Origin of the sequence: Corynebacterium tuberculostearicum (genome assembly GCF_030229345.1) — a bacterium.
Classification (GTDB): domain Bacteria; phylum Actinomycetota; class Actinomycetes; order Mycobacteriales; family Mycobacteriaceae; genus Corynebacterium; species Corynebacterium tuberculostearicum_G.
In genome coordinates, this window is the sequence record NZ_JASPGP010000001.1 from 1 (window position 1) to 346,606 (window position 346,606).

Consider the following 346,606-nt stretch of genomic DNA (forward strand, 5'->3'; position numbering starts at 1 on the left):
CAGGTACTCGAGTACGTTGATGGTCGCCAAGCAGTTCCAGTCCAGGTTATTTCCCAACAGCGTATCGATAGGCGTATTTCTTCGCGCTATCTATCGATAGAAGAGCGCGAGCTCATCTTTGATCTTGACCGGCAAGGCAAAGGTGTACGTGAGATAGCTCGGCGTCTTCAGCGCTCTGCTGGAACTATCAGCAAGGAACTTAAACGCAACCGGGATGAGTTTGGGGTATATCTTCCCACGTATGCGCACCGTAAATCGGTGTTGCGTAGGTTTAGACCGAAAAAGCGCAAGATTGATGCCAATCCACGCTTGCGTGAGGTGGTTTGGGAAATGGTGAAAGACAGGTACTCGCCAGAGCAGATTTCTGGGCGGTTGCGCAGTTGCTACCCCGGTGATGAGACTATGTACGTGTGTCCTGAAACGATTTATCAATCTCTGTATTTCCAGGCTAAAGGCGAGTTGAAAAAAGAAATCGCTGCTGCACTGCGTCGCGGTCACGCCCAACGTCGACCTCGTGGCACGCGCAGCGCCCGTAAGCGGTTTGTTGACCCTATAGTGATGATTTCCGACCGGCCAGCAGAAGTAGACGACCGAGCCGTACCAGGTCATTGGGAAGGCGACCTCATTTTAGGCGCGGGCAATAAGTCTGCAATTGGAACTCTCGTAGAACGAACCACGCGCTATGTCATCTTGCTGCATCTACCTAATGGGCATAATGCTACCGAAGTAAATGCAGCACTTACTAAAGCGATCACTGGCTTGCCAGATCATCTCAAAGGCTCACTTACCTGGGATCAGGGAAGTGAAATGGCCTGTCATAAGGCCTTTTCTGTAGCGACAAACTGTCCCGTGTTCTTTTGCGATCCTGGCGCGCCGTGGCAGCGGGGCACCAATGAAAACACCAACGGACTACTTAGGCAGTACTTCCCTAAAGGAACAGACCTAAGCGTCCATAGTGCAGCGGACCTAGAATTCGTCGCCATGCAACTCAACCGCCGCCCCCGCAAAACCCTGGGCTTTCAAACACCAGCCGAGAAAATGGCAGCACTGATAAACTCAACCGAAACATAGGAAGTGTTTCCACGACCACTAGAATCCGCCGCATAGGCAAAAACGAAGAAACCCCCTCCCACCAGCGTATTTGCTGATAGAAGGGGGTAAATTATTTGCTCCTCCAACTGGGCTCGAACCAGTGACCCTTCGATTAACAGTCGAATGCTCTGCCAACTGAGCTATGGAGGAATACATGCTGTACGTCGAACTCTGTGTTCTCTGTGCAACGAGGAATAACTATATAGGGTTCATGCGATTTCAACAAATTGCCAGCACACGGCGGTAAAATGACTGAATTCGTTGTCCTTATGTAGCGGGAACGCGTCAGGAATGGGTCAGGACTCCACTCACGGGGGTTCCTGTGCAAAAATGGTGGGTAAGAAGACTAGTTCTATGGGAACCAGTAAGCTGGAAATAGTGGCTCAGTACGCTATTGAGGCTTGAGAGCGACGGATTTAGTACTAACGAAAGAGAGAAAATTGCGGATCCTCATCATTTCGCAGTATTGGTCGCCAGAAAGTAACGTGCCGCAGCGTCGCTGGGAATGGATCGCTAGCATTCTAAAGTCTCAAGGCCACGAGATTAGAGTCATTGCTCCTCCGCCGGCTTCTGTTCGACGGGCCTCTATTAAGCACTGGTGGAGCGCATCTCTTTTCCGTCCTCGAACAGAAGAAGAAAAGAATGACGCCGTAGATTTAGTCATCCGGAGTGGGTTTATCCCGTGCGGTGGCTCATTGATACAGCGTGCAATCGGTCAAGCAGGCATCGCTCTGGGGTCTCTCTATGCAGTACTAGTAGAGTTTGGCTTTCGGAAATCTTGGAAGCCTGAATTGGTTATAGGTACAGTGCCGGCTTTGCCAACCGCCGTGGTCGCCTTTGTAGCAGCGAAAATCTCAAGGGCGAAATTGGCTATCGACTTAAGAGACGCCTGGCCCGACCTCTTAGCCTATTCGAGTGAGTGGAATAAGGGGATCAAGAGTGCTTCGCTAAAGCATAAAATCTTGAGCAGAGGGCCGATTCAGTTCGTTAGTTTTGTGGTTGCTAGGACTCTCTACTACGTCTTGGGGAAAGCCCAAGGTGTCATTTTTACGGCAGAAGATTTGAAATTAGATTTTCAGAACCGACCTCAGCTGCGGAAGAACTCAAAACTTCTGAACAATATGGTTACTATCCGGAATGTTTTTCCCCGAGAGGGATTGGGGCAGAAGAAGGCTCCAGGCTCAGGGGAAGGACCTCTAAAGGTGCTGTATGCCGGCACTATAGGTCGCGCCCAACGACTTCAAAACGTGATTGATGCAGCGGTGATCGCGGCGGAGCGTGGAGTGCCGATTGAGCTAAAGTTCGTGGGCGCAGGAGATGCTCGCTTGTCAGTAAAAGATTATGCAAAGCAAAGAAAAGTTCCCGCAACTTTCATTAAGCGGAAGTCAGCTGACTCCATCTCAGACTATTACGACTGGGCAGATACCGCGCTTGTCCATTTAACTGATTGGAAGCCATTAGAAAGAACTGTTCCCTCTAAACTGTTCGAGCTTATGGAGTACGGGGTGCCAATAACAGGTGTTGTAGCCGGGGAATCGGTCAGGTTGATCGAGTCCTTGGAAGCCGGTTATGCGGTTCCTCCCGAGTCGCCGGAAGCTCTAGCGAACCTGTGGTGTGCCTTAGCTCAGGGCGAATTGTCTCTCAAGGCTAGCGAAAGAGCTAAACATTGGGTTGAGAACGAACAGAACAACGTTGTGCCCAGCTTGATTGCTAAGTTCTTGAAGCAGATGGAGTCATAAGCATGCCGGCTGGAATTGGTCGCTCGGTCATCAAATTTTGGTCCATCAATGTTGTGGGACTTGTACAGGATCCTGTGCGATTTTCGAATCAAATGGTTGAATTCGTGCGCTTAAACTCAGAGTCCAAGGTAGCCCGAGCATGTGTGAAGGGGGCGCACTTTGTACTTTCGGCAATGAGGAGCCCCGGGTACGAGACCGCCGAGGCCGGGGAATTGAGTAGGGCGATAAAACAGCTGAAAAAGGCGCCATTCCTTAGGCCATTGACGTTTTCGTTTGAGAGATATCTCCGCGGGAAACTTTTGCAACTCCAGTCAGTTGAATGCTTTGAGGGAGCAGTTGAACGCAGCGGTAGCGCAGCCGCCCCGCGGGTACTGTTTCATTTCACGAATGCATTGCCCTATACCCAATCTGGATACACGCTTCGGTCTAAAGCACTATTCAAGAGTCTAAGGGCAAGGGGAGTAGAAGCGTTTGCTTGTACGCGCTACGGATATCCGGAGAATATCGGTAGATTCCATCATGGTCCATATTTTGTCAACGATGGTCTCGAATATTTCGTGTTGGGCTCCTTATTTGCTCCGTTTTCAATTACTCGCCAGGAGGATCTGGCCGTCCGCCAACTAGTAAGACTCGCGAAGGAAAAGCAAGTAAACATACTTCACACCACCACCCCATACACAAACGCGCGCGTGGTGGCTCGCGCAGCCGCTCTACTTGACGTCCCATGGATCTATGAGGTCCGAGGCGAGCCCGAGAGCACGTGGGCTTCGCAGTCTCCAGACCCAGAAAAACGCCGCAGCTCGGAGTTTTTTGAATTAGCGCGTCAGGCCGAAACAGCGGCGATGATGGCTGCAAATCAAGTAATAGCGTTAAGTGAGGTGTCGAAAGAGGACCTAACGCGTCGAGGCGTTCCAGAATCGAAAATCAAGGTCGTTCCGAACGCTCTGGAAGCTGATCAGCTTAAAACTCATACTGACAAAGCGCACGCCCGAAAACGATTGGGCCTAGGCGACGAGTTCTTAATCGGTGCAATTACCTCAGTCGTGGATTACGAAGGGCTAGACATTGCTATAGCTGCGATGAAGGAGATTCCAGACGCAACTCTCATTATCGTAGGAGATGGAGTGGCTCGACCAGGTCTTGAAGACCTAGCCGATGAGCTTGATTTGAATGATCGGGTTGTCTTTACTGGTAAGCAGCCGGCTACTGATATTCACCTTTGGTACGCTGCCTTGGATGTGTTCGTGGTACCGCGGCGAGACGTTGAAGTTTGTAGGAAAGTCACTCCGCTTAAGCCGCTACAGGCGATGGCCTGCGGAGTACCGGTAATCGGAACTGACCTACCAGCGTTAAAGGAAATCACCGGTGGATTAATGGTTGAAGTTGAACCGGATAACCCCTCCGCGCTGGCCAAATCAGTTGATTTAGTCCGGCAGGGGGAACTCATCGTGAATCCTCGGGAGCTTGAAGAATGGGCCAAGAAGCGATCATGGGAGCGGAATGCGCACATCTTGGAGGGTCTGTACTTAGAGCTACTGAGGGGAAGATGAATGGGTCAAAAACTTTGCGGCCTCAGAATCCAGTAGGATTTTGTGCGGCTTAAACGCCTTCCGTTGCCGCTTGATGATGCGGTCAGCTTCTTCAAGTTTTCCTGTACTAACTCTGTTTCCCCAGACACGGTAAGTTGTAGTTACGGTTTCCGCATCTCCGTCAGCAATCATGTCGCCTTCGTGCAGCCATATAGCACGAGTGCAGTGCGTTTGAATTGTCGCGGCACCATGAGACACGAGAAAGACTGTTCCGGATCCAGCGAGAAACTCGTCCATACGATCCTTAGCCTTAGCTTTGAACGTGGAATCTCCGGTGGAAAGGGCTTCGTCAATTAGCAGTAGCTCGCGTCGAACTGCTGTAGAGATCGCAAAAGTCAGGCGAGATTTCATGCCCGACGAATAAGTCTTTAAGGGACGATCGATTGCAGACCGGAGATCCGCCCAATCGATAATCGGATCCACTAGCTTCGAAGATTCCGCTGGGGTTAGCCCCATTGCCAAGAGGCCTAAATTAATATTTTGGCGACCGCTTAAATTCGATTGGAGAGCCGCCCCGACACCGAGCAAGGTGGGCTGGGAGGAAACAAACACGTCGCCGGAATCGGGCTTTGATGACCCAGCAATCATTCGTAGAAGGGTTGACTTTCCTGAGCCGTTTTTACCCAGGATGCCGATCGATTCTCCAGAATAAGCTACAAAGCTAACGTCTTTTACTGCTTCCACAGTATGCTTCGAAAGTTTTTTGGATAAAACATGCTCAGAACCGGAGCCATTAAGGTAGTAAGACTTCTTGAGGTTACGAGCGACAACCGTTGGGTTATTTGACAACTGCGTACCTTTCCTCGGCTTGCCAAAAGTAGAAGTATCCAATAATCAATAGCCCGAATGACCAAGCTGCAATATACAGCCAAGTGCCTAAGGGCGGTACCTCACCGTCCAAAACCAGTTGCCGTACGGCGGTAAGAAACTGGTAAATGGGATTAGCTTGCATGATCTCTTGAATATGGGGATTTTTATCAAATTTGCTCAGATCGAAGAATACACCCGAGATGAAAAAGAGACCTCGATTGATGATTCCCACTACTGACTTTAGATCCGGGATGAATGCTGTAGCTCGTCCCACAATGAACATGCAACCGAGCGAGAAGCAGTGGATTAAGAAATACAAGGGAACCACTAGAATGATGGTCCAAGGAATTCCTTTATCGAGCTGAAAGAGAAGTGCGCCTATTATCGCAACCATGGCGGGGATTGCATGGTCGATCATTTGCTTAATAGTCGTTGAAATAGGGACGGCTGCTGTGGGGAAGTTAAAACTGCTAATCAACCCTTTTGATCCACGGATGATGGAAGTGCCAGCTGACAAACCGCCGGTTGCGAATTTGAGGTAAATTACACCGATTGTTAGGAAGCCAATGAAATTGTCCATTCCCCTAGATACGTGAAGAACGTAGCCGAAAATGAAAGCGTAGACTGCCACGTCTAGGATCGGTTGAAGGATAAGCCAAGCGCGTCCGAGGAACATATTTCTACCTCGGCTAAGCGATTTACTGCGTGCATAAGCCAAGATGAAATGTCGGCGGTCAAAAAGACGACGAGTATAAGACGCTAGGTTATCTCGGCTCCGTAGGTTATATAACTGGGAATCGTCAACGAGCTCCAATTTGCGGATACTAGCGTTTTTAACGCGCTTGGGCTTTTCTTGGTTTGCGTTGGTCCCCTCGGGAGCACTGTCGCTGTCGTTGTTCAATTGTGATTCCACAATTTCTCCACTGTGATGATTGCTCTATAGTTACGGTCTAAGCTGTCACTGAGGATAGTCTAGAATCATCGTATGCAGTTAGGAAACTTTGAGCCGGCATCTTCCAAAGAAGAAGCCACGCCTGTCCGTACCTTTATCTTTGGTGGGTGTGTGAGTCGGGACACTGTTGAGTTTGCGAAGCACACCGACTTCAAGGTGCTCCGCTATGTGGCGCGTCAGTCTCTTCTTTCCGTGGGCTCAGACGCGAAATCCAATATTCCTGATTTCAAACTGAAAAGCTCTTTCCAGCAGCGCATGTTAGAGAGTGATTTGTCGGGAAACCTCATGCGCGAGATATCGAAGAAAAACGGTATTGATGTTTTTGTCTGGGACTTGGTCGTTGAACGGACCGGGGTTTGGGAGTTCCCAGATGGGAGCATTGCTACCAATAGCGCGGAACTCAGGCGGCTGGAGGGCATGCCCCAAATTCTGAAAAAGGCCAGAAAGATTCCTTTCGGGTCCGCCGAGCACTTCCAGCGTTGGCAGGGGGCTGCAGCTTTGTTTACTGAGTTTTTGGATTTTCTTGGGTTGAAGCAAAAATGCCTAGTCTTGGCACCGGAATGGGCCGAGTATCGCTCAGATAATAAGAAGACTGGCCGGATACGTGGTTTATCTGCCTCGCAGTATAATGAGATGTTCCGTAGATATTACGTGGTTCTAGAAAGGCTGGGGATTACTGTGTCAAGGATCGACGGCACAGTAGCTGACGAGAACCATAAGTGGGGAAATGCACCATTCCACTTCACTCGTTCGGCGTATGCTTCGATGGAGTACGAGATTAAGAAATCAGTGCACCAGACCAGGAATTAGCGGCATAGATATGAAACTAGAAGGTTTGCTGGCTTCCTTGCTGAAGGGAGCTCGTCAAATCCCGCACGGTATTAGAGCGCGAGTATACCGGGGGCGTTCCAGAGTCGAAGCGACTGTGGGTACTCGCTTTCTCGGACCGGAATTAGACGAAAACGCGAAATCCACCCTGCAAGGAGCTTGGCGCGGGTTGTCAGACGCTGCGGTGGGAGAGAAACGGCGAACGTCTAGCAATAGCGGGGAAGTGCGGGCTTTTTCGCGTGGATATGAGTTCAGCACCCAAGGGTTTCTTCAACCACCGCCTTCACCGCGTTGGAAGGAGCTGGCTCTAGGTGAGGGGTGCCTTCGGGTTGAAGAAAACCTTCCTGTTGCATTGGCCCAGAAACGTGGGGTCTCAGTTGCCGTGCTGGGGGTTGCTATCGACTCGGAGGAAGGAATAGCTGATAGTGACCTCATCGCTGACCGTATTGCTGATTTAATATTGTCTGGAAATAGCCTCGAGGCGATCGATGAGTACGTCCTGTGGCTAGGGGGCCGGTTCGTCCTTATCGCCGGGTGTGAAGACCAGTGGCGTATTCACGTAGATGCAATGGCAAGCAGAAGTTGTTACTGGACCGTCAGAAATAAACAACTCTTCGCTGCATCGCATTCTGCGTTGGTCGCTAGAGAGATAGAAGAATTCTCGAGGAAGCGGGCATATTGGGTTCTTTCAAATCCTGACTATGTGAGTGCTGCGGGAAAATGGTTGCCAGGCCGCATTACGCCGCATGATTGCACCGAGCTAGTAAGTGCTAATTGTGTGCTGTCTTTTGACGGGGAAAGGGCCCTGCACTCCCGCATTTTCCCATTGGAAAAACACCGAGTATCCGCGGAATATTCGCCAAAAGAGGTCGCTCGCATTCTGATTGGTGAGCTTAGGGTGCAGACTTCGGCGTGGCTCAATACCTCTGATAAAACCTATCTCGCTTTGACCTCAGGCCAAGATTCTTTGGTAGTGCTGTTGTCGTGTATTGATCTTTTCCAAAAGCACTTCACCAAAGCTATGACCTACATTTTCGCGGAGAGAAAGGATCCTTTAGGGATCAATGACCTCCAAGGGGCCAATTTCCTAGCTATGCTGTCTGGTCTGCAACACAAGGTAGTGAAAGTGGAACCGTTCATTTTTGAAGGAAAGTTTGCTTCCGCGTACAAACGATCGTTTCCTACTTGGGCTCGTTTTCCGGCTTTAGCCAAATCTTTGTGGCAGAACTTCCCCAAAGAATCCGTAGTCCTTTTTGGGATCGGTGGTGAAATCGGCACAGTCTTTTATAAAGATAGGACCGAGAGTCCGGTTAACGGCGAAATCCTAGCCGGAAAGTTTACGACGAGTAAATTCTCCTCCAATTCTCGCCTTGTCGCAGAGATGGAGGAGTACATAGCTTATACCCAGCTAGATTCAGTCTCCCCGTCGCTTGCAAGCTTCTACGACCTCTTTTATTGGGAAAATCGAATGACCAGTTGGGCGGCTGCGGGATACTCCGAATATGAGTTAGGGCCCTCAATAGGTCTTCCGTTCAATACTAGGAGAATAATCTGGCCAATGCTCAACTTGTCGTACGAGAATCGGTTAAACAAAGTAGTGTACAAAACAATAATTCGTTGGAGTGGGTGGCCTCTGTGACTCAAAATGGAAGATTAAACAAGATGGTGAATAAAACTGAATATTATTTTAAACGGGCGCGTCAGGTGGCCCGAGATGAAGGCTCTTCTGAATTAATACGCCAGACTAAAAGGCGATTTAACGTAGGAACGGTAAGCAAAAGGACCGCTACGTTTGACCCACTGGCAGTAACCGCCCAAGGGAAAACTAACAGGACAAGCCCATTCAAGGACCTACGCGTTGGCGTAATCATGGATGAATTTTCTCTCCTGGCATGGGGAGAGGAATTTTCAATCGTGCCAATCTTGCCTGGGGAAGAATCGAAACTTAAATCCTATGAGCTTGATTTATTCTTGGTCGAGAGTGCTTGGGACGGAAATGGAGGAGCCTGGAAGTACCAATTGACTGGCGGTTCCGCTCCCAGCACCGCGCTTTCCGTGATCGTCGAGCAATGCAAACAACTTGGGATTCCTACGGCCTTCTGGAATAAAGAGGACCCTCCCCATTTTGAGGAATTCTTAGATACTGCGCGATTGTTTGATTTCGTGTTTACGAGCGATGTCAATTTGGTAGATGCCTATAAGCACGCGTTGGGGCATGATCGAGTGTGGCCTTTGAGCTTTGCTGCTCAGCCTGCGATTCATAACCCTATCCGGACTGATATGCCTAACTATCAGAAAGGAGACGTGGCTTTTGCAGGCATGTATTTTGCTCACAAATATCCAGAACGCCGTGAGCAAATGGAGATGCTGCTGGGCGGAGCTATGGACGCATCAGGGCATCTTGAAGACGGTCTCCGTATCTTCTCTAGATTCGAGGGAAAAGACGAGCGTTATCTCTTCCCGCAGCCGTTTTCCCAAAGAGTCGTGGGGTCTCTGCCGTACGAAAAAATGATTGCGGCTTACAAGAATTTCAAAGTCTTCCTAAATGTGAACTCTGTAGTTGACAGTCCCAGTATGTGCTCCCGTAGAGTGTTTGAACTTCTTGCTTCTGGCACGCCTGTAGTCTCTACATGGAGCAAGGCACTTGAGGAGACTTTTCCTTCTACTGAATTAGTGCTTGTAGATAGTAGGGAAGAAGCCACGTTGTCTATTCGTGCCTTGGTTAATTCTCCTGAGTTGAGAGACAGGCTGGTACATCGGGCGCAAAGAAGGATCTGGGAGAGCCATACCTATGCAACTCGGGCAATGGAGATTTTGGAACGAGTTAGTCCCTCTGAATTTGAAGGTCTGAAGACTAAACCAAAAGTTAGTGTTATTTGCTCTACGGTGCGGGAAGGGCAATTGAAGCATGTATTTGAGCAGGTAGGGCGGCAATCCGGAGTGGATGTCGAGCTGATTTTGGTTCTGCACGGGATTCAAGTTGGTGACAAGGAGATTGCAAACTTCGCTGAGGAGGCGAAAGTTCATCGATACCGTGTACTTAGGGAGGAGCAAAGTTCCTCGCTAGGGGAGTGCCTAAATGCAGGTATCGCTGCTTCGTCAGGCGATTTCATTGCTAAGTTTGATGATGATGATTTTTACTTTGCTTCATATCTTTTGGATATGTATAACTCGTGGTCCTTTTCTGGTGCTGACCTGGTAGGAAAACAGGCAAACTATGCGTTTTTGGGCAATGAAGACTTGCTAATAGTGAGGCGGCCGGAGAGGGAGCATCGCTGGACGAACTTCGTAGCTGGCCCTACTTTCTTCGGTCCCCGCAGTACGTTTGCGGAAAATAAATTTGAGGCGCGTTCCCGAGGGGAAGACACTGCTTTTATTCGTTCTCTTTTGAGGAAAGGGGGGAAAATATATTCCACAGACCGCTTCAACTTTGTTCAGATGAGAAATGCTGGACAGCATACTTGGGAAGTCTCAAATGCATCGTTCTTGGCTAATGGGCAGGTCGTGGGTATTGGTCGGAATTTCGAGGCTGTTGAATGCTAGATGGTCCGCGTGCTCCCCAAGGGTTTTCGATGTAGGAGCGTCCCCTTTGTGGAATAATATACCGCGGTTCTATAACGCCGAATTAACATTTGAAAATACTTTTTCTCCCGAGGAGGGGTTTTAGTGAGCATTGAAGAGAAGCAATTGGGACCCATAAACAAGGTTTGTGTTGTTGGGCTGGGATACATTGGTCTCCCGACTGCAGCTTTTATTGCTGATTCTGGTATCTCCGTATTGGGGGTGGACATCAATGAGCGCCATGTGGAGAAAATCAACAATGGTGAGATGCCCTTTTTTGAACCTGGCTTCGAAGCTTTATTAAAAAGCGTAGTCGCCGATGGACATCTCAAAGCTGATACAGAAGTAGCAGAAGCAGACGCGTTTATTGTGGCTGTCCCGACGCCGTTCAATGATGACTATTCAGTCAATATGGCCTACATCGAAGCGGCAGCGAAGAATATTGCTCCTGTGCTTCGACCGGGGGCGCTCGTGGTCCTAGAATCAACCTCTCCTCCAGGGACCACTGAAAAGATGGCTGAAATTCTTGTAGCCGAAAGGCCGGACCTATCGACGGATCCTGAAAGTGCGAACCGTCTCTTAGTCGCACACTGCCCTGAGCGGGTACTACCGGGCAAGATTATGGAGGAAATGGCAGCTAATGACCGAGTTATCGGTGGTCTAAATCCCCTGTCGACGGATAGAGCGAAACAGCTATACTCCTCTTTCTGTAATGGCGAGATGCTATTGACGAATGCAACAACCGCTGAGATGGCAAAGCTGACCGAGAACTCGTTCAGGGACGTGAATATTGCCTTTGCAAACGAGCTGTCAATCATCTCAGACAAGCTTGGAATTGATGTTTGGGAATTGATTGAACTTGCCAACCATCACCCACGAGTCAATATTCTGAATCCGGGCCCTGGTGTGGGTGGCCACTGCATTGCAGTTGATCCTTGGTTCATTGTTTCTTCAGCTCAGGAGGAAGCCAAGCTGATCCGTACGGCGAGGGAGGTCAATGACGGCAAGCCTGCTTACGTTATTGCCAAAATTACTGAAGCAGTCGAGGCCGAAGGCGCAGATTCAATCGCCGCACTGGGAATAGCATTTAAGCCGGATATCGATGATTTGAGAGAATCCCCTGCTCTGTCAATCGTCCAACAAATGGCCGAGAAGTGGCCGGAGAAGAACATCCTAGTAGCTGAGCCTAATGTGGATGAGCTGCCCGAGAGCCTAGCCGCGTATCAAAACGTGCAGCTAGTTGACGCTTCTCACGCGATATCTTCAAGCCCCGTGGTTGCTGTCTTAGTGGACCATACACCTTTCAAGAGCCTCGAAAAGAGCGTCTTGGAAGGAAAGAATGTCGTTGACACGCGTGGCATGTGGAGCTGATCCTAGGGATGAAGAGGTTGGAATCTGGCAAGTCGCTTGCAAGTCTTGCCGCGTTAGCCGCTGTGTTGTTAATTGCCGCGGTGCTGTCAAGCAACTTGGTTCGCACCGGGCTGTTGATTTTGGCAGTCGTTGTAGCGGCTTTGATCTTGATTTTAAGCGTTTCTTGGGCACGACGAGTAGAGGCACAACGCCGACAGGATTACCGCAACGTAATGTCCGTTGCTAAAGAGCTGTCGCTGCTCCGAAACATGTCGGGTAGTATAGCCAAATCGCGAGAGAGTCAACGCTTTCAAGAAGAACAACTAACCCAAATCAATTCCGCGGTCGAGGAATGGCGCCACGGGGAGACGGGCTCAGGGGGCGCAATCTCAGAACCTCTATCGTATTTTTCCCCTAGGCGTATCTCTGCATCGAAGCCCGTGGAAAAACCCAACTCTCATGTGGCTGGGCGACAGGCGGCGCTGCAAGACACTGGTGAGGGGTCCAAGGAAAAGCTACGGGAACTCCTTTATCCTTCCAACGAAATGACTCGGGTAGTGGCCGTTTTGGGCTCTTCCGACCTCCGTGAAAGTCTCTCGGGCTTCTGCTCCGTCCGGAAAATAGATTCTGCCGTTGATCTAGCGAAGGTAGGGAACGACATTTCCTGTCTTGTTATCGAAGAGGCGTCTTTAACCTGTGGTCGCTGGTTTGGGAGTCTGTCAGCTCAAGGGACGCATCTTTTTCAGGAGCTCCATAGCCAGATTGTGAAAGCGCAACGAAAGAATAATGTCCTTACTGCGGTTGTGGCTAATGCACCGGCCTCACATATGACGAGCGTTTTGCGTGACACCGCTGATGTTGTGCTTCCTAAGAAACCAAGACAAGATTCTCGGGGCGCTGAAATGGCGAACCCAGTGATAAAGGCTATCGACGCATACGCGTGTAAGTGAGGTTAAGAAGTGAGCACCGCTGTAGTTTATGGGGACATCAGCCCGAATGTTGTAGATGGCTCGTCGATCTGGCTCATGTCAATAACCGAAACGCTTTCAAAGACATGCGATGAGGTCCATCTCCAGCTCAAAATGAAGCCGGATAACTATCGTCTCTTACAGTCCGTAGACAAAATTGAAAACGTCGTCCTACATCTTCCTCCGGACACCAGTTCTCCACTCAACGAGGAAGCCGCGGTTCCTGTCCTCGAATCGTTGGTCGAGAAAGTCGGTGCTGACATCCTCGTTTCTCGAGGACTGAATTTGGCACACACATTAAGTCGCTCTTTGACCTTGGCGCCGATACTTTGGGCTTATATAACGGATCTTCCTTTCCCGATTACCAAGCTTTCTAAAACCAATGTAGGCCGTTTGCAAAGAATCTCGGCGAACTCTCGGAGAGTATTTGTACAAACTGAAGCGGCCCGAAGCTATCTAGAATCGATCGCTCCATTCGCGGCAGGGAAGACCTGCTTGATGCTCCCGATGGTACCGAGTGAGGCGTTTTCCAAGGAGAAACGCGGGGAGAACTACGAACAGTCGGACAAGCTCCGCATTGTCTATGCGGGAAAGATGGCTAAGGACTGGAAGACACTCGAAATGCTGGAGATTCCCAAGCATCTGAGAAAGTTGGGAATCGACTCAGAGCTATTAGTTGTCGGAGACAAGATAAATAGGGATAAGAGAGATCCTTCTTGGCACATTCAGATGAAAGATGCGCTAGAGAAGGCAGCGGCAGATGCTGATAGCGGAGTTGAATGGTTAGGTGGTGTATCTCGGGATGAATCCATGGCAGCCATTTCGTCCGCCCATATTGGATTAGGTTGGCGGACAGCGGTACTAGATTCAAGCCTTGAGGTTTCCACAAAGGCGCTAGAATATTCTGCCCTTGGAACTCCTGCCTTAGTTAATTTTAACGATGACAGCCGTGCTCTGTTCGGTAGCGATTATCCATTCTTTATTGATGCGCAAGCTACTGCCGTGGATGCCGCAAAGGTCATAGCTAAAGCCGCAAACTCTATTGACCTAATGAGCCCACAGGTTCGGGGTAAGGTAGTAAACTTTTCAATGGATTCAGCGGTAGAGCGTCTAACTGGCTACTTCGAGGCGGCCGGCATAGTCCGTTCTAGTAAGCGTGCGGTGCCTATGGATGCGATTAAGGTCGTAATCGCATCCCACGATTTCAAGTTCATGGGCGAATTAGTGGATGCGCTTGAGAAGGATCCACGGTTCATACTCGAGAAGGACGTGTGGTCGTCTCTGCATCAGCATGACGAAGAACGCAGCCGAAAACTAGTCGATTGGGCGGACGTTGTATTTTGCGAATGGTGTGGTCCGTCAGTTCGCTGGTATGCAGAGCATAAGCGAGCAGGGCAGAGGCTAATTAGTCGTCTACATGGATTCGAACTTCGTGGTCCCGGTCCATGGATGAAGGAAATCGACTGGCAGGCCGTGGACGAATTGATTTTCGTTTCGCAGCATTACGAGGAATTGGCGCTGGAACGACTTCCGCTCCAATCCACGGCTACTCGGGTAATTCCAAATGCAATTGATTTAGTGGACTTTGACCGGGAAAAGCTTTTTGGTGCTCAGTTCCATATTGGTCTGGTCGGCTACGTTCCCTTCTTGAAGCGACCAGATAGAGCTGTTTCATTTTTTGAAGAGCTATTGGAACAAGACGACCGGTACATCCTTCACATAAGAGGCAGGGCCCCATGGGAATACCCTCACGAATGGAGTAAGCCGCTGCAGAAGCAGTTGTATCTAGATTTTTTCTCATCTATTGCCTCGAACGAGCGACTACGGGATCACGTAGTGTTTGAAGATTTTGGGCCAGATATGGCGTCTTGGTTTAGGAAGATCGGCATCGTGTTGTCGCCAAGTGATGAGGAAAGTTTCCATCTTGCGCCTGCAGAAGGAATGGCCTCGCGTGCAGTCCCCATCGTGTGGGAGAGAGACGGGGCGAAGAACATTTTTGGCCCGTATGTAGATGGAGGTAGTGACCTCGCAATCGATCGCGTACTCGCTCTACGCGAACCGGAGACGTTTAACGAAGAGGGCCAAAAAGCACGCGAATACGCCTCCCGTTGGGGAGTTAAGAAAAATATTTCCGAATGGATCGACGCCTTGACAGGGCAAAATGCCGCCGTCATGGGGTCGGAGCCTACGGAAAATATCTAGGAGCTAGGATGTCCATATACCTTTTGGCGGTGCCTAAGAAGAAGCTTCGCTCTACCGTGGCTGACGACCTTGTAGAGCATAATTCCGAACTGATACGTCGATGCTTCCAAAAATACCGCAGTTTGGTCAGTGATCACTATCGCAGTGAAATAAAAGTTTCCACACCGGGACAGCACGGAACATCATCTATAGGTGTTTGGAAGAGAACGAGCGAATCGAACCGCGTCGTCGCAAAGAAGGACTGGTGGGCTCATTCTAGCGGCCAGGATGTTTCCGAGCTCTTACTAGAGCAGGTGGCTAGGCGCGGCGGCGAGATTGTTTATACCAATCCCGTTTGGGGCAGTTATACGGCAATCTGGGGTGAGCGATATCGCGATCGGGTCACACTTTGGAACACAATTCCGGCTCTAGAAGCAGTCCACTATACAGAGACGGAAGATTATGTTTTCGCCAGCAACCGGCCACTTCTTGCTGCAGTAGCAAGAGCAGAGGGAGAATCTTCTTCAGTAGCATTGGAAACTGACTTTTTAGATCAGTATTTGATGTTTGGGTTTAACCTCGATGCTGTTTCTCCGTTTGAAGGGGTATCTACGATTGCAGTGGACGAGGCACTAGCGATTGAAGGCGGAGAATTAAAGATTATACCTCGTCCAGCAGGTCTAATCGCTAGTCTCCCTAACATTCACTCTGAAGAGGAAGCAGCTGAAGCACTTGCCGACGCGCTAAAGGCCTCTACTCAGAGAGCATTAGCGAATTTTTCGGGCAAGAACGTTCAACTAAGAATGAGTGGCGGTAAAGACAGCCGGCTATTGCTCGGACTAGTTAAGGACTCGGAGCAATCTGTCTATGGGGTAACCTTTGGCAAGCCGAATGATGAAGAAGTCCGAGTGGCGCATAGTTTGTGCCGAGCAGCTAAAAAGAACTTGGAAGTAACTGCACCAGCCCCAGTTGATCGGTCAAGCTTGGCGGAAAAGGTTGATCGAACAATTCTCATGTCTGATGGCATCCCGGCTTCTGAACCGCATACTTCTATTTATTATGGCTCCTCGCCGCGTGTTGCCGGTGACGCAATCATGCTGGGGCAGTGGCCCCTAATGAAGGGCGGTCAGGCAAAGAAGCTGCACTATTCTGAGTCGGGCTTGCAAAACGCTTTGCGACGACAAGCTGGGTGGTTCGTAAACGAGGGGATCAGAGCGCAGTACGCTTATTTTCTTGAACAATGGCAGCGTGAAGTAGAGACGTCTATCGACCTCGAGTACTTGTATCTCTTTGCCCGAAACTTTAGGTCGGGACGTTGGTTGCATGCACACATTAACCTTTACGAGCGTGATGCAGTCATTGCTTATCCAATCGCTGATGAAGAGGTAGCTGCGATTTCTGACGCCATGACGATGTCAGAGAAGGTTTCACAGCGTGTTCTCTTTAGGGCCTTAGAAATGATTTGGCCCGAAGCGAACCGCATTCCTTTGTCCAACGGCAATAAATGGCGGTTTGAGAGTGCTGGTCCGGCGGAGAATCTTGGAGAAGACTCCTTTGCCGAGCGATATGCCGAACTTCCTGCTCATGAGAGCGATGAATTCCTACAGGTGGATCCTCGGCTTAAAGATTCAAAAGCGATAGAGTACACCAAAGCTGTGGCCGTTCAGATGGCCAGTGAGTTGGTGGAATCTGCTAACTGGGATCTGCTCATTTCAAAGGTCACTCCCGAATTTGGGAAGATCTTGGAAGCGGCCGCAAACGGAGAACTTATCGTTCCCGAAAAGTCGTCTCAAAGAGAGATCGTGAAATTCATTTGGCGTTTGTACGTGGCTGACCGTTGGCTGCGGAAGGAATGGCTAGCGGCGAAAGATGACTAGCCCAAGGCTGTAGGTCGGTGAACATGATGTGCTCATGCTCACCGACCTCACTTTTAGTCTTGGGTGGGAAATAGCTGCAGCTTTAGTTTGCAGAAGTCATGGCGAGAAGAAAGCATCTGCTTTTCTTTCAATGAGAAGGTCTCTTCTGTGCCTTTTGCAAACTTGTGCTGGGCGTAGTACGAGTCCAGATAGTGCGCGATGGGGTTTATAGATTCCCCGTAAGTGGGGTAGATAAAGGATGTCGCGTGAGGGAAAGAGTTGACTTCCAAAACTCGTGGCATGTCGTCTTTCAAACTACGCACCATGATATCGACGCCGCCAGTGTATAGACCCGGAATCGCGGCAACTGCTCGGACAGCGGTGTCCCTAATTTCCTCCGAAATGATATCGGTGATATTTGCAGTTTCAGCACCGAAAGAAATATTAGAGATTGCGCTGAGGAGAACGCGTTCTCCTGCTTCGGGAATATCGGAGAAAGACAATGAATTGGAGCGCATGAACGCTTCCATGTTCGCGTTTCGGCGAAGAAGCCGCTTGCTTCGTGCGCGGTCCTTCTGACGCTCTTCATTCTTAAGCGCCATCAGTTCTTCGATATTGTGGGTTCCGTCGCCGGTAACGTAGGCAGGGATTCGGATGATTGAACCGAAAAACTCTCCCTCCACAACGGTGACGCGCAATTCAAAGCCGTCAACCATTTCTTGGACAATTACCGAGGGCTCTCGCTTTCGTTCCTTTTGCATCTCCACGCATTCGTGGAAGCGCTCTTTGAAGTCCTGTTCAGTAACGTTGAGAAAAACTCCGAGACCTTGGGAGAAGCTTGGTGCTTTGACCACAACTTCCCTCCGGCCTTGAGCAAAAGCGGTGTCGAAGGCTTTGTCAGCCTCGTCCGGTCCAAAAACCTGGTACCAGGGAACATTAATGCCAGCAGTGTGCAGGATTTTTTGTGTTTTTACTTTGTTCTGGCAGATTCGCCCAGCTGTCTTAGTGCAGGTAGGTACGTTCCAAGGAGTAACTACTCCGATGGGTGCATCTGCAGAATCCTTTAGAGTGATATACGGACGGTTCTTTTTCGAGCGGTCAATATGGAAATTGCGCCCCGAGCGGCGGACAGTCCGAATCCACGCGTTGTGAATGCCTGTGGTGTAGCCATCTTGCCAATAATTTTGTTCAAGGCTGGGCAGAGAGTCCAGAATATGGTTTAGGTGCTCGGTACGCATGTAGTTCCAATCATCTGAGCTAGGAGTGGGTTGCTTATCGCACAGATTCTAGCAACGAGGGCAGGCTGACAAGTTAGTTCGCCTTGGTTCTCACTATTAAGCCCGAGGCAGTGCAGAGGTTCAGCGGTGTTACGCCGACCCAGCAAAGCCTAGAGTCTTAACTAGTGCCTAAGAGTAGAGCAGCTGTGTTCGCTCGATCTGGTCGACAATGTAGCTAGCCGCATTAACAGGCTCTCCGTAGCTTACATAGTGGTGAATGTCGAAGAAAGGCTGCGTATTGATTTCTAGAACTGTGATGTCGGCGTCAGGCTGTAGGGAAGAGGTGAAAATGTCTACTCCCACTGTTCCCGTTCCTGGGAAAGCCCGAGCAGCGCGCTCCGCAACCGCGATGTGTTGACGAGAAATTTTATCGATGACATTAAGCGTGAAGCCGCCTCCACCTACGGAGGATATTGGATTTAGAACGACTACTTCGCCGTGCTCGGGCACTTGCTCGAGTGTCCAAGGGCTTTCGGCTAGCCAATCTTCATCTATGTTGATCTCCGTAGATTTTAGGTAAGCATCGGCCTGTCGGCGTTGGAGCTCGAGATCCACCAGTTCTTGAACCGTATGCTTCCCGTCACCTACTACAAATGCGTTTAGCCTAGAGCAAGCAACGCGTACACGGCCACCGATGACTAAGACGCGAATGTCGAAACCAGCGAAGTATTCTTCGATTACAATTTCATCGCCGTAGCCGCTGTCAGCTGCTTTAGTCCAAGCTTTTTCAAACGACTCGGTATCTTTGATATTGAGAGACACGCCTCGCCCTCGGGTACCGCCATTCGGTTTAACCACGACAGGGCGATCTTGCGCCTTAAAATATTCGAGGGCCTCAGCCTTAGTGGCTGAATTGAACTTCTGGCCGTTAGGCGTCGGCACGTTATTGGCTTGAAGGGTCAATTTTGTGGCCTGTTTGTCGTTGGAAACCCTTCTAGCGAACATGCTCTGGGTAGAAGGGCCGTGGTAAACGGTTCCTCCCACCGTTTTACCGTTATTCAAAAATATCCATGTGCCGTCTTTGACTTTTTGGGTCTCCCAGCCGCGGGACCTCGCTTCGCCCAGCATAAGTTTTGTGCGGGACTTAATCCGGTCATAAGTATTGATTGGCAGCTTTGGTTTCAAAATTTCGTCATTTACCAAAGCAATTAGGTTTCTAGGATCATTGCTCACGTAGTCATAGTACATTTAAGGTTCTCGCTTTTGCACCGACTAACTCACTAAGGCCTACTCACTAATTCGCCCCATCGATGAGCCTGAAAATCTCCGCAACACGTGCGGCGTGAGTGGAGGCAGTTCCTTGAGCTTTCATAAGATGCTGTCTCTGATGTGGCGGGGCTTCTATGCTTGGTCGGTAGAGCCCTGAGAGCATTTGGCTTATAGCATGTGGTCCTTCACGCTTATGGCAGACGAGGATGGGTGAAGGAGAAGGGGGAGTAATCCCTGGTCCTCTTTGTGGTCACAGTTAATTGGCAGGGAATTTTGAAGCGGTGCTATTGTTAAGGACATGCGCGCTCTAGTTACCGGAGGAGCCGGGTTTATCGGTTCTCACTTGGTGGATCTACTTGTTTCTGAGGGACACTCTGTGTCTGTGTTGGACAATTTTTCATCGGGTCGGAAAGTCAATCTAGAATCCGCCATGAAATCCGGAACAGTTGAAATCATTGAAGGCGATATAAAGAATTTTGATTTCGGTACCTTCTTCCAAGAGCATCCCACTGATGTTGTGTTCCACCTTGCGGCCCAGATTGATGTGCGGCATTCGGTGGCAGACCCAGTTGAAGACGCTGAGTCGAACATTATTGCAACGATCAAACTGGCAGATGCGGCCCGCCGCAGTGGTGTACAGAAAATCGTTCACACCAGCTCCGGGGGATCGATTTATGGCAGGCCCGAAAGTTTTCCTGTAAGCGAGGATAATCCGCTCGCTCCCGAGTCCCCCTACGCTGCCAGCAAAGCTGCCGGCGAACTATATCTGGAGATGTTCCACCGGTTGTATGGCATCAGCGTAAGTTTCGTAGCGCCGGCTAACGTTTATGGTCCACGCCAGAACCCCCATGGTGAAGCCGGGGTCGTTGCGATTTTCAGCCAGCGGCTTCTGAGCGGTAAACCCACCAAGGTATTTGGTTCGGGCTCCAATACTCGTGACTACGTGTACGTCAAAGATGTTGCTCGAGCTTTCTATTTGGCGGCTACCACACCCGGTGACTTCGGGCGTTTCAATATCGGTACGGGAGTGGAGACTAGCGATAGGGAACTACACACAGCAGTAGCGAAGGCGGCGGGTGTGGCCGATGACCCGGAGTTTGCCCCGGCTCGATTGGGCGATGTTCCTCGTTCTTCGCTAGATTCTTCAAAAGCAATAAGGTGTTTGGGCTGGCAGCCGGAGTATGACCTTGGGCGGGGAATCGAGGAAACCCTTGATTATTTCCGTGGCCTCGGCGCTGAATAGAGTTAAGGGCTCTCGCTAGAACTTGCGAGAGCCCTTATTTCTGTGCGGTTAGCCCTGTGTAGCCTTAAAACCCAAGCGGACGCTTGAAAGAAGCTCGGCTATTCGGTTCTCTTCACTTTCGGCAAGATTAGCTCGGACACACACAGAATCGGCGTTCAGATCCTCAGCGAAAAGAACGGCGATTCCTACTAGCGGGGCTACGTCTTCGGGGGTTTCCTGAAACACAAAGGCGTTAGAAGAAACCATGAGCGAATCGAAACCTCTCACTGCGCCAGACCAAGAGTGAGCGGGAAGGACTGAAACCGTACTTTGCTCGTTGCTAACCTCGACTGAGTCGGTGCATAAGAGGTCTCGGTTGCCTATAGGAAGGCCCTTTGGGTAGTACTCAAAAGGCGTTGGGTGAACAGTGATAGGTGATGCTGCCCGCGCAATGGTTTCACCGGTATGAGGGGACATCCACTGCGGGACTGCGAAATCAGAACCTACCCACTTTCCAAAGATGAGATATAGCGCAATGGCCTCGCGGTTCGGGTCAATCTTTTCCGGCAGTTCATCAATGATGACCTTGTTGCTCGGGGGAATAGAGTCGTATTCCGAGAGAACGGCTTCGTAGCCAGTTCGGTTTCCTGGTTCCTGAATTCGTTTAAACTTCATTATCTGCCTCGAAGTGCTTCGGTCCTACTACAAACGCGTTGGCTTTGTTCTCTAGAGTGTTGAACTTGTCGGCGATCAAGCCATGGTCGCCTACGAACACGTCAAACTTGCCTTCCGGTGCGAGCCGGATGAAAAGTGCAAATACTGCATCGGGCTCGCTGGCATTCAGGGAAGGAATGATGCCGTTTGCTAGTACATTTAACGGATCACTAGGTGCATCTCCGTCCGCCAGGGCAACGCTGAATTCGGCCCCACTTTGGCGCAGCTTAACCATATCTTCGTAGCTAGCGGTGAGAATGATTGAAACGTCGGTGATGACTTCCTCGGCTTCGTCTTCCCCGTGTTTTAGTAGATGGACCTTCGTGGCAGTAACTTGGCCGGTCCATTCCGCTTGGGGTAGGGGCGAGGTGACGATTAAATTCTTGGTGCTGAGGTGATCGGGGAGGTAGCGGCGTGCTTCCTCCATCATCTCCTTTTTGTCACCAATCTTTGGCCACTGTGGTGTGGCATTGGCCCGTTCTTCAGCGATTTTGCGCTGTGCTCCGTCATATCGCCAGCGCAAGAAGTTGAGGGTTTCTGCGGCCGCACGCGTTTGATTGCCTACGTCGGTATTAGTTACCTGGCTTGAATGCATACGGCGAAGCGTGAGGGGCTTGCCTGTGTGGGTTACTTTGTAGCCAGAGCGGAGCAGGCGAAGGAAGAAATTGTTGTCTACGCCGCTGGAAAGAGAAGTGTCATATTTTAGCTTTCGAATGACATCTGTTTGCAGCATCCAAGTACCATGACCCGGTGCAGAACCGGTAGGAATGGAACGCTCCGCGGTAGGATTCTTACCCACGAAGAGTTGCATGGTTCCGTCGTCGTGCTCAAAGTTGATGAAACTGCCAACGTTTCCAACGGCGCCGGCCTCGATTCCCTCGAGCTGCCATTGGAGCCGGTGAGGGTGCATGAGATCATCATCATCGATGACGGCAGTGTAGAAGCCAGTGCTTTTCTCGGCTGCAAGGTTTCGTGCAGCCGAAATGCCTTGATTCTCTTGCCAATAGTACTTAATCCGGGAGTCGTTAAATTCGTCTACGACCTGCTTCGTGTGGTCAGAGCCGCCATCGTCGACGATTACGATTTCGAAATCTTGCATCGTTTGGTTAAGTACCGAGAGAATCGTTTCTCTCAGGAAATCTGCGCGGTTGTATGTGGAAATGGCCACCGATACCGCCGGGTTCTCGTCGCCACGGCGATGTTTCCACTGATTGGTATTTCGTACGAACGACTTATCGTGGTGGACGACGGACCTGTTGAAGCGTACGGCTTCTCTTCCTTCGTCGGTTTGGTTAACGGTGTTGATCGTCTTGGGGTGCCACATGTGGTACATGCGCACCTCGGGGTCATCTATCCAGACCGTCCTGTATCCAGCTCGACGGGCGCGTTGCGCGAAATCGAGATCCTCACCGCCGTAGGTGTGAAGGCGTTCATCGAACCCACGAATGAGGTCGAAGCCTTCTCGAGGAATGGCCATCATTCCGCCCATTCCCCAGCGTGGACGTAGCCGAGAAGCTCGTTCCATTTCCTTCCAGCTATTGGGGTGCTCAGCTACCCATGAATCGTCCATTCCCTCGGGAAGGTCTCGGCACTGCAAGAAGTAAGCAGATTGTCCATCCTGTTTAGCTACGGCGGCAATGCGCTCAAATGCCTTAGGCGTGAAAACCATGTCTGCATCGGTAGATACCAGGATTTCGCCGTCCGCGTGCACGAATCCTGCATTAAGAGCTTCGGAACGAGACCAGTAACCTTGGTCCGGCGTAAATACGTATTTCACGCCCAGTCGCTGTGCCAGCCTGCGGTTTGCTTCATGGTCGGTAGAGCCAAAGTCAGAAAGAATTACCTCACCATCGAACTGGCCAAAAGATTGACGGATAGACTCCAGTGCTAGCTCAAGCCGGAGTGCGCCCCAATCGCGGAATCCAATTACTACAGAAATGTCAGTCATTAAGCTGCTCTCCAAAAATAGTAACTACATTTGCCCCAGGCCAATTGGCCGTGACAACTAGTTCGAATGGTGGGGTGGGAATTGGGTTAGCCCGATCCTTCCACTGGACGGGCTCGATGATTACTTCGTCACAGCCTTGGGGCAGTTTGAAGGGGGAGTTGTACGTGGTTTCGCCTCCCTGAGAGCTACTGGAATATCGGTAGAGGGAGTTGAGGCCGGGGCTCCATTTGAGTCCAGTCGATTCTGCCAAAGATTCAGGGTTTTCAATCTTTGGGAAATCGATTTTGAAGGCATAAAAAGCCCAGCGTAAGTCCTTGTCGGTCCGAAGAGCTATGGAACAACTAGTGGCGTCGAAAGGAATGGAAAATATTTTCTTCATAGAGAGAGTCCTTTACTGGTCTAGACCAAGATCTTTAATGATACTGGGCATAGGTGCGACAGGCGAGACAAGGTCGGGACCTGAGATAGGCTTTAATAAAAGCTTGGTCCATCATCGTCCCATTATTTGAGACTCAATCAAATGTGTACTGCCGATGAATTCGAAGCTCTAGTGTTCATCGTTCTAACTAATGCGTGGTCACAGCGCGTCTAGCATACAGAGGCAAAGAACCGTTTGGAGTCTCATTAAGCGTGGGCGAAGCCAGCCCTATTGTCGGCGCGAGTCAGAAATTTGCTTGCCGGAAATCTGGAGGGTGTAACCATGGTCAGAGTGCACAATATAATACGATTGCCTCATGGCTAACTCTCAATCTGTCCGCACCGTCGTAGTCCCCGCCGCTGGTATGGGTACTCGTTTCTTGCCCGCGACCAAGACTGTCCCCAAGGAATTGCTCCCAGTTGTGGACACTCCAGGTATTGAAATGATCGCGGAGGAAGCTGCGGCGGCGGGGGCAGCGAGGCTGGCTATTGTGACGTCGCCAAGCAAAGATGAAGTTCTGCGCCACTTTGATGAGTTCCCGGACCTTGTAGAGATTCTCCGTGCTCGTGGCAAGGATGAGCAGGCGGCAAAGGTTGAGCGTGCCGCGGAGATCATTCATCCAGTTGCCGTAACCCAGGACAAGCCCTTGGGATTGGGGCACGCGGTGGGGCTGGCCGAGTCCGTATTGGATGACGATGAAGACTATTTTGCCGTCATGCTTCCGGACGACGTCATTGAGCCGACTGTAGCCATGAGCGAGATGATTCGGGTACGCCAGGAGCAAGGCGGTTCCGTGTTGCTGGCGGTGGAGGTCGATCCCGCACACGTCTCAAGCTATGGAGTATTCGATATTGAGGCTACTGGCGACGCCCGCGTGAAGAAGGTCGTAGGCATGGTGGAAAAGCCCGCGGTTGAGGATGCGCCGTCGAACTTAGTGGCCACAGGCCGCTACCTGTTGGACGGCGCGATTTTCGACGCCCTCCGCCGCATCAAACCCGGCAAGGGCGGGGAGCTGCAGCTTACCGACGCCATCGATCTGCTCATCTCCGAAGGCCACCCCGTCCACGTCGTGGTCCACGATGGCATCCGCCACGACCTAGGAAACCCAGCCGGCTTCATTCCCGCCAGCGTGGAGTTTGGATTACGCCACCCTAAGTACGGTCGGGCGCTGTTCCGCGATCTGGAAGCAATTATGGAAAAGTACCAGCAAGAGTATAGATAACGAATCTCAGGGAATATTCCCGTCTTGGGTTACTACACCGGTTAGCTGACAACAGGTTTATCTGGCGGGAAGGAACGTACTTCTCGAGAATTTCTTGCTTTTGTTTTCGAAGCGACCTATTCGTTCGAAACTCACTTCTTCGTTAGCGCTTACAGGTTCGAAGCCTGGATGACGAGGTTGTGTCTACTTATCAAAGAGGTGGTTTAAGAACTTACGAGTCGCCTTAGCGTTTTCCCAATCAAACTCTGTATAAGGGGAGAAGCCATAATTTTCTAAACGTGCCAGAAGTTTTCCTGCATCGTTTCTTTGCAAAAACTGGTAGTGGTCAGTATTAGCTTTTAACATGAACCCCATATCGGTTTCAGAAGCGAAGGATATTAGACTATCTGGAACTTCCTGAAATAGGGGCGAAATCAGTTCTAATTTCCCAACTGAGATGAAGTACAAGAGGCTCATAGTGGTGGTGTATGAGTCAGTAACGCTAATTGGTTTGGGCCAATCATTAGGCAGCTCTGGAAGGCTTAGGCCTTCGCAAAACTCTGGCGCCAGGACAGTGGCTATTGCGGTCTTTAAAAACCTCTTGCGATCTGTCTTACCGGCCAGCGATTGGATCGAATCGGTGACGAGCTGCGGATCACTTTGAAGAAGAAGCTTCGCAGTGCCGAGCTCCGTGATTCCATTAGTGACAGGTAATTCCGTTAGGCCCATAAATTCGAGTGGCGCGACCCGCTTAGGAGATTTAACTGGTCGTGAAAAAGTTTCACCTAGGATTGAGCCGAACGAATGCTGTGTGGCCCCGAAGTACTCTGCAGTCAGGATCGCGCCTGTGGCCATAAACGTCCAATGGTTTGTAGCCAATGAACTCTTCTGGGTGGGGGTTCGTCGAATATTCGTTTTGATAACGAGCGGATCGAAGTTGTTGAAGAACTGGGCCTCACGTTCAAACCATCCACCAAAATCAAGTGATACAAGGTGGGCTTCGTTCCCAAGTAGTCGGAGTGCGGCAAATGAGTCGAAGCCTCCAGAGAAGCTTAGAATGCGCCCACCTCCACGAGGGGTGATGGGTGAACAAGTTGATGAGCTACTAACAGGTGCTTTAGTAAACTTTTGTAGTAACACTGAAGTTTCTTCGGCAATAGGAAAGTCGAAGAAGATTGAGTCAAATTTTGTGCCGCAGAGTGTACTCAAAGCCACCGCGATGGCGTTTGTGCTGGGGCGCACTTCGCGGTCGAATTCGTACCACAGTTCGTGCTCTTGGCCTCCACATTTAGCGAGAAGGGAGACGCGGTGATTTGAAACGTCTAATTGACTGAACTCGATAGTGTTTGGCATTTCCTAAACTTTTCAGTGTTCTAAGATTGGGAGTACTGAGTATCAGTCTAGTATGGGCCTAGCCGCCTGAAAGTAAACACGTCGGGGTTAGCTATGTTGTATCGGCCAGTTTAGCTGAAGTGAAAGCTTGGAAGTAGTGGGTAAGTAGATTTCGTAGCGACTAGTTTGGTCGAGATCATTCTCAGACGCGGAGGGAAGTCGTAATGAGGCTTGCGTTGAGTTCCACTGCCCAGTAGGCGGAAGTGTGTGAACAAACGATAGAGCTCCAAAGCGGAACTGCCAACAACGTAAGGGGGCGTCGCTAAGCACCCGCTCCTCTATGCCCGGCTCTAACGAGCTCCCGCACCCGCAGCCAATGCTTGGCTGCGGCTGCGGAGTTTCGATTAGCCGGCGTTGGTCTTCTCTACGGACCAGAATCTCTCCGGGCGCAGGACGGCAGCCTCATGGAAGGGCGGTGCGCCGGTGCGGATGAGGGTGGTGATGTGGGAAGCAGCGCAAAGCGACGTGCGGCAGGCAGGCCACATCGTGTACCACTGCGCGGGCGAGTGGGGCGCGGACTGCGGTTCAAAAGTACTGGGGCAGTGTGAGCGGGGGAAAGGGGCGTCGGCAAGCGAGGCTGTGGCAGAGGACTCGATGGTGGGCAGAGCGAAGGCGGGGGCGTCTGCGCGGCGCGGATGCTGCGGGAGTCGGGCACGCTAAAGGCCTTAAGGGCGCAGGACTACAGGCGCGACAAATGTTTGGGCCTATAAGTTTCTCCGTGGCTGGTGTGCTTTCTGCATACGTATTTTGTTTAGTGTCATGCCTTACTCGGCGGGCGCTGGTAGCGTCTTATTACATACCGCTACCAGCAGCCACAGGAGGCCATATTCTATGGACGCGGATACTTCCGATTTGCTCTTTTATATCGGGTTGGTGCTGGTCATGGTGCTCTTCTGGACCTACTACATCCTGGAGGTGCGACGGCATCCCAGATCGGAAGAGTGGTACGACGAAAGTGCCTGGGAAGGTAAAGAAAGTGATGGCGTCCTCTTCTATTATCCTTACGGCTCGCTAATGCTGGGTGCTGGCGGTGTCCTAGGGTTGGTTGAAAGCATGAACCCTCCTGAGTTTGTCGACTCAGTGCTGCGGGTTGTGTTCTTGATAGCTGTCTTTATTGGAGCTGTCGGGATGACGGGTGGTTTTGGGATCCCTCTTCCGTGGCCTTTTGTTCCGCGTTGGGTCGTCGACATTCGCAAAGCGAAACGTGCTCGAAGGCGCGAGCGTAGGGAAACTAGGAGGGGAGGGGGAGAATAGGGCTGGCTATTTTCCTGTGTTGGAGCCCGTTGAAAATCTTGGCCATCGCGCTGGAGTTACTACAGTCCCGTAGCAAAGCGACTGAAGATGGTATGAGGCGTTTGGGGCCAAACTCTGCTTTGGTGATGCACATCAGCACGGAGATGGATCCGCAGATTAGGGCCGCTAGAGCAGTAGTCGTGGCAGACAACGGGTTTGAGTATTCAGATGTTGGCGAGCCCAGTTCTCCTTTGGATGGGGCTTTAATGGGTTGCGTCCCCTAACGTGGTGTATCTGTAGCCCGCGGTAAGTCTTGTGCCGGTGTGCATGAAGGCGACCATCGCGGGTACCTTTCGAATCAACTCTTACCTATCCTCGAAAGGAAGTACCCTGCGATGGCCGCTGACCCTCATCATATCGATCCGACCGCGTATCTCGAAGAGCTACTGACTCAAGCGTCCCCAGATTTGATGCGCCAAATGCTCACTGACTTCATCAACCAGATTCTTTCCGCCCAAGCAGACACCGTCTGCGGGGCTGATTATGCCACCGTGTCAGCCTAGCGCACCAACACACGTAATGGCTACCGTCATCGCCAACTTGATACCCGAGTCGGCAGCATTGATGTGGCAATCCCGAAGCTACGCACCGGCGCATTTTTCCCTGACTGGCTGCTAGAGCGCCGCAGCCGCACCGAGCGTGCCCTGAGCACAGTCATCGCCACCTGTTACCTGAAAGGAGTCTCCACTCGCAGGATGAACGACCTGGTGGCCACCCTTGGGATCAACAACTTGTCGAAGTCTCAGGTCAGCCAGATGGCCAAAGAACTCGATGACATGGTCGATGACTTCCGCACCCGCCGGCTTGACCAAGGCCCCTACCACTTTGTCTCCTGCGACGCGCTGACAATGAAGGTGCGGGAAGGAGGACGTGTCGTAAAGACCAGCGTGTTGCTGGCCACAGGTGTCAACGCTGACGGCTACCGAGAGCTTTTGGGCATGCAGGTTGCCACCGCGGAATCTACCGCGTCGTGGACCGGGTTCTTTCGGGACCTCATCGCCCGTGGCCTGACCGGGGTATTCCTCGTTACTAGTGATGCCCATCTTGGTATTCAAGCAGCCGTGGGTGACTGCCTGCCGCAGGCTAGTTGGCAGCGGTGTTGAACGCACTTCGCGAAGAACCTCTCGGCCCAGGTTCCCAAAACCCAATGGCCGACTCTGTCAGCGATGTTTCACACAATCTTTCAGCAACCCGATGCCGCTAGTGTGTGGGCCCAAGCTCGTGAGGTTATTGAGTTCTGCCAGCAGAAATTCCCTCACGTTGCCGCCTACCTCGAGGAGTGTCTCGACGAGCTGTTGGCGTTTACCGCTGTGCCGAGAGCGGTGTGGACCAAAATCTGGTCGAATAACCCCACTGAACGGCTCAATAGGGAGATCCGCTGGCGTACCGATGTCGTAGGAATCTTCCCAAACCGAGACGCTGTTGTGCGCCTTGTTGGGGCGGTTTTGGCCGAACAGCACGATGACTGGATCCAACAGAAGCGTTATATGTCACTGACCAGCCTGGCACAGACCAAAGAGATCATCGCCGCTGGGGTCATCGACGAGGACCGCAACAACAACCAGGAGATCGCCGCGTGAATACCCTCACCCCTTATCCCCGAGATGGCCCCTAAACCACCGCCATGAAACTAACCCCAGATTCGAAAACAGATACACCACTACCCAGGACTTGACCTTCGCAACGAGCCACCTGCGCCCATTGCCGAGCAATATACCGCGAGACATCCATTTTCCGTGCCACAATCTTGCACGCTTCCTGAATGGACATGCTCTCCGCCAAGATGAGATCCTCAACAAGGCAAACCACTCGATCCTTGGTATCCAGGTCAAATTTCTTCGGAATTCTTCAACTTTTCCATTTACTCATACGGAACAAAACCTGAAACATCTCAGGTTGCTTCTATCTCGCCCGCCCCTGCTCAGGAGGACTTTTGTAAAGACGCGGGGACTTTAGCACGCTAGACTTTGTTAGCGTGTTGGGACAACCCCCTTTAGTCACCATTCTTTAATGGAGGAAATTCTTTAAGAGTGTAGCCCGAAAAGCTGCAGGTCAATGGAAAGGAGTGGTGGATTCCCCGAGACTGGTCCACCGTCGCCTGTGTGTAGCGTATGCTCTCCGTGGCTGATTGAAGCATGGCCTAGCGTACGCACGGCCAACTTTCTGACGGAGGAGCACTTATGTCTCGGAGCGCTCAGCTAGTATACCATCTGGGACGACTTGTTTATCAATCGTTCGATGTAAAATTCGTCTACATTCCACATGAACGGAGAGAACCGAGCTTTGTTAACTTCACTAAGGTTCCTGACGGCCCGGATATCATCAACCTTAATTCCTGTGATATCTTGAATCCTATGTGGGTCCATTTCGGGGTGAAAAAGTAGGCTGAGCTTCAATAGAGTCGCTTGTGCATCCAGAACGGTACGGTTATTGGCAGAAGCGATTAGTTGCTTTGCCTTGTGACAGAGACTTTCAAAGAAACTGTTTTGGCCTTGATCTTCGGAATCTCTTCTGTATAGCGCACGAAGCAAAACCAGTACACCGAATGAATCAAGTTGTTCAATTTTGGTCCGTCGAGAGTCAAATATTGCCGACAACTCTAGGTCGCTGGGCCCCACCTTCATGTGGCTTAAGCAATCAATCAAATTAAGCTCATCTACTCTGAGAGCGTGTTCCGAGTTGGGTAGCGTCAAGAGTTGTATGAATTCTTTTCGCAAGAATTGCTGGTACTCACGCCGTTGCAGATAGTCTATCCGCTCATCTTTGAGCAATTGTTGAAAAGTTACGGCTAGCTCAGCGATTTTTAGGCTTCCAGATACACTGGGACTACTAGAATAAAAATAAAAACCTACGTCTAGCAGTCGCTTTATCATCTCGCAAAGCGAAGCTAAGAGGGATCGTTGTTGACTGTCTGAATCATCACTTTGCTGTTCTTTTAAATGCCGTAGAACGGAATCGATAGCCTGCAACGCCACCCGAAGTAACGCGGATAGAACAAAATTGGTCAGCTGGCCCTTGGCGATTTCTTTCTGACCAAGAATCTCCTGTAGCTCTAGCAGGAGCGTCCTATCCTGAAGATAGACTTGGGCCTTGTCCTGGCCTTCCTTCGGTAGCACCATCTTGGCCCGTCGGGAAATGGCCGCATTCACTTCTAGCTTCGCTTTAGATAGTGCTGAAATCCAGGGCAGAGGAACTACTTCCGTCTTATCAAAATTTAGGTCCAGGTTGAATTCATGAATCAGTTCTTGTAGTTGGTCCAATATCGTTTGTGCAATGGATTCGTTACGAGCGAAGATGTAATAGTCATCAACATACCTTCTGACTTCAAAATCCTTTCCGTATTCTGCCTCGTTCTCGCTTTCTCTTAGAGCGCTGAGAAGTCCGACATCTGTGCACTGCAAAATTATTTCTGCAAAAATTCTTGAGATCTCAGGCCCGATCACTATGCCGTTAGTCTCTTTGTCGTTTGCCGACTGCATCAGTTGGTCGAATTCATTCCCGAAATTGCGTTTATCTCGTAAATCGGTAGCATTTTCTTTACTTTTGACTCGCCCATTGACGACCCAAGACATGGAGTGGGTATAAATGCTGTCGAAACACCTAGTGATATCGGTTCTAGCCAATACGTTGTAACGCTTGCTTAGGTCTATGTATTCCTCAGAACCAATAAATCTACTGATATTATTGACCTTCTTGTAGGTGAAGTATGAGGGGAAATGGCTTGATTCAAGATTGAATTGCTCGACAGACCATTTATCTTTCTCTTCCCGGCTTTTAAACGCCGAGTCCTTTATTACAACTGATTGGGTTCTCTGGCTAGGTGCACGCAAGGAAAATCTACTGCGCTGGGAATAGTAAAGGATTGAGTCGGCGTAATCGTCGATAAACGTAGCCATCCTGATCATCGATGCCGGATGAATTACTGAAAGTACTCTTGGTTTACCTGTTTCAGTTTCTACACGGAAATTGAATGGTCTAGAAGTTATTTTGTGTTTCTTTTTTGAAAAGAATTGTTTATCTCCCGGTTGCTGTCTACCTGTCGCTTGTACGGCTTTGTCTTTATCGACTTCATGGAGGCTTCCTGCCCGCCCGAAGATCTGCTCTAGTAGAACTTTTTCACCGTCGCTTAGCCTTTTTACGACGATTATATTTTCGATCCATTCAAACTTAATATGGTTAAGAAAACGGAAAAGGCCAGCCGAGGAAAAAGCCAGTGGTACTTCATAAGGAAGAACGTCACCGATTATTGCTCGCAGAGGATTGTTTTTGATTCTTGATTGGCGCTTCCCGCCATCGTGTCTTTCGTTAATCACTTAACCTTTTCCTTCCAGCATTTAGAAATTTCTTGCACTTCCTTTGGGTCCAGAAGTTGAAATTTTCTTAGTTCAAAAGCTTTAATAAAAGAAATCTCGTCAAGTCTTCTTTTCTGTTTTTTAGTGAAAAAACGTTGGATTAGCGGATTATTATCGGCCCGTTGCTCTTTGAAGCAGCTATCAAGTGTTTCTATCTGCTCTGCTGAAGTTATTGCCGAATTGGAAAAGTATATCCCCACCGACACTGATCCTCGGGAGCTAGGGACCTTAGTATTTCCAGCCAAAAATCGTAAACGCTTGATTAGGAGAGCGTTGCTTGATTCAATAGCTGCTAAACGCTTTTGGCTGTTATTATTCTTTTGTGCCCTGCGGATGCTTCGTTTCCAAGATTTGAAGCTTAGACGAATGCGTTCTTTAATCCGTGCCAACCGTTCCTGAGTAAGCGTAACGACTACGGACGGGGTTTCCGACTTTCGGATTTGAAACGAATACCCAAGATAGTTGAATTTCCATTTTGATTCGTCTGTGTCTTTGGTGCAGACGTTAATTCTGTTGGTCTTTCTTCTGTTGATAGAAAGGCCTAATCGGCTGAAATCGTTTAAAATTTCTTTTTCTATCATTTCCGAGACTATTGATGCGTCCTCCCCGTCGGGGTCTACTACAAGGATAATGTCGTCAACATAGCGACAGTAAAATGCCACTGCCGGATGTTCTGACCATCGCGAGTCAAAATCATTCATGTATATTTCGGCCAACGCTGAACTAAAGTTCACTCCTTGAGGAACTCCGCTTGCGTCCTGTTCGAAAGCGCTTACTTTGCTGAATTCTTTTAATAATAGCGAGACTAGTTCACGTGTGGTTGAAGCAATATTTGTCTCACGGGATAATATTTCCTCCAGTGTCTCATGTGGTATGGACGCGAAAAATTTGCTGACGTCAAGGCGAAGAATTGAATAGTCTGGGACTCGTTCTAAAGTAGTCTTAAGCGCGCGGATCGTCGATTTCCTGTCTAGTGCCTTCCCCTCTCTGACTTCCTCTAGATTCGCGAGCACCTCTTGAGCCACTAATCGCGTGTAAAAGTCGTTAGGAATCTGATAAGTCTGACGCCGCCCCACTGATGGACCTAGCGTGAGATGCCAAGAAAAGCTACTACTCTCGAGCTCGCGATTTAATTTGAGTCGGACTTTGTCTGACAGTTGGACTGTGCAGTTTTGAATTTCTCTATGCTTCTCAAGCTTAAGGGTCCTAGTATTTTCAATCCCCTTTCTTATCGCGGCTTCATCAAGTTGTTGGTCGCCTCTACGCTTTTCTAGGCGGGAACGGTACCAGGATTCTTGGCGCTGCAGGGCTGCGGCTTGAGTAAGGAGATTTGCCAGTTGATTGTCAAGCTTCCTCAAATCTCTCGAACCGCGTGCCGCAAGAATGCATCGCATTCTAAAAGAGCTTTTTGAATAGGGAGTAGAGTTTCGTTGCAATTGTGTTTCCTTAGGGAGTTTTCCGCGTACTGGGCTTCCTCGTACTGGGTGTTGGTTTTGCTATTTTCTGAGTCGAGTGTTCAGATTTCTTGTTAGATTCCCATTGGACGTTTCCCACGTTTTAAATTGGCCGAGGATTGGTTTCGTGCAAGCTTGAAAGAGCTCTGTATGGAAATTGTAAAAGTTACGACTGTGGGAGAAAAGCCAGCCCGAATTCTTAGCTAGGGAATATAAATGTTGCATCTATAAGTTTTATGGCAAGGTTTAGAACGTTAGACGTAGTAGGCGCCGAGCGTGTGGATTCATGGCAGGGATTCGTAGAGCTGGTTTGGGGGTTTCTTGAAATGTTAGTTGAGGTTGCGGATGCGCTTTAAGGTGTATATGTACTCTTATATGTCATTTATATAGTGTAACAATTATATTTTTCTTTTCCTTTACTAAAAGGCTGCCCGCCATGGCCAAGAAGAACTCCATTGAGTCCGCTGCAATTTCGTTCAACTCTGAGGATGATGGTTCTTTTTCCTGCGAGCTGCGTTCTAATCTCGGCCGAGTTGTGCGCGTTGTGCAGCGTGGTGACACCCAGTCGCCGGAGGTAGAGGGCGACGCTGAACTTACTGGGTCGCCGGCTATTGTTGATGCGCTGTGGCTCGCTGCGGTGGGACAGAAGGAGTCGAATGATGTGGAAGCGCAACGTTCGTCTGTCGTGGCTGCGGTTCAGGAAGACTTCAATTTCAAAAACGAGTTTATTAGCCCAGAAGATCAAAGAGACTTCGCCGCGAAGGCGGTAAAGCGCGCAGTCAAGCGCCACGAGGGAGAGGTCCAGGAGCTTAGGGAGCAAGCTATTGCTTCGGCAAAGTTAGCTACGACTTTGGCTGAGCTCATGGACACGCTGAGCAGCGCCACCGAGGAAGGCTGGTGCTCCCGCTGCCTGACCAAGTCCACCCACAGGAAATCCACGTATAGATCCCTATACGTGTGCGAGAACTGCGGCTCGGCGACGTCCCGCTGTACCGTGCCCCAGTGCGATAACTTCGCCGCTGCTGGCCTGGGCCTGGTGGCTTTGCCGGCCGTGTGTGCAGAACACCTTCATCAGGTTCCAGACTTTGAGCGCCTCGAGCATCGCATTGATGACCTCACCCAGCGGCGTGAGCTGCCCGAGTTCAAGGCAGCCAATGTAGGTCGCGCAGCCAAGTTTGCCGCTGTTGGCGCCGGCGTTCTAGTGCTCGGAGTTGCCGGTGGATGGGTTGCTGCACCGATGGTAGGCAGCGCATATGGAACCACGGTACTTGGGTTATCTGGGGCTGCTGCCCACAATGCTGGCCTAGCAGCGCTCGGCTTCGGCTCCTTGGCATCAGGCGGGTTGGGGATGGCCGGCGGAAGCCTGGTCGTTACTGCTGCGGGTGGACTGCTCGGCTCCGCCTACGGAATTAAGGCGCTTAACTCGTATGTTGGCGAGGATGACTCCTTTGATATTCAATGCGTCCGCAAGGGGAGCGGCACGCCTGTTCTCATTGCCCGTGGTTTTACCACTGAGAAGAAACTGGATTGGCGTACCGAAGTTAAATCGGTTGAAGCCGCGTACCCCGATTCCCCGATTTATCTCGTAACGTGGGGCAGCAAGGAAATGCGGGAGCTTGCAGGTTTCCTAGCTCCAGGCGCTGGTCTTGCTGGTGGCGCCGTGCTCAAGGGCATGGTCCAACATGCCGGAAAGAAGCTGGCCAAGAAGGCAACGCCTGCCGGTCTGGCGCTAGGTGTTGTGGACTTGGTCAAGAACCCTTGGACGGTTGCAGTTAACCGTGCAAATAAGACTGCCTTGGCACTCGCCGCAATTATCCAGCGCTCCAACCTAGAGTCCGTGGTACTCGTAGGGCATAGCTTGGGTGGCCGCGTCATGCTAAACCTCGCTACTGCACTTGCGGGTGCTGCCGGAACTGATAACGAGGTGCGCGTTGAGGCCGTGCATCTTCTAGGTGCGGCCATTGGTCAAGATACGACGTGGGATTCTGTTGGTGAAGCCCTTTCTGGGGCTGTTCACAACTACCACTCCCAGAATGACAGGGTTCTCGGATATCTATATCCTGCAGCGATGGGCGGCAGGAAGGCGATCGGCTTCGAGGGCCTGGACGCCTCGTTTGCGGTCAATCACGACGTGAGTGAGGCAGTGAAATCGCATTCTGCGTATTACGAGAATGTGGAGCTCTTTAGAGCACTGGAAAGTTAAGCGGCAAGCTCGACCTAATGCATCCAGTGACCACCGGAATATAACTTTCTTCTAATGGTCCACACTAATCGGAGGGTGGCGAGGGGGATAAGGAGTTCAGCTCGCCTGGCCTCGTTTGGCATTTACTAAGCGAGGTCCGATTCGATCAATTAGTGCGGTTAAAGGAAAGCCGGGAGGAGCCCTAATTGTTAAAAATCGCCGATTTTATAAATTAGGCGCTCCAGCTGGTGGGCTAATTGATAAAAACCTGCGATTTTAAAAAATAAGGTTTTGGCCTTGTTGCGGTGCCGAGGGGTCTCCGGGCGTCGACAAAAGAGGTTGCACAAGGCATAAAAAGACCCACGCGGCGCGCATGGTGGCGCGGCGTGGGCTAAGGGGGAGAGGACTAGAAATTAGTCCTGTGCAACACCAACGTTGACTTCGATGTTGCCGCGGGTGGCCTTGGAGTAAGGGCACATCTGGTGGGCGGCGTCGGCAAGCTCCTGTGCCTTGTCATCCTCAACGCCTGGGATGGTGACCTCGAGGTCAACGCCGAGGTAGAAGCCCTCGTCGTTCTTGCCCAGGTTAACGCGGGCGCCGACGGAGGAATTCTCCACGTCAACACCCTTGTCCTTGGCCACTGCCTTCAGCGCGGAGTGGTAGCAGGCGGCGTAGCCGGCAGCGAAGAGTTGCTCGGGGTTAGCGCCCTCACCGCTGCCGCCCATTTCCTTCGGGGCGGTCATGGTGAAGTCCAGATCGGAATCCTTAACTACAGCGCGGCCGTCGCGGCCTGCTCCGGTGGAGAGTGCTTCGGTGGTGTATACGGCGTCCATAATGACTCCTTTTCTATCGGGTCTTTGTACGTCCGCCGATTGTACGCAAGAACGCTAGTCTTCGACGACGCCGATGGTGACTCTGGTAGTGCCGCGGGTGGCGTTGGAGTAGGGGCAGACTTGGTGGGCGGCGTGGGCAAGGTGCTGGGTAGTGGTGCGCTCCTACCGCCCGTTGTTGGTGGAGCTAGGCCTGACCTATCCGCAGTACTTGGTCAGGCTGATGCTGTGGGAGGCCGATGAGCCGGTGCTGCTGAAATTCATCGATTCTGGAAAACGGCACGCTCACGCTGCTGCTCAAGCGTCTGGAAAAGCAGGGCTATGTGGAGCGCTGGCGCGAACCGGACAATGAACGCCGCGCCCTCGCGGCCCTGACTGCCGACGGCGCCTCCCTCCGCACCCGCGCCGAATGTATCCCCGAAGCCATGGCGGAGGCCAATAGGGAGGTAGGCCTCGACCTCGCCGAGTTCAAGAAATCACTGGACATCCTCGCCGGGGTGCCTGTGGACGTGGAGTTGCCGTGGCCTTCATATAGCAGATGAGGAAGGCTATACTGGCTTAAGAATTTTGGCTTTATACACGTAAAAATTGTTTCGCACTATGAGAGGAGGGGCCATGGCTACAGCAGTAGACGTCGCGCAGGTTATCTACAACAAACTGGGGTGGGTCGATGCGTGGAAGCTGGAGAAGCTTACGTATTACTGCCAAGCATGGAGCCTGGGCTGGTACGGGCGACCTCTTGTCTCGAATGAGTTTCAGGCGTGGAAAGACGGTCCGGTTGAACCCAACCTCTATCGCGAGAATAAATATCAACGCTCCGAGAAAACCTCTACGGTTTTACCGGGAGCTGATGTAAAGACTATAGGGGACGAAGCCGAAAAGATCATCGATGCCGTGATTGCCTTTTATGGTGATAAGACATCCGATGAATTGATTGAACTTACGCACTCGGAACGTCCATGGATCGTCGCTCGTGGTCAGATGGGCCCCGAGGCGAATGCTAACGAGCCGATTTCGCAGCTGGAAATGAAAAAATACTATGCCTTGCAGGAAGCTCGTGGTGTTGAAGGGCCGACGCGGCCTATGCTTTCTGTGCAGAATCTTTCCGGTGCCGACCTGCAGCAGCGCTTGCAAGCTTCAGTAGAACGCTGGAAGGGCGCTCTTGAGATCCTTGCAACCCGATGAATGAGTACTGCCTTCCGGTGGAAGACGTAGTTCGACTGAACCGTCAACTCATCGGTCGGGATGGCAACCTCCTCGACCGCTCGAAACTTGAGTCAGCATTGGCCACCCCTTTACAGACCTTCGGCGGAGAGTACTTGCACCCATCTGCACTGGATAGGGCTGCAGCGTTGTTGCACTATCTGGCAAAAGCGCATGCATTCGTCGACGGCAATAAGCGAATCGCCTGGGTATGTGCCTCCACCTATTTAGAAATCGAAGGCTTTGGGCTGGGGCCAATCGCCGATGAAGAGATTGTGGAGCTCGTTGAAACCGTGGCCGCTGCGCGCGATAAGAAGGAAGGCTTCATTGCAGAATGGTTTGCTGAACGGTTGATCTAGTTCGGTCTGGTTAGTTCCTGGAGTAGCGGTTAATTGGTAGTGGCCACGCGCTTGGTCCACACGCTTCGGTCCGCGGTTTCAAAAGAGACGCGCACCGTTTTATCGCCGGGCTTTTCGCAGGTGAGCACCCGCTGATCGCTGCCCATGCGGCAATCCAGGTTATAGGACTGTTTGGTCACTGGGCTGCTGGCGGTGATATCTGCGTGGTATACCGCCGTTACTGTGGGATCTTTCGAACGCATGGTGTAGCTAGCCTGCATTGCGGCGTCAAAGACCGCGGCGGCGAATTCACAGGAGGTTGCATCGCCGGCGTCGATGGAATCGCCAGACGAGGATGTGCCGCAGTAGCCGCCAATCTGGCCCACATTGATGTTGTGGTTGCCGCCGGCTGGCGGAGCGGGCTGATCCGGTTCGGCCTGTTTGGTGACCGTCTCGGTGCGGCGTTGCTTCGTGTTCTTCTCCGGGCTGGATTCTGCTTCGGCTTCGCCCGCGGCAGAGCTATTGTCCTGTGCGGTGGAGAAGGCTGGCTCGTTTTCCGGCGCGGAGTTGTTATCGGAATCGGAGCCGGTGCCGCAGGCGCTCACGGTGAGGCCAGCGGCGAGAAGGATGGACGCTACGGGGAATAAGGAAGGGCGCTGCATAGGGATACTGTAGCGCCCTTCGGGGCGTGGTGCGCGGCTAGTGGTCTATGCGGGCGGGTGGAACTGGCGCACCTTCTGGCGGTAGCACCTTCGGGTACTTCTTGGCTGTTCCAGAAGAAGTAGCCGCGCTGGGTGCACCGCTGGTTGCGGCGGCATCGGCATTGCTGGTGGGGGAAGGACGGTGGGGAGTGGGGTCCCAGTGGGCGTCGACAAGCTTGCGCTGGCACACCCACCCCAAGGACAAAATTGCCAGCGCGATGAGGGCGATGAAGACGAGGCCCAGGGCGCCATCGGCATGGATGGACCAGCCCAGCAGCAGGCCGAGCCAGCCAAAGTCAGCATCGCCGAAAGTGGTATTCGCGGAGCCGAAGGAACCCAAGACACCGAGGAGGAAGGCCGGCAGGAAGGTAATGATGAGGCCATTAGCAAAAGCACCGAGCGCGGCGCCGCGGCGACCACCGGTGGCATTGCCGTAGACGCCGGCCGCACCACCGGTGAAGAAGTGGGGTACCAGGCCCGGCAGAATCAGCGCAATGCCAAAGGCTGGATTGAGCCAGGTGGAAAGCACGGCAAGGCCCACCAGTCCGCCAACGAAGGAGGAAATGAACCCGATGAGCACTGCGTTCTGGGCATAAGGGAAGACGATGGGCGCATCCAGTGCGGAACTAAACGGAATGAGTATCTTTGTCTTTTTTCTTGGGCAACTCCGGGCTCGAGTCTTCGTCCGTTGGCGCGGGATCCATCGGGGTAGATTCCTCCAGTTTGTAGGTCTGCGAGCCTACTTCTTCCTCGCCGTATTTTTCCCTAGCTACCAGTTCTACTGGGGTGGTGAGGTCATCAAGCTCGAAGGCGGCGGAACTTTTGACCGTGCCCCCCCTTTTGATTTGATCCAACATGTTGTCAGTATCGATGTATTCGCTAAAACCGGTTTTGAGCTCATTGACGGAGTTCTCGTCGTTATCCTGGATTGCGGTGAACATGGAGGAGAAATCCGCAGTGCGCAGCTCTTTGTCGGTCTTATTAGTCATCTCGTAGTCAAAGACGATGATGGGCTTATCGCCAATCCGGTTCCCGGGCGAGCCCGGGTCGATAACGTGGTGTCCGGTGATCTTGATCGTGGCGGTGGGGAGCTCCAAAACATCGTCTTTGAAAGAGCGGGTGGCATCAGTGTTTTGGAGCTCATTTTTGGTTTCGGGCTCGTCGCTAATCTTCTTTAACGCGACGTCTAGTCGGGCACTGTCCGTGTTGAATGTGAATTTGAGCTGATCGTCTTCGAGCTTGAAATCTAGGGTATCCGGCATCATGGCATCGGATACAGCGCCCACGCCACCGGCGTCTTTCTTGGAGGCTACCGTTTCGCCCTTGGCGGCTTTGGCAGCGTCAAAGGTTCCAATCCACAGTGGTTCATCATTGTCGGAGCCGTAATCCCACTCCACGGTGATGACCTCTTCGGTCACGCTAGCGGTAAAGGTGGATTTGTGGTCACCTTCGCCTATTTTTTGTTCCCACGTGCCAATGACATCCTTGGCTTCTCCGGTGGAGCTGGCATTGGAGTCTTGGCTATTTGAGGAGTTCTCGTCGGAGCCGTTTGAAGGGGCGTCGTTCGAGTCGGCGGAGCAGGCGGACAAGGTCAGGGCAGCGGCGATAAGGAAAGGGACTGTGATGTGGCGCATAATTCACTTGTACCGGATGGAACTGCACTGCGCTGGGCAAATTGGTCTTTGTCTCCGAATTGGCTACTCTTTTGTAGGCGGATATTCACCCTTGCGGTGTGTGATCCGCGTGGGGCTATAGCTCAGTCGGTTAGAGCTACGGACTCATAATCCGTTGGTCGCGGGTTCGAGCCCCGCTGGCCCCACGGTGTAGGGGGGAGCAAGGAGGCGTCGGCAAGCAAGGCCGGCGCCTTTTCTCATGTCTGGCTGCGCATATGGGTGTGCTAATTGCGCGGTGGCGGCCGGTGAAGTCTAATAACCATATGGTTGAAGTGGATCCGCTCATTGAATCTCTCTACCGCTGGTCCGATATCAGCGGCGTGCTGCTGATGGGAATCATCGGCGGCACTATGGCGCGCAAGCGCGGCTATGACATCATCGGCTTTTTCTTCATCGCGATGTTTTCTTCCCTGGGTGGCGGCATGGTGCGCGACGTGCTCATTAACCGCGGCACCGTGGCGGCCATGAGCCAGCCGGAGTACCTTTACCTGGCCTTTGCTGGTGCGCTCATTGCCCGCTTTGTCTACTTCAAGGGCAAGACCTGGGATTATCTGCAGGCGCATGGCGACGCCGTCGTTTCCGGCCTCTGGGCCGCCACCGGCGCCGTCAAGGCCATTACCTATGGGCTGCCGCTTATCCCGTGCATCATGATGGGCGTGTTTACCGCCACGGGCGGATCCATGATTCGTGACATCGTCATGGGGCGCGAGCCTAGCGTCTTTGGCGATAACCAGCCGACGGTCATACCGGCCGTGGCCTGCGCCATCATCGTCTTGGTGGGCCACCACTATGACATGATGGCCGTGGGCATGATCATCGGGCCGTTGGTCTCCATCTTCTTGGCGCTGCTGGGCATTTGGGCCGGTTGGCGGGTGCCCGCCTACCAAGACTGGGCACCTATTAATGACACCGCGGCGCAGGTAAAGGTGCTGGCCAAGAAGGCAGAGAATAAGAGCCGGGCGGTGGGACGTCGCCTGGAGCCGCACCGCGTGCGCTCCTGGCGCCACCGCCAGATGGAGGCCGCACTGCAGCGCCGTATTGAGAAGGAAGTGCGCTCCGGCAAGCGGCGCAAGGAAGCGGCCGCAGAGGCCAGCGAGTTTATGGAGTCGTTTGAATCGGACGTCGATCAGCTCAGCGCCCAGACCGCGGAGCCCGAGAACACCGACTTCGGCGTGGACTTTAGCGGTGACTCCTACGAGGCGGAAGAGCAGGCCTCCCACGAGGAATCCCAGCGCTTGCTGGATACCATCTTGGAAGATGACAAGCTGACCGATGAGCTCATTGACCGCCTCATGAAGCGTTATAACTCCCGCGATTAGAGGCTGGGCAATCCCCACTCAGGTTATCGGCCGCTTGCACGGTTGCTGGCAGCCAACTGGCATCCAGTTTTCAGGCAGGCGGCCTACTCTAGGGGCATGAATCTGAAGTATTACTTCTACGAGCTGTGGAGCCTTTTTGTTGACCATGGCTTGCCGCTTATCGCGCTATTGCTGATAGGCATTTTGATCCCGCGCATCGGCAGGCTGGCCATCCGCATCATGGAGCACCGCCTCGATGAAGACGAAGAAGCCACCAAGGCGCGCCTAGCGCTGACCGGTGCGCTGGTCTACATCGTGCAGGCGGCGGCGTACTTCCTCATCATCTGGGCCGCGCTGACCAATCTCGGCGTGCCCGCGGTAGGTGCGGCGGTGCCGGCGACGATAGTCTCGGCCGCCGTGGGCTTTGGCGCCCAGTCCATCATTGCGGATTTCCTCTCTGGCTTCTTCATCCTTTCGGAAAAGCAATTTGGCGTGGGCGATTACGTCAGCTTCGATGGCGTGACTGACGTGGAAGGCACCGTGGTGATGCTGACCCTGCGCACCACCAAGGTGCGCACGCCCACCGGCGAGCTGGTCACCGTGCCCAATAGCTCGGCCGGCGCGGTCACCAACTACTCCCAGGAGTGGTCGCGCGCCGTGGTCAACTTTGACGTGCCGGTGCAAGAAGGCGAGACCCTGCCGGAAATCACGCGCCGAGTGCGCACGATTTCCGAGCAAGCCATCCAGGAACCGTCCATCGCCGTGGACGTCAATGGCGAGCTCGAGGTGCTGCCGGCCACCCAGTTGGTTGCCCCGCAGGCCGCCGGCCAGTCCTGGCACGTGACCTACCGCGTGCTGGTTACCGTAAACCCCGCCCGCCAGTGGGCGGTGGAGCGCGCCATCCGCTCCGCGCTGCTTTCCGAGTTCTGGGATCACTACAACGTGACCGACTTGGACGAAATCCAGCGCCCGCTTCTTCCGGCAGGCGACAATGCCGCGGCCCACGAATCCGTCAAGGATGCCTCCGCGGCAGGGGAGGGCTCGCGCCCCGATTCCCAGCCGGAAAACCAGTCGCCCAAGAAAGATGGCCCGGATAGCGATGGCCCCGGAAAGCCCGCGCTGCCGGATGACGAGGACCACGAGCCCGAGCCCACCCAGGGCATCTGGCGCGCGCTGGAGACCAATACCAAGTTCCAGAAGATCGCCACCATTGGCGGCCGTGTCCGCGCCTCTACCACGGGCCTCATCCTGGCTCTGCTTGTCGTCGGCGCCTTGGCCCTGGCCTCAAGTAACCCCGAAAACGCGGATGCGGGCTGGCTTTCGCCCGAGCATTGGCGCGATAGCGGCGCGGAGGCCTCTTCCTCGCAGCTTTCCGACGCCCCCTCTACCAATCCCACCCCCGAAACCACCGAAACCGGCACGAAGTACGAGCCGACGGAGGACAGCTCTGGTGCCACGGAGACCGCCGACCCGCAAGGCTCTAATGGCGCTGGCGCGACCGATTCGCCTGCCGGCGGCGGTAGTCAGGGAGCGGGCGCCACGGGTAATGCCTCGCCCGCCCCGAGTGCCGCCAACGGCGGGACCGATTCCGGCAACGGGGCTGGCACTGCGCCCACTGCCGGAAGTGATGCTGGCGAAGGCACCCAAGCTTCTGGAACCGCCGGCAGCACCGGCCAAGAGATCCCGGCAGAGCCGCGCTAGTAGGGCTGGTCTTCTACAGTAAGTTGGTCCGTCCAGCGCTCATTATTGGGCGAGGTAAAGCTGTCATACACACTGGTGTCATTAACCTTTTGGCAATGGTGAAATAGTGCAGCCCGGCTGCTCGTTGCACTGGGCATGACTTCACTTTTCGAACCACTGGAACTTGGCCGATTCAAGCTAGATAACCGCGTCACCATGGCGGCCCTGACCCGCCAGCGTGCAGGCGAAAGCGGTGTACCTACCGAGCTGCACCAGAAGTACTACTCGCAGCGCGCCACGGCTGGTCTGGTGGTTACGGAGGGAACCTTCCCGGCGTGGACCAACCGCGCATTCCCGGGCCAGGCAGGCATTGCGACCGACGAGCAGGCAGAAGGCTGGCGCGCCGTCGCAGACCGCGTGCACGAGGAAGGCGGCACCCTGTTCATGCAGATCATGCACGGCGGCCGCACTAGCCACCCAGACCTGATTGATGGTGCGAATCCGGAGGCGCCGAGCGCCTTCGATTGGGGCGGAACCGTGCGTGGCTTCGCTGGCAAGATGGATGCGCCGGTCCCGCGCGAGCTGAAGAAGGAAGAGCTGCCGCGCATCGTGGACGAATTCCGCCAGGGTGCGCGCCGGGCTATTGATGCTGGTGTCGACGGCGTGGAGATCCACGGCGCCAACGGCTACCTGCTGCATGAGTTTATGGCGCCGTCCGCCAATAAGCGCGAGGATGAATTCGGCGGCAGCCCGGAAAATCGCTGGCGCCTGCCAGAGATGGTCATTCGCGCCGTGGTGGAGGAAATCGGTGCCGACCGCGTGGGCGTGCGTTTCTCCCCGGCACACAATGTGCAGGGTGTTATCGAAGACGATCAGGAAGACATGCTGGCCACCTACGGCGGGCTTCTCGACGCCCTGGCACCGCTGAACCTGGCCTATGTATCCCTGCTGCACGGCGAGCCGGACAGCGAGCTCATCGCCACGCTGGCTAAGAAGGCACGCGCAAACGGCGTGACCAAGGTGCTCATGAATGATGGCTTCCCCACGATTACCTCCAAGGAGGATGCCCAGCGTGAAATCGAGCTGGATTACGTGGATGCCGCGGTAGTGGGCCGCCAGCTCATCGCCAACCCGGACCTGGTGCGCCGCTGGCGCGAGGGCCTCGAGCTCAACGAGCCGGACCAAGATACGTTCTACCTGGGCGGCGAGCGCGGCTACATCGACTATGAGTATGCCGCGGACTAGGGAAGAATCCGCGGCACCAAAGGGGGCCCGAAAGGCGGGCGAGTGATAGGTAGTGAAATTCCCCAGAGAGGGTCTTTCACTATCTCTATCGAAGGTGTACTACTCGTTCGTTAACACCGAGTACCTGTCATGTGACAGAACTTACAACTATTTGCTGTAGCCCTCACCCGGGCGCCAGGTCATGGTCACGGCCTCGCGCACCGGGGACTTGGCGGTGAGCAGGTTATCCACGCGCAACCAGTGCATTTCCGCCGAATCCGGGCGCACGGTGACAAAGCTGTAGCCGTGGTGGTCCAGATCCACGTGGCGGGTGTGCGGGTTGGCGCCCATCAAGTAGCGCTCGGCCAGCTTGGACAGCTCATTGCCCTCCGGCAGCTTCAGCTGCTCGTTCACATTGGGTGCAGATACGGAGGCGCAGACCATCTCGGCGCCGAAGATGCGGCCATCCTTGCTGATATTGTGCGCCCACTCGGAGTGGATGTCGCCGGTGACAAAGAGAGTGTGGGAGTCGTGCTTAGAGAGGGCGTCGATAAGCAAGCGGCGCTCCGCCGAGTAACCATCCCACTGGTCGCCGTTGACCGGAATGCCGGTGATATTGGAGGACAGCGAGGAAGAGACCGGCTTGGTCTTGTCATCTTGTTGCAGGGTAGCCAGGTTCATGGGGGAGAACATGACGGAATTGCCCAGCATATTCCACTTGGCAGAAGAGGTTTCGATCTTATTGAGCAGCCAGTTGTACTGCTCGGAGCCGAGAATCGTGCGGCCTTCGGCGGCCATCTTGCGCGGGCCAAAGCGCACCTGCTCATCGCGGTAGGTGCGCAGGTCCATCATGGTTAGCTCTACCAGGTCACCAAAAGTCAGGCTGCGGTAGAGGTGGCCCTGCTCCGACGGGTTGGTCGCGCGCACCGGCATCCATTCGAAGTAGGCCTGCATCGCGGCCTTGCGGCGGTCCAGGAAGGCTCCTTCCTTGCCCTCGGTGTGGTTCTCGGCGCCCTCGCGCCAGTTATCGTTGGCCACCTCGTGGTCATCCCACACCACAACCCACGGCAGCGCACCGTGTGCGGCCTGCAGGTTCTCATCGGTGCGGTAGCGGCCGAAGCGGATGCGGTAATCCTCCAACGAGATAATTTCGTGCGCCGGGTGGTGCAGGCGCACCGGGCCATAGCCGGCGTATTCGCGCTGCGGATACTCGTAGATATAGTCGCCCAAGAAAATCATGTAATCCAGCTGATCCGCGCGGCCGCGCTGGGCAATATCGCCATAGGCGTTGAAGAAGCCGGACTCCCAGTTGGCGCAGCTAGCCACGCCAAAGGTGAGCTCCTCCGGGGAGGCGCTGAGCGCCGGGGCGGTCTTGGTGCGACCGACGGGCGAGTACTTATCCTGCGCCTTAAAGCGGAAGAAGTACACGGTCTCCGGCTCCAGGCCATGCGGGTCCACGTGCACGGTGTGGTCCTGGCTGGCGTCAGTGGTCACCTCGCCCTGCTTAACGACGTCCCCAAAGCCCTCATCCTTGGCAATTTCCCACTCCACCCGGGTGGCCTCGCCCAGCCCGGATCCCGGCATGGCATCGGCATCCGGTGTCACGCGGGTCCACAGGATGACCGAATCCGGAATCGGGTCACCCGAGGCCACACCGTGGAGGAAGGGCCGCTCGCCCAGCTTCGGCTCCACCATGTGCTGCTCCACGCGCGGCGAGAGGCTGCTTTGTGCGTTGGCGGCTGCACCGGACAGAGCGATGGCGGCACCGGCCGTGCCCGAGGTCTGCAGGAATCGGCGGCGGTTAACTGCGCTGGCCGTGTTCTTAGAATTATTAGACATGGTTGAAAGTTTTCTCATGTCTATTGGGTGTGCAACCGTTTCCTGCCCGATTCCATAAAATGTTCTTGTTGTTTTAACCGGTGGTTTACTTGGGCGGCCTCCTGTGGGACTGACGCGTCTGGCGGTTGGGCGGTTTCGAGGGGCTTTCGCCGGCTTCTGTGGCTTAGGTCCATTCTGATCGGGCTGATTTGAGGCCTTTAGGGCTGAATTGAGGGGGCCATTCGCTCAGATCGGCCCGATCACCTTGGACCTAAGGTGTGCGGGCCCAGTAGGCCAAAGGGGTGACCGGCTCGAAAAGATGCGCCCAAAGCGGTCCAGTCCTTCCGAGTGCGGCTCAGTAGGCTAGAGAGTATGAGTGAATTTAGCCAAATTAGCCAGTGGCCCGCGGATACGGTGGCCGGAGCCTTGCTGCACCGCGGCGAGATGCAAGAAACGGTGGGGGATACCGCCCGCGAGTTTCCGGTGGCATCGGTAACCAAGCTGGTCGCAGCCTACGGCGTGATGCTGGCCGTGGAAGAAGGAGCCGTGGAGCTTGAGCGGCCCGCCGGCCCGGAAGGCTCCACGCTCGAGCACCTGCTTGCGCACGCCTCTGGCATTTCCTTTGACTCCCGGGAGCCACAGAAGCCGGTGGGCGAGCGCCGCATCTATTCCTCGGCCGGTTATGAGTGGGCCGCGGATACCGTGGCCGAAGCCACGGGCATGGACTTTGCCGAGTACCTGCGCGAGGGCATATTGGCCCCGCTGGGCATGAATTCCACCCGGCTCGAAGGCTCGGCCGGGCACGGTTTGGTTTCCACAGTGGAGGACCTCGCGGCCTTTGCTGCGGAAGTTCAAGACCCACAGATTTTGCACCCCTCCACCGTGGCCGATATGCGCCGCGTACATTTCGGCGGCCTGCGCGGCATCGTTCCGGGCTACGGCAGCTTCAAAGACTGCACCTGGGGCCTGGGCTTTGAAATCCACGGCGACAAGGATCACTGGATGGGTGCCCTGCCTGCCGACGCCGTCGGTCACTTCGGCATGTCCGGCACCTACCTCTGGGTCGCCGGCGACTATGCCATGGTCGCGCTCACAAACCGCGACTTTGGTGAGTGGTGCAAGCCGCTCTGGCACGATACGAATACCGCTATCTGGAACTCTCTGTAATCTGCCCGCTTTGGCGGAGCGAGCGCCTTCCACCGGGGGCGTGGTGCGGTGGAAGGCTCCCCCGCAGGGCGGGGAGAAGTCGGGGAATTTCGTGCGAAATGGGGCCATCCGGCGCGGGAGACCGGCGTGAGCGCACGGGCGGCGGTTGCGTGAGATCCTAGTTGCGCTTTCTCGTGCGTGAGCAGGGCTTCTGCTCCCTGCCGTCAAGGAAGGCCAGAATTTTCTCAGCAAACTCCAAATTTCACATTTGTAACATCGGTTTCACCTGCAACTTTGGCCCCAGTCTGTACCTGGGGTTGAGGTTTAGCAAATGGGGGTTGAAGTGAAAGTTGAGGGTTGTAGGGAGGGGTGTGACGCAGGAAAATTGTGAGCAGACGCATCAGACAGTTCGTTGGGGAAGACGAAGCTCGTCTTGCATCGCGCCGGGCCGGCAGGCCTCGTGCGGTGGTGATCTATGTCGAGGGAGAATCGGCTATGAATACGTGCGTTAACCCTGCGCCGGTTGAACAGCCGGCCTCCACCTCCACGTGGCCCTCCGTCAACGGCGGCGCCACCGTGGTCACCGGTGTGCTCAAGATTTCCGGGATGCCGCGCAAGCTGCGCTCGGAGATTGAACACGCCATGGATCGGTGTATCCGTACCGAGTCGGAATATATCATTCCGGGCGATGATCCACTGACCGCTCAGTGGTGCACTCGTTGGTTCCGGGATGGGCTTTCCGTAGCGGCGCTTGCCCAAGGCGGCAGCGCCTGCGCCAACGCGGGCAGCGGTATTGGCTGCCACCAGGTGCTTACCGGCACCCGCGAGGAGCTGGACGCGCTTGATTGCGTCGTGCGCTACCTCGCGCAGCGTCACAGCTTTAATGCTGCTGTGCGCCTGCCTTAGAAGGCACGACAGGGGTTGGACCAGCTGCTGCTGGCCAACCCCTTTTTTCTGCCGCCGGATGGTCTCCTCGAGAACGAGCTATTCCGCCTCTGCGAAAGGATCCAGAATCTTGTCTGGCAGCTCCGCCACGGATTTCAGCACGGCCGACGGGCGGTACGGGTAGCGAGAAATTTCTCGGTCATCGGAGATACCGGAGCGCACCAGCACCGTGCGCATACCGGCCTCAAGGCCCGCCTTCACGTCGGTATCCATGCGGTCACCAATCATAACCGTGTGCTCCGAGTGAGCACCAATATGATTGAGCGCCGAGCGCATCATGACCGGGTTGGGTTTGCCTACATAATAAGGCTCGCGGTTGGTGGCGGCGGTAATGAGCGCAGCCACGGCGCCCGTAGCCGGAAGTACGCCCGTGGGGGCGGGGCCGGTGACATCCGGGTTGGTGGCAATAAAGCGTGCACCATTGCGGATGAGGTTAATGGCGGTGGTAATCGCCTCAAAGGAGTAAGTGCGGGTCTCGCCAAGTACAACGAAGTCCGGGTCATCGTTAGTGAGGATCCAGCCCGCCTCGTGCATGGCGGTGGTCAGGCCGGATTCGCCAACTACGTAGGCCTTGCTGGAACTTACCTGGCTGGAAAGAAAGTTTGCGGTAGCGGTAGCGGAGGTCCAGATGCGCTCTGCAGGGATATCCAGACCGGTATTGCGCAGGCGTGCAGATAGGTCCCGCGGGGTAGACATGGAGTTATTGGTCAGCACCATGTACTCGATGTCATTGTCTTTGAGTGCCTGGATAAATTTATCGGCGCCAGGGATCATCTCACCTTCTTTGATGAGCACGCCGTCCATGTCTGATAGATAAGAAATCATTGGTGATCCTCCACATACTCGGCGATATCGCCGATGGTTTCGCTGTTGAGCATCGTCTCCTCAGAAAAACGCACCTGGAAGGCCTCTTCCGCGCGCACGGTGAGCTCCACCAGATCGAGCGACTCCACGCCGATATCCTTCAGGCGGGTCTCGCGGCCCAAGTCTTCCTCGGTCCCGGTGACCTTGCGGATAAGTGCGATAAGCTGGCCGAGAGTATCGCGCTCCGGCTCCTTGTCCGGCACACTCGCATTGAACTTTGCCTGCAATTGGGCACTGAGGTCGTTTGCCATGCCCACCAGTCTAGTATTGATCCCGTTATGGCATTGAGAAAACGTTCTTCCGTTGTGGCGCGTAGTTGGCTCAAGCGCCTGCGCCCCTCGCACCGCGCCGAGCTAGAAAAGCTTTATGGCGGATTGCATGATCCCTCTACCGAGCCTGGCCTTACCCACATCAGCGCGTCCGGCACCGTGGACCACGATGGCCTAGACATCGCCTGGTATGAAGTAGGCCAGCAGGACGCCCCGGTGACGGTGGTGTTCATTCACGGCTATTGCCTGTCTTCAGAGGCCTATTATGACCAGGCCAATTATCTGCGTGGCCGCAATGCGCGTGCACTGTTGGTGGACCTGCGTGGGCATGGGCAATCCTCCACGGTCGACCCAGAAGAGTGCACGGTTGACGCGGCTGCCGACGACGTCCTCGCCGTCATCCGCGAGCGCGCTCCCCGCGGCAACTTGGTCATCGTGGGCCATTCCCTGGGAGGCATGGTTGCCTTGAACCTCATCCGCCGTGCGCCGGCCGAGGTTTATGAGCGCATCAAGGGCGCGTTGCTGATTTCTACTTCTATGCGTCGCTTTGCGGCCAAGGGCGTGGCCCAGATCTTGCAGTCCAAATCCCTACACGCGCTCTACCGCCTGTGCTTGCGCCTGCCCGGGCGCGTCGATAGTGCCCGCTTTGAAGTTGCCCGCTTTATCGCCCCGCTTTTTGCCGTGACCCTAGCCGGCTTTCCCCAGATGGAGAAGCTGCAGTTCCACGTTGCCATGCTTCTCGATACCCCCTTGGCCTCCTACTCTGGCTTCTTCGATGACCTTTTGGATCACGCCGAGTATGGTGCCGCAGAACGACTGGCCAAACTCCACGGTGAGGTAGTGGTGGGCACCGCCGATATCGTCACCCCGCGTTCGCAATCCGAAGTGCTCTGTGAGAATTGGCCCGCCGCGAGCCTGCAGACGGTAGAAGGCTCCGGACATATGGTGATTCTCGAAGACCCTGAAGCCATCTCCGCGGCGCTCGGCCGCGTTCTCGACGCGGTGTAGGCAGGCTTCTCGAAGGAGCCTCTCGAGGCACGAAGAAGGCGCCGCGGCGGGAAGCCGGCGGCGCCTTTTATTTGCGCGTGGCGCGGGGGCTAGCCCGCTCCAATGCGGGGTTAGTCCTCGATGTGGGTGGTAGCGGTCGGATCATCCAGCTTGAGATCCTTGGCTGCCTTCTCCACAACGGAGCGCTCAATCTTGCCCTCGCGAGCCAGGCCATCGAGTACGGCGACGACGATGGACTCGGCATCGATGTTGAAGTAGCGGCGTGCGCCCTCGCGAGTATCAGAGAAGCCGAAGCCATCCGCACCCAAGGTGATGTAGGTCCCCGGGACGTAAGGGCGGATCTGCTCCTGCAGCTCGGTGGTGAAGTCAGAAACGCCAACGAAAGGACCCTCGTAGCCCTTGAGCTGGGAGGTAGCAAATGCCTCGGTCGGCTCCTCACCCTTGCGCAGGGCCTCCTTGTTGCGGCGGGCACCGTCGCGGGCCAGCTCGTTCCAGGAGGTGACGGAGAAGATGGAGGCCTTGACATCGAAGTCGTCGGCAAGCAGCTGCTGCGCGCGCAGCGCCTCGTGCACGCCCACGCCGGAAGCCAAGATATTGGCAGCAATGGAGCCGCCCTCAGCGGTGTTGAAGTGGTAGATGCCCTTGTGCAGGCCCTCCACGTCCAAGTCCTCCGGCTCGGCCGGCTGGTGCACCGGCTCGTTGTAGACGGTGAGGTAGTACATGATGGCTTCATGGTCCTTGCCGTACATGCGCTCAATACCGCGGGTGACCAGGTGCGCCACCTCGTAGCCGAAGGCCGGGTCATAAGAAACCACGGCCGGGTTGGTAGCGGCCAGGACAGGGGAGTGGCCGTCCATGTGCTGCAGGCCCTCACCGGTCAGGGTGGTGCGGCCGGCGGTAGCGCCGATAATGAAGCCGCGGCCCATCTGGTCACCGGCCGCCCAGAAGGCATCGCCGGTGCGCTGGAAGCCGAACATCGAGTAGAAGATGTACAGCGGAATCATGGCCTCGCCCTGGGTGGCGTAGGACGTAGCTGCCGCGGTGAAGGAGGCGGCGGCGCCGGCCTCAGAAATGCCCTCGTGCATGATCTGGCCGTCGGTGGCCTCGCGGTAAGAAAGCATCAAGTCATGGTCAACCGGCACGTAGTTCTGGCCGCGCGGGTTCCAGATCTTCATGGTGGGGAACCAAGAGTCCATACCAAAGGTGCGGGCCTCGTCCGGAATGATCGGCACGACGCGCTTGCCCAGCTCCTTGTTGCGCATGATCTCCTTGAAGGTGCGCACCAGGGCCATGGTGGTAGCTACTTCCTGCTTGCCGGAGCCCTTGCGCACGGAGCGCAGCTTATCCAGCGCAGGTGCCTCGAGCGGGGTGAAGTCCTCACGGCGCTCCGGTAGGAAGCCGCCGAGCTCTTTACGACGCTCCAGCATGTACTTGATCTCCGGGGAATCCTTGCCCGGGTGGTAGTACGGCGGCAGGTATGGATCCTTTTCCAGCTCCGCATCGGAGAACGGAATCTCCTGCTTATCGCGGAAGCGCTTCAGATCATCCAGGGTGAGCTTCTTCATCTGGTGGGTAGCGTTGCGGCCCTCGAAATTGTGGCCCAGGCCGTAGCCCTTAATGGTGTGCGCCAGGATGACGGTTGGCTTGCCGGTGCCCTTGTTCTCCAGCGCGCGGGCGTAGGCGGCGTAGACCTTGCGGTAATCGTGACCGCCGCGGCGCAGTGCCCAAATTTCATCATCGGACATGTCTTCTACCAGCTTGGCCGTGCGCTCATCGCGGCCGAAGAAGTGCTCGCGCACATAGGCGCCGTCGTTCGCCTTGAAGGTCTGGTAGTCACCATCAGAGGTGGTGTTCATGACGTTGACCAGGGCACCCTCGGTGTCCTTTTCCAGCAGCTTATCCCAGCCGCGGCCCCAAATAACCTTGATGACCTCCCAGCCGGCGCCGCGGAAGAAGGACTCCAGCTCCTGGATAATCTGGGTATTGCCGCGAACCGGGCCGTCAAGGCGCTGTAGGTTGCAGTTGACCACGAAGGTGAGGTTATCCAGCTCGTAGAGGGATGCGATCTGCAGCAGGCCGCGGGATTCTGGCTCGTCCATCTCGCCATCGCCCAAGAAAGCCCATACGTGCTGCTTGGAGGTGTCCTTGATACCGCGGGTCTCCAGGTACTTATTGAAGCGTGCCTGGTAGATAGCGTTAATCGGGCCCAAGCCCATGGACACGGTGGGGAATTCCCAGAACCATGGCATCAGGCGCGGGTGCGGGTAGGACGGCAGGCCCTCGCCCTCACCGCGGGAGACCTCTTGGCGGAAGCTATCCAGATCCTTTTCGGTCAGGCGGCCTTCCATGTATGCGCGCGCGTACATGCCTGGGGAAGCGTGGCCCTGGAAGAAGACTTGGTCGCCGCCCGAAGGATCGTCCTTGCCCTTGAAGAAGTGGTTCAGGCCGACCTCATACAGCGGAGCAGCGCCTGCGTAGGTGGAGATGTGGCCGCCCACGCCAATGCCCGGGCGCTGTGCGCGGTGCACCATGATGGCTGCGTTCCAGCGGATCCAGCGGCGGTAGCGCTTTTCCAGCTCCTCATCACCTGGGAACTCCGGCTCCATGGTGGTGGGGATGGTGTTGACGAAGTCCGTAGACGTAAGCGATGGCATCTCGACGCGCTTCGCAGTGGCGCGCTCGAGCAGGCGCAGCATCAAGTAGCGTGCGCGCTCCGGATCAGAGTGGTCCAGCAGACCATCGAGGGAGTCCATCCACTCGCGGGTCTCTTCTGGATCATTATCGTGAAGATACGATGCAACGCCGTCGCGGATGAGGGGGAAGTTGGAGTCGCCCTGGTGGGCGTCCTTCTCGGCCATTTAAACCTCCTATTTAAGGGTCTGCACAGTTTGCCTACTAGGATACGCGCTCACAGATCCACAGTCGTTGTGAAGTCCGACTTAAGGGGACGTGCGGTACGTTACATCGCCATAACCAGTATCTTTGCAAAGTTTGTTGGGGTAAAAGAGGGTAGTTTGCTAACTCTGTGGAGCCAGCTGCGCTGGCGGTAGGGCCTGCAAAATGGGGGAATTGCGGCCCTTAGGCGGGTAAAAGGGGCCGGTGGGCGTTAAAATACTTCTATTAAGCCGCGATTTACCCGCCGGATGCGGGTGATACGCGGACCAGACATTCACTAAATTAGGAAGGAAATGCATAGTGGCTGACGCTGCAGTCAAGCTCGGAATCAAGGAAGGGCAGATCGCCCTGGAGCTTGGTTGGGACGAGGATTGCGATACTGCAATCTCTGAATCGATCGAGGCCGTGCTCGGCGATGACTTCTTGGAAGAAGAAAATGACGAGCTGTGCGATGTAGTTCTTCTTTGGTGGCGCGAGGAAGACGGCGACCTTGTGGATGGACTGGTGGACGCGAGCCGCCCGCTGGCCGATAACGGCGCAGTCTGGCTGCTTACTCCGGGCGCCGGCAAGCCGGGAACCGTCGAGCCTGGGCTCATCTCTGAGTCCGCTCAGCTGGCAGGCCTGGTACAGACCAAGGCGGAGCGCCTAGGCGAGTGGCAAGGCTCGTGCTTGGTGCAGCGCGGCTACACCAAGAAGTAGGGCTTTACCTGCCGATTTGTGTTGCTTTAGCAACCTGCGCTACTGTTTCTAACAGCGCAAGAGCGCATGCGGCTTTAGCTCAGCTGGAAGAGCAATTGGTTTACACCCAATAGGTCGGGGGTTCGATCCCCTCAGGCCGCACAAGGCAGACCGCCTCTCGGATTTGGTTCCGGGAGGCGGTCTTTTTGCGTTGGTGGGCTTAGGCTGCTGACAGAGTTGAGGGGGCTAAGGCCTCGAGAGTCAACTTGTGGCCACGTAACCCGTGAAGGGGAGAGGGCAGCGCCCGCTAACGTGGCTGTTCCTTGGGACCTAGGCGGATGTTCAGGCGACGGCCCAGGCGGGCCTAGGCAGAGAGTAGCTAGTAGCGCTCGCGGCGGCGCTTGTTCAGCTTGGCGTAGTGATCCGGCTTGGAGTCGCCGTAGCGCGAGCGATTGCGGCGGCTGGCGGCATGCGAGGAGGACGCGGCGGGAACGGCCGTGGCGGTATCGGTGGCGTCGTCAGTGGTCGTGTGGGAGTCGCGCCGGGAGGTCGCAGGGGACGGGGTTTCTACGGGCGCGGAGCCTGTAGCGGAGGCGTCCTCGGGCTCGGATGGGGTTGAGGCATCGGCATCGAGGGCGGCGAGGGTTTCTTCCTCCTCGCGTAGGCGGCGGCGCTCACGAATTTCGGACCATACGAAGTAGCCCAGGCCCAGCGGGGCCATGATGCCAAAGGCAATCCACTGGTAGCCGTAGGAGAGGTGGTTGCCGCGGTCGAGCTGCGGGATAGGCATGGCGTTGAGCACGCCGGGCTGGTCGGCGGAGAGTTGGATGTAGTCGTGGGCCAAGGGGGCGTCGATAAGCGAGGCAATCTGCTCCGTATGGATGGAGTAGACCTGCTGGTAGCCTTCCTGCTTAATGGGGGCGGACTGGTGCTGAGCCTCATCGGCGCGGATCATGCCGGTAAGCGTGGTCTCGCCCGAGGGAGCATCAGGGATATCTGGCACGGCGTTGGCCTCGCCGGCCTTGATCCAGCCGCGGTTAACCAGGATGGTCAGGCCGGAATCGGTACGGAAGGGCACCAGGGATTGGTAGGACGGGCCGGAATCGACCGGGCGCAGGCGCAGCAGCACCTCATCCTGCGGTAGGTAATGGCCGTGGAGGGTGGCACGGGACCACTCATCGTCCTTGATGGCGCCGTGGCCATCCACGAGGTCTTCCACCGGCTGGGGGTCAGCCTCATAGGCGTGGGTGATGAGCTCGTTGCGTTCCACAATGTCATCGTCCTTGCCCAGCTGCCACGGGGCAAGGACGGTAAAAGCAAGGTAGGAAAAAGCCACGACGAACAGCAGCAGTAGAACCCAACCCGGCTTAAGGAACGTCTTTAGCATGGGGCCTAGTCTAGTCGTGGTGAGCGCGAATCCAATCCAGCAGGCCAGGCACGGCGGCCTCGATATTCTTGCGTGTGGTTTCAAAATCCGCTGCGGAACCGTAATAGGGGTCTGCCACGTCCGCGTCCTCCGGGGAGTTGGGATCGAAGCTGCGCATCAAGCGGATCTTGTCCGGGTCGATGCCGCGCTCAATAAGGGCGTCGCGGTGGCCCTTGTCCATAGCAATGAAGAGATCCGCGTCCATATGCTCTGCCCCTAGCTTGGACGCGCGGTGGGAACCGCCATCGTGGCCGCCGCGGCGCAGTTCGGCAACTGCGCGTTCGTCCGCGCCCTGGCCCACATGCCAGCCGCCCAGACCGCAGGAATCTACGGTGGCGACGAGGTCTAGCATCTCCTTTTCCATTTCATCGCGCACAATGATTTCTGCCATGGGGGAGCGGCAGATATTTCCGGTGCAGACAAAGACGAGGTAAAGGCCGGAGCGGGTATCGGATTCGGTCATGCGGAAAACCCCTTCGCGCGAATAGTACTGTGGTGCGGAAGATAGGATATAGCAGTAGTAACTATTCCATGAAACGAGCATAAAGGAGCACCTCTATGTCCGCTGTGAGCGTGGGCGATGTCCGCCGCGTACTCGATGAGGCCTATCCGCCGCACCTGGCGGAAAAGTGGGATGCCGTGGGGCTTATCTGCGGTGATCCGGCCGCGGAGGTAAAGCGGGTGGCCTTCGCTTTGGACTGCACCCAAGCGGTGGCCGAGCGCGCGGTGGAGCTCGGCGCGGACATGCTCGTGGTCCACCACCCGTTGCTGCTGAGCGGGGTGGAGTCCGTGGCGGCCGATACGCCCAAGGGCAAGGTAGTGCACACGCTGGTCAGCAATGGCGTTGCGCTCTTTGCGGCCCACACCAACGCGGATAAGGCGCGGCCGGGCGTCAACGACAAGCTCGCGGAGCTGGTAGGCATCAACCCCGGCCGGCCCATCGCGCCGGAGCCGCAGGGCGTGGATAAGTGGGGCGTGCACGTGCCGGTCGCCGCGGCCGAGGAGGTAAAGCAGGCGCTTTTCGACGCCGGCGCGGGCCACATCGGTGCCTACTCCCACTGCTCCTTCGATATCGCCGGCACGGGCCAATTCCAGCCGGAGGAGGGCGCTGACCCCACCGAGGGCGAGATCGGCGCGCTGCACCGCGGCGAGGAAATCCGCGTCGAGTTCGTCGCCCAGGCCGCCCTTCGCTCCTCTTTGCTGAAGGCCCTGCACACCGCCCACCCTTATGAGGTGCCGGCCTATGACATCACGGAAACCGCCGGCCACCAGGACCTGGACAAAGCGCTCGGCCTAGGACGTGTGGGAGAGCTGCCGCAGGAGATGACCTTGCGCGAGTTCACCCAGCAGGTGGCCAACGCCCTGCCGGAGACCGCCTGGGGCATCCGCGCCGCCGGCGATCCGGACCAGAAGGTGTGCACGGTGGCCGTGTCTTCCGGCTCGGGAGATTCCTTCCTCTCCGCGGCCGCGAAGCTAGGCGTGGACGTGTACGTCACCTCCGATCTGCGCCACCACCCGGTGGATGAGCACCTGCGCGCCGGCGGCCCCGCCGTCATCGATACCGCCCACTGGGCCAGCGAATTTCCGTGGACGGCCCAAGCGCGCGATATCGTAGAGGATGCTTTAGAACTGGATACGGAAATTATTAGCCTGCGCACCGACCCGTGGACTATCTCTGCGCACCCAAAGGAGTCATAAGTGAAACTATCGCAAGAACTACAGCCGGTACTGCTGGAGCTGGCCAACCTGGAACGCTCGCAGGGCCATGGCGCTGAGAAGGAAATCCCGGAACAAGCCGAGTATGACAAGGCCAAGGAAGAGCACAAGCGCCTGCTAGATGCCTCCGGTTCTGCGCAGATGGCTGTCGACGACATGGAGACCGAAATCCTGCGCATCCAGGCCGATGAACGCAAGCTACGCCAGCGCGAGCGCGATGATAAGCGCCAGCTCGGCGCCGCAGTAGACCCAGAAACCCGCAAGGATCTGGAGCACGATCTCTATGCCGCCAAGTCCCGCATCGCTGACCTCATGAGCGAGCTGCAGGAGGCGCATAACGAGGTGCACGCGCTGCGGTCCAATCTGGACGTCCACGGCGCGCGCGTTTCTGATTCCGAGCGCAAGCTGGAAAAGCTGCGCCGCGCAGCCGAGGCGGCTAAGGAAGCGGCCGCCAATCAAGAGGATCCGGCCGTGCGCATCGGCGAGCTGCGCGATCAGCTGCCCGCTGGAGTGCTCAGCGAGTACGATACCCAGCGCGAGGAAAACGGCGTAGGCGCCGCCCAGTTCAAAGCCAACCGCGCCTGCGGGGGCTGCTTCATCGTCCTGCCTCCGGCCGAGCAAAACGCCGTGCGCAACGCCCCGGCCGATGAGCTGCCGCAGTGCGGCGATTGCGGCTCCTACCTGGTGCGCCTGGTCTAATGAAGGTCATCATCTACGCCGATGGCGGCTCCCGCGGCAACCCCGGGGTAGCCGGTTCCGGCACCGTTATCTATGACGGCAGTGGGCAGCGCATCCTGCGCGAAATTGTCTACGTGGTAGGCACCAAGTCCACTAATAACGTCGCTGAGTACAACGGCCTGCTGCGCGGCCTTGAAGCCGCCACCGAGATGGGCGCTACCGAGGTGGAATTCCACATGGATTCCAAGTTGGTGGTGGAACAAATCAACGGCCGCTGGAAGATCAAGCACCCTGACATGCAGAAGCTGGCCCTGCGCGCCCGCGAATACATCAACGGCTTTTCCTCTTTCAGCCTGGACTGGGTGCCGCGCGCCAAGAATAAGGTGGCAGACGCCCTGTCCAATGACGCCATGGATGCCGCGGCCGCCGGCCACCCAGAAGGCATCGTGGCCGGTGAAGAAGACGCCGAGCCAGCTCCGGCCGGGGAGCAAGACACCACCGCGCCGCACCCCACCGATTGGCTGGGGGACCGTGGACCTACCACCCGCTTTATCCTGCTTCGCCACGGGCAGACGGAGATGTCGGCCGCCAAGCAATACTCCGGCCGCGCCAATCCGGGCCTTACCGAGCTTGGCCGAAAGCAGGCGCTCGCCGCTGCCCAGGCGCTTGCCGACGCCGACTTTGACGCCATCGTCTGCTCACCCCTGCGCCGCTGCCAAGAGACCGCGGCGGCCGTGGCCAATGGCCGCGATATCGAGGTAGAGACGGTCGAAGGCCTCATCGAGGTGGACTTCGGTGCGTGGGAAGGAAAAACCGCGGCCGAGGCCCACCAGCGCGATCCGGAACTCCACGAGGAATGGCTGCATGATGCGAGCGTCGCCTGTCCAGGCGGCGAATCGCTGCAAGCGGTCAACCGCCGCGTGCGCACCACCCGCAAGGAGCTCCAAGAGCGCTTTGCGGGCAAGACCGTGTTGGTGGTCAGCCACGTCAATCCAATTAAGTCCTTCATACGCCAGGCGCTAGATGCCGGCCCAGCCACCTTTGGGCACCTCTTCCTCGACCTGGCTGCCATTTCGCGGGTGGAATTCTGGGAAGGCGGCTCTATGGTGCACGGATTTAACGATGTGGGCCACCTGGCAGGCCTGCGCTAGAATAAGGAACGCGAATGAGCCGGCCGGGTGATCGCGTCGCTTCAAACGGGCAGCCACGTGCTGCCGCGTGGGCGCCGAGGAAAGTCCGGACTCCACAGAGCACGGTGGTTGCTAACGGCAACCCGGGGAAACCCGCGGGCAAGTGCAACAGAAAGTAGACCGCCTCGTGCCCCCACTTGGTTTCGGCCAAGTTGGAGCCACAAGGTAAGGGTGAAACGGTGCGTTAAGAGCGCACCAGCACCGTCAGTGATGGCGGTGGCTGGGTAAACCCCACCGGGAGCAAGGCATCACGGCCCCGCCACGTTGCGGGGCCCGATCAGGCGTTTTAAGGCTGCTCGCTCGAGCCTGAAGGTAGCTGCTGGAACCAACTGGCAACGGTTGGTCTAGATGGATGTTCACCGCGCGGTGCTCCTTGGGGAGCGTCGCGGTTAGACAGAATCCGGCTTATAGGCCGACTCATTCGCCCTACTACGTTTATGGTGGTGGGCATGAAGCTCTACGCCGCCCCGCTCGATTTCCGCGCCATTGCTACAGAATTTTCGGTAGCCACCGATTTTCCGGCCGAGGTCACCGCCCAGGCCGCCCGCGCGCAGGACCGATATGCCGCATCGCGCCGCGACGCCCGCGACATTCCCTTCGTGACCCTGGATCCCGCCGGCTCCATGGACTTGGATCAGGCGGTCTACATCGAAGAACGCGAGGGCGGATACCGCGTCTTTTATGCCATCGCAGATGTTGCTGCGTTCATTGAGCCCGGCAGCGAGCTAGAGCGGGAATCGTTCCGCCGCGGCCAGACCATCTATCTTCCCGATGAACCCGCGCGCCTGCACCCGCCAGAGCTTTCCGAGGACCGAGCCTCGCTGCTGCCTGGCGCCGATAAGCCGGCCGTGCTGTGGACCTTTGACTTGGATGGCAACGGCGAGGTGGAGTCCTTCCACGTCGAGCGCGCGCTCATCTACTCCCAGGCCCGCCTGGATTATGAAGGCGCGCACGCGGACCTGGCGGCCGGCAACCTCCACCCATCTATTGCACTGCTGCCGGTGGTCGGCCGGCTGCGCCAGGAATCCTCCCTGCGCCGCCAGGCCATTTCCTTGCGCCTGCCCTCCCAGCGGGTGGTGGACAACGAGGACGGCACCTTCGAGCTCATCATCGAGCCGCGCTATGAGGTCATGGACTTTAACTCGGAGATGTCTTTGCTTGCTGGCATGTGCGCTGGGCGCCTCATGCAGGAAGCTGGCGTGGGCTTCTTGCGCACCCTGCCCGCGGCCGAGCCGGAGCACGAGCGCCAATTTCGAGCCGAGGCGCAGGCCCTAGGCTTTGCGCTTGGCGACGCCCCCATTCCCCAATTCCTCCTCACCGTCGACGCCGATTCCCCGCGTGGCATGGCCGTCATGCGCGAAGCCCAAAGCCTTTTGCGGGGCGCCGACTATGCCTGGCTAGGCGAGCAAGAGGCGCAGGTACACGCCGGTATTGGTGGCTACTATGCCCACGTCACTGCGCCGCTGCGGCGCCTTTCCGATAGGTTCGCCACGGAAATATGCCTAGCGCTGTGCGGCGGTTATGAGGTTCCCGAATGGGTAACAGGCAGCGCCACGAAGGTTATCGGGGCGATGCGTTCGACGTCGCAGCTCGCCTCCCAAGTAGATAAGGCCTGCCTGAACCTGACTGAGGCGACTGTGCTGCGACCTTGGCTCGGGACTAATTTTCCGGCCACCGTGGTCCGCGGGGACCCGAAGCGGGACAAGGCACGGATTTTCGTGCCGGAGCCACCCGTCTTCGCCCAATGCGTGGGCGCACCGGAAACCGGCAGTGAAACCACTGTCTCACTGGTGACGGCGGATACCGATTCGCGCGAGGTTCTTTTTGCCTGGCCGGCCGACTAGCCGGGAAAGCTCCTAGTCTTCGCCGCGCGCGGCCTCGCCAGGCTGCAGCTCAACGACGAGAAGGCCGTCTTCCGCCAAGTCGGCCGCGAAATTGTGCGCGTTTTTCGCCGGCACATAAGCGATGACCGCGTTCGAGGTACCGGCATGCGCCGAGCGACCCGCTACGGCACCGCGAACCGTGACCAGCTCGGCGAGCTTTTCTGCCGAATCCAAGCCGTAGATATTGGCCAAGGAAGACTGTGACTGCAACAGGATAGGGAAGAGCTCCGCGCCGCGGTGCGAGCGCAGGCAGCGCGCAAACTTCTCTACGCGCTCAGTTTCTTCCTCATAAAAGGCCATCCACTCCGTGGCGGCGCTGATGCTCGGGCGGCCTTCCTCGCCGTATACCTTGTGCACGGCCTTGAGCCAGTCGAGGACGCGCTGTTGGGCGTCGGGAAGCAAGCGCAGCGAATCGGTGCCAAAGGAGTGGCAGGCATCATCGATAAAGCGCTGGCGCTGGCGGATATCGGCGATGGCCTTTTCCTCCTGCGCGGAAAAATCTTCGGGCACCGCTACCGCAAAGGCGGACATCTCGCGGCCCACCACGTGCGGGGCGTGGGTGACAGAACCATCGGCGTAGTCCATGATGCACACGCCCTCACCAGCGCTGCGCAGCGCTGCGCTGTGGCGTGCGCGCAGTGGCGGCCGTGCTGCGAAGGTGGAAACGGCCTGGGTACAGACATCCGCGACCCGGGCCCTCAACGGTGCATCGAGATCCGCATCTGCCCCCATGAGCGCGAGCGCCACCGCGACGTCTGCAGCGGCATCCGCACCCAAACCCGTACCTTCCGGAATATCGGAGGCGATGGTGATATCTGCACCGGCCGTCTCCCGGGAGAGCAATTGACGATTAATCATCGTGTGGACAATGCCACCCACACGGGCCGCCAACCCACCTTGTGGTGCCGGCGGAATAACTGGCTGGCCTTCCGCATCCGTGGTGGGCTGTTGCGCCGTTGCCAGTTCTGCAAGCGCCTGCAGGCTAATCGAGTCATGGGCAGTCTCGCCCTGAGCTGGGTGGAAATGTACGGCCACCACGCCGTCGGTGCGCGGGCTTACCGCTGCTGCAGCGCGCAACTTTCCCACACACATGGCGACAATGCCGCCGAAGTGATCAATGTGTTCACCAATGAGGGACCACGTTGCCGGCGCGCTGGCGGTATGCGTTGGAGCGCTGCCCGTGAGTTCGGTATGTGCTCGGGCGGCGCGCTCGGCTACGGGCTCTGCAGGCGTTGACCACAGTGGCATGGGTGCTAAAGCTCCTTTTCCAGGTTCTGGGACCAGTAGTCTTCGTTGCCCCACACACGCGGCGGTGCGTTTAAAGCAACGAACGCCCGCCACCTATGTGCGCGGTGGCGGGGAATACGACATGGATTCGTATAAAAGAATTGTGCTGCCCCACATTCTAGCGGGCATCAATGGGACAGCGTGGGTAGTGTGGGCACAAACCATATCAGCGGCAGCACTTAGCCGGTGCCGCTGATGCAACAACTGAGAGGATAGTTTCATGAGCGATGCAGACCAGAAGTGGTTCTTTGATCCCACCACTAAGGAAGTCAGCCAAGGCAAGACCTCTGGCTGGGAAAATCGGATGGGCCCGTATGACACCCGCGAAGAGGCAGAAAACGCCATCGGAATTGCCCAAGCCCGCAATGATGCGGCAGATGCCGCAGACGAAGAAGATGACTGGAAGTAAATAACTCCCAGCCAACTCTTTTGAAGCCGTGTTTCCCAGCACCTGCCCGGGAAGCGCGGCTACTTTAGCTTCTTGCGCAGCGGCTTAAACGCGGCCTTGATGTCTTTGAAAGACTCTGCGTAATCATCAAGAGCCTTTAGGCCAATGGTTCGCTCGCGCTGGTAGAGCAGGCCGTAGCCAAAGGTATTCTCCCCACGGCGGCGAGCGGACTCTGCCAACTCGAGCAGCTTATCGCGCGAGGTCACGGAATCCTGGAAGTCACCGAGCACCGACTGCATCTGCTTGCAGGCCTTGTAGAGGCGCTTAGTCTTGAGATTGGTGGCAGAACCAGCTGCTTCAGCTGCATAGCGCAGCTTCTTTGCTGCCTTGCGCATATCGTGGAAATAATCCTCGCGCTCGTGTAGGGACAATTCCTGGTTATCCCAGTTCTCCACGGCCTTCTTATGGCGCTTGACCAACTTGTTATAGGCCTTTTCAAGGTGCTGCGCCATCACGGTATCCATGTCAGCGGACTTATCCTTGGACTTCTTTTTCTCTGGCTTGTCCTCGGACTTGTCCGCAGCAGGCGCGCTGTCCTCGCTGGAATCGGTAGGGGTAGCGGAGCCCCCTTCCACAGAGGACTGCTCCTCCGTCTCCTCCGCTTCGCTAGCTACCGGGGTGGACTCTTGTTGCTTATCGGCCGTTGGTGGATCAGCGAGAAGACGGTCCAGGGATTCCAGCAATTCGAGGTAACGCTCGGAATCCAGGGCTGCGATAACGCGGCGGTGCGCACGGCGGTAGGCGTTGCCCATATCGTGGGCAATGTGCTCGCGGGTGGAGTCATCCAAGGTGTCAGAATCTTCGGACTCCAGCAGCTTCTGCCAGCGCTCTTCCACAACTTCCGCATCGCGAGCAACGCCCAAGATGCCGGCAAGTTCCTTGAGATCGGCTTCAATCTTGTCGATTTCTGGGCCGACAACGATGCCATGGAAGGTCTGCAGGTGGCTGCGCAGTTCGCGGGTGGCAACGCGCATCTGGTGAACCGAGTCCCACTCATCGCGGCGCACGCGAGGGTCATAATCAACTAGCTTGTCGCGGTTGGCTTGCAGAGCGGTGATGACGGCCGCGGCAGGGGAGTCTGGGTCCACATCCGGCGATACCAGGGCTGGAGGCAGCGGTGCGTTGGCGTAGGAATCGCCCAGGGCGGACTTCAGCTTGGATGGGGAGGAAGAAACGCGCGCACCGGCACCGATAAGCAGGGAAGTGGCACGGCGAATGAATTGCGTACCTTCCTCAGTGCCAGGAAGCTCACCGGCGAGCTCTACTTCCCACTCGCGCCACGACTGCTGCTGGCCACCTGGAAGGAAGGAAAAGGCGGTGACGTGGTCATCGCAGAATTCTGCTACCGGCTTATTATCGGCATCCGCTAGGACCATCTCGGTGCGCTTGTTGTCTACCTGCGCAATCGGGGTGAGTTCGTTGTGGCGGATAATGGAGCGAACCTGGTGGAGAAGTTCCTCAGGTACTTCGTAGCGGCCATCTACAGGTTCTCCCAGCTCGGCGTGGATTTCAGTGCGGCCAGCCTCGCTAGGAATCTTGATATGCCAGCCATCATCATTGCCACCGGTGCGGCGGCGGAGGGTGATCTTTGCGTGGGTCAGGCGGAGGTCTTCGGTGTCGTAGTAGATGGCAGAAAGCGCGTGGTGGCGCGTGTCTGCAACGTGGTCAACTCCCTCGAGGCGGGTCAGTTCAGGGAGCTGAGTGGACTCGGCTACGGAGAATTTCGCTTCAACTTCGAGAAAAGACTGTGTAGACATTCACGTACCTTTTACTTTCTAGACCAAATAAATCTCACCGGTGATCCTACCCGTTAAGCACTCGATGCGGTGCCACTCCTCGCCCCCGTTCGCTAGCAGGGAACGGGAAAGAAGAATGGCGTTGAGCAGGGCAAAAATTACTGCGTAATTTCTGGAGCCGAACCAATCTCGGAAGCATCACCGCCAAAGTGAGATTTATCGGCAGCGGCAATACCATCGTTGATGCCGTGCATGCTGTTCATGGAAAGAGACATTTCCGTCAGGTTGGGAAAGAGACGATTGCGAGTGTCGATGGCATGATCGGTGCGCGCCTGCAACGCCGGAAGGGTTTGGGTAGCTACAGTCTCTGCGTGGTGTGAGCAGTACTGGGACTCCCGCAGGTTATCTGCGATGCCATCCTCATTTGCTTGAGTGAGCAATTCACCGATGCGGGCGGCGTAAGAGAGCCGGAAGCTACGGCGATAGGCGGCGGTAGAGCCCGTAGCGCGGGCAATTTCTGCGCCGTCACCATTGCGCATGAACCAATCGCATTGACGGTTGAGGGAGGCAAAAAGGTCGGCGCAATGGGCGGCGTCGGCAGGAGCGCCAATCACACAGGCCAAGCCCTTGTCATGAATAAGGAGAGTGGTGCATCCATTGGCGTCAGAGATGGTGCTTAACAGGGAAGCCTGATGTTTGATATACGGCGGGTGGATGTGCACGCGGTGGGAAATAAGATCAGGTAGCTCGGAGGTAAGGAGATCCTCGATGCGATACTTCTGCTGCAGGGACTGCGCCTTAGAAATGAGAACCTCGGCCTCATCCTCAAAGCTGGTAGATTCCGCTTTTCGCAAAAGGCCTAGCACCTTTTCGCGGATCTTGCGTTGCTTATCGCTAAGCCCGTCCTCCCGCAAGGATTCGCCGGAGGCTAAAAGCTCCGTATCGCGGAGCCTCGGTAGGTGAATGAGCTCTTTCATAATGGCGCGCAGCTTATCGCGCGGAATGAAATTCTCCTGCGGAGGGGCCATCTGGAGCCATGCTTTGCGCAGCGCAGGGGAGGTAATTCGTGCCGGCACATGGGGGCTTGCACGGTAAATGATGGGGTAGGCGTGCGGACCTAAGACATGTTCTAGGTCCGCCGGCGCCCAGCCTTGTTGTGCGGCGGTGATGAGGCGTTCGATTACGTGAGCTGAAAGGTCATCGCAGTGGGTGGTCATAAAGATTCGTCCTTTAAGAGGTGTACGTATGTTCGCTTGCCCACTTAGCAAAGCATGCGCGGAAGCTGGCTCCTGCCGGAAAAGCCCCCGCTGGCCACCCCCTAGATACTCTTGCGACCTGCGCATTTCGCCCTGGAAAAACTGTCGCATGAACTGCACATCCCTCGGGGGAGAGCCGGTAAGGTCTAAAGCATGAATAGCCAACACGAATTTGTCTTGCGCACCGTTGAGGAACGCGATATCCGCTTTATCCGCCTGTGGTTTACGGATATTCTGGGCGCCCTTAAATCCGTGGTCATGAGCCCGTCCGAGTTGGAATCGGCCTTTGAAGAAGGTGTTGGCTTCGATGGCTCTTCCGTAGAGGGCTTTTCTCGCATCTCTGAGTCTGACACCATCGCGCTGCCAGATCCCTCCACCTTCCAGATTCTGCCCTTTGATATGGACGAGCCGGACCTGCAATCGGCCCGCATGTTTTGCGATATCGCACAGCCAGACGGCCAACCCTCCATGGTGGACCCGCGCCATATCCTGCGCCGCCAGGTCACCGAGGCCGCTAACGATGGGTTTACCTGCATGGCCTCGCCAGAAATCGAGTTCTATCTCTTCGAGCGCGGCCGCGAACTCACCGACTTGGTACCGACGGATAACGGCGGTTACTTCGACCAAGCAACGCACGATACCGCCCCGCTTTTCCGCAGGAAGGCGATGCTAGCGCTGGAATCGCTGGGAATCGCCACGGAGTTTAGCCACCACGAAACCGCGCCGGGCCAGCAAGAAATTGATCTGCGCCATTCGGACGTGCTCACCATGGCCGATAACATCATGACCTTCCGGCATGTGATCAAGCAGGTGGCCACCAATTCCAATGTGCGCGCCACCTTCATGCCTAAGCCCTTCGAGCACCTGCCGGGCTCTGGCATGCACACCCACTTGAGCCTTTTTGAAGGCCAATCCAATGCTTTCCACGATCCGGATGATGAATTCTCTTTGTCCCAGACCGGCCGCCAGTTCATCGCCGGCATCTTGGAGCACTCCACGGAGATGTCCGCGATTGTGAATCAGTGGACCAATTCTTATAAGCGCTTGATGTTCGGCAACGAGGCGCCGGGCGCAGCCACCTGGGGAGTATCGAATCGCTCCGCGCTGGTCCGCGTTCCCACCTACCGGCTTACCAAGGAAGAATCGCGCCGGGTAGAAATCCGCTCCATTGATGCCTCGATGAACCCCTACCTGGGCTATGCGGTGCTATTGGCAGCAGGCCTGAGAGGCATCCGCGAAGGCTACGAGCTCGATGATCCGGCCGAGGACGATGTCCACCAGCTCACCCGCCGCGAGCGCCGCGCGATGGGATATAAGGATCTACCCACCAGCCTGGATCAGGCCTTGCGAGAATTTGAAAAATCCGAGTTCATGGCAGAAGTCCTGGGCGAGCACGTCTTTGAGTTCTTCCTGCGCTCCAAGTGGGATGAGTGGCATCACTATCAGAGCCAAATCACCACCTTTGAACTGCGCAATAACCTGAACTTCTAGGAGAAAAATGCGTCCTGCTGCTGTGCCTTCACCGGCCACACTAGGCCTTACCCGCCCGCATGCTGCGCAGGATATTGAGCAGCTGGGGTGGAAGAATCCGGAATCGGTGGATCTGTTGTGGACCCTCGCTGCCGTGGGCGACCCTGACCTGGCGCTCAATAACCTGATCCGCATCTATGAACAAGCCCCTGAGCTCGATGATGCCGTGCGTTCCAATGAAACTCTGCGCGTGCGCCTCTTCGCACTACTGGGGGCGTCGACCGCCTTTGGCGATCACCTCGCGGCGCACCCTGAGCTGTGGCGAGAACTAGAAAAACCCCTTCCGCAGTCTGAAGAGATGCTGCAAAGCTTGCTCGGTGCCGTCGATGCCGAGCCCGCGGACTTTGCGGATGACATTGACCGGCCCGATCCGGCGCGCAAGGACTTGAGCGCGCCGGGCACTTACCGCGCCGGCGAGGGGGAGCATAAGCAGGCGCTGCGCACGACCTACCGCACTTTGATGATGCGCATTGCCGCCTGCGATGTGGCGGGCACCTTTCATGCACGAAAGGGCCAAACTAAGCCGCAGCCGGAGGTAGGATTCCGCCAGATTACGGCTCTGACCACCGCGCTTGCCGACGCCGCCTTAACCGCCTCCCTTGCCTGCGCTGTGCGCACCATCTACGGTGATGACCCCTTGGATGCACAGCTGGCAGTCATGGCAATGGGCAAGTGTGGCGCAGGCGAGCTGAACTATATCTCCGATGTGGACGTCATCTTCGTTGGCAGCGAGGCAACCCCTAGGGCCACGCGGCTAGCGGCGGAGTTTAATCGCATTGGATCCACCACCTTTTTCGAGGTGGATGCGAACCTGCGCCCCGAGGGAAAGTCGGGCGCATTGGTGCGCACTTTGGAATCTCACGTGGCCTACTACAAGCGGTGGGCAGAGACGTGGGAATTCCAGGCGCTCCTTAAAGCGCGCGCTATGACCGGCTACCTCCCGCTAGGCCAGGACTATTTGGACCAGATCCGACCGATGGTGTGGACGGCGTCGCAGCGCGAGTCCTTTGTTGAGGACGTACAGGCCATGCGCCGCCGCGTGCTGGCCAATGTTCCCGAGGAGCTCAAGCACCGCGAGCTCAAGTTGGGCGTGGGCGGCCTGCGCGATATCGAATTTGCTGTCCAGCTCCTGCAGTTGGTCCATGGTCGCTCCGATGAGACGCTGCGCGCGCTTTCCACGGTGGAGGCGCTGGAGGCGCTGATTTCAGCGGGGTACGTCGGCCGCGAGGACGGAACCCAGCTCATTGAAGCCTATGAATTCTTGCGCCTGCTTGAGCACCGCCTGCAATTAGAGCGCTTCCGCCGCACGCACACGCTGCCGGATAAGGACGACGAAGACGGGATGAAGTGGCTGGCGCGCATCGCCGGCTTTTATCCGCAGGGCACCAAGTCGGCGGCCGAGCGCATGCTGTCGCACCTGCGCCGGATCCGCCTGCGGATCTCCGAGCTGCACTCGCGCCTGTTCTACCGGCCGCTGCTTAATTCCGTGGTCACCATGTCGGCCGATGAGCTCAAGCTTTCGCCGGAGGCCGCCAAGCTGCAGCTGGCTGCGTTGGGCTATAACCATCCCGACCGTGCATTTGAGCACCTGACCTCCTTGGCGGCGGGAACCTCGCGCAAGGCACGCATCCAAGCGATTTTGCTGCCAACCTTGATGGAATGGCTGGCTGATACCGCAGACCCCGATATGGGCCTGTTGAACTATCGCAAGCTCTCGGAGGCCGCGAACGATAGGTCGTGGTTCTTGCGCATGTTGCGCGATGAAGGAATTGTGGGCCAGCGGCTCATGCACATTCTGGGTACCTCGCCGTTTACTTCTGATCTGATTATTAGCGCGCCGGATTCGGTCAAGCAGCTTTCCGACGGCGCCACTGGCCCCAAACTGCTAGAAACCAAGCCCGAACAGGTTTCCAAGGCGCTGGTCAATTCCAGCAAGCGCCACGCCGACCCGGATAAAGCGGTGGCGGTGGCGCGCTCGTTGCGCCGAGTGGAGCTGGCCCGCATCGCCAGTGCGGATTTGCTGGGCTTCATGCCGGTCAAGCAGGTGTGCCATGAGCTATCCACAATTTGGGATGCCGTCCTTGAGGCTGCACTTCGCGCCGAGGTGCGCGCGTGGCGCCTTGCCAACGAAGATGCAGAGCCGCCAGCGCGCATCGCCGTCATTGGCATGGGCCGCTTGGGAGGCATGGAGCTGGGCTTTGGCTCAGACGCGGATGTGCTCGTCGTAGCAGAACCTAGCGAACCCGCCGATGACTCTGGCACGGAAGGGGAGGCCGTGAAGTGGGCCATCGGGATCGTCGATAAGCTTCGGCGCCGCCTGTCTAAGCCTTCGGGCGACCCGCCGCTGGACGTCGATTTGGGCCTGCGCCCAGAGGGCCGCTCCGGTGCGGTGGCGCGCACCATCTCCTCCTATGAGCGCTACTACCGAGAGTGGGGCGAGTCGTGGGAGCTGCAAGCTTTGTTGCGCGCGGCCTTCGTGGCTGGCGATAGGGAAGTAGGCGAGCGATTTATATCCATGGTAGATAGCTTCCGCTACCCAGAAGGCGGCGCGAGCGCCTCAACCATTCGCGATATCCGGCGTATGAAGGCGCGCGTGGACAATGAGCGTCTGCCTCGCGGTGCGGACCGTAATACTCATACCAAGCTGGGGCGCGGTGCGCTCTCAGATATTGAATGGACCGTGCAGCTCCTGACCATGATGCATGCTCACGAGTATGCCCAGCTGCACGATCCGTCCACGCTGCGCGTGCTAGATGCCTTGGAGGAAACTGCAATCCTTTCCTCCGCGCAAGTCTCTGACCTGCGCGACGCCTGGCTTATGGCTACCGACGCCCGCAATGCACTGGTGCTCGTGCGCGGCAAGCGCGTGGACCAGCTGCCCGGGCCCGGCCCGCAGCTGGCCCAGGTAGCCGGTGCCGCTGGCTGGCCGCCGGAGGAGAACCAAGAGTTTCTAGAAAGCTATTTGAAACTTACCCGCCATGCCCGGAAGGTTGTAGATGAGGTCTTTTGGGGCGAGGAGGAATCCTTCGAGCATTCTTAGAGTTAGCCTTGAAAGTCCCCGATGTGCGCACCACGGCCTTACTTTTTGCACTTTTGGACTCTAAAGTGGGATGGGAATAAGAAAGGACTGGCTAGTTATGTCTTTTAAGCTGCAACTCGATGTGGACAACGCCACGGTAGGCGAATTATCCGCGCTGCTTTCTGCAGCGCGTGCCGCGGGCGTGCGCGACGGTGACGCCCTCCACCTTGACGGCACCACATTGACCATCGAGGTCTCCACGCCCCGGGAGGAAAAGCCAGTGCCGCCGCGCCCAGAATCAACACCGCACAGTTCTCGCCAGGCCCCTCGCTCGTGGGGGCGCGCCGACCGCATAGGGGAGGCCACCATCCGCTCCATCATCGACGCCCTCAATGATCGCAGCGAGAACCCTCGCGGCAGTGACTACGGTTCCTTCGGCGATAGCGCTGGTTACCATGGCTAAAATCAGCGGAGTGTATCGACATAAGCTCATCTACCTGTGGGCCTTTGTAGCCGTGGCCGTCATCGTGGCTATCGCTGTCGGGGTGTGGGCCACCAATCGCGATAATCCCCCCAAGGGGACGAAGACGGTGGGCGAGGCCGTGGCTGGTGGCGTGGTTCAGGAAGACATGCCCGCACAGGTCAATGGTGACATCATGGCCGATGATTCCACCGACGCCAACCGCGTGACCTCCCTGGCGAAGGCGCTGGGCATCCCGCTCAATTCCGTCCCGCGGGATATTACCCAGACGGAAAACGGCAAATCCGATGTGCGCGTCTACCTCGAGCGCGAGCTCAACAGTGCGGTGGAGTCTGGTGACATCAGCGAATCCGATGAAAAGGCAGTCCTCGTAGCATTTGAGCGAGGCCTTGTGATGCCGGCTAGCGATGGCATCGTAGCCGAGAGCTACCCGGCAAACTAGCCCTTTATTTCCTCGCGAACTGGGCGCGAAAATTCAGGCAACCCGCAGCTAGGCGGCATGGCCTTGGCAGTAACTCTTCCTAAGGTAAAACATCACAAATTGGTAACGGGCAGGGTGCTCGGTGCCGAAACCTCTGGAGGAGACTATGACTTTCAAGACCACGCTGTCGACCGCGGCGGGAGTACTCGCCGCCATTGCCATCCCCATCACCGGCGGGGTAGGGGTGGCTTATGCCGTCAATACCGTGCCGGCCGATACTATTGCCCAATCGGTTCCGGCCGGCGACTTGGGTGGCCACCTGAAAAACTTTGGCGCGGCGGCAGCGCAGGAAGATGCGCTGCGCGTACTCGATGAACTGAATTAACCTAGGGCCCATGCTGGTTGATGCCCTAAGCCTAAAGTTCAAGCCTGATGACTACCGCGCCGAGCTGCCTGTCTTCGACTACTTAGCTGATTTGGGCAGCTTCAAGCTGCGGAGTCCTGTCACCGTCTTTGTAGGAGAAAACGGTATTGGCAAATCGAGCTTGCTCGCTGGCGTAGCTAGTGATTTGGGCTGTTCACCTGCGGGCGGCCGCATGGATGACCCAGATGAAATCGTTCCTCGCAGCCCCATTCGCTGCGATACGGAGGAAGTGATCCAGCGTGCCTATTTCCTGCGCGCCGAAAAGCACGAGTACTTGATTGGACGTGGGGATTCAGCGGCCGAACGGGGCGGCCGTTCGACTCTTTCTCAGAACGTGGATTTGTCCCGCCGCTCGCACGGGCAATCAGTCTTTGACCTGCTCTATGAGCACATCAATGGCCAAGGTGTGTACATCCTGGATGAGCCAGAATCTGGGCTGTCCGTTATCCGGCAACTGGCCCTTGTAGGGGAAATTGCCCTAGCGGTTGACCGCGGCGCACAGGTCATTATTGCCACGCACTCGCCGATTCTTCTGGCCTGCCCTGGTGCGGACATTGTGGAGCTCAACGATACTGGCTTCGAGCGCATCGCCTTCGACGAAGCGGAAGCCGTGGCGGCAACCCGGGAGCTTTTGGCGGACCCTGAGGGGACCATTCGCTTCATCCTCAACCCAGAGTAATCAACCGAGGGGTCTAGGAAACCTCCACGATGGTGACCGAAGGCCCGTCTTCGCCCGCGCGACGGCGAAGGAAGTGGGTGATGACCACACCAATCATGCCTACTACCCACACAGCTAGCACCGCAGCCGCGGCGGCAGTGAAATCCGGCATGGAGTAATTAGGGGCGTCGGAGGAATGGTCCAACACCATGCCGAAGAGCTGCGCGCCCAACATGCCGGAGGTAAATCCGCCCATGTTTCCCAAGCCCGTAGCTGTGGCCACCACGGAGCGGTCCATGCGCTCACGCACGATATCGAAGCCATAGTTAGCCGTCGGTGTGCACAGCGCGGTAACGAAGGACACCACCAAAATTGCGACCAGACCGCTGTCGGTGCCAAAGGTAAAGAAAATCAGCCAGGTCAGTGCGTGAACCGCGACAAACCCGAGGCTAAGCCACGGGCGGACATGCTGCGCGCGGGAAGAAATTTTGCCGTGCAAGGGGCCGACGAAGACCAAAAATACCGCCAGCAAGGTAAGCACCAGGCTGGACTTGGCCTTGGATATCTCCATGCCCTGGGTCATCATGGGCATGCCCCACAGCATGACAAAGACGATGAGCGGGAGCATGCCAATGTAGTGGATGAAGTAAGCCTGCCAGGCCACTGGCGAACGGAATACCGTTTTCAAGCGGGCCGGGATGCTGGTGGCCTGCGAGTTGGGTGGTTCCTTCTCCGTGGGGATAATGCCTAACTTCTCTGGTGAGTCTGCTACCGCCACGATGGCGGCGATGGCTACCAGGATGCCTACCGCGCCAAGGGTGACGAAGGCGGCGGTCCAGCCGGCCGCACCCAGCAACCACAGGAAGGGCACCGCGGAAATGAACTGGCCCATCTGCCCCAACGACGACGTCACCTGGGTGAACATGGGGGTGCGGTGCAGTGGGAACCAATAGGGCAGGATGCGCATCACGGAGAGAAAGGCCGTGGCATCGCCTGCGCCGATGAGCACGCGCGCGGCAATGGCCACGCCATAGCTGGTGGTAAAGCCCAGGACGACCTGGCCAATGCCCATAATGACCGCGCCGACCACGAGTAGTAAGCGCGGGCCGAATTTATCAATCAAGATGCCGGTGGGGATTTGGGCTAGGGCATACACACCCAACTGCACAGAGGTAAAGACCGCGATACGGCCGGCATCGACATCGAAGCGCTCAATGGCATCCAAACCGGCCACACCAAAAGAGGTACGGCCGGTAATCGCTACGAGGTAGACCGCCATGGCGGCTACCCAAATGCTTAAAGCCTGAGTGGTAATGACTTCTCTGGGATTCGGCTGCGACATGGCTGATACCTTACGCCTTAACTACTAAGATTCTCTTGTGTGAAGTACATTTCGACCCGCGATACCGCCCGTCAGCCCGCATCTTTTACAGATATTCTCCTCGGCGGGCTTGCTCCCGATGGCGGTTTATACCTGCCGGAGAGCTACCCACAGCTAGATTCCGCCACTTTAAATTCATGGCGCACGCTCCTAGCAGACAAAGGCTACGCGGCGCTTGCGGCCGAGGTACTTAAGCTTTTCATTGACGATATTCCAGCGCAAGACATCGAGGCCATCGCCGCCCGCGCCTACACCAGCCCCAAGTTTGCGGACCCGGAAATTGTTCCCGTCACCGAATTAGGCGAGGGCCTTTTCATCGGCCATCTATCCGAAGGGCCAACTGCAGCATTTAAGGACATGGCCATGCAGCTTTTGGGGGAGCTTTTCGAATATGAGCTCGCCCGCCGCGGTGAGACCCTCAATATTTTGGGCGCCACCTCCGGCGATACGGGGTCCTCTGCGGAGTATGCGATGCGCGGGCGCCACGGGATTCGCGTTTTTATGCTCACCCCGGCCGGCCGCATGACGGCCTTCCAGCAGGCGCAGATGTTTGGGCTGGATGACCCGAATATCTTCAACATCGCCCTCGATGGCGTCTTCGATGATTGCCAGGATGTGGTCAAGGCGGTATCGGGAGATGCTGATTTCAAGGCCGCCTACCGCATTGGCGCGGTCAATTCCATTAACTGGGCACGGCTGATGGCCCAGGTGGTCTACTACATCTCCTGCTGGCTCAAGGTCACCGAAACCGCCGATCAAAAGGTTTCCTTTAGCGTTCCCACCGGTAACTTTGGCGATATCTGTGCCGGCCACATCGCCCGCCAGATGGGCCTTCCCATTGATCGCCTCATCGTGGCCACCAATGAGAATGACGTCCTGGATGAGTTCTTCCGCACCGGAAACTACCGGCCGCGCCCAGCCGCAGAGACCATGGCAACCTCTTCGCCGTCGATGGATATTTCGCGCGCCTCGAACTTTGAGCGCTTTGCGTTTGACTTGCTCGGCCGCGATGCAGCCGAAACCGCGGAGCTGTTCGGCACCAAGGTGAAAGAAGGCGGCTTTAGCCTCGACCACGACAAGATCGCCGCCGCCCGCGAGGACTATGGTTTCCTGTCCGGCTCCTCCAGCCATGCCGATCGCCTAGCCACCATCAAGGACGTACACGAGCGCTTTGATTACCTGGCGGATCCGCACACGGCCGACGGCATCAAGGTGGCCCGCGGCGCACAGCGCGAGGGCGTAGAAACGCCAATCGTGTGTCTGGAGACCGCGCTGCCGGTGAAGTTTGCCGAGACCATCACGGAAGCCATCGGCTCCGCACCCGAGCCGCCCGAGCGCTTTGCCGGCATCCTCGATGCTGAGCGGCACGTCAAGGACTTGCCTAATGATGCCGCGGCGGTCAAGGATTACATCACCACGTCGATTCAGAAAACGGAGGTTTAGACCATGGCCCTAGAAAATTTTGCCGGCCCAGAACACTACACCGAGTTTGATCCGGAAAAGTTCATCCGCGATCTCAAAGCCCAGGCGGAGATGGATGCGGAAGAGCAGAACAAGGACAATGCCGGTGATGCGGGCGCGGAGAGTAACTAGCGTCTTTGTAACGTGCACGGCCGCGTTCCTTGCGGCCTGCAGCCCGGTGCGGGGTGGGGAAGAACCAAGTTTCTCCGCCCTGTCTTATAAAAACCTCATTCCCAATGAGTCCTATTCCCCGGCCACGGCGCCGCTCGCTCCGGGCACCGCCTTGGATCTCTCCGGCGATGAACCGCGGCCGGGTGCCTACTTTAACTACCAGTCTTGTACCGCGGCATGGTCATTTACGCTTGCCGACGCCCGCACGATCGCCGTTACCGCTTCCCATTGCGGCAAACCCGGCGATAAGGTCTGGGCCGGAACCGCCGACGGCGACTTTAGCTACCCCGCCGAACCTATCGGCGAGGTCATCTACTCTGACTTTTATGCCGAAGACAGCCACGACCTCGATGTGGCTTTTATCGAGATCACTGGTAGCGCTGAGTACTATGTCCCCGGGGCGGTGGACAATAGCGTCGCCACCTCCCTGGCTCACCTGCCGCATCAGGTGTGCAAGCTTGGCCGCGTGACCGATGAGACGTGCGGCACGCTTTCCCATGATGCAGAGATGGCGCAGCTGAACTCGGAGGGACTCCAGCGGGATTCGCTCGCCGCTAGGGCGCGCGTATGCAGCACCAATGGCGACTCCGGTGGTCCGGTGTATGGCGAAGTAGAAGGAAAACAAACCATCGTGGGCGTGGTTTCCGGAACGACGCAACGCCTCGAAGAAGGCCACACCTGCCAAACCACGCCAACGGACATGGAGCTGTCTTTCACGTTGGCCACCGATATCCAGCTTCTAGCTAAAGAGGTCTTGGGACCCATGGCCTAAGTGCGCCGCACTGGTCTACGCTAGGTGGCATGCCGACTCCAGATTTTATTGTTCAGCTGCGCGAAAAGATTGGCCACGATCAGATCTTTGTGCCGGCCTGCAGCGCCATCATCATCCGCGATGTGCCGGCAGACGCCGCGCTCTGGGAAGTCCCCTCCGTGCTGCTAGTAAAGCGTTCCGATAACGGTACGTGGACCCCGGTGGAAGGAATCTGCGAGCCAGGCGAGGAAATTACTACCACCGCGCTGCGAGAAGTCAAAGAGGAAGTCGGCCTCGACGCCAAGGTGGAAGCGCTATTGGGCGTGGGGCAGTCCGGCCCTGTGACCTACCCCAACGGTGATGAGTGCACCTTCATGGGAACGGCGCTGCGCGTAGCAGTAGCGGAAGGCGCAGAGCCGGTCATCAGCGATGAAGAAAATACCGAGGCGGGGTGGTTCTCCGTGGCAAAGCTTCCCGATAGCGTCTCCCGCCGCCACCGCCTCATGATTGCCGATGCCGTAGCGCAAATGAAACATCCCCGCGGCTTCGCCCCACGCATGGGCTGGATGAAGCGCAGCGAGCAACCGGGGCTCTAGGGATAGTCTTCTGCGGCGTCGGCAAGCAGCGTGCACAGTTGCTGCGGGTTCTGGACGGCGATGAGCTCTTGGGCAATGCCATCGCGCGCATCGGCAAGGTCGTCATGGTCGCCGCAGGCAATCACGGTATCGCTGATAGTAAGCAAGAGCTTGCCGCGCCGGGCTAGGTCATAGAAGAGCGGGCAGTCTTGCGCGCCCCAGCGCCAGGCTGTGGCGTAGAAGTCCCGCGCGCCTGTGCCAAGCCACGACGTCTCCAAGAGCAGGCGGCCGCGGCGCAGGTAGATGCCGTCTCGCTGCAGGCCAGCGAGAACTTCCCTCACCGCAGCCACGTTGGCACGATCCCAGGCGATGAAGGTGATAGGGGAGCTATTATGCATTAGCGGCGCCGGCGACGATTGCCATCTGCGCGGCCACCTGAATAGGCGCGCACGGAATTCTCGCCGCCCTCGGGACCCAAGTCATCTATGCCCCAGGAATCTTCCGCATAGATTGCGTATTCTTTGCTCCAGTGCTCGCGCCGCGGTCGCGCTTCACGCGTGCGGCGGCCTTTGCGGCGCTTTCCTCGTTCGAAGCTGGCGTCTCGCATAGTGGCTGCGCCTCCTTGCTACCTGTTGGGCCCAGTCTTAATGAGCGGCTCTTCAGGTCCGGTTTCCTTCTTTCCTTCCCACACCCAGCTGAGGAAGCGGGTGGAGCACAGCATCCAGTGGGCGGTGAGGAGGACGGGGATGGTGAGCGCAATGGCGTCGATAAGCTCGGAGCCATTGACCAATGCCAGCTGGTGGCCGCCCATGCTCACGGTTCCCGGCGGGAACGTGCAGGACCACCAAGCCGGGGAGTACGGAACCCACCGTGCCACATTGGGATAGAAGGTAAACATCGCGTAGATGGATAGCGGAATGGCGATAATAAGCGCCGTAACGCCGTAATAGACGGATACCGGGCCAGGGAAGAGAATCTGCATTGCCGTGGTGGACTGGCCCACTACACCCAGCGGGACCCATGCGGTGGCTGATTTGGCGCCGGTGAAATCCACCTTGCCATGCCATGCGGCCCAGTACACGCGGGCGAAGGTGGGCACCGCCGTCACCAGGGACATGAAGAAAAATACCGTACCCATCACGTGGTAGAGCGGGCCGTAATCATTAGCCAGCCAACCGGAAACGGAAGCCGAAATCATAGGGCCGACCAGCGGCAGACCCCAGGTAAACTTCGGCTCGCCATCAAAGCGCGTGAGCTGGATAGCCCACGTAATAACCGTAACCGGGCCACCGATCCAAAAGCCCACGAGGCGGAATGTAGGGATATCCGTTAGACCCGAAAGCGCGGCACCGAGCGCCAAAATTCCGATGAAAAACATCGACCACTCCGCCATAGTGGTGCGCTCAAAGCTGGGGTGGCGGTAGCGCAAGAAGCCCGCGGTGAGAACGACAAAGATGACGCACGCGATGGCGGCAAAAATGCCGGCCAGGATCATCATGCCTTCTTCCACGAGCAGGCGCGAAACAATGGAGGTGCCCATGAGGCTGCCTCCCCACGCGGGGCCAGGGGCTGGGAGTTGGCGGAATCTATCAGTCACACCCACATGTTAATTTCTTTCGGTCGGGTTATCAGAATTTTGCTGTCGTTTTTGCTGGTGAGAACTCTCGCTAAGATTGCTTTTAGGGGCGGGGGTCAATCCCACATAAATGTGTGTCTGGGGTCGCAAGAAAAGGGCTGGAATACCATTGCGTGTTCATACAGCGAGGAGGCTATGAATGATGAGGATTCGCTATACCTTGGTGGAAGGCCGGATTTCGTTCGACCAGCTTCATATACTCATCCAAAAATCCACCCCACGAATTCGTAAGAAAGAGAAAGTTATCAAGGGCTACAATTACTGCCAGTAGTGAGTTCTCACCATAATTTTGACCCAAAACTCTCTCAGCACGTCGTTTCGTAGCATTGGATACTGCTGGTTGGTCCAAAACGAAACTGTTCCATAACCGAGCTGAGTGAGCGCATTTATTTCTCACGAATGTAAAAGAGCGCAATTGGCGCGCTAAGTATTGTTTCTTTACGCCAAGAATGGAACAAGTCTTTGCGTAAACCTGGTTGTGGTCGTTTCGGAAGCTTATTGCTTTCGACAACGTACCAAAGGACAGTGCCTCGACTGCCACCCAAATTGGGACATCGTAAACCCACCTTTCAGTGTCGGACCCTGAGTCCTTTTGGTATTTGTGGAGGTATGGTTCCTTAGACCGCTTGAGCTCACTGATAATTAGATCGTGTGTGGGCGGCATGGCCGGATTTGGTGGGCGCCGGTACGCAGTGGGCTGAAGATACTTCTCATAAGGAGAATGGATTTCACCTTCGCTGAGAGCAAAGGCCGTCCTGGCCGCAAGCTCTGCTTCTTGGAGCCCGCGGAGAAGAAGAGAACGAAGTTCGATGTCCAACCGGTAGATATTAACTATTTCATCCCACTGGGTGCCAGGAAAGAATTTGGCTTCGTTACCGGCTAAGTTTTCTTGGAAGTACCGCATGTAGCCCGAAAAGCGGTAATAATTTTGGCGCTCAAGGAAATCTTTAGCAGATTTTTCGGAAGGAAGGATTAACCCACGGCGTTGAATTAAACTGACTTGCTCTTCAATGCTGAGGAACTTCTTCCTGCGGTTCATTGCTTCAGAATAGCAAAGCCCCCCTCTCATATTGAGCTGTTCCTATGGGAAGCTTGGAGGGGGTATCGATTGACTAAAGTATAGCTCAAAATGCGCAATCTTAGTAATCATTTGCGCAAGGTTTTGCTCAAGTGCCATGCATGTGAAAACGCTGCGATAGTCAAACAACAAGGAGTGGGGCACCGCCAAGAACCGAGGGCGCTTGTCAATGTTGGGTGCAAAATTTCTGAAGCCAAAGTGCACATAGATCTGCAAAGCCCCCAATCGGCACTCAGCAATTAGGGAGCCTAGGAAGGCGGAAAGCCGGTGGCGAGAGGGGGTGTCGGCAAGCGCAGCTCTAGCAGTCGTAGTACATCTCAAATTCCTGCGGGGTAGGACGCAGGCGGACCGGGTTGATCTCGTTCTCGTACTTGTAGTTGATGTAGGTCTCGATGAGATCCTCGGTGAATACATCGCCTTCGGTGAGGAAGTCCATGTCCTCCTGCAGGGCCTTGAGGGAAGCCTCGAGGGAGGTCGGTGCCTGCGGGATGGACTCAGCCTCTGCTGGCGGCAGCTCGTAGAGGTCCTTATCCACCGGAGCGTGCGGCTCAATGCGGTTCTTTACGCCGTCGATGCCGGCCATCATCATGGCGGCAAAGCCCAGGTAAGGGTTGCCGGATGGGTCCGGTGCGCGGAACTCGATGCGCTTGGCCTTCGGGTTGGAACCGGTAATCGGGATACGGATAGCGGCCGAGCGGTTGCGCTGGGAGTACACCAGGTTAATCGGTGCCTCGAAGCCCGGTACCAAGCGGTGGTAGGAGTTCAGCGTCGGGTTGGTGAACGCAAGAACGGCACCAGCGTGGTGGAGGATGCCACCGATGTAGTAGCGGGCGATATCGGAAAGGCCTGCGTAGCCAGCCTCGTCGTGGAAGAGAGGCTTGCCGTCCTTCCACAGGGACATGTGGGCGTGCATGCCGGAACCATTATCGCCAGCCAGCGGCTTGGGCATGAAGGTTGCGGTCTTGCCCCACTGTGCCGCGGTCTGCTTGACCACGTACTTGAAGGTCTGAATGTCATCGCCCGCGTGCAACATGGAGTTGAAGCGGTAGTTGATCTCATTCTGGCCGGCGCCGACCTCGTGGTGGAAGCGCTCGATTTGGAAGCCAACCTTTTGCAGGTTCTCCACCATGGCGTCGCGTACTTCACCGTGCTTGTCATACGGCGCGGTGGGGAAGTAGCCGCCCTTCAGGCGGGTCTTGTAGCCGGTATTCGGGGTGCCGTCGAAGTTGGTCTCGCTATCGCGGTTCCACCAACCTTCATCGGAATCAACCTCGTAGAAACCGTGCTGGACATCGGTGCCAAAGCGCACGGAGTCAAAGAGGTAGAACTCGGCCTCAGCACCGAAGTTACAGGTATCGGCAATGCCGGTGGACTGCAGGTACTCTTCCGCCTTGCGCGCGATGTTGCGCGGGTCGCGGGAGAAAGGCTCAAAGGTAAATGGGTCGTGGACGAAGAACTTGATGTTCAGGGTCTTGGCCGTGCGGAACGGATCGATATGCGCGGTGGCTGGATCCGGCAGCAGGGTCATATCGGACTCATCGATGGTGGTGAATCCGCGGATAGAGGAGCCGTCGAAGGCAAGGCCATTTTCGGCATCTTCTACGGTGAACTCATCTGCTGGGATGGAAAAGTGGTGCTCGGTGCCTGGGACGTCCGTAAAGCGGATATCGACGAACTTTACGTCCTCGTCCTTAATAAATTGGACGATGTCCTGCACTGTCTCGAAAGACACGTTTGTCTCCTCGTTGTTGACCGGTGAACTGTCTCTCTATAGCCTACTAGGTTCCTACCGTTGGCATCGCGATTCCCCTCGTTTCACATCTCACTTTGTGCCCGCTAGATTGGTGAGCATGGCAGATAAGCGTACGTGGCTCGACGGGCCGAATATTCCGGGCGAATACGATGACATGGAAGGCCCTGGCCGCTGGCCGGGCGAAAAGCTCGGCCTTCCGGAGTCCGGGCCGGGATCACTGGCCCCCGTTGGCCGCCGCGCCGGCGCCGTGGCCATTGACTGGATCGTGTGCATGCTCATCGCCAACCTCATCCACATGTTCACGACGGAACTCGGCGGCGTGGCCTTCTTGGGCTACGCGCTGTGGGTAGTCATGGGCATCGTGTGTGGTTGGCTCTTTGCCCGCACCCCCGGCATGTTGCTGTTGGGTATGGGCGTGGCGCGACTTGACGTCCCCGGCGCCCGCGTGGGCCTATGGCGCGCCGCGCTGCGCACGGTGCTCACCGGTGTGCTTTTCCCGGCGGCCATGGTTGATGCGGATGGACGCGGTATGCATGACCGCGCCACCGGCACCATCGTCATTCGCTCCTAAGGTGCCCGACTTTTCTGGGCATAAGCTAATCCCTGCTACACCGTCGACGGTGTAGCAGGGATTAGCTTTAGGCGCTTATTTATTCTTCTTGCGCTGCTGGGCGCGGCGCATGCGGCGGTTCATGCCGGCCATGTTCTGCGCCTGGTGGGGCATAGGGCCCTTAGGCATGCCCGGGGTGGTACCCGGCATGGAGTCCATGGCCTCGATGCGGCGGATGTTTTCGTAGGTTTCGTTCTTATTGAAGTTGCGCGGCAGCTTCATGACCTTATTGCGCAGCTTGGATACGGGAACCTCGTCCTCGCCGTTGCCGACGAAGATCTCGTAGATGGGAACGCCGCCGGCGATCTTGTCTACACGCTTCTTAAGCTGGTTCAAGGTGGGGCGTACGCGGTTCTTATTGCCCTCGCAAACGAAGATGACGCCGGCGTTGCCGATGACGCGGTGGATAAGATCCTGTTGGCGGGTGGCGGCCACACCGGTCTTTACGGACCACACGATGCCCACGGTATTGCGCAGCTGCTGCTCCAGCGCCCAGCCGGCAGCGCCCGGCTGGTCTTCTACGCGCTTGTACATATCGCGCTCAAGGCGGCGGGTGAAGAGGAACATAGCGAGCAGCGCGCCGATGCCCAAACCGAGGATGAGCATGAACCACTCGCCGCCAAAAAGCAGGCCAATGAGGAAGAAGAGCAATCCCATGCCCAGGAAGGCACCCAGCATGATGGGGATAAGCGCCTTATCCTGCTTGCGCTGCATATTGAATGCTTGCCACATTTGGGACCAGGTTTGCTTACGCTGCTGGCGCTTGGCCGCGCGTTCTTGCTTCTTTGCAGCCTTTAGTGCTGCCTTGTCATCTTTCGCCATGGCTCCTACTTTAAAGGTCAACGGGCATAAATGTTAAAACGGCCCACGCGAAAAGCGCAGGCCGTTATGAAAACGTTCGGTTTAGCGGATGGTGGCCGCCGCCGAATTCGCATTAGCCGGGGTCTTGGCCATGCGGGTGGTCACTGGAGTCTCCTCCGAGGGGCCGTACTTCTCCAGCAGGGTGGAGGCCTCTTGGGCGGTGGCACCCTGGGAGGTCTCAGCCAGGTGCTTGAGGTTTTCCGGCAGCTCGAAGCCGCGCTTTTCCATGGCCTGCACGTAGAGGCGGCCGGCGCGGTAGGACGAGCGCACCAGCGGGCCGGACATGACGCCGCCGAAGCCGAGCTCCTTGGCCAGCTTGGAGTGGGCGACGAATTCCTCTGGGCGCACCCAGCGCTCAATCGGGTGGAAGCGCGGGCCGGGGCGCAGGTACTGGGTGATGGTGATGATATCGCAGCCAGCAGAGCGCAGGTCACGCAATGCTTCTTCGACCTCATCCTCGGTCTCGCCCATGCCCAAAATCAGGTTGGACTTGGTAATCAGGCCATAGTCGTGGGCCTGGCGGATAACGTCCAGGGAACGCTCGTAGCGGAAGGCCGGGCGGATGCGCTTAAAGATGCGCGGCACGGTTTCCAGGTTGTGGGCAAAGACCTCCGGCTTGGCCTCAAAGACCTCTTCCAAAAGGTCCGGCTTGCCGGAGAAATCCGGGGTGAGGTTTTCCACGCCGGTATGCGGGTTAAGCTCGTGAATCTTGCGCACGACTTCGGCGTAGAGCCAGGCGCCCTCATCCGGGAGATCGTCGCGGGTAACGCCGGTAATGGTGGTGTAGTTAAGGTCCATTTCCCGGATGTTTTCGGCCACGCGGCGCGGTTCGTCGCGGTCGAGTTCTTCCGGCTTGCCGGTGGCAATATCGCAGAAGTCGCAGCGGCGGGTGCACTTATCGCCACCGATAAGGAATGTAGCCTCGCGGGATTCCCAGCACTCGTGGATATTCGGGCAGCCTGCCTCCTGGCACACGGTGTGCAGGGAAGCGCCGGCCACGCGGGACTTCATGTCCTCGTAGCCCGGGCCGGTGCGGACCTGGTTGCGAATCCAGCGTGGCTTTTGTTCGATGGGTGACTCCGCATTCTTCTTTTCAATGCGGAGCATCTTGCGTCCTTCAGGCTTTACAGTCACAAAAACTCACTTTATCGGTTGATGGTGGTGATGGCTAATAGCTCTTCTAGGTATATGTCGCCGCAGTCACATCCTATTCCGCGCCAGCCCCGAACGAGGGCTACTGCTGCGCTTGCCGACGCCTCTCCCGTGCCCTTTCATTAGCCAGCTTCGTGGGATCCGGGGCTGAGCCGAAGGTGTGGTCGGCAACGATGAGGCGGCCCGAGAGGGCGTCGTCCAGCGCTTGCAACAGCGGCTGGGTGGCATCCTCGAGGGTGACGTGGTGGCCCAGTTCTAGGGACAGGGTGGTCACGTCGGCGTCATCGATGCCGCAGGCCACGATGTGGTCGTAGTACTCCAGCGTATTGCAGCAATTGAGCGCCAAGCCGTGCATGGTCACCCCGCGGGTAATGCGGATGCCCAGCGCGGCAATCTTGCGGTCGCGTTTCGGGGCAGCCGGGTCCTTGGCCTGGGTGGTGGAGGGGACCCAGACGCCCGAGCGGCCGTCGATGCGCCCAGCGGTGGTCACTCCCATCTGGCGAACCGTCTGGATGGTGGCTTCCTCCAAGCGGCGGACATAGTCGACGACGTCGACAGGCTCAGCCAGCTTGATAATGGGGTAGATGACCAGCTGGCCCTCGCCATGCCAGGTAATGCGCCCGCCGCGGTCCACGGTGATAACGGGCAGGCCATTATCGGGCATATCCTCTGGCTGGGTGCGCTTGCCGGCGGTATAGATATTGGGGTGCTCAACCACGAGCACCACGTCGCCCTGCTCGCCCTTGGCGCGGGCGGCCGCTACCTCGGCCTGGTAATCCCACGCCTCTTGGTAGTCCATTCGGCCCAGGAAACGGACCTCTAGTGGCTTATCGGAGGCGCGGATGGAGCGCTCGGCGGGGAAGAAGGGATCGCGTGGTGCAGTCATAGCCTCAAAGTTTCCTCTGGTGCGGTGGGCAAAGCAAAGCGGGAGGATGCGCGTGGCACACCCTCCCGCGTGGGGCCGAATTAGTCTAGGCCGTTGGCAGATGCGTAGGCGGCGGCATCCATGAGCTCGCCTGCCTCATCTACCTCGACCTCGAAGAGCCAGCCCTCACCGAACGGGTCGTTGTTGATGACGGCGTAGTCATCGTGTACGGCCTCGTTGACGGCCTTGACGGTGCCGGTGACAGGGGAGTAGAGGTCAGAGACGGACTTGGTGGATTCGACCTCGCCACAGGACTCGCCGGCGGTCACGGTATCGCCCACCTCCGGTAGCTCAGCAAAGACAACCTCGCCCAAGCGATCGGCAGCGACGGAGGTAATGCCGATGCGCACGGTAGCGCCAGCGACGGCGTCAGCGGTGGCGTTGACCCACTCGTGGTCTTCGGAGTAGGAGAAATCTTGTGGAAGGGTAGCCATGGTGATGTAGTCCTTTCGGGCTGGTTGAGAAGATGTTTACTTATCGCGCTTGTAGAACGGCAACGCGGTTACTTCAAAAGGATAGCGCTTGCCGCGGATCTCTACTTCGACTTCGGTGCCGGGCTCGAGTTCGGCGCTGGTTTCCAGCAGCGCGATGGCCACTGGGTGTCCCAGGGTGGGGGAAGGCTGACCGGAGGTGACGGTTCCGACCTTCTTGTCTCCCACGAGTACTTCGGCGCCGGCGCGCGCGGCGCGGCGCTGCGTGGAGGTGAGGCCGGTGATCGCCACCTGCGGGCCGTCGGCGGCGCGCTGGCGGATGACCTCGGCGCCGACGAAATCGGCCTCCTTCTTGGCAAAGGCACGGGCCATGCCCGCCTCTACCGGGGTGATATCGCGAGAGAGCTCGTTGCCGTAGAGCGGCATGCCGGCCTCGAGGCGCAGGGAATCGCGGGCGGCAAGGCCGCACGGCTTGATGTCATACTCTTCACCGGCCTTGAGCAATTCCTCCCACAGCTGTGGGGCATCGGAGTTATACACGATGAGCTCGAAGCCATCCTCACCGGTGTAGCCGGTGCGCGCGATAATGGCGAACGTGCGCGCTACCTTGCCCATGGTGGCAGCGTAGTAGCCGAGGTTATACACCTCGTCCTGCTTATTGTCTTCTACCAGCGGCACGAGGATTTCTGCGGCCTTAGGGCCCTGGACGGCGATCATGGCGACGTCACGGGACTCGTTCTTCAGGGTTACATCGAAGTCCTCGGCGCGCTTATTGAGCTCGTCCCATACGGTATCAGCGTTGCCGGCATTCGGGACGACGAGGAATTTATCCTCTTCAAAGCGGTAGGTAATCAGGTCATCGATGATGCCGCCGTCTTCAGCGGCAATCATGGAGTACTTGGCCTTGCCCACTTTGAGGGGCTCAAAGTTAGAGATGAAGGCATAGGACAAGAACTTGCCGGCGTCCGAGCCGTTGACCCAGATTTCGCCCATGTGGGATAGGTCAAAGAGGCCAGCGGTGCTGCGCACCGCGCGGTGCTCGTCCAGCTCGTTCTGGTACTTCAAGGGCATGTTCCACGGGCCGAAGGCCGTGAAAGTGGCGCCGAGCTTTTCGTGCTCGGCATGAAGCGGGGAGGTGAGTAGGTCGGTCATGTTTACTCCTCAGAATCGTCGATGTCGAAAGCTTCTGGTGGTGGGCAGCTGCAGACCAGGTTGCGGTCGCCGTAGGCCTCGTCGATGCGGCGCACCGGCGGGAAGTACTTGTAGCTGTGGCGCAGGGATTTCACCGGCCACGCTGCCTTTTCGCGGCTGAAGGAGAACTCCCACGCATCGGCGCCGACGGACTCCGCGGTAAATGGCGCATGGTGGATAACGGAGCCTTCGTAGGAAACCTCGCCGTCGATGATCTCTTGGATCTCCGCGCGGATGGTGCGCATAGCCTCAATGAAGCGGTCCAGCTCGCCCAGGTCTTCCGACTCGGTGGGCTCGACCATGAGGGTTCCGGCCACCGGGAAGGCGAGGGTCGGGGCATGGAAACCAAAGTCCACGAGGCGCTTGGCTACGTCGGCTGCGGTGACCCCGGAGGCGTCGGTAAGCGCGCGCAGATCCAGGATGCATTCGTGCGCAACCAAGTCAGCGTTGCCGGTGTAGAGCACAGGGAAAGAATCTTCCAAGGACTTGGCCAGGTAGTTCGCGCCCAAAATCGCGTGCGCGGAGGCCTGCGCCAGTCCCTGTGCACCGGTCATAGCAAGGTACGCCCAGGAAATCGGCAGCACACCCGCCGAGCCGTACTTGGTATTGGTAATTGGCACGCCCTGACCTACCGGGGTAGCGGTGGTGGCATCCAGCTGCGGATCCGCGGCGTTGGTGGGCAGGAAGGGGATGAGGTGCTCGGCCACTGCAACCGGACCCACGCCCGGGCCGCCACCGCCATGCGGAATGGTAAAGGTCTTGTGCAGGTTGAGGTGGGAAACATCGCCGCCGAACTGGCCGGGGCGGGCCCAGCCGGTCAGCGCGTTCATATTCGCACCGTCGATATAGACCTGGCCGCCCACCGCATGGACCTTATCGCATACGTCGCGGACCTCGGGGTCAAAGACACCGTGGGTGGACGGGTAGGTCACCATGATGCCGGCGATGTGGTTGCCGTGCTTGGCAATCTTCTCATCCAAATCTGCCAGGTCAATAGAGCCGTCCTCGGCGGTCTTGACCACAACAACGCGCAGGTTAGCCAGCGTTGCCGAGGCCGCATTGGTGCCGTGCGCGGAGGCCGGAATGAGCACCACATCGCGCTCGTTATCGCCATTAGCTACGTGGTAGCGGCGGATGGCCAAAAGACCCGCCAGCTCGCCCTGGGAACCGGCATTGGGCTGGATGGAGACCTTGGCGTAGCCGGTAACCTCGGCCAGCCAGCCCTCAATCTCTTCTACCAAGGCGCGCCAGCCGGTGGTCGTTTCCTCTGGTGCGTAGGGGTGGATTCCGGCAAACTCCGGCCAGGAAATGGGCTCCATGGCCGCGGTGGGGTTAAGCTTCATCGTGCAAGAGCCCAGCGGGATCATGGTGCGGTCGAGCGCCAAGTCCTTATCGGCCAGCATGCGCAGGTAGCGCAGCATCTGGGTCTCGGAGTGAATGCGGTTGAAGATCTCGTGTTGGAGCGGCTCCTCCCCGCGCTGCAGGTTCTCCGGCAGGACAAAGTCGGCCTCAGCAGCCTCGGCGCCGAAGGCGTGGGCGAGCTTAGCGACGTCCTCCTTGGTCGCCGACTCACCAAAGGACACCGATACCTTGTCCTCGCCGATGGTACGCACGAGGTAGCCCTCCTTCTGGAGGTCAGCCTTGATGGTGGCGGCGTCTACGCTGGCGACGGTAACGGTATCGAAGAAGTCCTCGGACACGAGTTGCTTTCCAGCATCCTTGACGGACTGCGCAAAGGAGGAAGCGAGCGCGTGGACGCGCTGGGCAATGGCCTTGAGACCTTGCGGACCGTGGTAGACGGCGTACATGGACGCGACATTGGCCAGCAGCGCCTGCGCAGTACAAATATTAGAGGTAGCGCGTTCACGGCGAATGTGCTGCTCGCGGGTCTGCAGCGCTAGGCGGTAAGCGGGGCGACCATCCGCGTCCTTGGACACGCCCACGATGCGGCCAGGCATCTGGCGCTTCAGCTTTTCCGTGACCGCCATGTAGGCAGCGTGCGGGCCGCCGAAGAAGAGCGGAACGCCAAAGCGCTGGGAAGAACCGAGCACAATATCGGCGCCCAGCGAGCCAGGTGCCTCCAGCAGGAGCAAAGAAAGCGGGTCAGTGGCCACGGTAGCCAGAGCGCCGCGAGTGTGCAGCTCCTCGATGATGGTGGAGGGGTCAAAGATATCGCCCTCGGTACCGGTGTAGGCGATTACTGCGCCGATGAGATCCTCGCCCACGAGGCCTTCGCGCAGGTCTACGATTTCTACCTCGAGGTCAATCGCGCGGGCGCGCTCCGCGGCGACGGTAAGCACCTGCGGGTGCAGGCGAGAATCCAGCACCACGCGGCGCCCCTTCTTGACCGCGCGGGACATAAGCCCCACGGCTTCCGCGGTGGCAGAAGCCTCATCCAGCAAGGATGCATTGGCGATGGGCAGACCGGTCAGGGACTCAATCATGGTCTGGAAGTTCAACAGCGCTTCAAGACGACCCTGGGAGATCTCTGGCTGATACGGGGTATAGGCGGTGTACCATCCCGCATCTTCCAATAAACCGCGGCGGATGACCGCGGGGGTGAGGGTGTCAGAAAAGCCTTGTCCATAGAAGGACTTCAGCACGGTGTTCTGGTCGGCGTACTCCCGCAATGTAGCCTGCGCCTCATCTTCCGAGAGTGCCTCCGGAAGCTGAGGCAGTTCTGCGGCGCGGATCTTTGACGGAATGGCGGCATCGACCAGCGCGTCCACGCTGTCGTAGCCTACCTTCGCAAGCATGGTGGCCTGCTCCGCAGAATCCGGCCCTAGGTGGCGGGAGATGAATTCCATGTCAGTGAGACTCCTTAATAGGGGGACAGTGGCTGTAACCGCCCCAATTATATGTTTAGCAATGGGTGAACCGATCCCCCTTTGGAAACTTTTATGCAGCGCGTCACTGTGTAGGGCGGCGCTTAGTGCGCTCACCATGGGCTTAGGGGCAAAGCTCCCTCAACACCTCGAATAAAAGAGAATGGATTAGTCCGGTGATTTTGGATCCATCACCCCCACTTGGCACCCCAGAATAGCTAAAGCCTCTTAGCCCCACAGCGGGGCTAAGAGGCTTTAAGCGGCGATAGAACCTTTAGACTTCGAGGTCTGCCTGGAAGTCTGCGGTCTGCAGGCGATCCTTGATGGTGGTAATGAAGCGGCCTGCGTCCGCACCGTCAACTACCTGGTGATCGTAGGTGAATGGCAGGTAGCACATCTGGCGGATGGCGATGGCGTCCTGGCCGTTCTCATTGACAACGACTGGGCGCTTCTCAATAGCCGCGGTGCCCAGGATGCCGGCCTGTGGCGGAACCAAGATCGGGGTATCGAGCATGGCGCCCTCGGAACCGATGTTGGTCACGGTGAAGGTAGCACCGGTGAGATCGTTCGGCTTCAGCTTGTTATTGCGGGCCTTATCGGCCAGCTCTGCAATCTGCTGAGCGATCTGCGGCAGGGTCATGTCCTGTGCCTTGTGGATGACCGGGGTGAGCAGGCCCTTCGGGGTGTCAACGGCGATAGCGATGTTGACGTCCGAGTGGTAGGTCATCTCCTTGGTCTCTGGGTTATAAGACGCATTGACGTTCGGGTGGGAGACCAGAGCCTCGGCGGTAGCCTTCACGATGAATGGCAGGAAGGACAGGTTGGCACCGTGCTTGTCGATGAACGCCTGCTTGTTCTTCTTGCGCATATCCCAGATGGCAGTCATGTCGACTTCCTGGACGTGGGTCAGCTGCGCGGAAATCTGCAGTGCTTCGACCATCTTGGCGGCGGTGATTTCGCGGATGCGGTTGACCTTCTGGGTGGTGCCGATGAGCTCCTGCTTGGCCGGATCCACGGACTTGGTGGACCAACGTGCGCGAGGGGAGTTATCGGACTGTGCGCCAGACTTGGCAGGTGCATCGCTCTCGCCAGCAGCGGCGAGCACGTCCTGCTTGCGGATGCGGCCGCCCACGCCGGTGCCCTCAACGGTGTTGAGGTCTACGCCGTGCTTTTCAGCCAGCTTGCGTACCAGTGGGGTGACATAAGGAACGTTGTCGCCATTGTTGACCTTGGCAGAGGTGTTCAGGGAGGAATCCTGCTTGGACTCCTTCTTTTCCTCAGCCTTTGGTTCTGGCTTCTTCTCTTCCTTTTCTTCTGCCTTGGGCTCTTCCTTCTTTTCTTCCTGTGGCTCTGGCTTGGTCTCGGAGGAGGATGCGGTGGCGTTTTCGTCGCCGATGCGGGCGATGACTTCGCCCACCTCGATGGTGTCGTCCTCGTCGGCGAGGATTTCTACCAGGGTGCCTGCTACTGGGGAAGGAATTTCGGTGTCGACCTTGTCGGTGGAGACCTCGAGCAGTGGTTCGTCTACCTCGACGGTGTCGCCGACGGACTTGAGCCACTGGGTGATGGTGCCTTCGGTGACGGACTCGCCGAGTTCTGGCATTTCCACGTCGGCTGCGTCGCCGGAGCCGCCGTTGGAGGAGTCAGCCTTCGGCTCTTCCTTCTTTTCTTCCTGCGGCTCTGGCTTGGTCTCGGAGGAGGATGCGGTGGCGTTTTCGTCGCCGATGCGGGCGATGACTTCGCCCACCTCGATGGTGTCGTCCTCGTCGGCGAGGATTTCTACCAGGGTGCCTGCTACTGGGGAAGGAATTTCGGTGTCGACCTTGTCGGTGGAGACCTCGAGCAGTGGTTCGTCTACCTCGACGGTGTCGCCGACGGACTTGAGCCACTGGGTGATGGTGCCTTCGGTGACGGACTCGCCGAGTTCTGGCATTTCCACGTCGGCTGCGTCGCCGGAGCCGCCGTTGGAGGAGTCAGCCTTCGGCTCTTCCTTCTTTTCTTCTGCTTCTTCCTCGCCCTTGTCAGCGGAGGAGTCGTTGGATGCGGAGCCTGCCTCATCCTCGTCACCGATGATGGCGATGACTTCGCCAACCTCGATGGTGTCATCCTCGTCAGCCTTAATTTCAACAATGGTGCCGGCTACGGGGGAGGGGATTTCGGTATCGACCTTGTCGGTGGAGACCTCGAGCAATGGTTCGTCTACCTCGACGGTATCGCCGACGGACTTGAGCCACTGCGTGATGGTGCCTTCGGTTACGGATTCGCCCAGCTCGGGCATCTCAACGGAGTTCGCCATGAGTTATAAGACTCCTCGAAAGTTGGAAGTTTTCTATCGCTACCCGACAATCTTACAGCGTGATGCTCACCCTCGTGCAGATGTGGGGTTAGTAACTACCCTCCTTCCGGGTAAGCTAGGCAATTATGTTCAACCCTTTCCGCCGCAATAAGTCCAGATCGTCGCTGCGACCACCCCGCGGACCGGGGGAGACCGTCCGCCCGGAAGACGCGCAGGATCTGCAACAATGGGCCGCCGGAAAGGCTTTTGTAGAAGCCTTTGTGGAGCCGGAAACGGTAGTCAATGAGATGTCCGTTGTCGTTGTGGATGAAAACGGCGATTTTATCCGGCGCCGTATTGGCGGACCGAAAGGCATTGATGCGGTGGCCAAACTATTGAGCTGCGATATTTATGATGTAGAAGAAACCGGCTATCCGCAGCGCATGCGCGATCGCATGGAAAGGCAGCGCATCTTGCGCAAAAGGGAAGAGCAAAGGCAACGCCGCGCCCGATTTGAGCGCGGCGAAAATCCCGATACAGGGCGAGAGCTAAGCTAGGTCAGCATCCTCGCGTAAATAAATTTGAGACCCGTTGCGGCGGAATTCGGCGGATTTTTCCTGCATACCTTCCTCTGGTGCTGAGCCGTGGGCTGCCGCGCGGACCTGGTCGCCCAGCGTCGGCATGCCCAGCTCGGCCATTTGCCCGCCGAACATCTCGCGGATGTCTTGGCTAATGCGCATGGAGCAGAACTTCGGCCCACACATGGAACAAAAGTGTGCGGTCTTTGCTGGCTCAGCAGGCAACGTTTCATCGTGATAGGCCTGCGCGGTCTCTGGGTCGAGGGAGAGCGCAAATTGGTCATTCCAGCGAAATTCAAAGCGGGCCTTGCTCATGGCATCGTCCCAAGCGCGGGCGCCTGGATGTCCCTTGGCAACGTCCGCTGAATGCGCCGCAATCTTATAAGTAATGACGCCAGTTTTTACATCATCGCGGTTGGGCAGTCCCAAGTGCTCCTTCGGCGTGACATAGCACAACATGGCTGTACCACCCATTGCGATATGGGCGGCACCGATGGCGGAAGTGATGTGATCATAGCCAGGGGCGATATCGGTAACTAGAGGGCCGAGGGTATAGAAGGGGGCATCTGAAGCCCAGTCCTGTTCGAGTTCGTTGTTTTCTTGAATCATGTTGAGCGGCACGTGTCCGGGGCCTTCCACCATGACTTGGACGTCATACTCCCAGGCACGGCGGGTAAGCTCGCCGATAGTCTTTAGCTCTGCAAATTGGGCGGCGTCGTTAGCATCGGCAAGGCTGCCGGGGCGCAGGCCGTCGCCAAGTGAAAATGCAACATCGTATTGAGCGAAAATCTCGCACAGCTCATCGAAGTGCTCGTACAGAAATGACTCTTTGTGGTGAGCAAGGCACCATCCCGCCATGATGGAGCCACCGCGGCTGACAATGCCGGTCACGCGATTGCTTGCTAGCGGTACATACGCCAAGAGCACACCGGCGTGAATGGTCATATAGTCCACACCCTGTTCGCATTGCTCGATGACGGTATCGCGGAAGATTTCCCAGGTCAGATCCTCTGCCACGCCATTGACTTTTTCCAATGCTTGGTAAATAGGCACGGTGCCAATGGGAACTGGGGAATTGCGCAGAATCCACTCGCGGGTGGTGTGGATATCGTCACCAGTGGAAAGATCCATTACGGTGTCCGCGCCCCACTGGGTAGCCCAGCGCAGTTTGGACACTTCTTCCTCGATGGAGGAGGTAACCGCGGAGTTACCAATATTGGCGTTGATTTTGGTGAGAAATTTTCGCCCAATGATCATGGGCTCAGACTCGGGGTGGTTGACATTATTAGGGATAATGGCGCGGCCGCGAGCTACCTCAGCGCGAACGAATTCTGGATCGCAATGCTCACGTAGTGCTACGAATTCCATTTCGCGGGTGATGATTCCTTGGCGGGCGTAGTGCATTTGAGTTACGCGGCGCCCGGGCTGAGCCTTAAGCGGCGGGCGCTTAGAGCCTTTCCACTCTTGGGAAGACGCCCCGCGGCGCTGTGCGGCACGTCCATCGTCAGCCAGCTCGCGGCCGCGACCGGCGTACTTTTTGGTATCTCCGCGCTCGCTAATCCACTCGCTGCGCAGGGCCGGTAGCCCCACTTCAGGTGCGCATTCTGGCCCACGCGTGCGGTAGACGCGGAAGGGCTCATTGGGGCCTTGTGGGGAATCATCCAGTTGGATTTCGGTCTCTGGAACTTCTAGACCGTCGTGGTGAATGGGGGAATAGGAATGCTTAGGGTGGTTTTCTGGGGCAGCCGTCATGGCAAGCGCTCCTCTCTTCCTTCGTAGGTATTAACCAAACAGGTTCGAACGGTCTATGCGCAGCTTTAGCGCACTCTCAGCCCGTGCTCGGGCACCCGTGGGGACGCAGATCACCCTATAACAATCGTCTCGCATAGCGCAGAGCTTTCGCCATTTGGGTGGAGACGCATTTGTCGAGGTGAGGTAGTAGGAGCCTTGGTGGCACAATTCAACAGGAAACTTTCAGGTACTTGACACCCGGATCCAATATCGGCATTCCATACTTAATTCATGCGTTTGAGAGAGCGCATGCGAGAGAGATAGAGAGAACCCCTCCCGTTTCCAGAGGGCGGCTACTTTAGCCGATACATGGAAACACCTTGTAGAGAGACGCCAGCGGCCCTCGGACCACATTTGGTTCGAGGGCCGTAGGCGTTTTCGCGTGTCTAGCAGATGGTGGCGCCGGCAGCGGCCAATTCCTGCAACGCGGCTTCGCCGCGTGCTTCGTCCACTGGGGAGCAATATTCACGCAGTACGCGGACGGTAAAGCCCTCTTTAAGAGCGTCGGCGGCCGTGGCGCGCACGCAGTGATCGGTGGCAATGCCCACGATATCCACGGCGTCTACGTTGTGCTCGCGCAACCAGTCAGCGAGCAAGGTACCGTTCGCAGCGCCCTCGAATCCGGAATAGGCGGCGGTGTATTCGCCCTTGCGGAAGTAGGCTTGCGCCGGCCCGATGGCCTCATGCATGGCAGCTCCATGGGACTCGGCTACGCAGTGCACGGGCCAGGAATCCACAAAATCCGGGTTCTTAGAAAAGTGAGAACCCGGATCGATGTGCCAATCCTGCGTGGCTACGACGGTTTCGTAGTCCTGTTGCAGGGAGGCGATTTTTGCAGCGACCTCATTGCCCCGCTCGGTGCCTAAGGCGCCGCCGGGGCAGAAGTCATGTTGTACGTCAACGATGATTAAAGCAGGCTTCATGCTTCTAGGATTCTAAACGCACTAAGCCTATTGAGGTGCTACTTTGATTCAGCAATCTCGCGCAGGGCAGCAATTACCGTGCGAGTGGGCACGCCGGTGCCCATCTTCGGGGTGTATCCATAAGCGCCCGTGGTGTTGAAGGAAGGGCCAGCCACATCGATATGGGCCCATTCGATTCCCTCGCCCACGAAGTGCTGGAGGTAGGTGCCGGCGTATTCCATGCCGCCCTCACGCTTGGCGTTGATATTGCGGATATCGGCGCTGGCGGACTTCACGGATTCTTCGTGTTCTTCTAGCAAAGGCATTGCCCATGCCTTTTCGCCCACCTCGCGGCCAATTGCGGCTATGCGGTCGCGGAAGTCTTCCGAGCCCATCACACCGGCGGTGCGCTCGCCCAGGGCGACCATCTGGGCGCCGGTCAAGGTAGCGGTTTCAATGAGGTAATCGGGGTTGTCCTCGCTGGCGCGCGCAATGGCGTCGGCAAGCACGAGGCGTCCCTCCGCGTCAGTGTTGAGTACCTCGGAGGTAATGCCGCCGTAGTGGGTGATGACGTCACCCGGGCGGGTGGCATCGCTGCCCGGCATGTTTTCTGCCAGCGGCAGGGTAGCGGTGATGCCCACCTTGAGGTCCAGCTTTGCCGCAGCGATGATGGCAGCGGCCATTGCAGCGGAACCGCCCATGTCAGAAATCATGTCCCACATCTTGGCCCCCGGCTTCAGGGAAATTCCGCCGGTATCAAAGGTAATGCCCTTGCCTACTAGGGCGACGTGGCGCTTGGCCTTCTTCGGCTTCCAGCTCAAGCGGACCAAGCGCGGCGGGCGGGCGGAGCCGCGGCCGACGGCCATGATGCCGCCAAAGCCCTGCTTTTCCAGTGCCTCTTCGTCCAAGACCTCGACTTCAAGGCCGGCTTCTGCCGCTTGGGCAGACAGGAACGCGGCGTAGGTTTCTGGGTAGAGCAGGTTGGAAGGGGTATTGACGAGGTCGCGGGCGATGAGAACGGACTCAGCGGTAATCTTGGCGCTGTCGAATTCCTCTTGTGCGGACTTCTCCGCCACCACGGTGTAAGTGGTGGTCTCCGCGGCCGACTCAGAGCGCAGGCCAGAGTACTTATAGCCGCCGAGGATGAGGCCTTCTACCACTGGGGCGACCCCAAAATCGCCTAGCGAGGTGGCTACGGCCCCCACCTTGGTGATGGAACGCGCGGCCTGGCCGGCAGCGCGACGCAGCGTCTCATCGTCTACTTCTTCCGCATCGCCCAAGCCAACGGCGATAATGGAGGCCACGCCGGCCTTAGTCGGAGCCGGCACGCGCGTAACCTCACCGGCCTTGCCAGAGGCACCTACGGCCACCAGTGCTTCATAGGTGGAGCGCAGCGCTGCGCCCCCAAGCAGATCGGTGCCTGGCAGCTCAAGGCCGCCTTCGCCCTCGAATGCCGCGATCAGCAGTGCTTCCGCCTTCTTAGGAACCTTCTTTCCCAGCTTTACCTGGGGAAAGGGGCCGCGTGCGGGTAGATCGGTCTGTGCCATTGTGTCCTCCTTTATGGAAAGGCTTATCAATCTTCCCTCCACTGTACCGCGCGGCGCTGAACTTATTCCTGCCTCGCTATAGATAAAGGGGTAGATTGTGGGCATGCTTGATTACACGATTACTCGTACCGATAACCCCACGTCCGCGGAAGAATTGAGCGATATCCTCGCCAACCCCGGCTTTGGCAAGCACTTTACGGACCACATGGTCACCATTGACTGGTCCGAAGAAAAGGGCTGGCACGATGCTCAGGTGCGCCCGTACGGACCGATGACCATGGAACCTGCCAGCAACGTATTTCATTATGGGCAGGCAATCTTTGAGGGCATCAAGGCCTACCGTCAGCCGGATGGTTCTATTGCTACCTTCCGGCCGGACCACAATGCGCAGCGCTTTATCAATTCTGCTGAGCGCTTGGCTATGCCCGAGCTTCCGCAGGAAGATTTCATTGAGTCCCTGCGCCAATTGGTGGAGGTGGATCAGGACTGGGTACCGGAAGCCGGTGGGGAAGCGGCGCTGTATCTGCGCCCGTTTATGATCTCCACCGAGGTCTCCTTGGGTGTTCACCCCGCCAATTCCTACCGCTATGTGCTCATTGCCTCCCCAGCGGGTTCCTACTTCAGCGGCGGGATCAAGCCGGTTTCGGTGTGGCTATCCACCGACTACGTGCGCGCAGCCCCTGGCGGCACCGGCGCGGCCAAGTTTGCGGGCAACTACGCAGGCTCGCTCTTGGCGCAGGCCCAGGCAGATGAAAAGGGCTGTGACCAGGTGGTCTGGTTGGACGCCATTGAGCGCCGTTACATCGAGGAGATGGGCGGAATGAACCTGATGTTTGTGTATGGCTCTGGTGATAGCGCGGAGATTGTTACACCAGAACTATCGGGATCCTTGCTGCCCGGCATTACCCGCGAATCGCTATTGCAGGTAGCGCAGGATTTGGGCTACAAGGTCACCGAGCGCCGCATTACTACCGAAGAGTGGCAGCGCGATGCCGAATCCGGCGCTATGTCAGAGGCCTTTGCTTGTGGCACTGCCGCGGTTATTACGCCGGTGGGTCACGTAATGGGAGATTCTGCGGATTTCCAGGTCAATGGGAATGAAGCGGGTGAGATCACCATGGCCCTGCGCGAGCGCCTCACCGGAATCCAGCGCGGCGCAGTGGAGGATACCCACGGTTGGCTCCATACCCTAGTGAAGTAGTCCCCGCTTAGGCGTCCGCGGCGATCTCCACTCCGGTGAGCAGCAGTGGCAGCGCCGCGAGGGCACCGAGCGCAGGTTGTGGCTCCATTCCCAGTTCCAGCAGGGGGTGGAGCCCTAGCTTTTCCAGTGCCAACTTGTGCGCAGGGGCAGTGGATAGGGAGGTGGCGAAGAGCCAGTCTTTCACACCGGGATTATCGCGCTCAGCAAGAAGCGCGGCGGTGGCGGTCAAGGGGGCGTCGATAAGCAGGGGCGTACGGCGCTCCGCGGCTCGGGCAATGAACCCCACCGCGGCTGCTAGCACCGTGGACTGGCACGATTCCACCAGCTCCATGCCCTCGAGGTTGCGGGCGCGGAACATAGCGTCCCGGATAGCGCAAACCTCGCGTTTCCAGTCTTCCACGCTGCGCTGCTTGCCGACGATCACTACCGGCTCCGTCTGCGTCATAGTTGCCATTACCACGGCCGGTACTCGGGCGAGCTCTTCGCCGCCGGGAATCAGTAGGTCAGCCCCGGCATCAATTTCCGCATCCGCTGTTGCGGCTCCAAGGCTGTAGGCCTGGGAATAATCCGTCACGGTGACTACATTCAGCCCGGCCTCGGCGCGACGCGCAGCGGTCTCAGCGGCCGAAAGCGAGGTCTCTTGATCCGCGAAAATCACGGCCCGCACGCGCCGCGGCTCATGGGCAGGGGCCGCGCCTTGGCAAGCAGCCAGCCATTGAGCGGCGTCGGTCAGGCGCCCCCAAGGGGCGAGCTGTGCGTCCTGTGCGGTGCGTGCCTGCTTATCGGGCTGCGGAATGGCCATGAGTAGTCCCCCTAAACGTCAGCGCCGAGCTCCACGCGGGGGCGCGGGATGCGCCACTTGCGCGGCTGGCTGGCGCGAGAATACGCATAAAAACCAAGGCTAAAGCCGGCTTCGGTCGTGCCGGGGAACTTGGCGCGCACGGCATTATTGCAGCGGCGGGCCAAAATGACGCCCTCGATGGCGAAGATCACGAGGATAACCATCGCTACCGCGTTGATGATTGTTGCAATGCTGGGTACCGCGTAGGTCAAGAACATGACCACGATGAGCACCAAGGCCATCGGCATGACCCAGTTGCTCAGGCTGCGGCGGGCATCCACCCAATCGCGTACATAGGCGCGCACTTGACCCTGGTCGCGGGCGGGCAGGAAGCGCGGATCGCCCTCTGCCATGCGGGCCTGCTGCTCGCGGTTGGCCTGCTGGCGCTCTTGGCGCTCCTTCTTCTTATATTCCTTCCACTCGTCCTTGCTCATGGACTTCTTCATGTCCTTGCGATGCTGGTACCGCTGCGCATCGGACATGCCATGGGGATCGCGCTTTACGCCGCGCGCAATCTCTTGCTCTGCGCGCTTTGGCGTAGGACGACCCTTCGGTGGGGTGTAGCCCTTGCGCTGGGGCACTTCCTGAACTTCTGCCTGAGCTTTGTCCTGTACAGGAGCAGGCTCAGTGGAGGTCTTATCATCTTTTTGCCACGGGAGTTTCACGTTCCTCACACTACAAGGTTTAGGTGTGAATAGGGGAATAGGCCCGGCCCAGATGGTGTTGTAGGTATGGGCTACCTTTTCCCACCTGAACTAACCGGGTAGGGTAGTGGCAACGAATCCAATACTTATTGAGGAGAAGTGATGACCGCTCCAGCTTCCGCAACCGGCGTCATTCTGACTGAAGCAGCAGCCGCAAAGGCAAAGGCGCTGCTTGATCAGGAAGGCCGCGACGATCTCTCCCTGCGCATTGCCGTCCAGCCTGGTGGCTGCGCTGGCCTGCGCTACCAGCTCTACTTTGATGACCGTACCTTGGACGGTGACAAGGTTGACCAGGTAGGCGGCGTAAACCTCGTTGTGGACAAGATGTCCGTTCCCTACCTGACCGGTGCCAAGATTGACTTCGCTGACACCATCGAGTCCCAGGGCTTCACCATTGATAACCCGAATGCCACCGGCTCTTGCGCTTGTGGCGATTCCTTCAACTAAATAGAAGGACAAAAAGAGGGTGGGTGCCACTGGCACCCACCCTCTTTTTGCGTGTGGAAGGCTCTTAGAGCTTGACAGGGTAGTCGCGCTGCTCGATCTGCGGATCGATGCGCTTTTCCACAAAGATGCCGTGCCAAATCATAAAGGACAGCACGGTCCACAAGCGGCGGGAGTGATCGGAAACGCCATCTCGGTGCTCCTTGAGCATCTCGAGAACTTCCTTCTTGTTGAAGATGTCCTCGGTCTGGGATTCATTGATGGTGTCCTGGGCCCAGCCGTATAGCTCATCGCCGGCCAGCCAGTGGCGCATCGGCACAGGGAAGCCCAACTTCTTGCGGTGTAGAACATGCGCCGGGACGATCTGCTCCATGGCCTTGCGCAGGGCGTATTTGGTGGTGCCGTGCGAGATCTTCAGGTCATAAGGGATGGATTCGGCAACCTTGAAGACTTCCTTGTCCAAGAATGGCACGCGCAGCTCCAGCGAGTTGGCCATATTGATTTTATCGGCCTTGACCAGGATGTCACCGCGCATCCAAGTGAATAGATCCAAATGCTGCATGCGGGCAACCGGATCAAAGTCCTTGGATTGGGCGTAGATGGGGGCGGTAACCTCGCGGTGGTCCCATTCGCGCTTTGCCCACGGGATAACGCGCTGCATCTGGTCAAAGTTGAAGGAACGAGCGTTGCCGTAGTAGCGCTCTTCCATCGTCATCGAGCCGCGATTAAGCAGGGACTTGCCCTTCATGCCTTCCGGTAGAACCTGGGAGAGCTTGCCCAGTCCGCGACGAAGCGGCGACGGGATCTTCTCAAACGGCGCGAGGGATAGTGGTTCCTTGTAGATGGTGTAGCCACCAAAGAGCTCGTCCGCGCCCTCGCCGGAAAGAACTACCTTGACATGTTTGCGGGCCTCCTGCGCCACAAAGTACAGCGGCACCAGCGAGGGGTCAGCCACCGGATTGTCCAGGTACCACATGATCTTCGGGATGGACTCGGCATATTCTTCGGGGGAGACAATCTTGACGATGTGCTCCACGCCAATAGCTTCCGCGGACTCTGCCGCGACATCGACCTCAGAATAGCCCTCGCGCTCGAAGCCGGTGGTAAAGGTAAGTAGATCTGGATTGTGGCGCTTGGCCAGGGTGGCAATAGCGGTGGAGTCAATGCCGCCAGATAGGAAGGAACCCACGGTGACGTCGGCACGCATGTGCTTAGCGACGGAATCTTCCAGCGCCTCCGCAATGCGGTTAAATAGCTGCTGCTCTTCGCCTTGCTTTACCTGCTGTACAGGGAAGCGAGGCTTGAAGTAGCGCTCGGCGACAACATCTTCGCCCGGGCGAAGAGTGACAGTGCAGCCGGATTCAACGCGGCGAATATTCGCGTGGAGGGATTCTGGCTCCGGGACGTATTGCAGGTCCACGTAGTGCTCAATGGCGCGACGGTCAAGGTTGAGATCTAGACCGAGCTCATCCGCCATCTCCAAGATGCACTTCATCTCCGAAGCGAAAACGGTGCCTGCCTCGGTAGTGGCGTAATACAGCGGCTTGATGCCAAATTGGTCGCGAGCGGCAAACATCGTCTTGGTGTGGGTGTCCCAGATGACGATGCCGAACATGCCGCGCAGATGGTTGACTACGTCCTTGCCCCAGTGGTGGTAGCCCACCACGATGGGCTCGCCATCGCCCTCGGTGTGGAAGGTGTAGCCGAGGTCCTTGAGTTCCTCGCGCAGCTCCACGTAGTTGTAGACTTCGCCATTAAAGGTCATGGCGTAGCGGTCGGGCTCGTCCTCCGGGCCCCAGCGAAGGGGCTGATGGGAGTGCTCCAAGTCAATAATGGACAGGCGGTTGAAGCCGAAGGCGGCATCGCCGTCATGCCACGTGCCGGCCGCATCTGGGCCGCGGTGGCGCATGCAGGGCAGGGAACGTTCCAGCGCGTCAACGTACTTATCTACGTTGCCCGTGGCGGCGAGCATGCCAAGAAGTCCGCACATGAAAAGATTGCTCCTTATATATAAGCGTCTATTGCTAGTCACCCACTTTACGGCCAGAGAGCGTGAAACCAGAACACGCCACGGCTTAAGGAAACCTGCCGACTGCCTTGGAATTAGCTTCCCCGATAGGGGTGCGAACTTTCGGATGATGGTTCCGTCCGATTCCTGTGAATTGGCGCACATGGATTCTGTGGCCGCTGGGGGTGCGGTTGGAACATTGTGCAGGTGGGGCGGTAACCTACCAGAAGGAGAATATGAAATGAGTGCACTAGGTGCCCTTTTATGCCTTTAAACAGGCTGGGAATCTGGCAATTATCCTCTATTCTGATTGGGTAAGAGTGCTCTGTGAGTATTCGAGAAGTTTTGTGTGGACAGAAAGGCAGAACACACGTGGGACAGCGTAATAAGCGCACCTTTGCCCGCAAGGCGGGCGTAGCTGGCGCACTTGCCCTGGGTGGACTCGCTCTGGCAGGTTGTGACGTTCAGGCGCCAACTGCTGTAGAGAACCTCCTGGGATTCGGTTGGCCGAAGGGCATTACCCCTGAGGCAGAGGCCATGTACAACTTCTGGATTTGGGTCTGGGTTGCCGCATGGATCGTTGGTTTTATTATGTGGGGCCTGTTCCTCACCGCAATCTTCCGCTGGAGCGCGAAGAAGGCAAAGAAGGATGGCAAGGGCGAGTTCCCGCGCCAGATCCAGTACAACGTTCCGCTGGAGATGGTTCTGACCATCGTCCCGATCCTCATCATTATGGGCCTGTTCTTCTTCACTGTTCAGACTCAGCAGAAGGTCACCGCCTTGGATAAGGATCCGAAGGTGGTCGTTGACGTTACTGCGTTCCAGTGGAACTGGAAGTTCGGTTACGCCGAGAACCATGTCAATGGTGAGAACTACGACGGTGCCGACAAGGAGCGTCAGGCTGAAGCAGAGAAGACCGCTCACGACCCTGAGGGCGTGGACAACCCGAACCCAATCCACGGCAAGTCCATGGGCGACCTTTCCTACCTGAACTACAACAAGATTGAGACCGTCGGTACCACCGAAGAGGTTCCGGTTCTGGTTCTTCCTTCCGATACTGCGATTGAGTTCCGACTCGCTTCCGGCGACGTTTCCCACGCATTCTGGGTACCGGAGTTCTTGTTCAAGCGCGACGTCTATGCACACCCAGAGGCAAACGCTCAGGAGCGTAGCTTCCAGGTAGAAAAGATTGAGAAGCAAGGCGCATTCGTTGGCCGTTGTGCCGAGATGTGCGGTACCTACCACTCGATGATGAACTTTGAAATCCGCGTTGTCTCTCCGGAGGACTTCAACACCTACCTGAAGTTCCGCGAGGACAACCCAGAAGCCACCAACGCGGAAGCTCTGGAAGAAATCGGCCAGGACCCATACGCGGTAACCACCCACCCGTTCTCCGGCGAGCGTGACACCGCTAAGGGTGACAACTACGTAAACACCGCGGCATAAGAGATAAGGACACAACACAATGCGTGCAACATCGAAAGTCTTTTACTCAATCGCGACGTACCTTCTTGTCTCGCTGATTGTCTACATCTTCGGCGTCACCTTCGTTAAGGACGACGGCTACCTCTACGGTGCCGAGTGGGTTGGCATCGTAGGCATGTTCCTCGCCTTCCTGCTGTGCATGATGCTGGGTGCTTACCTTCACTTCACTGATGACCGCAGTGACGTCCTGCCAGAGGATTGGGAAGAGGCAGAAACTGAAGATGCCGCTGGCATCCTTGGCTTCTTCTCCCCAGGCTCCATCTGGCCGCTGGCTATGACTGGCGCCATTGGCCTTCTTGGCTTGGGAATCATCTTCCTCTACTTCTGGCTGATTGCCCTCGGCGCTGTCTGCCTCATCGCGGCCTGCACCGGCCTGTCCCTCCAGTACGGCCTGCCGAAGGAAAAGCACTAATTCCTCGATGTAAAGGAATCCCTGCCTAAAACTTCTCCGCCCTCCTAGTCACTATGGCTAGGAGGGCTTTGGCGATCCAGCGTCGTTCGCGGCGTCAGAAAGTTCCCGAAAGTTCTAAAAAGTTTTACCGGTGGGGGAGGAGTAGCTGATTATGCCGCATGTTCGCCATAGCTTTTCTTCTGCATTCTGGCACGTAGAAGCCGATTTTTGCGGGGGTCGTTCGAAAGTTGTAAAGCAGGGCATTTAGGGGGCTCGTGGAATGTGATTTATCTCTCCAGACAATGGGGGTTGGACACACGGATTGGTACATCGATAAGTGGGGGCGACGGGTGTCTTGGGCGCTGCGGAATTTCAGGGTAGGGGCCGACGTGTGGTGTCACCTGCATCAATGGGGCGTCGGAAAGCGGGGCAAAAAGTTCCCGATTGGAAAAATAAAGCTTTGGACCTATTCGTGCTGAACGTTTGCTGTATGAAGCATCAAAAACGAATGGAGAAAGCGGGGGGAATCGAGGTGACTTCAGCGCCCGGAACAGCCATAATAGCCACTGTGACGAGCGTAGTTTCTAACCAAGGTATGACAGCACCACGTGCTGCCTCGCTGAACCGACCCAATATGGTCAGCGTGGGCACCATCGTGTTCCTGTCTCAGGAATTGATGTTCTTTGCCGGACTGTTCGCGATGTGGTTTACCTCGCGAGCAAACGGTCAGGAAGGCGACTGGGCGGAGCACACCGCCCATATCAACCTGCCCATGGGTTTCCTCATTACGGCAGTGCTGATTTCTTCTTCTGTGACCTCGCAGTTCGGCGTGTTTGCCGCAGAAAGGGGTGACGTTTACAAGCTTCGACTCTGGTACACCGTGACGCTGGTACTGGGCGTTGTGTTCCTGGGCATCATGGCGTTTGAGTGGACCGAGTTGATTCACGCAGGTGTGACTGTGCAGTCCAGCGTCTTTGGTTCGGTGTTCTACATCATCACCGGCTTCCACGCTGCGCACGTGACCGCGGGTCTGATTTCTTTTGCAATCATCCTCGCGCGCGTTGCTAAGTCCAAGTTCACGCCGGCACAGGCGACCGCAGCAATGGCAGTGTCCTACTACTGGCACTTCGTTGACGTTGTGTGGATCGGCGTTTTCACCGTTATTTACTTGGTCCAGTAGCACTGGCCAAGATCCCCAAACAGTCCTCCCGTGTTCGAGTTATCTAAAGGAAAATGATGGATAACAATTCGCAGTCCGTGGCAGTGGAGCAGACCACTGCGGCGGCTAAGAAGACCCGCCGTCGCCGCAAGGCGAAGCGCACCCTTGCCGGTGGCTTCGCTTTGGCGATTGGCCTGTCCGGTGCGGGCGTCTTGGCTTCTGCCTTGACCCCGGACGCACAGGTCGCCACGGCGGAAAAAGATGACCAAGCCCTCGTCCAAGAGGGTAAGGACATCTATGACACCGCTTGTATCACCTGCCACGGTGCCAATCTGCAGGGCATCGAAGGTCGCGGTCCGTCCCTCGTTGGTATCGGTGCTGGTTCCGTGTACTTCCAGGTGCACTCCGGCCGTATGCCGATGATGTCTAACGACGCCCAGGCAGAGCGCAAGGCTCCTCGCTACACCGAGCAGCAGACTCTGGCTCTTGCTGCATATGTTGCAGCCAACGGTGGCGGCGCAGACATTGTCTACAACGACGACGGAAGCGTTGCTCAGGAATCGCTGCGTGGTGCTAACTACAATGGCGAAATCCAGGCAGAAGACGTAGCGAAGGGCTCCGAGCTCTTCCGCATGAACTGCGCCTCCTGCCACAACTTCACCGGCCAGGGCGGCGCCCTGTCCTCCGGTAAGTTCGCTCCGGAGCTGGCTCCGGCCAGCGAGCAGGAAATCTACCAGGCAATGCTGACCGGTCCGCAGAACATGCCTAAATTCTCCGACCGCCAGCTCACCGCAGATGAGAAGAAGGACATCATTGCCTACCTCAAGTCTGCAAAGGAAACTCCTTCCCCAGCAGGTTGGGACCTTGGTGGTCTCGGCCCAGTAGCGGAAGGCCTGGCAATGTGGATTATCGGTATTAGCGCCCTGTGCGCTGCCGCTATGTGGATTGGATCGCGCTCATGAGCAATGTGAAGAAGAATTACACTAACGCTGAGCTCGACAAGATGAGCAACGATGAACTCGCTGCTCTTGGTACCGAGCTCGATGACGTCACCGTTGCGTTTCGCAAGGAGCGTTTCCCAGTCGAAGGTGACCCAGCTGAAAAGCGCGCTGGACGTAACGTTGCTATCTGGTTGTTCCTGTCCGTCATCGGCGGCCTCGGATTCCTTGGCGTTTACCTGTTCTGGCCGTGGCAGTACAAGCAGCTAGGGGAGGAGGGCCACATTTGGCACACCCTCTACACCCCTCTGCTGGGTATTACTGCAGCCCTCGCAATTTGCGGCTTGGGCATCGCCATCGTTCAGTACGTTAAGAAGATTCTCCCAGAAGAGATTTCCGTTCAGCGTCGTCACGACGGTCCTTCCGAAGAAGTTGACCGCCGTACCCTGACCGCCCTTCTGAACGATTCTTGGAAGACCTCGACTCTGGGTCGCCGCAAGACCGTCCAAGGTCTGCTGGGCGGCGCCGGCGTTCTGTTCGGTCTAACCGTGATTGCTCCGCTGGGCGGCGCAATCAAGAACCCCTGGAAGGTTCGCCACAATATGAACTATGCCGGCGACGGCACCCTTTGGACTTCCGGTTGGACCATGCACAATGAAGGCGTCAAACTCTACCTGGCGCGCGACACCGGTACTATCGCCGAGAAGCACTCTGGCGAAACCGGTGAGCACTACAGCACCAAGGGTGTTACCCGCTTGGTTCGTGTGCGCCCGGAGGATCTGGCGGCAGGCGGCATGGAGACCGTCTTCCCGCTGGCAGAAGAAGACGTTAACGATGGCGACAAGTACGATGCCGAGCGCGATGTCTACGAGCACCACATGCACTCGATTCACGGCAACCGCAATGCGGTCATGCTGATTCGCCTGCGTCACAACGACGCCCAGAAGGCAATCGAGCGCGAAGGTCAGGAAGACTTCCACCACGGCGATTACTACGCCTACTCCAAGATCTGTACCCACATCGGTTGCCCGACCTCTCTGTATGAGGCGCAGACCAACCGAATCCTGTGCCCGTGCCACCAGTCGCAGTTCGACGCTTTGCACTACGGAAAGCCGGTCTTCGGCCCGGCTGCCCGTGCACTGCCACAGCTGCCTATCACGGTGGATGACGAGGGCTACCTCGTTGCACAGGGCAACTTCATTGAGCCTGTCGGCCCGGCATTCTGGGAGCGTAAGTCATAATGAGCAATAAACTCGCCCAAATGGGCAACAACATGGATGAGCGCTATAGCGCCGCCGGCGTGCTGAGGACTCAGCTGAACAAGGTCTTTCCGACCCACTGGTCCTTCATGCTTGGTGAGATGGCGCTGTACAGCTTCATCATTCTTGTACTGACCGGTATCTACCTGGCGCTGTTCTTCGACCCTTCCATCACCAAGGTCATTTACGACGGCACCTATGCACCGCTTAATGGTGTAGAAATGTCCCGCGCATACGCCACCGCGCTGGATATTTCCTTCGAAGTTCGTGGTGGCTTGTTCGTGCGCCAGATGCACCACTGGGCAGCTTTGCTGTTCATGATGTCCATGGTTGCGCACATGCTGCGTATCTTCTTCACCGGCGCGTTCCGTCGTCCGCGTGAAGCAAACTGGATTATCGGTTGCGCACTTATCCTGCTGGGCATGATCGAGGGCTTCCTTGGTTACTCCCTGCCGGACGACCTGCTTTCCGGTGTTGGTCTGCGAATCATGTCCGCCATCATCCTGGGCCTGCCGATTATCGGCACCTGGCTGCACTGGGCAATCTTTAGCGGTGACTTCCCGTCTGACCTGATGCTGGATCGTTTCTACATCCTGCACGTTCTGGTTATTCCGGGCATCATCCTTGGCTTGATTGCAGCCCACCTGATTATGGTTTGGTTCCAGAAGCACACCCAGTTCCCTGGACCAGGCCGTGCAGAGAACAACGTGGTTGGTGTGCGGATTATGCCGGTCTTCGCTACCAAGGCTATTGGTATGGGCATGATGGTTGCTGGCGTACTGGCGCTGATGTCTGGTCTGCTGACCATCAACGCAATCTGGACGCTTGGACCTTATAACCCATCCCAGGTTTCTGCTGGTTCCCAGCCAGATATCTACATGCTGTGGACTGACGGTGTCGCTCGTGTCATGCCGGCATGGGAGCTCTACATCGGCAACTACACCATTCCTTCCGCGTTCTGGGTAGCCCTGCTGTGTGGCCTCATGGTCGTCCTGCTGATGGCGTACCCGTTCTTGGAGAAGAAGTTCACCGGTGACGATGCACACCACAACCTGCTGCAGCGTCCGCGCGATGTTCCTACCCGCTCCGCTATCGGCGCGGCTGCCATCGTGTTCTTCCTGCTGGTTACCCTTTCCGGTGGTAACGACCACGTGGCACACTTCTTCCAGATTTCGCTGAACGCTATGACCTGGGTTGGTCGTATCGGCCTCATCGTGCTGCCTCCGATTGCGTACTTCATGACCTACCGCATTTGTGTTGGTCTGCAGCGCTCTGACCGCGAGGTGCTGGAGCACGGTATTGAAACTGGCGTTATCAAGCAGATGCCGAATGGTGCCTTCATCGAGGTTCACCAGCCGCTCGGCCCGGTTGATGCCGAAGGCCACCCGGTTCCGCTCGAGTACGCAGGCGCTCAGGTGCCGAAGCAGCTTAACCAGCTAGGCCTCGCTGACTCCGAGACCCAGGGCACTTTCAGCCCTGATGACTCGGCCCTCATGCACCGAGTACACGAAATCCACTCCGATAACCACGACGAGGAAGCGGAGATGTTCCGCCGCCTCAACGAGGCTAACCGCCGTGAGGACGAGGAAAACGGCCGCATCTAACCGCTTTTCCTGAGGATTACTCGAAACGCGCTCACAGACCCGCCCTTGCTCTTGTTGAAGGAGCAAGGGCGGGTCTTGCGTATATACAGATCAATTCCGAACGCAGTCCTCATTTTTCTGGCTGCTACAAGAGTTGTCGAAGGGGAGCCGCCGCGCGCCTGAGAGTCTTTATGAATCTTGGATTATCTGAAGAACTGCTGCTGAAGGTTGTTGTGCAGTCGGTTTAGTACACGTTCTGGTGCTCGTATTGTCGGAGTTTAGTGGTTCTCTCGTGATTTACAGCCTTAGGAGCCTAGTGCGTGGGCTCAGGTAGGGGTGAATGCCGAAAGGCTCATTGGCTTGAGGCTCGCTGCGCTCGGCGAGTGAGCGCCTTAGGGGGCGTCGGAAAGCGGTTTAGCTAGAACCACCGCAAGGAAGGGCGGCAAAGCGGGGCGCAGTTGCGATGAAAACTAGGCTCTAGGCGTGCGGTAGAGGAGTCAATTGGTGGGGGAGAAGGGGCTGCCAAAATTCCTTAGTGCTGAAAGTCACAATTTAGAATTCTCTTAATTGTTAAGCTTCTTCTTAGTAAAGGTAACTCTTGGACGAGTGTCTGCCATCCTCTGTCGTTTGTGCAGCTTGCGACCTTAAAGCATCTAATTCTGGTGGGAACTAGCGCCCATGTGGAGGTTAAATCTCGACAAGGTCAACGGAAGGTAACGAAGCGATAACAAACGTTATTTTGGTGTCGCGAATGGACATTACTTGTGATGATTTCGTAACCTATTCGAGACATTGAGTTACCGCCCGAAAAGGTGCTCAATCTAAACAGAAGAATTACAGCGCCGCATCTGGCCCCTCCTACTGAGGGGCCGAGTGGAGGAAATCCTAAAGGAACGGATTCCCAACGAACGCTAGTCCCCCAGGGTCAGAGCTTCCTTTACAAGGGGAGTAGGCGCGCAGGAAGATTTGGAGTTTTACTCATGGCACAGCACCGTCGTCAGGGCATGAAGAACACCCGTCGCATCGCATCTACTGCAGCACTGGCTGCAACCGCCGCCGTCGTCGCACCGGGCGTCGCACAGGCAGCAGAGGTCGTCGTACCTAATACTGACTACCGCTTTGAGGTAGCAGGTCTGGAAAACGTCCCGAACATTGACCAGGTTCCGAACATTGACCGCTACGTTCCGTCCCTGGGTAAGGTTTCTAACCAGCAGAACACCAACTACGCAGCAGCTGGCCACAAGCAGGCCGCTCCGGCACAGCAGACCGTTGGTCAGAAGGCACTGGCTGCAGCGCGCTCCGTCATTGGCTCCCCGTACGTATACGGCGCCGCTGGCCCGAACGCCTTTGACTGCTCCGGTCTGACCAGCTGGGCATACGCTCAGGCTGGCAAGCAGATCCCGCGTACCTCTCAGGCACAGGCTGCCGCCGGTACCCCGGTATCCCTGGATCAGCTGCAGCCGGGTGACATCATCGCTTACTACGGTGGTGCTTCCCACGTTGGTATTTACACCGGCCACGGCACCATCATCGACGCCCTTAACTCCGGCGTCCCGGTTCAGGAGCGCGACCTGAACTACATGCCGATTCACTCCGCAGTTCGCTTCTAATAAGCAGCGGATCTTGCCCTCCCCTTCGCGGGGAGGGCTTTGTCGTGCATTAGGGGGTAAAACCCGCTATAGTTAGTACGATTTTTAAAATTTTCTTAGTCTAAGGGTCCTTACGTGTCTAAACGAGTACTTCCTGCAGCTGCACTTGTGGCGGCTCTTGCTGTTTCGTCGGTTTCTGGGATTTCGCAGGTTGTTGCGCAGGAGGCGGCTCCACAACAGGAGAGCGCCACCGAAGATGTGGAGGCCTTGGTAGAGCGCGTTGGCGAAGTTGCGCGCAAGGTTTCTGCCAAGAATGAAGAAGTAAAAGAGCTCGAGGTCAAGCTCGAGGAAAAGCAGGCTGAGGTTGCTGAATCTGAGCAGGCCGCCGCTGAGGCACAAACGCGTGCGGACGATGCGAAGGGCGATGTTTCCACCCAGCAGGACCGTGTCAACGGCATCGCACAGTCGCGCTACCGCGGTGACTCCCGTTCGGCAGTGTCTGGGGCCTTGGCAGCGGAAGATCCTTCCGATGCTGTAGAGCGCATGGGCTACCTCGGCGCGCTTTCCCGCAAGGCCCAGCGCACGCTTGATGCGAAGGCAAATGCCGCGTCCATGGCGGAAGAGGAAAAGCATAAGGCTGCCGACGCCGCTGCCAAGGTGCGCGAGGAAAAGAAGGCGCTGGAAGAGCAGCGCGAAGAGCTTCTCAAGGAGAAAGAGGAGCTGAAAAAGCAGCAGAAGGACATCGAGAAGCAGGTGGACGCCCTCGATGAACAGCAACGCGAAGCCTGGGAAGGCCAGTTCGGCGGATCTGATAAGCCGGATATGGATCTGGGCGAGGTCGCAGACGGCGCTGCTTCCGCAGCGTTGTCGAAGCTGGGCGCCCCATATGGCTGGGGTGCGGCTGGACCGGATCAGTTCGACTGCTCCGGCCTGATGTTCTGGGCGTATCAGCAGATTGGCAAGTCCATTCCGCGTACGTCGCAGGCTCAGATTGCAGGTGGCACATCGGTACCGTTGGAAGACCTACAGCCGGGCGATATCGTGGGCTATTACCCTGGGGTAACGCACGTGGGCATGTACATCGGTAATGGTCAGGTGGTCCACGCTTCTACCTATGGCGTGCCTGTTCAGGTAGTACCGCTAAAGTCCATGCCGATTACCGGAACGGCGCGGTACTAAGTGGCCCGCGTTCTGCTGGTAACCAATGACTTCCCGCCCAAGATTGGCGGGATTCAGTCTTACCTGCGCGATTTCGTAGCAACCTTAAATCCGCGCGATGTCGTGGTCTTTGCCTCAACCCAGGAATCGCCGGCGGAATTCGATGCTGGGGTGGACTACAAGGTCATCCGCTGGCCTCGCCGCGTGATGCTGCCGACGCCCGCCACGGTGCGTCGGATGCAAGAGATTATCCGCGCCGAAGACATTGACATCGTCTGGTTTGGTGCGGCCGCGCCTCTTGCCTTGATGGGCAAGGCTGCGAAGGAGGCGGGTGCTACCCGTGTGGTTGCTACGACGCACGGGCACGAAGTGGGGTGGTCAATGGTGCCCGTTGCGCGGCAATGCCTGCGCCGCATTGGTGACTATGCAGACGTGATTACCTATATTTCTGACTACACCCAGCGTCGGTTGCGTCGACCATTTGGACCGAATCCGCGTTGGGTGCATCTGCCTTCCGGGGTAAGCGTGGAAGGGCTGTCTCCAGCCACACCGGAGGAACGCGCAGCGGCCAAGGCAGAGTTCGGGGTCAGCGGGCCGACCATCGTCTGCATTTCGCGGTTTGTCCCCCGTAAGGGGCAAGACCAGCTGCTCCGCGCTATGCCGCTAGTGCGTGAAGAATTCCCGGATGCACAGCTCCTACTTATTGGGCGCGGACGCTACCGGGCGGCTTTAGAACAGTTGGCGGAAATCTATTGCCCAGACGCAGTGATTCAAGAAGCGGAAAGCATTGAGACTGCTTTGCACGCAGCGGATGTTTTTGCCATGCCGGCCCGCACCCGCGGCGGTGGGCTAGACGTCGAGGGCTTGGGAATCGTGTATTTGGAGGCGCAGGCGTGCGGCTTGCCGGTTATCGCTGGAGATTCCGGTGGTGCACCGGAGACGGTAACGGGGGAGACGGGGGTCGTCGTCAAGGGCGCCTCTGTGCCGGAACTAGCCGAAGCGTTGAAAGCTCTCTTGGCCGACCCGCAGCGTAGGCTGCGCATGGGGCAGGCGGGGCGTCGCCATGTGGAAGAGAATTGGACGTGGCGGATAATGGGGCAGCGATTGCGGCAGCTGATGTCTTGATGTGACCCTAACCCGGTTGTCGGTATATTCTGTTATGCATGCTTAAGAACAACTCCGCCGATCTGACTATCGGCTTCGACGTCGGTGGCACCAACGTGCGCGGCGGAGTGATCACTCGGGAGGGTGAGATTCTCGCGAGCCGCACGGTTCCTACTTCCATGGACGCCGAGCAGCTGGAAGCGGACATTGTGGGCATTGTCGATGAGCTGCGCGCCGACTATGAGGTGGACGCCGTCGGCCTCGCCTTGGCGGGATTTTTGGATCCTACGTGTGAGGTAGTGCGCTTCGCCCCGCACCTTCCCTGGCGGCACGCCAATGTGCGGGAATCACTCTCGCAGAAGCTCGGTATGCACGTGCGGTTGGAGCATGATGCAAATTCCGCCGCGTGGGGTGAGTGGTGCTTTGGTGCTGGCCGCGGAGCGGAGGATTGGGTTTTCTTTGCGGTAGGAACAGGTATCGGCGCCACGCTGATGACGCATGACACCATCTACCGCGGCGCGTTTGGCACCGCCCCAGAATTTGGGCATATCGTGGTAGTCCCTAATGGTCGGCAGTGCTCCTGCGGTAAGCGCGGTTGCTTGGAACGCTATGCCTCCGGCACCGCGTTGCCGGATACCTGCGCCGATTTGCGTGGGAGCTATGAAACCTCGCTGCCGGCTGAGCCCACCGGTAAGGAAATTACCCAAGCGGCGCGCCGTGGAGATCCGCTTGCCGTAGCGGTAATGGAAGACTTCAGCCGGTGGCTGGGCCAGGGCCTATCCATTGTTGCTGATGTTTTGGATCCGGAGCTCATCGTGCTCGGCGGCGGCGTATCCCAAGATGCGGACCTCTACCTCGAGGGCGCTGCCCAAGCCATGGGACAGGACATTGTCGGGGCAGGGCATCGCCCCCTCGCACGTGTTGCCACCGCAGAATTAGGGTCGGCAGCGGGTATGATTGGCGTAGCCGATTTGGCCCGCAGCGGCCGTTAAAACTAACAAAGGACGACCTGGCGATGAAAAACAAGTGGTACTGGGCTTTTAAGCACATCTTCTTCGGACCCGCCCTGCGAGTATGGAATCGCCCGTGGACCGAGGGCATCGAGAAAATCCCCGCTGAAGGGCCTGCGATTTTGGTGTCGAATCACCAGGCCGTCATGGATTCCTTCTTCTTTCCTTTGGTGTGCCCGCGCCAGATCACGTTTCCGGCTAAGTCGGAATACTTCACCACTCCGGGTCTTGTTGGCAGCCTGCAAAAGTGGTTCTTTACCTCGGTAGGCCAGGTCCCCATCGAGCGCGATAGCGAGGACGCTGGCGACGCCATCGTGGAAACCGCAGAAGGCATTTTGTCCCGTGGCGATCTCTTCGGTATCTATCCGGAAGGAACTCGTTCCCCAGATGGCCGCGTGTACAGGGGACGCACCGGCATGGCGCGCATCGCCATGGAGACTAATCAGCCAGTATTTCCCATCGCGATGATCAATTCGCGCAAGGCCAATCCCATTGGCTCGTGGATTCCCCGCCCCTTCAAGGTTGGCGTGCGGGTAGGAGACCCCATCTGGCCGCATGAGTGGGCCAAGGAGCGCGGGATGAATCCGGCCGAGCATGAGACTATTCGCGCCTTCACCGACTTTGTGATGCGCAATTTGGCCGAGCTGAGCGATAAGCCTTATGTTGATGTGTACGCCTCCGATGTGAAGGCTTCGCTCAAAGCCGGCCATGGTTACCCCGCCGGCGCTGAATACAAGGGGAGGTAATCACTATTCCCAAGGCCCGCTTAGCTTGGCCAGATACCGCTAAAGGCGTATCCATTATCGGCGTGGTGCTCTTGCACGTCACGCTGGTGGTTCCGGAAGGTGAGCTAACGTGGTTGGCTGACCTAAACATGTGGCTGGATCCCCTTCGCCTGCCCTTGTTTTTCCTCGTATCCGGCTATTTCTCTACCAAGATCTTTCGCTATTCATTCAGCGAGCTTTTTACCCGCCGCCTATGGTTTTTCCTCGTGCCCTATACGGTGTGGATGACCGTTGAGCTGTGGACTAAGCGCATCGAGTACCACTGGGTATTTGGCGATCCCTATCTGCAGCTTACTGATCTGCTCTATAACCTGCTGCTAGGCCATACCATGGCGTGGTTCATTCACGCGCTTATCTTTTTCAATATATTTTTGTGGGCCGTACGCAAGTTGCCCGCGTGGGCAGGCATTGGCCTGAGCTTTGCGCCGCTGCTGTTTATAGCGTGGCAGCATCATTACTACTTTATTGGCAAGGCAATCATGTTCTTGCCCATCTTCGTCGGTGCGGCCTATTTGCGCGGGCCTATTACGCGGTTTGCCGACGCCGCCGAAGCACCCTTCAAAGGCACCTTCCGCAAGGCCTCTATGTGGGCATATGGTGCGGCAATCATCAGCTACATCGCGGGGCTATCCATCCGGCACACCTGGAATGCCGTCGAAGGCGAGGTAGCGGTGCAGTGGCCACTGCCAGGCGGGGATATTCTTGGCCGAGGCGATCTAGACCTGCTGATCCGCTTTGCGGAGCAGACGCTTGAAACCCCAGCGGGCATCGTTGGTGCTGTCCTTATTAGCCATATTCCGGCTCTGTCCACTTTTGTAAAGTTCGTGGGCCGGCATACCCTGCCCATCTACTTGGCCCACCCAATCGGCATGACGCTGGGGTACGGCTTCTTCATGGCCCACCGCGACTATGTGGTGAGCCTTGCTGGCCAGTGGCCGCTGGAAAATACCTGGTTCTGGATCGGAATGTGTTTCTTCTACTCCGCTGCGGCATCGGTAGCGCTTTGGGCCTTGGGGAAGGTTCCTATCCTTGGCTGGACGCTGGTTCCGCCGCGGATTGATAAGCGCCGGCCCGTCGTAGAGCCAATGGTAGCGAGCAAAGAACCAGCAGAGCGGTAGCGATGGCGTAGTCATTGCCCACGATGTGCTGCCACCATGCCCAGTTCAGCTCTTGGTCATTGGCATGGGGGACAAGCCAATGCCCGCGGGCCAAAAGCGCCAGCCATGTCAGCGCACCGAGCGCCCAGTGGCGCTGCGCCACTAGCAGCACGCCCGCCAACACTAGCCAGGTGAAGTGGTGTGACCATGACACGGGCGAGCACAGGAGCGATACTGAAGCGGCCAGCAGCATGAGTACCGCCTGGTTCTCGTGGGAGAGGCGCTCCATGGCAAACCACACGATGGCAACGACGAGGACGACGGCCACAAGCCACAGCTTTTCAGCGTGGTCGGGGGCTAGGCGGCTAAAGAAACCGCGCAGAGATTGGTTGGAGCTATAGGCAAGTCCACCGATGCGGTTGGAATCGCGCAGTGTTTCGCTCCAGTACTGGATGGAGCTATGTGGATTGCAGGCGAAGGCGATGAGCCCTGCTGCCAGAAAGGAACCCAGGGCGCTGAAAAATGCGCGCCATTCGCGGCGGACGAAAAATACGGCGAGGAATACCGCAGGGGTGAGCTTGATCGCCATAGCGATACCGGTAAGCACGCCCCTGCCGCGTCCAGGGCGCAGCCAGAGAATATCGACCACGACGAGTGCGGTAAGCAGGATGTTGACCTGCCCGAAGCTAAAGGTCTCCGTTACCGGCTCCGTAAGCATTGCCGCTAGCAGCGCCCAGCCTGCCCAGCCAGGGCAATCAACGGCGCGCAGAACCAAGGCTATGCAGCCCCACAGCGCAAGAAAGGAGGCGACAGATACGAGGATGCTCGCGGCGGTGAGGGGAATCCAGCTCAGCGGGGCAAAAAGCAGCGCCGCAAAGGGTGGATAGGTGAAGGGAAGAGAGACATCGCGATTGCTGCCAACGAGGTAGTCCTTGGCGTAGAGGTCGCTGCCAAAGCCGGCCCCGCCTTCACGGTAAACGTCCAGGTCAATGTGGTAATACGTGGAAAAACGGCCGGAGAAAAGCTCCGGGATATCAATGAGCCACCAAAGAGCTACGAGGGCAGAGAGGCACAAGGGCAAAGCAGTAAACCACAAAGATTTCTTCACGCCAGAAGTGTACAACCGTCTCTTTAAGGGGCCAATTTATCGCCGCAGACTAGGCGGCGCTAGGCTTGGGAGACGTGCGCTACTTCTATGACACCGAATTTATCGAAGATGGACAAACCATTGAATTGGTCTCCATCGGCATCGTCGGTGAGAATGGCAGCGAATACTACGCCGTGTCTACGGATTTTGATCCGGCCAAGGCCAATTCTTGGGTCAAAGACAATGTATTGGCCAAGCTGCCCAGCCCGCGGGACCCAGTGTGGAAGCCTTTGGAGACCATTCGCGCGGAGGTCTTCGAGTTCCTGACCCAGAGCTCAACCCCGGTAGAGCTGTGGGCGTGGGTGGGCGCTTATGATCATGTGGTCTTGGCGCAGCTGTGGGGCGATATGGCCGGATTGCCTAAGCGCATGCCACGCTATACCCGCGAGCTGAAGCAGTACTGGGAGTTTGCGGGGCGTCCTAGCCTGCCGGCTGTGCCTAAGGGCAATCACGATGCGCTTGTCGACGCCCGCCATAACCTCGCCAAGTTCCGAGCCTGCGCCCAGGTGCTTCCGCTGTCTAAGGGTAATAGAATTAATATCTAGAATTTAACTAACTCGCGATAGGCGCTTGATGGTTAAATAGCAGTGTGAGTTGGACAGTAGATATTCCGCAAGGCGTTCTGCCAGACCTTCCGCCATTGCCCGCCGGCATCGACGAGGTCTTCCAGGACGTCATCAAGCGTGACGCAAAGCAGCAGCCCAGCTGGGATACTTCCCAGGCCGATAACGTGCGCAAGATTCTCGAGTCCGTGCCGCCCATCGTGGTTGCGCCCGAGATCGAGGCGCTCAAGAAGAAGCTGGCAGACGTTGCCTTGGGTAACGCCTTTTTGCTCCAGGGCGGCGATTGCGCGGAAACCTTTGAGTCCAATACTGAGCCGCATATCCGTGGCAATGTGAAAACGCTGCTGCAGATGGCCGTGGTGTTGACCTACGGCGCATCCGTTCCCGTGGTTAAACTCGGCCGCATCGCTGGCCAGTACGCCAAGCCACGTTCTTCCGATACGGACTCCAATGGTTTGTTGAATTACCGCGGTGACATTGTCAATGGCGTGGAGCCGACCGATGAGGCTCGTCGCCACGACCCGGCCCGAATGATCCGCGCTTACGCGAACTCTTCGGCGGCAATGAACCTCGTGCGTTCTTTGACCTCTTCCGGCACTGCGGATCTTTACCGCCTGCATGAGTGGAACCGCGAGTTTGTGCGCAAGTCCCGCGCTGGTGCCCGCTACCAGGACTTGGCCCGGGAGATTGAAAACGGCTTGAACTTCATGAATGCCTGTGGCGTGCACGATGACACCCTGCGCTCGGCCGATATCTACTGCTCGCACGAGGCTTTGCTGAAAGATTACGAGCGCTCCATGCTGCGCTTGGGGCAGGACAATAACGGCGATACCAAGCTCTACGATCTCTCTGCGCACCAGGTATGGATTGGTGAGCGCACTCGTGGCATCGAAGATTTCCACGTGAACTTCGCGGCGATGATTGGTAACCCAGTGGGCATCAAGCTGGGACCGGGCGTCACCCCGGAGCAGGCCGTGGAGTACGCGGAAAGGCTGGACCCGAATCGCGAGCCAGGCCGCCTGACCATGATTTCGCGCATGGGACACGATAAGGTGCGCACGGTTCTGCCTGCCATTGTCAAGGCAGTGGAAGACTCCGGCCACAAGGTGGTATGGCAGTCCGACCCGATGCACGGCAATACCTTCACCGCTTCTAATGGCTACAAGACTCGCCACTTTGACAAGATCGTGGACGAGGTCCAAGGCTTCTTCGAGGTCCACCGTGAATTGGGTACCCACCCGGGTGGCGTACACCTTGAGTTCACCGGTGAAGACGTCACCGAGTGCTTGGGTGGCGCCGAGGACATTACCGACGTGGATCTGCCGGGCCGCTACGAGTCGGCTGTGGATCCCCGCCTTAATACGCAGCAGTCGCTCGAGCTGTCCTTCCTCATCGCGGAGATGCTACGTAACTAAATCCACAGGTTCGGCGTCATGCCGTAGAGCGAGGAGCCGAACCACCACCCGCCGATAGCCACCGCGCCCACCGCAATCGCGACCACTACTAAGTACAGCACTAGTGACAGCGGATTGCGGTTGGTCAGCGGACGCTCGGCGGGTTCTTCATGTGCGCTTTGGACCGGTTGCTCGGGGACAGGAGCAGGTACCGGCGCAGGCGCAGAGGCAGCTGCCGGCACAAATGGTTCGAGTGGGGGCTCGGTCGCGGAATACGGCTGTGCCTGGGGGCGTGACAATGGTTGCGGCTCCGGTTCTGGAGCGGCCCCGGCCTGTGGCAAATCCAGTTTCGTCTCAAAGCTAAGGCGCTGCGGCGGGATGACTTCAGTCGGGCCGCCGTCGAGATGCTCCGTTTCACCCTGAGGAATGCTGCGGGTGGGTTCGAAAATTTCCGTGGCTCCAGTGCCCGAAAAATCCGTGGGTGCTTGTGCCGTGCGCGCCGCGGCAGCGTTCCTTGGCACGGGGATGGTCACGTCCGGAAGATCGAGCTCTCGGCATACATCATCGAGCGCCTCGAGGAATTCTCCGGCGTCGGCGAAGCGCTCGCGGGGATCGCGGGCGGTGGCGGTGGCCACGAGGGCGTCGACAAGCTTGGGCACCCCAGAAATCCGCGAGGACGGCGCGGGGACGTCGGAATCCAAGCGGGCCGTGGCATGCGCTAGGGGAGTATCCCCCGAGAAAGGAACGGTGCCGGTAAGAAGCTCGAAGAGAACAATGCCGGCTGAATAGACATCTGAGGCCGGTGTAATTTCTTCGCCCGTGACCTGCTCCGGCGCGAGATAGGATACGGTGCCCACGATCATGTCCGAGGTAGCCTCGGCATTGGTGGCACGCACCAGCCCAAAATCGCCCACCTTTACCCGGTGATGGGATGTAATAAGCACATTATCGGGCTTGATGTCGCGGTGGATAAGCCCGGTCGAGTGCACCTCTTCCAAGCCGCGCAGCACATTGCGCAGGGTAGAGGCGGCCGCCTGCACCGGAAAGGGGCCACCCTCAGCCAATAGCTCGCGCAGCGTACCGCCATCGATGAGCTCCATGATGAGATAGATAGGCTCGCCGTCGGCGGAAAAATCGTGAATAGCTACGAGATTGGGATGCTGCAGGCGGGCCATGGCGCGAGCCTCGCGAGAAAAACGCTTGATAAAGACCGGGTCATCGGAATAGCGCTCGTCCATGACCTTGGCCGCGACCGCTCGCCCCAGCCGCATGTCCACGCAGCGATAGACGGTAGACATGCCACCGCGGGCAATGGGGCGATCGATCCGGTAACGGTTCTCCAGAACGTCACCAATTTCCAACCTAGTCATGCTTCCCAGTATGGCTGATCATCTAGCCCGCGTTAAAGTAGAGAACGTGACTAACCAAGAAAAATCCCTCGATTCCTTGCTCGCTAACGAAGAACTGCTCAGCATGCAGCAGGTGGCAGAAAAGCTAGACCTGCCCATCACCCGCGCTTATGACCTGCTGCAGGACCGAAAGTTCATTGCCTGGGATTCCCCAGAAGGAAAGCGCGTGCCGCTAGCCTTCTTCAACGACAAGGGCGTCATTGCCAAGCATATAACTGCCGCAATTACTGTGCTGACAGACGGCGGCTATAAGGACAACGAAATCTTCAAGCATCTCTTTACCGAGGATGACTCGCTGCCGGGCCGCCCGATCGATGCTTTGCACGGTCACCTTGCCCGCGAGGTTATTCGGCGCGCGCAGGCTGCCGCTTTTTAGGCACGTCTTCAAAGATCCACTGGGTGGCAAACCATGCCACCACAATCATGCCGATGACCCAGAACCAGTTGTAGAGCTGGTGATTGCCATCGCCAGAGAACGAGACGCCAATAAACAGGGCCACGCCGGTGGTGAATTTGATGAGCCAGAGCGGCGGCCGGAAGGTGCCCATCAGGGTAAAGATAGAGGCGTAGTACCACGGTAGGGTCACGGCGTTGAAGACAAAGGCAACTTGGTACGCGGCCGCGGTGCCCATAATGGCATCACGGTTATCCTTGCGGCAAAGCCACCACACCGCCACCAGCCCAATGAGCATGCAGGCCATTGCGATGCTGCGCAGGACGGCCAGGATGGCGTTATAGGAGGCATCCGGCATAAAGATTTGTACGGCAGGAAAGATAACATCGGTGGCCAATGTGGGGCCGGCCAGCGGGTTAATCACCTTGGAATTGCCGCTTACCTGCGATAGCCAGCCCCACGACGTGCCGGAAACCCACGTGATGAGGGCTACTGCGGCGATGATCTCTGCCACTGCGGCGATGCCAGATAAAACAAAGACGGTAAGTCGCCGCCACTTACTAGAGCCCTTGGGGGCATAGTGGTGGAGCATCATCCATACGATAAACGGTGCCGCAATAACCGCAGTGGCCTTCATAGCTACGGCCGTGCCCACGAGGATGAGGGCGGCGTGGAAGCGCTTATGCAATGCCGCTAGCAGTCCGATAGACACGAGCCCCACCATGAGTGATTCATTATGCATGCCGCCGATGAGGTGCAAGATAATGACTGGATTAGCTACACCAAGCCACAGTGCTACCGCTGGATCCGCACCGAGTTTGCGGGCGATGCGGGGAATTGACCAGGCGATGGTAATAAACCCGAGCAGAGAAAGAACCTTATAGATCACCACGCCTGCAGTGACGTTATCGCCTACCAGGCTGGTGACCAGTTCTCCTATCCACAGGTGAAGGGGACCATAAGGTGTGGTGGTATTGCGCCAATCTTGTGATACCTCAAGGAGGAAGGGTCCGGGGTTAACGGCGGCACCTTCGGTATACGGATCGAAGCCATCGCGCACCATAGCACCTTGCATGAGGTAGGAATACACATCGCGCGAGGCCAATGGCCCGGCTAATAAAAGGGGAGCTACCCAGGCGATGAGAATGCGCTGGATGTCCCGCAAGCCGCCCTCGGGGAGAGGATTTTTGAGCTGTGGGCGAATGATAGTGCGCCCAGCAAGCACCCACGCTGCGGCTAAGAGGAAAATACCCACCCAGTACAGCGCGAGGCCGAGATTGCGCCCGTGCCCATAGGACAAGAAGCCAATATTTAATGCTTCGAGGAGTCCTCCACGGTTGCGGGTGGCGCCGCCAGAAAAGGACGCGAGCAACAAGATGCAGGAGGCAGATAGCCCTAGCGGCAGCGCGCGCGGAATGGGAAAAGAGTACGTCTTTGCCACGGCACAACCTACTTGCGGCGAGCAGTAGCCTTGATAGCCAACTGCTCTAGGGTTTCGGTGACCGTGGGATCCACCTGTGCGGCGCGCAGGTGCTGCAGGCCCGATTGCGTTAGGGAATCGATGCGGCGCTCAATCTCTTCTGGTGCGCCCGAATCAGCGATGATCTGGGCCAAGCGCGATAGCTCCTGGGGATCTGAGGTGCGGCCAATGAGCTTGCGCAAGGTAGCAGCAGCTTGTGGATCAGACTCATCCGCGCGCTGGAGCGCTAGCGCTAACAGTTCGGTTCGCTTGCCTTCGCGCAGGTCATCACCGGCAGGTTTGCCGGTCACCGCGGGATCGCCAAAAACACCCAGCTGATCGTCGCGCAATTGGTAGGCAATGCCAATATCGTGCCCATAGCCGCGGAAGGCTGCGATAAGTTCCTCGCTTGCACCGGCGATGGCGGCGCCCAAGTGCAGCGGGCGTTCAATGGTATAAGCGGCGGTCTTATAGCGGTTGACGGAATTGGCCAGCTCTACCGATTCGGAACCTGCCGCCTCCAAAGAGATGTCCAAGAGCTGTCCACCGATAACTTCAGTGCGCATGCCGCGCCACGGGCTGCGGGCACGGTGCAAAGCGGCCGCACTCAGGCCGGAATCTTGGAACATGTCCTCTGCGTACACCAGCGCTAAATCGCCTACCAAGATCGCTACGGAGGTGCCGAAGAACTCTGGGTCTCCCAAGTATTCCGATTCGCGGTGCAGCTTTTCGACGCCCCGGTGCACCGTAGGATTGCCGCGACGGGTATTGGAAGCATCGATAATGTCATCGTGGATAAGGGCGCAGGCCTGGATAAATTCCAAAGAGGCGGCCGCGCGGAGCATGGCCGCGGGATCTTCTTCTCCTCGACCTGCGGCAAGGTAGCCCGCCCAGGCATAGGTAGGTCGCACTCGCTTGCCGCCGTCAAGCACGAAGGATTCCAAAAAGCTCACGGCCTTGGTTACAGGGGCGCCAATTGCGGCCACCTGCTCTCGGCGTTGATCGAGAAAGGTGGCGAGTTCCTCGCGCACCGCACCGGGGATGTCCGCAAGCTCAGGAATATTCTGCATAGTCACACCCCACACGATACCGGCTAGGTTGCGCAAGAAATAACAGAGGTTTACAGCGGCAGGCTCGCGCCCAATATGGCAAAGGGGCGGGAATCGGCGGGGTAGAGATGATCACGGAGGACATCGAAGAAGCCGGCGGCTCTATAAAGGCGGAAGGCACCGTTATCCTCGTTCGGTACCTCGGGCGTGGACAACAGTGCGTAGCGCGCCGGGGCATTCCATAGCAATCCCTCTAATAGTTTTCTGCCTAGGCCGTGCCCCTGGTACTGCGGCAAGACGTGAATCTCTGCCAACTCAAAGTAGTTGCGCACAATGTCCCATTGCTCTTCGGTGGGCCCGCCTTGTAGTCGGAGCCCCCGGCGAAGCTCAGCGTCCCACCAGCTATCTGGGGAGCCTAAGAACCCATAGGCCACGCCGACGATGCCATTGTCATGGGTGACAATCTGCGCGCTGAATCCGGGGCGGGTCACGTCATTTCGCCAGCTTGAGATGCGGCTATGCAAGATCGCGGGATTGTAGTGCATTGCCTCGATGTAGATTTCCACCAACTGCGGGGCTAGCAGGGAGAATTCCGGCGGGGTTAGGCGGCGAATTTCAAAGCTCACACTTCCTATGACACCAGATGTCTGTAGCGGAGGGAAAGCGAGGCTCACTCCGTTCTTCGAAAGCCGCAATAGGGAATCGAACAAGCGGGCTGCAGTTAAGTTGTGGCCTGCAATTAACGTTGATCAAATCGAACACGTGAACTATTGTCAAGGGTGGAATGTCTGGCGGCTTGCTTAGGGTCGGGGGCAGTTCAACGACGTTATTTATTTAGTTAAGGGCAAAGACAATGGCACAGATTATTTCGGCAACGCGTACCCGTTCTCTTGGGCGAGAAGGCGGCAAGCGGGCACGGTTCCTCTTTCAGGCACGAGAATTATTAGACGCGGCGCGCGGTTATGCGGCTGAGGGGCGATTCGATCAAGCCTTAGAGGTGGCGTACCAATCGGCTCTACGTACTGCTGGCGCACGAGTAGCTGCATCTGTAGTGGCTCGGCGCCGCCGCCTTCCCTCCAGTGCGTGGGATCGTTTAGCGCTCGTCGGTGTGGAAGACAAGCGGTGGGCTGAATCCTTTAAGGGATATTCGCGGACTCGTGCGCGCGTGTCTTCGGGGCTGGATGAAGCGCCGAGCGAGGAATATGTTTATGGCCTCATGCAGCATGCCGCACAATTTTTGGATGAAAGTGAGGCGGGGACTACTTTCGGCTCTTTTGCTGCGTAGTCACTTCGTGGGGGCGCTCACTACCTTTTGGGGAACATACTGATTATTCTGGGCGTTAATATAGATAGAACTATTACCGCCCGAAGCTCAATCCCTAGTTGGAGGAACAGTGTCTCTTTCCGAGCAGGAGCAGCGCACGCTCCGTGAAATTGAGGAATCGTTACTTGCTGACGATCCTAAGTTTGGCGCTTCCGTTTCTGAGCCTACGTCGTTTGGCGGATCTGGCGGTGCGGTAACCCTCCGAGGTGTAGCGCTCGTTGTTGTTGGCCTTTGCATGCTTGTCGGCGGTGTTGCTCTCGCGCAGCAAAGCCTGTGGTTTATCGTGCTTTCTATCGCGGGCTTTTTGGTGATGTTTGCTGCCGGCGTGTGGATGTTGCGCGGAGACGGATCTGGGCATTCTGCCCAGGGCCATTATTCCGGCGCTCGTGCAAAGAAGTCCGCGTCCCGCAGTGGTGGAGTCAGCGGCAAGTTGGAGGAAAACTTCCGTCGCCGCTTTGAGGAGCGTTAGCGCTTTTTAATTCAGTTTGCCCCGGTTGGCCCAGTAAGGGTCAACCGGGGATTTTTGTGCCGCGCCAAAATTCCCCACTTTGCCCCACGGATGAGGCGCTGGGTGGGCAATGGTGGGGTGGTTGCCCCATGGACTTAGCTAAAAGTCCTCGATAACACAGCATATGGGGTTGGTGTGCGGAGTGGGGCTCATTATGTTGGTGTTGCGAGTGGGGTCAAAGGGGTGGTTGCGGCAGACTGTCAAGGCCTTTTGTGGGATTTCTTCCCACTGGAAAAACCATTATCTAGCTGCAAGTAATCGAGAGTAATCCGGGGGACACGCCGCTTTAAGTGGGTTAGGTGGGGGAAAGTGGGGTAGAGTGGGGCGCAGCGGAGGAAAGAGGGGCTCAAGGGCCTCGATTCTGAAGTAAGAGAATCCGGAGTTTTCGAGTAAGGAAGGTGGACGCCGGGATGTTTCTCGGAACCTACACTCCGAAGCTCGATGACAAGGGACGTCTTACGCTTCCGGCAAAGTTTCGCGATGAACTCGCGGGTGGCCTCATGGTCACCAAGGGGCAGGACCACTCGTTGGCCGTGTACCCGCGGGAGGAATTTGCGGCACGCGCACGGAAGGCTGCGGCGGTTTCTCGAACCAACCCAGAAGCACGAGCTTTCATTCGTAACTTGGCAGCGAGTGCGGACGAACAGCGGCCGGATGGGCATGGGCGCATTACGTTGTCCGCGGGGCATCGGGAATATGCCAACTTGTCTAAGGAGTGCGTTGTGGTTGGCTCTGTGGACTTTCTCGAAATTTGGGACGCAGCCGCGTGGGCTGAGTACCAGTCGCAAACTGAAGATGCTTATTCGGCAGCAGATGCCGATGACGTGCTGGCGGGCTTGCTCTAAGCCTGCACAAGAGTGCGTGTAAGGACTCTGTCCGAGGTGGATGATTCTGGTGTACTTCCCCGATATCAGAAACCTGCCTCGGACAGGGCCCTATACGCACTCGCATGCTTTCCACCACTGGAAGTTAGGGAATTTGAGAAAGGGGGTTGCGGGGAGACATGGCTACCAAAGACCTAAATTATGATGTGGCCGAAAACCACGGCCACGTGCCGGTCATGCGCGAGCGCATGGCTGATCTCCTGCGCCCCCAGGTAGAAGCGGCGGGGGATAAGGCCGTGCTTGTCGACGCCACCTTGGGCGCCGGTGGCCACACCCGCTACTTCCTGGAATCTTTCCCCAAGGCTCGAGTCATTGGCGTTGACCGCGATAAGCAGGCGCTGCGCAATGCCACCGAACGTCTTGCGCCCTACGGCGATCGCTTCGTTGGCGTTAATGCACGATTCGATGAGCTGGGCAGCGCCATCGCGGAAGGGGAGGGCGATATCTTTGATTCGGCTCGCTCTGTAGGCATTGCCGGGGCCCTTTTTGACCTTGGTGTTTCCTCAATGCAGCTAGACCAGGCAGACCGCGGATTCGCTTATAAAGCGGATGCGCCGCTGGATATGCGCATGGACCCTTCGCAAGGGATTACTGCGGCGGATGTACTCAATACCTATACGCACGGTGACTTGGCTCGCGTTCTCAAAACCTATGGTGATGAACGTTTCGCGGGAAAAATTGCCTCCGCCGTGTTGAAAGAGCGCGACAAGGAGCCTTTCGTCAACTCCGCGCGGCTCGTTGAGCTACTTTATGATGTCATTCCCGCTGCGACCCGCCGTACCGGAGGGCACCCCGCCAAGCGCACCTTCCAGGCGCTGCGGGTTGAGGTCAATCGCGAGTTGGAAGCTATTGAAAATGTCCTGCCGGTTATAACCCAAGCGCTTTCGGAAGGCGGCCGTGCCGTATTCATGAGCTACCAATCTTTGGAAGACCGCATCGTTAAAGCAGCCTTCAAAGAACTGACCACTTCCAAGACGCCGGCTGGGTTGCCGATGGATCTGCCAGGCACCGCGCCGAAGTTCAAGATCGTTACGCGCGGGGCGGAAAAGGCCTCTGAAGAGGAAATCGCGGAAAATTCGCGAGCCGCGTCGGTGCGTGTTCGTGCCATCGAAAGACTCGAGGGAATGCCAGAATTTCTACCGCCGGGAGGCAGGCAATGAGCACCATCCCACGCCGCAACCACCTAAAGACTGACAGCCGCGACAGAGAGGCCACTCGCACCATGGGCGCCAGCCGAGACTTCACCACCGGAATCGATACCGGAGCCCCGACGGCGCTGCGCGAGCGTCCCAGCACTACGCGTGCTCCGAGCCGCACTCGCGTGCCGCACCGCAGCACCAAGCGCCTGGGTTCGAAGCAGGTAGTGAGCTTCCGCGGCCGTCAGCTGCAGCCGCAGCCGAAGAAGAACGGGCTCCTAACCCGGTTGGGCGTCATTTCCCTCACGCTGCTTATCGTCGGCGTGGCCTTGGCCATGTGGCTGTCCGGTCTGTCCACCAAGCAAACCTTTGCCATCCAGCAGCTGACCGTGCAGGATTCCCAACTGGATAACCAGATTGAGACCCTCAACCGCGATGCAGAAAATCTCAGCTCTTCTGCTGATATTGCGCGCCGCGCGGACGAAATGGGAATGGCTATTCCCAAGCAGCCGGGCATTGCGGAAGTCGGCGGCGACGGAAAGATCGTCGACAAGCGCGAAGGCACCCCGGATACCGAGAAACTCATTGATGTCAACGGTGAACCAATCCGCCCGGGCCAGGCTTCTAGCGACCCAAAGGATACGGAGGGGATGTCGGATTCCCTCAATGCCGTGCCACAGGGACAGCAACGCACCAGCAATGGTGGCGATGCCGGTGACCGCAACTCGGACCGCGAGACCGGCGATGCCGGTGCCGCCCAAGACAATGCGCGACCTAACCTTCCTGCCCGTGCGCCGTATGCCAGCCGCGCCGAGTAGCTAGAGAAGAATAATCGGTGAAAAAGATGATGCTCGCGCGTGGTGGCGCGGGCATTCTCACTTTTGTAGGGCACAATCAATACACGCAAGAAATTGTGGCGGAAATAGGGAAGGTGACACTGGACTGTGACTACGCCAAGTAAGGCTAGGCGCCGCCCGCGCCGCTCGACCAGCTCCGCGGTGCCGCAAAAGAAGATGATGCGCAAACGCCTGCGCATCATTGTGTCCGTGGTGCTCGTGGCGATGGTCGTCCTCGCTGGCCGCTTGGCCTGGGTACAACTTGTGTGGGGCCCGGACCTTTCCGCCAAGGCCGTCACCCAGCGCGAGCGCGTTTATATCGAGCCGGCCCGTAGGGGAGAAATCCTGGACCGCGATGGCCAGCGCTTGGCCTACACGATGAAGTCTCGTTCCTTGACCGTCTCGCCGACCCGCCTGCGCGATGAGCTAAAAGACAAGGCTGAGATCGAGGCCCAAAAAGATGGCTCGACCGAGGGCATGGATGATACGAAGCTGGATAGCTTCCTCACCAAGAAGATGGAGGAGACCCTCAAGGACATGTCTGAGGGAATCCCGAAGCTGATTGAGGATTCCGGCGCTTCGACCTCCAAGGTGGATAAGGACGATATCCTCAATAAGCTCAAAGCCGATACCCAGTATGAGGTACTGGTGCGCAACGTTGATCCGGATGTTGCCGTAGAGATCGCCAATAAGTACCACGGAGTGGCAGCGGACCGCCAAGACATCCGCCAGTACCCCAACGGCGCCATTGGTGAAAACGTTGTGGGCAAGGTGTCGATGGACGGCCATGGCCAGTTTGGTTTCGAGGCCGCGCGCGATACGGAGCTTACTGGCATTGATGGCCAGTCCACCGAGGACGTCTCCGCAGATGGCCAGGTGATCCCGGGCACGCTGCGTGACGTCGTGGATACCGTTGATGGTCGCGACGTCACCCTCACTTTGGACCTAGACCTGCAGACCTACGTTCAGCAGAAGCTGGAAAAGGCCAAGGCCAACTCTAAGGCTTCCGGTGCGGAAGCAGTGGTCCTCGATGCTGCCACCGGCCAGGTCCTTGCCATGGCCAATACCGATACCGTGGATCCCAATAAGAATGTTGAGGATCAGCTTGATGAGGGCAAGGACTTTGAAAACCGCAGCGTCTCCCATCCTTATGAGCCGGGTTCTGTAGCCAAGGTGGTTACCGCGGCTGCTGCACTGCAGGAGGGCGTGACCACCCCGGATGAGGTGCACCAGGTCCCCGGTTCCATCGATATGGCGGGCGTGACGGTCAACGATGCCTGGGAACACGGCACCGAGCCGTATACCACCACCGGCATCTTTGGTAAGTCCTCCAACGTCGGCACCTTGATGATCGCCGATAAGTTGGGCCAAGAAAAGTACGCCGAGTACCTCAAGAAGTTTGGGTTGGGCAATACCACCGGTATTGAGCTGCCGAACGAATCGGCCGGCAGCGTCCCAGACTTGGAGCAATGGTCCGGCGGCACCTTCGCTAACCTGCCTATTGGTCAGGGCCAGTCGTGGACCACCTTGCAGATGGCCAGCGTGTACCAAGCATTGGCCAATGGTGGTGAGCGTATCGAGCCGCGCATCATTGACTCGGTCAAGGGTCCGGACGGCAAGGACGAAAAGCTAGAGGAACCGGAAAAGAACCAGGTGGTGAGCCCAGAGACCGCCAAGACCACGGTGGATATGTTCCGCGCCGTCTTCCAAGACGATGATGCCGGCCTGCAAAACGGTACGGCCGACAATGCGCAGCTTAAGGGCTATCAGCTTTCCGGCAAGACCGGTACGGCCCAGAAGGTGGACCCAAATACCGGGGCGTATTCGAATTCCGCCTATTGGATCACCTTTGCCGGCATTGCGCCGGCCGATGATCCGCGCTTCGTTGTTGCCGTCATGCTGGATGAGCCTAAGTCCGGCGTGGAGGACAATGGAGGTGGCGGCCAGTCGGCGGCACCTATCTTCCGCGATATCGCCTCGTGGCTACTTAATCGTGACAATATTCCAACTTCGAAACCAGCACCGCGGCTGACCCTGCGGGCACAATAGGAGCTTAGTATGACCGTTTCTTTGGATACTCTCGCCCAGCTTTCTGGCGGGCGCGTCATTGGGGATGCCTCGGTGGAGGTCTCCGCGTGCGGGCTGGATTCTTCGCGTTTGCCGGAAGGCGCGCTCTTTGCCGCCCTGCCGGGCACGCGCGTACACGGAGCGCAGTTCGCTCGCGATACCAAGGCTGGAGCTGTGCTTACCGACGCCGCCGGGCTCGACCTGCTTACCAAGGCCCAAGAGACCCGCCCCATTGTGGTGGTGGAGGATATTCGAGCCGTGCTCGGTCCAATCTCCGCTGAGATATATGGCCACCCGACCCGTGACCTGACGGTCATCGGCGTTACCGGCACCTCCGGCAAGACCACCACCAGCTACCTGCTGGAGGCCGGCCTGCTCCACGCAGGGCACTCCGTGGGCCTTATCGGAACCACCGGTACCCGTATTAACCGCACGCCGGTTCCCACCTCGCTCACCACGCCTGAGGCGCCGACCCTACAAGAGCTTTTCGCGCGCATGAAGAACGAGGGCGTTACCCATGTGGTGATGGAAGTGTCTTCGCACGCACTGGAGCTCGGACGCGTGCGCGGAACTCGGTTTGCGGTAGGCGGGTTTACGAACCTGAGCCAGGACCACCTCGATTTTCACCCCACAATGGAGGACTACTTCCAGGCTAAGGCGAAGCTTTTCGCTGGGGAGCAGGCGGCCGAGCGGGCCGTCCTCTGCATCGATGATGAGTGGGGCGAGCGCATGCGCGGCGTCGCCAAGAGCGCCGGCCACCCAGTTACTACGGTTGCCACCCAGGGCGCTTCGGCCACGATTAGCGCGCGCCAAACCGCCACCGAGGCCACCGGTGCCCAAGAGGTAGCCCTGAATTATGACGGCGCTGATTTCACCTTCCGGCTGCCGCTGCCTGGCGAGTTCAATATCGCCAATGCCTGCTTGGCGCTCGGCATGGCCACCGCGGTAGGAGAGGACCCTGCGGAGTTCCTATCGGGCGTGGAGAAGGTCGCGGTCCCCGGCCGTATGGAGCGCATCGACCGCGGCCAAGACTTTGTGGCCGTTGTGGACTATGCGCATAAGCCAGCGGCCATCGCTGCGGTGCTCGACACCTTGCGTGGTCAGCTGGAGGGAACCACGGGCCGCGTCGGCATTGTCGTCGGCGCCGGCGGAGACCGCGATAGCTCTAAGCGCCCCATCATGGGCGCAGCCGCAGCCAGCCGCGCTGACCTTACCGTGGTGACCGATGACAACCCTCGCTCCGAGGACCCCGCCACCATTCGCGCGGCGGTGATGGCTGGCGCACGTGACGCCGCCCCAGAGGGTGATATCCGCGAGGTAGGCTCCCGCGCCCGTGCCATCGATGAGGTCGTCGATTGGGCCGAGCCGGGCGATGCCGTCATCGTCGTGGGCAAGGGCCACGAGGTGGGACAGCTTGTGAACGGAAAGACCTTGCACTTTGATGACCGCGAGGAAATGGCCCGCGCTATCGAGGAAAAGCTGGCCGGAACCCCGCACCGCGATACCCTTGGGGATGCGAAGGAGTAGACATGATTCCACTTTCTATTGCCGATATTGCCGAAATCACCGGGGGCAGCCTCGATTGCGTGTCTGACCCAGACCAGCGCGTTACCGGGTTCATCGAATTCGATTCCCGCAAGGTGACAAAGGGCGGGCTCTTCCTTGCCCTGCCCGGGGCCCGCGTGGATGGCCACGATTATGCAGAAAAGGCCATCGAGCAGGGCGCAGTGGCGGTGCTGGCGGCGCGGCCGGTGGGGGTTCCGGCGGTCGTCGTCAAGCCCCAAGGCCGCGTTACCGGTGATGCCGCCAACGCGGATATCTATGCCCACGACGAGGACGGCTCGGCCGCCGCGGTGGTGCAGGCGCTATCCGATATCGCGCGAGAAGTCACGCGCCGCCTGACCGCCGAGCAGGGCCTAGACATCGTCGGCGTGACCGGCTCGGCAGGTAAAACCTCCACCAAGGACCTGCTTGCCACAATCTTCCGCGCAGAGGGCGACACCGTTGCCCCTCCCGGTTCCTTCAATAATGAAGTCGGCCTGCCGTATACCGCGTTGCGCTGCGATGAGCACACCCGCTTCCTAGTCGCCGAAATGTCTGCCCGCGGCATCGGTCATATCCGCCACCTGACCACCATCACCGCGCCCACCGTCGGTGTGGTACTCAACGTTGGTACCGCGCACTTGGGCGAGTTTGGCTCACGCGAGAATATTGCCCAGGCCAAAGGCGAGCTCGTTGAAGCCTTGCCCTCGGCCGCTGAGGGCGGCGTCGCCGTGCTCAATGCCGATGATCCCTTCGTCGCCGGCATGGCGCCGCGCACCTCAGCCAAGGTTGTCTACTACTCGGCCAATAAGCCGCCGGCTTCCGACGCCCAGTACTACGCCAGCGATATCCAGCTCGATGACGTCGCCCGCCCCTCGTTTGTGCTGCATGCGCCGGGAACGGACCCACTTCCGGTGAAGCTGCAGGTCTTTGGCAAGCACCAGGTTTCCAACGCTTTGGCAGCCGCCGCGGCTGCTATCGAATCGGGCATGGACCCGCAGGTGGTAGCTAACGCGCTATCCGGACACCAGAATGCCTCGGAACACCGCATGGACGTGCGTACCCGCCGCGATGGAGTAACCACCATCGATGATTCCTATAACGCCAACCCCGATTCCATGCACGCGGCCATTGCCGCGCTGGCCTATACCTCTGCCGCCCGACCGGATGCCCGCGCCATCGCCGTGCTCGGTGAGATGGGCGAGCTCGGCGGAGAAGCGGTGGCCGCCCACCGCGCATTGGGAGAGGTGCTTTCCAAGTACCACGTTGACCACCTCGTGGCCGTGGGAGACAACGATAATATGAGGGCCATGGTCGAGGCCGCACAGGCGCGGGGTATAAATACTACTATCAGCCCGGATGTTGACGCCGCTGCGGCGGCGGTCGAAGACATCATCAGGGTAGCGCCTGCCGGCATCGAAGATTGGACCGGGCGCGAGGCCAAAGATGTAGTCCTCATCAAGTCGTCAAATGCCCAGCGCCTGTGGCGCGTGGCAGAACAGCTCAATCGCCGTTAGTCCTCAGTACAAGGAGAAAGACCTCTAGCAATGACTCAGATCATTATCGCGGGCATCCTCAGCTTCCTCGTCGCGATTTTTACCACTCCCATGTTGGTGCGCTACTTTTCCGGGGTAGGCAAGGGACAAGAAATTCGCGAGGACGGACCGCAGCTGCACCTGCGCAAGCGCGGCACCCCCACCATGGGCGGACTGGCGATTCTGCTGGCCATCACCGTGGCCTACCTCGTAGTGGGAATTTATGCCCGCGTGACCGGTAACGGTGGTTTTAGCCCCTCTGGTCTCTTGGTTTACTTCCTCACGATGGGCCTGGGCGGTCTGGGTTTTGCCGATGACTTCATCAAGCTGTTCAAAAAGCGCAACCTTGGCCTGAACAAGACCGCCAAGCTGGTAGGTCAGCTGGCCGTAGCGCTCATCTTCGGCATCCTGGCGCTGCAGTTCCCAGACGAGCACGGATTGACCCCAGCGTCTACCAATCTTTCCTTCGTTCGCGATTTTGAGACCTTCGACATCGCCGTGGGCGGCGCCATCATCGGCACCATTGTCTTCCTTGTCTTTCTCTATCTACTCATTGCTGCGTGGTCGAACGCCGTGAACCTCACCGACGGACTCGACGGCTTGGCCGCAGGCACCACCGCGATGGTGATGGGCGCCTACGCACTGATTTCCTTCTGGCAGTTCCGCAACTCTTGCGCCGTCTCGCCAGCGGCAGGGTGCTATGAAGTTCGCGATCCGCTCGACTTGGCCGTGCTGGCTGCAGCTGGCCTGGGCGGTTGCTTGGGCTTTTTGTGGTGGAATGCCGCGCCGGCAAAGATCTTCATGGGCGATACTGGTTCGCTTGCGCTCGGCGGCCTCGTTGCCGGCCTCTCGGTGACGACTCGCACCGAGCTGCTTATGATCATCATCGGCGCCATCTTCGTGATTGAGACGGTCTCCGTGGTTATCCAGATCATCGTCTTCCGCAGCACCGGTAAGCGCTTCTTCCGCATGGCGCCCATCCACCACCACTTTGAAAATGGTGGCTGGGCTGAGACCGCCGTAGTCACCCGCTTCTGGCTGCTGAGCGCCATGGCCGCTATTGCCGGCGTATGCATCTTCTACGGCGACTGGCTGTCTGCCGTCGGCTTTGCTTCCTAAGACTCACGCCTTTTTAGCTTTATCGAGGAAAGAGGAATAGAGATGACCGAGTTGCCATCCTCGTTGCGCGGGCGAGTGCTCGTAGCCGGGGCGGGAGTATCGGGGCGCGGTTGCGTCGCTATGCTGGCAAGCCTCGGGGTGGATACCACCGTGGCAGATTCCAACGAGACCGCGCTGGCGGAATTGGCGGAGGAATACGGGGTAGCAACCGTCTCCGTCGATTCTGCCGCCCAAGGCGATTTTGACCTCGTGGTTACTTCGCCGGGCTGGCGTCCCGATTCGCCCTTGTTGGTCACCCTCCAGGACGCTGGGGTAGAGGTCATCGGCGACGTGGAGCTCGCGTATCGCCTGGATCGCGCGGGCGTCTTCGGCGCGCCGCGTACCTGGCTGGTAGTTACCGGAACCAACGGCAAGACCACCACTACCGGCATGTTGGCCCAGATTATGCAGGCAGATGCCAAGCGCACCGGCAAGCGCGCACTGGCGGTGGGCAATATCGGCGTTTCGCTTTTCGACGCCCTCACGGCCACCCCTCGCGTCGACGTTCTCTGCGCCGAACTATCTTCTTTCCAGTTGCATTGGTCCAGCCACTTGCGCCCCGATGTGGGCGTGCTACTGAATTTGGCTGATGACCACCTGGATTGGCACGGATCGTTCGATGCCTATGCCCGCGCGAAGGCCAAGGTGCTCTCCGGTGACGTCGCTGTGGTGGGCAAGGATGACGCCGAGGCGGTCCGCTACGCCGCAGATACCACAGACCTCTGCGGCTTTACCGCAGCTGAACCTACACAGGGAGAGGTGGGCGTAAGTGCCGGCCGTCTTGTTTCGCGGCTAAACGAGAAGCGCGAGGATCTCGCCTCCGCTGAGGGCATTGAGCCCGCCGGCCTGGCAGGAGTTCTAGACGCTGCGGCCGCAGCCAGCGTCGCGCGTCTGGCAGGCGCCACCCCGGAGTCCATTGCGCAGGGGCTGGCCGCATATACCGTCGCCGGGCACCGCGGCGCTGTGGTCCATGAGCATTCCGGCATCAGGTTCATCGATAATTCCAAAGCCACCAACCCGCACGCGGCGGATGCGGCGCTCAAGGGGCTCAACTCCGTGGTCTGGATTGCCGGCGGGCAGTTGAAGGGCGCGGAGGTAGACGGGCTCGTCGCCAAGCACGCCGCCCACATCAAAGCCGCGGTAGTACTGGGCGTGGATAGGGAAGAAGTTGCCAGCGCCCTAGCCGCGCATGCGCCGCATGCCCCAGTGGACGTCATCGAAACGCAGGAGCCTGTCGCAGCCATGCATGCTGCGGTGGAGGCTGCACTGCAACACGCCGACGCCGGGGATACCGTTCTTTTGGCGCCGGCTGCGGCATCGTTGGATATGTATACCGGCATGGCTCAACGCGGTGATGTATTCGCCGCGGCCGCGCGGGAGCTTACCCGTAACTAGAGCTTTAGATTTAAGGATCAGGAGAACACATGACGGCCACCTCCCAGCAGCGCCCGCGCTCCAAGAGTTTTGGCGACCGCGTTCGCGAGCTGCGCGAGCGCGCCCGCCAGGAAGCCGGCCTTGATTACCAGCTGCTGCGCTTTATCATCTTCTTCCTCGTGGGCATCGGCGTGCTCATGGTCTTTTCTTCCTCCATGGCTACTTCCCTCACCGAGGACGGCGGAGTATGGAACCAGGCATTGCGCCAGTGCGTGATGGTGTTCTTGGGCCTCGTTGCCTTTTGGTTTGGCCTCAAGGTGTCGCCGCATACCCTGCGCAAATGCGTGCCGTGGATTGTGGGCTTGTCCATCATTTTGCTCATCGCCGTGCTGATCCCCGGCGTGGGCACCGGCCGCGAGGAGGTAGGTTCCCAGTCCTGGATTTACTTGGGACCGTTCTCCCTGCAGCCCTCGGAGCTTGCCCGCATCGCCGTAGGCATGTTTGGTGCGACCGTATTGGCGGATAAGGAGCACAAATCCATGAAGGTGACGGATCCCTTCATGATGTACTCCCTCATCGCCGGCGTTATGTTCTTGCTCATCGTCTTTCAGGGCGATTTGGGTATGGCTTTGTCCTTTGCCCTCGTGGTTGTCTTCACCCTGATTTTCGCGGGTGTCGACTGGCGCGTTCCGGCGACCATCGGCGTCGCAGCCGTGTGTGGTTTGCTGTTTATCTTCCTTTCTGGCGGCTTCCGGTCCAACCGCTTCCACACCTATTTCGACGCCCTCGTGGGCAATATCTCCGATACTCAAGGTACGGGTTTCCAGTCCTATCAGGGCTTTCTCTCGCTTGCCGACGGCGGCTTCTGGGGCGTAGGCATCGGCCAATCCCGTGCCAAGTGGTTCTACCTGCCCGAGGCGAAAAATGACTTTATTTTCGCCATCGTGGGTGAGGAACTCGGCTGGTGGGGCGGTGCGCTCGTCATCGTGCTATTCGCCGCACTGGGCTATGTGGGCTTGCGCACCGCGATGCGCGCACAGAACCAGTTCCAGTCCCTGCTGGCCGCAACGCTGACCATCGGTGTGGTCACGCAGGCCTTCGTGAATATTGGCTACGTCATTGGCCTGCTGCCGGTGACCGGTATTCAGCTGCCCATGATTTCTGCCGGCGGTACCGCGGCGATCATCACGATTGGCTCGATGGGCATCCTGTGCAACGTGGCGCGTCACGAGCCGATGCAAATTTCTGCCATGCAGAATTTCGGCCGCCCGCTGTTCGACCGCCTCTTGTTCATCGGCGAGCCGCAGCCAGTGCCGAAGCCGAAGAAGAAGCAGCAGGGCCGTCACGCCCGCCCGCAGGAGCCGCGCTCCCGCGTGCGCGAGGAGCGTTTTGGTCGCCCCGTGACCGGAAGCGGCCGCCGCTATCCGCGCGCCGAGCGCCGCTATCGCTAGGTGGCGCTGGTAGCCTTTAGGCTATGAATTCCACGCCTATTTCCGTCGTCATCGCAGGTGGCGGCACCGCCGGACACATTGAACCCGCCCTCGCCGTGGGCGAAGCTTTGCGCGAGCGCCACGGCGCACGCATCACCGCTCTCGGTACCGAAAAGGGCCTCGAGCGCGATATCATTCCCGCCCGCGGCGTGGACCTGAGCCTGATTACCCCCGTGCCAATCCCGCGCAAGGTCAACGCGCAGCTCTTCAAGCTACCGTTTAACCTCTCCCGCGCGGTGGGGGAGGCCAAGCAGGTGCTCAAGGACGTCGAGGCGGATGTCGTCTTTGGTACCGGCGGCTACGTGGCCGGGCCGGCCTATATCGCTGCGCGGTCCCTCGGCATCCCGTTTTATGTTCTAGAGACCAATGCTTTGGCTGGCATGGCCAATAAGCTCGGTGTGAAGATGGGTGGCATTGGGCTCAACGCGCACCCAGATTCTGGCATGCCGGGCGAGGTCGTTGGCATCCCCGTTCGCCCGAGCCTGGCAGACGACCCGAATGGCAACCTGGCCGCAGACGCGCGCACCAAGTGGAACCTGGCCGAGCTTCCCACCATTCTCATCACCGGCGGGTCCCAAGGCGCAGCCAGCATCAACCGCGCCGTTGCTGGAGCGGTGGAGAACTTGGCACAGGACTTCCAGCTTCTGCACGCCTATGGCAAGAAGAATGACCCGCCCGCAGAACACCCGAACTACGCCGCACTGCCGTATATCGAGGACATGGGCTCCGCCCTTGCGGTAGCCGACCTCGTCGTGTGCCGCTCTGGCGCGATGACCGTCGCCGAAGTATCCGCCGCAGGCCTGCCGGCCATCTACGTTCCGCTGCCGCACGGCAATGGCGAACAGGCGCTCAATTCCCGCGACGTGGTCGAGGCGGGCGCCGCCATCCAGATTCCGGACGCGGAGCTGACCGCAGAACGACTCATCTCCGAGGTGCGCGGCATTCTCGATGACCCGCAACGCCTCGAGTCGATGACGCACGCCGCCGCCCATGCCAGCGCCGGAGACGTGGCCAATTCCATCGCAGACCGCATCGCCGCCCGCGTATCCGAGGCCGAAGACGCCGCTGGAAGGAAGGATAAGTAAATGACCGATCCCGCACACTACGATCTGCGCCGCGTCCACCTCATCGGCATTGGTGGTTCCGGCATGTCGGGACTCGCGCGAATCCTCGCCGCTCGCGGCGGAGTGGTTACAGGTTCCGATGTCAAAGACTCCACCCCGGTTGAGGTGCTGCGCACCATGGGCGCCAAGGTCGCCATCGGCCATGCCGCGGAAAACCTGCGACTGTCTGGCGAACTGCCCACCGTCGTCGTTACTTCTTTCGCCGCCATTCCCCAAGATAATCCGGAGCTAGTAGCCGCAAAGGATAACGATATCCCGGTAATTCGCCGCTCCGATCTGCTTGCCGCGTTGATGGAGGGCCACAAGCAGGTGCTGCTGGCTGGCACCCATGGCAAAACCTCCACCACGTCGATGACCGTGAGCGCGATGCAACACGCGGGTCTCGATCCTTCCTTCGCCATCGGCGGCCAGCTCAATCGCGCGGGCACCAATGCCCACGGTGGCACCGGAGAGGCATTCGTTGCCGAGGCCGATGAATCTGATGCCTCGCTGCTGCGCTATAGCCCGGACGTCGCGGTGCTCACGACTATCGAGCCTGATCACCTCGACTTCTTCCACAGCGAGGAAGCCTACTTCCAAGTCTTCGATGACTTTGCTGACTTGGTCACCCCGGAGACCGGCTACCTCGTTGTCTGCGCCGAAGACGAGCACGCTGCCCGCGCTGGCGAGCGGGCGCTCGAGCGCGGCATCAACGTCGTGGCCTACGGCTCGCCGGAGAAGTCTTTTACCTCTACCGTGCCACTGGCCGCCGAGCTGGTCCGCGAAGAGACCACCGCGGAAGGCATGGACACCACCGTCAAGCTCGACCTTCCTGGCGTTTCTGAAACCGTGCGCTACGAGCTGCAGATCCCAGGCCACCACATGGTGCTCAATTCCATGGGCGCCTTGATCGCCGGCGTGCTCTCCGGCGGCACCCCGGCCGCCATCGCCGAGGGATTGGCTGATTTTGGCGGTGTGCGCCGGCGCTTTGAGTACCGGGGGAGCGTCGACAAGCAGGGCAAGCCCGTGCGCGTCTTCGATGACTATGCCCACCATCCCACCGAGGTTGCGGCAGTGCTGCGGGCCGCCCGCGCCAAGGTCGAGGCGGAAGGCCACGGCGGGCGCGTCATCGCGTGCTTCCAGCCGCACCTGTACTCGCGCACCATGGAATTCGACGCCGAGTTTGCCCAGGCACTCTCGCTTGCCGACGCCGCCGTGGTACTCGACATCTACGGCGCTCGCGAACAGCCCGTGGAGGGAATTACCTCCCGCATCATTACCGATAAGATGCCCGCTGAAATGCAGGTCATCTTCGAGCCAGACTTTTCCGCCGCTGCCCGCGACGTCGTGTCGGTGGCGGAGCCAGGCGATGTGGTGCTGACCATTGGTGCTGGCTCGGTAACCATGGTGGCAGCGGAAATCCTCGATGAATTGCGGGCAAGCTAGTGCGCGTATCCGCAAAGCTCATCGCTGGGGTCATCGCCGCAATTGTCGCCGTGGCCGTCATAGCGGCCGCCGTGATGTGGACAGTTCCAGTCCTGAAGGTACGCAATTTTCAGGTGGAAGGTGTCCACCAGCTCGATCCCGCACAGGTGGAGGAAGCCTCTGGGGTTCCCAAGGGCGAAAATTTGCTACGCGTTAACGCGCGTGAGGCAGCTTCCGGTGTTGCTGGATTGGACTGGGTCGATTCGGCGACAGTCTCCCGCGATTTCCCTTCGACCTTGACCATCAACGTGTCCGAGCACAAGGCCGTGGCGTTTGTAAAGCGCGATAATAAGCCCTTCCTGATCGATGATAAGGGCGAGGAATTTACCTCCGCTGAGCCTCCCGCGGGCGCGGTTGAGGTGACGGGCTCCGTCGATAGCGGCTCGCCGCAAATCCAGGATGCCGTGCGAGCGATTGCAGCGCTTTCCGACGACGTCCGTAACCAAGTAGCAAAGCTGGAAGTGGCGGGCGAATATTCGCTGACTTTTACCACCAAAGATGACCGGCGCATCTTCTGGGGTGCCAGCGATTCTAACGATGAGGACAAGGCGCATGCTTTTGCCACAGTGTTGAAGATGGAAGGCCGCGAGTGGAATATTTCCAACCCTGAGTTGGTCACCACCCGCGGATAGGGCGACGGGTGCCCCCGCAGGTGCCTTTATCGCTCTTGTGGGCCCGTGCAGCACCGCTTAGGCGTGTGCGCTGCACGGGCTCTTTTTAGTGCCTGAACCGTGGGGCGGATGATGCGGGTGTGACTTATAAAACCGCAGGTGAGCAACCCTAAAGTGGAACTTGAGGGTCTCGACACGCGGAAAATGTGCGTGAAAATTACACCGCTGTCGTTAAAGATGGAAAGGAACGCGATTCGCCTTCGGCGGAGCGCATTACATTCCTCGTTTAATGCACGTGCAGACTTAAAGTAGCGAAAGGTGAGACCTACTCACATGATCTCTTCCAATAACAATCTCGCGGATATCAAGGTCGTCGGCGTCGGCGGCGGCGGCGTCAACGCCGTCAACCGCATGATCGAAGAAGGCCTCAAGGGTGTTCAGTTCGTCGCCATCAACACCGACTCCCAGGCCCTCATTTTCTCCGATGCAGACACCAAGCTCGACATTGGCCGTGAGGCCACCCGTGGCCTCGGCGCCGGCGCTAACCCTGAGGTAGGAAAGACCTCCGCAGAAGACCACAAGTCCGAAATTGAAGACGCCCTCGAGGGCTCCGACATGGTCTTCGTGACTGCCGGCGAGGGTGGCGGCACCGGCACCGGTGCTGCTCCGGTCGTGGCGTCTATCGCGAAGAAAATGGGTGCGCTGACCGTCGGTGTTGTCACCCGCCCGTTCAAGTTCGAAGGCGCTCGCCGTACCCGCCAGGCCATGGCCGGCATTGAGGAGCTGCGCGAGGTCTGCGATACCCTCATCGTCATTCCGAACGATCGCCTGATGCAGCTCGGTGGGGAAGAGCTCTCCATCGTTGAGGCTTTCCGTGCTGCCGATGAGGTGCTGCACAATGGTGTGCAGGGTATTACCAACCTGATCACCATCCCGGGCATGATCAACGTCGACTTTGCCGACGTCCGCTCCGTTATGTCTGACGCTGGCTCCGCGCTGATGGGCATCGGTTCCGCCCGCGGTGATAACCGCGCCATGACCGCTGCTGAGCAAGCCATTAACTCCCCGCTGTTGGAATCCACGATGGAAGGTGCCAAGGGCGTGCTGCTGTCCATCGCCGGCGGCTCCGATCTCGGCCTGCACGAAGTAAACGCCGCCGCCTCCATGGTGGAAGAGCGCGCTGACGAAGACGTCAACCTCATCTTCGGTACCATCATCGATGACACCTTGGGCGATGAAATCCGCATCACCATCATCGCCACCGGCTTCGATGCCGAGGCCAATATGACCCAGACCGCTGCGCAGCAGCAGCCGCAGCAGGAACAGCGCAAGCCGGGCTCCCTTTTTGACAATCGCCAGCGCGAAGCCGCAGAACCCGTCACCCCGGCACCGGCGCAGCCTGCTGCTGCTCAGCCAGTACAGGATGACTACTCCCCGCGCCACTCCTACGAGCCGCGCGCCGGCCAGGAGCGAGAGCGCTACACCCCGCAGCGCCCTGCCGAGGAGCGTCGCCCAGAATCTAGCGGTCTGTTCACCAACTCTGACCGTTTCTCCCGCGAGGAGCGCCGCGATGACTACCGTTTGTCCCGCCCGTCGCAGCGTCGTGACGATGACGGCGACGACGATCTGGACGTGCCTTCCTTCATGCGCTAAGCGCAAAGCGCTACGCTGGTGTGCATGCCAGTAAACGAGGAACATCGCACCACACGCCCCGTCCGCATGGTTTTTACTAGCCGTGCTGGCGGGGCGTCTGCTATTCCATACGACTCCTTCAACTTGGGGCACCACGTCGGCGATGACCCCGCCGCGGTTGCCGCTAATCGCGAGCGCCTGAAGCGCGTGACCGGTCTGGACGACATCGTGTGGATGGAACAGCTGCACACCAATACCGTCACCATCGTCGATGGTCCACAGGACGAGCCCGTGCCAGCCACAGACGCAATTGTCACCACCCAGCGCCGCTTGGGCTTGGGCGTCCTTGTTGCGGATTGCACGCCGGTGCTGCTTGTCGACGTCACCGCTGGCGTCATCGCCGCCGCCCACGCTGGCCGCCTTGGCGCCCGCAACGGCCTTGTGGTCAATACCGTGCGCGAAATGCAGAAGCTTGGCGCACGGCCCGAGCGCATTCAGGTAGTTATGGGGCCGGCTGCTTCCGGAAAGAACTACGAAGTGCCCGAGGAAATGGCCACTGACGTCGAGCGCCGCTTGCCCGGCTCCAAGACTCGGACGTCGAAGGGCACGTGGGGCATCGATGTGCGCGCAGGGCTGATTCGCCAGCTTATGGGGCTAGGCATCACCGCAATTGAATCCGACCCGCGCTGCACCATCGAAGACGAAGAGTTCTTTTCCTATCGCCGCGAAGGAACTACCGGCCGCCAGGCTGGACTAATTTGGTTGGAGGCTAAGTAATGTCAGACCGAAAGGCACAGCTAGAACAAAACCTATCGGCCACCCTTGCCAAGATTGAACGGCTAGCAGCAGACTCAGGGCGAAAGCCACCGCAGCTGTTGCCGGTAACGAAATTTCACCCAGCTGCGGATATTTCTCTGCTGGCAGAGCTAGGAGTTACCGACGTCGCCGAAAACCGGGAGCAAGAAGCCCGCGCCAAGGCCGCTGAGCTGCCGCAGCTGCGTTTCCACATGATTGGCCAAATTCAGACCAAAAAAGCCAACCATGTGGCTCGTTGGGCCGCCAGCGTCCATTCGCTTGATTCCCTCAAGCTCGCCCACGCGCTGGAGCGGGGAGTTTCCTTAGCCAAGGAACGAGGCGAGCGCGAAAGCAATTTGCCGGTATTTATCCAAGTCTCCGCCGACGGCGATGGCGCTCGAGGTGGGGTAACTCCGGACGCGCTCGATGAGGTCGTGCGTGCCGTGGAAAAAGCGCAGCACCTAGAACTTGCCGGACTCATGGTGGTTCCGCCACTTGATGCCGATGCTGGCGAGGTATTCCGAAACGTCCGCGGAGAGGTAGATCGCTTATCCTCTGAGCTGAATCGACCGTTGAAATTCTCTGCTGGCATGAGCGCGGACATGGCCGAGGCAATTGCTGCGGGCAGTGATATCGTGCGTGTCGGAACCAGTATCATGGGGCCGCGGCCAGTAGGTTAAAAACATCGCAAAAGCGCATTTCACGGCGTAAATCACATTAGTCACACCAGACACATTTTACGCGTTCAGACTTGTACAAATTTAGGTCAGAGGGAGACCCAAAAATGTCATTCATTGATAAGACGAAGGATTTCTTCGGGCTGGGCCCGGTGGACATCGAAGAGGACGATGCCTACTACAACGAGGAGCCGCGTTACTCCGAAAATAGCTCCTCGGCCTACGCACCTCGCCGCGCCCCGCAGTCCTATGAGCCGGCCCCAGCGCAGGAGGAATTCGTTCCGACCATCGTGGCCATCTCGCTGACGTCTTTCAATGATGCCGCCAAGGTAGGCGAGCCCTTCCGCGACGGCGATGCCGTTGTCTTCGAGTTGACTGACGCCGAAAAGGCCACCGCCAAGCGCTTCATCGACTTCGCTGCCGGCCTCTGCTTCGGCCTGGAGGGGCGTATGCTCAACCTCACCAAGGGCATGGACACTGAGCGCAAGGTCTTTTCCATCGTGCCGAAGTCTGCGGACATTGCAAAGCACGAGCTCGAGCGTGCCGCAGGCCTGCGCTAAGCGGCGCGGTTCATTTAGCCCCCGTGGAGTGCCGATTGGGCACCCGCGGGGGTTTATTCGATAGGCTCGGTCATTGTGACACAACTCGGAATTATTCTTATCCTGCTCGTGCGGATCTATACGTGGGTGCTCATCGCCCGCATCATTATTGAGATGATCCAGTCCTTCTCGCGGCAGTTCAACCCTCCACGCTGGTTCATGGTTGTAGCGGAGCCTCTGTTTGTAATTACGGATCCGCCGGTCAAGGCGTTGCGCCGCCTGATCCCGCCTCTGCAAATGGGTGGCGTAGCGCTTGATGTATCGGTGCTTGTGCTGTTCGTCTTGCTCTCGATACTCACAATGATCTTGCGGATAATTTTCCTGACTTAACACCCCCGCCGCCTCGAAACCTGTGGTAAACGTTGAGACTCGGCGGGGCGTCGATTATTGTGGGCGTTTGGTTACGATAAATCGCGATAACCCGTATTATGAACCACATGTACCTTTGTGGGGAAGGTTTAGCTAGACCTGAACCGCACTCCTAAGGCCCTGGAAGCTCCGGGGTTGTACCAACCTGAAGGGGAAGAGAAGACATGCCACTGTCACCAGCTGATGTTCACAACGTCGCGTTCAGCAAGCCGCCAATTGGCAAGCGCGGCTACAACGAAGACGAGGTGGATCAGTTCCTCGACCTCGTAGAGGACGCCCTTGCCCAGCTGCAGGATGAAAACGAAGACCTGCAGGCGCAGGTTAGCGATCTGAACTCCCAGGCCAAGGCGGGTGCTGGCGCCGGTGTTGCTGGTACCGCAACTGCGGCTTCCACCCGCACCGATGAGGCTGCGCTGCGCAAGGAAATTGAGGCCAAGCTGCGCGCGGAGTACGAAACCAAGCTGGCGGACTCCAAGTCCGAGGTTTCCCGCGCTAAGGAAGAGACCAAGAAGGCGCAGGAGCAGGTTAAGGCTGCCCAGGCAGAGGCTTCCAAGGCACAGGCCTCTGGCTCAGCTGCTGCTTCCTCTTCCGCAGACCTGAAGGCAGCCCGCGATGAGGCGGCTCAGGCAAAGAAGGACGCCGAGGCAGCTCGCGCCGAGGCAGCCCAGGCAAAGAAGGACCTCGAGGCTTCCAAGAAGGAAAACGACGAGCTGAAGAAGTCGGCTTCCGCAGCTGGTTCCTCCAAGGCTGGTGCAGCGGCTGCGGGTATCGCAGGCGCTGGTGCGGCTCAGACCGCCGATGGCCTGGCCACCCCAGAAACCCACATGCAGGCAGCCCGCGTTCTGGGACTGGCACAGGAGATGGCAGACCGCCTGACCTCCGAGGCTCGTGCGGAGTCCGAGTCCATGCTGTCCGAGGCGCGCACCGCCGCCGAGAAGCAGCTGACCGACGCCGATTCCCGCTCCAAGGCACAGCTTGCTGACGCCCAGAAGAAGTACGACGCCCAGCTGCAGGATGCAGATTCCCGCTCCAAGAAGCTGGTATCTGACGCCGAGGCAAAGGCAAAGCAGACCGAGTCTGATGCTTCCTCTCGCGCAGAGGCACAAATCCGCCAGGCAGAGGAGAAGGCTGCTTCCCTGCAGGCCGATGCCGAGCGCAAGCACACCGAGGTTATGAACACCGTCAAGCAGCAGCAGACCGCACTGGAGGCTCGTATCTCCGAGCTGCGCACCTTCGAGCGCGAGTACCGCACCCGCCTGAAGACCCTGCTGGAGTCTCAGCTGGAAGAGCTGGCTACCCGCGGCACCGCCGCACCGAACGGCGAGGCTGGCAACAACTAAGCCACCCCGTTCTTCCTAGCGCCCCCGCCACCGTGGCGGGGGCGCTATTGTTGTTTTAGACCGTCGTGCTATAGCCCGCCTACCGAAAGGAACCACTGTGCTCGTAGCCGCTTTAGTTCTCGCCCTCGTGGCATTCGTGGCCTTGGTCAACTTTGTTATCTCGGGTGCAGATTGGTCGCTGTATATCGTTTTTGGCGCCGCCGGCGTCGGACTCGTGTGCTTCATCCTGGACTGGGCGCATAAACATCGCGCTGACAAAGCCTCAGCAACTGAATCCCCCGAGGAGGAGGCTCTGCGCGCAGCCTTCCACGAGGACTAACGCCGCAAGACCCCAAGCTTTCGGTTGCAGGCATGCCAATAAGGCGCACGAGGCGCCTTATTCCGCGGTCGGGCTCTAGCAATCGGGCGGTTGCCACCGAATCTGCCCGTTGGTCCGGGCAAGTCGCCCGCGCAGCGGCGGGGCGTTGGGATCGTCATCGTTGGCGCCATTGTGGTACGCGCAGGCTGTGGATAAGTTCGCGATATTGGTCAATCCACCGTGCAACCACGGCTCCAGATGGTGAATTTGGCATTCGTCAGCAGGCTTAGCGCAGCGCGGCCATGGGCATACCGGATTTTCCGCACCCGCCATCAACCGCTGCTTAGCATTGGCGAAGCGCTCCGTGCGGTACAGGTTCACCGCGCCTTCATAGGGGCTCACCAGGGTAATGAGCCCATGCTCCTTTAACGTGCGGCGCACATACTGCGCTCCCGTAAGCGTTGCTCCGTTGGTCATCTGCAAGGTGATTTCCTCGCCATCACCGTTGACGATGCGCACGTAGTCTTCCAAGCGCACGATGACATTGGTTACCACGGTGCTTCGTTGCCCCGTATCGCTGCCGAAGAAGGTATCTTCCACCACATCCAGCGGCTTTTTGTCTTGGTTTTCCACCGCCGCGTGGAGGTCTGCAATGAACGAGGACGAGCCGTCGATCGCTAGCGTCCACGGCGCATCCTTGCGGCGGATGATGCGTACACCAGGCTTTACCTGGCGCTTTTTCTTCGGAACCTTGGATTGCGCCAGCTTTTCCAGTGCCGCCGCTGTGGCCTTGGTGGTACATAGCTGTTCGCGGAGGACCCAGGCGTCGAAAAGCGTGGGCATCTTGCGCGCATACTTTTCAATGATGGATAAAGCAACGATGGAATGCCCATTGTGCTGAGCTCCTTCGATAGCACGACGACGCTTCCTCGTGAACTTGGTCGTGCCGCAGTACGCCTCTTTTAGCAATGCCAACTCGCGGGCCGTTTTTTCAGCGGCGCCTCGCGCGCAGAGGTCGTCCTCGGACATGCCTGCGCACCCGAGGACGATGTCCATCCCGGGTGCCATGGCTGCGAGGTAAGTATCTAGCGCGTTCACGATTCACAATTTATTTCCCAGCGCAAGCCCCCACAAGGGAAAATTTTTGGCCTGTGGATAACTTCTTGTGCACGAAGATTCTGTGGCGCTATACTGTGGCCTACACGCAGTGATCCGGCCATCACCGGGGAGCAATTCAGAAGAACAGCCAGTGTGGCCCAGTAGAACTGAACGGGTGGGACCGTCAACTCCTTCACCGAAACGAAGCGGAGCCTGCGGGCTCAAGCAGGGTGGTACCGCGAGCCTTAAAGGCGCGTCCCTGCACCGTGTTAAGAGTGAAGGATAATTATGGCGAAAAAGATTTACCCCAAGGTCGATATGACCGGCGGCTCCAGCCGTTTCCCAGATATGGAAGAGGAAGTCCAGAAGTACTGGAAGCAGGATGATACCTTCCAGGCTTCGCTGGAAAAGACCAAGGACTGCCCAGAGTACATCTTTTATGATGGCCCCCCATTCGCTAACGGCTTGCCGCACTATGGCCACCTGCTGACCGGTTATGTGAAGGATATCGTCCCGCGCTACCGCACGATGGCTGGCAATTACGTTCCTCGCGTCTTCGGCTGGGATACCCATGGCCTGCCCGCCGAGCTAGAGGCGGAAAAGCAGCTGGGCATCACCGAAAAGGCGCAGATCGAGGACATGGGCTTGGAAAAGTTCAATGAATACTGCGCCAAGTCCGTGCTGGAGTACACCGACGAGTGGGAAGAGTACGTCAACCGCCAGGCCCGCTGGGTGGACTTTGGCAACGGCTACAAGACCATGGATATCAACTACATGGAATCGGTCATGTGGGCGTTCAAGGAGCTTTATGACAAGGGCTTGATCTACAAGGGCTTCCGAGTTCTTCCGTACTCTTGGGCGGAGCACACTTCTTTGTCCAATCAGGAGACCCGCCTGGACGATTCCTATAAGATGCGCCAGGATCCGACCCTGACGGTTACCTTCCCAGTGGAGGGCGCGCGCGAGGGAAGCGCGGCAGAAAAGACGTTGGCGGAGCACCCTGCGCTTGCCGACGCCTCTTTCCTCGCCTGGACCACCACCCCCTGGACCTTGCCTTCCAATGAGGCCTTGGCGGTTCATCCAGAGGTTTCTTACGTGCTCTTTAAGGCTACGGAGGGTGATTTCGCTGGCCGTACCTTCATCATGGCGGAAAACCTGCTGGCCACCTTGGAGAAGGAACTGGGTGAGGCCGAGGTGCTGGAGAAGTTTACCGGCGCGCAACTCGAGGGCTTTACCTATGAGCCTATCTTCGGCTTCTTCCCGGATCTGCGCAATGCCTACCAGGTGCTGGTCGCTGATTACGTCACTACTGAGGACGGCACCGGCGTGGTACACCAGGCTCCTGCGTTTGGTGAAGACGATATGAATACCACCAACCAGTACGACATCGAGCTGGTCATCCCGGTGGACGAGGACGGCAAGTTCACCTCGCAGGTTCCGCCTTATGAGGGCCAGCTGGTCTTTGACGCGAATAAGGACATCATCAAGGACTTGAAGGCTGCTGGGCGAGTGGTGCGCCACGTAACCATCGAGCACTCCTATCCGCACTCGTGGCGCTCGGGCGAGCCGCTTATCTACATGGCGCTGCCGGCCTGGTTCGTGAAGGTAACCGAGTTCCGCGATCGCATGGTGGAGCTTAACCACAAAGAGATTGAGTGGCTGCCGGAGCATATCCGGGATGGCCAATTTGGCAAGTGGCTCGAGGGCGCGCGCGACTGGAATATCTCTCGTACCCGCTACTGGGGTGCGCCTATCCCGGTGTGGATGTCCGATGACGACAACTATCCGCGCATGGATGTCTACGGCTCCTTGGATGAGCTGGAGCGCGATTTCGGAGTTCGTCCGGAGTCGCTGCACCGTCCGCACATCGACGAGTTGGTGCGCCCGAACCCGGATGATCCGACCGGTAAGTCGATGATGCGCCGCGTGCCAGACGTGCTGGATTGCTGGTTTGAGTCCGGCTCGATGCCCTTTGCGCAAAAGCACTACCCATTCGAGAATAAGGAATGGTTTGAGACCCACTCGCCGTCCGATTTCATCGTGGAGTACTCCGGTCAGACGCGTGGTTGGTTCTATGTGATGCACGCGCTGTCCACCGCGCTTTTTGATCGCCCGGCGTATAAGAAGGTCGTGGCCCATGGCATCGTGCTCGGCAACGATGGCCTCAAGATGTCTAAATCCAAGGGCAACTATCCGAACGTCAATGAGGTCTTTGATCGTGATGGTTCGGATGCCATGCGCTGGTTCCTGATGTCTTCGCCTATCCTGCGCGGAGGCAACCTCATCGTGACCGAGCAGGGCATTCGCGAGGGCGTGCGCCAGGCTATCCTGCCTATCTGGAATGCCTATACCTTCCTGCAGCTCTACGCAGAAAAGGAAGCAAAGTTCGACACCAGCTCCACGCATGTTTTGGACCGCTATATCTTGGCCAAGACCCACGACGTCGTGGCCAATGTCAACGCGGCGCTTGCCGATACCGATATCGCCACGGCAACCGAAGAAGTACGCCTGTTTGCCGACGTCCTGACCAACTGGTACGTCCGTCGCTCGCGCGATCGTTTCTGGGAGGGCGAGGACGCCCATCCTGAGGCGTTTAATACCTTGTACACCGTGCTGGAGACCGTGACTCGCGTGGTGGCCCCGCTGCTGCCGCACGTGGCAGAGGTTATCTACCGTGGACTGACCGGTGAGCGTTCGGTGCACCTGGCGGATTACCCGCAGGCTGCGGATTACCCGTCCGATGCAGATCTGGTTTCTGCAATGGATGCGACCCGCGCGGTCGCTTCGGCCGCGTCCTCGGTGCGCAAGTCCAATAAGCTGCGCAACCGCTTGCCGTTGCCGAAGTTGACGGTGGCCCTCAATGGGGCGCAGCGCCTGGCGGACTTTGCCGATATCATCCGCGACGAGGTCAATGTCAAGGAAGTTGAGCTTACGGACGACGTCGATTCGGTAGGCACCTTCCAGGTTGTCTGCAACGCGAAGGTCGCCGGCCCGCGCTTGGGCAAGGATGTGCAGCGCGCCATCAAGAACCTCAAGGCGGGCAACTACGAACGCCGCGGCGAAGAGGTTGTAGTGGACGGCGATATTGTGCTTGGCCCCGATGAGTACACCGAGCGCCTGCAGGCAGCGAATCCGAAGTCGACCGCGCGTATCGAAGGCCTCGACGGCCTGGTAGTACTCGATACCGAGGTGACCGAAGAGCTCGAGGCCGAAGGCTGGGCGGCGGACGTTATCCGCGGCCTGCAGGATGCCCGCAAGGCTTCTGGGTTCGAGGTCTCGGACCGCATCGCGGCCGTGCTCTCTGTCCCAGAGGAGAAGAAGGCCTGGGCGGAGCGTCACGCCGATCATATCGCCGGTGAAGTGCTCGCCACCGATTTCCAGGTGACCACCGAGGCGCTCGATGGTGCGGACGTGCACAAGGTGGTGAAGGGGGTTAACGCTACCGTCGTTAAGCAGTAGCGCCTAAGCCGCCACCTAAAAGTAATTGCCCAGCCTTAGCGGCTGGGCAATTTTTTATGAGTGATAGGACTTAACGGACCGGGCCGGGCAGGTGAGCACGCCAGCCGAGGACGACGTTAACGAGGCAGCACAGTGCGAGCACGGCGCCAATGAGGAATAGGGTGGTAAAGCCGAGCAGCGGCGCGAGTGCGCTGAAGGCCATGGGGATGAAGAAGCCGGTATAGGAGACCGAGTAGTACACGGCGGTGAGGCCGGCGAGTTCTTCGGCACGGGCGATGCGCTGGACCTCGGAGAGACCGGCGACAAGGGCGAGGCCGTAGCCTGCACCCATGACAGCGGCACCGGCGATGCCGAGCGGCAGGGAGCGAGTATGGGAGGCAACCGCGCCGAGGATGGTGCCGACGGTGATAACGCCCATGGCAACCGCGGAAGCGCGGGCCGAGCGGCTGGTATCGATAACCTTGCCGAGCATCTGGATGCCGACGCCGCAGCCCAAGGTGATAACGGTCATCAGGCCCGAGAAAGCGATGGGGGCATCGCCGGCAGACTTGGACAAAAGCTGGGGCAGGAGGGCATAGGCGGCGCCAGCGCAGCCGAAGACCCACGGGGCGACCGGCAGGACAATGCGCACGAAGCGGCGGTGCGCTGCGGAGGGGATGTGCAGCATGCGCAGCATATCGCGGATGCTCAGGTCAAGGAAGGTGTCTTTTACCGTAGCGCCACGCGGCGGGCGGGTTTCCGGGGTTTTCATCAGCCAGATGGCGGTGGCTACGGTGAGGAGGATGTGCAGGATATACGCCAAGTGGGTCGGCCACGGACCCCACTGGGCCAGCACCGATGCGAGGCCGGCGCCGATGAGGAAGCCTAAGGTCAGGCACATAGAGGCGTGGCGCGGGCCGGCAGCGGGATCGCCGCCTGCGCGGGTGATGAGCTCTGCCACCCACGTGGAGCCGACCGCCATGACGATGCCCAAAGCCAATCCGCACATGATGCGGCCCACGGCAATGACGAGCGGCTCGTTCGGTGCGATGGACAGAAGGAAGGAACCGAGCAGCGATAGTGGCGCGGCAGGCAGCATCGTGGGGCGGCGGCCAATGTAGTCCGAAAGCGGGCCAGAAATCAGCAGCGCAGGCACGATGCCGAGCACATAGGCGGCCAAGAGGCCATTGACGGTGACCTGCGAGAAGTGTGACTCTTCGCGGTACATAACTAGGAGAGGGGTGAACTCATTGCCGCCCCACGCGACAGCGACCATGCTGCCAGCGACGGGAAACCATGAGTGTTTGGCAAACTTTTCGGTCATAGTTGATTCCTCGAGTTGGTTAGGTGGGTGTCCAATGCGGAAAGGTAGGCGTCGAGGTCGCCGGTGCGGAGGGCATCGGCAAGCGCGCGGTGCTGATCCACGAAGGTGCGGGCGCGAGCCACGTTGCGGCCAATGGCCGTGGCGGTAAAACGCTGCTGGCGTTCGCGCAGCTGGTGTCCCAGCCCGGCCAGCAGGCTATTGGCACCGCCATCCATGATGATCTGGTGGAAACGCGCATCAAGATGCGTATAGGCATGCAGGTCCGCGCCATCCAACGCGGTATCTTGCTCCGCGATGGTCGCATCTAGCTGATCAGCGATGTCCGCGCGCTCGGCATCAGACATTGCGCAGATCTTTTCAGCACAGTGCCTATCCACGAGCAAGCGTGCCTCATAAACCTCGCGGATTTCCTGCGGGCTGATCGGCACGATGAGCGCACCCCGCCTGGGGTAGAGCTGTAGAAAGCCTTCGACCTCTAGGCGCAGGAAAGCCTCGTGCATCGGGGTGCGGCTGATTCCCATTTCGGTAGCCAGGGAGGCCTCGGAAAGCATCTGCGAGGGCTCGAAGGAGCCGTCAATGATCTTCTCTTTGACGAAGTCATAGGCGCGCTCCGCGGCGGGCTGCATTCGTTCATTGGACATGCATCCATCTTGCATGCAAGCTTGCATGCAAGCAAGCGTGCAGTGGCACTTTGTGGGGAACGGATCTAGCTAGGCAAACGTGTGACGTGGCACGTATCGGGGTCGAAGAGTAAGCCGTGGCCCATGCCGACCCAGCCGATGAAGGGGGCGTCGGCAAGCGTGTGCGGGGTGTGGACGTGCCCAAGGATCCAGGCATCGGCCTCGCAGGCCTGTAGCTCAGCCACGGAAAGCGGCAGGCAGGTGCCTTTAGAAAACTCAGCGGTGACGGAAGAATGTAGGAGGCCGAGGACGGGGCCGTCGCTCGGGCGCGGCGGAAGCTGGAGGCGGCGCGGGTCCGGATCGGTGGCCACCGCTGCGGTTAGAACCGTGGTGTTTCCTATGCGAAAGGTGTGCACCTGCGTGCCGTGGACTGTGACCTCGGGCGGGAAGTCCAGGTTGTGGTGGGTATCGTGGTTGCCAGAAATGAAGTGGACCTCGCCGAACAGTGTGGCAGCGTGGGCCATTACGGCGCGGGCCTGGGGCACGAATTCGGACGCCTCAGCGTTGCGGTCGATGATATCGCCCAAGCACACGCACGCCGTGGCTCCACTATTGGCGGCAACTTCGAGTTCTTGCAGGGCCCACTCCAGCCCAGGGGCGCCCGGGCGGCCTAGGTGCAGATCGGCAAAGACAAAAATGCTAGCGGGCATGTGCGGCCTTCCGGTTTTGCCACCAGGTGATAGCTACCAAGACAACGGTGGAGGTTCCGACACCGATGAGCGTCATAGCCATGGCCTCGGCACGGTGGCCTTGATCGAATTGGTTCATGATCCACGGAGCCAAGAGGTTGACTTGGCTCGGGCGAATGAGTGAGGACATGACCAGCTCGCGGATGCCTACGAAGAAGGCGAGGAGCCAGCCAGCGAAGATGCCAGGGGCAAGCAGGGGCAGGGTGATGCGCCCAAAGGTATGCAGAGTGGAGGAGCCGGAAATTGCAGCGGCCTCGTAGACGGTAGGGGAGACGGACTCTGCTGAAGCCTTGATGTTTTGGATGGCCATGGGCAAAAAGAGCACGGTGAAGGCCATAACTAGCATGCCCATAGTGCCGTAGGGCGACCATGGCAGCCAGGGAGAGTTCCACAGCAAAATAAATCCAATGGCCAGGACAATTCCGGGAACGGTGTCGGGGGCGATGGCCAAGAAATCGCTGAATTTTGCGGTAATGGTGCTTTGGCGGCGGGTGAGCACCGTGACGAGGACGCCGAGAGCAACGGCGGTGGTCGCGCCAAGGGCGCCTAGTCCGATGGAGCGAACAAGTGCCTCTTGAGCGGTGGGCATCTGCAAAACGATGGAAAAGTAATCGAAGGTCAGGTTATTAGGCGTAGGCGGGGCCGAGCGCAGAATGGTCATCGCGGCCAAGGTGATGGAAAGGTAGGGGATGACCACCGAGGCCATAAAGATTGTTGCGGTCACCACAGCGCCGAAGATGGTGCCGACCGAGCCGAGGCGGATACGTACGGGGCGGCTTACTCGGCCACCGCCGGAGAGGTCGCGGCGTGAAATCCATTGTTGGAAAGCCCAGGCGGCCACGCCGATGGCAAAGAGCACCGACGAGGAGGCAGCGGCGCTGGAAAAATCGAGGGGGTCGATGGTGACGTCTTCATAGATGGAGGAGACGAGCACCTTGTAGCCAATGGCGTTGCCAAGCGTGACTGGGGTGCCAAACTCGCCGGCGGCCTTAATGAAGATAATCAGCGCGCCGAGGGAAAAGGGGCCGATTATGTTCGGAGCGATGATGCGCACGGCTTGTTGCCAGCGGCTCGCGCCGGCTATCTGTGCCATCTCCAGCGTGGATGCCGGAATGGAATTCAGGCAGGTGCGCAGGATGAGGTACAAGAATGGAAAGAGCTCCGCGGCCATGATGAAGGCCATTCCCCACACCGAGTAGATGGCATCGTGGGCGAGTTTTCCGGCGCCGTGGCCGAGCAGCATCTCGGCCACACCACCGCGGCGGGTGAAATCCATCCACGCCATCGCTGCCGCAAAGGGCGGGGTCATAAACGGGATCATGATGACGATCTCGATCCAATTGGCCCTGCTAAACCGCGTCCACGAACGGAGAAAGGCGAGCGGCGCGGCCATGAGCGTGGCAAAAGCCACGACCAGCACGGACAGCCAGATGGTATTGCCAAGGATGTGCAGCATGCCCGGTTGGACAATGCTGCCTAGGGCTGAGGGCTCATCGTGGTAGCCCACGGCCGCGTTGACCAGCACGGAAGCCAGAGGCGCGGCGATGAGGGCAAGCAAGATGAGAAGGACCCCGTAGATCCCAAGGCGACGTTGGGGAGTGGTGGTGGAGCTCATCGGTTACTTCAGGTAGCGCTTAGCAAAGGTTTCCTTGATGTCCTTGGACTGAGAAACCAGGCCATCGAGGTCATCGTTGAGGGTCTTAATCTCATCCAGCTTCGGGCCATTCTTTGGAGCGATGTCCTTATTGGCCGGGATCATGTTCTTGGAGGCCGAGATCTCCTGTGCCTCATCGGAGAACATGAAGTCCACGAATGCCTCTGCGGCTTCCTTGTTATCGGAGGATTTGAGGATCATGACTGGGCGCGGGGTAACCGTGGTGCCGGAGGTAGGGATAGCAACCTCGAGCGGCTCGCCCTTCTTCTGCGCGGAGTATGCGGAGTAGTCAACGCCGCCGAGGACAATGCCGCGCGAGCCGGAGGTGACCTGGTCCAGCGCTGGGCCATTGGCGCCTTGGACGATCATGCCGTTGTCAAAGAGCTTGTCAAAGAGATCCCAGGTCTTCTCCTCGCCCCACTGGTCTACCATGGCCGCGATGAGGTCGGCTGCGGTACCGGATTCGCGCGGGTCCGGCATGATGATTTGGTCCTTGTACTTTTCATCGGTGAGATCTTCCCAGTCCTTCGGGGCCTCGTCCACGACGTTGGTGTTGGTTACCAGCGCTAGGGCCGAACCATCACGGCCGGTAAACGCCCCGCTTTCCGACGCCCACTTGGACTCAATCTTGTCCGCTCCCTCCGGCGTGTACTTTTCAAGGGCGCCGGACTTTTCCTGCTTGCTAGCTGCCGCCCAGGAGGCGAGGTAGACCACGTCAGCCTGCGGGTTGGCTTCCTCGGCCTTGAGCTTGGCGGTGATCTTGCCGGTGGTATCGGCAAAGACGTTGACGTGGACGTCGGTCTTTTCTTCGAAGGCCTCCACGAGGGCGTCGGTAAGCCCCTGCGGGTTAGCGGAGTAGTAATCCACCTCGCCGGACAGGCCTTCAGGTGCCTGCCACTTTTCGGCAGAAGAGGTGGACTCGTCGGTGGCGGTATCGGCGCTGTCCTCGACGGATCCGCAACCGGTCAAGGCGAGCGCACCAGCAGCGGTGGTGGCGATGGTGGCGGTGAACTTTTTGGTAAACATGTGTGGCTCCTATGCAGAAAGAGAAGATGGATAGTTGAGGTAGACGGTCTCGCCGCGAGTGAAGCGATGCGGTGAATACGTCACCCAGGGTTCCTCCGCCCCGGGGACGTCGCAGCGCAGCTCATAGCGCCCACCGATGTAGTGAGCGCCAAGAACCTGCGCCTCGACCCGGCGCGGGGAGGCGCCGGTGTCCTCCTCCGCAGTGGTGACGGTGAGATTTTCTGGACGTACGCTGGGCAGCTGTGGGTGGCGGTTCATGGTGCCTACAAAGCCAGCGATGAAATCGGTGGCCGGCTGTTCATAAAGGGTGACCGGATCCGCGAATTGCTCGATGTGGCCTTGATTCATAACCACGACGCGATCCGACATGGCAAGTGCCTCGGCTTGGTCGTGCGTGACGTAGATGACCGTCAGCCCCAGCTCCTGTGCCAGCTGGGTGAGCTCGGCGCGGATTTGCACGCGCAGCGCGGCGTCGAGGGCGGACAGTGGCTCATCCATGAGCAGGAGGTCCGGATTCGAAACCAACGCACGGGCGATGGCGACGCGTTGCTGTTGGCCGCCGGAGAGCTGGTTTGGCCGCGCCTTCGCTTTGCTGGTGATGCCCACCATGTCCATGCAGGCGCGCACCTTCTCGGACCGCTGGCCTGCCGCCACCTTATTGCCTGGGGTTGTCAGCGGAAACTCGATGTTCTTTTCCACCGTCATGTGCGGCCACAGTGCGAGGTCTTGGAAGACCATAGACAGCCGGCGCTTGTTGACGGCCACATTGGTCCGCGGACCATAAACCTCTCTCTCACCAATGGCAATGGTGCCCGCATTGGGAGTTTCCAACCCGGCGATGCAGCGCAACAGGGTGGACTTACCGCAGCCGGAGGGACCCAGAATAGAGATGAATTCACCGCGGTTGATGCTTAGATCGGTCTCGTGGAGGCCCGTATTATCGGCGAATTCGCGCTTAACGCCGCGCAAGATGACGTGGGGTGAGTTCATAATCAGCGAAATACTTTCTTCAAGAAATAACCTCGAAAAAGATAAGGCCGTAATATTGCATGTGGGTGACGTGAAGATGGAAAGAAATAAAAGCTTTAATTAACGGCACGCAAACGCCCAGGAGTGCACCCGAGAGCGCGCCTATTAGACTGGGCCGCATGCAACGCTGGGTTTTACACATCGACATGGACGCGTTTTTCGCCTCCGTCGAGCAGCTGACCCGGCCTACCCTGCAGGGGCGTCCCGTCCTGGTGGGCGGTACCAGCGGGCGCGGCGTGGTGGCCGGCGCCTCCTACGAGGCGCGCGTGTACGGTGCGCATTCGGCCATGCCGATGTACCGCGCGCAGCAGCTTGTTGGACTTCGCGCGGTGGTGGTGCAGCCGCGCCGGGCAGTCTATTCAGCAGCCTCGCGGCGCGTATTTGGCATCATCGCGCAACACGTGGAGGTCATCGAGCAGCTTTCTATCGATGAAGCCTTTATGGAACCCGCCGCCCTGGAAGGGGCGAGCGCGGAGGAGGTCAAGCGCTGGGCGGATGAGCTGCGCGCGCTCATTCGGGAAGAGACAGGTCTGCCGTGCTCCATTGGGGCGGGATCGGGCAAGCAATTTGCCAAGATTGGATCGGGTGAAGCGAAGCCTGATGGCACCTTTGTTATCCCAGCGGAGCGCCAGCTAGATATGCTGCACCCCCTTGCGGTGAACAAGCTGTGGGGAGTCGGCCCGGTGACCGGCGCGAAGCTCAAGTCCATCGGCGTCGAGACCATTGGGCAGCTAGCGGCGATGACGCGCAAGGAAGTAGAGATTTCCATCGGCAGCGTGGTGGGGCTGCAGCTGTGGCAGCTGGCCCGCGGCATTGATGACCGTGAGGTGGCGCCGCGCGCTATTTCTAAACAGATTTCTACCGAGCACACCTACCCGAAAGACCTGCAGACCGCCCCCGAGGTCGATGCAGCCATCACTCGCGCGGCGGAGGGTGCACACCGCCGGCTGCTCAAGGATGGGCGCGGCGCACGCACCGTAACGGTGAAGCTGCGCATGGCGGATTTTCATATCGAATCGCGCTCGACCACCTTGCCCTACGCGACTGACGACGCCGCCGTGCTCACCGCCGCCGCGTTCAAACTCGCCCGCTACCCCGATGAGCTGGGGCCCATCCGCCTGGTAGGGGTGAGCTATTCCGGCCTAGAGGCCGCTCGCCAAGACGTGCTTTTTCCGGAGCTAGATCGCGAAATCGTGCGCCCTGCACCGGCAGACACGGACTATGAAACTGGGGTGAGCGACGACGCAACACCGGCCATTCCAGCGACTACGGTGACGGTGGAGGAAGAAACCGATAACCAGTGGCACGCCACGCAGGATGTTTTCCACCCCGAATACGGCCACGGTTGGATTCAAGGCGCCGGCCACGGGGTGGTCAGCGTGCGCTTTGAAACCCGCGCCACGGGGCCCGGGCGCACCAAATCCTTCGCGGCCGACGATCCCGCGCTCGTGCCAGCAGACCCGCTCGACTCACTGGATTGGCAGGACTGGCTGACCAGCGAGGACTAGCCCTCCTGAGCAAAAAGCTCTGCCGGATCGGTACCGGTGGCCAGCGCCGCCGCGAGCAGGATTCGCGCTTGGCTCGGGCGGAACCATCCGGCGTTGATGGCGCCACGTTTGCCCAGGCTCGCGCCACCGCCGTCGCCACCGTAAGCCAGCGCCGTCGGGCCATAGGGTGTGCGGGTAGAAATGATGACGGGGAGGCCGGCGTGGAGGGCGTCGGCAAGCGCGCGGCCCATGTCCTCGCCCATATTTCCCGAGCCCATGGCCTCCACAATGAGACCGGAGGCGGGGGAGTTTACGACGGCGTCGACCAGCAGGCGCCCCGCTCCCGGATAGGCGGGGATGATCTCGATACGCTGCGACGCCAGCGGGGCAGGAGCCAACCGCGGGGTAGTGCCAGGAACGGGCAGCGACTCAAACCCGCGCAGGTCACTGGTGTGCCGTTTACGCGCACCACGCGCCGGGATGGTCTCACCGCCAAAGCAGAGGAAAACCCCAGGGTGCCCGCTGGCCGCAAGCTCGCGGGCAGCCCGCAGATTGGTGGGGCCGTCGGCCGCGGGGTGATCGTAGGCGCGCTGCGCGCCCGTAAGCACGATGGGTTTTTCCCCTCCACAGAAAATCTCCAACGCCAGCGCGGTTTCCTCCATGGAGTCGGTGCCATGCGTGATGATCACGCCACCGATATCCTTGCGCGCGGTGAGCTCATTGACCACCGCAATGAGCTCATCGAGGTCCGCCAAAGTAATAGAGGACGAGTCGAGCTGGCGAAACTCCACTACCTCGGCGTCGATTTCAGCGGCAAGGTCCGCGCCGGAGATGGTGGGAACCAGGGAACCGTCGGCCACGGTGGTGCACGCGATCGTGCCGCCGGTGGCGATCAAAGCAAGTCGGGTCATGCACTCAAGGTTAAAGAAATCTCCGCCCACGCGGCGGGCGCAGCCCGGAAAAGGCTGGTGCAGCTGTAAACTGATGGGAGTTTAGAACCCAGACGTGAGGAGTTAGAAGTGAAATTCCGCAAGTTTAGCGCCGCGTGCCTCGCACTGACCGCGGCCACCGCCCTGGCCGCCTGCTCTTCCGACGACGAGCAGGACGATACCGCCGCCACCAACACCGAGGCGCAAGAATCCGCCTCTTCCGACGGCGATTCCGCCGCCCCAGCGCTGCCGTCCCCGGCGGACCTCAACGCCATCTTGGCCAAGGCCACCGATCCGAACGCCTCTGAGCAGGAAAAGACCGCCACCGTGCAGGGCGGCGAGACCGCACCGGAAATCTTTGACACCATGGCACAGTCCAAGCAGGAATCCGGCGCTGAGTTCGAGGTCGTCGATCCTGTGCTTCCGGGCTATGACCCGCAGTCCGTGCTGACCACCGTGAACTTCACCACCGCTGACGGCCAGCAGCAGACCGCTGACCAGGTGGAGTTCGTGTACGAAGATGGCACCTGGAAGCTTTCCAAGGCGTGGGCTTGCACGCTCATCCAAAACACCGTGCCGCCGGAGCAGGTTCCAGAAATGTGTGCAGATACCGGTGCCGGAGCCTCCGCACCCGCCCCGGCACCGGCCGAGGGCGACGCTGCCCCGGCTGAAGGCGACGCCCCGGCTGCCGGCGCCGAGCAAGCCCCAGCTGAGGCCCCCGTAGAAGCCCCGGCCGAGTAATTAGGAAAAGTTCAGCTCCGTCAGGCTCGACTGCACCACGCGCAGCTCCGAGCCGGCGGCGCCATAAATGACCTTCGTGTCGAAAGATACGTCACCGCCCACGGGCAGCGGCTTGCCCAGGTCTACCGTGATGTTGCCCTTGGACTGGGTGCTGGAGTCTACAACCTTGAGCTCCTTGTCCTCCAACTCCGTGCCCTGGGCCTGGCCTTCAAAGGACAGCGCGCCTAGCGACGGCCGCTGCTCCACCTCCACGTTGAGCTTTACTCGGTCGCCCTCGATGGAAGCGACCGTATAGCGCGTGGTCTGCAGTAGGGTGGACTCGCCGGTAACGCGCGAATCCACCGTCCAGCTCGCTCCCTTGCCTACCTCCTCAGTGGGGAAAACCACGGGCAGGGCCGTCAGCTTCATAATTGCCTGTTCCACGGAGCCACGGGCTTCATCCGTGGCCTCCTGGGGTGCGGCAAGGCGCAAGGAATTCATCTGGCCTGTATTTTGGCCGCGCCAGCCAAATTGAAATCCCTCGGCCGAGGAGACGTCGGTGTCGCCAGAAGTTTCCGGCGCACCGGCCGTGACAAAGGCATTGCGGGTGGCCGGCAGCTGGTCTTCGACGTCCTCGCTAGCCTTATCTACCTTGGCCGATAGCGGCAGGGTAGTGGTGGTGGATTCGACGTCGGAGGCCTGAAACTTCTCGGCCGCGGACTTTTTGAGCAGGTCCTGCGAAAAACCCTCGGTAACGCGGTAGTTCACGTCCTGCGTGGAGTCGATATCGCGGTATTCCAGGAGCTTTTTCTCCCCGGTGCCGGGATTGTCCACGGTGACGCGTGGGGCGTCGATAGTCAGGCCCACGGGCTGTTCTACCGCGGGTCCCGGCTTTTCATAGGAACACGCCGTAAGCGCTACGGCGGCTGTGGTCAGGGCTGCAAAAACTTTGACTCGAAACACGCTTACCAAAATACCGGACGCTCCCGTTTAGAATAGAGCGGGTGAGTCAAAAACGAAGGAGCAAGACAGGACTTATCGCCGCGGTTGTCATCGCCGTGGCGCTGGTGGACCAAGCCGTGAAACAAGTAATGCTCTCCATCCTTACGGAGGGCGAGCCCCTGCCGGTCATTGGGGACTGGTTCCGGTTTACCCTGCTTTTTAACCCTGGCGCCGCCTTTTCCATGGGCGGGGAGGGATCGACGTGGCTTTTTACCACCATTCAGCTGGTCTTTGTGCTCGGCGTGGCCATTGCCGCCCCGCGCATTACCCACTCCGGCCAGGCGGTGGGCCTAGCGCTCATTGCCGGAGGCGCGCTGGGTAATTTCGCCGACCGCATCTTCCGCGCCCCCGGCTTCTGGTTCGGGCACGTGGTGGACTATATTTCGGTCGGCTCTTTCGCCGTGTTCAATATTGCGGACGCGGCCATTACCTGCGGCGTGGTGCTGTTCATTATCGCCATGGTGCTGGAGGAAAGGAAGGCCGAGCATGAATAGGCAGATGCGCAGCTTCCCCATTCCTGAAGGCCTAGAAGGCATGCGTGCCGACGCCGCCCTGGCCAAGCTCCTCGGCCTGTCCCGCAGCGCCACCGCGCAGCTGTGCGCCGAGGGCAGCGTGACCATCGATTCCCAAGAGCTGGGCAAGTCCGAGCGGTTGACCTCCGGCAACGTGGTCTCCGTGCTTTTACCGGAGCCAGAAAAGCCGTTGCTGCCGCGCGAGGAGCTGGTCGAGGGCATGGACGTGCTCTACAGCGATGCCGATATCATCTGCGTGCATAAACCGGTGGGCGTGGCCGCGCACCCCAGCGTGGGTTGGGACGGGCCGACGGTGATTGGCGGGCTGCGCGCGGCCGGCTATACCGTGGCTTCGTCCGGGCCGACCGAGCGCCAGGGCATCGTGCACCGCCTCGATGTGGGCACGTCAGGCGTGATGGTCGTGGCCTCTTCGGAGCGCGCCTATTCCGCGCTTAAGCATGCCTTTAAGTACCGCAGCGTGAAAAAGACCTACCACGCCGTGGTGCAGGGGCTGCCGGATCCCATCGAGGGCACCGTTGATGCACCCATCGGCCGCCACCCCAAGTCGGGCTGGAAATTCGCCGTGCTTGACGACGGCAAAGCGGCCGTCACCCATTACAGCCTCATTGAGGCCTTCCGCGAGGCCAGCCTTATCGAGGTGCACCTGGAGACCGGCCGCACCCACCAGATCCGCGTGCACATGTCTGCTACCGGCCACCCGTGCGTGGGCGATCCGATGTACGGCTCGGATCCGAACCTGGCTAAGCGCCTTGGGCTCCAGCGCCAGTGGCTGCACGCGGTAAAGCTCGGCTTTACCCACCCCGGCACCGGCAAGTGGTTCGAGATTGAAGCGCCGTACCCGGCCGATCTCGAGCACGCTTTGGAGGTTCTGCGGGGATGAGGAAGGTCTACCGGCGGCGTCGGCTAGCGGCCCTGGCAGTGCTTGCGGTGCTTTTCTTGGCCGCGCTCGCGCTTTTTGGCGCCCTAGGGACCCAGGCTTCTTCGCAGGTGCAAGGCGATCAGCTCGGCCCGGATGGCGAGACGCGCGCGGAGTATATTGCGCGCGTGTCCGGCAGCGACATTCCAGACGCGCCTGCCTACGCCCTTGTCACCTTCGACGAGGACCTGCCGCCCGTAGCCGCTGCGGCCGCCGTCGCCGCGGCCCCGCGCATGGATGCCATCCTTATCGGCTCCACCGCCCCCATCGACGTCCCAGAACCCACCGCCGGCGAGGACCGCGCCGCTGTCATCCAGCGCGCCTTCGACCGCATCGATGCCTCCTATGGGCAGCGCCCCACCGCGGTGAGCGCCGCCGTGGTGTGGGGATCGGGCGCCCAGCTTGCCGACGTCGCCTCCACCCCCTCCGTCGCCGCCGTCGAACCCGCGCCTGCCGACGCCGCCTGGGGCAGCTTCGCCATCCGCCCTCCCAGCTAATATCGCCCTCCTGGCCCCTGCGGCGCGCGGTGGCCGCCCAGCGCTTTTAGCATCTAGGGCATGGAACACATTCGGGCTTATATCGCGGCGCTCAACTCGGCGATGGACATCCTCGCCGAGGCCGCCGATGCCTCCGCCGCGGACCTTACCGCCGCTGGCATGCCCGATGCCACGGCTGACACTATTGCGCAGCTCGCGCAGGTCTACTTCGGGACCACCAGCTTTCGCCGCCGCCAACGCCGCGCGGTGGACGGGGCCCGCCGCAACCGACATTCGCTGCCGACGCTGGCGGTCATCGAAAAGCATGCCCGGCGCGCGCCCACGCAAGCCCGCGCCTGGGCCCTGCGCGCTGAGCTCACCCATATCGCGTGCGATACGCGGGAGATGGAAAGGCGTGCCCGCAAGAAGCTGCGTGAGATGCGCGCGCCGCGCGAACCCAAGCCGGGGGTGCGGTTGCGCCGCCGCGCGGCCGGAAAGCCGTGGACGCTGTCTATCACCGGCCCTTCCGCGCTGATTGCAGAACTTCACCAGCATGCCGGCTCGCTTGCCGACGTCGCCTCCTTCTTCCGCACCGGTACCAGTGCCGCCACCTCCACCGTGCGCACCAACGTTGTGGTGCCGCTGGATAAGTTGGTTGGCGTGGCCCATGGCAGCGACGATGTAGTGCTGACCATGACCAATGGCGCGCAGATTACGGGCTCCGAATTGGCCCAGCGCGCGCTTGCCGAGGAGGGATTTGTCACCCTGCTCCACCCCGTAGAGGGCCCAGTGAACCTGTACCGCATGCGCCGTGGGGCCACCTGGAAGCAGTTCATGATGGCTGCGGCGGAAAATCCCACATGCCCGGTCAGGGGCTGCCATAAGCCTGCCGATGAGTGCCAGATCCACCACATTTTCAGTTGGGCCGGCGGGGGATGGACCAATGCGAAGAACCTCACCACTGCCTGTGCTTACCACAATGGCCGCAATGATGACCATCGCACCAGCCCGCCGCGCAACGGGCGCTTCGAGCGCACGGCCCGCGGCGTGCGCTGGGTCAACCCTTGGGATCCGCCCCCACCGGACCTCGTCGATACTGGGCCCACGAATACGACCACCGCGTAGGCTAGACCCATGTCCTCACAGCAGCCCTTTTCGCAGTGGATGCCCAACTACAAATTTGCCTATATCGCCGCGTGGGTCGCGGTGGTGGTTTCCGGCATCGCGCTTTTAATCGGCCTTGTCACCGGCGGCACCTCGATGACGCTGGTGTTTTCCGGGATCGTATGTGCCTATGGCATTTTCCTCGTCGTGGTGATGCCGCGCTGGGCGCTGCGGGCAGAAGAGGAACAGGCGGCGCGTCGCCGTGCCCGCGCCGCCCGCGAGGAACTTAGGCGCTCCTAGCCATGCGCACCAAGTCGGCGACGTAAATCGTCACCGCCACGCCGATGATGCCGAAGCCGATCCAGCGGTGCGTCGAAAAGTGCTCGTGGGTGACAAAGAGCGCCCACAGCATCTGCATGATGGGGGTGAGGTATTGGAGCATGCCGATCGTCGATAAGCGCAGCGTCCGTGCGCCCTCCGCAAAGCAGAGGAGCGGCAGCGCGGTAATCAAGCCGGCGCTGACCAACAGCAGCGCGTGGCCGACGCCCTCGCTGGCGAATGTGCCCTGGCCGCTTGCTTCTAGCCACAGGATGTAGCCCACCGCCAGCGGTGACATCACGAGAGCCTCCGCCGCGACCGAGACGGCCGAGGATACCCGGACCTGCTTTTTGAGCAGCCCATAAAAGCCGAAGCTGAAGGCTAACAACAGCGAAATGTACGGCGCTTGGCCGGTAAAGAACGTCAAGTACAGCACCGCGATGGCCGCAACGCCCACCGCGCCGGCCTGCCACGGCCGCAGCCGCTCCTTCAAAAACACCATGCCGAGGGCGACCGACACCAGGGGATTGATGAAATACCCCAGCGCCGCATCGGCCACGTGGTTGCTATTAATCGCCACCACGTAGGTGCCCCAATTGACCGTGATGAACACGCCCGTGGCCGCAAGCCAACCCCAGGTGCGCTTGCCCATGCGCGCCATTTCGCGCCACCGGCCGCTGAGGAGCAAAAATCCCGTGACCAGCACCGCGGTCCACAACACGCGGTGAGCCAAGATTTCCAGCGGCGATGCCGGCAGCAACAGAGGGAAGAACGCGGGGAAAAATCCCCACATGATGTAGGCGGCGAGCGTGTAGAGCATCACAAAATAATAGCCCATTTTGACCGCCCCGCTATGATGAGCCGCATGGCCAAAAACTCCTCCTTCGTCCACCTGCACAACCACACCGAGTTTTCCATGCTGGACGGCATGGCCAAGGTCGATATGCTGGCCGACGAGGTGGTCCGCCAGGAAATGCCGGCCGTCGGTATGACCGACCACGGCAACATGTATGGCTCTGATGCCTTCTACCGCCGCATGACCGGTGCCGGCGTCAAGCCCATCATCGGCATCGAGGCGTATATGGCGCCCGAATCCCGCTTCAACAAAAAACGCGTGCTGTGGGGCACGCCGGATCAAAAGCGCGACGACGTCTCCGCGTCCGGCGCCTACCTCCACCAAACGATGATCGCGGAGAATGCCACCGGCCTGCGCAACCTCTTTACTCTGTCCTCGCTGGCTTCCTACGAGGGCCAGTTGGGCAAGTGGCCGCGCATGGACGCCGAGCTCATTGCCGAGCATGCCGACGGCATCATCGCCACCACCGGTTGTCCCTCTGGCGACGTCCAGACCCGCCTGCGCCTGGGCCAGTTCAACGAGGCGCTGGAGGCCGCGGCCATGTGGCAGGACATCTACGGCACGGACAACTTCTTTTTGGAGTTGATGGACCATGGGCTGGACATCGAAAAGCGCACCCGCGATGGGCTACTAGAGATCGGCCGCAAGCTGGACTTGCCGCCGCTGGTGACCAATGACTGCCACTACGTGTTGGAGTCCCAGGCGCCGGCGCACGAGGCGATGCTGTGCGTGCAGACCGGCAAGACGTTCATGGATCCGGACCGCTTCAAGTTCGGCGGCACCGGCTACTACATTAAGTCGGCCGCGCAGATGCGCGAGACCTGGGACGATATGATTCCAGACGGCTGCGATAACACCCTGTGGATTGCCGAGCGAGTGCAAGACTACGGCGAAATCTGGGAAGAACACACCCACGATCGCATGCCTATTGCCGACGTCCCCGAGGGCCACACCCCAACCTCCTGGCTCACCCATGAGGTGATGGAGGGCCTGCAAAAGCGCTTCCCCGGCCAGGATGTTCCGGAGGAATATATCGAGCGCGCCAAGTATGAAATCTCCGTTATTGAGATGAAGGGCTACCCGTCCTACTTCCTCATCGTGGCCGAGCTCATTAAGCACGCGCGCTCCGTGGGCATTCGTGTGGGGCCGGGCCGTGGCTCGGCGGCCGGCGCGCTCGTCGCCTACGCGCTGACCATTACCAATATCGACCCGCTGGAGCACGATCTCCTCTTCGAGCGATTCTTGAACCCAGAACGCCCGTCCGCACCCGATATCGATATCGACTTTGACGACCGCCGTCGCGGCGAAATGATTACCTATGCGGCCGAGCGCTGGGGCGAGGACAAGGTGGCGCAGGTGATTACCTTCGGCACGGTGAAGACCAAGCAGGCCATTAAGGATTCGGCCAAGGTGCACTTTGGCCAGCCCGGCTTCCAGATGGCCGACCGCATCAACGGCGCGCTGCCGCCGGCGATCATGGCCAAGGACATTCCGCTTAAAGGCATCACGGACCCGGACCACGAGCGTTACTCCGAGGCCGCCGAGGTCCGCCAGATGGTGGAGTCCGACCCAGATGTGAAAAAGATTTATGACACGGCGCGGGGTTTGGAGGGCGTCGTCAGGCAGGCGGGCGTGCACGCCTGTGCGGTGATTATGGCTTCGGTCCGGCTCATGGACCACATTCCTATGTGGAAGCGCCCGGCCGACGGCGCTTATATCACCGGCTGGGATTACCCGGCGTGCGAGGCCATCGGCCTGCTGAAGATGGACTTTTTGGGCCTGCGCAACCTCACCGTTATCGGCGATGCGATTGAAAACATCAAGCGCAACCGCGGCGAAGAAATCCACTTGGAGCAGCTGCATGCCGACGACCCCAAGGTCTCCAAGGTCTATGACCTACTCTCGCGCGGCGATACGCTGGGCGTTTTCCAGCTCGACTCCGGCGGCATGCAGGAGCTTCTCAAGCGCATGAAGCCGACCGGCTTTAAGGATATTGTGGCCTCCCTTGCGCTCTACCGCCCGGGCCCGATGGGTGTGAACGCCCACTGGGACTACGCGGACCGCAAGAACGGCCGTAAGGAAATCACTCCAATTCACCCGGAGTTGGAAGAGCCGCTCAAGGAAATCCTGGATGAGACCTACGGCCTCATCGTCTACCAGGAGCAGATCATGCGTATCTCGCAGAAGGTCGCCAACTACACGGCCGGCGAGGCAGATGGTTTCCGTAAGGCAATGGGTAAGAAGAAGCCCGAAGTGCTGGCCCAGCAGTACGACAAGTTCTGGGGCGGCATGCAAGAAAACGGCTACTCCAAGTCCGCCATGGACGCGCTGTGGGGCACCATCGAGCCCTTCGCGTCCTACGCGTTTAACAAGTCCCACGCCGCGGGCTACGGCTTGGTGTCCTTCTGGACGGCCTACCTCAAGGCTTACTACGCGCCGGAATACATGGCCGCGCTGCTGACCTCGGTGGGCGATAAGAAGGATAAGTCCGCCATCTACCTATCGGACTGCCGCCACCTGGGCATCAAGGTGCTGCCGCCGTCCGTCAACGAGTCCGAGGAGGACTTCCAGGCGGTGGGAGAGGATATTCGCTTCGGCATGGGCGCTATCCGCAATGTTGGCTCGGAAGTGGTGGAGTCCATCATCAAATCCCGCCACGACAAGGGCGCGTTTACCTCCTTTAGCGATTACCTGGACAAGATCGAGCTCACCGCCTGCACTAAGCGCGTGACAGAAGCGCTGATTAAGGCCGGCGCCTTCGATGACTTGAACCACCCGCGCAAGGGCCTCATGCTCATCCACGAGGACGCGGTGGATGCGGTGCAAACCACCAAGAAGGCCGCGGATAAGGGACAGTTCGATCTCTTCGCTGGAATCGGCGGGGGAGAAGACGACGCGGCCTCCAATGCCTTTGCCTTGGATATCCCAGAAGACAACTGGGATCGTAAACACGAACTTGCCCTCGAGCGCGAGATGCTGGGCCTATATGTTTCCGGTCACCCTCTCGATGGTTTCGAGGAGGCGCTGGCCGCGCAGACGGATACCCCGCTGACTAAGATCCTCAACGACGAGGTACATAACGGCCAAGAGCTCATCATCGGCGGCATCATTTCGGGCGTGGACCGTCGCTTCTCCAAGCGCGATGGCTCGCCGTGGGCCATTGTTACGGTGGAAGACCACAACGGCGCGCAGGTGGAAATCCTGGTATTCAACAAGGTGTACTCGCTCGTCGCCCCGCAGATTGTGGAGGACAATATCATCCTCGCGCGCGTGAACGTCAAGGTGCGCGATGAGCGCCGCTCGCTGTTCTGCTCCGATATCCGCGTGCCGGAGCTGGGCCCGGGCGGTGGCGCCGGCCTGCCGCTGCGCCTGACCATGCGCACGGATCAGTGCACCATGGAAAACATTGCCCGGCTCAAGCAGGTCCTGCTCAAAAACCAGGGCGAGTCGGATGTGTACCTCGAGCTTGTCGATGGCTCCGAGTCCACCACCATGATCCTCGGCGACCACCTGCGCGTGGAGCGATCCGGCAATCTCATGGGCGACCTCAAGGCCACCATGGGTGCGGGCATATTAGGCTGAATTTAAACTCTGCGGCCGCAGGTCCCCTCCACTAATCTAGACAGCACAGTCTATAACGATGGAGGAAACCTGATGGTGAACAAGATTCGCACCACCCACGTCGGCTCGCTGCCGCGCACCCCGGAGCTGCTGGAAGCCAACCTGCAGCGCGGGGAGCTGCCGGCCGCGGAGTTTCAGGGGATTTTGGAGGCTGCGGTGGCGGACGTCGTCAAGCGGCAGCTCGATCCCGGCCTCGATATCATTAACGAGGGCGAGTACGGCCATATCACCTCTGGTGCGGTGGATTATGGCGCGTGGTGGAATTATTCGTTTAGCCGCCTGGGCGGGCTGACGATGACGGATACCGACCGCTGGGAATCGGCCGAGGTGGTGCGCTCCAAGCCGGGTGAGCCGCGGCTGACGTCGTTTATTGATCGCCGCGACCGCGCGTTGTTCTCGGAGGCCTATAATGACCCGGATTCTGGCATTTTCACCGGCCGCGCCAAGGTGGCGAACCCAGAGTTCACCGGCCCTGTGACCTACATCGGCCAGGACGAGGTCGCCGCCGATGTGCGCCTGCTTGCCGACGCCCTCCCGGCCGGCACCCCCGGCTTCATCGCCGCCCTTTCGCCCGGCTCGGCAGCGCGCCTGACCAACCGCTACTACGACGATGAGCATGAGCTGCTTGCCGACGTCGGCTACGCCATGCGCACCGAGTACCAGGCCATCACCGATGCTGGGCTTACTGTTCAATTCGACGCGCCCGACCTGGCCGAGGCTTGGGACCAAATCAATCCCGAGCCGTCGGTGGAAGACTTCCGCGGTTTCATTCGCGAGCGCATCGATGTGCTCAATGATTCCATCTCTGGCCTGCCCAAGGAACAAACGCGCCTGCACATCTGCTGGGGCTCCTGGCACGGCCCGCACGTTACCGACGTGCCCTTTGCAGATATCGTCGAGGAAATCCTGCGCGCCGAGGTCGGTGGATTCTCCTTCGAGGCCGCGTCGCCGCGCCACGCGCATGAGTGGCGCGTATGGAAGGACCACGCGCTGCCGGAAGGCACCGTGATTTACCCGGGCGTGGTCTCTCACTCCACCAACGCGGTAGAGCATCCGCGCCTCGTGGCCGATCGCATCATCCAATTCGCTGAGGTAGTCGGCCCGGAAAACGTCATCGCATCGACCGACTGCGGCTTGGGCGGCCGCCTGCACCCCCAGATTGCTTGGGCGAAGCTGCAGTCCTTGGTCGAGGGCGCGGAGATTGCTACCCGCGAACTCTTCTAAAACGCACAAAGCCGCTCCGGAGTTCCGGAGCGGCTAAATTATTCAGTGCTTAGAAGCGCACGCCCAGCTGCTTGAGGGCGTTCTTCATCGGCTCCAGCACAGCCGGGTTCACCTTGGCAACCAAGGTGAGGGCCTGCAGCAGCGCGGCAACGAGGCTGGCGGCCACGGTAACCCAGTTCATGACCTCGAGGAACTTCTCTGGGGAGGAAGAACCCCAGATGGGAAGCTTCTTGAGTGCCTCGATCTGTTGCGCCTCTGCCTCCTCGGCTACGCAGTCCGGCTCCTTTGGCATTCCGGAAGAGCCGTAGCCGTTGGCCAAGCCCTGCATGAGCTCCTGCGGGGTGCGGGCGGAAGATCCGAGCTCGCCGCTCTCAATCTTCTTGAGGTGCTCTTCCTTGGCGTTGTCGACCTCGGCCTGGCATTCAGCCGAGATCTGCTTCGGCTGCGCTTCGGCGGCAGAAGCGGTAGCTGGTGCAACGAGGCCCGCTGCCACTGCAGTTGCGGCGACGAGCGAAGTGCTGAGACGGTTGCGCATGGTTCTCCTTTAGAGTGAGAGGTATTAGCCTCAAATAATTTAGCAGCTAAATCCCAGAAGATCTATGGCAAAAGCTTGCGCACCTGGGCCGGCAACAGCGCGTAGAACTCGTCGACGGTCTTCGGCAGGAAGCCCAGCGCCCCGCCAATCAGGGCGCCAAGACCTACCAAGCCGGCCACGATGCCCACGCCGGCGGCGACGCTGCTGCCGTTGCTGCTGTTGCTGGAACCGTCGGAGCTGCCGGATGCGGCAGGGGAGTCGGCGTTGTCGGAGGCGTCGGCGAGCAGGTCCTTGACGGAGAACACGGTGGTGGTGCCGGAGACCTCGTTGCCGGCGATGAGGAGCGCGTCATCGCTAGGGGAATCTGCGGCGGGAACGAAGGCTAGGCCCTCTGGTCCGAGGTCGCCGGCCTTGGTGGTGGCAGCGACATCGTCCTCGTCGTAGCCGACGGAGAAATCGCGATTGTTGACGTAGGTGACAAACTTTGTTTCGGCGGGGGTGGTTACGTCGTAGACAAAGATGCCGCCCACGCGCTCTGCGCCGATGAAGGCGTAGGTGCGATCGCCAACCGTGCCGATGGTCAAGGCTTCCGGCTCTGGTCCCTTGTTATCGGAGCGGTCATCGAAATCCGGATCCTCGTTATCGGCGTTGAAGTTCAGGCCGGGGATTTCCTTGGTGATGTTCTCGAAGTCCGCACCGGAGTCGAAGACGACGTTGCCCTCGGCGTCGTAGATGCTAAAGGAGCGCGAGCCATAGGAATATAGGCCGTCAAAGCACTCCTTTTCTTCATTCCAGCCAGAAGCGTTGGTGAGCTTGAGGTTGCCGGCAAACTTCTTATCCTCGATGCCCTCGGGAAGCTCGAGATCATCGCAGACCTTGCCGTCCTTTACTAGGTCCTTGAGCTCTACTTCGTCGGTATAGCCTCCCCACTCGCGGGCATCGCCCTCGTTGGCGGTGGCGAAATAGGTCTGGCCTTCTGCCTCGAAAGCGCCGATGGAGTCCGGCATGGACAGGCCCTTGACCGGAATGGTGCGCAGCTCCGCGGCGTCATCCTTATTGGACGGATCCAGCGGCACCTGGGAGTGGTCTGCGATATAGGCGGGGATTACCTTTTCTACGGTGGCGGACTCGATATCGATGACCGCGATGGCGTTGTTTTCCTGCAGCGTGGCATAGGCCTTGCCGCCCGCAGAGGAGATGTACTCCGGCTCGAAGTCCCGCGAAGGCAGGTTATGGTGCGCGGAAGGGCCGAAGACGCGGATCGAAGGGTCGAGGTCGGCGGTGTCAAAGGCGCTGAAGTCGGCCGTGTGGACGTCGCTAAGCGCGGGCGCCGCGACGTCCTCAGGCAGGCTGATGACGGAAATGGAGCCCTCTGGGTCCTTGAGGTAGGCGGTGCCCTCGGCGTTGAGGGCGTCGGAAGGCTCGCCCTCGTTGGCAACCAGCGCGTGGCGGCCGTCGGCGGTGAGGTGCACGTTATCGGGCAGGGCGCCAACGCCTACGCGCCCAAGCTCCTCGCCGGTTTCGGCATTGAAGAACAGCGCCTCGCCGTTGTCGGTTTTGTCCGCCTGCTGTACTGCGGCGACGGCCAGGCCATCGGGGCGCACGGCCACGGAGTTGATTTCCTTGTCCCCGCCGGCGGAGAGGGCGCCGACCTTGCGCGGCTGAGTGGGATCGGAGGCGTCCAGGATATCGACCTCGCCAGAGCGCGCATTGACGGTGAGGATGCGCTGGGACGCAGCGTGGTAGGCGACGATTTCGGCGGCGGATTTGCCCAGCACGCCGGATTCATGGGAACCGATGGGAGTCAGCTGCAGTGCCGCGTTGGGGGCGGAGTGTTCCAGCACGTTATCCACGATGTGGGCGTGGGCGGCCGGGGCACAGGCGAGGACGAGCGAGGAGGTAACGCAGAGAGAGATGCGCTTGAGCATAAGTATTCCTTTCTTGTGGTTATGTCCACTATTGCTGATGGAGGTAACGGTGCAACTAAAGGACAGTGAATTTCCAGTGAATGGGTAGACTGTCAAGACATGACTGATTCGACCATCCATGCATCCGATATCCAGCAGGCGCAGGCGCGGATTAGCTCGGAAATCGCCCCGACTCCGCTGCAGTACTGCGCCCGGCTGTCGGCCGAGACGGGCTGCGAGGTCTATCTCAAGCGGGAGGATCTGCAGGACGTGCGCTCCTATAAGATTCGCGGCGCGTTAAACGGTATGTCGAATGTTCCCCAGGAAGAGCGCGGCCGGGGAATTGTTACGGCCTCGGCCGGCAACCATGCGCAGGGCGTGGCCTATGCCTGCCGCACGATGGGCATTGCCGGCAAGATTTTCGTGCCGGAGCCCACGCCGATGCAAAAGCGCGACCGCATCCTGGTCCATGGCGGCGACCAGGTGGAGCTGGTGGTGGTCGGCGCCAACTTCGACGAGGCAGCCGCGGCCGCGCATGCCGACGCCGCCGAGCGCGACGCCACCTTCATCGAGCCCTTCGACGCCCGCGATACCATCACCGGGCAAGGCACGGTTGCGGCGGAAGTTCTGGCGCAGCTTTCGGCCAAGGGCAAGTCGCTCGACACCATCGTCGTTCCGGTGGGAGGCGGCGGCCTGATTTCTGGCATCACCTCCTACGTGGCGGATATGGCGCCGCAGACTCGGGTGGTGGGTATGGAGCCGGAGGGGGCGGCGTCGCTCAGAGCGGCGTTTGACCACGGCGGACCGGTCACGCTGGAGGAAGTCGACCCCTTCGTGGATGGCGCGGCCGTCAAGCGCCTTGGCGCGCTGCCCTATGAGATTTTGCAGGCCAATCGCGAGCGCCTGAGCTTCGATACCGTGTCCGAGGGCGCGGTGTGCACGGACTTGCTCAACCTGTATCAAAATGAGGGCATCATTGCGGAGCCGGCCGGTGCACTGTCGGTGGCGGGCCTGCACCAATTGGACCTGGAACCGGGCGCGACGGTGGTGTGCGTAATTTCCGGCGGCAATAACGATGTGCTGCGCTACGCCGAAATCATGGAGCGCTCCCTGGTCCACCGCGGCCTGAAGCATTACTTCCTGGTGAATTTCCCGCAGGAGCCGGGCCAGTTGCGCCATTTCTTGCACGAGATTTTGGGCCCGACCGATGACATCACGCTCTTTGAGTACCTCAAACGCAATAACCGCGAGACGGGCGCTGCGCTGGTGGGCCTGCAGCTTAGCCGTGCCGAGGATCTCCAGGGCCTGCTAGAGCGCATGGGAGAATCCAAGATTTCGGTGCAGTACCTTAAGCCCGGCACCCCCGAGTACGAATTCCTCGTGGCCTAATGCAGAATTCTTATCGTCGCCCAGTAGGCCAGGTCGAACACGAAATTGAAATTAAGCGCTCCCGGTTTATTACCTTGATTGGTCGCGTCACCAATGAGGAAGAGGCTCGCGCGTTTATCGACGCCGCCCGCAGCCGCTTTCCCGACGCCCGCCACCACTGTTCCGCCTACGTCTATCACGTTGATGGTGCGAACCCGGTGGAGCGCTCTTCCGATGACGGCGAGCCCTCCGGTACGGCCGGAAAGCCGATGCTGGACGTGGTGAAGGGCTCCGGCATGCTCGATGTGTGCGCGGTGGTCGTGCGCTACTTCGGCGGCATCAAGTTGGGCGCTGGCGGGTTAGTGCACGCCTATGGTGGTGCGGTGAGCGAGACCATGGAGAAGGTGCGCGCAGTAACTAGGGCGCGCCGGGAGCTTTATGCCGTGGAGTGCCCACATGCGACGGCCGGGCGGGTAGAGGCGGACCTGCGCGGGCGCGGCTATGAGATAATCGATACCGCCTATGCGGCCGCGGTGACTTTTACACTAGCCGTGCGCCCAGGCGGGCTGGACGAGCTGGAAGCTACGCTGGCAGCGATCTCGCAGGGCCAGCTCGAAGCGGCAGAGGCGGGCAGCGCGTGGGTTGAGGTAGGATCCTGACCATGACTATGCAGCAACGACCGAATAACCCCATTGCGCAGCGCAAGCAGCAGGTGCGCAAGCACTCCCGCAACGCCGTCGTATGCGTGGCCGGCGGCATCGGTGTGGGCGCAGTGCTGGGTGTGCTATCGGCGGCTAGTTTCTGGGCCTGGATGTTGGTGGGCGCCATCGTCGCCGTGGTTGGTGGCGGCTATAACTGGCTGAAGATCCAGAAAATCGTCAACGAGAACCATAACCAGTACTAGATGCCGGCACCGCAACCTAGCGGCCGCCCCGTCAGGATCGATGCCTGGGTGTGGGCCGTTCGCATGTTTAAAACCCGCTCCGCGGCCGCGACGGCCGTGCGCGCCGGGCACGTGAAGATCAATGGCGAGGCCGTCAAGCCTTCCCAACAGGTGGTGCCGGGCGACCGCGTGCGCGTGTGGCGCAACCACCATGAGCATGACCTCGAGGTTTTAGCGACCGTCGCCAAGCGCGTCGGCGCGCCCGTCGCGCGCACCTGCTATACGGACCACGCGCCGCCGCCGCCGCCCAAGGAGTTTCTGCCGTCGGTTCCCGTGCGCCCGCGCGGTGCCGGTCGGCCGACGAAGAAGGAACGCCGCGATATGGAGAAATTCCGCGGCGGTTTCCGGTAAGTTGCCGAAAATCCTGCGCGGCTAGTGGGCGGCGCGCAGGGCTTTCAGGCGCGCAGTAAGCCGCCGCTTGCGGCCTGGGCGGTCGCCGGATTCGGCGGTGGCCTCGATGTGCTGCTTGCCAAACTTGTTGAGCAGGAGGTCGTCGATAAGCCGCACCTGGCCGGGGCGGAAACGGTAGCGCATGGCGTCGTGGACGTGGGCAATGGCGGTGTCATCCAACAGCTGCTCAAGCTGTCCTAGGTGGCGCACGCCGTTTTGCTCGAGGAGCTCCGCCAAGAAGCGGTAGTGCTCCGAGCGCGAGAGCGGGAAGCGGTTGCCCAAAATGATGGCGAGCACGCCCGGCAGGGTCTCGGCGGTAAGCTCGACGTCCTTGTCGGTTTCTGTATCGGGTGCCTTGAGCGCGGCAATCTCATCGAATTGCTGGTCTGCAAGCTCGATAAGGCCCGCGGCCAAGGTAAAGAGGCGATCTACCTCCGGCGAGGGCGGGTTCGGTCCCTGCTTATAGCGGATATCGTGCTCAAATTCTGCCCATGCGTGCTGCAGGACGGTGCGAATCTGCACCTCAAAGGTCCATCCCACGTAGGCGGCGAGCTCTTCCATCGCAGCCGCGCTATCTTCGGTCACGGTAAGCACCAGGTGGTGGGAGCCGTAGCCAAAGCCGCCAGAGATGCGAGTTTCGGCCGCCTTGTCTACGGAGCGTTCAACCTTAAAGGATTCACCGAAAACGTCTAGCGCTTCTGGAATTGCGGTGGAGTGATACAGGGTGACGCGCACTCCCATGACGTCGTGAATCTCGTCCCACGGCTGGGGATAGACAAAATCGCCGTTCTCGCGGCGCTTTTTGGCCTTCGCCTTCAACGAGGGCCAGGTCTTTACGCGGGTAGACACGCGGTCAAAGATGATGCCGGCGTCATTGAGGAGGTCCTCGATGGCGGTGCGGAAGTCCACCGCGGCGGTGGGGTGGCTGCGCGCCCAGTCGTGGTACTGGTTGCTCAGCCGCGACATCCTACTTTCCGGCATAGTGCTCCTTTCATAACTCCCGCGGGAATCCGTTAGACCATACTAGCGGGCGTGGGTGGAGCACGGTGCGATGGCGGGGCACGCGCGCGACGGCATCGGCGGCCAGCTGGCGGGCATAGGTATCCGGCAGGTGGGCAAAGGCAAAGAGCGTGGCGGAGTCCGGAACTAGGTAGGTCAGGGAGTGCGATCGCAGGAGCCGGCGCATGTGCTTGTCCAGCACGGTAAAGGTCTCCGGGTGGGCAATCCAGGAGGAAATTGGTGCGCCGTGGGAGCGGACCTGCAAGCCACCGAAACGGGCGGCGGAAGGAAGCTCGCAGGCGGCGGGGCGGGTCCAAAAGCGCAGCCCTTGCGAATCGAGTGCGGCGCGCTGCAGGTTATGGGAGGCGTGGTTCCATGCTCGGCGCGCGGAGATATCCATGTCCGCGAGGCCGCGGTGGCTGAGCCGGCGAAAGGTCTGCTTGCCGGGAAAGACCAGCGCCATGGATAAGCTCGGGGAGAGCTGGATGGTGGCGAGGGAGTCGCAGAAGCCGTCGTCAGAAAGCCGCTGCTCTTTCAGCCAGGAACGGGCAAAGAGCGCAGGCAGCAGGTTTGCGGTGGTGGGTCGAGGCGGGCGCAGGGCGACGGTCACGGCGGTTTCTCCAGTGCGGCGGTAGGGTGCGGTCGCCTTTATTGGACTGGAGAAACCGCCGTTTGGTTCCCTGGGTGGGCCTAGAAGGGCGGCTCTGCGTCGAGCTGCAGCTCAGCAAAGAGCTTATCGGCCGGCCAGATGTCAATTTCTTGGCCCTTGGCCTGCAGCTCCTCTGCGCGCTTTTCCTTGGAGGTTTTCTTGGCCCATTCGCCCACGATGAGCAGGGTGGACTTTTTGGTGACGTTCTTTGCCACTTGGCCACCGCGCTCGGCGATGCCCTGCCACAGCACGCCCTTATCGTAGGGCTCAAAATCACCGGTGAGGGTGACGTGCTGGCCGTAGAGTGCGCCTTCTGGGTCGGCGTCTGGGTTGGGCTCTGGGATAGTGTCTGGCGTGGCGACGGCCTGCCAAGGGGCAGGACCGCTGGGCTTCTTTTTCTTGGCACCGGCTGCGCGGGTCTGGTCGCGGAAGTCGGTGCCAGCGCCGAGATCCGCGCCGGAGGTGGGGGCGGTGTGGGCGCGTAGGACGGGCAGGATGGCCTCGGAGTCGAGGCGACCCAAGGTGAATTCGCGGGCGGTGAATAGATCGCGGATGCTGCCGGTGTGCCCGAAGCGCTCGGCCAAACGGGCGATGATTTCGCCGGCCGCACGAGCATCCTCGGTGGCGTCGTGGTGGCTGAAGTCCGGCGCAGACAGGTGGGCGGCGACGGTGGGCAGCTTGTGGTTGCGCACCGAAATAACCTTGGCCTTGGAGGCATCGCGGGACAGCGCGAGGGAGCAGGCCAGCGGCACGGTGGGCACCTCGGCACCGGCAGTAAGGAGGCCGGAGCGCAGTGCGGTGGAATCGAACTGGGCGTTGTGCGCGACAAGCACGTCGCCGCCGAGGAAATCGAAGAGCTCCTTGGCAACGTCGGCAAATGCCGGCGCCCCTTTCACATCGTCCGCGGTAATACCGTGTATGGAGACGTTGATATCCGCAAAGTGCTCAAGGCCTGGTGGAGGGGTGCACAGCCAGGACCGAGAGGCGGTCTCCTGGCCGTCGCGGAAGCGCACCGCGCCAATTTGGCAGATAGAGCCCCAGTTGTCGTTGGCCGTTTCCACGTCCACGGCAGTGAAATCAAGGCCGGGGATGGTGGCGGCGGAAGAGGGTGCTTCGCCGCGCTGTGCGGCGGAAATGGCGCGGGCGACTGCCTGCGGGGCTTGGTGCGGGGCGAAGGCGATAGTGCCGGCGGCGCCCAAGTCCAGGGCGCCGAAGCCGGTGGGGGTCGGTTCACTCACGCGCACGGTGTCGATGGACTCAAGCGGGATATCCTGCGTGGCGGGGGCGCCGAGGCTGGTAGCCAGCAGGGTGCGGTGGAGCACGAGTTTATCCGCTGTGACATCGATGAGTGCGCCGTGCGCGGGAAATGACACGAGGGGCCTTTCTCTAGGAATCGAAGATGGGCGGTTCAATCTGACGCAGAATCAGCGTTGAACGCGGCTGCACCGTGATCGTACCCTCTGCCTCAATGAGGGTTTCCTCCGCGGGGTAGCCGCCGGAATCGGCGGTATCGACCATCAGCCGCCACGTAGCGCCGAGATCCTTGGTGGGCAGGGTGAACTCGATTTCGCCGTCGTGGGAGTTGAAGATCATGATGAAGGAATCATCGATGATGCGTTCGCCGCGGGCGGTGGTTTCCGTAATGGCATTGCCATTGAGGTAGACCATGAGGGCGCGGCCGAAGTCGTGGTCCCAGTCGTCTTGGGTCATCAGGCGGCCCGAAGGCACCAGCCAGGCGATATCGCGTTCCTTAACATCCGCGCCGAGCGGGCCGCCGGCCAAGAAGCGCTTGCGGCGGAAGACTGGGTGGTGGTTGCGAATGGACAGCACGCGCTTGGTAAAGCCCAGCATCGCGGCGGATTTTTCTTCCTTCAGCATGGACCAGTCCATCCATGACAGCTCGTTGTCCTGGCAGTAGACGTTATTATTTCCGTCCTGCGTGCGGCCGAATTCATCGCCGTGCGAAAGCATAGGAGTGCCCTGGGAAAGCAGGAGAGTGGTCAGGAAGTTGCGGGCCTGGCGGCGGCGCAGCTTGCGGATATCGTCGTTATCGGTGGGGCCTTCCTCGCCACAGTTCCAGGAGCGGTTGAAGGATTCGCCGTCGCGGTTGTCCTCGCCATTGGCCTCGTTGTGCTTGTCGTTATAGGAAACAAGATCGTGCAGGGTAAAGCCATCGTGGGCGGTGATGAAGTTGATGGAGGCGGTAGGGCGGCGGTCATTATCGGCATAGAGGTCCGAAGAGCCGGTCAGGCGGGAGGCGAATTCACCCAGGGTAGCGGGCTCGCCGCGCCAGAAGTCGCGCACGGTATCGCGGTACTTGCCGTTCCATTCGCTCCAAATCGGCGGGAAATTGCCCACCTGGTAGCCATCGTGGCCGATGTCCCAGGGCTCGGCGATGAGCTTAACCTGGCTGACAATGGGGTCTTGCTGGACTAGGTCGAAGAAGGTAGCGAGCTTGTCGACGTCGTCAAGCTCCCGCGCCAAGGTCGCCGCCAGGTCGAAGCGGAAGCCATCGACGCGCATCTCCGTAACCCAGTAGCGCAGCGAATCCATAATCAGCTGCAGCGAGTGCGGGTGGCGGACATTGAGGGAATTGCCGGTGCCGGTGTAATCCATGTAGTGGGCCTCATCGCCCTCGACGAGGCGATAGTAGGCGCCATTGTCGATGCCGCGGAAAGCAATGGTCGGGCCCATGTGATTGCCCTCGGCGGTGTGGTTATAAACCACGTCGAGGATGACCTCGATGCCGGCCTCGTGGAAGGCGCGAACCATGGTCTTGAATTCGGAGACCACCTCGCCCGGCTTCTTGGCAAAGGCATAGTCATGGTGCGGGGCGAAAAAGCCGAAGGTGTTATAGCCCCAGTAGTTGCGCAGACCCAGGTTGCGCAGGCGATCGTCTTGCAGGAATTGGTGGACGGGCATGAGCTCAACGGTGGTAACGCCAAGCTCTTTGAAGTAGTCAATGACGGCCGGGTGGGCCATGCCGGCATACGTGCCGCGGAGCTCTTCCGGCACGTCCGGATGGGTCATGGTCATGCCCTTGACGTGGGTTTCGTAGATGACCTTTTCGTTATCCGGAATATGGGGGCGGTGGTCGCTGCGCCAGTCAAAGAAGGGGTTAATGACCACCGACAGCATGGTGTGGCCCAGCGAGTCTTCCTCGTTGCGGCCGGTGCCAGGCTCCTCGGCATGGATGTCATAGGAGTAAAGGGAGGCATCGCCGTCGAATTCGCCGTCGAACGCCCGGGCATAGGGGTCTACAAGGAGCTTGGAAGGATCGCAGCGCAGGCCGTTTTCTGGTTCATAGGGGCCATAGACGCGGTAGCCGTACCGCTGCCCAGGGGTGACATTGGGGAGGTAAATATGCCACACATGGGCGGTGACCTCCGACATTTCGATGCGTTCCTCGGTGCCTTCTTTGTCGATGAGGCAGAGCTCGACCTTGTCTGCTACCTCGGAAAACAGGGCAAAGTTGGTGCCGGATCCGTCAAAAGTGGATCCCAGCGGGGTGGGTTTGCCGGGCCAGATTTGGCGGCCGTAGCGCTCGGTGGGCGTGGGGACTGCGTCCATGGCGGGAGTGTTCATGCCCACGAGCATAACCATTTTTTAGGCGCCGGCGCCGTGCGTAAGTCCAGCGTTAATAATGCGTACGCCGCGAATGAGGTCTGCGCGATAATCTGCGGCGGGAGTCTCGCCGGTGGTTTCTGCAAGCTGGCGTTGGGACTGTTCCATCAAGGTGGCGCCGAGCACGAGGTGAATGGCGGAGAGCGCGGCAGCGCGGTGGGCGCTGTCGGCAGCGAGGGTGCTGCGCGTGGCAGCAGCGGTGAAGGCCGCCAAGAGGCGGTCCCAGGCAGGAGCCTGCGGGAGGGAGAGGCCGGCAATGACTACCTCAGCGCCGTCGCGGCGGGCGAGCAGCAAATCACGAAGATTGAGGCTGATATCCTCGAGCGACTCCCCAGAAACGGGGGAGGTAATGTCTTCCGCTAGGGCTGCAATGAGCGCTTGCTTATTGGCAATGTGCCAGTAGAGCGCGCCGGGGGCGACGCCGAGGGAGGAAGCAACGCGGCGCATGGTGACGTCGCCAAGCCCGTAGGTATCAAGCAGGGAAAGAGCGGCGTCGATAATACTCTCGCGGTTTATGTGCACCTTGGCAATTGTACGGACTTGGCCGGGCAGGACGGTAGTTCACAGGTTCTTTTAACGGAGTCTCAATGTCATTTCCATCGTCGGGTTGTTAGTATTGCGAAGACAAATAAGAGGCCGCCCTTGGGGTGGCTTCACATTCGCAAGATTGATTCAGGAGCTTTCCCTTGTCCTTTTTGACCCCTGCAAAGAAGTCCCTCATCGCAGTTGCGCTGGTCACCCCGCTGGCGCTGGCTGCGTGTGGTTCGGATGATAATGACGACTCCAAGAAGGCCGCTGCCACCACGGCATCCAAGTCTTCTGAGGATAAGTCTGCAGATAAGTCCGAGGACAAAGATGCCGATAAGTCCAAGGACAAAGACAAGGACAAGGACAAAGAAAAGGATCAGAATAAGGACGGCGAAAACAAGGATGCCGCCGCAGGCGCAGAAGGCCAGGAAGGCGAGGACGGCGCTGCCGAGGGTCCGGATCAGCTGGCTAACCCGCTGAACAATGGTGAGGACCCGTTCGCTGGCGCGAAGGATATCAAGCCGATCGAGGGCGGCCAGGACGCTAATGATGGCGATAAGCAGGCCATCGAGCAGCTGGTTCGCGGCCAGCACGAGATCGATAACGTGAAGGAATACTTCAACTACATGCCGCAGCACGCCTGCCAGGCGGTTCGCGATGAGCAGTCCCAGGAGTTCGGCCAGTACCAGCAGTACGTCGATAGCCTGCCGAACCAGTCCTTCGCCGAGTACGCCAACACCATGCGCCAGCAGGGCGGTGGCAACGCCGAGGTAGAGAAGTTCGCTAGCCAGTTGGAGTCCATCCCGCAGTCGACCAAGCTGCAGTCCGTCAACGACGTTGTGGTCAATGGCGACGATGCTTCTGCAACCGTGAGCGTGTCCAACTCCGAGGGCACCGAGACCTCTACGGTTCGCTTCCGCCGCGAGAATGGCAACTGGACCTTCTGTAACTAAGTGTCTCTGTTTAATCATCGGTTACCCCGCACCCTAGGTTTCGGTGCGGGGTTACTCGCGTGTGCGCTCTTAGTCTATGGCGTGGCCGGTGCGCTGTGGGGGCTTTTCCGGCCAACACTTACCGGCCATGAGGTAGACGATGGCGGCTATGCTATCGATGCGATGGGAAGCGCCCAGTTCATCGCCTTTATCACCTTTGCCCTCATTACCGGCCTGCTTGGTTTGTTCTTGGGGTTGGGCGCGTATCTGCGCCGGCAGGGGCGGGGCTTGTCGATGCTCCTGTGGGTCGGCGTATGTGCCCTGGCTGGGGCGGCGTCGTTTTATGTCTTTGGCGGGGTCACTGCCACGCATCCGCCAGAAAACCCAGGGGAAGTGGTTGAGTTCGCGCCAAATTTCTCCCCGGCCATCTCGTGGGCGGTTGCGCCCTTTATGGCGATGTTTGCCTATTGGTCCACGGCCTTTGTGAGTGCCGATGAAGATTGGTAATCCGCGCGTCTAGGGCCATTCGACGGGGGAGGCGCCGGTTACCTCGTGCGCGATGTCATCGATGCCGTGCAGGATGTGCTTGAGCCCGCGGCCGATGGCGCTAAAAAGTTGCGGCCGGGTAAGTCCCGCGGCGGTAATGGTGGCGGCATCCATCCGCACCTGCAGACCCTCGGAGGTGTGGTGGCAAAAGGCCACGGCGCCGTGGTGGGCGCGATTCCAGTCATTGCAAATGAGGAATAGCCGGGTAAATTCCGCCTCGTCCAGGCTGGGGTCCCAATGTCCTTTGATAATGAGGCTGGGCCCGTTGTCCAGTGCAAAGGCGAAAAGGACATCATTTACCCAGGCGTAGATGGCGGTGGCGCCGTCGCTTTGGAAGCGCTGGATGCCGATAAGCGGCAGGATCTCGGCCACGCTATCGAGGGTGAAGGGTTCTAAGGGGGCGTCGGCAAGCGGGGCAAGCTCCGGCGAGGCTTCGCGCACGAGGCCGGGGTGCGACTGAGCGAGCAGATCCATGAGTACCTCCGCGTTGCGCAGCGCCGGTAGGAGGAATGCCGCGAGCTGTTCGCGGCTAGGGGAGGTATCGGCCGGCAGATAACTATGGCCGGACACGCTCACGCAGTCGGGCTGGTCATAATCAACCACGACGGCCGGGGAGAGGCAATCGTGATTCCACTCGTTGGCCAGGTGTGCGAGCTCGGAGATCTCGCTGAGATCGACGCCGCCGCGGGGGCTGGTGTGCAGGTGGAGCACCGGTTCTTCCAGCTGGTCTACAAAAATGAAAGTGGAGCCACCGGCCGCATGTGGAACGAGAAGCTCGCCAGTTGGCAGCGCCCAGCAGGTCACGTCATTATCGCGAGCAATGGTGTGGGCATGCGCGAGCAGAAGAGAGGGTTCAATCTCGCTCATCGCTGCCACCACCTTAAAGCTGTGTTGACACCGAGTCTATAGCCCAAACCGGCCCCCTCGCTGGCGTTTGGCCATTAGGATATTGGTTTAATAACAGAAATCCGATAGGCAGAAGAGGATACGGGAATGCTTCGCACCATCGATCTGCGTGGCCACGAGCTGCGCCCCGCCCAGCTGCGGCGAGTTTTGCCGCGCGGTGGCACCGACGTCGCCGCCGTGGTGGACAAGGTGGCGCCGCTGGTTCATCGAGTACGCCACGAAGGCGCTGCGGCCGCCTTGGATTTTGGCGAGCAATTCGATGGCGTGCGCCCAACCCACCTGCGGGTGCCCCAAGCGGAGTTGGAGAAGGCCGCCTCCGGCCTAGACCCGCAGGTGCGCCAAGCGATTGAGGCCTCCATTGAGCGGGTCCGCAAGGTTCACGCCGAGCAGAAACCGGCCGCGCACACCACCGAGCTGGCGACAGGTGCCACGGTGACCGAGGTCTTTCGCCCCATCGAGCGCGTTGGGTTGTACGTGCCGGGAGGCAAGGCGGTCTATCCATCCTCGGTGATTATGAACGCCGTGCCAGCGCAGGCGGCCGGCGCGGAAAGCTTGGTGGTCGCCTCGCCGCCACAAAAAGAATTCGGCGGTCTGCCGCACCCCACGGTGCTGGCCGTGTGCCAGATGCTGGGCGTGGACGAGGTCTGGGCGGTAGGAGGCGGCCAAGCCATCGCGCTGATGGCCTACGGAGATGATGACGCCGAACTAGCCCCAGTGGACATGATTACCGGCCCTGGAAATATCTTCGTCACCGCGGCCAAGCGGTTGGTGCGCGGCGTGGTGGGCACCGATGCTGAGGCCGGGCCGACCGAAATCGCCATTATCGCTGATGACACCGCCAACCCGGTGTATGTTGCCTATGACCTCATCTCCCAGGCCGAGCATGATCCGATGGCCGCGAGCGTGCTCATTACGGCATCGGAAAGCTTGGCCCAGCGCGTATGTGCGGAGGTTGAAGCGCGCTACAGTGCTACCGCTCATGCGCAGCAGGCGGCCGAAGCTCTAGGCGGCGAGCAATCCGGAATTGTGTTGGTCGATTCCCTGGATGCAGCGGTGGCGGTGGCCAATGCCTATGCTGCTGAGCACCTGGAGATCCACACCGCAGAGCCTGGCGCGGTGGCCGAGCGGATTAAGCACGCCGGTGCCATCTTTGTAGGGGACTTTGCTCCAGTGCCGCTCGGAGATTACGCGGCCGGCTCCAATCACGTATTGCCCACCTCCGGTACGGCGCGCTTTTCTGCCGGCCTGTCTACTCATACCTTTATGCGGCCGGTCAACCTTATTAAGTATGACCGAGCTGCGTTGGAAGAGATTGCCCCGCACGCTATCGCTTTTGCGGAGGCCGAGGGGCTGCCCGCCCACGGTGAGGCTATCCGCGCCCGATTCGAGGAGAAGTAAATGACGCACCTTAACGATCTTCCCCTGCGCGAGGAGCTGCGCGGCAAGTCCGCCTATGGGGCGCCGCAACTCCACGTGGCCTACCAGCTCAATACCAACGAAAATCCTTATCCTCCCTCGCAGGCGCTAGTGGATGACTTGGTGGCGGAGACCCAGCGCCTTGCCACCACGCTCAATCGCTATCCGGAGCGCGATGCGGTGGAGCTGCGCCAGGCCCTGGCGGCTTATATCACTGAGCAAACCGGCGTGAGCGTGGGCTCTGAACAGGTATGGGCGGCCAATGGCTCGAATGAGATTTTGCAGCAGCTGCTGCAGGCATTCGGCGGTCCAGGCCGCAGTGTGCTCGGTTTCACCCCGTCCTACTCCATGCACCCTATCCTCGCGGACGGCACCCATACGCAGTTTGTGGAGTGCCCGCGCGATGAGAACTTCCGCATTGATATGGACCGGGCGCTCGCAGCCGTGGCGCAGCACCAGCCGGATATTATCTTTGTGACTACGCCGAATAACCCCACCGGTGGGGTGACTAGCGTGGACGATATTGCCGCGCTTGCCGACGCCGCCCCGGGCATCCTCATCGTCGATGAAGCTTATGGCGAATTTTCTTCCTCACCTTCTGCGGTAACGCTGCTGGATAAATACCCTACGAAGCTGGTGGTCTCGCGCACCATGTCTAAGGCCTTCGATTTTGCCGGCGGCCGCCTCGGATATTTCGTGGCGCACCCGGCCTTTGTGGAGGCCGTAATGCTGGTGCGGCTGCCGTACCACCTATCCGTGCTTTCCCAAGCGGCGGCGACGGTGGCGCTGCGCCATAGCGCGGATACGCTCGCCACCGTGGAAAAGATTGCCGCCGAACGCGAGCGGGTGGCCGCTCGCTTGCGCGAACTGGGCTATACCGTCCTGCCGAGCGAATCTAATTTTCTCTTCTTCGGGCGCTTTGCTGACCAACACCACGTGTGGCAGCAGTTCTTGGATAAGGAAGTGCTCATCCGCGATGTTGGCATCGCGGGCCACCTGCGCATGACGGTGGGACTGCCGGAAGAAAATTCGGCCTTTTTGGCCGTAGCCGAGGACCTTGCGGATACAGTAGTGGCTGATTCCCCGGCCGCAGGTGAAAGGAGCGAAGCATGAGCAACCGCGTAGGGCGCGCCCAGCGGGCGACGTCGGAATCGCAGATTTCTGTGGTCATCGACCTCGAGGGCACCGGGCGTAGCGATATTTCTACTGGCCTGCCTTTCTTTGACCACATGCTCACGGCCTTTGCTACCCATGGCAGTTTCGATCTCACCGTGCAGGCTAAGGGCGATGTGGAGGTAGACGCCCATCACACTGTGGAAGATACTGCGATCGTGCTCGGCACCGCGCTGCGCGAGGCGGTGGGGGATAAGGCCGGCATTCGCCGCTTTGGCTCCCAGCTTTTGCCCATGGATGAAACCTTGGTGGAAGCGGTAGTGGATTTTTCTGGTCGCGCCTATTTTGTCATGAACGGCGAACCAGAGCACCTGCAGTGGCAGACCATCGGTGGGCATTACGCCACCGTGATAAACCGCCACTTCTTTGAAACACTTGCCATCCACGCCGCGGTAACGCTCCACCTCAACGTGCGTTATGGCCGGGATCCACACCACATTACGGAGGCGGAGTTTAAGGCCGTCGCGCGTGCGCTGCGCGGTGCGGTGGAATTCGACCCCCGCCAGACTGGAATTCCATCGACGAAGGGAGCACTCTAGAACGCATGCACTTTATGATCTTGGTCCTCTTCCTCGTAGCTGGCATGTTGGTGGGAGGCGCATGGTCTGCCTACCAACAGGGGTCGAAGGCAATGACAGTAGTAGCCTCTCTTTTGGCCGCAATCACCGTGGTAGCAGCAATCTCGTGGATGGTAGGAGCGTTCGGTAAATGAGCAATACCCAAGAAACTAATATCTGGAAGGTACCTGGATATACCGCGACCATGTTGGCCATCGCCGCAGCCTTCGGTGCTTGGTCCATCCTCCTTCCAGTGGTGCCGCTAGCGGTGATTGACTCTGGTGGCTCAGCGACCTTGGCGGGCTCATCCACAGGCATCTTCATGGCCTTTACCGTGCTGACCCAGATCATCTCCCCGTGGCTCCTGCGCCGGTGGGGCTACCGCCGCGTGATGGCACTGTCCGCTTTTACCCTGGGTGTACCTGCCTTTGGCCACCTCTTGGGTACCGATGCTTGGGTTGTCCTGCTCTTTTCTGCCATGCGCGGCGTGGGTTTTGGCGCGCTGACCGTTTCTGAGTCCGCGCTTATTGCGGAACTGGCACCCGTACGCCTGCTGGGCAAGGCTACCGGCATGATTGGTGTCTTTACCGGTCTGGGCCAGATGGTCTTTTTGCCCCTAGGATTGATCATGGCGGAAAAGCTGGGTTATGCCTCGACGTATATCACCGCCGGCATCATTGGCTTTGTGGGCTTTGGCCTGTGCCTGCGCATTCCCAAGATTAAGGTCACGCTCGCCTCCGATACTGAAGAGGAGCCGAACCTTATCCGCGTTCCTACGTGGAAGTTGGTGCTCGTGCCCGCGCTGGCGCTGACTACCTTCTCCATGAGTTACGGTGCCGTGTCGTCCTTCCTACCGCCGGCGGTGCAAGAACTCGATGCAGAGCGCGGCGCTAGCTTGGCCGGCATCATGCTGTCCATCGTGGGCGGCGCCGCCATGATTTTCCGCTACTTTGCCGGCATGGTGGCAGACCGCGTGGGCACTCCTGGCCGGCTCTACATTCCCAGCCAGGTAATGGCGATCGTGGGCGTGCTTGCCATTGCCGTTCCTCTTTATCTCGATGGTTCCGTGTGGTGGCTCGTGCTGGGTGCCGTCCTCTTTGGCGGTGCCTTTGGTATTGCGCAAAATGAGGCCCTGCTGTCGATGTTTGATCGCCTGCCGCGCGAGCGCGTCTCGGAGGCTTCGGCCATCTGGAATATCTTCTATGACGGCGGCACCGGCTTGGGTTCGACTCTCTTGGGCGCCTTGGTCGCCGGCTACGGCTATGCAGGGGCTTTTGGGGCCGGCGTGGTCATCCTCGTCGCCGGCGTTGTGATGACGCTGGCAGATTTTATCCTTGGGCGCACCCGCGTGAGCGAAACCAACGATATCCGGACGCGCCTGCGTCGCATGCGTAAGGTATAGCCCATGGCAAAGACGGTCGCATTATTGGATTATGGCGCGGGCAATGTGCGCTCGGCCCAGCGCGCGCTGGAGCGGGTGGGCGCGGACGTCACCGTTACCGCGGACCCCAAGGAAGCGGTGGAAGCGGACGGTCTGCTTGTCCCCGGCGTGGGTGCCTTTGCTGCCTGCATGCGCGGGCTACGGGCGGTGCAGGGGCCTCGGGTCATCGGCCAGCGCTTGGCAGGAGAGCGACCGGTGTTGGGCATTTGCGTAGGCATGCAGGTGCTTTTCGACGCCGGAGTGGAACACAACATCAACTCCACCGGCTGCGGCGAGTGGCCCGGCACCGTGGAAAAGCTGCAGTCTGCGGTGCTGCCGCATATGGGATGGAATACCGTAGAGGTACCCGTCGGCAGCGATATGTTTGCCGGGGTAGCTGAAGACGAGCGGTTTTATTTCGTGCATTCCTACGGCGTTCGCCGATGGGAATTGGAAACGGAAATCACCCGCCCGCCGCAGGTGAGTTGGGCCGAGCACGCAGGCGATAGGTTTGTCGCAGCGGTAGAAAACGGCGCCCTGTGGGCGACCCAATTCCACCCGGAGAAGTCCGGGGACGCCGGTGCACAGCTTTTGGAAAACTGGATGCGCACGCTCTAGGTAGGATGAAGGATATGACTTTTACGCTCTTGCCAGCAGTCGATGTATCTCAAGGCCAAGCCGTGCGCCTAGATAAAGGCGAAGCAGGCACCGAAACCTCGTACGGTTCCCCGCGCGATGCCGCGCAAAAGTGGCAATCCCAAGGCGCACACTGGCTGCACTTTGTGGATTTGGATGCGGCTTTCGGCCGGGGCTCCAACCACGCAGAAATGGCGACGATTACTCGTGAGCTGGGCGTAAATGTGGAGCTTAGTGGCGGCATCCGGGATGATGCCGCGGTGGAGCGCGCACTGGCTACCGGTGCGCAGCGCATTAGTATCGGCACGGCTGCACTAGAGCAGCCGGAATGGATCGAGGACATCCTGGCGCGCTACGGAGATAAGGTCGCCGTGGATCTTGCCGTGCGCGAGGAAGGCGGCGAATGGCGTACCGCCGGCAATGGCTGGGTCTCCGATGGCGGCGATCTGTGGGAGGTACTCGAGCGCCTCGATGCCGCCGGATGCCAACGCTTTGTGGTGACCGACGTGTCGAAAGACGGCACGCTTACCGGACCTAATATTGAGCTCCTGCGCGAGGTAGCGATGGCGACGGAGGCAAAGATCACCGCCTCTGGTGGCATTTCTAGCCTGGAAGACCTGCGCGAGCTCGCGCTTTATGAAAATGAGGGCATTGATTCCGCCATTATTGGCAAGGCCCTGTACGAGGGGAATTTCACCCTCAACGAAGCACTCGCTGCGGTGGCCGAGGTAGAGCCGCTGCCGGCGGAAGAAACCATTGACCCTTACGACCCCGAGGACAACTAAGTCATGATGGAACCCCGCGAGTTGATGGCCTTCGCGGAGGCGGCCGTAGACCAAGTAGAACCCATTTTTCGCTCCGGCCTCGGAGCTGCGCCCGCCCGTTTTAAGGGGCAGGGAGATTTCGCCACCGAGGTAGATCTCGTCATCGAGCAACAGCTGCGCGATATCTTGACCCAGATGACCGGCATCCCGGTCTATGGAGAAGAATCAGGCGGCAGCGTGCTCGATACCGTGTGGGTGGTAGATCCGATCGATGGCACCGCAAACTATTCTGCCGGAAACCCCATGGCCGGTATCCTAGTGGCGCTCATTCATGAGGGCGCGCCCGTTGCCGCAGTATCTGACTTCCCACTCTTGGGGCGTCGACTGGTCACCTGCGATGGCTCCCCACTGCGCTCAGTAGGTGGGCCTGCCACTGGCTTCGGCGGAGGGGACGATGCGATGGGGTTTGATGAGGCGCGCGGTCACGTGGGCTGTTCTTCCCACCTGCCCACCGAGATTTTCCACGAGCTGCGCGAGACCGGACTGCGCCCGCGAATGACCGGTTCCGTGGGACTTGATAATGCCTTCGTCGCGCAGGGTGTGTTTGATGGCGCGATTAACTTCTCCCCGCACCCCTGGGATAACGCCGCGGGTGCACTGCAGATTCAGGCCGCTGGTGGCGTTGTTACCGATCCGGAAGGACATCCGTGGACCGCGCAGTCGCGCGGCATGGTGGCAGGTACCCCGCAGGTTCATGCCACCATCGTGGATATCCTGTCTCGTCATACCGGTTCCTTTCACCGCTAAGACTAAACACCCGAAAAGGAGGCGGCCGCCATGGCTGTAGCCGTACGCGTGATCCCCTGCCTAGACGTGGACCAAGGCCGCGTAGTCAAGGGCATCAACTTTGACAACCTGCGCGATGCCGGTGACCCAGTGGAGTTGGCCGCGCGCTATGACTCCGTAGGAGCCGATGAACTTACCTTTTTAGACGTCTCTGCGTCCAAACAAGGCCGCGCCACCATGCTCGAGGTCGTGCGCCGAACCGCAGACCAGGTATTCATCCCATTGACGGTGGGTGGCGGAGTCCGCAGCGTTGATGACGTCCGAGAATTACTGCGCGCTGGGGCGGATAAGGTCTCTGTAAACACCGCGGCCATTAAGAATCCGGAACTGCTGCGCGAAATGGCTGAGATTTTCGGGGCCCAATGCATCGTACTGTCCGTTGATGCCCGCCGGTGCCGCGCAGAGTATGCTCCATCCGGCTTTGAGGTCACCACGCACGGCGGTACGGAATCGGCCGGGATCGACGCCATCGAATGGGCACGCCGCGGCGAAGAACTCGGCGTAGGGGAGATCCTCCTCAACTCAATGGATGGCGATGGCACAAAAGAAGGATTTGACCTGGAATTGCTACGCGCCGTGCGCGCAGCGGTGACCATTCCCGTTATCGCCTCTGGCGGCGCGGGAAACGCCGCAGACTTCCCACCGGCCGTTGCAGCCGGCGCCGATGCCGTGTTGGCAGCAAGTATTTTTCACTTCGGTGAGGTAGAAATCAGCGACGTGAAAGACGCCCTTGACGCTGCGGGCTACGAGGTGCGCCGATGAGTACCCCAGGCGACTATGAACTTAACGGGGGCATCGCCAAGCAGCTCAAGCGCAATGACCAAGGCTTGGTGCCGGCCATTGCCCAGGCTGAGTCTGGTGAGGTGCTGATGATGGCCTGGATGGATGACCACGCTTTGGCCCATACCCTTGCCACCCGCAAGGCAACGTATTTTTCGCGCTCACGCAATGAGTATTGGGTTAAGGGAGAGACTTCTGGAAATACCCAAGAGGTGCTGGGCGTTCGCCTTGACTGCGATGGAGATACTATTCTGCTGACGGTGCGGCAGCGTGGCGGCGCTTGCCATACCGGTGACCGCACGTGCTTTGACGCCACCGATCTCCTAGGAGGGCAATCGTGAAGGCTAGACGCCTTGGACCACTACTTATCGCTGTAGGAGCCATCGTATTGTGGCTGTCCTCCCGAGCTACGTGGGTGGTCGCCGCCAGCGAGGACGATAAGGCTGGCTCCGCGGCCAATGACATCATCGGCTCGGCTTGGTCGCTGGAGATCATGGCCTTGACCTTAGTTTTGGTAGCCGGTGCCGTTGCGGGGATGGCGCTGCGGCGCGTCGGTAGGCGAGTGGTGGGCATCGTGTGCGCCCTCGCGGCCGCAGCCAGCGCATGGACACCGGTGAGCCTGCTGACTGCGGGCGCGGACACCGAGCGCGCGCAGAAGATCCTCCAGGGAGCCTCGGCCAATGAAAACGCCGTAGACTCTGCCCAGATCTCTGACTGGGCCACGGTCGTTTCCACCGAGGTGCATTCCCTGGGACCTATTCTGGCCCTCATAGGCGCGGCAGCAGCCCTCTTCGGTGCAGTGATGCTTGCGCGCAATCCAGGCGTGGATAAGGCGAAGGTGTCGAGCAAATACGAAACCCCAGCGGCGCGGCAGGCAAAGCTGGAGAAGGATTTGGAAACCTCCTCCGACTCTGGCCGTGTGATGTGGGACGCGCTTGATAGTGATATCGATCCCACTGATATGGACAAAAAATAGCCCCGTTTCCTGTGTAATTTCCGGAACGGCACGCGAGCAGGTTAACCTAAGTGTGATCTTAATCGCCCGTGGAGGGAGGTGCTGATGCCTACGCCCATTGCCGTTGACCACCTTGTTGCAGGAGTCTTGGAGGACGTCGCTGCACGGGAAGCTCGCGTGTCCTTCAAAGAGGTGAAGGCACGCTCGCGTGACATGGAACCTCCCCGGGATGCCCGCGCGGCGTTGCTACGCACAGGCTGCTCGGTCATCACGGAGCTCAAGCGCGCCGTACCCTACGGCGGCGAAATCGCTCATGTTGGCTCTGCGGAACAGATGGCGGAATGGGCCCGCACCTTTGAACACTGCGGCGTACATCTCATGGCATGCCAGACTGATTTCCGCCGCTTCCACGGTTCTTTAGAAGACATGGCAGCTGCCCGCGCTGCGATTGATATTCCCATGATGTCGCGCGATCTCATCGTGGATCCTTATCAAATCCATGAAGCCAGGTGCTTTGGGGCCGATGCCATTCCGCTGCAGGTAGAGCTCTTAGAGCAAGCTCGCCTGGAGGCGCTTTTAGACCGCGTGGAATCGCTCGGTATGACCGCCATCGTAGAGGTACGCAACTGCGCAGAGGTAGACCGCGCAATCAAGGCAGGAAGTAGTGTCATCGCCATCAATGCGTGGTCGTTGGCTTCGGATGCCATTAACCGCGAGGCGTTTAACGATATCGCCCCAGGCCTGCCAGAATCCATCCTGCGCATCGCAGTAGGCGGGGTAAACAACGCGCGCAACCTGTTTCACTATGCTTCACGCGGCGCCGATGCAGTGTTGGTGGGCGAATCCGTCATGGCTGCCCAGGATCCTACGGCGCTGGCGCGCTCCTTGGTGGCCGCTGGCCAGCACCCAGCGTGCCCTGCGCGCAAGATAGATTAGGCCCCAACTAGCTGGTGGGGTGGGGGATAAGGCACACTAGCTACGTGCACACAGAAATTCTTGCAAATATTCCGTCTCCGCCGCAGGGCGTGTGGCAGTTGGGGCCCATTCCCATTCGTGCCTATGCGCTGTGCATCATCGTGGGTATTATCGTCGGCCTGCGAATGACCTTGCGCCGCTATACCGCGCGCGGTGGAAATCCAGACACAGTATGGGATGCTGCCATCGTGGTTATCCCCGCCGGCATCATTGGCGGGCGGCTCTACCACGTCATTACCGATAACCAGAAGTACTTCTGCGATAGCTGCAATCCCGCGGACGCGCTGAAGATTACCAACGGCGGCCTGGGCATTTGGGGCGCCGTAGCCTTGGGTGCTCTAGCTTTGTGGGTGCTGTTCAAAGTGAAGAAGGTGCCGCTCGGTCCCTTTGCTGACGCGGTGGCACCCGGCCTCGTCCTTGCGCAGGCGATTGGACGCCTAGGCAACTGGTTTAACCAGGAGCTCTATGGGCGCCCGACCGACGTTCCGTGGGCTTTAGACATCTATTACCGGGTCAATGAAAATGGCGGCTATGCTCCCGTTTCCGGACATTCCACGGGTGAGGTCATGACCTCGGTGCACCCGACCTTCCTGTACGAGCTCGTGTGGAATGTCCTGGTCTGCCTTTTCCTCTTGTGGGCTCACAAGGCCTGGAAATTGGGGCACGGGCGCGTCTTTGCCCTCTATGTCATGGGCTATACCTTGGGCCGCTTCTTTATTGAAGGGATGCGTTCCGATGAGGCGACCCATATCTTCGGGGTGCGCGTAAATATCATCGTCTCCCTTGTGATTTTTATCATCGCCGCGATCGTCTTCTTCCTGCTTGATAGGCACCGCCAGGGCCCAGAATCCCCCGAAGAGGTGGATCCTAAGTATTGGGCGGAGCGCCGGGATGCTGATGAGCACAGCTATGAGCACGCGGTATCTGAAGGGCAGCGGCCGGGGCCTTCAGCGACGTAAACGCTGCCCAAGTGTGTCCGGTTGGTTTTGGTTTTGTGGGAAATAAGGCATTTTGGGGTGCCCGTTCAGAAAATGGAACCGAAAAATTGTGGCCCCAATTCTTTCGAAGGAGTAGGTTGGGGAGTGTTCAATTTCCCCCGACGGAATAGGCCAATAATGCTGGATAGAAGAACGAAGATTGTTTGTACTCTCGGACCTGCCGTTGCTAGCGAGGATGGCATCTTGCGCCTCGTACAGGACGGCATGGACGTTGCCCGCCTGAATATGTCTCACGGCGAGCATGCAGACCACGAGGCGAATTACAACTGGGTGCGCCAGGCTACCGATAAGACCGGCCGCGCCGTAGGTATTTTGGCGGACCTCCAAGGCCCCAAGATTCGCCTTGGCCGCTTTATCAACGGCGAGGAGCAGTGGGATAACGGTGAAATCGTCCGCATTACCGTGGACGATATCGAAGGCACCCACGACCGAGTATCTACCACTTATAAGGGCTTGGCCAAGGACGCCAAGCCGGGTGACCGCCTGCTTATCGACGACGGAAAGGTCGCCGTTGTCTGTAAGGAAGTCGACGGCAATGACGTCGTGTGTGAGGTTACCGAGGGCGGCCCAGTTTCCAATAACAAGGGCGTTTCCCTTCCTGGCATGGATATCTCCGTGCCGGCCCTGTCGGAGAAGGATATCGCCGACCTGCGCTTCGCTCTGAAGCTTGGCGTAGACCTTGTCGCGCTTTCCTTCGTTCGCTCCCCAGCTGACGTGGATAAGGTCCACGAGATTATGGATGAAGAAGGTCGCCGCGTTCCGGTCATTGCCAAGCTGGAAAAGCCTGAGGCAGTAGACGCGCTCGAGTCCATCGTGCTGGCATTCGATGCCATCATGATTGCCCGTGGCGACCTCGGTGTTGAGGTGCCGCTGGAGCGCGTGCCGCTGTTCCAGAAGCGCGCTATCCAGATTGCGCGTGAAAACGCTAAGCCGGTCATCGTGGCTACCCAGATGCTGGATTCGATGATTTCCAACCTGCGCCCGACCCGTGCAGAGGCATCCGACGTTGCCAACGCCGTGCTCGACGGCGCCGATGCCGTCATGCTCTCTGGTGAGACTTCCGTGGGTATTGACCCGCAGAACGTCGTGCGCACCATGTCCAAGATCGTGGCTAATGCTGAAGATGGTGGCAAGGTTCCACCGCTGTCCCACGTTCCGCGCACCAAGCGTGGTGTGGTGTCCTATTCCGCCCGCGATATTGCCGAACGTCTCAATGCAAAGGCCATCGTAGCCTTTACTACCTCCGGTGATACCGCTAAGCGAGTGGCTCGCCTGCACTCCCACCTGCCACTGTTGGCATTTACTCCGGACCCAGCGGTTCGTTCCCAGCTGGCTCTCACGTGGGGTGCTGAGACCTTCCTGAGCCCGCACGTTAAGTCCACCGACGACATGATGGAAGCCATCGATGACGCACTGCTGGAGATGGACAGGTACGAGGAAGGCGACATGATTGTCGTCATTGCTGGTACCCCTCCAGGAATCGCTGGTAACACCAACATGATTCAGTGCCACCTGTTGGGTGAGACCAAGAAGTAATTTCTCTTGGCACTAGCGCCGCGACCCCCTTTTTAACACGTTCCACGGGTCGCGGCGCTTTTCTATATCAATTTATACAAAAGTGGTTTTATATTTACCTTGCGTACACTCGGCGGCCGCTTCTTTGACATGCAGTTGCATTAGTTTATGTGTGTTCTTGTTTCAGCTTCTCTACATATTCAAAGGACAACTGCACAATGACCTAAATCAGGCCGACTTGGCCTCAGTGACTGCGCTTACCGCCATCCATTTTCATTTAATTGTCAATAAGCGTCGACGGGGATAGGCTGAGTGCATGGCACACGAGCACCACGACCACGATCACTCCAGCACGCCGCTGCGCGCACTCTTGATTGCGCTAGGCATTACCGGCACCGTCTTCTTCGCGGAGCTGATCGGCGGCTGGTTGGCGGGTTCGATGGCGCTGATGGCGGATGCGATGCACATGCTTTCCGACGCTGCGGGGTTGATCATCGCGGTGTTAGCGGTGTTGGTTGGGCGCCGACAAGCATCGGCTCAGGCCACGTACGGTTACCGACGAGTGGAGGTGCTTGCTGCACTGGCGAACGCAGTGATGGTGCTGGCGATCTCGGTGTGGATTGTCGTCGAGGCGGTGCGCCGCCTGCAGAGCCCGGCCGAAGTGCAGGGAAAAACGATGCTGATCATCGCGGTGATCGGCCTGGTGGCGAATGCGCTATCGGCGTGGGTTCTGCACCGGCACCGCAAATCCTCGATCAACGTGGAGGGCGCGTTCTTGCACGTGTTAGTGGATATGCTCGGCTCGGTCGCAGTAATCGTGGCCGGCATTGTGGTACTGACCACGGGGTTTGTGGCGGCGGACGTGATCGCCTCCCTAGCGATCGCGGCGATGGTGCTGCCGCGCGCCTGGCAGCTCATGCGGCTTTCGGCGAGCGTGCTGCTCGAGCAAGTCCCGGCGGACTTCGACGCCAGTGCGATCGAGCCCGCGCTGCGGCAGGTCGAGGGCGTTGCTGACATCCACGACCTGCACCTGTGGAGCCTGGACGGCGTGAACGTGCTCACGACCGTGCATATCGTGCGCGACGGCACCGTCGGCACCGGCCCGCTGTTGGATGCCGCCCAGCAGGCCCTGCGCGAACACGGTATCGAGCACTCCACCATCCAGATTGAGCACCCAGAGCACGAATCCCACGAGACGGTGTGCTGATTCCCTTCTAACCTGACTTAGGCCAATTTTGTGCGGAAGTTCGCGGCCGGTGATTACTTGGATGGTGGCAGTGAGGTCGGGCGGGAATGGTACGGCGGCGTGAATGGTTTCGCCGCCAACGACGAGTTGAAAGCTGCGGTATTTCTTGAGTGTTCTCACGAGGCGTTTGATGAAGTGACCACTGCGGGTCTCCATCAGGTGGGTCACGGCTAGTGCTGCCATCACAATATTGAGATGTGCTGTGATCGAGTTTTGTTTCCTCGCATAGATTGGGCGTGCTTTCAGGTCTGATTTCGACATCCGATACGACATTTTCAATGTGGAATAGCCTGCGGTAATGCCCGATAACCTCCTGGGCGGGAAGAGCGGTCAGGTCGGTTTCATAGCCTTTAATTCCGGCTAGGGCTCGGTGTTTGGCAGCAAGAGCGTAGTTGACCTTCTTGTTCGGGGTGGAAAGATCGAAATAGCGGTTGCGCTTAATGGCGATTTCGCCGTCAACAGCGCGTTTGGCTTTTGCGACTTGCTCTTTGATTCCGCGCAGGCCGCGTCTGGCCCGATCATAGGAGTACTGGAAGTGGGTCACCGTATTCGGGGTTGTGTGTTTGCGCGCATCGCTTGCCGAGGCTTGTGTCCAGATCTGGCCGTGGGCGTAGGCTTCACCAGGGATTTCCCGCCGCCAGGTTTCACTCACCTCAGGCACGGTGGGGTTTCACCGACAAAATGTAGTGCAGACCTGCATCTATCAATGCTTGCTTGTTCGGAGGGTGTCAAGTTGTTTGTGTGTGGGGCTAGGTTTATAGGTATTTGTCGAAGCTGTCGGGGTAGGCCACGGCCATTTGGTTAATGGCTTGTTTCCAGCCGGAAACTCGGGTCCCTTCCATGAGTCTGCCGGTTGTCGCTGAGACTCGTTTGCCCTGCTTCGCTCTCTTGGCAGCTCGTCTGTCTTCGATATTGCAGATCATCAACCATAGCGTCTTGAGCGCTGGTTCATTGTTAGTGAACTGCACCCTGTTGCGGGTAGCTTTCCGCAGTTCATTGTTGAATGATTCAATCGAATTCTTCGTGTAAATGACCTTGCTGGCTGCTGGTGGGAACTGGAGAAATGGTACGAAACGCGCCCATGCATCTCGCCAGACTTTGACTGAGCGTGGATACTTTTCTGCCAATTCAGAGGCTTCAAATTCGTCTAAGGCAGCCTTAGCTGTGGACTCGTCCGTGGCGGTGTAAATCTTTTTCAACGCGGCCGATACGCCCCGGTGATCCCTGTAGGCTACCCATCGGTTAGCGGCACGAATCAGGTGCACGATACAGGTTTGCACCATAGAGTTCGGCCACGTTGCTTCAACTGCTTCTGGCAGGCCTTTAAGCCCGTCACAGCAGACGATAAAGACGTCCTTGACCCCACGATTGGAAAGATTGGCGCAAACCTGCGCCCAAAATGAAGCGCCTTCTTCTTTGGCGATCCACAATCCCAAAATGTGTTTGATACCGTCGAGATCTACGCCGATTGCCATGTACGCGGACTTATTGACCACTAGGCCGCCATCGCGGATTTTAATGCGCAGCGCGTCCAGGAAAATGACCGGGTAGAACTCGTCTAGCTGGCGGTTTTGCCAGACCATGACCTCATCGAGGACGGCATCGGTGACTGCGGAAATCGTCTCATGAGAAATATCGACACGCATCGCCGTTGCCATATGGTGCTGGATGTCCCTAATTGTCATCCCACCGGCGTACAAGCTAACGGTCATGTCATCGACATCGGTCAATCTCCTCGAGCCTTTAGGGACCATAGTCGGCAAGAATGTTCCAGCCCGATCCCTCGGGACATCAACGGTGACTGGCCCGTAGTTAGAATCCACGGTCTTTGGATACGACCCGTTGCGGTGATTGTCTGTTCTAGCTGCAGCTTTAGCGCTCCTGTCGCCAGACTCGTAGCCCAGGTGGGCATCCATTTCAGCGTTGAGTCCCCTGGTAATTGAGGCTTGCAACATGCCGCGAACCAGGTCGTTGGCATCCGTTGTAGACGTGCCTAGGTCATCAATCAGTTTCGCGATTTCAGGGTTAGCAAGCAGCTTCTTTTCAATCGCATCAATCTTGGCCTTATCAGCCGGATCCCGTCTCGCCACAGTAGTCATTCTGGTCCATCTCCTCATGCAGGTTAGGTACCCACACACAAACCATCAGACACTCTCTATTCCGAAGCCACTCCGGCGGCGTGGGCCGCGCACAACAAGGACCGCGATAAGCTGCAGGACATTAGCCGTGAGATGCTCGGCAGCGCCCTCGACTTGGTCATGGCCGCTGGCCACCCGTTCTACGATAATGACCACCAGAAGGTCGATACTCCCGACTATAGCTTCATGTACGAGGACGACTACGCCAAGCTTTCCGGAGGCGAGACCGACTGGAATTACTTCGAGTCCAACGATGACTTCAAGAAGATGGCGCAAGGTGACGTCAAGCCGTAGCAGAAGTATTGGGGTATCGCGCAGGTAGGTTCCACGTTGCAGAACTCCCGCTCGGGCGAGGCAAAGGCTCCATACTCGGACGAGCTTAACGACGTCGTCGATCTCCCCACCATGACGACTGGCGCCCTCAATGCGCTGGGACAGGACGAGGATGGCTTTTCCATCATGATTGAGGGCGGTGCCATCGACTGGGCCGGCCACGGAAATAACCCAGTGCGCGATATCGAGGAGACTCAGGACTTTAATAAGTCGGTTGATGCTGCCATCAAGTAGGTAGAGGAGAACTCCTCGTGGGAGGACACTTTGCTCGTCGTGACCGCGGATCACGAAACCGGTTATCTATCCGGTGCGAATGAGGCAGCGACGGACGACAACCCTGATGCGGAAGACCGCTTTAACGCCATGGAAGGCGAGAAGGGCAAGGTTGCTCGCCACGGTTGGTACTCCGGTCAGCAAACCAACCAGCTGGTTCCGTTCTTCTTCAAGGGCGCCGGCTCCGAGGACATTATGGCTAATACCTCCGGTACGGATTCGGTGCGCGGCGATTTCATCGATAACACCTTGGTGGCCAACTTGGTCTTTGATGAGTGGTGGAATGGTGACGCCGGCTCTGCCGACGAGCCAGAGCAGCCGGGAAGTACTACTAATCCGGCGGATGATGCAGGAAAGAAGGGCAGCAGCAAGGGCTTTGCCGCAGGTCTAGCTACAGGCCTAGGAATCTTGGGCGCTGTCGTTGGCGGACTCGGTTTCCTAGCCACGCAGATGGGTGTGCTCAATATTGACCTAAAGCCCATCTATGAGCAGCTAAAGCGCGTCGGCCTGCGCTAAACAAACGGAAGTAGGCCTAACGCCACGTTAAAGTCCTGCCCTCAGCTGCAGAAGCGGAGGGGCAGGACTTTTCTTAGCTCTGGGAAATCGGAGTTGGTTGGATCTTCCAGACCTCGTTGGCATAGTCCGCGATGGTCCGGTCGGAAGAAAAGCGGCCAGAGTAGCAAATATTGAGCCACGCCTTCTTGGCCCAGGCAAGTTGGTCTGCCTCGTATTCGGCAGCCATGCGGTCACGGGTTTCGCGGTAGTCGGCAAAGTCGCCTAAGACGTAGTACTGGTCTTGGGCGTGCTCCCCGAAGCCGTCGAGAAGCGAGGCGCGCAGATCGCCGAAGATACCGGCATTGTCTGCGCCCAGGGTGCCGTCGACAAGCGTATCCAGTACGCGGGCTAAGCCTGGCACGCTCTGGTAAAGCTCGCCCGGGTTGTACTCGGCGCGCAGCTGCAGCAACTCCTCATTGCGGGCACCGAAGATATAAGCGTTGTCCTCGCCGACCGCCTCGACGATTTCCACGTTTGCTCCATCCATGGTGCCCAAGGTCAGCGCGCCATTCATCATGAACTTCATATTGGAGGTGCCGGAGGCTTCCTTACCAGCCACAGAAATCTGCTCGGAGATATCAGCGGCCGGGATGATGTGTTCGGCGGGGGAGACGTTGTAATTCTCTACGAAGACGACGCGGATGATGTCCTTGGTGGCTGGGTCGTTATTGACTAGATCCGCGATGGTGTTGATGAGCTTGATAATCGCCTTGGCGCGGTCGTAGCCCGGCGCGGCCTTGGCACCAAAAATGAAAGTGCGCTTCGGCACGGTTTCGCCTTCGTCCTTGATGCGGAAGTAGAGGTCGAGGACGTAGAGGGCGTTCATCAGTTGGCGCTTGTACTCGTGCAGGCGCTTAATCTGCACGTCAAAGATGGAATCAGGGTCGACTTCAGCGCCTTGGTGGTCGTTGACCCACTGCGCAAAGTCGCGCTTATTGGCCCGCTTGATGGCAATGAGCTCTCGCAGTAGGTCAGTATCGTCGGCCTTATCGGCGAGTTTGGCCAGCTGGGTGAGGTCAGTAACCCACGCATCGGAACCAGCCTGCTGGGTGAGCAGTTCTGCCAGGCGGGGGTTGCACATCTTCAGCCAGCGACGCGGGGTGACGCCATTGGTCTTATTGTTGAATTTTTCTGGCCACAGCTCGTGCCACTCGGACAGCGTATCGGCCTTGATGATCTCGGTATGCAGGGCGGCGACACCGTTAATGGAGTAGGCGGCGTAGCAGGCGATCCAGGCCATGTGAACCTGTCCGTTGGACACCGGCGCCATGTAGTCAATGCGGCCCTGATCCAGGCCGCGGTGGGCCATATCTTCGCGGAAGCGGCGGTCGATTTCTTCCACCAACTGCCAGATGCGCCAGAACAGCTTTTGGAAGATGGACACTTCCCAGCTCTCCAGGGCCTCTGCGAGCACGGTGTGGTTGGTGTAGGCGAAGGTCTCGGTGACGATCTTCCACGCCGCATCCCAGCTCAGACCATGGTCATCGAGCAAAATGCGCAGGAGCTCTGGGATGGCGAGCACTGGGTGGGTGTCATTGAGCTGGATGGAGTTGTACTGCGCAAAACCGCTGAGGTCCTCGCCGTGCTGGGCAATGTAGTTATCCACCATGGTCTGCAGGGATGCGGAGACAAAGAAGTACTGTTGGCGAACGCGCAGTACCTTGCCCTCGTAGGTGGTGTCGTTGGGGTAGAGCACGCGGCAGATATCCATGACGCGCTCGCGATCCACAATGGCCTCCGTAAAGCGCTGGGAGTTGAAGGCATCGTAATCGAATTCAGCGATGGGCTCGGACTTCCACAGGCGTAGCGTGCCTACGTTATCGGTTCCGTAGCCAGTAATAGGCATGTCATAGGGAATGGCGCGCACGTCCATGTCGTCGAAGTGGACACGGCGCTGCTCGGAGGCGCGGCGGATGATGAAGTCATAGCCGTTTTCCATCCATGCATCAGGCTGTTCCTTCTGGAAACCATTCTCAAAGGACTGGCGGAAAAGGCCGTAACGGTAGAGCAGGCCATAACCGGTGACGGGGTAGTCCTGGGTGACAGCGGAATCGAGGAAGCAAGCGGCGAGGCGGCCGAGGCCACCGTTGCCGAGCGCGGCATCGTGCTCGGCGTCGAGGACATCGCTCAGCTCGTGATCGGCAGCGGTGGCCGCTGCCTTGGCATCGTCGACCAAGCCCAGGTTGGTGAGGTTATTGAGCAGCGCGCGGCCCTGCAGGAACTCCGCGGAGAAGTAGTGCTGCTGGCGGGTGGCAGCGTAGGCGGAACGGGTGCGCTCCCAATTATCGGCAATCTGCTCCATGACGGCGCCGGATAGGCCCGACCAGAACTTGCGGTAGGAAGCGCTGTGCGGGCTTACGCCGGAGGCCGCACGAACATGGGAGGGAACGGTGGATTCGAAAACAGAGTGCCGTGGCTGGCTCATGTGAAACCTTAAAGTTAGTGGGAAGTCACGAAACGCCTGCCAGCTTAATAGGATTGGCGCAGCCTTGCAGGGAGGGAATAGGGAAGGCGCGCCGGGTACCTAGGGCTTTGCCAAGTAGGTCAATGCCGCACCATATGCTGCCCGGGTGGAGGCATAGACGGTCGGGGCGTAGTCCGGAAGGAAGGTCGCCTGGTGGTTGACAGGCGGATCCTCTAACTCATTTTCCGGGGTGCAGCCGATGTGCCAGAAGACATAAGGTACGCCCCATGCTTGTGGTAGATAGCAAAAGTCCTCAGAGGCGGTAGAAGGGGCGGCGATGACCGAATCGGAGCCGAAGGCGGCATCGAAAACCTCGGCCACCGGTGCGTGGGCTGCGGCGTTGTTATCGGTGACCTCGCCGTGAGCGTAGTACTCAAAAGTCGGGTCTTGCTCGCTTCCGGACGCCACACACTCGGCCTTGACCATGCGCTCGAGGGAGGCATAGACCTTTTCCGCGAGTGCGGGATCGTAATAGCGCGTATTGAGCACGAGCTCGGCGGATTCGGGAATGATGTTGTTTTTATCGCCGGAGTGTAGCTCGCCTACAGAGATGACAAAGAACTCGTGTGGGGCGACCTCGCGGCCGACAATGGCCTGCAGGCGGGTGACGATCATGGCCGCGATATAGGTGGGGTCGATGGAGTTATGGGGCATGGAAGCGTGGGCCGATTTTCCAAAGACGCGAATGCGCAGGGAATCGCATCCGGCCATGATGGGGCCTGCGGTGTGGCGCACCGTGCCGGCGCGGCCGGGCATGATGTGTTGGCCTAGGCAAATATCGGGACGAGGCACGCGCTCGATGAGGTTATCGGCCAACATGTCCTTAGCTCCCACGGAGGATTCTTCGGCAGGTTGGAAAAGGGCGAGGAAGGTGCCGGACCAGGAGCTGCGGGAGGCGTCGAGAAGCGCGCAGGCACCCAGTAGCGCCGTGGTGTGCATATCGTGCCCGCAGGCGTGCATCTTTCCATTCGTGGCGGAATAGGACACGCCGGTGGCCTCTTCCACTGGTAGGCCGTCAAAGTCCGCACGCAGCAAAGCAGTAGGGCCATCGCCGTTGCGGAAGATGGCGACCATGCCAAAGCCGCCGATATTTTCTACTACCTCGCAGTCAAAATCGGCGAGCTTGGCGCGGATGCGACCGGCGGTGCGCTCCTCTTCATGCGAAAGCTCGGGGTGGCGGTGCAGGTCCTCATAAAAGTCCTGCTGCCACCCCAGATCGGCTTCCTGGGAAGTGGTGAGCTGGGCGATGCGGGCAGAATCAGACATGGTTTCACACCTTAGGGATTGGGTAGGGTTGGCGCTATGCCGGTTATTCAATTTGATGTTTTGGTTCCCAACGCGCAAGCAGAGCGCGTTGCGGAAATCTTTACCACCGCCACCGACAAGCTGGTGGAGGGCGGTTCGCTTTCCTCAGCTGACGTTACTCGCCCGGAGGCGCCGCAGTTTCCAGAGGGGTTGGAGGAGCAGCTGCGGCAAAATTATCGCGACGAGCATGAAGACCGCGACCTTGCGGATGCGAGCGTGCACCGCTATGACATTGCGGTGGCGGGCGTAAGTGGCTCCGTCAACCAGCTGGGCATGGTGCTCTCGCGCCTTCTCACCCCGCATGCAGTGCTGCCCAAGGACCACGTATTGCTTGAAGACGAGCTGGCGCATGAGCGGCCCGCTATCTTCCCGTGGTCGCTGTCCATTCGGCCTTAGAGCTGCTTGACGATGTGCCCGGCGGCCGCCGCTAGCTGCTGGGCCAACGAGCCTTCTTGGCTAAGGGGAGCGCAGTAGGCGTCGGTGTCATGCTCGAAGGAGCCGGCGATAATGCCCACGGGAGTTCCCGCTTGCCGAGCGAGATCCGTGATGGTTCCGACTGCCTTGCCGGTCAAGGACTGTTCATCAAAGCGGCCCTCGCCGGTAATCACGAGATCGGCCGAAGCGATCTTTTCCGGAAGGCCCAGTGCAGCGGCCACGTGCGTGCCGCCGGACAGGACGCGCACGTGTTCGTCTGAACCCCAGAGGGTGCGTGAGAGCCAGGACAGGCCAATGGGAAGGCCACCCGCGGCGCCATAATACGCAGAATCTGCATCGGTGCCGGTAACCTCGCATGCTTGGAGCATGGCGCCGGCCAGCAGCGCTACTTGTTCGCCTTTAGCTCCCTTTTGGGGGCCGTACATGGTTGCCGCCTGCACTGGGGTAGCGCGGGTATCTGCCAACAGGGTGAAGTCGAGCATGCCCGCCTTGATATTGAGCTGCGCGGTATCGATGTGGTCCAGCTGAACGAGGGGAGCGCCGCCCTTGGGTAGGGCATAGCCGCGGGAGTCGTGCGCGGCGGCGCCGAGTGCGGTGAGGATGCCCATCCCGGCGTCAATGCTGGCGGTGCCGCCCAATCCCAGTACAACCGAGGTAGCGCCGCGGGTTTCTGCGTCTGCGATCAAGACGCCGGTGCCATAGGAATCGGCGTGCAGCGGATCAAGGCTGTCCTGTACGGCGGGCAGCCCGGTGGCAGCGGCGACGTCAATGAACGCAGTGGTTCCGGCGAGGACATAGCTTGCCTGAGTCAATCGGCCAATGGCGTCGGTAGTGGGCAGGGTAATGGTCTCGGCGGATTGTCCACCGGCCGCTGCCGCCTGTGCAAGGACAGCGGCGGTGCCCTCGCCGCCATCAGCCATGGGCAGGGTGGTCACCGTGGCGTCGGGAAGCGCCTGGCGCACTCCCATAGCAATGCTGGCTGCGGCCTCGGGCGCGGAGGCGGTGCCTTTAAACGAGTCTGGGGCGACAACAATATGCATGCCCGTGATTATAAAGCCCGCCCGCGCTGGGGCACGGCGCGGCTTAAGATTCGAACGGGCTACAGAAAATATTTAACTTTATTGTCGCTGGTAAGGGGTGTTGTATGTCTCCCTAAAGCCTCGAACCTGCTTGCATTATCGGTAGTTTGATAGGAAACTGGTATCTGTTCTTACAAGTCCACAGAATGGAATGCACACCATGTCAGTAGATAGCCAAATCTCTGAGTACTACGACAAATTGCTCAAGCGCAATGCGGGAGAACCGGAATTCCACCAAGCGGTTTCTGAGGTCCTGGATTCGCTGAAAATTGTCCTGGAAAAGGATCCGCAGTACGCGGACTACGGCCTGGTGGAGCGCCTGTGCGAGCCTGAACGCCAGCTCATCTTCCGTGTGCCATGGATTGACGATAATGGCGAAATCCAGGTCAACCGCGGCTTCCGCGTTCAGTTCAACTCCGCGCTCGGCCCCTACAAGGGCGGCCTGCGATTCCACCCCTCGGTCAACCTGGGCATCATCAAGTTCCTTGGCTTCGAGCAGATCTTCAAAAACTCCCTGACCGGCCTGCCCATTGGTGGCGGCAAGGGCGGTTCTGACTTTGATCCCAAGGGCAAGTCCGAGGTGGAGGTCATGCGCTTTTGCCAGTCCTTTATGACGGAGCTGCACCGCCATATTGGCGAATACCGCGACGTTCCGGCCGGTGACATTGGCGTCGGCGGCCGCGAGATCGGTTTTCTCTTTGGTCAGTACCGCCGCCTGACCACGCAGCATGAATCCGGCATCCTCACCGGCAAGGGGTTGACCTGGGGTGGCTCCCTGGTTCGTACTGAAGCCACGGGCTTTGGCACGGTCTACCTCACCAATGAGATGATGAAGACGCACGGCGAGTCTTTCGACGGCGCCAAGGTTATCGTCTCCGGTTCTGGCAACGTGGCCATCTACGCCGCAGCCAAGGCCCAAGAGCTTGGCGCTACTGTAGTGGCCATGTCCGATTCCTCCGGCTACATCACCACCCCTAATGGCGTGGACATTGAGCTGCTTAAGGACGTCAAGGAAACCCGCCGTGAGCGCATTTCCACCTACGCCGAAGAGGCTGGAAACGGCGTGGAATTCCACAAAGGCGGAAATATCTGGGAAGTACAGGCAGACGTAGCTCTACCATGCGCCACCCAAAATGAGCTCGATGGCGAATCCGCAAAAAAGCTCGTTGACGGCGGCGTGCGCTACGTAGCCGAAGGCGCCAATATGCCCTCTACCCCAGAGGCGGTCCACATCTTCCAAAAATCCAAGATCAACTTCGCGCCGGGCAAGGCCGCCAACGCTGGTGGCGTTGCTACCTCCGCGCTAGAAATGCAGCAAAACGCATCCCGTGACTCCTGGTCCTTTGAGTACACCGATGATCGCCTCCATGCGATCATGTCCAATATCTTTAAAAACATCGATAGCACGGCTAAGGAATATGACCGTGAGGGCGATTACGTTGCCGGCGCGAATATCGCTGGCTTCAAGAAGGTAGCGGACGCCATGCTGGCACAGGGCGTGATTTAGTAGCTCGCTTTTTACTTTCAAGCTCCCCTTCTGCGCTGCCTTTGTGTAGCGGAGAAGGGGAGCTTGTGCTGCAAATACGCGCCATAAATTGCGTGAGTGGGCGGTTGGACGGCATCTGTCGGCTTCGGAGGGTAAATCTGCAGTACACACTCGGTGCGTGGCCTCCACGTCTGGCACGTGAGGGCATGTAAAATTCGCAGCATGTACCGTGTCTTTGAGTCCCTTGATGAACTAGTCCAGCACTTGGAAGAGGCCCATAGCCTCCCGATGACCTCTAATTGCATGGTTCCGCGCCATGAAATGCTCGCGCTTCTCGACGACCTCCGTAACGCCCTGCCCGTTGAGATTGATGACGCGCAGGATGTCTTGGATAAGCAGGATGAAATCCTGCACGGCGCCGAAGAGCGCGCGGACCAGACGATCAACGACGCTAATGCGCAGGCCGATGACATCGTGGGCCATGCTCGCGAAGAGGCGGATGCCACGGTCTCCCACGCAGAACAGCATGCCGCCAAGCTAGTGGCTGATGCTGAAGCTCGCGCTCAGTCCATGGTGGAACAGGCCCGCGCGGAAGCAGACCGCACCATCGCTCAGGCCAATGATGAGTATGAGCGTTCCGTGGCAGAAGGCCGTGCCGAGCAAGAGCGTATGGTTTCGGAATCGGAAGTTGTGCGCCGCGCTGATGAGGAAGCACACCGCATCGTGGAGTCCGCCCACACTGAGTCCAACCGTCTGCGCAGTGAATGCGATGAGTTTGTAGACGGCAAGCTAAGCGAATTTGAAACCACCCTCAATGGGCTGCTGCGCACCGTAAGCTCCGACCGCTCTGCACTGCGCGGCGGTGCCGGGGTCCGTTCCCGCGGCGGCGACTACCAGCCCTCGAGTCGTGCCGGCGGTGTTGCGGGCGGCTCCCGCTACGCAGAAGGCGAGAACTACGAGCGTCGCTATAACGAGCGCTAAACCTTTAAATTCTTTCTGCCCTTAAGCTTCATTTCCCGGATGGAACTGGGCTCTGGGGCTTGAGGGGTGAGGGATGGTTTAGTCCCTTACATCAGGCACGGCCAAAGGCCCTGGTGGGTGGGCAGACGGTTTGTCGTACGCCGTCTTCCCACCCACCAGGGCCTTTATGTTTCCCTACCAGCATGAGCAGTTCAGGAGGTTGCGCGGGAGCGAGGCTGTGTGGTGGACACTGCCGGATTCGGTGCATGGGGAGCAGCTGTTAACGGCGTGTGTGCGGACGTGGCGCTTCCTTCCTTCCTCGAGGTGAGATGCGCAGGCGCGGCGGATTGGACCGCCATACATGCTGCAATGATTGTGGTTACTAATCCAGGGAAAAGGAATGCAACGAGTGCGGTAAAGAAATAGGAAGACAGTGACGTCAAAGAACTATCACTAAAGTTCTGCGGAAAGCACACGGCGCACATACTCACCAGCGCACCTGTGGCAACTAGCATGGTGCCTACAGAAATAAGCGCCGTGGGAATGGTCTCCCGAGAGAACCAGGTAATGGCGCCTGCGCTTAGAGAAAAGATGAGTGCGCCGGTAAGCACCGAAAGGTCCATGCCAGTGGGCAATACCAGGATGGTGCCAGCTATCAAACCAGCAATGATGCTGCAGATGAGTGCAGTAAAGAGGCGAATCCCACTAGCACCATAGATTCCTGAACGGTCCGGCCGTGGAGTCGCGTGCACGAGCGTGCCGGCAATGGTTAATACCGCGGCAGGAAGGCAGCTAAACACGGCGAATCCGAGTGCGATGCTGCGTGGATCCGTGGAGGCTAGCGCCAAGTGGTAAGTCATGCCTCCACACTAAAGATGGCTTTGGCTTGGGAAAAGGCTAATCCGGAAAGGCATAGGCCCTTTTACTTTAAACGACAGACTCTTGACAGAAAGTTTGCCTGTGCGGGCCGCTAGGCGGAGTTTGCGGGGCAAGGTAGACTACCTAGTGTTATGACATCACCATTGAAGTTCGATGTGGGCGAATTGTTGAACGCCCAAGGCGCTGACGCACTGCCGGAGCAACGCACCCAGACCGGCCCCGCACCTGAGAGGATCGGCGTCGAGATGATCGCCATTCCGAAGGGTGAGGAGCTCACCGTAGACGCCACCTTAACCCCTCTAGGTGCAGGTGTCTTGGTGGATGCCAACGTATCTGGACGGCTGACTGGGGAATGCTCCCGGTGCCTGAAGGAACTGCACCCAGAGCTGGACTTGCACGTCACGCAGGTCTTTGCCGCCGATGAATCCTTCGTCTCTGGCGACGATCCTGCCGCCGATGATGAAGGTTCCGGAGATGAGATTCCAGAGATCGAGGATGATGAGCTGGATCTTTTGCAGGCCGTGATCGATGAGGTAGGGCTCAACCTTCCCTTCGCGCCGGTGTGTGAGGACGGCTGTGAGATTGACACGCCTGAAGGGGTGACCACCGGTATCTCTGGCGAAGAAGAGGAAGACAAGGTTGACCCCCGCTGGGCTGGTTTGGAGAAGTTCCTATGAGCCGCAAAAAGAAGCTAACCGGGGAAGAGGCACTGGCAGCCGAATTTGCTGCAGTAGACCACAGCCCACTGTTGGAATCGCTCGGCGTGGACTTGCAGCCAGAACACCTGCGTTTGGCGCTTACTCACCGCTCGTTTGCCAATGAGAATGGGCATTTGCCTAATAACGAGCGCTTGGAGTTTTTGGGCGATGCGGTGCTGGGCCTGTCGGTGGCCTCCCAGCTCTACATCACTTATCCTTCTCGTCCGGAATCGGATATTTCCAAGATGCGTGCCTCGATCGTCTCGCGCTATGGCCTATCGGATATCGCTCGTGAGATAAACCTCGGCCCGCACATTTTGCTGGGCAAGGGCGAGCAGTCCACCGGTGGCCGCGATAAGGATTCCATCCTTGCCGACACCACCGAGGCGATCTTTGGCGCTATCTACCGCGAGCATGGATTCGAAACCGCGCGAGATGTCATCCTGCGCTTGTTTGCAGAAAAGATCGACAATGCGACCGTGAGCGGCCGCCACCTGGATTGGAAGACCACGTTGCAGGAGCTGTGTGCCGAGCTTAAGGCACCGATGCCGGTCTACTCGGCTACCTCCACCGGCCCAGAACATGACCAGACCTTTAACGCGGTAGCTACCGTTGCTGGTCTGACCGTGGGCAATGGAGTGGGCCATAATAAGAAGCTGGCCGAGCAGCAAGCAGCTCAAGAGGCATGCCAGACTTTGCGCGAGACTCCTCTCTTGGTGCAGGGCACTGCGCATAAAGAAGGCTAAGTATGCCGGAACTGCCGGAAGTCGAGTCCGTCCGCCGGGGTCTTGAGCCCCACGTGGTGGGGCGGACTTTTGAGTCTGTGCACGTCCTGCACCCGCGTGCCAACCGTGGCCAAGATGAGCCACTTCCCGGTCTTCTTGTCGGTAAAGAGATCGCCGCTGTGGCTCGACGGGGAAAGTTCATGTGGCTGGAATTTGTGGGCGAAGATTCCATGGATCCCCACCGCGACGTACTCTTCATCCACTTAGGCATGTCGGGCCAGGTTCGAATCGGCACGACCGATTCGCCGCATTTGCGCATTAGCGCTCAGCTAAGCGGTGGGGTAGAGCTTAGCTTTGTAGACCAGCGCACCTTTGGCTATTGGCTCTATGCACCGTGGGCGAAGATCTCGCACATTGGCATTGACCCGTTGGAACCAGATTTCGACATTGTGGCAACCGCCCGGCGCCTGCGGGCAAAGAAGACTGCAGTAAAATCCGCACTGTTGGATCAAACCTTGGCTTCTGGAATCGGCAATATCTATGCCGATGAATCCCTGTGGGCGGCACAGATTCCGCCCCGCAAAAGGGCATCGACGTTGCGCCAAAAGGATGCCGTGGCCCTGCTCGAAGCGGCCCAAGACGTCATGGCCGCCGCCCTAAAAGTGGGTGGCACGAGCTTTGATTCCTTGTACGTCAACGTGAATGGTGAATCGGGATACTTCTCGCGTTCCCTGGCCGCGTATGGGCGGGCTGGCCAGCCCTGTCAGCGCTGCGGAACGCCCTTGGAGCGCTGCGTAATTTCAGGGCGTTCCACCCATTTCTGCCCCCATTGCCAATAAGTTATGGCGCATGGGGTTCACGTTGTGAACCTCAAGGCAGTAAATTATTCTGCATGGATTTTCTTGAAAATGTCGTAACGACATTTAATGACGGCGTCTGGTCGTGGATTCTGCCCTGGCTGCTCATCGCTGCGGGCCTATTCTTCGGCATCCGTACCGCTTTGGTGCAGGTGCGCATGGTGCCGGATATGTTCCGCGCCGTCGTCGAGCGACCCAAGGGGGAGGGCCGCGATGAGGACGAGGACTATGGCGGCATCTCTGCTTTCAAGGCCTTTACCATCTCGGCCGCCTCCCGCGTTGGCACCGGCAATGTGGCCGGCGTGGCCGTGGCTATTTCCGTGGGCGGCCCAGGTGCTGTCTTTTGGATGTGGCTCATCGCCATCCTTGGTGGTGCAACTGCATTTATCGAGTCCACCCTGGCGCAGCTGTGGAAGGTGCGCGATGGTGATGGATACCGCGGCGGCCCGGCGTACTACATGAAACGCGGCTTGGGCTGGGGCCCGCTTGGCGCGCTTTTCTCCATCGCTATCGCCTTTACCTTTGGTTTGGTCTACAACGCCTTTCAGACCAACGCCATTGCAGATGCGGTGTCCTTCTCCTTTGACCGCGATGACACCATGTTCCGCTCCATTATCGGTGTTGTTATTGCCGTGGTTGCTGGCCTCATCATCTTTGGCGGCGTGAACCGCATTGCCAATATCACCCAGATCATCGTGCCTTTTATGGCGGTGGCCTACCTGCTTATCGGCGGCTTTGTAGTCATCACCAACTTTGACAAGGTGCCGGGAATGATTGGCGATATTGTCGGCCACGCTCTGGGTATTAAGGAAATCGCTGGCGCCGGTCTCGGCGCGGCCATGATGAAGGGTATTCAGCGCGGACTGTTCTCCAACGAAGCTGGTGAGGGCTCTGCTCCGAACGCAGCGGCTACCGCGGCAGTCTCGCACCCGGTCAAGCAGGGCCTGGTGCAAACCCTTGGCGTGTACTTCGACACCTTGGTGGTGTGTACCATCACCGCCTTTATCATCTTGCTGGGGCCGGAGATTGCCTACGGCGCCGAAGCAGAAGGCGTCTCCTTGACCCAGGCGGCTTTGTCTTCTGAGGTGGGCGAGTGGGGCATCCACTTCGTCAGCTTCATCCTCTTTTTCCTGGCTTTCTCCTCCATCTTGGGCAATTATTACTTGGCGGAATCCAACCTGGAGTACCTCACCCAGAGCAAACCTGCGCTGGTAATTTTCCGCCTCGTCGTGCTTTTCTTTGTCTGGTTCGGCGCAGTGGGTTCCCTGCCGCTGGTCTTTGCCTTGGCCGATACCGGTGCGGCAACCATGGTGATCCTCAATATCATCGCCATCGTGCCACTATCCGGTGTGGCGATTAAGCTGCTCAAGAATTACAACGAGCAGCGCAGCCACGGCATCGATCCGGTATTCCACCGCGATATGATGCCGGAGCTGAAGGGCGTAGAGTGCTGGGACGGGTCGGATCCTGTCACTCGCCGCAGCGAAGAGGATCGCCGCGTGTTGCGGGATAAGGGACACCACGATCGCTATTAGAAATTAGGGAGGCAGCATGGCACTGGAAAGAATGACCGCTTTTGTCCATGGGCACGTCCAAGGAGTGGGCTTTCGTTGGTGGACGCGCTCCCGTGCCTTGGAACTCGGTTTGAACGGACATGCCACCAATCTGAGAGATGGCCGGGTTCAGGTGGTAGCAGAAGGCCCGCGGGAGAAATGCGAGGAATTGCTGGGACTCCTCAAAGAACAGCCGAGTACGACCCGGCGCCCGGGAACGGTGGATCTGGTTGTCGAACAATGAGCTGCCCCTAAGGGCGAATCTGGCTTCATTGAACGCTAACTCGCAGCACAAGCCCGCTGGAGCGAACCGCCAGGCTCGGCTGGGCAGCTGCGTTCAAGGCTTGCTAAACTTACCCAAATGCACCTGAAATCGCTGACGCTGAAAGGCTTCAAATCATTCGCGTCGGCGACGTCTCTGAAATTCGAGCCGGGAATTTGCGCCGTCGTCGGGCCGAATGGCTCCGGCAAGTCCAATGTGGTGGACGCCTTGGCCTGGGTAATGGGTGAGGGAAGCGCCAAGACGCTGCGCGGCGGAAAGATGCAGGACGTCATCTTCGCCGGTGCCGGCGACCGCAAGGCTCTGGGGCGCGCCGAAGTCACCCTCACCATCGATAATGCGGACGGTGCGCTGCCGATCGAATACTCGGAAGTGTCGGTCACCCGCCGCATGTTCCGTGATGGTGCCAGCGAATACGAAATCAATGGCTCCAAAGCGCGCCTGATGGATATTCAGGAGCTGCTATCTGATTCGGGTATTGGCCGCGAGATGCACATTATCGTCGGCCAGGGCAAGCTTTCTGAGATCCTAGAATCGCGGCCTGAGGATCGGCGCTCGTATATCGAAGAAGCCGCGGGTGTACTCAAGCACCGCCGCCGCAAGGAAAAAGCGCAGCGCAAGCTCACCGGCATGCAGGCCAATTTGGATCGCCTGCAGGACCTTACTGATGAGTTGGGAAAGCAGCTCAAGCCTTTGGCCCGCCAAGCAGAGGCCGCGCAGCGCGCCGCCACTGTGCAGGCTGATCTGCGCGACGCCCGCCTGCGGCTGGCAGGCGATAGGGTGGTGCGCCTGCGCAGCAAGTTTCAGGAGGCCGAGCGCGCGGCCGAGGTTTTGGCCGAGCAGGTAGAAGAAGTCACCGCGCAGCTGGAAGAAGCAACGGGTTCTCAGTTAGAAGTGGAAGCCCAGCTGGAAGAGGTAAACCCCAAGGCGGAGGCGGCTCAAAAACTGTGGTTCGACCTGTCCACGCTGTCCGAGCGCATTTCCGCGACCCAGCGCATCGCGGAGGAACGAGCGTCCAATGCCGGCGCACAGGTGGCCTATTCTGGCCAGGACCCGGATGACCTAGAGGCACGGGCTGCCCGCGCGGACGAAGAACATGCAGAGCTTCTCGCTGCGGCGGAGGAAGCTGCGGAACGCCTGGAGACTATCCGCGAAGAGGTGGCAGAGCGCCGTGAAGCATTCGAGGCCGCTGAGCGCGAGCACATGGCGCAGCTGCGAGCCATTGCGGATAGGCGCGAGGGCGTCGTCCGCCTCATCGCCGCAGAGGAAAAGGCGGCAGGCCAGGTTACTTCGGCAGAAGAGGAGCTGGCGCGCCAGGAGGAGACCCTGACTTCTACCAAGCAGCGCACCCAAGCTGCCCAGGCGGAGGCCGATGAGGTGGCGGATAAGTTGCAGTCTTTGGCTGGCGAGCGTGAGCCGCTCGAGGAAGCCCATGTGCGGGCGGCCAGTGAATCGGGTGCGGCCGATAAGCGTTTGGAGCAGCTTCGCGATGAGCAGCGCGAGCGTGAGCGCGCCGTCTACACGTTGCGCTCCCGCATCGATACCTTGGCCCAGACTGCGCCGGAAAAGGTTGAGGTAGGCGAGCAGTTCCAACCGTTGGCCGAGTTCATCACCACCAAGTATGAGACCGCGGTAGCCGCCGCGTTGGGTGCTTTTGCAGAGGCCCAGGCCGGCGAGATTTCTGCCCAGCTCATTGCAGACTTGGAAAAGGGCACGCGCTCCGCGCTTATCGACGTCTCCGTGGCCGCCCCCGCCACTTCCTGGCGCGTGGATGCGACTTTGCCCGCAGGCACCTCGTGGTTGCTCGACCACATTGCGGTGGTTCCAGAGGTATCCGCAGCGCTGCACCGCCTCCTTGCGGATGTCGTACTCGTCTCCGATGTCGCGGAGGCGAAAAAGCTGGTGGCCGAGGACCCCCGCCTGCGTGCCGTCACCGAATCCGGCGTGGTGCTGGGTGAAGGTTGGGTAGAAGTAGGCACCGGTGCCTCATCCACCGTCGAGGTTTCCGCCCGCATCGCGGAGGCAGAGGAGCAGTTGGAATCTGCCACGCAGGAGCTGGAAGAACTCTCCGGCACGTTGGAGGGCGCGAAGATCGCGGCGGAGGATGCCCGCGTAACTGCGGCCTCGGCGAAAGCTGCCTTGCGCGAGCATGATACTGAAGTCGATGCGTGGAAGCGCGATCACCAGCGCCTGCTCAAGCAGTACGAGGCCAATAAGAACGAGCACGAGAAGGCCGCGGCGCGGGCGACCGAGATCGAGGTCAAGCTCACCGAGGCCCGCACGCAGCTTGCCGACGCCCGCGATAGGCTCGCCCGCGTCGATGCGGACGAGCAGCCCGACGAGCCCTCTTCGGTAGAGCGCGACGAGGCCTCCGCAGCATTAGAGCAGGTCAAGTCCATGGAAATGGAGGCGCAGGTGGCAGCCCGCTCGGCCCAAGACCACGTGGGTCAGGTAGCGGGGAAGGGTGAGGCGTTGCGTCGCCAAGCGCAGCATGAACGCCAAGCCAAGGCCCGCCATGAGCAAGCCATGGCGCGGCGCAAGGCCCAGGGAGAGTTGGCCGGTGCGGTAGCCAAGCATTCACGCGATCTGGCCGCGCGCGCCACGCAGCTGCTTGAGCGCGCCACCTCTGAGCGCGATGACTACTTTGCGCAGCGCACCTCCCTCAACTCGCAGCTGCAGCAGGTCAAGCAACACGTCTCGGCCGCGCGGCAGCAGCTGGACCGGCTGACCAATCGCGCCCATGACTCGGAAATTGCTCGCTCCCAGGCGCAGGTGCGTGTGGACGAAGCAGAAGCCAAGATTGTGGAACAGCTGGGCATTGCGATTTCGGATCTTTTGCAGGACTACACTCCAGGCGAAGATTTCGACCGCGGGGCAGAAAACGCGCGCTTGAAGCAAGCAGAAAAAGACCTCAATTCACTAGGTAAGGTCAATCCGCTCGCGCTGGAAGAATACAAGGCTTTGGAGGAGCGCTATTCCTTCCTGTCCACTCAGTTGGAGGATGTCATCCAAGCCCGCAAGGATCTTGCGGGCGTTATCGAAGACGTAGACGCGCAGATTTTGCAACTGTTTACAGATGCATGGCACGACGTCGAAGCAGAATTTCCAAAGGTTTTCCAGACCCTTTTCCCCGGTGGCGAGGGACGCCTTATCCTCACAGAGCCGGAGGACATGCTCACCACCGGCATCGAGGTGGAAGCACGCCCACCGGGCAAGAAGGTCAAGCGCCTGTCCTTGCTATCTGGTGGCGAGAAGTCGCTTACTGCGCTTGCGATGCTGGTAGCCATCTTCCGCGCCCGTCCCAGCCCGTTCTATGTCATGGACGAGGTTGAGGCAGCGCTTGATGACGTCAACCTGCGCCGCCTCATTGCCCTCTTTGAGGAGCTGCGAAAGGACTCGCAGCTCATCGTCATTACGCACCAAAAACCGACGATGGATGTTGCCAACGTCCTTTATGGCGTAACCATGCGCGGCGATGGTGTTACTCGCGTGATTTCGCAGCGCATGAATCCCGCAGGCAGCGCCCCTGGAACGGAGCAAGCCAGCGAGGATGCTACTCGCTTGGGCGTAGATGCTCCCCGCGGTAACGAACCGGGGAAGTAGCCTGGGGTTCGTCCACTTCCCGCAGGACCCCTTCCCGCTATAGGAGGGGGTTTGACGTGCCGCGAGCTGAGAAGACTGGCACTATAGAGGCATGAATTCTTTATGGTTATGGATCGGCATTGCGATCGTCGTCATCGTGCTGATTATTCTTCTCGTGGTAATCGGCAAAAAACGCGGCGACGCCAAGAAGGTGTCCTTTGATAAGCCTGCTGAGGAAGAACCGAAGCAGCTGACCCAGGAGCAAAAGTCCGGCAACTATCAAGCCAAGTCCGGCTTTAACTTCGCTCCTGCTGGCGGCGCTAAGGAAGCGCAGAAAGCCCCGGTTCAGGCGGATAAACCCGCTGCGAACAAGCCAGCCCCAGAAAAGCAGGCTCAGCCGCAGAAGGCCGCTAAGGCAGAGCCGAATGCAACTGACATCGCCAACGAGCAGCTCAGCGGCAAGACCTCACAGTCTAAGGAAAAGCCGAAGGCGCAGGCTAAACCGCAGGAGCAGGCTGATAAGCCACAGCCTGCCCAGCCTACGACTGAAGCCGCGGCAAACAAACCCATGGCCGACAAGCCTGTGGCCGACAAGCCTGTGGCAGAGCAACCAAAAACCAAGCCGGCACCTCAGCAGGCGAAGCCGGCGAAGTCCGATAAACCGGCAGAGCCTACTCAGCCCGCCGAGGTCAAAGTGCCAGCGGAGGAGAAGAAGCAAGCGGCAGAATCTTCCGCTGATAAGGCAGACAAATCCCAGTCCAAGGGAACTGGCGCTGCGGCGGCGGCTGCTGCTGGCGCGGCAGGCGTAGCGGGTGCGGCAGCTGGGGCGTCGGAAAGCGAAGAATCGCACGCGGACCGTGCCCCAGAAAAGGCTGAGCAGCCAGAAGCTGCACCCAAGGCAGAAGAGCCGGCAGCTGCCGAAAAGGCGGAAGCTCCAGAAGACGTTGTCTCCGTGGAAAATGCCGAGGTAGAAGAGGAGTCCCCAGTCTTCGACGAGGTTGTTGAAGACAATGATGCGGAAGACATCGAGGAGCGGGTGGACGACCGCGAGGAAGCCGAAGAGGCCGCAGCTGCTGCCGAGGCGCAAACCGGTGCAGCCGAGGCGGCCAAGGAACAGACCGAGGCTCCAGAGGGCGAACCTGCTCCAGCGCCAGCTCCGCAGGATGATATCGCACCCGCTGGTGGACGTCTTGGCCGTTTGCGTGGACGCCTTTCGCGCTCGCAAAATGCCATCGGCCAGGGGCTCATGGGAATTTTGTCCGCAGGCGATTTGGATGAAGACGCCTGGGAGGAAGTCGAAGACACGCTCATCATGGCGGATTTGGGCACCAAGTCCACGATGAAGGTGACTGATTCCCTGCGCGAGAAGATTGCAGAGCGCGGCGTTTCCAGCGAGGATGAGGCACGTGCCATGCTGCGCGAATGCCTCATTGAGGCAGGTCACCCAGAGATGGATCGCTCCATTAAGGCCATGCCGAATGAGGGCAAGCCAGCAATCGTAATGGTTGTCGGTGTCAATGGCACCGGTAAAACCACAACCACCGGCAAGCTTGCTCGCGTGCTGGTAGCCATGGGCCACAAGGTCCTTTTGGGCGCGGCCGATACTTTCCGTGCTGCGGCCGCTGATCAGCTTGAGACGTGGGGCCGCCGCGTTGGTGCCGATACCGTGCGCGGCAAGGAAGGCGCTGACCCAGCATCGGTAGCCTTCGATGCGGTTGCTACCGGCGTGGAACAGCAAGTAGATGTGGTCTTGGTCGACACCGCAGGCCGCCTACATACCTCCACGGACTTGATGGACCAGCTGGGCAAGGTCAAGCGCGTGGTGGAGAAGAAGACCGATGTGGACGAGGTCCTGCTGGTATTGGATGCCACGGTGGGGCAGAACGGCCTTACTCAGGCGCGTATTTTCCGCGAGGTAGTAGATATTACCGGTGTGGTTCTCACCAAGCTGGACGGCACTGCCAAGGGCGGAATCGTCTTCCAGGTACAAGAAGAATTGGGTGTTCCAGTCAAGCTTGTGGGCTTGGGCGAAGGCGCCGATGATCTCGCGCCATTCGAGGTTGAAGGCTTCGTCGACGCCCTGTTGGGTGAGAAGTAGCAGCTAGCCTTGTAGCTCCCCCTGCATATCGGGTGCCACGTACGTGCGCCACGGTGTGTTGGGGGGAGTCCTTCGTTTTCATGGTCGCGTTGTAGCGTGCAGCAATCTCGCGAATTCTTTTCGCCTTCATCTCGCAGTCGTTTCGCAGACCATGCAAAAAGGCGTATGCAATTGTCGCGGGAATAAGTCCTGCTGAGCGCCTGTGAATTCTCTGCCTGCGAGCGTAATTGTGGCGGTTGTACTCGCCTTTTATGAAGCGTAGGGGAATGCTGCAATGTGGTTTGACCTTGGCGGGAATGGTAACCTGAAAGGGCTGTATTTAATGCGAAATTCGCATTAAACCTAGACCAAGGTTCGTGAGGCAAGTATTTCGTGACGCTACTTTATGCAGTCCTCCTCGCGGCGCTGGCAGTGATCTTGGCACCGGTAACCGTGAAGGTTATTGACCGAAAGGCAGGCTACCCACTAGCTGGCCTTTTTCTTATTGCAGCGGTCCTTATCGCCAAGGAATTTCCTGCCATTGCAGCCGGGGAGGAATTAAGTTTCCACGCCACTTGGGTGCGTGATTTCATCGCACCAGGCGTCGACGTAAGTTTTGCTCTCCGCGGGGACGCGTTGAGCATCTTCTTCGCTATGTTGGCGCTGGTCATTGGCGCCGTCGTTTTCACTTATTCGGCGGCCTATCTGCCCAAGAATGAGGGCAACACCAGCTTTTATACCTTGATGACAGCGTTCACGCTGTCCATCTTGTTGCTGGTTCTGGCCAACGACGTGGTGGTTTTGTTCCTTGCCTGGGAGCTAGTCTCCTTGGCTTCGTTTATGTTGATCGCTCGCTCCGGTTCCGGCGGCGAGGCTGGTTCGCAGCGCACCTTAATCCTGACCTTCATTGGCGGATTGACCCTGCTGACTGGCTTGGGTATTGCCGCGACGGTGACCGGATCGACTACCGTATCTGCCATCTTGGCGTCCCCTGTATGGACGGAACGCCCAGGGGTAACGGCAGCCGTAGCCGTGTTGATTGCGGCGTCTGCCTTTACTAAGGCGGCACAGTTCCCATTCCATTTCTGGTTGCCAGAGGCTATGGCCGCCGCCACCCCGGTATCGGCTTTCCTTCACGCGGCAGCGGTGGTCAAGGCCGGTGTGTACCTGCTTATTCGCTTTTCCACCATCTTCCACGATGTGGCGGTGTGGAATTGGTTGCTCATCGTCGTAGGCATGGGCACCGCGGTGATGTCCGCGGTATTTGCAGTGCAGAAGACGGATCTGAAGAAGCTTACGGCCTATTCCACCGTCTCCCATCTGGGCTGGATTGTTGCCACCATCGGTGTGGGCACCCCGTTCGCTATCGCCGCAGCGCTGGTCCACACTCTGGCGCACGCGCTGTTTAAGTCCTCGCTGTTTATGCTCATTGGCGTCATCGACCACGAGGCTGGGTCGCGCGATATTCGCCGCCTTGGACCGCTGTGGAATAAGATGCCGTGGACCTTCGGTTCCGTAGTAATCGGTGCAGCCTCGATGGCTGCGGTGCCACCGCTTTTGGGCTTTGTGTCCAAGGAAGGAATGCTTACCGCGTTTGAAGACGCCCCGATTGGCGGCGCGGGCCAGGTAATCCTTCTCATCGTTGCCGGTATCGGTGCTTTCTTTACCTTTACTTACTCCGCAAAGATTGTCTTCGGCGCCTTCTTTGACGGACCTCGCGACATGGGAGATGTCCATGAAGCACCAGTGTCGCTGTGGCTACCTGCAGCTTTGCCGGGCTTTATGTCTCTGCCGCTGGTATTTGTGCTCGGGCTCTTTGATGCCCCGATCGATGATGCAGTGGCTGCCGTGGGATTGGAGCATCATTCGCACCTTGCCCTCTGGCACGGGCTCAACGTTCCTTTCCTTATCTCGCTAGTGGTCCTCATCCTCGGTATTGCCGGTATCTTTGCCCGCAAGAAGATGTGGGCAAGCTTTGAAGCCCACGAGTTCATGCCGCGTAGCGGCAATGATTTGCTGTACTCCTTGATGAAGGGCTGCTCCCAGTTGGGGCGCGTCTTGGGCAAGATGTCCGACTCGCATAATCCATCCCGCCACATGCTGCCGATTGTCATTTTGATCATCGTGCTGGCTGCCACCACCCTCATTCGCGATGGCGTCGACGGGGTAGCGCTGCAACCACGGGTGGATGGTCTGGATAACCCATGGGACCTGCTGCCACTGGGCATCATCGCTCTGGCGATGTTTGGACTGGTTCGCACCCAGAATCGTTTGACCGGTGCCATCATGATTGGCATTGCCGGCTCGGGCGTGACCCTGCAGATGTTCCTGCTGGGCGCACCTGACGTGGCGCTGACCCAGTTTATGGTGGAGGCCCTGTCCGTCATCGTCATGATGATGGTGCTGCGCTACCTGCCAGAAACCTTCCATCCGGTGAAGAACAAATCCCGCAAGACCGGCTCCATCGTCATTGCGGTCTTGGCCGGTGTGGCTGCGTTCCTGGGCGTGTGGGGACTCATGGGCCGCCACGAGCGCTCCGATTTGGCCATGTGGTACCTGGACAATGCTCCGGATATCACCGGCGGCGACAATGTTGTCGCTACTATCATCGTGGAATTCCGTGCACTCGATACCTTGGGCGAGCTTTCCGTTCTGGGTATGGCTGCGGTGGTTATTGCAGCCATTACTACGACGTTGCCGCGATTCCCGTTCAAGTCGGGTACACGCCCAGCACCGTTTGGCCAGTCCCAGCTGAACTCCGTGCCATTGCGCAAGGGCGTGCACGTTGTCATCCCGCTGTTGGTCATTATGTCCGTCATCGTTTTCTTCCGCGGGCACAATGCCTCCGGTGGTGGCTTCCCCGCAGCGCTGATCATGGGCGCGGCAATCGGGCTTATCTACCTGTCCCGTGGCTCCGATGAAATTGTTTTCGGCCGTATGACTCCGATTCACCTGACCGGTATCGGCATCATCACCGCCTTGATCGCCGGCTTTGTGGGCTACTTGCACCACGGCATTGGCAATGGTGGCTTCCTGGCTGCAATCCATGCCGAAGCCTTTGGCCAACACTGGACCACCTCGCTCATCTTCGACTTGGGCATCTACCTAGCAGTGCTGGGTATGTTGACCATGGCGATTAACGCATTGGGTGGCTACCTGCGCCCAGGCACGGAGCGTGACTTCTTGCCATGGGTTCATGATGATGATTCCGCGCTGCCGACGACTCCACGCATTTCGCTCGAGGATGTCGACGATCCGTACCCAGACCCGATCAACCCTTCGACCGATCCGTTGGCCTTGCTGACGCCTTCGGAAGCAAAGACGAAGAGGAAGAATAAGCGCTCCGCGGCTAACCGGGGAGGGGAGAAGTAATGATCCTTGCACTGACTATTGCTTTACTCATCGGCAGTGCTGTCTATCTCATCCAGCAGCGCGGCCTGGTACGCATCGTGTTGGGCATGATGGCCTTTGGCCACGGTGCCAACCTGATGCTGCTGGCTACGGGCGTGTATTCCTACCGCGGAGAGTCCTTCCCATCCCAGGTTCCGCACGATCAGATGGCCGACCCGCTGCCGCAGGCCTTCGTGTTGACCGCCGTTGTTATTTCCATGGCAACCTCGACCATCTTGTTGACGATGGCGGCCATGGGCAAGAACGACGACACCGACGTGGTGGAGCCGGTTGATGACAACACCATCGACCATGCCTTTTCGACCTTGGGTCGAGATGCCCAGAATCGCCAAATTTTGGAAGAGTCCACCAATCAGCTGGACCGAATCGGTCAGGTGGACCACAACACTCCCGTTGCAGAACGCGGGGCAACTCAACAGAAGGAGGATGACAAATAATGGCTGATGCTGTAGCTCAACTCCTTCCGCTATTTCCAGCGGTCCCGCTGATTGCAGCGGCCTTCGCATTGCTGGCACCGTGGCGTGCGGTACGCGATTCCATCATGCTTATCATCCCGGGCGTTGGAATTTTCGCCGGCTTGGGTCTGCTCATCTACACCATGAACAATGGGGTAGTAGCCCATACCGTTGGCCTCTACCAAGGCAATGTGGGTATTCCGTTTGCGGCGGATGCCTTCTCCGCGTTGATGATCATTACTACGATGATCGTCGCGTTTGGTGCCAACTGGTTTGCCATTGTGGGCGGAGAGACTAAGTCTCGCTACTATCCTTCGCTCACCCTGATCTTGATCACTGGTGTGTGCGGCGCATTGCTCACCGCCGACCTCTTTAACTTCTTCGTCTTTATTGAGGTCATGCTTTTGCCGTCTTATGGCCTTATCACCATGTCTGGTACGTGGTCGCGCTTGGCAGCCGGCCGTGCCTTCGTCTTGGTTAACCTTTTCGCCTCCACCTTGTTGGTTGTTGGCGTGGGTTATATGTATTCGGTTACCGGTGCGGTTAACCTGGGCGCGCTGAAGGGCGCAGCGGCAGGCAATGGGCCGGTGACCGTGGCAGCAGGCTTGATCCTCATTGCGATTACCGCCAAGGCCGGCGTGTTCCCCGTGCAGTCGTGGCTGCCACGCACCTACCCGGGAACCTCCGCCGCAGTGATGGGCCTGTTTTCCGGCCTGCACACCAAAGTAGCCGTCTACATGCTCTACCGCCTCTACGTGCAGCTATTCGATCTGGAGCAGCGCTGGAATGTGCTGATCATCGTCATCATGATTATCTCCATGATGATCGGCGCCTTTGGCGGCCTAGCGGAAAATTCCATCCGCCGCGTCCTCGGCTACCAGATGCTCAACGGCATGCCCTTCATTTTGGTCATGCTTGCGTTTACCTCTGATGACCCACGTCGCGCCCTGGCAGCCGGCATCATGTACACGATTCACCACATGCTGACCGTTGGTTCGCTGATTTTGGCTTCTGGTGCCATTGAGGAAACCTACGGCACAGGCTTGCTCAGCAAGCTTTCCGGCCTTGCTCGCCGCGACCCCATCATCGCGTGGATCTTCGCTGCCGGTGCATTCTCCGTCGTGGGCTTCCCACCGTTCTCGGGAATGTGGGGCAAGCTGATGATCGTCTTCGAGGTTGCCCGCGTCGGTGGTGCTTGGGCTTGGATTGCCATTGCGGCCATCATCATCGCTTCCTTCGCTGCCTTCTTGGCCATGCTGCGCGTGTGGCGCAAGGTCTTCTGGGGCAAGGGACTGCCGGAGGACAAGGTCCCGGATGAATTGATCATCCGCAAAAAGCTTATGGCCCCATCTGCGGCTCTCATCCTTGGTTCGTTGTGCATGTTCATCTTCTCCGGCATCGTCCTCGATGTCGTGGATTCTGCAGCGGAGCAGCTTTTGGACACTACCGCTTATACTGAAACCGTCTTGGGCGACGAGCCGATTGCCGTTCCCAATATCGATGAAATCCAGGAGGGCCGTTAAATGAACGCAATTGTGTATGCATTGTGGCTCATCAAGGAGATTTTCGTCGCCGGCATTAGCTTGGCACTGGCGGCCTTCAAACCGGATAACGAATATAACCCAGTTATCATTCGTTACCCACTGCGCGTGACTAGCGCCTGGGAGATCTTCTGGTTTACGTCTTCCATTACCGCAACCCCGGGCACGCTCTCACTCGGTTTGCGCGAACCGCCCCGCAAGGGGCTGCCCCGCATCGTGCTAGTACAGGCAGTCCAAGGATCTGACCCGGCGGGAATCGTCGCTGATCTTGCTGATATGGAACAGCGCCTCGCCCCGCGGGTTAAGGACATCGATTACGGCGTCCCGGGTCAAGGGGAGACTACAGAATTGGATGAGGCTTTCTACGAGTATCCGCTCGAGTCCGTCGGTCGTTATATGCGCTCGCCTGACTTGGCACGGGCGGAGGACACTCCGCTTTCAGAAAGCGAAGCGGACGTCGAAAAGCCAAAGCGCCGCGCCCGCAACGTACAACGCAGAAAGGAGACCGAGCGATGATTGACTTTGCCACATTGTCCCCGTTCGGCTGGGTCGTATTTGTATGCGTATTCATCATGGGCGTCGCCACGTGGTGCGGCGTGCTGCTGGCGCTTCGCACGCGCGATGAGCTCACCCGCGCCATTACCTCGGATATCGTTTTCTACGGCATGATCTGCATGTATTTGGCGTGGTCGATGACCAATAACGCCCCGATGGCGTATTACATTGCACTCCTTGGAGCCATTGCCGCCGGTGTGCTACCGACGCTATCGATGGCCCGCATCATTTCGAAGGGCAGGCGATAAACCATGGCCATTTCTGAAATTATCGCCTCGGTTCTGCTTATCATCGCTACGCTCTTGGTGGTCGCTACGGTGGTGTCTCTGTGGCGAGCGCCCGATGCCTTGACCCGGGCCAACCTGCTGGGCCCCACTGTGGGACTTGCGGTACCGCTGATTATCGTGGCCAAGCTGGTCGTAGATTTTGGCCGCGATGGCTTTTCGCTGTGGCTGCTGATCCAGGCACTGATCGCCTGCTTCGGTGTATGGATCATCGGCTCGGTAGGTTCCTTTTATCTGGGCCGCTCCATCTATGGCGTAACCGTCACCGACGTCAAGCACGCCAAGCACACCAATAAGGAAGTTCAGACCGTGCAAGCAGAGGAAGACGATATCTAGTCTTCTTCAGCTCCTTCTGGCGGCGAGCCTTTTCTGCTCCTGTGCGTAGCTGCGGGGAGAACAGAACAGCTCGCCGCTTTTCTGGTTGCACAGTGGGGTCTTCTGAGCCCACCAGCGCCCTGGATTCACAATGTGGAAAAGTTGCACAGCAATTGCTGTGCTCGGGCTAGAATGGATGCACGTTATTCGGTGCCTCTAGACCCGCCCCGAAGAGTTAGCAAGGAGTAACAATGAAACTCATCACGGCCATCGTTAAGCCCTTCACCCTGCCGGAAATCCGTCAGGCTCTGGAGCAGCAGGAAGTACGCGGCCTCACTGTTACTGAAAGCCAGGGCTTTGGGCAGCAGCGTGGACACAGCGAGGTATACCGCGGAGCAGAATACGCCACTGACTTTGTGCCCAAGGTCAAGCTGGAGGTTGTTGCGGCCGATGACCACGTTGAAGACATCATTAATGCCATCGTGGATGCTGCCTACACGGGCAAGATCGGCGACGGCAAGCTGTGGGTAACCCCAGTTGAAGATGCCATTCGTGTGCGCACTGGCGAGCGCGGCGAGGCGGCACTTTAAGCCCGCATGCATACCGCCGCACAGATTCGCGCCGAGGCCCATGCCTCGGCGCTTCGTGTATTGCGCAGTCTCGAGCTTCCTCCAGGAACCGCGCTCGCTGCCACCGGTTCCTTTGCCCGCAATGAGATGACTCCGTACTCGGATATTGATGTCATCCTCATCTATCCGGAAGGCCACGAGCCAGATCCGGCTCTGGTGGAGCAGCTGTGGTATCCCGTGTGGGATGCCAAGTACCGCCTGGATTATGCCCTGCGCACCCCACAAGAGTGCGGGGCGATTGCCGCCGAGGATGCCTCTGCCGGCTTTGCCCAGTTGGATTTGGCCTTTGTAGCAGGGCGCAAGGTCCTGGTGGATGAGGCGCGGGCGCAATTGCTTGCGGCGTGGCGGCGTCAGCTGCAGCGCGGCTTTGATGACTTCTTGGATACCGCGATTACTCGGTGGAAACGTTCGGGCGCGGTGGCAGCGATGACGAACCCGGACCTGAAGAATGGGCGCGGGGGACTGCGCGATATTCAGCTCTTGCGCGCGATGGCCTTGGGAAACCTGTGCGACTTTCCAGATCTGGACGGTGAGCAGCGGCTGCTTCTCGACGCCCGCACGCTCCTGCACGTCACAGCCCGGCGCCACCGGGACATACTGGATCCCGAGTTCGCCGCGGACGTAGCGGCGGATCTGGGTTTTGAAAGCCGCTACGCACTGACGGCAGCTTTGGTCAGCGCTGCGGCCACGGTCAATAAGGCGGTGGAGCGCGGCCTTGCAACCGCCCGTGGGGTACTAGGCCGTAATGCTTCAGTGTCCGGCCGGGGTCGGCGCCGCCCGCTCGATGTGGACGTCGTGGCTGAGGCCGGCAGCATTTTCCTCTCCCGCAAGCCAAATGTAGAGGACCCGTGGCTGCTCACCCGCGTGGCGGCTGCCGCGGCGCGCACGGGATATATCATCGCAGAGACCACGTGGCACCAGCTCCAAGACCTGCCCGAGCTGCCGCCACGCTGGCCGCGGGCAGCGGTGGATGATTTCTTCGCTATTTTATCCTCCCCGCGATGCACGCCGCGCGTCATACAAGACTTGGACCGCTATGGCCTATGGGAACGCTTAGTCCCAGAATGGGGGCATGTGCGCGGCTTATTGCCGCGCGAGCGCAGCCACGTCCATGCAGTGGACCATCATCTCATCGCTACGGTTACCCGCTGTGCGGAAATGCGTACCTCGGTGGCTCGTCCGGACTTATTGCTTTTGGCGGCGCTTTACCATGACATAGGCAAGGGCTACGGGCGCCCTCATGCGCAAGTAGGTGCGGAGATGATTACCCGCCAGGCAGCCCGTATGCGGTTGAGTGTTGCCGATAGGTCGCGCGCCCAAACCCTGGTGGCAGAACATACCACCTTGGCGCGGTTAGCGGCGACGATGGACCCAGCTTCCGATGACGCTCGCGACGCCCTCTTGGCTGCCGCACATTATGACCAGCTGACTATATCCCTGTTAGCGGTGTTGGCTGAGGCTGATGCCCAATCGACCGGGCCTGGCGTGTGGACACCGCGAGTGAAGCAAGCACAGAAGCTGATCGTCGCGCGGGCACTTGAGGCGCTCAAACCGCGTGTTCTCGACCGCCCTGCTGTGCATGTACCGCTATCTAGCGAAGGCGTTGCGCTCAAAGTGGATTGGGAAGACCAAGAAGTCAGCGTGTCGTGGTGCGGTACCTCTCAAGGGGAGCTAAAGCGCATCTTCGCTTTGCTATCGGCGCTGGGGTGGACCATCGTGCGGGCGAATATCGTTCGCGAGGAGGACGGTGCCTATAAGGCGGAGTTCTTCATCCGCACGGTGCAGCAGACCTTAAAGGAAGCAGCGCAGGAGATAAGGTTTATCCAATCCTATAACTCACGAACTTATACGGAGCTGCCGGCCATTGCTGGCGAGGTGACCACTGCGGCATTCGATGTAGGCGGCATTTTGGTCATCCGGACGGTTGAGCGCATCGGCGCTTTAGGGCACTTGGTAGAGGCATTGCCGGACTTTGTATGGCTGCGCCATGAGATTATGGGCGCGACGATGATCGTCAATGTGTACCTTGCCGGGCAGGTTTCTCGCGCTACCGTGGTGGGGAATGTGACCAGGGCCCTGGCTAGGGACTAAGATTGAATAGTTGAACTTTAGATCGATCTAAATTAAGGGAGCGCATCCGTAGTGTTTGACTCACTATCAGACCGCCTACAGTCAGCCCTGGCGGGCCTGCGCGGTAAGGGCAAACTGACCGAGGCTGATATCAATGCCACCGCCCGCGAGATCCGCCTCGCGCTGCTGGAAGCCGACGTGTCTTTGACCGTCGTCCGTGGCTTTATCAAGCGCATCAAGGAACGCGCCCGTGGCGCGGAAGTCTCTGAGGCGCTCAACCCGGCGCAGCAGGTAGTCAAGATCGTCAATGAGGAGCTCATTGAGATCCTGGGTGGCGAAACTCGCCGCCTGAACCTGGCTAAGAACCCGCCGACGGTGATCATGCTTGCCGGCCTGCAGGGTGCTGGTAAAACCACCCTGGCCGGTAAGTTGGCCAAGCACCTGGCTAAGCAGGGCCATACCCCGATGCTGGTGGCCTGTGACTTGCAGCGCCCAGGCGCGGTGCAGCAGCTGCAAATCGTCGGCGAGCGCGCTGAGGTGCCGACCTTTGCACCGGATCCGGGAACCTCCCTGGACTCCAACGAGCATGAAATGGGCACCTCGCACGGGGACCCGGTGGACGTCGCCAAGCAGGGCATTGCTGAGGCCAAGCAGAAGCAGCACGATGTGGTCATCATCGATACCGCTGGCCGCTTGGGCATCGATGAGACTCTGATGACGCAGGCGCGCAATATCCGCGATGCCGTCAACCCAGACGAAGTCCTTTTTGTCATCGACTCCATGATCGGCCAGGATGCCGTACAGACGGCCGAGGCCTTCCGCGATGGCGTGGACTTTACCGGCGTTGTTCTCACCAAGCTGGACGGTGACGCCCGTGGTGGTGCGGCCCTGTCTATTCGTGAGGTCACCGGCAAGCCCATCATGTATGCCTCTACCGGTGAGAAGCTCGATGATTTCGATGTCTTCCACCCGGAGCGCATGTCCAGCCGCATTCTGGGCATGGGTGATTTGCTCTCCCTTATCGAGCAGGCCGAAGCCACCCTGGACCACCAGAAGGCCGAGGAGGCAGCCTCCAAGCTCGGCTCTGGCGAGCTGACGCTCAATGACTTCCTTGAGCAAATGCTGATGATCCGCAAGATGGGCCCTATTGGCAACCTGCTGAAGATGATGCCCGGCGGCAAGCAGATGAATGAAATGGCCGCCATGGTGGATGAAAAGCAGCTGGACCGCATCCAGGCGATCATCCGCGGTATGACTCCGCAGGAGCGCGAAGACCCGAAGATTCTCAATGCATCGCGCCGCAAGCGCATTGCTAATGGTTCTGGTGTCAGCGTTTCCGAGGTCAACCAGCTCATTGAGCGCTTCAACCAGGCTAAGAAGATGATGTCCAAGATGGCCGGCCAATTCGGCATGGGCGGCATGGGTGGTCGCTCCGCTACCAAGAAGAAGCCGAAGGGCCGCAAGGGTAAAAACGGCAAGCGCAAGAAGGGCAAGGGCGGCGGTGGCAACCGCGGCCCGAAGATGCCGGGCGGTATGCCGGGCATGGGCGGAATGCCAGGAATGCCCGGTGGCGGCGGCATGCCGTCCATGGAGGAGCTGCAAAAGCTCCAGCAGCAAATGGGCGGCGGCGGTGGCATGCCAGGTATGCCCGGCATGCCAAAGATGCCGAAGGGAATGGAAAATATCGATCTCGACAACCTGGACTTTGGCAAGGGTAAAAAGTAGTTTTCCCAGCCTTAAAGCATAAAGAAGGAGGCTTCCGCGTTGCTGCGGGAGCCTCCTTTTTGTGCGGCTTGCCGACGCCGCCCTAAGCCCCAGCGCGCCTTCGCATGAGGCGCCTTCGCCCTCGGGGCTTGTGCACGACCGAGCTATGGCCTAGACGGCATCGTCTTGTGCGGCGTTGGGGTAGGGGACGGGGTTGGCATGCTGCTTGCCGGCGTCGGTAGGCGCTGCGGGCGCTTGCTCCACGGCTCCTGCAGCCTGCTCCGGTGGAATATCCGGGGCTTCCTGCTGGACTTTTTCCCCGTTGAGGAAGGGCTTTAGGGCCTCGCGGATCATTGGCATTGCAGATTCCGCAAAAGCATTGGTGATGTGGTGCATGTCGCGGTAGACCATCGTATTGCCGATGATGACCGGGCAGTCACCATTGGCATCGCAGAACCACGGAGCGGTATCAATCGAGAGCATATTCTGGTACTTCGACAGCACGACTGCACCGGGGTCATAAGGCTGGTAGACCTGTTCAAAGCGCATGCCGCAGCCGTAGGCATCTTCGGTAGCGACGTAGCACTCATCAAACTCGCGTGGACGGCCTTCCTCATCGAATCCCCACGGGTTATCGCGGAAGCCCAAGAAGGGGATATCGCGTTCGGCCAATTCATCCCAGAATGCCTGGTAGCCGGCGGGCACTGCATCGGGGCCGGTGCCATATTCATTTTGCGGGCGCGTGGTATTCGAGATAACCAAGGCCGGATTGGCCTCTTCGATGCGATCCATGACCAGCTTGCCCCACTCGGCGCACTCTGGGGTCACGGTGACATCGTCACCCAATTCAATCGGGCAGCCCTGGCGCAGCAGTGGAACTAGCTTAAAGCCCATTTCCTTGCCTAAGCGGTCCAGCGGGGCAGAATACTGCTCCGCGTGGGAACCGCCCACCAAATAAACTTCCTTCTCTGCGTTGAGGTCACCGAAAATGCAGGGGGTCTTTCCGTCCTTGCGGGTTTCGAAGAAGAAGTCAGCAGGCTGGCTATCTGGTACGAAGCACCAATTTGTCGCTACTGGTGGCTGGATGCCGCCGGCCAGAATCGGATCAGGCTTGACCTCCAGGTTATCCGGCGGGGTGATGTCGTTGATGAACGTCGTTGCGCCGGGGTAGAGGGCAGGGTCCAAAAGCTCCGCATCAGCATCATCAAGGGTGCGCATCCACAGTGGCTGGACAGCCAAGAGGCCGACAACGGCCGCGGCGACTACAACGCCACCCACACCGCGAGCGGCACCGGCGGGTTTCTGCAAGGTCGACAGGCCCTTGCGTACCGGCAGGTCCTCTGCCGTGGGGCGCTTGCGATGCTGGCGCAGGGGCTTCTCCAAAAAGCGGTGCGTGAGGTCTGCCAACAACAGCGAAATGGCGATAATGATGACGCCCAACCACCACGACGGGGTTTCTTGACCCAGGTAGGACGTGGACAAAATGAGCAATGGCCAGTGCCACAGGTAGAGCGGGTAGGCTACATCGCCCAGCCAGCGTGCCTGCTTGGAAGCCATTGCCTTGGAAATCTTGCCACCGCCGCCCAAGATAATGAGCACGGCGCCGCCTAGCGGCAAGAGGGAAAGCGGGCCAGGATACGCAGTGGTATCCGCAATGATGGCACCAGTAAAGATGAGCATCAAAAGGCCCAGACCAGTAAAGAGGTCATAGAGGCGGGCCGGAATCTTCCAGGAGGAACCGTAGATGGCCAGTACCGCGCCCAAGGTCAACTCCCAAGCGCGCGACCAGGTGGAGTAGTAGTTCTCCGGGGTGCCGTAGAGACCGTGGCGCGAAGCATAGGCGAAGGAGGCAATGGTGATCACGATGAGGATCGGGCCAGCAATCTGGTTGACCGTGGGGAAGCTCCGCTTGCCCAAAGGTTGCTGCTGTGGCCGGAACTTCATGATGGCAGCCAAGATGAGCGCAAAGGCAATGCCCATGATGTAGAACTGGCCCTGCACAGCCATGGACCACATGTGCTGAAGCGGTGAGGTATCAGCCGCGGCCGCCGTGTAGTCGGCGTTTTGTTCCGCTAGCTCCCAGTTCTGGTAATACAGCATGGTGGCTGTGATCTGCTGAGTGAGCTCGGTGCGCATGAGCTGCGGGGTGAAGACGCGCACCAGAATGTAGGTCACGCCGATGACCAAAACCAAGCTTGGCACCAGGCGCCGCAAGGTGCGCCAGATGGGCCACCATGGGTTCAGCGAGGCATTAGGCTTGCTTGCGTAGCGCAGCTGGGAGCCCAAGAAGAAGTAGCCGGATAGCAGCAGGAAAACGTCGACGCCGCCTGATACGCGTCCGACGAATACGTGGTAGATAACTACTAGGCCGATGGCAATACCGCGCAGACCATCAAGGTCATAGCGGTACCGGAAGTTTCGCGGTGATTCTTTAGTCATAAACTGTCTTTTCGTGCGCCTTTGCCTGGATGGCGGGGCGGAAGGCGCGCCATACATATGAAACGAAATGTCTATATTCGGCCCTTAAGGGTACTCTGCTTCACTATCGCAGGCATAACGAACCTGCGTGCGTGGCGTAGTAATTTTTGAAAATGCAGCTACTCGCGCTAAAATATCCCAGGTTATCTACTCGGATATTCTGAGCTAGATAAACTGAAGAACGTAATATTCTGCGTAGCACCGTTCCCGTCTACGGTCGGCCGGTATGTCACGCGCAGATAAAATCCAAGGGTTGAACCGGCGCACAACCTAGTGCGCGTCTGTACTGCCCAGTGACTAGTAAAGGAGCCAACATGGCTGTCAAGATCAAGCTGCAGCGCCTGGGCAAGGTCCGCGCTGCTGAGTACCGCGTTGTTATTGCTGATGCCCGCACCCGTCGTAACGGTAAGGTCATCGAGAACATCGGTATCTACCACCCGAAGGAAGAGCCTTCCCTCATCCAGATCGATTCCGAGCGTGCACAGCACTGGCTGTCCGTTGGCGCACAGCCAACCGAGCCGGTTCTCGCTCTGCTGAAGGTCACCGGTGACTGGCAGAAGCACAAGGGTCTGCCGGGCGCAGAGGGCACCCTGAAGGTTGCTGAGGAGAAGAAGTCCAAGCTGGAGATCTTCAACGAGGCACTGGCTGAGGCCAACAACGGCCCGACCATCGAGGCCATCACCGAAAAGAAGAAGAAGGCCAAGGAAGAGGCTGAGAAGAAGGCTGCTGAGGAAGCTGCTGCTGCAGAGGCTGCCGCTGCTGCCGCCGGCGAAGCTGACGCCGAGGCCGAGGAGAAGGCTGAGGAAGCTTCTGAGGAGTCCGCAGAGTAATCTGCCTCCCTTGCTAAGCGCAAAGCGCTTCTAGCTTCGGGCCCCGCCGCTACGATCACTGGTCGTAGTAGCGGGGCCTTTATGGTTGGGGGGAAGCACGCCGGCACACGATAGTGACCGCGCACGCTCGTCCTTGGCGGGGCTGCGTACGCGGTCGCTACTGGCGGTGACGCGCTAGGAAACTTGCGGCATCCATGTCGGGGATATGTCAGTTCGCCTTTAGTTCTGTGGCTTGTAGTTGGAGTAGCGGCTGTAGACGTTAGAGGGTTGCTTAAAGTCCATGCCGCGCATCGCGCCTGCAACAACCGGTGTGAAAAGCTCGAGGATCTGCTCGCGTGGAAGCTGCGACATAGGGCCGTTGATAGCAAGCACGGTAAATCCATGAATAGCCGACCAGGCCAGCAGAGCATTCTGCAGGAAATACTTAGGGTCAGTGGTATTGTCCAGTGCTTCCGCGTGGCGGGACAACAGGGCAAAGAAATCGCGAATCTGCTGTAGATGATCCATCTTCGGATCATCTTCCGTATTGGGATCTACGCCAAGCATGAAACGCAGCGCCTTCCATTCCAGCATGCAGCGGAAGAAATTGGTCTCATCCATGGCAAACTCGAGGTAAGCGTAACCAATCTGCATCAGGTGCTCTGGAAAATCTAGGCCCTCTGCAGTCTCGGTAGTCTCGTGTAAACGCCGGACCAACTCATCGGTGGCAAGTTCAGCGACCTTATCGTGCAGTTCTTCTTGGTCCTTGAAATGGCGGTATGCAGAGGTAGGGGACACTCCTGCTTCGCGGGTTACCGCACGGACGGTGATGGCATCGGGGCCATTTCTTTTGCCCAGTTGAACCGCGATACGGAGCAGCTCATCGTGGAGGTTTCCATGATGGTAGGGCTTATTGTGCGTTTCCATAAAACTCATTTTATCAACAAAACCTATGTACGTATAAATTATTTAGTCAGCATGGTGAGCAGCAAAATTGCGGGGGTAGAAGGGTCGCCGCTCTCGCTTGTGGCCTCGACTTTATGCACCTCATATGCAGGAAGGTGCACGATAGAGCCGGGGGTAAGCGTGATGGTTTCACTGCCGTAGCTGAAGTCAAGCTCACCGCGCAGCGCCTGCACGGTGATGGGATGTGCGGCCTTGTGATCGGGCAGAGACTGTCCTGGTGCGAAGCTAAAGAGAATGAGGTTGGCACCATCAGCGCTTAAGACGCGCTGTACGCCCGGGCGCGGGCGGTGCGGATCGGTATCAGGCGCGATGTCCAGCAGGTTTAGCGCGGACATGACGGAATCCTCACCTGAGTGAGAAGCCGCGCCAAACGTGTCCGGGGAGTTGGTCGGTAGATCGCTCATGAGCCCACCTTAACGACAATAAGACTCAAATTCTGGGTTTGCTTTCCAAAGCGCCAAAATTCATGACTGACAAGGGCAAAGAGGTCTGTGTTGTAGACTTTCCGCTATGGAATTGATGATTGGTCGCGTGATTAAATCGCACGGCGTGAAAGGTGAAGTCGTAGTCGAGGCCACTACGGATGAACCGGAGGTGCGCTTTGCGGTAGGGGAAGTTCTTCAGGGCACGCAGGGCAAGAAGGAGCACACACTAACTATCAAGGCGGTCCGGAGCCATAAGGGAAGGCTGCTCGTTACCTTTGAAGAGATCAAAGACCGAACAGTGGCGGATAGCCTACGTGGTACCAAGTTCTTTGCCGCTCCGCTCGACAGTGATGATGATGGCTTTTATGACCACGAGCTGGAAGGCCTTCGCGTACTTCTGGCGGGCGAGGAGATCGGTGAGGTCACATCGGTCATCCACGGCGGAAGTCAAGATTTGTTGGAGGTAAAACTCGACAACAGCAAGGAGGCGCTCATTCCCTTCGTGCATGCCATTGTTCCTGAGGTGAACCTAGAGGCTGGAACGTGCACCATCGATCCGCCGGAAGGACTGCTTGACCTATGAGGCTTGACGTCATCACCATTTTTCCGGAGTACCTGGACCCGTTGCGGCATGCGCTTTTGGGGAAGGCCATTGAACAAGGTCGCCTTGAAGTAGGTGTGCACGATCTGCGGCAGTGGGCTACGGATGCGCATAAGTCTGTCGATGACTCGCCGTTCGGTGGTGGCCCTGGCATGGTTATGAAGCCAGAAGTTTGGGGGCCGGCGCTCGATAGCGTCGCCACGCGGGAAAGTGCGCCCAACCTAGAATCGGCGCTGCCACACCTAAACCGTCCGCGCCACGATGAATTAGAAGGGGTTAAGGCACAAGCCTATGCGGTTGATGCCACGGACGATGAGGATAGCGACCTCCCACTGCTTATCGTGCCGACGCCAACCGGAAAACCGTTTAGCCAAGCGGATGCGCGGGCGTGGTCCAATGAGGAGCACATTGTTTTTGCCTGCGGGCGTTATGAGGGCATCGATCAGCGCGTGGTGGATGACGCCGCTCGACGCTACCGCGTGCGCGAGGTTTCCATCGGCGATTATGTGTTGATCGGTGGGGAAGTGGCAACGTTGGTGATTGCTGAGGCAGTAGTGCGACTCATCCCCGGCGTGCTGGGAAATAAGCGCTCTCATGAGGAAGATTCTTTTTCTGATGGTCTCTTAGAAGGCCCGAGCTATACCAAGCCGCGGGAGTGGCGTGGCCTAGCCGTGCCGGAGGTGCTCACCTCAGGAAACCACGGTTTGGTAGACAAATGGCGGAGGGAACAGGCATTGCTGCGCACGTGGCAACGCCGTCCCGAACTTTTGGAGGCAGCTGAGCTCGATAAGGACGACAAGGCCTTCATCGCGCAGTTGGAACAAGAAGCCAACACCCAGGGTGAAGGCTAATGGAGGTAAGCGCTGACCTCTCGGTACTCCTAGTAACCCAGGAGTGGGCGAAAAGCCTCGAAGCATTGCCAGAGACGCTGCGTGCACGGGGCTTTGAGCCGCTTAGTATTTTCACTCTTCAGGTAGCGGAGGAAAGCTCGGAAAGCAGCCCGCTAGCGCAGGAGTATCGCTTCAAGAGCGGTCAGTGGCCACAAGGAATACCGGTGTGGCGGCTCATCGTGAACGGAAAGACCACGCAGCCCCTGGCCACGGTGGCTTCCTCGGTAGCAGACTGCTTGCCGCCGGCAGCCTCGTGGGTAGGCAGTGCGGAAATCGGTTTTACGGAGATGGGGCTTGGTGCCCCGGCGGTGTGGCGGGCGGATTCTGGGTTATAAGCGGAATCTGGACAATTATTTAGCGCTTTTTCATGCCTAAACTGCAGCGCATATGCCTTCTAAGGTTATAGTGAAGGGGACATTCCCTCTAGATTCCTATTCCCAAGGTGGTCCCTGAATTATGACGGCTCCCAATGGCAATAACTACGGTGGATATAACCAGCAGCCGCCCCAGTACAATCAGCAGTATTATTCCCAGCCGCAGCAAAGCGGTGGCGTAGGCGGCGCCACCATCGCGGCAATTACCGCAGCAATTGTGGCGGTCATCGCGGTGGCCGCCATGGTCATCATGTTCGTGACCAATAACAAGGATGATGCATCGACTAGCGCGGCCGCCGATAGTCAATTCCAGCAGGCTGATGCCAATAGCGGCTCCGGCTCCGGATCTAGCAAGCACTCCGGTTCCTCGTCCAAGGACGATGCTGAGGATGAGGATGAAGATTCCAGCCCGGTCACGGTGACCAAGACTAAGGATGCTCCAGCTCCAGCGCCGGCACAGGCAGCGTCTTCTGGCAGCAGCAATGGGCACTCTTGGAGTGACTTCACTAGCTACTATCCAGCTACCAGCAAAACCTCCAGCGGTTTTGCCAGCAACGTCTATACCGCGTTTATGAATAACTGGGTCGCCGGCGGCGGAACCGGCGCTACCTTGAGCGTCTACTCGCCGGCCACCGGTGGTACCTACACCATGTACTGCTCCGGCAGCTCCTCGCGCGTTTCCTGCTCCGGCGGCGATAACGCCCGCGTGGTTATCTACTAAGAGCGCGCCGCAGCAACCTCCTTTCCCTTACTGGGAAAGGAGGTTTTGTGCATCTAGGGGGCGTCGGCAAGCGAAGGCAGTGGAGGGGCCGTGCGGTAAATTGGGTGGGTCTAATCCCAAACCTCGAGAAAGAGTGAGGAGACCACGTGAATATTGCGGCCACTATCGCCGCCGAGCTCAACGTCAAGGAATCGCAGGTTTCTACCGCGTTGCAGCTGCTTGCGGAGGGCAACACAGTGCCCTTTATCGCCCGCTACCGCAAGGAGGCCACCGGTGGGCTGGATGACTCCCAGCTGCGCACCATTGAAGAGCGTGCGAATTATTTAAAGGAGCTACAGGAGCGCAAGGAGACCATCCTTGCGGCGATTGAAGAGCAGGGCAAGCTTAGCGACGCCCTCAGGGAACAAATCCTTGCCTGCGAGACCAAAGCGCGCCTAGAAGATTTGTATCTGCCGTATAAGAAGCGCCGCAAAACCAAGGCCGATATTGCCCGCGAGGCCGGCCTTGAGGAGCTGACCGATAAGCTCATTGCGGATCCCAACGCTGCTCCGGAAGAGTTGGCACAGGCCTTTATCACCGAGGGCTTTGAGGACACCAAGAAGGCCCTCGACGGCGCCCGCGCCATCTTGGTGGACCGCTTCGCGCTCGACGCGGATCTGGTGGGTGAAGTGCGCGAGCGTATGTTCACTGAAGGCTCCATGGGCGCGCACGTTGTTGAGGGCAAGGAAGCCGAAGGTGCGAAGTTTAAGGATTACTTCGATTTCAACGAGCCCTTCCACAAGCTGCCTTCGCACCGCATTTTGGCGCTGCTGCGTGGCGAGAATGAGGGAGTGCTGCAGCTGCAGCTAGATGCCGGCGATGACGCCGACTACGAGGACGCAATCGCCTCCCGCTTCGAGCTGGATCGCTCCTCCACGTGGCTTGCCGACGCCGTCCATTGGGGCTGGCGCACCAAGCTCTATATTTCCTCCAGCCTGGACGTTCGCATGCGGCTGAAAGAGATTGCGGAGGAAGGCGCGCTGAAGATCTTTGCCACCAATTTGCGCGACGTGCTGCTCGCGGCACCTGCTGGCCAGCGTGCCACCATCGGCTTGGATCCGGGTTACCGCAATGGTGTGAAGTGCGCGGTAGTGGACAAAACCGGCAAGGTGCTCGATACCGCCATTGTCTACCCGCATCAGCCGCAGAACCAGTGGAGCCAAGCAGTTCAGACGCTGTCGACCCTGTGCGCCAAGCATTCTGTAGACCTTATGGCCATCGGCAACGGCACCGCCTCCCGTGAGACCGAGAAGCTTGCCCAGGAAATTGCGGACCTTATCAAGCAAGCTGGGGGTCAGCGACCCACTCCTGTGGTGGTTTCGGAGTCCGGCGCCTCGGTCTACTCCGCCTCGCCGCTTGCGGCGGAGGAATTCCCCGACATGGATGTCTCGCTGCGCGGAGCGGTTTCCATCGCTCGCCGCTTGCAGGATCCTTTGGCTGAATTAGTAAAGATCGATCCGAAGGCTATTGGTGTGGGGCAGTACCAGCACGACGTTAACCAGACGGCGCTCGCCCGCACCCTCGATGGCGTGGTGGAAAGTGCGGTAAACGGCGTGGGCGTGGATCTCAATACCGCTTCCGTTCCGCTGCTCGAGCGCGTGGCTGGTGTCAATTCCACCATCGCCGCCAATATTGTGGCCTACCGCAATGAAAATGGGTCCTTTGCCTCCCGCAAGGAACTGAAGAAGGTACCGCGGCTTGGACCTAAGGCCTTTGAGCAGTCTGCCGGATTCCTCCGCATCAACGGCGGTACCGATCCGCTGGATTCCTCTGCCGTACACCCTGAGGCCTATCCAGTCGTCTCCCGCATCGCGGAGAAGACGGGCCTGGGTATTTCTGAACTTATTGGCAATACCCGCGTACTCAGCACGCTGGCGCCCGCAGACTTTGCGGATGAGACCTTCGGCATTCCTACGGTGACCGATATCATCGCCGAGCTGGATAAACCCGGACGCGACCCGCGCCCTGAGTTCAAGACCGCCACCTTTAAAGAAGGCGTACATAAGGTCTCCGATCTCACCCCGGGCATGATTCTTGAGGGCACGGTGACCAATGTGGCGGCATTTGGCGCCTTTGTGGATGTCGGAGTCCATCAGGATGGCCTCGTCCACGTTTCTGCCATGAGCCACAAGTTTGTTTCCGATCCGCACGAGGTCGTGCGCTCTGGCCAGGTGGTCAAGGTGAAGGTCATGGAGGTTGATGTGGAGCGCCAGCGCATCGGCCTCTCCCTCCGTTTGGATGATGAACCGGGGCAGCCGGCTCCCAAGCGCCGCGGTGATTCCCCACGTGGCTCCTCCAAGTCCGGCGGCAGGGGAGAAGGAAAGCGCTCCGGCCACAAATCTGGACGCGGATCCCGGGGCGGCTCGCGCGGCCGCACGGGTGGACCAAGCGGCACCGGCGGTGGCGGAGCCATGGCCGATGCCCTGAAGAAGGCAGGTTTCTAGGTTCCTTACGCTGCGGTGAGGAACCTTGGGCGGGGCGAGGAAGTTTGCAATATGAGGATTTGGTTCCGGCTGGCGTATGTGGAAAAATAGTGCACCGTTCTATGTAACGGGCACGAACCGGTTAGGCAGTACGCCGCTAGGGTCCTCTGTCCCAAATTGAAAAGGAATATTGGCATGTCCAACATTATTGACAAGGTCGATGCAGCACAGCTGCGCGACGATATCCCGTCCTTCCGCCCAGGCGATACCCTCGACGTTAACGTAAAGGTTATCGAGGGCAACAACGAGCGTGCACAGCTCTTCAAGGGCATCTGCATCCGTCGCCAGGGCTCCGGCATCCGTGAGACCTTCACCGTCCGTAAGGTCTCCTTCGGTATCGGCGTTGAGCGTACCTTCCCGGTTCACTCCCCGAACCTGGAGTCCATCAAGGTCTCCCGTCGTGGCCGCGTCCGCCGTGCGAAGCTCTACTACCTGCGCGATCTGCGCGGCAAGAAGGCTCGCATCAAGGAGCGTCGCTAGTACTAGCGCGCTGCGCGCCGGCTTCCCCTTGCACCCCACTGTGGGTGCAAGGGGAATTTTTCTTTGCCTAATTCCCTTCATCCCTATGCCGAGGGGGAAGGGGGCAAGCGAAAAGTTGGCTGTGAATCCCCCCTGCCGCGAGGGGGATAAGAGCGGAAGTCGAGCGTGGGGTTGCTAGGATCTAGCGCGTGAATAAAGACAGCATCTCGCAGGAACAGCCGCCAGAAGGCGAGGGGGCCCACCCAGTACAGGGCGACGCCACCCAGCAAGGCAAAGAGGCGACTAAGAAAAAAGATATGCCGTGGCTGCTGGAAACACTTCTGGTCGTGGCGACGGTTCTCGTGATCGTCGGACTATTCCAGAACTTTATCGGCCGGCAGTATGTGATCCCGTCGGGTTCGATGGAGCCGACCCTCCACGGCTGCGAAGGCTGCACAAATGACCGCATCTTTACGGAAAAGATCTCTTACTACGGTGACGGCGAGCCAGAACCAGGCGATGTCGTCGTATTCAAGGGCACCGAGGACTGGAATTCCAGCTACGTCTCACCGCGCTCGTCCAATCCGATCATTCATGGCGTGCAGGATGCGTTGAGCTTCGTATCTTTGGCACCACCAGATGAAAACACCTTGGTCAAGCGTGTGGTCGCTACCGGCGGACAGACGGTGTCCTGCCAGGAGGGCGATCCTGCAGTCATGGTAGATGGCAAGCCCATCGAGCAAGACTATGTGCAAGACCCGCCAACGTACCCGGTAGATGAGTCGACCGGCTCGGAGGCCTGTGGCGGTCCGTACTTTGGTCCCGTCGAGGTACCGGAGGGCAATATCTGGGTGATGGGCGATAACCGTACTGCTTCGGCCGATTCTCGTTACCACATGACCGACAAGTTCCATGGCACGGTTCCAGTAGAAAACGTCCGCGGCAAGGTGAAATTCGTATTCTGGCCGTTTACCCGCATTGGTGGGGTCGATGACCCGGACATTCAGGAATAAGCCTTCCTCCCAACGCCTGCGCACCCGGGATTTTCTCATCCCCGTGGTGGCAGGCTTTGTCCTGCTAGTGCTCCTGCAGGCGCTGGTGGGGCGGATGTATGTCATTCCTTCTGCTTCGATGGAACCGACCCTGCACGGGTGTGCCGGCTGCAAAAATGATCGCATTGCCGTGCAAAAGGTCAGCTACTACTTCACGGACCCCAAGCCTGGGGAGGTTGTGGTTTTTGAAGGGCCCGAGTCGTGGAATAACGAGTTTGAGGTCAATCGCTCGTCCAATATTTTTGTGCGCGGCGCCCAAAATGCCTTGGCAGCTGTAGGGCTGCTTCCTAATGGGGAAAATATCCTGGTAAAGCGCGTCATTGCTACCGGCGGGCAGACGGTGAGTTGTCAGGCTGGCGACCCTGCGGTCATGGTGGACGGAAAGCCTATTGACCAATCCTTCGTCCTCGATCCGCCGGAGATTCCCGTAGACCCCAGCGTGGGCTCGCAGGAGTGCGGTGGCGAGTATTTTGGCCCGGTCACCGTCCCCGAGGGAAACCTTTGGGTGATGGGTGATAATCGCACCAACTCCCTCGATTCCCGTGCGCACTTGGGCGACCACCTGCAGGGCACCGTGCCGGTAGACAACGTCCGCGGGCGCGTCGAGGCCGTCATTTTGCCGCTTTCGCGTTGGGGTGGGGTGCAACACCCGGAAATCTCGCATGCGGCGGCTTAAGCAGCGGCGCACCTACGAGGTTGCATTGAGCAAGGCCGGTTTAGGCCCGGTGGCCGGCGTAGATGAGGCTGGGCGCGGTGCCTGCTGCGGACCGATTACCATCGCAGCCTGCGTCATGCCCGATCGGCCGATCAAGGAGTTGGTGCAGCTTACAGATTCAAAGAAGCTCACCCCCAAACAGCGTGAGAAGCTCTTTCCACTCATTAAAGACAAGGCTGTGGGCTGGTCTGTGGTGCATATTGGTGCGGGGGACATCGATAAGCGCGGCATCCAACACGCCAATATTTCCGGCATGCGCAGGGCGGTTGCGCGCCTGGAAGTGCGTCCGGGCTATGTGCTTACCGACGCCCTCTTTATCCCCGGCCTCACCCAACCCCACCTGCCCATCATCGGTGGCGATGCGGCCGCACGGTGCATTGCCGCAGCGAGTGTATTGGCCAAAGTTAGCCGAGACCACCTGATGCACGAGCTGGATGCGCGGTACCCCGGCTACGGGTTGGCCAGCCATAAGGGGTACGGAACCAAGGCACACGAGGCCGCAATTGCGGCGCTTGGAGCGTGCCCGGAGCACCGGATGAGCTATGAAAATGTCCGCCGCGCTCATGCGGAGTTTGCCGCGCGTGCCTAGCTAAAATCTAGCCTTTCTCGCGCTAAGCTAAAGCGAGCTAACCCACAACCTGGAGGTCCACCGTGAGTGCAGAGGAACTCGATAACTACGAGGCTGAGGTAGAGCTGTCCCTCTACCGCGAGTACCGGGACGTTGTCAGCCAGTTTTCCTATGTCGTTGAAACTGAGCGGCGCTTTTATTTGGCTAATGCGGTAGAGCTTATTCCGCATACCTCTGGGCCTGATGTCTACTACGAGGTGCGCATGTCTGATGCTTGGGTATGGGATATGTACCGCTCCGCGCGCTTTGTGCGCTACGTCCGCGTTATCACCTACAAGGACGTCAATATCGAGGAGCTGGATAAGCCGGAATTCATGATGCCGGAATAGTTTTGTCAAGCTGGCGCACGCGGCGCCGCGCCCTAGCTGTGGATAACAGAGGTGCAGAGCCTAGTTATCCACAGCTAGGGCCTTTTTGTTACTGCGTCCCTTGTGTAAGCCTTACCAGCTGCGGTGTTCTGTGCTGGCCAATGAATTTCCCAACGCACAAGGAAACCGCAATGCACTTTAATTCAGAACACCGCTTGGCCACAAAGAAGCCTCGTCATAAACAAGTCTTAGGTAAAAGGGGAGAGGCCTTCGCAGCGCGCTATCTGCGCGAGCGCGGGGCGGAAATCATCGCTGCCAACGTCTCTTATCGGGTGGGAGAAATCGACCTCATCGCCCGGGAACCTAACGGAACCATTGTCTTTGTTGAGGTTAAGACCCGCGCCAATTCCAACTACGGGGTAGCTGAGGCCGTAACCCCGCAGAAGCTCGCGCGCCTGCGCAAAGCCGCGGCGCAGTGGCTTGATGGAAAGCCACTGTCTGAGGTGCGATTCGATGTCATTGCCTTGGTCGCGCAGGGGAAAGGATTCGTGCTGGAACACTTCAAAGGGGTTGAAGATGGCTCTAGGTAATTGTTTGACCATGTCCCTCAACGGAGTTCTAGCCCAGTTGGTTGACGTGGAGGCGAACGTCGGTCACGGACTGCCGGGCATTCACGTTGTAGGCCAGACGGATACCGCAATCTCCGAATCCCGGGACCGGATCAAGACCGCAGCCTTTAATTCCCATCTGCCCTGGCCCAAGACCAAAGTGGTTGTTTCCATGTCCCCGGCTTCGCTTCCTAAATCCGGGTCCCACTTTGACCTACCCATAGCGCTGGCAATCCTCGCGGCACAGGCGGAGGCCGACTTCCCGTCTTTTGCCAGTACTCCCTCGCCCGCCCAACGCCTTGAGCGCACTCTAGTTCTTGGCGAGCTCGGCCTCGACGGCTCAGTTCGGTCTGTAGCAGGCATCATCCCCGCTCTTCTGGCCGCACGGGAACAAGGAATCACAACTCTCCTTGTTCCGCCTGGCAATGCCACCGAGGCGACTTTGGTGCCGGACATGGACGTACTGGTTGCTTCGTCGTTGAAGGAGGCTTTCGGCTGGGCCTGCGGTAATCGTGGGCTGCCGCAAGCTGGAAGTTTTTCGGGTTCCCTCAACCCCACGCCAGCGGCGGCATCGCGCCTCGACTTTAGCGATATTGCTGGTCAATCCAATGCGAAATGGGCTGCCGAGGTTGCGGCCGCCGGCGGCCACCACCTGATGATGATTGGGCCGCCTGGGTCAGGAAAATCCATGATCGCCTCGCGTCTGCCCACCATTCTGCCTACCCTTACCCCGGACCAGCAGGTCGAAACCACTGCAATTCATTCGCTGACCGGGACCCCAGGTGAGGTTATCGAGCGCGCCCCGTTCATCGCCCCGCATGCCTCGGTTACTCGGGCGGCATTACTTGGTGGCGGTTCCGGACATCCGCGCCCTGGTGCGGTGAGCTTGGCTCACAATGGTGTGCTCTTTCTCGACGAGGCCAGTGAGGTAGCCGCGCCGGTACTCGATGGTTTGCGTGCCCCGCTGGAGGAAGGACACGTGCGGTTGGCGCGCTCGCGCCGCGAGGTAATTTATCCTGCTCGCTTCCAATTGGTCATGGCAGCAAATCCGTGCAGGTGTGCGGCCGAAGATCCATCCAAGTGCAGGTGCAATCCGCACGAGCGCATGAACTACCTATCCAACCTCTCCGGTCCGCTACGAGACCGCCTGGATATGGTGGTCACGCTAACGGGGCAGGCAGCAACTATTAACGCAGAGGGCGAAGAGGAATCCGCAGTCATCGCCGAGCGCGTCGCCGCTGCCCGTGAACGTGCCGCCGCGCGCTGGTGGGCGGATGGCATTACCGCGCGAACCAATGGCGAAGTCCCTTCGTCCTATTTGCGCCGAAAGAGGCCAGCCGCCGAAGCCGCGATGGTAATGCTGTCCGCTTATTTGGCAGATGGCGAAATATCCCAGCGCGGAGTGGACCGCGTATTGAAGCTCTCCTGGACCCTGGCGGATCTAGCAGGAAAGGCGCAGCCGGATCTGGATGAAGTGGGGCGCGCGCTCGATCTGCGCGGCTCAATTAACGTCGGGAGGCTCGCGGCATGAGCGAACTCGACCTCTCTACTCCTTATGCCACCTGGGTATACCTCAACCGAGTGGTGGAAGGTCCCTCTGCGGCGTTGCAGGCCTTGCTTACGCAGTACCCAGCTGAGGAAATCGCCCACGGAATCTATCACCGTGCTGACTGGATAGGCCCGCTTTTGGCGCGCACGGCCTCTCGCTATGACTGGTTGCGGCAAGCCGAAGATATGGCGGCAGCCGAAAGGGTCGGGGCTCGGCTCATTACGGCAGAAAGCCCAGAGTGGCCCACAGAGGAGTTTGACTCTGCATTCGGCTTCTATCAGCACAGCGGGGAGGCTCCAGCTACTTTTGATGACCAAGCATTGCCACCGCATAGCCTGTGGGTGCGCGGTGCGCCATTGCAGGCAGAGGTTGCTCAAGCTGTAGCCATCGTCGGTACTCGTGCCATTTCCCGCTATGGCTGGCAGGCCACCCACAACGTCGTGTCCGGATTGGTTCAGCATGAATGGACTCCAATATCCGGCGGCGCGCTGGGGGTGGATACCGTCGCGCACGAAACAGCGTTGCACAACAACGGGCGCACGGTAGCTATAGCAGCGTGTGGCATCGATAGGGATTACCCAGCCCGCAATGCCAACTTATTTGCCAAGATTGCAGATAACGGCTGCATCGTTTCTGAATTCGCGCCGGAAACCGCGCCGAAGCGCCACCGGTTCCTAACACGGAATCGCTTAGTAGCAGCGCTGAGCCACGGCACAGTAGTTATGGAGGCCGCGTTTCGATCTGGTGCATTAAACACCCTTAACTGGGCAGAGGCGCTTGGGCGCGTTGCGATGGCGGTGCCGGGACCAATAACTACTAGCGGTTCGTTGGGCTGCCACCAGCGCATTCAAGAAGGCCGTGCACAGTTGGTTACCAGTGCCGATGAAATTCGCGCTTTAGTAAGTCGCGCCGGGGAAGTGGACCCAGGCGCACAGTACGAAATCAATTTTGCGGCAACCATGACCCAACGCCTCTCCCGCAATGAGTTGCGCGTCTTTGACGCGACGCCACCGCTAGGGCAGGAGAAAGCAACGGCTGAGGACATTGCCCGCGAAGCGGGATTCCGTTTACCGCTGACAGTTCACTTACTACTGGCATTGGAAAAGATGTGCGTTGTCGTCCGGCATGGCAATACCTGGGCGCGCCGGGAAACGGAATAAATGGCACCTGCGTATGGCGAGTACACTGCTGTGGCATGAGTGAAGATGGTAAGTCCGCGAAGGCTCCGAAAGTTGAGGGGCAGATGGCTGAGGCCATTGAGGACTTCGCGGATTTCCAACTACATGTCAAAGGCCGCGCAGAAGCGACGGTGCGCGGGTATCGCTCCGACTTGCGCGACCTTGCACGCAGCGTGCCTACCTTCGCGGAGTTTGACCTCAATAGCCTGCGCCAATGGTTGGCAGAGGCTGTTGCGGAAGGAAAATCGCGTTCCACCCTGGCACGGCGCACCGCGGCAGCGAAGGGATTTTCTACTTGGGCAGTGCGCGAAGGGCACCTGAAGCGAGACGTTGCTGCCCGCCTAGTAACTCCTAAAGTGGGTCGTCATCTTCCCACGGTTCTCGCTCCGGAGCAGGCCGGCGAGCTTATGGGCAATGCGGTCTCTGCAGATGAAGTCCACTTCCTTCGCGATAGCGCCATCTTGGAGTTGCTCTATGCCTCCGGTATGCGCGTGGCGGAGTTGGTCCGGCTGGACCTAGGCGATATTGATTTTCAACGTGGTACCTTGCACGTCACCGGTAAGGGCAATAAGCAGCGCGTAGTGCCTTTCGGGCATGCAGCGGAAGACGCCTTAAAGCAGTGGATTGACAAAGGCCGTGGAGAAATCGCTGCGGCCGGTACTGAAGCGGTTTTTGTTGGCAGCAGGGGAGGGCGCATCGATCAGCGCCAGGTGCGCCGCATTGTAGAAAAGGCCGCCAAAGTCACTGGTACACAGGGGCTTACCCCGCACGGGGTTCGCCACTCTGCCGCAACCCACCTTTTAGAAGGCGGGGCAGATTTGCGCGTAGTGCAAGAACTACTGGGGCACTCCTCGCTTAATACCACGCAGATTTATACCCACGTGTCCGCGCAGCGCTTGCAGCGGGTATACGACCAAGCCCATCCCCGAGCCTAAAGCGGTTTGAGGCGAATTACCGGCATATCCAGCAGGGTTAAAGGATCGATGTAGGTATCTTTGGCAATGAGTGCGCCCCAGTGCAGTCCGGGATAGCCATCGACGGGATTGCCTAAACGGCCTATCACTTGGCCCTCGCGGACTTCTTGGCCCTGCTTTACGGAGCCGCGCACGGGCTGATACGTCGTTCTCACTCCATCCGCGTGGGCAATGGAGACAACTGGTTTGCCAGCAACCGTGCCCACAAAGGCGACCTTGCCGTCTTCGGCGGCTACCACCGGTGAGCCCACCGATAGGGCCATGTCGACGCCGCGGTGGCCAGGGCTCCACTTTTGTTCTGGGGCGTTGAATCCGCGTAGTACCCGCGCCGGGCTAGGTTTGCCGGAAGCAGGGTCGACATAGGCCGTGGCCGGTGGGCAAGACAGAATAAGAATCGAAAGAAGGGTGAGGAAAGTGGTGGGGAGGAAGGTGGGGCGTCGGCAAGCGGGAAATGCGGAGGGGGAAAGAAACTGATTCATGGGCACAGTGTCCGCCGGAGGCAAGCGGTTGGGAAGTGAGTTCTCCATTTAGTTGTGGACAACTTGGGTTGCATGATGTGATTGAGTCGATTGTGACGATTGAGGCAAAGTGGCTGCGGCGAAGTTGTGGATAAGCTGACTTCGGTTTGGAAAAACCAGCGTAAGGGGATTATTCTTTGTGGCAGCAGTGTGTCCACCTCGTGGAGGCATTGACTACGCGCGGCGAAGTTGTCGCTTCCTGCTGGAAGGAAGAGACAGCCTGACGGTTGACGTGGTCCTTGGAAACAAGGTGTCAGCGGGGCCTTCGTTGCTAGGGTGCGGAATAAAACACCGCACAATTGGAAAACCGAAAGACAAGATAAAAGAAAGCGAGCGAATCATGGCAGTTGTAACCATGCGCGAGCTCCTCGACGCTGGTGTGCACTTTGGCCACCAGACCCGTCGCTGGAATCCGAAGATGCGTCGTTTCATCTTCACTGACCGTAACGGCATCTACATCATCGACCTGCAGCAGACGCTGACCTACATTGACGAGGCTTACGAGTTCGTCAAGGAAACCGTTGCACACGGCGGCACCATCCTGTTCGTTGGTACCAAGAAGCAGGCTCAGGAAGCAGTTGCTGAGGAAGCAACCCGCGTCGGTATGCCTTACGTCAACCACCGCTGGTTGGGCGGCATGCTCACCAACTTCCAGACCGTTTCCAAGCGTCTGAAGCGCATGAAGGAGCTTCAGGCAATGGACGAGCGTGAGGACGGCTACAAGGGCCGCACCAAGAAGGAAGTTCTCATGCTCAACCGTGAGCGCGCCAAGCTCGAGCGCGTTCTGGGTGGCATCTCCGATATGGCCAAGACCCCGTCCGCACTGTGGATTGTTGATACCAACAAGGAGCACATCGCGGTCAAGGAAGCTCACAAGCTGAACATCCCAGTTGTTGCCATCCTGGACACCAACTGCGACCCGGACGACGTTGACTTCCCGATCCCGGGCAACGACGACGCCATCCGCTCCACCAAGCTGCTCTCCGGCATCGTTGCCTCCGCTGTTGAGGAAGGCAAGAAGGCTCGTGAGGAGCGTCAGCTAGCTGCAGCTAAGGAAGCTGCCGGCGACTCCGCTGAGAAGGAAAAGCGTGACGCTGAGGCAGCTGCCGCAGCTTCCGACCCGGCTTCTGCGGAAAAGTCTGAGGAAGCATCCGCAGACAAGGCCGAGAAGTAGTCTTAACTTCTCGCTAGGAATCTTCCTTACCTTCGTTTAACTGAATACCCCACGCACTTTTGGTGTGGGGCAGCAAGGGAGTAATTCCTACCCAAGGCTGTTTACCAACCCCCGCCACCGTGCTTTAACGGCGGCGGGGGTTGGTTTTATCTATGCTGGGTTCTGCTGAAGCCAGCTCCACCTTTATGCAGAGGTGGGAAAGGGGTGGTTTCTGCCACCCTAAAGCGGCGCGATTTCACCGCGTCGACTACGCTGTTTGAACGAACACTGTTTGATTTTCAAGGAGGATCGCCCCAACTATGGCGAACTACACTGCTGCAGACGTCAAGGCACTGCGCGAAGCTACCGGCTCCGGCATGCTCGATTGCAAGAAGGCTCTGGAAGAGTCCAACGGCGACTACGACAAGGCCGTTGAGTACCTGCGCATTAAGGGCGCTAAGAACGTCTCCAAGCGCGCTGACCGTGAGGCTACCGAGGGTCTCATCGCCGTTTCCGGCAACACCATGGTCGAGATCAACTGTGAGACCGACTTCGTTGCTAAGAACGAGGCTTTCAAGACCTTCGCAGCCAAGATTGCTGACGCTGCTGCTGAGGCCAAGGCAAACTCCGCTGACGAGCTCAACAACATTGAGATCGACGGCAAGAAGGTCTCCGAGGTCGTGGACGAGGAGTCCGCAAAGACCGGTGAGAAGCTGCAGGCACGCCGTGCAGTTACCGTAGAGGGCGACAACGTTGCCGTTTACCTGCACCAGCGTTCCGCTGACCTGCCGCCGGCAGTGGGCGTTCTGGTTTCCTACGAGGGCAGCGAGGAAGGCGCTCACGCTGCAGCCCTGCAGATTGCTGCAATGAACGCTGAGTACCTCACCCGCGAGGACGTTCCTGCAGAGATCGTCGAGAAGGAACGCGAGATCGCTGAGGCCACCACTCGTGAGGAGGGCAAGCCAGAGGCAGCCCTGCCGAAGATCGTGGAAGGCCGCCTGAACGGCTTCTTCAAGTCCATCGTTCTGCTTGAGCAGGCTTCCCTGTCTGATAACAAGAAGACCGTAAAGCAGGTTGCTGAAGAAGCTGGCACCACCATCACCGGCTTCGTTCGCTACGAGGTTGGCGCTTAAGCCCACCGCGCTTTAACAACTAGCCCACGAAGGACTATCCTTCGTGGGCTTTGTTGTGCGCTCACCGTGCCGACTCGTGCGGATGGACAATCCGCAGGAAAGGGACCGGCACGTCGCAATTGCCTACTGGCCTGCACCGGCGGGCGGTGTGAGGATGCGAAAGATATATGGGTAAGATAGGGCGGAGATTGAAACTGCCCCGCGTTAAGGAGACGAAGTAGGCGTGACTGCCGCAGATATTAAGCGAACCGGATACAAGCGAGTAATGCTGAAGCTGGGCGGTGAGATGTTCGGCGGCGGCAAGGTCGGCATCGACCCAGATGTGGTTGAAAACGTAGCCCGCCAAATCGCCGAGGTCTCCCGCCAGGGAATCGAAATTGCAGTGGTTATCGGCGGCGGAAACTTCTTCCGCGGCGCGGAGCTTTCCCAGCGCGGCATGGACCGTGCTCGCTCGGACTACATGGGCATGCTGGGCACGGTAATGAATTCCCTCGCATTGCAGGACTTCCTCAAGCAGCAAGGCGTCGACTGCCGCGTGCAGACCTCCATCAACATGGCGCAGATTGCCGAGCCGTACCTGCCGCTGCGCGCTGACCGCCACCTGGAAAAGGGTCGCGTGGTTATCTTTGGCGCCGGCATGGGCATGCCGTACTTCTCCACGGATACCACTGCCGCGCAGCGAGCCCTGGAAATTGGCGCTGAGGTTCTTTTCTTGGCCAAGGCGGTCGACGGCGTCTACTCTGATGACCCGCGCACCAACCCGGATGCGGAACTGTACTCTGAAATCACTCCGCGTGAGGTCATTGAAAAGGGCCTCAAGGTTGCGGATGCCACGGCCTTTAGCCTGTGCATGGACAATGATATGCCAATTTTGGTCTTTAACCTGCTGGAGGAGGGCAATATCGCCCGCGCCGCAGGAGGCGAAGTTATCGGCACGCTGGTGCAGTCCTAATACTGTAAGGGCTGCGAACCTGCTACCTTTTTATACAGCCACCCCTATTCGTTTAAGGATGATTTAACCTCATGATCGATGAGATTCAGCTCGAAGCAGAAGAGCACATGACCGCTTCCGTCGAGCACACCCGCGAGCAGCTGGTGACCATTCGTACCGGCCGCGCGAACCCCACCATGTTCAACGGCTTGGTAGCCGAATACTACGGTGTACCTACTCCGATTACCCAGATGGCTACCATTTCCGTACCGGAGCCGCGTATGCTGCTCATCAAGCCTTATGAGCAGTCCATGATTCATGAGATCGAAAACTCCATCCGCAACTCGGATTTGGGCGTGAATCCCACCAACGATGGTCAGGTTCTGCGCGTGACCGTTCCGCAGCTCACGGAGGAGCGTCGTAAGGAAATGGTGAAGCTGGCCAAGAGCAAGGGCGAGGACGGCAAGATTGCTATCCGTAATATTCGCCGCAAGGCCATGGAGCAGTTGAAGAAGCTGCAGAAGGACGGCGACGCCGGCGAGGATGAGGTCATCGCTGCGGAAAAGGAAATGGAAAAGATTACTTCCGGCTACATCGAGCAGGTGGACAAGCTGGTAGAAAATAAGGAAAACGAGCTGATGGAGGTCTAAGACCTCCCATCATTGCCGCCGTGCCCGTCCCCGGCCGGCGGCGCTTTTTCTGTTCCGCGGCCTACAGATCCGAAGTTTGGAGTAGGGGAGGTCGAGCAGCGAAAGTTAGCGAGGGGCGCGAAAAGATGCAGCGAAAGGAGCAGGTCACGGTGAGTGAAGCCATAAACCGCCGATTGCCACAGCCGAAGAATGGTGCAGGCCGCGATTTGCCGGCCGCTATCGGCGTTGGCGTAGGCCTTGGCGCACTTGTCGTGCTCGCCGTATGGGCCGGCCCACTCGCGTGGTACGCGGTCGTGGCGCTTGCAGTTGGCGTTGCCATGTGGGAGGTACTCAGCCGCCTGCGAGAGCATTCCTATTATATTCCGCGCACGCTGCTCATTATTTTGGGCCAAGCCATGGTGTGGGTCTCGTGGCCACTGGGCGCGCCCGGCCTTGTCGCGGTCTATGTCACCGCTGTGCTGGCGCTCATGTTTGGTCGCCTCTTCCATAATGGTCGCCATCGCCCGCCAATTAACTACCTGCGGGATATGTCCGTCGGCATTTTTGTCCTGACATGGATTCCGCTTTTTGCCACCTTCGCAGCAATGCTGTCGCTGGTATCGACCCCGTTTGCCAGTGGTGCCGCTTCCATCGTCGTCTTCATGTTGTGCGTGGTGGCCTCCGATACTGGTGGCTATATCGCTGGCGTGATGTTTGGCTCGCATCCCATGGCCCCTGCGGTGAGCCCCAAGAAATCGTGGGAGGGCTTTGCTGGGTCCATCCTCTTTGGCGTGGTCACCGGCGCGCTTACCGTGAAGTTCCTGCTCCATCACGATGCCTGGGTGGGCGGCCTGATGGGGCTTGGCCTTGTCATTTGCGCCACCTTGGGTGACTTGGTGGAATCCCAGTTTAAGCGTGAGCTCGGAATCAAGGATATGTCGGCTCTGCTGCCAGGACATGGCGGCTTGATGGACCGTCTGGATGGCATGCTGCCTTCCGCCATGGTTACCTGGGTGGCCATTAGCTTCCTGGCTACGTTCACACCATAGGAGCAGTGGGTACGCAAAAGCCGCCTCTCCCCAATAGTCCTTCCTAAGAAGGCAGGAAAAGGGGAGAGGCGGCTTTTTAAGACCTATACCTGCTGAGCTTGCTTGCGCAGCTGGCGGCGCAACTCAAACATGCGCCAGCCACCCACCAGCGCCATGATGAGTGCTCCGCCAATGGCGAAGATGAGGAAAGCAATTCCGGCTGGGAACTCACCGGACCAGCCTAGGAAGTTCATGGGAACCTCGTGTTGGTTTTGCATGATGAAAACAATGAGAACAATCAGCAGCAGGAAACCTACGATGAGCGCGATCCATGTGCTGGCTGCGAAAGATCCCTTGGCCTTGCCGGAAGGCTGGGTGGAGCGAGAAGTAGAGTCAGAGACCGTCGGCTCTAGGCTAGAACCGGTTTCCGGTGCAGAAGTGTTCATCTCCGTCGAGGAGAGGTCTGCGTCGGAAGAAGAAAAGTCATCTGCGGGGTAATTCGGATTTGTCATGCATCCATTATTTCTTTAAACCTGTCGATTATGCCACTTGGCACGGCTTTCAATTGGAAAAACCCACGCAGACCGTGGAAAGATGGGCAACACTATGGCTCAACCAGTGAAACTTAACTTCTCCGCCCCGCGCCGCGGACTTCCCCCCAAGCACTTCGCGGACCTGACCGAAACCGAGCGCATTGACAAGCTCGCAGAAATTGGCCTACCTAAATTCCGTGCAAAGCAGCTGGCTAAGCACTATTACGAGCACTATACCGACAATGTGGAGGATATGACCGATATCCCCGCCGGCAAGCGCGAAGCAGTTAAGGAAGCTTTCTTCCCTGAGCTCATGAAGCCTATCCGGACTACTTCCACGGATGATGGCGAGACCACTAAGTCCCTGTGGCGTTTGCATGATGGCACGCTGCTGGAGTCGGTTCTGATGCGCTACCCAGGACGCGCTACGTTGTGTATTTCTTCCCAGGCCGGCTGCGGTATGGCCTGCCCGTTCTGCGCTACCGGCCAGGGCGGTCTGGACCGTAACTTGTCTACGGGCGAGATCGTTGAGCAGTTCCGCCATGCTGCGGCCGCAATGGCGGCAGAAGGCGGCCGCCTGTCCAACGTGGTCTTCATGGGCATGGGTGAGCCACTGGCCAACTACAAGCGCGTGGTGCAGGCCGTACGTCAGATTACTGGCCAGGATGGTGCCGGCTTTGGTCTTTCCCAGCGCAACGTGACCGTGTCTACCGTGGGCTTGGCTCCGGCAATTCGTAAGCTGGCGGACGAGGATTTGGCCTGCACGCTCGCCGTTTCCTTGCACACTCCGGATGATGAGCTGCGCGATGGTCTCGTGCCGGTCAATAACCGCTGGTCCGTCGATGAGGTGCTCGATGCTGCGCGTTATTACGCGGATAAGTCTGCTCGCCGCGTGTCCATTGAGTATGCGCTGATTCGCGATAAGAATGACCAGGATTTCCGCGCGGATATGCTGGGCCGCAAGCTGCATCAGAAGCTGGGCTCCAAGGTTCACGTCAATGTCATTCCGCTCAATCCCACGCCGGGCTCGGAGTGGGATGCAGCCCCGCAGGACCGCCAAGACGAGTTCGTGCGCCGCGTGCAGGCCCAAGGCGTTCCTTGCACGGTGCGCGATACCAAGGGCGATGAGATTGCGGCAGCGTGTGGTCAGCTCGCAGCCGATGAACGGGAAGATAAGTCCGCCTAACTGATAAGATTGGCGGATATGATTATTCCGAATTATCCGCCGCTTGCAGATGACCCCACCACGCAGGCCTTTGCCGTGCGCGGTCTGAATAAATCTTTCGCTGGACGCCCCGCGGTGTCGAATTTGAGCCTCGACATCCCGCGGGGCTCTATTTATGGCATCGTCGGCCCTAATGGCGCTGGCAAGACCACCATGCTGACCATGGCGTGCGGTCTGCTGCGGCCCGATAGCGGTGAGGCGTTCATCGCTGGGCATAATACGTGGCAGGAACCGATTGCGGCCAAGGCGGCGATGGGCCTGCTCATTGATGGTGCTCCCGTCTTTGACCGCTTGTCTGGCCCGGAGTACTTGTTCTATTTAGGCGCTTTGCGCAGCATGAACCAGGCCGAGGTGGAGCACCGCAGCGCACAGCTGCTGGACGCCTTGCAGCTTGCCGACGCCGCCGATAAACCCATCGCGGACTATTCCGCCGGCATGACTAAGAAGATCCTTTTGGCAGGTGCGCTCCTGCATAACCCAGAGGTAGTGATCCTCGACGAGCCTTTGGAAGCGGTGGACCCAGTCTCCGGCCAGCTCATTCAGGAGCTCTTGCGGGCCTATGCCGCCCGCGGTGGCACCGTAATCCTGTCTTCACACGTCATGCAATTGGTAGAAGGCTTGTGTGATCATGTGGCCATTATCGCGGGAGGACAGGTGTTATCTGCTGGCCACGTCGAAGAGGTGCGCCAAGGCGGTAGCCTGACGGATGCCTTCATCCACTTTGCCGGTGGGAGTGACTTTGACGCGGACTCTTTCGATTGGCTGCGCCGTGAAGGCGGCAAGCCGCAGCGTGGGGACGGGGAGGCGTAGACGCAATGACTTCGACGCTCCTCAAGCTGCACCGCACACTGTGGGTCCGCAATCTCAAGGCGAATGCCGCGGCGGTCATGATCCCTATCTGCCTCTTGCTCTATGGTCTCATCGGCCTTGCGTCGCTAGGAGCTCTTGCTGCGGCAGATATCTCCATCGGAACTGGGAACGTGCAAGCCCTTACCGTGGCCCCCGCTGTAGGCACGCTGGCCTTTATCGTTATTACCCTCATCATGCCCAGCGGGGAGAATCAGCTTTCTGCCCGTGAGCTTTCCGCGTTGCCGGTGCGGTTAAAAGACATCACACCGGCACTAGCTATTGCCTCAGTACTCAATCTGCGCGCTCCAGTATCTGTCCTGCTCTCCATCGCCTACGCGGTGGCGGGAAGTGTGATCTTGGCGGCCAATGACGAGGCATTATTCATCCTGCCCTTCTGCCTGGGCATGCTCTTTGCCCTAATTCTGACGCTGGTTTTAGTGGACCTCGCGGTCTATGTCGGGGTTACCGTCGCGGAGCTAAGCTCGACCACCCTCAAAGTTTTGGGTGCGCTGGCGGTGTTCTTGCTCATCTTTGGTTCGAATCGGCTTGCTTCCCTCGCTGGCTCTGACTTCCCATTGGGAACGGTGGGCGAGGGGCTGGCGTGGACGCCCGTAGGCGCACCTGTGGGCTGGGCGCTCGCGCTCGTCCAAGGACAACTGGCGGTGGCACTAGCACAGGTCCTCATCGCCGCGGCGTCGCTGGGCGCAGCCGTGTGGGCGTGGCACCGGTTGCTGCGCTTGCAATTCGAGCGCCGCACACTCTTGTCTCCGGCGCACCAGCGCCGCGAAAAGACGAAAGGGATTAACCGCTTTTCCTTGGGCTCCTTTTCCTATCGCGGACCAGCTGCGATGGAATTTACGCGCTCGTTGCGCTACATCTTCCGTGACTCCCGCCTTATCGGAACCATCATCATGCAGCCAATTTTGGCAATCGTCTTTATCATTCAGGGCTTTACTACTGATTCCGTCATGCCTTCTATAGGAGTGCTATTTCTGGGACTCTTCGGCGGAATTGTAGCCACAAATGATTTTGGCTATGACGGCCCAAGCCTGTGGGTAAAGATGGCCGCACCAGTTCGTCCGCGCACGTTTCTCTACGCGCGGCACTGGGCGCACTTGGCGCCCACAGCCATAACTTTCGTCCTCTCGGCGGCGGTGCTTTTCGCGGTGAGCGCCGACAAAGCGCTCACCGGGTGCTTGATGGTGGTCGCACTGGGAATTTTCATTTCTTCTGCAGGATTGTCATTGCTGCTATCCACCTTTAATCCCTTTGCCACCGCGCGGCCCGGTGGCAGTATGTGGGCAGATAAATCCGGCTACTCGGCCAGTGCCTTCTTAAGCGCCATTTTGAATTTGTTTATTGGCTGGACGCCGATTATCCCTGGCGTCATTCCAATGGCCATCGGCTACGGCTCGAATATGGTACTGGTTGCGCTGGGGTTTATCCTCGTCATTGCGGTTCCAGTTGCGTGTTATATCGTTGCCCTCCGGGTAAGCGGCAAACGCGTGGACAACTCCTTGCCTGAGATTTACGCCAAGGTGGGGCACTGGGTGTCTTAATCCTCCGGTCCCCGCGACAGCGGCCGCATCGCGGCCCTCTCGGGGCGCGGTTGGATCCGTGGGGGCTGGGAGTGGGGCCTAAAGGACAGGATGTGTTGGTGAGTAGGGGGGGGGCGTCGCCAAGCGGAGGCATAAAAGAAACCGCCGACCTTCGCGGGGAAGGGCGGCGGTAGCTAAAGCGTACTAAAATTTAGAGCGTGTGCTTGCCGGAGGAAACCGGGGTGGCGTTGTTGGTGCCTGGCTCAACGCGCAGGTGAGAAACGCGGGAAGGCTCAATGTTGAGCGCGCGCAGCTGGGAATCGGTCAGCTCGGCGTATACGCCGGAGTTGGTCTTCTGGTCGTAGACCCAGTCCGGCTCTTGGTGGCCCACCGGCTGGTTGCGGGCGGTCACGGTGCGGACCTGGTGCAACTTAGGCTGGAAAGCGTGGATGAGCAGGCCAACGGCGATCAAGATAGCCAAGGCAATGAGCCAGATGGTCTCAACGTGGCCCTTGTGGTTACCAAAGTTGTAGGCAAGCAGGAACAGGACAGAGATCCAACCGGCGATCTGTACGCCAGAGCGGCTGATGCGGGACCAACCGAATCCTGCGGATGGGACGTCCTCAGTAGAAACACCGTCAAATACCTGCGGTACCGGCTTGTGGGAAGACACTTGCTCTCCTTCGCTTCTGCGTGTGTCCGTCTGTGCGATGGGCATGCGGGCACACCAATGCCATTTGTCTGCTACACATTCTAAAACATCGCACCTTAGATGGCGATTAAACACCCCCGTCGCAGTGCGGCGTACCTGCCGCGCCCGCCCAATGGTGGTGGGCGCTAGGGTGGAGGCGTGACTACTCAGCGAATACTCATTCTTGGTTCCACCGGTTCAATTGGCACGCAGGCTCTGGAAGTTATTGCGGATAATCCCGATAAATTCGACGTCGTGGGAATCGCTGCGGGTGGCTCCAACCCGCGGCTCATCATCGAACAGGCCCGCAGCCTCAACCTTTCGTTTGACCACGTTGCTGTGGCCAACGAGGACGCCGCGGCCGAGGTGTCGGCCGCTCTAGGCGGTTCGGTTTTGAGTGGCGCCGATGCCGCGGAGCACCTAGTGCGCTCGACCCCGGCCGATACAGTACTCAATGCCTTGGTGGGTTCTTTGGGGCTCAAAGCCACCTTGGCCACCTTAGAAATGGGCGAGTACCTGGCCTTAGCCAATAAGGAATCCCTCGTCGCGGGCGGCACGCTGGTTACGCAAAAGGCGCGCCCTGGCCAGATTATCCCTGTGGACTCGGAACATTCCGCCATGGCGCAGTGCCTGCGTGCCGGCGAGGAAGGGGAGCTGGATAAGCTCGTCCTTACCGCCTCAGGCGGCCCCTTCCGCGGTTGGTCGCGCGAAGAAATGTGGGACGTGACCCCTGAGCAGGCAGCGCAGCACCCTACGTGGTCGATGGGGCAGATGAATACCCTCAACTCCGCCACCCTCATTAACAAGGGCCTGGAGCTGATTGAAGCCACCCTGCTCTTTGACATCGCACCTGAGCGCATCGACGTCACCGTGCACCCGCAGTCCATCATTCACTCCATGGCCACCTTCAAGGATGGCTGCACCATCGCCCAGGTCTCACCGCCATCAATGAAGCTGCCCATTTCGCTAGCGCTGAATTGGCCGCACCGCGTCCCAGGAGCCCAGCCGTCCTTGGACTTTGCGCAGGCACACGATTGGCGTTTTGAGCCGCTTGACGATGCCGCCTTTCCCGCCGTCAACCTCGCCCGCCGGGCCGCGGCCGAGGGAACAGGGGTCATCTACAACGCCGCCAATGAGGAAGCAGCGGCCGCGTTCTTGTCCGGGCGCATCCATTTCCCGGAGATCGTGGACGTCGTGGGCAGGATCCTTGATTCCGCATCCGAGTTTGCTGGTGTAGTCTCTAGCCTCGATGAAATCCTCGCGGTGGAAGGCGAGGCGCGCAGGCGCGCGAATGCGCTGATTGATTTGCTGGCTGACTAGAAAGCTTTCACACCATGGCAAACTTGCTGGGCATTGTGTTTTTCGCCCTCGGCATCGGGCTTACCGTAGCGCTGCACGAAGCAGGCCATATGCTCACCGCGCGCGCCTTTGGCATGCGCGTGCGGCGTTATTTTATTGGCTTTGGGCCGCGCCTATTTTCCTTCCGGAAGGGCCACACGGAATATGGGCTTGCGGCCTTCCCGGTAGGCGGGTTTTGCGATATCGCTGGCATGACGGCCCAGGATGAATTCCTCACCGCGGAAGAAGAGCCCCATGCGATGTATAAAAAACCGTGGTGGCAGCGCATTATCGTGATGGCCGGCGGCATCGGTGTCAATCTGATTTTGGGCTTTGTCATCCTCTACTTTGTGGCGATGACGGCTGGTCTGCCCAATCCGGATGCTGATGTACGCCCGCGCGTGGGCGAGGTGACTTGCTCGGCCAATCAGAAACCGAACCAAGAGCTAGAGGCGTGCACGGGTAAAGGCCCCGCTGGAAAGGCCGGCGTGCAGGAGGGCGATATCGTCGTGGCCCTCGATGGTCAGAAGCTGGATTCTTTTACCCAGCTGCGCGATGAGGTAATGCAGCGCCCCGGCGAGACCATCACGCTGACGGTTGAGCGCGGTGGGGAAGAAAGGGACTTTCCGGTTCACCTCGATACGGTCAAGCGATTGAACCAAGACGGCGATCTGGTGGATGCTGGCTCGATCGGGCTGAGCAATCAGCTTATCGATGTCGTCGAAAAGCACGGCGCCGTCGACGCCCTGCCGGCAACCTGGCGCTTTAGCACCTACTCGCTGAGCGCAACGATCGACGGGCTGAAGCAATTCCCGGGCAAAATTCCGGGTGTGGTGGCCTCCATCTTCGGCCATGAACGCGAGGCCGATGGCCCGATGTCCGTCGTCGGCGCTTCCCGCGTGGGCGGCGAATTGGCGGAGCGCTCCCTGTGGTCGATGTTCTTTATGATGCTGGCCACGCTGAACTTCTTCCTTGCGCTCTTTAACCTGATTCCGCTGCCGCCTTTCGACGGCGGGCATATCGCCGTCATCATCTATGAAAAGCTGCGCGATGGCATCCGCAAACTGGCGGGCAAGCCAGCTCTGGGCCCGGCCGATTACACCAAGCTGATGCCGGTGACCTATGTCATGGCCGCGCTGCTAATGGGCGTTGGGGCCATCGTGATCGTCGCCGATGTGGTCAACCCCATTCGGCTATTTGGCTAGCCGCCGCAGCCCCCGCTGCGTGCACTTCAGGCATAAAGCAAGCAGTGCTAGAGTGGGGGCGTTAATCACCCACCGTATGTATTTACTGTGCTTCAGCAAGGAGAATTCATGTCGACCCCCATCGGTCTAGGAATCCCAGACGGCCCACCACCAGTCCTGCACCCGCGCCGCAAGACTCGTCAGCTGCAGGTGGGCCCGGTCGGCGTCGGCTCTGACTCGCCCATCTCGGTGCAGTCAATGACCAATACCAAGACGCACGACATTAACGGCACGCTGCAGCAGATCGCGCAGCTGACCGCTTCCGGCTGCGATATCGTGCGCGTGGCTTGCCCTAAGCCCATCGATGCGGAGGCACTTCCGGCCATTGCCAAGAAGTCTCCGATTCCGGTGATTGCGGATATCCACTTCCAGCCTAAGTACATCTTCCAGGCCATCGATGCTGGTTGCGCCGCCATCCGCGTGAACCCAGGCAATATCCGCGAGTTCGATGGCCGCGTGAAGGAAGTTGCTAAGGCAGCAGGCGATGCCGGCATTCCCATCCGCATCGGCGTGAACGGTGGCTCCTTGGACAAGCGCCTGCTGGAAAAGTACGGCAAGGCCACCCCGGAGGCACTCGTCGAGTCCGCTATTTGGGAGGCTGGCCTCTTTGAGGAGCACGGTTATGGCGATATCGCTATTTCCGTTAAGCACTCCGATCCGGTTCTGATGGTGGAGGCCTACCGCCAGCTGGCGGAAAAGACTGATTACCCGCTGCACCTCGGTGTGACCGAGGCTGGTCCGAAGTTCATGGGCACCATCAAGTCTTCCGTGGCCTTCGGTGCACTGCTGGCAGAGGGCATTGGCGATACTATTCGCGTGTCCCTGTCCGCCCCGCCGGTAGAGGAAATCAAGGTGGGCGACCAGATTCTGCAGTCGCTCAACCTGCGCCCGCGCAAGTTGGAAATCGTCTCCTGCCCGTCCTGCGGCCGCGCCCAGGTGGACGTTTACAAGCTGGCAGAAGAAGTTACCGCCGGCTTGGACGGCATGGAGTTCCCGCTGCGCGTTGCCGTGATGGGCTGTGTTGTCAACGGCCCAGGCGAGGCCCGCGATGCCGATCTCGGTGTTGCTTCTGGCAATGGCAAGGGTCAGATCTTTGTTAAGGGCGAGGTTGTTCGCACCGTGCCGGAAGACAAGATCGTGGAGACCCTCATTGAAGAGGCCATGCGCATTGCCGATGAGCAGGGTATGGAAGCCGTGGAAGGCGCCAAGGCTGAGGTTCGCGTAACCCAGTAATTCACCCACTTTGAGCAGACTGCCCCGCACTTCGGTGTGGGGCAGTCTTTTTTGGCGCTTGCGCTGCTAGAGTGCCAAGACATGAAGAAGTTGGTCGCGCTGGTTGCAACTATCACGCTCGCCTCCACCAGCGTGGTTGCCTGTACGCCGAAGCCGGTTTCCGCGGAACCGGTGGCGGAGGAATTCCTCCAGGGGATGGAGTCCCGGAATAATGACGGTTTAGCCGCGCTTACCGACGCCCCCTCGGACGCCACCTCCGCTCTCGATGCCACCTACTCCGGCCTGCAAGCCGAGGGGCTCGACATGGAGCTTGAAGGCGTGGACCAGGATGAGAACCTCGCCACGGCGAACTACAAGGTCACCTGGGACCTGCCCAAGGACCGCACCTTGAGCTATGACACGCAGATGACGCTGACCAAGACTGAGGATGAGTGGACGGTGCGGTGGAAGCCGAGCCTTATCCACCCCGACCTGGGAGCAAATCAGCACCTGGAACTGCGCGCACTGGAAGCAGAGCGCGCCAGCGTGGTTTCTTCCAACGGGGTGGAATTGATGAGCCCGGGGTTGAATTACCGGCTGGTGGTAGATACCAGCTCGCTGGATGATGTGCGGCCCACCGCTTCCAAGGTCAGCGGCGCACTGGCTGCCGCCCACCGCCAGGATGACTCCATTGCGGAGATGGATGCCAAGGATCTGGCGAAAAAATTGGAGGATGCAGACGGCTCCTTTTCCGTCACCATGTTTACGGAGGATCAAGCCAAGGCTGTGCGCCCCAAGGTGGAAGGCATGGACGGCGTGCGCCTCAATGAAGAACCGGCTCTGGTCACCCGCGACCGTGGCCTGGCACCCGATCTGATGTCGCGCGTGCGTTCCGCGGTCCAAGATGAAGTCGATGGCCAAACCGGCTGGTCCATTTCTGTGGTCAATGAAAATGGTGCGGCGCTCTCTGATGTGGAAAAGCACGACCCTGATGCGGCGCCGTCGATCAAGGTAGGTCTGGACTACGACGTGCAGCGTGCCGCGCAAGAGGCGGTCAATGAGCGTGCCGATTCCCAGGCCATGCTCGTAGCCATTCGGCCCTCCAATGGCGATATCTTGGCCGTCGCCCAAACCGAGAAGGCCGATGAAGAGGGCGACGTAGCCCTCCAAGGTCAGTACCCTCCGGGCTCGGTGTTCAAGATTCTCACCGCGGCGGCCGGCGTAGAAAAGCAAGGGCTTAATACCGATACCATCGTTCCGTGCCCTGGCACCATGGATATCTTTGGCCGCGTGGTGACCAACTACAATGCCTTCGCCCTAGGTAGCGTTCCGCTCAGCCAAGCCTTTGCACAATCGTGCAACACTACCTTCGCGGATATCTCCACCAAGCTTAAGCCTGGTGAGTTGAAGGATATGGGCAAAAAGTTTGGCTTCGGCGTGGAATACGAAATCCCAGGCCTTACTACCATTACCGGTTCCATTCCGGAGGGCAAAGAACCACTCGAGCGCACTGAAGCTGGCTATGGACAGGGTTACGACTTGGCTAGCCCTTTCGGCATGGCGCTTGTCTCCGCAACGGTTGCCAATGGCAAGACGCCTACGCCCACGCTTATCGAAGGCCACGAAACCAAAGCCTCCGATAAGCCGCAGCAGATTTCGAAGCCTGTGCTAGATAACGTCCGCGCCATGATGCGCCAAGTGGTTACTAGCGGTACCGCACGCAGCATGGCGGCGGGCGGCACGATTTACGGCAAGACCGGTGAGGCCGAGATTAACGAGGGCTCGCACGCCTGGTTTACCGGTTACCGGGAAGAAGACGATATCGCCTTTGCCACCCTCGTGGTTTTGGGCGGCGGCTCCGATGTCTCGGTCAATATCACTAGCAACTTCTTGCAGAAGGTCGATGACTACCGGTCCGGACCGCACGAGGGTGCGGCTCCGCCGGCCGAAGGGTAGAAACCCCGCCTGCCCTCGTGACCCCGGCTGCTGCATTATGGGCGCAGAGGACTACCATGGGAAACCATGAGTAATCGAGGAAAGCTAAAGCCAGGCAAGCCCACTCCGATCCTCACCGTGCCGGAGAGCATCGAGCGCCCCGAGTACGTGTGGAAAGACGAGGTGCAGGAGGCCGTAGGCGAGCCCTACGTCCAGTCCCCAGAGGTCATTGAGAAGATGCGTGAGGCCTGCAAGATCGCAGCCAACGCCCTCAAGGAGGCCGGAAAGGCCGTGCAGCCGGGCGTAACCACTGATTACGTGGACCGCGTGGCGCACGAGTACATGTGCGACCACGGCGCTTACCCGTCCACGCTGGGCTACCGCGGCTTCCCCAAGTCCAGCTGCGTGTCCCTCAACGAGATTGTCTGCCACGGCATCCCGGATACCACCGTGATTGAGGATGGCGACATCGTCAATATCGATATCACCGCTTATAAGAACGGCGTCCACGGCGACAATAACGCCACCTTCCTCGCCGGTAATGTCTCCGAGGAACACCGCCTGCTGGTAGAGCGCACCAAGGAGGCCACCATGCGCGGCATCAAGGCCGCAAAGCCCGGCCGTGAGATTAACGTCATTGGCCGCGTTATTGAGTCTTATGCCAAGCGCTTCGGCTACAACGTCGTGCGCGATTTCACCGGCCACGGCGTCGGACCAACCTTCCACAACGGTCTTGTGGTCCTACACCATGACTCGACCGTGTACCGCGACATCCTTGAGCCTGGCATGACCCTAACTGTTGAGCCGATGATTAACCTCGGCTCCTTGGATTACGAGATCTGGGATGATGACTGGACCGTCCAAAACACCGACGGCAAGTTCACTGCCCAGTTTGAGCACACCCTCGTCATCACCGAAGACGGCAATGAAATCCTTACCATTCCAGATGAGGACTAGTACTTAGTCTCAGAACAAACTGAAGGCCGCCTCCATTTCCAGAGAAGGGGAGTGGAGGCGGCCTTTGTATTCTTGCCGACTTCCCACGGAGCAGTCGGCCGTATCGGAGCGACTATATATAGCAAAAAGGGCCTCGTTACAAGAACGAGGCCCGTGCAAGCCCTAGCTATCTAGAGCCAATCTGCGGCTAACAATTAGCGGCGGAAGATTGGGTCCAGGATGTGCTGCGGGATGATGCCGTTGTAAACAGCGTAGTTGTAAGCGCCGATGATTGCGCCGATAACGGAGGTGATGCCCAGTGCGGTAGCACCCTTCTTCCAGTTGGAAGCCCACTCCGGGATGGTTTCGGAGGTTTCCTTGCCGAACATGTCCTCGCCGGTGACCTGGTTGTCTGCAGTTACTACCGGCTTGCCGTCCTCGCCCGGAGTCCATGCGCCCCACTCCTTGCCCTTCTGGGTGAAGGAGCTGGAGGACAGGGAGGAACCGGTGCTCTCGTTGGCGGTGGAGGACTCTGCAGAAGCGACGGCAACGCCGCCGAAAGCTACGGTGACAGCGGTAGCAGCAGCAACGGCTGCGGTGCGGAAGTTACGCATTGTGAAAATTACCTTTCGGAAGTTTTGATTGAGCCGTGTGGCTGTTGCTTAGAAGGACGGGCCGTGTACGAAGAAGTTGTAAACAGGGCCGATGATGCCGCCGAGCAGGGCACCAACGCCTGCTACAACGGTTGCACCGTAGAAGACCTTTGCCCATGCTGGCTGGCCGGAGAAGTCCTTGGAAGAACCAAAGATGGCAACGCCGTTAGCTGCCTTGTCGCCCTCGAGCTTGTGGCCAAGCTTGGAGGACAGGGAAGGGGTGTAGTCCTCTGGAGTCTGGTCCTCGGCCTGGCCTTTACCAGTCTTGGAAGGGTTAGCCTGCTCTACGGTGACGTTGTTGCCGTTCTGGTTGACGGTGTCGGCAGCGGAAGCGACGGTGGTGCCGCCGAAGGCAACGGCGAGAGCGGTTGCGCCAGCGATTGCTGCATTGCGGATACGCATATCAAAATTCCTTAAAAGTCGTACTTGCAAGGCTTCCGCACTGGGAAACCAAAGTGTTATTGAATACACAGGCGGTATTCATAAACACGCGGTAGCCGTGTTCGTATCGGCTCGAGCCGGTGTCCCAAGTGAATTTAGTAAAACTCCCGTCCTTTTGCACGTCAAAGACCGGAATTTCAGCGATTAAATTAATTTGGGCCCCTTTATGGTGGTGAATTTCCTGAAATTGTGAATGGGACTTCCTTGGCGTGAAGTGGGAAAACGCCCTAAACCCTGGGAAGAAACTGGAGGAGTGTGAGAAGGATCACGTAACAGTTCACTTATTCCACTCCAGTCCCAAAAGGGTATTTTCCACTACTTCTGGCAGCGCAGGGTGGATCCAATATTGGTTGCGAGTGAATTCCCGCATGTCCAACTTGTAGGCCATCGCGGTAATCAATTGCTGGATCAAGGTTGAGGCCTGCGGGCCCATCAGGTGCGCGCCGAGAAGCTGCCCAGTGGAACGGTCTGCTACCAGCTTGCAGATTCCGGTGTGATCTTCCATAGCCCAGCCGTAGGCAACGTCGCCAAAGTTCTGTACCTTGACGGTGACGTCGAAGCCCTTCTGTTGCGCCTGCTTCTCAGTTAGGCCCACTGTGGCGATTTGTGGGTGGGTAAAGATGGCGGCGGGGACATTGTCGTGGGGCAGTGGGCGGAGATCTTCTGGGTGGAGCAGGTTATGCTGCACTGCGCGTGTCTCCGCATTGGCTACGTGCTTGAGCATATATGGAGAAGAGACATCGCCGAGCGCCCAAACACCCTCGGCGGTGGTGCGGCCGAACTCGTCGGTGCTCACGCGGGCGTCGGCAAGCAGTTCAATGCCCGCCTTGTCCAGATCCATCTGATCGCCGTTTGGGGTGCGCCCAGTAGCAACCAGAATCGCTTCTGCTTCCACGGACTCACCATTGTCGAGCTCCAACCGCACGCCCGTGTCAGTTTCCTCGAGCTTGGTGCCATTGGCTATGCGCACGTCGAAGCGATCGCGAGCAATCTGGTTGAAGCGGCTAGATAGGTCATCATCCAGGTGGCGTAGCAAGGTCTCGGAGCGATTGACCACGGTGACCTTGGTGCCGAGGCCGTCAAAGACATGAGCAAACTCCATGGCGATATAGCCACCGCCTACCACGATGAGGCTTTCTGGCTGGTGGTCCATGCGCATGATGTCTTCATTGGTGTAGTACTTCACGCCCGAGTTGGCATAGACCTCCGGAATGACCGGACGGGAGCCGGCGGCAATGACGATCTGGTCGCCGCTGATGACATGCTCGCCGGTCTGAATGGTCTTCGGGCCGACGAAACGGGCGTGCTCATCAAACACGGTAATGTTCGGGGTTTCTTCGCCGCGACGGTACTGTTCGCCGCCCTGGGCAATCTGGTCGATGCGGTTGGTAAAGACCCGGTCCACGATGGAATCCCAATCCACGCTAGTGACCTGAGCATCAAGGCCGAGCCGGCCGGCCTCGCGCGCCGCTAGGGCAATATCGGCGGCGTAGACATACATCTTGGTGGGAATGCAGCCTACGTTGAGGCAGGTCCCGCCAAAGGTGCCCTTTTCAATGATGGCGATTTTCCGGTCATCAAAATCCGGGCTAGGGATGGAGTTTCCGGAGCCAGTGCCGATGATGATGAGGTCGAAATGTTCCTCGGCAGCGGGCGTGTGGGACTGGTGTGAAGTAGTCACGTTTATTCCTTATATATAGGGGCTTAATTACTGAGTAGATTGTGGGGTTTCTAGGACGGTGGGCAGCCACTTGTCACAGGCGTCAAAAGCTTCTTGGAGCGGGTCCGGAAGCGATAGGAACACATCGTGCCTAGCCCCCTTGATGGGATGCAAGGTGTAGTGGGCACTAAGTTCCTTTGCCCAGCGCCGCGTTTGCGCAACGTCGATGATGACATCTGCGTGGTTCACGCTGTCGGAGTAAGGCTGACCCAATTGGGTGCGAGTGGACTGCAGCGTCAAGATGGGGACACCGGCATCAACGCGGCCGCTGTGAATAGCATCAAAGCCGTGGAATACCGCGGCTATCCAACCGACATATTTCTTATGGCCCGCCAGTGGCTTAAAGCGGAGGTCAAAATTCCATTCGCCGTAGAAATCCTTATGCACGGACTCGCCGTAAGCAGTGAGGTTGCCACCAGGCAGGGGAGTCATGGGGGCGATGCGGCCCAATGTGTAGAGCAGCGGCTTGAGGGGAGTGAGGACCTGGCCGGGCACGCCCATCATGTCCAGCCATGGACTATTAAGGATGAGGCCCGCCAAGCGTTGGTGGCGTTCTTGGTCGGTTCGGCGCAGATGATCCATCCACAGCGGGGCGATCAAGCCACCGGTGGAGTGGGCGATGAAGATGACTTCATCATTGGGGATCGCATCAAGAGCGGCGGTGAGGTCTGTAAAGTACAGCGCCAGGTCCGAAGCATAGTGCCACGACTGGCCCGAGCGGCGCGAGCGGCCGCACTTGCGCAGATCGATGGCATAAAAGTCATAACCCTCGGCGGCAAAGTGCTCGGCTACGTGGGTGTGGAAGAAATAATCGGTCATGCCGTGTAGCCACACCAGTGCCGGGCGTGACGGGGCGGCTGACTCATGTGCAGTACCACCCGCGTGCTCCGGCGCGTAGTGCACCAGCGTGGTGATCACGTCGCCCTCGCCATCGGGGTCTGTACCCAAGTCGATGGTGGCAGCTTCATAGTCAGGGCCAAGTTTGTCTGGGCCCCATACCGGGGAGTGTGTAACCATGCCTCGATTCTAGGTGCAATGAAGAATTTATGGTGTTGCCGGTGGGGTGTAAATAGTGGGGGCGGAAATTCCCACATTTTTGCCACTGGTCTGGGGGAGAAATCCCAAACTGGATGAGAAAAGCGTAGAGTAAGGCCTTAATGCGTGACGCACTGCCAGGTTGTCATAGTGCAGCGATGGTGGCGCGGGGCGCTAAGCGCTACAAATCAAGGCGTAGACCGCGCCGATGGATATCTATTTTCAATTCGAAGAGGTAATAACACAGTGTCCTCCGCTAAGAAGACAGCACAGGTTGTAGACGAGGTCGATGTAGCACTAATCGGTGCTGGCATCATGAGCGCCACCCTGGGTGCTATGCTCCGCGAGTTGGAGCCCAGCTGGACCCAAATGGTCTTTGAGCGCCTGGATGGCCCCGCATTGGAGTCCTCCTCCCCGTGGAATAACGCCGGTACCGGCCACTCCGCACTGTGCGAGCTGAACTACACCCCGGAGAAGAACGGCCGCATTGATATCTCCAAGGCTCTGGGCATCAACGAGAAGTTCCAGAAGTCTCGCCAGTTCTGGTCCCACCAGCTCAACAACGGTATTCTCACCGACCCGAGCGAATTCATTAACCCGGTTCCGCACGTGTCCTTCGCACAGGGCGAAATCCAGGTGGATTACCTCAAGCGCCGCTATGATGTGCTGAGCGAGAAGCACATGTTCCCGGGCATGCAGTTCTCCGCAGACGATTCCGACTTTGCTGAGAAGCTGCCGCTGATGGCGAAGGGCCGTGACTTCTCCAATAAGGTGGCCATTTCTTGGACCGACGCTGGTACCGACGTCAACTTTGGCGCGCTGACCAAGCAGTTCCTGACCGCAGCCAAGGCCTCCGGCACCGAGATCCGCTATGGACATGAGGTCATCGATATCAAGCGCGATGGCTCCGCGTGGAAGGTGTACTCCAAGAACAAGCACACCGGCGACATCACCGTAGTCAAGGCCAAGTTCGTCTTCGTAGGTGCCGGCGGTTACGCCCTGGACCTGCTGCGCAAGGCAAAGGTGAAGGAAGTTGCCGGTTACGCAGGCTTCCCAGTATCCGGTCTGTGGCTGCGCTCCAAGAACCCTGAGCTTATCGAGCAGCACCAGGCAAAGGTCTACGGCAAGGCTGCCGTGGGCGCCCCGCCAATGTCCGTGCCGCACCTGGATACCCGCGTGATCGACGGCGAGAAGGGTCTGCTCTTCGGTCCTTACGGTGGTTGGAGCCCGAAGTTCCTGAAGAAGGGCACCTACCTGGACCTATTCAAGTCCATCCGCCCAGACAACATCACCTCTTACCTCGGCGTTGCCGTGCAAGAATTCGGCCTGACCAAGTACTTGGTCGATGAGGTGCGCAAGAGCTTCTCGGACCGCGTGGAAGCCCTGCGCGAGTACGTACCGGAAGCAAAGGAAAGCGACTGGGAGACCGTTATCGCTGGCCAGCGCGTCCAGGTGATTAAGCCTGCTGGCGCCCCGCAGTTCGGTTCCCTCGAGTTCGGTACCACCCTGGTGAATAACCAGGAGGGCAATATCGCCGGCCTGCTCGGCGCTTCCCCGGGTGCATCCATTGCCCCGGCCGTCATGCTGGAGCTGCTGGAGCGTTGCTTCGGCGAGCACATGATTGATTGGGCAGACAAGATCCGCGAGATGGTTCCGTCTTATGGCATCAAGCTGCGCAACGATGAGAAGCTGTACGACGAGATGTGGGAGTACACCCAGAAGACCCTGAAGCTGGACCGCTAAGAGCTAGCTTTCGGCCTCACAAACCCTCGCACCCCCTTCGTGCCGGTGCGAGGGTTTCGTGCGTCCTAGGCAGGTAATGGCAGCCCTAGGTGCCGCAGTAGGTGAGGTAGCCCTCGAGACCATTAGGATCCGGCGATTCGAACGTGGGGTTGGGCTCCCACGGGTGGGTGACCGCGTGGAGGAGCTCCTGATACGGGCCCATCTCCCCGCGTTCGGCAGCATCCAGCGCGGATTCTACGGCGAGATTGCGCGGGATAACCCGCGGCATGGCGCTATCGACGCGGGAAGGATCGGGCGAGGAGGCAAGGTAGTCATCCAAGAAGTCTCCCTCGGCAAAGAGCTCGCGGGCGAGGGTGGGGTGGCCCGCGGCGGCGTCGGCAAGAGCGCGGTGAGCGAGCGTGATATCTGGGCCGTTGAGCTGCATGGCGGTCGCATAAGAAGAAGCGACCTCCAGGGAGGTGTCCAAAGCCTGTGTTAAATCTGCTCTGCGCTGGTCCGCAAAGCGGTCGCTAAAGCCGGTGATGGATTCCTGGGCAAAGTCCATGGCCTTATTCATGTCCAAATCAAAAAGCGGCAGGAGGGATTCTGCCAAGCGGGCCAGGTTCCATCCCAGAATGGAGGGTTGATTGCCAAAGGCATAACGGCCCTGCCTATCGATGCTGGAAAAGACCGTGGCGGTCGAATAGGCCTCCATAAAGGCACAGGGGCCATAGTCAATGGTTTCGCCAGAGATGGTGGTGTTATCCGTATTCATCACGCCATGAATAAAGCCCAAGCGCATCCAGTGGGACACGGTGCGGATCTGTGCATCCATCACCTGGGTGAAAAATTCCTGGTAGCCCGCGCCAGGGTAGTGTCGCGCAATGGCATAGTCGGCCAACTGTCGGGTGTAATCCGTCTGCGCGGCTAGGTGAAAGGTGCCGACGCGGATATGGCTGGCTGCCACGCGTACCACAATGCCGGCCGGTTGCACGTGCCCGCGCTGAATGGGTCGTCCGGTGGAGATAACCGCCAGCGCCCGGGTGGTGGGAACACCCAAGGCATGCATAGCCTCAGAGACTAAATACTCGCGCAGCATGGAAGATAGCGTTCCGCGGCCATCGGACCCGAGGCGGGAAAAGGGAGTAAGCCCAGTTCCCTTGGCATGGAGATCCCATAGCCGGCCGTCCTTTTCCACCTCGCCCAAGAGCATGGCCCGGCCGTCTCCCATCTGCGGGTTAAACGCACCGAATTGGAAGCCGGAATATGCCATGGCGTGGCCGCCTGCGCGGCCGGTAAGGAAATCTATGCCCTCGGAGGAGCGCAGCCAGTCCGGGTCGAGGCCCAACTCTGTGGTGAGATCCTCGTTCAGGATGACCATCTGTGGGTTCGGTTGCTCCTCACCCTCGGTGGGGCGAACCAAGTGGGGAAGCTTCTGGGCAAAATCGTGGTGTAGCTGCATCTAGACCTCCAGTGTTCCGCGCACGCGAATCTGGGCGCGGCCGCCCACCCAAATATCCGTGCCGTCATCGTTGATAAATACTTCGCCCGCCCGGCCAATTTGGCTGCCTTGTGTTGCGGTATAACGCGCCGGCACCAAGTTACGCGAGCGCATAAACTGCGCGGCGCCGCCATTGAAAGAACCGGTGACTGGGTCTTCGAATTGGGTGGTAAAGGCCCGCACCTCATAGGCCGGCTCGCTCTCTGTGGCGTTGGGATTAAGGCCCACAACGCCGATCTTGGGGCGCTCGTCCCGGGGCTCAACCGCGCGCACCGCCGCGGCATCGGGCAATTGCAGCAGGCGCCAGCCCGGGCCATTGTCCACCCAGCCATGGTCCACAATATCCGCGTTATCTAGCCCCAACCCAGCGCAGGCCTCCTTCAGCTCCGCCGGGCTCAGCGGTTCTTCGTGGCGCAGCGGCGGGGTAGCAAAGGAAAAGACTTCGCCCTCTTCGCGGACGGTCACCAGACCCACGCCGCATTCTTGGATGATAATTCCCTTCGTCTGCGGGTTATTACCCAGCGCTCGCCACGCGGCAGCGCTACCCAGCGTGGGGTGGCCGGCAAAATCAAACTCCTCGTACGGGGTGAAAATGCGCACGCGGTAGTCCGCGCGGGCGTCGTGAGGTTCGAGCAAGAAGGTAGTCTCAGAAAAGTTGGTCCAGTTCGCGATTGCCTGCATCTGCTCGGTACTTAGGCCATCGGCGCCCGCAATCACCGCCAAGGCATTGCCGTTAAAGGCACCCGTGGCAAAAACATCAACCTCAAAGAACTCGTGGTGCATGCCCGCCAGTCTAGTCAGCCCCAGGGATGAGGACTATGGCCTAGAGCCTGCGCTAGCCTAGAAAGCCATGAAGAAGCTATGGCCCGATGCACTTCGCGCGTGGGTAGGCCCACCGTGGAGAATTCTCATTCCGCTGTTTTTCTGGGTTTCTTCGGTTTCTTATGCTGCTGATGTAGTGGACGGGGATTCCCTCTTTCACAGGGGCGTTTTAGTTCTTTATTGCGTGGTTCTCCCATTGGCGTTGTGGCTGCATCCTAAGTTGAAGGAAAAGGCGATAGGCGCAATCGCTATTGTCTTTACCCTGTGTCTTTTTACCCCTTTGGCCGCGCTGAGTAACGTCCATGCTTTTCCCTTGGCGTATTGCGTTTTTCTCATTGGGGCGCATTCCCCGAAGCGCATGCGCCGTGTATGGATTGCCTGGATAGGCGTAGGCACCCTTTTCTCTGTGTGGGCACAGCATTTTGGAAACCTTATCTTTAGTGATATTGATTTTGGACTCGAGGGAGCACAGATTGATCCCCTAGTGTCCTTAGCCTCCGTTGTTATTATCGCGTGGCCGGTCATGGGCTTTTTCTTCCTGCTTGGCACCAATGACCGCAAAAAGCGCGAGGACCAGCAGCTTCTGATTGAACGTGCGGAGATGGCCGGCGCGGTAGAGCGCAACCGCATTGCCCGCGAAATGCATGACATTGTGGCGCATAACTTAGCGGGCGTTATCGCTCTTGCCGACGGCGCCCGGTTCGCTGCCGCCAAAAATCCCGCAGCGGCCACAGAAGCCTTAGAAACCATCGCCTCTACCTCCCGCGATTCCCTCAAGCAGATGCGCGGATTGCTCTCTGTGCTGCGAGATGGCGATTCCCGCGCCGATACCAAGGCGCCTGGCGCGAGCGATATTGCCGGCCTTATTTCGGAAGCCCGTCGCAGCGGCTTCGATATCACCGTGCACGGGCTGGAGGACCTGCCGACCGAAAGCGACGAGCTCTACCAATTCACCGTCTACCGCGTGGTGCAAGAAATTTTGACCAATATGCTCAAGCATTCCCGCGATAAAAGGGGAGTGCTGCGTTTCCGCTCTACTGGAAACGGCCTAGTATTGAGCGCCGATAACCCGGCCGCACGCACGCCAGACAATCACAAGCCCGGTTACGGACTCATCGGAATGAGTGAGCGCGTTAAGGCCTATGGCGGCAGCGTTGCTACCCGCACAGAGGACGGACACTTCTTTATCACCGTGGAGGTACCCAATGACTAACCCTGAGCAACCAACAGGTGCACCCGCCGGCCCCATCCGTATAGGCCTGGTCGATGACCAGCCTCTCGTGCGCGCCGGGTTCGCCATGCTTCTTGGTTCCCAAGAGGATTTGGACGTTGTCTGGCAGGCATCCGATGGCGATGAAGTCCTCGACCTCGCCCGCGCGCAGCCTGCCGATATCGTGCTCATGGATGTTCAGATGGCCCGCGTCAATGGCATCGCCGCCACCGAAAGGCTGCTGCCGGAATTCCCGGACACCCAGGTCATCATGCTTACCACCTTCGATGACCAGAACTTTGTCCATGGCGCCATTTCCGCCGGGGCTTCCGGATTCCTGCTCAAAGACGTCGAACCGGAAGATCTCCTCGCCGCCATTCGCACCGTACATTCCGGCGAGGCCGTCCTTTCACCGCGCATTACCGCCCAGGTGCTGCAGCAACTGCGCAGCGAGCAGTCCGCGTCACAGCCTAATTCACATGCCACCCCCGTTGCGGCAGCGGCTACCGCCCCTCCGGCAGAAGAACTCACGCCACGCGAGCTGGACGTCCTCAAGCTAATGGCACTGGGGTATTCGAATACCGAAATCTCCGAGTGCGAGTTCGTCTCCATGGCCACGGTCAAGACTCACGTGCGCCACATCTTGACGAAAACCGGCTCGCGTGACCGCGTGCATGCCGTGCTCTACGCGCTTACTCATGGCGTGGTTTCGGTGGAGGAACTGCTCTCTCATCCCTAGGTATGACCTGCTAAATCACTCCCAAGGATGGTTACTTTGTGCCGGTCAGGCGGCACGATGGGAACCATGCTCAAAGTTTCACACCTTTCCAAGAATTTCCGTTCCTTTAAAGCAGTAGATGACCTCTCCTTCGAGGTTCCAGACGGTCAAGTCACCGGCTTCCTCGGACCGAATGGTTCCGGCAAGTCCACCACCATGCGCATGTGCGTGGGTCTGGAGAATCCGACTTCCGGCACCGCGACTTTTGATGGCACGCCTTTCCGTGAACTGTCCAATCCCGCCACCATGGTGGGCACCTTGCTGGATGCGAACTGGTTCCACCCGGGCCGCAGCGCTCGTGCCCACCTGGGGTACATGGCCGCGTTGCAGGGCGTGTCTATGAACCACGTGGATGACACCTTGGACCGCGTCGGCCTAACTCAGGTAGCCACCAAGCGCGTGGGCGGCTATTCGCTAGGCATGAAGCAGCGCCTGGGCCTTGCTTGTGCGCTCATCGGCGAGCCGAAGCACTTGCTTCTCGACGAACCCGTCAACGGCCTCGACCCCGAAGGCGTGCACTGGATGCGTGCCCGCATCCGCGAATTCGCCGAGGCCGGTTGCTCGGTCCTCGTATCTTCCCACCTGCTTTCGGAAATGCAGCTCACCGCAGACCGCCTCGTAGTCATCGGCAAAGGCAAGCTGCTGGGCGAGGGCACCATGGATGAATTCGTCAACGGAACTGGTGGCGCAAGCCTCGAAGTCATCGTTGACCAGCCCGATGAACTCCTGCGCCTATTGCACGGCACCGATGCGGAAACCTCCTTTGACGGTGAGGTCCTGCGCGTGCGCGGCCTCGAAGGCTCCGACATCGGCCGCATCTGCCTGGATAACCGCATTCTTATCTCCAGCTTGGAACGCAAACAGCCCTCCCTGGAAGAGGCCTACCTCGGCGCGACCGCCGACCACGTGGCCTACCGCTCCGCCTAAACGCACAATTCAATCGCAAAGGACAGATTTTCTATGAATACTGTGGTTTCAGAATCCCGCAAGCTCTTTTCTCTTCGCTCTACCTGGGTCTACCTCGCCATCGTGGCGCTCGGCATGGCCGCCGGCGGTGTGCTCATGGCCTGGGGCTATGACTTCAACGGCAGCGTGGATGGCAAATTTCAATCTGGTGATGTTTCTGTTGCCAGTGAACTTGCTGTCGTAGTCATGATTTTCGCTTCCGCGATGATGGTCGGCGGTGACCTGGGGAAGGGAACCGTTGCATGGTCTTATCTTTCCTCCAATCGCCGCGTTGGCATCGTGCTCAGCCAATTCTTAGTCATCTTGGTATCACTCTTGCTTGCCGCCACGCTGGGCATGGCTGTGGGAACTTTGCTGATTGCGGCATTCGGCGGCGATATTAACTTTGCTAGCTTCACCCAATGGCCGGAGTGCAACCAGATTGTGCTGGCTTATGTGGAATGGACCGGTTTCACCCTACTTGCTATGGGGCTGGCATATTTGCTGCGCAGTGGCACCTTCGCTGCGATGATCTTAGTCGTGGAATTCTTCGTGCTAGAAACGGCACTTATAGCCTTCAATACCTCGTGGGCCCAATCCATCTTGAACGTCATGCCATTTGCCAATATGCAAACCTTGGTTCTTGGCAGCGAGCGAGGCGGCTTGGACCATTCCCGCGGTGTGTGCGCATTGATTCTTGGCGTGATGCTCGCGGTCTGCGTCGGTGGTGCATGCGTAGTATCCCGCCGTCGGTCCGTCGCCAAATAACTCCCAGAACTAACTACGCTGGTGGGCATGAGTGATGCACTTTTTGCCCGCATAGAACCTATCCAGACCATGCGGGATGGCACGGTCAAGCAGGTCAACCCGTTCTCCGGAACCGAGGTATGGACCGTGCCAGGCCGCGGCAACCGCCCGCTGTCCACGCCAGTGGCTAACCCGCAGCCTCTGCAGGAAGAAGACTTCACCCACCGCTGCGCCTTTTGCTCAGGGCGCATGACTGATACCCCACCGGAAAAGGCCCGCATCCTGCCATCCGGCGGGATTGTGCGTGGGTTGCCCTTGCGCGAATACGGACACACCGTGTCGGCCTTTCGCCGCATCCCCAATCTGTTTGAAATCGTCTCCTATGACTACTGGCACGCCAACTACGGCTTCGACATGGATGCGGAGACCCGCCAACGCATGGACAACTACCTTGCCGATCCTGCCGGCCGGGAACATGTGCTCAAGATCGTGCGTACCAAGCGCAAGGCAGCGCACCTGCCCGAGGCAAGCGAAGAGGAACTTATAGAACAGGCGGCGGGCTTTTTCGCAGGAGGCCACGACGTCATTGTGGCTGGGCGCCATTTTGAGCGTGGTGCGCAGGATGATTCACAGCTAGTGTCCTCTGGCACCCTCAGCGCCGAAGAGCACCTGCTCTTTATGCAGCTGACTATCGATGCCATGCGCGACCTCTACGAGCGCAACCGCTACGCCCCCTATGTGGTGGCCTTCCAAAACTGGCTGCAGCCAGCCGGCGCCTCCTTTGAGCACTTGCACAAGCAGCTCGTTGCCATCGATGACCGCGGCATGGCCTCCCACCGGGAGGTACAGATGCTGCGCAGCAATATGAACATGTACAACGAGTGGGCCGTGGACTATGCCGCTAGCCGCAACCTCATCGTTGCAGAAACTGACCATGCTGTGCTCTTCGCCGGCTTTGGGCACCGCTATCCCACCTTGGAGGTCTACTCCAAGTCCGCTACCTGTGAGCCCTGGCGGCAGTCAGAAGAGGAAATTCGCGCCATGAGCGACCTTGTTCACGCCGCCCACGCCGCAGTGGGCCGCGAGGTACCCTGCAATGAGGAGTGGCACCACAAGCCTGCCGACGTCGACGTCGCTCAGCCATGGCGCATTCTCATCAAGCTCCGCATTTCTACCCTTGCCGGATTTGAAGGCGGCACCAAGATTTATCTCAACACCATCTCGCCCTGGGATCTGCGCGATAGGGTAGTAAGCCAGCTTTATTCCCTGCGCGAGTCCGGGCATGTTGCCCGCTCGGTCCGCGTAGCTACCGAATGCTCGGTACAGCGCAATAGCCTGCTGTATAACCCACAGCTGCGCTAGGCACGCTGTGGTGAGTCGTTCAAGGTGGGCTTAGCGCTTGACGACGAGCGTAAGCTCACTCGACCCAGGCCCCGGCTCCTCAACGGTCATACCCGCGGCGCGCGCGATGGCGGCAACGTCGGCGGCGCTATAGGCGTCAGCAGGCGAGAGCGCTAATTCGCGGGCTAAAAGGCCCTTGTAGTGCTTATTGAAGTGGCTGACCACCTTGCGCGATCCATCGTCCTGCACGCTTTCCACCCGTACCGTTACCGCATCCTTTACCCGGCCCAATTGCTGGTACGTACCCGAGCGCAGATCCACAATAAGCTCGTCTACCCCCTCGAGTGCCTGCGTAATCTGTGTGCCCCAGCGCGACTTCATGGTGCGACCGCCAAGCTTGGAGCCACCCGAAAGCCGGTAATGCGGAATGGGGTCGCTGGCGCGGAGGACGCCAAAGAGGGCGTCGCCAATAGCAAGGCGATCCCACGTGGGCAGGGAAGGGGCATCCAAGGCATCAAAAAGCACGCCGGTATAACGCAACACGGCCGGCATGGTGGGGGTGGTAAAAAGCCCCTGATTGGATTCGGCCTCACCGCGCAGCTTTTCCGAGAGCTTGAGTACCTCCATTGCCTCGTCTACCGGGAGAGACTGCAGCTCAGCGACAATTTCGCGCCGGGTATCGTGCAATTCTGGAAAGGATAGCCGCCCAAAGTCAAGGGGCTGTCCCGTACCGCCATGGGCCTTAGTTTCTGAAGGAGGGAGGATAATGAGCATGTATACAGGGTAGCGGGGTATATTTTTGTGCATGATTACCCGCCTTTCTGAACTATTTCTCCGAACCCTTCGTGAGGACCCCGCAGATGCCGAGGTCCCTAGCCACAAGTTGCTCGTACGCGCCGGTTATGTACGCCGCGTCGCGCCGGGCGTATATACCTGGCTGCCGTTGGGTCTGCGCACCCTGCGCAAGATTGAAGATGTAGTCCGTCAGGAAATGGACGCCATTGGCGGCCAGGAGATGCTCTTTCCTGCTTTGCTGCCGCGCGAGCCTTATGAAAAGACCAACCGCTGGGTTGAATACGGCGATAACCTCTTCCGCCTTAAGGACCGCAAGAACGCAGATATGCTGCTTGGCCCTACCCACGAGGAAATGTTTGCCAGCGCGGTCAAGGATATGTACTCCTCCTATAAGGATTTCCCGGTCACGCTCTATCAGATTCAGACCAAGTACCGCGATGAGGAGCGCCCCCGCGCTGGTGTGCTGCGTGGCCGCGAATTCACGATGAAGGATTCTTACTCCTTCGACATGACCGATGAGGGCTTGGATGAGTCCTACGGCCGCCACCGCAAGGCGTATCAGAATATCTTCAACCGCCTGGAGATCGATTACGCCATCTGTAAGGCCACCTCTGGTGCCATGGGCGGCTCCGCGTCCGAGGAATTCCTCGCCGTCTCTGAGGTGGGCGAGGATACCTTTGTGCGCTCCACCGAGGGCGACTACGCAGCCAACGTCGAGGCCGTGGTGACCCCAGCACCGGCGGAGAAGGATATTGAGGGCCAGCCGGAAGCACAGGAGCACGACACCCAGGGGGCCGAGACCATTGACAAACTGGTCGAGTGGGCCCAGGGCGCCGGCATTACTGTCGACGGCCGCGAGGTTACCGCGGCAGACACCCTCAAGTGCATGATGGTCAAGCTCTTCCACCCGGCTGCGGAGAGCGAAGAGCGCGAGTCCGAGTTGGCAGCCGTTCTCATCCCTGGCGACCGCGAGCTGGATGAGAAGCGCCTTGAGGCTGCACTCGAGCCGGTGGAGTTTGAGCTGGCCGGGGACAAGGACTTTGCAGACAATGACTTCTTGGTCAAGGGCTATGTTGGCCCGCGCGCTTTGAACGCCAATGGCATCAAGGTCTTGGCCGATCCACGCGTGGTCAAGGGTACGGCTTGGATTACCGGCGCCGATGCGAGCGAGCGCCACGTGGTTGGCTGCGTGGCCGGCCGCGATTTCACCGTGGATGAGTTCATTGAGGCCGCAGAGGTTAAAAAAGGCGACCTGGCTCCTGATAACCAGGGCACCTTGACCCTGGAGCGCGGCATTGAGCTCGGCCATATCTTCCAGCTGGGCCGCAAATACACCGAGGCCTTCGATGTCCAGATTTTGGACGAAAACGGCAAGCGCGCCGTTCCTACCATGGGTTCTTATGGCATTGGTATTACCCGCATGCTGGCCGTCTTGGCCGAGCAGCGCCATGACGACAAGGGCCTCAACTGGCCGGTTGCCGTCGCTCCTTACCAGGTACACGTAGCCGTGGCCAATAAGGATGCAGCAGCCATGGAGGCCGGTGACAAGCTGGTGGAGGAGCTATCTGCCAAGGGGCTCGAGGTGCTCTTCGATGACCGCCCAAAGGTCTCCCCAGGCGTGAAGTTCAAGGATGCAGAGCTCCTTGGCATGCCCTTCGTGGCAATTCTGGGCCGTGCCTTCAAGGAAGGCAAGATTGAGCTGCGCATCCGCGGTGGAGAGACCCTCGAGGTTTCAGCCGAGGACATCGTGGACAAGATCCTCGAGCTCGTGCATGGCTAAATAAGACCCAACTCTGCGCGGCGGGGTACCGTGGAAGGCATGAACTTTCAAAAGAATGGGCTTTCCACGGTGCTTTCAGCAATGGGCGTATTGCACTTTGTGAAGGCGAAGACTTTCGAATCCATTGTTCCGCCGCAGCTGCCAGGTCCTGCGCGCTTTTATAACTTTGCTTCGGGCCTGTGGGAGATTGCCACCGGTGCGTTGCTTCGCCGCCGTGCCACCCGCGGCTTCGGAGGTGCCTCCGCACTCGCGCTCTTTGCTGCGGTGTGGCCGGCCAATATGTACCACGCCTGGATCGAGCGCAAGGCAGGGTGGCCAAAGAAGCTCTACCACATCATCCGCCAGCCGCTGCAGGTGTTGTTGATGATGTATGCCTGGAATATCGCCAAGCATGAGGCCTAAAGCCACAATGGCTGCATGCTAGCCAGCCAGGTGGACACAAAAGCCGGCCTCCTCCCTTGCTCCGCGGGGTTCCGCGGGAAGGGGAGGAGGCCGGCTTCGTGTTAAATGCCGAAGCTAGAAACTAGCCGGCGACGGGGCCGCCGCAGTTAGGCCAAGCGCCAGCACCCTGGGTGGCCAGGACGTTTTCGGCCACGGCAATCTGTTGCTCGCGGGTTGCCTGGTCAGCGGTCGGGGCGTACTGAGTGCCGCCATTGGCAGCCCAGGTCTGCGCGTTGAACTGCAGACCACCCTGGTAACCGTTTCCGGTATTGATGTGCCAGTCACCGCCGGACTCGCAAGCAGCTACCTGATCCCAGGCGCTAGCCGGTGCGGCGGTAGCAGCAGGCGCGGCCAAGCCAGCAAGGCCGAGTGCTGCGGCGGATACGGTCAACATGGTCTTCTTAGAACGCATTGAGAGGAAACTCCTTCTCTTTGTGTCTGTCTAGCTTGCGGAATCTCCTGCAAGCTCATGGTGAACCAACCTACGCATGCTGGAGGAGCCGAGGCAATGCATAGGGCCGTAGAGGTTGCTGTCATTTCGCTGGCCGATTGCCAGCGGGCGGGCAGGTGGGGCTGATTGGGGCCGCAGTGGTCTAGTGCATGCCGTGGGACTCCGCCGCGATACCAATGAGCCAAGTAACCCATTCCTGATCCGGGGATTCTTCTTGCGCTGCGCCCGTAGCGGCAGCGGACCACTTGCGACCGTCGTGTTCGGCAAGGCCATCGATAAAGGCCAGGGCGGAAGCGGAATCGTGGGGCAGTTCTTGCTCTCCGGAGGTATAGGCCGGCTCCGGCTGTGGAGTGTTGCTGTAGCGGGCAAGTGCGTCCTGGAGGGCGTCGATGCGGCGATGATGAACGGCTAGGCGATGATCCACCTTGTCCTCGTGCTCGGGGCCAACGTAGGCGCGGGCGAAATCTAGACCGTATACCTGCTCATACTCCCAGCTCAGGAGATCGGCAGCGCTTTTTTGCTCCGGTTGGGAAAGCTCGGGGATATCGGGGGCATCGCCAGGCAGCCAGGCATTGAGCGCGATGGCCTGCTCGGTAACTAGGACGCGCGATTCAACGGTAACCTCATCGGCTGCCTCTGTCGTCGCAGAAGCGGCATTTTCCATAATTTCGCCAGAGTCTGCGGCGTGGTTGGCCTCGGTAGGGCGCTCTACCTCGCAGGATCGTGGAGGATTGCCGGCATCATCCGTGCCGCATAGCCGCGTAATTTCGGCATACAGGGCATCCGCCTGGGAGCTGCGCAGCCCTGCGGCATGGTCATCGACGCCGCTGAGGGACAAGGCGTCGGTGGCGGCGGCGTCGGCAAGCGCCAGCAGCCTGCTTTCTGGCCGCGGGCCAAAGTAGTCGACGACGGAATCAACCGCTTGGCACCCAGCCAAGGTGGGCAGGGTGGCGGTTGTGGCTACGAGGGCTAAAGCTAAACGTCGGCGGTTCACGCAAAAGACTGTACCCCGTAGCACGTAGGCTAGTGCACATGGCTTTCCCAGATGCACAACAATTGACCGAGCTCCTGCAACCCAAACTAGCTGAGCGGGGATTGGACGTAGAAGACATTAAAACCACCAAGGCGGGAAAGAAATCCCAGGTCATTATCCGTATTGATGGCGATAAGCGCCCTAGCTCCGATGTGCTGGAGGAAGTATCCAACGAGATTTCTGCCTTCTTTGATGACAAGGAAGCGCAGGGAGAGCTGAACTTCGGTGCGGGCTATACCTTGGAGGTCTCCACCCCCGGCGTGGACCTGCCGCTCACCGCCCCGCGCCACTGGCGCCGCAATCGGGGGCGCAAGGTCTCCTTTGACCTTGGCGATGGCAAGACTCAATCGGCGCGCATTGGCGCGCTTAACGACGCCGCCGATGCCGTAATCCTCATCACGGCAAGCAAAAAGGACGTGCAGGCGCGCGCTGAACGATTGGAAAACATTGCCCGGGCAGTGGTAGAAATTGAGTTTGCACAGCCGTCCGAACAGGAGTTAGAGGCAGTGCGCAAGACGTTTGAAGAAGCCGAGAATTAACCGGCAACCGAGAGGAATGACAAGTGAATATTGATCTACAGGCACTTCGTACCATCGAGTCCGAGCGCAACGTCCCCGTAAAGGACTTGCTGGAAGCGATTGCGGGTGCCTTGTTGTATTCCTACCTGGATTACCGCGAGTCTAATGCTGGCGGCAAGGTAGAAGGCGCCAAGTCCCGCGTCGATATCGACGCCACCACCGGTGCGGTCAGCGTCATTGTCTCGGAGCGCGACCCAGAAACTGGGGAAGTAACCACCGAATACGATGACACCCCGGAAAACTTTGGACGCGTGGGCGCACAGGCCGTGCGCGAGGCCATCCTGCGCAAGCTGCGCGAGGCCGAGGCAGAGCGCACCTATGATTCCTACTCGGAGCTCACCGGCCGCGTTGTCAGCGGCATCGTCCAGCGCGATGCGCGCGCTAATGCCCGCGGAATCGTCGTGGTCCAGCTGGGCTCTGAGCTGGAGTCCCAGGACGGCATCTTGCTGCCGGCCGAGCAGATTCCGGGTGAAAAGCTCGAGCACGGTGACCGCATTAAGGCCTATGTCGTAGGCGTTAATCGCAATGGCGCCCAGGTACAGATCAATCTCTCTCGCACTCATCCGGAGCTGGTGCGTGGCCTTTTTGAGCTTGAAGTTCCAGAAGTTGCCGATGGCAGCGTAGAAATGATTGCCATTGCCCGCGAGGCAGGCCACCGTTCCAAGGTGGCCGTTGTGGGCCATGCCAAGGGCCTGAACGCAAAGGGAGCCTGCATTGGCCCGCGCGGTCAGCGCGTCAACAACATCATGCGCCAGCTCGGCGGTGAAAAGATTGACATCATCGACTTCAGCGAGGATCCCACGGTCTACGTAGGCAATGCCTTGGCCCCCTCGAAGGTGGTCAAGGTTACCGTTGTGGACAACGAGGCGCAGATCGCACGCGTGGTGGTGCCGGATTACCAGCTGTCCCTGGCTATTGGTAAAGAGGGCCAGAATGCCCGTCTTGCTGCCCGTTTGACCGGTTGGAAGATCGATATTCACTCGGACGCTGACGCTAATTAAGGATCTGCGCTTTTGTAGCGTAGGCTAGTAAACGGCCCAGTTGCAGATTGGGGCATATTGGCGACGCGAAAAGTAAGGAGATGAATGTCTGAGAGGCAAAGACTCCGGACCTGCATCGCTACTCGCCGCCGCCTGCCAGATACGGACTTGCTACGGGTGGTCATCGACCACGATGATCCGCACGGCCGCCGTCTGGTAGCAGATCCACACCGCCGGCTTCCCGGCCGCGGGGCGTGGATTAGCCCCACACTTTCTGCACTCGAGCTGGCGGAGCGCAAACGCGCCTTCAAGCGCGCGCTTCGCACGTCCGCACCCGTGGACACAGGTCAGGTACGGCAGTACTTGGAAGCGCATAGCGGACAGGTACCTAGCGCGGACAATGCCGCGTTAGATTCGTACGAACCAGAGTTACAAAGGAAGACCGAACACTGATGAGCGCACAACGATGAAGCATCAGCGATGAAAGTCCTACACACCTAACTAGGGGTCAGGCCAGTTTCCGCGGCCTTGACTCCTAGTCGATACCAAGAGGAGACAAGTGCCCGGAAAGCTACGTGTTCACGAGCTCGCAAAGCAGCTCGGAGTAACCAGCAAGGAACTGCTCGCCACCCTGAAGGAACAGGGTGAGTTTGTAAAGACTGCTTCTTCCACCATCGAACCGCCGGTGGTTAAGAAGATGCGAGCACATTATGAAGCACAGTCCGGCGGCGATGACGCCGCCGAGAAGAAGCAAGACAATAAGCCTGCCAAGGGTGCCGCTAAGAGCACCGCAAAGGCGAGCGCCCCTAAGCCGGGCGCGAAGTCTGCTGCCCCGAAGCCGGGCGCAGAGGCGCCAAAGCCAGGCGCGAAAGCCGCTGCCCCGAAGCCCGGCCAGGGCGCACCGAAGCCAGGTCAGGGTGCTGCTAAGCCCGGCGCAAAGCCAGCTGCCCCGAAGCCGGGCGCACAGGCCCCGAAGCCTGGTGCTAAGGCTGCCGCACCGAAGCCCGGCCAGGGCGCACCGAAACCAGGTCAGGCTGGCGGCAAGAAGTCGGGCGAGCGTCCGACCCCAGGCAACTCCATGCCTCGTCCAATGCCGAAGCCAGGCGGTTCCCGTCGCGTAGCTAATAACCCGTTCTCCACGGGTGGCGGCGACAACCGTCCGGGCCCTCGCCCAGGTGGCTCCAAGGGCCAGCGTGGCGGCAATAAGCCAGGCGATAACCGCGGTAAGCGCGGTGGCCAGAACGAGGGCGGTAATAACCGTCAGGGTGGCAATAACCAGGGTGGCGGCGGTCGTCGTCCATCCCCGGCCATGATGCCGTCCCACCCGAACCCTGCGTCGATGCCGTCTAAGGCACCGAGCGGCGGTGGACGCGGCGGCCGCGGTCGCGGCGGTCACGGCGGACCGGGTCACGGTGGCCCAGGTGGCGGCCGTCCAGGCGGTTTCCGCGGAGGCGGACGCGGCGGACGTCGCGGTGGCACCGCAGGTGCATTCGGCCGCCCAGGTGGCGCTCCACGCAAGGGCAAGAAGTCCAAGCGTCAGAAGCGCCATGAGTACGAGGAGCAGCAGAAGCACGTCGTAGGCGGCGTGCGCTTGCCAGACGGCAAGGGCCAGACCGTCCGCCTGCGTCGCGGTGCATCCCTGTCTGACTTCGCCGAGAAGATCGGCGCGGATCCAGCAGCACTGGTGCAGGCACTGTTCAACCTCGGTGAAATGGTGACGGCAACCGCTTCCGTATCGGAAGATACGCTGCAGCTGCTCGGCTCCGAGATCAACTACAACGTTGAGGTCGTCTCCCCTGAGGATGAGGACCGCGAGCTGCTCGAGTCCTTCGACCTGAAGTTCGGCGAGGACGAAGGCGGCGAGGAAGCACTGGAGAATCGTCCTCCAGTCGTCTCCGTTATGGGTCACGTTGACCACGGTAAGACCCGCCTGTTGGACGCCATCCGTAAGACCAACGAGGGCGCCCACGAGGAAGGCGGCATCACCCAGGGCATTGGTGCCTACCAGACCACGGTGGACGTGGACGGCGAGCGCACCATTACCTTCCTGGATACCCCGGGTCACGAGGCCTTTACCGCCATGCGTGCCCGTGGTGCTAAGTCCACCGACTTGGCCATCCTCGTGGTTGCCGCCGATGACGGCGTCATGCCACAGACCGTGGAGGCCATCAACCACGCCAAGGCCGCCGATATTCCGGTCGTCGTGGCCGTGAACAAGGTGGATAAGCCGGAGGCTCAGCCGGATAAGATCCGTGGCCAGCTCACCGAGTACGGCCTGGTTCCGGAGGAGTACGGCGGCGACACCATGTTCGTGGATATCTCCGCGAAGCAGGGCAAGAATATTGACCAGCTGCTTGAATCGGTCATCCTGACCGCCGACGCCGCCTTGGAGCTGACCGCTAACCCAGACATGGACGCACAGGGCGTGGCCATTGAGTCGCACCTGGACCGTGGCCGTGGTCCGGTGGCAACGGTCATCGTTCAGCGCGGTACCTTGCACGTGGGTGACTCCATCGTCGTCGGTGATGCGCACGGTCGTGTCCGCCGCATGCTTGATGAATTCGGCGGCGACGTCGAAGAGGCTGGCCCATCCCGTCCGGTGCAGGTTCAGGGTCTGTCCGGTGTGCCGGGTGCAGGCGATAACCTGCTCGTGGTGGAAGATGACCGCGTTGCCCGCCAGATTGCTAACCAGCGTGATGCGCGCAAGCGCTCTGCCCTGCAGGCAAAGCAGCGCAAGCGCGTCTCCCTGGAGGATCTGGACAAGGTATTGCAGGAGACTTCGACCCTCAACCTCATCCTCAAGGGCGACAATGCCGGTTCCGTCGAGGCACTGGAAGATGCCCTGTTGGATATCAAGACCGAGGACGAAGTCGAGCTCAACATCATCGACCGTGGTGTGGGCGCTGTGACCGAGACCAACGTCTCTCTCGCAGCGGCTTCCGACGCCGTCATCATTGCCTTCAACACCCGTGCAGAAGGCAAGGCGACGGAGATGGCTACCCAAGAGGGCGTGGATATTCGTTACTACACGATCATCTACAAGGCCATCGAAGAGGTCGAGGCTGCGCTCAAGGGCATGCTCAAGCCGATTTACGAGGAACGCGACACCGGTGCGGCCGAAATCCGCGCCCTGTTCAAGTCCTCCGCGGTGGGTACCATCGCCGGCTGCATGGTTACCGAGGGCAAGGTTGTCCGCAACGGCAAGGTTCGCCTGCTGCGCGATAACAACGTCATCACTGCCGACGCTAAGATTGAGTCCCTGCGTCACGAAAAGGACGACGCAACCGAGATCAAGGCCGGCTACGAGTGCGGTATGGTGCTCTCTTACCCGGATATTCAGGTAGGCGACATCATCCAGGCCTACGAAGAGGTCGAGGTTCCGCGTACCTAGTCCGCAAGCGGCGTAAATAAAATCGCCAGGTGTTTCCCCGATTGGGGAAGCCCTGGCGATTTTATTTGCAGCTTCTGCTGAACTTTAGTATTTAAACTATCTAGACAGGTTTACGACAAGTTGGGTTTGCTAATGCGTGCCTTGTTTAGCAGAGAAGTTGAGGAATGCAAGAAATTTTTCGGCCTTGATTTGGGGCTCACCAAGCAGGTCGAATACCCAGTCCTCAAGTGGGAGCATTTCCTTGTTGCCATCGTTGAACCGAAGGCCGATACTATTTTCCGTAGCCTCGCCGTGGGCCAAGTCCGACCACGTTCCAGTGCGTTTCGAAAGTAGCCATTGGCCCAAAACGTATGTGATTCCTATTCTTCCTTCTTCGGCTTTTGTGCTGGAAGTGAGCAACCTGTGCAGTACCACTTCACTAATCTGTTCTTGATCGTTTAGCCACTCTTGCGTGAGTTTAGCCCTTTCGAGGCAGCTTGCTGCTTTGTTCGGAGCATCGGCGTGAAACTCATTTAAAGGCTGGGGCGTGACGCTCGCTGTTTCTGGCTTAGATTGGTTTTGGTCTTGCAAATCCTAGGTCCTTAGATGCCATACTCCGTTTCCCCAGTTGCTTTCGTAATTGCAACTTGCTCTTCTCGCCCAATTAGCTGTCGCTGGGTCTTTACGTAACTCCTTCAGCGATCTTTCACACTGATCTTTTGTGTCATAAAGGAAGTTTCCGATGTCGGCGGTGGCAATATTTGAGGAAAGAAGGAGGGAAAATGCTGATACAATCGCGATGATTAGGGTCCTCATTCTGCTGCGTGTATCTAGCATTCTTGAATACCGTCCATTCGCTTTGTCGGAGACCATTAAAAGTTCCTCCGCGAATGTGCTTTTACCAACAGGCATTGTGTGTCGAAATCAAATGCAACGATTACAACGATTACTTTGACGTTCATATCAAAATCGCAATCGTTATAGACTTGAATTGCGCCCTTTTCCTTCTCAGAATGAATGCAAGCAGGAACAGGATCTCCCGGGCTTCTTTCCCCTGTGGAATATGGTTGCAGGCTTGGGGCGCCGTCAGAATCTACATTGAGAATGACGAATTGAGGGGATCGTTAAGCGTTTCATTTGTGGCAGAGGCTGGAGGGACTGCAAAGCCGCCGAGGATACAAGCGGCGGTAGTGATCGATGCGGCTATTTTATAAGGTTTCACGTTTCTCCATTTAGGCTCGTGGTGGGGTGAAACACTTTTGACCATAGTTTCGGAAACGTTTTAATTCAAGGGGTCCATAAGATATATATATGGTCTTATTGCATGTTCGAGATCCTCAGAATTGCCTTCATGTGCAGTTAATTTTCTGCCACAGGACATGCATGCGGAGTAATGTAAGATGGACACAATTTTATAGATCTTGGTAGAGATTTATAGATCTTGGTAGAGATCGATAGTTCGACGGAGAGGGAGTTGCACCATGGTTGACCACGCGCGTGCTGCACGAATGGCCAAGCGTATTAAGGAAATCGTGGCGAGTGCCATAGAACGCGAGATCAAGGATCGCCGCCTCGAGTTGGTGACCATCACAGATACTCGAGTGACGGGCGACCTGCACGATGCCACCGTTTTTTATACCGTGCGCGGAAAAGACATTGACTCCGAGCCAGACTTCGCACAAGCAGAAGAAGCCCTCAAGCGCGCTAAAGGTCAGCTGCGCAAGATTGTGGGCGATCAACTCTCGGTGCGGTTTACCCCGACGCTAACCTTCGAGGTCGATACCGTTCCGGAGGCCTCTGCTCATATGGAAGAACTTCTGGCCCGTGCTCGCGCCCGCGATGAAGAACTGGCAAAGCTGAAGGAAAACGCCCAGCCGGCAGGGGATGCGAACCCGTATAAGACCTCCGATGAAGACGAGGCTTAAGTGACCAAGAAGCAATATGAGCCGGCAGTTGCCGCTTTGCACGATGCTCACAGCATCTGCATTGTGACGCACCTGCGGCCGGATGCCGATGCCATCGGCTCTGCTGCGGCGTTGCTGCTCGCGCTGCGCCAACGGGGCAAAGACGTGTGTGCCGTTGTGGGCCAGGAGCGGGAAATTTCCCGTAACCTTTACACCATTCCTGCCGCCGACGACGTCACCACTAGCCTTAAGCTGCCGGAAAGCTATGACCTCTACGTCACCGTTGATTGTGGTTCTTTGGACCGAACGGGGTTCTTTGCGGATCGGATTGATCAGCTAGCCAAGCAGGGCCGGGTTCTGTGCATTGACCATCATTCTTCTAACCCAGGGTTTGGTGCCATCAATGTGGTGGACACTGAATGTGAATCCACCACCGTGGTGTTGCTGAGCATCTTGGATTCATTGGAGATTCAGATTGACCGTCATATTGCACACTGCTTATATGCCGGTTTGATGACCGATACTGGCAGCTTCCGCTGGGGTAGGCCGGCTATGCACGATATTGCTACCCGCCTCATGCACTACGATCTGGATACCAAGCAGATTGCAGCTGACCTTTTAGATTCCACCACTCCGGACGATCTTCAGATGATCGGTAGGGTATTGGCCGGTTTGCGCCTCGAAGAAGCAGGGGAGCACACCCTAGGCATTCTCGTCGCGCGGCTGGAAGATATCCAGGGACACTCCGATTCGGCTGTCGAATCACTAGTGGAGTTCGTTCGCGCGCTTGAAGGAACCACCGTCGGCGTAGTGTTTAAGGAACAAGCTCCGGAGGTTTGGGCGGTTTCTTTGCGTTCTTCTCGCATTGATTGTTCTTCGGTGGCGCTAACCTTCGGCGGCGGCGGGCATGTACCGGCCGCGGGCTATACCGCCCACGGGGCTCCGGAAGAGATTATTAAGGAATTGGTGGCCGCTATCCAATGAGAAATAGGCAGACGGATGGAATGAACGCTCAGGATCGCTCCACCGCCGGCACGGTAACCGCACGCGAGGTCTTTGGCCTCGCGTTTCCCGCGCTTGGCGTACTTGCGGCCATGCCGCTCTACCTTTTGCTAGATACCGCGGTTGTCGGTCGTCTTGGTGCCCAAGAGCTCGCCTCGCTTGCTGCAGCCACCACAATTCACTCCGTGGTGACGACGCAGTTGACTTTCTTGTCCTACGGCACGACCGCTCGCTCTGCTCGGCTCTTTGGCTCCGGCAAGCGCGAAGCTGCGGTTGCTGAAGGCGTGCAAGCCACCTATGTGGCTCTAGGAGTAGGCGGGCTGCTCGCGGTAATCATGTGGATTTTCGGCGGAGTATTTGCACGCGCCTTAACCGGTGATCCCACCACGGCCGCCGGGACGGCCTTGTGGCTGCGCATCGCAGCTCTGGCTATTCCCGTTACTTTGGTGGAAATGGCCGGAAACGGCTGGATGCGCGGTGTCCAAGATACGAAGAAGCCACTGTACTTTACTTTGTCTGGCATGATTCCCGGCGCTATTGCGGTGCCTATTTTCGTCCATTTTTGGGGGCTAGCAGGCTCGGCCATTGCCACGGTATTAGGCATGAGCATTATTGCTGCGCTATTCGTCCGCGAATTGCATAAGGAACATACCGGCTCCTGGCAATTTCAATGGCATGTGGTACGCGAACAGCTCATCTTAGGCCGCGATCTTATTTTGCGTTCAGCCAGCTTCCAGGTGGCCTTTCTTACCGCCACGGCTGTGGTTTCCCGCGTTGGTACCGCTTCTTTGGCCGGTCACCAGATCATGATGCAGCTGTGGAACTTCATGTCCCTCATCTTGGATTCGTTAGCCATTGCCGCGCAATCATTGACTGGTGCTGCACTAGGTGCTGGCTCTGCGCGGCACGCACGCAGTGTGGGCAGCAAGGTGGCGTTGTACTCTACGATTTTCTCTGGCCTCTTGGCTGTCGTATTTGCTACTGGTGCAGGGATTATTCCGCGTATCTTCACCTCCTCTCCGGAAGTGCTCGATGCCATCTCCCAGCCGTGGTGGATCCTGGTAGCCATGGTTGTCGGCGGTGGAGTGGTCTTCGCCTTCGATGGTGTCTTGCTTGGCGCCGGCGATGCCGCCTTCCTGCGCACGCTGACCATTTCTTCGGTCCTAGTGGGATTTTTGCCGGGCGTTATCTTGGCGCACTTTATGGGCACAGGCTTAACCGGCGTGTGGTGTGGCCTCGCCGCCTTCATTGCTTTCCGCATGGTGGGTGTGGTCTACCGGTTCCGATCGATGAAATGGGCCGTAGTCCAGGAGAGTTAGCTGCGCTAAAGTGGGCGTGTTGATACTCTCGCGCGGTGTGCGGCTCCGTGCAGCGCGCAGCTTCTAGGAAGGCAGGTGAGAAACCTATGCCAACAGTGTGGGCGGTTTCTGATCTGCATGGAGCAGTCAACGCCAATAGTAAACGCATTGAGCAGCTCACTCCGCCCGATCCCGCGGATTGGCTCATCGTGGCCGGCGATGTTGCAGAGCGTACCGAACTCATTATTCGCATTTTGCGCCAGCTCAATGATCGCTATGCCAGGGTCATCTGGGTGCCGGGCAACCATGAGTTATTCTCCCGCTCCCAGGACCGGTATCAAGGCCGAGATAAGTATGCGCACCTGGTGGAAAGGTGTAGGGAAATTGGAGTTATTACTCCCGAAGACCCTTATCCGGTATTTCACGGGACCACCATCGTTCCGCTATTTACTTTGTATGACTACAGTTTCCGTCCGCATGGTCTTACCGTAGATGAAGCCATTGACGCGGCGCGCGCAAAACAACTGATGATGACCGATGAGTTCGCCATCGCCCCCTTCGTAGACGTGCGGGCGTGGTGTTGGGACAGGTTGGCCTATTCCATCAAGCGCCTTTCCCGAGTACATGGTCCTACCGTGTTGGTTAACCATTGGCCGCTGGTCCAAGAACCGACAATGCTATTGCGTTTTCCGGAAATTGCCTTGTGGTGCGGAACCCGGCATACGCGGTCGTGGCCGCGGCGCTATAACGCGCAGTCCGTAATCTATGGGCACCTGCATATGCCGTCTCGCATGAATGTGGACGGCGTTGACCACATCGAAACGTCGTTGGGGTATCCGCGTGAATGGCAGGGGCGTGAGAGCGCCCAGGCGTGGCCCTATCCGGTACTGCGTTCCTTTGTAGAGGAGGGGACATGATGATGTATCCAGAGCTATTTCCAGAAAGTGCGCGCTATTGCTACGTGCGCACGGACTCGAGCTATACGGATTTGGCCAATTTTGAAGAACTCGCGGCCGAAGAAAAGTCTCTGGTTTCCCAGGCAGTTGATGTACGCAAGGCCGAGTTCGGAGATGCTCGGTGGTGTGCGCACCGAGCCTTGCAGGAATTGGGGGCCAGCCCGGCGACGCCGATTCTGCGCGGCGAGCGCGGCATGCCGCTGTGGCCCGAGGGTTTTGTAGGCTCGATGACGCATACCGAGGGCATGCGGGCTGCGGTGGTTGCCCCTACCTCAGCCTTAAAATCCGTAGGCCTGGATGCAGAACCCGCCGAACCGCTGCCGGATCATGTGCTCACCATGATCGCCCGAGCGGGGGAGATGCCGCAGCTTTTGCGGCTGCGTGAGGCGGGGATTACCTGCCCGGACCGATTGCTTTTTTCTGCCAAAGAGGCCACGTACAAGTCGTGGTTTCCCATGACCTTTCGCTGGTTGGACTTTGACCAGGCAGAAATCGACCTGCGCGAAGACGGCACGCTTATTTCCTATATTTTGGCTAGGCCCACACCGGTGCCTTTTATCACCGGGCGCTGGGTAATTCGAGACGGCTACGTTATCGTCTCCACCTCGGTTCCGGCCTTAGACTTTAGCCATTAAAGGGTGGAGGGCCGTGCCACAAACACGGTGGCCAGGCGCTTGCCTTTTTCTTTAATGAGCGCCACCGCTTGGCCATTAGGGGCCACAGCAGCGTGGACGCCCTTGAGCCCGCGAGGCTCTAGCCATTTGCCCATGGCGAGGGCGGCTGCCTCCTCCTCCGAAACGGAAAGGACGGGGAAGCAGCGAGCCAAGGCCTCATCCAAGCTGAGGGACAGGCGAGGGGATTCGGCAAGGGCGTCGAGCGAGAGGGCGTCGGCAAGCGCAAAAGGGCCCACCTCAGTGCGGCGCAAGGCGGTCAGGTGCCCGCCCACCTGCAGGGCCTCGCCCAAATCGCGGGCCAGGGAACGAATATAGGTACCGGAAGAACAATCCACCGTGACGTCTAGATCGATGTAGTCGCCCTCGCGGCGCTCTGCCAGAACGTCAAACTTATCTACCGTTACTGGGCGGGCGGGAATGTCTACCTCCTGGCCCTCGCGTACTAGCTCATGGGCGCGGCGGCCGTTAATTTTGATAGCGGATACCGCCGCGGGCTTTTGCATAATATCGCCGGAGAGCTTGGCAATCTCTGCCTCGATTGCGGCGCGGTCAATGGCCGCAGCGCTAGCGCCCCAGGAGTATTCTCCCTCGGCGTCATCGGTTGTGGTGGCGGCGCCGAGGCGAATGGTAGCGTCATAGGACTTAGTAGAGGCAACCATGTGGGCCAAGAACTTGGTGCCACGCTCCACGCCAAGAACCAGCACGCCGGTGGCCATGGGGTCGAGTGTGCCGGCGTGGCCTACCTTCTTGGTGTGAAAGTACCTGCGTAGACGGCCGACAACATCGTGGGAGGTCATGCCGGCGGGTTTGTCTACGATGACGAGTCCGGAGTTTGCGAGCGCATCAGTCATAGCCTCTAAGTCTATGCTCTACGATGGTCTGCGTGGATATTTGGTACGGAATCGATGACATCCCCGCGGAAGTGGGCCCAACGTCAGTAACCATCGGCGTTTTTGATGGCCTGCACCGCGGCCATCAGCAGCTCATCTCCGCCTGCGTGGAGCATGCACGCGCTCATGGTGAGCGCCCTGTCATGGTGACCTTTGACCCGCACCCGGTGTCGGTATTCCTCCCGGAACGTGCGCCGTTGGCGGTGCTGAGCTTTGAACGCCGACTGGAATTGGCCGAAGAGATGGGCATTGCAGCCGTGCTCGTTATTGACTTCACCCGCGACCTTGCTGGGGTGGAGCCACGGCCCTACGTAGAAGATTTATTGGTAGGAAAGCTCGCAGCACAGCACATCGTGGTAGGCGAGAACTTCACCTTTGGCGCCGGCGCCACCGGAACCGCCCAGGCTATGCAAGACTTTGGTGCTGAGTTTGGCTTTAGTGTGGACATCGTCCCACTGCTGGATGATGAAGGCGTGCGCATTTGTTCCACCCACATCCGTGAGTGCCTTGCACAGGGGGACATCGAGACCGCAAACTGGGCTCTCGGCCGCCATTTCACCGTGACCGGCCCCGTAGTGCGCGGCGCAGGACGTGGAGGCAAGGAACTCGGGTTCCCCACGGCCAATCAGTATTTCCCGGATACGGTGGCCATCCCGGCCGATGGTGTGTACGCGGGCTGGTTCATCGTGCACTCTGATTCCTCTATCGAAGGGGATATGCGCCCTGGCGTGGCCTATGCGGCCGCAATTTCCGTAGGCACCAACCCCACCTTCGGCGATGAGGAGCGCTCTATCGAGTCCTTTGTGCTCGACCGCGACGCTGACCTGTACGGCTACGAGGCTACGGTGCACTTTGTGGGCCACCTCCGCGATATGGTGAAGTTCAATTCCGTAGACGAGCTGCTAGAAGCGATGGCCAATGACGTAGCCAAGGCCCGCCAGGTGCTCGCTGCCGATGCTAAGGCGCAGGGCTGGACCGCAAAAGACTACTTCCTGCGGGAGAAATAAATGAAGGCGATTCTCGATCTTGATACCGGCATTGATGATACCCTAGCGCTGGCGTATGCCATCGCCCATCCGGACCTGGACTTAATCGGCGTGACCTGCACGTACGGCAACGTGACCGTGCCCTTAGCCGTGCGCAATACACTGGCCCTTCTAGAGCTACTGGGCCAAGACGATATTCCAGTCTTTGCCGGGCCTAGCCCGGATGGTTTTCGGCCAAGCGAGATTTCTTCTTTTATCCACGGCCACAACGGCGTGGGGGAGGTCCTGCTTCCGCCGGCAACCACCCAGGCGCAGTCCCAACCTGCGGCCGATTTCCTTATCGAGGCTGTGCACGAGCACGGCGATGATGTAGTAATCATTCCGACTGGCCCGTCCACCACGATTGCTGCCGCCATGCAGCAGGACCCTTCCTTTGGCACGGCCGCACACCTGGTGATGATGGGTGGGGCTCTCACCGTTCCTGGCAACGTCACGCCGTGGTCTGAGGCCAATATCTCCCAGGATCCGGAAGCTACCGATTACCTCTTCCGCCACACTAGCGATACCACCATGGTTGGTTTGGATGTTACCTTGCGCACGCTTTTGACCACGGCGGAGTCCGCTCGTTGGCGCGCTACCGGTACCCGCGCCGGCCGCATTTTTGCGGACATGGTGGACTATTACATCCGCGCTTACGCCACCACATCGCCGCACTTGGGCGGGTGCGGCTTGCACGATCCATTGGCCGTTGCGGTGGCAGCAGATGCCTCGCTTGTCGACGTCCTTTCGATAAACCTCAAGACTGACACCGCCGGCCCTACCCGTGGACGGACAATCGCGGATGAAAAGCGATTGGATGCGCCACCCACCGCCCGGGTGGCTGTGGGTGTGGATAGTGAGCGCTTTGTGCGGGAGTTTGTGGAACGCCTTGAGACGCTCTTCAGCGAGCTCTAAAAGCACAGCCTAGGCGCCACGGGTTTTGATTTTCTCTGCTTAAGCGCTGTAAGGTGTTTGTTTGGCTTAGCGACTGCGGTTCACAGCAGTTGCGGCACGCACAAGTCACGCGCGCAGCGCAGGCTTATGCGTCACGATAATGTGGACTGAAATAAAGGAGAAATACTCATGGCATTGACCACTGAGAAGAAGGCCGAAATCCTCAAGGAGTACGGCCTGCACGAAACCGATACCGGTTCCCCTGAGGCACAGGTTGCCCTGCTGACCTCCCGCATCAATACTTTGACCGAGCACCTGAAGTTCCACAAGCACGATCACCACTCCCGTCGTGGTCTGCTGCTGATGGTTGGTCGCCGTCGTGGCCTGCTGAAGTACCTGGCTGAGAACAACGTCGATCGCTACCGTGATCTGATCTCTCGCCTGGGTCTGCGCCGTTAATTTCGGCCCAGCTTCGGCCACCTCGCCCCGCCCTTTGGCGGGGCTTTTGTGGTTTTTCTGTTAGAATTTGACACCGTTGTCATAGACAAAATCGACCAGGCGGCATCGACGATCGCCCAAACCACTCAAGGAGACATTTTTTAATGAGCGTTCAGAACTCCGTCGAGTTCAATATTGACGAGGACTTTGGCATTACCGAGGCCATTGCCACGCTAGACAATGGTGACTTTGGCACCCGCACCCTGCGCTTCGAAACCGGCCAGTTGGCTCGCCAGGCAGACGGCTCCGTGACCACCTACTTGGACGATGACACCATGTTGCTGGCCACGACTACTGCGTCCAACCAGCCGCGCGAGGGATTCGACTTCTTCCCGCTGACTGTGGACGTAGAAGAGCGCATGTACGCCGCCGGCAAGATTCCGGGCTCCTTCTTCCGCCGTGAGGGTCGTCCTTCTTCTGAGGCCATCCTGGCATGCCGCCTCATCGACCGCCCGCTGCGCCCAACCTTTGTCAGGGGCCTGCGCAACGAGGTCCAGGTCGTTGTCACCGTGATGTCCCAGGATCCGGAAGAGTACTACGACGTTGTTGCTATCAATGGCGCCTCCGCCGCCACCCAGCTGTCCGGCCTGCCCGTCTCCGGCGCTGTCGGCGGTGTCCGCATGGCACTGATTGCTGACGATAAGCACCCAGAAGGCCAGTGGGTAGCGTTCCCGAACCACGAGCAGCACGAGCGCGCTCTCTTTGAGATGGTCGTTGCCGGCCGCATCGTCAAAAAGGGCCGCAAGGACGACGTAGCCATCATGATGGTTGAGGCCGGTGCCGGCACCAACGTTGCTGAGCGCATTGCTGACGGTGCTCCTGCACCGCAGGAAGCAGCCGTCGCTGAGGGCTTGGAAGCAGCAAAGCCATTCATTAAGACCTTGTGCGAAGCCCAGAACGGTCTGGCGGAGCGTGCCGCCAAGGAAACCCAGGAGTTCCCGCTCTTCCCGGCATACGGCGATGATGTCTTCGCGGCAGTGGAAAAGGCCGCTGCAAAGAAGCTAGAGAAGCTGCTGACCATTCCGGGCAAGCAGGAGCGTGACGATGCCACCAATGAATACATGGAGCAGGTCGAAGAAAAGCTCTTGGACCAGCTCGAGGACTTGGAGGAGGCCGATGCCTCCAAGCAGATCCGCGGCGCTTATAACGCCTTGATGAAGCAGATCGTGCGCCAGAAGATCCTTTCCGAAGGCTTCCGTATCGATGGCCGCGGCGTTACCGATATCCGTGACCTCTCCGTTGAGGTGGACCTGGTTCCGCGTGCTCACGGTTCCTCCCTGTTCGAGCGCGGTGAGACCCAGATTCTGGGTGTTACCACCCTGGACATGCTCAAGATGGAGCAGCAGATTGATTCCCTGACCCCGGTGGAATCCAAGCGCTACATGCACCACTACAACTTCCCGCCATTCTCCACTGGCGAGACCGGCCGCGTGGGCTCCCCGAAGCGCCGCGAGATCGGCCACGGTGCTTTGGCCGAGCGTGCTCTGCTTCCGGTCATCCCATCCCGTGAGGACTTCCCATACGCCATCCGCCAGGTCTCTGAGGCCTTGGGCTCCAATGGCTCTACCTCCATGGGCTCTGTGTGTGCCTCCACCTTGTCCCTGTACAATGCCGGTGTTCCGCTGAAGGCTCCGGTAGCTGGCATCGCTATGGGCTTGGTCTCTGGCGAAGTAAATGGCAAGGAAAAGTTCGTCGCCCTGACGGACATCCTCGGCGCCGAGGATGCCTTTGGCGATATGGACTTCAAGGTCGCCGGTACCTCTGAGTACATCACCGCCCTGCAGCTGGACACCAAGTTGGATGGCATCCCGTCTAAGGTCCTGGCCCAGGCACTGGAGCAGGCTCGCGATGCCCGCTCTACCATCCTGGAGACCATGGCCGAGGTCATCGATACCCCGGATGAGATGTCCGGCCTTGCGCCGAAGATCACTTCCGTGAAGATCCCGGTTAATAAGATCGGCGAGCTTATCGGACCAAAGGGCAAGACCATCAACCAGATCACCGAGGAAACCGGCGCCGATGTCTCCATCGAGGATGACGGAACCGTCTACGTTTCCGCTGCTACCGGTGAGGCTGCGGATGCTGCCATCGATAAGGTGAACTCCATTGCTAACCCGCAGCTGCCGAAGGTAGGAGAGCGCTTCCTGGGCACCGTGGTAAAGACCGTTCCATTCGGCGCATTCGTTTCCTTGACCCCGGGTCGCGATGGCTTGATCCACATTTCCAACCTGGGTGGCGACGAGCGCATCGAGAAGGTAGAAGACGTCATCAACGTTGGCGATAAGGTTCAGGTAGAAATCGCGGATATTGATAACCGCGGCAAGATTTCCCTGGTTCCGGTGGAGGACTAATCCCCAAACCCAAAGAAAGGCTCTGCCTTCCAGTTCACTCGCTGGAAGGCAGAGCCTTTCTTCGTAGGTGTGCACCATTTAGAGGCGCCGCTATACCTTAGTTCTGGAAGTCGATGACAACGCGCGATGGGTCCTTCAGATACGTCACGGAGTAGGCGGTCTTCTTCTCTAGACCGATAATGAGCTGGGTTTGCGCCTCAAAGGTGGTGGTGTAGTTGACTGCACTGACCACCCCGGCACCAGGGGTAGTGCCTGGTTGCATGTACTTTTCTTTTAGCTCTGGGGTAGAAGGCCACGGTGTTCCCTCAATGCCGAGGTTGAGGAAAGTATTTCCTTGGACCTCGACTGGTTTTCCGGATGCCTGGTGGGCGGGGCTATCGGTATAGGACGTAAACCAGCCCGGTTCGCCTTCTCCCTCCAGGTCGATGACGACTCTGGTGAAGCCTTCGTGTGCCCCCACTCGCACACCCGCGGGAATGAGGTTTCCGAGCCCCTCCGGCATGTGCTGTTGGTCCTCGAGAGAGGCCGTGCCCATACCGGCGAACGCAATTGGGGCTGAGTCCTGGGGGAGCTTCTGCATTTCTGCATCCGCTGCAGAGGTACTGCGCGGGGCAGAAGTAGCGGCGGGGGTAGCGGAGCTGGTCGGAGCATCAGCCGTGTCGGTAGTTGACTGAACCTCACTGAAAGCCGGTGCGCCTGCCTGCGTAGTTTCTTCATCGGAACAAGCGGCAAGTGCTAATGCGCATCCTGCGCTGATGGCCACGGCGATAGTGCGAGAGAAATTTGAGGGAGACATATTCATCACTTCCTTGGTGCTTACCGTGTTGTTACACCCATTCTACTGGGGCAGATGGGACGGGCAGTAGGAAGTGATGCAATTGTTAACCAGTGTGAGAGGGGAGGGTGCGGCTACTTCTTTAGCTCCACCAGCTGAATAAGGTTGCCCACGGTGTCATCGAATACAGCGATGATAGACGGTCCAACATCGGTGGGCTCCATGGTGAACTTCACGCCCTTGTCACTGAGCTCTTTGTATTCTTTTTTCACATCGGCGGACAGGAACTGGGTGGCCGGAATGCCATCGGTCTTGAGTGCTGCGGCATAGTCTTTGGCGGCGGGATGGCCCTTCGGCTCCAAAAGCAGCTCGGTATCTCCCTCACCCTCAGCATTGGTAACGGTAAGCCAGCGGAAATCGCCGTGGGTGACGTCATCCTTAACTCGGAAGCCAAGGGTATTGACGTAAAAATCGTGAGCGCGGGCAACGTCGTCTACAGGAACGGAAGCGATATATATCTGCATGCACGCCATCCTAGTGAGACTGTGGGCATTGTCGAAGAGCGCAAGTCCTTTCCAAGGCAGGCGAGGAATTGTGCAAACCCCATGCGCGTTAGGATGGGGAGAAAAGTACTACCGATGTGGCTGAAGAAGGAGAACACACCATGGCTATCAAGGTTGGCGTACTGGGCGCGCATGGACGCGTAGGCCAGGCAATCGTTGCAGGTGTCAACGCGGAAGATGACCTCGATCTGGTTGCGGAAATTGACCGCGGTGATGATTTGCAGCAGCTTATCGACGCCCATGCTGAGGTCATTGTGGACTTTACCCAGCCAGATTCCGTAATGGGCAACCTTGAATTCTGCATTGCAAACGGAATTCACTGTGTGGTGGGAACCACCGGCTTTGATAAGGAGCGTTTGGCTCAGGTAGAGGAATGGACCAAGCAGGACGGTGCCGGCAATGTTCTCATTGCGCCGAACTTTGCCATTTCCGCAGTGCTCACGATGGTGCTGGCCAAGCAGGCTGCGAAGTTCTTTGAGACTGCAGAGGTTATTGAATTCCACCACCCAACCAAGCTGGACGCGCCGTCCGGTACTGCGATCCATACCGCTGAGGGAATTGCCGCCGCCCGCAAGGAGGCTGGTCTGGGAGACATGCCGGATGCTACGGAAAAGCAACTCGATGGTGCCCGCGGTGCCACCGTCGACGGTATTCCGGTTCACGCAGTACGCACCCGTGGCATGGTGGCACACGAGGAGGTCATCTTTGGTGCGCAAGGTCAGTCGCTGACTATCCGCCAGGATTCTTATGACCGCGCTTCCTTTACCCCGGGCGTGCTGGTGGGCGTGCGCCAGATTGCAGATCACCCGGGCCTAGTCGTGGGCCTCGATAAGTACCTGGGGCTTTAAGCCATGGCTAAAGCAAGTGAGCTAGATATTCAGCTCATTGCCGCAACGCAGTTCCACGCCCCGCGGGGCGTGGAGTGGCACGCGGATGACTCGGCCTCTGATGGGGAAGCACTTGTCGAGTTCGCTGGACGGGCCTGCTACGAGTCTTTTGATAAGCCAAACCCCCGGACAGCAACCAATGAAGCCTACCTGCACCACATCATGGAGGTAGGCCATACTGCGTTGCTCGAGCATGCCACGGCCACGATGTACATCACAGGGCTGTCGCGTTCGGCGAGCCATGAGCTCGTCCGCCATCGGCACTTTTCCTTCTCGCAGCTCTCCCAGCGCTTTGTCCACCCAGAAGAGACCGAAGTGGTCCTACCAAAACTGGTGGCCGAAGACGAGCAACTAAGTCGATTGGTCATGCAGGCGGTAGATGAAACCCGCTTTGTCTACGATGAACTGCTTAGCGCACTAGAAGAGAAGCTGGATGAGCCCAACGCTCTCCTGCGCAAGAAGCAGGCCCGTCAGGCGGCGCGTGCTGTGTTGCCAAACGCCACAGAAACGCGCATTGTTGTCACTGGCAACTATCGCGCGTGGCGTCACTTTATTGGTGCTCGTGCCGCCGAGCAGGCCGACGAGGAGCTTCGCCACGTTGCGGTGGAGTGCCTGAAACTGCTGCAAAGCAAGGCGCCAGTGCTCTTTGATGATTTCAATATCACCACTCTTGCTGATGGGACCCAGATGGCGGCAAGCCCCTACGCCTAACACGCGCGAGACCCCGATGCGGCTAATTGCAAGCCAAAAGGGTAATCTTGACGGCTATGAGCACAGGTATGACAGCAAAGACTGGCGTCGGCACCTTTGGACGCATCGGCATCGCCATGGTCACCCCGTTTGACCGTGACGGTGCGCTGGACGTTGCAGCAGGTCGTCGCCTAGCAGCTCATCTCGTTGACAATGGCGTTGATTCGCTCATCCTTGGTGGAACCACCGGCGAATCACCGACCACTTCAGTTGAAGAGAAGCTGGAGCTGCTCAAAGCCGTAAAGGAAGAAGTAGGAGACCGCGCAAAGCTTTGCGCCGGTGCCGGAACGAATGACACCGCAACCTCCATTAAGCTGGCTCAGGCCACCGCTGAAGCGGGGGCAGACAGCTTGCTAGTGGTAACTCCCTACTACTCCAAGCCCTCACAAAAGGGCGTTTACGAGCACTTTGCCGCAGTCGCGCAAGCCACGGATCTACCGATCTGTGTCTATGACATCCCTGGCCGCTCGGGCATCCCAGTGGCGCCGGATACCCTCCGCCGCCTTGCGGACTTGCCGACCATCCAGGCCGTAAAGGACGCCAAGGGCGACCTTCCTGCGGCCGCAGAACTCATCCAAGAAACCGGTTTGGCCTGGTATTCCGGTGATGATCCGATTAACCTGCCGTGGCTTTCCCTCGGCGCTTCCGGTTTCATCTCCGTCATCGGCCATGTAGCACCGCGTGCCTTGGCAGAACTTTATGAAGCTTTCGACGCGGGCGATATGGCCCGCGCCCGAGAAATCAATGTCACTACGCTCCTTCCGCTCACCCATGCACAAGCTCGGTTGGGCGGAGCGACGTTTGCAAAGGAAGCCCTGCGCCTGCAGGGCATCGAAGTTGGCGATACCCGTCTTCCTATCACCGCTGCGAGCGGGGAGGAACGCGAGGAACTTCGCCGTGATCTGGAACAATCTGGAGTCCTCTAAGAATGAATGAACCCCGTAACCGTTCCCGCAAGGTGACCCGCAAGGCGGGCCCACCGGCGGAAAACGAAACCGCCTCCAACGAGGCGGCTTCGCCAGTTTTCCAAGCCCCAGCAACTGATGCGGGCAATTCCGCGCAGGATAATTCCGCTAAGGGCGACAAGGATAATTCTGGCAAGAAGAATTCTTCCGACAATCACAACGAAGGTGGCGGCAACAACCGTCGCTCCCGTTCCCGTGGCAGCCGCGGCCGTGGCCGTGGTGGAAACGGCAATAGCAATAACCACGGTGGAAACAATAACCACGGCGGCAAGAACGGCAACGGCAACGGAAAGAACGGCAACGGTAAGGGCCGCGGCCGCAATAACCGTGGCCGCCGCAACGTGCCCAAGTCTATGCAGGGTGCGGATCTGACCAAGCGCCTGCCGGAGCCACCGAAGCAGCCGAAGGATGCCCTGCGTATTTACGCTCTGGGCGGTATTTCGGAGATCGGCCGTAATATGACCGTCTTCGAGTACGGTGATGACCTCATCATCATCGACTGTGGTGTGCTCTTCCCATCCTCTGGTGAGCCAGGCGTGGACCTCATCCTGCCTGACTTTGGCCCGATTGAGAAGAAGATCCACAAGGTCAAGGCCCTCGTCGTTACCCACGCGCACGAGGACCACATCGGTGCTATCCCGTGGCTGCTCAAGCTGCGTCCGGATATCCCCATCGTTGCTTCCCGCTTCACCATCGCGCTTATTGCTGCAAAGTGTAAGGAGCACCGCCAGAAGCCGAAGTTCGTCGAGGTTAATGAAAAGTCCGACGTAACCTACGGTCCGTTCCGCGTACGCTTCTGGGCAGTCAACCACTCCGTACCGGATGCTTTGGGCATCATGCTGGGCACCCCAGCTGGCAATATCATCCACACTGGTGACATCAAGCTGGACCAGACCCCGCTGGATAACCGTCCAACGGACCTCCCAGCCTTGTCCCGCTATGGCGATGAGGGCGTTGACCTCATGCTGTGTGATTCCACCAACGCCACGGTCCCAGGTGTTTCGGCATCTGAGGGTGATATTCCTGCCAACTTCAAGCGTCTCGTTGCCGGCGCTAAGCAGCGCGTTATCTTAGCTTCCTTCGCCTCCAACGTTTACCGCGTCCAGGCCGCTATTGACGCTGCCGTGGCCAACGGCCGCAAGGTGGCCTTCAACGGCCGTTCGATGATGCGCAACATGGAAATCGCAGAGAAGATGGGCTTCTTGAAGGTTCCACGCGGCACCATCATCCCCATCGATGAGGCCGCCAAGATGGCTCCGCATAAGACCATGCTGATTACCACCGGTACGCAGGGTGAGCCAATGGCTGCTTTGTCGCGTATGGCTCGCCGTGAGCACCGCCAGATTACTGTCCGCGATGGCGATACCATCATCTTCTCTTCCTCGCTCATTCCGGGCAACGAGGAGGCCGTCTACGGCGTCATCAACATGCTGTCCCAGATCGGTGCCAACGTCATTACTAACCAGGACGTAAAGGTGCACGCTTCCGGTCACGGTTACGCTGGCGAGCTCCTCTTCCTGTACAACGCAGCGCGCCCGCGCAACGCTATGCCGGTGCACGGCGAGTGGCGCCACCTGCGCGCCAATAAGGAACTGGCTATCTCCACCGGTGTGGACCGCGACCGTACGGTGCTGGCACAAAACGGCGTCGTCGTGGACCTGCGCAAGGGCCGCGCCGAGGTCGTAGGCCAGATGCAGGTGGGTAACCTGTACGTCGACGGCGTGTCCATGGGCGATGTGGATGCCGATACCTTGGCTGATCGCACCAACCTGGGTACCGGCGGCGTGGTTTCTATCACCTGTGTGATTGATAACCGCACCTCGCGCCTGCTGGAGCACCCAACGGTATCTACCACAGGTTTCTCCGATGATGACCGCGGCATCGTGCCGGAGGTTGCGGAGATGGTGGAAAACACCATGAACGATCTTGCCGCTGAAGGCGAGAACGATACTTACCGCATGGTGCAAAAGTTGCGCCGCAAGGTATCCAAGCTCATGGATTCCAAGTACAAGCGCGAGCCGGTTATTCTTCCGACCATCGTGCCGACCAACTCCGGCCCTTTGGTTACCGATGAAGAAGACGTCGACGCTTCACGTGAGTCCCTGTAAGTAATACGGGTTCCTCGCGCTAAGTAAGACACAGCCCCAGCATGCCAGTTAGCTCGGTATGCTGGGGCTTATGTCGTTTTCTTCTGCTGAGCGCGCCAAGATGGTAGCGCTATTTCATAAGCTTGGTCCCGATGCACCTACCTTGTGCGAGGGCTGGACAACCCGCGACTTAGCCGTGCATTTGTGGGTGAGGGAAAACCGCCCCGATGCCGCCGCCGGCATCTTCGTCAACGCACTGTCCGGCCGGCTGGAAAAGGAATCACGCAAGGTGGCCGAGCGCGACTTTGATGATCTGGTTGATGACTGGGGGAGGGGGCCTGCTGCCTATAACCCGGTTCGGTTCGTGGATGCACAGCAAAACTTTGTGGAGCACTTTGTTCACCACGAGGATATTCGCCGCGCAAATGGCATGGGCCCACGCGACTTTTCGGCACACATCAAGCAGCAGATGCATAGCTACCTAAAGCCCTTGGCTAAGGTGGCCCTGCGCAAATCTGAACGTCCGGTGATTCTGCAGCCGGAAGGATTGCCGCGAATCGTTGCTGCAGATACGCATGGCGTGGCGGATATGGGCGATGCCGTGGTCCGCGTTTCGGGCGAGGTAGGCGAGCTCATCCTCTGGTCCTTCGGGCGTGATGCTGCTGAAGTCAAGATTGAAGGTGAGGCCGAAGCCATCGTAAAGTCAATTCTCTAATCTTGATTTAATCGCAGTTTCTTAGCTTTGGGGTGCGTGCGATGCGCACGCCGTGAGATTGTGGGCCCGGGTGTTAGGGAAACGCGTGTGGCTAATGTGATTTATGGGGTGGCGCGGTTAAGGTAGAGGCATGTCTGTCAAAAATGCCTCTTCGCGCGGAACGCGCCGAAAGTCGAATCGTTCACGGCCGTCGGGCCGCAGCCGGTCCGGTGCTGGCATGCCGGAAACCTTGGCTATGACGTCTTCGCATCGGCGCGCGGCGGCGACCTCGCAGGAGCGTACGGGCAGTGCGTTCCGGGCCGTCGGCAAGGGCTTGGGCGTTGCCTTTGGCGCTACGGCCCGCGGCATGGGAAATATGGCGCGGGGCGTAAGCCATGGCGTGGCGGGGCTCAAGCCCAGCGAAGACGTATATGACACCGAGGAGTACGAGACGACGAGGGAGCCGGAAGAAATTTCTGCACGCGGGGAGAAAAAGAAGAAGAGCAAGGTTACTCGGGCGCGCGATGTAGCCGCGGAAGAAGAGCTTTCTACGATGGAAGCAAGCGAGGAAGAATCACGCGGTATTCAGGTGAAGAATCCTGATGCGGTGGCACTCGTTTTAATCGGCATCGCCATCGTGCTTGCGGCTACCGTCTGGTTTGGGGTTGCCGGCCAGGTAGGCGCCTGGGTGGGCAATATCGTCCGCTATGTCATTGGTGCAGGCGCTTGGGTGCTGCCGGTGGCACTGGTGGCCTTGGCCATTTCCTTGATGATGGATATCTCCGGCCCAGCGGGGCACTTTAAGCCGCGCATTGTGGGCGGTATCAGCATCATCGTCCTTGCCATGCTCAGCTTGATCCACATCTTTGCTGGCACCCCTGAGCTTGGCTTTACCCCGGACAGCGCCGGTGGTGCTGGCGGTGTAATCGGCTACGCTATCGGCGGCCTTCTGGAGACGGCCTTTACCTCTTTCGTCGCAGTGCCGTTGCTTTTCCTCGTCATTATTTACGGCGCCTTGTTAGTCACCGGCATTACTATCCGCGAGGCCTATGAGTTGGTGGCTGATGCCATTGCTGCGGCCTTCTCCCGCTTTGGTGGTACGGATGAAGACTATTACGACGAAGAGGGCGATGACCTCTACGGCCATGTAACTGGCGATATTGATGACATCGCGGAAGGTCGCGAGCGCAGCGAGCGCCCAGCACGACCTGTGGCCAAGCGTCGTTCCTCTGAGCGCGGTGGAAGCCTGCGCGCTTTCCGACGCCCCACTGAAGACCCCGCCCCGCGTGGTTCTTCTTACCCGGTGGATTCCCCTGCTGCAGCAGAGGAGGAACATGTCACCCGCGCCTTTAGTGCACCAACGCGAGGCGGGTTCCAGTCCGTGTCTAACGCGGCCGAGAAGCAGGTCTCTCGTGACATCGGCGATACCGATGAGATTCCGGTGGTAGACGACGCCGCTGCGTCGTCGCCGGAACAACCGGCTTCCGGGGATCCGGAACCGACCCGAGTGCTGGGCACTACTGGTCAACGTCCCGCTTCCCCTTCTACTCGCTCGGCTACGGCAGCGGGTGCCGATGCTGGCACCGCCGCCGGTACCGCCATTGGCTCAGCCGCTGGTGCGGCTGCGGGCGCCGCGGGTGCTGCGGGAGCTGCAAGTGGCGCAGCAAAGACTGCTGCTGCGGGTGCTGCCGGTGCCGCTGGCGCTGCAGCAGCCGGTGCAGCTGCAGGCGCTGCTGGATCTGCGATGGAAGGAGGCGCTGATGCGGTCTCGTCCGCGCACGAGAAGGCCCGCCAACTCTTCCGCGAGCGCTCCGGACGCGACGCTACGACCGGCGCACAGGTGGACTCCACCGAGCCTGCGGCCGAGGCCGCAAGGGAAACGGGAACTTCTGCCGCTCCTGCGCCGTCCGCGCAGTTTGGCAATGAGAATTACGCGGTTCCCACCACGGACCTGCTGACCCCGGGTACTCCAGCAAAGGAGCGCACGGAGATTAATGACCGCATCATTGAGGCCATCACCGATGTCTTCGAAGAGTTCAAGGTCGATGCCCAGGTAACCGGCTTTAGCCGTGGCCCAACAGTGACTCGTTATGAAATCGAGCTGGGACCAGGCGTCAAGGTATCGAAGATTACGAACCTGCAGTCCAATCTGGCCTACGCCGTGGCCACGGATAATCTACGTTTGCTCACGCCTATCCCGGGCAAGTCGGCCGTCGGCATTGAGGTCCCGAACCCGGACCGCGAGATGGTGCACCTGCGCGAGGTGCTTGATGCGCCGAGCATGATCAGCTCGTCGGATCCCATGCTCATCGGTTTGGGTAAGGACATCGAAGGCGAATACACCTCGTTCTCGGTACAAAAGATGCCGCACTTGCTGGTCGCCGGTGCTACCGGTTCCGGTAAGTCCGCTTTCGTCAACTCCATGTTGGTCTCGCTGCTAACCCGAGCCACCCCTGAGCAGGTTCGCCTCATCCTGGTGGACCCGAAGATGGTGGAACTTACCCCGTACGAGGGCATTCCGCACTTGATCACGCCCATCATTACCCAGCCGAAGAAGGCCGCAGCAGCCCTGCAGTGGCTGGTGGAAGAGATGGAGCAGCGCTACATGGATATGAAGGCTGCTCGCGTGCGCAAGATTGAGGACTATAACCGCAAGGTGGTCTCCGGCGAATACCAAGCACCGGCAGGCTCCGAGCGCGAGGTACGCCCGTACCCGTACATCGTCTGTGTCGTCGACGAGCTGGCTGACCTGATGATGACTGCGCCAAAGGAGATTGAGGACTCCATCGTCCGCATCACTCAGAAGGCGCGTGCCGCCGGAATTCACCTGGTCCTGGCAACCCAGCGCCCGTCCGTTGACGTGGTGACCGGTCTGATTAAGACCAACGTGCCTTCACGCTTGGCCTTCGCGACGTCCTCACTGACGGACTCTCGCGTTATCTTGGACCAGGGTGGCGCTGAAAAGCTCATTGGTATGGGCGATGGCCTCTTCATTCCGCAGGGCAAGCGTCCTGTGCGTATGCAGGGCGCATTCGTCTCGGATGATGAAGTCATGGCGGTTGTCGATGCCGCCAAGTCGCAGGCCGCGCCGAACTACACCGAGGGCGTGACTGAAGAGAAGCAATCCGAGGCCAAGCAGGAAATCGATGAGGAAATTGGCAAGGACATGGACGACCTCCTCGAAGCCGTCGAGTTGGTGGTCACCGCCCAGTTGGGCTCGACCTCGATGCTGCAGCGCAAGCTGCGCATCGGTTTTGCCAAAGCCGGTCGTCTCATGGACCTGATGGAATCTCGTGGCGTCGTCGGACCGTCCGAGGGCTCCAAGGCCCGCGAGGTCCTAGTGAAGCCGGAAGAGCTCGATACCATCATCTGGATGATTAAGGGCGCCGATCCTGCCGAAGCCCCGAAGGAGATTCAGGAGGAGATGCAGCAGCAGGAGCAGGAGGAAGCTGCCGCTACTTCCGACGCCGATTCTTCCGCAGGCGTCGATTCCTCCCCGCAGGGCGATGCCGGCGACACCCGTACCGTTCAGGCGACGTATAACCCTTCGGCAGGCGCCTTCTAAGATCGTGTAAGGTTGGACGGGTCTTGGAGGGGAGTACCCCATTCTTCGGCATCGATCGTCAGCACGGTAGCATTACGCTCCCGGTCGTGCCGGCCCAGCGGAATTTAGTTCGCCGGGCGGGGGAGACCTCCGGTCAATTTGTTGTATCTTCGACCGGAGGGATGTACCAATGCATGTGCCATTGTGGATCTGGGCGATTTCTATCGTCGTCATTCTTGGATTCTTTGTTTTTGATTTCTACTCCCACGTGCGCACCCCGCACGAGCCGACGCTGAAGGAATCCGGGTTCTGGACCCTATTCTACGTCGGTGTCGCTTTACTTTTTGGTGCCGGTGTGTGGGCCGTTTGGGATCACGAGCACGGCATTCAATACCTCACGGGTTACGTGACAGAGAAGGCGCTATCCGTAGATAACCTCTTTGTTTTCGCGCTTATCATGGGCGCCTTCAAGATCCCGCGTAAGTACCAGCAAAAGGTATTGCTCATCGGTATCGTCATCGCCTTGGCATGCCGCCTAGTGTTTATCCTTTTGGGTGCTGCGGTCATCGCGGCATGGTCCGATATCTTCTACCTGTTCGCGATATTCCTCATCTACACGGCTATTAAGCTCATCGTTGATGAGATTCGGGACGCCCCCGAAACCGATCCCAATGACATGGGCATCATCAAGCTGATTCGCAAGGTAGTCCACGTTACCCCGCGCTACCACGGCGATAGGCTCACGCACCGCGTGGAAGATTCTTCGGGCAAGCGGAAATTCGCGTTCACCCCGCTATTTATAGCCTTGGTGTCTATTGGCCTTATCGACGTGATGTTTGCCTTCGACTCCATTCCGGCCATCTACGGCATTACGTCAGAAGCGTTCTTGGTCTTTACCACGAATGCTTTCTCCCTCATGGGATTGCGCCAGATGTACTTCCTGCTGGATGGCCTACTGGATCGCTTGGTGTACCTGCCCTATGGTTTGGGCATCATCTTGGGCTTCATCGGTGTAAAGCTCATGTTCCATGCGCTGCATGAGAATAACTTGCCGTTTGTAAACGGCGGCGAGAACGTGGATTCCATTCCAGAATTTTCCACCATCACCTCACTTATCGTGATCGTGGGCGTACTGGTTATCACGGTTATCGCCTCGATTATCAAAAACAAGCGCGATGAGAACCAAGGCGGAGTGCCGGTATCGCACAATCACTTCGACTGGGACGAGGAAGGCAATAAGATCGTCCGCAACAAGAAGGGCGAATTCTTGGGCAAGGCCAAAGACCTGCCCAAGGAAGAGCTACCACACTAGAAGCGGGCGTTTACGGGATTCCACTCGCGGAAGCTGCGGCCGGTGATGCAGCCCGCCTGGTAGAAGGGGTCGTTGTCCATGAGGGCGATGGCGTCGGCGACCACGGCGTCGTCGGCAAGCCCCACGATGATGAGTGCGCCGCCCTTGGAATCCGTCAAGGGGCCTGTGGCAATGATGGTGCCCTCCTCAAAAAGTTGCGCGGTAAACTCGCGGTGCGCGGGGCGTGCCTTAGCAATCTCAGGATTTTTGGGGTTGTAGTCGTAGCTAACAGCAAAATACTTCATGCTTCGCATTTTAAAATGCAGGGGCATCCAAGCGCAGGTGCTTGGTGCTAACAGGTAGTATGTATAACGTGAATCAACCCGGAACACAGTCAGCGCAATCCTCGGATGTGAATCCACAGGTATCCAATTGGAACCTGCCAAATATTCTCACCAGCCTGCGCATTCTTTTCATTCCGGTTTTCGCATGGCTAGTTATTGCCGGCCATGAATGGTGGGCTTTTGGCCTATTCGCGGCCTTAATGCTCACAGATAAGCTCGACGGGGACATCGCACGTGCCCGTGGCCTTATCACCAATTTTGGCAAGATTGCTGATCCCATCGCGGATAAAGCGCTTATGACTACCGCACTGGTATGCCTCAACATCATTGGGGTACTGCCGGTGTGGATTACCGTGGTCATTCTCATCCGAGAGTTTGGTATCACCATCTGGCGTATGGTTTTGTTGCGCCGCGGCAAGGTGGTACCTGCTTCGAAGGGCGGCAAGCTGAAGACTGTATTGCAATCCTTGGCAGTCGGGCTGTATCTGTGGCCGTTGCCGGAGTGGATGAACGTACCTACCTTCCTAGTGATGCTTTTGGCCGCAGTGGTGACCGTGGTTACCGGCGTCCAGTACCTCATCGACGGTAAGAAGCAGAATAGCTAGGCAGTCCATGAACGTCACGGCGTCCCGCCTCGTATCTGAACTCACCGAGCGCGGCGAAACTTTGTCCTTTTGTGAGTCGCTTACTGCTGGGCTGGCCAGCGCCACGGTGGCTTCTGTCCCTGGAGCTTCGGCTGTGTTGCGCGGAGGGCTTGTAACATATGCCACCGATGTGAAATCCCACTTTTTGCATCAATCGGTAGCCGATATCGAAGCAGCCGGTGTGGTTTCTGGGCAGACTGCCCTTGCAATGGCCCGCGCGGCGGTGGCAGAAACCGCCGCGGACTGGGGGATAGGCCTTACCGGAGTGGCAGGACCAGACCTACAAGAAGGCAAGCCGGCGGGCACCGTATATATCGGCATCTATTCTCCTGACAGAGTGGCATTCTCCCAGTTGCTATCCGGATTAGGCAAGGAGCGCAACGAAATCAGAGAGGCCACGGTCGCAGCCGCCCTGCGTCTACTGTGCTCAACTTTGGAAGAAAATCCGGCACCGCGGGAACAATAACGAGACAAGGAGCGTTGACCATAGTGATGAACACTTCTACTGCTGTCCTCGAACACCCGGTAAACGGCGCTGTTGCACCAGCGGCGCCCGCCACTGCTCGTACCCCTGAGCCGCTTTTGCGTGAGGCTCTTGGGTTGACGCTGCGCGCCTTCCGCGCGGACAAAGGAGTGACCCTGCGCGAATTGGCCGGGGTGGCCCGCGTATCGCCGGGTTACCTTTCAGAGCTCGAACGCGGCCGCAAGGAGGTCTCCTCTGAGCTTCTTGCGTCTGTGTGCCACGCGCTGGATTGCTCGGTCTCTGATGTACTGATTGAAGCCGCCGGTTACATGGCCCTGCCCTCCATGGATGAGGAGCTTGCCCATACGGCACCTGCCGCATCAGAGCTTTAGCCCATAGCGGTCTATGTCAACAGCCGGCCTACTCTCTTGCGAGGAAGGTCGGCTGTGGTGGTTATGGGGGCGTCGGCAAGCGCCCGCGACCGCGGGGAGTGCAAGCGGTGGAAACAGCGCTTCGCTAGTATAAGCAGCAGAACATTACGCACATTTTTAACCTAGAAAGGTTGAAGCACACCATGGCGAACCCATTTGTTAAGGGCTGGAAGTACCTGATGGCTCTCTTCGATAATAAGATCGAGGAAAACGCCGATCCGAAGGTGCAGATCGAGCAGGCTATTGAAGATGCTCAGCGCCAGCACCAGGAGCTGTCTCAGCAGGCGGCCGCCGTGATTGGTAACCAGCGCCAGTTGGAAATGCAGCTTAACCGCCGTTTGGCAGAAGTAGAAAAGCTGCAGGGCAATGCTCGCCAGGCTCTGGAATTGGCTGATCAGGCCCGTGCCAAGGGCGATGAAAATAAGGCCGTGGAGTACGAGAACGCGGCAGAGGCCTTCGCTGCCCAGCTGGTTACGGCTGAGGAGTCCGTGGAAGATACCAAGAAGCTGCACGACCAAGCACTGCAGCAGGCAGAAAAGGCCAAGAATGCGGTTCAGCGCAACAATGCCGCGCTGCGTGAAAAGGTCAATGAGCGCTCCAAGCTGCTTTCCCAGCTCGAGCAGGCAAAGATGCAGGAAAAGGTTTCCGAGTCTTTGAACTCCATGAACGAGTTGAGCGCCAATGGCAATACGCCGTCTCTGGATGCTGTGCGCGATAAGATTGAGCGCCGTTACTCCAAGGCACTCGGCCAGGCTGAGCTGGCTGAGAACTCCGTGGAAAACCGCATGGCCGAGGTACAACAAGCTGGTATTCAGATGGCCGGTCATTCCCGTTTGGAGCAGATTCGCAGCGAAATGAACTCTTCTAAGTCCGTGGAAGGGAATAAGGCTCAGGCCATTGAGGGCAATAAAGCGTCCGGCTCTGCTGCCGACAACGCTGCTCAGCCAGGCAGTGCCAACAACGATGCTGTGCAGGCCCGGCTGCGTGAGCTGCGTGGGGAGTAAACCCCCGACAGTCTTTTAAATAATTATCGCCTCCCTCGGCCATCATGTGGTGGTGCGTGGGAGGCGATAACTATTGCTGCTAGTCGCCGACGCCGCGGGCCTGCAAAGCCTCACCCGTGGCGCGTGCTCGCCGGATGGAGCGAATGATAACCGGGGTGCCAAATGCGAGCGGGGACATCCCGGCACCGCGCGCTTTGCGGGCATCTAGGACTTCATAGACGGTTTCAAACATCAACGGGATGAGACGAATAGTCAGTGACATAGCCAAGCTGATGTTTTCTACCGGTATTCCGAGTCGCTTTAGGGGCTGTAGCGACTCTTCCAGCGACTCCATAATCTCATCGACCGTGGAGGTCAGCGTGAGCAAGAAGGCGGCCATCATAGCGGCAAAGACATTGAGGAACATCACCGCCGCATAGTCGAAGTCCTTTGCCCACCATTGAAAGCCTGCCAAGGGGACTAGGAAAAGGAGAGGCGGCCGGATCTGACTCCACGCAATGCCCAGTGGAATCCGGGCGCAAGCATAGAGAAAGACGACAAAAATGACGCCGCCTGCTGCCCACGGAATGGACTTGAAAAAGATGCTGGTGACCAGGATAAAGACTAAGAGGAATGCGATCTTCCAACTAGGCTTGATGCGATGAACAAAGCTGGTGCCATCAACATAGACGGAAAGTGGGAGATTCGTGCGTCGTTGCATGACAATTCTCCCTACAGCGGCCGCTGGGCCATGAGGTCTTGGTAAAAATCTATGACCTCCGCCGGCCGGCCATCCGCGGCGATGTGGTGGTCATCGATGCAAATGACCCGATCAAAATCGCTTAGAAAGTCTAGATCGTGCGTCACCACAATCAGTTGCTGTTCCAATCGCGCGAATTCTCTTTTGATTCGATCGCGGTTGCGCAGATCTAGCAGGGTAGTGGGCTCATCAGCGATGATGAGAATCGGGTCGATGACCATGACCGCTGCCAGTGCGAGGAGCTGCTTTTGTCCGCCGGAGAGCGTATGCGGTGAGCGTTCAGCAAATTCGGCGAGTCCGAAGCGCTTGAGGGTAGCATCCACGCGGGCGAGGCGCTCGTGTTTGGGCAGCTTAAAGCGGCGGAGCGAAAAGGCGACGTCATCGCGCACATTGGGCATGACAATTTGGTTTTCGGCATCCGAAAAGACAAACCCCACCTTTTCGCGCACCTTTTTGCCCTGCTTGGCGACGTCCATCTGGTCCACCGTCACCGTACCTTCACTAGGCTCGCCCAACCCATTAATGAGCCTGGTCAAGGTGGATTTTCCGCCACCGTTCTGGCCGATAATGCCAATGCGTTGTTCGGTGAGGGTGAGGTTGATGTCCTCGAGTACCACGGTGTCATCAAAAGCCACCGAGACTGAGGAAAATTCGATCGTGGGCACTAGGCGGCCTTTCGTCCCATCAGATCGGGGAAGGCCGCGTGAACACCGAGAGCGATGATGACGGCGACGACAAGCTTTCCGGCATCGACAGGGATGAAGGGCAATTGGGCGGCGAAGGCTGGACCAATTTCCAAGCCGGAGCGGATCATGAGACCAAAGGCGCCGCAGATGTATTGGACGGCAAGGCCGGCAACGGCAGCGATGGCAAGCATGACCGCCATGCCGCCCTTGTTCTTAGGGGAGCGGTAGGCAATTGCGCCTGCAACCGCTGGCGAGAGAACATAGCCGATGATGTAGCCCGCGGTTGGGCCTGCCAGCGCGCGCAGCGTGGTTCCGCCACCTGCCAGAACTGGGAGGGCAAGGCCCAGGAACAAAAAGAGGAGCCCCACGTATCCGCCGCGCTTGCTGCCCAAAATAAGGCCGGCGAGGATCAGTGCTGCGTTTTGCAGCACGATGGGCACGCCGGCCGAACCGATGGGAATGGACACGAAGGCAAGGACGATGACGAGAGCGGTAAACACGGCAACATAGGCAATGGTGGTTGCCAGAGAGTTCTTTTTCATGCTCAAGAGGTTAGCACTGCATGAAAACTGCAGACAATTGAGGGTTTTGAACGGTGTTCATTTGAGGCTGACAATGCTAAGCCAGAGAGATAGCGGCGGGCCCCCAATTGACGTTCTCCGGCCTGCTGGCGTCCGTGCTTTAGTGCTGAGTAGGATGGCGCGCATGCGATTGACCGAGTATCACCAGCTCATTGTGGATGAATTTGGCGAGTCTAAGGGAAAGTGGATTAGCCACTCCCATGTCTTGCCCGACCTCGGGGCAACGCCCGATGAGCTTATCGAACGCGGCGTCGATCCGCGTCGCGTCTGGCTGAGCCTGTGCGATGACTTTGATGTACCGAAGGAGCGCAGGTTGGGGGTCGATTACCCTACTTTATAGCGGCGTCGAATTTGACGGACTGGCGTGTCTACTTTCAAAATTCGAACAGATGTATGTAAGATGGCGGAAGTGTCGATGCAGTCGTCTACAGTGGGATGGCGTTGACGGAGGGAACCGTTTGAGTTCCACGGCAGTCTAATAATGCGTTAGTACATCGTCGTTAAAGATAAGGATGAAAGTTAATGGCAACCAAAAAGAAGTCTTCTTCTGCCGCCTCTAAGGGAGATGACCGCCAAAAGGCCCTCGATGCCGCAATGGCCATGATTGAGAAGGATTACGGCAAAGGCGCTGTGATGCGCCTGGGCGATGACAACCGCCCACCGATTAAGGCCATTTCTTCCGGTAATACCGCAATCGATGTCGCTCTTGGTATTGGCGGTTTCCCGCGCGGGCGCATCGTAGAGATTTATGGCCCGGAGTCTTCCGGTAAGACCACTGTTGCGCTGCACGCTATTGCATCCGCGCAAAAGGACGGCGGCATTGCCGCGTTTATTGACGCCGAGCACGCGCTCGACCCGCAGTATGCTCGCCTGCTTGGCGTGGATACCGATAACCTCTTGGTTTCCCAGCCAGATACCGGCGAACAGGCCTTGGAGATTGCCGATATGCTGGTACGCTCCGGCGCAATTGACATCATCGTCGTTGACTCCGTAGCTGCCCTTACCCCGAAGGCGGAAATTGAAGGTGAGATGGGCGATAGTCACGTCGGCCTCCAGGCCCGCCTGATGTCGCAGGCGCTGCGCAAGATGACCGGTGCCCTGTACAACTCCGGTACCACCGCTATCTTCATTAACCAGCTGCGCGAAAAGATTGGCGTGATGTTCGGCTCGCCAGAGACCACCACCGGTGGTAAGGCGCTCAAGTTCTACTCTTCCGTGCGCTGCGATATCCGCCGCATCCAGACCTTGAAAGATGGCCAAGATGCCATCGGTAACCGCACTAAGCTCAAGGTGGTAAAGAACAAGGTCTCTCCACCATTTAAGATTGCTGAGTTCGACATCATGTATGGCGAAGGCATCTCTCGCGAGTCCTCCATCATTGACCTTGGCGTCGAAAACGGCTTCATCCGCAAGTCCGGCTCTTGGTTTACCTATGAAGGCGACCAGCTGGGCCAGGGTAAGGAGAAGGCGCGTAATTTCCTGAAGGATAACCCGGATCTGGCTAATGAAATCGAGCAGAAGATTTTCCAGAAGCTCGGTATCGGCGAGGCTGCGGCCGAAGGCGAGGAGGGCGCTGCGATGGACGTTCCTGGTGCCGATGACCCATTGACCGATGAGTCCGTTGATCTCGTTCCAAACGTCGATTTTGATGACGACTAAAATCGTCTAACCCGTCCCCATACAGTCCGCGTACCATTTGAATCTGCATCATGAATCAACCCGCCCCCGAAAAGCTCGCCCAACTCCGCCAGGCCCTCGAGGCCTATGAGAATGGAGCGGCAGGGGGCGGGCTTTTTGATCGAGAGGCAGAAGAGGCCAAGGCCAAAGTCCGCTCTCGTGCCCTGGGCCTTTTGGATCAGCGCTCTAGGTCCCGGAAAGAGCTTCATGATCGTCTAGTCAAAGCCGAGTTTGAGCCAGATGTCGTTGAGGACGTGCTGGATGATTTGGCCCACGCGGGGCTGGTGAACGATACCGCTTTTGCACACGAGTGGGTGCGCCAACGACATAAGCGGCGCGGCAAGTCCAGCTCGGTTCTCAACAGGGAATTGCGGGAAAAGGACGTGAGCGAGGCCGACCGTGCTGAAGCGCTCGAGCAGATTGACCCTGCCGATGAAGAAGCCATGGCACAGGCCCTTGCGGAAAAGAAGGCTCGCTCCATTAAATCCGTACCGGAGGATCGCAAGGAGCGCGACAAGGCCCTACGCCGCATCGTGGGTGTGCTGGCACGCCGCGGCTTCAATGAAGGGATGTCGCTACAGATCGCAATCGCAGCCCTTGACGCGCGGTGCGCGGAACTGCGCGCAGAGGACTGATACGGCCAAGGCAGGGTAGCGCCGGAATGGCTAAGTCCGGCAGTTATGAGATGCCTAGCTTCATGGCTAAACTATGCCGACGTGGAGCAGACAATCGCAGATAACCGTACTTATGAAGTCCGAACTTTCGGCTGCCAGATGAATGTGCACGATTCAGAGCGCATCTCTGGCCTCTTGGAGGAGGCCGGCTACGCGGCCGCCGGCGAAGGCGTGGAGCCAGATCTCATCGTCTTTAATACCTGCGCCGTGCGCGAAAATGCCGATAAACGGCTCTACGGCACCTTGGGTGCCTTGAAGAAGACAAAGGAAAATCATCCCGGCATGCAAATTGCCGTGGGTGGTTGCTTGGCGCAGAAAGACAAGGACACCGTCCTAGATAATGCCCCGTGGGTTGACGCTGTCTTTGGCACTCACAATATGGCGGCCCTGCCGACGCTGCTGGAGCGCGCCCGCCATAACGATGAAGCACAGGTGGAAATCGTTGATTCGCTCGAGGCTTTTCCGTCCGTCTTGCCGGCCAAGCGTGAGTCTGCCTATGCCGGTTGGGTTTCTGTTTCTGTAGGCTGCAATAACACCTGCACCTTCTGCATTGTTCCTTCCCTGCGCGGCAAGGAAGAGGACCGCCGGCCCGGCGATATCTTGGCCGAGGTCAAAGCCCTAGTAGATCAGGGCGTATCCGAGGTAACTTTGCTGGGACAAAACGTCAATGCCTATGGCGTCAATTTCGCCGACCCCGATATGCCGCGCGACCGTTTCGCCTTTTCTAAGCTTTTGCGCGAGGTAGGCAAGATCGAAGGCCTTGAGCGCCTGCGTTTTACCTCCCCGCACCCGGCGGAGTTTACTTCCGACGTCATCGATGCCATGGCCGAGACCCCTGCCGTGTGCCCGCAGTTGCATATGCCGCTGCAGTCCGGCTCCGACAAGGTCCTTAAGGACATGCGCCGTTCCTACCGCACTAAGAAGTTCCTGCGGATTTTGGACGAAGTACGGGAGAAAATTCCGCACGCCGCAATCACGACCGATATCATCGTGGGCTTCCCAGGCGAGACCGAGGAAGACTTCCAAGACACCATGGAGCTTGTGCGCCGCGCTCGCTTTGCCTCGGCCTTTACCTTCCAGTATTCGCCGCGTCCGGGAACCCCGGCTGCGGAAATGGAGGACCAGATTCCTAAGGAGGTCGTCCAGGATCGTTTCGAGCGTCTCGTTGCCCTGCAAGATAGCATCCAGGCCGAGGAAAACAAGAAGCTCATCGGCACGGATGTGGAGCTTTTGGTGCAGGCCGAAGGCGGCCGCAAAAACGATGAAACCCACCGCATGACCGGCCGCGCCCGCGATGGCCGCCTAGTGCATTTCACCCCGGTTGATTCGGAAGGCACGGATATTTCGGCGGAGATTCGCCCGGGCGATGTGGTGCATACCCAGGTCACTGGTGCGGGCTCCTTCTTCTTGCTTGCCGACGCCGCCGTGACCTCCCACACCCGCACCAAGGCCGGCGATATGTCTGCTGCCGGCGAAACCCCTACCACGGCACCTATTGGTGTCGGCTTGGGATTGCCGTCGATTGGCAAGCCCGCGGCAGCCGAGTCCGGCGATCCCTGCGGTTGCTAGCAGGGGAGTAGGCTAGGGAGCCATGACTGAGGAACATTCGACCACCGCAGCCCACAATGCAGCTAACGCTGAGCGGAGAGCAGCTCAAACAATGGACCTCGGCGGTCACAAGGTTACGCTGTGCATTGCAGTGGTGGCGTATATCCTCTACCTGATTTTGCCCTACGCCGGTCCAGCCCACGGTTGGGAGGCATTGACGTTCGGCACCACATCTAGTGGCGTGAGGATTTCCATCATGGAAACCGTCTCCGCGTGGCTCGCGCTCATTGGGTTGGGCGTTCTTACTCCGGTGACGCTGTTTACCCGTCGCGCTACGCCGGGGCTCATCGCGTGGATGTTGGTGACGGTGTCCTTCTTCGCCAACCTATGGGGTTTCTGGTTCCGTGGTTCTACCGCCGACGGGGCGTCGTTGGGAATGTGGGTAGGGATGCTGGCTACCTTCCTAGCATTTCTGGCCTATAGTATGGTGGCGCTGCGCCGCAGCCCAGAGCAGAAGGCAGCCGAAGCCCGCGTGCGCGCCACCGCCGGACAGCTCGATGAGGTGGGCGAATTTCAATCCAGGATTGACGCGGCACCGCAGCGGGAGCCACTGGTGGACAATCGCCGCAAGCAAGCCGCCGAACGCCACCGCGCCCAGCGCGGCGAGCAGTAGGCCTACCGCCACTAGTCCCGCAGCCGCAATTCCCACGCAGAAGAGCGGGAGAGTTCCCGGGCGCCCAGGCTGCGGTAAATGGCATTCATGGCCGCGCCCTTGGCGGCAACGGAACAATAGCAGCGCCGTACCCGCGGCCAATAGTCTGCCACCTCATGCAGCGCTGTGAGCTTGGCTAGCTGTGCAAGTCCGCGACGTCGGTGCGGACGATCGGTGACAGTCAGAGTCCACTCGCATACCTCAGGATTCGCGTCCTCGTGCCGAGCCATTTCGGTTAGTGCGAGTATGCTCCCGTCCTCGGCGGTGAGTGCGATAAGAAGCGTGTGCCCGCGGCGAGAGCGCAGGCGGCTGTGCGCTTCGCGCAATCGAGCACGCGTCCACACGATGGGCTCCACCGTCAGATCACCAGTTTCCGCGTCAGCGGAAGCTAGGCTAAGCAGCCGCATGACCTCGTCGAGGTAGTCCTCGGGGATGTCGTAATCCGGCCAGACGCGGGCGGTGATTCCCGCCGGGAGCAGCGCTGCGACAGGGCTTTCGGGGATGTCCATCACCAGCTGGTGCTCCGCATGCCTTTGCGTAAATCCCAACTCGCGGTAGATACTGCCCATAGCGTCGTAGTCTGGGTCCGCGCCCGGCGGGTGCAATAGTCCTACGTGCGCTACGGTGCGGCCGAGTTTACGGGCCAGCTCCAGCGCCTTCGCACCCATCCACTCGGCGACCTTGCGCCCTTCCTCATCGAGCTGTTCGCCAGGAAGGGGCAAATCGCACAGCACGCATTCAATCTCTGCGGTCTCGCGCTCCTCCAAAAGCGGCAGGCTAATGTGGATGAACCCGAGGTAATCCAGCTCCGGGCTCGGCTCCACCGAGGGGATAAGCGGCAGGCCAAGTTCAGAAACCTCACCAAGGGTGGAGTCGCCGTCCACTACGGCAAAAAGATGGGTCTGTGATTCGCTAGAACCTTGCAGACGTTGAACCACGCGGCCCGGCGACGTCGATGCCGCGGCATCGCCGCTTGCTTCTTGGGCCGCCAAGTTGGCCCAAAAGACGAAGCTGCGAATGCAGTCCGCAGGTTCGCTGGGCCGGGCGTGAGCGGTAGGCGAGTGCGGCCGCGGTGGCCGCGCAATGTGGACGAGGTGCACTACTTATCGTTGACGGCGTTAGCGGCGGCGTCGGCGAAAGCCTGCCACTGCTCGGCCTGCGCGCGCAGATCAGCGGCCTTTTTCGCATCGCCCTTGGCCTCAGCTGCCTCGGCCTGAGAGTTAAACTCATCGACCTTAGCCTGGAACTGCGCCACGCGTGCTTGCGCCTCTGGGTCAGTGCGGCGCCACTCGGACTTTTCTGCTTCGGTGACGCGCTGCTCCAGCGCCTCAATCTTGGACTCGTACTCGCGCACCTGCTTGCGGGGAACGAAGCCTACCTCTTCCCACTTTTCCTGCAGCTCGCGCAGCTTAGCCTTCGCACCTTCGATGCCCTTGGACGGGTCGATCTGGCCGTCGTACTCCGCAATCAAGGCGTCCTTGGCCTTGGCATTTTCTGCAAACTCACGGTCGCGCTCGTCATTGACGGCATTGCGGGCATTGAAGAACTTGTCCTGGGCGGCGCGGAAGCGGGCCCACAGCTTATCGTCCACGTCGCGCGGGGCGCGGCCGGCGGCCTTCCACTCGGTCATCAAATCGCGGTAGGCGCGGGCGGTGGGTCCCCACTCGGTGGAATCCTGGATGGCCTCGGCACGCTCGACGAGTTCTTCCTTCTTCTTGCGGGCAACCGCACGGGCGCGGTCCAGCTCGGCAAAATGGGAGCCGCGACGGCGGTTGAAGGAGTCGCGGGCGCGGGAGTAGCGCTTCCATAGGGCATCGTCGGTCTTGCGATCAATGCCCTTAATTTGCTTCCACTCTTCCAGGATGGCGCGAATGCGGTCGCCTGCGGCCTTCCATTCGGTGGAGTTTTCGGCAATTTCTTCTGCCTCAGCTGCCAGCTTTTCCTTGGCAGCGATAGCTTCCTCGCGGCGGCGCTCCTTATCGGCCTGCGCCTGCTCGCCGGCTTCTACCGAGTGCTCAATGACGGCAACAAGGCGGCGGTCAAGTGCTGCGATATCACCGATGACCGCAGCGGTAGGCAGGGTGTCGCGCAGTTGCGCTGCGGTCTTTTTGATGCCAGCGGCCTCGCTGGGGTTGGCGCGCAGGCGCGCCTCGAGCAGTTCAATTTCGGTGGAGAGATCGTCGTAGCGCGCGCCGTAGTGCTGTAGGCCCTCCTCGGGGGTGCCGGCCTGCCATTCGCCAATCTTGCGTTCGCCCTCCGGAGCGGAAACGAAGACGGAACCATCCGCGTCGACCCGGCCCCACTTGGCCGGGTCATTCTTGCTGGGTGTCTGGACGGGAACAGGCTTTGCGGTGGGACGAGGGCCCTTCTTGGGCATGGAACCTGGGGTAGGGATGGGAGACATGACAAGCCCTCCTATGCATAGATCGCCGCGCGTCACGGCTGCCGAATAAAATCACTGGATACATTACCGCGAATATTCCGCGCGTGCCCAGATTCTATTTAATTACCTCCACTTGGGTAGATAGTATGGAGGAATAATGTTCAATCTCATGGTAATGCCAGCCTCACCCGCGCTGGCCGTGGAGCTTTCCTCCAATGACGCCGCCTCTCGCGCACTGCTTGCCGCTGCCCGCACCCTTGCGGTGGAAGCTGCGGCCGCCGGCATAACGCAGGTAGATATCGTCGGCAGCCAGGACAAGCGCTGGTACACCGCCCACACCGGCAGCTTAAAGGCGTGGGGTGCGGCCACGAACCTAGGCGGCGGCAATTATCTGCCCGAGATTATGGCCCGTTACGTGCTGCACAGCGTGCCGCAGCTTAACGCCCGCGCTAGCCGGGAGCACATTGGCCAGCCGGATCCGGCGGCGCTCACCATCGTCGTGGCAGATGGCAGCGCGGGCCTGACCGAACGCGCCCCCTTAGCGCTCGTTCCCGGTGCCCAGGAAGCGCACGAGTGGTGCGAGGAGGTGCTCATGGGGGCGTCGGCAAGCAAGGCAGGCGAGTGGCTTTCCCAGCGCGGTGTGGTAGAGCCCGCACTGTGGGAGGAGTTAGCAGGACTACAACCAAAGAAGGCGCAGTTGCTGGCCACCGACGCCACCCTGGGGGTTGGCCGCTACGTTGCAGGGTGGGAGGTCTAATGCGCCCGATTGCAGTGTTTGGACCCACCGCCTCCGGCAAATCTGCGCTGGGGTTGGCGCTGGCGCAGGAGCTAGACGGCGAGGTGGTCAATGTCGATTCCATGCAGCTCTACCGCGGCATGGACATTGGCACCGCCAAGCTCACCCCGGCCGAGCGCGAGGGAATCCCGCACCACCAGCTCGATGTGTGGGACGTGACCGAAACCGCTTCTGTGGCGCGCTACCAGCGCGATGCCATCGCGGACGTGGAAAGCATCATGGCCCGCGGCAAGACGCCAATCCTGGTTGGCGGCTCGATGCTTTATGCCCAAGCGCTTGTCGACGACTGGCAGTTCCCACCCACCGACCCCGCCGTCCGCGCCAAGTATGAAGCCCGGCGCGTAGAAATCGGGACCGATGCCCTGCACGAGGAGCTGGCGCAGGTGGACCCGGCCGCGGCCAAAATCATTGAAGATAAGGATCCACGGCGCACCGTGCGCGCCCTGGAAGTCATCGAGTTGACCGGCAAGCCCTATAAAGCCAGCCAACCGCCGAAAGACGCCTCGCCGCGCTGGGGTACCCGTTTGCTCGGCCTGCGCACCACCGCAGATTGGCTTAATCCGCGCATCGAGCTGCGTACCCGCCAGATGTTTGAGCGCGGACTCATCGAGGAAGTCGAGCGCCTCCAATCCCAGGGCTTGGTCGCCGATTCCACGGCCGGGCGCGCCATCGGCTATGCGCAGGTATTCCAAGCCCAGCGCGGCGAACTCACCTGGGATGAGGCCGTTGAGCGCACGATTACCGGGACACGGCGCTATGTGCGCCGCCAACGCTCGTGGTTCAATCGCGACAAGCGCATCGCGTGGTTGGATGCCGCGGGCGATACGACCGCCCAGGCGCTGCGCGCGCTAGGGTAGGGAGCATGAAATTTGCCAAGGGTCATGGAACTGAGAACGACTTTGTCATCGTCGAAGACCACGCGGCCGCCACGCCGCTTGCCCCCGAGCGCGTAGCGGCGCTGTGCGATCGCCGCGCCGGTATTGGCGGCGACGGGTTGCTGCGCGTCGTGCGCGCCGAGGCGTTGCTCGCGGCCGGAGAAATCGAGGCCTTGGCCGAGGGCATCGCGCCCACTGACTGGTTCATGGATTATCGCAACGCCGACGGTTCCGTGGCCGAAATGTGCGGCAACGGCACCCGCGTTTTCGCCCACTGGCTGCGCTCGCGCGGCCTCGTGGAAGAAGACGAGTTCACCATCGGCACCCGCGCCGGCGCCAAGCGCGTGACGGTGCACTCGTATGATGAGCACGCGGCGGAGGTCACCGTGGAGATGGGACCGGCCGAAGTAACGGGTGTATCCACCGCGTCCATGGCAGGGGAAAGCTACGCCGGTCTGGGCGTTGACATGGGCAACCCCCACCTCGCGGCCGTGGTGCCGGGGCTGGACGCCGAGGAACTTGCGGCCAAGACTTTCGAGCAGCCCGTCATTGATGATTCTTTCTTCCCCGCCGGCGTGAATGTTGAGGTCGTGACCCCTCTGCGCGATGGCCACGTGCACATGCGCGTCTTTGAGCGCGGGGTAGGAGAGACCCGCTCTTGCGGCACCGGCACCGTGGCGGCCGCGACCGCCGCGCTTGCCGACGCCGCCGTTGACCACACCACCACCCCTCACGGCACCGTGCACGTACACGTTCCCGGCGGGGAAGTGACCGTGGGCATCTATGAAGGTGGCTCGCGCTTGACCGGCCCGTCCGCGATCGTCGCCACCGGCGAGACCTCGCTTTAGGCCGCGTAGCGCGCGGCGCACGCAGTGAGCGGTGAGCGCTTAGGCGCTGCGCCCTTCGCCTTCCTCTTCCTCGAACGCTTGCTCTTCGAGGGCTTGGCGGCGCAGGGCGCGATTTTTTACTTCGTTCTTTTCATACTTCGGCCCGAGCGCAAAAGCGGCTCGGCGGGCCGACAGCCAGGTTTCCTTGAGCTCGCGGGCTCGTTCATCGGTCACCTTCAGCAAGGACTCCAGCTCGTTGGTGCTGACCTCTTCCGCGTTGACGCGCAGGTTCAACCGGCGCAGGAAGCGTCGGGCGCCCGAAATTTCATAGTGGAAGGCTTCGATGGTGGGGTCGGAGCAATCCAGATCTAAAAGCGCCGGCCGGTAGAGCGTGCGGTCCGCGATCTTCTCGGCCGCCTCGGAGGACCGGAAGTCTTCGTACTCCGCCAAGACGTCCTCAATATCTTCGGCAGAGAGCCGAATAGAGCTGCGCAGCGCCGCCTGCTCCGAGGCATCCGGCCGGGTGTGGAGCATAAGCAGTGCCGCCGCGATAAGTAGTGCCGCGATGAAAACCCCGGGAAGTTTTAGGGTTGCCACAACCGCCACTGATCCCACCAGGATCAGCGCGAGAACCAGTACCCGCCGGTTTCTCGCATTTTCCGGGAAGGGCATCCACACAGCTATTCCACCAGACCTTCGCGTCAGCTCTTAATGACCGCCGCAGCCGCAGCCACTAGAGCCACAACCGCAGCCAGCGCCGTCGCCGCAGCCACCGCTGGGCATTTCAATAGAAGCCGTCAGCAGGGCGGTGCCGGCCACGATAGTGTCCTTAGCAGGCAGCTCGTCGCTACCCGCCGGCAGGCAGAGATCGAAGGGGAAGAGGCCGTCCATGACGAGGTGGGCGAATTTCTCGCCGGTTAGCTCATTGGTACGCCACTCGGATTCCATGACGCGGGCCGCAAAGGTAGCGGCTGGGGTAGGAACCTCCGCGCCAGAGCCGGAGGAAATTACCTTCGCCCCCGCAGACTCAAAGAGCGCCGGGAATTCGCCCTCGGCCGCCTCATAGGCATCGGCAGACTCGTAGGTGCGGACATCGAGGCCCATGGCGGTGAGGGAGATTTGCTGCCATTGCTGCAAGGGTTCGTCGGCAAGCAAAGGCCCCTGCGCCAGGTTCGCGGTGGCCTGGGCGATGGTGGTGCCGAAAGGATCGATAATTTCCAGCAGGGCAAGAACATCGTTGACCATCTCTACGTGGGCGAACCCTTGCGTAACCGCATTGAAGCCGATGAAAGTAGCAAAAGGTTCCACCGCGAGAATATTGAGCTGCGCGCCCGATGGATCGGTGAACTGAATCAGCTGGCCACCGCGTACCTCACCGGTAACGGCCAAGCGATCGCTAGCAATAGCGGCCTCGACGGCGTCCTGCCAGCGTTCGAAATTGAGGCCAATGGCCTGCATCTCGGTATTCTGCTTCACCCCAGTGTCCTTATCGTTCATGCCCGCCATTGTATCGCCTTGTGCAGCCAGCTAAGAATCCGCAATTCCCGCTTTCGGCCGCAACGTGCCAAAATGAAGGGCAGTATGACCGAATTTTCCCAGCACAATAACGACGATCTCCTCGCCCGCGCGTTCCGCGATAACGACGCCCCGGCCACACCAGAGGCGACGCCCACCACCGGTGACCTTGACCTGGCAGAGCGTAACGCCTTCCGCCGCGTTACCCGTGAGACCACCATCCGCGCCGAAGACACCACCGATGGCTATGAGGTGGAGTATCGTAAGCTGCGCCTCGAGCGCGTCATCCTGGTTGGCGTGTGGACCGAAGGCACCGTGGCCGAAGTTGAAGCCACCATGGACGAGCTCGCGGCGCTGACCGAGACCGCCGGCGCCGAAGTAGTAGAGATGATCTACCAAAAGCGCGATAAGCCTGATTCCGGCACCTTTATTGGATCCGGCAAGGTCAAGGAATTGCGCGACATCGTTGAAGCTACCGGTGCCGATACCGTGGTGTGCGATGGCGAGCTCAATCCTGGCCAGCTCACCGCTCTCGAGCGCGCGCTTAACACCAAGGTCATTGACCGCACGATGCTCATCCTCGATATCTTCGCCCAGCACGCCAAGTCCAAAGAAGGCAAGGCACAAGTCTCCTTGGCGCAGCTGGAATACCTCTACACCCATACCCGTGGTTGGGGCGGCAACCTTTCGCGCCAGGCGGGCGGCCGCGCCGGCTCCAATGGCGGCGTCGGCCTGCGTGGTCCCGGTGAGACCAAGATCGAGACGGATCGCCGCCGCATCCGCACGGAGATGGCCCGGTTGCGCAAGGAGCTGCGCGCTATGAAGACCGCCCGTGAGGTCAAGCGTTCCAAGCGCCAGCGCTCAACCATCGCGCAGATAGCTATTGCCGGCTACACCAATGCTGGAAAGTCCTCGCTCATCAACGCCATGACCGGCGCCGGCGTGCTGGTGGAGGACGCACTCTTTGCCACGTTGGACCCCACGACTCGCCGTGCCACGCTTGCCGACGGTCGCCAAGTCGTCTTCACCGACACCGTCGGCTTTGTCCGCCACCTGCCCACGCAGCTGGTCGAGGCCTTCAAATCCACCTTGGAAGAGGTGCTGGCCGCCGATATTATGTTGCACGTGGTCGATGGCTCTGACCCCTTCCCGCTCAAGCAGATTGAGGCCGTCAACCAGGTCATTTATGATATTGTCGCGGAAACCGGGGAACAGGCCCCGCCCGAGATCATCGTGATCAATAAGATCGACCAGGCCGACCCGCTAGTGCTCGCCGAGCTGCGCCATGTACTCGACCACGAAGACGTCGTCTACGTATCCGCGCGCACGGGCGAGGGAATCGACGAACTTACCGCGCGCGTGGAGCTCTTCCTCAACTCCCGCGACAGCCACGTCAAGCTGCAGGTTCCCTTCACCCGCGGCGATGTGGTGGCCCGCGTACACGCCGAGGGCACGGTGCGCCACGAGGAGTACACGGCCGATGGCACGCTTGTCGACGTCCGCCTTCCCGCACCCACCGCCCGCGAACTCGCCGAATTCATCGTGGAGGAAGTTTCCTAAAACCACCCCGGGTGATCCATAATTAAGGCTCGTGAGCTTAAAAGGTTGGACCGTCCACGGAGACGGTAAAAGGATTGCACCGGGCGCGGTCGTGGCGCCGGAAGAACGACTCAGCTGGGGCCGAACCATCGGCATTGGAATGCAGCACGTGGTGGCCATGTTCGGCGCTACGCTTTTGGTTCCCACCCTGACCGGATTCCCCGTCAATACGACGCTGCTCTTTTCCGGCCTCGGAACCATTTTGTTCCTGCTTATCACGCGCAACCGGTTGCCGTCTTACCTCGGTTCCTCGTTCGCGTTCATCGCGCCGCTTTCGGCGTCGCAGCAGTACGGCATCGCCGCGCAGGCAGGCTCCATTCTGGTCACCGGCCTCGTCTTGGCCGCGGTGGGTGTGGCAGTCAAAATCGCCGGCCGCCGCGTCCTAGACGCCGTCATGCCGCCGGCCGTGACCGGTGCAATCGTGGCCCTTATCGGCCTGAACCTGGCGCCGAACGCGGCCGAGAACTTCGCCTCCCAGCCGCTCGTGGCCGCCGTGACACTGCTCGTCATCTTGCTGGCCACCGTCGCCGGCCGCGGCATGGTCTCGCGTCTGTCCATCCTGCTCGGTGTGGTCGTCGGCTGGATTTTCGCCGCGCTGACCGGCAACCTCGGCGATGACGCCGTGGCGGCCATCGATGCCGCCCCGTGGGTGGGCCTGCCGGAATTCCACGCGCCTTCCTTCAACGTCTCCGCCATTGCCGTGGCACTTCCTGTGCTGGTAGTTCTCATCGCGGAAAACGTCGGCCACGTCAAGGCTGTCTCCGAGATGACAAAGCGCGATCTCGATGACCTAGCCGGTGACGCTCTGATTGCCGATGGCCTCGCGTCCACCCTTGCCGGCGGCTTTGGCGGCTCCGGTACCACGACCTACGCCGAAAATATCGGCGTGATGGCCGCAACCCGTGTATATTCCACCGCCGCCTACTGGGTAGCAGCCTTTACCGCCATCCTTTTGGCCTTCGTGCCGAAGTTTGGTGCGCTGATTTTCACCATCCCGACCGGCGTTCTGGGCGGCGCCTGCATCGTGCTGTATGGACTCATCGGCATGCTGGGTGTGCGTATCTGGATGGATAATAAGGTTAATTTCAATAACCCGGTCAACCTGACTGCGGCCGCAGTGGCGCTTATCGCGGGCATCGGCAACCTGACCCTCACCGTGGGCGGGGTCTCCCTCGAGGGCATTGCGTGGGGCTCGGTAGGCATCATCGTGGCTTATCCGATTATGAAGAAGCTTTACGATTCCGTCGGCGAGGGTCACGGCGCCAAGTACTAATTTTCAACCTGTGGATAACTGCCCGTCGCGCGACCGCGGCGGGCATTGTTGTTGACGGGCCAACGCGGGTTATCCACAGTGCGCCGCTATGTGCCTCGCATAGGCGCGCGGGGTCTATTTAACTCAGCGGCATGACCGCATTGGACGCATACTTAAACGCAGTGAACGCCGGCATGGACATTGTCGCCGCCGTTCAAGGGCTTAGCGATCGCGAGCTCATCGCGCGGGGCGCCTCCGACATTGCCGCGCGCGACCTGCTGCGTCTATGCGATACCTATTTCGGCCGGTGCGGCTTTCCTGCCAAACAGCGAGCGGCGCGGCAGACTAGGCATTCCCTTGACGTGCTACTGCTGATTGAAAAATACGCCTTGCGCTTGCCGACGCAGCGCGATGCCTGGACCCTACGCACCGAACTGTGTGCCTTTCGCGGCAGCGCCACCGCCCTGGAAAAGCGTGCCCGCGCTTTGGTACGCGAGCTGCGACCGCGCCGCGCGCCCGAAAAGGGAGTGCGCATTACCCGCCGCTCCGGCGGCCCATGGTCACTGACCATTACCGGGGATTCGGCCGATGTGGCGGATATGCACGCTGCATTGGATGCCAATAAGCCCCTGGAATCTGCCAAAGACCTCTTCTTTGGCAAGGCGGATGCGACGCGGGCGACGGTGACGACGCAGGTGGTTCTCACACTCGACGAGCTCGACCGCGTAGTAGACGGAGACGGCGAGGAAATCACCCTCCAACTCACCAATGGCGCTCGAATCACCGGAGCGGAGCTTGTCACGCGGACACTGAGCGACCACGGCTATGTCACGCTCGTCCATCCCCACGAGGGGCCGGTCAATCTCTACCGCACCTCGCGCGTAGCCAACGACAAGCAGCGGCTCATGGCGGCTGCGGTCAACCCGGTATGCCCGTGGGAGAGCTGTAACTACCCCGCCGACAAGTGCCAGATTCACCACCTCAAAGCCTGGAAGCATGGCGGCGAGACCAACGCTGCGAACCTTGCGACCTGCTGTCCCTATCACAATGGTGTCAATGACGATGACCCCAACGCCCCGCCGCGCCGTGGCCGGCTAGCCCGGGTGCGCGGGCAGGTGACGTGGGTGCCACCGTGGGGATAGGTGGCGTCGGCAAGCGAAAAGCTCCCCACCGCAAGGGCGGGGAGCCTAAAGTGGAACCTTTTTAGGACTTAGGAAGCGTCCAGGTCCTTCTCGATGAGAGCAGCAATCTTTTCCACTGCTTCTTCGTTTTCAGAAGTAACGGTAACCTCATCGCCCTGTTCTGCGCCAAGAGCCATGATCATCAGGGAAGAGGCCGCATCGGTCTCATCCTCATCATCATCGCCGACCAGGTTGAGGAAGATATCCTCATCGAACTCGCCGGCAGCGTCCGCGATAATAGATGCAGGACGTGCGTGCAGGCCTACAGAGGAGCCAACCTTTACAGTCTTGGAAGCCATGGAAAATATCCTTTCTTACGGGGATTTTTAGAATCCAGTGTACGAGTGTTTGGTTTATGCTGCCACGTTCTGGGCGGCTTCTTCGGCGGCCCTGTTAGGCCAGAACTGCTTCATCGCCAGCACCGCCGCCGTCGAAACAACCACGCCGGACGCAATGGCCACGAGGTAGCCCCAGAACGGGTCGATGGCGAAGAAGACGAACACGCCGCCGTGCGGGGCACGAGAGCCGACCGACAAAGCCATCGAAATCGCGCCCGTCACCGCGCCGCCGGCCATCATCGAAGGAATGACGCGGAACGGATCGGCCGCCGCAAACGGGATGGCGCCCTCCGAGACGAAGGACAGACCCAGCAGCCAGGCAGACTTGCCGTTCTCCTGCTCGGCCGGGGTAAACAGCGACTTGCGGATAAACGTAGCCAGCGACAGCGCAATTGGTGCGACCATGCCGGACGCCATGACGGCGGCCATGATCTGCATGGAGGACTCGTCACCGGTAGACAGCCCGGCCGTGGCGAAGAGGTAGGCCGCCTTATTGACTGGGCCGCCCAAGTCGAAGCACATCATCAGGCCGAGAATGATGCCCAGCAATACAGCCGAGGAGCCGGACATGGACGACAGCCAATTTTGCAGGCCTTCCATGATGGCTGCCAACGGTGCACCCAGCAGCAGGTACATTGCGAGGCCGACGATTAGAGAGGTCAGCAGCGGGATAATAACAACCGGCATGAGCGAGCCTAGCCAACGCGGTACCTTCCAGTTGCCAATCCACATCGCGATGAAGCCTGCCAGCAGGCCAGTAACCAGGCCGCCGATGAATCCAGCGCCCAAGATAACGGCGATGGCGCCGCCAGCGAAGCCCGGAGCAATGCCCGGACGGCCGGCCAGCGCAAAGGCGATGTAGCCCGACAGTGCGGCGACGATGAAGCCCATTGCTGCTTGGCCTATAGCGAAGAGAACTGCGCCAAGGTAGAGCAGCAGGCCGGAGCGCTCGAAGTGCATGAGTTCGCCGTCAACGGTCACGTCGTGGCCGGGGAGGTTGCCGAGCGAAAAGTCCGTCGATAGTGCTTGCCAACCATTTGCCATATCGGCGCCGCCGAAAAGGAAGCCCAGGGCGAGCAGCAGGCCGCCGGCCGCGACGAACGGGACCATATAGGACACGCCGGTCATAATTGCCTGTTGGATGCGCTTGCCCCAACCGAGAGACTGACCTTCTTCTTCCGCGTCGGCGCGGGTAGCGGTGCCAGAGACCTTGTGGGTGTGCGGGTTGTGAGCGGCAGCGACGGCCTCGTCGAGCATGGTGCCGGGCTCATTGATGGCGCGTTTGACGCCGGATTCGATTACCGGCTTGCCGGCGAAGCGTTCGCGGTCGCGCACACCGACGTCCGTGGCGAAGATGACCGCATCGGCCGCGTCGATCGTGGATTGGGAGACGGACTCATTATTGGACGAGCCCTGCGTCTCAACGGTCAGAGATACGTCATCGCGCTCGGCCGCGGTTTGGGTGAGGGCGTCGGCCGCCATGTAAGTGTGGGCGATGCCAGTGGGGCAGGCGGTGATGGCCACGATGCGGGTGACATCGGCCGAAGGCTCTGCGCTGGCAGGGGTTGCGGCCGAGGGCGCGGCGGCGGAGGAGCCGACGGCACCGGCGGCGGCAGTGCCGGCAGCAGTTGCGGCAGTGCCGGCAGCAGCGCCCTGGGCGGCTGGGTCTTCGACTGGCTTCTTCTTCGGCTTTTCGGCATTGACTACGTCCAGCACAAGCCGAACGATTTCTTCCTTGGTGGGCGCGTTGCGCAGGGACTCGAGGAAGTCCTTGCGCACTAGAGCGCGGGCCAACTTGGACAAAATCTTCAAGTGGGCTTTGCCGCCGCCGGCCGGGGCCGCGATGAGGAAGACGAGCTGGGCGTCGCCGTCGGGGCCGGAGAAATCCACGCCGCGGCTCAGGCGGGCGAATGCGAGGGTGGGTTTGGTCACTGCCTCGGAGCGGCAGTGCGGGATGGCGACTCCGCCAGGGACGCCGGTACCGGCCTTGGCCTCGCGGTCGATGGCGGGCTGTGCCAAGCCGGCGATGTCGGTGGCTCGGCCGGTGTCATGGACCAGTGTGGCCAGGTTGGTAATAACGGAGTCAACGCTGTCGCCGAAGTCAGCGTCGAGCGCGACTAGGTCGGTAGTGATGAGGTCGGAAGCCATGATTAGGCACTCCTTAGGCTAGCGAGTTTACGAGGGTATGTGCGATATCGAGTTCTTCTGGGCGAGGGAATTGGGTGCCTTGTTTGGATGCAGCCGCAGTTCCGTAGGCCACCGACTGCGCGAGGCTATCGGCCGGCGACTTACCGGCGGTGCGGCCGAGGAGGTATCCGGCGAGCGCGGCGTCACCGGCGCCTACGGTGGATTTCACCGTTGCTGGCGGGGGAGTTGCAGCCCAAGCGCCGTCCGCGGTAACCAGCACCGCGCCGGCACCGCCAAGGGTGACGAGTACTTCTGCGATGCCCTGCTTGACGACGTCCCGGGCCGCCCGAACAACCCCCGAGTACTCGCCGCGTGCGGCCTGGTCTTCCAGTTCGCGGCCGTCGGTTCCGGTGAGCTGGCCGAGCTCTAGGCCGTTCGGCTTAATGAGATCCGGCGCAGCAGAATTGAGGCTTTCGCCAATGGCCTGCATTGGGGCATCTGACGTATCGACGGCAATGCGAGCCTGTGGTGCGGCCGCGCGGACCGCGGAGATGAGGTCGCAATACCAATCGGTGTTGACGCCACGCGGCAGGGAGCCGGCTAGAACCACCCAGTCGGAGGCTAGGGCGCGGGCGGTGAGCTCGGAGGTAATGGCGTGGGAGTCGGCGTCGGAAAGCGCAGGGCCTGGACCGTTGACCTTGGTGGTGGTGCCATCAGGCTCTGTGATGGTGGTATTGACGCGAACTGTGCCGTCCATGGGGATTGCAGAGGAAGGCAGCCCGGCCGAGTGGATGAGATTTAGGAAAGAATCGGAGTCGTGGGCCGGGAAAAGAGCCAAGGATTGCTCGCCGGCCAAGTGCACGGCATGGGTGACGTTTACGCCTTTGCCGCCAGCAACCTGTGTGACCTCGCTGGCCCGGTGGACATCACCGGAGGTCAATGGTTCGCTGAGCACAAGGGTGGCGTCGATACTGGGATTGGGGGTCAGCGTGAGAATCAAGTTGTCCCTTTCGCAGGTTGTATATTGGGGCCGAACGCCGTTGGAGAGAACCTCGCGGGCATGGCCCGCCCTTAATGTTGATTCTTGTCCGATTGTGTCCGAAAGTCAACAGAATTTCTGTGGTATACATTGCTTTTCTATCCGATTTGTGGTGTTCTGGAAGTTAATAAACCGCTATCTTCGAAGGAAGTACGCTCATGGAAAACGCGTCTGAGTCCACAATCAAAGGAACCGGTGTCGTTGCCGGAGTCGCCTACGCCGAAGCCGTGTGGGTCCGCCCTCGCCCGGCCCTGCCTACCGAGGGAAGCATTGACCCAGAGCAAGCGAGCGAATCTGAATACGACCGCTTCCTTGCGGCCGTAGATACTGTCGCTGGCCGCTTGGAGCAGCGGGCTGCTGCCGCCGAAGGCCAGGCTGCGGAAGTTCTGACGGCAACGGCCGGCATGGTTAAGGACCGTGGTTGGCATAAGGCGGTGCGCAAGAATATCCGCACCGGCCGGGACGCGGAATTCGCTACTGTCGGTGCCACCGATAAGTTTGTCACCATGTTCGAGGCCGCCGGCGGCGTGATGGCCGAGCGCACCACTGACTTGAAGGACGTGCGCGACCGCGTAATCGCAGAGCTGCGCGGCGAGGACGAGCCGGGCCTGCCGCTCGTAGACGGCGAGGCCGTGCTGTTCGCGGATGACTTGGCTCCGGCCGATACCGCGACGCTGGATACCAAGCACATCAAGGCCCTTGTCACCGAACTTGGTGGACCTACCAGCCATACGGCCATCATCGCCCGTCAGTTGGATATTCCATGCATCGTTGCTGTGGGCGCCGCGCTGAGCGATATTGAAAGCGGCACGCTGGTATTCGTCGATGGTGCAGTGGGCACCGTCACCCTTGGGGCCGACGAAGAGGCTTCCACGAAGGCTGTAGCTGAGTACCGCGAGCGGGCGGCACGCGTTGCCCAGTGGCGCGGCCCGGCTGAAACCAAGGACGGCCACCGCGTGCAGCTGCTTGCCAACGTCGCTGATGGCAACGCCGCCCGCATTGCTTCGGATTCGCAGGCAGAGGGCATTGGTCTGTACCGCACGGAGCTGTCGTTCCTCTCGGCCAGTGAAGAGCCCAGCGTTGACGAGCAGGCAAAAATTTACGGCAAGGTCTTTAATGCCTTTCCTGAATCAAAGGTTGTCGTGCGTACGCTAGATGCCGGATCCGATAAGCCTATCTCTTATGCCACGCTAAGTTCCGAGGAAAACCCAGCCTTGGGCGTTCGTGGCCTGCGTATTGCACGCGATAATGAGGCTCTGCTGACCCGCCAGCTGGATGCGATTGCCCAGGCGGCTAAGGCTCGCGATGACAAAGCATCGACTTGGGTGATGGCTCCTATGGTTGCCACCTCTACTGAGGCCCAGTGGTTTGCTGGCCTGTGCCGCGAGCGCGGCCTGACTGCCGGCGCCATGATCGAGGTTCCAGCCGCAGCGCTTATGGCGGATAAAATCATGCCACACCTTGATTTCGTGTCCATCGGCACCAATGACCTGACTCAGTACACGATGGCTGCGGACCGCTTGTCCCCACAGCTGGCCTACCTGACTGACCCATGGCAGCCGGCTGTGCTGCGACTCATTCAGCACACCTGCATCGTGGGCCAGGCCAATAACGTTGCGGTAGGCGTGTGCGGTGAGGCGGCGGCCGACCCAATGCTGGCCTGCGTGCTTACCGGCTTGGGTGTGAATTCGCTATCCGCAGCGTCGACGGCGGTAGCAGGCGTCGGCGCGCAGCTGGCAGAAGTTACCTTGGAACAGTGCCAACAGCTTGCCGAGGTGGCACTGGATGCGGAAAGCCCTGACGCTGCCCGTACCGCAGTGGTAGAACGCATGGAGTCCTTCGCCTAAAGTAGGCGAAGGATCGGGGGATTATTCGCTGGCGAGCACGACCTCAATTTCGCGCTCGCGCAACGCTTCCACGAAAGAATCGGGGGCAGCGGCGTCCGTAATGACGACGTCGATATCGGCGGCAGACGCAAAACTTACCAAATAGTCATTGCCCAGCTTGCTGGAGTCACACATGACCACTACCTTGTGGGCATTGGTGACAAAGGCGGACTTGATGGCTGCCTCTTGGGAGTCGGCCGTCGACAAGCCATGGTCCAGGGTTAGGGCATTGGTGCCGATAAAGGCGACGTCGGCACGCATTAAAGCTATGGTGCGCAGCGCGGTATCGCCAACGACGGCTTGAGTAATCGCGCGGACCGTACCGCCAAGTAGCTGGACGTCAGGCACGCCATTGCCCGCTAGCGACAGGGCGATGGGCAGGCTATTGGAGACAATATTAAACTGCGCCTGAGGGTATTGCTGTCCAATGAGCTCCGCGAACGCGTTAATGGTGGTGCCTGCGTCCAAGAAAATGCTGCCGCCGCCCTGGGGGAGAAAATCTAGGGCCGCGCGGGCGATAGCCGCTTTTGCGCCGGAGGCGGACCGCTGGCGGGTATCCAGGGTAAGCTCCGCGGTCTGGAAGGTTTGGGAGGCTACTGCGCCGCCATGCACGCGATGGACGACGCCCTCACGGTCAAGCACCGCAAGGTCGCGGCGAATGGTCTCGGCCGTAACTTCGAAGCGTTCTGAGAGCTCAGTGACGTTGACGCGGCCTTCAACGGCGGTGAGGGAAGCAATTTGGCGACGCCGCTCTTCTGCGTACATGATTCCTCCTTGAATCTAGAGACATCGCGTCATGGCGCGGGGGTAAAAATTGCCATTGTATGCGGAAGTGAAAATCCGGCGATATTGTTTTGCTTAGTCTATTGTCTCAAAAATCGGGAATAAACGGACTAAAGCAAAAACTTGCACAGCTGCATTTTAGAGCCGGTACCTTGAAATGCCTGGTTATCAGGAAAAGTGGGAAAGTGGGATTTTCGTCTCTTTTGGTGTCCGGGTCCGAAATAGAGCCAAAATGGGGGTGGCAGGATACGGGCTGCGTCAACGAAGGGTGTACATAGATAGACCCCGCGAGGGCCACGCTCGGCCCTTGCGGGGTAATGGAATCTGCGTCAGGTGAGTGGTTAAAGCTTACGGAATACCGATACAACCTTGCCCATGATTTCCGCATCATCGCCGTTGATGGGAGCGTAGGCATCATTGTGGGGAAGCAGCCACACGCCGGACGAATCACGGTGGAACTCCTTGACGGTAGCTTCAGAACCTTCGAGCAGGGCGGCGACGAACTCGCCCTCCTCTGCAACTGACTGGGAACGAATGATTACCCAGTCGCCGTCAAGGATGCCGGCATCCTGCATCGAGTCGCCGACTACTTGCAGCATATAAAGGTCGCCGCTACCGACCACCTCGTCAGGCATGGGGAAGTATGTGTCCACGTTTTCCTCTGCGGTAATGGGTGCTCCCGCAGCGATACGGCCGACCACAGGAATATAGGAAACGGCACCTGCATCCTCGGGAACTTGCTGCTCAGACTTGGCCGGCTTGCGGCCCGGCTTTTTGGCGCCTTCATCCGTATTAAGGTGACGAACATCTACAGCACGCGGCTTATTAGGGTCCCGGCGCAAAAACCCCTTCTCTTCCAATTGTTTTAGCTGGTAGGCAACCGATGATGTGGACTGCAGGCCTGCTGCGTCACCAATTTCGCGAATGCTTGGTGGGTAGCCACGCAACATAACGGCGTCACTAATGACGTTGAGAATGCGTCGCTGGCGGTCGGATAGGGAAGCGTAGTCGGTCTTCTCGGTAGTCTTCTTTGGCTTGCGGCCCATTGCTGGCTCCTCGGAGGGGGTCGGGTGGATTTATCGGTGGTCTGTTAGCTGGCGGCGCTGAAAAGTTGCCACACGTCATTTGTAGCACGAAAAGTACAGATGTTCGAGATTTGCTCGTTGGGGTGGACAAGTATTCGAAGCGATGCTATAAATCGAACGTACCAACTAAATCGAACATTATGGCGACTGGGTGTCATGACGTGTCGCATGAGGCGCCTACGGTGGGTTCAGTCGTCGAAAGGAAAGTCATGTCTCTGCTGATCAATTCTCGCAATAACCTGGTAACTCGCAACGCTACCGAACCTGTAGTGGTGCCTTCTGCATCCGTATGGGATGTGGAGCGTGGCTACGGTTCTGCGGTCCGCGGTACTGCAAACTCTCGGTATGTTCGAACTCTACGTGTGGAAGATCGCACGACTGGAAGATCGCACGACCTATCGTTCGAACCGTACGTCGGCCGGAGGCTCTGGGAACAGATCGGATAGGGTCCGAAACAGCGTGGGTGAGTCGAACACAGGTAACTACGCATTGGGCGCAGTGTTTGGTGTAGCGGTCTTTGTGGGCACTTTGTTAGGCGGACTAGCTGGTGCTGAAGGAAACAGTGCACCGCAACCGCCGGCTTCTAATGTGCAACAAGTAGAAGCTGCAGTAACACGCTAGAGGACCGGTGGGGGGGCGAAGCCCGGTGGTCGCACGGAATTGAAGGTGAGTAAACTACTGGCGTAACAACGTCAGTGAAAGGACCACTGTGTATTGCCCCTTTTGTCACAATGAGCAATCCCGCGTCATCGACTCGCGTGTGGTCGATGCTGGAGCGTCGATTCGTCGCCGGCGCGAGTGTGCTTCGTGCAAGGGGCGCTTTACCACGGTTGAGAAGGCCGTGTTGCTTGTGGTGAAGAGAAACGGTCTGGCCGAGCCTTTCAGCAGAGATAAATTGATTCGCGGTGTCCGCCGTGCCTGCCAGGGGCGAGATGTCAGCGACGATGCCCTGAAGAAGCTGGCGCAAGAAGTGGAGGAGACCGTGCGCAGTCATGGCTCCTCGCAGGTCAACGCGAACGAGATTGGCTTGGCTATCCTGGAACCACTGCGGGACCTTGACGAGGTGGCCTATCTGCGCTTCGCCTCCGTGTATAAATCCTTTGAAAGCGCAGATGACTTTGAATCCGAGATTCGCCTGATGCGAAGGCGCGATCGCGAGGACTTTTAGCGCAGTTTGTCCACCGCCTTTTGGATGCGCCGGAGTGAAACGGCATGGGCTGTGCCAAGGCGCTGAGCAAAAAGGGAAACTCGAAGTTCCTCTATCATCCAACGCACGTCCTTGACCTCGCGGGTCTTTTCGCGGCCGGCCGGTAGATTGCGCAGGCGGTTGGATAGGTAGGCCTTGGCGTTATCAACCTCGGCTTGACGGTCTGCATCGCGGTCGGGGTCAAGGTTCATATCCTCTAGGCGAATGCGCATGGCTTGGATATATCGCGGGAGATGGCGCAGGTGGGACATGCCATGGACAGTGATGGCATTTCGGGGGAGGAGGAAGTCCAATTGTGCGCGCATGTCATCGATTGCTGGACCGTCCCAATGAGCGAGTTCCGCTCGCAGGTTGGAGTACTCGGCGAGTCCGGGGGCAATAGCTACCACTGCCTGGCGTACGCGGCCTGGGACCTGGGGCTTGACGGTATCTTTAAGCTTCTGGAACGCCGCGGGGGTGCGGACGGGTCCGCCGGCTTCGAGCATCAAGTCGCGGATGGCGGCTACGCGGGCGTCGTTAACCAAGCCGTCGGCGCCGCCGTGCGGATAGGAATCGACGGTGACGCGCTGTTGCAATGGCAGGCCCTTGACCATTTGGGAGGCGTTGACGGATATCTCACGCATGAGGAGCGTAAGGGTGGTCGTTACCATGGCGGCATCTGCGGCGGCCTTGGTGGGATGGACCTTGAGTTCGACGCCGTCCTTGGTAGCGACCAGGGCAGGGTAGGCGGTGACTTCGTGGCCGTCGACGGTGGTCTTGACCGTGTCATCGATGGTGCCGAGGGTGTCGTCGGTCCATTCGCTGACGGCGGTGGACTCGGAGGTGCGCGAGACGCGGGATACGGAGGACTTGATGTGTCCGGCCTGCCGTCGGACGAGCGCCGCGAGGTCGCGGTCGGAGTCGACGATTTTGCCGCGCTTATCGATGGCCCCGTAGTTCATCCGCAGGTGGGCGGGTAGCTTGCTGGCCTGGAAGTCGGTGGCGTTGATTCCTTGACCGCCGAGTTCGCGGAGGACGTCGGCAAGCTGCTGGGTGATGGTGCCTTCATAAGGGATGAGGCGGTCGATGGCGCGCTCGGCAAATTCGGGCGCGGGTACGACGGTGCGGCGCAGGGCCTTGGGCAGGCTGCGGATGAGCTCAGTGACGAGCTCGAGGCGCAGGCCTGGAACGAGCCAATCGAAGCCTTCGGTATCCAAGCCAGCGAGCATAGGAATGGGAACCATTACAGTGACGCCGTCGAGAGGATCGCCGGGCTCGAACTTGTAGGTCAGTTCGTAATCGATAGAACCCTTGCGCCAGTGGTCGGGGAAGGATTCCTCGGTGACCTCGTGGGAGTCATCGATGAGCTTAGCGGGATCGAAATCCAGCAGGTCCGGGGTGCGGCGGCGCTCCTTTTTCCACCACGAGTCAAAGTGGCGGCCGGTGGTTACCTTTGCCGGAATTCGCTGGTCATAGAAATCGAAGAGCGTGTCTTCGTCCACAATGAGGCCGCGGCGGCGGGCCTTTTCTTCGTATGCGGCGGCGTCGTCAAGCGCTTGGGCGTTGGCCTTGAAGAAGGCGTGGTGGGTGTTCCAGTCGCCGGCGATAAGGGCGTTGCGGATGAACATATCGCGGGCAGCGGCGGGATCGACGCGGTGGTAGGGCACGGTGCGGTCGGCCACGATGGGCACGCCGTAGAGCGTGGATCTTTGGTGCGCGATGGCGGCGGCACGCTTGCGGGACCAGGTGGGCTCGGAGTAGTTGTGCTTGAGCAGGTCCGCGCCGAGCTTTTCTACCCAGGCAGGATCGATGGCGGCGACATCGCGCGCCCAGAGGCGGGAAGTTTCCACCAGCTCGGCGGCCATGAGGAATTCCGGCGGCTTTTTGGCCAAAGCGGAGCCGGGGAATACCAGGAAGCGGGTGTTGCGCGCGCCCTGGAACTCCTTGGAATTGCCATCGCGGGCGCCGATATTGGATAGCAGGCCCGAAAGGAGGGACATGTGGATGTCATCGGAGCGGCGCTCTGTCCCTTCCTGGTAGGTCCAGCCCAGCTGCTTGGCGACGTCCTTGAGCTGGCGCACCAAGTCAAACCACTCGCGGATGCGCATGTAGTGGAGGAACTCCTGTTTCATGCGCTTGCGGAACTTATTGCCGGATTGCTCATTGCGGGTTTGCTTGATGTAATCCCATAGCTTGAGCATGGACAAGAAATCCGAGGTCTTGTCCTTGAAACGGGCGTGGGCTTGGTCGGCCTGGGCTTGGAAGTCGAGGGGACGCTCGCGCACATCTTGGATGGTCATGGCGGCAACGATGACCATCACATCATCGAGGCAGCCGTTGGTATTGGCCTCAATGAGCATGCGGGCCATGCGCGGATCCAGTGGGATGCGCGCAAGATCGCGGCCGATGGTGGTGAGCGAGGGCTTGTCCTGCTTGTCGTGGAGGGCGCCGAGCTCGTGGAGGAGAGTGAGACCATCGCGGATGGCCTTGTGCTCGGGAGGTTGGATGAACGGGAATTGTTCGATATCACCGAGCTTGAGCGAAACCATTTGCAGGATGACGCTGGCTAGGTTGGTGCGCAGGATTTCCGGATCGGTGAACTCGGGACGGCTTTCAAAGTCCTGTTCGCTGTAGAGGCGGATGGCGATGCCGTCGGCAACGCGGCCGCAACGGCCGGAGCGCTGGTTGGCGGAGGCCTGCGAGATAGGCTCGATGGGCAGCCGCTGGACCTTGGTGCGTGTGGAGTACCGCGAGATGCGGGCGGTGCCGGTATCGACTACATAGCGGATGCCGGGCACGGTAAGCGAGGTTTCGGCGATATTGGTAGCCAAGACGATGCGGCGGCCGCGGTGCTCGCTAAACACGCGGTGCTGCTCTTGGTTAGATAGGCGGCCAAAGAGGGGAGTGACCTCGACGTTTTTCCACTTCTTGCCTTCGATAGCCTCCATGGCATCGCGGATATCGCGCTCGCCAGGGAAGAAGCACAGGATATCGCCGTCGCCTTCGCGCATGAGCTCTTCGATGGCCTCGGTCAAGCCGTCGAGCGGGTCTTGGTCCACGACTTTTCCGCCGGCCTCGAACTCGAGTGGCCGGTAGCGGATTTCTACGGGGTAGGTGCGCCCGGAGACCTCGATGATGGGGGCGGGGTTGCCGTCGGCGTCGGCAAAGTGGGCGGCAAAGCTTTCTGGGTCGATGGTAGCGGAGGTGATGATCACCTTGAGGTCTGGGCGCTTGGGCAATAGGCGCTTTAAGTAGCCCAAGAGGAAGTCGATATTGAGCGAGCGTTCGTGGGCCTCGTCGATAATGATGGTGTCGTACTTATTGAGGAAACGATCGCGCTGCATCTCGGCGAGCAGGATGCCGTCGGTCATGAGCTTGACGGCCGTGGTCTCAGAGACGCGGTCATCGAAGCGGATGGCGTAACCAACGGACTCGCCGATCTTCTGGTCCAATTCCGAAGCAATGCGTTCAGCCACGGTGCGCGCTGCAATACGGCGCGGCTGGGTATGGCCGATGAACCCGCGCCGGCCGCGGCCCAGCTCGAGACAGATCTTCGGGATCTGGGTGGTCTTACCAGAACCGGTCTCACCAGCGATGATGACGACCTGGTTATCCCGAATGGCCTCGGCGATATCGTCCTTGCGGGCGGTGACGGGGAGGGCGTCGGGGTAAGAGATGGTGGGAACGGCGGCGTCGGTAAGTGCGACGCGATCGGCCGCGGCATGGATTTCAGCGCCGATTTCTTGCAGCGCCTTAGGGGCGCGAGCCTTCTTGAGGCGGCGGCGGAAGGAGCGGGCCTCGGCCAAAGTGACATTTTCGAGTGCGGCGAAGAGCTCGTCGCGAGAAGGGGATTCGTTCTTAGTCATGACTAGGCAACGAGTTTACCCGCCCACCTGAAATGAGGAAAAAGTTGTTAGAGTTAAAATACTTATCCATTTTTCTATGTGCATTCCTGAAGGAGGAGCACCGCCTATGACGAACCCGTATTCGGGTGGAAATGACGATTTTCCTCGCTATGAGCCGACCAACCATCCCGAGGATCGGCCGGACTACGGCCAGCTTCCATCGTATGGTGGGAGCCACGAGGGCAACGCCCAAGGCTACGCCGGCTACCACGCGGGTCAGCCACAGCACACCGGAAAGGTTTCGGCCATAGATGCCGTTTCTTGGGCTTTTCGGACTGTCTTTGGCAACTGGAAGCTATGGATTTTAGGAACGTTGCTTGCTGGCTTCCTCGGCGTAGTCTTTTTCGCTATTTCTGGCGGAGTGGGCGCTGCAACGGCGAGTGCCGATGGCGATCTCTCCGCTAGTTCCACGATCATGCAAATCATTTCCTGGGTGATTGGCATCGTGCTAACTCTGGCGCTTATGCGCCTAGCGCTTTTCCAGATTGATGATTCTCGCACCGGGTGGGGCTACCTATTTAAGAATGTGCGCTGGTGGCAGCCACTAGTCATTATGGTCGTCATCAGCCTTGTGGGGGGACTGATTTCCTTCGTCGCTGTGCGCGGTTCTGCGGAGGGGCTGGCCGGCAATGCCGAGCAGCTTTCCGATGAAGAAGCCTTCGCCGCCGTCATGGGCATGCTCGGTGTCTTGGCCGTGATTTCGCTGATTAGCTTCTTTATCCAACCGTTCTTCTCGCTGATGCAATGGTTCGCGGCCGACGGCGATAGCGTTGGTGACGCCGTGAAGAAGGGCTTTCAGGCAGGTAAGAATAACTACGGCCAAATGTTGCTACTGGCAATTTTGAACTTTTTCATCATCATCGGTGGCTTCTTGCTTTTGGGCATCGGCCTCATCGTGGCGTATCCGGTGACGCTCTTGGCACAGGCGCATATGTTCCGCCAGTGCGCGGGCCGCAACATCTTTCCACAGGCGTAGCGCACCATAGTTGAAGGCCACCGTTCCAGTTAGGGGCGGTGGCCTTTGGTGTGCTTGGCGACGCCCCCGTGTGGGGCTTGCCGTGAACGATTACTGCCGGGAGCGCTCAATCGCCTTGTTACAGGCGGCGGTGATGAGCGTGCCGAATTCGCGGAATTCCTCGGCGCGGGCGGCGGAGGAACGGAACACGAGGCCCACCTCGCGTTCGGCGGTGACATCCGTGGCGAAGTGGGCGATGGCGACGTCCTTGCCATGGCATTCGGTGGCTAGGGCGGATTCGGGGACGAGGGTGCAGCCCAGGCCGCCCATGACCAGCTGCATGATGGTGGTCAGGGAAGAGGCGCGGGTGACGGAATTGGTGGCCTCGGCCGGGTTGATATTGGCATGGCGGCAAAGGTCGACTACTTGGTCGCGCAAGCAGTGGCCGTCGTCAAGCAGCAGCAAATCCAGGTCCTTGAGCTCCGCAAGCTCGACATCCTCGCGGCCGGCGATGGGGTGATCGGGCGGGCAGACAATGGAGAATTTCTCCGTGTACAGCGGGCTATCGACCATGCCGGTGGCCTCGGATGGAAGGGCCATGATGGCAAGATCCAAGTTGCCATTGCGCAGGCGGGTAATGAGGTGCTGGGTTTGCTCCTCGACGAAGCGTGGCTCGAGGTCCGGGTAGGCCTCAGCAAGCATGGAGAGCAGATCGGGGAGGATGTAGGGGGCGATGGTGGGGATAACACCGATGGTCAGCGGGCCGGCAAGGGTGCCGTTGGCCCCGCGAGCGTGGGCCAGGAAGGTATCGGCGGCTTCAAGAGTGGCCTTGGCATAGGGGAGGAGGGTCTCACCGGCCGAGGTGACGATGACCTTGCGGGTGGAGCGCTCGATGAGCTGCAAACCTAAACCCTGCTCGAGGGCAACGAGGCCCTGAGAGAGGGAGGGCTGAGAGATTTCGAGTTTGGCGGCCGCGGTACCAAAGTGCTTGTTTTCTGCAACGGTGACAAAGGTGCGCAGCTGAGCAAGTGTAGGGCGATACTCTTTATTATGCATGCCTATCACTCTAACACTTACCTATAGGATTTGCTATTGACGCGTGCTGAAAAGATGGTATAACTGATCGTGTTGGGCCGGACGCGGTCCGGCCCCGCTGCTTGTACGCCAAGCGGCAGGAAACTTAGAGGAAAAGCCTTTGCTAAAGGAGTTGAAGACTATGCCTATTTTGACCGTCGGCGAGAAGTTCCCAGAGTTCAACCTCACCGCCCTGACCGGTGGCGACCTGCACGACGTTAACGCTAATCAGCCGGAGGACTACTTCGAGCAGGTATCCCTGGACAAGTACGAGGGCAAGTGGAAGGTCGTCTTCTTCTACCCGAAGGACTTCACCTTCGTCTGCCCGACCGAGATCGCTGCCTTTGGCAAGCTGGACGAGGAATTCCAGGACCGCGATACCCAGATCCTCGGCGGCTCCACCGATAACGAGTTCGCTCACTTCAACTGGCGCGCAACCCACCCAGAGCTGAAGGAAGTTCCTTTCCCGATGTTCTCTGACGTGCGCCACGACCTCATCCGTGCGCTGGGCGTAGAAAACGCTGATGGCGTTGCTGACCGCGCCACCTTCATCATCGACCCGGATGGTGTTATCCAGTTCGTATCCGTCACCCCGGATGCTGTCGGCCGTAACGTAGACGAGGTTCTGCGCGTGCTCGACGCCCTGCAGTCCGAAGAGGTCTGCGCTTGCAACTGGGAGAAGAACGACCCAACCAAGAACATCAACAAGATGGACGTCGTTCAGTCCGCACTCTAAATCTCACTGAGATGCAGGTTTACCCCGCTTTCGTGGCGGGGTTTCCTTTTAAATCCAGTGCAGAAAATTCCTATCAAAACCGCAAAGGAGAAAAGTTATGTCTATCGATAATCTGAAGTCCTCCCTGCCGGAGTACGCCAAGGACCAAAAGCTCAACCTGGGCGCCCTGACCCGTTCCAAGGACTTGGACGAAGAGCAGCTCTGGGGCTGCCTGCTGGCATCGGCTGCCGCAACCCGCAATGACACCGTGCTGTCTGAGATTGCGGAGGAAGCAAAGGAGCACCTCTCTGAGGAAGCCATCGAGGCAGCCTACGGCGCAGCCACCGTCATGGCGATGAACAATGTTGCCTACCGCGCCAAGGGCTGGTTGGGCGATGACTACGCACAGGTTAAGTTCGGCCTGCGCATGAACATCATCTCCAAGCCGGGCGTAGACAAGGCCAACTTCGAGCTGTGGAATACCGCAGTCTCCGCCATCAACGGCTGCGAGCACTGCCTGGGTGCCCACGCTCACGAGCTCAACGAGGCTGGCCTGAGCAAGGAGCAGGTCTGGGAGGCCGTCAAGGTTGCGGCCGTTGTCCAGGCTGTGGCACAGGCTGTCCAGATCGAGGCCGCGCGCTAAAATAGCCGGCCTCTAGCCGCCCTCGCGCTTGCCGACGCCCTCCTTATTCCGGGGCGCGGCAACCAGGGCGGCTTTGTCGTTTTCGCTGGCTAGTACTCTACGCGCAGGTCCGCTAGGCGGACTTCGCCGGCCTCATCGGAGGCGTCTAGGTCTACCGTAGCGACGAACTGATAGGCGTGGTCACCGTCTGGGTCCTTGATGATCTGGCGCACCGACCAGGCTCGCGAGTCAGTATCGCCTAGGCGGAAGAACTCCGGGCCGCGGGCCTCGGGGCCGGAATCGATGTCATCATATTCATCGAAGTAATCATCTAGGATAGCGCCGAAGTCCGGCACCTCGTCCAAGTAATCGAGCAGCTCCGCCAAGCGGTCTTCCTTTTCCAAAGCAAAGAGTTGTACCAAGCGGAACATGTAATTGCGCACCATGATGGTAAAGGCGCGGCGATTGGCCGTGAGCGCGGTGGGGTCCTCCACGCCAAAGGCCAGCTCGCGATCCACCGTGTCTTGGTCGATGGGGGAGTCTTCGCCGGCCATTTGCGCCCATTCGTCGACAAGCGAGGAATCTACCTGGCGGATAAGCTCACCTAGCCAGACAACGATGTCTTCGAGTTCTGGCGTGTTGTACTCGTCCGGAATGGACTGCTTGAGGGTGCGCCAGGCGTCGGTCAGGTAGCGCAAAATCACGCCCTCGGAGCGGGCCAAGCCGTAGGTGGCGACCAGATCCGAGAAGGTCATGGCGTTCTCGAGCATGTCGCGCACTACGGACTTGGGTCGCAGCTCAAACTCCTTGACCCACGCATTGGTCTCAGCGAAAGTATCGTAGGCCTGCTCCAATAGCTCCTCGAGCGGCTTCGGCCAGGTGATGTCTTCTACGATATTCATGCGGTCGGTGTAGTCCACCCCGTCCGCCTTCAGTGCGGCGATCTCTTCGCCGCGGCGCTGCTTCTGCTGGGCAATGAGCACTTGGCGCGGGTCATCCAGGATGGCCTCGAACACGGAAATGACGTCCAGATTATAGGTTTCCGCCTCTGGATCCAGCAGCGAGAGCGCCGCCAGCGCGAATGGGCCCAGCGGTTGATTGAGCGCAAAGTCACGCGGCAGCTCTCGCACCAAATGGTAGGGGCGGCCGTAGATATCCAATCCCTTGGTGGATTTTTGCACCACGCCAGAATCCACTAGCCCGCGGAAGAGATCAAGTGCCGTGAGGATGTCCTTATTCTGCTTGCTGCGGTTATCGTGATTGTCCCGCAGCAGGTGGCGCATGTGGTCATAGCCATTGCCGTGGCGTGCCAAGACGTTGAGCAGCATGGAATTAGAAACGCGGAACTGAGAGGTAAGCTGTTCCGGTTCAGCCTCTGTAAGGCGCGCGAAGGTCTTCTCGGACCAGGACACCTCGCCTTCTCGGGCGGACTTTTTCTTGAGCTTCTTCAAGCGTTTGGGGTCGTCGCCGATGCGGCGGCGCTCCTTGGCATTTTCAATCTCGTGCTCGGGGGCCTCGACCACCACAGTGCCCTCGGTGTCATAGCCGGCGCGGCCGGCGCGGCCGGCAATCTGGTGGAATTCGCGCGATTTGAGGATGCGTTGGCGCTGGCCGTCGAACTTGGCAAGCCCAGTCATCAGCACGGTGCGGATGGGCACGTTAATGCCCACACCCAAGGTATCGGTGCCGCAAATGACCTTAAGCAGGCCCTTTTGCGCCAAGCGCTCTACCAATCGGCGGTATTTGGGTAGCATTCCCGCGTGGTGGATGCCGATTCCCTTGCGCAGGAGCTTGGACAGATCCTTGCCAAAGGCAGTGGTGAAGCGGAAACCACCGATTTCCTGGGCAATCGCTTCCTTTTCTTCCTTGGTGATGATCCCCGAAAGCGAGGTGAGCGCCTGGGCGCGCTCGGCCGCTTCGCGCTGCGAGAAGTGCACCACGTAGATGGGAGCCTTCTTATCGGCCAAGAGCTCCTCGATGGTCTCGTGCACCGCGCTAAAGACATAGGAAAAGTCCAGTGGGACGGGACGCGTGGAACCGGCGACGAGGTTGGTGGCGCGGCCGGTACGACGAGTGAGATCTTCTTCTAGCCACTGAGTATCGCCCAAAGTGGCGGACATGAGCAGGAACTGCGCCTTGGACAACTCCAGCAACGGTACCTGCCAGGCCCAACCGCGGTCCGGCTCGGAGTAGTAATGGAACTCGTCCATCACTACTTGGTCGATATTGGCCTCGGCGCCATCGCGCAGCGCAATATTGGCTACAATCTCGGCGGTGGCGGCGATGATGGGGGCATTGCCATTAACGGTGGCGTCGCCAGTCATCATGCCCACATTCTCGGCGCCGAAGATATCGCACAGGGCAAAGAACTTCTCGCTCACAAGGGCCTTAATCGGCGCGGTATAGAAACTGCGCTGGCCACGCGCTAGGGTGATGAAGTGTGCAGCATTAGCCACCATGGACTTTCCCGAGCCCGTAGGGGTAGCGAGGATAACATTATCGCCGGCCAAAATACCGAGCGAGGCTTCTTCTTGCGCTGGGTACAAATTGATACCCCGGCCGGTGGTCCACGAGGTAAAGGTATCCCAAATTGCCTCGTCTACGAGGGACTCGGGTACTTCCGTTAAATCTGGCAGCAGCTGAGATAAGTTCACCCCCACCACCTTAGCGGTGAACTGGCCCCCGAAAGTTGGACTGGTTTAATTCTAGGCGGTTAGGGCTTCAAGGGTCTGATTTCGATATTGCATCGGGGTCAGGCCCTTGAGTCGTTGTTGGATGCGTTCGGTGTTGTACCACTGGATGTACTCGTCGATGGCCTGGTTGAACTCTGCGACGGTGTCGAAGACTTCTCCGTGGTACATCTCGGTTTTTAAGTGCCCGAAGAAATTCTCCATGACCGCGTTGT

313 protein-coding genes, 3 tRNA genes, 1 other RNA gene, 3 pseudogenes and 1 riboswitch are annotated in these 346,606 nt (G+C 58.9%); of the genes and pseudogenes, 212 read left to right on the forward strand and 108 right to left on the reverse strand.

Annotated features, from left to right (window positions below):
- On the forward strand, nt 1–1,071 hold a 1,071-nt coding region (locus QP884_RS00005; RefSeq protein WP_434736439.1), incomplete at its 5' end, for an IS30 family transposase.
- A 98-nt stretch (nt 1,072–1,169) separates the two neighbouring features.
- On the opposite strand, the gene QP884_RS00010 is transcribed toward QP884_RS00005, so the two are convergent.
- Nucleotides 1,170–1,242, reverse strand: a tRNA-Asn gene (locus QP884_RS00010).
- 251 nt (nt 1,243–1,493) lie between these two features.
- Here QP884_RS00010 and QP884_RS00015 point away from each other — a divergent pair.
- Nucleotides 1,494–2,831: a glycosyltransferase family 4 protein gene (locus QP884_RS00015; RefSeq protein WP_239194325.1), complete on the forward strand. Its 1,338-nt coding sequence runs from the start codon at nt 1,494–1,496 to the stop codon at nt 2,829–2,831.
- A 143-nt stretch (nt 2,832–2,974) separates the two neighbouring features.
- Nucleotides 2,975–4,381 carry a glycosyltransferase family 4 protein gene (locus tag QP884_RS00020; protein WP_284820021.1) on the forward strand — a complete coding sequence of 469 codons (1,407 nt, stop codon included), beginning with the start codon at nt 2,975–2,977 and terminating at the stop codon, nt 4,379–4,381.
- On the opposite strand, the gene QP884_RS00025 is transcribed toward QP884_RS00020, so the two are convergent.
- Both QP884_RS00025 and QP884_RS00030 read right to left on the reverse strand, forming a co-directional pair.
- Entirely contained in the window at nt 4,364–5,209 is an 846-nt protein-coding gene (locus QP884_RS00025; protein ID WP_284820023.1) for an ABC transporter ATP-binding protein, read from the reverse strand. The two genes, QP884_RS00020 and QP884_RS00025, sit on opposite strands and share 18 nt — an antisense overlap.
- Nucleotides 5,199–6,143 carry an ABC transporter permease gene (locus QP884_RS00030; RefSeq protein WP_284820025.1) on the reverse strand — a complete coding sequence of 315 codons (945 nt, stop codon included), beginning with the start codon at nt 6,141–6,143 and terminating at the stop codon, nt 5,199–5,201. Before QP884_RS00030 ends, QP884_RS00025 begins: the two co-directional genes overlap by 11 nt.
- Before the next feature lie 72 nt (nt 6,144–6,215).
- Between QP884_RS00030 and QP884_RS00035 the strand changes: the two genes are divergently transcribed.
- The 7 genes from QP884_RS00035 (at nt 6,216) to QP884_RS00065 (ending at nt 16,947) form a co-directional block, all read left to right on the forward strand.
- Entirely contained in the window at nt 6,216–6,992 is a 777-nt protein-coding gene (locus tag QP884_RS00035) for a DUF6270 domain-containing protein (RefSeq protein WP_239204528.1), read from the forward strand.
- A 10-nt stretch (nt 6,993–7,002) separates the two neighbouring features.
- Nucleotides 7,003–8,649, forward strand: a complete 1,647-nt coding sequence (locus QP884_RS00040; RefSeq protein ID WP_284820027.1) for a hypothetical protein — start codon at nt 7,003–7,005, stop codon at nt 8,647–8,649.
- Between the two features lie 23 nt (nt 8,650–8,672).
- Nucleotides 8,673–10,553 carry a glycosyltransferase family protein gene (locus QP884_RS00045; RefSeq protein WP_284820028.1) on the forward strand — a complete coding sequence of 627 codons (1,881 nt, stop codon included), beginning with the start codon at nt 8,673–8,675 and terminating at the stop codon, nt 10,551–10,553.
- A gap of 123 nt (nt 10,554–10,676) precedes the next feature.
- The gene (gene wecC / locus QP884_RS00050; protein ID WP_284820030.1) at nt 10,677–11,942 is read left to right on the forward strand and encodes a UDP-N-acetyl-D-mannosamine dehydrogenase; all 1,266 of its coding nucleotides are present in this window, start codon (nt 10,677–10,679) and stop codon (nt 11,940–11,942) included.
- An 8-nt stretch (nt 11,943–11,950) separates the two neighbouring features.
- A complete protein-coding gene (locus tag QP884_RS00055) occupies nt 11,951–12,871 on the forward strand; it encodes a hypothetical protein (RefSeq protein ID WP_284820032.1) in 921 nt (306 codons plus the stop codon).
- A gap of 9 nt (nt 12,872–12,880) precedes the next feature.
- Nucleotides 12,881–15,091: a glycosyltransferase gene (locus QP884_RS00060; RefSeq protein ID WP_284820034.1), complete on the forward strand. Its 2,211-nt coding sequence runs from the start codon at nt 12,881–12,883 to the stop codon at nt 15,089–15,091.
- A gap of 56 nt (nt 15,092–15,147) precedes the next feature.
- A complete protein-coding gene (locus QP884_RS00065) occupies nt 15,148–16,947 on the forward strand; it encodes a hypothetical protein (RefSeq protein WP_284820036.1) in 1,800 nt (599 codons plus the stop codon).
- A 53-nt stretch (nt 16,948–17,000) separates the two neighbouring features.
- Here QP884_RS00065 and QP884_RS00070 read toward each other — a convergent pair whose 3' ends face one another.
- Nucleotides 17,001–18,164 carry a hypothetical protein gene (locus tag QP884_RS00070; RefSeq protein WP_239194310.1) on the reverse strand — a complete coding sequence of 388 codons (1,164 nt, stop codon included), beginning with the start codon at nt 18,162–18,164 and terminating at the stop codon, nt 17,001–17,003.
- Between the two features lie 168 nt (nt 18,165–18,332).
- On the reverse strand, nt 18,333–19,376 hold the full coding sequence (locus QP884_RS00075; protein WP_284820039.1) for an ATP-grasp domain-containing protein: 1,044 nt from the start codon (nt 19,374–19,376) through the stop codon (nt 18,333–18,335).
- A gap of 334 nt (nt 19,377–19,710) precedes the next feature.
- Between QP884_RS00075 and QP884_RS00080 the strand changes: the two genes are divergently transcribed.
- Entirely contained in the window at nt 19,711–20,655 is a 945-nt protein-coding gene (locus tag QP884_RS00080) for an NAD-dependent epimerase/dehydratase family protein (RefSeq protein ID WP_284820041.1), read from the forward strand.
- Between the two features lie 48 nt (nt 20,656–20,703).
- Here QP884_RS00080 and QP884_RS00085 read toward each other — a convergent pair whose 3' ends face one another.
- The gene (locus tag QP884_RS00085) at nt 20,704–21,309 is read right to left on the reverse strand and encodes a hypothetical protein (protein WP_284820043.1); all 606 of its coding nucleotides are present in this window, start codon (nt 21,307–21,309) and stop codon (nt 20,704–20,706) included.
- Nucleotides 21,299–23,296 carry a glycosyltransferase family 2 protein gene (locus tag QP884_RS00090; RefSeq protein ID WP_239278650.1) on the reverse strand — a complete coding sequence of 666 codons (1,998 nt, stop codon included), beginning with the start codon at nt 23,294–23,296 and terminating at the stop codon, nt 21,299–21,301. The genes QP884_RS00085 and QP884_RS00090 overlap by 11 nt, the downstream gene beginning before the upstream one ends.
- A gap of 734 nt (nt 23,297–24,030) precedes the next feature.
- On the opposite strand from QP884_RS00090, the gene QP884_RS00095 reads away from it, so the two are divergent.
- On the forward strand, nt 24,031–24,936 hold the full coding sequence (locus tag QP884_RS00095; protein WP_284820046.1) for a UTP--glucose-1-phosphate uridylyltransferase: 906 nt from the start codon (nt 24,031–24,033) through the stop codon (nt 24,934–24,936).
- Between the two features lie 183 nt (nt 24,937–25,119).
- Here the strand turns inward: QP884_RS00095 and QP884_RS00100 are convergent, their stop codons facing one another.
- Complete coding sequence (locus QP884_RS00100) at nt 25,120–26,268, reverse strand: hypothetical protein (RefSeq protein WP_284820048.1); 1,149 nt, start codon at nt 26,266–26,268, stop codon at nt 25,120–25,122.
- Between the two features lie 383 nt (nt 26,269–26,651).
- A complete protein-coding gene (locus QP884_RS00105; protein ID WP_284820050.1) occupies nt 26,652–26,792 on the reverse strand; it encodes a hypothetical protein in 141 nt (46 codons plus the stop codon).
- 346 nt (nt 26,793–27,138) lie between these two features.
- On the opposite strand from QP884_RS00105, the gene QP884_RS00110 reads away from it, so the two are divergent.
- A complete protein-coding gene (locus QP884_RS00110; RefSeq protein ID WP_284820051.1) occupies nt 27,139–27,561 on the forward strand; it encodes a hypothetical protein in 423 nt (140 codons plus the stop codon).
- Between the two features lie 374 nt (nt 27,562–27,935).
- Nucleotides 27,936–29,180 (forward strand): annotated as a pseudogene (locus tag QP884_RS00115) (IS256 family transposase).
- 618 nt (nt 29,181–29,798) lie between these two features.
- Here QP884_RS00115 and drt3b read toward each other — a convergent pair.
- Nucleotides 29,799–31,913 carry an antiviral reverse transcriptase Drt3b gene (gene drt3b, locus QP884_RS00120; RefSeq protein ID WP_284820052.1) on the reverse strand — a complete coding sequence of 705 codons (2,115 nt, stop codon included), beginning with the start codon at nt 31,911–31,913 and terminating at the stop codon, nt 29,799–29,801.
- A complete protein-coding gene (gene drt3a / locus QP884_RS00125; protein WP_284820054.1) occupies nt 31,910–33,388 on the reverse strand; it encodes an antiviral reverse transcriptase Drt3a in 1,479 nt (492 codons plus the stop codon). The genes drt3b and drt3a overlap by 4 nt, the downstream gene beginning before the upstream one ends.
- Nucleotides 33,389–33,842: 454 nt before the next feature.
- On the opposite strand from drt3a, the gene QP884_RS00130 reads away from it, so the two are divergent.
- Nucleotides 33,843–35,609 carry a DUF726 domain-containing protein gene (locus tag QP884_RS00130; RefSeq protein ID WP_284820055.1) on the forward strand — a complete coding sequence of 589 codons (1,767 nt, stop codon included), beginning with the start codon at nt 33,843–33,845 and terminating at the stop codon, nt 35,607–35,609.
- A 392-nt stretch (nt 35,610–36,001) separates the two neighbouring features.
- Here QP884_RS00130 and QP884_RS00135 read toward each other — a convergent pair whose 3' ends face one another.
- The gene (locus QP884_RS00135) at nt 36,002–36,421 is read right to left on the reverse strand and encodes an organic hydroperoxide resistance protein (RefSeq protein WP_049377754.1); all 420 of its coding nucleotides are present in this window, start codon (nt 36,419–36,421) and stop codon (nt 36,002–36,004) included.
- Between the two features lie 151 nt (nt 36,422–36,572).
- On the opposite strand from QP884_RS00135, the gene QP884_RS00145 reads away from it, so the two are divergent.
- From QP884_RS00145 to QP884_RS00160, 4 genes are all read left to right on the forward strand, one after another.
- The gene (locus tag QP884_RS00145; protein ID WP_284820056.1) at nt 36,573–36,770 is read left to right on the forward strand and encodes a hypothetical protein; all 198 of its coding nucleotides are present in this window, start codon (nt 36,573–36,575) and stop codon (nt 36,768–36,770) included.
- Nucleotides 36,724–36,960 carry a MarR family winged helix-turn-helix transcriptional regulator gene (locus tag QP884_RS00150; RefSeq protein WP_284820359.1) on the forward strand — a complete coding sequence of 79 codons (237 nt, stop codon included), beginning with the start codon at nt 36,724–36,726 and terminating at the stop codon, nt 36,958–36,960. Before QP884_RS00145 ends, QP884_RS00150 begins: the two co-directional genes overlap by 47 nt.
- Before the next feature lie 73 nt (nt 36,961–37,033).
- Nucleotides 37,034–37,603, forward strand: coding sequence for a Panacea domain-containing protein (locus QP884_RS00155; RefSeq protein WP_284820057.1), 570 nt, complete (start codon nt 37,034–37,036; stop codon nt 37,601–37,603).
- A gap of 17 nt (nt 37,604–37,620) precedes the next feature.
- The gene (locus QP884_RS00160; protein ID WP_239274635.1) at nt 37,621–37,980 is read left to right on the forward strand and encodes a type II toxin-antitoxin system death-on-curing family toxin; all 360 of its coding nucleotides are present in this window, start codon (nt 37,621–37,623) and stop codon (nt 37,978–37,980) included.
- A 29-nt stretch (nt 37,981–38,009) separates the two neighbouring features.
- Here QP884_RS00160 and QP884_RS00165 read toward each other — a convergent pair whose 3' ends face one another.
- The 3 genes and pseudogenes from QP884_RS00165 to QP884_RS00175 form a co-directional block, all read right to left on the reverse strand.
- A complete protein-coding gene (locus tag QP884_RS00165; protein ID WP_284820058.1) occupies nt 38,010–38,621 on the reverse strand; it encodes a hypothetical protein in 612 nt (203 codons plus the stop codon).
- Between the two features lie 37 nt (nt 38,622–38,658).
- Nucleotides 38,659–39,282 (reverse strand): annotated as a pseudogene (locus QP884_RS00170) (PTS transporter subunit IIC); the annotation flags it as partial.
- Nucleotides 39,283–39,286: 4 nt separating this feature from the next.
- Nucleotides 39,287–40,294, reverse strand: a complete 1,008-nt coding sequence (locus tag QP884_RS00175; protein ID WP_284820060.1) for a DUF5067 domain-containing protein — start codon at nt 40,292–40,294, stop codon at nt 39,287–39,289.
- Nucleotides 40,295–40,405: 111 nt separating this feature from the next.
- Between QP884_RS00175 and QP884_RS00180 the strand changes: the two genes are divergently transcribed.
- The 4 genes from QP884_RS00180 to QP884_RS00195 all read left to right on the forward strand — a co-directional run bounded on the left by QP884_RS00180 (nt 40,406) and on the right by QP884_RS00195 (nt 44,556).
- Nucleotides 40,406–40,479: transfer RNA gene (locus tag QP884_RS00180), tRNA-Ile, on the forward strand.
- Nucleotides 40,480–40,596: 117 nt separating this feature from the next.
- Nucleotides 40,597–41,652 carry a TRIC cation channel family protein gene (locus QP884_RS00185; RefSeq protein WP_284820061.1) on the forward strand — a complete coding sequence of 352 codons (1,056 nt, stop codon included), beginning with the start codon at nt 40,597–40,599 and terminating at the stop codon, nt 41,650–41,652.
- 96 nt (nt 41,653–41,748) lie between these two features.
- Complete coding sequence (locus QP884_RS00190; protein ID WP_284820064.1) at nt 41,749–43,332, forward strand: mechanosensitive ion channel family protein; 1,584 nt, start codon at nt 41,749–41,751, stop codon at nt 43,330–43,332.
- A gap of 135 nt (nt 43,333–43,467) precedes the next feature.
- On the forward strand, nt 43,468–44,556 hold the full coding sequence (locus QP884_RS00195; protein ID WP_284820065.1) for an alkene reductase: 1,089 nt from the start codon (nt 43,468–43,470) through the stop codon (nt 44,554–44,556).
- Nucleotides 44,557–44,703: 147 nt separating this feature from the next.
- Here the strand turns inward: QP884_RS00195 and QP884_RS00200 are convergent, their stop codons facing one another.
- Entirely contained in the window at nt 44,704–46,374 is a 1,671-nt protein-coding gene (locus QP884_RS00200; protein WP_284820066.1) for an alkaline phosphatase D family protein, read from the reverse strand.
- Nucleotides 46,375–46,725: 351 nt separating this feature from the next.
- Between QP884_RS00200 and QP884_RS00205 the strand changes: the two genes are divergently transcribed.
- Entirely contained in the window at nt 46,726–47,520 is a 795-nt protein-coding gene (locus tag QP884_RS00205) for a serine hydrolase domain-containing protein (RefSeq protein ID WP_284820068.1), read from the forward strand.
- A 474-nt stretch (nt 47,521–47,994) separates the two neighbouring features.
- On the forward strand, nt 47,995–48,405 hold the full coding sequence (locus QP884_RS00210) for a hypothetical protein (RefSeq protein ID WP_284820070.1): 411 nt from the start codon (nt 47,995–47,997) through the stop codon (nt 48,403–48,405).
- Between the two features lie 78 nt (nt 48,406–48,483).
- Here QP884_RS00210 and QP884_RS00215 read toward each other — a convergent pair whose 3' ends face one another.
- Both QP884_RS00215 and QP884_RS00220 read right to left on the reverse strand, forming a co-directional pair.
- Nucleotides 48,484–49,269, reverse strand: coding sequence for an HAD-IIA family hydrolase (locus QP884_RS00215; RefSeq protein WP_284820071.1), 786 nt, complete (start codon nt 49,267–49,269; stop codon nt 48,484–48,486).
- The gene (locus tag QP884_RS00220; RefSeq protein ID WP_284820073.1) at nt 49,266–49,559 is read right to left on the reverse strand and encodes an acyl carrier protein; all 294 of its coding nucleotides are present in this window, start codon (nt 49,557–49,559) and stop codon (nt 49,266–49,268) included. Before QP884_RS00220 ends, QP884_RS00215 begins: the two co-directional genes overlap by 4 nt.
- A 27-nt stretch (nt 49,560–49,586) precedes the next feature.
- On the opposite strand from QP884_RS00220, the gene QP884_RS00225 reads away from it, so the two are divergent.
- On the forward strand, nt 49,587–50,585 hold the full coding sequence (locus QP884_RS00225) for an alpha/beta fold hydrolase (protein ID WP_284820074.1): 999 nt from the start codon (nt 49,587–49,589) through the stop codon (nt 50,583–50,585).
- Between the two features lie 110 nt (nt 50,586–50,695).
- On the opposite strand, the gene aceE is transcribed toward QP884_RS00225, so the two are convergent.
- On the reverse strand, nt 50,696–53,443 hold the full coding sequence (aceE, locus tag QP884_RS00230; RefSeq protein WP_225746658.1) for a pyruvate dehydrogenase (acetyl-transferring), homodimeric type: 2,748 nt from the start codon (nt 53,441–53,443) through the stop codon (nt 50,696–50,698).
- Nucleotides 53,444–53,780: 337 nt separating this feature from the next.
- Between aceE and QP884_RS00235 the strand changes: the two genes are divergently transcribed.
- On the forward strand, nt 53,781–54,179 hold the full coding sequence (locus QP884_RS00235; protein ID WP_005324380.1) for a DUF3052 domain-containing protein: 399 nt from the start codon (nt 53,781–53,783) through the stop codon (nt 54,177–54,179).
- Nucleotides 54,180–54,247: 68 nt separating this feature from the next.
- Nucleotides 54,248–54,320: transfer RNA gene (locus QP884_RS00240), tRNA-Val, on the forward strand.
- A gap of 217 nt (nt 54,321–54,537) precedes the next feature.
- Here QP884_RS00240 and QP884_RS00245 read toward each other — a convergent pair.
- Together QP884_RS00245 and QP884_RS00250 are read right to left on the reverse strand one after the other, a co-directional pair.
- The gene (locus QP884_RS00245; RefSeq protein ID WP_284820075.1) at nt 54,538–55,545 is read right to left on the reverse strand and encodes an SURF1 family cytochrome oxidase biogenesis protein; all 1,008 of its coding nucleotides are present in this window, start codon (nt 55,543–55,545) and stop codon (nt 54,538–54,540) included.
- A gap of 10 nt (nt 55,546–55,555) precedes the next feature.
- Nucleotides 55,556–56,047: a low molecular weight protein-tyrosine-phosphatase gene (locus tag QP884_RS00250; RefSeq protein ID WP_284820077.1), complete on the reverse strand. Its 492-nt coding sequence runs from the start codon at nt 56,045–56,047 to the stop codon at nt 55,556–55,558.
- Between the two features lie 95 nt (nt 56,048–56,142).
- Between QP884_RS00250 and QP884_RS00255 the strand changes: the two genes are divergently transcribed.
- The 5 genes from QP884_RS00255 (at nt 56,143) to QP884_RS00275 (ending at nt 61,012) form a co-directional block, all read left to right on the forward strand.
- Nucleotides 56,143–57,282, forward strand: a complete 1,140-nt coding sequence (locus tag QP884_RS00255) for a Nif3-like dinuclear metal center hexameric protein (RefSeq protein ID WP_284820079.1) — start codon at nt 56,143–56,145, stop codon at nt 57,280–57,282.
- Nucleotides 57,283–57,999 carry a zinc ribbon domain-containing protein gene (locus tag QP884_RS00260; RefSeq protein WP_005324390.1) on the forward strand — a complete coding sequence of 239 codons (717 nt, stop codon included), beginning with the start codon at nt 57,283–57,285 and terminating at the stop codon, nt 57,997–57,999.
- A complete protein-coding gene (locus QP884_RS00265) occupies nt 57,999–59,129 on the forward strand; it encodes a bifunctional RNase H/acid phosphatase (protein WP_284820081.1) in 1,131 nt (376 codons plus the stop codon). The genes QP884_RS00260 and QP884_RS00265 overlap by 1 nt, the downstream gene beginning before the upstream one ends.
- A 15-nt stretch (nt 59,130–59,144) precedes the next feature.
- An RNA gene (gene rnpB, locus QP884_RS00270) (RNase P RNA component class A) lies at nt 59,145–59,592 on the forward strand.
- A 25-nt stretch (nt 59,593–59,617) separates the two neighbouring features.
- A complete protein-coding gene (locus tag QP884_RS00275; protein ID WP_284820084.1) occupies nt 59,618–61,012 on the forward strand; it encodes an RNB domain-containing ribonuclease in 1,395 nt (464 codons plus the stop codon).
- Nucleotides 61,013–61,024: 12 nt separating this feature from the next.
- Here the strand turns inward: QP884_RS00275 and QP884_RS00280 are convergent, their stop codons facing one another.
- Nucleotides 61,025–62,299 carry a galactokinase family protein gene (locus QP884_RS00280; RefSeq protein WP_284820086.1) on the reverse strand — a complete coding sequence of 425 codons (1,275 nt, stop codon included), beginning with the start codon at nt 62,297–62,299 and terminating at the stop codon, nt 61,025–61,027.
- A 259-nt stretch (nt 62,300–62,558) separates the two neighbouring features.
- Here QP884_RS00280 and QP884_RS00285 point away from each other — a divergent pair, with 259 nt between their 5' ends.
- On the forward strand, nt 62,559–62,747 hold the full coding sequence (locus QP884_RS00285; RefSeq protein WP_204611356.1) for a hypothetical protein: 189 nt from the start codon (nt 62,559–62,561) through the stop codon (nt 62,745–62,747).
- 59 nt (nt 62,748–62,806) lie between these two features.
- Here the strand turns inward: QP884_RS00285 and QP884_RS00290 are convergent, their stop codons facing one another.
- Nucleotides 62,807–64,543, reverse strand: a complete 1,737-nt coding sequence (locus tag QP884_RS00290; protein ID WP_284820088.1) for a CYTH and CHAD domain-containing protein — start codon at nt 64,541–64,543, stop codon at nt 62,807–62,809.
- 137 nt (nt 64,544–64,680) lie between these two features.
- Nucleotides 64,681–65,739, reverse strand: coding sequence for a DUF2786 domain-containing protein (locus tag QP884_RS00295; protein WP_284820090.1), 1,059 nt, complete (start codon nt 65,737–65,739; stop codon nt 64,681–64,683).
- Nucleotides 65,740–65,931: 192 nt separating this feature from the next.
- Between QP884_RS00295 and QP884_RS00300 the strand changes: the two genes are divergently transcribed.
- The 6 genes from QP884_RS00300 to QP884_RS00325 all read left to right on the forward strand — a co-directional run bounded on the left by QP884_RS00300 (nt 65,932) and on the right by QP884_RS00325 (nt 72,332).
- Nucleotides 65,932–67,269 carry a glutamine synthetase family protein gene (locus QP884_RS00300; protein ID WP_284820092.1) on the forward strand — a complete coding sequence of 446 codons (1,338 nt, stop codon included), beginning with the start codon at nt 65,932–65,934 and terminating at the stop codon, nt 67,267–67,269.
- A gap of 7 nt (nt 67,270–67,276) precedes the next feature.
- Nucleotides 67,277–70,348 (forward strand): bifunctional [glutamine synthetase] adenylyltransferase/[glutamine synthetase]-adenylyl-L-tyrosine phosphorylase, encoded by a 3,072-nt coding sequence (locus tag QP884_RS00305; RefSeq protein ID WP_284820094.1) that lies wholly within the window; start codon nt 67,277–67,279, stop codon nt 70,346–70,348.
- A gap of 97 nt (nt 70,349–70,445) precedes the next feature.
- Nucleotides 70,446–70,790, forward strand: a complete 345-nt coding sequence (locus QP884_RS00310) for a hypothetical protein (protein WP_284820095.1) — start codon at nt 70,446–70,448, stop codon at nt 70,788–70,790.
- A 10-nt stretch (nt 70,791–70,800) separates the two neighbouring features.
- On the forward strand, nt 70,801–71,250 hold the full coding sequence (locus tag QP884_RS00315) for a hypothetical protein (protein ID WP_239281598.1): 450 nt from the start codon (nt 70,801–70,803) through the stop codon (nt 71,248–71,250).
- Between the two features lie 145 nt (nt 71,251–71,395).
- Complete coding sequence (locus tag QP884_RS00320; RefSeq protein WP_040425194.1) at nt 71,396–71,614, forward strand: hypothetical protein; 219 nt, start codon at nt 71,396–71,398, stop codon at nt 71,612–71,614.
- A 10-nt stretch (nt 71,615–71,624) separates the two neighbouring features.
- Entirely contained in the window at nt 71,625–72,332 is a 708-nt protein-coding gene (locus tag QP884_RS00325; RefSeq protein ID WP_005324405.1) for an AAA family ATPase, read from the forward strand.
- Between the two features lie 13 nt (nt 72,333–72,345).
- Here QP884_RS00325 and QP884_RS00330 read toward each other — a convergent pair whose 3' ends face one another.
- Nucleotides 72,346–73,653, reverse strand: coding sequence for an MFS transporter (locus tag QP884_RS00330; protein ID WP_284820096.1), 1,308 nt, complete (start codon nt 73,651–73,653; stop codon nt 72,346–72,348).
- Between the two features lie 39 nt (nt 73,654–73,692).
- On the opposite strand from QP884_RS00330, the gene thrC reads away from it, so the two are divergent.
- The 4 genes from thrC to QP884_RS00350 are packed head-to-tail and all read left to right on the forward strand — an operon-like array spanning nt 73,693 to nt 76,671.
- The gene (gene thrC / locus QP884_RS00335) at nt 73,693–75,135 is read left to right on the forward strand and encodes a threonine synthase (RefSeq protein WP_284820098.1); all 1,443 of its coding nucleotides are present in this window, start codon (nt 73,693–73,695) and stop codon (nt 75,133–75,135) included.
- Nucleotides 75,136–75,138: 3 nt separating this feature from the next.
- Nucleotides 75,139–75,285 carry a hypothetical protein gene (locus tag QP884_RS00340; RefSeq protein ID WP_239281580.1) on the forward strand — a complete coding sequence of 49 codons (147 nt, stop codon included), beginning with the start codon at nt 75,139–75,141 and terminating at the stop codon, nt 75,283–75,285.
- Nucleotides 75,263–76,096, forward strand: a complete 834-nt coding sequence (locus tag QP884_RS00345; protein WP_284820101.1) for a trypsin-like serine protease — start codon at nt 75,263–75,265, stop codon at nt 76,094–76,096. Before QP884_RS00340 ends, QP884_RS00345 begins: the two co-directional genes overlap by 23 nt.
- A 29-nt stretch (nt 76,097–76,125) precedes the next feature.
- Nucleotides 76,126–76,671: an NUDIX hydrolase gene (locus tag QP884_RS00350; protein ID WP_284820102.1), complete on the forward strand. Its 546-nt coding sequence runs from the start codon at nt 76,126–76,128 to the stop codon at nt 76,669–76,671.
- On the opposite strand, the gene QP884_RS00355 is transcribed toward QP884_RS00350, so the two are convergent.
- The 5 genes from QP884_RS00355 to glnA all read right to left on the reverse strand — a co-directional run bounded on the left by QP884_RS00355 (nt 76,668) and on the right by glnA (nt 81,096).
- The gene (locus QP884_RS00355) at nt 76,668–77,048 is read right to left on the reverse strand and encodes a hypothetical protein (RefSeq protein WP_284820104.1); all 381 of its coding nucleotides are present in this window, start codon (nt 77,046–77,048) and stop codon (nt 76,668–76,670) included. The two genes, QP884_RS00350 and QP884_RS00355, sit on opposite strands and share 4 nt — an antisense overlap.
- Complete coding sequence (locus QP884_RS00360) at nt 77,048–77,257, reverse strand: hypothetical protein (protein ID WP_284820105.1); 210 nt, start codon at nt 77,255–77,257, stop codon at nt 77,048–77,050. Before QP884_RS00360 ends, QP884_RS00355 begins: the two co-directional genes overlap by 1 nt.
- Before the next feature lie 18 nt (nt 77,258–77,275).
- The gene (locus QP884_RS00365) at nt 77,276–78,247 is read right to left on the reverse strand and encodes a TDT family transporter (protein ID WP_284820106.1); all 972 of its coding nucleotides are present in this window, start codon (nt 78,245–78,247) and stop codon (nt 77,276–77,278) included.
- Nucleotides 78,248–78,419: 172 nt separating this feature from the next.
- Entirely contained in the window at nt 78,420–79,325 is a 906-nt protein-coding gene (locus QP884_RS00370; protein ID WP_284820108.1) for an Abi family protein, read from the reverse strand.
- Between the two features lie 337 nt (nt 79,326–79,662).
- On the reverse strand, nt 79,663–81,096 hold the full coding sequence (gene glnA / locus QP884_RS00375) for a type I glutamate--ammonia ligase (protein ID WP_204608276.1): 1,434 nt from the start codon (nt 81,094–81,096) through the stop codon (nt 79,663–79,665).
- A gap of 118 nt (nt 81,097–81,214) precedes the next feature.
- Between glnA and QP884_RS00380 the strand changes: the two genes are divergently transcribed.
- Nucleotides 81,215–81,688 carry an RDD family protein gene (locus QP884_RS00380; RefSeq protein ID WP_239228206.1) on the forward strand — a complete coding sequence of 158 codons (474 nt, stop codon included), beginning with the start codon at nt 81,215–81,217 and terminating at the stop codon, nt 81,686–81,688.
- 75 nt (nt 81,689–81,763) lie between these two features.
- On the opposite strand, the gene QP884_RS00385 is transcribed toward QP884_RS00380, so the two are convergent.
- From QP884_RS00385 to sucB, 7 genes are all read right to left on the reverse strand, one after another.
- Nucleotides 81,764–82,549 carry a DUF4191 domain-containing protein gene (locus tag QP884_RS00385; RefSeq protein WP_284820112.1) on the reverse strand — a complete coding sequence of 262 codons (786 nt, stop codon included), beginning with the start codon at nt 82,547–82,549 and terminating at the stop codon, nt 81,764–81,766.
- 81 nt (nt 82,550–82,630) lie between these two features.
- A complete protein-coding gene (gene lipA, locus QP884_RS00390) occupies nt 82,631–83,695 on the reverse strand; it encodes a lipoyl synthase (RefSeq protein WP_005327094.1) in 1,065 nt (354 codons plus the stop codon).
- A 127-nt stretch (nt 83,696–83,822) separates the two neighbouring features.
- Nucleotides 83,823–84,626, reverse strand: coding sequence for a lipoyl(octanoyl) transferase LipB (gene lipB / locus QP884_RS00395; RefSeq protein ID WP_284820113.1), 804 nt, complete (start codon nt 84,624–84,626; stop codon nt 83,823–83,825).
- A gap of 80 nt (nt 84,627–84,706) precedes the next feature.
- On the reverse strand, nt 84,707–85,099 hold the full coding sequence (gcvH, locus tag QP884_RS00400) for a glycine cleavage system protein GcvH (protein ID WP_005324433.1): 393 nt from the start codon (nt 85,097–85,099) through the stop codon (nt 84,707–84,709).
- Nucleotides 85,100–85,135: 36 nt separating this feature from the next.
- Nucleotides 85,136–86,248 (reverse strand): glycine cleavage system aminomethyltransferase GcvT, encoded by a 1,113-nt coding sequence (gcvT, locus tag QP884_RS00405; RefSeq protein WP_284820115.1) that lies wholly within the window; start codon nt 86,246–86,248, stop codon nt 85,136–85,138.
- 2 nt (nt 86,249–86,250) lie between these two features.
- Nucleotides 86,251–89,094 (reverse strand): aminomethyl-transferring glycine dehydrogenase, encoded by a 2,844-nt coding sequence (gene gcvP / locus QP884_RS00410; RefSeq protein WP_284820116.1) that lies wholly within the window; start codon nt 89,092–89,094, stop codon nt 86,251–86,253.
- Nucleotides 89,095–89,386: 292 nt separating this feature from the next.
- Nucleotides 89,387–91,408: a 2-oxoglutarate dehydrogenase, E2 component, dihydrolipoamide succinyltransferase gene (gene sucB / locus QP884_RS00415; RefSeq protein WP_284820118.1), complete on the reverse strand. Its 2,022-nt coding sequence runs from the start codon at nt 91,406–91,408 to the stop codon at nt 89,387–89,389.
- Between the two features lie 125 nt (nt 91,409–91,533).
- Between sucB and QP884_RS00420 the strand changes: the two genes are divergently transcribed.
- The gene (locus QP884_RS00420) at nt 91,534–91,944 is read left to right on the forward strand and encodes an oxidoreductase (RefSeq protein WP_204608291.1); all 411 of its coding nucleotides are present in this window, start codon (nt 91,534–91,536) and stop codon (nt 91,942–91,944) included.
- On the opposite strand, the gene thiC is transcribed toward QP884_RS00420, so the two are convergent.
- From thiC to QP884_RS00435, 3 genes are all read right to left on the reverse strand, one after another.
- Complete coding sequence (thiC, locus tag QP884_RS00425; RefSeq protein WP_284820120.1) at nt 91,936–93,717, reverse strand: phosphomethylpyrimidine synthase ThiC; 1,782 nt, start codon at nt 93,715–93,717, stop codon at nt 91,936–91,938. The two genes, QP884_RS00420 and thiC, sit on opposite strands and share 9 nt — an antisense overlap.
- Nucleotides 93,716–93,826, reverse strand: a riboswitch (TPP riboswitch). (Overlaps the previous gene by 2 nt.)
- 316 nt (nt 93,827–94,142) lie before the next feature.
- On the reverse strand, nt 94,143–94,679 hold the full coding sequence (locus QP884_RS00430) for an isochorismatase family protein (RefSeq protein WP_284820122.1): 537 nt from the start codon (nt 94,677–94,679) through the stop codon (nt 94,143–94,145).
- A 38-nt stretch (nt 94,680–94,717) separates the two neighbouring features.
- Nucleotides 94,718–96,205, reverse strand: coding sequence for a leucyl aminopeptidase (locus QP884_RS00435; RefSeq protein WP_284820123.1), 1,488 nt, complete (start codon nt 96,203–96,205; stop codon nt 94,718–94,720).
- A gap of 103 nt (nt 96,206–96,308) precedes the next feature.
- On the opposite strand from QP884_RS00435, the gene QP884_RS00440 reads away from it, so the two are divergent.
- Entirely contained in the window at nt 96,309–97,406 is a 1,098-nt protein-coding gene (locus QP884_RS00440; protein WP_434736440.1) for a branched-chain amino acid aminotransferase, read from the forward strand.
- 7 nt (nt 97,407–97,413) lie between these two features.
- Here QP884_RS00440 and QP884_RS00445 read toward each other — a convergent pair whose 3' ends face one another.
- The gene (locus QP884_RS00445; RefSeq protein ID WP_284820125.1) at nt 97,414–98,208 is read right to left on the reverse strand and encodes a nicotinate-nucleotide--dimethylbenzimidazole phosphoribosyltransferase; all 795 of its coding nucleotides are present in this window, start codon (nt 98,206–98,208) and stop codon (nt 97,414–97,416) included.
- 11 nt (nt 98,209–98,219) lie between these two features.
- Complete coding sequence (locus QP884_RS00450) at nt 98,220–98,912, reverse strand: DUF3043 domain-containing protein (RefSeq protein ID WP_284820127.1); 693 nt, start codon at nt 98,910–98,912, stop codon at nt 98,220–98,222.
- A gap of 141 nt (nt 98,913–99,053) precedes the next feature.
- Here QP884_RS00450 and QP884_RS00455 point away from each other — a divergent pair, with 141 nt between their 5' ends.
- The gene (locus tag QP884_RS00455; RefSeq protein WP_005324455.1) at nt 99,054–99,398 is read left to right on the forward strand and encodes a HesB/IscA family protein; all 345 of its coding nucleotides are present in this window, start codon (nt 99,054–99,056) and stop codon (nt 99,396–99,398) included.
- A gap of 64 nt (nt 99,399–99,462) precedes the next feature.
- Here the strand turns inward: QP884_RS00455 and asnB are convergent, their stop codons facing one another.
- Entirely contained in the window at nt 99,463–101,385 is a 1,923-nt protein-coding gene (gene asnB, locus QP884_RS00460; RefSeq protein WP_284820129.1) for an asparagine synthase (glutamine-hydrolyzing), read from the reverse strand.
- A 390-nt stretch (nt 101,386–101,775) separates the two neighbouring features.
- On the opposite strand from asnB, the gene ctaC reads away from it, so the two are divergent.
- From ctaC to QP884_RS00520, 12 genes are all read left to right on the forward strand, one after another.
- Nucleotides 101,776–102,849, forward strand: a complete 1,074-nt coding sequence (ctaC, locus tag QP884_RS00465; protein ID WP_005324460.1) for an aa3-type cytochrome oxidase subunit II — start codon at nt 101,776–101,778, stop codon at nt 102,847–102,849.
- Nucleotides 102,850–102,868: 19 nt separating this feature from the next.
- Nucleotides 102,869–103,300: an aa3-type cytochrome oxidase subunit IV gene (gene ctaF, locus QP884_RS00470; RefSeq protein WP_005328946.1), complete on the forward strand. Its 432-nt coding sequence runs from the start codon at nt 102,869–102,871 to the stop codon at nt 103,298–103,300.
- Between the two features lie 547 nt (nt 103,301–103,847).
- Nucleotides 103,848–104,459 (forward strand): aa3-type cytochrome oxidase subunit III, encoded by a 612-nt coding sequence (ctaE, locus tag QP884_RS00475; RefSeq protein WP_430516378.1) that lies wholly within the window; start codon nt 103,848–103,850, stop codon nt 104,457–104,459.
- A 53-nt stretch (nt 104,460–104,512) separates the two neighbouring features.
- Nucleotides 104,513–105,400, forward strand: coding sequence for a cytochrome bc1 complex diheme cytochrome c subunit (gene qcrC / locus QP884_RS00480; protein ID WP_005324465.1), 888 nt, complete (start codon nt 104,513–104,515; stop codon nt 105,398–105,400).
- Nucleotides 105,397–106,617 (forward strand): cytochrome bc1 complex Rieske iron-sulfur subunit, encoded by a 1,221-nt coding sequence (gene qcrA, locus QP884_RS00485; RefSeq protein WP_005324466.1) that lies wholly within the window; start codon nt 105,397–105,399, stop codon nt 106,615–106,617. The genes qcrC and qcrA overlap by 4 nt, the downstream gene beginning before the upstream one ends.
- The gene (gene qcrB, locus QP884_RS00490; protein ID WP_284820132.1) at nt 106,617–108,239 is read left to right on the forward strand and encodes a cytochrome bc1 complex cytochrome b subunit; all 1,623 of its coding nucleotides are present in this window, start codon (nt 106,617–106,619) and stop codon (nt 108,237–108,239) included. The genes qcrA and qcrB overlap by 1 nt, the downstream gene beginning before the upstream one ends.
- A gap of 959 nt (nt 108,240–109,198) precedes the next feature.
- Entirely contained in the window at nt 109,199–109,828 is a 630-nt protein-coding gene (locus tag QP884_RS00495) for a C40 family peptidase (RefSeq protein ID WP_204608313.1), read from the forward strand.
- 114 nt (nt 109,829–109,942) lie between these two features.
- Entirely contained in the window at nt 109,943–110,986 is a 1,044-nt protein-coding gene (locus QP884_RS00500) for a C40 family peptidase (protein ID WP_284820134.1), read from the forward strand.
- Nucleotides 110,987–112,090: a glycosyltransferase family 4 protein gene (locus QP884_RS00505; protein WP_284820136.1), complete on the forward strand. Its 1,104-nt coding sequence runs from the start codon at nt 110,987–110,989 to the stop codon at nt 112,088–112,090. It begins immediately after the preceding gene.
- 38 nt (nt 112,091–112,128) lie between these two features.
- The gene (locus QP884_RS00510) at nt 112,129–113,061 is read left to right on the forward strand and encodes an ROK family protein (RefSeq protein WP_005324472.1); all 933 of its coding nucleotides are present in this window, start codon (nt 112,129–112,131) and stop codon (nt 113,059–113,061) included.
- A 23-nt stretch (nt 113,062–113,084) separates the two neighbouring features.
- Nucleotides 113,085–113,825, forward strand: a complete 741-nt coding sequence (locus QP884_RS00515) for a lysophospholipid acyltransferase family protein (RefSeq protein ID WP_284765750.1) — start codon at nt 113,085–113,087, stop codon at nt 113,823–113,825.
- Between the two features lie 62 nt (nt 113,826–113,887).
- Complete coding sequence (locus tag QP884_RS00520; RefSeq protein WP_284820138.1) at nt 113,888–114,982, forward strand: hypothetical protein; 1,095 nt, start codon at nt 113,888–113,890, stop codon at nt 114,980–114,982.
- Here QP884_RS00520 and QP884_RS00525 read toward each other — a convergent pair.
- Nucleotides 114,888–116,069 (reverse strand): glycosyltransferase 87 family protein, encoded by a 1,182-nt coding sequence (locus QP884_RS00525; RefSeq protein ID WP_284820140.1) that lies wholly within the window; start codon nt 116,067–116,069, stop codon nt 114,888–114,890. The genes QP884_RS00520 and QP884_RS00525 overlap by 95 nt on opposite strands.
- 74 nt (nt 116,070–116,143) lie before the next feature.
- Between QP884_RS00525 and QP884_RS00530 the strand changes: the two genes are divergently transcribed.
- Both QP884_RS00530 and QP884_RS00535 read left to right on the forward strand, forming a co-directional pair.
- Entirely contained in the window at nt 116,144–116,653 is a 510-nt protein-coding gene (locus tag QP884_RS00530) for a polyadenylate-specific 3'-exoribonuclease AS (protein WP_284820142.1), read from the forward strand.
- A gap of 44 nt (nt 116,654–116,697) precedes the next feature.
- Nucleotides 116,698–118,086, forward strand: coding sequence for a class II 3-deoxy-7-phosphoheptulonate synthase (locus QP884_RS00535; RefSeq protein WP_204608327.1), 1,389 nt, complete (start codon nt 116,698–116,700; stop codon nt 118,084–118,086).
- On the opposite strand, the gene QP884_RS00540 is transcribed toward QP884_RS00535, so the two are convergent.
- Nucleotides 118,083–119,435 (reverse strand): protein kinase domain-containing protein, encoded by a 1,353-nt coding sequence (locus QP884_RS00540; RefSeq protein WP_284820145.1) that lies wholly within the window; start codon nt 119,433–119,435, stop codon nt 118,083–118,085. The two genes, QP884_RS00535 and QP884_RS00540, sit on opposite strands and share 4 nt — an antisense overlap.
- Nucleotides 119,436–119,445: 10 nt before the next feature.
- Between QP884_RS00540 and QP884_RS00545 the strand changes: the two genes are divergently transcribed.
- The gene (locus QP884_RS00545; RefSeq protein ID WP_284820146.1) at nt 119,446–119,850 is read left to right on the forward strand and encodes an Rv2175c family DNA-binding protein; all 405 of its coding nucleotides are present in this window, start codon (nt 119,446–119,448) and stop codon (nt 119,848–119,850) included.
- On the opposite strand, the gene QP884_RS00550 is transcribed toward QP884_RS00545, so the two are convergent.
- Genes QP884_RS00550 through QP884_RS00560 form a run of 3 tightly spaced genes read right to left on the reverse strand, consistent with a single transcriptional unit; the run spans nt 119,819 to nt 123,002 of the window.
- Nucleotides 119,819–121,309, reverse strand: coding sequence for an alpha-(1->6)-mannopyranosyltransferase A (locus QP884_RS00550; RefSeq protein WP_284820147.1), 1,491 nt, complete (start codon nt 121,307–121,309; stop codon nt 119,819–119,821). The genes QP884_RS00545 and QP884_RS00550 overlap by 32 nt on opposite strands.
- An 8-nt stretch (nt 121,310–121,317) precedes the next feature.
- Nucleotides 121,318–122,397, reverse strand: a complete 1,080-nt coding sequence (locus tag QP884_RS00555) for a polyprenyl synthetase family protein (protein ID WP_284820360.1) — start codon at nt 122,395–122,397, stop codon at nt 121,318–121,320.
- A 50-nt stretch (nt 122,398–122,447) separates the two neighbouring features.
- Nucleotides 122,448–123,002 carry a GNAT family N-acetyltransferase gene (locus tag QP884_RS00560; protein WP_239281491.1) on the reverse strand — a complete coding sequence of 185 codons (555 nt, stop codon included), beginning with the start codon at nt 123,000–123,002 and terminating at the stop codon, nt 122,448–122,450.
- A gap of 227 nt (nt 123,003–123,229) precedes the next feature.
- Here QP884_RS00560 and QP884_RS00565 point away from each other — a divergent pair, with 227 nt between their 5' ends.
- The 21 genes from QP884_RS00565 (at nt 123,230) to QP884_RS00665 (ending at nt 145,160) form a co-directional block, all read left to right on the forward strand.
- Nucleotides 123,230–123,661 carry an SAV_6107 family HEPN domain-containing protein gene (locus QP884_RS00565; protein WP_204608338.1) on the forward strand — a complete coding sequence of 144 codons (432 nt, stop codon included), beginning with the start codon at nt 123,230–123,232 and terminating at the stop codon, nt 123,659–123,661.
- A 109-nt stretch (nt 123,662–123,770) separates the two neighbouring features.
- On the forward strand, nt 123,771–124,169 hold the full coding sequence (locus tag QP884_RS00570; protein ID WP_284820150.1) for a DUF3040 domain-containing protein: 399 nt from the start codon (nt 123,771–123,773) through the stop codon (nt 124,167–124,169).
- A 449-nt stretch (nt 124,170–124,618) separates the two neighbouring features.
- Nucleotides 124,619–125,053, forward strand: coding sequence for a division/cell wall cluster transcriptional repressor MraZ (gene mraZ, locus QP884_RS00575; protein ID WP_005324499.1), 435 nt, complete (start codon nt 124,619–124,621; stop codon nt 125,051–125,053).
- A gap of 158 nt (nt 125,054–125,211) precedes the next feature.
- The gene (rsmH, locus tag QP884_RS00580) at nt 125,212–126,252 is read left to right on the forward strand and encodes a 16S rRNA (cytosine(1402)-N(4))-methyltransferase RsmH (RefSeq protein ID WP_284820151.1); all 1,041 of its coding nucleotides are present in this window, start codon (nt 125,212–125,214) and stop codon (nt 126,250–126,252) included.
- Nucleotides 126,249–127,046: a hypothetical protein gene (locus QP884_RS00585; RefSeq protein ID WP_284820153.1), complete on the forward strand. Its 798-nt coding sequence runs from the start codon at nt 126,249–126,251 to the stop codon at nt 127,044–127,046. Before rsmH ends, QP884_RS00585 begins: the two co-directional genes overlap by 4 nt.
- A gap of 195 nt (nt 127,047–127,241) precedes the next feature.
- Nucleotides 127,242–129,113 carry a peptidoglycan D,D-transpeptidase FtsI family protein gene (locus QP884_RS00590; RefSeq protein ID WP_434736442.1) on the forward strand — a complete coding sequence of 624 codons (1,872 nt, stop codon included), beginning with the start codon at nt 127,242–127,244 and terminating at the stop codon, nt 129,111–129,113.
- Between the two features lie 9 nt (nt 129,114–129,122).
- On the forward strand, nt 129,123–130,658 hold the full coding sequence (locus tag QP884_RS00595) for a UDP-N-acetylmuramoyl-L-alanyl-D-glutamate--2,6-diaminopimelate ligase (protein ID WP_284820154.1): 1,536 nt from the start codon (nt 129,123–129,125) through the stop codon (nt 130,656–130,658).
- Between the two features lie 2 nt (nt 130,659–130,660).
- Complete coding sequence (locus QP884_RS00600; RefSeq protein WP_005328922.1) at nt 130,661–132,190, forward strand: UDP-N-acetylmuramoyl-tripeptide--D-alanyl-D-alanine ligase; 1,530 nt, start codon at nt 130,661–130,663, stop codon at nt 132,188–132,190.
- Between the two features lie 30 nt (nt 132,191–132,220).
- Nucleotides 132,221–133,327 carry a phospho-N-acetylmuramoyl-pentapeptide-transferase gene (gene mraY / locus QP884_RS00605; RefSeq protein WP_005328919.1) on the forward strand — a complete coding sequence of 369 codons (1,107 nt, stop codon included), beginning with the start codon at nt 132,221–132,223 and terminating at the stop codon, nt 133,325–133,327.
- Between the two features lie 42 nt (nt 133,328–133,369).
- A complete protein-coding gene (murD, locus tag QP884_RS00610) occupies nt 133,370–134,761 on the forward strand; it encodes a UDP-N-acetylmuramoyl-L-alanine--D-glutamate ligase (RefSeq protein ID WP_284820157.1) in 1,392 nt (463 codons plus the stop codon).
- Between the two features lie 29 nt (nt 134,762–134,790).
- Nucleotides 134,791–136,191, forward strand: coding sequence for an FtsW/RodA/SpoVE family cell cycle protein (locus QP884_RS00615; protein ID WP_250409956.1), 1,401 nt, complete (start codon nt 134,791–134,793; stop codon nt 136,189–136,191).
- Nucleotides 136,192–136,214: 23 nt separating this feature from the next.
- Nucleotides 136,215–137,315 carry an undecaprenyldiphospho-muramoylpentapeptide beta-N-acetylglucosaminyltransferase gene (gene murG, locus QP884_RS00620; protein WP_284820159.1) on the forward strand — a complete coding sequence of 367 codons (1,101 nt, stop codon included), beginning with the start codon at nt 136,215–136,217 and terminating at the stop codon, nt 137,313–137,315.
- The gene (gene murC, locus QP884_RS00625; protein WP_284820161.1) at nt 137,316–138,779 is read left to right on the forward strand and encodes a UDP-N-acetylmuramate--L-alanine ligase; all 1,464 of its coding nucleotides are present in this window, start codon (nt 137,316–137,318) and stop codon (nt 138,777–138,779) included. It begins immediately after the preceding gene.
- Nucleotides 138,779–139,450: a cell division protein FtsQ/DivIB gene (locus QP884_RS00630; protein ID WP_284820163.1), complete on the forward strand. Its 672-nt coding sequence runs from the start codon at nt 138,779–138,781 to the stop codon at nt 139,448–139,450. The genes murC and QP884_RS00630 overlap by 1 nt, the downstream gene beginning before the upstream one ends.
- A gap of 312 nt (nt 139,451–139,762) precedes the next feature.
- A complete protein-coding gene (gene ftsZ / locus QP884_RS00635) occupies nt 139,763–141,082 on the forward strand; it encodes a cell division protein FtsZ (RefSeq protein ID WP_284820164.1) in 1,320 nt (439 codons plus the stop codon).
- Between the two features lie 24 nt (nt 141,083–141,106).
- Nucleotides 141,107–141,838, forward strand: coding sequence for a peptidoglycan editing factor PgeF (gene pgeF / locus QP884_RS00640; protein WP_284820165.1), 732 nt, complete (start codon nt 141,107–141,109; stop codon nt 141,836–141,838).
- On the forward strand, nt 141,838–142,536 hold the full coding sequence (locus QP884_RS00645) for a YggS family pyridoxal phosphate-dependent enzyme (RefSeq protein ID WP_284820166.1): 699 nt from the start codon (nt 141,838–141,840) through the stop codon (nt 142,534–142,536). The genes pgeF and QP884_RS00645 overlap by 1 nt, the downstream gene beginning before the upstream one ends.
- A 104-nt stretch (nt 142,537–142,640) precedes the next feature.
- On the forward strand, nt 142,641–143,093 hold the full coding sequence (locus QP884_RS00650; RefSeq protein ID WP_005328906.1) for a cell division protein SepF: 453 nt from the start codon (nt 142,641–142,643) through the stop codon (nt 143,091–143,093).
- A gap of 75 nt (nt 143,094–143,168) precedes the next feature.
- Nucleotides 143,169–143,462 carry a YggT family protein gene (locus tag QP884_RS00655; RefSeq protein WP_150850916.1) on the forward strand — a complete coding sequence of 98 codons (294 nt, stop codon included), beginning with the start codon at nt 143,169–143,171 and terminating at the stop codon, nt 143,460–143,462.
- Nucleotides 143,463–143,665: 203 nt separating this feature from the next.
- Entirely contained in the window at nt 143,666–144,841 is a 1,176-nt protein-coding gene (locus QP884_RS00660) for a DivIVA domain-containing protein (RefSeq protein WP_284820167.1), read from the forward strand.
- A gap of 97 nt (nt 144,842–144,938) precedes the next feature.
- The gene (locus QP884_RS00665; RefSeq protein WP_239228169.1) at nt 144,939–145,160 is read left to right on the forward strand and encodes a zinc-binding dehydrogenase; all 222 of its coding nucleotides are present in this window, start codon (nt 144,939–144,941) and stop codon (nt 145,158–145,160) included.
- Nucleotides 145,161–145,235: 75 nt separating this feature from the next.
- Here QP884_RS00665 and QP884_RS00670 read toward each other — a convergent pair whose 3' ends face one another.
- Entirely contained in the window at nt 145,236–146,237 is a 1,002-nt protein-coding gene (locus QP884_RS00670) for an HNH endonuclease signature motif containing protein (protein ID WP_284820168.1), read from the reverse strand.
- Between the two features lie 288 nt (nt 146,238–146,525).
- Between QP884_RS00670 and ileS the strand changes: the two genes are divergently transcribed.
- On the forward strand, nt 146,526–149,696 hold the full coding sequence (gene ileS, locus QP884_RS00675) for an isoleucine--tRNA ligase (RefSeq protein WP_284820169.1): 3,171 nt from the start codon (nt 146,526–146,528) through the stop codon (nt 149,694–149,696).
- Between the two features lie 70 nt (nt 149,697–149,766).
- On the opposite strand, the gene QP884_RS00680 is transcribed toward ileS, so the two are convergent.
- The 6 genes from QP884_RS00680 to QP884_RS00705 all read right to left on the reverse strand — a co-directional run bounded on the left by QP884_RS00680 (nt 149,767) and on the right by QP884_RS00705 (nt 156,038).
- Entirely contained in the window at nt 149,767–150,999 is a 1,233-nt protein-coding gene (locus QP884_RS00680; RefSeq protein WP_284820170.1) for an MFS transporter, read from the reverse strand.
- A complete protein-coding gene (locus tag QP884_RS00685; protein WP_284820171.1) occupies nt 150,996–151,640 on the reverse strand; it encodes a GntR family transcriptional regulator in 645 nt (214 codons plus the stop codon). The genes QP884_RS00680 and QP884_RS00685 overlap by 4 nt, the downstream gene beginning before the upstream one ends.
- Before the next feature lie 65 nt (nt 151,641–151,705).
- The gene (locus tag QP884_RS00690) at nt 151,706–152,329 is read right to left on the reverse strand and encodes a metallophosphoesterase (protein ID WP_284820172.1); all 624 of its coding nucleotides are present in this window, start codon (nt 152,327–152,329) and stop codon (nt 151,706–151,708) included.
- A complete protein-coding gene (locus QP884_RS00695) occupies nt 152,319–153,983 on the reverse strand; it encodes an ABC transporter permease (protein WP_284820173.1) in 1,665 nt (554 codons plus the stop codon). The genes QP884_RS00690 and QP884_RS00695 overlap by 11 nt, the downstream gene beginning before the upstream one ends.
- 3 nt (nt 153,984–153,986) lie before the next feature.
- Complete coding sequence (locus QP884_RS00700; RefSeq protein ID WP_284820174.1) at nt 153,987–155,048, reverse strand: ABC transporter substrate-binding protein; 1,062 nt, start codon at nt 155,046–155,048, stop codon at nt 153,987–153,989.
- A gap of 9 nt (nt 155,049–155,057) precedes the next feature.
- On the reverse strand, nt 155,058–156,038 hold the full coding sequence (locus QP884_RS00705; RefSeq protein ID WP_284820175.1) for an ABC transporter ATP-binding protein: 981 nt from the start codon (nt 156,036–156,038) through the stop codon (nt 155,058–155,060).
- 158 nt (nt 156,039–156,196) lie between these two features.
- On the opposite strand from QP884_RS00705, the gene QP884_RS00710 reads away from it, so the two are divergent.
- Nucleotides 156,197–157,585 (forward strand): DNA polymerase IV, encoded by a 1,389-nt coding sequence (locus QP884_RS00710; RefSeq protein ID WP_284820176.1) that lies wholly within the window; start codon nt 156,197–156,199, stop codon nt 157,583–157,585.
- Here QP884_RS00710 and QP884_RS00715 read toward each other — a convergent pair.
- Nucleotides 157,582–158,475, reverse strand: coding sequence for an asparaginase (locus QP884_RS00715; RefSeq protein ID WP_284820177.1), 894 nt, complete (start codon nt 158,473–158,475; stop codon nt 157,582–157,584). The two genes, QP884_RS00710 and QP884_RS00715, sit on opposite strands and share 4 nt — an antisense overlap.
- Nucleotides 158,476–158,583: 108 nt before the next feature.
- On the opposite strand from QP884_RS00715, the gene QP884_RS00720 reads away from it, so the two are divergent.
- Nucleotides 158,584–159,234: a hypothetical protein gene (locus QP884_RS00720; RefSeq protein WP_049377625.1), complete on the forward strand. Its 651-nt coding sequence runs from the start codon at nt 158,584–158,586 to the stop codon at nt 159,232–159,234.
- Here the strand turns inward: QP884_RS00720 and QP884_RS00725 are convergent, their stop codons facing one another.
- A complete protein-coding gene (locus QP884_RS00725; protein WP_284820178.1) occupies nt 159,235–160,176 on the reverse strand; it encodes a hypothetical protein in 942 nt (313 codons plus the stop codon).
- A gap of 41 nt (nt 160,177–160,217) precedes the next feature.
- Between QP884_RS00725 and lspA the strand changes: the two genes are divergently transcribed.
- From lspA to QP884_RS00750, 5 genes are read left to right on the forward strand one after another with little or no spacing between them, the layout of a single operon-like run.
- Entirely contained in the window at nt 160,218–160,709 is a 492-nt protein-coding gene (gene lspA, locus QP884_RS00730) for a signal peptidase II (protein ID WP_434736441.1), read from the forward strand.
- Nucleotides 160,702–161,628: an RluA family pseudouridine synthase gene (locus QP884_RS00735; protein ID WP_239228160.1), complete on the forward strand. Its 927-nt coding sequence runs from the start codon at nt 160,702–160,704 to the stop codon at nt 161,626–161,628. Before lspA ends, QP884_RS00735 begins: the two co-directional genes overlap by 8 nt.
- Nucleotides 161,625–162,161 carry a hypothetical protein gene (locus QP884_RS00740; protein ID WP_005328865.1) on the forward strand — a complete coding sequence of 179 codons (537 nt, stop codon included), beginning with the start codon at nt 161,625–161,627 and terminating at the stop codon, nt 162,159–162,161. Before QP884_RS00735 ends, QP884_RS00740 begins: the two co-directional genes overlap by 4 nt.
- A 60-nt stretch (nt 162,162–162,221) precedes the next feature.
- On the forward strand, nt 162,222–163,265 hold the full coding sequence (locus QP884_RS00745) for an HNH endonuclease signature motif containing protein (RefSeq protein ID WP_284820179.1): 1,044 nt from the start codon (nt 162,222–162,224) through the stop codon (nt 163,263–163,265).
- A gap of 9 nt (nt 163,266–163,274) precedes the next feature.
- The gene (locus QP884_RS00750; protein ID WP_284820180.1) at nt 163,275–163,544 is read left to right on the forward strand and encodes a permease; all 270 of its coding nucleotides are present in this window, start codon (nt 163,275–163,277) and stop codon (nt 163,542–163,544) included.
- On the opposite strand, the gene rarD is transcribed toward QP884_RS00750, so the two are convergent.
- Nucleotides 163,531–164,382 carry an EamA family transporter RarD gene (rarD, locus tag QP884_RS00755; protein WP_284820181.1) on the reverse strand — a complete coding sequence of 284 codons (852 nt, stop codon included), beginning with the start codon at nt 164,380–164,382 and terminating at the stop codon, nt 163,531–163,533. The two genes, QP884_RS00750 and rarD, sit on opposite strands and share 14 nt — an antisense overlap.
- 45 nt (nt 164,383–164,427) lie before the next feature.
- Between rarD and dnaE the strand changes: the two genes are divergently transcribed.
- Both dnaE and QP884_RS00765 read left to right on the forward strand, forming a co-directional pair.
- Nucleotides 164,428–168,000, forward strand: coding sequence for a DNA polymerase III subunit alpha (gene dnaE / locus QP884_RS00760; protein WP_284820182.1), 3,573 nt, complete (start codon nt 164,428–164,430; stop codon nt 167,998–168,000).
- Nucleotides 168,001–168,072: 72 nt separating this feature from the next.
- A complete protein-coding gene (locus QP884_RS00765) occupies nt 168,073–169,263 on the forward strand; it encodes a cobalamin-independent methionine synthase II family protein (protein ID WP_284820183.1) in 1,191 nt (396 codons plus the stop codon).
- A 49-nt stretch (nt 169,264–169,312) separates the two neighbouring features.
- Here QP884_RS00765 and QP884_RS00770 read toward each other — a convergent pair whose 3' ends face one another.
- Nucleotides 169,313–169,798: a hypothetical protein gene (locus QP884_RS00770; RefSeq protein WP_284820184.1), complete on the reverse strand. Its 486-nt coding sequence runs from the start codon at nt 169,796–169,798 to the stop codon at nt 169,313–169,315.
- 62 nt (nt 169,799–169,860) lie between these two features.
- The gene (locus QP884_RS00775; RefSeq protein WP_284820185.1) at nt 169,861–171,726 is read right to left on the reverse strand and encodes a choice-of-anchor I family protein; all 1,866 of its coding nucleotides are present in this window, start codon (nt 171,724–171,726) and stop codon (nt 169,861–169,863) included.
- A gap of 99 nt (nt 171,727–171,825) precedes the next feature.
- Between QP884_RS00775 and ilvA the strand changes: the two genes are divergently transcribed.
- From ilvA to QP884_RS00795, 4 genes are read left to right on the forward strand one after another with little or no spacing between them, the layout of a single operon-like run.
- Nucleotides 171,826–173,094, forward strand: a complete 1,269-nt coding sequence (ilvA, locus tag QP884_RS00780; RefSeq protein WP_284820187.1) for a threonine ammonia-lyase IlvA — start codon at nt 171,826–171,828, stop codon at nt 173,092–173,094.
- Nucleotides 173,094–173,732: a YigZ family protein gene (locus QP884_RS00785; protein WP_284820189.1), complete on the forward strand. Its 639-nt coding sequence runs from the start codon at nt 173,094–173,096 to the stop codon at nt 173,730–173,732. The genes ilvA and QP884_RS00785 overlap by 1 nt, the downstream gene beginning before the upstream one ends.
- Before the next feature lie 2 nt (nt 173,733–173,734).
- Nucleotides 173,735–173,977, forward strand: coding sequence for a hypothetical protein (locus tag QP884_RS00790; protein WP_284820191.1), 243 nt, complete (start codon nt 173,735–173,737; stop codon nt 173,975–173,977).
- Nucleotides 173,978–174,367, forward strand: coding sequence for an RNA-binding S4 domain-containing protein (locus QP884_RS00795; protein WP_005324575.1), 390 nt, complete (start codon nt 173,978–173,980; stop codon nt 174,365–174,367).
- Between the two features lie 21 nt (nt 174,368–174,388).
- On the opposite strand, the gene QP884_RS00800 is transcribed toward QP884_RS00795, so the two are convergent.
- The 5 genes from QP884_RS00800 to QP884_RS00820 all read right to left on the reverse strand — a co-directional run bounded on the left by QP884_RS00800 (nt 174,389) and on the right by QP884_RS00820 (nt 180,200).
- Complete coding sequence (locus QP884_RS00800; protein WP_239283096.1) at nt 174,389–175,387, reverse strand: GTP pyrophosphokinase; 999 nt, start codon at nt 175,385–175,387, stop codon at nt 174,389–174,391.
- A 10-nt stretch (nt 175,388–175,397) separates the two neighbouring features.
- Entirely contained in the window at nt 175,398–176,015 is a 618-nt protein-coding gene (locus QP884_RS00805; protein WP_005328828.1) for a hypothetical protein, read from the reverse strand.
- An 80-nt stretch (nt 176,016–176,095) separates the two neighbouring features.
- Complete coding sequence (locus tag QP884_RS00810; protein ID WP_284820194.1) at nt 176,096–177,427, reverse strand: exonuclease domain-containing protein; 1,332 nt, start codon at nt 177,425–177,427, stop codon at nt 176,096–176,098.
- A gap of 13 nt (nt 177,428–177,440) precedes the next feature.
- Nucleotides 177,441–179,639 carry a glycogen debranching protein GlgX gene (gene glgX / locus QP884_RS00815; RefSeq protein ID WP_284820196.1) on the reverse strand — a complete coding sequence of 733 codons (2,199 nt, stop codon included), beginning with the start codon at nt 179,637–179,639 and terminating at the stop codon, nt 177,441–177,443.
- A 21-nt stretch (nt 179,640–179,660) separates the two neighbouring features.
- Entirely contained in the window at nt 179,661–180,200 is a 540-nt protein-coding gene (locus QP884_RS00820) for a TetR family transcriptional regulator (protein WP_239193189.1), read from the reverse strand.
- Nucleotides 180,201–180,364: 164 nt separating this feature from the next.
- On the opposite strand from QP884_RS00820, the gene QP884_RS00825 reads away from it, so the two are divergent.
- Nucleotides 180,365–181,159, forward strand: coding sequence for a hypothetical protein (locus QP884_RS00825; RefSeq protein WP_284820199.1), 795 nt, complete (start codon nt 180,365–180,367; stop codon nt 181,157–181,159).
- Nucleotides 181,160–181,240: 81 nt separating this feature from the next.
- A complete protein-coding gene (locus tag QP884_RS00830) occupies nt 181,241–181,645 on the forward strand; it encodes a hypothetical protein (RefSeq protein WP_284820201.1) in 405 nt (134 codons plus the stop codon).
- A 9-nt stretch (nt 181,646–181,654) separates the two neighbouring features.
- Here QP884_RS00830 and QP884_RS00835 read toward each other — a convergent pair whose 3' ends face one another.
- On the reverse strand, nt 181,655–182,551 hold the full coding sequence (locus QP884_RS00835) for a YbjN domain-containing protein (protein ID WP_284820203.1): 897 nt from the start codon (nt 182,549–182,551) through the stop codon (nt 181,655–181,657).
- A gap of 126 nt (nt 182,552–182,677) precedes the next feature.
- On the opposite strand from QP884_RS00835, the gene hisD reads away from it, so the two are divergent.
- From hisD to QP884_RS00905, 14 genes are all read left to right on the forward strand, one after another.
- Nucleotides 182,678–183,988, forward strand: a complete 1,311-nt coding sequence (hisD, locus tag QP884_RS00840) for a histidinol dehydrogenase (protein WP_284820204.1) — start codon at nt 182,678–182,680, stop codon at nt 183,986–183,988.
- On the forward strand, nt 183,989–185,119 hold the full coding sequence (locus tag QP884_RS00845; RefSeq protein WP_284820205.1) for a histidinol-phosphate transaminase: 1,131 nt from the start codon (nt 183,989–183,991) through the stop codon (nt 185,117–185,119).
- Nucleotides 185,116–185,718: an imidazoleglycerol-phosphate dehydratase HisB gene (hisB, locus tag QP884_RS00850; protein ID WP_284820206.1), complete on the forward strand. Its 603-nt coding sequence runs from the start codon at nt 185,116–185,118 to the stop codon at nt 185,716–185,718. Before QP884_RS00845 ends, hisB begins: the two co-directional genes overlap by 4 nt.
- A 169-nt stretch (nt 185,719–185,887) precedes the next feature.
- On the forward strand, nt 185,888–187,138 hold the full coding sequence (locus QP884_RS00855; protein ID WP_284820207.1) for an MFS transporter: 1,251 nt from the start codon (nt 185,888–185,890) through the stop codon (nt 187,136–187,138).
- Between the two features lie 3 nt (nt 187,139–187,141).
- Nucleotides 187,142–187,774: an imidazole glycerol phosphate synthase subunit HisH gene (gene hisH / locus QP884_RS00860; RefSeq protein ID WP_179386691.1), complete on the forward strand. Its 633-nt coding sequence runs from the start codon at nt 187,142–187,144 to the stop codon at nt 187,772–187,774.
- Nucleotides 187,775–187,788: 14 nt separating this feature from the next.
- Nucleotides 187,789–188,577, forward strand: coding sequence for a bifunctional 1-(5-phosphoribosyl)-5-((5-phosphoribosylamino)methylideneamino)imidazole-4-carboxamide isomerase/phosphoribosylanthranilate isomerase PriA (priA, locus tag QP884_RS00865; protein ID WP_284820209.1), 789 nt, complete (start codon nt 187,789–187,791; stop codon nt 188,575–188,577).
- 3 nt (nt 188,578–188,580) lie between these two features.
- Nucleotides 188,581–189,363 (forward strand): inositol monophosphatase family protein, encoded by a 783-nt coding sequence (locus QP884_RS00870; protein ID WP_284820210.1) that lies wholly within the window; start codon nt 188,581–188,583, stop codon nt 189,361–189,363.
- Nucleotides 189,364–189,393: 30 nt separating this feature from the next.
- Entirely contained in the window at nt 189,394–190,164 is a 771-nt protein-coding gene (hisF, locus tag QP884_RS00875) for an imidazole glycerol phosphate synthase subunit HisF (protein WP_284820211.1), read from the forward strand.
- On the forward strand, nt 190,161–190,523 hold the full coding sequence (gene hisI, locus QP884_RS00880) for a phosphoribosyl-AMP cyclohydrolase (RefSeq protein ID WP_284820212.1): 363 nt from the start codon (nt 190,161–190,163) through the stop codon (nt 190,521–190,523). The genes hisF and hisI overlap by 4 nt, the downstream gene beginning before the upstream one ends.
- Nucleotides 190,520–191,158 (forward strand): TIGR02234 family membrane protein, encoded by a 639-nt coding sequence (locus QP884_RS00885; protein WP_284820213.1) that lies wholly within the window; start codon nt 190,520–190,522, stop codon nt 191,156–191,158. The genes hisI and QP884_RS00885 overlap by 4 nt, the downstream gene beginning before the upstream one ends.
- 84 nt (nt 191,159–191,242) lie before the next feature.
- Nucleotides 191,243–192,073: an indole-3-glycerol phosphate synthase TrpC gene (locus QP884_RS00890; protein ID WP_179386685.1), complete on the forward strand. Its 831-nt coding sequence runs from the start codon at nt 191,243–191,245 to the stop codon at nt 192,071–192,073.
- A 44-nt stretch (nt 192,074–192,117) separates the two neighbouring features.
- Nucleotides 192,118–193,071, forward strand: a complete 954-nt coding sequence (gene lgt / locus QP884_RS00895; protein WP_284820214.1) for a prolipoprotein diacylglyceryl transferase — start codon at nt 192,118–192,120, stop codon at nt 193,069–193,071.
- Between the two features lie 159 nt (nt 193,072–193,230).
- A complete protein-coding gene (gene pyk, locus QP884_RS00900; RefSeq protein WP_284820364.1) occupies nt 193,231–194,646 on the forward strand; it encodes a pyruvate kinase in 1,416 nt (471 codons plus the stop codon).
- Nucleotides 194,647–194,941: 295 nt separating this feature from the next.
- Nucleotides 194,942–195,832 (forward strand): cation diffusion facilitator family transporter, encoded by an 891-nt coding sequence (locus QP884_RS00905; protein ID WP_005328806.1) that lies wholly within the window; start codon nt 194,942–194,944, stop codon nt 195,830–195,832.
- Between the two features lie 30 nt (nt 195,833–195,862).
- Here the strand turns inward: QP884_RS00905 and QP884_RS00910 are convergent.
- Nucleotides 195,863–196,590: pseudogene (locus tag QP884_RS00910) on the reverse strand (IS1634 family transposase); the annotation flags it as partial.
- Nucleotides 196,591–196,626: 36 nt separating this feature from the next.
- Nucleotides 196,627–197,970 carry an IS256 family transposase gene (locus tag QP884_RS00915; protein ID WP_284820215.1) on the reverse strand — a complete coding sequence of 448 codons (1,344 nt, stop codon included), beginning with the start codon at nt 197,968–197,970 and terminating at the stop codon, nt 196,627–196,629.
- A 132-nt stretch (nt 197,971–198,102) separates the two neighbouring features.
- Between QP884_RS00915 and QP884_RS00920 the strand changes: the two genes are divergently transcribed.
- The 3 genes from QP884_RS00920 to QP884_RS00930 are packed head-to-tail and all read left to right on the forward strand — an operon-like array spanning nt 198,103 to nt 199,131.
- A complete protein-coding gene (locus tag QP884_RS00920) occupies nt 198,103–198,303 on the forward strand; it encodes a hypothetical protein (RefSeq protein WP_239234729.1) in 201 nt (66 codons plus the stop codon).
- 36 nt (nt 198,304–198,339) lie between these two features.
- Nucleotides 198,340–198,576, forward strand: a complete 237-nt coding sequence (locus QP884_RS00925) for an alkaline phosphatase (protein ID WP_239234727.1) — start codon at nt 198,340–198,342, stop codon at nt 198,574–198,576.
- A gap of 39 nt (nt 198,577–198,615) precedes the next feature.
- Entirely contained in the window at nt 198,616–199,131 is a 516-nt protein-coding gene (locus QP884_RS00930; protein ID WP_284820217.1) for a hypothetical protein, read from the forward strand.
- A gap of 73 nt (nt 199,132–199,204) precedes the next feature.
- Here the strand turns inward: QP884_RS00930 and QP884_RS00935 are convergent, their stop codons facing one another.
- Together QP884_RS00935 and QP884_RS00940 are read right to left on the reverse strand one after the other, a co-directional pair.
- The gene (locus QP884_RS00935; protein ID WP_284820218.1) at nt 199,205–201,595 is read right to left on the reverse strand and encodes a glycogen/starch/alpha-glucan phosphorylase; all 2,391 of its coding nucleotides are present in this window, start codon (nt 201,593–201,595) and stop codon (nt 199,205–199,207) included.
- Nucleotides 201,596–201,694: 99 nt separating this feature from the next.
- Nucleotides 201,695–202,900, reverse strand: a complete 1,206-nt coding sequence (locus QP884_RS00940; protein ID WP_284820220.1) for an amidohydrolase — start codon at nt 202,898–202,900, stop codon at nt 201,695–201,697.
- Between the two features lie 36 nt (nt 202,901–202,936).
- Here QP884_RS00940 and QP884_RS00945 point away from each other — a divergent pair, with 36 nt between their 5' ends.
- The gene (locus tag QP884_RS00945) at nt 202,937–203,335 is read left to right on the forward strand and encodes a hypothetical protein (RefSeq protein ID WP_284820222.1); all 399 of its coding nucleotides are present in this window, start codon (nt 202,937–202,939) and stop codon (nt 203,333–203,335) included.
- On the opposite strand, the gene QP884_RS00950 is transcribed toward QP884_RS00945, so the two are convergent.
- Complete coding sequence (locus tag QP884_RS00950) at nt 203,332–204,414, reverse strand: glycerate kinase (protein WP_284820224.1); 1,083 nt, start codon at nt 204,412–204,414, stop codon at nt 203,332–203,334. The genes QP884_RS00945 and QP884_RS00950 overlap by 4 nt on opposite strands.
- A gap of 199 nt (nt 204,415–204,613) precedes the next feature.
- Between QP884_RS00950 and gdhA the strand changes: the two genes are divergently transcribed.
- Nucleotides 204,614–205,960: an NADP-specific glutamate dehydrogenase gene (gene gdhA, locus QP884_RS00955; RefSeq protein ID WP_284820225.1), complete on the forward strand. Its 1,347-nt coding sequence runs from the start codon at nt 204,614–204,616 to the stop codon at nt 205,958–205,960.
- Between the two features lie 201 nt (nt 205,961–206,161).
- Nucleotides 206,162–206,920, forward strand: a complete 759-nt coding sequence (locus tag QP884_RS00960) for a DivIVA domain-containing protein (RefSeq protein ID WP_200435476.1) — start codon at nt 206,162–206,164, stop codon at nt 206,918–206,920.
- 191 nt (nt 206,921–207,111) lie between these two features.
- Here the strand turns inward: QP884_RS00960 and QP884_RS00965 are convergent, their stop codons facing one another.
- Entirely contained in the window at nt 207,112–207,759 is a 648-nt protein-coding gene (locus tag QP884_RS00965) for a hypothetical protein (protein ID WP_284820227.1), read from the reverse strand.
- A 150-nt stretch (nt 207,760–207,909) separates the two neighbouring features.
- On the opposite strand from QP884_RS00965, the gene QP884_RS00970 reads away from it, so the two are divergent.
- The 16 genes from QP884_RS00970 to ffh all read left to right on the forward strand — a co-directional run bounded on the left by QP884_RS00970 (nt 207,910) and on the right by ffh (nt 228,535).
- Complete coding sequence (locus tag QP884_RS00970; protein ID WP_150850669.1) at nt 207,910–208,455, forward strand: YceD family protein; 546 nt, start codon at nt 207,910–207,912, stop codon at nt 208,453–208,455.
- Nucleotides 208,452–209,222, forward strand: a complete 771-nt coding sequence (gene rnc / locus QP884_RS00975; protein WP_005325284.1) for a ribonuclease III — start codon at nt 208,452–208,454, stop codon at nt 209,220–209,222. The genes QP884_RS00970 and rnc overlap by 4 nt, the downstream gene beginning before the upstream one ends.
- A gap of 2 nt (nt 209,223–209,224) precedes the next feature.
- Nucleotides 209,225–210,040, forward strand: coding sequence for a bifunctional DNA-formamidopyrimidine glycosylase/DNA-(apurinic or apyrimidinic site) lyase (mutM, locus tag QP884_RS00980; protein ID WP_284820230.1), 816 nt, complete (start codon nt 209,225–209,227; stop codon nt 210,038–210,040).
- Between the two features lie 53 nt (nt 210,041–210,093).
- Nucleotides 210,094–211,593 (forward strand): alanine/glycine:cation symporter family protein, encoded by a 1,500-nt coding sequence (locus QP884_RS00985; RefSeq protein ID WP_239234713.1) that lies wholly within the window; start codon nt 210,094–210,096, stop codon nt 211,591–211,593.
- Nucleotides 211,594–211,609: 16 nt separating this feature from the next.
- On the forward strand, nt 211,610–211,855 hold the full coding sequence (locus QP884_RS00990; RefSeq protein WP_284820232.1) for an acylphosphatase: 246 nt from the start codon (nt 211,610–211,612) through the stop codon (nt 211,853–211,855).
- A 117-nt stretch (nt 211,856–211,972) separates the two neighbouring features.
- Nucleotides 211,973–215,494, forward strand: a complete 3,522-nt coding sequence (gene smc / locus QP884_RS00995) for a chromosome segregation protein SMC (protein WP_284820233.1) — start codon at nt 211,973–211,975, stop codon at nt 215,492–215,494.
- Nucleotides 215,495–215,585: 91 nt separating this feature from the next.
- Nucleotides 215,586–217,571 carry a signal recognition particle-docking protein FtsY gene (ftsY, locus tag QP884_RS01000; protein ID WP_284820235.1) on the forward strand — a complete coding sequence of 662 codons (1,986 nt, stop codon included), beginning with the start codon at nt 215,586–215,588 and terminating at the stop codon, nt 217,569–217,571.
- Between the two features lie 372 nt (nt 217,572–217,943).
- Nucleotides 217,944–220,922, forward strand: coding sequence for a DUF4040 family protein (locus QP884_RS01005; RefSeq protein WP_284820236.1), 2,979 nt, complete (start codon nt 217,944–217,946; stop codon nt 220,920–220,922).
- Nucleotides 220,922–221,398, forward strand: coding sequence for a sodium:proton antiporter (locus QP884_RS01010; RefSeq protein ID WP_005325274.1), 477 nt, complete (start codon nt 220,922–220,924; stop codon nt 221,396–221,398). Before QP884_RS01005 ends, QP884_RS01010 begins: the two co-directional genes overlap by 1 nt.
- Entirely contained in the window at nt 221,398–222,939 is a 1,542-nt protein-coding gene (locus tag QP884_RS01015) for a monovalent cation/H+ antiporter subunit D family protein (protein WP_284820238.1), read from the forward strand. Before QP884_RS01010 ends, QP884_RS01015 begins: the two co-directional genes overlap by 1 nt.
- Complete coding sequence (locus tag QP884_RS01020; protein ID WP_005325271.1) at nt 222,940–223,473, forward strand: monovalent cation/H+ antiporter subunit E; 534 nt, start codon at nt 222,940–222,942, stop codon at nt 223,471–223,473.
- A complete protein-coding gene (locus QP884_RS01025; RefSeq protein WP_005325267.1) occupies nt 223,470–223,760 on the forward strand; it encodes a cation:proton antiporter in 291 nt (96 codons plus the stop codon). Before QP884_RS01020 ends, QP884_RS01025 begins: the two co-directional genes overlap by 4 nt.
- A 3-nt stretch (nt 223,761–223,763) precedes the next feature.
- Complete coding sequence (locus QP884_RS01030) at nt 223,764–224,132, forward strand: Na+/H+ antiporter subunit G (RefSeq protein ID WP_005325266.1); 369 nt, start codon at nt 223,764–223,766, stop codon at nt 224,130–224,132.
- A 230-nt stretch (nt 224,133–224,362) separates the two neighbouring features.
- Nucleotides 224,363–224,701 (forward strand): P-II family nitrogen regulator, encoded by a 339-nt coding sequence (locus tag QP884_RS01035; RefSeq protein WP_005325265.1) that lies wholly within the window; start codon nt 224,363–224,365, stop codon nt 224,699–224,701.
- Nucleotides 224,702–224,707: 6 nt separating this feature from the next.
- Nucleotides 224,708–226,831 carry a [protein-PII] uridylyltransferase gene (locus tag QP884_RS01040; protein ID WP_284820241.1) on the forward strand — a complete coding sequence of 708 codons (2,124 nt, stop codon included), beginning with the start codon at nt 224,708–224,710 and terminating at the stop codon, nt 226,829–226,831.
- Between the two features lie 51 nt (nt 226,832–226,882).
- Nucleotides 226,883–228,535: a signal recognition particle protein gene (ffh, locus tag QP884_RS01045; RefSeq protein ID WP_198491641.1), complete on the forward strand. Its 1,653-nt coding sequence runs from the start codon at nt 226,883–226,885 to the stop codon at nt 228,533–228,535.
- A 150-nt stretch (nt 228,536–228,685) separates the two neighbouring features.
- Here ffh and QP884_RS01050 read toward each other — a convergent pair whose 3' ends face one another.
- Entirely contained in the window at nt 228,686–230,953 is a 2,268-nt protein-coding gene (locus QP884_RS01050; RefSeq protein ID WP_284820244.1) for an acyltransferase family protein, read from the reverse strand.
- 353 nt (nt 230,954–231,306) lie between these two features.
- Between QP884_RS01050 and rpsP the strand changes: the two genes are divergently transcribed.
- The gene (rpsP, locus tag QP884_RS01055) at nt 231,307–231,822 is read left to right on the forward strand and encodes a 30S ribosomal protein S16 (protein WP_005325261.1); all 516 of its coding nucleotides are present in this window, start codon (nt 231,307–231,309) and stop codon (nt 231,820–231,822) included.
- A 219-nt stretch (nt 231,823–232,041) separates the two neighbouring features.
- Here the strand turns inward: rpsP and QP884_RS01060 are convergent, their stop codons facing one another.
- A complete protein-coding gene (locus QP884_RS01060) occupies nt 232,042–232,728 on the reverse strand; it encodes a TetR/AcrR family transcriptional regulator (protein ID WP_284820245.1) in 687 nt (228 codons plus the stop codon).
- Nucleotides 232,729–232,766: 38 nt separating this feature from the next.
- Nucleotides 232,767–233,171 carry a cupin domain-containing protein gene (locus QP884_RS01065; protein ID WP_150851172.1) on the reverse strand — a complete coding sequence of 135 codons (405 nt, stop codon included), beginning with the start codon at nt 233,169–233,171 and terminating at the stop codon, nt 232,767–232,769.
- A gap of 106 nt (nt 233,172–233,277) precedes the next feature.
- Here QP884_RS01065 and rimM point away from each other — a divergent pair, with 106 nt between their 5' ends.
- From rimM to QP884_RS01135, 14 genes are all read left to right on the forward strand, one after another.
- The gene (rimM, locus tag QP884_RS01070) at nt 233,278–233,775 is read left to right on the forward strand and encodes a ribosome maturation factor RimM (protein WP_239228116.1); all 498 of its coding nucleotides are present in this window, start codon (nt 233,278–233,280) and stop codon (nt 233,773–233,775) included.
- Entirely contained in the window at nt 233,772–234,644 is an 873-nt protein-coding gene (gene trmD / locus QP884_RS01075) for a tRNA (guanosine(37)-N1)-methyltransferase TrmD (RefSeq protein ID WP_284820246.1), read from the forward strand. Before rimM ends, trmD begins: the two co-directional genes overlap by 4 nt.
- Nucleotides 234,644–235,018, forward strand: a complete 375-nt coding sequence (locus tag QP884_RS01080) for a hypothetical protein (RefSeq protein WP_284820247.1) — start codon at nt 234,644–234,646, stop codon at nt 235,016–235,018. Before trmD ends, QP884_RS01080 begins: the two co-directional genes overlap by 1 nt.
- Nucleotides 235,019–235,139: 121 nt before the next feature.
- The gene (locus QP884_RS01085) at nt 235,140–235,778 is read left to right on the forward strand and encodes a hypothetical protein (RefSeq protein WP_284820248.1); all 639 of its coding nucleotides are present in this window, start codon (nt 235,140–235,142) and stop codon (nt 235,776–235,778) included.
- Between the two features lie 146 nt (nt 235,779–235,924).
- Complete coding sequence (locus QP884_RS01090) at nt 235,925–238,261, forward strand: Tex family protein (protein ID WP_284820250.1); 2,337 nt, start codon at nt 235,925–235,927, stop codon at nt 238,259–238,261.
- Between the two features lie 174 nt (nt 238,262–238,435).
- Nucleotides 238,436–238,780: a 50S ribosomal protein L19 gene (gene rplS, locus QP884_RS01095; protein WP_005325245.1), complete on the forward strand. Its 345-nt coding sequence runs from the start codon at nt 238,436–238,438 to the stop codon at nt 238,778–238,780.
- Nucleotides 238,781–238,968: 188 nt separating this feature from the next.
- Nucleotides 238,969–239,772 carry a signal peptidase I gene (gene lepB / locus QP884_RS01100; protein ID WP_284820252.1) on the forward strand — a complete coding sequence of 268 codons (804 nt, stop codon included), beginning with the start codon at nt 238,969–238,971 and terminating at the stop codon, nt 239,770–239,772.
- Nucleotides 239,750–240,487, forward strand: coding sequence for a signal peptidase I (gene lepB, locus QP884_RS01105; protein WP_239228376.1), 738 nt, complete (start codon nt 239,750–239,752; stop codon nt 240,485–240,487). The genes lepB (QP884_RS01100) and lepB (QP884_RS01105) overlap by 23 nt, the downstream gene beginning before the upstream one ends.
- Nucleotides 240,474–241,115: a ribonuclease HII gene (locus QP884_RS01110; RefSeq protein WP_284820256.1), complete on the forward strand. Its 642-nt coding sequence runs from the start codon at nt 240,474–240,476 to the stop codon at nt 241,113–241,115. The genes lepB (QP884_RS01105) and QP884_RS01110 overlap by 14 nt, the downstream gene beginning before the upstream one ends.
- Before the next feature lie 62 nt (nt 241,116–241,177).
- Entirely contained in the window at nt 241,178–241,483 is a 306-nt protein-coding gene (locus tag QP884_RS01115) for a DUF2469 domain-containing protein (protein ID WP_005325239.1), read from the forward strand.
- 170 nt (nt 241,484–241,653) lie between these two features.
- The gene (locus QP884_RS01120; protein ID WP_284820257.1) at nt 241,654–242,052 is read left to right on the forward strand and encodes a YraN family protein; all 399 of its coding nucleotides are present in this window, start codon (nt 241,654–241,656) and stop codon (nt 242,050–242,052) included.
- On the forward strand, nt 242,039–243,601 hold the full coding sequence (locus tag QP884_RS01125) for a YifB family Mg chelatase-like AAA ATPase (RefSeq protein WP_284820259.1): 1,563 nt from the start codon (nt 242,039–242,041) through the stop codon (nt 243,599–243,601). Before QP884_RS01120 ends, QP884_RS01125 begins: the two co-directional genes overlap by 14 nt.
- Nucleotides 243,598–244,779 (forward strand): DNA-processing protein DprA, encoded by a 1,182-nt coding sequence (gene dprA, locus QP884_RS01130; protein WP_150850565.1) that lies wholly within the window; start codon nt 243,598–243,600, stop codon nt 244,777–244,779. The genes QP884_RS01125 and dprA overlap by 4 nt, the downstream gene beginning before the upstream one ends.
- A 35-nt stretch (nt 244,780–244,814) precedes the next feature.
- Nucleotides 244,815–245,732 (forward strand): tyrosine recombinase XerC, encoded by a 918-nt coding sequence (locus QP884_RS01135; RefSeq protein ID WP_239228372.1) that lies wholly within the window; start codon nt 244,815–244,817, stop codon nt 245,730–245,732.
- Here the strand turns inward: QP884_RS01135 and QP884_RS01140 are convergent.
- A complete protein-coding gene (locus tag QP884_RS01140; RefSeq protein WP_284820261.1) occupies nt 245,729–246,250 on the reverse strand; it encodes a M23 family metallopeptidase in 522 nt (173 codons plus the stop codon). The genes QP884_RS01135 and QP884_RS01140 overlap by 4 nt on opposite strands.
- A gap of 379 nt (nt 246,251–246,629) precedes the next feature.
- On the opposite strand from QP884_RS01140, the gene rpsB reads away from it, so the two are divergent.
- The 5 genes from rpsB (at nt 246,630) to QP884_RS01165 (ending at nt 251,184) form a co-directional block, all read left to right on the forward strand.
- A complete protein-coding gene (gene rpsB / locus QP884_RS01145) occupies nt 246,630–247,463 on the forward strand; it encodes a 30S ribosomal protein S2 (RefSeq protein ID WP_005325233.1) in 834 nt (277 codons plus the stop codon).
- Nucleotides 247,464–247,762: 299 nt separating this feature from the next.
- A complete protein-coding gene (tsf, locus tag QP884_RS01150) occupies nt 247,763–248,575 on the forward strand; it encodes a translation elongation factor Ts (protein ID WP_005325225.1) in 813 nt (270 codons plus the stop codon).
- 265 nt (nt 248,576–248,840) lie between these two features.
- A complete protein-coding gene (gene pyrH / locus QP884_RS01155; RefSeq protein ID WP_023027755.1) occupies nt 248,841–249,527 on the forward strand; it encodes a UMP kinase in 687 nt (228 codons plus the stop codon).
- A gap of 71 nt (nt 249,528–249,598) precedes the next feature.
- Nucleotides 249,599–250,156: a ribosome recycling factor gene (gene frr, locus QP884_RS01160; protein ID WP_005325221.1), complete on the forward strand. Its 558-nt coding sequence runs from the start codon at nt 249,599–249,601 to the stop codon at nt 250,154–250,156.
- A gap of 125 nt (nt 250,157–250,281) precedes the next feature.
- The gene (locus tag QP884_RS01165) at nt 250,282–251,184 is read left to right on the forward strand and encodes a phosphatidate cytidylyltransferase (RefSeq protein WP_284820263.1); all 903 of its coding nucleotides are present in this window, start codon (nt 250,282–250,284) and stop codon (nt 251,182–251,184) included.
- Nucleotides 251,185–251,267: 83 nt separating this feature from the next.
- On the opposite strand, the gene QP884_RS01170 is transcribed toward QP884_RS01165, so the two are convergent.
- Nucleotides 251,268–251,675, reverse strand: coding sequence for a LapA family protein (locus tag QP884_RS01170; protein ID WP_284820264.1), 408 nt, complete (start codon nt 251,673–251,675; stop codon nt 251,268–251,270).
- 82 nt (nt 251,676–251,757) lie between these two features.
- Between QP884_RS01170 and rlmN the strand changes: the two genes are divergently transcribed.
- From rlmN to QP884_RS01185, 3 genes are read left to right on the forward strand one after another with little or no spacing between them, the layout of a single operon-like run.
- On the forward strand, nt 251,758–252,882 hold the full coding sequence (gene rlmN / locus QP884_RS01175; protein ID WP_250410035.1) for a 23S rRNA (adenine(2503)-C(2))-methyltransferase RlmN: 1,125 nt from the start codon (nt 251,758–251,760) through the stop codon (nt 252,880–252,882).
- Nucleotides 252,883–252,900: 18 nt separating this feature from the next.
- Nucleotides 252,901–253,731, forward strand: a complete 831-nt coding sequence (locus tag QP884_RS01180) for an ABC transporter ATP-binding protein (protein ID WP_284820266.1) — start codon at nt 252,901–252,903, stop codon at nt 253,729–253,731.
- 5 nt (nt 253,732–253,736) lie between these two features.
- A complete protein-coding gene (locus QP884_RS01185; protein WP_284820267.1) occupies nt 253,737–255,329 on the forward strand; it encodes a hypothetical protein in 1,593 nt (530 codons plus the stop codon).
- A 190-nt stretch (nt 255,330–255,519) separates the two neighbouring features.
- On the opposite strand, the gene QP884_RS01190 is transcribed toward QP884_RS01185, so the two are convergent.
- Nucleotides 255,520–256,026 (reverse strand): DUF2631 domain-containing protein, encoded by a 507-nt coding sequence (locus tag QP884_RS01190; protein WP_284820268.1) that lies wholly within the window; start codon nt 256,024–256,026, stop codon nt 255,520–255,522.
- 132 nt (nt 256,027–256,158) lie between these two features.
- On the opposite strand from QP884_RS01190, the gene dxr reads away from it, so the two are divergent.
- From dxr to map, 5 genes are all read left to right on the forward strand, one after another.
- Entirely contained in the window at nt 256,159–257,319 is a 1,161-nt protein-coding gene (gene dxr, locus QP884_RS01195) for a 1-deoxy-D-xylulose-5-phosphate reductoisomerase (RefSeq protein WP_284820269.1), read from the forward strand.
- Between the two features lie 14 nt (nt 257,320–257,333).
- A complete protein-coding gene (locus tag QP884_RS01200) occupies nt 257,334–258,542 on the forward strand; it encodes a M50 family metallopeptidase (RefSeq protein WP_284820271.1) in 1,209 nt (402 codons plus the stop codon).
- 108 nt (nt 258,543–258,650) lie between these two features.
- On the forward strand, nt 258,651–259,814 hold the full coding sequence (ispG, locus tag QP884_RS01205; RefSeq protein ID WP_179386645.1) for a flavodoxin-dependent (E)-4-hydroxy-3-methylbut-2-enyl-diphosphate synthase: 1,164 nt from the start codon (nt 258,651–258,653) through the stop codon (nt 259,812–259,814).
- An 81-nt stretch (nt 259,815–259,895) separates the two neighbouring features.
- Nucleotides 259,896–261,749 (forward strand): penicillin-binding transpeptidase domain-containing protein, encoded by a 1,854-nt coding sequence (locus QP884_RS01210; RefSeq protein ID WP_284820272.1) that lies wholly within the window; start codon nt 259,896–259,898, stop codon nt 261,747–261,749.
- A 66-nt stretch (nt 261,750–261,815) separates the two neighbouring features.
- Nucleotides 261,816–262,685 (forward strand): type I methionyl aminopeptidase, encoded by an 870-nt coding sequence (gene map / locus QP884_RS01215; RefSeq protein WP_005325202.1) that lies wholly within the window; start codon nt 261,816–261,818, stop codon nt 262,683–262,685.
- A 194-nt stretch (nt 262,686–262,879) separates the two neighbouring features.
- Here map and QP884_RS01220 read toward each other — a convergent pair whose 3' ends face one another.
- The 4 genes from QP884_RS01220 to QP884_RS01235 all read right to left on the reverse strand — a co-directional run bounded on the left by QP884_RS01220 (nt 262,880) and on the right by QP884_RS01235 (nt 266,495).
- Complete coding sequence (locus tag QP884_RS01220; protein ID WP_005328707.1) at nt 262,880–263,278, reverse strand: hypothetical protein; 399 nt, start codon at nt 263,276–263,278, stop codon at nt 262,880–262,882.
- 48 nt (nt 263,279–263,326) lie between these two features.
- Complete coding sequence (locus QP884_RS01225) at nt 263,327–263,719, reverse strand: hypothetical protein (protein ID WP_005328705.1); 393 nt, start codon at nt 263,717–263,719, stop codon at nt 263,327–263,329.
- Between the two features lie 316 nt (nt 263,720–264,035).
- Nucleotides 264,036–265,439, reverse strand: coding sequence for a mycothione reductase (gene mtr, locus QP884_RS01230; protein WP_239277465.1), 1,404 nt, complete (start codon nt 265,437–265,439; stop codon nt 264,036–264,038).
- A gap of 27 nt (nt 265,440–265,466) precedes the next feature.
- Nucleotides 265,467–266,495, reverse strand: a complete 1,029-nt coding sequence (locus tag QP884_RS01235; RefSeq protein ID WP_284820274.1) for an alpha/beta hydrolase — start codon at nt 266,493–266,495, stop codon at nt 265,467–265,469.
- A 264-nt stretch (nt 266,496–266,759) separates the two neighbouring features.
- Here QP884_RS01235 and mqo point away from each other — a divergent pair, with 264 nt between their 5' ends.
- Nucleotides 266,760–268,256, forward strand: a complete 1,497-nt coding sequence (gene mqo / locus QP884_RS01240) for a malate dehydrogenase (quinone) (RefSeq protein WP_005325195.1) — start codon at nt 266,760–266,762, stop codon at nt 268,254–268,256.
- 85 nt (nt 268,257–268,341) lie between these two features.
- Here the strand turns inward: mqo and QP884_RS01245 are convergent, their stop codons facing one another.
- Both QP884_RS01245 and QP884_RS01250 read right to left on the reverse strand, forming a co-directional pair.
- Nucleotides 268,342–269,697: a protein adenylyltransferase SelO family protein gene (locus tag QP884_RS01245; protein WP_284820275.1), complete on the reverse strand. Its 1,356-nt coding sequence runs from the start codon at nt 269,695–269,697 to the stop codon at nt 268,342–268,344.
- A complete protein-coding gene (locus QP884_RS01250; RefSeq protein ID WP_284820277.1) occupies nt 269,698–270,519 on the reverse strand; it encodes a PhzF family phenazine biosynthesis protein in 822 nt (273 codons plus the stop codon).
- Nucleotides 270,520–270,586: 67 nt separating this feature from the next.
- On the opposite strand from QP884_RS01250, the gene QP884_RS01255 reads away from it, so the two are divergent.
- From QP884_RS01255 to QP884_RS01275, 5 genes are all read left to right on the forward strand, one after another.
- Nucleotides 270,587–271,771 carry a sensor histidine kinase gene (locus QP884_RS01255; RefSeq protein WP_284820279.1) on the forward strand — a complete coding sequence of 395 codons (1,185 nt, stop codon included), beginning with the start codon at nt 270,587–270,589 and terminating at the stop codon, nt 271,769–271,771.
- Nucleotides 271,764–272,507, forward strand: coding sequence for a response regulator transcription factor (locus QP884_RS01260; RefSeq protein WP_284820281.1), 744 nt, complete (start codon nt 271,764–271,766; stop codon nt 272,505–272,507). Before QP884_RS01255 ends, QP884_RS01260 begins: the two co-directional genes overlap by 8 nt.
- A gap of 66 nt (nt 272,508–272,573) precedes the next feature.
- Nucleotides 272,574–273,473 (forward strand): ABC transporter ATP-binding protein, encoded by a 900-nt coding sequence (locus QP884_RS01265; RefSeq protein ID WP_284820283.1) that lies wholly within the window; start codon nt 272,574–272,576, stop codon nt 273,471–273,473.
- 33 nt (nt 273,474–273,506) lie between these two features.
- On the forward strand, nt 273,507–274,259 hold the full coding sequence (locus QP884_RS01270) for an ABC transporter permease subunit (RefSeq protein WP_284820285.1): 753 nt from the start codon (nt 273,507–273,509) through the stop codon (nt 274,257–274,259).
- A gap of 27 nt (nt 274,260–274,286) precedes the next feature.
- The gene (locus QP884_RS01275; RefSeq protein WP_284820286.1) at nt 274,287–275,600 is read left to right on the forward strand and encodes a DUF4921 family protein; all 1,314 of its coding nucleotides are present in this window, start codon (nt 274,287–274,289) and stop codon (nt 275,598–275,600) included.
- A 30-nt stretch (nt 275,601–275,630) separates the two neighbouring features.
- Here the strand turns inward: QP884_RS01275 and yaaA are convergent, their stop codons facing one another.
- Nucleotides 275,631–276,353 carry a peroxide stress protein YaaA gene (gene yaaA, locus QP884_RS01280; protein ID WP_284820287.1) on the reverse strand — a complete coding sequence of 241 codons (723 nt, stop codon included), beginning with the start codon at nt 276,351–276,353 and terminating at the stop codon, nt 275,631–275,633.
- 31 nt (nt 276,354–276,384) lie between these two features.
- Between yaaA and QP884_RS01285 the strand changes: the two genes are divergently transcribed.
- Together QP884_RS01285 and QP884_RS01290 are read left to right on the forward strand one after the other, a co-directional pair.
- Nucleotides 276,385–278,154 (forward strand): proline--tRNA ligase, encoded by a 1,770-nt coding sequence (locus tag QP884_RS01285; RefSeq protein ID WP_284820289.1) that lies wholly within the window; start codon nt 276,385–276,387, stop codon nt 278,152–278,154.
- Nucleotides 278,155–278,193: 39 nt separating this feature from the next.
- Nucleotides 278,194–278,556: a DoxX family protein gene (locus tag QP884_RS01290; RefSeq protein ID WP_284820290.1), complete on the forward strand. Its 363-nt coding sequence runs from the start codon at nt 278,194–278,196 to the stop codon at nt 278,554–278,556.
- Nucleotides 278,557–278,677: 121 nt separating this feature from the next.
- Here QP884_RS01290 and QP884_RS01295 read toward each other — a convergent pair whose 3' ends face one another.
- Nucleotides 278,678–279,007 (reverse strand): transglycosylase family protein, encoded by a 330-nt coding sequence (locus QP884_RS01295; RefSeq protein ID WP_284820291.1) that lies wholly within the window; start codon nt 279,005–279,007, stop codon nt 278,678–278,680.
- 181 nt (nt 279,008–279,188) lie between these two features.
- Nucleotides 279,189–280,040 (reverse strand): DUF4439 domain-containing protein, encoded by an 852-nt coding sequence (locus tag QP884_RS01300; RefSeq protein WP_284820292.1) that lies wholly within the window; start codon nt 280,038–280,040, stop codon nt 279,189–279,191.
- Nucleotides 280,041–280,078: 38 nt separating this feature from the next.
- On the opposite strand from QP884_RS01300, the gene rimP reads away from it, so the two are divergent.
- The 4 genes from rimP (at nt 280,079) to infB (ending at nt 285,028) form a co-directional block, all read left to right on the forward strand.
- Nucleotides 280,079–280,618, forward strand: coding sequence for a ribosome maturation factor RimP (gene rimP, locus QP884_RS01305; RefSeq protein ID WP_239228355.1), 540 nt, complete (start codon nt 280,079–280,081; stop codon nt 280,616–280,618).
- Nucleotides 280,619–280,641: 23 nt separating this feature from the next.
- Complete coding sequence (nusA, locus tag QP884_RS01310) at nt 280,642–281,658, forward strand: transcription termination factor NusA (RefSeq protein ID WP_005328685.1); 1,017 nt, start codon at nt 280,642–280,644, stop codon at nt 281,656–281,658.
- A gap of 84 nt (nt 281,659–281,742) precedes the next feature.
- Nucleotides 281,743–282,090, forward strand: coding sequence for a YlxR family protein (locus QP884_RS01315; RefSeq protein WP_005328683.1), 348 nt, complete (start codon nt 281,743–281,745; stop codon nt 282,088–282,090).
- 106 nt (nt 282,091–282,196) lie between these two features.
- A complete protein-coding gene (infB, locus tag QP884_RS01320) occupies nt 282,197–285,028 on the forward strand; it encodes a translation initiation factor IF-2 (RefSeq protein WP_005325177.1) in 2,832 nt (943 codons plus the stop codon).
- Nucleotides 285,029–285,157: 129 nt separating this feature from the next.
- On the opposite strand, the gene QP884_RS01325 is transcribed toward infB, so the two are convergent.
- Nucleotides 285,158–285,598: a hypothetical protein gene (locus QP884_RS01325; protein WP_005325175.1), complete on the reverse strand. Its 441-nt coding sequence runs from the start codon at nt 285,596–285,598 to the stop codon at nt 285,158–285,160.
- A gap of 890 nt (nt 285,599–286,488) precedes the next feature.
- Between QP884_RS01325 and rbfA the strand changes: the two genes are divergently transcribed.
- The 5 genes from rbfA to QP884_RS01350 all read left to right on the forward strand — a co-directional run bounded on the left by rbfA (nt 286,489) and on the right by QP884_RS01350 (nt 290,802).
- The gene (rbfA, locus tag QP884_RS01330; RefSeq protein ID WP_150851478.1) at nt 286,489–286,932 is read left to right on the forward strand and encodes a 30S ribosome-binding factor RbfA; all 444 of its coding nucleotides are present in this window, start codon (nt 286,489–286,491) and stop codon (nt 286,930–286,932) included.
- On the forward strand, nt 286,933–287,895 hold the full coding sequence (locus tag QP884_RS01335) for a DHH family phosphoesterase (protein WP_284820293.1): 963 nt from the start codon (nt 286,933–286,935) through the stop codon (nt 287,893–287,895).
- 20 nt (nt 287,896–287,915) lie between these two features.
- Nucleotides 287,916–289,232 carry an MATE family efflux transporter gene (locus QP884_RS01340; RefSeq protein WP_284820295.1) on the forward strand — a complete coding sequence of 439 codons (1,317 nt, stop codon included), beginning with the start codon at nt 287,916–287,918 and terminating at the stop codon, nt 289,230–289,232.
- A gap of 86 nt (nt 289,233–289,318) precedes the next feature.
- Entirely contained in the window at nt 289,319–290,128 is an 810-nt protein-coding gene (locus QP884_RS01345) for a metallophosphoesterase family protein (RefSeq protein ID WP_284820296.1), read from the forward strand.
- A complete protein-coding gene (locus QP884_RS01350) occupies nt 290,128–290,802 on the forward strand; it encodes a 4'-phosphopantetheinyl transferase family protein (protein ID WP_284820366.1) in 675 nt (224 codons plus the stop codon). The genes QP884_RS01345 and QP884_RS01350 overlap by 1 nt, the downstream gene beginning before the upstream one ends.
- Here QP884_RS01350 and truB read toward each other — a convergent pair.
- A complete protein-coding gene (truB, locus tag QP884_RS01355) occupies nt 290,799–291,692 on the reverse strand; it encodes a tRNA pseudouridine(55) synthase TruB (protein ID WP_284820298.1) in 894 nt (297 codons plus the stop codon). The two genes, QP884_RS01350 and truB, sit on opposite strands and share 4 nt — an antisense overlap.
- Nucleotides 291,693–291,715: 23 nt before the next feature.
- On the opposite strand from truB, the gene QP884_RS01360 reads away from it, so the two are divergent.
- The 4 genes from QP884_RS01360 (at nt 291,716) to QP884_RS01375 (ending at nt 296,499) form a co-directional block, all read left to right on the forward strand.
- A complete protein-coding gene (locus QP884_RS01360) occupies nt 291,716–292,738 on the forward strand; it encodes a bifunctional riboflavin kinase/FAD synthetase (protein WP_284820300.1) in 1,023 nt (340 codons plus the stop codon).
- The gene (locus tag QP884_RS01365; protein WP_284820302.1) at nt 292,739–293,671 is read left to right on the forward strand and encodes a nucleoside hydrolase; all 933 of its coding nucleotides are present in this window, start codon (nt 292,739–292,741) and stop codon (nt 293,669–293,671) included.
- A gap of 168 nt (nt 293,672–293,839) precedes the next feature.
- Complete coding sequence (rpsO, locus tag QP884_RS01370; protein WP_005278802.1) at nt 293,840–294,109, forward strand: 30S ribosomal protein S15; 270 nt, start codon at nt 293,840–293,842, stop codon at nt 294,107–294,109.
- Nucleotides 294,110–294,252: 143 nt separating this feature from the next.
- Nucleotides 294,253–296,499, forward strand: a complete 2,247-nt coding sequence (locus QP884_RS01375) for a polyribonucleotide nucleotidyltransferase (RefSeq protein ID WP_284820303.1) — start codon at nt 294,253–294,255, stop codon at nt 296,497–296,499.
- 97 nt (nt 296,500–296,596) lie between these two features.
- On the opposite strand, the gene QP884_RS01380 is transcribed toward QP884_RS01375, so the two are convergent.
- On the reverse strand, nt 296,597–297,295 hold the full coding sequence (locus tag QP884_RS01380; RefSeq protein ID WP_284820305.1) for an AMIN-like domain-containing (lipo)protein: 699 nt from the start codon (nt 297,293–297,295) through the stop codon (nt 296,597–296,599).
- Between the two features lie 113 nt (nt 297,296–297,408).
- Complete coding sequence (locus QP884_RS01385; RefSeq protein WP_284820306.1) at nt 297,409–297,798, reverse strand: VOC family protein; 390 nt, start codon at nt 297,796–297,798, stop codon at nt 297,409–297,411.
- Between the two features lie 140 nt (nt 297,799–297,938).
- Between QP884_RS01385 and dapB the strand changes: the two genes are divergently transcribed.
- From dapB to QP884_RS01420, 7 genes are all read left to right on the forward strand, one after another.
- A complete protein-coding gene (gene dapB, locus QP884_RS01390; protein WP_284820308.1) occupies nt 297,939–298,685 on the forward strand; it encodes a 4-hydroxy-tetrahydrodipicolinate reductase in 747 nt (248 codons plus the stop codon).
- Nucleotides 298,686–298,688: 3 nt separating this feature from the next.
- Nucleotides 298,689–299,435 carry an FAD-dependent thymidylate synthase gene (gene thyX, locus QP884_RS01395; RefSeq protein ID WP_005325145.1) on the forward strand — a complete coding sequence of 249 codons (747 nt, stop codon included), beginning with the start codon at nt 298,689–298,691 and terminating at the stop codon, nt 299,433–299,435.
- Nucleotides 299,436–299,491: 56 nt separating this feature from the next.
- Nucleotides 299,492–300,400 carry a 4-hydroxy-tetrahydrodipicolinate synthase gene (dapA, locus tag QP884_RS01400; RefSeq protein WP_284820309.1) on the forward strand — a complete coding sequence of 303 codons (909 nt, stop codon included), beginning with the start codon at nt 299,492–299,494 and terminating at the stop codon, nt 300,398–300,400.
- A 2-nt stretch (nt 300,401–300,402) separates the two neighbouring features.
- Nucleotides 300,403–302,547 (forward strand): ribonuclease J, encoded by a 2,145-nt coding sequence (locus tag QP884_RS01405; protein ID WP_284820310.1) that lies wholly within the window; start codon nt 300,403–300,405, stop codon nt 302,545–302,547.
- Nucleotides 302,548–302,605: 58 nt separating this feature from the next.
- The gene (locus QP884_RS01410) at nt 302,606–303,241 is read left to right on the forward strand and encodes a TIGR03085 family metal-binding protein (RefSeq protein WP_284820312.1); all 636 of its coding nucleotides are present in this window, start codon (nt 302,606–302,608) and stop codon (nt 303,239–303,241) included.
- Between the two features lie 217 nt (nt 303,242–303,458).
- A complete protein-coding gene (locus QP884_RS01415; protein ID WP_434736443.1) occupies nt 303,459–306,785 on the forward strand; it encodes a DNA translocase FtsK 4TM domain-containing protein in 3,327 nt (1,108 codons plus the stop codon).
- A 169-nt stretch (nt 306,786–306,954) separates the two neighbouring features.
- Nucleotides 306,955–308,076, forward strand: coding sequence for a TerC family protein (locus QP884_RS01420; protein ID WP_284820315.1), 1,122 nt, complete (start codon nt 306,955–306,957; stop codon nt 308,074–308,076).
- Here QP884_RS01420 and QP884_RS01425 read toward each other — a convergent pair.
- A complete protein-coding gene (locus tag QP884_RS01425) occupies nt 308,073–308,360 on the reverse strand; it encodes a YciI family protein (RefSeq protein ID WP_284820316.1) in 288 nt (95 codons plus the stop codon). The two genes, QP884_RS01420 and QP884_RS01425, sit on opposite strands and share 4 nt — an antisense overlap.
- A gap of 59 nt (nt 308,361–308,419) precedes the next feature.
- Here QP884_RS01425 and pgsA point away from each other — a divergent pair, with 59 nt between their 5' ends.
- The 4 genes from pgsA (at nt 308,420) to QP884_RS01445 (ending at nt 310,941) form a co-directional block, all read left to right on the forward strand.
- Complete coding sequence (pgsA, locus tag QP884_RS01430) at nt 308,420–309,004, forward strand: CDP-diacylglycerol--glycerol-3-phosphate 3-phosphatidyltransferase (protein WP_005325132.1); 585 nt, start codon at nt 308,420–308,422, stop codon at nt 309,002–309,004.
- Nucleotides 309,005–309,011: 7 nt separating this feature from the next.
- Nucleotides 309,012–309,509 carry a CinA family protein gene (locus QP884_RS01435; RefSeq protein WP_284820318.1) on the forward strand — a complete coding sequence of 166 codons (498 nt, stop codon included), beginning with the start codon at nt 309,012–309,014 and terminating at the stop codon, nt 309,507–309,509.
- A 26-nt stretch (nt 309,510–309,535) separates the two neighbouring features.
- Complete coding sequence (locus QP884_RS01440) at nt 309,536–309,898, forward strand: helix-turn-helix domain-containing protein (protein WP_005325127.1); 363 nt, start codon at nt 309,536–309,538, stop codon at nt 309,896–309,898.
- Between the two features lie 182 nt (nt 309,899–310,080).
- Nucleotides 310,081–310,941: a PspA/IM30 family protein gene (locus QP884_RS01445; RefSeq protein WP_250408363.1), complete on the forward strand. Its 861-nt coding sequence runs from the start codon at nt 310,081–310,083 to the stop codon at nt 310,939–310,941.
- Nucleotides 310,942–311,020: 79 nt separating this feature from the next.
- Here QP884_RS01445 and QP884_RS01450 read toward each other — a convergent pair whose 3' ends face one another.
- The 3 genes from QP884_RS01450 to QP884_RS01460 are packed head-to-tail and all read right to left on the reverse strand — an operon-like array spanning nt 311,021 to nt 312,908.
- Nucleotides 311,021–311,641 carry an energy-coupling factor transporter transmembrane component T family protein gene (locus tag QP884_RS01450; protein WP_284820320.1) on the reverse strand — a complete coding sequence of 207 codons (621 nt, stop codon included), beginning with the start codon at nt 311,639–311,641 and terminating at the stop codon, nt 311,021–311,023.
- Between the two features lie 11 nt (nt 311,642–311,652).
- Nucleotides 311,653–312,345 carry an energy-coupling factor ABC transporter ATP-binding protein gene (locus QP884_RS01455; protein ID WP_284820322.1) on the reverse strand — a complete coding sequence of 231 codons (693 nt, stop codon included), beginning with the start codon at nt 312,343–312,345 and terminating at the stop codon, nt 311,653–311,655.
- Nucleotides 312,345–312,908, reverse strand: a complete 564-nt coding sequence (locus tag QP884_RS01460; protein WP_284820324.1) for a biotin transporter BioY — start codon at nt 312,906–312,908, stop codon at nt 312,345–312,347. The genes QP884_RS01455 and QP884_RS01460 overlap by 1 nt, the downstream gene beginning before the upstream one ends.
- Before the next feature lie 163 nt (nt 312,909–313,071).
- Here QP884_RS01460 and QP884_RS01465 point away from each other — a divergent pair, with 163 nt between their 5' ends.
- From QP884_RS01465 to QP884_RS01485, 5 genes are all read left to right on the forward strand, one after another.
- Complete coding sequence (locus QP884_RS01465) at nt 313,072–313,287, forward strand: DUF3046 domain-containing protein (RefSeq protein ID WP_005325117.1); 216 nt, start codon at nt 313,072–313,074, stop codon at nt 313,285–313,287.
- Between the two features lie 182 nt (nt 313,288–313,469).
- Complete coding sequence (gene recA, locus QP884_RS01470; RefSeq protein ID WP_005328639.1) at nt 313,470–314,606, forward strand: recombinase RecA; 1,137 nt, start codon at nt 313,470–313,472, stop codon at nt 314,604–314,606.
- Between the two features lie 50 nt (nt 314,607–314,656).
- Nucleotides 314,657–315,259: a recombination regulator RecX gene (gene recX, locus QP884_RS01475; protein WP_284820325.1), complete on the forward strand. Its 603-nt coding sequence runs from the start codon at nt 314,657–314,659 to the stop codon at nt 315,257–315,259.
- A gap of 45 nt (nt 315,260–315,304) precedes the next feature.
- Nucleotides 315,305–316,867 (forward strand): tRNA (N6-isopentenyl adenosine(37)-C2)-methylthiotransferase MiaB, encoded by a 1,563-nt coding sequence (gene miaB, locus QP884_RS01480; protein ID WP_284820327.1) that lies wholly within the window; start codon nt 315,305–315,307, stop codon nt 316,865–316,867.
- A 22-nt stretch (nt 316,868–316,889) separates the two neighbouring features.
- Complete coding sequence (locus QP884_RS01485; protein WP_284820329.1) at nt 316,890–317,519, forward strand: Rv2732c family membrane protein; 630 nt, start codon at nt 316,890–316,892, stop codon at nt 317,517–317,519.
- An 11-nt stretch (nt 317,520–317,530) separates the two neighbouring features.
- Here QP884_RS01485 and QP884_RS01490 read toward each other — a convergent pair whose 3' ends face one another.
- The gene (locus QP884_RS01490) at nt 317,531–318,658 is read right to left on the reverse strand and encodes a GNAT family N-acetyltransferase (RefSeq protein ID WP_284820330.1); all 1,128 of its coding nucleotides are present in this window, start codon (nt 318,656–318,658) and stop codon (nt 317,531–317,533) included.
- Entirely contained in the window at nt 318,658–319,962 is a 1,305-nt protein-coding gene (locus QP884_RS01495) for a DUF349 domain-containing protein (RefSeq protein ID WP_284820332.1), read from the reverse strand. The genes QP884_RS01490 and QP884_RS01495 overlap by 1 nt, the downstream gene beginning before the upstream one ends.
- A gap of 136 nt (nt 319,963–320,098) precedes the next feature.
- On the opposite strand from QP884_RS01495, the gene QP884_RS01500 reads away from it, so the two are divergent.
- The 3 genes from QP884_RS01500 to dapF are packed head-to-tail and all read left to right on the forward strand — an operon-like array spanning nt 320,099 to nt 322,460.
- Nucleotides 320,099–320,698: a hypothetical protein gene (locus tag QP884_RS01500; RefSeq protein WP_239228331.1), complete on the forward strand. Its 600-nt coding sequence runs from the start codon at nt 320,099–320,101 to the stop codon at nt 320,696–320,698.
- Nucleotides 320,698–321,594, forward strand: a complete 897-nt coding sequence (gene miaA / locus QP884_RS01505; protein ID WP_284820336.1) for a tRNA (adenosine(37)-N6)-dimethylallyltransferase MiaA — start codon at nt 320,698–320,700, stop codon at nt 321,592–321,594. The genes QP884_RS01500 and miaA overlap by 1 nt, the downstream gene beginning before the upstream one ends.
- 5 nt (nt 321,595–321,599) lie before the next feature.
- On the forward strand, nt 321,600–322,460 hold the full coding sequence (dapF, locus tag QP884_RS01510; protein ID WP_284820338.1) for a diaminopimelate epimerase: 861 nt from the start codon (nt 321,600–321,602) through the stop codon (nt 322,458–322,460).
- A gap of 39 nt (nt 322,461–322,499) precedes the next feature.
- On the opposite strand, the gene QP884_RS01515 is transcribed toward dapF, so the two are convergent.
- Entirely contained in the window at nt 322,500–323,111 is a 612-nt protein-coding gene (locus QP884_RS01515; protein WP_251067651.1) for a hypothetical protein, read from the reverse strand.
- A gap of 36 nt (nt 323,112–323,147) precedes the next feature.
- A complete protein-coding gene (locus QP884_RS01520; RefSeq protein WP_284820339.1) occupies nt 323,148–323,945 on the reverse strand; it encodes a hypothetical protein in 798 nt (265 codons plus the stop codon).
- Nucleotides 323,946–324,020: 75 nt separating this feature from the next.
- On the opposite strand from QP884_RS01520, the gene hflX reads away from it, so the two are divergent.
- The 3 genes from hflX (at nt 324,021) to QP884_RS01535 (ending at nt 327,947) form a co-directional block, all read left to right on the forward strand.
- Nucleotides 324,021–325,514 carry a GTPase HflX gene (hflX, locus tag QP884_RS01525; RefSeq protein ID WP_284820340.1) on the forward strand — a complete coding sequence of 498 codons (1,494 nt, stop codon included), beginning with the start codon at nt 324,021–324,023 and terminating at the stop codon, nt 325,512–325,514.
- A gap of 31 nt (nt 325,515–325,545) precedes the next feature.
- Nucleotides 325,546–326,826, forward strand: coding sequence for a uracil-xanthine permease family protein (locus tag QP884_RS01530; protein ID WP_239194056.1), 1,281 nt, complete (start codon nt 325,546–325,548; stop codon nt 326,824–326,826).
- Between the two features lie 131 nt (nt 326,827–326,957).
- Nucleotides 326,958–327,947: an HNH endonuclease signature motif containing protein gene (locus tag QP884_RS01535; RefSeq protein WP_284820341.1), complete on the forward strand. Its 990-nt coding sequence runs from the start codon at nt 326,958–326,960 to the stop codon at nt 327,945–327,947.
- A 68-nt stretch (nt 327,948–328,015) separates the two neighbouring features.
- Here the strand turns inward: QP884_RS01535 and QP884_RS01540 are convergent, their stop codons facing one another.
- The 3 genes from QP884_RS01540 to QP884_RS01550 are packed head-to-tail and all read right to left on the reverse strand — an operon-like array spanning nt 328,016 to nt 331,451.
- Nucleotides 328,016–328,285, reverse strand: a complete 270-nt coding sequence (locus QP884_RS01540; RefSeq protein WP_005325102.1) for an HPr family phosphocarrier protein — start codon at nt 328,283–328,285, stop codon at nt 328,016–328,018.
- A 54-nt stretch (nt 328,286–328,339) separates the two neighbouring features.
- Complete coding sequence (locus tag QP884_RS01545) at nt 328,340–330,472, reverse strand: PTS fructose transporter subunit IIABC (protein WP_284820343.1); 2,133 nt, start codon at nt 330,470–330,472, stop codon at nt 328,340–328,342.
- Nucleotides 330,473–330,485: 13 nt separating this feature from the next.
- Nucleotides 330,486–331,451, reverse strand: a complete 966-nt coding sequence (locus QP884_RS01550; RefSeq protein WP_284820344.1) for a 1-phosphofructokinase family hexose kinase — start codon at nt 331,449–331,451, stop codon at nt 330,486–330,488.
- 197 nt (nt 331,452–331,648) lie between these two features.
- Here QP884_RS01550 and ptsP point away from each other — a divergent pair, with 197 nt between their 5' ends.
- Nucleotides 331,649–333,337: a phosphoenolpyruvate--protein phosphotransferase gene (gene ptsP / locus QP884_RS01555; RefSeq protein ID WP_284820345.1), complete on the forward strand. Its 1,689-nt coding sequence runs from the start codon at nt 331,649–331,651 to the stop codon at nt 333,335–333,337.
- Between the two features lie 21 nt (nt 333,338–333,358).
- On the opposite strand, the gene QP884_RS01560 is transcribed toward ptsP, so the two are convergent.
- Together QP884_RS01560 and lexA are read right to left on the reverse strand one after the other, a co-directional pair.
- On the reverse strand, nt 333,359–334,141 hold the full coding sequence (locus tag QP884_RS01560; protein WP_284820347.1) for a DeoR/GlpR family DNA-binding transcription regulator: 783 nt from the start codon (nt 334,139–334,141) through the stop codon (nt 333,359–333,361).
- 359 nt (nt 334,142–334,500) lie between these two features.
- Nucleotides 334,501–335,205 carry a transcriptional repressor LexA gene (lexA, locus tag QP884_RS01565; protein WP_239277543.1) on the reverse strand — a complete coding sequence of 235 codons (705 nt, stop codon included), beginning with the start codon at nt 335,203–335,205 and terminating at the stop codon, nt 334,501–334,503.
- Between the two features lie 748 nt (nt 335,206–335,953).
- Here lexA and nrdR point away from each other — a divergent pair.
- Entirely contained in the window at nt 335,954–336,412 is a 459-nt protein-coding gene (nrdR, locus tag QP884_RS01570; protein WP_005328590.1) for a transcriptional regulator NrdR, read from the forward strand.
- On the opposite strand, the gene hrpA is transcribed toward nrdR, so the two are convergent.
- Complete coding sequence (gene hrpA, locus QP884_RS01575) at nt 336,409–340,296, reverse strand: ATP-dependent RNA helicase HrpA (RefSeq protein WP_284820349.1); 3,888 nt, start codon at nt 340,294–340,296, stop codon at nt 336,409–336,411. The genes nrdR and hrpA overlap by 4 nt on opposite strands.
- Before the next feature lie 106 nt (nt 340,297–340,402).
- Between hrpA and QP884_RS01580 the strand changes: the two genes are divergently transcribed.
- Complete coding sequence (locus QP884_RS01580) at nt 340,403–341,311, forward strand: hypothetical protein (RefSeq protein ID WP_284820350.1); 909 nt, start codon at nt 340,403–340,405, stop codon at nt 341,309–341,311.
- Between the two features lie 90 nt (nt 341,312–341,401).
- Here QP884_RS01580 and QP884_RS01585 read toward each other — a convergent pair whose 3' ends face one another.
- Nucleotides 341,402–342,346 (reverse strand): hydrogen peroxide-inducible genes activator, encoded by a 945-nt coding sequence (locus QP884_RS01585; protein WP_284820352.1) that lies wholly within the window; start codon nt 342,344–342,346, stop codon nt 341,402–341,404.
- A gap of 160 nt (nt 342,347–342,506) precedes the next feature.
- On the opposite strand from QP884_RS01585, the gene QP884_RS01590 reads away from it, so the two are divergent.
- Nucleotides 342,507–343,100, forward strand: coding sequence for a peroxiredoxin (locus QP884_RS01590; RefSeq protein ID WP_023021385.1), 594 nt, complete (start codon nt 342,507–342,509; stop codon nt 343,098–343,100).
- Between the two features lie 97 nt (nt 343,101–343,197).
- Nucleotides 343,198–343,722 carry a carboxymuconolactone decarboxylase family protein gene (locus QP884_RS01595; RefSeq protein ID WP_049377405.1) on the forward strand — a complete coding sequence of 175 codons (525 nt, stop codon included), beginning with the start codon at nt 343,198–343,200 and terminating at the stop codon, nt 343,720–343,722.
- An 89-nt stretch (nt 343,723–343,811) separates the two neighbouring features.
- On the opposite strand, the gene QP884_RS01600 is transcribed toward QP884_RS01595, so the two are convergent.
- Nucleotides 343,812–346,355, reverse strand: coding sequence for a DEAD/DEAH box helicase (locus QP884_RS01600; RefSeq protein ID WP_284820354.1), 2,544 nt, complete (start codon nt 346,353–346,355; stop codon nt 343,812–343,814).
- A 51-nt stretch (nt 346,356–346,406) separates the two neighbouring features.
- The coding region (locus tag QP884_RS01605) for an IS3 family transposase (protein WP_284820356.1) at nt 346,407–346,606 on the reverse strand (200 nt) is incomplete at its 5' end.

Excerpts from the sequence above, each read along its gene's own strand:
- QP884_RS01210 (WP_284820272.1), top strand. The coding sequence starts at position 259,896 with ATGAAGAAGTTGGTCGCGCTGGTTGCAACTATCACGCTCGCCTCCACC.
- QP884_RS00680 (WP_284820170.1), bottom strand. The coding sequence starts at position 150,999 with ATGACCGAAAAGTTTGCCAAACACTCATGGTTTCCCGTCGCTGGCAGC.
- QP884_RS01540 (WP_005325102.1), bottom strand. The coding sequence starts at position 328,285 with ATGGCTTCCAAGACTGTAAAGGTTGGCTCCTCTGTAGGCCTGCACGCA.
- QP884_RS01275 (WP_284820286.1), top strand. The coding sequence starts at position 274,287 with ATGAGTGATGCACTTTTTGCCCGCATAGAACCTATCCAGACCATGCGG.
- aceE (WP_225746658.1), bottom strand. The coding sequence starts at position 53,443 with ATGGCCGAGAAGGACGCCCACCAGGGCGACTCCAACTTCCCCCTCATC.
- QP884_RS00700 (WP_284820174.1), bottom strand. The coding sequence starts at position 155,048 with ATGTTTACCAAAAAGTTCACCGCCACCATCGCCACCACCGCTGCTGGT.
- QP884_RS01060 (WP_284820245.1), bottom strand. The coding sequence starts at position 232,728 with ATGGAAACGCACAATAAGCCCTACCATCATGGAAACCTCCACGATGAG.
- QP884_RS01295 (WP_284820291.1), bottom strand. The coding sequence starts at position 279,007 with ATGCGTTCTAAGAAGACCATGTTGACCGTATCCGCCGCAGCACTCGGC.
- QP884_RS00310 (WP_284820095.1), top strand. The coding sequence starts at position 70,446 with ATGTCTTTTAAGCTGCAACTCGATGTGGACAACGCCACGGTAGGCGAA.
- QP884_RS00290 (WP_284820088.1), bottom strand. The coding sequence starts at position 64,543 with ATGTCTACACAGTCTTTTCTCGAAGTTGAAGCGAAATTCTCCGTAGCC.
- trmD (WP_284820246.1), top strand. The coding sequence starts at position 233,772 with ATGAGGCTTGACGTCATCACCATTTTTCCGGAGTACCTGGACCCGTTG.
- recA (WP_005328639.1), top strand. The coding sequence starts at position 313,470 with ATGGCAACCAAAAAGAAGTCTTCTTCTGCCGCCTCTAAGGGAGATGAC.
- hrpA (WP_284820349.1), bottom strand. The coding sequence starts at position 340,296 with ATGACTAAGAACGAATCCCCTTCTCGCGACGAGCTCTTCGCCGCACTC.
- QP884_RS00190 (WP_284820064.1), top strand. The coding sequence starts at position 41,749 with ATGAATCTGAAGTATTACTTCTACGAGCTGTGGAGCCTTTTTGTTGAC.
- QP884_RS00350 (WP_284820102.1), top strand. The coding sequence starts at position 76,126 with ATGCCGACTCCAGATTTTATTGTTCAGCTGCGCGAAAAGATTGGCCAC.
- QP884_RS00690 (WP_284820172.1), bottom strand. The coding sequence starts at position 152,329 with ATGCCCGCTAGCATTTTTGTCTTTGCCGATCTGCACCTAGGCCGCCCG.
- QP884_RS01265 (WP_284820283.1), top strand. The coding sequence starts at position 272,574 with ATGCTCAAAGTTTCACACCTTTCCAAGAATTTCCGTTCCTTTAAAGCA.
- QP884_RS01165 (WP_284820263.1), top strand. The coding sequence starts at position 250,282 with ATGCAGCGAAAGGAGCAGGTCACGGTGAGTGAAGCCATAAACCGCCGA.
- ctaF (WP_005328946.1), top strand. The coding sequence starts at position 102,869 with ATGCGTGCAACATCGAAAGTCTTTTACTCAATCGCGACGTACCTTCTT.
- QP884_RS00990 (WP_284820232.1), top strand. The coding sequence starts at position 211,610 with ATGGCACTGGAAAGAATGACCGCTTTTGTCCATGGGCACGTCCAAGGA.
- recX (WP_284820325.1), top strand. The coding sequence starts at position 314,657 with ATGAATCAACCCGCCCCCGAAAAGCTCGCCCAACTCCGCCAGGCCCTC.
- hisI (WP_284820212.1), top strand. The coding sequence starts at position 190,161 with ATGAGTACCCCAGGCGACTATGAACTTAACGGGGGCATCGCCAAGCAG.
- QP884_RS00385 (WP_284820112.1), bottom strand. The coding sequence starts at position 82,549 with ATGGCGAAAGATGACAAGGCAGCACTAAAGGCTGCAAAGAAGCAAGAA.
- QP884_RS00455 (WP_005324455.1), top strand. The coding sequence starts at position 99,054 with ATGACCGCTCCAGCTTCCGCAACCGGCGTCATTCTGACTGAAGCAGCA.
- thyX (WP_005325145.1), top strand. The coding sequence starts at position 298,689 with ATGGCTAAAGCAAGTGAGCTAGATATTCAGCTCATTGCCGCAACGCAG.
- QP884_RS00255 (WP_284820079.1), top strand. The coding sequence starts at position 56,143 with ATGTCCGCTGTGAGCGTGGGCGATGTCCGCCGCGTACTCGATGAGGCC.
- QP884_RS01375 (WP_284820303.1), top strand. The coding sequence starts at position 294,253 with ATGAGCGTTCAGAACTCCGTCGAGTTCAATATTGACGAGGACTTTGGC.
- QP884_RS00420 (WP_204608291.1), top strand. The coding sequence starts at position 91,534 with ATGTTCAACCCTTTCCGCCGCAATAAGTCCAGATCGTCGCTGCGACCA.
- QP884_RS00960 (WP_200435476.1), top strand. The coding sequence starts at position 206,162 with ATGTACCGTGTCTTTGAGTCCCTTGATGAACTAGTCCAGCACTTGGAA.
- QP884_RS00835 (WP_284820203.1), bottom strand. The coding sequence starts at position 182,551 with ATGAGCGAGATTGAACCCTCTCTTCTGCTCGCGCATGCCCACACCATT.
- hisD (WP_284820204.1), top strand. The coding sequence starts at position 182,678 with ATGCTTCGCACCATCGATCTGCGTGGCCACGAGCTGCGCCCCGCCCAG.
- QP884_RS00770 (WP_284820184.1), bottom strand. The coding sequence starts at position 169,798 with ATGCGCAACCGTCTCAGCACTTCGCTCGTCGCCGCAACTGCAGTGGCA.
- mraY (WP_005328919.1), top strand. The coding sequence starts at position 132,221 with ATGACTCAGATCATTATCGCGGGCATCCTCAGCTTCCTCGTCGCGATT.
- QP884_RS01365 (WP_284820302.1), top strand. The coding sequence starts at position 292,739 with ATGAAGGCGATTCTCGATCTTGATACCGGCATTGATGATACCCTAGCG.
- QP884_RS00915 (WP_284820215.1), bottom strand. The coding sequence starts at position 197,970 with ATGACTACTGTGGCGAGACGGGATCCGGCTGATAAGGCCAAGATTGAT.
- lepB (WP_239228376.1), top strand. The coding sequence starts at position 239,750 with ATGACCCGGACATTCAGGAATAAGCCTTCCTCCCAACGCCTGCGCACC.
- QP884_RS00945 (WP_284820222.1), top strand. The coding sequence starts at position 202,937 with ATGCCGGTTATTCAATTTGATGTTTTGGTTCCCAACGCGCAAGCAGAG.
- QP884_RS01080 (WP_284820247.1), top strand. The coding sequence starts at position 234,644 with ATGGAGGTAAGCGCTGACCTCTCGGTACTCCTAGTAACCCAGGAGTGG.
- QP884_RS00940 (WP_284820220.1), bottom strand. The coding sequence starts at position 202,900 with ATGTCTGATTCTGCCCGCATCGCCCAGCTCACCACTTCCCAGGAAGCC.
- rnc (WP_005325284.1), top strand. The coding sequence starts at position 208,452 with ATGAGCCGCAAAAAGAAGCTAACCGGGGAAGAGGCACTGGCAGCCGAA.
- QP884_RS00165 (WP_284820058.1), bottom strand. The coding sequence starts at position 38,621 with ATGCAGCGCCCTTCCTTATTCCCCGTAGCGTCCATCCTTCTCGCCGCT.
- QP884_RS01140 (WP_284820261.1), bottom strand. The coding sequence starts at position 246,250 with ATGAATCAGTTTCTTTCCCCCTCCGCATTTCCCGCTTGCCGACGCCCC.
- tsf (WP_005325225.1), top strand. The coding sequence starts at position 247,763 with ATGGCGAACTACACTGCTGCAGACGTCAAGGCACTGCGCGAAGCTACC.
- QP884_RS00360 (WP_284820105.1), bottom strand. The coding sequence starts at position 77,257 with ATGCGAGACGCCAGCTTCGAACGAGGAAAGCGCCGCAAAGGCCGCCGC.
- dapF (WP_284820338.1), top strand. The coding sequence starts at position 321,600 with ATGAAATTTGCCAAGGGTCATGGAACTGAGAACGACTTTGTCATCGTC.
- QP884_RS00950 (WP_284820224.1), bottom strand. The coding sequence starts at position 204,414 with ATGCATATTGTTGTCGCCCCAGACTCGTTTAAAGGCACCGCCTCCGCG.
- QP884_RS00345 (WP_284820101.1), top strand. The coding sequence starts at position 75,263 with ATGCGGGCGCGGAGAGTAACTAGCGTCTTTGTAACGTGCACGGCCGCG.
- QP884_RS00790 (WP_284820191.1), top strand. The coding sequence starts at position 173,735 with ATGACTATGCAGCAACGACCGAATAACCCCATTGCGCAGCGCAAGCAG.
- QP884_RS00430 (WP_284820122.1), bottom strand. The coding sequence starts at position 94,679 with ATGAAGCCTGCTTTAATCATCGTTGACGTACAACATGACTTCTGCCCC.
- QP884_RS00585 (WP_284820153.1), top strand. The coding sequence starts at position 126,249 with ATGAGCACCATCCCACGCCGCAACCACCTAAAGACTGACAGCCGCGAC.
- ilvA (WP_284820187.1), top strand. The coding sequence starts at position 171,826 with ATGACTGATTCGACCATCCATGCATCCGATATCCAGCAGGCGCAGGCG.
- QP884_RS00845 (WP_284820205.1), top strand. The coding sequence starts at position 183,989 with ATGACGCACCTTAACGATCTTCCCCTGCGCGAGGAGCTGCGCGGCAAG.
- QP884_RS00970 (WP_150850669.1), top strand. The coding sequence starts at position 207,910 with ATGACATCACCATTGAAGTTCGATGTGGGCGAATTGTTGAACGCCCAA.
- QP884_RS00540 (WP_284820145.1), bottom strand. The coding sequence starts at position 119,435 with ATGACTAGGTTGGAAATTGGTGACGTTCTGGAGAACCGTTACCGGATC.
- thiC (WP_284820120.1), bottom strand. The coding sequence starts at position 93,717 with ATGACGGCTGCCCCAGAAAACCACCCTAAGCATTCCTATTCCCCCATT.
- mraZ (WP_005324499.1), top strand. The coding sequence starts at position 124,619 with ATGTTTCTCGGAACCTACACTCCGAAGCTCGATGACAAGGGACGTCTT.
- QP884_RS01040 (WP_284820241.1), top strand. The coding sequence starts at position 224,708 with ATGCATACCGCCGCACAGATTCGCGCCGAGGCCCATGCCTCGGCGCTT.
- gdhA (WP_284820225.1), top strand. The coding sequence starts at position 204,614 with ATGTCAGTAGATAGCCAAATCTCTGAGTACTACGACAAATTGCTCAAG.
- QP884_RS01495 (WP_284820332.1), bottom strand. The coding sequence starts at position 319,962 with ATGTCTCCCATCCCTACCCCAGGTTCCATGCCCAAGAAGGGCCCTCGT.
- qcrA (WP_005324466.1), top strand. The coding sequence starts at position 105,397 with ATGAGCAATGTGAAGAAGAATTACACTAACGCTGAGCTCGACAAGATG.
- miaB (WP_284820327.1), top strand. The coding sequence starts at position 315,305 with ATGAGATGCCTAGCTTCATGGCTAAACTATGCCGACGTGGAGCAGACA.
- QP884_RS01435 (WP_284820318.1), top strand. The coding sequence starts at position 309,012 with ATGAACGTCACGGCGTCCCGCCTCGTATCTGAACTCACCGAGCGCGGC.
- lexA (WP_239277543.1), bottom strand. The coding sequence starts at position 335,205 with ATGGGCCGCAAGCCAAAGAAGACTACCGAGAAGACCGACTACGCTTCC.
- QP884_RS01590 (WP_023021385.1), top strand. The coding sequence starts at position 342,507 with ATGCCTATTTTGACCGTCGGCGAGAAGTTCCCAGAGTTCAACCTCACC.
- rimM (WP_239228116.1), top strand. The coding sequence starts at position 233,278 with ATGGAATTGATGATTGGTCGCGTGATTAAATCGCACGGCGTGAAAGGT.
- QP884_RS01285 (WP_284820289.1), top strand. The coding sequence starts at position 276,385 with ATGATTACCCGCCTTTCTGAACTATTTCTCCGAACCCTTCGTGAGGAC.
- QP884_RS01190 (WP_284820268.1), bottom strand. The coding sequence starts at position 256,026 with ATGCCCATCGCACAGACGGACACACGCAGAAGCGAAGGAGAGCAAGTG.
- rpsO (WP_005278802.1), top strand. The coding sequence starts at position 293,840 with ATGGCATTGACCACTGAGAAGAAGGCCGAAATCCTCAAGGAGTACGGC.
- QP884_RS00100 (WP_284820048.1), bottom strand. The coding sequence starts at position 26,268 with ATGCCAAACACTATCGAGTTCAGTCAATTAGACGTTTCAAATCACCGC.
- QP884_RS00920 (WP_239234729.1), top strand. The coding sequence starts at position 198,103 with ATGCTCGGCAGCGCCCTCGACTTGGTCATGGCCGCTGGCCACCCGTTC.
- QP884_RS00595 (WP_284820154.1), top strand. The coding sequence starts at position 129,123 with ATGACCGTTTCTTTGGATACTCTCGCCCAGCTTTCTGGCGGGCGCGTC.
- QP884_RS00225 (WP_284820074.1), top strand. The coding sequence starts at position 49,587 with ATGGCATTGAGAAAACGTTCTTCCGTTGTGGCGCGTAGTTGGCTCAAG.
- qcrB (WP_284820132.1), top strand. The coding sequence starts at position 106,617 with ATGAGCAATAAACTCGCCCAAATGGGCAACAACATGGATGAGCGCTAT.
- rlmN (WP_250410035.1), top strand. The coding sequence starts at position 251,758 with ATGGGCAACACTATGGCTCAACCAGTGAAACTTAACTTCTCCGCCCCG.
- truB (WP_284820298.1), bottom strand. The coding sequence starts at position 291,692 with ATGACTGATGCGCTCGCAAACTCCGGACTCGTCATCGTAGACAAACCC.
- QP884_RS00055 (WP_284820032.1), top strand. The coding sequence starts at position 11,951 with ATGAAGAGGTTGGAATCTGGCAAGTCGCTTGCAAGTCTTGCCGCGTTA.
- QP884_RS00090 (WP_239278650.1), bottom strand. The coding sequence starts at position 23,296 with ATGACTGACATTTCTGTAGTAATTGGATTCCGCGATTGGGGCGCACTC.
- ispG (WP_179386645.1), top strand. The coding sequence starts at position 258,651 with ATGTCGACCCCCATCGGTCTAGGAATCCCAGACGGCCCACCACCAGTC.
- pgsA (WP_005325132.1), top strand. The coding sequence starts at position 308,420 with ATGTATAACGTGAATCAACCCGGAACACAGTCAGCGCAATCCTCGGAT.
- QP884_RS01585 (WP_284820352.1), bottom strand. The coding sequence starts at position 342,346 with ATGCATAATAAAGAGTATCGCCCTACACTTGCTCAGCTGCGCACCTTT.
- QP884_RS00135 (WP_049377754.1), bottom strand. The coding sequence starts at position 36,421 with ATGGACGCCGTATACACCACCGAAGCACTCTCCACCGGAGCAGGCCGC.
- QP884_RS00765 (WP_284820183.1), top strand. The coding sequence starts at position 168,073 with ATGGTGAACAAGATTCGCACCACCCACGTCGGCTCGCTGCCGCGCACC.
- pgeF (WP_284820165.1), top strand. The coding sequence starts at position 141,107 with ATGCCAGTAAACGAGGAACATCGCACCACACGCCCCGTCCGCATGGTT.
- QP884_RS00775 (WP_284820185.1), bottom strand. The coding sequence starts at position 171,726 with ATGCTCAAGCGCATCTCTCTCTGCGTTACCTCCTCGCTCGTCCTCGCC.
- yaaA (WP_284820287.1), bottom strand. The coding sequence starts at position 276,353 with ATGCTCATTATCCTCCCTCCTTCAGAAACTAAGGCCCATGGCGGTACG.
- QP884_RS00660 (WP_284820167.1), top strand. The coding sequence starts at position 143,666 with ATGCCACTGTCACCAGCTGATGTTCACAACGTCGCGTTCAGCAAGCCG.
- QP884_RS00300 (WP_284820092.1), top strand. The coding sequence starts at position 65,932 with ATGAATAGCCAACACGAATTTGTCTTGCGCACCGTTGAGGAACGCGAT.
- QP884_RS00070 (WP_239194310.1), bottom strand. The coding sequence starts at position 18,164 with ATGCGTACCGAGCACCTAAACCATATTCTGGACTCTCTGCCCAGCCTT.
- QP884_RS01050 (WP_284820244.1), bottom strand. The coding sequence starts at position 230,953 with ATGACTAAAGAATCACCGCGAAACTTCCGGTACCGCTATGACCTTGAT.
- murC (WP_284820161.1), top strand. The coding sequence starts at position 137,316 with ATGACCGATCCCGCACACTACGATCTGCGCCGCGTCCACCTCATCGGC.
- QP884_RS01500 (WP_239228331.1), top strand. The coding sequence starts at position 320,099 with ATGTTCAATCTCATGGTAATGCCAGCCTCACCCGCGCTGGCCGTGGAG.
- QP884_RS01170 (WP_284820264.1), bottom strand. The coding sequence starts at position 251,675 with ATGACAAATCCGAATTACCCCGCAGATGACTTTTCTTCTTCCGACGCA.
- QP884_RS00545 (WP_284820146.1), top strand. The coding sequence starts at position 119,446 with ATGGCTGATCATCTAGCCCGCGTTAAAGTAGAGAACGTGACTAACCAA.
- QP884_RS01245 (WP_284820275.1), bottom strand. The coding sequence starts at position 269,697 with ATGCAGCTACACCACGATTTTGCCCAGAAGCTTCCCCACTTGGTTCGC.
- pyrH (WP_023027755.1), top strand. The coding sequence starts at position 248,841 with ATGCTGAAGCTGGGCGGTGAGATGTTCGGCGGCGGCAAGGTCGGCATC.
- QP884_RS00600 (WP_005328922.1), top strand. The coding sequence starts at position 130,661 with ATGATTCCACTTTCTATTGCCGATATTGCCGAAATCACCGGGGGCAGC.
- QP884_RS00275 (WP_284820084.1), top strand. The coding sequence starts at position 59,618 with ATGAAGCTCTACGCCGCCCCGCTCGATTTCCGCGCCATTGCTACAGAA.
- glgX (WP_284820196.1), bottom strand. The coding sequence starts at position 179,639 with ATGAACACTCCCGCCATGGACGCAGTCCCCACGCCCACCGAGCGCTAC.
- QP884_RS00130 (WP_284820055.1), top strand. The coding sequence starts at position 33,843 with ATGGCCAAGAAGAACTCCATTGAGTCCGCTGCAATTTCGTTCAACTCT.
- QP884_RS01020 (WP_005325271.1), top strand. The coding sequence starts at position 222,940 with ATGAACGCAATTGTGTATGCATTGTGGCTCATCAAGGAGATTTTCGTC.
- priA (WP_284820209.1), top strand. The coding sequence starts at position 187,789 with ATGACTTTTACGCTCTTGCCAGCAGTCGATGTATCTCAAGGCCAAGCC.
- QP884_RS01110 (WP_284820256.1), top strand. The coding sequence starts at position 240,474 with ATGCGGCGGCTTAAGCAGCGGCGCACCTACGAGGTTGCATTGAGCAAG.
- QP884_RS00870 (WP_284820210.1), top strand. The coding sequence starts at position 188,581 with ATGATGGAACCCCGCGAGTTGATGGCCTTCGCGGAGGCGGCCGTAGAC.
- QP884_RS00210 (WP_284820070.1), top strand. The coding sequence starts at position 47,995 with ATGAATACGTGCGTTAACCCTGCGCCGGTTGAACAGCCGGCCTCCACC.
- QP884_RS00265 (WP_284820081.1), top strand. The coding sequence starts at position 57,999 with ATGAAGGTCATCATCTACGCCGATGGCGGCTCCCGCGGCAACCCCGGG.
- QP884_RS01425 (WP_284820316.1), bottom strand. The coding sequence starts at position 308,360 with ATGAAGTATTTTGCTGTTAGCTACGACTACAACCCCAAAAATCCTGAG.
- QP884_RS00510 (WP_005324472.1), top strand. The coding sequence starts at position 112,129 with ATGCTTAAGAACAACTCCGCCGATCTGACTATCGGCTTCGACGTCGGT.
- QP884_RS00085 (WP_284820043.1), bottom strand. The coding sequence starts at position 21,309 with ATGAAGTTTAAACGAATTCAGGAACCAGGAAACCGAACTGGCTACGAA.
- QP884_RS00685 (WP_284820171.1), bottom strand. The coding sequence starts at position 151,640 with ATGTCCAATGAACGAATGCAGCCCGCCGCGGAGCGCGCCTATGACTTC.
- QP884_RS01440 (WP_005325127.1), top strand. The coding sequence starts at position 309,536 with ATGAACACTTCTACTGCTGTCCTCGAACACCCGGTAAACGGCGCTGTT.
- QP884_RS00110 (WP_284820051.1), top strand. The coding sequence starts at position 27,139 with ATGGACGCGGATACTTCCGATTTGCTCTTTTATATCGGGTTGGTGCTG.
- QP884_RS01360 (WP_284820300.1), top strand. The coding sequence starts at position 291,716 with ATGGTCTGCGTGGATATTTGGTACGGAATCGATGACATCCCCGCGGAA.
- QP884_RS00340 (WP_239281580.1), top strand. The coding sequence starts at position 75,139 with ATGGCCCTAGAAAATTTTGCCGGCCCAGAACACTACACCGAGTTTGAT.
- QP884_RS00355 (WP_284820104.1), bottom strand. The coding sequence starts at position 77,048 with ATGCATAATAGCTCCCCTATCACCTTCATCGCCTGGGATCGTGCCAAC.
- QP884_RS00205 (WP_284820068.1), top strand. The coding sequence starts at position 46,726 with ATGAGTGAATTTAGCCAAATTAGCCAGTGGCCCGCGGATACGGTGGCC.
- QP884_RS01025 (WP_005325267.1), top strand. The coding sequence starts at position 223,470 with ATGATTGACTTTGCCACATTGTCCCCGTTCGGCTGGGTCGTATTTGTA.
- frr (WP_005325221.1), top strand. The coding sequence starts at position 249,599 with ATGATCGATGAGATTCAGCTCGAAGCAGAAGAGCACATGACCGCTTCC.
- gcvP (WP_284820116.1), bottom strand. The coding sequence starts at position 89,094 with ATGGAATTCATCTCCCGCCACCTAGGGCCGGATTCTGCGGAGCAGGCC.
- QP884_RS00195 (WP_284820065.1), top strand. The coding sequence starts at position 43,468 with ATGACTTCACTTTTCGAACCACTGGAACTTGGCCGATTCAAGCTAGAT.
- QP884_RS01595 (WP_049377405.1), top strand. The coding sequence starts at position 343,198 with ATGTCTATCGATAATCTGAAGTCCTCCCTGCCGGAGTACGCCAAGGAC.
- ftsY (WP_284820235.1), top strand. The coding sequence starts at position 215,586 with ATGAATTCTTTATGGTTATGGATCGGCATTGCGATCGTCGTCATCGTG.
- QP884_RS00045 (WP_284820028.1), top strand. The coding sequence starts at position 8,673 with ATGGTGAATAAAACTGAATATTATTTTAAACGGGCGCGTCAGGTGGCC.
- QP884_RS00370 (WP_284820108.1), bottom strand. The coding sequence starts at position 79,325 with ATGAACCGCAGGAAGAAGTTCCTCAGCATTGAAGAGCAAGTCAGTTTA.
- QP884_RS01270 (WP_284820285.1), top strand. The coding sequence starts at position 273,507 with ATGAATACTGTGGTTTCAGAATCCCGCAAGCTCTTTTCTCTTCGCTCT.
- murD (WP_284820157.1), top strand. The coding sequence starts at position 133,370 with ATGACCGAGTTGCCATCCTCGTTGCGCGGGCGAGTGCTCGTAGCCGGG.
- QP884_RS00295 (WP_284820090.1), bottom strand. The coding sequence starts at position 65,739 with ATGACCACCCACTGCGATGACCTTTCAGCTCACGTAATCGAACGCCTC.
- QP884_RS00935 (WP_284820218.1), bottom strand. The coding sequence starts at position 201,595 with ATGAGCCAGCCACGGCACTCTGTTTTCGAATCCACCGTTCCCTCCCAT.
- lipB (WP_284820113.1), bottom strand. The coding sequence starts at position 84,626 with ATGACTGCACCACGCGATCCCTTCTTCCCCGCCGAGCGCTCCATCCGC.
- ileS (WP_284820169.1), top strand. The coding sequence starts at position 146,526 with ATGGCGAAAAAGATTTACCCCAAGGTCGATATGACCGGCGGCTCCAGC.
- QP884_RS01465 (WP_005325117.1), top strand. The coding sequence starts at position 313,072 with ATGCGATTGACCGAGTATCACCAGCTCATTGTGGATGAATTTGGCGAG.
- gcvH (WP_005324433.1), bottom strand. The coding sequence starts at position 85,099 with ATGGCTACCCTTCCACAAGATTTCTCCTACTCCGAAGACCACGAGTGG.
- dapA (WP_284820309.1), top strand. The coding sequence starts at position 299,492 with ATGAGCACAGGTATGACAGCAAAGACTGGCGTCGGCACCTTTGGACGC.
- QP884_RS00705 (WP_284820175.1), bottom strand. The coding sequence starts at position 156,038 with ATGAACTCACCCCACGTCATCTTGCGCGGCGTTAAGCGCGAATTCGCC.
- QP884_RS00905 (WP_005328806.1), top strand. The coding sequence starts at position 194,942 with ATGGCACACGAGCACCACGACCACGATCACTCCAGCACGCCGCTGCGC.
- QP884_RS01030 (WP_005325266.1), top strand. The coding sequence starts at position 223,764 with ATGGCCATTTCTGAAATTATCGCCTCGGTTCTGCTTATCATCGCTACG.
- QP884_RS00495 (WP_204608313.1), top strand. The coding sequence starts at position 109,199 with ATGGCACAGCACCGTCGTCAGGGCATGAAGAACACCCGTCGCATCGCA.
- QP884_RS00695 (WP_284820173.1), bottom strand. The coding sequence starts at position 153,983 with ATGAGCTCCACCACCACTCCCCAACGTCGCCTTGGGATCTACGGGGTC.
- QP884_RS01260 (WP_284820281.1), top strand. The coding sequence starts at position 271,764 with ATGACTAACCCTGAGCAACCAACAGGTGCACCCGCCGGCCCCATCCGT.
- QP884_RS00155 (WP_284820057.1), top strand. The coding sequence starts at position 37,034 with ATGGCTACAGCAGTAGACGTCGCGCAGGTTATCTACAACAAACTGGGG.
- QP884_RS00445 (WP_284820125.1), bottom strand. The coding sequence starts at position 98,208 with ATGGCCATTCCGCAGCCCGATAAGCAGGCACGCACCGCACAGGACGCA.
- QP884_RS01290 (WP_284820290.1), top strand. The coding sequence starts at position 278,194 with ATGAACTTTCAAAAGAATGGGCTTTCCACGGTGCTTTCAGCAATGGGC.
- QP884_RS00645 (WP_284820166.1), top strand. The coding sequence starts at position 141,838 with ATGTCAGACCGAAAGGCACAGCTAGAACAAAACCTATCGGCCACCCTT.
- QP884_RS00305 (WP_284820094.1), top strand. The coding sequence starts at position 67,277 with ATGCGTCCTGCTGCTGTGCCTTCACCGGCCACACTAGGCCTTACCCGC.
- QP884_RS00220 (WP_284820073.1), bottom strand. The coding sequence starts at position 49,559 with ATGGCAAACGACCTCAGTGCCCAATTGCAGGCAAAGTTCAATGCGAGT.
- QP884_RS01535 (WP_284820341.1), top strand. The coding sequence starts at position 326,958 with ATGACCGCATTGGACGCATACTTAAACGCAGTGAACGCCGGCATGGAC.
- QP884_RS01135 (WP_239228372.1), top strand. The coding sequence starts at position 244,815 with ATGAGTGAAGATGGTAAGTCCGCGAAGGCTCCGAAAGTTGAGGGGCAG.
- QP884_RS00320 (WP_040425194.1), top strand. The coding sequence starts at position 71,396 with ATGACTTTCAAGACCACGCTGTCGACCGCGGCGGGAGTACTCGCCGCC.
- QP884_RS00745 (WP_284820179.1), top strand. The coding sequence starts at position 162,222 with ATGGAACACATTCGGGCTTATATCGCGGCGCTCAACTCGGCGATGGAC.
- smc (WP_284820233.1), top strand. The coding sequence starts at position 211,973 with ATGCACCTGAAATCGCTGACGCTGAAAGGCTTCAAATCATTCGCGTCG.
- QP884_RS00080 (WP_284820041.1), top strand. The coding sequence starts at position 19,711 with ATGCGCGCTCTAGTTACCGGAGGAGCCGGGTTTATCGGTTCTCACTTG.
- QP884_RS00105 (WP_284820050.1), bottom strand. The coding sequence starts at position 26,792 with ATGTGGCCTGCCTGCCGCACGTCGCTTTGCGCTGCTTCCCACATCACC.
- QP884_RS00250 (WP_284820077.1), bottom strand. The coding sequence starts at position 56,047 with ATGACCGAATCCGATACCCGCTCCGGCCTTTACCTCGTCTTTGTCTGC.
- QP884_RS01200 (WP_284820271.1), top strand. The coding sequence starts at position 257,334 with ATGGCAAACTTGCTGGGCATTGTGTTTTTCGCCCTCGGCATCGGGCTT.
- QP884_RS01450 (WP_284820320.1), bottom strand. The coding sequence starts at position 311,641 with ATGCAACGACGCACGAATCTCCCACTTTCCGTCTATGTTGATGGCACC.
- QP884_RS01065 (WP_150851172.1), bottom strand. The coding sequence starts at position 233,171 with ATGAGCGATCTACCGACCAACTCCCCGGACACGTTTGGCGCGGCTTCT.
- QP884_RS01485 (WP_284820329.1), top strand. The coding sequence starts at position 316,890 with ATGACTGAGGAACATTCGACCACCGCAGCCCACAATGCAGCTAACGCT.
- QP884_RS01315 (WP_005328683.1), top strand. The coding sequence starts at position 281,743 with ATGTCTGAGAGGCAAAGACTCCGGACCTGCATCGCTACTCGCCGCCGC.
- QP884_RS01380 (WP_284820305.1), bottom strand. The coding sequence starts at position 297,295 with ATGTCTCCCTCAAATTTCTCTCGCACTATCGCCGTGGCCATCAGCGCA.
- QP884_RS00710 (WP_284820176.1), top strand. The coding sequence starts at position 156,197 with ATGCAACGCTGGGTTTTACACATCGACATGGACGCGTTTTTCGCCTCC.
- QP884_RS00215 (WP_284820071.1), bottom strand. The coding sequence starts at position 49,269 with ATGATTTCTTATCTATCAGACATGGACGGCGTGCTCATCAAAGAAGGT.
- QP884_RS00515 (WP_284765750.1), top strand. The coding sequence starts at position 113,085 with ATGAAAAACAAGTGGTACTGGGCTTTTAAGCACATCTTCTTCGGACCC.
- QP884_RS00800 (WP_239283096.1), bottom strand. The coding sequence starts at position 175,387 with ATGCCGGAAAGTAGGATGTCGCGGCTGAGCAACCAGTACCACGACTGG.
- rsmH (WP_284820151.1), top strand. The coding sequence starts at position 125,212 with ATGGCTACCAAAGACCTAAATTATGATGTGGCCGAAAACCACGGCCAC.
- sucB (WP_284820118.1), bottom strand. The coding sequence starts at position 91,408 with ATGGCGAACTCCGTTGAGATGCCCGAGCTGGGCGAATCCGTAACCGAA.
- QP884_RS01035 (WP_005325265.1), top strand. The coding sequence starts at position 224,363 with ATGAAACTCATCACGGCCATCGTTAAGCCCTTCACCCTGCCGGAAATC.
- QP884_RS01560 (WP_284820347.1), bottom strand. The coding sequence starts at position 334,141 with ATGTACGCAGAAGAGCGGCGTCGCCAAATTGCTTCCCTCACCGCCGTT.
- murG (WP_284820159.1), top strand. The coding sequence starts at position 136,215 with ATGAATTCCACGCCTATTTCCGTCGTCATCGCAGGTGGCGGCACCGCC.
- QP884_RS01225 (WP_005328705.1), bottom strand. The coding sequence starts at position 263,719 with ATGCGTATCCGCAATGCAGCAATCGCTGGCGCAACCGCTCTCGCCGTT.
- QP884_RS00280 (WP_284820086.1), bottom strand. The coding sequence starts at position 62,299 with ATGCCACTGTGGTCAACGCCTGCAGAGCCCGTAGCCGAGCGCGCCGCC.
- QP884_RS01235 (WP_284820274.1), bottom strand. The coding sequence starts at position 266,495 with ATGGTTACACACTCCCCGGTATGGGGCCCAGACAAACTTGGCCCTGAC.
- rpsB (WP_005325233.1), top strand. The coding sequence starts at position 246,630 with ATGGCAGTTGTAACCATGCGCGAGCTCCTCGACGCTGGTGTGCACTTT.
- QP884_RS00555 (WP_284820360.1), bottom strand. The coding sequence starts at position 122,397 with ATGCAGAATATTCCTGAGCTTGCGGACATCCCCGGTGCGGTGCGCGAG.
- QP884_RS01120 (WP_284820257.1), top strand. The coding sequence starts at position 241,654 with ATGCACTTTAATTCAGAACACCGCTTGGCCACAAAGAAGCCTCGTCAT.
- QP884_RS00175 (WP_284820060.1), bottom strand. The coding sequence starts at position 40,294 with ATGCGCCACATCACAGTCCCTTTCCTTATCGCCGCTGCCCTGACCTTG.
- QP884_RS00440 (WP_434736440.1), top strand. The coding sequence starts at position 96,309 with ATGCTTGATTACACGATTACTCGTACCGATAACCCCACGTCCGCGGAA.
- dnaE (WP_284820182.1), top strand. The coding sequence starts at position 164,428 with ATGGCCAAAAACTCCTCCTTCGTCCACCTGCACAACCACACCGAGTTT.
- QP884_RS00285 (WP_204611356.1), top strand. The coding sequence starts at position 62,559 with ATGAGCGATGCAGACCAGAAGTGGTTCTTTGATCCCACCACTAAGGAA.
- QP884_RS01180 (WP_284820266.1), top strand. The coding sequence starts at position 252,901 with ATGATTATTCCGAATTATCCGCCGCTTGCAGATGACCCCACCACGCAG.
- dapB (WP_284820308.1), top strand. The coding sequence starts at position 297,939 with ATGGCTATCAAGGTTGGCGTACTGGGCGCGCATGGACGCGTAGGCCAG.
- QP884_RS01125 (WP_284820259.1), top strand. The coding sequence starts at position 242,039 with ATGGCTCTAGGTAATTGTTTGACCATGTCCCTCAACGGAGTTCTAGCC.
- asnB (WP_284820129.1), bottom strand. The coding sequence starts at position 101,385 with ATGTGCGGACTTCTTGGCATGCTCGCCGCCACGGGCAACGTAGATAAG.
- QP884_RS00735 (WP_239228160.1), top strand. The coding sequence starts at position 160,702 with ATGAATAGGCAGATGCGCAGCTTCCCCATTCCTGAAGGCCTAGAAGGC.
- qcrC (WP_005324465.1), top strand. The coding sequence starts at position 104,513 with ATGATGGATAACAATTCGCAGTCCGTGGCAGTGGAGCAGACCACTGCG.
- QP884_RS01345 (WP_284820296.1), top strand. The coding sequence starts at position 289,319 with ATGCCAACAGTGTGGGCGGTTTCTGATCTGCATGGAGCAGTCAACGCC.
- QP884_RS01405 (WP_284820310.1), top strand. The coding sequence starts at position 300,403 with ATGAATGAACCCCGTAACCGTTCCCGCAAGGTGACCCGCAAGGCGGGC.
- QP884_RS01415 (WP_434736443.1), top strand. The coding sequence starts at position 303,459 with ATGCCGGAAACCTTGGCTATGACGTCTTCGCATCGGCGCGCGGCGGCG.
- lipA (WP_005327094.1), bottom strand. The coding sequence starts at position 83,695 with ATGCTCCGCATTGAAAAGAAGAATGCGGAGTCACCCATCGAACAAAAG.
- QP884_RS01410 (WP_284820312.1), top strand. The coding sequence starts at position 302,606 with ATGCTGGGGCTTATGTCGTTTTCTTCTGCTGAGCGCGCCAAGATGGTA.
- QP884_RS00095 (WP_284820046.1), top strand. The coding sequence starts at position 24,031 with ATGGCTAACTCTCAATCTGTCCGCACCGTCGTAGTCCCCGCCGCTGGT.
- QP884_RS00890 (WP_179386685.1), top strand. The coding sequence starts at position 191,243 with ATGCCTACGCCCATTGCCGTTGACCACCTTGTTGCAGGAGTCTTGGAG.
- QP884_RS00200 (WP_284820066.1), bottom strand. The coding sequence starts at position 46,374 with ATGTCTAATAATTCTAAGAACACGGCCAGCGCAGTTAACCGCCGCCGA.
- QP884_RS00325 (WP_005324405.1), top strand. The coding sequence starts at position 71,625 with ATGCTGGTTGATGCCCTAAGCCTAAAGTTCAAGCCTGATGACTACCGC.
- QP884_RS01420 (WP_284820315.1), top strand. The coding sequence starts at position 306,955 with ATGCATGTGCCATTGTGGATCTGGGCGATTTCTATCGTCGTCATTCTT.
- dprA (WP_150850565.1), top strand. The coding sequence starts at position 243,598 with ATGAGCGAACTCGACCTCTCTACTCCTTATGCCACCTGGGTATACCTC.
- QP884_RS00040 (WP_284820027.1), top strand. The coding sequence starts at position 7,003 with ATGAAACTAGAAGGTTTGCTGGCTTCCTTGCTGAAGGGAGCTCGTCAA.
- QP884_RS01545 (WP_284820343.1), bottom strand. The coding sequence starts at position 330,472 with ATGGCTTCCGACCTCATCACTACCGACCTAGTCGCGCTCGACGCTGAC.
- hisB (WP_284820206.1), top strand. The coding sequence starts at position 185,116 with ATGAGCAACCGCGTAGGGCGCGCCCAGCGGGCGACGTCGGAATCGCAG.
- rpsP (WP_005325261.1), top strand. The coding sequence starts at position 231,307 with ATGGCTGTCAAGATCAAGCTGCAGCGCCTGGGCAAGGTCCGCGCTGCT.
- QP884_RS00855 (WP_284820207.1), top strand. The coding sequence starts at position 185,888 with ATGAGCAATACCCAAGAAACTAATATCTGGAAGGTACCTGGATATACC.
- QP884_RS00565 (WP_204608338.1), top strand. The coding sequence starts at position 123,230 with ATGGCACAGATTATTTCGGCAACGCGTACCCGTTCTCTTGGGCGAGAA.
- QP884_RS01460 (WP_284820324.1), bottom strand. The coding sequence starts at position 312,908 with ATGAAAAAGAACTCTCTGGCAACCACCATTGCCTATGTTGCCGTGTTT.
- ptsP (WP_284820345.1), top strand. The coding sequence starts at position 331,649 with ATGGAAAACGCGTCTGAGTCCACAATCAAAGGAACCGGTGTCGTTGCC.
- QP884_RS01250 (WP_284820277.1), bottom strand. The coding sequence starts at position 270,519 with ATGCACCACGAGTTCTTTGAGGTTGATGTTTTTGCCACGGGTGCCTTT.
- QP884_RS01015 (WP_284820238.1), top strand. The coding sequence starts at position 221,398 with ATGGCTGATGCTGTAGCTCAACTCCTTCCGCTATTTCCAGCGGTCCCG.
- rbfA (WP_150851478.1), top strand. The coding sequence starts at position 286,489 with ATGGTTGACCACGCGCGTGCTGCACGAATGGCCAAGCGTATTAAGGAA.
- QP884_RS00750 (WP_284820180.1), top strand. The coding sequence starts at position 163,275 with ATGTCCTCACAGCAGCCCTTTTCGCAGTGGATGCCCAACTACAAATTT.
- QP884_RS00245 (WP_284820075.1), bottom strand. The coding sequence starts at position 55,545 with ATGCTAAAGACGTTCCTTAAGCCGGGTTGGGTTCTACTGCTGCTGTTC.
- QP884_RS00615 (WP_250409956.1), top strand. The coding sequence starts at position 134,791 with ATGACGGCCACCTCCCAGCAGCGCCCGCGCTCCAAGAGTTTTGGCGAC.
- QP884_RS00740 (WP_005328865.1), top strand. The coding sequence starts at position 161,625 with ATGAGGAAGGTCTACCGGCGGCGTCGGCTAGCGGCCCTGGCAGTGCTT.
- QP884_RS00330 (WP_284820096.1), bottom strand. The coding sequence starts at position 73,653 with ATGTCGCAGCCGAATCCCAGAGAAGTCATTACCACTCAGGCTTTAAGC.
- rplS (WP_005325245.1), top strand. The coding sequence starts at position 238,436 with ATGTCCAACATTATTGACAAGGTCGATGCAGCACAGCTGCGCGACGAT.
- hflX (WP_284820340.1), top strand. The coding sequence starts at position 324,021 with ATGACCGAATTTTCCCAGCACAATAACGACGATCTCCTCGCCCGCGCG.
- QP884_RS00650 (WP_005328906.1), top strand. The coding sequence starts at position 142,641 with ATGTCATTCATTGATAAGACGAAGGATTTCTTCGGGCTGGGCCCGGTG.
- ftsZ (WP_284820164.1), top strand. The coding sequence starts at position 139,763 with ATGATCTCTTCCAATAACAATCTCGCGGATATCAAGGTCGTCGGCGTC.
- gcvT (WP_284820115.1), bottom strand. The coding sequence starts at position 86,248 with ATGACCGACCTACTCACCTCCCCGCTTCATGCCGAGCACGAAAAGCTC.
- QP884_RS00380 (WP_239228206.1), top strand. The coding sequence starts at position 81,215 with ATGGCAGATAAGCGTACGTGGCTCGACGGGCCGAATATTCCGGGCGAA.
- QP884_RS00965 (WP_284820227.1), bottom strand. The coding sequence starts at position 207,759 with ATGACTTACCACTTGGCGCTAGCCTCCACGGATCCACGCAGCATCGCA.
- mutM (WP_284820230.1), top strand. The coding sequence starts at position 209,225 with ATGCCGGAACTGCCGGAAGTCGAGTCCGTCCGCCGGGGTCTTGAGCCC.
- QP884_RS01085 (WP_284820248.1), top strand. The coding sequence starts at position 235,140 with ATGACGGCTCCCAATGGCAATAACTACGGTGGATATAACCAGCAGCCG.
- QP884_RS00715 (WP_284820177.1), bottom strand. The coding sequence starts at position 158,475 with ATGACCCGACTTGCTTTGATCGCCACCGGCGGCACGATCGCGTGCACC.
- QP884_RS01445 (WP_250408363.1), top strand. The coding sequence starts at position 310,081 with ATGGCGAACCCATTTGTTAAGGGCTGGAAGTACCTGATGGCTCTCTTC.
- QP884_RS00795 (WP_005324575.1), top strand. The coding sequence starts at position 173,978 with ATGCCGGCACCGCAACCTAGCGGCCGCCCCGTCAGGATCGATGCCTGG.
- QP884_RS00985 (WP_239234713.1), top strand. The coding sequence starts at position 210,094 with ATGGATTTTCTTGAAAATGTCGTAACGACATTTAATGACGGCGTCTGG.
- QP884_RS01220 (WP_005328707.1), bottom strand. The coding sequence starts at position 263,278 with ATGCGTAACTTCCGCACCGCAGCCGTTGCTGCTGCTACCGCTGTCACC.
- hisH (WP_179386691.1), top strand. The coding sequence starts at position 187,142 with ATGGCAAAGACGGTCGCATTATTGGATTATGGCGCGGGCAATGTGCGC.
- QP884_RS01185 (WP_284820267.1), top strand. The coding sequence starts at position 253,737 with ATGACTTCGACGCTCCTCAAGCTGCACCGCACACTGTGGGTCCGCAAT.
- QP884_RS01340 (WP_284820295.1), top strand. The coding sequence starts at position 287,916 with ATGAACGCTCAGGATCGCTCCACCGCCGGCACGGTAACCGCACGCGAG.
- QP884_RS01515 (WP_251067651.1), bottom strand. The coding sequence starts at position 323,111 with ATGCCCTTCCCGGAAAATGCGAGAAACCGGCGGGTACTGGTTCTCGCG.
- map (WP_005325202.1), top strand. The coding sequence starts at position 261,816 with ATGAGTAATCGAGGAAAGCTAAAGCCAGGCAAGCCCACTCCGATCCTC.
- rimP (WP_239228355.1), top strand. The coding sequence starts at position 280,079 with ATGGCTTTCCCAGATGCACAACAATTGACCGAGCTCCTGCAACCCAAA.
- QP884_RS01010 (WP_005325274.1), top strand. The coding sequence starts at position 220,922 with ATGATCCTTGCACTGACTATTGCTTTACTCATCGGCAGTGCTGTCTAT.
- QP884_RS00590 (WP_434736442.1), top strand. The coding sequence starts at position 127,242 with ATGATGCGCAAACGCCTGCGCATCATTGTGTCCGTGGTGCTCGTGGCG.
- QP884_RS01520 (WP_284820339.1), bottom strand. The coding sequence starts at position 323,945 with ATGGCGGGCATGAACGATAAGGACACTGGGGTGAAGCAGAATACCGAG.
- QP884_RS00035 (WP_239204528.1), top strand. The coding sequence starts at position 6,216 with ATGCAGTTAGGAAACTTTGAGCCGGCATCTTCCAAAGAAGAAGCCACG.
- QP884_RS01385 (WP_284820306.1), bottom strand. The coding sequence starts at position 297,798 with ATGCAGATATATATCGCTTCCGTTCCTGTAGACGACGTTGCCCGCGCT.
- QP884_RS01580 (WP_284820350.1), top strand. The coding sequence starts at position 340,403 with ATGACGAACCCGTATTCGGGTGGAAATGACGATTTTCCTCGCTATGAG.
- miaA (WP_284820336.1), top strand. The coding sequence starts at position 320,698 with ATGCGCCCGATTGCAGTGTTTGGACCCACCGCCTCCGGCAAATCTGCG.
- QP884_RS00435 (WP_284820123.1), bottom strand. The coding sequence starts at position 96,205 with ATGGCACAGACCGATCTACCCGCACGCGGCCCCTTTCCCCAGGTAAAG.
- QP884_RS00785 (WP_284820189.1), top strand. The coding sequence starts at position 173,094 with ATGCAGAATTCTTATCGTCGCCCAGTAGGCCAGGTCGAACACGAAATT.
- hisF (WP_284820211.1), top strand. The coding sequence starts at position 189,394 with ATGGCTGTAGCCGTACGCGTGATCCCCTGCCTAGACGTGGACCAAGGC.
- QP884_RS01350 (WP_284820366.1), top strand. The coding sequence starts at position 290,128 with ATGATGTATCCAGAGCTATTTCCAGAAAGTGCGCGCTATTGCTACGTG.
- rarD (WP_284820181.1), bottom strand. The coding sequence starts at position 164,382 with ATGCTCTACACGCTCGCCGCCTACATCATGTGGGGATTTTTCCCCGCG.
- QP884_RS01255 (WP_284820279.1), top strand. The coding sequence starts at position 270,587 with ATGAAGAAGCTATGGCCCGATGCACTTCGCGCGTGGGTAGGCCCACCG.
- QP884_RS00185 (WP_284820061.1), top strand. The coding sequence starts at position 40,597 with ATGGTTGAAGTGGATCCGCTCATTGAATCTCTCTACCGCTGGTCCGAT.